Origin of the sequence: Brooklawnia cerclae, from assembly GCF_011758645.1 — a bacterium.
Lineage (GTDB): Bacteria > Actinomycetota > Actinomycetes > Propionibacteriales > Propionibacteriaceae > Brooklawnia > Brooklawnia cerclae.
Genome location: NZ_JAAMOZ010000001.1, coordinates 2,007,231 through 2,464,895, shown reverse-complemented (window position 1 = coordinate 2,464,895; position 457,665 = coordinate 2,007,231). Strand labels below are relative to the sequence as shown.

At 68.1% G+C, this 457,665-nt stretch carries 445 protein-coding genes, 6 tRNA genes, 1 other RNA gene, 2 pseudogenes and 1 riboswitch (2 of these 455 running past the window's edge); of the genes and pseudogenes, 263 read left to right on the top strand and 191 right to left on the bottom strand.

Annotation, left to right across the window (positions count from 1 at the left end; all coding sequences use genetic code 11):
• Positions 1-939, top strand: the 3' portion of a protein-coding gene (locus FB473_RS11445; protein ID WP_208390532.1) for a general stress protein. The gene continues 81 nt to the left of window position 1, outside the view; only the last 939 of its 1,020 coding nucleotides appear in the window; its start codon lies off the left edge, out of view; its stop codon occupies positions 937-939.
• 69 nt (positions 940-1,008) lie between these two features.
• On the opposite strand, the gene FB473_RS11440 is transcribed toward FB473_RS11445, so the two are convergent.
• Positions 1,009-2,472 (bottom strand): aminopeptidase P family protein, encoded by a 1,464-nt coding sequence (locus FB473_RS11440; protein WP_167167675.1) that lies wholly within the window; start codon positions 2,470-2,472, stop codon positions 1,009-1,011.
• A gap of 88 nt (positions 2,473-2,560) precedes the next feature.
• Between FB473_RS11440 and FB473_RS11435 the strand changes: the two genes are divergently transcribed.
• Positions 2,561-3,133 (top strand): histidine phosphatase family protein, encoded by a 573-nt coding sequence (locus FB473_RS11435; protein WP_167167673.1) that lies wholly within the window; start codon positions 2,561-2,563, stop codon positions 3,131-3,133.
• Between the two features lie 55 nt (positions 3,134-3,188).
• Positions 3,189-3,908 (top strand): zinc ribbon domain-containing protein, encoded by a 720-nt coding sequence (locus FB473_RS11430; RefSeq protein ID WP_167167671.1) that lies wholly within the window; start codon positions 3,189-3,191, stop codon positions 3,906-3,908.
• A 201-nt stretch (positions 3,909-4,109) separates the two neighbouring features.
• Here FB473_RS11430 and FB473_RS11425 read toward each other — a convergent pair whose 3' ends face one another.
• The gene (locus FB473_RS11425; protein WP_167167669.1) at positions 4,110-4,565 is read right to left on the bottom strand and encodes a MarR family winged helix-turn-helix transcriptional regulator; all 456 of its coding nucleotides are present in this window, start codon (positions 4,563-4,565) and stop codon (positions 4,110-4,112) included.
• Positions 4,566-4,678: 113 nt separating this feature from the next.
• Between FB473_RS11425 and FB473_RS11420 the strand changes: the two genes are divergently transcribed.
• The 3 genes from FB473_RS11420 (at position 4,679) to rnpB (ending at position 8,909) form a co-directional block, all read left to right on the top strand.
• Positions 4,679-6,532 carry an ABC transporter ATP-binding protein gene (locus tag FB473_RS11420; RefSeq protein ID WP_243863546.1) on the top strand — a complete coding sequence of 618 codons (1,854 nt, stop codon included), beginning with the start codon at positions 4,679-4,681 and terminating at the stop codon, positions 6,530-6,532.
• A gap of 306 nt (positions 6,533-6,838) precedes the next feature.
• A complete protein-coding gene (locus FB473_RS11415) occupies positions 6,839-8,281 on the top strand; it encodes a ribonuclease catalytic domain-containing protein (protein ID WP_167167666.1) in 1,443 nt (480 codons plus the stop codon).
• Positions 8,282-8,504: 223 nt separating this feature from the next.
• Positions 8,505-8,909, top strand: an RNA gene (gene rnpB, locus FB473_RS11410) — RNase P RNA component class A.
• Between the two features lie 172 nt (positions 8,910-9,081).
• Here rnpB and map read toward each other — a convergent pair.
• Complete coding sequence (gene map / locus FB473_RS11405) at positions 9,082-9,957, bottom strand: type I methionyl aminopeptidase (protein WP_167169524.1); 876 nt, start codon at positions 9,955-9,957, stop codon at positions 9,082-9,084.
• A 320-nt stretch (positions 9,958-10,277) separates the two neighbouring features.
• A complete protein-coding gene (locus tag FB473_RS11400; protein WP_167167664.1) occupies positions 10,278-11,174 on the bottom strand; it encodes a DUF2510 domain-containing protein in 897 nt (298 codons plus the stop codon).
• A gap of 131 nt (positions 11,175-11,305) precedes the next feature.
• On the opposite strand from FB473_RS11400, the gene glnA (FB473_RS11395) reads away from it, so the two are divergent.
• Complete coding sequence (gene glnA, locus FB473_RS11395) at positions 11,306-12,637, top strand: type I glutamate--ammonia ligase (protein WP_167167661.1); 1,332 nt, start codon at positions 11,306-11,308, stop codon at positions 12,635-12,637.
• Between the two features lie 76 nt (positions 12,638-12,713).
• Here the strand turns inward: glnA (FB473_RS11395) and FB473_RS11390 are convergent, their stop codons facing one another.
• Entirely contained in the window at positions 12,714-13,454 is a 741-nt protein-coding gene (locus FB473_RS11390; protein ID WP_167167658.1) for a sterol carrier family protein, read from the bottom strand.
• Positions 13,455-13,615: 161 nt separating this feature from the next.
• Between FB473_RS11390 and FB473_RS11385 the strand changes: the two genes are divergently transcribed.
• A complete protein-coding gene (locus tag FB473_RS11385; RefSeq protein WP_167167655.1) occupies positions 13,616-16,582 on the top strand; it encodes a bifunctional [glutamine synthetase] adenylyltransferase/[glutamine synthetase]-adenylyl-L-tyrosine phosphorylase in 2,967 nt (988 codons plus the stop codon).
• A 35-nt stretch (positions 16,583-16,617) separates the two neighbouring features.
• A complete protein-coding gene (gene dprE2, locus FB473_RS11380) occupies positions 16,618-17,349 on the top strand; it encodes a decaprenylphospho-beta-D-erythro-pentofuranosid-2-ulose 2-reductase (RefSeq protein ID WP_341770105.1) in 732 nt (243 codons plus the stop codon).
• A gap of 19 nt (positions 17,350-17,368) precedes the next feature.
• Here dprE2 and FB473_RS11375 read toward each other — a convergent pair whose 3' ends face one another.
• The 6 genes from FB473_RS11375 to cobT all read right to left on the bottom strand — a co-directional run bounded on the left by FB473_RS11375 (position 17,369) and on the right by cobT (position 24,741).
• A complete protein-coding gene (locus FB473_RS11375; protein WP_167167649.1) occupies positions 17,369-18,340 on the bottom strand; it encodes a sucrase ferredoxin in 972 nt (323 codons plus the stop codon).
• Between the two features lie 77 nt (positions 18,341-18,417).
• Complete coding sequence (locus FB473_RS11370) at positions 18,418-18,858, bottom strand: methylglyoxal synthase (protein ID WP_167167646.1); 441 nt, start codon at positions 18,856-18,858, stop codon at positions 18,418-18,420.
• A 167-nt stretch (positions 18,859-19,025) separates the two neighbouring features.
• Entirely contained in the window at positions 19,026-22,220 is a 3,195-nt protein-coding gene (locus FB473_RS11365) for a GH92 family glycosyl hydrolase (RefSeq protein WP_167167643.1), read from the bottom strand.
• 66 nt (positions 22,221-22,286) lie between these two features.
• Entirely contained in the window at positions 22,287-23,120 is an 834-nt protein-coding gene (locus FB473_RS11360; protein WP_208390531.1) for an adenosylcobinamide-GDP ribazoletransferase, read from the bottom strand.
• Positions 23,117-23,665, bottom strand: coding sequence for a bifunctional adenosylcobinamide kinase/adenosylcobinamide-phosphate guanylyltransferase (gene cobU, locus FB473_RS18025; RefSeq protein WP_243863544.1), 549 nt, complete (start codon positions 23,663-23,665; stop codon positions 23,117-23,119). Before cobU ends, FB473_RS11360 begins: the two co-directional genes overlap by 4 nt.
• A complete protein-coding gene (gene cobT, locus FB473_RS11355) occupies positions 23,665-24,741 on the bottom strand; it encodes a nicotinate-nucleotide--dimethylbenzimidazole phosphoribosyltransferase (protein WP_243863543.1) in 1,077 nt (358 codons plus the stop codon). Before cobT ends, cobU begins: the two co-directional genes overlap by 1 nt.
• Positions 24,742-24,819: 78 nt before the next feature.
• Positions 24,820-24,885: riboswitch (cobalamin riboswitch) on the bottom strand.
• A 72-nt stretch (positions 24,886-24,957) separates the two neighbouring features.
• Here cobT and FB473_RS11350 point away from each other — a divergent pair.
• The 3 genes from FB473_RS11350 (at position 24,958) to FB473_RS11340 (ending at position 27,855) form a co-directional block, all read left to right on the top strand.
• Positions 24,958-26,358 carry a glucose-6-phosphate dehydrogenase gene (locus FB473_RS11350; RefSeq protein WP_167167640.1) on the top strand — a complete coding sequence of 467 codons (1,401 nt, stop codon included), beginning with the start codon at positions 24,958-24,960 and terminating at the stop codon, positions 26,356-26,358.
• Positions 26,359-26,507: 149 nt separating this feature from the next.
• Positions 26,508-27,230 carry a FadR/GntR family transcriptional regulator gene (locus FB473_RS11345; RefSeq protein ID WP_167167637.1) on the top strand — a complete coding sequence of 241 codons (723 nt, stop codon included), beginning with the start codon at positions 26,508-26,510 and terminating at the stop codon, positions 27,228-27,230.
• A gap of 37 nt (positions 27,231-27,267) precedes the next feature.
• Positions 27,268-27,855: a histidine phosphatase family protein gene (locus FB473_RS11340; protein ID WP_167167634.1), complete on the top strand. Its 588-nt coding sequence runs from the start codon at positions 27,268-27,270 to the stop codon at positions 27,853-27,855.
• 318 nt (positions 27,856-28,173) lie between these two features.
• Here the strand turns inward: FB473_RS11340 and glnA (FB473_RS11335) are convergent, their stop codons facing one another.
• The 4 genes and pseudogenes from glnA (FB473_RS11335) to galK form a co-directional block, all read right to left on the bottom strand.
• Positions 28,174-29,595 carry a type I glutamate--ammonia ligase gene (gene glnA / locus FB473_RS11335; RefSeq protein ID WP_167167631.1) on the bottom strand — a complete coding sequence of 474 codons (1,422 nt, stop codon included), beginning with the start codon at positions 29,593-29,595 and terminating at the stop codon, positions 28,174-28,176.
• 262 nt (positions 29,596-29,857) lie between these two features.
• A pseudogene (locus FB473_RS11330) lies at positions 29,858-30,891 on the bottom strand (LacI family DNA-binding transcriptional regulator).
• The gene (locus tag FB473_RS11325) at positions 30,888-31,808 is read right to left on the bottom strand and encodes an aldose 1-epimerase family protein (protein ID WP_167167628.1); all 921 of its coding nucleotides are present in this window, start codon (positions 31,806-31,808) and stop codon (positions 30,888-30,890) included. Before FB473_RS11325 ends, FB473_RS11330 begins: the two are co-directional and overlap by 4 nt.
• Positions 31,809-31,842: 34 nt before the next feature.
• A complete protein-coding gene (galK, locus tag FB473_RS11320; RefSeq protein ID WP_167167625.1) occupies positions 31,843-33,072 on the bottom strand; it encodes a galactokinase in 1,230 nt (409 codons plus the stop codon).
• 161 nt (positions 33,073-33,233) lie between these two features.
• Here galK and FB473_RS11315 point away from each other — a divergent pair, with 161 nt between their 5' ends.
• Together FB473_RS11315 and FB473_RS11310 are read left to right on the top strand one after the other, a co-directional pair.
• Entirely contained in the window at positions 33,234-34,982 is a 1,749-nt protein-coding gene (locus FB473_RS11315; RefSeq protein WP_376837247.1) for a sodium:solute symporter family protein, read from the top strand.
• Positions 34,983-34,992: 10 nt separating this feature from the next.
• Positions 34,993-35,238 carry a hypothetical protein gene (locus FB473_RS11310; protein WP_167167619.1) on the top strand — a complete coding sequence of 82 codons (246 nt, stop codon included), beginning with the start codon at positions 34,993-34,995 and terminating at the stop codon, positions 35,236-35,238.
• A gap of 7 nt (positions 35,239-35,245) precedes the next feature.
• On the opposite strand, the gene FB473_RS11305 is transcribed toward FB473_RS11310, so the two are convergent.
• The 14 genes from FB473_RS11305 to FB473_RS11240 all read right to left on the bottom strand — a co-directional run bounded on the left by FB473_RS11305 (position 35,246) and on the right by FB473_RS11240 (position 50,576).
• Complete coding sequence (locus FB473_RS11305; RefSeq protein WP_167167616.1) at positions 35,246-36,541, bottom strand: MFS transporter; 1,296 nt, start codon at positions 36,539-36,541, stop codon at positions 35,246-35,248.
• Between the two features lie 37 nt (positions 36,542-36,578).
• Complete coding sequence (locus FB473_RS11300) at positions 36,579-37,895, bottom strand: Glu/Leu/Phe/Val family dehydrogenase (RefSeq protein ID WP_167167612.1); 1,317 nt, start codon at positions 37,893-37,895, stop codon at positions 36,579-36,581.
• A complete protein-coding gene (locus FB473_RS11295) occupies positions 37,892-38,647 on the bottom strand; it encodes an SDR family oxidoreductase (protein ID WP_167167609.1) in 756 nt (251 codons plus the stop codon). Before FB473_RS11295 ends, FB473_RS11300 begins: the two co-directional genes overlap by 4 nt.
• 33 nt (positions 38,648-38,680) lie before the next feature.
• Positions 38,681-39,679: a hypothetical protein gene (locus FB473_RS11290; RefSeq protein ID WP_167167606.1), complete on the bottom strand. Its 999-nt coding sequence runs from the start codon at positions 39,677-39,679 to the stop codon at positions 38,681-38,683.
• Positions 39,676-40,860 carry a pyridoxal phosphate-dependent aminotransferase gene (locus tag FB473_RS11285; RefSeq protein ID WP_208390530.1) on the bottom strand — a complete coding sequence of 395 codons (1,185 nt, stop codon included), beginning with the start codon at positions 40,858-40,860 and terminating at the stop codon, positions 39,676-39,678. Before FB473_RS11285 ends, FB473_RS11290 begins: the two co-directional genes overlap by 4 nt.
• A gap of 69 nt (positions 40,861-40,929) precedes the next feature.
• On the bottom strand, positions 40,930-42,738 hold the full coding sequence (locus FB473_RS11280) for an ATP-binding protein (protein WP_167167600.1): 1,809 nt from the start codon (positions 42,736-42,738) through the stop codon (positions 40,930-40,932).
• A 29-nt stretch (positions 42,739-42,767) separates the two neighbouring features.
• Positions 42,768-43,736: a 5-oxoprolinase subunit C family protein gene (locus tag FB473_RS11275; RefSeq protein WP_167167596.1), complete on the bottom strand. Its 969-nt coding sequence runs from the start codon at positions 43,734-43,736 to the stop codon at positions 42,768-42,770.
• Complete coding sequence (locus tag FB473_RS11270) at positions 43,733-44,476, bottom strand: carboxyltransferase domain-containing protein (protein ID WP_167167593.1); 744 nt, start codon at positions 44,474-44,476, stop codon at positions 43,733-43,735. Before FB473_RS11270 ends, FB473_RS11275 begins: the two co-directional genes overlap by 4 nt.
• Before the next feature lie 2 nt (positions 44,477-44,478).
• Positions 44,479-45,240: a LamB/YcsF family protein gene (locus FB473_RS11265; RefSeq protein ID WP_167167590.1), complete on the bottom strand. Its 762-nt coding sequence runs from the start codon at positions 45,238-45,240 to the stop codon at positions 44,479-44,481.
• A gap of 39 nt (positions 45,241-45,279) precedes the next feature.
• Positions 45,280-46,920: an ABC transporter substrate-binding protein gene (locus FB473_RS11260; RefSeq protein WP_167167587.1), complete on the bottom strand. Its 1,641-nt coding sequence runs from the start codon at positions 46,918-46,920 to the stop codon at positions 45,280-45,282.
• Positions 46,896-47,834 carry an ABC transporter permease gene (locus tag FB473_RS11255; RefSeq protein WP_167167584.1) on the bottom strand — a complete coding sequence of 313 codons (939 nt, stop codon included), beginning with the start codon at positions 47,832-47,834 and terminating at the stop codon, positions 46,896-46,898. The genes FB473_RS11260 and FB473_RS11255 overlap by 25 nt, the downstream gene beginning before the upstream one ends.
• 2 nt (positions 47,835-47,836) lie before the next feature.
• Positions 47,837-48,880, bottom strand: a complete 1,044-nt coding sequence (locus FB473_RS11250; protein ID WP_167167581.1) for an ABC transporter permease — start codon at positions 48,878-48,880, stop codon at positions 47,837-47,839.
• Entirely contained in the window at positions 48,877-49,686 is an 810-nt protein-coding gene (locus tag FB473_RS11245; RefSeq protein WP_167167577.1) for an ATP-binding cassette domain-containing protein, read from the bottom strand. Before FB473_RS11245 ends, FB473_RS11250 begins: the two co-directional genes overlap by 4 nt.
• The gene (locus FB473_RS11240; protein WP_243863541.1) at positions 49,683-50,576 is read right to left on the bottom strand and encodes an ATP-binding cassette domain-containing protein; all 894 of its coding nucleotides are present in this window, start codon (positions 50,574-50,576) and stop codon (positions 49,683-49,685) included. The genes FB473_RS11245 and FB473_RS11240 overlap by 4 nt, the downstream gene beginning before the upstream one ends.
• Before the next feature lie 229 nt (positions 50,577-50,805).
• Here FB473_RS11240 and FB473_RS11235 point away from each other — a divergent pair, with 229 nt between their 5' ends.
• Positions 50,806-51,759 (top strand): LysR substrate-binding domain-containing protein, encoded by a 954-nt coding sequence (locus tag FB473_RS11235; protein WP_167167571.1) that lies wholly within the window; start codon positions 50,806-50,808, stop codon positions 51,757-51,759.
• A 27-nt stretch (positions 51,760-51,786) separates the two neighbouring features.
• Here the strand turns inward: FB473_RS11235 and FB473_RS18485 are convergent, their stop codons facing one another.
• Positions 51,787-52,710 carry an AEC family transporter gene (locus FB473_RS18485; RefSeq protein ID WP_167167568.1) on the bottom strand — a complete coding sequence of 308 codons (924 nt, stop codon included), beginning with the start codon at positions 52,708-52,710 and terminating at the stop codon, positions 51,787-51,789.
• A gap of 261 nt (positions 52,711-52,971) precedes the next feature.
• On the opposite strand from FB473_RS18485, the gene FB473_RS11225 reads away from it, so the two are divergent.
• Positions 52,972-54,747, top strand: a complete 1,776-nt coding sequence (locus tag FB473_RS11225; protein ID WP_167167565.1) for an ABC-F family ATP-binding cassette domain-containing protein — start codon at positions 52,972-52,974, stop codon at positions 54,745-54,747.
• Positions 54,748-54,886: 139 nt separating this feature from the next.
• Here FB473_RS11225 and FB473_RS11220 read toward each other — a convergent pair whose 3' ends face one another.
• From FB473_RS11220 to FB473_RS11205, 4 genes are all read right to left on the bottom strand, one after another.
• Entirely contained in the window at positions 54,887-55,699 is an 813-nt protein-coding gene (locus FB473_RS11220) for a nucleotidyl transferase AbiEii/AbiGii toxin family protein (protein WP_208390529.1), read from the bottom strand.
• Positions 55,700-55,785: 86 nt separating this feature from the next.
• Complete coding sequence (locus FB473_RS11215; RefSeq protein WP_167167559.1) at positions 55,786-56,367, bottom strand: type IV toxin-antitoxin system AbiEi family antitoxin domain-containing protein; 582 nt, start codon at positions 56,365-56,367, stop codon at positions 55,786-55,788.
• 201 nt (positions 56,368-56,568) lie between these two features.
• Positions 56,569-59,652, bottom strand: a complete 3,084-nt coding sequence (locus FB473_RS11210; RefSeq protein ID WP_167167556.1) for a glycoside hydrolase family 3 N-terminal domain-containing protein — start codon at positions 59,650-59,652, stop codon at positions 56,569-56,571.
• Positions 59,653-59,839: 187 nt separating this feature from the next.
• Positions 59,840-60,388 (bottom strand): GNAT family N-acetyltransferase, encoded by a 549-nt coding sequence (locus FB473_RS11205; protein WP_243863538.1) that lies wholly within the window; start codon positions 60,386-60,388, stop codon positions 59,840-59,842.
• 266 nt (positions 60,389-60,654) lie between these two features.
• Here FB473_RS11205 and FB473_RS11200 point away from each other — a divergent pair, with 266 nt between their 5' ends.
• On the top strand, positions 60,655-63,066 hold the full coding sequence (locus FB473_RS11200) for a carbon starvation CstA family protein (protein ID WP_167167553.1): 2,412 nt from the start codon (positions 60,655-60,657) through the stop codon (positions 63,064-63,066).
• 16 nt (positions 63,067-63,082) lie between these two features.
• Positions 63,083-63,322 carry a YbdD/YjiX family protein gene (locus tag FB473_RS11195; protein ID WP_167167550.1) on the top strand — a complete coding sequence of 80 codons (240 nt, stop codon included), beginning with the start codon at positions 63,083-63,085 and terminating at the stop codon, positions 63,320-63,322.
• A 152-nt stretch (positions 63,323-63,474) separates the two neighbouring features.
• On the opposite strand, the gene FB473_RS11190 is transcribed toward FB473_RS11195, so the two are convergent.
• The 5 genes from FB473_RS11190 to FB473_RS11170 all read right to left on the bottom strand — a co-directional run bounded on the left by FB473_RS11190 (position 63,475) and on the right by FB473_RS11170 (position 67,344).
• Positions 63,475-64,383: an alpha/beta fold hydrolase gene (locus FB473_RS11190; protein ID WP_167167547.1), complete on the bottom strand. Its 909-nt coding sequence runs from the start codon at positions 64,381-64,383 to the stop codon at positions 63,475-63,477.
• Between the two features lie 66 nt (positions 64,384-64,449).
• On the bottom strand, positions 64,450-64,656 hold the full coding sequence (locus FB473_RS11185; protein ID WP_167167544.1) for a hypothetical protein: 207 nt from the start codon (positions 64,654-64,656) through the stop codon (positions 64,450-64,452).
• Positions 64,657-64,805: 149 nt separating this feature from the next.
• Positions 64,806-65,669: a nucleotidyl transferase AbiEii/AbiGii toxin family protein gene (locus FB473_RS11180; RefSeq protein WP_167167541.1), complete on the bottom strand. Its 864-nt coding sequence runs from the start codon at positions 65,667-65,669 to the stop codon at positions 64,806-64,808.
• Complete coding sequence (locus tag FB473_RS11175) at positions 65,656-66,261, bottom strand: type IV toxin-antitoxin system AbiEi family antitoxin domain-containing protein (protein ID WP_208390528.1); 606 nt, start codon at positions 66,259-66,261, stop codon at positions 65,656-65,658. The genes FB473_RS11180 and FB473_RS11175 overlap by 14 nt, the downstream gene beginning before the upstream one ends.
• Positions 66,262-66,348: 87 nt before the next feature.
• A complete protein-coding gene (locus FB473_RS11170) occupies positions 66,349-67,344 on the bottom strand; it encodes a LysR family transcriptional regulator (protein ID WP_208390527.1) in 996 nt (331 codons plus the stop codon).
• 203 nt (positions 67,345-67,547) lie between these two features.
• Between FB473_RS11170 and FB473_RS11165 the strand changes: the two genes are divergently transcribed.
• The 7 genes from FB473_RS11165 to FB473_RS11135 all read left to right on the top strand — a co-directional run bounded on the left by FB473_RS11165 (position 67,548) and on the right by FB473_RS11135 (position 76,554).
• A complete protein-coding gene (locus tag FB473_RS11165; protein ID WP_167167535.1) occupies positions 67,548-68,483 on the top strand; it encodes an aminotransferase class V-fold PLP-dependent enzyme in 936 nt (311 codons plus the stop codon).
• 276 nt (positions 68,484-68,759) lie between these two features.
• Entirely contained in the window at positions 68,760-68,849 is a 90-nt protein-coding gene (locus FB473_RS11160; protein ID WP_167167532.1) for a potassium-transporting ATPase subunit F, read from the top strand.
• Positions 68,849-70,522 carry a potassium-transporting ATPase subunit KdpA gene (gene kdpA / locus FB473_RS11155; protein ID WP_167167529.1) on the top strand — a complete coding sequence of 558 codons (1,674 nt, stop codon included), beginning with the start codon at positions 68,849-68,851 and terminating at the stop codon, positions 70,520-70,522. The genes FB473_RS11160 and kdpA overlap by 1 nt, the downstream gene beginning before the upstream one ends.
• A gap of 2 nt (positions 70,523-70,524) precedes the next feature.
• Positions 70,525-72,672 carry a potassium-transporting ATPase subunit KdpB gene (gene kdpB / locus FB473_RS11150; RefSeq protein ID WP_167167526.1) on the top strand — a complete coding sequence of 716 codons (2,148 nt, stop codon included), beginning with the start codon at positions 70,525-70,527 and terminating at the stop codon, positions 72,670-72,672.
• Positions 72,673-72,695: 23 nt separating this feature from the next.
• On the top strand, positions 72,696-73,310 hold the full coding sequence (gene kdpC, locus FB473_RS11145; RefSeq protein WP_167167523.1) for a K(+)-transporting ATPase subunit C: 615 nt from the start codon (positions 72,696-72,698) through the stop codon (positions 73,308-73,310).
• 2 nt (positions 73,311-73,312) lie between these two features.
• Positions 73,313-75,856: a DUF4118 domain-containing protein gene (locus FB473_RS11140; protein ID WP_167167520.1), complete on the top strand. Its 2,544-nt coding sequence runs from the start codon at positions 73,313-73,315 to the stop codon at positions 75,854-75,856.
• Positions 75,853-76,554, top strand: coding sequence for a response regulator transcription factor (locus FB473_RS11135; RefSeq protein ID WP_167167517.1), 702 nt, complete (start codon positions 75,853-75,855; stop codon positions 76,552-76,554). Before FB473_RS11140 ends, FB473_RS11135 begins: the two co-directional genes overlap by 4 nt.
• Before the next feature lie 19 nt (positions 76,555-76,573).
• Here FB473_RS11135 and FB473_RS11130 read toward each other — a convergent pair whose 3' ends face one another.
• The 5 genes from FB473_RS11130 to FB473_RS11110 all read right to left on the bottom strand — a co-directional run bounded on the left by FB473_RS11130 (position 76,574) and on the right by FB473_RS11110 (position 83,044).
• On the bottom strand, positions 76,574-77,815 hold the full coding sequence (locus FB473_RS11130) for an NAD(P)/FAD-dependent oxidoreductase (protein WP_167167514.1): 1,242 nt from the start codon (positions 77,813-77,815) through the stop codon (positions 76,574-76,576).
• The gene (locus FB473_RS11125; protein WP_167167510.1) at positions 77,815-79,254 is read right to left on the bottom strand and encodes an FAD-dependent oxidoreductase; all 1,440 of its coding nucleotides are present in this window, start codon (positions 79,252-79,254) and stop codon (positions 77,815-77,817) included. Before FB473_RS11125 ends, FB473_RS11130 begins: the two co-directional genes overlap by 1 nt.
• A complete protein-coding gene (locus FB473_RS11120) occupies positions 79,247-80,680 on the bottom strand; it encodes an FGGY family carbohydrate kinase (protein WP_167167508.1) in 1,434 nt (477 codons plus the stop codon). Before FB473_RS11120 ends, FB473_RS11125 begins: the two co-directional genes overlap by 8 nt.
• On the bottom strand, positions 80,677-82,161 hold the full coding sequence (locus tag FB473_RS11115) for an amino acid permease (protein ID WP_208390526.1): 1,485 nt from the start codon (positions 82,159-82,161) through the stop codon (positions 80,677-80,679). Before FB473_RS11115 ends, FB473_RS11120 begins: the two co-directional genes overlap by 4 nt.
• 121 nt (positions 82,162-82,282) lie before the next feature.
• Entirely contained in the window at positions 82,283-83,044 is a 762-nt protein-coding gene (locus tag FB473_RS11110; RefSeq protein ID WP_167167505.1) for a DeoR/GlpR family DNA-binding transcription regulator, read from the bottom strand.
• A 221-nt stretch (positions 83,045-83,265) separates the two neighbouring features.
• Here FB473_RS11110 and cmtR point away from each other — a divergent pair, with 221 nt between their 5' ends.
• Both cmtR and FB473_RS11100 read left to right on the top strand, forming a co-directional pair.
• Complete coding sequence (gene cmtR / locus FB473_RS11105; RefSeq protein ID WP_167167503.1) at positions 83,266-83,622, top strand: Cd(II)/Pb(II)-sensing metalloregulatory transcriptional regulator CmtR; 357 nt, start codon at positions 83,266-83,268, stop codon at positions 83,620-83,622.
• Positions 83,619-84,278, top strand: a complete 660-nt coding sequence (locus FB473_RS11100) for a cation efflux transmembrane domain-containing protein (protein ID WP_167167500.1) — start codon at positions 83,619-83,621, stop codon at positions 84,276-84,278. Before cmtR ends, FB473_RS11100 begins: the two co-directional genes overlap by 4 nt.
• A gap of 19 nt (positions 84,279-84,297) precedes the next feature.
• On the opposite strand, the gene FB473_RS11095 is transcribed toward FB473_RS11100, so the two are convergent.
• Both FB473_RS11095 and sucB read right to left on the bottom strand, forming a co-directional pair.
• On the bottom strand, positions 84,298-85,080 hold the full coding sequence (locus FB473_RS11095) for a DUF4191 domain-containing protein (protein WP_167167497.1): 783 nt from the start codon (positions 85,078-85,080) through the stop codon (positions 84,298-84,300).
• Positions 85,081-85,260: 180 nt separating this feature from the next.
• Positions 85,261-86,997 (bottom strand): 2-oxoglutarate dehydrogenase, E2 component, dihydrolipoamide succinyltransferase, encoded by a 1,737-nt coding sequence (sucB, locus tag FB473_RS11090; protein ID WP_167167494.1) that lies wholly within the window; start codon positions 86,995-86,997, stop codon positions 85,261-85,263.
• 191 nt (positions 86,998-87,188) lie between these two features.
• Between sucB and FB473_RS11085 the strand changes: the two genes are divergently transcribed.
• Positions 87,189-87,515, top strand: coding sequence for a hypothetical protein (locus FB473_RS11085; protein ID WP_341770104.1), 327 nt, complete (start codon positions 87,189-87,191; stop codon positions 87,513-87,515).
• A gap of 29 nt (positions 87,516-87,544) precedes the next feature.
• Here the strand turns inward: FB473_RS11085 and FB473_RS11080 are convergent, their stop codons facing one another.
• Positions 87,545-89,080, bottom strand: a complete 1,536-nt coding sequence (locus FB473_RS11080) for a leucyl aminopeptidase (protein ID WP_167167491.1) — start codon at positions 89,078-89,080, stop codon at positions 87,545-87,547.
• Between the two features lie 97 nt (positions 89,081-89,177).
• Here FB473_RS11080 and gcvT point away from each other — a divergent pair, with 97 nt between their 5' ends.
• Positions 89,178-90,302 (top strand): glycine cleavage system aminomethyltransferase GcvT, encoded by a 1,125-nt coding sequence (gene gcvT / locus FB473_RS11075; protein WP_167167488.1) that lies wholly within the window; start codon positions 89,178-89,180, stop codon positions 90,300-90,302.
• A gap of 9 nt (positions 90,303-90,311) precedes the next feature.
• Here the strand turns inward: gcvT and FB473_RS11070 are convergent, their stop codons facing one another.
• Both FB473_RS11070 and FB473_RS11065 read right to left on the bottom strand, forming a co-directional pair.
• Complete coding sequence (locus tag FB473_RS11070) at positions 90,312-90,527, bottom strand: hypothetical protein (protein ID WP_167167485.1); 216 nt, start codon at positions 90,525-90,527, stop codon at positions 90,312-90,314.
• Positions 90,527-91,111: a DUF3043 domain-containing protein gene (locus FB473_RS11065; protein ID WP_167167482.1), complete on the bottom strand. Its 585-nt coding sequence runs from the start codon at positions 91,109-91,111 to the stop codon at positions 90,527-90,529. The genes FB473_RS11070 and FB473_RS11065 overlap by 1 nt, the downstream gene beginning before the upstream one ends.
• A 196-nt stretch (positions 91,112-91,307) precedes the next feature.
• Here FB473_RS11065 and FB473_RS11060 point away from each other — a divergent pair, with 196 nt between their 5' ends.
• The 3 genes from FB473_RS11060 (at position 91,308) to erpA (ending at position 92,970) form a co-directional block, all read left to right on the top strand.
• Positions 91,308-92,222, top strand: coding sequence for a PspA/IM30 family protein (locus FB473_RS11060; RefSeq protein ID WP_167167479.1), 915 nt, complete (start codon positions 91,308-91,310; stop codon positions 92,220-92,222).
• Positions 92,219-92,509, top strand: coding sequence for a PspA-associated protein PspAA (gene pspAA / locus FB473_RS11055; RefSeq protein WP_167167476.1), 291 nt, complete (start codon positions 92,219-92,221; stop codon positions 92,507-92,509). Before FB473_RS11060 ends, pspAA begins: the two co-directional genes overlap by 4 nt.
• A 113-nt stretch (positions 92,510-92,622) precedes the next feature.
• Entirely contained in the window at positions 92,623-92,970 is a 348-nt protein-coding gene (erpA, locus tag FB473_RS11050; RefSeq protein ID WP_167167473.1) for an iron-sulfur cluster insertion protein ErpA, read from the top strand.
• A gap of 156 nt (positions 92,971-93,126) precedes the next feature.
• Here erpA and FB473_RS11045 read toward each other — a convergent pair whose 3' ends face one another.
• Entirely contained in the window at positions 93,127-94,590 is a 1,464-nt protein-coding gene (locus FB473_RS11045) for a GuaB1 family IMP dehydrogenase-related protein (RefSeq protein ID WP_341770103.1), read from the bottom strand.
• A gap of 157 nt (positions 94,591-94,747) precedes the next feature.
• Between FB473_RS11045 and FB473_RS11040 the strand changes: the two genes are divergently transcribed.
• Together FB473_RS11040 and trpD are read left to right on the top strand one after the other, a co-directional pair.
• Entirely contained in the window at positions 94,748-95,284 is a 537-nt protein-coding gene (locus FB473_RS11040) for a response regulator transcription factor (RefSeq protein ID WP_167167467.1), read from the top strand.
• 97 nt (positions 95,285-95,381) lie between these two features.
• A complete protein-coding gene (gene trpD, locus FB473_RS11035) occupies positions 95,382-96,431 on the top strand; it encodes an anthranilate phosphoribosyltransferase (RefSeq protein ID WP_167167464.1) in 1,050 nt (349 codons plus the stop codon).
• A 27-nt stretch (positions 96,432-96,458) separates the two neighbouring features.
• On the opposite strand, the gene FB473_RS11030 is transcribed toward trpD, so the two are convergent.
• From FB473_RS11030 to FB473_RS11020, 3 genes are all read right to left on the bottom strand, one after another.
• Complete coding sequence (locus tag FB473_RS11030) at positions 96,459-97,127, bottom strand: prepilin peptidase (protein WP_167167461.1); 669 nt, start codon at positions 97,125-97,127, stop codon at positions 96,459-96,461.
• Between the two features lie 27 nt (positions 97,128-97,154).
• Entirely contained in the window at positions 97,155-97,721 is a 567-nt protein-coding gene (locus tag FB473_RS11025) for a hypothetical protein (RefSeq protein ID WP_167167458.1), read from the bottom strand.
• A gap of 224 nt (positions 97,722-97,945) precedes the next feature.
• The gene (locus FB473_RS11020) at positions 97,946-98,836 is read right to left on the bottom strand and encodes a sunset domain-containing protein (RefSeq protein ID WP_167167455.1); all 891 of its coding nucleotides are present in this window, start codon (positions 98,834-98,836) and stop codon (positions 97,946-97,948) included.
• A gap of 194 nt (positions 98,837-99,030) precedes the next feature.
• On the opposite strand from FB473_RS11020, the gene FB473_RS11015 reads away from it, so the two are divergent.
• Positions 99,031-99,537 (top strand): peptidylprolyl isomerase, encoded by a 507-nt coding sequence (locus FB473_RS11015; protein WP_167167452.1) that lies wholly within the window; start codon positions 99,031-99,033, stop codon positions 99,535-99,537.
• A 75-nt stretch (positions 99,538-99,612) separates the two neighbouring features.
• Here the strand turns inward: FB473_RS11015 and FB473_RS11010 are convergent, their stop codons facing one another.
• A complete protein-coding gene (locus tag FB473_RS11010) occupies positions 99,613-99,894 on the bottom strand; it encodes an Lrp/AsnC family transcriptional regulator (protein ID WP_167167449.1) in 282 nt (93 codons plus the stop codon).
• A 109-nt stretch (positions 99,895-100,003) separates the two neighbouring features.
• The gene (locus FB473_RS11005) at positions 100,004-101,752 is read right to left on the bottom strand and encodes a DEDD exonuclease domain-containing protein (RefSeq protein ID WP_341770102.1); all 1,749 of its coding nucleotides are present in this window, start codon (positions 101,750-101,752) and stop codon (positions 100,004-100,006) included.
• A 319-nt stretch (positions 101,753-102,071) separates the two neighbouring features.
• Between FB473_RS11005 and FB473_RS18265 the strand changes: the two genes are divergently transcribed.
• From FB473_RS18265 to FB473_RS10990, 3 genes are read left to right on the top strand one after another with little or no spacing between them, the layout of a single operon-like run.
• The gene (locus FB473_RS18265; protein ID WP_167167447.1) at positions 102,072-103,148 is read left to right on the top strand and encodes a M23 family metallopeptidase; all 1,077 of its coding nucleotides are present in this window, start codon (positions 102,072-102,074) and stop codon (positions 103,146-103,148) included.
• Positions 103,149-103,194: 46 nt separating this feature from the next.
• Positions 103,195-103,413, top strand: a complete 219-nt coding sequence (locus FB473_RS10995) for a hypothetical protein (protein ID WP_167167444.1) — start codon at positions 103,195-103,197, stop codon at positions 103,411-103,413.
• Positions 103,410-104,507, top strand: a complete 1,098-nt coding sequence (locus FB473_RS10990; RefSeq protein WP_167167441.1) for a hypothetical protein — start codon at positions 103,410-103,412, stop codon at positions 104,505-104,507. Before FB473_RS10995 ends, FB473_RS10990 begins: the two co-directional genes overlap by 4 nt.
• Before the next feature lie 9 nt (positions 104,508-104,516).
• On the opposite strand, the gene FB473_RS10985 is transcribed toward FB473_RS10990, so the two are convergent.
• A complete protein-coding gene (locus FB473_RS10985) occupies positions 104,517-104,966 on the bottom strand; it encodes a hypothetical protein (RefSeq protein ID WP_167167438.1) in 450 nt (149 codons plus the stop codon).
• Positions 104,967-105,189: 223 nt separating this feature from the next.
• Here FB473_RS10985 and FB473_RS10980 point away from each other — a divergent pair, with 223 nt between their 5' ends.
• The 3 genes from FB473_RS10980 to FB473_RS10970 are packed head-to-tail and all read left to right on the top strand — an operon-like array spanning position 105,190 to position 107,161.
• A complete protein-coding gene (locus FB473_RS10980) occupies positions 105,190-105,576 on the top strand; it encodes a GntR family transcriptional regulator (protein ID WP_167167435.1) in 387 nt (128 codons plus the stop codon).
• On the top strand, positions 105,576-106,478 hold the full coding sequence (locus tag FB473_RS10975) for an ABC transporter ATP-binding protein (protein WP_167167432.1): 903 nt from the start codon (positions 105,576-105,578) through the stop codon (positions 106,476-106,478). Before FB473_RS10980 ends, FB473_RS10975 begins: the two co-directional genes overlap by 1 nt.
• Entirely contained in the window at positions 106,475-107,161 is a 687-nt protein-coding gene (locus tag FB473_RS10970; RefSeq protein ID WP_167167429.1) for a hypothetical protein, read from the top strand. Before FB473_RS10975 ends, FB473_RS10970 begins: the two co-directional genes overlap by 4 nt.
• Here the strand turns inward: FB473_RS10970 and FB473_RS10965 are convergent.
• Entirely contained in the window at positions 107,129-107,905 is a 777-nt protein-coding gene (locus tag FB473_RS10965; protein WP_341770101.1) for an alpha/beta hydrolase, read from the bottom strand. The two genes, FB473_RS10970 and FB473_RS10965, sit on opposite strands and share 33 nt — an antisense overlap.
• 94 nt (positions 107,906-107,999) lie before the next feature.
• Here FB473_RS10965 and FB473_RS10960 point away from each other — a divergent pair, with 94 nt between their 5' ends.
• From FB473_RS10960 to FB473_RS10925, 8 genes are all read left to right on the top strand, one after another.
• Positions 108,000-108,479, top strand: a complete 480-nt coding sequence (locus FB473_RS10960) for a Dps family protein (protein ID WP_167167426.1) — start codon at positions 108,000-108,002, stop codon at positions 108,477-108,479.
• A 168-nt stretch (positions 108,480-108,647) separates the two neighbouring features.
• A complete protein-coding gene (locus FB473_RS10955) occupies positions 108,648-109,436 on the top strand; it encodes a 1-acyl-sn-glycerol-3-phosphate acyltransferase (RefSeq protein WP_167167423.1) in 789 nt (262 codons plus the stop codon).
• Positions 109,437-109,505: 69 nt separating this feature from the next.
• Positions 109,506-110,306: a 1-acyl-sn-glycerol-3-phosphate acyltransferase gene (locus tag FB473_RS10950; RefSeq protein WP_167167421.1), complete on the top strand. Its 801-nt coding sequence runs from the start codon at positions 109,506-109,508 to the stop codon at positions 110,304-110,306.
• Positions 110,303-111,460 carry a MacS family sensor histidine kinase gene (macS, locus tag FB473_RS18480; protein WP_167167418.1) on the top strand — a complete coding sequence of 386 codons (1,158 nt, stop codon included), beginning with the start codon at positions 110,303-110,305 and terminating at the stop codon, positions 111,458-111,460. Before FB473_RS10950 ends, macS begins: the two co-directional genes overlap by 4 nt.
• Before the next feature lie 92 nt (positions 111,461-111,552).
• On the top strand, positions 111,553-112,221 hold the full coding sequence (locus tag FB473_RS10940; RefSeq protein ID WP_167167415.1) for a response regulator: 669 nt from the start codon (positions 111,553-111,555) through the stop codon (positions 112,219-112,221).
• A 372-nt stretch (positions 112,222-112,593) separates the two neighbouring features.
• Positions 112,594-113,979 (top strand): class II 3-deoxy-7-phosphoheptulonate synthase, encoded by a 1,386-nt coding sequence (locus FB473_RS10935; protein ID WP_341770100.1) that lies wholly within the window; start codon positions 112,594-112,596, stop codon positions 113,977-113,979.
• Entirely contained in the window at positions 113,979-115,013 is a 1,035-nt protein-coding gene (locus FB473_RS10930; protein ID WP_167167409.1) for a threonine aldolase family protein, read from the top strand. The genes FB473_RS10935 and FB473_RS10930 overlap by 1 nt, the downstream gene beginning before the upstream one ends.
• Positions 115,014-115,245: 232 nt before the next feature.
• On the top strand, positions 115,246-115,887 hold the full coding sequence (locus tag FB473_RS10925; protein ID WP_167167406.1) for an MBL fold metallo-hydrolase: 642 nt from the start codon (positions 115,246-115,248) through the stop codon (positions 115,885-115,887).
• Here the strand turns inward: FB473_RS10925 and FB473_RS10920 are convergent.
• Positions 115,826-116,806, bottom strand: a complete 981-nt coding sequence (locus FB473_RS10920) for a DMT family transporter (protein ID WP_341770099.1) — start codon at positions 116,804-116,806, stop codon at positions 115,826-115,828. The two genes, FB473_RS10925 and FB473_RS10920, sit on opposite strands and share 62 nt — an antisense overlap.
• A gap of 3 nt (positions 116,807-116,809) precedes the next feature.
• The gene (locus tag FB473_RS10915; RefSeq protein WP_167167400.1) at positions 116,810-119,068 is read right to left on the bottom strand and encodes a PASTA domain-containing protein; all 2,259 of its coding nucleotides are present in this window, start codon (positions 119,066-119,068) and stop codon (positions 116,810-116,812) included.
• 197 nt (positions 119,069-119,265) lie between these two features.
• On the opposite strand from FB473_RS10915, the gene FB473_RS10910 reads away from it, so the two are divergent.
• Positions 119,266-120,048, top strand: a complete 783-nt coding sequence (locus FB473_RS10910; RefSeq protein WP_167167397.1) for a hypothetical protein — start codon at positions 119,266-119,268, stop codon at positions 120,046-120,048.
• 15 nt (positions 120,049-120,063) lie between these two features.
• Here the strand turns inward: FB473_RS10910 and FB473_RS10905 are convergent, their stop codons facing one another.
• From FB473_RS10905 to FB473_RS10895, 3 genes are all read right to left on the bottom strand, one after another.
• Positions 120,064-120,540 carry a YbaK/EbsC family protein gene (locus FB473_RS10905; protein WP_167167394.1) on the bottom strand — a complete coding sequence of 159 codons (477 nt, stop codon included), beginning with the start codon at positions 120,538-120,540 and terminating at the stop codon, positions 120,064-120,066.
• A 172-nt stretch (positions 120,541-120,712) separates the two neighbouring features.
• Positions 120,713-121,264, bottom strand: a complete 552-nt coding sequence (locus tag FB473_RS10900; protein ID WP_167167391.1) for a GNAT family N-acetyltransferase — start codon at positions 121,262-121,264, stop codon at positions 120,713-120,715.
• Positions 121,265-121,344: 80 nt separating this feature from the next.
• Positions 121,345-122,433: a polyprenyl synthetase family protein gene (locus tag FB473_RS10895; RefSeq protein ID WP_167167389.1), complete on the bottom strand. Its 1,089-nt coding sequence runs from the start codon at positions 122,431-122,433 to the stop codon at positions 121,345-121,347.
• A 72-nt stretch (positions 122,434-122,505) separates the two neighbouring features.
• Between FB473_RS10895 and FB473_RS10890 the strand changes: the two genes are divergently transcribed.
• On the top strand, positions 122,506-123,393 hold the full coding sequence (locus FB473_RS10890) for a methylenetetrahydrofolate reductase (protein WP_167167386.1): 888 nt from the start codon (positions 122,506-122,508) through the stop codon (positions 123,391-123,393).
• Here FB473_RS10890 and FB473_RS10885 read toward each other — a convergent pair.
• The gene (locus FB473_RS10885; protein ID WP_243863537.1) at positions 123,329-125,587 is read right to left on the bottom strand and encodes a HelD family protein; all 2,259 of its coding nucleotides are present in this window, start codon (positions 125,585-125,587) and stop codon (positions 123,329-123,331) included. The two genes, FB473_RS10890 and FB473_RS10885, sit on opposite strands and share 65 nt — an antisense overlap.
• Before the next feature lie 235 nt (positions 125,588-125,822).
• Between FB473_RS10885 and FB473_RS10880 the strand changes: the two genes are divergently transcribed.
• Positions 125,823-126,338 carry an SAV_6107 family HEPN domain-containing protein gene (locus tag FB473_RS10880; RefSeq protein ID WP_167167380.1) on the top strand — a complete coding sequence of 172 codons (516 nt, stop codon included), beginning with the start codon at positions 125,823-125,825 and terminating at the stop codon, positions 126,336-126,338.
• A gap of 261 nt (positions 126,339-126,599) precedes the next feature.
• Positions 126,600-126,971 carry a DUF3040 domain-containing protein gene (locus FB473_RS10875; protein ID WP_167167377.1) on the top strand — a complete coding sequence of 124 codons (372 nt, stop codon included), beginning with the start codon at positions 126,600-126,602 and terminating at the stop codon, positions 126,969-126,971.
• Positions 126,972-127,004: 33 nt separating this feature from the next.
• Here the strand turns inward: FB473_RS10875 and FB473_RS10870 are convergent, their stop codons facing one another.
• The 3 genes from FB473_RS10870 to FB473_RS10860 are packed head-to-tail and all read right to left on the bottom strand — an operon-like array spanning position 127,005 to position 131,465.
• Positions 127,005-129,293: a transglutaminase TgpA family protein gene (locus FB473_RS10870; RefSeq protein ID WP_167167374.1), complete on the bottom strand. Its 2,289-nt coding sequence runs from the start codon at positions 129,291-129,293 to the stop codon at positions 127,005-127,007.
• The gene (locus FB473_RS18475) at positions 129,290-130,528 is read right to left on the bottom strand and encodes a DUF58 domain-containing protein (RefSeq protein ID WP_167167371.1); all 1,239 of its coding nucleotides are present in this window, start codon (positions 130,526-130,528) and stop codon (positions 129,290-129,292) included. The genes FB473_RS10870 and FB473_RS18475 overlap by 4 nt, the downstream gene beginning before the upstream one ends.
• A 4-nt stretch (positions 130,529-130,532) precedes the next feature.
• Positions 130,533-131,465, bottom strand: a complete 933-nt coding sequence (locus FB473_RS10860; protein WP_341770139.1) for an AAA family ATPase — start codon at positions 131,463-131,465, stop codon at positions 130,533-130,535.
• A gap of 334 nt (positions 131,466-131,799) precedes the next feature.
• Between FB473_RS10860 and mraZ the strand changes: the two genes are divergently transcribed.
• The 21 genes and pseudogenes from mraZ (at position 131,800) to pyk (ending at position 154,747) form a co-directional block, all read left to right on the top strand.
• Positions 131,800-132,228 carry a division/cell wall cluster transcriptional repressor MraZ gene (gene mraZ, locus FB473_RS10855; RefSeq protein WP_167169492.1) on the top strand — a complete coding sequence of 143 codons (429 nt, stop codon included), beginning with the start codon at positions 131,800-131,802 and terminating at the stop codon, positions 132,226-132,228.
• A gap of 193 nt (positions 132,229-132,421) precedes the next feature.
• On the top strand, positions 132,422-133,492 hold the full coding sequence (gene rsmH / locus FB473_RS10850) for a 16S rRNA (cytosine(1402)-N(4))-methyltransferase RsmH (RefSeq protein WP_167167369.1): 1,071 nt from the start codon (positions 132,422-132,424) through the stop codon (positions 133,490-133,492).
• Positions 133,489-134,022, top strand: coding sequence for a cell division protein FtsL (gene ftsL / locus FB473_RS10845; RefSeq protein WP_167167366.1), 534 nt, complete (start codon positions 133,489-133,491; stop codon positions 134,020-134,022). The genes rsmH and ftsL overlap by 4 nt, the downstream gene beginning before the upstream one ends.
• A gap of 86 nt (positions 134,023-134,108) precedes the next feature.
• Positions 134,109-135,926, top strand: a complete 1,818-nt coding sequence (locus FB473_RS10840) for a penicillin-binding transpeptidase domain-containing protein (RefSeq protein ID WP_167169489.1) — start codon at positions 134,109-134,111, stop codon at positions 135,924-135,926.
• A gap of 50 nt (positions 135,927-135,976) precedes the next feature.
• A complete protein-coding gene (locus FB473_RS10835; protein ID WP_167169486.1) occupies positions 135,977-137,581 on the top strand; it encodes a UDP-N-acetylmuramoyl-L-alanyl-D-glutamate--2,6-diaminopimelate ligase in 1,605 nt (534 codons plus the stop codon).
• A 43-nt stretch (positions 137,582-137,624) separates the two neighbouring features.
• A complete protein-coding gene (locus tag FB473_RS10830) occupies positions 137,625-139,082 on the top strand; it encodes a UDP-N-acetylmuramoyl-tripeptide--D-alanyl-D-alanine ligase (protein WP_167167362.1) in 1,458 nt (485 codons plus the stop codon).
• Positions 139,079-140,149 (top strand): phospho-N-acetylmuramoyl-pentapeptide-transferase, encoded by a 1,071-nt coding sequence (gene mraY, locus FB473_RS10825; protein WP_167167359.1) that lies wholly within the window; start codon positions 139,079-139,081, stop codon positions 140,147-140,149. The genes FB473_RS10830 and mraY overlap by 4 nt, the downstream gene beginning before the upstream one ends.
• Before the next feature lie 42 nt (positions 140,150-140,191).
• Positions 140,192-141,676, top strand: a complete 1,485-nt coding sequence (murD, locus tag FB473_RS10820) for a UDP-N-acetylmuramoyl-L-alanine--D-glutamate ligase (RefSeq protein WP_167167356.1) — start codon at positions 140,192-140,194, stop codon at positions 141,674-141,676.
• A 2-nt stretch (positions 141,677-141,678) separates the two neighbouring features.
• Entirely contained in the window at positions 141,679-142,968 is a 1,290-nt protein-coding gene (locus FB473_RS10815) for a peptidoglycan glycosyltransferase FtsW (protein WP_341770097.1), read from the top strand.
• 145 nt (positions 142,969-143,113) lie between these two features.
• Positions 143,114-144,241, top strand: a complete 1,128-nt coding sequence (murG, locus tag FB473_RS10810; protein ID WP_167167353.1) for an undecaprenyldiphospho-muramoylpentapeptide beta-N-acetylglucosaminyltransferase — start codon at positions 143,114-143,116, stop codon at positions 144,239-144,241.
• Positions 144,238-145,686: a UDP-N-acetylmuramate--L-alanine ligase gene (gene murC / locus FB473_RS10805; RefSeq protein ID WP_167167350.1), complete on the top strand. Its 1,449-nt coding sequence runs from the start codon at positions 144,238-144,240 to the stop codon at positions 145,684-145,686. Before murG ends, murC begins: the two co-directional genes overlap by 4 nt.
• A complete protein-coding gene (locus FB473_RS10800) occupies positions 145,686-146,432 on the top strand; it encodes a cell division protein FtsQ/DivIB (protein ID WP_167167347.1) in 747 nt (248 codons plus the stop codon). Before murC ends, FB473_RS10800 begins: the two co-directional genes overlap by 1 nt.
• Before the next feature lie 342 nt (positions 146,433-146,774).
• Positions 146,775-147,725 (top strand): annotated as a pseudogene (ftsZ, locus tag FB473_RS10795) (cell division protein FtsZ); the annotation flags it as partial.
• A gap of 307 nt (positions 147,726-148,032) precedes the next feature.
• The gene (locus FB473_RS10790; protein WP_167167341.1) at positions 148,033-148,803 is read left to right on the top strand and encodes a purine nucleoside phosphorylase YfiH/LACC1 family protein; all 771 of its coding nucleotides are present in this window, start codon (positions 148,033-148,035) and stop codon (positions 148,801-148,803) included.
• Between the two features lie 150 nt (positions 148,804-148,953).
• Positions 148,954-149,454, top strand: coding sequence for a cell division protein SepF (locus FB473_RS10785; protein WP_376837251.1), 501 nt, complete (start codon positions 148,954-148,956; stop codon positions 149,452-149,454).
• Positions 149,455-149,506: 52 nt separating this feature from the next.
• On the top strand, positions 149,507-149,797 hold the full coding sequence (locus FB473_RS10780; protein WP_167167338.1) for a YggT family protein: 291 nt from the start codon (positions 149,507-149,509) through the stop codon (positions 149,795-149,797).
• A 152-nt stretch (positions 149,798-149,949) separates the two neighbouring features.
• A complete protein-coding gene (locus FB473_RS10775; RefSeq protein ID WP_167167335.1) occupies positions 149,950-151,107 on the top strand; it encodes a DivIVA domain-containing protein in 1,158 nt (385 codons plus the stop codon).
• A gap of 183 nt (positions 151,108-151,290) precedes the next feature.
• Positions 151,291-151,722 carry a TraR/DksA family transcriptional regulator gene (locus FB473_RS10770; protein WP_167167333.1) on the top strand — a complete coding sequence of 144 codons (432 nt, stop codon included), beginning with the start codon at positions 151,291-151,293 and terminating at the stop codon, positions 151,720-151,722.
• A gap of 34 nt (positions 151,723-151,756) precedes the next feature.
• A complete protein-coding gene (gene lspA / locus FB473_RS10765; RefSeq protein ID WP_341770096.1) occupies positions 151,757-152,326 on the top strand; it encodes a signal peptidase II in 570 nt (189 codons plus the stop codon).
• A complete protein-coding gene (locus FB473_RS10760) occupies positions 152,323-153,246 on the top strand; it encodes an RluA family pseudouridine synthase (protein WP_167167330.1) in 924 nt (307 codons plus the stop codon). The genes lspA and FB473_RS10760 overlap by 4 nt, the downstream gene beginning before the upstream one ends.
• 112 nt (positions 153,247-153,358) lie before the next feature.
• Complete coding sequence (pyk, locus tag FB473_RS10755) at positions 153,359-154,747, top strand: pyruvate kinase (RefSeq protein WP_243863536.1); 1,389 nt, start codon at positions 153,359-153,361, stop codon at positions 154,745-154,747.
• Positions 154,748-155,030: 283 nt separating this feature from the next.
• Here the strand turns inward: pyk and FB473_RS10750 are convergent.
• Positions 155,031-155,113: transfer RNA gene (locus FB473_RS10750), tRNA-Leu, on the bottom strand.
• A 270-nt stretch (positions 155,114-155,383) separates the two neighbouring features.
• On the opposite strand from FB473_RS10750, the gene FB473_RS10745 reads away from it, so the two are divergent.
• A complete protein-coding gene (locus FB473_RS10745) occupies positions 155,384-156,010 on the top strand; it encodes an ANTAR domain-containing response regulator (RefSeq protein WP_376837253.1) in 627 nt (208 codons plus the stop codon).
• Between the two features lie 54 nt (positions 156,011-156,064).
• On the opposite strand, the gene FB473_RS10740 is transcribed toward FB473_RS10745, so the two are convergent.
• A complete protein-coding gene (locus FB473_RS10740) occupies positions 156,065-156,475 on the bottom strand; it encodes a PaaI family thioesterase (protein ID WP_167167324.1) in 411 nt (136 codons plus the stop codon).
• A gap of 73 nt (positions 156,476-156,548) precedes the next feature.
• Between FB473_RS10740 and polA the strand changes: the two genes are divergently transcribed.
• Positions 156,549-159,305, top strand: coding sequence for a DNA polymerase I (gene polA, locus FB473_RS10735; RefSeq protein WP_376837260.1), 2,757 nt, complete (start codon positions 156,549-156,551; stop codon positions 159,303-159,305).
• 16 nt (positions 159,306-159,321) lie between these two features.
• On the opposite strand, the gene FB473_RS10730 is transcribed toward polA, so the two are convergent.
• On the bottom strand, positions 159,322-159,996 hold the full coding sequence (locus FB473_RS10730) for a class F sortase (RefSeq protein WP_167167321.1): 675 nt from the start codon (positions 159,994-159,996) through the stop codon (positions 159,322-159,324).
• A gap of 415 nt (positions 159,997-160,411) precedes the next feature.
• On the opposite strand from FB473_RS10730, the gene rpsA reads away from it, so the two are divergent.
• The 5 genes from rpsA (at position 160,412) to FB473_RS10705 (ending at position 166,851) form a co-directional block, all read left to right on the top strand.
• Positions 160,412-161,860 (top strand): 30S ribosomal protein S1, encoded by a 1,449-nt coding sequence (rpsA, locus tag FB473_RS10725; RefSeq protein WP_167167319.1) that lies wholly within the window; start codon positions 160,412-160,414, stop codon positions 161,858-161,860.
• A 169-nt stretch (positions 161,861-162,029) separates the two neighbouring features.
• Entirely contained in the window at positions 162,030-162,797 is a 768-nt protein-coding gene (locus tag FB473_RS10720; RefSeq protein WP_167167317.1) for a nucleoside phosphorylase, read from the top strand.
• Position 162,798: 1 nt separating this feature from the next.
• A complete protein-coding gene (coaE, locus tag FB473_RS10715; protein WP_341770095.1) occupies positions 162,799-163,419 on the top strand; it encodes a dephospho-CoA kinase in 621 nt (206 codons plus the stop codon).
• Positions 163,420-163,498: 79 nt separating this feature from the next.
• Positions 163,499-165,583, top strand: coding sequence for an excinuclease ABC subunit UvrB (gene uvrB / locus FB473_RS10710; protein ID WP_167167311.1), 2,085 nt, complete (start codon positions 163,499-163,501; stop codon positions 165,581-165,583).
• Positions 165,584-165,858: 275 nt separating this feature from the next.
• A complete protein-coding gene (locus tag FB473_RS10705; protein ID WP_167167309.1) occupies positions 165,859-166,851 on the top strand; it encodes a TerC family protein in 993 nt (330 codons plus the stop codon).
• A 33-nt stretch (positions 166,852-166,884) separates the two neighbouring features.
• Here FB473_RS10705 and FB473_RS10700 read toward each other — a convergent pair whose 3' ends face one another.
• Positions 166,885-167,544 carry an MBL fold metallo-hydrolase gene (locus FB473_RS10700; RefSeq protein ID WP_341770094.1) on the bottom strand — a complete coding sequence of 220 codons (660 nt, stop codon included), beginning with the start codon at positions 167,542-167,544 and terminating at the stop codon, positions 166,885-166,887.
• A gap of 47 nt (positions 167,545-167,591) precedes the next feature.
• Positions 167,592-168,332, bottom strand: coding sequence for a maleylpyruvate isomerase family mycothiol-dependent enzyme (locus FB473_RS10695; protein ID WP_341770093.1), 741 nt, complete (start codon positions 168,330-168,332; stop codon positions 167,592-167,594).
• A gap of 106 nt (positions 168,333-168,438) precedes the next feature.
• Here FB473_RS10695 and uvrA point away from each other — a divergent pair, with 106 nt between their 5' ends.
• The 11 genes from uvrA (at position 168,439) to FB473_RS10640 (ending at position 181,009) form a co-directional block, all read left to right on the top strand.
• Positions 168,439-171,462 carry an excinuclease ABC subunit UvrA gene (uvrA, locus tag FB473_RS10690; RefSeq protein WP_167167303.1) on the top strand — a complete coding sequence of 1,008 codons (3,024 nt, stop codon included), beginning with the start codon at positions 168,439-168,441 and terminating at the stop codon, positions 171,460-171,462.
• Between the two features lies 1 nt (position 171,463).
• Positions 171,464-173,446 (top strand): excinuclease ABC subunit UvrC, encoded by a 1,983-nt coding sequence (gene uvrC, locus FB473_RS10685; protein WP_167167271.1) that lies wholly within the window; start codon positions 171,464-171,466, stop codon positions 173,444-173,446.
• Between the two features lie 137 nt (positions 173,447-173,583).
• Positions 173,584-174,444, top strand: a complete 861-nt coding sequence (gene rapZ / locus FB473_RS10680; RefSeq protein WP_279588643.1) for an RNase adapter RapZ — start codon at positions 173,584-173,586, stop codon at positions 174,442-174,444.
• A complete protein-coding gene (locus FB473_RS10675; protein ID WP_167167265.1) occupies positions 174,441-175,385 on the top strand; it encodes a gluconeogenesis factor YvcK family protein in 945 nt (314 codons plus the stop codon). Before rapZ ends, FB473_RS10675 begins: the two co-directional genes overlap by 4 nt.
• A gap of 65 nt (positions 175,386-175,450) precedes the next feature.
• Complete coding sequence (gene whiA, locus FB473_RS10670; protein WP_167167262.1) at positions 175,451-176,437, top strand: DNA-binding protein WhiA; 987 nt, start codon at positions 175,451-175,453, stop codon at positions 176,435-176,437.
• Between the two features lie 186 nt (positions 176,438-176,623).
• Positions 176,624-177,628 (top strand): type I glyceraldehyde-3-phosphate dehydrogenase, encoded by a 1,005-nt coding sequence (gap, locus tag FB473_RS10665; protein WP_167167259.1) that lies wholly within the window; start codon positions 176,624-176,626, stop codon positions 177,626-177,628.
• 100 nt (positions 177,629-177,728) lie between these two features.
• Positions 177,729-178,946, top strand: a complete 1,218-nt coding sequence (locus FB473_RS10660; protein ID WP_167167256.1) for a phosphoglycerate kinase — start codon at positions 177,729-177,731, stop codon at positions 178,944-178,946.
• A complete protein-coding gene (gene tpiA / locus FB473_RS10655; RefSeq protein WP_167167253.1) occupies positions 178,946-179,737 on the top strand; it encodes a triose-phosphate isomerase in 792 nt (263 codons plus the stop codon). Before FB473_RS10660 ends, tpiA begins: the two co-directional genes overlap by 1 nt.
• Positions 179,738-179,932: 195 nt before the next feature.
• Positions 179,933-180,163: a preprotein translocase subunit SecG gene (secG, locus tag FB473_RS10650; RefSeq protein ID WP_167169463.1), complete on the top strand. Its 231-nt coding sequence runs from the start codon at positions 179,933-179,935 to the stop codon at positions 180,161-180,163.
• Between the two features lie 40 nt (positions 180,164-180,203).
• Entirely contained in the window at positions 180,204-180,560 is a 357-nt protein-coding gene (locus tag FB473_RS10645; protein ID WP_167167250.1) for an RNA polymerase-binding protein RbpA, read from the top strand.
• Positions 180,561-180,634: 74 nt separating this feature from the next.
• The gene (locus FB473_RS10640) at positions 180,635-181,009 is read left to right on the top strand and encodes a hypothetical protein (RefSeq protein ID WP_167167247.1); all 375 of its coding nucleotides are present in this window, start codon (positions 180,635-180,637) and stop codon (positions 181,007-181,009) included.
• A gap of 189 nt (positions 181,010-181,198) precedes the next feature.
• On the opposite strand, the gene pgl is transcribed toward FB473_RS10640, so the two are convergent.
• The 8 genes from pgl to FB473_RS10600 all read right to left on the bottom strand — a co-directional run bounded on the left by pgl (position 181,199) and on the right by FB473_RS10600 (position 191,648).
• The gene (gene pgl, locus FB473_RS10635) at positions 181,199-181,939 is read right to left on the bottom strand and encodes a 6-phosphogluconolactonase (RefSeq protein WP_167167244.1); all 741 of its coding nucleotides are present in this window, start codon (positions 181,937-181,939) and stop codon (positions 181,199-181,201) included.
• On the bottom strand, positions 181,936-182,868 hold the full coding sequence (locus FB473_RS10630; RefSeq protein WP_167167241.1) for a glucose-6-phosphate dehydrogenase assembly protein OpcA: 933 nt from the start codon (positions 182,866-182,868) through the stop codon (positions 181,936-181,938). The genes pgl and FB473_RS10630 overlap by 4 nt, the downstream gene beginning before the upstream one ends.
• Before the next feature lie 8 nt (positions 182,869-182,876).
• Complete coding sequence (gene zwf / locus FB473_RS10625; RefSeq protein WP_167167238.1) at positions 182,877-184,406, bottom strand: glucose-6-phosphate dehydrogenase; 1,530 nt, start codon at positions 184,404-184,406, stop codon at positions 182,877-182,879.
• Positions 184,407-184,429: 23 nt separating this feature from the next.
• Positions 184,430-185,533: a transaldolase gene (gene tal / locus FB473_RS10620; RefSeq protein ID WP_167167235.1), complete on the bottom strand. Its 1,104-nt coding sequence runs from the start codon at positions 185,531-185,533 to the stop codon at positions 184,430-184,432.
• A gap of 48 nt (positions 185,534-185,581) precedes the next feature.
• The gene (locus FB473_RS10615; RefSeq protein ID WP_167167232.1) at positions 185,582-186,205 is read right to left on the bottom strand and encodes an FGGY-family carbohydrate kinase; all 624 of its coding nucleotides are present in this window, start codon (positions 186,203-186,205) and stop codon (positions 185,582-185,584) included.
• Between the two features lie 9 nt (positions 186,206-186,214).
• Positions 186,215-187,111 (bottom strand): FGGY family carbohydrate kinase, encoded by an 897-nt coding sequence (locus tag FB473_RS10610; RefSeq protein WP_167167229.1) that lies wholly within the window; start codon positions 187,109-187,111, stop codon positions 186,215-186,217.
• 283 nt (positions 187,112-187,394) lie between these two features.
• The gene (locus FB473_RS10605; RefSeq protein WP_341770137.1) at positions 187,395-189,908 is read right to left on the bottom strand and encodes a sodium-translocating pyrophosphatase; all 2,514 of its coding nucleotides are present in this window, start codon (positions 189,906-189,908) and stop codon (positions 187,395-187,397) included.
• A gap of 504 nt (positions 189,909-190,412) precedes the next feature.
• Positions 190,413-191,648, bottom strand: a complete 1,236-nt coding sequence (locus FB473_RS10600; protein ID WP_167167222.1) for a sugar ABC transporter substrate-binding protein — start codon at positions 191,646-191,648, stop codon at positions 190,413-190,415.
• A 241-nt stretch (positions 191,649-191,889) separates the two neighbouring features.
• On the opposite strand from FB473_RS10600, the gene FB473_RS10595 reads away from it, so the two are divergent.
• The 8 genes from FB473_RS10595 to FB473_RS10560 are packed head-to-tail and all read left to right on the top strand — an operon-like array spanning position 191,890 to position 198,560.
• Entirely contained in the window at positions 191,890-192,582 is a 693-nt protein-coding gene (locus FB473_RS10595; protein WP_167167219.1) for a helix-turn-helix transcriptional regulator, read from the top strand.
• Positions 192,579-194,009, top strand: coding sequence for a Fe-S cluster assembly protein SufB (sufB, locus tag FB473_RS10590; protein ID WP_167167216.1), 1,431 nt, complete (start codon positions 192,579-192,581; stop codon positions 194,007-194,009). The genes FB473_RS10595 and sufB overlap by 4 nt, the downstream gene beginning before the upstream one ends.
• Before the next feature lie 45 nt (positions 194,010-194,054).
• Positions 194,055-195,251 (top strand): SufD family Fe-S cluster assembly protein, encoded by a 1,197-nt coding sequence (locus tag FB473_RS10585; protein ID WP_167167213.1) that lies wholly within the window; start codon positions 194,055-194,057, stop codon positions 195,249-195,251.
• Positions 195,248-195,622, top strand: a complete 375-nt coding sequence (locus FB473_RS10580) for a non-heme iron oxygenase ferredoxin subunit (protein ID WP_167167210.1) — start codon at positions 195,248-195,250, stop codon at positions 195,620-195,622. Before FB473_RS10585 ends, FB473_RS10580 begins: the two co-directional genes overlap by 4 nt.
• A gap of 4 nt (positions 195,623-195,626) precedes the next feature.
• Positions 195,627-196,388 carry a Fe-S cluster assembly ATPase SufC gene (gene sufC / locus FB473_RS10575; RefSeq protein WP_167167207.1) on the top strand — a complete coding sequence of 254 codons (762 nt, stop codon included), beginning with the start codon at positions 195,627-195,629 and terminating at the stop codon, positions 196,386-196,388.
• Positions 196,385-197,668, top strand: a complete 1,284-nt coding sequence (locus tag FB473_RS10570; RefSeq protein ID WP_167167204.1) for an aminotransferase class V-fold PLP-dependent enzyme — start codon at positions 196,385-196,387, stop codon at positions 197,666-197,668. Before sufC ends, FB473_RS10570 begins: the two co-directional genes overlap by 4 nt.
• Positions 197,665-198,138 (top strand): Fe-S cluster assembly sulfur transfer protein SufU, encoded by a 474-nt coding sequence (gene sufU / locus FB473_RS10565; protein ID WP_167167201.1) that lies wholly within the window; start codon positions 197,665-197,667, stop codon positions 198,136-198,138. Before FB473_RS10570 ends, sufU begins: the two co-directional genes overlap by 4 nt.
• Before the next feature lie 5 nt (positions 198,139-198,143).
• On the top strand, positions 198,144-198,560 hold the full coding sequence (locus FB473_RS10560; protein WP_341770136.1) for a metal-sulfur cluster assembly factor: 417 nt from the start codon (positions 198,144-198,146) through the stop codon (positions 198,558-198,560).
• A 159-nt stretch (positions 198,561-198,719) separates the two neighbouring features.
• Here the strand turns inward: FB473_RS10560 and thpR are convergent, their stop codons facing one another.
• Positions 198,720-199,274, bottom strand: coding sequence for an RNA 2',3'-cyclic phosphodiesterase (gene thpR, locus FB473_RS10555; RefSeq protein WP_167167198.1), 555 nt, complete (start codon positions 199,272-199,274; stop codon positions 198,720-198,722).
• Positions 199,275-199,358: 84 nt separating this feature from the next.
• Here thpR and FB473_RS10550 point away from each other — a divergent pair, with 84 nt between their 5' ends.
• Entirely contained in the window at positions 199,359-200,957 is a 1,599-nt protein-coding gene (locus FB473_RS10550; RefSeq protein WP_167167195.1) for an ABC-F family ATP-binding cassette domain-containing protein, read from the top strand.
• Positions 200,958-202,398: 1,441 nt separating this feature from the next.
• On the top strand, positions 202,399-202,941 hold the full coding sequence (locus tag FB473_RS10545; RefSeq protein ID WP_167167192.1) for a hypothetical protein: 543 nt from the start codon (positions 202,399-202,401) through the stop codon (positions 202,939-202,941).
• A gap of 193 nt (positions 202,942-203,134) precedes the next feature.
• On the opposite strand, the gene FB473_RS10540 is transcribed toward FB473_RS10545, so the two are convergent.
• A complete protein-coding gene (locus FB473_RS10540; protein ID WP_167167190.1) occupies positions 203,135-203,968 on the bottom strand; it encodes a putative RNA methyltransferase in 834 nt (277 codons plus the stop codon).
• 34 nt (positions 203,969-204,002) lie between these two features.
• A complete protein-coding gene (locus tag FB473_RS10535) occupies positions 204,003-204,761 on the bottom strand; it encodes an SDR family oxidoreductase (protein WP_167167187.1) in 759 nt (252 codons plus the stop codon).
• Positions 204,762-204,891: 130 nt separating this feature from the next.
• On the opposite strand from FB473_RS10535, the gene fabG reads away from it, so the two are divergent.
• Together fabG and fabI are read left to right on the top strand one after the other, a co-directional pair.
• Positions 204,892-205,617: a 3-oxoacyl-ACP reductase FabG gene (gene fabG / locus FB473_RS10530; RefSeq protein WP_167167184.1), complete on the top strand. Its 726-nt coding sequence runs from the start codon at positions 204,892-204,894 to the stop codon at positions 205,615-205,617.
• A gap of 1 nt (position 205,618) precedes the next feature.
• The gene (gene fabI / locus FB473_RS10525; protein ID WP_167167181.1) at positions 205,619-206,392 is read left to right on the top strand and encodes an enoyl-ACP reductase FabI; all 774 of its coding nucleotides are present in this window, start codon (positions 205,619-205,621) and stop codon (positions 206,390-206,392) included.
• Positions 206,393-206,482: 90 nt separating this feature from the next.
• Here fabI and FB473_RS10520 read toward each other — a convergent pair whose 3' ends face one another.
• Complete coding sequence (locus FB473_RS10520; RefSeq protein WP_167167178.1) at positions 206,483-207,331, bottom strand: NAD(P)H-binding protein; 849 nt, start codon at positions 207,329-207,331, stop codon at positions 206,483-206,485.
• Between the two features lie 77 nt (positions 207,332-207,408).
• Here FB473_RS10520 and FB473_RS10515 point away from each other — a divergent pair, with 77 nt between their 5' ends.
• Positions 207,409-207,816, top strand: a complete 408-nt coding sequence (locus FB473_RS10515; RefSeq protein ID WP_167167175.1) for a winged helix-turn-helix transcriptional regulator — start codon at positions 207,409-207,411, stop codon at positions 207,814-207,816.
• 440 nt (positions 207,817-208,256) lie between these two features.
• Here the strand turns inward: FB473_RS10515 and FB473_RS10510 are convergent, their stop codons facing one another.
• Complete coding sequence (locus tag FB473_RS10510; protein WP_167166414.1) at positions 208,257-209,567, bottom strand: ISL3 family transposase; 1,311 nt, start codon at positions 209,565-209,567, stop codon at positions 208,257-208,259.
• Positions 209,568-209,785: 218 nt separating this feature from the next.
• Here FB473_RS10510 and FB473_RS10505 point away from each other — a divergent pair, with 218 nt between their 5' ends.
• The 3 genes from FB473_RS10505 (at position 209,786) to FB473_RS10495 (ending at position 212,102) form a co-directional block, all read left to right on the top strand.
• Positions 209,786-210,052 carry a hypothetical protein gene (locus FB473_RS10505; protein ID WP_167167172.1) on the top strand — a complete coding sequence of 89 codons (267 nt, stop codon included), beginning with the start codon at positions 209,786-209,788 and terminating at the stop codon, positions 210,050-210,052.
• Between the two features lie 622 nt (positions 210,053-210,674).
• Positions 210,675-211,160 (top strand): DUF456 family protein, encoded by a 486-nt coding sequence (locus FB473_RS10500; protein ID WP_208390518.1) that lies wholly within the window; start codon positions 210,675-210,677, stop codon positions 211,158-211,160.
• Between the two features lie 138 nt (positions 211,161-211,298).
• A complete protein-coding gene (locus tag FB473_RS10495; RefSeq protein ID WP_167167169.1) occupies positions 211,299-212,102 on the top strand; it encodes an ABC transporter ATP-binding protein in 804 nt (267 codons plus the stop codon).
• A 127-nt stretch (positions 212,103-212,229) separates the two neighbouring features.
• Here the strand turns inward: FB473_RS10495 and FB473_RS10490 are convergent, their stop codons facing one another.
• On the bottom strand, positions 212,230-213,255 hold the full coding sequence (locus FB473_RS10490; RefSeq protein WP_167167166.1) for a bile acid:sodium symporter: 1,026 nt from the start codon (positions 213,253-213,255) through the stop codon (positions 212,230-212,232).
• A 184-nt stretch (positions 213,256-213,439) separates the two neighbouring features.
• Complete coding sequence (locus tag FB473_RS10485) at positions 213,440-214,312, bottom strand: class I SAM-dependent methyltransferase (RefSeq protein WP_167167163.1); 873 nt, start codon at positions 214,310-214,312, stop codon at positions 213,440-213,442.
• Between the two features lie 271 nt (positions 214,313-214,583).
• On the opposite strand from FB473_RS10485, the gene FB473_RS10480 reads away from it, so the two are divergent.
• Positions 214,584-215,396, top strand: a complete 813-nt coding sequence (locus FB473_RS10480; RefSeq protein ID WP_167167160.1) for a TrmH family RNA methyltransferase — start codon at positions 214,584-214,586, stop codon at positions 215,394-215,396.
• 34 nt (positions 215,397-215,430) lie between these two features.
• Here FB473_RS10480 and FB473_RS10475 read toward each other — a convergent pair whose 3' ends face one another.
• Both FB473_RS10475 and def read right to left on the bottom strand, forming a co-directional pair.
• Positions 215,431-217,050 (bottom strand): NAD-dependent malic enzyme, encoded by a 1,620-nt coding sequence (locus FB473_RS10475; protein WP_243863919.1) that lies wholly within the window; start codon positions 217,048-217,050, stop codon positions 215,431-215,433.
• A gap of 166 nt (positions 217,051-217,216) precedes the next feature.
• Entirely contained in the window at positions 217,217-217,804 is a 588-nt protein-coding gene (gene def / locus FB473_RS10470; RefSeq protein ID WP_167167154.1) for a peptide deformylase, read from the bottom strand.
• A 131-nt stretch (positions 217,805-217,935) separates the two neighbouring features.
• Between def and FB473_RS10465 the strand changes: the two genes are divergently transcribed.
• Positions 217,936-218,871, top strand: a complete 936-nt coding sequence (locus FB473_RS10465; RefSeq protein ID WP_167167150.1) for a tyrosine recombinase — start codon at positions 217,936-217,938, stop codon at positions 218,869-218,871.
• A gap of 56 nt (positions 218,872-218,927) precedes the next feature.
• Here the strand turns inward: FB473_RS10465 and FB473_RS10460 are convergent, their stop codons facing one another.
• Positions 218,928-219,854, bottom strand: a complete 927-nt coding sequence (locus FB473_RS10460) for a peptidoglycan DD-metalloendopeptidase family protein (RefSeq protein ID WP_208390517.1) — start codon at positions 219,852-219,854, stop codon at positions 218,928-218,930.
• A gap of 462 nt (positions 219,855-220,316) precedes the next feature.
• Here FB473_RS10460 and rpsB point away from each other — a divergent pair, with 462 nt between their 5' ends.
• Both rpsB and tsf read left to right on the top strand, forming a co-directional pair.
• Positions 220,317-221,240 (top strand): 30S ribosomal protein S2, encoded by a 924-nt coding sequence (gene rpsB / locus FB473_RS10455; RefSeq protein ID WP_167167144.1) that lies wholly within the window; start codon positions 220,317-220,319, stop codon positions 221,238-221,240.
• Between the two features lie 40 nt (positions 221,241-221,280).
• The gene (gene tsf, locus FB473_RS10450) at positions 221,281-222,090 is read left to right on the top strand and encodes a translation elongation factor Ts (RefSeq protein ID WP_167167142.1); all 810 of its coding nucleotides are present in this window, start codon (positions 221,281-221,283) and stop codon (positions 222,088-222,090) included.
• A gap of 429 nt (positions 222,091-222,519) precedes the next feature.
• Here the strand turns inward: tsf and lipA are convergent, their stop codons facing one another.
• The gene (gene lipA, locus FB473_RS10445; RefSeq protein ID WP_167167139.1) at positions 222,520-223,515 is read right to left on the bottom strand and encodes a lipoyl synthase; all 996 of its coding nucleotides are present in this window, start codon (positions 223,513-223,515) and stop codon (positions 222,520-222,522) included.
• A 1-nt stretch (position 223,516) separates the two neighbouring features.
• Positions 223,517-224,200, bottom strand: coding sequence for a lipoyl(octanoyl) transferase LipB (gene lipB / locus FB473_RS10440; protein ID WP_208390747.1), 684 nt, complete (start codon positions 224,198-224,200; stop codon positions 223,517-223,519).
• 126 nt (positions 224,201-224,326) lie between these two features.
• Between lipB and FB473_RS10435 the strand changes: the two genes are divergently transcribed.
• From FB473_RS10435 to FB473_RS10410, 7 genes are all read left to right on the top strand, one after another.
• Positions 224,327-225,130 carry a FadR/GntR family transcriptional regulator gene (locus FB473_RS10435; RefSeq protein WP_167167131.1) on the top strand — a complete coding sequence of 268 codons (804 nt, stop codon included), beginning with the start codon at positions 224,327-224,329 and terminating at the stop codon, positions 225,128-225,130.
• 186 nt (positions 225,131-225,316) lie between these two features.
• Positions 225,317-226,681, top strand: coding sequence for an MFS transporter (locus tag FB473_RS10430; protein ID WP_167167128.1), 1,365 nt, complete (start codon positions 225,317-225,319; stop codon positions 226,679-226,681).
• Position 226,682: 1 nt separating this feature from the next.
• Positions 226,683-228,533, top strand: coding sequence for a D-apionate lactonase family protein (locus tag FB473_RS10425; RefSeq protein WP_167167125.1), 1,851 nt, complete (start codon positions 226,683-226,685; stop codon positions 228,531-228,533).
• A 297-nt stretch (positions 228,534-228,830) separates the two neighbouring features.
• Complete coding sequence (locus FB473_RS10420) at positions 228,831-230,108, top strand: MFS transporter (RefSeq protein WP_167169452.1); 1,278 nt, start codon at positions 228,831-228,833, stop codon at positions 230,106-230,108.
• Positions 230,105-230,923, top strand: a complete 819-nt coding sequence (locus FB473_RS18005) for a sugar phosphate isomerase/epimerase family protein (RefSeq protein WP_243863533.1) — start codon at positions 230,105-230,107, stop codon at positions 230,921-230,923. Before FB473_RS10420 ends, FB473_RS18005 begins: the two co-directional genes overlap by 4 nt.
• Positions 230,916-231,770: a phosphogluconate dehydrogenase C-terminal domain-containing protein gene (locus FB473_RS10415; protein ID WP_243863531.1), complete on the top strand. Its 855-nt coding sequence runs from the start codon at positions 230,916-230,918 to the stop codon at positions 231,768-231,770. The genes FB473_RS18005 and FB473_RS10415 overlap by 8 nt, the downstream gene beginning before the upstream one ends.
• A gap of 133 nt (positions 231,771-231,903) precedes the next feature.
• Positions 231,904-233,619: a dihydroxyacetone kinase family protein gene (locus tag FB473_RS10410; protein ID WP_167167119.1), complete on the top strand. Its 1,716-nt coding sequence runs from the start codon at positions 231,904-231,906 to the stop codon at positions 233,617-233,619.
• Between the two features lie 12 nt (positions 233,620-233,631).
• Here FB473_RS10410 and FB473_RS10405 read toward each other — a convergent pair whose 3' ends face one another.
• Complete coding sequence (locus FB473_RS10405) at positions 233,632-234,264, bottom strand: hypothetical protein (RefSeq protein ID WP_167167116.1); 633 nt, start codon at positions 234,262-234,264, stop codon at positions 233,632-233,634.
• A 208-nt stretch (positions 234,265-234,472) separates the two neighbouring features.
• Here FB473_RS10405 and pyrH point away from each other — a divergent pair, with 208 nt between their 5' ends.
• The 4 genes from pyrH to rlmN all read left to right on the top strand — a co-directional run bounded on the left by pyrH (position 234,473) and on the right by rlmN (position 237,942).
• Complete coding sequence (gene pyrH / locus FB473_RS10400; protein WP_167167113.1) at positions 234,473-235,186, top strand: UMP kinase; 714 nt, start codon at positions 234,473-234,475, stop codon at positions 235,184-235,186.
• A 100-nt stretch (positions 235,187-235,286) separates the two neighbouring features.
• Complete coding sequence (frr, locus tag FB473_RS10395) at positions 235,287-235,841, top strand: ribosome recycling factor (RefSeq protein WP_167169448.1); 555 nt, start codon at positions 235,287-235,289, stop codon at positions 235,839-235,841.
• 1 nt (position 235,842) lies between these two features.
• Positions 235,843-236,727: a CDP-archaeol synthase gene (locus FB473_RS10390; RefSeq protein ID WP_167167110.1), complete on the top strand. Its 885-nt coding sequence runs from the start codon at positions 235,843-235,845 to the stop codon at positions 236,725-236,727.
• Between the two features lie 42 nt (positions 236,728-236,769).
• Positions 236,770-237,942, top strand: coding sequence for a dual-specificity RNA methyltransferase RlmN (gene rlmN / locus FB473_RS10385; RefSeq protein ID WP_167167107.1), 1,173 nt, complete (start codon positions 236,770-236,772; stop codon positions 237,940-237,942).
• On the opposite strand, the gene FB473_RS10380 is transcribed toward rlmN, so the two are convergent.
• Positions 237,926-239,044 (bottom strand): LOG family protein, encoded by a 1,119-nt coding sequence (locus FB473_RS10380; protein WP_167167104.1) that lies wholly within the window; start codon positions 239,042-239,044, stop codon positions 237,926-237,928. The two genes, rlmN and FB473_RS10380, sit on opposite strands and share 17 nt — an antisense overlap.
• Positions 239,045-239,115: 71 nt before the next feature.
• On the opposite strand from FB473_RS10380, the gene FB473_RS10375 reads away from it, so the two are divergent.
• From FB473_RS10375 to FB473_RS10355, 5 genes are all read left to right on the top strand, one after another.
• Positions 239,116-239,541, top strand: a complete 426-nt coding sequence (locus FB473_RS10375) for a hypothetical protein (RefSeq protein ID WP_167167100.1) — start codon at positions 239,116-239,118, stop codon at positions 239,539-239,541.
• Positions 239,542-239,617: 76 nt separating this feature from the next.
• Entirely contained in the window at positions 239,618-240,766 is a 1,149-nt protein-coding gene (gene ispG, locus FB473_RS10370; RefSeq protein ID WP_167167097.1) for a flavodoxin-dependent (E)-4-hydroxy-3-methylbut-2-enyl-diphosphate synthase, read from the top strand.
• A complete protein-coding gene (locus FB473_RS10365; RefSeq protein WP_167167094.1) occupies positions 240,763-241,599 on the top strand; it encodes a GNAT family N-acetyltransferase in 837 nt (278 codons plus the stop codon). Before ispG ends, FB473_RS10365 begins: the two co-directional genes overlap by 4 nt.
• 80 nt (positions 241,600-241,679) lie before the next feature.
• A complete protein-coding gene (locus FB473_RS10360; protein ID WP_167167091.1) occupies positions 241,680-242,363 on the top strand; it encodes a TIGR00266 family protein in 684 nt (227 codons plus the stop codon).
• A 347-nt stretch (positions 242,364-242,710) separates the two neighbouring features.
• Complete coding sequence (locus FB473_RS10355; protein ID WP_167169444.1) at positions 242,711-244,486, top strand: proline--tRNA ligase; 1,776 nt, start codon at positions 242,711-242,713, stop codon at positions 244,484-244,486.
• A gap of 48 nt (positions 244,487-244,534) precedes the next feature.
• Here FB473_RS10355 and FB473_RS10350 read toward each other — a convergent pair whose 3' ends face one another.
• On the bottom strand, positions 244,535-245,551 hold the full coding sequence (locus FB473_RS10350; protein ID WP_167167087.1) for a DUF4439 domain-containing protein: 1,017 nt from the start codon (positions 245,549-245,551) through the stop codon (positions 244,535-244,537).
• Positions 245,552-245,698: 147 nt separating this feature from the next.
• Between FB473_RS10350 and rimP the strand changes: the two genes are divergently transcribed.
• From rimP to FB473_RS10290, 12 genes are all read left to right on the top strand, one after another.
• Entirely contained in the window at positions 245,699-246,232 is a 534-nt protein-coding gene (gene rimP / locus FB473_RS10345; protein ID WP_167167085.1) for a ribosome maturation factor RimP, read from the top strand.
• 4 nt (positions 246,233-246,236) lie between these two features.
• Positions 246,237-247,211 (top strand): transcription termination factor NusA, encoded by a 975-nt coding sequence (gene nusA / locus FB473_RS10340; RefSeq protein WP_167167083.1) that lies wholly within the window; start codon positions 246,237-246,239, stop codon positions 247,209-247,211.
• 44 nt (positions 247,212-247,255) lie between these two features.
• A complete protein-coding gene (locus FB473_RS10335; protein ID WP_341770091.1) occupies positions 247,256-247,522 on the top strand; it encodes a YlxR family protein in 267 nt (88 codons plus the stop codon).
• A gap of 226 nt (positions 247,523-247,748) precedes the next feature.
• Positions 247,749-250,781, top strand: a complete 3,033-nt coding sequence (infB, locus tag FB473_RS10330; protein ID WP_167167079.1) for a translation initiation factor IF-2 — start codon at positions 247,749-247,751, stop codon at positions 250,779-250,781.
• A 76-nt stretch (positions 250,782-250,857) separates the two neighbouring features.
• Complete coding sequence (gene rbfA, locus FB473_RS10325) at positions 250,858-251,361, top strand: 30S ribosome-binding factor RbfA (protein ID WP_167167077.1); 504 nt, start codon at positions 250,858-250,860, stop codon at positions 251,359-251,361.
• 6 nt (positions 251,362-251,367) lie between these two features.
• Positions 251,368-252,225, top strand: a complete 858-nt coding sequence (truB, locus tag FB473_RS10320) for a tRNA pseudouridine(55) synthase TruB (protein WP_167167076.1) — start codon at positions 251,368-251,370, stop codon at positions 252,223-252,225.
• 150 nt (positions 252,226-252,375) lie between these two features.
• Entirely contained in the window at positions 252,376-253,911 is a 1,536-nt protein-coding gene (locus tag FB473_RS18260) for an enoyl-CoA hydratase-related protein (protein WP_167167074.1), read from the top strand.
• A gap of 74 nt (positions 253,912-253,985) precedes the next feature.
• Entirely contained in the window at positions 253,986-254,912 is a 927-nt protein-coding gene (locus tag FB473_RS10310) for a bifunctional riboflavin kinase/FAD synthetase (RefSeq protein WP_167167072.1), read from the top strand.
• Between the two features lie 174 nt (positions 254,913-255,086).
• A complete protein-coding gene (gene rpsO, locus FB473_RS10305) occupies positions 255,087-255,350 on the top strand; it encodes a 30S ribosomal protein S15 (RefSeq protein ID WP_167167070.1) in 264 nt (87 codons plus the stop codon).
• A gap of 394 nt (positions 255,351-255,744) precedes the next feature.
• On the top strand, positions 255,745-257,967 hold the full coding sequence (locus tag FB473_RS10300) for a polyribonucleotide nucleotidyltransferase (RefSeq protein WP_167167068.1): 2,223 nt from the start codon (positions 255,745-255,747) through the stop codon (positions 257,965-257,967).
• A gap of 298 nt (positions 257,968-258,265) precedes the next feature.
• Complete coding sequence (dapB, locus tag FB473_RS10295) at positions 258,266-259,012, top strand: 4-hydroxy-tetrahydrodipicolinate reductase (RefSeq protein WP_167167066.1); 747 nt, start codon at positions 258,266-258,268, stop codon at positions 259,010-259,012.
• Between the two features lie 4 nt (positions 259,013-259,016).
• A complete protein-coding gene (locus FB473_RS10290) occupies positions 259,017-259,724 on the top strand; it encodes an LmeA family phospholipid-binding protein (RefSeq protein WP_167167064.1) in 708 nt (235 codons plus the stop codon).
• Positions 259,725-259,806: 82 nt separating this feature from the next.
• On the opposite strand, the gene FB473_RS10285 is transcribed toward FB473_RS10290, so the two are convergent.
• Positions 259,807-260,388 (bottom strand): GNAT family N-acetyltransferase, encoded by a 582-nt coding sequence (locus FB473_RS10285; RefSeq protein WP_341770090.1) that lies wholly within the window; start codon positions 260,386-260,388, stop codon positions 259,807-259,809.
• A 160-nt stretch (positions 260,389-260,548) separates the two neighbouring features.
• Here FB473_RS10285 and FB473_RS10280 point away from each other — a divergent pair, with 160 nt between their 5' ends.
• Positions 260,549-262,231, top strand: coding sequence for a ribonuclease J (locus tag FB473_RS10280; RefSeq protein ID WP_167167062.1), 1,683 nt, complete (start codon positions 260,549-260,551; stop codon positions 262,229-262,231).
• Positions 262,232-262,365: 134 nt separating this feature from the next.
• Positions 262,366-262,551, top strand: a complete 186-nt coding sequence (gene rpmB, locus FB473_RS10275) for a 50S ribosomal protein L28 (protein ID WP_167167061.1) — start codon at positions 262,366-262,368, stop codon at positions 262,549-262,551.
• A gap of 104 nt (positions 262,552-262,655) precedes the next feature.
• On the opposite strand, the gene FB473_RS10270 is transcribed toward rpmB, so the two are convergent.
• Positions 262,656-263,642 carry an IS481 family transposase gene (locus tag FB473_RS10270; protein WP_167164250.1) on the bottom strand — a complete coding sequence of 329 codons (987 nt, stop codon included), beginning with the start codon at positions 263,640-263,642 and terminating at the stop codon, positions 262,656-262,658.
• Positions 263,643-263,794: 152 nt separating this feature from the next.
• Between FB473_RS10270 and FB473_RS10265 the strand changes: the two genes are divergently transcribed.
• The 6 genes from FB473_RS10265 to FB473_RS10240 all read left to right on the top strand — a co-directional run bounded on the left by FB473_RS10265 (position 263,795) and on the right by FB473_RS10240 (position 270,941).
• Positions 263,795-264,961, top strand: coding sequence for a thermonuclease family protein (locus tag FB473_RS10265; RefSeq protein ID WP_167167059.1), 1,167 nt, complete (start codon positions 263,795-263,797; stop codon positions 264,959-264,961).
• Between the two features lie 135 nt (positions 264,962-265,096).
• Positions 265,097-265,762, top strand: a complete 666-nt coding sequence (locus FB473_RS10260) for a DUF4143 domain-containing protein (protein WP_167169438.1) — start codon at positions 265,097-265,099, stop codon at positions 265,760-265,762.
• A gap of 97 nt (positions 265,763-265,859) precedes the next feature.
• Complete coding sequence (locus tag FB473_RS10255; RefSeq protein ID WP_167167057.1) at positions 265,860-268,163, top strand: ATP-dependent DNA helicase RecG; 2,304 nt, start codon at positions 265,860-265,862, stop codon at positions 268,161-268,163.
• Between the two features lie 56 nt (positions 268,164-268,219).
• On the top strand, positions 268,220-268,732 hold the full coding sequence (locus FB473_RS10250; RefSeq protein WP_167167055.1) for a hypothetical protein: 513 nt from the start codon (positions 268,220-268,222) through the stop codon (positions 268,730-268,732).
• 65 nt (positions 268,733-268,797) lie between these two features.
• Complete coding sequence (locus FB473_RS10245; RefSeq protein ID WP_167167053.1) at positions 268,798-269,649, top strand: DUF4097 family beta strand repeat-containing protein; 852 nt, start codon at positions 268,798-268,800, stop codon at positions 269,647-269,649.
• Positions 269,646-270,941 (top strand): MFS transporter, encoded by a 1,296-nt coding sequence (locus FB473_RS10240; protein ID WP_167167051.1) that lies wholly within the window; start codon positions 269,646-269,648, stop codon positions 270,939-270,941. The genes FB473_RS10245 and FB473_RS10240 overlap by 4 nt, the downstream gene beginning before the upstream one ends.
• A 30-nt stretch (positions 270,942-270,971) precedes the next feature.
• Here FB473_RS10240 and FB473_RS10235 read toward each other — a convergent pair whose 3' ends face one another.
• Genes FB473_RS10235 through FB473_RS10225 form a run of 3 tightly spaced genes read right to left on the bottom strand, consistent with a single transcriptional unit; the run spans position 270,972 to position 273,499 of the window.
• On the bottom strand, positions 270,972-272,153 hold the full coding sequence (locus FB473_RS10235; RefSeq protein ID WP_167167050.1) for a Gfo/Idh/MocA family protein: 1,182 nt from the start codon (positions 272,151-272,153) through the stop codon (positions 270,972-270,974).
• Between the two features lie 31 nt (positions 272,154-272,184).
• The gene (locus FB473_RS10230; protein ID WP_167167048.1) at positions 272,185-273,012 is read right to left on the bottom strand and encodes a TIM barrel protein; all 828 of its coding nucleotides are present in this window, start codon (positions 273,010-273,012) and stop codon (positions 272,185-272,187) included.
• A 58-nt stretch (positions 273,013-273,070) separates the two neighbouring features.
• Positions 273,071-273,499, bottom strand: coding sequence for a pyridoxamine 5'-phosphate oxidase family protein (locus tag FB473_RS10225; protein ID WP_167167046.1), 429 nt, complete (start codon positions 273,497-273,499; stop codon positions 273,071-273,073).
• A gap of 183 nt (positions 273,500-273,682) precedes the next feature.
• On the opposite strand from FB473_RS10225, the gene rsmD reads away from it, so the two are divergent.
• From rsmD to ligD, 30 genes are all read left to right on the top strand, one after another.
• Entirely contained in the window at positions 273,683-274,351 is a 669-nt protein-coding gene (rsmD, locus tag FB473_RS10220) for a 16S rRNA (guanine(966)-N(2))-methyltransferase RsmD (protein ID WP_167167044.1), read from the top strand.
• Positions 274,352-274,371: 20 nt separating this feature from the next.
• Positions 274,372-274,845 (top strand): pantetheine-phosphate adenylyltransferase, encoded by a 474-nt coding sequence (coaD, locus tag FB473_RS10215; RefSeq protein WP_167169435.1) that lies wholly within the window; start codon positions 274,372-274,374, stop codon positions 274,843-274,845.
• A 118-nt stretch (positions 274,846-274,963) separates the two neighbouring features.
• Positions 274,964-275,503, top strand: a complete 540-nt coding sequence (locus FB473_RS10210) for a YceD family protein (protein WP_341770089.1) — start codon at positions 274,964-274,966, stop codon at positions 275,501-275,503.
• 152 nt (positions 275,504-275,655) lie between these two features.
• Entirely contained in the window at positions 275,656-275,847 is a 192-nt protein-coding gene (rpmF, locus tag FB473_RS10205; protein WP_167167042.1) for a 50S ribosomal protein L32, read from the top strand.
• An 8-nt stretch (positions 275,848-275,855) separates the two neighbouring features.
• On the top strand, positions 275,856-276,608 hold the full coding sequence (gene rnc / locus FB473_RS10200) for a ribonuclease III (protein ID WP_341770088.1): 753 nt from the start codon (positions 275,856-275,858) through the stop codon (positions 276,606-276,608).
• The gene (gene mutM / locus FB473_RS10195; RefSeq protein ID WP_167167040.1) at positions 276,601-277,542 is read left to right on the top strand and encodes a bifunctional DNA-formamidopyrimidine glycosylase/DNA-(apurinic or apyrimidinic site) lyase; all 942 of its coding nucleotides are present in this window, start codon (positions 276,601-276,603) and stop codon (positions 277,540-277,542) included. Before rnc ends, mutM begins: the two co-directional genes overlap by 8 nt.
• The gene (locus FB473_RS10190) at positions 277,539-278,270 is read left to right on the top strand and encodes a GtrA family protein (RefSeq protein ID WP_167167038.1); all 732 of its coding nucleotides are present in this window, start codon (positions 277,539-277,541) and stop codon (positions 278,268-278,270) included. The genes mutM and FB473_RS10190 overlap by 4 nt, the downstream gene beginning before the upstream one ends.
• 67 nt (positions 278,271-278,337) lie before the next feature.
• Positions 278,338-281,895: a chromosome segregation protein SMC gene (gene smc / locus FB473_RS10185; protein WP_167167036.1), complete on the top strand. Its 3,558-nt coding sequence runs from the start codon at positions 278,338-278,340 to the stop codon at positions 281,893-281,895.
• Between the two features lie 58 nt (positions 281,896-281,953).
• Positions 281,954-282,082 carry a hypothetical protein gene (locus FB473_RS18255; RefSeq protein ID WP_279588574.1) on the top strand — a complete coding sequence of 43 codons (129 nt, stop codon included), beginning with the start codon at positions 281,954-281,956 and terminating at the stop codon, positions 282,080-282,082.
• Positions 282,083-282,091: 9 nt separating this feature from the next.
• Positions 282,092-283,285 (top strand): signal recognition particle-docking protein FtsY, encoded by a 1,194-nt coding sequence (gene ftsY / locus FB473_RS10180; protein ID WP_167167034.1) that lies wholly within the window; start codon positions 282,092-282,094, stop codon positions 283,283-283,285.
• 123 nt (positions 283,286-283,408) lie between these two features.
• A complete protein-coding gene (gene ffh, locus FB473_RS10175; RefSeq protein ID WP_167167032.1) occupies positions 283,409-284,977 on the top strand; it encodes a signal recognition particle protein in 1,569 nt (522 codons plus the stop codon).
• A 3-nt stretch (positions 284,978-284,980) separates the two neighbouring features.
• Positions 284,981-286,126 (top strand): amidohydrolase family protein, encoded by a 1,146-nt coding sequence (locus FB473_RS10170; protein ID WP_167167030.1) that lies wholly within the window; start codon positions 284,981-284,983, stop codon positions 286,124-286,126.
• Between the two features lie 69 nt (positions 286,127-286,195).
• Positions 286,196-286,690, top strand: coding sequence for a hypothetical protein (locus FB473_RS10165; protein WP_167167028.1), 495 nt, complete (start codon positions 286,196-286,198; stop codon positions 286,688-286,690).
• 211 nt (positions 286,691-286,901) lie between these two features.
• The gene (gene rpsP / locus FB473_RS10160; RefSeq protein ID WP_167167026.1) at positions 286,902-287,333 is read left to right on the top strand and encodes a 30S ribosomal protein S16; all 432 of its coding nucleotides are present in this window, start codon (positions 286,902-286,904) and stop codon (positions 287,331-287,333) included.
• 2 nt (positions 287,334-287,335) lie between these two features.
• Positions 287,336-287,593, top strand: a complete 258-nt coding sequence (locus tag FB473_RS10155) for an RNA-binding protein (protein WP_167169425.1) — start codon at positions 287,336-287,338, stop codon at positions 287,591-287,593.
• 105 nt (positions 287,594-287,698) lie between these two features.
• Positions 287,699-288,226, top strand: coding sequence for a ribosome maturation factor RimM (gene rimM, locus FB473_RS10150; RefSeq protein ID WP_167167024.1), 528 nt, complete (start codon positions 287,699-287,701; stop codon positions 288,224-288,226).
• A gap of 71 nt (positions 288,227-288,297) precedes the next feature.
• Complete coding sequence (gene trmD, locus FB473_RS10145; protein ID WP_167169422.1) at positions 288,298-289,101, top strand: tRNA (guanosine(37)-N1)-methyltransferase TrmD; 804 nt, start codon at positions 288,298-288,300, stop codon at positions 289,099-289,101.
• Between the two features lie 130 nt (positions 289,102-289,231).
• A complete protein-coding gene (locus FB473_RS10140; RefSeq protein ID WP_167169419.1) occupies positions 289,232-289,924 on the top strand; it encodes a succinate dehydrogenase cytochrome b subunit in 693 nt (230 codons plus the stop codon).
• Complete coding sequence (locus tag FB473_RS10135; protein WP_167167022.1) at positions 289,917-291,968, top strand: fumarate reductase/succinate dehydrogenase flavoprotein subunit; 2,052 nt, start codon at positions 289,917-289,919, stop codon at positions 291,966-291,968. The genes FB473_RS10140 and FB473_RS10135 overlap by 8 nt, the downstream gene beginning before the upstream one ends.
• Positions 291,965-292,732 carry a succinate dehydrogenase/fumarate reductase iron-sulfur subunit gene (locus FB473_RS10130; RefSeq protein ID WP_167167020.1) on the top strand — a complete coding sequence of 256 codons (768 nt, stop codon included), beginning with the start codon at positions 291,965-291,967 and terminating at the stop codon, positions 292,730-292,732. The genes FB473_RS10135 and FB473_RS10130 overlap by 4 nt, the downstream gene beginning before the upstream one ends.
• A gap of 197 nt (positions 292,733-292,929) precedes the next feature.
• Positions 292,930-293,280, top strand: a complete 351-nt coding sequence (rplS, locus tag FB473_RS10125) for a 50S ribosomal protein L19 (protein ID WP_167167018.1) — start codon at positions 292,930-292,932, stop codon at positions 293,278-293,280.
• A 127-nt stretch (positions 293,281-293,407) separates the two neighbouring features.
• On the top strand, positions 293,408-294,274 hold the full coding sequence (gene lepB / locus FB473_RS10120; RefSeq protein ID WP_341770087.1) for a signal peptidase I: 867 nt from the start codon (positions 293,408-293,410) through the stop codon (positions 294,272-294,274).
• The gene (locus tag FB473_RS10115) at positions 294,259-294,969 is read left to right on the top strand and encodes a ribonuclease HII (protein ID WP_167167016.1); all 711 of its coding nucleotides are present in this window, start codon (positions 294,259-294,261) and stop codon (positions 294,967-294,969) included. The genes lepB and FB473_RS10115 overlap by 16 nt, the downstream gene beginning before the upstream one ends.
• Before the next feature lie 12 nt (positions 294,970-294,981).
• Entirely contained in the window at positions 294,982-295,293 is a 312-nt protein-coding gene (locus tag FB473_RS10110; protein ID WP_167167014.1) for a DUF2469 domain-containing protein, read from the top strand.
• Between the two features lie 132 nt (positions 295,294-295,425).
• Entirely contained in the window at positions 295,426-295,809 is a 384-nt protein-coding gene (locus FB473_RS10105) for a YraN family protein (protein ID WP_167167012.1), read from the top strand.
• Positions 295,806-297,329 carry a YifB family Mg chelatase-like AAA ATPase gene (locus FB473_RS10100; RefSeq protein ID WP_167167010.1) on the top strand — a complete coding sequence of 508 codons (1,524 nt, stop codon included), beginning with the start codon at positions 295,806-295,808 and terminating at the stop codon, positions 297,327-297,329. Before FB473_RS10105 ends, FB473_RS10100 begins: the two co-directional genes overlap by 4 nt.
• The gene (gene dprA, locus FB473_RS10095; protein ID WP_167167008.1) at positions 297,326-298,471 is read left to right on the top strand and encodes a DNA-processing protein DprA; all 1,146 of its coding nucleotides are present in this window, start codon (positions 297,326-297,328) and stop codon (positions 298,469-298,471) included. Before FB473_RS10100 ends, dprA begins: the two co-directional genes overlap by 4 nt.
• Before the next feature lie 101 nt (positions 298,472-298,572).
• Entirely contained in the window at positions 298,573-298,908 is a 336-nt protein-coding gene (locus FB473_RS10090; RefSeq protein ID WP_167167006.1) for a NifB/NifX family molybdenum-iron cluster-binding protein, read from the top strand.
• Positions 298,909-298,987: 79 nt separating this feature from the next.
• A tRNA-Arg gene (locus FB473_RS10085) sits at positions 298,988-299,060 on the top strand.
• 79 nt (positions 299,061-299,139) lie between these two features.
• On the top strand, positions 299,140-300,540 hold the full coding sequence (ligD, locus tag FB473_RS10080) for a non-homologous end-joining DNA ligase (RefSeq protein ID WP_167167004.1): 1,401 nt from the start codon (positions 299,140-299,142) through the stop codon (positions 300,538-300,540).
• 25 nt (positions 300,541-300,565) lie between these two features.
• Here ligD and FB473_RS10075 read toward each other — a convergent pair whose 3' ends face one another.
• Positions 300,566-301,324, bottom strand: coding sequence for an amino acid ABC transporter ATP-binding protein (locus tag FB473_RS10075; protein ID WP_341770086.1), 759 nt, complete (start codon positions 301,322-301,324; stop codon positions 300,566-300,568).
• Positions 301,325-301,447: 123 nt separating this feature from the next.
• Between FB473_RS10075 and FB473_RS10070 the strand changes: the two genes are divergently transcribed.
• The 5 genes from FB473_RS10070 to ettA all read left to right on the top strand — a co-directional run bounded on the left by FB473_RS10070 (position 301,448) and on the right by ettA (position 308,926).
• A complete protein-coding gene (locus tag FB473_RS10070) occupies positions 301,448-302,983 on the top strand; it encodes a PrsW family intramembrane metalloprotease (protein ID WP_167166999.1) in 1,536 nt (511 codons plus the stop codon).
• Positions 302,984-303,072: 89 nt separating this feature from the next.
• Positions 303,073-304,929: a dynamin family protein gene (locus FB473_RS10065; RefSeq protein WP_167166997.1), complete on the top strand. Its 1,857-nt coding sequence runs from the start codon at positions 303,073-303,075 to the stop codon at positions 304,927-304,929.
• Positions 304,930-304,933: 4 nt separating this feature from the next.
• A complete protein-coding gene (locus tag FB473_RS10060; RefSeq protein WP_167166995.1) occupies positions 304,934-306,571 on the top strand; it encodes a GTPase in 1,638 nt (545 codons plus the stop codon).
• Positions 306,572-306,660: 89 nt separating this feature from the next.
• Positions 306,661-307,116: a single-stranded DNA-binding protein gene (locus FB473_RS10055; protein WP_167166993.1), complete on the top strand. Its 456-nt coding sequence runs from the start codon at positions 306,661-306,663 to the stop codon at positions 307,114-307,116.
• A 121-nt stretch (positions 307,117-307,237) separates the two neighbouring features.
• Complete coding sequence (gene ettA, locus FB473_RS10050) at positions 307,238-308,926, top strand: energy-dependent translational throttle protein EttA (protein WP_167166991.1); 1,689 nt, start codon at positions 307,238-307,240, stop codon at positions 308,924-308,926.
• 733 nt (positions 308,927-309,659) lie between these two features.
• On the opposite strand, the gene FB473_RS10040 is transcribed toward ettA, so the two are convergent.
• From FB473_RS10040 to FB473_RS10020, 5 genes are all read right to left on the bottom strand, one after another.
• The gene (locus FB473_RS10040) at positions 309,660-310,301 is read right to left on the bottom strand and encodes an ABC-2 transporter permease (protein WP_167166988.1); all 642 of its coding nucleotides are present in this window, start codon (positions 310,299-310,301) and stop codon (positions 309,660-309,662) included.
• A gap of 1 nt (position 310,302) precedes the next feature.
• Complete coding sequence (locus FB473_RS10035; protein ID WP_167166986.1) at positions 310,303-311,127, bottom strand: ABC transporter ATP-binding protein; 825 nt, start codon at positions 311,125-311,127, stop codon at positions 310,303-310,305.
• Positions 311,120-311,557 carry a GntR family transcriptional regulator gene (locus tag FB473_RS10030; RefSeq protein WP_243863527.1) on the bottom strand — a complete coding sequence of 146 codons (438 nt, stop codon included), beginning with the start codon at positions 311,555-311,557 and terminating at the stop codon, positions 311,120-311,122. Before FB473_RS10030 ends, FB473_RS10035 begins: the two co-directional genes overlap by 8 nt.
• A gap of 272 nt (positions 311,558-311,829) precedes the next feature.
• Positions 311,830-314,640, bottom strand: coding sequence for an FAD-binding and (Fe-S)-binding domain-containing protein (locus FB473_RS10025; RefSeq protein ID WP_167166984.1), 2,811 nt, complete (start codon positions 314,638-314,640; stop codon positions 311,830-311,832).
• Positions 314,637-315,101, bottom strand: a complete 465-nt coding sequence (locus tag FB473_RS10020; protein ID WP_167166982.1) for a MarR family winged helix-turn-helix transcriptional regulator — start codon at positions 315,099-315,101, stop codon at positions 314,637-314,639. Before FB473_RS10020 ends, FB473_RS10025 begins: the two co-directional genes overlap by 4 nt.
• Before the next feature lie 168 nt (positions 315,102-315,269).
• Between FB473_RS10020 and FB473_RS10015 the strand changes: the two genes are divergently transcribed.
• Both FB473_RS10015 and FB473_RS10010 read left to right on the top strand, forming a co-directional pair.
• Positions 315,270-317,138: an AMP-dependent synthetase/ligase gene (locus FB473_RS10015; protein ID WP_167166980.1), complete on the top strand. Its 1,869-nt coding sequence runs from the start codon at positions 315,270-315,272 to the stop codon at positions 317,136-317,138.
• The gene (locus FB473_RS10010; RefSeq protein ID WP_167166978.1) at positions 317,135-317,995 is read left to right on the top strand and encodes an acyl-CoA thioesterase; all 861 of its coding nucleotides are present in this window, start codon (positions 317,135-317,137) and stop codon (positions 317,993-317,995) included. Before FB473_RS10015 ends, FB473_RS10010 begins: the two co-directional genes overlap by 4 nt.
• A gap of 70 nt (positions 317,996-318,065) precedes the next feature.
• Here the strand turns inward: FB473_RS10010 and gndA are convergent, their stop codons facing one another.
• Entirely contained in the window at positions 318,066-319,511 is a 1,446-nt protein-coding gene (gene gndA, locus FB473_RS10005; protein ID WP_167166976.1) for an NADP-dependent phosphogluconate dehydrogenase, read from the bottom strand.
• Positions 319,512-319,805: 294 nt separating this feature from the next.
• On the opposite strand from gndA, the gene FB473_RS10000 reads away from it, so the two are divergent.
• A complete protein-coding gene (locus FB473_RS10000) occupies positions 319,806-320,810 on the top strand; it encodes a LacI family DNA-binding transcriptional regulator (protein WP_341770085.1) in 1,005 nt (334 codons plus the stop codon).
• Positions 320,811-320,866: 56 nt separating this feature from the next.
• On the opposite strand, the gene FB473_RS09995 is transcribed toward FB473_RS10000, so the two are convergent.
• A complete protein-coding gene (locus FB473_RS09995; RefSeq protein WP_167166972.1) occupies positions 320,867-322,153 on the bottom strand; it encodes a lactate racemase domain-containing protein in 1,287 nt (428 codons plus the stop codon).
• Between the two features lie 163 nt (positions 322,154-322,316).
• Here FB473_RS09995 and uxaC point away from each other — a divergent pair, with 163 nt between their 5' ends.
• Both uxaC and FB473_RS09985 read left to right on the top strand, forming a co-directional pair.
• Positions 322,317-323,732 carry a glucuronate isomerase gene (gene uxaC / locus FB473_RS09990; protein WP_167166970.1) on the top strand — a complete coding sequence of 472 codons (1,416 nt, stop codon included), beginning with the start codon at positions 322,317-322,319 and terminating at the stop codon, positions 323,730-323,732.
• Positions 323,729-325,120, top strand: coding sequence for a mannitol dehydrogenase family protein (locus FB473_RS09985; protein WP_167166968.1), 1,392 nt, complete (start codon positions 323,729-323,731; stop codon positions 325,118-325,120). The genes uxaC and FB473_RS09985 overlap by 4 nt, the downstream gene beginning before the upstream one ends.
• A gap of 60 nt (positions 325,121-325,180) precedes the next feature.
• On the opposite strand, the gene FB473_RS09980 is transcribed toward FB473_RS09985, so the two are convergent.
• Both FB473_RS09980 and pepN read right to left on the bottom strand, forming a co-directional pair.
• The gene (locus FB473_RS09980) at positions 325,181-326,449 is read right to left on the bottom strand and encodes a dihydroorotase (RefSeq protein ID WP_167166966.1); all 1,269 of its coding nucleotides are present in this window, start codon (positions 326,447-326,449) and stop codon (positions 325,181-325,183) included.
• Between the two features lie 10 nt (positions 326,450-326,459).
• Positions 326,460-329,078 carry an aminopeptidase N gene (gene pepN, locus FB473_RS09975; RefSeq protein ID WP_167166964.1) on the bottom strand — a complete coding sequence of 873 codons (2,619 nt, stop codon included), beginning with the start codon at positions 329,076-329,078 and terminating at the stop codon, positions 326,460-326,462.
• Between the two features lie 171 nt (positions 329,079-329,249).
• On the opposite strand from pepN, the gene FB473_RS09970 reads away from it, so the two are divergent.
• The 12 genes from FB473_RS09970 (at position 329,250) to FB473_RS09915 (ending at position 337,315) form a co-directional block, all read left to right on the top strand.
• Complete coding sequence (locus FB473_RS09970) at positions 329,250-329,864, top strand: DsbA family protein (RefSeq protein ID WP_167166962.1); 615 nt, start codon at positions 329,250-329,252, stop codon at positions 329,862-329,864.
• 183 nt (positions 329,865-330,047) lie between these two features.
• A complete protein-coding gene (locus tag FB473_RS09965; protein ID WP_167166960.1) occupies positions 330,048-330,770 on the top strand; it encodes a hypothetical protein in 723 nt (240 codons plus the stop codon).
• 82 nt (positions 330,771-330,852) lie between these two features.
• On the top strand, positions 330,853-333,009 hold the full coding sequence (gene ligA, locus FB473_RS09960; RefSeq protein WP_167166958.1) for an NAD-dependent DNA ligase LigA: 2,157 nt from the start codon (positions 330,853-330,855) through the stop codon (positions 333,007-333,009).
• Positions 333,010-333,070: 61 nt separating this feature from the next.
• The gene (locus tag FB473_RS09955) at positions 333,071-333,538 is read left to right on the top strand and encodes a ribose-5-phosphate isomerase (protein ID WP_167166956.1); all 468 of its coding nucleotides are present in this window, start codon (positions 333,071-333,073) and stop codon (positions 333,536-333,538) included.
• A gap of 99 nt (positions 333,539-333,637) precedes the next feature.
• A tRNA-Pro gene (locus FB473_RS09950) sits at positions 333,638-333,710 on the top strand.
• 325 nt (positions 333,711-334,035) lie between these two features.
• Positions 334,036-334,377 carry a hypothetical protein gene (locus tag FB473_RS09945; RefSeq protein ID WP_167166954.1) on the top strand — a complete coding sequence of 114 codons (342 nt, stop codon included), beginning with the start codon at positions 334,036-334,038 and terminating at the stop codon, positions 334,375-334,377.
• A 30-nt stretch (positions 334,378-334,407) separates the two neighbouring features.
• Positions 334,408-334,773, top strand: a complete 366-nt coding sequence (locus FB473_RS09940) for a hypothetical protein (protein WP_167166952.1) — start codon at positions 334,408-334,410, stop codon at positions 334,771-334,773.
• On the top strand, positions 334,770-335,555 hold the full coding sequence (locus FB473_RS09935; RefSeq protein ID WP_167166950.1) for a MucR family transcriptional regulator: 786 nt from the start codon (positions 334,770-334,772) through the stop codon (positions 335,553-335,555). Before FB473_RS09940 ends, FB473_RS09935 begins: the two co-directional genes overlap by 4 nt.
• A 91-nt stretch (positions 335,556-335,646) precedes the next feature.
• Positions 335,647-336,000 (top strand): hypothetical protein, encoded by a 354-nt coding sequence (locus FB473_RS09930; RefSeq protein WP_167166948.1) that lies wholly within the window; start codon positions 335,647-335,649, stop codon positions 335,998-336,000.
• A gap of 57 nt (positions 336,001-336,057) precedes the next feature.
• Positions 336,058-336,486 carry a helix-turn-helix domain-containing protein gene (locus FB473_RS09925; RefSeq protein WP_167166946.1) on the top strand — a complete coding sequence of 143 codons (429 nt, stop codon included), beginning with the start codon at positions 336,058-336,060 and terminating at the stop codon, positions 336,484-336,486.
• A 49-nt stretch (positions 336,487-336,535) separates the two neighbouring features.
• The gene (locus FB473_RS09920; RefSeq protein ID WP_167166944.1) at positions 336,536-336,706 is read left to right on the top strand and encodes a hypothetical protein; all 171 of its coding nucleotides are present in this window, start codon (positions 336,536-336,538) and stop codon (positions 336,704-336,706) included.
• Positions 336,707-336,778: 72 nt separating this feature from the next.
• The gene (locus tag FB473_RS09915; protein ID WP_167166942.1) at positions 336,779-337,315 is read left to right on the top strand and encodes a hypothetical protein; all 537 of its coding nucleotides are present in this window, start codon (positions 336,779-336,781) and stop codon (positions 337,313-337,315) included.
• Positions 337,316-337,368: 53 nt separating this feature from the next.
• On the opposite strand, the gene FB473_RS09910 is transcribed toward FB473_RS09915, so the two are convergent.
• The 66 genes from FB473_RS09910 to FB473_RS09590 form a co-directional block, all read right to left on the bottom strand.
• Positions 337,369-337,914 carry a hypothetical protein gene (locus FB473_RS09910; RefSeq protein WP_167166940.1) on the bottom strand — a complete coding sequence of 182 codons (546 nt, stop codon included), beginning with the start codon at positions 337,912-337,914 and terminating at the stop codon, positions 337,369-337,371.
• A 13-nt stretch (positions 337,915-337,927) separates the two neighbouring features.
• On the bottom strand, positions 337,928-338,428 hold the full coding sequence (locus tag FB473_RS09905) for a hypothetical protein (protein WP_167166938.1): 501 nt from the start codon (positions 338,426-338,428) through the stop codon (positions 337,928-337,930).
• 603 nt (positions 338,429-339,031) lie between these two features.
• The gene (locus FB473_RS09900) at positions 339,032-339,865 is read right to left on the bottom strand and encodes a hypothetical protein (protein WP_167166936.1); all 834 of its coding nucleotides are present in this window, start codon (positions 339,863-339,865) and stop codon (positions 339,032-339,034) included.
• Positions 339,866-339,868: 3 nt separating this feature from the next.
• On the bottom strand, positions 339,869-340,273 hold the full coding sequence (locus tag FB473_RS09895) for a phage holin (protein WP_167166934.1): 405 nt from the start codon (positions 340,271-340,273) through the stop codon (positions 339,869-339,871).
• A complete protein-coding gene (locus tag FB473_RS09890) occupies positions 340,270-341,241 on the bottom strand; it encodes a peptidoglycan recognition protein family protein (protein WP_167166932.1) in 972 nt (323 codons plus the stop codon). Before FB473_RS09890 ends, FB473_RS09895 begins: the two co-directional genes overlap by 4 nt.
• A 77-nt stretch (positions 341,242-341,318) precedes the next feature.
• Positions 341,319-341,621, bottom strand: a complete 303-nt coding sequence (locus FB473_RS09885; protein ID WP_167166930.1) for a hypothetical protein — start codon at positions 341,619-341,621, stop codon at positions 341,319-341,321.
• A 78-nt stretch (positions 341,622-341,699) separates the two neighbouring features.
• A complete protein-coding gene (locus FB473_RS09880; protein WP_167166929.1) occupies positions 341,700-342,692 on the bottom strand; it encodes a hypothetical protein in 993 nt (330 codons plus the stop codon).
• 9 nt (positions 342,693-342,701) lie between these two features.
• Positions 342,702-343,286, bottom strand: coding sequence for a hypothetical protein (locus tag FB473_RS09875; RefSeq protein WP_167166927.1), 585 nt, complete (start codon positions 343,284-343,286; stop codon positions 342,702-342,704).
• Between the two features lie 44 nt (positions 343,287-343,330).
• A complete protein-coding gene (locus tag FB473_RS09870) occupies positions 343,331-344,461 on the bottom strand; it encodes a hypothetical protein (RefSeq protein ID WP_167166925.1) in 1,131 nt (376 codons plus the stop codon).
• A 9-nt stretch (positions 344,462-344,470) separates the two neighbouring features.
• A complete protein-coding gene (locus FB473_RS09865) occupies positions 344,471-345,328 on the bottom strand; it encodes a hypothetical protein (RefSeq protein WP_167166923.1) in 858 nt (285 codons plus the stop codon).
• Between the two features lie 9 nt (positions 345,329-345,337).
• The gene (locus FB473_RS09860; protein WP_167166921.1) at positions 345,338-348,247 is read right to left on the bottom strand and encodes a phage tail tape measure protein; all 2,910 of its coding nucleotides are present in this window, start codon (positions 348,245-348,247) and stop codon (positions 345,338-345,340) included.
• A 25-nt stretch (positions 348,248-348,272) separates the two neighbouring features.
• Positions 348,273-348,635, bottom strand: a complete 363-nt coding sequence (locus FB473_RS09855) for a hypothetical protein (RefSeq protein ID WP_167166919.1) — start codon at positions 348,633-348,635, stop codon at positions 348,273-348,275.
• 53 nt (positions 348,636-348,688) lie between these two features.
• Complete coding sequence (locus FB473_RS09850; protein WP_167166917.1) at positions 348,689-349,210, bottom strand: hypothetical protein; 522 nt, start codon at positions 349,208-349,210, stop codon at positions 348,689-348,691.
• A gap of 94 nt (positions 349,211-349,304) precedes the next feature.
• Complete coding sequence (locus tag FB473_RS09845; protein WP_167166915.1) at positions 349,305-349,832, bottom strand: phage tail tube protein; 528 nt, start codon at positions 349,830-349,832, stop codon at positions 349,305-349,307.
• Positions 349,829-350,077 (bottom strand): hypothetical protein, encoded by a 249-nt coding sequence (locus tag FB473_RS09840; protein ID WP_167166913.1) that lies wholly within the window; start codon positions 350,075-350,077, stop codon positions 349,829-349,831. The genes FB473_RS09845 and FB473_RS09840 overlap by 4 nt, the downstream gene beginning before the upstream one ends.
• Positions 350,077-350,475 carry a hypothetical protein gene (locus FB473_RS09835; RefSeq protein WP_167166911.1) on the bottom strand — a complete coding sequence of 133 codons (399 nt, stop codon included), beginning with the start codon at positions 350,473-350,475 and terminating at the stop codon, positions 350,077-350,079. Before FB473_RS09835 ends, FB473_RS09840 begins: the two co-directional genes overlap by 1 nt.
• Positions 350,472-350,831: an HK97-gp10 family putative phage morphogenesis protein gene (locus FB473_RS09830; protein WP_167166909.1), complete on the bottom strand. Its 360-nt coding sequence runs from the start codon at positions 350,829-350,831 to the stop codon at positions 350,472-350,474. Before FB473_RS09830 ends, FB473_RS09835 begins: the two co-directional genes overlap by 4 nt.
• Positions 350,828-351,247: a DUF6093 family protein gene (locus FB473_RS09825; protein ID WP_167166907.1), complete on the bottom strand. Its 420-nt coding sequence runs from the start codon at positions 351,245-351,247 to the stop codon at positions 350,828-350,830. Before FB473_RS09825 ends, FB473_RS09830 begins: the two co-directional genes overlap by 4 nt.
• Positions 351,229-351,627 (bottom strand): hypothetical protein, encoded by a 399-nt coding sequence (locus FB473_RS09820; protein ID WP_167166905.1) that lies wholly within the window; start codon positions 351,625-351,627, stop codon positions 351,229-351,231. Before FB473_RS09820 ends, FB473_RS09825 begins: the two co-directional genes overlap by 19 nt.
• 19 nt (positions 351,628-351,646) lie before the next feature.
• Positions 351,647-352,795 (bottom strand): phage major capsid protein, encoded by a 1,149-nt coding sequence (locus FB473_RS09815; RefSeq protein WP_167166903.1) that lies wholly within the window; start codon positions 352,793-352,795, stop codon positions 351,647-351,649.
• Between the two features lie 13 nt (positions 352,796-352,808).
• On the bottom strand, positions 352,809-353,240 hold the full coding sequence (locus tag FB473_RS09810; RefSeq protein WP_167166901.1) for a hypothetical protein: 432 nt from the start codon (positions 353,238-353,240) through the stop codon (positions 352,809-352,811).
• Between the two features lie 10 nt (positions 353,241-353,250).
• Positions 353,251-354,459, bottom strand: coding sequence for a hypothetical protein (locus FB473_RS09805; protein ID WP_167166899.1), 1,209 nt, complete (start codon positions 354,457-354,459; stop codon positions 353,251-353,253).
• A gap of 129 nt (positions 354,460-354,588) precedes the next feature.
• Positions 354,589-355,623 carry a phage minor head protein gene (locus tag FB473_RS18470; RefSeq protein WP_167166897.1) on the bottom strand — a complete coding sequence of 345 codons (1,035 nt, stop codon included), beginning with the start codon at positions 355,621-355,623 and terminating at the stop codon, positions 354,589-354,591.
• A complete protein-coding gene (locus tag FB473_RS09795; RefSeq protein ID WP_167166895.1) occupies positions 355,620-357,104 on the bottom strand; it encodes a hypothetical protein in 1,485 nt (494 codons plus the stop codon). The genes FB473_RS18470 and FB473_RS09795 overlap by 4 nt, the downstream gene beginning before the upstream one ends.
• A 10-nt stretch (positions 357,105-357,114) precedes the next feature.
• A complete protein-coding gene (gene terL / locus FB473_RS09790; protein WP_167166893.1) occupies positions 357,115-358,599 on the bottom strand; it encodes a phage terminase large subunit in 1,485 nt (494 codons plus the stop codon).
• A gap of 350 nt (positions 358,600-358,949) precedes the next feature.
• Positions 358,950-359,195: a hypothetical protein gene (locus FB473_RS09785; protein WP_167166891.1), complete on the bottom strand. Its 246-nt coding sequence runs from the start codon at positions 359,193-359,195 to the stop codon at positions 358,950-358,952.
• Positions 359,196-359,289: 94 nt separating this feature from the next.
• Positions 359,290-359,634: a hypothetical protein gene (locus tag FB473_RS09780; protein ID WP_167166889.1), complete on the bottom strand. Its 345-nt coding sequence runs from the start codon at positions 359,632-359,634 to the stop codon at positions 359,290-359,292.
• Positions 359,635-359,687: 53 nt separating this feature from the next.
• Positions 359,688-359,759 (bottom strand) — tRNA-Asp (locus FB473_RS09775).
• A gap of 457 nt (positions 359,760-360,216) precedes the next feature.
• On the bottom strand, positions 360,217-361,155 hold the full coding sequence (locus FB473_RS09770) for a hypothetical protein (protein ID WP_167166888.1): 939 nt from the start codon (positions 361,153-361,155) through the stop codon (positions 360,217-360,219).
• Complete coding sequence (locus FB473_RS09765; RefSeq protein WP_167166886.1) at positions 361,152-361,796, bottom strand: hypothetical protein; 645 nt, start codon at positions 361,794-361,796, stop codon at positions 361,152-361,154. Before FB473_RS09765 ends, FB473_RS09770 begins: the two co-directional genes overlap by 4 nt.
• Before the next feature lie 70 nt (positions 361,797-361,866).
• Complete coding sequence (locus FB473_RS09760) at positions 361,867-362,367, bottom strand: hypothetical protein (protein ID WP_167166884.1); 501 nt, start codon at positions 362,365-362,367, stop codon at positions 361,867-361,869.
• On the bottom strand, positions 362,364-363,131 hold the full coding sequence (locus FB473_RS17680) for a hypothetical protein (RefSeq protein WP_208390512.1): 768 nt from the start codon (positions 363,129-363,131) through the stop codon (positions 362,364-362,366). The genes FB473_RS09760 and FB473_RS17680 overlap by 4 nt, the downstream gene beginning before the upstream one ends.
• A 54-nt stretch (positions 363,132-363,185) precedes the next feature.
• Positions 363,186-363,383: a hypothetical protein gene (locus FB473_RS09750; protein ID WP_167166882.1), complete on the bottom strand. Its 198-nt coding sequence runs from the start codon at positions 363,381-363,383 to the stop codon at positions 363,186-363,188.
• Positions 363,384-363,585: 202 nt separating this feature from the next.
• Positions 363,586-363,909 carry a DUF4326 domain-containing protein gene (locus tag FB473_RS09745; RefSeq protein ID WP_167166880.1) on the bottom strand — a complete coding sequence of 108 codons (324 nt, stop codon included), beginning with the start codon at positions 363,907-363,909 and terminating at the stop codon, positions 363,586-363,588.
• A complete protein-coding gene (locus FB473_RS09740; RefSeq protein ID WP_167166878.1) occupies positions 363,906-364,292 on the bottom strand; it encodes a RusA family crossover junction endodeoxyribonuclease in 387 nt (128 codons plus the stop codon). Before FB473_RS09740 ends, FB473_RS09745 begins: the two co-directional genes overlap by 4 nt.
• Positions 364,293-364,518: 226 nt before the next feature.
• Entirely contained in the window at positions 364,519-365,187 is a 669-nt protein-coding gene (locus tag FB473_RS09735; protein WP_167166876.1) for a hypothetical protein, read from the bottom strand.
• A gap of 65 nt (positions 365,188-365,252) precedes the next feature.
• A complete protein-coding gene (locus tag FB473_RS09730; protein ID WP_167166874.1) occupies positions 365,253-365,699 on the bottom strand; it encodes a hypothetical protein in 447 nt (148 codons plus the stop codon).
• Positions 365,699-366,364 (bottom strand): hypothetical protein, encoded by a 666-nt coding sequence (locus FB473_RS09725; RefSeq protein ID WP_167166872.1) that lies wholly within the window; start codon positions 366,362-366,364, stop codon positions 365,699-365,701. Before FB473_RS09725 ends, FB473_RS09730 begins: the two co-directional genes overlap by 1 nt.
• The gene (locus tag FB473_RS09720) at positions 366,361-366,684 is read right to left on the bottom strand and encodes a hypothetical protein (RefSeq protein ID WP_167166870.1); all 324 of its coding nucleotides are present in this window, start codon (positions 366,682-366,684) and stop codon (positions 366,361-366,363) included. The genes FB473_RS09725 and FB473_RS09720 overlap by 4 nt, the downstream gene beginning before the upstream one ends.
• The gene (locus tag FB473_RS09715; RefSeq protein WP_167166868.1) at positions 366,681-367,451 is read right to left on the bottom strand and encodes a hypothetical protein; all 771 of its coding nucleotides are present in this window, start codon (positions 367,449-367,451) and stop codon (positions 366,681-366,683) included. The genes FB473_RS09720 and FB473_RS09715 overlap by 4 nt, the downstream gene beginning before the upstream one ends.
• Positions 367,442-367,678 (bottom strand): hypothetical protein, encoded by a 237-nt coding sequence (locus FB473_RS09710; protein ID WP_167166866.1) that lies wholly within the window; start codon positions 367,676-367,678, stop codon positions 367,442-367,444. The genes FB473_RS09715 and FB473_RS09710 overlap by 10 nt, the downstream gene beginning before the upstream one ends.
• Complete coding sequence (locus FB473_RS09705; RefSeq protein WP_167166865.1) at positions 367,675-368,301, bottom strand: hypothetical protein; 627 nt, start codon at positions 368,299-368,301, stop codon at positions 367,675-367,677. The genes FB473_RS09710 and FB473_RS09705 overlap by 4 nt, the downstream gene beginning before the upstream one ends.
• Positions 368,298-369,176: a hypothetical protein gene (locus tag FB473_RS09700; RefSeq protein ID WP_167166863.1), complete on the bottom strand. Its 879-nt coding sequence runs from the start codon at positions 369,174-369,176 to the stop codon at positions 368,298-368,300. The genes FB473_RS09705 and FB473_RS09700 overlap by 4 nt, the downstream gene beginning before the upstream one ends.
• The gene (locus FB473_RS09695) at positions 369,176-369,580 is read right to left on the bottom strand and encodes a hypothetical protein (protein WP_167166860.1); all 405 of its coding nucleotides are present in this window, start codon (positions 369,578-369,580) and stop codon (positions 369,176-369,178) included. The genes FB473_RS09700 and FB473_RS09695 overlap by 1 nt, the downstream gene beginning before the upstream one ends.
• Complete coding sequence (locus FB473_RS09690) at positions 369,549-370,310, bottom strand: hypothetical protein (RefSeq protein WP_167166858.1); 762 nt, start codon at positions 370,308-370,310, stop codon at positions 369,549-369,551. The genes FB473_RS09695 and FB473_RS09690 overlap by 32 nt, the downstream gene beginning before the upstream one ends.
• Complete coding sequence (locus FB473_RS09685; RefSeq protein ID WP_341770084.1) at positions 370,307-370,993, bottom strand: type I-E CRISPR-associated protein Cas6/Cse3/CasE; 687 nt, start codon at positions 370,991-370,993, stop codon at positions 370,307-370,309. The genes FB473_RS09690 and FB473_RS09685 overlap by 4 nt, the downstream gene beginning before the upstream one ends.
• Positions 370,990-371,226, bottom strand: a complete 237-nt coding sequence (locus FB473_RS09680) for a hypothetical protein (protein WP_167166854.1) — start codon at positions 371,224-371,226, stop codon at positions 370,990-370,992. The genes FB473_RS09685 and FB473_RS09680 overlap by 4 nt, the downstream gene beginning before the upstream one ends.
• Complete coding sequence (locus FB473_RS09675; protein WP_167166852.1) at positions 371,211-371,426, bottom strand: hypothetical protein; 216 nt, start codon at positions 371,424-371,426, stop codon at positions 371,211-371,213. Before FB473_RS09675 ends, FB473_RS09680 begins: the two co-directional genes overlap by 16 nt.
• Complete coding sequence (locus FB473_RS09670; RefSeq protein ID WP_167166850.1) at positions 371,423-371,611, bottom strand: hypothetical protein; 189 nt, start codon at positions 371,609-371,611, stop codon at positions 371,423-371,425. The genes FB473_RS09675 and FB473_RS09670 overlap by 4 nt, the downstream gene beginning before the upstream one ends.
• 51 nt (positions 371,612-371,662) lie before the next feature.
• Complete coding sequence (locus FB473_RS18250; RefSeq protein WP_279588573.1) at positions 371,663-371,788, bottom strand: hypothetical protein; 126 nt, start codon at positions 371,786-371,788, stop codon at positions 371,663-371,665.
• A complete protein-coding gene (locus tag FB473_RS09665) occupies positions 371,785-372,324 on the bottom strand; it encodes a hypothetical protein (RefSeq protein WP_167166848.1) in 540 nt (179 codons plus the stop codon). Before FB473_RS09665 ends, FB473_RS18250 begins: the two co-directional genes overlap by 4 nt.
• Positions 372,321-372,515 (bottom strand): hypothetical protein, encoded by a 195-nt coding sequence (locus FB473_RS09660; protein WP_167166846.1) that lies wholly within the window; start codon positions 372,513-372,515, stop codon positions 372,321-372,323. Before FB473_RS09660 ends, FB473_RS09665 begins: the two co-directional genes overlap by 4 nt.
• The gene (locus tag FB473_RS09655; RefSeq protein ID WP_167166844.1) at positions 372,512-373,531 is read right to left on the bottom strand and encodes a DUF7666 domain-containing protein; all 1,020 of its coding nucleotides are present in this window, start codon (positions 373,529-373,531) and stop codon (positions 372,512-372,514) included. Before FB473_RS09655 ends, FB473_RS09660 begins: the two co-directional genes overlap by 4 nt.
• Positions 373,528-373,734 carry a hypothetical protein gene (locus FB473_RS09650; RefSeq protein WP_167166842.1) on the bottom strand — a complete coding sequence of 69 codons (207 nt, stop codon included), beginning with the start codon at positions 373,732-373,734 and terminating at the stop codon, positions 373,528-373,530. The genes FB473_RS09655 and FB473_RS09650 overlap by 4 nt, the downstream gene beginning before the upstream one ends.
• Positions 373,731-374,477, bottom strand: a complete 747-nt coding sequence (locus FB473_RS09645; protein WP_167166840.1) for an exonuclease domain-containing protein — start codon at positions 374,475-374,477, stop codon at positions 373,731-373,733. The genes FB473_RS09650 and FB473_RS09645 overlap by 4 nt, the downstream gene beginning before the upstream one ends.
• Positions 374,474-375,292 carry a recombinase RecT gene (locus tag FB473_RS09640; RefSeq protein ID WP_167166838.1) on the bottom strand — a complete coding sequence of 273 codons (819 nt, stop codon included), beginning with the start codon at positions 375,290-375,292 and terminating at the stop codon, positions 374,474-374,476. Before FB473_RS09640 ends, FB473_RS09645 begins: the two co-directional genes overlap by 4 nt.
• Positions 375,289-376,167: a PD-(D/E)XK nuclease-like domain-containing protein gene (locus FB473_RS09635; protein WP_167166836.1), complete on the bottom strand. Its 879-nt coding sequence runs from the start codon at positions 376,165-376,167 to the stop codon at positions 375,289-375,291. The genes FB473_RS09640 and FB473_RS09635 overlap by 4 nt, the downstream gene beginning before the upstream one ends.
• Positions 376,164-376,406, bottom strand: coding sequence for a hypothetical protein (locus FB473_RS09630; protein ID WP_167166835.1), 243 nt, complete (start codon positions 376,404-376,406; stop codon positions 376,164-376,166). Before FB473_RS09630 ends, FB473_RS09635 begins: the two co-directional genes overlap by 4 nt.
• Positions 376,403-376,558 carry a hypothetical protein gene (locus tag FB473_RS09625; RefSeq protein ID WP_167166832.1) on the bottom strand — a complete coding sequence of 52 codons (156 nt, stop codon included), beginning with the start codon at positions 376,556-376,558 and terminating at the stop codon, positions 376,403-376,405. Before FB473_RS09625 ends, FB473_RS09630 begins: the two co-directional genes overlap by 4 nt.
• Positions 376,559-376,577: 19 nt before the next feature.
• Complete coding sequence (locus FB473_RS09620; protein WP_167166830.1) at positions 376,578-376,805, bottom strand: MerR family transcriptional regulator; 228 nt, start codon at positions 376,803-376,805, stop codon at positions 376,578-376,580.
• Positions 376,806-376,902: 97 nt separating this feature from the next.
• Positions 376,903-377,154 (bottom strand): hypothetical protein, encoded by a 252-nt coding sequence (locus tag FB473_RS09615; RefSeq protein WP_167166828.1) that lies wholly within the window; start codon positions 377,152-377,154, stop codon positions 376,903-376,905.
• On the bottom strand, positions 377,144-377,968 hold the full coding sequence (locus FB473_RS09610; RefSeq protein WP_167166826.1) for a phage antirepressor KilAC domain-containing protein: 825 nt from the start codon (positions 377,966-377,968) through the stop codon (positions 377,144-377,146). Before FB473_RS09610 ends, FB473_RS09615 begins: the two co-directional genes overlap by 11 nt.
• Positions 377,907-378,524, bottom strand: coding sequence for a type 2 periplasmic-binding domain-containing protein (locus FB473_RS09605; RefSeq protein ID WP_208390511.1), 618 nt, complete (start codon positions 378,522-378,524; stop codon positions 377,907-377,909). The genes FB473_RS09610 and FB473_RS09605 overlap by 62 nt, the downstream gene beginning before the upstream one ends.
• A gap of 2 nt (positions 378,525-378,526) precedes the next feature.
• Positions 378,527-379,102, bottom strand: coding sequence for a hypothetical protein (locus FB473_RS09600; RefSeq protein ID WP_167166823.1), 576 nt, complete (start codon positions 379,100-379,102; stop codon positions 378,527-378,529).
• A gap of 284 nt (positions 379,103-379,386) precedes the next feature.
• Entirely contained in the window at positions 379,387-379,656 is a 270-nt protein-coding gene (locus FB473_RS09595; protein ID WP_167166821.1) for a hypothetical protein, read from the bottom strand.
• 291 nt (positions 379,657-379,947) lie between these two features.
• Positions 379,948-380,178, bottom strand: coding sequence for a helix-turn-helix domain-containing protein (locus tag FB473_RS09590; RefSeq protein WP_167166819.1), 231 nt, complete (start codon positions 380,176-380,178; stop codon positions 379,948-379,950).
• Positions 380,179-380,340: 162 nt separating this feature from the next.
• On the opposite strand from FB473_RS09590, the gene FB473_RS09585 reads away from it, so the two are divergent.
• The 10 genes from FB473_RS09585 (at position 380,341) to larC (ending at position 387,301) form a co-directional block, all read left to right on the top strand.
• Entirely contained in the window at positions 380,341-380,808 is a 468-nt protein-coding gene (locus FB473_RS09585; RefSeq protein ID WP_167166817.1) for a hypothetical protein, read from the top strand.
• A 3-nt stretch (positions 380,809-380,811) separates the two neighbouring features.
• Positions 380,812-381,225, top strand: a complete 414-nt coding sequence (locus FB473_RS09580; RefSeq protein WP_167166815.1) for an ImmA/IrrE family metallo-endopeptidase — start codon at positions 380,812-380,814, stop codon at positions 381,223-381,225.
• The gene (locus tag FB473_RS09575; protein ID WP_167166814.1) at positions 381,218-381,727 is read left to right on the top strand and encodes a hypothetical protein; all 510 of its coding nucleotides are present in this window, start codon (positions 381,218-381,220) and stop codon (positions 381,725-381,727) included. Before FB473_RS09580 ends, FB473_RS09575 begins: the two co-directional genes overlap by 8 nt.
• Positions 381,728-381,733: 6 nt before the next feature.
• Entirely contained in the window at positions 381,734-382,810 is a 1,077-nt protein-coding gene (locus FB473_RS09570; protein ID WP_167166812.1) for a tyrosine-type recombinase/integrase, read from the top strand.
• A 214-nt stretch (positions 382,811-383,024) separates the two neighbouring features.
• Entirely contained in the window at positions 383,025-383,429 is a 405-nt protein-coding gene (locus tag FB473_RS09565) for a DUF3842 family protein (RefSeq protein ID WP_167166810.1), read from the top strand.
• A gap of 334 nt (positions 383,430-383,763) precedes the next feature.
• Positions 383,764-384,141 carry a hypothetical protein gene (locus FB473_RS09560; RefSeq protein WP_167166808.1) on the top strand — a complete coding sequence of 126 codons (378 nt, stop codon included), beginning with the start codon at positions 383,764-383,766 and terminating at the stop codon, positions 384,139-384,141.
• A 4-nt stretch (positions 384,142-384,145) separates the two neighbouring features.
• Entirely contained in the window at positions 384,146-384,427 is a 282-nt protein-coding gene (locus FB473_RS09555) for a hypothetical protein (RefSeq protein WP_167166806.1), read from the top strand.
• Positions 384,424-385,191, top strand: coding sequence for an ATP-dependent sacrificial sulfur transferase LarE (larE, locus tag FB473_RS09550; RefSeq protein ID WP_208390510.1), 768 nt, complete (start codon positions 384,424-384,426; stop codon positions 385,189-385,191). The genes FB473_RS09555 and larE overlap by 4 nt, the downstream gene beginning before the upstream one ends.
• 5 nt (positions 385,192-385,196) lie before the next feature.
• Complete coding sequence (gene larB / locus FB473_RS09545; RefSeq protein ID WP_167166804.1) at positions 385,197-385,955, top strand: nickel pincer cofactor biosynthesis protein LarB; 759 nt, start codon at positions 385,197-385,199, stop codon at positions 385,953-385,955.
• Positions 385,952-387,301 carry a nickel pincer cofactor biosynthesis protein LarC gene (gene larC / locus FB473_RS09540; protein ID WP_167166802.1) on the top strand — a complete coding sequence of 450 codons (1,350 nt, stop codon included), beginning with the start codon at positions 385,952-385,954 and terminating at the stop codon, positions 387,299-387,301. The genes larB and larC overlap by 4 nt, the downstream gene beginning before the upstream one ends.
• A 12-nt stretch (positions 387,302-387,313) precedes the next feature.
• Here larC and FB473_RS09535 read toward each other — a convergent pair whose 3' ends face one another.
• A complete protein-coding gene (locus tag FB473_RS09535) occupies positions 387,314-388,327 on the bottom strand; it encodes a substrate-binding domain-containing protein (RefSeq protein ID WP_167166801.1) in 1,014 nt (337 codons plus the stop codon).
• 322 nt (positions 388,328-388,649) lie between these two features.
• Here FB473_RS09535 and FB473_RS09530 point away from each other — a divergent pair, with 322 nt between their 5' ends.
• The 5 genes from FB473_RS09530 (at position 388,650) to FB473_RS09510 (ending at position 394,102) form a co-directional block, all read left to right on the top strand.
• Positions 388,650-389,657 (top strand): alcohol dehydrogenase catalytic domain-containing protein, encoded by a 1,008-nt coding sequence (locus tag FB473_RS09530; protein WP_167166799.1) that lies wholly within the window; start codon positions 388,650-388,652, stop codon positions 389,655-389,657.
• Positions 389,658-389,681: 24 nt separating this feature from the next.
• Complete coding sequence (locus FB473_RS09525) at positions 389,682-390,533, top strand: transketolase (RefSeq protein ID WP_167166797.1); 852 nt, start codon at positions 389,682-389,684, stop codon at positions 390,531-390,533.
• Positions 390,534-391,484, top strand: coding sequence for a transketolase family protein (locus FB473_RS09520; RefSeq protein ID WP_167166794.1), 951 nt, complete (start codon positions 390,534-390,536; stop codon positions 391,482-391,484).
• Positions 391,485-391,677: 193 nt separating this feature from the next.
• Positions 391,678-393,015 (top strand): MFS transporter, encoded by a 1,338-nt coding sequence (locus FB473_RS09515; protein WP_167166793.1) that lies wholly within the window; start codon positions 391,678-391,680, stop codon positions 393,013-393,015.
• Between the two features lie 34 nt (positions 393,016-393,049).
• Positions 393,050-394,102 carry a zinc-dependent alcohol dehydrogenase gene (locus FB473_RS09510; protein WP_167166791.1) on the top strand — a complete coding sequence of 351 codons (1,053 nt, stop codon included), beginning with the start codon at positions 393,050-393,052 and terminating at the stop codon, positions 394,100-394,102.
• A 207-nt stretch (positions 394,103-394,309) separates the two neighbouring features.
• Here FB473_RS09510 and FB473_RS09505 read toward each other — a convergent pair whose 3' ends face one another.
• Complete coding sequence (locus tag FB473_RS09505; RefSeq protein WP_167166789.1) at positions 394,310-395,356, bottom strand: LacI family DNA-binding transcriptional regulator; 1,047 nt, start codon at positions 395,354-395,356, stop codon at positions 394,310-394,312.
• A gap of 418 nt (positions 395,357-395,774) precedes the next feature.
• Between FB473_RS09505 and FB473_RS09500 the strand changes: the two genes are divergently transcribed.
• The 15 genes from FB473_RS09500 (at position 395,775) to FB473_RS09430 (ending at position 410,039) form a co-directional block, all read left to right on the top strand.
• A complete protein-coding gene (locus tag FB473_RS09500) occupies positions 395,775-397,307 on the top strand; it encodes an MFS transporter (protein WP_279588639.1) in 1,533 nt (510 codons plus the stop codon).
• Entirely contained in the window at positions 397,304-398,362 is a 1,059-nt protein-coding gene (locus FB473_RS09495) for a zinc-dependent alcohol dehydrogenase (RefSeq protein ID WP_167166785.1), read from the top strand. Before FB473_RS09500 ends, FB473_RS09495 begins: the two co-directional genes overlap by 4 nt.
• A 38-nt stretch (positions 398,363-398,400) precedes the next feature.
• Positions 398,401-399,282, top strand: a complete 882-nt coding sequence (locus tag FB473_RS09490; RefSeq protein WP_167166783.1) for a transketolase — start codon at positions 398,401-398,403, stop codon at positions 399,280-399,282.
• A 3-nt stretch (positions 399,283-399,285) separates the two neighbouring features.
• On the top strand, positions 399,286-400,242 hold the full coding sequence (locus tag FB473_RS09485; RefSeq protein ID WP_167166781.1) for a transketolase family protein: 957 nt from the start codon (positions 399,286-399,288) through the stop codon (positions 400,240-400,242).
• A 69-nt stretch (positions 400,243-400,311) separates the two neighbouring features.
• Entirely contained in the window at positions 400,312-401,172 is an 861-nt protein-coding gene (locus FB473_RS09480) for a sugar phosphate isomerase/epimerase family protein (protein ID WP_167166779.1), read from the top strand.
• A 47-nt stretch (positions 401,173-401,219) separates the two neighbouring features.
• Positions 401,220-402,005, top strand: coding sequence for an SDR family oxidoreductase (locus tag FB473_RS09475; protein ID WP_167166777.1), 786 nt, complete (start codon positions 401,220-401,222; stop codon positions 402,003-402,005).
• Positions 402,006-402,205: 200 nt separating this feature from the next.
• Positions 402,206-402,279: transfer RNA gene (locus tag FB473_RS09470), tRNA-Gly, on the top strand.
• 120 nt (positions 402,280-402,399) lie between these two features.
• Positions 402,400-403,881, top strand: a complete 1,482-nt coding sequence (tig, locus tag FB473_RS09465; protein ID WP_167166775.1) for a trigger factor — start codon at positions 402,400-402,402, stop codon at positions 403,879-403,881.
• Positions 403,882-404,011: 130 nt separating this feature from the next.
• A complete protein-coding gene (locus FB473_RS09460) occupies positions 404,012-405,109 on the top strand; it encodes an AI-2E family transporter (RefSeq protein WP_167166773.1) in 1,098 nt (365 codons plus the stop codon).
• A 16-nt stretch (positions 405,110-405,125) separates the two neighbouring features.
• Complete coding sequence (locus FB473_RS09455; RefSeq protein ID WP_167166771.1) at positions 405,126-406,433, top strand: AI-2E family transporter; 1,308 nt, start codon at positions 405,126-405,128, stop codon at positions 406,431-406,433.
• Between the two features lie 91 nt (positions 406,434-406,524).
• Positions 406,525-407,142, top strand: coding sequence for a ClpP family protease (locus FB473_RS09450; protein WP_167166769.1), 618 nt, complete (start codon positions 406,525-406,527; stop codon positions 407,140-407,142).
• Between the two features lie 11 nt (positions 407,143-407,153).
• Positions 407,154-407,834 (top strand): ATP-dependent Clp protease proteolytic subunit, encoded by a 681-nt coding sequence (locus FB473_RS09445; protein ID WP_208390509.1) that lies wholly within the window; start codon positions 407,154-407,156, stop codon positions 407,832-407,834.
• A 139-nt stretch (positions 407,835-407,973) separates the two neighbouring features.
• Complete coding sequence (clpX, locus tag FB473_RS09440; protein ID WP_167166767.1) at positions 407,974-409,257, top strand: ATP-dependent Clp protease ATP-binding subunit ClpX; 1,284 nt, start codon at positions 407,974-407,976, stop codon at positions 409,255-409,257.
• 105 nt (positions 409,258-409,362) lie between these two features.
• Positions 409,363-409,656, top strand: coding sequence for a YbaB/EbfC family nucleoid-associated protein (locus FB473_RS09435; RefSeq protein WP_167166765.1), 294 nt, complete (start codon positions 409,363-409,365; stop codon positions 409,654-409,656).
• Positions 409,653-410,039, top strand: coding sequence for a YbaB/EbfC family nucleoid-associated protein (locus FB473_RS09430; RefSeq protein ID WP_167166764.1), 387 nt, complete (start codon positions 409,653-409,655; stop codon positions 410,037-410,039). Before FB473_RS09435 ends, FB473_RS09430 begins: the two co-directional genes overlap by 4 nt.
• Before the next feature lie 68 nt (positions 410,040-410,107).
• Here FB473_RS09430 and FB473_RS09425 read toward each other — a convergent pair whose 3' ends face one another.
• On the bottom strand, positions 410,108-410,767 hold the full coding sequence (locus FB473_RS09425) for a WXG100 family type VII secretion target (RefSeq protein WP_167166762.1): 660 nt from the start codon (positions 410,765-410,767) through the stop codon (positions 410,108-410,110).
• Positions 410,754-411,107 (bottom strand): hypothetical protein, encoded by a 354-nt coding sequence (locus FB473_RS09420; protein WP_167166760.1) that lies wholly within the window; start codon positions 411,105-411,107, stop codon positions 410,754-410,756. Before FB473_RS09420 ends, FB473_RS09425 begins: the two co-directional genes overlap by 14 nt.
• 121 nt (positions 411,108-411,228) lie before the next feature.
• Between FB473_RS09420 and thrC the strand changes: the two genes are divergently transcribed.
• Positions 411,229-412,668 carry a threonine synthase gene (gene thrC / locus FB473_RS09415; protein ID WP_167166758.1) on the top strand — a complete coding sequence of 480 codons (1,440 nt, stop codon included), beginning with the start codon at positions 411,229-411,231 and terminating at the stop codon, positions 412,666-412,668.
• Positions 412,669-412,893: 225 nt separating this feature from the next.
• On the opposite strand, the gene valS is transcribed toward thrC, so the two are convergent.
• From valS to FB473_RS09400, 3 genes are all read right to left on the bottom strand, one after another.
• Positions 412,894-415,473 carry a valine--tRNA ligase gene (gene valS / locus FB473_RS09410; RefSeq protein WP_167166756.1) on the bottom strand — a complete coding sequence of 860 codons (2,580 nt, stop codon included), beginning with the start codon at positions 415,471-415,473 and terminating at the stop codon, positions 412,894-412,896.
• 72 nt (positions 415,474-415,545) lie between these two features.
• Complete coding sequence (locus FB473_RS09405; RefSeq protein WP_167166754.1) at positions 415,546-416,373, bottom strand: DsbA family protein; 828 nt, start codon at positions 416,371-416,373, stop codon at positions 415,546-415,548.
• Positions 416,374-416,376: 3 nt separating this feature from the next.
• On the bottom strand, positions 416,377-416,976 hold the full coding sequence (locus FB473_RS09400; protein WP_341770083.1) for a DoxX family protein: 600 nt from the start codon (positions 416,974-416,976) through the stop codon (positions 416,377-416,379).
• 69 nt (positions 416,977-417,045) lie between these two features.
• Here FB473_RS09400 and FB473_RS09395 point away from each other — a divergent pair, with 69 nt between their 5' ends.
• From FB473_RS09395 to FB473_RS09380, 4 genes are all read left to right on the top strand, one after another.
• Positions 417,046-418,476 carry a bifunctional folylpolyglutamate synthase/dihydrofolate synthase gene (locus FB473_RS09395; protein ID WP_376837302.1) on the top strand — a complete coding sequence of 477 codons (1,431 nt, stop codon included), beginning with the start codon at positions 417,046-417,048 and terminating at the stop codon, positions 418,474-418,476.
• A gap of 199 nt (positions 418,477-418,675) precedes the next feature.
• Positions 418,676-419,092, top strand: coding sequence for a nucleoside-diphosphate kinase (gene ndk / locus FB473_RS09390; RefSeq protein ID WP_167166750.1), 417 nt, complete (start codon positions 418,676-418,678; stop codon positions 419,090-419,092).
• Between the two features lie 2 nt (positions 419,093-419,094).
• Positions 419,095-420,498, top strand: coding sequence for a CPBP family intramembrane glutamic endopeptidase (locus tag FB473_RS09385; protein WP_167166748.1), 1,404 nt, complete (start codon positions 419,095-419,097; stop codon positions 420,496-420,498).
• 72 nt (positions 420,499-420,570) lie between these two features.
• Positions 420,571-422,544, top strand: a complete 1,974-nt coding sequence (locus FB473_RS09380; protein ID WP_167169407.1) for a TIGR03960 family B12-binding radical SAM protein — start codon at positions 420,571-420,573, stop codon at positions 422,542-422,544.
• Between the two features lie 8 nt (positions 422,545-422,552).
• On the opposite strand, the gene FB473_RS09375 is transcribed toward FB473_RS09380, so the two are convergent.
• Positions 422,553-423,758: an MFS transporter gene (locus FB473_RS09375; protein WP_167166746.1), complete on the bottom strand. Its 1,206-nt coding sequence runs from the start codon at positions 423,756-423,758 to the stop codon at positions 422,553-422,555.
• 139 nt (positions 423,759-423,897) lie between these two features.
• Here FB473_RS09375 and FB473_RS09370 point away from each other — a divergent pair, with 139 nt between their 5' ends.
• The 4 genes from FB473_RS09370 to rpmA all read left to right on the top strand — a co-directional run bounded on the left by FB473_RS09370 (position 423,898) and on the right by rpmA (position 428,784).
• Positions 423,898-424,602 (top strand): TIGR03936 family radical SAM-associated protein, encoded by a 705-nt coding sequence (locus FB473_RS09370; RefSeq protein WP_167166744.1) that lies wholly within the window; start codon positions 423,898-423,900, stop codon positions 424,600-424,602.
• A gap of 429 nt (positions 424,603-425,031) precedes the next feature.
• A complete protein-coding gene (locus tag FB473_RS09365) occupies positions 425,032-427,998 on the top strand; it encodes an Rne/Rng family ribonuclease (RefSeq protein WP_167166741.1) in 2,967 nt (988 codons plus the stop codon).
• Between the two features lie 209 nt (positions 427,999-428,207).
• A complete protein-coding gene (gene rplU, locus FB473_RS09360) occupies positions 428,208-428,516 on the top strand; it encodes a 50S ribosomal protein L21 (protein ID WP_167169405.1) in 309 nt (102 codons plus the stop codon).
• Positions 428,517-428,526: 10 nt separating this feature from the next.
• Positions 428,527-428,784, top strand: a complete 258-nt coding sequence (rpmA, locus tag FB473_RS09355) for a 50S ribosomal protein L27 (RefSeq protein ID WP_167166739.1) — start codon at positions 428,527-428,529, stop codon at positions 428,782-428,784.
• A gap of 80 nt (positions 428,785-428,864) precedes the next feature.
• Here rpmA and FB473_RS09350 read toward each other — a convergent pair whose 3' ends face one another.
• Both FB473_RS09350 and FB473_RS09345 read right to left on the bottom strand, forming a co-directional pair.
• Complete coding sequence (locus tag FB473_RS09350; protein ID WP_167166737.1) at positions 428,865-429,911, bottom strand: NAD(P)-dependent alcohol dehydrogenase; 1,047 nt, start codon at positions 429,909-429,911, stop codon at positions 428,865-428,867.
• A 93-nt stretch (positions 429,912-430,004) separates the two neighbouring features.
• On the bottom strand, positions 430,005-430,748 hold the full coding sequence (locus FB473_RS09345; protein ID WP_167166735.1) for a sulfite exporter TauE/SafE family protein: 744 nt from the start codon (positions 430,746-430,748) through the stop codon (positions 430,005-430,007).
• Between the two features lie 198 nt (positions 430,749-430,946).
• On the opposite strand from FB473_RS09345, the gene obgE reads away from it, so the two are divergent.
• From obgE to FB473_RS09260, 17 genes are all read left to right on the top strand, one after another.
• Positions 430,947-432,482, top strand: coding sequence for a GTPase ObgE (gene obgE / locus FB473_RS09340; RefSeq protein WP_167166733.1), 1,536 nt, complete (start codon positions 430,947-430,949; stop codon positions 432,480-432,482).
• 2 nt (positions 432,483-432,484) lie between these two features.
• A complete protein-coding gene (gene proB, locus FB473_RS09335; protein ID WP_341770082.1) occupies positions 432,485-433,651 on the top strand; it encodes a glutamate 5-kinase in 1,167 nt (388 codons plus the stop codon).
• Positions 433,652-433,661: 10 nt separating this feature from the next.
• A complete protein-coding gene (locus FB473_RS09330; protein ID WP_167166731.1) occupies positions 433,662-434,309 on the top strand; it encodes a PQ-loop repeat-containing protein in 648 nt (215 codons plus the stop codon).
• Complete coding sequence (locus FB473_RS09325; RefSeq protein WP_167166729.1) at positions 434,306-435,550, top strand: glutamate-5-semialdehyde dehydrogenase; 1,245 nt, start codon at positions 434,306-434,308, stop codon at positions 435,548-435,550. The genes FB473_RS09330 and FB473_RS09325 overlap by 4 nt, the downstream gene beginning before the upstream one ends.
• Positions 435,551-435,620: 70 nt before the next feature.
• The gene (nadD, locus tag FB473_RS09320) at positions 435,621-436,313 is read left to right on the top strand and encodes a nicotinate-nucleotide adenylyltransferase (RefSeq protein WP_376837305.1); all 693 of its coding nucleotides are present in this window, start codon (positions 435,621-435,623) and stop codon (positions 436,311-436,313) included.
• Positions 436,314-436,396: 83 nt separating this feature from the next.
• Complete coding sequence (gene rsfS, locus FB473_RS09315; RefSeq protein WP_167166727.1) at positions 436,397-436,792, top strand: ribosome silencing factor; 396 nt, start codon at positions 436,397-436,399, stop codon at positions 436,790-436,792.
• A 56-nt stretch (positions 436,793-436,848) separates the two neighbouring features.
• Entirely contained in the window at positions 436,849-437,418 is a 570-nt protein-coding gene (locus FB473_RS09310; RefSeq protein ID WP_208390508.1) for a histidine phosphatase family protein, read from the top strand.
• Between the two features lie 423 nt (positions 437,419-437,841).
• A complete protein-coding gene (locus FB473_RS09305) occupies positions 437,842-439,527 on the top strand; it encodes an ABC transporter substrate-binding protein (protein ID WP_167166723.1) in 1,686 nt (561 codons plus the stop codon).
• A 13-nt stretch (positions 439,528-439,540) separates the two neighbouring features.
• Positions 439,541-440,512: an ABC transporter permease gene (locus FB473_RS09300; protein ID WP_167169398.1), complete on the top strand. Its 972-nt coding sequence runs from the start codon at positions 439,541-439,543 to the stop codon at positions 440,510-440,512.
• A gap of 10 nt (positions 440,513-440,522) precedes the next feature.
• On the top strand, positions 440,523-441,503 hold the full coding sequence (locus FB473_RS09295) for an ABC transporter permease (RefSeq protein ID WP_167166721.1): 981 nt from the start codon (positions 440,523-440,525) through the stop codon (positions 441,501-441,503).
• Positions 441,500-443,185 (top strand): dipeptide ABC transporter ATP-binding protein, encoded by a 1,686-nt coding sequence (locus FB473_RS09290; protein WP_167166719.1) that lies wholly within the window; start codon positions 441,500-441,502, stop codon positions 443,183-443,185. The genes FB473_RS09295 and FB473_RS09290 overlap by 4 nt, the downstream gene beginning before the upstream one ends.
• Positions 443,186-443,216: 31 nt before the next feature.
• The gene (locus FB473_RS09285) at positions 443,217-445,004 is read left to right on the top strand and encodes a 2-dehydropantoate 2-reductase N-terminal domain-containing protein (RefSeq protein WP_167166717.1); all 1,788 of its coding nucleotides are present in this window, start codon (positions 443,217-443,219) and stop codon (positions 445,002-445,004) included.
• A gap of 603 nt (positions 445,005-445,607) precedes the next feature.
• Positions 445,608-446,588 carry a pyridoxal-phosphate dependent enzyme gene (locus FB473_RS09280; RefSeq protein ID WP_167166715.1) on the top strand — a complete coding sequence of 327 codons (981 nt, stop codon included), beginning with the start codon at positions 445,608-445,610 and terminating at the stop codon, positions 446,586-446,588.
• 5 nt (positions 446,589-446,593) lie between these two features.
• Positions 446,594-447,604 carry a glutathione S-transferase family protein gene (locus tag FB473_RS09275; protein WP_167166713.1) on the top strand — a complete coding sequence of 337 codons (1,011 nt, stop codon included), beginning with the start codon at positions 446,594-446,596 and terminating at the stop codon, positions 447,602-447,604.
• Entirely contained in the window at positions 447,582-447,992 is a 411-nt protein-coding gene (locus FB473_RS09270; protein WP_341770081.1) for a NifB/NifX family molybdenum-iron cluster-binding protein, read from the top strand. The genes FB473_RS09275 and FB473_RS09270 overlap by 23 nt, the downstream gene beginning before the upstream one ends.
• 87 nt (positions 447,993-448,079) lie before the next feature.
• Positions 448,080-448,904 carry a nitrogenase iron protein gene (gene nifH, locus FB473_RS09265; RefSeq protein WP_167166709.1) on the top strand — a complete coding sequence of 275 codons (825 nt, stop codon included), beginning with the start codon at positions 448,080-448,082 and terminating at the stop codon, positions 448,902-448,904.
• Between the two features lie 47 nt (positions 448,905-448,951).
• A complete protein-coding gene (locus tag FB473_RS09260; protein ID WP_167166707.1) occupies positions 448,952-450,406 on the top strand; it encodes a radical SAM protein in 1,455 nt (484 codons plus the stop codon).
• An 80-nt stretch (positions 450,407-450,486) separates the two neighbouring features.
• Here FB473_RS09260 and FB473_RS09255 read toward each other — a convergent pair whose 3' ends face one another.
• Positions 450,487-451,554: an Ldh family oxidoreductase gene (locus FB473_RS09255; RefSeq protein ID WP_167166705.1), complete on the bottom strand. Its 1,068-nt coding sequence runs from the start codon at positions 451,552-451,554 to the stop codon at positions 450,487-450,489.
• 393 nt (positions 451,555-451,947) lie between these two features.
• On the opposite strand from FB473_RS09255, the gene FB473_RS09250 reads away from it, so the two are divergent.
• The 3 genes from FB473_RS09250 (at position 451,948) to FB473_RS09240 (ending at position 452,531) form a co-directional block, all read left to right on the top strand.
• Positions 451,948-452,020, top strand: a tRNA-Ala gene (locus FB473_RS09250).
• Positions 452,021-452,048: 28 nt separating this feature from the next.
• On the top strand, positions 452,049-452,213 hold the full coding sequence (locus tag FB473_RS09245; protein WP_167166703.1) for a hypothetical protein: 165 nt from the start codon (positions 452,049-452,051) through the stop codon (positions 452,211-452,213).
• Between the two features lie 39 nt (positions 452,214-452,252).
• The gene (locus FB473_RS09240) at positions 452,253-452,531 is read left to right on the top strand and encodes a hypothetical protein (RefSeq protein WP_167166701.1); all 279 of its coding nucleotides are present in this window, start codon (positions 452,253-452,255) and stop codon (positions 452,529-452,531) included.
• A 129-nt stretch (positions 452,532-452,660) separates the two neighbouring features.
• Here the strand turns inward: FB473_RS09240 and FB473_RS09235 are convergent, their stop codons facing one another.
• Together FB473_RS09235 and FB473_RS09230 are read right to left on the bottom strand one after the other, a co-directional pair.
• Complete coding sequence (locus FB473_RS09235) at positions 452,661-453,401, bottom strand: hypothetical protein (protein WP_243863524.1); 741 nt, start codon at positions 453,399-453,401, stop codon at positions 452,661-452,663.
• A 180-nt stretch (positions 453,402-453,581) separates the two neighbouring features.
• Entirely contained in the window at positions 453,582-454,442 is an 861-nt protein-coding gene (locus FB473_RS09230) for an SAM-dependent methyltransferase (protein ID WP_167166699.1), read from the bottom strand.
• Positions 454,443-454,650: 208 nt separating this feature from the next.
• Between FB473_RS09230 and FB473_RS09225 the strand changes: the two genes are divergently transcribed.
• The gene (locus FB473_RS09225; protein WP_167166697.1) at positions 454,651-455,199 is read left to right on the top strand and encodes a putative immunity protein; all 549 of its coding nucleotides are present in this window, start codon (positions 454,651-454,653) and stop codon (positions 455,197-455,199) included.
• 199 nt (positions 455,200-455,398) lie between these two features.
• Here the strand turns inward: FB473_RS09225 and FB473_RS09220 are convergent, their stop codons facing one another.
• Together FB473_RS09220 and FB473_RS09215 are read right to left on the bottom strand one after the other, a co-directional pair.
• Positions 455,399-455,932: a hypothetical protein gene (locus FB473_RS09220; protein ID WP_167166695.1), complete on the bottom strand. Its 534-nt coding sequence runs from the start codon at positions 455,930-455,932 to the stop codon at positions 455,399-455,401.
• Positions 455,925-456,449 carry a hypothetical protein gene (locus FB473_RS09215; protein ID WP_167166694.1) on the bottom strand — a complete coding sequence of 175 codons (525 nt, stop codon included), beginning with the start codon at positions 456,447-456,449 and terminating at the stop codon, positions 455,925-455,927. The genes FB473_RS09220 and FB473_RS09215 overlap by 8 nt, the downstream gene beginning before the upstream one ends.
• A gap of 48 nt (positions 456,450-456,497) precedes the next feature.
• On the opposite strand from FB473_RS09215, the gene FB473_RS09210 reads away from it, so the two are divergent.
• Positions 456,498-456,755 (top strand): ribbon-helix-helix domain-containing protein, encoded by a 258-nt coding sequence (locus tag FB473_RS09210; protein WP_167166692.1) that lies wholly within the window; start codon positions 456,498-456,500, stop codon positions 456,753-456,755.
• Positions 456,752-456,991, top strand: a complete 240-nt coding sequence (locus FB473_RS17985) for a toxin (RefSeq protein WP_167166690.1) — start codon at positions 456,752-456,754, stop codon at positions 456,989-456,991. Before FB473_RS09210 ends, FB473_RS17985 begins: the two co-directional genes overlap by 4 nt.
• Positions 456,992-457,010: 19 nt before the next feature.
• Here the strand turns inward: FB473_RS17985 and FB473_RS18605 are convergent, their stop codons facing one another.
• A complete protein-coding gene (locus FB473_RS18605) occupies positions 457,011-457,193 on the bottom strand; it encodes a helix-turn-helix domain-containing protein (protein ID WP_424945228.1) in 183 nt (60 codons plus the stop codon).
• 387 nt (positions 457,194-457,580) lie between these two features.
• Here FB473_RS18605 and FB473_RS09195 point away from each other — a divergent pair, with 387 nt between their 5' ends.
• A protein-coding gene (locus FB473_RS09195; protein ID WP_167166686.1) for a type I restriction-modification system subunit M crosses the window boundary here: on the top strand, positions 457,581-457,665 show its 5' end (the start). It continues 1,484 nt past the right edge of the window; 85 of the gene's 1,569 nt are visible here — the first part of the coding sequence; the start codon lies at positions 457,581-457,583; the stop codon falls past the right edge of the window.

The following is a 457,665-nucleotide window of genomic DNA, read 5'->3' as shown; positions in this document are numbered from 1 at the left end:
GACGAGTACGCGGACGCCCAGCGTGCGGTCGACTACCTGGCCGACCGGCAGTTCCCTGTGGCCAACCTGGCCATCGTCGGCACCGACCTGAAGAGCTTCGAGAAGGTCACCGGTCGCATGACATGGGGACGCATCCTGCTCGCGGGATTCCTCAACGGCATCATGTGGGCGGGCATGTTCGCGATCATCATGTGGATGCTCAACCCCTCGATGAGCCTCGTCAACGCCCTGATCATCGCCCTTGTCGGCTTTGGTCTGGTCGGTATGGGCATGTCGGCGATCCAGTACCGCATGCGCGGCGGAGCCCGCGACTACACCTCGATGACCGGCATCATCGCCACGCATTACGAGGTGCTGGCCGAGTCGGACTTCGCCGACCGCGCACGGCATCTGCTCAGTGGTGGCCAGGCCCGCCGGACGCGGGAGGTCTCGTCGTCCCCGCAGGCACAACCCGCCCCGCAGCCGACGGCCCAGACCGCGCAGGCGGCTCCGGTCGATCTCGGTACCCTGCCGCCACCCTTCGGCCAGCGGCCGAGCGATCCGGCATCCGGAGTCGGGGCGTGGGGAACCGCGCCCCAGCAGCCGGTCGTGGGCGCCCAGACCGGATCGGTGTCGGGGTGGGGGCAGTGGGGTGCGCCGGCACAGTCGGCCCCGGTGCCCGGCGCCCAGACCGCCGCACCGCAGCCCGCCGGAGCCCAACCGGCTCCGCCGGAACCGTCCGCTCCGGCGACGGGCCAGGACTCCGCTCGTCCGAATGCGGCGGAACTGCCCTACGGCCAGTACTGGAACGCGCAGGGTTCCCAGGGCATCGGCGATCTGCCGGAGAGCCTGCGTGGACACGATGAGACGCCGGACGAGGAGGACGACACCCCCGCCTCCAGCGGTGAGGATCGTCCCCGGGACGAGTCGGCCGGCCAGCAGGGGACCGGCCAGGCCTGAGCCGGGCCCCCAGCCCCTCCGCGAAGGAGAGAGCCGAGGGCCGTCCGCCGGGGCGGACGTTCCGTCGGCTCAGCGCCCCAGCAGCCCCGCCATCCATGCCTCCACGTCGTCCGCCGAACGCGGAAGCTGATCGGACAGGACCGCGCAGCCGTCGTCCGTGATGACGATGTCGTCCTCGATGCGCACCCCGATGCCACGCAACTCGTCCGGGACGAGCAGGTCTGTCGACTTGAGGTAGATGCCCGGCTCGACGGTGATGACCATGCCGGGCTGCAGGATGCCCTCGCGATAGTTCTCACGGCGGGCCTGCGCGCAGTCGTGCACGTCGAGGCCGAGGTGATGGCTCGTCCCGTGCACCATCCAACGGCGGTACTGGCCGCCGGTCTCGGGATCGAGCGCCTGCTCGGCGCTCACCGGGAGCAGCCCCCACTCCTCGAGATGTCGGGCGACCACGGCGACGGCGGCGTCGTGGACCGCCCTGAACGGCACGCCCGGCCCGGCCGCCTCGATGCCGGCCTGCTGGGCCTCCAGGACGGCGTCGTAGACCTTCCGCTGGGCAGGGGTGAAGGTGCCGCTGACCGGCAGCGTGCGGGTGACGTCGGCCGTGAACAGGCTGTCGAGCTCGACGCCGGCGTCCATCAGCATCAGCTCGCCCTCGTGGAGCTCGCCGTCGTTGCGGATCCAGTGCAGCGTGTTGGCGTGGTCGCCGGCCGCGGCGATGGTGTCGTAACCGACCGCGTTGCCCTGATGGCGTGCGTGCAACCCGAAGATGCCCTCGACCCAGCGTTCGCCGCGTCCGTACGCGACGGCGTTGGGAAGCTCGCGGACGACGGCCTCGAAGCCCGCCGCGGTGGCCAGACACGCCTGCCGCAGCTGATCGATCTCGAAGTCGTCCTTGACCATCCGGAGCTCCGACAAGGTGGTCGCGAACTCGGCGTCGCCGGTGTCGTCGCGTCCCCGCCATTTGTCGAGCCGGTCGGCCAGCGCCGGATTCGCCTCGCGCAGGATGTGGATCGGGGTCTGGGAGGCCATCTTCTGGATCTCGAGCTCGAGGTCGGCGATGTCGGCGCAGCGCAACTGACCGAGGGCCGACATCTCCTCGAGCGACTCGCGCTGGCCCACCCACATCTCGCCGTAGCGTGCGTCGGCGTAGAACTCCGGATCGGTGCGCGGCACCCGCGGGTGGAAGTAGAGCGTCGCCTCGTGCCCGCCCGCGGCCGGCTCCAGCACCAGCACGGCGTCCGGCTCACGGTCGGTGCCCAGGCCGGTGAGCCACGTGAACGCCGAGTGGGGGCGGAATCGGAAGTCGCAGTCGTTGTTGCGCACCTTCAGGCCACCCGCCGGGACGATCAGCCGTTGCCCCGGGTAGCGCTGCGAGAGGCGTCTGCGATGGGACGCCGCGGCCACCGCACCGGGAAGAGCCGTGGGCAGTTCCGGGTCGTAGGGCGCCCAGTCCTTGCAGATGAACTGCTTGAACTCCTCCGAGAATGGCACCTGACGATTCGGCAGTGCCGAACGTCGCTCGCTCACCATGTCGCCTCCGCTTCAGTCTCGACACCCGACGCCCGCGTCGGGATCACGGTTCGATCCTAGGCGCACCGCAAACGCTAGGGTCTAGCCCATGACAGACCTGTACATCGTCCGGCACGGCGAGACGGAGTGGAGCAAGAGCGGTCAGCACACCTCGGTGACCGAGTTGGAGCTCACCTCGGCCGGGCGCGAGCAGGCGTCCCGGCTGAACGGATGGCTTGATCCGGCGGATTTCGACCTCATCCTGTGCTCGCCTCGCACGCGGGCCCAGCAGACCGCCCGGCTGGCCGGGTTCGACAGCTTCGAGATCGACGAAGACCTGGCCGAGTGGGACTACGGCGATCTTGAGGGGCGGACGAGCGCCGAGATCCGCCAGCTCGTCCCCGGATGGCGAATCTGGACGGATTTCGTCCCCGGCGGGGAACAACAGACCGATGTGGTCGCGCGGATGACGCGCGTGATGAACCGGACGAGGTTCTCCGGCCATCGCAAGGTGATCGCGTTCGGCCATGGGCATGCGATGCGCGTCCTCGCGACATGCTGGATCGGGTTGCCCATCGCCAAGGGCGCGTCGCTGCCGCTGCAGACCGGGACGGTGTCGATCCTGGGGTACGAGAAGGAGACTCCGGCCATCGTCCGCTGGAACGCCGCCCCCGGGGCCTAAGACGCCGGGACGGGCATTGACGCACCCGCTCGGACGGCTGGGTAGGCTGCACTCCATGCATGCTGACCCGGGCGCCCAGAAAGCGCTGTTGCAGATCGCCGAACTCGACAAGCAGGCCGCGCAACTGCGGCATCGCAAGGCGACGCTGCCCGGGAACGTGGAACTCAAGGAACTGGCCACGAGACGAGCCAGGCTGGGTGAGCAGATCGTCGCCGTGCAGACGCGGATCAGCGACGCCGAGGTCGATCAGGCCCGGGTGGAATCGGATCTGACCCCGGCGCGGGCGCGGCTGGAGCGCAATCGCAAGACGATCGACGAGGGCAAGATCGGCGCGAAGGCGCTGCGCGCGATGATCGACGAGACCGACCACCTGCTCGGGCGCATCTCGAACCTGGAGGACCAGGAACTCGACGTCATGCAGATCGTCGAGGACGCGACCGCCGACCGTGACCGTCTGACCACCGAGCGGGCGCAGGTCGAGGACGAGATGCGGGGCCTACTGGCCACGCGCGACGTGAAGGCGCGCGAGGTGGACGCCGAGCTGACCGGGCTCGAGACCAGGCGCTCCGTCCAGGTGGGGAAGCTGCCCGCGGACCTCGTCGCGCTCTACGAACGGATCGCGGCGCGGTCGGGCACGGGGGCCGCCGAACTGCGGGGCCGCCGCTGCGGCGGCTGCGGCCTGGAACTGGACAACACCGAACTCAAACGCATCGCTTCCGCATCGGCGGACGAGGTCGTCACCTGCGAGGAGTGCGGACGCATCCTCGTGCGGTAGGTCGGCGCTCCTCGAACCGGTCGAGAGGACGTGTGCCAGGGCTTCGACAGGCTCAGCCGGCGTTGTGGTGGGCTCGCCCGGTGGTCCTTGAGCTTGTCGAAAGGGTTTCGACGGGCTCAGTCGGGGTTGTGGTGGGCTCGCCTGGTGGTCCTTGAGCTTGTCGAAAGGGTTTCGACCGGCTCAGTCGGTGTTGTGCCTGGTTCACCGGTCGATCGTCTGACGTGCCTCGATCAGGTCGAGGAGGTGCTTGAGGCGGTCGCGGTCCTCCGGGGTCAGGGGTTCGAGGAGCCGGTGCTGCTCGGCCGCACGGATCTCGGCGCTCTGCCGGGCCACCTCGGTGCCGGCCTCGGTGAGGGTGAGCAGGGTCGCGCGCCGATCGTCCGGGTCAGGAGAGCGCGCCACCCATCCGGCGTTGACGAGGTCGTCGACCACCTGGGTGGCCGACCTTGGGACGATGTGCAGGCATTCGGCCAGGACGGACGGGCGGATGGGTGCCTCCCGGGCGACGAGCCTGAGCGCGCGAGCCTGGTGGGGTGACAGCCCCAGGGGTGCCAGCGCCCGGGCGTTCGAGTGCCGCAGGCGCCGCGAGATGCGCACTAGTTGCTCGATCGGGTCGGCGTCCGGCGTCGCGGTGGGTGTCGTGTTCGTGTCAGGCATCTGTCTTGTCCTTGACCATTTAATGAGGTAAACTCTCAATGAGTAAGACGCTCAGTGTGCTAACCCCAGCATATAGGGATCGGGAACACCCGAGCGAATTCAAGGAGGTTCCCTTGTCAGATTTCATTGATTCATCGAACGGCGGCGGGCCGCCGCGCGGTCCCCAGCGCATCGATCCGGCAGATCGTGCCCAGCTGGCCGAATCGCCCGTCCCCGCCCGCCGTGTGTTCGCGCTCTTCGCCCCCCACTCGGGCAGCATGCTGGTGCTGCTCGTGATCATCGTCGTCGCCGCCGTGATCGGTATGGCGCAGCCCTTCCTGACCCGCACGGTGATCGACGAGGCGCTGCCCGACCGCGACGTCCGGCTGCTCGTGTGGTCGGTCGTCGGGATGGTCGCGATCGCCTTGGTGACCGCGGTGCTCGGTGTGTGGCAGACCTGGCTGGCCAACGCCGTCGGGCAACGCGTCATGCACGGCTTGCGCGTCCGGGTCTTCGATCATGTGCAGAGCCAGTCCATGGCCTTCTTCAAGCGCACGCGCGGTGGCGAGATCCAATCGCGGCTGGTGAACGACATCGCCGGCCTGCAGTCCATGCTCACGACGGCCGCCACCTCGGTCGCCACGAACTTCACCAGCGCCATCGCCACCGCCGTGGCCATGGTGGCCCTCGACTGGCGGCTCTCGCTGCTCAGCCTGATCGTCCTGCCACCGGCCATCTGGCTCACCCGGCGCGTGGCGCTCGTGCGCCGCGACATCACCACACAGCGGCAGCGCATGATGGCCAACCTGCATGCTCAGGTGGACGAGGCTCTCAGCGTCAACGGCGCACTCCTCGGCAAGACCCTCGGCGTGAGCGCCCTGAGGTCGGCTGATTTCGCCCAGACCTCCGACAGCCTCGTCGACCTCGACATGCGCTCCCAGCTGGCCGGACGCTGGCGCATGGCGACGATGAACGTCGTCTTCGCCGCGCTACCTGCCCTGATCTACCTGGCCGCAGGCCTGACCAACACCGCGGGCGAACTGTCGATCGGCACCATCGTGGCCTTCACGACGCTCCAGACGAGCATCTTCCGCCCGATCATGGGCCTCATGGGAGTGGGCGCGCAGTGGGTGTCGTCCCTGGCCCTGCTGAGCCGCATCTTCGGCTACCTCGACCTCCCGGTGGAGGTCGCCCCTCCGGCCGACCCGGTGGAGGTGGACGTCGCGTCCGTGCGTGGCGAGGTGCGGTTCGACCACGTCGGATACCGCTACCCCGACGGCGACGTCGAGGTGCTCAGCGACATCGACCTGCGGATACCGGCGGGCGGTTCGATCGGATTGGTGGGCGCCACCGGCTCGGGGAAGTCGACCGCGGCCTCGCTCGTGTCGCGCCTGGCAGACCCCACCTCCGGGCGGATCACGATCGACGGCATCGACCTGCGCGACCTCGCGCCGGACGACCTCGCGTCCATCGTGGGCGTCGTCAGCCAGGAGACCTACCTCGTCCACGACACCATCCGGGAGAACCTGCTGCTCGCGCGCCCCGGAGCACACGATGATCAGCTGTGGTCGGCACTGACCACGGCGCGGGTCGACGACGTCGTCCGCGCCCTGCCCGACGGCCTCGACACCGTCGTGGGCGCACGCGGGCACCGGTTCAGTGGCGGCGAGCGCCAGCGCATCGCGGTCGCCCGGACGCTGCTGCGCGACCCCCGCGTCCTCGTCCTGGACGAGGCGACCAGCGCGCTGGACAACGAGACCGAGCGTGAACTGCAGGCCGCGCTGGACGCCCTGACGCAGGGACGCACCACCTTGACGATCGCCCATCGCCTGAGCACCGTGCAGGACGCGGACGAGATCGTCGTCCTCGAGGGTGGCCACATCGTCGAGCACGGCACGCACGCGCAGCTGATGGCCTTCCACGGACGCTACGCGCATCTCGCCGGGGAACAGGATTCCGAGCCCGCCCCGGTGGCGATCGCCGGCTGAGCGTCCCGCCCCCGGCTGCCCGTCCCGCTCCGGCCACCTGCCCCGTCGGCATGGCAAGCGGGCCCCGACCTTTTCCGCGCGCCAAATCGTCTCTCGCGCGCGAAATTTCGATCGCGGCAAGCGATTCAGCGCGCGGGAAGGCAAGGCGGAGCCGACACGGCGCCGCAGGAGGACGCGTCCGGCGGATGCGGGGCAATACGGATGCGGGGCAATGGGGTGGATGCGGGCGCCAGGCGCGAGCAGCGGGTAGGTTCGGGGGCACAGACCCAGGGCCGCTGCGCCACGGTTCCACGGTGAAGGAGAGCCATGCCAACTCGCCGAGTCGTCGTCCGCGACGCACCCGCCCCGCTCGTCTCGGGCCTGCAGAGGCTCGCCGACTCCCTGGAACTGCCCGGCGACTTTCCCGAGGACGTACTCGCCGAGGCCGAGGAGACCGCGCACTCCGGGCCCCGGGACGGCCTGGCACGCAGCGATCGCACGGAGATCCCGTTCGTCACGATCGATCCCGCAGGTTCCACCGATCTCGACCAGGCCGTGCACATCGAAAGACTGCCGCACGGCTACCGCGTCTGGTACGCGATCGCCGACGTGGCCGCGTGGGTGCGGCCCGGGGGAGCGATCGACAGTGAGGCACACCGGCGCGGTCAGACGTACTACGCGCCCACCACCCGCGTCCCCCTGCATCCGGCGGTGCTGAGCGAGGGCGCCGCGAGCCTGCTCGCCGACGGGCGCGAACGCCCCGCCATCACTTGGTGTATCGACCTCGACGCGGACGGCGTCATGGTCTCGTGGCATGTCGAGCGGTCCCTGGTGCGCAGTCGCGCACAGCTGTCGTACACCGGCGCCCAGGCCGATCTCGATGCCGGACGTGACGAAGGCGTGCTCGGCTTGCTACGTGAGGTCGGGCAGCTGCGTCAGCGGGCCGAGGCCGAACGGGGCGGGGTGAGCCTGAACCTGCCCGAGCAGGAGGTCGTCCCCGAGCAGGACACCTGGCACCTGAGGTTCCGTGCGCCGCAGCCCGTCGAGGGCTGGAACGCCCAGATCTCGCTGCTCACCGGCATCTGTGCCGCCCGGATGATGCTGGACGCCGGCGTCGGCGTCCTGCGTACTCTGCCGCCCGCCCAGCAGCGTGACGTCGACCGGTTGCGGCACATCGCGAGATCACTGGGCTTGTCGTGGCCGGGATCGGTGGGATATCCGGACTTCGTCCGCTCGCTCGACCCTGTCGACCCCGATGGGCAGGCCATGCTGAACGCCTGCACACTGCTGTTCCGGGGGGCCGGGTACACGGTCATCGACTCGTCGCACTCCGACCGCAACAGCCAGCACGCGGCTCTGGCCACGCCGTACGCGCACACCACGGCTCCTTTGAGGAGGCTCATCGATCGCTACACCGGCAATGCCTGCGCCGACCTGGCGGCGGGTCGCCCGGTGGGGGAGTGGGTAGCCTCCGCGTTCGGTGCGCTTCCGGACGAGATGACCGATTCCGACCGGCGGGCAAAGAAGTTCGAACGCGGGACGATCGACCTGGTCGAGGCGCTGGTGCTGCACGACCGCGTGGGCCAGCGGTTCGACGGCACGATCATCGACGTGGACGACCGCCGCACCGAGCGGGGCGTCGCGTCCATCCGCCGTGTGGCGGTGGAGGCGCCCGTCGAGGGGCAGGGGCTTCGGCTGGGCGCCGAGCAGGCGCTCCTGCTGCGCCTGGCCGACCTCGAGCAGGGCCGGGTGCTCTTCGAGTTGGCCTGAGCGCGAGCCTGTTCGCGAGGTCAGGGCGAGGTGCCGTGACACAGTTCCTTCAATTCGGGCATCAGCACGTGAAGTCTGCTGAGAACGCTTCGGGATGGGCGGTCGCCGGGCGAATTGAAGGAACTGTGTCACGCTCATGACGCGTGACTCCGAGGCCGAGCACGTGTGGCTCGCCGGCTCGTGGCTTCCGGAGCGCTCCCGGGCGTACAATCGTCCACTTGGACGAGTCGGCCGGGTGATCGCGGCGCAAGCTGAGGAAAGTCCGGACTCCACAGGGCAGGGTGGTGGGCAACGCCCACCCGGGGTGACCCGCGGGACAGTGCCACAGAGAACAGACCGCCCGGAAACCGTCCCCAGACGGGGACAGGTTCGGGTAAGGGTGAAACGGCGGTGCAAGAGACCACCGCGCACCTGGTGACAGGTGCGGCACGGCAAACCCCACCCGGAGCAAGGCCACAAGGACGCCACGGCGTCTGCGGAAGCGTTCGAGGGCGGCCCGCCCGAGCTTCCGGGTAGGCCGCACGCCCGGTGCGCGAGCACCGGGGGAAGGCCGCCGGCAACGGTGGTCGCAGATGGATGATCACCGCCCGCAAGGGCACAGAATCCGGCTTACAGGCCGGCTCGTCCCCCCATGCACCGTTTCTCGCGCAGGCGCGGATGAAATCTGTTCCTGCGGACGAGATCTCGTCCGCGACAAAGGATTCCGTCCGCGCCTGTGGGGACCGACCGCGTCCGTGAGGACGATGCGGGCGGTGGCGCGGCGGCGCGGCGGGCGGAGGAGGGAGAGCGGGGGCCGCGGGTCAGTGCACCCCGGACAGGTCGACGGCCCGGGGGTCACCGCCGACGATGAGCTCACCCGAACTCGGCACGGTCAGGATCTCGGCGCCGTCGTCGGTCACCACGAGAGTCTGCTCGAACTGCGCGCACCGTGAGCGGTCCTGCGTCACGACGGTCCAGCCGTCGTCCCACTGCCGCGTGGCCGCCCCGCCGAGGGTCAGCATCGGCTCGATGGTGAACGTCATCCCCGGCCGCATGGGCGTGTCGAGCCGCGGCTCGTCGTAGTGCAGGATCACGAGCCCCGAGTGGAAGGCCGTGTGCACACCGTGGCCGGTGTACTCGCGGACGACGCCATAGCCGAACCTCTTGGCGTAGGCGCCGATCACCCGGCCGATGACCGAGATGGGCCGCCCGGGCCTGACCGCACGGATACCCCGGTACATCGCCTCGCGGGTGCGCTCCGACAACAGGCGGGACGCCTCGTCCACCTCGCCCACGTAGAACGTGGCGCAGTTGTCGCCGTGGACGCCGTCGGCGTAGGCGGTGACGTCCAGCTTGACGATGTCGCCGTCCTCGAGGGGGCGTCCGTCGGGGATGCCGTGACAGATGACCTCGTTGACCGAGGTGCAGATGCTCTTGGGGAATCCGCGGTAGTCGAGGGACGCAGGGTAGGCGCCGTGGTCGCACATGTACTCGTGGGCGATCGCATCGAGCCGATCGGTGGTGACCCCGGGGGCGATCTCCGCGGCGGCGACCAGCAGCGCGTCCGCCGCGATGCGGCCTGCCAGGCGCATCGCCTCCACGATCTCGGGGGACTGCACGTCGGGACCGTCGTAGTTCTCGGAACCCATGTCTCCCACGTACGGGGGACGCACGACCCCGGCGGGCACGTGGCGCATGGGACTGACGGTATAGGGCCGGATGGGATCACTCACCCCGCCGATTCTAGGCGCTGTCCTTCGGACGGGGCAGAGGCGGCCGGACGAGGACGGCCGAGCTCGCCGAGGGCTTGGTTGTCGTTTCGACAGGCTCAACGGGCGTTTGGGGGTCTGGTTGGCGTTTCGACAGGCTCAACGATCGTTTGGGGGTTGGCCATCGTTTCGACAGGCTCAACGATCGTTTGGGGGTCTGGTTGTCGTTTCGACGGGCTCAACGTGGTCGTCGTTTCGACGGGCTCAACGGGCGTTCGGGCGGGCTCAACGGGCGTTCGGGGCCGGTCTCAGCCGACCGACAGCGTCGAGATCGACTCGTCCACCAGCGCCTGGCGGGTGGTGTCGCCGATCGTGACGCTGGAGACGAAGATGCCCATCCGTTCGGGATCGCCCAGGTCGACGACGTAGATGTCGACGACGTCGCCGTCGATCTCGGGCATGTCGATGCTGCTGACGTGCACCTCGGAGCGCATGTGCCAGGCGGGGTATCCGCTGACGGTCGTGGACTCGCTCACCAGGTCGATCCGGTTGGTGAAGTTCAGGTAGTAGCCGGACGACGCGTAGCACTCCATCGACTGCTGGGCGGAGGTCTGGGGGTCGGTGAAACCGTCCTCCGCGTTCAACTGCCCGACGCCGATGTTGCTGATCCAGCCGGTTCGCACCTGGTCGACCTGGGTGTGAAAGTCGGAGACCCACTGCAGGTACATGTCGTCGTTGACCCAGCCGTCGATCTCCTGCACGGAGATGCCGCCGCCGTGCAACCGGCCGTCGTCGGACTGTTTCGTCTCGTTGCTGACGGCCGTGGTGGGGCAGGCCGTCAGGCTGGCCTGCGTGGTGGGCGGCGGTGTCGGGGTGGACGTCTCGTCCCACCCGCTGACGGTGGGGGTCGACGAGTTCGTGTCCTCCGGGACGGGTGTGAACCCGCCCCCGCCTCCCCCGGTGAGCAGCCAGATCACCACAGCGATGACGGCGACGCCGACGACGGCCACGATGAGCCAGGTCCAGTTGCGTCGTCCGCCACCACCCCGATTACCGGGACGAGCGGGCCCACCGGGACCGGTCGGGCCGCTCGGAACCGACTGACCGGGAGTGGTCGTCGTCTCGTTCGACCACGAGGTGCCGTCCCAGTAGCGGTAGCGGCCCGCAACGCCTGCTGGGTCTGGGTACCATCCGGGCATCGACATGAATCGGAGTCTACGTGGACGCGGGTGCCCGATCGAACGGCATGGTCATTGTGTGGGCGATCGGCGGTTCGGATGGCATCATGCGGTGATCGGACGGTGTGTCAGTCGTCACCAACTGGCACACTGGAACCATGGATCGTCAGACCGAGTTCGTCCTGCGGGCCGTCGAGGACCGCAACGTCAAGTTCATCCGCCTGTGGTTCACCGATGTGCTCGGTTTCCTGAAATCGGTCGCGATCGCCCCCGCGGAGCTCGAGGGCGCGTTCAGCGAGGGCATCGGCTTCGACGGTTCGGCCATCGAGGGCTACGCGCGGGTGTACGAGGCCGACATGATCGCCCATCCCGATCCCACGACCTTCCAGTTGCTGCCCTGGCGGACGAAGGCCGGCACCGCACGCATGTTCTGCGACATCACGATGCCCGATGGCTCCCCGGCCATGGCCGATCCCCGGCACGTGCTGAAGCGGGCACTCAAGAAGGCGGCCGACAAGGGCTTCACCTTCTACACCCATCCCGAGATCGAGTTCTTCCTGCTGCGCGCCGATGCGCCGTGGAACGCGCCCGAGCCGCTCGACTCCGGCGGCTACTTCGACCACACGACCCTGGACGAGGGCACCGACTTCCGCCGCGACGCCATCACGATGCTGGAGCAGATGGGCATCTCCGTGGAGTTCAGCCACCACGAGGGTGCTCCCGGCCAGCACGAGATCGACCTGAGGTACGCGGACGCGCTGAGCATGGCCGACAACATCATGACCTTCAAGGTCGTGCTGAAGGAGGTCGCGGTCGGGCAGGGCATCCGGGCTTCCTTCCTGCCCAAGCCGTTCACGGAGCATCCGGGGTCGGGCATGCACACCCACGTCAGCCTCTTCGAGGGCGACCAGAACGCGTTCTACGACGCCACGGACGAGGTGCGCCTGTCGAAGATCGGCAAGCACTTCATCGCCGGCCTGCTCGCGCACTCCCACGAGATCACCGCCGTGACCAACCAGTGGGTCAACTCGTACAAGCGCCTCGCCTGGGGCGGCGAGGCGCCCAGTTACGTCTGCTGGGGACGCAACAACCGGTCCGCGCTCGTCCGCGTCCCGCTGTTCAAGCCCGACAAGGCCAGTTCGGCGCGTGTGGAGTACCGGGCCATCGACTCGGCCTGCAACCCCTACCTCGCCTACGCGCTGCTGCTGAACGCCGGACTCGACGGCATCGACAAGGAGATGCCGCTTCCCCCCGAGGCCGAGGACGACGTGTGGTCGCTCACCGATCGGGAGCGGTCGTCCATGGGCATCGATACCCTTCCGCGCAACCTGGAGAACGCGATCGCGGTGATGGAGGAGAGCGAACTGGTCGCCGAGACCCTCGGCGAACACGTCTTCGACTACTTCCTGCGCAACAAGCGGGCGGAGTTCGACGAGTACCGCCGTCAGGTGACGCCCCAGGAACTCGAGACCCTGCTTCCCCGGCTCTGAGGGCCCGGGCGGCGATCCGCGTCCCGGCTCGGGCCCGCGAGGGCCGAGGGCCCCGGACGCGGGCCCCGAGGAGTGATCAGTGCATCGCGTAGATCGGGAACATGCGTGCCGCCTCGTCGGCGTGCGCCCCCGAACTCGTGAGTCGCGCCTGGCTCCTGGCGTCCGGCCAGGTCAGACGACCGATCGCGAGGGCGAAGAACGTGGACGGATCCATCTCGACGACGTTGGGCGGGGTGCCGCGCGTGTGGGTGGGGCCGTCGCCGAAGGCGCCGACCTGGACGGCGGCGAACGGTGGGACGCGGACCTCGATCGTCTGCCCCGGGTAGCGTTCGGCCAGCACCGTCGCCAGCGCGCGCACAGCGGACGCCAGCGCGTCCGGGTCGGGGACACTGCCGGCGTCGATGGCGAGGTCGACCGCGAACAGCGTGTTGGCACGCACGTAGTCGATGAGCCGCACCGCACCGAGCGGTGTGGCCACGGTGTTCGGGAGTTCCGTCTGGACGAACGCCGTGGCGAGTTCGCTGACCAGCGGGTCGAGCTGACGCCGGAGCGTGATCGTGTCGTCCGAGCCCATGAAACCCTCGATCCGCTCAGCGACGGCCTCGGCGGCGAGTTCGCGCTGGCGGAGATGATCCCCGAGAGTGCCGGGCGTGCCACGAGTGGCCGATCCCAGCGTCTGGAGGGTGTCGGTGGTGAGGAACAGCAGGCAGCCGAGACCGTCGCGGGCGATGGGGCTCGCATCGGTGGCCAGGGACGTCACCTGCCGGAGAAAGGCCGCGCATGCCCGGCGCAAGGACTGGTTTGCCCTGGCTGCCAAGACTGTCACTCCTTGAGGCTATGCATCGGCTCTTGTCACAGGGTAACCGTGGGGTTAATGTCGCGGGAACTCGCGCACAACTCACGTCATCCCTGGGCGCATCTTAGCCGGGGTAGTCTGTGTCGCACCCGGTGCAGGGTGCCAGCGGCGAGGAGGACGCGATGAGTGACCGCACCAGTACCCCGGTCGGCGACCTTGCCAGAAGGGGTTTCACCGATGTCGTCCGGGCCGCCGGACTCGTCGATTTCGTTCAGGAGTACCACCCGTCGGGCCCCGGTCGCGACTGGCTCGCGCTGGTGGCCGATGCTGCCGATCCGGATCTCGCACTGCAGGGCCTCGCCACCATCCACGAATCGGCTCCCGCGTTGATGGCCGAGGTGTTCGCCTCGCGTGGCTGGCTCGGCCGCGTCGTCGCCGTGCTGGGCGGCAGCCGGGCGCTGAACGAATACGCGCGGGTGCACCCCGACGACCTGCGCGTGCTGTCGGACGAGCAGATCGACGGGCAGGGCCGCGACGTCGCCCACCGGGTCGGAGCGGTGCTGGGGGTTCCCGACGGGCCTGACGGCCTGGTGCTGGACGATCCGGAGGCCGCCGATCTGCTGCGTCGGGCGAACAGACGTGAGTTGCTGCGCATCGCCGCCCGCGACCTGAGCCACCCGCAGCCCGCGTCCGTCGTCGACCGGGTCGCCGGAGAACTCACCGAGCTGGCCGACGCGGTCATGGGTTATGCGCTGGCCATCGCTCGCGGGCAGGTGCCCGGCGCGGCCACCGCGCGGCTGGCGATCGTCGCGCTGGGCAAGTGCGGGGCCCGCGAGCTCAACTACCTGTCGGACGTCGATGTGCTCTACGTGGCCGAGCCCGCGTCCCCCGACGTCACCGTGGAGGCGGCGCTGCACGTCGCCGAGAAGGTCGCGGCGGCCTCGGCCCGGGTCTGCTCGGCACACACCACGGCGGGGACGATCTGGCAGGTGGACGCGGCCCTTCGTCCCGACGGCAAGCACGGCCCCCTCGTCCGCACCCTCGCCAGTCATCGTTCCTACTACGAGAAATGGGCGAAGAACTGGGAGTTCCAGGCGATGCTGAAGGCCCGGCCGATGGCCGGGGACCAGGAACTGGGCCAGGCGTTCTGCGACATGGTCTCCCCGCTGGTGTGGCAGGTGGGTGGTCAGCCCAACTTCATGTCCGACACACAGGCGATGCGCCAGAGGGTCGTGTCGCTGATCCCCGCCAAGGAACGCGACCGGGAGATCAAGCTGGGGGCGGGCGGCCTGCGCGATGTGGAGTTCAGCGTCCAGCTGCTGCAGCTCGTGCACGGCCGCGTCGACGAGCGGCTGCGGATACCGACCACGTTGCCGGCGCTCGACGCACTCGTGGCCCACGGCTACATCGGGCGGGCGGACGGGGCACGGTTGGGCGAGGCCTACCGGTTCGAACGCGTGCTGGAGCATCGTGAGCAACTCTTCCGCCTGCGCCGGACCCATCTGATGCCCGACGATCCAGGGGATCTCGACCGGCTCGCGCGCCAGGTCGGTCAGGACAGCGGCAGTGAGCTCTGGGACGCCTGGCGCCGGGTGACCCGCGAGGTGCAGCGGCTGCAGCAGCGCGTCTTCTACTCCCCGCTGCTCGAAGCGGTCAGTCGGCTGACCAGCGACGAGTTGCGCATGTCGCCCGATGCGGCCGCGGACCGGCTGCGTGCCCTGGGCTTCAGCGATCCCGGCGCGGCGCTGCGCCACATCGGTGCTCTCGGGTCGGGGCTGTCGCGTACCGCAGAGATCCAGCGCCAGCTCATGCCCGCGATGCTGCAATGGCTGAGCGAAGGCCCCAACCCCGACCTGGGGCTGCTGTCGTTCCGCCGGTTGTCGGACGAGATGGGGTCGACCACCTGGTACATCCGGGCGCTCCGGGACGAGGGATGGATGGCCGAGCGGCTCGCGCGCATACTGTCGGCGTCCCGCTACATCGGTGACCTGTTGCGGCGCGACCCGTCGGTGGTGCAGATGCTGGGACGCGACGACGAGCTGGTGCCCCGCACCCGTGCGGACCTCGCGGAGTCGATGGCCAATGTCGTCGAGCGCCACGAGGACGACCCGGGCCGTGCCGTCACCGCCATCAGGGAACTGCGGCGGCGCGAACTGTTCCGGCTGGCCGCGGGCGACGTCCTGGGCACGATCGACCTTGACAGCCTCGGACGAGGCCTGTCCGACCTGGCCGGGGCGACCATCGACGCCGCGCTTGCCGTCGCCCGGGGCACCGAGGAGGCAGCCGGGGTGCATGTGCCCGGCATCGGCGTGGTTGCCATGGGGCGCTGGGGTGGGGCCGAGATGAGCTACGCCTCGGACGCCGATGCGATGTTCGTCGTGCCGGACGACGCCGGCCCGGAGGGCATCCAGGTCGCCGAGCGTGTGCTGGCCCGCGTCCGTGACACGCTGGGGGCGGCCGGGCCCGAGCCGCCGCTGTGGATCGATGCCGACCTGCGTCCCGAGGGACGCAGCGGGCCCCTCGTCCGCACGCTCGGGAGCCATGTCGCCTACTACCGCTCGTGGAGCGACACCTGGGAGTCGCAGGCGCTGTTGCGTGCGTCCTTCGGGGCGGGGGACGAGGAACTGGTCACCGGTCTGCTCGACCGGCTCGCCTTCCGCCGCTATCCGCCCGGCGGTGTCTCGGCGGCGCAGGTGGCCGAGATACGGCGGCTCAAGGGGCGCATGGAGCACGAGCGGATGGGGCCCGAGAGGACGCGCCGGAACCTCAAGCTCGGTCGCGGTGGGCTGAGCGACGTCGAGTGGACGGTGCAGTTGCTGCAGTTGCGCATGGCGGGCACCGTGCCCGCGCTGCGATGCACCGGCACCATGGTCGCCCTGGCCGCGGCCCAGGACGAGGGCCTCATCGGTGCCGACGACGCCGATGCCCTGCGATGCGCCTGGCGGCTGGCAAGCCAGCTGCGCAACAAGACGATGCTGGTGCGGGGCCGGGCGTCCGATCAACTGCCCTCCGACACGCGGGAGACGGCGTCGGTCGCGATGCTCCTCGGCTACGAGCCCGCCCACGCCTCGTCGCTGCAGGACGACTGGGCGAAGGCGGCCCGGCATGCCGGCCAGGTGGTCGACCGGCTGTTCTGGGGGAGCAGATGACGAGGCGCGTGCCCGAACGGAACGGGGGATCAGGGGTGAGGCGGATCCTGCTGCTCGGCGGGGCGAGCGAGATCGGGCTGGCGATCGTGGCCGAGTGTCTGCGGGACGGCGCGGCGGATGTGGTGCTCGCCGGCCGGGCGTCCTCACCCCATCGGGCCGATGCCGAACTCGCCGTGCGGCGCGCCGGTGCTCGCGGCGTCGAGTGGATCGACTTCGACGCGGCCGAACCGGCGTCCCATCCCCAGGTGATCGCGCAGGTGTTCACGCGCCCGGTCGACATCGTGATCGTGGCGTTCGGGCTGCTGGGGGACGCCGGCACCTGGCGTGACCACGCCGAGGCCGTGCGCGTGGCCCAGACCAACTACACGGGGGCTCTGAGCGTGGGGGTGCTGCTCGGTCAGGCGATGCGCGCTCAGGGACACGGGCAGGTGGTGGCACTGAGCTCGGTGGCCGGGGAACGGGTGCGGCGTTCGAACCCCGTCTACGGCTCGTCGAAGGCGGGCATGGACGGGTTCTACCTGCAGCTGGGGGTGCTGCTGGAGGGCTCGGGTGTGCGGGTGCTGGTCGTGCGGCCCGGTGCGGTGCGGGGACGCATGACGGCCGGACGCCGCGTCCCGCTGTCGACGACGCCGGAGCGGGTGGCCCGCGCCACCGTGGCGGCGATGCGGCGGGGCCGGCGGATGATCCGGGTGCCGGCACTGTTCGGCCCGATCATGGGTGTCTACCGGCACCTGCCCGCGTCCGTGGCGAAGCGGCTCGCCTTCTGAACCGGGCCGCCGGGCCGACTCAGGTGTCCGCGGACACGAGCTCGACCTGCCAGCTGGTCACGGGCTCGGGTGGCCCGCCGCACGAGACGGGACGCGACGCCGACCGGTCGACGGACTCGGTCACGCGGGTATGCCAGGTGTCGTCTCCGAGCCGCAGCCTCACCGTCCAGCCGTCGTCCTCCCTGGTCGCCTCGACCTCCCAGCCGGTGAGGGCGGGGACGCCGAACCGTGACTGCACGGTCGCCAACGCCGCCTGCGCCGGTTTCGGCAGTGCGCTGCAACCGCGGTTGTGAGTCTCGTCCATCAGCTCCGGTGCCAGCCGCCCGGAACGTGCCGCGTCCAGGGCTGCCTCCACGAGGGACGCGTCGAGGCGGGCGAACCCTTGGCCGAAGGGCAGCAGGACGCCGGTCGGCGCGAACCGGTGACCTCCGGTGTGGGTGGTCTCGTAGACCTGGCCGGGCCGGTCCCCGCTCGCCTCGGCGGCGACGCCGCGTCCGGCGATCGCGCAGCATCGGTCGCGACGCCCGTTCGTGCAGACGAGCATCACGGGTTCCTCGGTGGGAAACAGCCAGGGTGCGTCCACCCGGAGCCTGCCGGGGGTGGCATCGTCCAGCGCCTCCCACGGCAGGACGGCCAGTTCCCCGGGGTCTGACACGGTTCCGCGCAGGAGCCAGGGAGTCGGGGTGGTCAGCCCGCCGGCGACCAGTGCGATGCGAGGCCGGCCGGTCGCCGAGCCGGTCGACTCCCCGGGAATCCGCAGGAGCGCGAACCTGCCTCCCACAGCGGACAACACCGTGTCGAGGGCCTTGCCCAGCAGGGGATCGAGTTGCGATTCGACAGCTGCGGCGCGTCCCCAGGAGCCAGCTTGCTCCAGCACGAGGAAGCCACGTGCCACGGCGGCGGTACCGATCGCGGGCTCGCCCGCGGCGCGCGATGCCAAGGAACAGCGCGCGGGGCCCCATGGAGGAACCCCTGCTGCGTCCAGGCTCACCGCGCCTCCTTCGTCCGTGGCGCCCAGCCTACGTGGCGGCGCGCCACCAGGCCCGTTCCCGGACGACCGGTTCCGCGTCAGCTGCCGGCCGGCTCCCAGTCACGCGGGGTGATCTGCGGACGGTTCGTCCATTCCTCGCGGAGCAGCGGGGAGGAGATCAGCAGATCGGCAGTGGCCGTGTTGCAGGCCATGGGCACGTTCCAGACCGCTCCGATGCGGAGCAGGGCCTTCACGTCGGGGTCGTGCGGCTGGGGCTCCAGGGGATCCCAGAAGAAGATCAGCATGTCGAGCCTGCCCTCGGCGATCATCGCGCCGATCTGCTGGTCGCCACCGACAGGGCCCGACAGCAGGCGGGTGACGTGCAGGCCGAGCTCGTACTCGAGCATGGTGCCGGTCGTACCCGTCGCGTACAACGTGTGATCACTGAGCGTGCCCCGGTTGAAGCTCGCCCAACTGAGGAGTTCGGCCTTCTTGTTGTCGTGCGCCACCAGGGCGATCCTGTGCGAGATACCGGACATGTGCACGTCCCTTCTCCGACTGGGGGTATCACACAGTCTAGCGGCGCGACCCGGACCGGACCCCGACACCCCGGGAGGCGAATCGGATGCCGGGACGGCCGGGCGCGTGCTCACGATCAGACGATCACGCCGCCATCGGGGCACGGACGGGCGTCTGCGCGCAGCTGTCAGAACACCTCGAGCTGCAGGAGGTCGAGGTCGACGTCGCCCACGAGGCGAACACGATCGATCTGACGCTCGGGCAGTGCCTGGGGTGTGGTCTGCCCGGGCCAGCGGGGCATCACCGGATCCGCTGCCCGAGCCCAGCCGGACGGACCGTGCACGTCCAGGTGCCATGCGTCGCCGCCGGGGACCGCCGCGAACGTCACGGTGGCGCACAGCGGGACGAAGGGTTCGTCCCATGCCAGTTCGATCACGGCGCCGGCGGTCAGCGTCCATGCCGTGGCGCCGGTGTCGTCCACCAGCGACGCCGGCCCACCCACGAGGTGGGCGGACCCGCTGCGGTCAGGCTGCCAGGCCCGGCCGGGGGAATCGGGTGGAAGCGGGGGGAACCGGCCCCCGGCGGGCCGGCCGGCGAGCCGGCTGAGCGACAGCGGCCGTGACGACCGGCCCCAGCCGGTCGGGATCGTGCTCCGCTCCACCTCGATCGTGCAGTCACGATGCAGGGTGGCGACATCGATCCACACCTCGTCCCATGGCCGGCCGTCGAGGCTCACCGAGGCGATGTAGTCGCCGTCGCCGTGGGCCCGGACGCACAGCCTGGTGCCGTCGGGGCGCCGCCAGGCCACCTCGTCGAAGGTCGGTGTCGTGAGGACGAACTGTCCCGAGCCCACCTGGAGCGGATACAGGCCCATCAGACAGAACAGCTGCCAGGCGGACATCTCGCCGTTGTCCTCGTCCCCGGGATAGCCCTGGCCGATCTCGCTGCCGACGAAGACCCGATCGCACAGCTCGCGGACGAGCGCCTGCGTCGCGTCCGGGCGTCCCGCGTGCAGGTACATGAACGGTGTGTGGTGGGCCGGCTGGTTGGAGACCCCGAACTGGCCCAGCCGCAACGCCCTGGCCTCGGCCATCTCGTGGATGATGCCGCCGTAGGCTCCCGGGTGGTCGGCGTTCTCGGGGGTGGCCCGCGCCTCGTCGAGCCGCGCCGCGAGTGCGTCCGGCCCGCCGAGGGCGTCGGCGAGCCCCGCGCCGTCCCACACGACAGAGAAGGCCATGCCCCAGGCGTCGGTCTCGGCGTAGTCGCCGCCCCAGTCGAGCGGGTCGAAGTGTTCCCCGAAGCCGCCGGACGCGTCGCGGCCGCGCAGGAAACCGGTCGCGGGATCCCACAGACACCGCCAGGCCAGCGCGCGGTTCGCGAGGTAGGCGGCACACGCCGAGTACTCGGTGGCCCGGGCGCCGCCTCCCGCCGACAGGCGCGCCGTCCACAGCGCGACGGCGGCGTCGCAGTTGGCGTTCTCGATCGACCAGCTGAACCCCTCCGGCGTGTCGCGGTCGATCCAGCCGGCGAACCGGCCGCGGGCGAGCCCCTTGCGTCCTGTGCGGGGGTCCTCGCTCGGCACCAGGCAGTCGCGCAGCGCCGAGTCGAGGAACGACTGCTCGTCGAAGGCGAGGCGGTGGGCGGCGGCATCGGCCCCGACGGCGTCCGAACTGGTCCCCACCATGCAGTCCTGGTGGCCGGGGGCCGCCCAGCGGCTCATCCAGCCCGAGTCCCGGTAGGCCTGTGTGATGCCGTCGAGCAGCCCGGACGCGAGCTCGGGCGCGAGCAGGTGGTAGAGGGGCCAGGCGGTGCGGTAGGTGTCCCAGTAGCCGTTGTTGACCATCAGGCGGCCCTCGCCGGTGGGCAGCCCGCCCAGTTCGGCGTCGTCGGGGCGGAGCCGCCGGTGGTACGGGCTCGCGTACACCCATCGCGGGTGGTCCGATGATCCGGCGTTCTCGTGGTGGGCGCTGGGCCACATGAGCACGCGGGCCAGGCCCGACCATGCGGCGGTGCGCTGCTCCCGGGTGCCGCCGGTGATCTCCAATCGCCCGAGCAGGTGCTCCCACGCCTGGTGGGCCGCCGCTGTCACCTCGCCCTGGCTCCTGCCCGCCAGTTCCAGCTCGAACGTGTGCTTCGCCTGGGCGATCCCGATATGGCTCTGGGCGAGCCGGATCTCCAGTTGCAGGCCGTCCCGCAGCCACAGCGCCCGGGGCCGTCCGGAATCGTGGGCCGGACGACGGAACAGCCTGCGTAACGGCCCAGGTCTGTCGTCGGGCCAGATCGCGGCGGGCTGCATCGTCTCGCCGTACACCCAGGCCCCGGGGACAGGCGAGGTCGGAGCCCCTGGCCCGGACAGGTGACCGTCGGGGGAGCGTAGCCACCAGCGGATCGCCACTCGCCCGTCGGGCAGGGGATCCAGGTCGAGGTCGGCGTCCCCCGGTTGGTCGAGCAGCACGCCGCGCATGCGCAACGGTCCGTCGAAGGCGAACGACATCACGGCACCGTGTGTGGTGGGCACCAGTGTGGCGAGGACGCGGTTGGCCACCTGTCCCGTGGGTGCGGGGTCGCGCAGCAGCACCTGGTAGCGGTCGGGCCGGGCGGCCTCGACGTCGTGGTCGAACGCCAGGGCCCGGTCGCGCGGATCGGCCCGCGGCATGCCGAACCAGGGCATCACCTGGCAGGCACTGCGGTCGCGCATCCACGGGCTGGGCTCGTGGGCGAGCGAGAAGCCCTGCAGCCGTGGCTCGGGACCGCCGTGGGACCAGCGATACAGCCACGCGTCGGTGCGGGCGTCGGTCACCGGGGTACACAGGACGAAGCCGCCCGGCAGACAGACCGCCGGGAAGGTGCTGCCGCGGCTGAACGCGAACCCGCTGTTGGCTCCCCGGCGCATGTCCACCCGGCCCACGACGTCGTCCGGCTCGCCCCGGTCGGGCACGCGCCTGGCCTGGAGCCACCCGCGTCCCGTCCCTGCGGGCAACGCCAGATCGATGCGGTCGAGGGTGCGTCCGGCCGACGCGGTCAGGTCGAGTGCCAGCAGGTTCCACTGGTCGGCGACCAGGCAGCCGAGGCGCCCCGGCACCAGATCGTGGCGGTGCTGATCGCGGACGACGATCATCCGGTCACCGGACTGCTCCCGGGGCAGCCCGACCACTCCCGCACGGCAGGCATCGAAGCCGGGACCCAGCTCCGGGAAGATCGCCAGCTGGACCGTCACGGCCGGATCGACCACGAAGGAGGGGACGACCGGCAGGGTTCCGGGCTGTGCGCCCAACTCGTAGCGCCACACCTGCCCGGGCCACAGCCCGGTGTGCGGCGTCCCGCTCGGCGCGTGATCCGGGCCCGCGTCCGGCGTGAGCCTCGGACCGGCCGTACCAGGCATGTGCGCCTCCCGCGATCTCGGGATCACTCCGGGGCCCGGCCCTGGATGCCGGACCCGTCTGGGAGCCTACCCGGCTCGAAGCGCGAGCGCGCCTCCCACGAGGACCACGGCCGTCGTCACCTCGACGAGGGCTCCCATCATGTCGCCCGTGAGCCCACCGAGCCTGGTCACCAGGCGGCGCGTCCACCCGACCGCGACGCCGATCGCCACGAGCACCGCCATGGGGAGACCGACGGCCCCGGGCACCCCGGCGGACCACCAGCCGAGCCCGGCGGACAGGCCGAGAACGACCACGAGGGACACGACGCAGGCACTCACGGGCGTGACCCCCTGGAACAGGGCCCCGAAGCCACCCGGCCGCGCCGAGGGCACCGACGGGCGAGTGGCGAACGAGATGGCGAGCCGGCCGGTGGCAGCGGCGACGACGGCCGTCGCGACGAGGTCGCCGGCGTCCGGCATGGCGGCGAGTGCGGCCAGCTGGGTCGACAGCACCAGGACGATGGCGGCCACCCCCATCGCACCGATGTCGGGCTTACGCATGATGTCGAGGGCGTTGGTGGTGTCGCGTCCCTGCTTGCGGCTGCCCAGCGCCGCCAGCCCGTCGAAGGCGTCCGCCAGGCCGTCGAGATGCATCGCCCCCACCAGCGCCTGGGCGACGACGAGCACGATCGCCGCAGCCAGGAGCGGGGCGTCGGCCACCAGCCGGACGAGCGCACCGGCCGTTCCGGAGACCAGCCCCACCAGAGCACCGAGCACCGGGAACCATCCGATGGCGCGGCGCGCATCGTCGCGTCCGATGACGGCGGGTGGGACGGGGACGACGCTGAACAGGCCCGCGGCGAGCACCAGACCGGGAATCCGCCGATCGTCACCGCGCGGTCGGGCCTCCGGATCGCTCACTTCAGCCTCTGGGGGAGGCCCGCGACACAGAACCAGACCTCGTCGACGGCGGCGGCGACCCGCATGTTGAGGACGCCCATCTCGTCGCGGAAGCGTCGCACCGACGGGGCGGAGGGGACGATACCCTGGCCGACCTCGTTGCTCACCGCGACGACCGGTCGCCGCGCCGCCGTGAAGGCGGCGACGAGTTCGTCGGTTGCGGCGGCCAGCCGTTCGTCGGTGCCGGGCCCGCCGTCCCAGACCCCGGCCTCGTCCATCTGCCGGGTGAGCCACACGGTGAGGCAGTCGACCAGCAATGGACGATCGGTGTGCCGCACGAGCTCGGAGGCCACGTCGATGGTCTCGATCGTCGTCCAGTGCGCCGGTCTGCGGGCGCGATGCTTCGCGATCCGGGCGTCCCATTCGGCGTCCCCGGGGACGCGCTGTGAGGTGGCCAGGTAGTCGACCGGGCCGGGACCCGCGAGCAGCCCCTCGGCGTGGGTCGACTTGCCCGAGCGGGCGCCGCCGAGGACGAGCACGCGCCCGGTCAGGCTGTCGTGCGGCATCATGCGCTCTTGCCGGAGACCCCGGCCTCGGCGAAAGTAGCCATGTCCTTGAGGATACGAGCACCGCTGCGGACGATGGGGAGCGCGACCAGCGCGCCGCTGCCCTCGCCGAGCCGCAGGCCTAGGTCGACGAGTGCGGGCAGCCCGAGAGCGTCGAGCGCGACGCGGATGCCCGGCTCCCTGCCGTTGTGGCCGGCGAACAGGTAGCCCCGGACCTCGGGCGCCAGGCCGACGGCGATGAGCGCCGCCGCGCAGCTGATCACCCCGTCGAGGACGACCGGGACCCCCGCGGCCGCCCCGCCGATCATCAGCCCGGCCATGCCCGCGATGTCCAGCCCGCCGACCTGGGACAGCACTCCGAGGGGATCGGCGGGATCGGGACGGTTGACCGCGATGGCGCGGTGCACGGCGTCCACCTTGCGTGCCAGCATGGCCTCGTCGGCGCCCGCCCCGCGGCCCGTGGTGGCGGCGGGGTCGGAGCCGGTCATCGCCGCGATCACCGCGGCCGCGACCGTCGTGTTGCCCAGCCCCACCTCGCCGGTGAGCAGGATGTCGGCCCCTCCCGCGACGGCCTCCTGGGCCACGGAGATGCCCGCCTCCAGGCCGGTGCGGGCCTCGTCCCGGCTCATCGCGGGGCCACGGGTGAAGTCGTCGGACCCGCTGCGTACCCGCATGCGACGCAACCCCGGGGCATCCGGAACGGGAGCGGCCACACCGACGTCGATCGGCCACACCTGCGTGCCGGTCTCGGGCGCCAGCGCGTTGACCGACGCTCCGCCGTAACAGATGTTCACCAGCATCTGCACGGTGACCTCCTGCGGCCACGGGGTGATGCCCTGATCGTAGACGCCGTGGTCGGCCGCGAAGACCCCCAGCACGCCGTGGGAGGGCACGGGGGCGGGCACCGCGCCGTGGATGGCGGCCAGTTGGTTCCCGATCGCCTCCAGGAGGCCGAGCGAGCCCTCGGGCTTGGTCAGTTGCGCCTGCCGCTGCTGCGCGGCGATGCGAACCTGCTCGTCGACGGGCCGGACGGCATGGAGGGTGGTGGACAGGAGTGAGGTTGCGGCAAGGGTCATGATGACGCCCCTTCTGCGGGTCGCGCGCCCGCGTCGAGTGGAGCCGGCCCGAACGGGCGTACGGCTGCGGCGAACGATGTTCCTGGCTCGTGCGTGGGGACGCAACCACAGTGGCGGGACCGCTCCGGAGTTCGACCGGATTCCTCGCTGTCGCCCGACCATCATGGCACGTGGGTTGGGGGCCGGTCGGCCGACCCCGGGCACTACTGTTGGGGCATGCCAGGGCAGGAATCCACACTCGTGATCGTCGGGGCGGGCGGCGACCTGAGCCGTCGCTTCCTCCTTCCGGCGCTCGGCCACCTGTTGGCCACCGAACCCGATCGGCGCGTGCGTCTGGTGGGCGCATCCAGGCGTCGGGATCCCGGGTGGGGACAGATCGTCGCCACCGCGTTCGCGGCCCAGGACGGGCCGGCCGTGGTGGCGACACAGGCATCCGCGGCATGGGTGGCGGCCGACGTCGCGCGTCCCGACGGCTGGCGGCAGATCCTGGAAGCCGCCGGGGAACCGGCGACGATCTATCTCGCGCTCGGGCCGGTGCAGGCGCACGCCGCCTGCGAGGCCCTGTCGCGGATCGGGGTTCCCGCGGGCACACGACTGGTGTTCGAGAAGCCGTTCGGACGCGGGGCGGCCGCTGCGGTCACACTGAACGAGCTGGCGATCGGCCTCGTGGGCGAGGCGAACGTGTTCCGCGTCGACCACTTCCTGGCGACACCCGTCGTCCTCGCCTCGCCCGTGCTGCGGTTCGGCAACCGGGTGCTGGCCGCGGTGTGGGACGCCGAGCACATCGAGCGGGTGACGGTGCTGTGGGACGAGGCGCTCGGGCTGGCCGGACGCGGGGAGTTCTACGACGCGACCGGCGCGGTGCGCGACATGATCCAGTCGCACCTGCTGCAGGTGCTGGCGGCGGTGATCATGGAGCCCGCGGCAGGTGAGGGCGGTCAGGAACGCGCCGTGCGCGAGGCCCTGGATTCGCTGAGCGTCTGGGACGATCCCCGTGCCCTGCGCAGGGCACGCTGGACGAGCGGGACGATCGGCGGGGAACCCGCGCGTGCCTATGCCGACGAGCCCGGCGTCGTCGCCTCGCGGGAGACCGAGACGCTCGCCCAGGTGGTGATGCGCTCCGACCTGCCCCGCTGGCGCGGGGTGCCGCTCGTCCTGAGGTCGGGCAAGGGGCTGGACGCGGACCGGCGCTATGTCGAGATCCGGTTCCGGGCGCCCGGAATGCTCGCGGACGCCGACGGGCGCGCGACGCCGGGCGACGTGCTGCGCATCGACATGCTGACCGGGGCCCTGGAACTCGACCTCGTGACGGCCGACCCCGCGGAGCCACGGACGCCGGTACGCGTGAGGCTGACGGGAGGGATCGGCACCCCGTCATCGCCGGGCGGGCCCGACGAACACGCCGTGGTGACCGCCTCGGAGGCGGCCATCTACGGCAGGGTGCTGAAGGCGGTCCTCGACGGTGACCGTACGCTGTCCGTGTCCACCGAGGCTGCCGTCCGGTGCTGGCGGTTGGTCGAGCCGATCCTCGCCGGGTTCGGTGACGGTGGCGTCCCGCTGGAGGAGTATCCGGCGGGCAGCGCGGGGCCGCGGGGATGGGACGACGTCCCGGCATGAGGTCATGGCCCAAGGAGTGGGAAAAGATATTACCAATTCGACGGTGAACTAGGCTGAAGAACCTAGACTCATGCATGCGTCGCCCACTCGCCGAGGGCTCGGAACAAGACCGGCGGCCTGTGCTTGGCTTCGCGAATCGAGGAGGATTCATGGGAGCACCGACACTCCACGAGGCGATCGTGGAGTCACTGGCCAAGCGCATCGTCTTCGGCCAGGTGCCGCCGGGGAGTTCGCTGTCCCTGGCCCAGGTGCAGGAGGAGTTCGGTGTCTCCCGGACCGTGGCGCGTGACGTGATGCGGGTGCTCGAGTCGTTCGGTGTGGTCGAGTCGCGACGCAAGGTGGGCATCGTCGTGCTGCCCGCGTCGTCGTGGAGCGTGCTGGACCCCCGCGTCATCCGGTGGCGCATGGCCGGCCCGGGGCGCCAGGAACAGGTGCGGGCCCTCACCGAACTGCGGCTGGGGATCGAGCCCATGGCCGCGGCCTCGGCCGCGCTGAACGCGACGCCGGAGCAGAAGGCCGAGTTGGGGGCCACGGCGCGCACGCTCGCCCGCCTGGCGGACGCGTCGACGGTTCGCGAGTACCTCGACGCCGACATCCGCTTCCATCAACTTCTGCTGGAGGCCAGCCGCAACGAGTTCTTCGCCGCGCTCGGAGAGACCCTGGCGGCCGCGCTGTCGGCCCGCACCGAGTTCGGGATGATGCCCAGTCATGCCTACCCGTCCTCGATCGCGGCGCACCTGGAGGTGTCGCGATCGGTCGATGCTGGCGACAGCGACGCGGCCTTCGACGCGTCGGCGCGGATGCTGGCCGAGCTGAGACACGAGCTGCTCGCCGACGCCGGGGCGGAGACGCTCACCGCGGGAGCCCGGTGACCCGGTGGGGTCGCTTCGCTGGTGAGGGGCGGCCGGGATGACCAGGCTGCTGCTCGTCCGGCACGGGGAATCTACCGCGAATCGCGACCATCTCGTCCCCGGCTGGTCGCTCGGGGTGCCGTTGACCGATCGGGGACGATCCCAGGCCGCCGGGGCCGCCGAGCGCGTGGCCGAGTCGGTCGGGGAACAGAGCGCGCTCCTGTTCAGCTCGGACGCGCTGAGGGCGCGGCAGACCGCTGCTCCGATCGCGGAACGGCTGGGGCTGACACCCGAGGTGACACCTTTGTTGCGTGAGCAGGGTCTCGGTGACCTCGAAGGGCAGCCGACGTCCCGGCTGCGTGCGCTTCCGGTGCCCGGCGGGCTCGACATCAGCGAGGTCGCCTGGGGCGGCGGGGAGTCCATCGCCACCGTGCACGCGCGCTTGCGGCGCTTTCTCGCCCATCTGGCTTCCCGGCCGGGCGGCCTCTCGCCGGTGGTCGTGCTGGTGGGACACGGGGACTGCCTTCGCGTCCTGCGGGCTGTCGTGGACGGACGCGGTCATCGTGAGGTCGACTGGTCGTCGGCGGGGCTGGCGCACGGCGAGGTCAGGGAGCTGGCGTGGGACGGCGGCGTCGGGCCGGAGTGATTTCCTCGGCCTGGCAGAGCCGTGACGACCCGTCTGGGCGGCGAAGATCGGTTGTGCCCGGACGTGACTCGCCCGGGACGAGGGGCTGGCTTCGTCCCGGGCGGGCCTGGTACCTGACGACGATGAGGAGGGGCCGTCAGGACGTATGGGTCGTCAGCGGTGCTCGTGAAGAGGCACGGACCGCCGTGCAAAGTCCATAGTTATTGATAATTATTCTCATGTCAAGTTGTGGTCCCGGTCCGATGGACGCGGACGGCGGGCCGCAGCCAATGGCCGCGGCCCGCCGTCGTGACGAGTTCCTCGATCGGGCTCCGAGGATCAGATCCCGTAGTAGAGCTCGAACTCGTAGGGGTGCGGACGCTGGCGCAGGGCCGCGATCTCGTCCTGCTTCAGGCTGATCCAGGTGTCGATCAGGTCGGGGGTGAACACGTCGCCGGCCAGGAGGAAGTCCTTGTCGTTCTCCAGGGCCAGGAGCACCTCGTCGAGCGAGCCCGGCACCTGTGCGATGTTGGCGTGCTCTTCCGGAGGCAACTCGTAGAGGTCCTTGTCGACCGGCGCCGGGGGCTCGATGCGGTTCTGGATGCCGTCGAGGCCGGCCAGCAGCAGGGCCGAGAAGGCCAGGTACGGGTTGGACGACGGGTCGGGGCAGCGGAACTCCACGCGCTTGGCCTTGGGGTTCGAGCCGGTGATCGGGATGCGGATCGCGGCCGAACGGTTGCGGGCCGAGTACACCAGGTTGACCGGAGCCTCGAAGCCCGGCACCAGGCGGTGGTAGCTGTTCACCGTCGGGTTGGTGAAGGCGAGGATGGCCGGGGCGTGGTGCAGCAGGCCACCGATGTACCAGCGTGCGGTGTCGGACAGCTGTGCGTAGCCGGCCTCGTCGTAGAAGAGGGCCTCGCCGTCCTTGCGGAGGGACGAGTGCACGTGCATGCCCGAGCCGTTGTCGCCGAAGACCGGCTTCGGCAGGAAGGTGGCGGTCTTGCCGTTCGCGTACGCGGTGTTCTTCACCAGGTACTTGAACTTCAGCACGTTGTCGGCGCTGGCCAGCAGGGTGTCGTACTGCCAGTTGATCTCGGCCTGGCCGGCTGCGCCGACCTCGTGGTGAGCGCGCTCGATGATCAGCCCGGCGTCCTCGGAGTACTTGACGATCTCGTCACGCAGGTCGCCGTAGTGGTCGGCGGGAGCGACCGGGAAGTAGCCGCCCTTCGTCTTCACCTTGTAGCCGAGGTTTCCGCGCTCCTCGACGCGGGCGGTGTTCCAGTTCGCCGACTCGGCGTCCACCGAGTAGAAGGAGCTGTGACCGGTGGTCTCGTAGCGAACGTCGTCGAAGACGTAGAACTCGGCCTCCGGGGCGAAGTAGGCGGTGTCGCCGATGCCCGTGGTCGCCAGGTAGTTCTCGGCCTTGCGAGCCACGTTGCGCGGGTCGCGGCTGTAGGGCTCCTTCGTCAGCGGGTCGTGGACGAAGAAGTTGACGATGAGGGTCTTGGCCTTGCGGAAGGGATCCACGTATGCGGTCGTCGGGTCGGGCAGCAGTGCCATGTCCGACTCGTTGATCTTCTGGAAGCCAGTGACGGACGAGCCGTCGAACGCCAATCCGTTTTCGAAGACCTCGGGGCCAAACGAACCGGATGGGACGGTGAAGTGCTGCTGAACACCGGGCAGGTCGGAGAACCGGACGTCGATGTTCTCGACACCCTCGTCCTTGACATACGCCAGAAGGTCATCGGCGCCTTGGAACATGGGCTTTCCTCCAAACGACAGCCGCAAGGGCGCGGCCGAACGACTGATGTGATGGTGAAAGGCTATCCGGAGTCCGGCACGAGATATTGCAGTTCTGTTTCAAACATGTTACGAACGCTGCTCAGGTGGCGTCTCCGGGGTACTTCGCTCCGTTCCGTGGGAGGCCGATCGTGCCTGCCGGGTTCCTCGGGGCGTGTTCGCGGCAAGTCGGCTTCGACAAGCCCGGCGAATGCGGGCTCGGCCGCGGTGGTGGGGCCGGCCCCTAGGCTGTGGGGGCAGGCCCCGTGCTCGCGCGCACCACGAGACGGGTGGGAACGAGGGTACGGCTGATCGGCGTCGTCTCCGGCGCGGCGATGAGTCCCAGCAGGGCGGCGACCAGTTCACGGCCCGTCGCGGCGAAATCCTGGGAGACGGTGGTCAGCGGGGGCCACATGTACTCGGCGATCAGGTCGTCGAAGCCGACGACCGACACGTCCTGGGGACGCGTCGTCCCGCCTCGTGCAGGGCGCGCAACATGCCCAGGGCCATCTCGTCGTTGGCCGAGAAGACCGCGGTCACCGACGGGTCGCGCGCGATCCGGCGGCCGGCCAGGTAGCCCGAGGCGGGCGACCAGTCGCCGGTCAGCGGCTCGGGGATCTCGCGTCCTGCGAGCCGCAGGGTGGCGCGCCACGCGTCCTCACGCGCGGTGCTCTGCACCGAGGTGGAAGGCCCGCGCAGGTGATGGACGGTGCGGTGGCCCAGGCCGAGCAGATGCTCCACCGCCTGGCGGGTGCCGTCCGCCTGATCGGAGCCGATCGCGGTGTGACTGCCCGCCCAGCGGAAGTCGCCCACCACCGTCGGCAGGTCGCGCGGCAGCGTGATGCCGCTGGGCTCGGCGGTCTCGAGGGTGACCAGCACGATCCCGTCGACCGCCTGGCCAACGTGGCCCATGGCGGTGTTGAGGTCGATGGGCGAGGTGCTGGGCGCGTCCACCAGGGTCACGCTGTAGCCCGCCTCACGGGCGGCGTCGATCACCGACTGGACGATGTGCGCCTCGCCGGTGCGGGAGATGCGGTGGGCGATGATCCCGATCGTGTGGGAGCGGCCCGAGCGCAGCGCGCGGGCCGCCCGATTGGGCACGTAGTTGAGCTTGTGCATCGCCTCGCGCACCCGCAGTGCCGTCTCCGGGCGCACGGTGTCCTCGCCACGGGCCACGCGCGACACCGTCTGGTTGGAGACGCCTGCCAGCTTCGCGACGTCGGCTATCGAGGTGGTCGTCCGCTGCGGCTGCCGGACGCCCGGCCCCGCGTCGGTCATCTGCCGGCGCCCGGCCTGTCGGCACACAACCCCCATCGGGCCACGTGCTCGTCGCCCGGCGCGAGGAGGACGAGGCCGCGGCCGGAGTTGAAGGCATCGGCCGGGCAGCTCATCGGCTCGGCGGCGACCCCGCTGCGCGCGTAGCGGCCCAGTTCGGGGAAGTCTCCCGTGCACACCTGCCACGTGGTCATGGGTGCGGCCGTCCAGATCGCTGCCCGCCAGCCGTCGGGGGAGTCCAGGCGGACCCAGGACCTGCCCCCGGGGGGCATCGTCGCCGTGAACGCGTCGTCGAACGACGCGGACCCGATGACGCGGGGCTGCCGGAAGTCGAGGTCGGCGGGCAGTGGCTCGACGCTCACCGGTATGAGGCGCTCGTCGGCGCGGAACCAGTGATCCGCGTCGACGGACAGGACGCACTCGTCGACCGTGGCGTCCCCGGGCGACAGCCACGGGTGGAAGCCGATGCCGTAAGGGGCGATCCGCGTCCCGGCGTTGGCGGCCCGGACGCTCACCTGCAGGCCCTCGTCGCCGAGCGCGTACTCGGCTTCCAGCCGCAGGGGGAACGGGTAGCCTTCGCGGGCCTCCAGATCGAGGCCGAGGACGATCGTGCTCGCCGTCCGGCTGAGGGGCCGCCACGGCAGGTCGAAGACCAGGCCGTGGAGGGCATTGTGGCGATCGGGCTCGGTCACCGGCAGCTGGTGGACGACCCCCTCGACGGAGTAGCTCGCGTCCCGGAGCCTGTTGGGCCACGGCGCCAGCAGAGCCCCGTGGAAGGCGGGGGGAAGATCTGTCTCGGCGTACGTGACGACGACGTCGCGCCCACCGACCCGATAGGAGCGCAGACTTGCCCCGCGCTCGGTGACGATCGCTTCCTGATCACCATGGGCGAGCGCGTACTGTGCGCCGGTGGGAGTCATGTCAGCACCGTAGCGCGTGGCGACCGGCACGGGTTCACGCCAGTACCCCCGCGGGACGCGCGACCGGGCTGCCCGCGACCCGTTCCGCAGGTCCGGCGGCACGGGCCACCAGGAAGGCGGGGTGCCCCATGCCGTGGTCGCCGAACGCCGCCGCGACGGCATCCATCACGATCCCGGTGAGATCGCTGGGAACCAAGGCGATCGCCGACCCGCCGAAGCCGCCCCCGGTCATCCGGGCGCCGAGGGCCCCGGCGGCACGGGATGCCTCCACCGCGACGTCCAGTTCGGGGCAGCTGACCTCGTAGTCGTCCCGCAGGGACGCGTGCGAGGCGTCCAGTACCGGCCCGATCTCGGCCACCCGGCCGGCCTCCACCAGGGAGACCACGGTGCCCACTCGGGCGATCTCTGTGAAGACGTGACGCACGCGGCGAAGCTCGACGTCGTCGGTCAGCGTCGCCAGGGCGGCCTGCGGGTCGGCGACCTCGCGCAGCGTCCGCACGCCGAGCCTGGCCGCGACCTGTTCGCACGTGCGGCGGCGAGCCGCGTATTGCCCGTCGACCAGGGCGTGGTGCGCCCGGGTGTCGATGACGAGCAGGGCCAGCCCGGCATCGTCCAGCCCCAGCGGCACCTGGCGCACGGAGTTGTCCAGGGTGTCGAGGAGGATCGCCTTCCCGTCGGCGGTGCGCAACGACGCGGCCTGGTCCATGCCGCCGGTCGGGGCGCCGACGATCTCGTTCTCGGCGCGGGCGCAGACGCCCGCCAGCCGGGCCCGGCCCTGGTCGCTGGCCGCGAGCCCGAGCCGGTTCACGTCGTCGAGCGCGATCGCCACGGCGCATTCGATCGCCGCCGAGGACGACAGCCCGGCACCGAGAGGGACGCACGAGTCGATGGCGGCGTCGAACCCGCCGATGGGGTACCCGTCGTCGAGCAGGACGCGTGCTGCCCCGGCGGCGTAGGCGACCCAGTCGTCGGCCAGGCCGGGGGCGATGTCGGCCAGGCGGCCCTCCCAGGTCGGCGGGTCGGCCTGCCTGGTCGTCAGGCGGACGCGGTCGTCGGGCCGTGCGCGCAGAGCGACGTAGGTGCGATGGGGCAGCGCGATCGGCAGGCAGGGCCCGCCGTTGTAGTCGACGTGTTCGCCGATCACGTTCACCCGGCCGGGTGCCGCCCAGACCCCGTCGGGTTCGGTGTCGAACCGCGACCTGAACAGGGCGCTCGCGCGGGCGGCGCCGTCGGCGTGACTCCAGCTGTTGAGGATTTCGACCATTGCTACTCCTTGGCGTGCCGGGGCTCCAGCGTCCCGATCATCACTAGATGATGACGTGAACATCAAAAAATAGCAAACTGTTTGACAGGGGTTATCCGTCGTGTAAGCATAGCTCCGCTATCACAATGTTGACGTGAACACCGGGCCGCTCCGCGACAAAGATGAACGGTGTGCGCGTCGCACCTTTTGAGAGGACATCAACGGGGATGGATACGCTTATCCAGACCAATGCGATTGATTACGTGATCATCGTGATCTACTTCGCAGCCGTCATCGGGATCGGTCTGCTGGCCCGCCGGCAGGTTTCCGGATCCCTCGACTTCTTCCTGTCGGGACGCTCGCTACCCGCATGGGTCACCGGACTCGCATTCGTCTCGGCCAACCTCGGCGCGGTCGAGATCATGGGCATGTCCGCGACCGGTGCGCAGATCGGTATGCCCACCGTCCACTACTTCTGGATCGGCGCGGTGCCGGCGATGCTGTTCCTCGGCATCGTCATGATGCCGTTCTACTACGGCTCGAAGGTGCGCTCGGTGCCCGAGTTCATGCGACTGCGGTTCGGCACCGGCGCCCACCTGGTGAATGCGATCTCCTTCGCGCTGGCGCAGCTGCTCATCGCGGGCATCAACCTGTATCTGCTCGGCAGCATCGTGCATGCCCTGCTCGGCTGGCCGCTGTGGGTCGCGCTGATCGTCGCGGCGGTCATCGTCCTGGCCTACATCACCTTCGGCGGCCTGTCGGCGGCCATCTACAACGAGGTGCTGCAGTTCTTCGTCATCGTCGCCTCGCTGCTGCCGCTGTCGCTGCTCGGCCTCCACAAGGTCGGCGGCTGGTCCGGGCTCAAGGACAAGATCACGGAGATGGCCGCGGCCAACCCCGGCCAGATCGCCCCGGCGGCCGAGCAGTTGCACTCGTGGCCCGGCCAGGCGCTGTCGGGCTTCGGCTCGCCGGTGCTGTCGGTGATCGGCATCGTCTTCGGCCTCGGCTTCGTGCTGTCGTTCGGCTACTGGACGACGAACTTCGTCGAGGTGCAGCGCGCCATGGCGTCCGACTCCATCACCTCGGCGCGCAAGACCCCGATCATCGGTGCCTTCCCGAAGATGCTGGTTCCCTTCATCACCATCCTCCCGGGCATGCTGGCAGCCGTACTGGTCCCCGAGATCGGCCAGGTCAAGGCCGGTGCCGAGGTGGCCGGAGGAGCTTCGGGCCAGGGCGTCACCTACAACGACTCGATCCTGTACCTGATGCGCGACCTGCTGCCCAACGGCCTGCTGGGGCTGGCGATCGCGGGCCTGCTGGCCGCCTTCATGGCCGGCATGGCAGCCAACATCTCCGCCTTCAACACCGTCATCTCCGTCGATCTGTGGCAGACCTACGTCGCCAAGGACCGGGACGACCAGTACTACGTGACCGTGGGGCGGGTGGCGACGCTGGCCGCCACGATCATCGCCATCTTCACCGCGCTGATCGCCGGGCAGTTCTCCAACATCATGGACTACCTCCAGACGCTGTTCGGATTCTTCAACGCGCCGCTGTTCGCCACGTTCATCGTCGGGATGTTCTGGAAGAAGCTCACCCCCACCGCCGGTTGGGTCGGTCTGGTGACCGGCACGCTGTCGGCCGTGTGCGTGTGGGTGCTGAGCCTGGTGGGCGTCGTCAACCTGCCCGGCCAGGGAACAGCCTTCGTCGCCGCGTCCGCGGGTTTCGTGATGGACGTGATCGTCAGCCTCCTGGTCTCGCAGGTGACCAAGCCCAAGCCCGCCGAGGAACTGGTCGGCTTCGTGTACTCGGAGACGCCGAAGTCGCACTTCGCGGATCCCAAGCTGGCCACCATGCCCTGGTACAGCCGCCCCGGTCCGCTGGCCATCATCGCGCTCGTGATGGTCATCGTCCTCAACATCGCCTTCTAGGAGGCTGCACATGTCTGATCGTTCTGCAAAACCAACCGGCGGCATCTTCGACATCCGCAACGTGATCGGGCTGCTGCTGGGTCTCTACGGGGTGATCCTGTTGCTCACCGGGCTGATCCGTGACCCGGAACTGGACAAGACCGGGGGAGTGAACGCCAACCTGTGGGCGGGCATCACCCTCCTGGTGGTCGGTGGCCTGTTCGCGTTGTGGGCGGCGCTGAGGCCGACGTACGTCCCCGACGAGATCGAGGAGTGAGGGCGGATCACCCGATCGCGTCCCCGGGGCCGTCGATCAGGATGCCCGGCCTGCGCGCCTGTGCGTGCAGGCCACGGCTCCTGACGGCGGCCCAGCCCGCGAACAACACGGTGCCGAGTGCCACACAGCCCAGCCCGAGCGACACGAGGCTCGTGGCCTGTGTGCCTCCCGCCGAGTAGAAGCCGATGACGGCCACGACCGTGCCGGAGGTCGCGTCGAGCATCAGCGAGAACGTGCTGACCGCGGCCCCGTGCTCCTGGGGTCGCACGAGCGCCAGGGCGAGCTGCAGCAGGGCCCCGTACCCGAGCGCCGCGCAGACGGCGAGCAGCACGACCCCGGCATACAGTCCGGCCGCGTTGCGGACGAGCAGGAGCACGAGGCTACCGGCCAGCGCACTCGCGCAGCTCACGGCGACGATGCGCCGGTTCGGCACCCGGTTGAGCCACCGGGCGCCCGCGCCCCTGATGACGACGACGCAGCCCGCGAACGTGGCGTAGACGGCGCCGACCCGCTCGAGCCCGAAATGTCCCGAGAGGAGCGGCAGGTACGTCTGCAGCGCGATCCACTGGGACGCCATGAGCACCCAGATCAGACCCGGCACGATGGCCGCCGGGTAGACGATCGCATGCAGGGCTCGCAGAGGCCCGGCGGTGCCGTGCGCTCGCTCAGGGGTCTCGTCCGGGCTCCGTGCCCCGGTCGGAACCGCACGGGGACCGCGTACCGCGGACACGACCATGAGAGCCAGGGCCACGGCGACCATCGCGGCGAGCAGCAGCCAGGGCTCGGCGCCTGCCCGCGTCGCGAGCAACTCGCCGAATCCGGGGCCGAGCGCGGTGCCGACGTAGAGCGGAGCCGAGGTCACCGCCAGCGCAGTGGCCCCCCGTTCGGGCCCCGCCTCGAGGAGCGTGCCGCTGGTGATCGCGGTGTGGAAGAGCGCCGTCGCCACGCCCTGCACGGCCCGGCAGACGTCGAACCACACGAGATCGGCCACCACCGCGGTGCCGACGAGCGAGACGATGCAGGTCACCAGCGCCCACAGCGCCACCCGCCGCCAGGCGAACCCGCGCAGCAGCGGCCCGCTGGCCAGCCGTCCGGCCGCCCCGCCGATGCCCGTCGCCAGGGAGGCGACGCCGATGGCCTCGGTCGACACGCCCAGCTCGTCCACCACGTGGACGGGGATGATCGTGATCAGCGCCCCGACGACGAGGAACACGATAAACGTGCTGACGACGACCCACACCCAGCCGTCCCCGTGATCCCGTTCGGCCAGGCCGGGCCCGCGTCCTCGCGAGTGCACAGACATCGTTCCCCCGGTCAACGACTCGCGAGGCGGGGGCGCATCACATCATCCCCCGCATGCGCTGCGTGTCGGCGACCCGCCCCACGGCGATGGCGGTGGCCGACTCCCGGAGGGTACGGCCCCGCCCGGCGGCATCGCGGCGCACCATCTCCCAGGCCCGGAGCATGCGTTCGCGCAGATCCTGCCGGACGCGATGCTCGGTCCATCGGTGCTGCTGGCGAGCCTGCACCCATTCGAAGTAGCTGACCACCACGCCGCCCGAGTTGGCCAGGATGTCGGGCACCACGAGCGTGCCACGGTCCGCCAGGATCTCGTCGGCCTCGGGGGTCGTCGGCCCGTTCGCACCCTCGAGGAGCACGGTGGCCCGGATCGAGGTCGCATTCGCGCCGGTGACCACGCCCTCGATCGCGGCGGGGACGACGATCGTCACGTCGGCCGCCAGCACGTCGGCGGGATCGGTGCGTTCGGCACCGGGGAAGCCGACCACGGATCCGGTCTGTGCCACATGCCGGCGGAGGTGCTGGATGTCGATGCCCCGGTCGTTGCGGATGGCTCCGTAGCGGTCCGAGACCGCGTGCACGGCGATGCCGGCCTTCTCGTAGAACGCGGCGAGCCCCCCGCCGACCTTGCCGAACCCCTGGATCGATGCCGACGCCTTCCCTGCCTCGATGCCGAGGTCCTGGAGGAGCGCCATCGTGATGAAGCCGAGGCCGTCGGAGGTCGAACTGGCCCGTCCGTGCGAGCCGCCCATGGCGAGCGGCTTGCCCGTCACGACGGCGGGTGCGAACTGCCCGGTGCTCCGGGCGTACGCGTCCATCATCCACGCCATCGTGCGTTCGTCGGTGCCCACGTCGGGAGCCGGTATGTCGGTGTCCGGCCCGATGAAGTGGCTGATCGCATGGGTGAACGCCCGCGTGATCCGCTCGACCTCGTGATCGGTGCGCTCCGCCGGGTCGAACGCGACGCCCCCCTTCGCCCCGCCGAACGGGATGTCCATGAGCGCGCACTTCCAGGTCATCCACATCGCCAGTGCCCGGACCTCGTCGAGGTCGACCCCGGGTGCGTACCGGATGCCTCCCTTTCCCGGCCCGCGAGCGAGGTTGTGCTGCACGCGGTGTCCCTCGAGCGTCACGACGGAGCCGTCGTCCATCATCACGGGGAAGTGGACGGTCACCTCCTGCTGAGGTCGCGCCAGCGTCTCGAAGAGTGCGCATGGAAGCTCCAGCGACCGGGCCGCGTCGCGCAGCTGGCGGATCGCCGCGCCCAACGGGCCGGTGCCGGGCCCGAGATCGTGCGGGGCGCCGATGGGACCGCCGGGCCGGGCCGAGGTGGGAACCTGCGTGACCCCGACGCTCATTCGGCCCTCCTGTCGAAGGTGAGGCCGCCGGGCACCTGGAAGGTGGGCATGATCTCGATGAGGCCGATGTTGGCATGTCGTGGGGCGCTGAGTGCGAAGTCGATCGCCGACACGATGTCGTCGGTCGTCAGCGATTCGTAACCCTCGAAGTAGGTCGCCCAGGCCTCCTTCATCGCCTCGGGGCTTCCCCCGAGGTTGCGGCCGAAGATCTCGGTCTCCACACGTCCCGGTGAGATCTCGGTCACGCGGATGCGCTTGCCCAGGGTGTCGTTGCGCAGCTGGCGCGAGACCTGGTGGATCGCCGCCTTCGTCGCGTGGTAGGCGGTGTGCCCGAAGAAGTTGTAGTGCCCGGCGATGCTGGAGATGTTGACGATGTGCCCGAGGTCGCGATCCACCATGCCGGGCAGGAACAGCCTGGTCAGGTGCAGTACGGCGCGCAGGTTGACGTCCACCATCGCGTCAAGGTCGGATCGGGTGGACGTGAGGACGTTGCCCTGCCGGCTCACTCCCGCACTGTTCACCAGGACGTCCACGCGAAGACCGCCGAGTTCGGATTCGATCGCGTCGGTGTCGGCAAGGTCGACGGCGTGCGGGATCACACCGAGGCTGTCGGCGAGCGCGTCGAGCCGGGCCCCGTCGCGGGCCACGGCGTGCACGGTGAGTCCGCGTGCGACGAACATCCGCACGGTTGCCTCGCCCATGCCCGACGATGCTCCGGTCACGAGGGCGGTGGAATAGTCGCTGTAGGTCATGTGCTCAGGTGTCCTTTTCTCATCGGTTTCGGGTCATGACAGGTCGGCGCCGATCCAGCCGGCGATGCCGCGGCGTAGCCCCGTGGACGATGCCAGTTCCACGGCTGCGGGAGCCGAGCCCAGCACCCGCTGCACGGAGGAGCCCGGGGTGTCGTCCGGCACGAGGATCACGGGCCGGTGGAGGTCCGCGGCCGCGACGGCGAGGTCGCGGAGCAGGAATCTTGCCACCGCCGGCTCGCACACCATCTCGGGCAGGCCGCCCAGGACGGCGACGGGCAACGAGTACCGGGCGCACAACCTGAGCAGGCCGGTGAGCCGGGCGACCGACCGCTGCGTGAGGGTGGGACGCGAGAGCGACTGCGGGGCGATCATGGCGATCCCGTGGCCATGCACGTGGGCGGCAGCGAGGACGAGCTCGTCGGTCTCGTCGGGGAACAGCCGGAGCATGTCGTCGCAGACGGCGAACAGGACCGCGGTCGCGTTCCGTTCGGCTGCCGGGCCCAGTTCGCCGGCCTCCGGCTTGTCGACGGGACGATACGAGGGCGGCGTCTGATCACAGGTCGCCGGGAGGCAGCTGACGAGCAGGCAGGCGAGGTCCAGCCCGGCCGCCGTGTCGGGCGCCGAGAGCACGGCCGATCCGTCGGGACGGTCGGTGAGCGTCACGCGCAACGCCCGGCAGGCGCCGAACGCGGCCTCGGTGTCGTCGGGAGCGGGCGGCGCGACGACCACGTGGGGCGAGCGAGGAGGCCCGGCCTGACCGATGGCCACGCCGGTCGGCCGGGCCGTGGTCACCGTGACCGAGGGCATCGACATCGCCTCCGCGCGGCGTGCCACCTCCCAGATGTCGCCGGCGTCCGCCTCGGTGCCGTCGAGAGCGCCGACCAACGTCGGCCGCCCGGCGATCGAGCCGACGGCGAGCTCCAGCCGCGACCCGCTCCGCAGGACGATCCCGTTCACGGGGGAGAGGTCGTCGAGGAGCGCGCAGGACCGGATCTGCTCCATCCACCCGGACGGGAGGGCGCCGTCACTCATGGGGCCGTCACCGCCCGCATACCGGCGAGCTCCGTGAAGGCCTTCTCGAGCCGGTCGATCCCGGCGGCGAGCGTGTCCATCGAATAGGTGTACGAGAGCCGCAGATGGTGTTCCCCGGCGTCCCCGAACTCCGATCCCGGCCGCAGCGCGATGCCGTGTTCGCGGACGAGCAGGTCGCGCAGTTCGGCCGATCCGATGTCGAGGTCGTACTCGAAGAACACGTAGAAGGCGCCGACCGGGGCGACGAAGCGCACTCCCGGGACGGCTGAGAGCCGGTCCATGACGTAGGCCCGGCGTTGCGCGTACTCGGCGAGCATCGCGGGGATCACGTCGTCGCGGGTGCGTATCGCCTCGATCGCCGCGCGTTGCACGGCGGTGTTGAGGGGCCCGTTGAACGTCTTGTGGACGTCCAGGATCGCCTGCAGTGCCTGCGCGTCGGACGAGACGACATATCCGATCCGCCACCCTGTCATCGCGTAGGTCTTCGAGAAGGTCTGGCAGAAGATCAGCCGCTCGATCAGGGACGGGACGTCGAGCGCGGTCGCGAAGGCGCCGTCCTCGTAGACGTACGCCTCGTAGGCCTCGTCCACGAACACCCGGATGGAGGTGCCGGTCAGCGTCGCGGCGAGGGACTCCAGCTCCGTGCGATCGTAGGTGGCCCCGCTCGGGTTGACCGGGTTGCACAGCATGATCATCGTCGCATCCTCGGCGATCGCACGCTGTGCGAGCCTCCGCAGCCCTGCGCTCTCGTCCCCGGGCCGGATCTCGACCTCGACGAGCTCGCCGCCCGCCAGGGCGACGGCGTCCCGGTACAGCGAGTAGCTCGGGTCGGCGGTGACCACCCGGTCGCCGTGGTCGACGAGTGCGAGCACGGTCGCGGTGATCGCGGCCGCGCCCCCGTGGGTGATCACGCAGTCGGCCGCCGAATAGGACGTGCCGTGCCTCCGGTTCGCGTCGGTGACCAGTGCCTCACGGAGTTCGGGGTCACCCTTGACCGTGGCGTAGTGCGTCCAGCCCGCCGCGATCGCCCCGGTCATCGCCTCGACGACCGGACGCGGCGTGTCCAGATCGGGCTCGCCCTTCGACAGCTCGATGAGGTCGGCGTGAGCCGGCACCTCGTTGCGCCGGGACACGTCCCGGACGCGCCTCACTCGTGCCGATACCGGGGAAGTCGCCATCATGTGGCCTCTCTGTGTGCGGTGCGGATGTGATGTGGTGGTGCCGTGTCGGTCGTCGGGTCGGGAATCGCCTCAGACCAGCCGGAGGAGCGGTGTGCTCGGCGACACCTGCTCGCCGAGCCCCACCAGGTGCTCGACGCGCCCGTCGCCCGGGGCGCGGATCGTGTGCTCCATCTTCATGACCTCGATCGTGACCAGGGGATCGCCCTCGTGGACGTCGGTGCCCTCCGAGACGTGCACCGCCACCACGATGCCCTGGGCGGGTGCGCTGACGACGCGCCCGGTGACCTGCGGCGAGGCGGCGTCCCGGACGTTCACACCGGCGAGCCGCGGGGCCGGGCGGAGTGCCGGCGATCCGAGCGAGGCGATCCGCCGGAGGAATGCATCGGGCACCTCCAGACTCATCTCGCGCCCGTCGACGCGGATCACCACGCCGGCCGGCGTCGCCTGCCCCGTGCCGGACGGCGGTTCGGACGCGTCGTCCTGGTGGGACGCGACCTGTTCGAGCCCGCCTCCGGTGAGGAAGTCGCGCTCGACCCAGTTCGTGTGGATGCCCTCGCCGGTTCCGGAGCCGTGCGCGCGGAACACCGGGTCGTCCACGAGCGCGGTGAACAGCGGCAGCGTGGTGCGTACTCCTTCGACGACGAACTCGCCGAGGGCTCGGCGGGAGCGGTCGAGGGCCTGCTCGCGTGTGGAACCGGTCACGACGAGCTTGGCGAGCATCGAGTCGAACATGCCCGACACGTCGCTTCCCGCGCGTACGCCGCTGTCGACCCTGACCCACGGCCCGGAGGGTTCGGCATATCGGGTGATGACACCGGTCGAGGGAAGGAAGCCGTTCGCCGGATCCTCGCTGTTGACGCGGTACTCGAAGGCCGTGCCCCGCGACCGGTTGTCGGGAAAGCGCACCTGCTCGCCGCGTGCGATGCGGAACTGCTGTTCGACCAGGTCGATGCCGGAGACGACCTCGGTCACGGTGTGCTCGACCTGGATGCGCGTGTTCACCTCGAGGAACGACACGACGCCGTCGCGCGAGACGAGAAACTCGCAGGTCGCCGCGCCCCGGTAGCCCACGTGCCGCAGGATGTCGCGGGACGCGGTCGTCAGCGTCTCCAGTTGCGCGTCGGTCAGGCCCGGTGCGGGGGCCTCCTCGAGGAGCTTCTGGTGCCTGCGCTGGAGTGAGCAGTCGCGGGTGCCGACGACCGAGACGTTCCCGTGGGCGTCGGCGAGACACTGCGTCTCGACGTGCCGGGGACGGTCGAGGTACTGCTCGACGAAGCACTCGGCGTCGCCGAAGGCTGCGAGCGCCTCGTTCCGCGCAGCGGTGAACAGCGGTTCGATGTCGGCCTGCGAGCCGATGACACGCATGCCTCGTCCGCCTCCGCCGTGCGAGGCCTTGACGGCGACCGGGTACCCGACCCGGTCGGCGAAATCCCGGATGTCGTCCGGCCCGGCCACCGGACCGTCGCTCCCCCGGACGAGTGGCGCCCCGACCGCGCGGGCGATCGTCCGGGCCGAGGTCTTGTCACCCAGCGCGGCGATGGCCTCGGCGCCCGGGCCTACCCAGCACAGGCCGGCGGCCTCGACGCGCCGGGCGAAGTCCGCGTCCTCTGCCAGGAACCCGTACCCGGGGTGCAGGAGTTCGGCCCCGGCCCGGACGGCGGCGGCGACGAGCAACTCCGCATCGAGGAACGGATTCGCCCCGGAGCCGACCAACTCGGCATGTGTGGCCATCGCGACGTAGGGCGCGTCCGAGTCGGCCTCGACGTACACGACCGCGGTCCGGTAGCCCAGGTCGGTGGCCGCACGGATGACGCGGACGGCTATCTCGCCGCGGTTGGCGATGAAGACGGCCGGGGTGTGGACGATGGGTGCTGTCATGTGTGGTGGATCGCTCCTGGTCGACGGCTTCAGAGGTGATGGCGGGACGTGTCTCGTCCCGCCAGGCGCTGCAGGACGAGCTCGGTCTGCATGAGTCGGTAGCGGGCCTCGGACTCGTCGATGCGCTCGAACCCGACGCGCGCGCCCGGCGCCAGCTGCGCCACGACGTCGATGTCCGCCCTGGCGATGACGGCCGGCACGGGGTAGCCCGCTGTGATGAGCCGGCCGCGGAGCAGCGCGATGAGTTCGCCGGCCGACGGGATCTCGATGGACCCGATCGGGACCGAACGGCTCACGAGCTCACGATTGTCCTTGCGAACCGGGGTCGGGCCGGCGAACCGGGCACCGACCGGGTTGCTGCGCGGGCTCATCGTGAACTGATGCGAGTAGAGGCGTTCCATACCCTCGAACATCGCGGTCTGGGCGGTCTCGATCACACCGATCCGCTCCGCCCCGAGCGTCCGCTCGACGAAGGGTCGTGCGAGGTCGCTCGATCCGGGTGCCACCGGGGATCCGGCGTTGCGGGGATCGCGGGACAACTCGTCGCCGGCCCGCACCTCGTTGAGGAAGCCGAACGGAGGCAGCGGCGAGACACTTCCGTAGAGACTCCTCGCACGGAGGCCTCCGGCGAGTGCGAGGTAGACCCGGTAGCCGGCGGTGGGCAGGCCGATGTCGACACGGGCCCCACGCGGGACGGTGACCGGCTCCCATTGCGGTATCCGCACGTCCTCGTCGACCCGCACCTCGCAGCCGGCACCGGTCACCGCGATGGTCACGGCTTCGGCGGTCTCGAACGCGAAGCGCGTGCCGGTGATCTCGACGCACGGGGCGTCGGCCCGGTTCCCGATCGCGAGGTTAGCGAAGCGGGACGAGAAGGTGTCGGACGCACCGCTCCGATTGATCCCGCCCTTCTCGTGACCGACGCGTCCGAGGTCCTGGACCACGGCGCCGAACGACTCGAGCACGCGGATGCTGACGCCCGCGCGGGAGGCGGTCATGAGTCGGCCCCGATGACGTCGATGGGGCGTCCCACATGCTGCGACCACGCGTCGGAGGAGATCGGCTCCAGCTTCACGAGGTCGCCGATGTGGAAGTTCCTGCCGGGTTTCAGGAACTCGGCCGCCACGTCCACGGGGGTGCGGCCGATGGTCCTCCACCCGGTCGTGGCCCGTCCTGTGCTCAGGCCGATCGAGCACTGATGGCCGGCGAGGTTGAACTCGCCTCCAAGCGTCTCCCGGATGACGGGGGAGGCGAGCCGCCGGACCGGCGGGACGGTCGGATGATTGCGCATCATCAGGCCGCCGCCCACCGCTCGGCACCGTATCCGGATCGGCTCGCTCACCTCCATCTCGATGAGTTCCGAGATCGATATGCCCAGCTCGCTCGCGATCGGCTCGATGTCGAAACCGAACCGGATGGGGAAGCGATAGACGACGGCATCCCTCAGCCATGCCTCGTCCGCCTCCGAGTAGCGGCCCGCCAACCCGTCGAGGATCCGTGTGATCCCGGCGGTGTCGATGCGCAACGCGTCGAACTCGACCAGGACGCTGTCGTAGGCGGGGTACGTCGATATGACGGCGTCGTAGCCCAGATGTTCGAGCGACCGGCAGATCGAATGGGCGTGCCGCCATCGATCCTCCTCGGACTCGTCGGTGAAGGTGATGAGCACGTACGACTCGCCGAGCGGCTCGACTGTGTACGACCGCAGACCTTGCACGGTGGGGAGCTGTTCGATCACGTTCAGAGTGCCCTGATCTCCATCCCGCGTTCGGCGAGCGCCGCTTTCAGCAGTTTGGCGGCCGGGAGCGCCCACGGCTTGTCGCCGTGGATCAGGATGGTTCCGGAGGGCACGGGGACGCGGGTGGAGCCGTCGACGGCGATCACGTACCCGTCCTCGATCATGGTGATCGCCCGCGCGACGATCTGGGCCGGATCGGTGACCAGGGCACCCGGGTTCCGGCGGTTGGTCAGGTGCCCGTCCGGGTCGTAGCCACGATCCGGCAGGCCCGTCGCGACGAGCTCGTGGCCCGCCGCGACGGCCAGTTCACCCAGCACCGAGCCGCCGGTCGCCGACACGCGCACATGCGGGTCGAACGCGTGGATCGCCTCGAACACGGGCTCCGCATAGCGCGGATCGACGGCCGTCAGGTTGCCGAGGCGACCATGCGGAGCCACGTGGTGGATCGTCGTGCCGTACCGGTCCGTGAACGCCCTCAGGGCGCCGATCTGGTAGAGCGTGTCGGCGAAGAGCTGCTCGGGTGGCAGCTCGATCGTCACGCGCCCGAAGTTCCGGCGGTCCTGGAAACCGGGGTGCGCGCCGACGGCGACACCCTTCTCGGCGCACAGCCGCACGGTCCGATCCATGATGACGGGATCGCCGCCATGGAAACCGCACGCCACGTTCGCCGACGACAGGTAGTCGAGCAACTGCTCGTCCTGTCCGATCTCGTAGGGGCCGAAACTCTCGCCGATGTCGGCGACCAGATTCACGGAGGTGGCCATGCCGAGTGCCTTTCTACTGGGTGACGGGTGGGTGGATCACTAGGAGCCGGCAGGCGTCAGGACGCTGTAGTCGACCGTGTTGTCGTACCGGTACGACATGCCCTCCAGCGTCGTGGCGTACGCCTGGTTCGGCTGGCGGTACAGGATCGGCAGCTGGCTGGCGTCGTCGTTGATGAACTCGTTAACCTTCTCCCAGTACGGAGCCGCCTCCTCGCTCGTGCCGGTGCCCGCGTCGATGGCGACCTGGTTCAGGGCGAGCCACTCGTCGGTGGGCACGTACGCGCCGCTGTTGCTCACGTCACCGGGGAGGAAGAAGTTCCTGACGTAGGACGGCGCCTGCTGCTGCGAGCGGTTCGACATCAACATGGACTCGAACGTCGTCTCCAGACGCCCGGTGGCGAACTCCGCCGGTGCGAGCTGTTCGACCGTGACGTTGAAGCCGGCGTCCTTGGCGTAGGACGCGATCATGATCGCCGCGTCGACGATGTCAGGGATCGCGTTCGAGACGGTCAGCGTGACGTCCACGCTCGACTTGCCGGCCTCTGCGAGGAGCTCCTTGGCCTTGTCGATGTCGTAGGTGTAGGCGGGATCGGTGGACAGACCGGGAACGCCCATGGTCGGGGTGAACCATCCGGGGCTGGTCGTGGCGCGACCGCGGTAGATCTGCTCGATCAGTTCGTCGTAGGGCACCGCGTACATGAACGCCTGACGCACGAGCTTGTCGTCGAAGGGAGCCTTGTTCTGCACCAGGGCGAGATCGACGAACTCGATGGGGTTGTCGACCTCGGCCATCTGCACGTTCTCGTCGTCCTGGATCGATTCCTGGTCGGTCGGCGTCAGGGCCTCCGCGATCTGGACGTCGCTCGACGCCAGCATCTGCGCGCGCGTCCCGGAATCCGACACCACCTGCAGTGTGACCGTCTTGATCGCGGGAGCGCCGAGCACGTAGTCCTCGTTCGCGGTCAGGACGACCTGCTGGTCGGCGGTGACGGAGTCGACGTCGTAGGGGCCGTAGCCGGCCCCGGTGTTCTGGGCGGCCCAGTCCTCCGACCAGGGGTCGTCGGTCGTCGCGTGCGCCTTCATCTCGGTGCTGTCCCAGATGCGGCCCATCTGACCGGTGAGCATCTGCAGGAACACGTTGTCGTTGCCGACGTCGTCCAGGTGGAACGTGATCGTGTAGTCGTCCACGATCTCGAGCTGGTCGATCGAGTAGAAGTAGTCCTTGATCTGGTTGAGCCGGCCGCCGTCGACCGAGAGCTTGCGGTCGATCGAGTAGTAGACGTCCTGGGCGGTGAACGGGTTGCCCGCCTGCGAGACGACGCCCTCGCGGAGGTGGAAGGTGTAGTCCTGCCCGTCGTCGCTCACCGTGTACGGCTCGTCCTCGTCGGCGAGGACGCCCTCGTACTGGTTGAAGTCCTGCACGAGCACGCCGTCGGTCTCGACGTACTTGTACCGCAGGAGTCCGACCATGGTCTGCGACCACAGGGTGTAGTTCTCGTTCGATGCGGCCCAGTTGCCCTCGAGGTCGTAGCTCGTCGGCATCGCCGCGATCGCGACCGTGATGGAGTCACTGGCATCGGTGGTGGTGTTGGTGTCGCCTGAATTGGTGCAGCTGCTCACCAGAAGCGCGATCGCGGCCACAGCCGGGATCAGCTTCAGAGCTCTTCTTCGACTGGACATTGGTCGTTCCTTTTCTTCGAGGGCCGATTTTTCACATGCGCCGCTATGCGCGGCCACATCTTGGGGATCGCTCGGGACGAATATGCGATTCCGAGCACGGAGAGAAATACCGCGACGGCGGGGAAGACTGATTCCCACCAGCGGCCGAGCATGAGCGACGACAAGCCGCTGGAGATCATGTATCCCCATTCGGGTGTCGGCGCGTCCACACCGACACCGATGAATCCGAGACTGGCGAGAATGATCACGCAGTTCCCGAAGATCAGCGGCATGTTGCGCATCGCGGGTCCCAGGGAATTCGGGATCACGTGGACGAATGCCGAATGCAGCCTGCCTTCCCCGGCCAGTTCTGCGGCCTCCAGGTATGCCTCGTTCCGGACGCGGAGCACTTCCATGCGGGTGAGCTTGATCGGGGCCTGCACCAGGGCGAGGATGATCGCCACCGTGAGCGCGAGATCGGAGGATCCCATGATGCCGACGACGACCACGGCGAGGATGATGTCGGGAATGGCGATGATGTAGTCGCTGATGCGATTGAGGGTCCGGCCGACGGTGCTCAGGATTCCCCGGCTGCTCTCCGACAGCCCGATGAACGTGCCCAGAAGGATACCGAGGCCGGTCGCCCACAGGGCGACGGTGATCCCGAAGCGCACGGCTATCCGTGCGCCGTAGATCACCCGGGAGAACACATCCATCCCGACGGCGTCGGTGCCGAACCAGAACTCGGCCGACGGTGGGGTTCTGGCCGCGCCCACGGTGCGCACCGGATCGTAGGGCGTGATGACCGGGGCGAGCACCGCGACGGCGATGATCAGCACCAGGGGCAGGAAGGCGGCCACGGTTCGTCCCCACGGGAAGGCCGGACGAGTACGCGCCACGGTCGTGCCGAGCGCCGGTTGTTGCGTTTGCAGCATGGTCACTTCCCCTCGCTCGCCACGCCGGGCCGGCGTCGCGGATCGAGCCACATGTTCACGAGATCGACAAGGAGGAACATCACGAGGCAGAAAGCCACGATCAGGATCAGGAAGCCCTGCAGCGCCGGGAAGTCCACCGATCCGACGGCCCTGACGCCGAGCTGTCCGAGCCCGCCGAAGCCGAACAGGCTCTCGATCACCACGGCGCCGCCGATCAGTGCGCCGAAGAACAGGCCGAAGATCACCACCACGCTGGAGACCGAGCGCCGCATGACGCTGAAGTAGATCCACGGACGCCGGGCCCCGGCCGCCACCTGGAAGCGGGTCGCGGTCTGGGTGAGCTCCCTGTCGAGGCCGCCGATGAACTGGGTGAGCAGGTTCGGTGTGTAGGTGAGCACCATGGCGCCCACCGGCAGGATGTAGCGGATCAGTGTCTGCCCGAGCAGGTCCCAGCGTCCGCTCAGCGCCTCGTCCAGGAGTGGGAACCCGGTGACGACGGGCAGCGTGCCCGAGGCCACGCGGCCGAGCGGCGCCGGCAGCCAGTGCAGGACGACGTAGAAGATGATGATGCCGAAGATCGCGACGACGAACACGGGCACGCTCGTCGCGAAGCTGGAGATGAGCCGGATGCCGCGTCGCAGCTTGTCGTTGGCGAACCTGATGTAGCAGAACCCGAGGATCATGGTCGCGGTGAACGCGCCGCCCAGGCCGAGCAGGATGATCTCGACGGTGGCGGGCAGCCGGCTGAGCACTTCCTGGGTGACGGGGATCCCGGTCTCCAGCGACGTCCCGAGGTCGCCGTGCAGGAGGCCTGCCCAGAAGCGCAGCAGCTGATCCCACAGCGTCCCGTCCAGCCCCATCTCGACGCGCAGGGTCTGTTCGAGTTCCGGGGTCACGGGGTCGCTGCGCGTCGCGAGCGCGACCGCCACCGGGTCTCCCGGGAGCAGCCGGATCAGGAAGAAGGCGAGGGTCGCGAACACGAAGATGTCGATGGGAAGCCTGATCAGCCGAAGAACCCACCATCGGTTCCGCTCGTACCAGCTCATCGTGCGACCTCCACCCTCGCGCTGTCGGGTCCGGCGTGGGCCGAGAGCAGCTCACGCGTGTAGGGATGTTCGGGGGCACTCACGATCCGTCCCACCGGGCCGGTCTCGACGACGGCGCCCTCCTTCATCACGAGCAGCTCGGAGCTGATGAACGCCACCGCCGGCAGGCCGTGCGCGACGAAGAGCAGTCCCATGCCGTGCCGGGTGATGTGGCTCTTGATGAGGTTGAGCACCGTGCCCTGCACCGAGACGTCGAGCGCCGACACGACCTCGTCGCAGATGAGCAGGCGCGGCTCGACGACCAGCGAGCGCGCGAGCGCGAAGCGCTGCCGCTGCCCACCGGACACCTGGTGCGGGTGGCGGTCGTACAACCGGGGGTCGAGGGAGAGCTCCTCGGCGATCGCGTGGAGGCGCGTCCTCAGCTGGGCGGGGTCGGTGATGCCCCACAGGAACCGGAGCGGAGCGGACACCGCGTCGTACAGGGTCTTCCGCGGGTCGAAGGACGACGAGGTGTCCTGTGCGACGTATTGCACGTAACGGCGGTATTCGAGCCGGGACGACCGCATGGCCAGCCACTCGGGAACCGGTCGCCCGTCGAAGGTGATCACGCCGTCGGTCGGTCGCTCGAGGCCGACGATCATCCGGGCGAGTGTCGACTTCCCGGATCCCGACTCGCCGATCACTCCGATCCTGGAATCCTGGTCGACCCTGAGGTCCAGGGGCTGGACCGCCGTGAACCGCCTGTTCCGATGGCCGAAGTCCTTGCGGACCCCGGAGAGGACGAGTTCGAAGTCCGACGGGTTCACGAGATGACCTCCGCGATCGAGTGGCTCGGATTCGACGTCATGAGAGTGGGGAGCGTGTCGAGGTCGTAGTCGGTGATCCGGGGGACGCAGCGCATCAGGGCTCGCGTGTACGCCGAGCGCTCGGGGGAGGACAGCTCGCTGGTCGCGCACAGGTCCTGCATCTCGCCGTGGCTGAGCACGAGGGTGCGGTCGGTGTAGGTGCGGGCGAGGTCGACGTCGTGGGTGATGATGATCAATGCCGTGCCGAGCTCCTCGGTGAGCTCCAGGATGAGGTCCATGATCCGCCGGCTCAGTGACGCGTCCAGGGCCGAGGTCGGTTCGTCCGCGATGAGCGCCTTGGGTGCGCTGCACAGGGCGAGCGCGATCATGACCCGCTGGCGCATGCCGCCGGAGAGCTCGTGGGGATGCAGTTTCACCACCCGGTCGGGTTCGTGGATGCCGACCTTCGCCAGCCATTCGAGCGTGGTCCGGCGTACCTGCGCCCGGGTCGTCCCATGCCCCGCGGGCAGCACGGTGCGGAACTGGTGGGCGATCGAGGCCACGGGGTCCAGCGAGGTCATGGCGTCCTGGAAGATCATCGAGACGCCCTTTCGGCGCCTCGGGATGACGTCCCTGCCGGCACGCATCTCCACCGGCACACCGCCGATCCGCGCCGATTCGCAGGTGATTTCTGCGACGTACCAGGGAATGAGACCGGCCACGGCGGTGGCGAGTGTGGACTTTCCCGAACCGGATTCCCCGACGATTGCGAGCCTCTCCGATGGCGCGAGAGAAAAGCTGATCCCGTGCACCGCGGGAATGGGCTCGCCGTCTGCGATATAAGACACCGATAAACCGTCGACGGCGATGGCCTCATCGACATTCGGTGCATTCAATTGGGCAATTGCCATGGCATCCCTGCGTTTTCGAAGGAAGTGTCGCTTCTACGGACGCTGGCGACGCTACCGACGGAATGTTTCATCCACGTATATTCTGGATACGGTATTTTTGTGTCTGTCATCTCGTTGCCTTATGGCTGAATAAGTCATGGAATCGATGCGACACACGACTGAAACATCGATGAAACACTTGTGCCGTATCGTGTGCGGGATTACGCCCGGGCCAGGCAGGGGTGACCAGATGGAAACTCGAAAACTCCACTATTTCGTCCAGATCGTCGACGCGGGGAGCATCAGCCGGGCGGCCGATTTCCTGCATCTGGCGCAGCCGGCGCTGAGCCAGCACATCGCGTCTCTGGAGAGCGAATTCGGCCAGAGACTGCTCGTGAGGACGCGGCGCGGTGTCTCGCCGACTCCTGAGGGGCTGTCCCTGTACCGATATGCCCAGGGAATCCTTCGTCTCGAACGGGCGGCCGGCATCGAGATCAGGAAAGGCTCGGGCGGGGTCTCCGGCTACGTGTCCGTCGGTCTCGGGAGCTTCAGCTGTGCCAACGAGTTCGGTGTGGTGGTGCTCCGCAAGGTGCAGGAGCGCTACCCGAACCTGGTGCTGCACTACGCCGACAACCTCTCGGTGATCTTCAGCCAGGCGATCAAGATGGGGCTGCTCGACGCGGCGATCATCTACGACCCGGGCCCGATCCGAGGGCTCCGGTTCGAGCCGATCCGTACCGAGGACATCTACCTCGTGGCGAGTCCCGACCTGCGCGTCGTCGAGCCGGGGGCCACCGAGATCACCCTCGACGAGGTGAGCGCGCTCGAACTGTTCCTCCCGCAGCCGCAGCACGTCCTCCGGCAGATCATCGACCGAGGCTTCCAGGCGGCAGGCCTGGAACTCGCGGTTCGCGCGGAGATCAATCCGCCCACCGGGCTCCACCAGGTGGTCAAGGCCGGCCTGGGAGCAACGTGTCTGCCGAAGTCGGTCGCGGAGGAGCTCTTCTCCGCCGACGAGTTCCAGATCCTCCCCATCGTCGAACCGGCGATGAGCGCCACCTTCGCGCTGTGCACGTCCGTACGGCAACCGATGTCCGACGGCGCGGCCGCGGTCATCGAGCTGATCCGCGCGGAGATCGCGGAGGCCAGGGCTCGCGATATGACCGGGGACGAAGTTACCTCGCGCCTGAGGCCGACCGCATAGGCACCTTCGGCGGGCTCACGCACGGTACTAGGGGTGAAGCACCCCGGCGATGAGCACAAGGATGGGCACGGACAACAGGGTCGTCAGCATCACGGCGCTGATGGTCATGGATTCGCCCTTCCCGAACCTGACCGCGAAGTTGTAGACGTTCTGCGCGGTCGGCAGCGCCGCGACGACCACGACCGGGAACAGGACCGCGTCGGGCAGGCCGAACACGTAGCGTCCGAGCACGAACGCGGCCACCGGCATCACCAGAACCTTGACGGCGGTGACCGTCGCGACCTGACGGCGGCCGGATCCCGGAGCGAGGAAACGCTGGCCGTGCAGCGCCATGCCGAAGGTCAGCAGGAAGAGCGGGACGCAGGCGTCCCCCACCAGTTCGACGGGTTGCAGCAGGACATCGGGCACGTGGACGCCGGACACGGCGATGACCAGACCGGACAGTGAGGCGATGATCGCGGGGTTCCGGACGGGTTGCAGGACGACCGTGCGCAGGTCGATGGTGGCCTGCGTCGACAGGTCGAGGATGATCAGGCAGACCGGCGTCAGCACGAGATTCTGGAGCAGCATCACCGGCGCCACGTACTGCGCGTCGCCGAGCACGTAGACCGACACCGGGAGGCCGATGTTCCCCGCGTTCGCCTGCACCGAGGTGAGGATCCCGATCACGGTGTCGGGAGCCGGCATGCGGAACAGCAGCCGGGACGCGGCCACGAACGCGGCCACACAGATGGCCATCGTCATCGCCGTCACGAGCACGCCGCGCGAGAAGAGGACGCCGACATCCGCGGAGACCATGACCGTGAACAGCAGCGCGGGGCTCGCGAAGAAGTAGATCAGCCGTGAGAGCGGGAGAAGAGCGTTGTCGCCGATCAGCCCCGTTCGCTGGATGACGTAGCCGAGGGCGATGACCGAGCCGATGATCGAAAAGCCGGTGAGGACGCCGATCACGGGTTGAGCGGATCTGTCGGGCGTGTGGTACCCGGCTGTTCCTCGTCACCGCTCATGCGTTGTTTCCGGGTCGTGAAGTGTTCCGAAGTCGCATGCTCCCAACGCTATGGGCGGTGCCGGGCGTCCACCAAGACCGGTTCCTGATGGCCGCCATAAGCGCTGCCGGGGAGCAGCCCGGCTGGACGACGGGGCGTGTGGCACCCGGCTGCGGCGTGGGCGCCGGGGCGGTGATGCCGGGAGACCTTCTACCCTTGTAGGGATATGGCTCATCTTCTTGGGGCTGAAGCCCTCCACCTGGAGTACCCGACGCGGATCGTGTTCGACTCTGTCACGCTCGGGGTGAACGACGGCGATCGCATCGGCATCGTGGGACGAAACGGCGACGGCAAGTCGAGCCTGCTCGGCATGCTCTCAGGCCGGTTGGAGCCCGACTCGGGACGGGTGACCCGCCGCGGTGGCGTCCGCATGGGCGTCCTGGAGCAGTCGGACGGGCTGGATCCGGGGACGACGGTGGGGTACGCGATCGTCGGCGACCGGCCCGAGCACGAATGGGCCGGCGATCCGAAGGTACGCGATGTCATCGCGGGGCTCGTCCCCGACCTCGGGTGGGAGGCGACCATCGGGACCCTGAGCGGTGGGCAGCGCCGGCGGGTCGCCCTGGCAGCGTTGCTGGTCGGCGAGTGGGACGTGATCGCGCTCGACGAACCGACCAACCATCTCGACGTCGAGGGCATCGCCTGGCTGGCGGCACACCTGACGACGCGGTGGGCGAGGAACACGGGCGGGCTGCTCGTCGTCACGCACGACCGCTGGTTCCTCGACGAGGTCGCGACCGCCACGTGGGAGGTGCACGACCGGATCGTGGAGCCCTTCGAGGGCGGGTACGCGGCCTACGTGCTGCAGCGGGTCGAGCGCGACCGGATGGCCGCCGCCACCGAGGCCAAGCGGCAGAACCTCATGCGCAAGGAACTCGCCTGGCTGCGCCGCGGCGCACCGGCGCGGTCGTCCAAGCCGAAGTTCCGCATCGAGACGGCCAACCAGTTGATCGCCGACGTGCCGGAGCCCCGCGACCGCCTGGAACTCTCCCGACTCGCCACCGCCCGCCTCGGCAAGGATGTCGTCGACCTGCTCGGCGCCGGGGTCTCGTTCGGTGACCACCAGGTGCTGCGCGACGTGGAGTGGCGGATAGCCCCGGGGGAGCGCACGGCCATCCTCGGCGCCAACGGTGCGGGCAAGTCGACTCTGCTGGGCCTGGTCGCGGGCACCGTGCAGCCGACGGCCGGACGCGTCAAGCGCGGCAAGACCGTGCAGGTGGGCGTGCTCGACCAGCAGTTCTCCGCATTGCGGGACATCGGGGACGAACTCGTCCGCGAGGTGCTCGGGGGTTTCCGGCAGGACTTCGTGGTGGACGGCAAGGAACTGACCCCGGCACAGCTGCTGGAACGCCTGGGGTTCGCCCGGGAACACCTGTCGGCCAGGGTGGAGGAGCTCTCCGGGGGCCAGCGCCGCCGGCTGCAGTTGCTGCTGGTGCTGCTCGCCGAGCCCAACGTGCTGATCCTCGACGAACCGACCAACGACGTGGACACCGACATGCTCGCGGCCATGGAGGACCTGCTGGACACGTGGCCAGGCACGCTGCTGGTCGTCTCGCACGACCGCTATTTCGTGGAGCGGGTCACCGACCAGCAGTTCGCGATCATCGACGGCCGGCTGCGGCACCTGCCGGGTGGGGTGGACGAGTACCTGCGGCTACGGACCTCGGACTCGGACGAGCCGAACCCCGCCGGTTCGCGAGCCGCTCCCTCGCCGCGCTCGTCCGCCGCCGAGGAGCGCGCCATGCGCAAGGAGATCGCCGCCGCGGAGCGGAAGCTCGAACGGCTGTCGGAGCGTGTCGCGGACATTCACGAGCGCATGGCCGCCCACGATCAGAGCGACTATCAGGGCCTGGGACGGCTGAGCGACGAACTGCGCGAGGCCGAGGCCGAGACGACGGCACTGGAGGAGCGCTGGCTCGAACTGTCGGAGCGCGTCGGCTGACGTCGTCCCGTCGCACTTGTGGGCGTAGAGACGCGCCGTGCAGAACGAACTCAATTCAATCGGACAGAAGGGCTTTCGGCTGTATAGGGCTGCGACGCGGTGATCATGTCGGGCTGAGGTGGGCAGGGAGAACCCACAGTCACGACTGTTGCCACGATCGGCTTGCAGGATCCCAGACCGAACGGTCCACGTCTCTGAGAAGAACTGGATCAGCGAACCCCACAACATCGTTGAGAACCAAGGTGAATTCCTCGGGGAGATGATCGGAACTGCTTCGGTGACGCCATCTGGCCCACCTCGGCTGGGCCAGATCGGCGTAACCATCGAGTATGTCCGCGAGCGGCCCAAGGACTGCGTTGCGGTGATCGGCAACGATACCGATGGCTTGCTGAAGATCGAGGCTTGTGAGCGCGTATCGGCGTGAGAGCGCCCAGATATCGCCGAAGTCGCGCCATCTGGTGTTCGCTGTGCCACGTTGGATCGCTGTGACGATCTTTTCCGCGTGCACCATGGGCAGGGGGTAGCCGACTAGCTCGAGGTCGGCGCCGCCGAGAAGCCGTGGCAAGTGGATGTGCTCGGGTTCGGGCCAGATCGGATCTCCGACGTTGACGTCGGCGTGGAAACTGATGACGGCGCTGGCCAGATGGGCGGTTGCTCCGACGCGCACCCCTGAGTACTCGTCCTCGTCACGGATGGTCTGAGCAGTCAGCGAATCGAGGTCGAACTCGATCCCGTCATCGGCAGCAGGTACAGTCGCGAGGATAGTGCGGACAAGATCGAGAACGGCGACCGTCTCGTTGCTCAGGTGAAGCGCGGCCAAGTCGACGTCTCGGGTTGAGCGGCGTATCCCGAATGCTGCCAGGAGCACGCCCCCCTTGAGGATCAGGCTCTCGCGCTCGTCGCCTGCGGCCAGGCGCGCGAGGAAGCCCTCAAGGATGTAGAGCCGCAGCAACTCGTCGGTCGTCCGTCCGGTGCGGCGGGCTTGGTTCTGCAGATCGAGATAGGCATCACCACCGGGCGTACCGCGGGAAACCCGTTTCACAGCAATACCTCCAACGCGGAGCGTACTGCCGCAATCGTGCGTGGAAACGCCTTCGCTGTGGCGAGTAGGGTCGATGGCTGCCCGCCATGACGCAGCCAGGTCTTCAGCGCCTCGGTCGCCATCTCTGTGCCTTCGCGGTGCCGGAACCGAAAAGCGTCGATGATCGACCGCTCAGCCGAGTAGAGACCGATCTTGCCACTTGGGATCTGCAGGGTTTCGCGACCGATCTCGAACGTGCGTGCATCGAAGTGATGCCACTGCACCCGAGCCTGTGTGGCAGGCGTCCAGGAACCTCGGGGGACTGCGACATCAATGACCGTCGGGATGTCATCAATGAGATCGTGGTGCTCCAGCGCGGTCCGTAGGCACAGCGTCGCCCGGGCCGAGCGGGCCGCGATCTCGATCAGGTCGTCATCGCCGAGTGCCTCGTCCTTGCGGTACACACCTCCGGACAGCGGCACAACAGCGCCGGAGGCCACGAGTAGGCGCAGCGGCCGTTCTCCGATGCGTCGCACGGCCTCGGTGTAATGAAAGACATCCGGCAGCGAGGCGAGCACGCTCTCGGTGTTGGAGGCCATCGTTGCTCCTTCCGTCGGAAATCCTCTACAGGAGTGCCTCTACTGTAAAGGAATTCCCCCCGGAACGACAGGGAACCGGGGCATTGTCCCGGATTTTCCCCCACGACGTCGCGGCCGCCGTGTCGTCCCGTCGCACTCGCCGGAAACGCCGCTCCCACCCGTGGGCGAAAGCGGCGCTTCCGGTAGTCGGCGATACGGTCGTTACTCGGTCGAGTCGGCGGCTGGAGCGATCCGGCGATTGCGCGGGCCCCAGAACCGTCGCCAGGTGAAGTACGCGAGCAGGACGAGCAGCGCGCCGGACACGACGGTGATCACCAGAAGTATCGTGCCGGTGATCTGGAGCCCGTCCTTGACGACGCTGCCCGGGGCGGTGCCGTCGTAGGCGAGCGAGTTCACCGTCGTGTACAAGATGTGGTGGATCGCGTTTCGGCCGTAGACGTACTCGGCGGCATTGTCGGGATCGAAGGTCCAGCGTGCGGAGGCGGGTAGTGCCGTGAGCTTCGCGTCCCCGCCGGCCTCGATCATCTGATAGGCGTCCATGAACACGCCCGTATTGGCATTGTCGGTGATGACGAAGCCGTTGAACCCCCACTCGTCACGAAGGACCCCGGTGAGCAGCGCGTAGGAGCCGCCGGTCCAGGTGTAGCCGATGCGGTTGAACGCCGACATCACTCCTTGCGACGCCCGCACCGTGGTGACCTCGTTGGTGAGGCTTCCGTCGTCGGCACGTGCGACGTACTTGACCTCCACCTCACCGGCCTTGATGGCGGACTCGAACGGTGCCAGGTAGATCTCGCGGAGCGACTGCTCGTTGCCCCATGTCGCCAACCCGAACTGGCCGTCACGGTCGCCCCGGTGGTTCTCCTGGTCGTTGAAGGCGAAGTGCTTGATGAACGTGTACAGCCCCTTCGAGGCGGCCCCGTACACGGTCTGGCTCGCGTTGACCGAACTGATGTAGGGGTCCTCCGAGTAGTACTCGCCGTTGCGGCCGGAGAACGGTGTGCGGTGGATGTTCATCGACGGTGCGTACCAGCCCTGCACCGAGCCCAGCAGTGCGTTGTTGCCGACGAAGGTGCCGTAGTCGAGCGCCAGGTCGCGGTTCCAGGTCTGCGCCAGCAGCATCGGCTGGCCGAGGCTCATCGCGGGTCCGCCACCGATCAGCCCGGATGCCGCGTCGATGTCGAGGTTGTACGGCTTGCCGACCGATTCGATCGCCGGCGTCCCGTAGCCCGCCACACCGATCAGGGTCTGGTAGTCCTCCGGCTCGAGTTGGTCGAGCAGGTCGTCCCACTGCGGATCGTCGAAGTCGAGACCGCGCATGTCCGCCACCGACAGACCGTTGTCGGCCCCGTAGACGAGGTCGGCGGTGATGGTGGAGGCATCCACGGGGTTGCCAGAGTCGGTCGAGTCGAGCGCCGCGAGCCCCTCGTCGGAGATCGTCTTCGTCCATGTGAAGGAAGCGGGGTTCCCCGACTCGTCCGTGCCGTTGATCTCGTTGCCCCAGGTGCTGATCTCGGTGGACGGGGTGCCGTCGTGAGTCGGCCAGGTGCCCACCCAGTCGGCGCGGCTGAGGTATTCCAGGTCGCCGGACGCGTCGTCGAACTGGTTGCTCACGGGTGCCCCCGTCGTCGAGTCGACCGCGTAGGTGGTCGAGTCGATCGCGCTGATCCCCGGCGTGTAGCCGGCCACCAGCGCGGCGTCGCCGTCGGCGGTCATACCGTCCTCGACGCCGTAGCCCTTGAATGCGAGCAGGTTGTTGACGGCGGCATGCGCGTCGGTGCCCGCGGTGAAGAGGTATTCGCCCGGCTCCACGATGTAGGTGCCGGCGCCGTTGGCATCGTAGGTCTTCAGCGACTCGGGATCGATCGTGGCCACGACCGACTGTGTGTCACCGGGCTCGATCGTGTCGGTCTTGGCGTAACCGACGAGTTCGGCGGACGCCTGCTCGATCCCGTTGGCGCGGTCGTAGTCGCTGTAGGGCTTCTGCAGATAGATGCCGACGACGTCGCGTCCGGCGACGTCACCGTCGTTGGTGACCTCCACGGTTGCCGTCCAGTTGTCGTCGTCGGACGTGTCGATCGCCAGGCCGCCCCACGTGAACGTCGTGTACGACAGGCCGTACCCGAACGGGTAGACGACCTGGTCGTCGTAGACGTAGTCGCCCGCGTTCCCCTGCCCGCTCACGGCATCCTCGTAGCGCGTCTCGTAGTAGCGGTACCCGACGTAGATGCCCTCCTTGTACGAGACGTAGTTGTATTTCGTCAGCTCACCGTTCTCGTCGGAGTAGGTGTAGCTGCCGACGTTCTGCGCGGCGGGCGAGCGCAGCGCGTCGACGGCGAACGTGTCGACCGTGCGTCCTGACGGATTCACGTCGCCGGAGAAGATGTGCGCGATGCGTCCGTCCGCCGAGGGTGCGTAGACGACCGCGTCGAGGTTGTCGAACTGGTCGACCCAGCCAAGGTCGAGCGCGGCGGTCGCGTCGACGAGCAGGACGACCTCGGGGAAGTTGTCGTTGAGGTACTGCATCAGTTCCAGCTCGACCGAGTTGGGCTCGAGGTAGCTCTTCACCTGGTCCTCAGGAACATCGGTGTGCTGCACCATCGATCGCGGCATGTCACGGCCTTCGCCGGCCACGCGTGACATGACATAGACGGGAACTGTTCCCTGGAAGGACGCCTCGAGGCCGTCGGTGGCCAGCAGCTCGTCGATCGGGCACTCGTTGATCGAGAAGTCCTCCGCGTCTCCGTAGCCGACCGAGCCGGCGCCGAGGCCGCAGTCCGCGCCCGGGCCTTCGCCGTAGAAGTCCCACAGCTGGTCGTTCACCCCGAAGCCGGCCTCTTCGAAGCCGTCCTTCAGGGACGAGAGCTCAGCGCCGCCGAACAGCGCCCCCAGAGGGTTGCCTCCACTCCCGCCGCTGTTCGAGGCGGCACCGAAGAAGCTGAACGTCGTGTCGGTGGAGAACGGCATCGCGCCGTCGTTCTTGAGCAGGATCGTGCCCTCGTCCACCAGCGAGGTACGCAGATCGACTCGGGCGGCGGCGAGCTCATCGGCGTTGTCGTAATCGGCCTGGTAGTAGTCGAGGTCGAGCCCGTCGGTGTCGACGGCCGAGTTGTCGACCGACTGCCGGTGCTCGCCGAGGACGAGATTCACCATGCGCGCGTTCGGGGGGAGGAGCGTGTAGGCCAGGTAGAGGAGACCGATGAGGGCGATCGCCAGGATCGCCGAGAGTACGGTCATGACTGTCTTGCGGACTACTCCGTGGGGACGCTTCTGCTTCTTTGCCATTGGGTGATTCCTTGCAACCGTCGTTGGTTCAGCAGAACACCGTGCCCTGCTGCGCCGAATCGCCGACTGTTGCGTCGGACCACGGCGTCTTGACGGTAATGACGTCGTGCCGGTGCGGTGGGGCCCCTCTGCACGAACCATCGGATTTCGCGCATAACCTGTCGCTCGTCCCGCGCCGGGGGAGGTGTCAGCCGATCTCGCGACCCGGGCCGGTCTCGCCGGGACGATCAGCGACGGCGTCCTGGTCGAGGGTGAGCTGGAGGAAGGCGAGGTCGAGCCAGGAGCCGAACTTCGTGCCGACCTGTGGCAGCAGTCCGACCCGCTCGAATCCGAGCTTCTCGTGCAGCCGGATCGACCCGAGGTTCCCGGCCTCGACGGCGGCGACCATGACGTGTTTGCCGATCTGCCGGGCCCGCTCTATCAGGACGAGCATGAGGGCCGTTCCGATGCCGTTGCCGCGCTGGTCGGCGCGGACGTAGACGGAGTGCTCGACGGTGTGACGGTAGCCGTCGAACGCGCGCCAGTCGCCGAAGGACGCGTAACCGAGCACCCGCCCGGTCTCGTCCACGGCCACCAGCACGGGGTAGCCCAGCCGTCGCCGGGCGGCGAGCCATTCGGAACGGTCGGCCGCGTCGACGGGCACCTCGTTCCAGATGGCCGTGGTGTGCTCGACAGCGTCGTTGTAGATCGCTGTGATCCCGTCGATGTCGGCGCTGCCCGCGTCCCGGATGTCCAATCCGACCTCCTCCGTCGAAGCGTCCGCGACCCGGGTCCGACGGGTCCGCGACGACGTCGATGGTAGCCGGTACGGGATGATGCCGGGAGACGCCCGGTAGGCGGACCGGCAAGTCAGACAGCACATCGTGGGGAAACGGGCGTGGCGCACGGCGATGGGTGTAATCCATAGGGTGAACGCGCACGCACGGGCGACGGTGTCTGGTCTCCCGGACGCCGCGTCACAACCCCGAAAAAACACCCCGGAAAAACAAAAGAGTGTGACTCATGGCCGAGTTATCTGTCCAGGAGATCCCCTCCTACACGGAGGAGGAGAAGAAACTCATCATCCGCAACAAGCGAGGCGTGCCGATCGGCATCAGGCCTCGCACGAGATGGACCCCTCTGAAGATCCTGCTCTGGATCGTCATCACCGCGTGCGGCGTCCTCGGGTGGACGATGCTCGCCGTCGTCCGCGGTGAGAAGGTCGACACGATCTGGTTCGTCGTCACGGCCGTATGCACATATGCGATCGCCTACCGCTTCTACGCCTTGTACATCCAGCGCACGATCATGCGTCCCGACGACTCCAACGCGACGCCGGCGGAGCGCGTCAACAACGGCAAGGACTTCGACCCGACGCATCGGGTCGTCCTCTACGGCCATCACTTCGCCGCCATCGCGGGTGCCGGTCCGCTGGTCGGCCCCGTCCTGGCCGCACAGATGGGTTATCTGCCGGGAACCCTGTGGATCATCATCGGCGTGTGCCTGGCGGGTGCGGTCCAGGACATGCTCGTGCTGTTCTTCTCCATGCGCCGTGGGGGACGCTCCCTCGGGCAGATGGCCACCGACGAGATCGGCAAGGTCGGCGGCACGGTGGCCACGATCATCGTCCTGGTCATGCTCATGATCGTCCTCGCCGTGCTGGCGATGGTGTGCGTCAACGCGCTCGCGGCCTCGCCGTGGGGCGTGTTCTCGGTGGGTTGCACCATCCCCATCGCCATCTGCATGGGCCTGTGGCTGCGGTTCGTCCAACCGGGCAAGATCACGCAGGTCTCCATCGTCGGTTTCGCCGCCTTGCTCGTGGTCATTCTCATGGGACGAGTCGTCGCCGAGTCGAGTTTCGGGCAGGCCTACCTGCACCTGTCGCCCACGGCACTGGTCTGGGCCATGATCGTCTACGGCTTCTTCGCGGCCGTCCTGCCGGTCTGGGTGCTCCTGACGCCGCGCGACTACCTGTCGACGTTCATGAAGGTCGGCACGATCGTCGTCCTGGCGCTCGGGATCGTCGTCGTCCGCCCGATCGTGGAGATGCCCGCCGTCACCGAGTTCGCCTCCAACACCGACGGCCCCGTGTTCGCGGGCACACTGTTCCCGTTCCTGTTCATCACGATCGCCTGCGGTGCACTGTCGGGCATGCACGCCATGGTGGCGTCCGGCACCACGCCGAAGATGATCCAGAAGGAGGGGCAGGCCCGCATGCTCGGCTACGGCGGCATGCTGATGGAGTCGTTCGTCGCCATCATGGCGCTTGCCGCTGCGGCATCGCTGAACCAGGGCATCTACTTCGGGATGAACACCTCCGAGGCGTCCGTGAACGCACTGGCCGGCACCGCGATCGTCCAGACCACCCAGGACCGCAACGAGATCACGGCCGCCGCGGTGGCCAACCTGGGGGTCACCGACGCGCAGGGCAACCCGATCGAGGCGCGCTGGGACTCGTGGGACGAGCAAGGCAATGAGAAGACCTATGTGGGCGGCGAGGCGTTCGCGCAGTTGGCCTCCGACGTCGGCGAGCCGTCGGTCACCTCACGCACGGGCGGGGCTCCGACCCTGGCGGTCGGCATCGCGCACATCCTCCACCAGATCGGTGGGGGCCGGACGATGATGGGCTTCTGGTACCACTTCGCGATCATGTTCGAGGCGCTGTTCATCCTCTCGGCCGTCGACGCGGTCACACGCGTCGCGCGTTTCCAGGTCTCGGACGCGGTGGGCAACCTCGTACCGCGGTTCAGGGACCCTTCGTGGCGCCCGGGTGCGTGGATGTGCACCGCCCTGGTGGTCGCGGCGTGGGGATCGCTGCTCCTCATGGGTGTCACCGACCCACGCGGCGGCATCCAGACGCTGTATCCGCTGTTCGGCATCGCCAACCAGCTGATAGCCGCTGTCGCGCTGCTGGTGGTCACGGTCATCGTGGTCCGCAAGGGATACACCCGGTGGGTGTGGATCCCGTTGGTGCCGTTCCTGTTCGACACCGCGGTGACCTTCACGGCCTCGTGGCAGAAGATCTTCTCGACCGATCCGAAGGTGGGCTACTGGCAGCAGTGGCGTGACGCCCGCGCGCTCCTGTCCACGCTCACCGATCCCGACAAGATCAGCATCCAGAAGGCCATCGTCCGCAACACCTTCATCCAGGGGACGCTGTCCGCCGTCTTCCTGGTGGCCGTGGCGTTCGTCATCGTCTGCGCGGTCCTGCGCGTCGTCAAGACGCTGCGCACTCACGACACCACGACGTCGGAGGATCCGCACCAGGAGTCGAACTTCTACGCGCCGGTGACGTTGATCGCCTCGCCGCTCGACAAGAAGCTCGTCGCCGAGTACGAGATCGTCGGTGATCCGGCGCTGATACCGGGGCGCAGGACGCACGGCGGCCCGCCGTCGGGTGGTTCGCCGGACGACCGGGAGGCTCCCGTCGCATGATCCCGGGGACGGTGAGATGAGCACGGTCGTGGGCGGGACTCGTCCGCCTCGCGTGCGGCACGCGTGGGCACGCTTCCGGGAGACCGTGGCGACCGCACGCGTGCTGTGGCGTGATTTCACGGGCGAGTCCGCCTACGACCGCTACCTCGAACGCCATCGACGGGAGCACCCGGACCACGAGCCGATGACCGGACGTGAGTTCTGGCGTGCTCGCGCCCGGTTCGACGAGGACAACGTGTCGTCCGGCTGCTGCTGACCGGGCTCGGTGATCGGGCGGACGCTGTGCGAACGCGCAACTACGAACGCGCAACTGCGAACGCGCATCGCAGTCGCGGATGAAATCTGTTGGTGCGGACGAGATCTCGTCCGCACCAACAGATTTCATCCGCGGATTGAGTGCGGGAGGCGTTAGCGAGGGGACGCGACATCCGCCGCGAGCGAGACGATCGTGTCGATCAGATCGGTAAGGCCTGGTTCCTCGACAGGGAAATGCCCGCACTCGCGCAGCAGGACCAGCGTGGTGGATGCGACGGCCCGCCGCAGCACCCGGACGCTGAGCTCGACCGGCGTCCAGGCGTCCTCGGCCGGGTGTACGAGCGTCATCGGTGTGGACGCCGCCCGCGGCGCGATATGACGGAACCCCAGGTACGAGGTGAGGAAGCCGATCGGCACCCGGGCGCCGCCTCCGCGAGGATCGCCGGCGCACAGCCTGGTCAGGTTGGGGTTGCGGCTCATCCTCGACAGGTTGGCGACCCACTTCACTGGGATCGTCGTCCTGGCGAACGGTCCACGCGTGAGCCCTGTCAGCGGGCCGGCGAGCACTCCGAGGATCCCGAAGCGCGTCATGCGCGCACGGGCGCGCCAGTCCCGAGGATCGAGTAGGCAGGTCGCCGCGACGGCGTCCACGTCGTCACTGCGCGCAGCGACCTCGTAGGCGAGCATGCCGCCGATGCTCGCGCCCAGCAGGACGAGCGGGCGTGCGTCGCGCTCGGCAGCGACCAGATCGACAAGCAGATCCACCCAGTCGCCGTAGCGCACCCCGTTCGGATCGGGGGAGACAGTGCGTCCGTAGAGGGGAAGGTCCACCGCGGCGACGTCCAACCCACGGTCGGCCAGCAGAGCCGCCAGTGGCCACACGGCGCCGCTGTGTCCGCCCGCGCCGTGTACCACCAGCACACGGGCAGCGGCGTCCGGACGTCGTGCGCGGGCTACGTGCACCCGGTGCCCGCGCCAAGGCCACCAACTCTCCTGCGGCTCCAGCGCCGCCGCGCTCTGCCTCGCGGCCGGGAAGAAGGCCGCGTAAGCGGTCTGCGTCACGGCTCCACGCTATCAACGCGGAGCCGTGCGCGAGCGACGACGTGTCGTCCGAACTCGATCCGCTCGCTATGCGAAGTGGGCGCCGTCCTCAGAGATGTAGAGCAACTCAATGGGACGCTGCGTGATCTGCTGCTTGATCTGCCAGTAGTTGTCGATCCAGACCGGCGTCTCGTCATCCTCGATCAGATCCAGAAACTCGACCAGATCGCTCTTGGTGAACTGTACGTAGTCCGCAGGGAGCTTGTTCTTCAGAGGCCAGGCGTGTTCGGCCATAGTTTGTTCCTTCCGGTGCTACACCCGCCCGGTGGGCAGGGTAGGCAAGAAAGGATGAACATGCGGCCATGATAGTGGTTCGACGTGTGCCCCGTGCAACTGATCCGAGCCGGGTATGCCTTCACCGAGGTGCTCCTGGTGGTGCTTTTCTATCGAAGAACTCGTTCCTCGCCCTCCTGCTCCAGAGCAAGAATGTAGGTCCTCGATGCCAGGGCCCACGCCTCCTCGACGTCGGCGACGGTTGCCCCGGTCTCCCGGGCCAAGCTGGCGTAAGTGCGCTCCCAATCGGCAGGTGGCCGATCGGGGAGCGAGCCGGGTGGGTCGATGTTGTTTCGTTCCCGGAAGACTCGCCGCACGGCGGCCCCGAGTTTCGCCGGACGGAGCCACTCACCCTCGATGAGCAGGACAAGGTCGACCAGGTCCTTCACCCGGGTCGAGGGGCGGTCGTTGGCATAGACGCGCACGCAAGCGTGATATTTTTCCGCGGCGTGCCGATCGAGACCAAGTGCACTGATCGAAAAAGCCTCACCCACGACGGCCGGTTCGATGTGCAGAAGCTCGGTCTCGTGGGATGACGCGTTGTCGGTGGTGACAACGTCGATGGTGGCCTCGGTGAACAGCGATCCGCTGTAGAACGCGCGGATGGGTATCCGCCAGGTGGTCGGTTCGGCGTCCTGGATCCGCATCTGCCGCGGCAGACCCACGTGAAAAGTGAAGCCATCCAGAAGATCACGACTCAGCGCCTCATCCAGGGTGTCCTGAAGATCGAGCGCACTGCCGATCGGGGCGCTCAGGCGCCACAGGTCGAGGTCCTTGGTCGAGCGGGCAACGAGCCCGAGACGCATCTCGAGGCTGAAACCGCCCTTGAGTACCCAGGCGTGGTCGAGGGCCAGCCGGGCGAGAACTCGTTGGAACGCGATGCGGCTGCGGAGGCGGGTAACCGGGATTCCCGTATTCCGGGCGGCGCTCTTGATGCGCTGGTTGATCCGCTGGGCTTCTTCAGATGTCGCCATGATGCTCCATTGCTGTGAGGGCACGTTCGAGACGAAGGGCAGCGCGTTCGGGAAGCTCGGCCGTACGTCGGAGGATCGACCGGCGGGTGACCATGCCTCGTTCCATGGCATCGGCCACCGCTTGATCGATGTGCTCCTGCGACAGGTTGCCAGCACTCACATCCGCCAGAGTGCGCAGGGGGCTCGTCACCGTCCAGGCGCGGCGTTGCTCAGTGTCCTCCGGCGGCACGACTTGGTGGTGGGTCATCACCATTGCATCTTTGGCCTTGAAACCCGGCGGCACGCTCAGATGCACCTGAGCCGGATCCACGTCGGAGAGCCCATGGACGCGCAGTGCGGACTCGTGCGAGACGACGCCCAGACCGCGGCTCCACAGCGTCCAGACGACATACTGGTCATCGAGGTCGGACGGCCAACTGGGCAGCCGGAACAGGCCACGATCGACACGGACCCAGTTGCCGGCGTCCACGTGGTATTTCTGCGCCTGGTAGGTGTAGCCCACTTCCTTGGCCTGGGCGGCCGTGAAGTAGCCGGACTGCTTGAAGGCCGTGGCTTCGAGCAGTCGGCGAGGGGCTTGGCGACCTTGGTTCACGACGGCGAGCATATCGCAAATCTCAATAATTCCTTTAGTTTTGAGGATAGCTATTTCATAGAAATACAGATTGTTCCTACGTGGTGGTCACGTCCGTTCGGGACGGGCGGGGCCTGAAGCACCTCGCGCCACTGGCGTCCCGGCACCGGCCTGGCGCGTGGCGCGCCCGAGCGCGGCCAGAACCACCCGGATCGGAGGCACTCGGTCGGCGCCACGCGCGGTGACGACATGCAGTGTCCGCCTTTCCGCGTGTGGCAGCGGGAGCGTCCGCACGCCGGGGATCACGGGGAAGGACTCCACCGCGAGGCGGGGGAGCGTCGCGACGCCGGTGCCCCGGGCGACCAGGCTCTCCACCGCGACGATGTTGTCGGTCTCGAAAGCGATGCGGGGGACGAAGCCGGCGCGTCCGCACAATTCCAGCAGGTGCCCGCGGCAGCGGGGGCACCCGGCGATCCAGTCCGCGTCCGCGAATGCGCGGACGTCGGCAGCAGTCGTCGCAGTCGCCATGCCGTCGTCCTCCGGGACGACGAGGAACAGTTCGTCGTATCCGATCGCGTGGACGGCCAGGCCGTGCGCACTGTCCCCGTGCGGATCGTCCCGGTCGCCGGGGTAGCTGAAGGTCAGCGCGACGTCGGCGCGGCCCTCGCGCACGGCGGCCACCGCCTCGGGCGGCTCCGCCTCCACGTAGGTCACCGTGATCCCGGGATGCTGCCCGGTCACATCGGCCAGGAGCAGAGGGACGATCGTCGGCGACGCGGAAGGAAACCCGGCGAGACGCACGTGCCCTGTGTGGGAGCCGCGTAGCTCGGCCAGTTCCCCGGCCGCGGCCTCCAGCGTCCTGGCGATGTCGCCGGCGTGCTGCGCGAGGACGCGTCCGGCCTGTGTCAGGCGCACGCTCCGCCCGACGCGCTCGACGACGGCCATTCCGATGCGCCCCTCGAGGCGGCGTATCTGCTGGCTGACGGCGGGCTGGCTGTAGCCGAGCGACTCGGCGGCCGCGGTGATCGATCCGGTGTCGCCGATCGCACGCACCACTCGCAGCGCCTGCAGGTCGATGTCGGCGACGAGGTCGTCCATGCTCATGCCGAAAACATAACACTGGGTGATGCTTTTGATTGGAAATCTGTTCTGGAGTTATGTTCCATGTCCTCCGAGACTGAGGTCATGACGATCACGACCGCTCAGCAGCACCAGACCTCGACATTGCCCAAGCGAGCTTCCTCGGCGGGCGCGGGTACCTCGCCGCCTGCACGAGCGGTCTGTGGACGCGCGACACACGCGAGGCGATGCGCAACGACCTCGACCGCGTCACCACGACCGGGCCCGACATGCGCGTCTACTCCGAGGCGATCGAGCGTAGTCGCGAGCACTTCGCCCACCTGGTCGGGGTGGACGCCTCGGCCGTCGCGATCGCCTCCCAGACGTCGGTGGTGGCCGGCCTGGTGGCGGCGGGCCTTCCCGACGGCGCGGAGGTGCTGTGCGTTCGCGACGACTTCTCCTCGATGATCCTTCCCTTCGTCCACGCCGGACGAGGCATCCACGTGCGGTTCGCCGAACTGCCCGCGCTGGCCGACGCGATCACGTCGACCACGGAGCTCGTCTCGTTCTCACTGGTCCAGTCAGCCACCGGGGAAGTGGCCGACGCGCAGGCCGTCGCGCGCTCCGCACGGGAACGCGGCGCACGCACGTTCTGCGACGCCACCCAGGCCGTCGGGTGGCTTCCCGTCGACGCAACGATGTTCGACGCGGTGGTGTGCCACGCCTACAAGTGGCTCTGCGCGCCCCGCGGTGTGGCCTTCCTCGTCCTTCGCGACGAACTCGTCGGTGACCTGCGGCCGGTGTACGCCGGCTGGTACGCCGGCGAGGACCCGTGGGCCTCGTGCTACGGCGGCCACGATGCACGGCGTTTCGACGTGTCTCCGGCCTGGCCTGTCTTCGTCGGCGCCGAGCCCGCCCTCGGGCTGTTCGCGGGTCTCGACCCGGCCGAGGTGTATGCCTACACGACCGCGCTGGCGGCTTCCCTGCGGGTGAAGGCGGGGTTGCCCGCTCCGACCCGTCCCAGTGCGATCGTGACCTGGCCCGATGCGGGCGGACGAAGCCTCGCGCGGCTGGCCGAGGCCGGCATCACGGCGTCCGGACGCAACGGCAGGGTGCGTGTGGCGCTCCACATCTTCAACGACGCCGAGGACGTCGAGATGGTTGCCCGGGCGCTCGGCTGGTGAACAGACCTGACCCGGTCGTCGGGGAGGGAAGACGGCCAGGCCCGTAAGCCGGGCGTTAGCGTCCCAGGCGAACCCGTATGCATTCCGTTAGGACCGGGGATCGGCCGCTTGACGCGGTGTTTGATCAGGCAGTGCGCCCTGCGGGGCGTGCGGTCCCCAACCGGGCAGACCGCGGTGCTCCAGATGGAGATCTCTCGTGCTCGACCTCGTCTACCTCGTGGGCGTGATCGCCCTGTTCGCAATGGTCGGCTTCATCGGGAAGGCGGTCGACAAACTGTGATCGTCTTCGAAGCAGCGGCCGCAGTCCTGGGTGTCGCGGCCCTGGTGTATCTGGGTTTCGCCCTGGTGAGACCGGAGCGGTTCTGATGGAATGGTTGTTCGCTCTCGCCGCGTTGGCGAGCGTTGCCGTCGTCCTCGGCCTGTCATACCGGCTGTTCGGCGACTACATGGCCTGGGTCTACACCTCCGAAAAGGACTGGAAGATCGAGCGGGGTCTCTACCGGCTTATCGGCGTCGACCCTCGCTCCGGACAGAGCTGGCAGGCCTACCTGCGCAGCGTCCTGGCGTTCTCCCTGGTCGGGGCGCTGGTCCTCTACCTGCTGCAGCGTTTCCAGCAGTGGCTGCCGTATTCGCTGGGCCTGTCCGCCCCGAGCGAGCACCTGTCGTTCAACACGGCGATCTCGTTCGTGACCAACACGAACTGGCAGTCGTACTCGCCCGAGGCGACGTTGGGCTACACGGTCCAGTTCGCCGGCCTCGTGGTGCAGAACTTCGCGTCCGCCGCGGTGGGTATCGCTGTGGCGATCGCTCTGGTGCGGGGCTTCGCGTCCCGGCGATCAGGCATGATCGGGAACTTCTGGGTCGACCTCGTCCGCGGGACCACGCGCATCCTCCTGCCGATCGCGGTGATCGGCGCCGTCGTGCTGATGATCGGCGGTGTGATCCAGAACTTCAGTGGTTTCACCGACGTGACCACCCTCGCCGGGACGACGCAGACGATCCCGGGTGGCCCGGTGGCCTCCCAGGAGGCGATCAAACTGCTCGGCACGAACGGCGGTGGATTCTTCAACACGAACTCCGCCCACCCCTTCGAGAATCCGACCGCCCTGACCAGCCTCTTCGAGGTGTTCCTCATGCTGGTGATCCCCGTCTCGCTGCCGCGTGCCTTCGGCCGGATCGTCGGCGACAACCGGCAGGGGTACGCGATCCTCGCGACCATGACGGTTCTGTTCGTCGTCTCCTTCGTTGCGCTCACGGCCTTCGAGCTGTCGGCCGGCGGCACCGCGCCACAACTGGCCGGCGGAGCGATGGAAGGCAAGGAGACGAGATTCGGCGTTGTCGGTTCGACGCTGTACGGGACGACGAGCACCCTCACGTCATCGGGAGCCGTCAACTCCATGCACGACTCCTTCACGGCCCTCGGAGGCATGATGCCGCTGCTGAACATGATGGTGGGCGAGGTCGCTCCCGGCGGTGTCGGCTCCGGCCTCTACGGCATGCTGATCCTTGCCGTCATCGCGGTGTTCATCGCGGGCCTGCTCGTCGGCCGCACCCCGGAATACCTGGGCAAGCGGATCGGCCCGCGCGAGATGAAGCTCGCGAGCCTGTACATACTCGTCACCCCGACGCTCGTCCTGGCCGGGACGGCGTTGAGCTTCGCGCTACCCGGGGTGCGGGACGAAGTCACGGGCACATCGATCTGGAACCCGGGAACCCATGGCCTGACCGAGGTGCTCTATGCCTTCACCTCGGCGGCGAACAACAACGGTTCGGCATTCGCAGGAATCACGGCCAACACACCGTGGCTGAACACGGCGCTCGGTGTGGCGATGCTGCTCGGGCGCTTCGTCCCCATGGTGCTCGTGCTCGCCCTGGCAGGTTCGCTAGCGGGTCAGGACAGGGTCCCGGTGACCGGCGGCACCTTGCCGACGCATCGGCCACAGTTCATCGGCCTGCTGCTGGGCGTCATCGTCATCGTGACGGCTCTCACCTATTTCCCGGTGCTCGCGCTCGGGCCGCTGGCAGAAGGGCTGGCGTAACCATGTCGACAATCACAAGGTCTCTCGAGCACTCGTCCAAGGGCGCTCGCACACCCGGTGGCGCCTTCACCTGGACACAGATCTGGGCGGCTCTACCCGGTGCCATCCGCAAACTCGATCCACGGCAGGAATGGCACAATCCCGTGATGTTCCTGGTCTGGACGGGGGCCGTGCTCACGACCTGCCTGGCGGTCGCCGAGCCCCTCGCGGGTGCCGTGGCCGCCGACGCCACGGCCGTGCCACCGGGATTCGTGTGGGCCATCGCGGTCTGGCTGTGGCTCACGGTCCTGTTCGCCAACCTCGCCGAGTCGGTGGCGGAGGGCCGTGGTAAGGCCCAGGCCGACTCGTTGCGCCGGACACGAACGAGCACCGTCGCGCACAGAATCGTCCGGTACGACGCGGCGACCGATCCCGCTGCGGCGGACACCCCGTGGCAGGACGTCGCTTCGGCCGACCTGCGCCTGAACGACGTCGTCGTGGTCTCCGCCGGTGAGCTCATCCCCGGTGACGGTGACATCGTCTGCGGCATCGCCTCGGTGGACGAGTCGGCCATCACCGGGGAGTCCGCGCCTGTCGTGCGGGAATCCGGTGGAGATCGCTCGGCCGTCACCGGTGGCACCCGGGTGCTGTCCGACCGGATCGTGATGCGGGTCACCTCACAACCCGGCGAGACGTTCGTCGACCGGATGATCGCCCTGGTGGAAGGCGCCCAACGGCAGAGGACCCCGAACGAGATCGCGCTGAGCATCCTGCTGGCGGCGTTGTCGATCGTCTTCCTCGTCGTGGTGCTCACCGTGAACCCGATCGCTTCCTACGCCGCGGACCCCGTGAACATCGCCGTGCTGGTCGCGTTGCTCGTCTGCCTCATCCCGACGACGATCGGGGCGCTGCTGTCCGCTATCGGGATCGCGGGCATGGACCGGCTCGTCCAGCGCAACGTGCTCGCGATGTCCGGCCGCGCGGTCGAAGCGGCGGGGGACGTCACCACCCTCCTGCTCGACAAGACGGGCACGATCACCTACGGCAACCGCCGGGCGACCGCCTTCGTTCCGCTCGGCGGCGTCCAGCCGGACGAACTCGTCCGCGCCGCGGCGCTGTCGTCCCTGGCCGATCCCACACCCGAGGGCACGTCGATCGTCGAGTTGGCGAAGGTCGAGGGCGTGGACGCGGGCACCAGCTCGCAGGGCGACATCGTGCCTTTCACCGCGGAGACCCGCATGTCCGGGCTCGACCTGATCGACGGGACACAGATCCGCAAGGGCGCCGGCTCAGCAGTCACTGCCTGGCTCGAACAGGAGGGAGTCCGCGTCCCCAGCAGCACCGTGTCGGAACTGGCCGAGCACACCGAGCACATCTCGCGAACCGGGGGAACCCCGCTGGTGGTCGCGGCTCGCAAGGCCGATGGGGACGCGCGTGTGCTCGGAGTGATCCACCTCAAAGACGTTGTCAAAGAGGGGCTCAAGGAGAACTTCGCCGAGTTGCGCTCGATGGGAATCCGCACGGTGATGATCACGGGTGACAACCCGCTCACTGCTGCTGCGATAGCCGAAGAGGCCGGCGTGGACGATTTCCTCGCCGAAGCCACCCCGCAGGACAAGCTCGCTCTCATCCGCAAGGAGCAGGCGGGCGGCAACATGGTGGCGATGACCGGCGACGGCACGAACGACGCACCGGCGTTGGCGCAGGCCGACGTCGGCGTTGCGATGAACTCCGGCACCTCGGCGGCGAAGGAAGCGGGAAACATGGTCGACCTCGACTCCGACCCGACCAAGCTCATCGACATCGTCCGCATAGGCAAGCAGTTGCTCATCACCCGCGGGGCCCTCACGACCTTCTCGATCGCCAACGACGTCGCGAAGTACTTCGCGATCATCCCGGCGATGTTCATGGGAGCATTCCCCGGGCTCGCCGTGCTCAACGTGATGGGACTCCACTCACCGGCCTCCGCGGTGCTGTCGGCGATCATCTTCAACGCGATCATCATCGTCCTCCTCATTCCGCTCGCTCTGAGGGGAGTGCGGTATCGGGCGATGAACGCGTCGCGAATCCTCAGCCGCAACCTGCTGATCTACGGCGTCGGGGGAATCGCCGCACCGTTCGCCGGAATCTGGCTCATCGACCTGGTCGTACGCCTCATCCCCGGGTTCTGACCAGGAACAAAGGAATCGTGAACATGAACGCTCTCATTCGTCCGGTCGCCCGCACGCTTGTCGCCTCGGTGCGCGCCATGGCGGTCCTCACCGTGCTGTCGGGGATCGCCTACACGCTCGTCATCACCGGCATCGGGCAGGTGTTCCTCGGCGATCGGGCGAACGGCTCGTTCGTCGAGGACGCCACCGGCCAGGTCGTGGGCTCGAGCCTCATCGGGCAGTCCTTCGCCGATGCCGAAGGGAACCCGCTGCCGCAGTATTTCCAGCCCCGCCCATCGGCGGCCGGCGACGGCTACGACGGGGGCGCGTCCTCGGGTTCGAACCAGGGGCCGGAGAACGAGGACCTGGTCGCGGCGATCCAGGCGCGCAGGGAACAGGTGGCCGAGTTCAACGGTGTGTCGCCCGACGAAGTGCCCGCCGATGCGGTCACGGCATCGGCCTCCGGCCTGGATCCGGACATCAGCCCCGAGTACGCGCTCCTGCAGGCCGACCGGATCGCCCGTGAGCGAAGCCTGCCGGTCGATCAGGTTCGGGGGCTTGTGGAGTCGCACACCCAGGGGCGCGTCCTCGGCTTCCTCGGCGAGCCCACGGTCAACGTCCTGGAGCTTAATCTGGCTCTGGACGAGCTGGAGGGCTGATCGTGTCGGAACGGGGGAGGCTCCGAGTGCTCCTGGGGGCTGCCCCCGGCGTCGGCAAGACCTACACGATGCTCGAGGAGGGCAGGCGACTCCTCGGGGAGGGCAAGGACGTCGTGGTGGCGGTCGTCGAAACCCACGGACGCCCCGCGACGTCCGCGATGACCGACGGCCTGGAGGCCGTCGCGCGGCGGAGGACCACCCACCGCGGAATCGAGCTGATGGAGATGGACCTCGACGCGGTGCTCGCACGCGCGCCCGGCATCGCCCTGGTCGACGAACTCGCGCACACCAATGCTCCCGGCTCCCGCAACGAGAAACGCTGGCAGGATGTGCGGCTGCTGCTCGCCGCGGGCATCGACGTCATCTCGACCGTCAACATCCAGCACATCGAATCGCTCAACGACGTCGTCGAACAGATCACAGGTGTCCCGCAGCGCGAGACCATCCCCGACGAGTTCCTGCGTGCGGCAGACCAGGTGGAGGTCGTCGACCTGGCTCCCCAGGCCTTACGCGACCGGCTCGCCGGCGGTCTGATCTACCCGGCCGAGCGCATCGACGCAGCCCTGTCCAACTACTTCCGGCTGGGCAATCTCACCGCGCTGCGCGAGCTCGCTCTGCTGTGGCTCGCCGACGAGGTCGACCAAGCGCTCATCCACTACCGCGCGGAGCACGGTATCGACAGCACCTGGGAGGCTCGCGAACGCGTCGTCGTCACCCTCACCGGTGGTCCGGAGGGGGAGACCCTGATACGGCGCGGTGCCCGCATCGCGGCTCGATCCGCCGGGGGAGAGTTGCTGGCCGTGCATGTGGCCAGCCAGGACGGGCTGCGCGCAGCGAACCCGGCCGCACTCGCGCATCAGCGGGCCCTCGTCGAGGGCCTCGGTGGCAGCTATCACGAGGTGGTCGGCGACGACATCCCGAGCGCCCTCGTCGACTTCGCCAAGTCTGTGAACGCCACGCAGCTTGTCATCGGCGTCAGTCGGCGTGGGCGCTTCGTAGCCGCGCTCACAGGCCCGGATGTCGGCGCCACCGTCATCCGCGAAGCGGGCAACATCGACGTCCACATCGTCAATCACGCGGCGGCAGGGGGCCGGTTCACCCTTCCGAGGATCGGTGGGTCCCTGAGCATGAGGCGCCGCATCACCGGGTTCGGCCTCGCTGTGGCCGGTGGCCCCCTGCTGACGTGGCTTCTGCTGGCGTCACGCAGCGAGGGGGCGATCGCCAGTGACGTACTGGGCTACCAGCTCCTCGTCGTGGTCGTCGCCCTCGTCGGCGGCATCTGGCCGGCTCTGTTCGCGGCCGTGCTCTCCGGGATCACCCTCGATTTCTTCTTCATCGAGCCCTACCGCACGATCGCCGTCGCCGAGCCCGTGCACCTGTTGACGATCGGGCTCTTCGTCCTCATCGCGGTGCTGGTCAGCTTCGTCGTCGACCGGGCTGCTCGGCAGTCCAGGGCCGCCCGCCGGTCGGCGGCCGAGTCGGAACTGTTGCAGACCGTGGCCGGCAGCGTGCTACGCGGCCAGGACGCGTTGCCGGCCCTGGTCGAGCAGACCAGGGAGGCGTTCGGGCTGGACGGGGTACGCCTGCTCGCCGGTGATGCCGTGCTCGCGGCCAGCGAGACGCCGGATACCGGCGGAGCACCGGCCGCCGGTGGTGATCGCGTCACCGTCCCCGTCGGCGAGCGCGCCGTCCTCGAACTGCATGGCGCGGATCTCAAGGCATCCGAGCGTCGGCTGCTGACGGTCATCGTCGCCCAGATCGACGCCGCGCTGGAGCACAGCGACCTGGAGGAGGTCGCCAGTGAGGTCGCACCTCTCGCGGCTTCCGATCGGGTGCGCAGTGCACTGTTGTCGGCGCTCAGTCACGATCTGAGGCGACCTCTCGCCGCCGCGACGGCGGCGGTCAGCGGACTGCGTGCCGCGAAGAGTTCGCTCAGCGACGGGGACCGGGACGAACTCCTGGCGACTGCCGACGAGAGCCTGACCACGCTCGCATCGCTGGTCACGGATCTGCTCGACGTCAGCAGGCTGCAGGCCGGGGTGCTCGCGGTGCTGCCCGCGGCGGTGGACCCGGCCGACGCGATCGTCCCGGCCCTGGACGAACTGGGTCTCGGGCCAGGTCAGGTCGAGATCGACCTCGACCCGGAACTGCCGCCGGTGTCGGCCGACCCCGTGCTCCTGCAGCGCGTCATCGTCAACCTGCTGGCCAACGCGGTGAGGCACTCGCCTGCCGGCAGGAGGATCCGTATCACGACCAGCGCGTTCGCCGACACTGTCGAGATCCGCGTGGTCGACCACGGCCCCGGCGTCCCGCCGGAGCGACGCGACGACATCTTCGTCCCTTTCCAACGCCTCGGTGACACCGACAACACGACCGGCCTCGGTCTGGGCCTGGCGCTCTCGAAGGGGTTCGTCGAGGGAATGGGAGGCACCCTGCTGCCGGAGGACACCCCCGGGGGAGGGCTCACGATGGTCGTGTCCCTGCCCACCACTGCGCGGATCGGTGACAGAAAACCCGACCACGACGAGGAAGGCGGCGAACCATGAGGATTCTCATCGCCGATGACGACCCGCAGATCCTGCGGGCCCTGCGGATCACTCTCAGGGCAAAGGGATACGAGATCATCACGGCCACAGACGGGGCCAAGGCGATCGCCGCCGCGATCGACCACCGCCCGGACATCTTCCTCATCGACCTCGGTATGCCGCAACTCGACGGGATCGAGGTGATCCACGGCATCCGGGGGTGGTCGGAGGCTCCGATACTCGTCGTCTCCGGACGGTCCGGTGCGACGGACAAGGTCGAGGCGCTCGACGCGGGTGCCGATGACTACGTCACCAAGCCGTTCTCCGTGGAAGAACTCCTCGCCCGCATCCGTGCGCTCACACGGCGGCTGCCCCAGCAGGACGCGGCGCCTGTCGTGAAGCTGGGTGATGTCACCGTCGACCTTGCCTTCCAGAACGTCACCAGGACCATCGGTGACGAGGTGCACCAGGTTCGCCTCACGCCGACCGAGTGGCAGGTGCTGGAGTTGCTCATCCGCAATCCGGGACGGCTCGTCACGCGTCAGACCCTGCTCACCAGCATCTGGGGTTCCGAGCACGTCAGCGACACGGGTTACCTGCGGCTCTACGTGTCACAGTTGCGCAAGAAGCTCGAGCCCGACCCCGGCAACCCCCGCTATCTGATCACCGAGGCAGGCATGGGATATCGGCTGATCGTCGAGCCGGGGGAGGCCGGGTGACGGCTACGGGGACGCCTTCCTAGCCCAGGCTGATCCGAACCTCCTCGCCACGGCGATCGACGCCTTCGAGCACCGATGCGGGGATCCGGAAAACCCGTCCCGGAGCCGCAGGCCACGGTGTCCGGACGCGTCCGACGACTCGTCCGGCCTGGCGTGCGACCACGGTCGGGAAGCGGCGGTACTCGTTCACCCAGGCCAGGTAGCGGCCCCTCGTCGGAGCCGGGTCGCCGGGCCTCAGCAGGCCGGGCGCCATCCACCGCAGCGGTTCCTCGACGAGGAGCCCCACGCCGGGGGTCTCCTCGGTCGCGCCGGCCAGCCAGCGTTCGACGCTGCGGGCGACGTGGCGTCCGTCCAGTGCGGCGTTGTCGGCGGTGTCGACGGGGTGGAGCAGGTTCCCGGCCGCAAATATCCCCGGCTGCCCGGTCCGCAGCGCGGTGTCCACCCGTGGCGCCAGCGAGGCGGGCTCCAGCTCCAGGCCGAGGTCCACCGCCAGCTCGTGGTCGGGTATCCAATCGGCGGTGAACACCACGCCGTCGCAGGCGACCACCCGTCTGCGTCCGCTGAGGTGATCGAGCACCTCGACCCCCTCGACCTGCCCCTTGCCGATGACGCGTTCCACGGTGGTGTCGGTGGCGACCGGAACCCCGAAGGCCACCCGGCCGGCCAGCGCCACGGCGGCGTAGGTTTCCGGCGCCGGGCGGCTGGAGGTCATCAGGACGGCCCTGGCACCCGCATGACGCAGGGTCAGCACCGCTGACCAGCTCACCAACTCGGCGCCGACGACCACGATCCGTTTCCCGATCTCGCGATGGTGCAGGTGCACCCTGTTCTGCAGTTCCCCGGTGGTGTAGACCCCGCGCGGGCGATCGCCCGGGATGCGCCGGGCTGCGCGGGGGCGCTCGCGTGCGCCGGTCGCGAGCACCACCGCGTCGGCCTCCACCGTGACCACGCCACGTGGCGAGGTCACCTCGAGACTCCGCCCGTCGATTCCCGTGACCATCGCCGAGGTCCAGGCCGTCGCGCCAGCGGAAAGCGCTTCCCTGGCCAACTGGCGCGCATAGGCCGGCCCAGTCATCACCCGGCGCAGGTCACGCACCCCGTAGCCCCAGTGGTTGGCGTGACGCGGGATCCCGCCGAGGTCGGATTCGCGTTCGAGCACCAGCACCTCGCCTGATCCGGCCAGTTCGCGCGCGGCTGTGAGGCCCGCCGGCCCCCCGCCGATGATCGCGACCCGCGTGCTGTGAGTGGTCCGCCCTGGCATCACTTGCCTCCGTCCAGCAGTTCATCGACATGTGCGCCGCAGAAGAACCCCTGGCACCGCCCGTTGGTCGCGCGGGTGCGGCGCGCCAGGCCCCCGCGGTCGCACGGGGGAACGGGTGAGGCCAGCGCGTCGCGAATCTCGCCCCTGGTCACCCTCTCGCAGAAGCACACGATCTCTCCGTAGGCCGGATCGGCGGCCACCTTCGCGGGGTCGGCGTACGGACGCACACCCGCCTGCCCGATGTAGGGCATGTGGGGCGGTTCCGGCAGCTCGCCGGGCTCCACCGCGACGAGTCCCAGCCCGGCTCCGGCGAGCAGTCCGGCCGCGTGCCTGGCCAGTGCCATGGACGAGGTCAACCCGGTCGATCGTATGCCGCCCAGGCAGAGGTAACGCTTGTCCGCGTCCACCTCGACGACGTAGTCGGAATGCTCGGTGGCCGCCCGCAGGCCGGCGTAGGTGGCCGTCACCTCGCGTCCGGGCAACTCGGGCATGATCATCGCGCCCTTGTCGAGCAGCATCGCGAACCCGGCGGCCGACGTCGAGGTGTCGGTGCGGTCTTCGAGATCCTCGGCGGTCGGGCCCAGCATCACGTTGCCGTAGATCGTCGGCGAGATCAGCACGCCCTTGCCTCTCGACGTCGGGACGGGCAGCAGGATCTCCGAGACCATCGTCCGAGTGAGCTTGTCGAAGACGAACAGTTCCCCGCGCCGGGGGGTGACCGTGAACCGGTCGAACCCGAAGGCGCGATCGATGTGATCACTGCCGAGACCGGCGGCGTTGACCACCCAGCGGGCGCGGACCGGCCCGGCCGGTGTCTGCAGGGTCGTCACCTCGGGACCCACGTCCACGGCCGTCACCGGACGGCCGAGCAGCAACTCGGCCCCACGGGACTTCGCCTCGGTGGCATAGGCCAGGGTCGTCGTCCAGGGACAGATGATCGACTCGCCGGGCACCACCAGGCCGCCTAGGGCACCGGGCCCGAGGTGCGGCTCACGCTCGTAGACCTCGTCGGCGTTGATCAGGTACGTCTGGTCGTACCCGTTGGCCGCGGCCTTGTCGCGCAGCCCGGGCAGTGCCTCGAACTGCTCGGAGTTCCAGGCGACCAGCAGGGCACCGGTTCGTTCGATCGGGATACCGACCTTCTCGCCGTAGGCGCCCAGCATCTCGTAGCCCTCGTGCACCAGCCGTGCTTCCAGGCTGCCGGGCTTGGCGTCGAATCCGGTGTGCAGGATGGCGGTGTTCGCCTTCGAGGTCACATCACCGACGTCCTGGCGGGCATCCATCAGCGCCACGGTGAGCCGATGACCCGACAGTTCCCGGGCCACTGCGGAGCCGACCACCCCCGCTCCGATGACCACCACGTCGAAGAGCGGGGTTCCGGCGCCGCCGGGCGCCGATCCGTTCTCGGCAGGTTCGACCGTTGATTGGGACTCAACCACCGATGTTCACTTCCTCCAGGTTCCTTTCGGCCAATCGTCGCCAGCGCGAGCGGAAGCCCGCGGCCTGGTCGGCGCTCCATCGCGGCAGATAGCTGCCGCTCGGGTCGCCCGCGCCCACCACGTCGGCGGGTGCGAGCTCCGGTTGTGTCGCGAGCCGGCCCATGGCTGCCGCGCCCAGCGCGGTGGCATGCGGGGACGCATACACCTCGATGGGAATCTGGCAGAGGTCGGCGGTCGCCTGCATCAACTCACGACTGCGCGTCAGGCCACCGTCCACACGCAGGACGCTGAGAGGCTCGCCGAGGTCGTGCTCGACCACCTCCGCCAGCTCGGCGATCTGCGCGGCGATGCCCTGCAGAACGGCCGCGACCAGGTTCCCACGGGTGGTCGCCAGACCGATCCCGGCGAAGCTCGCCCGGGCATCGCCCCGCCACCAGGGCGCGGCCAACCCCGCCAGTGCGGGTACGCACACCGCGTCACCGGCTCCGTCCGCGGCCAGGGGGTCGAGGTGCGCCGGTCCGTCGATCAGCCCGATGTCGGTGAGCCAGCGCACCGCCGAGGCGACCGTGAACACCTGCCCGTCCAGGCAGTAATCACTGGCGCCGCGGAGCGTCCACGCCACCGAGGTGGTCAGGCCGTTTCGTGAGCGCGGGGCCGCCCGGCCGGTGTTGACCAGCAGGAAGGCGCCGGTCCCGAACGTGCACTTGGCCTGTCCCGGTGCCAGGCATCCCTGGGCGAACAAGGCTGCCTGCTGATCGACCACCTGGCCGCCGACGACGAGCTCGTCCCCGAACAACCCGGTGGTGCCCAGCGGCTCGTCACAGGCGACGATCCGGGGCAGGGGCTCTGCGGCCAGCCCGAAGACGTCCAGCAGTTCGGCGTCCCATTCCCTGCGGTCGAGGTCGAGCACCAGGGATCGCGAGGCCGTGGTGACATCGGTGACGAACTCCCCGGTCAGCTGGTGCAGCAACCAGGAGTCCGTCGTCGTGACCACGCCGCTGGTGGTCACGTTGCGTCGTAGCCAGGCCATCTTGGGCGCCGAGAAGTAGGCCTCCAGCGCCAACCCGGTCCGCGATTCCACCAGGTCGCGCCGATCCGCCAGCTCCTGGCAGATCCCGGCGGCCCGTCCGTCCTGCCAGACCACGGCCTGGCTGAGGGGACGACCCGTCGCCGGGTCCCAGGCCAGCACCGTCTCACCCTGGTTGGCCAGGGAGACGACCTCGGCCGGCCGGCCGGCGGCCGCAAGGGCACGCCGGCCGGCCTCTACGACGGAGTCGAGCAGGGCCTGGGGATCCTGCTCGACCCCGCCGTCGGCGAGGTACACGGGGTGAACGGGGACCTCGGCCAGACCGAGGACGCCCTGATCGGGATCGACCACGATCGCTTTCGTGCCCGAGGTGCCCTGATCGATGGCGAGAACCGTCATAGCGCGTCCACGCCCGAGCCCACTTCGGCAACCAGCTTGTCGCGGCGTGTGAACCACAGGATGGCGAAGACCACCGCGCCGACCACCAGCGTCCCGATGGCGTAGTACTGGGCGATCCGGAAGTCCGCGGGGAAGATCAGGATGGACAGCTCGACCAGCAGCCAGACGCAGGCGCCGATGACCACGGGCCATTCCCATTTGCCCAGCGAGAAGTCGTCGGGATGATGGGTGAACTTGTGCCGCGTGGTGATGTAGAGCACCACCGTCGCCGAGTACAGGATCGCGGGCATCAGCGTCCCGGCCCCCAGGAAGCCGGTCAGGGCGTCGCTGTTGGCGTAGAAGCCGAGGGTGATGAGGATCGGAACGGCGGCTGCCAGGACCGCGGCCCACACCGGGCCGCCCGTTGCGCGCGGCACCTTGGCGAAGGTCTCGGCGAACGGTACCCGGCCGTCGCGGGCCATCGCCCAGATCAGCCGGCTGTTGGAGGTCATGATCACCAGGCCGCAGGCGAAGATCGCGACACACACCACGACCAGCAGGATCACCTCGAGGGTGTGGCCCACGGTCCGTCCGATGATATCGGCCACCGGCGAGGTGGACGCGCTGATCGCCTCGACGTCGTCACCCATACCGGCCGAGATCGCCATCAGGAACAGCGTGCCGACGATCCCGGAGATCATGACCGAGCGCACCATGGCCCGCGGGATCACCTTCTTGGGGTTCTTGGTCTCCTCCGACAGGTTCGCCGACGACTCCCAGCCGACCAGGGTGTAGGCCCCCAGGAGGAAAGCCATCATGAAGGGCCCGAGCCAGCCGAGATAGCCCTCCGAGGGGGCGACGCCCGATGACGTCCAGTTCCCGATGTCGCCTCCGCCGTTGATCAGCACGGCTGCGGTGATCAGGATGGTGAGCCCGATCATGGCGGTGAGCTCGGCGCCCACGGCGACGTTGTTGATCTTGGTCAGGATCGGCGTCGACCAGATGATCAGCGCGGCCTGCAGGACCATCACGATAGCGGTGGTGATGGCGCCCCTCAGGGGGTCGTATTCCCAGCCGAGAAGGGGGAACAGGGCCACCTGGGAGAAGGCGTAGTCGACCGAGATGGTGACGCTGGTGAGGAAGGCGAACGACACCCATCCGAACCACCAGCCCACGGTCGGGTTGGCCAGACGGCTGGCCCACTGGTAGGAGAATCCGGAGAGCGGGATCCGGCTGGCGAGCATGCCGTACACGAGGGCGACCAGGATGGTGCCGACGGTCGCGATCGGCCACGTCCAGATGCCTGCCGGGCCGGACGAGTTGAGCACCACCCCGAAGGTGGAGAACAAGCCGGTCGTGATGGAGATGAACGAGAAAGCCACGGCGAAGGACTCGAAATGGCCCAGGGTGCGTTTGAACTGTTGGGCGTAGCCGGCGTTCGCGATGTGCGCGTCGGCGTCATCACCGCTTGTTTGTTTCGATTGTGTGACAGGATTGGACACGGAAGCTCCTTGTGACCTTGGGAGAGGGAGTGGGGACTTGCCGGTCGGGTGACGTTCCTAGGCGTCACCCGATCTTCGTTTCCGGTGCGACCGCCGCGTACTGGGCGGATCAGCGGATGGATCAGGGAGAGACGATGGCACCTCCCCTCCGGCGTATCGCTCGCTCCAGTTCGGGATCGGGGACGCGGTCGGTGATCAGGCCGAGTTCGCATCCCAGTGGGGCCACCGCGTAGGGGGCCACCACACCGAATTTCGAGGAGTCGGCGAGGACGAAGGCCTGTCGCGCGCTGCGCAGCATCTGCTGGCGTGTGGCCACCTCGTCGAGATAGAAGTCGGTGAGTCCTTCCTCGGCCGACACCCCGCCCGAACTCACGAACGCGACGTCGGCGTGAAGCTGCGCGAAGAACTCCACCGAGAAGGCGTTCGACAGGGCCAGATCGCCGCCGCGAACTCGTCCACCGCACACCAGCACTTCGATGTCGTGGCGTTCGGCGAGTTCTCCGGCGATGAGCAGGGAGTTGGTCGCCACGACCCCCCGGAAGCCCGGTGCCATGGCGCGGGCGACCTCCATCGCAGTGGTTCCGAGGTCGAGGATCACCATCTGCCCGTCCTCCAGCAGGTCGGCCGCCAATCGCCCGATGGCTTCCTTTGCCGGTCGGTTCAACAGTTGGCGCTCCTCGATGAGCGGCTCGCCGTTGGTGATGGTGGTGGACGCGGCACCCCCGCGTACGCGGCGGAGTGCGCCCTGATCGTCGAGGGTGCGGATGTCTCTCCGGATGGTCTCGGGCGACACCTGGAGTTCGGAGGCAAGGGCCTCGGTGCTGGCGATCCGTCGCTCGGCGACTGCCTGGAGGATCCGTGCCTGCCGTTCAGTCGCGAGCATGACTATTTTTGACTGAAGTTGTTGATTCTTGCCTGAACATGCCTGGAGTCTATGTTTTCGTTCCGGTCTGCGTACATAGGGCGTGTGTTACAAGTTCGTGAGCATTCGTCACGGGTTCGTGAACTACCGGTTCGAGCGAGCCGATCGGCCTGCTCTCGTGGGACACGGTTCACGTGATGACCTTCGGATCAGTAGGTCAGGGATGACTGTATAGTCAGCGCATGCTGACCATAGCTTCACGATTGGACGCGATGAACCGCCTCGGCAGGGCGATGGCCGATCCGACCCGCTCGCGCATCCTGCTGAGCCTTCTGGACGGCCCGGGCTACCCGGCCGAGCTGGCCCGCGGGCTCGGGTTGACGCGCACGAACGTGTCCAACCATCTTGCCTGTCTGCGTGGATGCGGGATCGTGGTCGCCGAGCCGGAGGGGCGCAAGACCAGGTACGAGATCGCCGATCACCGCCTCGCGGCCGCACTGAGCGATCTGCTGGACGTCACCTTGACCGTGGACGAATCGGTGCCCTGCCTCGACCCGGGGTGCGGCCTGGAGACACAACTCGCTGAGGAGACCCGATGAGCAACGACGTGCTGACCGACGAGCGCCGGGCCCGTCTGAACCGGCGGGTGAAGCTCATCGTGGCCTTCACCATCAGCTGGAACGTGATCGAGGCCGTGGTGGCGATCGGTGCCGGAGCGGTGGCCTCGTCCGCGGCGCTGATCGGGTTCGGCCTCGACTCGGTGATCGAGGTCGCCTCCGCCGTCGCGGTGGCCTGGCAGTTCACCCGCAAGGACCCGGAACGCTGGGAGAAGGCCGCGGTCAAGGCGATCAGCATCGCCTTCTTCGCCCTCGCCGCCTACGTGACGATCGACGCCGTCGCGGCCCTGTCCGGGGTGGGGGAGGTCGACCACAGCCCGGTCGGGATCGCGATAGCCACCCTGAGCCTGATCGTGATGCCCGGGTTGGCATGGTTCGAGTTCCGCACCGGGAGCGAACTGGGCTCCGCGAGCGTGCGAGCCGACTCGAAGCAGTTGCTCCTGTGCTCCTACCTGTCGGGCACCGTATTGATCGGCCTGCTCCTCAACAGCCTCTTCGGCTGGATGTGGGCCGACTCGGTCGCGGCGCTCGTGGTGGCCGTACTGGCCGTCCGGGAAGGTGTCGAGGCCTGGCGTGAAGGCCTGGAGTCGCCGTTCGAGGTGCTCGAATCGCTGGACGACGACACCGACGAGCGCTGAGCGCGTCCGCTGCGGGGCCTCAGCGGCCCCGCAGGGCGCGGCGCGAGCCCTTGGCGTTCGTGGGCAGGGGGCCCTTCGGCAGAGGAACGGCGGACTTCATGGAGTCGAGTGCCTTGAGCCGCGACTTCACCTCTTCCACCTGCACGGTGTCGAGGGCCTTCGGCAGCTTCTCGATGTACTTGGTCAGCTTCTCCATCGGCACCTGATCAGGGCCGTCACCCATGATGACGGTCTGGACGTCGACGCCGTAGAGCACCTGCTGGTGACGGCGCACCTCGGTGGCCATCAGCGGCTTGAGGCGTCCGGGGTCGCCGTCGCCCACGAGCACCAGGCCGCCCTCGCCGACAACGCGATGGATGACGTCCTGCCGCTTCGTGAACGCGATGACCGGCTGGCTCGTCCACTTCTTCTTGTTGAGCATCGACAGGGGAACCTCGCCCGAGCCGGGTTGCCCCTTGTAGCGCAGGTAGGTGGCCTTCTTCGTCCGCCAGGTGAGGATGTAGAGGGACGCGGTGACCCCCGACAGGAGCCCGAGGACCAGACCCCATATCCAGGTGAAGGAGCCAGGGCTGCCCAGGACGAGCCCGAGGACCAGCCCGATGACGACACCGGCCGCGATGACGACGATGATCCACCACTTGAGCTGGGGATCGACCTGGCTCGTCAGGCGAAAGCTCTCCCTGATCTGCCGGAAGGTACCCCAGTCACGGGGGTTGTCAGAGTTGCGCTTCTTCTCGCGCAGGGCCTTGGCCTCGGCCTTCTGCTTGGCCTCCAGCTCCTTCGCCCGCTCGCTCCTCGCCATGTTGCCTGCTCGCCCTCGTCCAACGATCGTGTGGGACGCCCGTGCGGCGTCCGGCCACCCATGCTAGCTGGCGGCACCCGGCCGGCGCCATTGCACCGTCCGCCCTTGCGGTCGCCGCGTCGTCGAAGGACCCCGCGGCCCATGGGCTCGCGGGGTCCTTCGATCGGGAGTGTGGGGTGATCAGAGGCCGAACTCGCCGCCGAAGGCGCCCTCTTCCAGACGGGCCTTGACGGCCGACAGGAACCTGGCCGCCAGGGCCCCGTCGACGAGACGGTGGTCGTAGGTCAGCGAGAGGTACATCATGTCGCGGATCGCGATGGTGTCGTTGCCGAACTGATCGGGGACGACGACCGGGCGCTTCACGAGGGCCCCGGTGCCGAGGATGCCGACATTGGGCTGGTTGATGACCGGGGTGTCGAACAGGGTGCCCGCCGATCCGTAGTTCGTGATCGTGAAGGTCGCACCGGACAGTTCGTCGGGCCCGAGCTTGTTGTCGCGCCCGCGGGCGGCGAGGTCGGAGATCTGCTTGGCGATGCCGCCGACGTTCAGGTCACCCGCGTTCTTGATGACCGGGACGACCAGGCCCCGCTCCGTGTCGACCGCGATGCCCAGATGCTCGGCACCGTGGTAGGTGACGGTGCCCGCCTCGGTGTCGATGGAGGCGTTGATCTGCGGGAACGCCTTCAGTGCCTCGACCGTGGCCTTCGAGATGAAGGCCAGGTAGGTCAGGCCGGTGCCCTCGCGCTTGCGGAAGTCGTTCTTCACCTTGTTGCGCAGTTGGCTGACCGCGGTGAGATCGACCTCGACCGTGGCCGTGAGCTGAGCGGCGGTCTGCAGCGACTCGACCATGCGGGACGCGATGATCTTGCGCAGGCGGCTGAGCTTCTCGGTGGTGCCACGCTTGCCCGATGTGTCGGGTGCGGGAACCGAAGCCGCCGAAGCGGCCGGAGCACTCGCGGGAGCAAGAGCGGGTGCCGGGGCGGCGGCGGGCGCGGCCTCGGCGGCCTTCTTGGCCTCGGCCGCGGCGACGACATCCTGCTTGCGGATGCGTCCGCCAACACCCGTGCCCTGCACCGAGGCCAGGTCGATGCCGTAGTCGGTGGCCATCTTGCGCACCAACGGGGTGACGTAGGGGCCGGGCTCGTCGCTGGTCGCACGCGGGGCGACGGCGGGTGTGGCAGGTGCCGGTGCGGCCGGGGCTGCGGCGACGGGAGCAGGTGCCGGTGCGGCAACCGGAGCGGGTGCGGGGGCGGCGGCCACCGGCGCAGGAGCCGGAGCGGGCGCCGCAGGTGCGGGTGCCGGGGCGGCGGCAGGGGCCGCGTCGGGCGAGCCCACCAGGCCGAGCACGGAGCCGACCTGGGCGACGTCGTCCTCGTGGACGCGGATCTCGAGCAGGACGCCGGATGCCGGGGAGGGGATCTCGGTGTCGACCTTGTCGGTGCTGACCTCGAGCAGCGGCTCGTCGGTCTCGACGCGCTCGCCGACGTCCTTCAGCCAGCGGGAGACGGTTCCTTCGGTGACGCTCTCGCCCAGCGCGGGCAGGATCACCTCGGTGGCGCTCGAAGCGGCCGGGGCAGCGGGCGCCGGGGCGGGGGCCACAGGGGCGTGGACGGCAACCGGCGCGGGAGCAGGCTCCGGTGCCGGCGCGGCGGGGGCCGGTGCCGGGGCGGAGGTCTCGTTGGGGTCACCGACCAGGCCGAGCACGGAGTCGACCTGGGCGACGTCGTCCTCGTGGACGCGGATCTCGAGCAGGACGCCGGATGCCGGGGAGGGGATCTCGGTGTCGACCTTGTCGGTGCTGACCTCGAGCAGCGGCTCGTCGACTTCGACGTGCTCGCCCACTTGCTTGAGCCAGCGAGAGACGGTTCCTTCAGTGACGCTCTCGCCCAGTACAGGCAACGTGACTTCAGTCGACATGGGTTGGGCTCTCCTTCGAAATGCCAGCCGGTAACGATGGTCAGCCTAGCCCGAATGCTCGTGATGTGCCCCTGCGTTGGCCGCCCCCGACCGTATTTGTTCGCCCTTGGCGGAGGAAGCGCAACCAGATGTGCGCCGGTGTTCCGGGATCGGCCCCGGGCCGGCGGCGGGGCCCGGGCAATAATGGTGAGGTGAACGCACTAGGGCGCTTCTTCCGGCGCGCGCAGCGCAGGGCCGCCACGGCCCGGGCAGACCAGGAGGTGGGCGACGACACCAGGGACTACCTGATGTCGTTCATCGCCAGTCGCCGGGGAGTGGAGGCATGGGTCGAGCCGCCCACGAGCTTCAACCGTCCCTCGCTGCTGCTCGTCGCCCACGACGGGGAATGGGTGCGGCGTGGCGTCCCGTCATCGGACTGGGCCTACGACTTCTGTGCCAAGCAGGGCATCCCGGTCTATCAGGGAGGTGTCGTGCCCTATCCCCAGCGCAAACGCGACTGGGACGCCCGGCATCGCTGAACCTCGCCGGGGCACCCGCGCCCGGCGCTTCAGTGCGACATCGCCTCGGCCAGTGCGACCAGCGTGCGTACCCCCATGCCGGTGGCCTGCGCGGGAACGTAGTCGTGCGGGGCGTCCCGGTTCCACGCCGGTCCGGCGACGTCGAGATGAGCCCAGGCGGTGCCCTCGGCGACGAAGTGCTGCAGGAACGCCCCTGCGTAGGTCGCACCCCCGAACCGGTCACGCTTCGATCGCAGGTCGGCGACCTCGGAGGTCAGGAGGCTGCGCGTGTGGCGAGTGATCGGCAGTTGCCAGAACTCTTCCCCGGCGGCCTCGGCGGCGTCCAGCAGGCGATCCGCGGTGGCGTCGTCGCTGGCCATCAACCCTCCGATGCGGGTGCCGAGCGCCACGACGCAGGCTCCTGTGAGGGTCGCGATGTCGACGACCAGGTCGGGGGAGTCCTCGTTGGCGCGGGCCAGGGCGTCGGCCAGGACGATGCGTCCCTCGCAGTCGGAGTCGGCGTTCTCGACCGTGGTGCCGTCGTACATCGTGATGACGTCCCCGGGACGATAGGCGCTGCCCGAGATCATCGACTCCGCCAGTGGGGCGTAGGTGGTCACGTGAACGGGCAGCCCGAGGTCGGCGATGGTCCGGGTGGCGGCGATCACGGCGGCTGCCCCGGCCATGTCGTGCTTCATCGTGAACAGGCTCTCGGCGCCCTTGAGGTTGTAGCCGCCCGAGTCGTAGGTGATGCCCTTGCCCACGAGGGCGAGGTGCTGGTGGGCTCCCCGGGGGTGGTAGTCGAGACGCACCAGCCTGGGCGGGCGTACCGAGCCGCCGCCGACGGCCAGGACGCCGCCGAAGCCCGCCTTGTCGAGTGCCTTCTCGTCCAGCACCTCGACGTCGATGCGGGCGTCCTTGAGCCAGTATCGGGTCTGATCGGCCAGTTCTCCCGGGCCGAGCAGGTTAGGCGGGAGGTCGGCCCAATCCCGGGCGACGCAGACCGCCTCCGCGCAGACCCGCCCGGCGTCCAGTGCCTGTTGCCCGGAGCGGGCGCCGCCGATGACCGACACGGATTCGATGCGCGGGGCCGCCGGTTCGCGGGTGAGCTTCCGGAAGGTGTGAGTCGCGAGCAGTGATCCCTCGGCGACCGCGCGCAGCAGGGTGTCGGTCGTCGCCTCGAGGCTGATCGCGACACGGTGGGGCGTGGGCGAGTCGATCTGCGAAATGCGCCGGACGCCGATCCCTGCGGCCCTGCGCAGGTCCTCCGGGGCGAGGTCGACGTCGTCCCCGAGACCCACCACCACCACGCGGACGCCAGGAAGCGTGAGCAGTGCGACGACGTCCAGGTCGGCCCGGGCTCCCTGGTCGAGCAACTGGGAGAGCAGCGGGCCGCCGTTGCGCGAGGCCTCCCGTTCGACTTCGGGTGGGGCACCGACGAGCGTCGCCCGGCCGCGTGGGTTGATCATCCCGATGACCACGTCGGTCGCCTTGCCGATCGACCGGGTGAGTTCGATGGCGGGAAGCCGGACCCTGCTCGGATCGAAACGCGAGGGATCGAACAGGGGCTGCTGCTGCGTCGCCATGGTTGCCTTCCAGTTGATTGCCTACTCGGAGTGCTGGTCCAGTATGGTCAGGGTAGCCCGTCGGGCACGGGATCGCCGTTCGGTCGGAGGTGCAGGGATGAGCGAGGGTACGCACGGCGCTGCCGGTGAACCGGTGGGGCTGCACGTCTCGCCCCTGCACGAGTGGCACGAGGCCCACGGAGCGAAGCTCGCCGAGTTCGGCGGTTGGTCGATGCCGATCGAGTACGCCGGTGCCGGTGTGCTCGCCGAGCACGCGGCAGTGCGCGAGCGCGTCGGGCTGTTCGACGTGTCCCATCTGGGCAAGCTGCTCGTCACCGGACCGGGCGCCAAGGACCATCTCGATCGTCTGCTGACCGGTGACCTGGGGCGGATCGGCGCCGGGCGTGCGCAGTACACCCTCCTGTGCAACGAGCGGGGCGGGGTGACCGACGACCTCATCGCCTACGTCTCGGGCGACGAACGCGTCCTGCTCGTCCCGAACGCGGCGAACGCCGCGCAGGTCGCCGCCGTCGTCGCCGCGACGGCGCCCGTGGGCGTCGAGGTGCGCGACCTGCACCATGACCGGGCGGTGATCGCCGTGCAGGGCCCGTCCTGTGACGATCTGCTGGCGGCGGCCGGGTTGCCTGCGGACCTCGGCTACATGGCATTCCGCTCGCTCGGCGAGGACGCGACGATCTGCCGCACCGGATACACCGGTGAGCGTGGCATCGAGCTCGTCGTCCCCGCCTCCGAGGCGTCGGTGTGGTGGCAGCGCCTGTTGGAGGCCGGCGAGGGCCTGGGCGTCCATGCCTGCGGGCTCGGGGCGCGGGACACGTTGCGCACCGAGATGGGTTATCCGCTGCACGGCAACGACATCACCGCCGGCATCGACCCGGTCGAGGCCGGTCTGTCGTGGGCGATCGGCTGGGGCAAACCCGCCTTCATGGGCCGGGACGCGCTGCTCGCGATCCGTGCCGCCGGTCCCGCCCGCCGCGCGCGGGGGTTGCGGTCATTGGGACGCGGCATCCCCCGGCACGGTATGGAGGTCGTGGACGCGTCCGGCGAGACGGTGATCGGCACGGTGACGTCCGGAACCTTCTCGCCCACCCTGCGCTACGGCATCGGCCTGGCGCTGGTGGACGCGAACCAGGCGCCCGGAGACGTCGTCGGTGTTCGCGTCCGCAACCGGGTCGAGTCGTTCGAGCTGGTCAAGCCGCCTTTCGTGCCGTCGCACGTGCGCTGAACGCCCGGCTCACTCGTCCAGCGACATCGGCCCGTAGACGAGCCGGTCCTCCTCGAAGAGGCTCACCTGAGACACGCCCAGATCCTGCAGGTCGGCGTAGAACGCGCCCAGCCACTCCTCGGCGGCGGCCTGGTCGTCGAACCGCATGCCGATGCCCGCGCACACGAGATCGTCCGGTGTCGTCTCGGTGCCGGGCGCGAGGTCGGCGTGCCAGCGATAGGGCATCAGTACTCGCCCCCGCGCGGGATCTCCGCAGGTGGACGGCGGAAACGACGCATCGAGATCATCCGCGATCCCATGTACATCAACAGCCCCTTGCGGGACGCACGCGGAAGACGCTCGTCCAGCAGCTTGCGGTATTTCGACCACGTCCAGCCGACCTCGATGATGATGACCACCATCAGGACCCAGATCGCGTACGAGGAGTAGTACGACATCGCGGGCCACCACTGGCTCGTGAGGAACGCCGCCATCATGACCATCAGCACCGGCCAGGTGAACTCGCTGATCGACCAGCGGGAGTCGACGAAATTGCGCAGCAGCACGCGCTCGGGCAACGACTCGACCTGGGCCCATTCCCGGTCCGACCGCGCCCGGCTCGCCTCGCGCTCGCGTTGCTTCAGCTCGCGTTTGCTGAGCGTCGGGTGGAGTCGCGCCAGCCGTTCCTGCTCTGCCTGGCGGCGGCTCGGGGTCGGAGTGCCCTTGCCCGCCGACGACGGGGACGAGGAGACGGTCGCCGGGGCCGGGGCTACGGTGCCCTGCGCCTTGTCGGCTACCTCATTGCGCTGGTAGGGGCGAAAAAGTCCCACGGAAGTCCTTCTGGTCGAGTGTGCCTGTCCAGTCTAGTTCGCGGCTGCGGGTTTGCCAGCATGGGGATGTCCATGCGAACGGGCGGTGCCCTGCGAGCTGTCGCGTATTTCGAAGCGGTCACGCATACGGCGTGTCCCGCGCCGGAAACTTGGCTCACTCTAAGCTGGATCGTGAGCAGGAAGGACCCCGCACATCATGGCCAGCCTCTTCGATCGCTTGTCGGCGATCATCAAACCGAAGGAGAGCCAGGTCCTCGACAAGGACACAGATACTGGCGACGCCCTCGACCATGCCTACCGGCAGCAGCTCGACCTGCTGCAGCACGTGCGCCGCGGTGCTGCCGAAGTCGCCAGCAGCCGCAAGGAACTCGACCAAAGCCTCAACCAGCTCGCCGCCGAGATGGACAGGCTCACCACCGCCGCGCGGCATGCCCTCGCCCAGGGACGCGACGATCTCGCGCGGGAGGCGCTGACCCGCAAGGCCGGGCTGCACGCCCAGCTCCACGAGCTGGAGTCCGACCGCTCCCGCCTGCTCACCGAGGAGGAGAAGCTCGTTCTCACGAGCACTCGGTTGCAGGCCAAGGCGGATGCCTTCCGCACGCGCATCGAGGCGTTGCGGGCGACCGAGGCCGCCGAGGACGCGCGAGCGCGCATCGAGGAGGCGTCCGCTGCCGTCAGCAGGGAACTTGGGGACGTCGGCGAGGTGATACGGGACGCGGAGACCGCGGCGCTCCAGACCAGGCAGCGGGCCTCCGCGCTGGGTGACCTGATCGCGAACGGGACGGTGCCGCCCATCACACAGGCCGACGAGTCCGTGGCCGGTGAGTCGTCGATCTCGCCGGTGGCCCCGGGGGTCGAGGAGGAGTTGCAGGCGCTGAGGGCCGACCTGGCCGACGCTGCGGTCCCCACGGACCAGCAGTATCAGCAGCCCGGTTCGCTGCCCGCGACCGACGTGCAGGACGCGCCGATCACCCAGCCGGTACTCACGCAGCCGGCGGTCACCCAGCCGGTACTCACTCAGCCACCGGTGGCCTCCGAGCCCCTCGCCACCCCGCCCACGTCCACGGACGCCGCCGATCACGCGATTGCCCCCGAGGGGACGGAGCAGTGATCGTCCGCATCATGGGCGACGGGCAGTGGGAGGTGCCGGACGATGCGCTCGCCCGCCTGAACGTGCTCGACGACCTGGTCACCCAGGCGGTGGAGGACCGGGACGAGGAGGCCCTCGCGTCGATCCTGTCGGAGATGGGTGATCTGGTCCGGCGGCTCGGGACGCGAGCCGCGTCGGGCGTCCTGAGGCTGTCCGATCTCATCGTCCCGGCAGCCGACACGCCGTTGCACGAGGTGCGGGAATGGCTGCAGGAATCGCGTGTCGACGACGGGCTGATCCCGGGCTGAGGGTCGTGTGATCGAGGCGAGAGCATCACGGGGTTCGAGCCGGGCTTTGGGTAGACTAACCGAAAGCGCGCCGCGACCCTGCTGCGCGGTAGGACAACGGATGGAGCCGAATCATGACAGATACCGCTGTGAACGTCACCGGTGTCACTCTGACCGATGCGGCTGCGGCCAAGGCCGCCGCCCTGCTCACGGCCGAAGGCCGCGATGACCTGGCTCTGCGGATCGCCGTCCAGCCCGGTGGCTGCTCCGGCCTGCGCTACCAGCTGATGTTCGACGATCGCCGGCTCGACGGCGATCTCAGCTACCCCTACGACGGCGTCGCGCTCGTCGTGGACAAGATGAGCGCACCCTACCTGAGCGGCGCCGTCATCGACTTCGTCGACACCATCGAGGCCCAAGGCTTCACGATCGACAACCCGAACGCGACAAGCACCTGCGCCTGCGGCGACTCCTTCCACTGAGCCCGCCCGCACAATCGGGGCACCACCCTTACCGGACGTGGACGAACCCCGGGGATCATCGGTCCCCGGGGTTCGTCGTCTCGTCCCGTCGCACGCGCGGGGAGCCTGCCCCGGCGGCCCGCACGAGTAGGTGTGGCCTGCTCACACCCCGTCGACTCAGCTCCACGAGGAGGAGAGCGGCCGTCCCTCCTCGTAGCCGGAGGGCGACTGGATGCCCACCACGGCCCGTTCGGCGAACTCGCCCAGCGTCCGTGCGCCGGCATACGTGCAGGACGACCGGACACCCGAGGTGATCCAGTCGACGAGGTCCTCGACGCCCGGACGATCGGGGTCGAGATACATCTTGGAACTGCTGATTCCCTCCTCGAACAAGGCCGCCTTCGCCCGCTCGAATCCGGACTGGCCCCGGGTGCGGTTGCGTACGGCGCGTGCCGAGGCCATGCCGAAGCTCTCCTTGTAGGCGCGACCGTCGGGGTCGTACTGCAGGTCGCCCGTCGACTCGTGAGTGCCCGCGAACCACGACCCGATCATGACGTTGCCCGCTCCCGCGGCCAGCGCGAGGGCGACGTCACGGGGGTGCCGGACGCCGCCGTCGGCCCAGACGGCACCGCCCAACTCACGTGCCGCCGCGGCGCATTCCAGCACCGCGCTGAACTGCGGCCGGCCGACCCCGGTCTGCATGCGCGTCGTGCACATCGCACCAGGGCCCACGCCCACCTTGACCACGTCCGCCCCTGCCTCCAGCAGGTCGGTGGTGCCTTCTGCCGTGACGACGTTGCCGGCCACGAGGGGAACCCTGCGTCCGGTCCGTTCGGCGAAGGCGTCCCGCACGGGGACGACCGAGGCGAGCGCGTCTAGCATGCGCTGCTGGTGCCCGTGAGCGGTGTCGAGAACCAGGACATCGGCCTCCGCCGCGAGCAGGGCCTCGGCGTGCCCGGGCGCATCACCGCTGATCCCGATCGCGGCGGCGACCCGGAGACGGCCCTTGGCGTCCAGCGCGGGCCGGTAGATCGCCGAGCGCAGCGCACCGCGGGTGGTCATGACGCCGACGAGGCGTCCGTCTGCGTCCACCGCGACCGCCAGCCGCTGCCGATGGCCGGCGAGCAGGTCGAAGACCTCCTGGGGTGTCGCGTCGGGGCTCGCAAGCGTGAGCGAGGTGTTCATCACCTCGTGCACCTGGGCGAAGCGGTCGACGCCCTGGGCCTCGGAGGCGCCCATCAGGCCGACGGGCGCTCCCGAGTCGTCGACGACCACCACAACACCATGAGCACGCTTGGGCATCAGCGTCAGCGCGTCGCCCACGGGAGTGGTGGGGGAGACGGTCACGGGGGTCTCGAACTGCGTCGGAGCCCGTTTGACCCGGCCGATCGACTCCGCGACGACGTCTAGGGGGATGTCTTGCGGCAGCACGGCCAACCCGCCGCGCCGGGCGACGGTCTCGGCCATCCGGCGGCCCGAGATCGCCGTCATGTTCGCCACCACGAGGGGCAGCGGGAGCTCGATGCCGTCGGTCGACGTGAGGTCCACATCGAGTCGAGATGCCACCGTGCTGCGATTCGGCGTCATGAAGACGTCGTTGTAGGTGAGGTCGTAGGCCGGTTTGGCAGTCAGGAATCGCACGAACCCATTGTCCGATACGCCGCAAGTCCGCCATACCGGGCGATCGCGCCCCGCGGTTGGTGCAGTATGACCAGACACCGCCGAACGCGGTAGCATCGCCATGACCATGTGAGTTGCGGTCGATGATGTGCCGCGCCTGTGACCCGAGGAAGAAGCCATGACAACTGCTTCGGCTGAGACCGCGACCGATGTGCTGAAGGTGATCGTCTATTCGGACGATCGGATCGTGCGCGAGCAGATCAGGCTGGCGCTCGGGCGACGGATCGCCTCCGACCTGCCCGAGGTGGTCATCTCGGAGTTCGCCACCTATGACGCGGCGATCAAGGCGATGGACAACGAGCGTTTCGACGCCGCGGTGTTCGACGGCGAGGCGACGCCCGGGGGCATGGGCCTGGCCCATCAGATCAAGGACGAGATTCCCGGCGCCCCGCCGGTGGTGTTGCTCATCGCCCGTGCGGCCGACGCCTGGCTCGCCACGTGGTCGAACGCCGACGGCGTCTCGCCGTACCCGGTCGACCCGATCCGCCTGCCGGACGATGTCGCGCAGGTGGTGCGCGACGCGCGGGCCGGCCGCAGAGGCCCGCTGGCCGCCGGTGACGTCGTCCCGGGAGTCAGCAGCCGCCACGACGAGGGCGATCGGCACGACATCCCCGATTTCCCCGGCACGAAGCACGGTCCCAGCAAACTGCTGTGACGCCCGCTCACGGGCGCATCGGCCTCGGGCCGACGGGATCGCGGGCGGTGTACGGACCCGGTGAGCGTCCGGTGGGGGCCGGGCTAGAGTGAGCCGCATGGATTTCACATGGCCCAATGTGTTGACGAGTCTGGTTCGCGGCGACGACATGGACGCACAGACGGCGCAGTGGGCGATGGACGAGATCCTTTCCGGCAACGCGAGCCCGGTGCGGATGGCCGCCTTCATGGTGGCGTTGCGCGCCAAGGGTGAGACGGTCGGTGAGATCCAGGCTCTGGCGGACGGCATGCTCGCCAAGGCGACACCGATCGAACTGCCGCGCGAGGCCGTCGACGTCGTGGGCTCGGGTGGCGACCGGGCGAACACCGTGAACATCTCGACCATGTCGGCCATCGTCGCGGCTGCGGCGGGGGCGAAGGTCATCAAGCACGGCAATCGGGCTGCCAGTTCCATGAGCGGCACGGCCGACTGTCTGGAGGCCTTGGGCGTCGCGCTGGACGTGCCCCCCGCGGCGCAGGCAGCGGTGCTCGCCGAGTGCGGGTTGGTGTTCCTGTTCGCCCCGATGTACCACGGGTCGCTCAAGCACACGGGGCCGGCCCGCAAGGAACTCGGCATCCAGACCACCTTCAATTTCCTCGGGCCGCTGGCCAACCCCGCCCGTCCTGACGCCAACGCGATCGGTGTCGCGAACCTGCAGCTCGCCGACCTCGTGGCAGGCGTGCTCGCCCGCCGCGGGAGCCGCGGCATGGTCTTCCACGGTGAGGACGGGTTGGACGAGTTGACCACGACGACGCGTTCGGACATCTGGCTGATCTCCGGCGGTGAGGTCGAGCGGACGGACTTGGACCCGGCGGAGTTGGGGCTCCAGCCCGCGACCCTGCCCGACCTGGTGGGTGGCCCGCCCGCCGAGAATGCGCAGGTGGCTCGTGACGTGTTCGCGGGTAAGCGCGGACCGGTGCGTGACATCGTCCTCATCAACTCCGCGGCTGCGCTGCTCGCGTTCGACGGGCCCCAGCTCGGTGTGCGGGTTGCCGATCAGCTCCGCGACAAGGTGGATCGGGCGGCGCGGGCGATCGACTCGGGGGCGGCCACCGAGTTGCTGTCGCGGTGGGTCGACTCCACCCAGCGCGCCGCTGGGCACCGCTGAGCCCGGCGAGCCACGGTGTGGTCCGCCTCATGGGCTGACACCGGGCAGCGTCGTCCAGGCGAGGGCGCAGTAGGGGCCGAGCCACAACCCGGGACCGTAGGCGAAGACCGTGCCCAGTGGCGAGGGACGCCGCCGACGCAGCAGCATCGTGACCCCTCCCCAGGCGGCAGCGGCCGCACTCCCGGCGAACAGACTGACGTACCAGAAGCCCGGTGACATGGCGGCGCTCAGCCCGCCCACCATCGCGGCCAGCCACACGTCGCCGAAACCCAGTGACCCGCTCGTCCACCAGAGCAAGGCGAACAACAGGCCTGCCACGAGGCTTCCCACACCCGCATGGAGGAGGTGGGGCAGAGCGCCGGTCGGCGTGATGAGGGCCCCGGCCGCAAGGCCCGTGACGACGCTCGCCCCGGCCAGGATCGTGGCGCGAGCAGGTAGCCAGGTCGACCGGGCGTCCACGACGACCAGGACCATCACGGAACTGCCCCAGGCGACCCACACGGGCCGCGCCGCAGGGGGCATCGCGATGGCGAGCGCGCTGGCCGCCGCCGCGACCAGCAGGCAGCCCACGATCATCCGCGGCCCCACCATGGCGGCGTAGCGAGGCTTGTGTTCGACGTCTGGTGTGATGTCGTCCGGCTCGGGATGATGGCGGACGATCAGGAGCTGCGTCGCTGTCAGAGCTGTCGCCGTCACGAGCCAGGCAAGTCCTTCCGGCATCGTTCAGGCCGCTCGCTGCCCGTCGGCGACCGGCCTGCGGCGGGCGGTTGGACGCCGGGGCAGCGCTGTGGGATCGATGCCCCAGGCGTGGCAGGCCGCGATCGCGCGGATCAGGGTCAGCCGGGAGCACCAGCCACTGCCACCCGCCATCAGGGAGCGCACCGTCGGCACGTCGGCGCCGACGAACCGGGCGAGATCGTGCGGCTGGCACCCGCACAGCCCGAGAGCCCACAGGAGGGGGCGGAGTTCGTCGCACGGCGCCGGTTCCTTGCGAAGGCCGTCGATCAGTTGCTGGTCGAGTCGGTAGAGCCGCCAGGCGTCGGCGATGCCCAGTCGCCTGAGGCGCTGGTCTGTCCCGCTCGCCACCAGGGCGCGCACCGTCGCCGGGCTCACCCCCGCGATGAGCGCCAGCACCCGCCACGGCAGACCGGTATCGCTCACCAGTTGGCAGACCAGGGCACGGAAGGGGCGCGCGTCCACCCAGGTGGTGGCGTCAGGGTCAGGGGTGTCAGGGATCTCGGAGCCGGAGGTCACGCGATCGGTCGTATCGGCGGTCATGGTGTGGGTCATGTCGTCTCCTGAGGCGGGGGAGCCGTCGTCGCTCCTGTTTCCCCACACTCAACCGCGTCCGGGGGGCGGCGCGGAATGCCTTCGTCGCGACGGCCAACACCATTGGGCCCTGGACAACACCGTGGCCCACCCGGACAACATCGACCGTGGTGGGACGCGAGCCCGTCGCCGAGCGGGACGACTCCTGGGCGCGTGAGGGCATCGCGCGCCCAGGAGTGGGGTTCTCAGCGCAGGGCGCGGGTGAACCCGGCCGCCTGGGCGGCTTCCTCGCTGTTGAACCATACGTCGGCGTTGGTGCGCTCGTATCCCGCGGCCGAGGACGTGTGGTACTTCATGGAGCGTTCGTTCCCCTTGATGGTGTATCCCTCGGGGGGCTCGGAACCCACGTAGGCACCCTCGCCGTACGACCCCGCGGAGGGGGCGTCGTCGGCCTGGGCACCGCCCTCGGCGTCCATCGCCTCGGCGGCCTGCTCGTCCGAGGTCGGCGTCGTGGTGTCGACGTCGGGCTCGGTCTTGACGTCGTCGAACGGGCTGTCCCCCCATTCGTCGTCGGTGTCCTGCGCGGGCTCCATGGGCTCCTGGGGCGACCAGCCGTCGTCGCTGGTGCCGAGCACCGTGCGGACCGCCACGACGACCGCCGCGATGAGGGCCGCGAGTCCGACGCCCGCAAGGATCGTCCGGAGCACGCCATGGCGCTTCCGGATGACGATCACGGGCTCGGGGTCGGGCAGCAACAGGTCGCCCTTGATCGCGGCCAGCGCCGAACGACTCCGCCGGGTGGCCTCGATCACGCGCGGATCCTCGCCGGCCTCGTCGAGACGCTCTTGAATCCACGGGTAGACGTCACGTTCGACCTTGTCCGACACGGTTTCGTAGGCGGACTGGACGGCGGGGGTGACCTTGTCGACCACATCGTTCACCAGCGGGACGATACGTTCCTTCGCGCCCTCGAAGGCGGGGCCGACGACGGCCGCAGCCTGGTCCTTGGCGTGCACTGCACGCGGCACGACGTAACCCACGACGTCGTCCAGCGTCGAGCTGCCATGTTCGGCGGCCCTGGCGGCGGCCTCTTGGGCGGCGGCCAGTTCGGCGGCCAATCTGGCTTTCTTGCTCATGGTGTTCTCCGTTCCTGTGTTGGGCCCGTGATCGAGCTTGCTCGTAGTCGAGCTGTCTCAACGCTACGTGGTCGCAACCGAGCGCGGGGCGGTTGGGGCCGAGGAGTTCCGGCGGGTCGCGTACCGACCGCGGCATCTTGCCGCGTCTGGGAAGATGGCGGAGTACGACTGCCCACATCCGAAGGGAACGAGAAGTGACCCAGGCCACCCTGCACACCAACCGCGGCGACATCGTCGTCCAGCTGTTCGATGATTTCGCCCCCAAGACGGTGGCGAACTTCGTCGGCCTCGCCGGCGGAACCAAGGAGTACGTCGACCCTCGTGACGGCCAGCGCAAGACTGCTCCCTACTACGACGGGACGATCTTCCACCGCGTCATCGACGGCTTCATGATCCAGGGCGGCGACCCCACGGGAACCGGTCGCGGCGGCCCCGGGTATGCGTTCGCCGACGAGTTCTACCCCGATCTCGTCTTCAACCGCCCCTACCTGCTCGCCATGGCCAACGCCGGCCCCGGCACCAACGGTAGCCAGTTCTTCATCACCGTCGTCCCGACGCCGCATCTCAACCGGCGGCACACGATCTTCGGCGAGGTGACCGACGCGGCGAGCCAGGCCGTCGTCGACGCGATCGCCACCACCACGGTGCGTGGGAGCAGCCCGGTGGACGACGTCGTCATCGAATCCGTCGAGATCGCCTGACCCGCGAGGCCGTCGACATCGGCTGATCGGCACCGGCTCACCTCGCGGTGACCGGTGCCGACCCTCGTCCCGGGCTCAGTCGCCGGCGCCGAGGGAGAAGATGGCCTCCAGGTCGTGCTCGCTGAAGGCGCGGAACGCCAGGTGGGTCTCGGTGTCACGCACACCGGGCACCTTGGCGATCTTGTCGGAGACCACCTCGGCGACATCGTCGAACGCCGGCACGTGCACCATCACGATCAGGTCGATGCGGCCGGTCACGGAGTACACCTCGCTGACCCCGTCGATCGCGGCGATCTGCTCGGCCACCTCCGGAATCCGGGCCGCTTCCACGTGCACGAAGACAATTGCGGTGATCATGGCGGCATCCTATGTCAGCATCGGGGACGGCAGTCGCGCGGCCAAGTGACGTGTGAGCCGGTAGGCACGGCGAACCCTCGTGGGCCTGCCGGGCGCCGTCGACAGTGGGTCAGGCGACCTCGGCGGGTTGCCGGGCCGGGGTGCCGCCGAGCGTGAAGCGCGCGAGGTCGCCCTCGTCCAGGCCGACGTGCACCGGCAGGGACCATTCGCCACGGATGTCGATGAGCCGGACGCCGGGACTCTCCAGCCAGGCGACGATGCGTTCGGCCTCCTCGACCGATCCCGCGGGTAGGTCGTGGGGCGTCGGCAGGACGGTCTCGGCCGTCCGCACGGCCTCGTCCGCCATTGTGCGAGCGGATTGCCCGGGTGCGGCCACCACCGCCGCCGCGAGCCGGCCATGACGGATGACGTGAATGTGCCATCCGGGGCGCGACGATGACCGCGGTTCCCAACGGGCCGCCACGATCTGTTCGCACCGGGACAACCCGACCAGGCGGTGGAAGCGCGTCGTGGCCGTCACGAAGGCCTCCAGCCGTTCGGTGACCTCGCGGGCGTCCTCGTAGCGCTGCTGCTGTGACAGCTTCGCGATCCTGCGGCCGACCAGCGCGAGAGTGGGGCGGATGTCGCTGGTCACAGCCTCGCGGACTGCCTCGACGGTGCGCAGATAGACGTCCCGGTCGGTTCCCGTGCACGGGGCCAGGCATCGTCCGATCTCGCCCAGCGCGCAGGACGACGCCTTGCCGTTGCGGCCCATCCGCTGGCTGCACTGCCGGATCGGGTAGGCCTCGTAGAGGGTCTGGCAGGCCGTCTCCGCTGCGGTTCTCGAACTGAACGGACCCCAGTAGGTGGCCTGGTCGTCCGCGACGCTCGTGACCACCGACAGTCGCGGCCAGTAGTCGCGCGTGAGCTTCACCCACGCCAGCTTGTTCTGGCGCTTGGAGCGGCGGTTGTAGCGGGGGGAGTGTGCGGCGATCATCCGTAGTTCCCGGATCTCGGCCTCGAGGTCGGTGGCACAGACGATCGTCTCCACGCCGGTGGCCACCCGCACCATCTCGTCCATGCGCGGCCTCGTCTCCGACGAGGTGAAGTAGCCCCGCACACGGCGGCGGATGTTGGTGGACTTGCCGACGTAGAGCACCTGCCGTCCCTGCCCGGGGCGGTCGGAGAAGAAGACATAGACACCCGGGGCCTCGGGCAGGTTCTGGGCCCATGCGCGTTTGGCCCGCCGCTGGGGAGAGACGCGGTGCTCGAACTCCTTGAGGTCCTCCAGGGTGCCGACGCCCAGGTTGCCGACCCGCTCCAGCAGTCCGTGAAGGACGTCGACGGTCGCCCGGGCATCGTCCAGAGCGCGGTGGCTGGGCTCGATGGTGGTGTGGAAGTGGTCGGCGAGGGTGGCGAGCTTGACGTTGGGCACCTCGCCGGGCATGAGCGTCTGACGTGCCAGCGCCACGGTGTCCACCACGGCGTTGCCTGGCCACTGGTAGCCGAGCGCCTCGCTCGCACGCTTGAGGAAGCCGACATCGAAACGTGCGTTGTGCGCCACCAGCACGGTGCCGCGGGCGAACTCCAGGAAGCTCGGCAGGACCCTGCCGATCGGGGGAGCGTCCGCCACCATCTGGTTGGTGATGCCCGTGAGCACGGCGATCATGGCCGGGATGTGGGCCTGCGGGTTGACGAGCGTCTGGAACTCTCCCAGCACCTGGCCCCCGCATACCTTCACCGCGCCGAACTCGGTGATCGCGGCCTGCGGGCCGCCCCCGGTGGTCTCGAGATCGACGACGCAGAAGGTGACTAGGGGAAGCGGTGTACCGAGGTCTTCCAGGCTCGGCTGGAGCGAGTTCGGGGCCGACGGGATCACCGCGCGCTCCGGGTGCGAGAGCCCGTCCCGAGGCCCTTCCGGGTGCGACCCGAGGTCCGGTAGTGTGCCCCTCGGGGCGAGGGCCAGCAGGTCGACGGCCGGACGGTTTCGCTCATGGGAACCACCGTAGGGGGTGGTTCCGACAATCTTCGGGGGGCAGGGCAGGCGGGTCTCGATCGGACGATACGTGAGGCAGGCACAGAGCGGTGTATTTGTCGAGTCGTAGTGGCAACCCGGGCAACCGTGTAACGCCGATTTTGAGAATTTGCTTAAGAAGCCCTAAGGTCTCTAAGGAATCCTGGAACCGAAGGTGGAATGCATGTCGCTCACGCGGATACTGAGCCCTCTGATGGCTCTCACCGTGGCGGCGGGTCTCATGATCGGTGCCGCACCCCAGGCGGCCGCTGAGGATGCCGTGGTCACGGCTCAACGGGAACTGGCCCAGCTTCAGAAGGAGGCTACGGAGGTCCAGTCCAATCTGAACCAGTCCAAGGAGGAACAGGCGACCGCGCAGCGCGAGTACGACCTCGCCAGCGCCGATCTGGCCGACCAGCAGGTGCTCGTCGACCAGATGCGCGTGCAGATCGGGCGCGTCGCCGTGGCGTCCCATCAGCAAGCGGCCGGCTTCGACGCCGTGAACCTGTTCTTCACCTCCGACTCGGAGGACTCGTTCCTGGCCGACATGTCGGTGATGCAGAGCGTCACGGCGATCATGGACGAGCAACTGGCCCGCCTCGACGCCGAGCAGCAGCGTCTGACGGACCTGGAGACGACACTGTCGGACTCCCTGACCCGCATCGACGCGGAGATCACGGAGCAGACGAACCTCGCCGCCGAGTACGACCAGAAGATCTCCGAATCGAAGAAGGTCGTCAGTCGGCTCAGTTCCTCACAGATGGCGGAACTGGAATCCGCACAGAACCAGGCCGTCCTGGATGCCAACGCTCAGTTGCTGGCCAGCGCCTTGGCCGAGTCGTCCGAGCGCACCAGCCGTGACGGCACCACCACGGACACCTCCGGTGAGGGAATCTGGCCCGCTGACGGGCCGATCACCTCGCCCTTCGGATACCGGACCAACCCGATCGGTGGGTACTCGGAACTGCATGACGGCACCGACATCGGTGCGGCGTGTGGCACGCCCGTGCGTGCCGCTTGGGCAGGAGTCGTCCTCAGCGCTCGCTACGAGAGTGGATGGGGCAACCGGGTCATCATCGACAGCGGCACCTACAAGGCGGCCTACAACCACCTCCAGGTGATGGCTGTGGCCCCGGGAGAGTTCGTCGAAGCAGGACAGATCATCGCGGCGGTGGGCACCACCGGCAATTCCACCGGGTGTCACCTGCACTTCAGCGTGTGGGTCAACGAGGTCATCACCGACCCGCAGACCCTGTTCTGAGCTGTCGTCGTCCAGAACTGTCAGAGGCGGGTCTCACACTGGACTCATGGAATCGCTGCACGTCGACTGTGATCGCTGCGTAGTCCGCGGGAATGCCTGCGGCCAGTGCGTGGTGTCGGTGCTGCTGGACGCGCCGCCCGCACTTGACTTCACCCCCGACGAGCGCCAGGCGGTCGCCAATCTTGCCGCGGTGGGCCTGATCCCACCGGTGCGCATGCGGGTGTCGCGGCGCGACGAGCGTCGCGCGAACGGCACGGACGGTTGACCGCGTCCTGGCGGGCCCGGTTGCTGAGCCTGTTCCTGGTGCTCCCGCTCCTGCTGGGTGCGTGCTCGGCTACCGGTGCGGATCGGGCGACCGAGGCCGCGCGGCTCGCCGATGCGCTCACCTCGGCCATCTCGTCCGGCGACCGGGTCGGGTTCGACGAGGTGTTCGACTCCTCTGTTCCGGCGGAGCGGCTCGACGAGATCTGGGGCAACGTCATCCAGTTCGCGCAGGTCCGGTTCACCGTCTCGTCGGAGGAGTCGTGGCGCGTCGACTGGAAGGTCACCGACGAGCGCAGCGTCGCGCACAATGTCGTGGACGCGCCGTTGGTCTGCGTCCGCGGGTCGTGTCTACTGGGCGATCTCGGGCAGTCCAGCGGCCGGCCGACACCCGTCTGGCTGGTCGAGGCGATCACGGTTCAGCGGGTCGGCAGGGTCACGGTCGTCGGCGGCCAGGCGGCCGATGCCTGGCTCGCCTCGTCGTCGGCTGCCATGGAGGCTGTCGCGAGTGCGGAGCCGTCCTCCCTGCTACGACCCTCGACCACCCAGGTGGTCGAGGTGCCGGGGTCGACCGATGCCTTCGAGCAGGTCATGGCGGCCACGGCGTTCGACTTCCGTGGCACGGGAGCGGTGACCTGGAAGCTGGACGGTGGGGTGACCGAGGACACCGGTGAGGAGGATTCCGCGATCCATATCGTCGTCAACCCGGATTCCACCGGCGACCTGACCGAAGACGGGCGGCGCGTGCTGCTGACTCACGAGGGCGTGCACGCCGCCACCGGCTGGCTGGGGGCGACGGTTGCGGGGCGCACCTGGGTGAGCGAGGGTCTCGCCGAGGCCATCGCACTTCCCCAGGCCGCGGACGAGCAGGAACGGAGCCTGGAGCGCCTGCGTGCGGCATGCCCCGAGCCCCCCGGGCCGCCGTCGGACGAGGCGTTCACCGATCCCGAACAGTTGGACTACGCCTATGCATGGAGCGGCTGGGCCGTGGGACGGCTCCTGGCGGACGACCCCTCGGGCGCTATCGTCGAGGCCCTGTGGCGCGACTCGGCGACCGTCGTCCCGGCTTCGGTGGATGCTTCGGCAGCGTGCGGCTGAGGGGCATACCTACAGCTGGGCGCCGTCGCCCCCGTCGTCGCGGCCCTGACCCAGCGGCAGCGTGCTGAGCAGCAGGGCCATCCCGGCGCCGATGCAGGCGACCGTCGCGATGCCGCCCGCGAGGGGTAGCCGGACGCCCGCCATGGCGGCGATCCCGAGTAGCAGGCCCACGGCGACGATCACCCCGCCGACCATTGCGCGCCGCGGCAGATGGATCGGGCTCGCGTCCACCGGGGGATCCCAGTGCTCGGTCTCGTCGTCAGGGACGGCGCGATCGATCGCGTCGGAGAGATTGAAGTAGTCGATCGGGTCGGGCAGGGGAACATTGCGCCGTGACGGGTGTGGGAAGGGCGGGGACGGATCGGCGTCGCCGGGTTCGTTCGCGCCGGCGACGTTGCCGAATTCGGCCCGGATGAGTTCCCGGAACCTTCGGTCGGTGTCATCGTTGCGGTCCGTCATCACAGCCTCATGCATGGGCCCGTTCTCCGGGCCCGATTGACTCTGGTCAGGTGTCGTGCTCGTGGAGGCATGATCGCTTCACCGGGCACGTGCCGATCATTGCACGGATCGTGCGCAGGGGCGGCGCTGATACCGCGACCGCAGCCCGTCTCGCGGGGGCTTGACGACCTTGAACTTCTATGGTTACTTAGTTAGGTAACTAACCACGTATGTAGGAGAGGCCGTGATCGAGGAGGGCAAGCCGCTGTTCGTCCAGATAGCGGAGCAGATCGAGGACTCGATCGTCGACGGCAGCCTGCCCGAGGAGAGCCAGGCCCCCTCGACCAACGAACTCGCGGCCTTCTACCGGGTCAACCCGGCGACAGCCGCGAAGGGTGTGAATCTGCTGGTCGACCGCCGAGTGCTCCACAAGAGACGCGGGGTCGGGATGTTCGTTTCCCCGGGCGCCCGCGCGGCACTGGTCGCCGCCCGGCGCGAGGCCTTCGTCCTGCGCTTCGTCGAGCCGATGCTGGGCGAGGCCGCGCGGCTCGGGCTCAGCACCGACGAGGTGGCCGACATGGTCCGCTCGCGTGCACCCGAACACGATCGTTCAAGCGAAAGGAATGCCTGATGGCCCAGGTCATAGAGGTCAGCGACCTCACCAAGCGCTACCGGGACGTCCGCGCCGTCGACGGCGTCACCTTCACCGTCCAGCAGGACACCATCTACGGCCTGCTCGGCCGCAACGGCGCGGGGAAGACCACCCTCATGTCGCTGATCACCGCCCAGAGCCTGCCTACCAGCGGTGAGGTCAGGGTCTTCGGTGAGCACCCGTACGAGAACCCGCGCGTCCTGTCGCGGATGTGCTTCGTCCGCGAGTCGCAGCGCTACCCGGATGAGGCGGCGCCTGTGCATGCCATGCGCGCGGCTCGTTTGTTCTTCCCGCACTGGGATCAGGACCTCGCCGACCGGCTCGGTGAGGAACTGCGTCTGCCGCTCAAACGCCGCATCCGCAAGCTCTCGCGTGGTCAGCTCTCGGCTCTCGGGGTGGTGATCGGCCTGGCCTCGCGCGCCGAGATCACCTTCTTCGACGAGCCCTACCTGGGCCTGGACGCGGTGGCCCGGCAGGTCTTCTACGACACGCTCCTGGCCGATTACGCGAAGCATCCGCGCACGATCATCCTGTCGTCCCACCTGATCGACGAGGTCGCACACCTGATCGAGCGGGTGATGGTCATCGACCAGGGCCACATCCTGATGGACGAGCCCGCCGACGATCTGCGCGACCGGGCTGCCACGATCGTCGGCAACCGTGACCTCGTCGAGGCGTTCGTCTCCGGACGCGAGGTCATCCACTCCGAGTCGCTGGGACGCGTCCTGGCCGCCACCGTCCTTTGGCGGTTGTCGGACGCCGACCGCGCCGAACTCGCCGGGCTGGGCCTCGACGTCACCCCGGTGTCGTTGCAGCAGCTCATCGTCCGCACCACCCAGCACGCCGATCAGGCGGGCGTTCCGGAAGAGGTCCTGTCGTGAACCGCATCGTCAACGTCGTCCGCCTGCAGCTGGTCAACCGGGCCGCCTACGTATGGGTCCCGCTGCTGGTGCTGGTCGCCTCGTTCGTCCTGTCGCTGTTCATCTACGCCCTGATCCCCGTGGATGCCCCGAAATACAGCGGTGGTGCACAGGCGGCGCTGTGGACCTTCCTGGCGATGGGTGTCGTGGCACTCACCCAGACATTCCCGTTCTCGATGGCGCTGGGCATCGCCCGGCGCGAGTTCTTCCTCGGATCGCTGCTGGCCGCCGCCGGCACCGCGGCCTGCACCGCCGTGGTGTTCGCCCTCGGCGGGGTCGTCGAGACCGCGACGGACGGGTGGGGGATCAACGGGTGGTACTTCGCGCTCCCGTGGCTGCGCGACACCGGAGCGCTGGGAATCGGCCTGTTCTACTTCGTCGTCGCGCTGCTCTTCTTCAGCATCGGGTTCTGGTTCGCCACCATCTACAAGCGGTTCGGTCTGCTCGTGCTCGTCTCGGTGTTCGTCGCGCTCGGCACCGTCCTCGTCGCGGCCATGGCGATCATCGGCAGACTGAACGCGTGGGCCGATGTCTTCGGGTGGTTCGCGAGCCTGACGCCCCTGGGGCTGGTGTGGTGGCTGCTGGTGTTGACCGCCGTGTTGGCCGGTGCCTCATTCTGGACGCTGCGTCGCGCCACCGCCTGAGGCCACCTCGCGGATGAACGCGGCGCTGGTGTCGAACACGAAGCCGGCGTCGTGGTCCATCGTCGCCACGTGGTAGCTGTCCTCCAGCCAGTGGTGCTCCACCAGCGGCAGGCGGTCGAGCAGCACGCGCCTCGAGTATCCGTCCACCACGTGGTCGGTGCGCGAGGTGAACAGCTGGACGGGAACGTCCACCCGGTCGAGGTCGTCGGTGACCAGTCGCCACAGCCGGCGCATGCTGGCGACGGCGGCGAGGGGAGCCCGGTCGTAGGCCGGTTCGACGACCCCGGGCTTGCGGATGTCGCTGCCGACGCCCTTGGCGGCCGGGACGATGTGCGACAGCAGCCCGGCGAACCGGTAGACGGGTGAGTCGGAGCCGATCGACGGGTTGACCAGCACGACCGCGGCCACGGGCTCGCGCTGCGCGACCCGCAGGGCCAGCGCGCCGCCCATGGACAGCCCGGCCACCACCTGCGTCCGGCTGTGCTCCCGCAGCCAGTCGAGGGCGGGAGGCAGGACGGAGTACCAGTCCTCGTAGGTGGTCAGCGCCATCTGGCGCCACGTCGTCCCATGGCCGGGCAGCAGGGGGCAGGCGACCGCGGCGCCGAGGGACGCCAGGTGCTTGCCCCAATCGCGCACACTGGCCGGCGAGCCGCTGAAGCCGTGACACAGCAGGACACCCGTACCCTGCAATGGGCCGTTGCCACCCGGGGTTTGGATTGCCTCACTGCCGTCCTGGAATATCACCACCCCAGCGTAAACTTGTACAGGACATGGCTGTCCCTTTGAAGCACGACCGGATGGTCACGAATCGTCGAACCCCGTCAAGAAGGAGACCATCATGACTGACGTAGTCGCAAGCAAGGGCGTGAGCACCGAGACCGTCTCGAGCGTGGAGCACTACCTGGCCCCGGTCGTCGTCGAGCTGACCGCGCTGCACGTGAACGGCAAGCAGGCCCACTGGCACGTCCGCGGCCTGAACTTCGAGCCCGTCCACGAACTGCTGGACGATGTCGTCGACCATGCCCGTGAGTGGGCCGACCTGGCCGCCGAGCGTGTCGTGGCTCTCGGCCTGCCGATCGACGGACGGCTCAGCACGGTCGCGGCACAGACCAAGACCCCCGAGCTGTCGGCCGGGTTCCAGCCCTCCGAGAAGGTCATCCACGAGGTGATCGAGCAGATCGACGTCGCGCTCGCCGTCATCCACGCCGCCGTCGAGGGCCTCGGCGAGGTCGACGCGTCCAGCCAGGACGTCGCGATCGAGATCGAGCGCGGGCTGCAGAAGGATCGCTGGTTCCTGTTCGCGCACGTCGCGGCCTGAGCCCGCGGCCCTACTCGCCGTCGCGCCGATCGCCTCGGCGATCGGGCATTTTCGTTCTCGGCCCGGGCGGATGCGCCCGGGCCGACGTGTGCCCACGCGTGTGACGCGCGTCGATGCGGGCCACGGCCCTAAAGTGGACCGGTAGACGACTGCCCGACAGGAGGACGCGTGACCGCTTGGTACACCTTCTTCAAGCAGGCGCTGTTCCGCCCAGCCGTGAAGTGGTGGTTCCGCGTCAAGCTCGAAGGCGTAGAGAACATCCCGGACGGGGGCTGCGTGCTCGCGGCCAACCATCTCGACGCCGGCGACACGTTCTCCCTGCCCGCGCTCATCGACCCGCCGGTGACGTTCCCGGCCAAGAAGGAACTGTTCCAGGGCAAGGGATTCAAGCGCCGCGTGGTCGCCTGGTTCCTGCGCGCGGTCGGCCAGGCCCCGATCGATCGCTCCGGCGGCAAGGCCAGCGCCTCGGGCCTCGGTTCGGTCGAGCACGTGCTGGCGTCCGGCGGTGTCATCGGCATCTTCCCCGAGGGCACGCGTAGCCCCGACGGGCGGCTCTACCGGGGCCACACCGGTGTCGCCCGCCTGACGCTCGACTCCGGCAAACCGGTGCTGCCCGTGGCGATGGTCAACACCCACCTGATCAGGAGCCGCATCGGCATCCCCACCATGCGTGGAGCGCGCATCGTCATCGGCAAGCCGATCGATTTCGGCGACTGGGCTGGTCAGGGCAACAACCAGCGAGTGCTGCGCTGGGTGACCAACGAGGTGATGGCCGAGATCCAGCAGTTGACGGGCCAGGAGTACGTGGACGTCTACGCGTCCCGCGTCAAGCGTGGAGACCTGAAGGACGCCGATCTCACCCCCTACATGCTCGACCATCCCAACAGCGGGCAGCCGGTTCCCCCGCGCAATGCGGAGTTGCCGGTTCCGCAACCCGACGAGTCGTCCGGGGCGTGAGCCGTGACACTGTCTCCCGCGGGTCCCACTGACCGGAGCGTCCTCCAGCGCATCCGCCATCCTTGGCGGGTGGCGACCGAGGGCCTCGACCTGCTGCCCGCGGGCGGTGCGATCGTGGCCTGCGCCCGCCGGGGCCCCTTCGACCATCTCAACATCGTCGCGAGCCTTCAGCGCCCGGCGGTGGCGGTCGCACCCCGAGCGCGCACCTGGCCGGGGCGGTTCGTCGCCGCCCGCGGCTGCGTTCCCGAGGCCGGCCCGCACCTGAAAGCGGTGCTGGAACGCGGGGAGTTGCTCGTCATGTTCCCCGAGGGAGTCATGGCCGACGATGGCGCCGTCCACCGGGGCCATCCGGAGATCGCCGCCCTGGCCGTGGCCGCGCGCGTACCGATCGTCCCGGCGGCATGGGTGAGCGGCACCACACGCGCGGACGCGCGGACAAGGGGACGAGTGCTTCGTCTCGGCGAGCCGCTGTGCTTCAACCGCTTCTGGCAGGACGAGATCCCCAGCGACGCGTTGGACGGGTTCATCCTGCGGGCCATCACCGACCACGTGATGGCCGCTATCACCGACCTCGCGGGTCGCCCGTATGCCGACACCTACAGTGACGCCGTCGACGACACGCCGGACGTCATCGAGCGTGCCGAGGAAGCACGCCAGCGACTGGCCGAGCGCCGCGCCGCCGAACAGGAATGGGAGGCCGCCGAGGCCGAACTCGCACGCGAACTGGACGAGCGGGATCAGGCCGAGCTGGCCGAGGCCGCCGAGGCGGCCAGGCTGCATGCCGAACGGGCGGCGGCCGCCGACGAACGTTCGCGACTCCGGCGTCGAATCGCTCTCGGACTGCCACCCGACGAGGGCGAGGAGTCGTGACCCTCCGTGCGCGGAGCACGGGGAACGACCTCGATCTGCTGCGCACGATCTATCAGGCCGCCGGTCTGGGACGCACCGCTCTGCTCGTCCACATGCTCGTCGTCAACGCCCTGCGCGTCGCCGATGCCCCTCATCCGGCGTTGCTGGGGCTGGCCTGTCTCGTGATGGTCGCCTGGTCGGTGGTCGCGTTCCGCTGCAACCAGCGCCCCGAGCGCCGGACGTGGCTCGTCATGGGGGCCGACCTGGGGATCACCTTGGTGATGGTACTGAGCTCGCGATACGTCCTCGGTCCTGTCCTGCTGGACGAGTCGTACCTGGGCGTGGCCGTCTACTGGATGCTCGCGGCGCCGGCGGTGCTCGCGATCTGGCGGGGGAGCCTCGCCGGACTGGTCGCCGGCGGCGCCCTGGGGCTGGCGCAGTTCGTCCAGGCGCCCGCGTTGGCTCCGCGCGCCTGGAGCGACATGTTGTTCATGATCGCCATCCCGTACTTCGTCGGCCTGGGCGTGACCGGGCTGAGCCGGACCGTCGCCGAGCGCAACCGCAGCTTTGCCACCGCTGTCGCGCTGGAGGAACGGGAGAGGCTGAACCGCATCGTCCACGACGGCGTGCTGCAGGTGCTCGCGATGGTGGCACGGGAGGGCAACGAACTCGGCCCGCGCGGCAAGATGCTGGCGGTACTCGCCCGCAAGCAGGAGGACCAGCTGCGGGTGACCCTTCAGGACAAGCATGTCGAGGTCTCACGGGGCGGCTTCCTGGACGCGGGGATGACCGACGTGACGACCATGCTCGAAAAACATCAGAGCACCACCGTGACGGTCTCGACGATGGCGGGCCAGGTCAACATGCCGACGGCGCGGGCCAATGAACTGGATTCGGTGATCACCGAGGTGCTGTCGAACGTGTTCAAGCACGCCGGCGTCGACGCCCGCGCCTGGATCCTCCTGGAACAGGAGGCCGACCAGCTGATCATCACGGCGCGCGACGACGGCGTCGGCATGAGCAGGCAGCAGTTGGAGGAGGCCGCGGACGCGGGGCGGCTGGGGGTCAAGCAGTCGATCGTCGGGCGCATCATCGACCTCGGCGGCACCTCGACGCTGCACTCCGCGCCCGGAGAGGGCACCGAATGGGAGTTCCGCGTCCCCATCGGCACCTGACGCGCTCGTGACGCCGTCCGCGTACGGGTGACCCGGCCGCAGGCACAATGGTGAATGCCGGTGATCGGGGCTACCAGGGAGGTTGTTGTGTCATGACTCAGCCGAACGAGTGCGCGCGAGGCACCAGGGTCATGCTCGTCGACGACCATCCGATGTGGATCGACGCGCTCGCCGAGGACCTCACCCAGATCGGCTGTGAGATCGTCGCGGTCGCCCACAACGGCCAGGAGACTCTCGTCCGGGCGCGGGCGACGCGTCCGGACGTGCTCGTCATGGATCTCAAGATTCCCGATCCCGACGGGGCGACCTGCACGCAGCTGCTCATGAACGAGTTCCCCGAACTGAAGGTGCTCGTGATGTCGGCGTCCGCCGAGAGGGACGACGTCCTGCGCGCGGTGAAATGCGGGGCCAGCGGGTATGTACTGAAGTCGGCGACCAAGCAGGAGTTGCTGGACGCCGTGCGCAAGACCGCCGAGGGCGAGGCCGTCTTCACCGCGACGCTGGCGGGGTTGGTCCTGGGCGAGTACCGGAGGATGACCCGCACATCGTCACCCGAGGACGGGGCGCCCACCCTCACCCCTCGCGAGGCCGAGGTATTGCGCCTGGTCGCGAAGGGGTTGAGCTACCGCGACATCGCCGAGCAGCTGTTCGTCAGCCATCGCACGGTGCAGAACCATGTGCAGAACGTGCTGCGCAAACTCCAACTGCACAACCGCGTCGAGCTCACCCGGTATGCCATCGCCCAGGGGTTCGACACCTAGGGAACCGCTGATCAATGCGGGCAACGCTGGCTGAGCCTGTCGAAGCCCGTTTCCGGACGGCAGTTCCACGTCCCTTCGACAGGCTCAGGGATCGTTGATCAGCGTTTCTCTAGTGGTGATGCCTCTGGCTATGAAAAGGCTACGTTCTCCCCGGACGAGCTGATCAGTTCGGATGTTCCGTCAGCCGACGTTCTCGCGGATCTTCGTGCGCGCGGGACCTCGGGCTCGTGGTCGTGGCCCCGTCCTCGTGAGGTCGCTCTCACGGCACCGATCCTCACGGTGCAGAGTCACCGCAGCCGGTCTGCCCGTACGGCCCGGCGCGGCGCGCGGACGGGGATGGAGCGTTCGCCTCGGCCAAGTATCCTTGGCGGCGTGTCTGATCTGATCCCGAGTCTGTCCGAGTTGCATTCCCTTCCACAGGTTCAGCAGCCTTCGTATGACGACCCGGATCGGCTCCGCTGGGTGGTCAACTCCCTGCGCCAGCTTCCTCCGCTGGTCTTCGCCGGGGAGTGCGACGAACTGAGGGACAAGATCGCGTTGGTCGCCGACCGCAAGGCGTTCATGCTGCAGGGCGGTGACTGCGCCGAGACCTTCGCGTCCGTCCAGGCCGACAACATCAAGGCCAAGCTGCGCGTCCTGCTCGCGATGAGCGTGGTCATGACCTACGGTGCGCAACTGCCGGTGGTCAAGGTGGGACGCATCGCCGGGCAGTACGCCAAGCCGCGTTCGAAGGATACCGAGACCCGTGATGGCCTGACCCTGCCGGCCTACCGCGGGGACGCCGTCAACGGCTTCGACTTCAACGATCAGGCGCGCCGCCACGATCCCGACCGCCTGCTGCGGGTCTACAACGCCTCGGCCGCGACGCTCAACCTCGTCCGGGCCTTCGTCAAGGGCGGTTTCGCCGATCTGCGCCAACTGCATGCCTGGAACGCGTCCTTCGTCAAGGATTCGCGCATCGAGGAGCGCTACGAGCAACTCGCCGGCGAGATCGAGCGGGCACTGGGTTTCATGCTCGCCTGCGGGGTGAACGACGACACCTTGACGACGGTCGACTTCTACGCCTCACACGAGGCGTTGCTGCTCGACTACGAGTACGCGATGACCCGCATCGACTCGCGCAGCCAGCTGCCCTACGACACCAGCGGCCACATGGTCTGGATCGGTGAGCGCACCCGCCAGCCGGGAGGCGCCCAGGTGGAACTGCTGCGGCGCGTCCGCAACCCTCTGGGTATCAAGCTCGGCCCGACGGCGACCGGCGAGGACGCCCTGTCGATCGCCGATCGCCTCGATCCCGACCGCGAGCCGGGCCGCATCACGTTCATCACCCGGATGGGTGCGGAGCACGTGCGGGAGAAGCTGCCCCGGATCATCGAGACGGTCGAGAAGTCCGGACGCAAGGTCGCCTGGGTGTGCGACCCGATGCACGGCAACACGTTCGAGACGCACAACGGGTACAAGACGCGCGAGTACGCGGCGGTGGTCGAGGAACTCAACGGCTTCTTCGACGTGCACGACGAACTGGGCAGCTGGCCCGGTGGCGTCCACGTCGAGCTCACCGGCGAGGACGTGACCGAGTGCTTGGGCGGGGCCTTCCAACTGTCGGAGGAGGACCTCGACTCCCGGTACGAGACGGCGTGTGACCCCCGCCTCAACCGCAACCAGAGCCTCGAACTGGCCTTCATGATCTCCGAGCGGCTCAGCCAGAGCCGGGCCCTTCGGCGCGAGCCCGTCCAGGTTCCCGACTGGAACGCCTGATGATCGACCTGCGGTCCGACACCCTCACCCGGCCGACACCGGCCATGCGCCAGGCGATGGCGTCCGCGCTCGTCGGGGACGACGTCTACGGCGAGGACCCGACCGTCAACGAGCTCGAGGCGCGCACCGCCGAGTTGCTCGGGCACGAGGCGGGCCTGTTCTGTCCCACCGGCTCCATGGCCAACATGCTGGGTGTGTGGCTGCATGTGCGGCCGGGCACCGAGGTGCTGTGCGACCAGCAGGCGCACATCGCCCGCGCCGAGATGGGCGGTCACGCGGTGCTGCACGGCGTGACCATGCGCACCTGGCACGCGACCTCCCCGACGCCGGGGGTCGCAGACGTGGCCGACATCACGGACCTGATGTCGATCGGCACCGGGCCCTACCTCGTGGAGACGGCCGCGGTCGAGATCGAGAACACGCACAACTTCGCCGGAGGCACCGTGCAGCCCATCGGGCACCTGAGGGCGGTGCGGCAGGCGTGCCAGGACGCCGGTGTCGCGATGCACCTCGACGGGGCACGGCTGTGGAACGCGCACGTCGCCACGGGGGTGCCCATGATCGACTACGGGAGACTGTTCGACAGCGTGAACGTCTGCTACTCCAAGGGTCTCGGCGCTCCTGTCGGCTCGGTACTCGTGTCGGACGCCGAGTCGATCGCCCGGGCCAGGGTGCAGCGCAAGCGCCTCGGCGGAGGCATGCGGCAGGCGGGTGTGCTCGCCGCGGCCGCGCTGTATGCCCTCGACCACCATGTGACCCGCCTCGCCGACGACCACGCGAACGCCCGGGCGTTCGCCGAACAACTGGCCTTGCGTGCACCCGGTGTCATCGACCCGGAGAGCGTCCCGACCAACATCGTCGTTCTCGGTACGGGGGAGCGCCCGGCGGCCGGTGTGATGGCCGCTGCCCGCGAGCGGGGCGTGGCGCTGAGCACCGTGGGAGCGTCCAAGGTGCGCGCGGTCACCCATCTCGACGTGGATGCGGCCGGTTGCCGCGAGGCCGGGCGCGTGCTCGGGGAGATCCTGGCGTCCTGACCGCAGTCCTGACCGCGTCCGGGTGGTCAAGCTGGGCCGTGGCGGGCGCGGGGCGTGACCAGGTTCCTTCAAATGGGCGTCCTCGGGCTGTCGTGCGGGCATTTACCGTAGTCGGCGGCATCGGCTCCGAACGGCCGCGAAGTTTGAAGGAACTGTGTCACGCGGCGTCCGGCGAACAGTGCGTCGCGGATGCCCCGAGCGGACGAACCGTTGTGTGGCGGACACTGGAACCATGCAGATCACCCACTTCGGACACTCCTGCGTGCTCGTGGAGACCGGCTCCCGGCGCGTCCTCATCGATCCGGGCAACTTCAGCACCTCGTGGCACGGCCTACGCGATCTCGACGCGATCCTCGTCACCCACCAGCACCCCGACCATGCCGATCCCCTGGCACTGCCCGGGCTCGTCGCCGCCAACCCCGGTGCGCTCGTGGCCGTCGAGCGCACGGTGCCCGACTTCGTCGCGTTGCCCGATGACGTGCGCAGGCTCGGACCGGGCGAGACCATCGACCTCGGGCCGGTGCGGGTGAACACCATCGGCGGGACGCACGCGGTCATCCACGCCGACTACCCGCGAATCGGCAACGTCGGGCTCGTCCTGCGGTCGGAGGGGGAGCCCAGCGTCCTGCACCCCGGCGACTGCCTGGACGCGGTGGCCGACGGCATCGACGTGGCGCTGGTGCCGGCCTTCGGCCCGTGGGCGGCCACCCGTGAGACCATCGAGTTCTGCCGTGCTGCCAAGGCCGCGCAGGGGTTCCTCATCCACGACGGCCTGCTCAACGAACGCGGCTACGACCTGATCGTCAAGCACGTCACGACACTGACCCCGATGAGGTTGGCGGACGTCCGCGACACGCGTCCCTGGCGTCCCTGACCGCGTGGAGCTCCCCGGTGGGGGGAATCGCCCCGGCAGGCGTGCGTCTCGGGATCGACGAGACGATCATCGCGGCGACCAGGGCGGCGCCACCGGCTGCGGTCCGCCAGCCGAAGGTCTCCATGCCGAGCGCGATGGCGAAGGCTGCGGCCCAGATCGGTTCGAAACTCATGACGATCGCCGCCCGGGTGGCGTCCACCCGCGATTGAGCCCATACCTGCAAGAAGACGGCCAGAGCCCCGCAGCAGGTGGCGAGGTAGACGATGGCGATCCAGTCACCGGCACGGTCGGGCATGACGATCCCGCCGGGAGCGGCGGCCGCCGCGCACATGATCGCGATGACCACCGTCTGCACGGTCGACAACCCGAGAGACGTCTCGGGGGTGCTGACGCGGCCCGTCCACACGATGTGCCCGGCATAGGCCAGGGCGCTGAGCACCGTGAGCAACTCACCGAGACCGAACCGTGTGGTGCCGGTCGCGGGTGAGACGGTCAGGATGCCCAGACCCAGCGTGGCAAGCGCGACGGCGGACCAGACGCGCCGTGAGACCCGGGCCCGCAGCAGCATCGCCTCGATGATCGGGGTCATCACCACGTACAGCCCCGTCAGGAAACCGGAGATCGACACCGAGGTGCGCGCGAGCCCGTAGGTCTGGAGCAGTTGTCCGCTGCTGTAGAACAGGCCGGCTATGGTTCCGTCGATCAGCAGTCGCCGCGTCGGCCGCACCCGTTTCCCGGCCACCGCGACCAGCACCAGCGCCGCGATCGCGAACCGCACCGCCAGCAGATCGGACGTGCCGATGCGCGTGAGCAGATCCTTCAGGATGACGAACGTCGATCCCCAGAGCATGGTCATGACCAGCAGGCTGAGGAGCGCGAGCTTGTCGAGGTGGCCGCGCCACCCTGATGGGGCGTTCACAGGCTAGATCGCGTACACGGTGATGTGCGAGCCCTTCGCGAGCTCGGTGCCCGCCGCGGGGTCGGTGCTGACGACGCGGTTCAGCCTGATGGGCGACGAGGTGGTGTACTCGAGGGTCACATCGAACCCGGCGTCCTGCAACGTCTTCACGGCATCCTGGGTGTCCTGGCCGGTCAGCCCGTCGGGCACCTTCACCTTCTCCGCGCCCTTGCTGACCACGATGGTCACGGTGTCGCCCCGGTAGCCGTTCCCGCCGGCCGGTGACTGGCTGATCACGCTGCCCGCCGCGACCTTGTCGTCCGACCTCTCCTCGCCGACCACCACGGTGAACCCGGCGTCCTGCAGTGTCTTCGTCGCCTGGGCGACGGGCTGGCCGACCACGGACGGGACGGCGATCGGCTCGCGTCCCTTCGACACCGACAGGTCGACGGCCGTGTCGCGGCGTACCTGCTCGCCCTCACGGTACCCGGCGGCGACCACGGTGCCCGCAGGGGTGGTGTCGTCGTAGACCTCGGTGACGGTACCGGTCTGAAGGCTGGACGACGCCAGCGCGGACGTGGCAGCGTCGAGCGTCAGGCCCACGAGCTTGGGGACGCCGAACCGCTCAGGCCCGGACGACACCACGGCGGTGACGGTGGTGTCGCGCGTCACGCGGACCCCGGGGCCGGGATCGGACCGGATCACCAGGCCGACGGGCACCGTCTCGTCGTGTTCCTCGACGAAGGTGATGTCGAGTCCGTTGGCATCGGCGATGGCCTGCGCCTCGCTCTGGGTGCGGTTGATCACCGACGGGGTGGCCACGTACCGGCCCGACGCGAGCCACCAGCTGCCGAAGCCGACGGTGAGCGTCAGCACCACCACCAGGAAGCCGAAGACGAGCCCGCGGCGGCGCCGGTGCACCTGTGACTGTGTCAGCCGCGGGAAGCGGTCGTAGCCGCCGGGGTTCGCCGGCCCGGACGCGAGCCCCGCGTCGTAGCGCGGGTCCGGGTATTCCGTCGGGGTCGACCGGCTGGCGGGGGCGGCTGCCAGCGCACGCGAGTGGAGCGGCCGTCCCGTCGCCGTGGCGGCCGAGGCCGTGACCCGCTCGCGGATGCGTCCCGAGTCGGGGTCCATCGGGCTCACGGGGTTGCCGGGCCGCGCGTCCCCGCGCGTCCAGGGCGTGGGCCGCGCATCCGCGACGGTGGTGGCGGCGGTGCGGATGCCACCGGTCGTCCCGCTCGGCGATGCGGAGGCGATGGCATCCGGGGCCGCAGGCGAACGAGGCAGGACCGAGGTCGCCGTGGCATCCGGCGACAGCACCTCGGTGGCCTCGGCCGACCACGGCAGGGCCTTGCCCGGGAACATCACCGCGCACAGCGCGTCATCGTGGCGGACGCCGCGTTCCAGCGATCGCCGGGCACGCCGGACGCGGGACAGCAGGTCGCGCCCGTCCGCGGGCCTGGCGGCGGGGTTGCGGCGCGTGCACGACTGGACGAGGGCATCGACGTAGTCGGGGATCGGATCGCGTCTGGCCAGCTGCGGATGATCGCGAACGAGCACCACCGACGGCGGCGGCACGTCCTCGTAGGCGTGCTTGTAGGCCACCGTGATCGGTGTGTCACCCACGTAGGGTTTCGTCCCGGTGAGCATCTCGAACAAGACGATGCCCGTCGAGTAGATGTCCGACCACGCGTGGGCCTTGCCGGTGATCACCAGTTCGGGTGGCAGGTAGCTGACCGTCCCGATCAGCAGCCCCTGGGTGGCCGCCGCGGCGCTCTGGCCGGTGATCGTGCGCGCGAGCCCGAAGTCGGCGACCTTGATCGCGCCGCGATCGCTGATCAGGACGTTCTCCGGCTTCACATCACGGTGGACGAGCCCGGAGTCGTGTGCCACGGCCAGCGCGGCGGCGACAGGCTCGATGAGTTGCAGGGCGCGCAGCGGACTCATGGGGGCATCGCGGGTGATCAGCCCGCGCAGAGTCGTGCCCTCGACGAACTCCATGACGATGTAGGGACGCCCGTAGTCCTGCCCCTGGTCGAAGATCGTGACGACGTTCTGGTCGCACAGCCGCGCCGCGGCGCGTGCCTCGCGGTCGAACTTGGCGGCGAAGTCGGCGTCGTCCCCCAGACCTTCGTGCATGACCTTGATGGCGACGATGCGCTCGAGCCTGCGATCCCAGGCGCGGTAGACCGTCGCCATGCCCCCCCTGGCGAGTCGCTGGAGGACTTCATAGCGGCCATCGAGCACATCGCCCACCAAGGGGTCGGTGCTGGTCCTGGTCACATCTGCTCCAAGCGTCGGGGAAGGCGAACAAGGCTGGATCGCCGCGCAGGCGACGCACTGCATTCAGTCTAGGTCGCCGGATGCCTCACCCCCGGCGGTCACCACGTGTCGCGGCGTGTCGGCCGCGGCGCGACCGTGGGGCGTCCCGCTTCGCCACTTGGGCGCACCGGCCCCCGATGTCTCCTAGGGTTTGTTGCGTGAGCGCATTGCTGGGACTGAAGACCCGCCTGGGGCTGGCCAGGACCATGGCGTGGGTCGGCGTCGAGGACTCGTCCACGAGCACGGACGACCTGCGCCGGGTGGTGGCGGAGCTGAGCCGTGGACGGGCCGACATCGTCGTCCTGTCGGCGCAGCGGACGACCTCCGCGACCGTGCGGGTTGCGCATGAGGCCGCGCGGAAGGTTCTGGCGGGCCGGACGATCCTCGGTCTCGCCGGTGGCCCCGTGATTGCCGATGGGATCGGGCCCGACCTGCTGCTGCAGACCGACGCGGCCCCGACTCCCTTCCGCAGCCACGAATGGTCCCTTGTGGGACGCAGCTTCTACGCGGGGTCCGGTCTCGATGACGCGCTGGCCGACCCGAGGCTGGACGTCGTCGTCGTCTCGCCCCATCTGGTGGAGCAGGCCGCTGCCCTCGCACCGCCTGCCCTGGCTGCCAGCAAGCCCTGGTTCGCGCACACCGGAAGCGTGGACGAGGCGGCCGACCTCGTGCGACGCGGGGCGCGGCGGATCGCTTTCGCGGCCACCGGGACGAACGCCTACGAGACGGTCGTCGCCCATCGGGCGGTGCTCGAGCGAGTGTGGGCGGCCGAGATGGAGCAGGTGGAGTTCGCGGCGTTCCGGGCGGACGCGCGGCTCGGGCCCGCGGCACCGGGGTTCGGGGCGCCCGGGTTCGCCGGGTCTGATCGGAGTACGCCCGGGCCTGTCGTCCGCCGCGGTGCCACGCAGGTCAGGCGGCCCGGTTGGCGTCGCGAGCGCTGAGCCCGGCCACCGCGGTCAGTCGACGTCCTCGGGGATGCCGTCGCAGATCCTCACCAGCTCGTCGAAGGTCGTCGGGAAGACTGCGTGCGGGGTGCCGGCAGCCGCCCAGACCGTCTCGAATGCGGCCAGCGCCCGATCGACGACGGTCCTGATGGGGGCGGGGTGGCCGACCGGCGACACGCCGCCGATCGCCTGCCCGGTGGCATCGCGGACCTGCTCGGGGGTGGCCCGCGCGATGCGTCCCACGCCGATGCGGTGGGCGAGCTGCTTCGTGTCCACCCGGTGCGCGCCACTGGTCATCACGAGGAGCGGGTCGCCGTCGGCCATGAAGATGAGGCTGTTCGCTATGGCGCCGACCTCGCAGCCGAGCGTCGCGGCTGCGTCGGCCGCGGTCCGGGTGGATCCCGGCAACTCCCTGACCTGGGCGGTCAACCCGTGCGAGACGAGCGCGTCCTGGACACGTCGTGCGGCTCGGCTGAGATCGTCACCCATTCGCGTCCTCCGGGTCGGTCGTGGCGGATCGTCCGCCGTTCGGTGTCGGCAGACATGACCATACCGCCGGGAGACGCCCGCGGGCTCGCCGTCCGGGCCGGGCTGTCGGCAGCCGGTCAGCGTGGAAGATTGTGGTGCGTAGTCGAACCACAATCTTCCACGCTGATGGTTCCTACCCCTGCACGGGCAGTTCGAGGATCGTCTCCAGCCCGTCCTGGTCGTCCCACTGCTCCCCGACCTCCGTGAAACCGTACTGGTCGATCAGCGATCGCGACGCGATGTTGCCGGGGCTCACGCTCGCGCGGACGACTTTCACCGATGGGTGTTCTCGTGCGATCGCCAGCAGGGTCTCCAATGCCGCTCGCGCATACCCCCGTCGGCGGTGACCCGGTTCGATGCGGTAGCCGACCTCGACCATCCCGTCGGGATCCGGGCGTCCGTGGAAACCCGCCACCCCCACCGCGCCGGCCACGCCCGGAGTGAGTACGAACCGCGTGACCCACGCCGCATCGGCGGGCTGGGCGTCGAGCTGGTCGTCGCGGAGCCGCCACAGGGCGTTGCACTCGGGACCCGTCAGGTACGGCGTGACGAGGCGGCTCGCCACGGTGGCGGGCCCGTGCTCCTGCCGGGCGAGTTCGCCGAGAAGGGGCCGGGGGATCTGCACGAGGCTGACGTGGGGAGCGCTCCCGCTCGGGTACGTCCAGGTGGTGTCGGAGATGAGCATCGATTCATCCTAGTGAGCCCGCCGGGCGAAGGTGAAGGGGAGAGGGCATGCCGCGGAGTGCCGTGGGACGATGCCCGAGCTCAGGCGTCGCGCTCCACGCACATGCGCGCCAACTCCGCCAGTGCCTGGCGGCCGGGAGCCGTGATGCGCGCCGCGTCGAGTTCCGCCAGCGCCCGCGCGTAGTCACGGGTGATCGTCTGCTCCACGGATTCGACCGCTCCGCTGTCGACGAGGATCCCCCGCGCCCGGTCGATCTGCGGATCGGTCAGGTCGGCGCGCCCGAGCAGGCCCTGCAGCTCGGCGGCGTCCGGGGACGATTCCAGTGCCCTCGCCACGAGGACGGTCCGCTTGCCCTCGCGCAGGTCGCCGGCGGCGGGCTTGCCGGTGGTCGTCTCGTCGCCGAACACGCCGAGCAGGTCGTCGCGCAGCTGGAACGCTCGTCCGAGCGCGAGTCCGAATCGTCCCAGAGCATCGATCGCGTGCTCGTCCGCACCACCCGCCGCCGCACCGAACTGAACAGGGCGTTGCACGGTGTAGCGGGAGGTTTTCTCCTCCAGGACGCGGGTGGCGACCTGCTCGGCGCTGGCACCGGGGTCGCGTCCCACCCCGTACTGGGCGCAGACGTCGAGCACCTGCCCCGAGTTCACCTCGGTGCGCACCGCGTGCCAGTAGGGGGCCGCGCGGTGCCAGGCGTCGGGCTCCAGCCCGGCGGTGGTGGCGAGCTCCCCGGACCAGACGATCAGCTGGTCGCCCAGCAGCACGGCCATCGCCCGCCCGAACGCTTCCGCGTCACCGGAGCCGCCACCGGCCCGATGCCACGCCTCGAACTGCCGGTGGGCGGCCGGACGGCCGTGCCGGGTGTCCGAGCCGTCGAGGACGTCGTCGTGGATGAGGACCCCGACGTGCAGCAACTCGAAGGCGCTCACCGCCCCCAGCAAGGCCTCCGGCACATCGTCGGTGCCCGCGGCGGCGATCCAACCCCAGTAGGCGAACCCCGGACGGAGCCGTTTCCCGCCGGCGGTGAGGTCGCGCGCCACGTCGACGAGCACCGGCAGGATGGGGGAGACCGGTTCCAGGCGTGCGGCCATCGTGTCGAGATGAGCGCCCAACCGGGTGCCGACGGCCTCGCGGAAATCGGTGGACGTGGGATCGGCCGGGTCTGGTCTCATGGCAGAGATGCTAGTGGTCCACCCCTCAGGCCTCGGGATCGCCGTTCGCGGCAGCGCCCGTAGAGTGGATTCATGCCGTCGCCCGACACCATCGCCGATCTGCTCGCATCCGCCACCGGCCCCACCTTCAGCTTCGAGTTCTTCCCCCCGAAGGACGCCGACGGCCAGCAGCGGCTCACCGAGACGATCGCGCAACTGGAGCCGTTGCGTCCCGACTTCGTGTCGGTGACCTACGGCGCCAACGGATCGAGCCGGCAGCGAACCCTGGACGCGACGATGGGCATCCTCGCATCGACCGACTTCCGCGTCATGGGCCATCTGACGTGCACGGGACAGACCGTCGATCAGCTCAAGGCCGTCATCGACGCCTACGGGGACGCCGGGGTGCGCAATATCCTCGCGATCCGCGGGGACATGCCCGGTGGGCCGTCGACGCCGTGGGAACCCTTCCCGGGCGGGCTGTCCAACGCCACCGAGTTGGTCGAGCTCATCGGCTCACGTGGCGACTACTGCGTGGGCGTGGCGGCCTTCCCCGACGGCCACGCGTCCTCGACCCTCGAACAGGACACCCGGATTCTGCTGGCTAAGCAGCAGGCGGGCGCATCGTTCGCGGTGACGCAGCTCTTCTTCGACTCGGGCCACTACTTCGAGCTCGTGGCGAGGGCGCGCCACGCCGGATGCACGCTCCCGGTGCTCGGCGGGATCATGCCCGTGACCAGCGTGCGGCAGCTGGGCAAGTTCGCCGAACTCTCGCACGCCGATATTCCCGCGCGCGTCGCCGAGGAACTCTTGCGCGCCCCCGACGACCCGGACGCCGTGCGTACGGTCGGGTGCCGGATCGCCGCGGAGCTGTGCGAGCGGCTGCTGGCCGGCGGAGCGCCAGGCCTGCACTTCTTCACGCAGAATCGCTCAGCGGCGACTCGAGAGATTCTTGCCATGCTCCGGGAAGGCCATCGGTGAGGTCCAGCGTCACGAGCCGCTGCGTCGGCCGTGTGAGCGCCACATAGAGGACGCGGACCCCGCCGGGGGTCTCGGCGATGATCTCGTCGGGGGCCAGGACGATCACCGCGTCGAACTCCAGGCCCTTGGCCTGCAGTGCGGTGACGACGACCAGCCGTGACGAGACGCCCACCGGCAGCGGCATGGTTCCCACCAGGGCGCGGACGGCGTCGGCCCGGCTCGGGGGAGTGACCACGGCGATGCTGCCCTCGACCTCGTCCGACAGCTGTCGCACGATGCGGCCGAGCTGCTCACCGAGCCGGTCCGGCCGGCTCGACAGCAGCCGGGGCTGGACGCCGGTGCGGCGCACCGCGGCGGGCAGGTCGGCGTCCGGCAACACCGAGCGGATCACACGCCCGGCGAGATCCATGACCTCGGCGGGGGAACGGTAGTTCGTCGACAGCCGGAAGGTGCGCGACTGACCCTTGCCGATGAGGTCGCGCAGCGCCCGGCGTGACTCCTCCGTGTTGGGGTACGAACTCTGGGCGGGGTCGCCCACCAGGGTCCAGGACGCCTGCGGGCCACGGCGGCGGAGCATCCGCCATTGCATCGGCGTGATGTCCTGCGACTCGTCCACGAGCACATGGCTGAATGTGGTGACACCCTCGTCGTCCGGGTCGACCTCGCGACGGGTGGTCAGCTTGTCGGCGAGCGTGACCACCTCGGCCACGTCGGCGCCGTCGGCGAGGAACAAAGTCGGGTCGGTCTCGGGCTGCTCGGGCATCGGGCCGATCATGGCTTCGAGTTCGTCCAGCAGTGCGATGTCGCCGACGGTCCAGGCCGGGCGACGGTTGTCGGCGTCCGGGACGAATCCCCGCGCGTGCTCGAAGCTCGCCATGAGGGTCGCCTCCTCGTCGTCGTCCAGCACCCCGTGGGCGAACTTGTGCAGCATCGCCGGATCGGCCAGGCGGCTCAGCACCGACTCGGGGGTGAGAGCCGGCCACCACGCGTTGCAGAACATGACCCAGGACGCTTGCGACGTGACGATCTCCTCGAAGAGATCGCGCGGGAGATCGAGGACGGCGGCCACATCGGTCGGCAGCTTGGCCCACAGCGCGTCCAGCAGCGATTTCTCGACCGCGGGACGTGCCCTGTTGGCCTTGTGGGACGCGAGGACGTCGCGCCGGATCGCGGACAGCTCGGATGCCTCGACCGTCAGGATCTCGCCCTTGACGCTCACGCGCAGGCGCAGGTCCGCCGGTGTGAGGGGCTCGTTGACCGCGCGCCGCAGTACCTGCAGCATGCGCAGGCTGCCCTTCAGCACTGCCGCGGCGGCGTCGTCCACCGACTGGCTGGCGAAGCCCAGCACGTCGGTCGCCAGTTCGCCGACCGACCTGAGCGTCACCGAGTCCTCGCCCAGGCCGGGCAGGACGCGCTCGATGTAGTTCATGAACACATCGGTCGGTCCGACGACCAGTACACCGCCCTGTTCGAGACGGCGCCGATGCGTGTAGAGGAGGAACGCGGCTCGGTGCAGGGCCACGACGGTCTTGCCGGTTCCGGGGCCGCCCGAGATGATCGTGACGCCCTGGTAAGGAGCGCGGATCGCCTCGTCCTGCTCGGCCTGGATGGTGGCGACGATGTCGCGCATCTGCGGGCCGCGGGCTCGCTGCAGGGCGGCCATGAGCGCGCCCTCGCCGATCACGACCAGGTTGTTGTCGTCGTCGGGGTCGAGCAGGTCGTCCTCGATGCCGATCACCCGGTCGTCCCGGCATCTCAGCACGCGCCTCCGAACGACTCCCATGGGGTCCTGGGCGGTGGCGCGGTAGAACGGCTCCGCCGCCGGGGCGCGCCAGTCGATGACCAGCGGCTCGTAGTCAGCGTCGCGGACGCCCAGTCGGCCGACGTAGCGATCCTCGTCCGAGGCGAAGTCGAGACGCCCGAACACGAGGCCCTCGTGTTGCGCGTCGAGGATGGCGAGCCTGCGTGCGGCCTGATAGGCGAACGCGTCGCGTTCGAACAGTGCGGTACCGTCCTCCTCCCGGACCCAGTCCGAGCGGTCGGTGTGGAACTTGGCGCGGCTCTCGGCCTCGACCTGCCGTGCGGAGGCCGCCGCCGATTCGAGTTGGGCGTACACCTTGTCGACGTGCGCCTGTTCGATCGCGAGCTCATGCGCCAGAGTCTGGTCTGCACTGCGAGAGTTAGGTTCAGTCAAGGGAGATCCCATCCTCACAAAAACCGGAAGATCCAGCCTATCCCTCGCGTCCAACGGCGGTGTGACAGTCCCATTCACCCGGGACGCGGTGCGGGCGCCGGGGCGTGCCGGGCTGGTCCACCGGCGTGGACGGGGGCACCACTCGCGTCCGGCCGCTGCGGTCTTGACCCGCGCTCCGAGGTGGCGCATAGTGGAGACTCGTTCGAACGCATGTTCGATTCCTGGGGGTGGGTCAATGCGAGTCCGTGACGAACTGGTCGTGCCACGCGCAGAGCGAAGCGAGGAAGACGCCGGACGAGGCGACGAGACTGTGCGGGGCGAGGCGGCCGAGCGGGTCGCGGCGGCGGGACGTACGCCGCAGCCCGTGGCGGATCGTCGCGTGCGGACGGATCTGTCGCGGGCACGTTCCCGGGCGACCGAGGCGGACCTGGCATCCACCGCCGGGGGCCGATACCGCGCGGCGATGCTCGCGGCCCGCCAGGGGGCGGTCGCGGCATTGGGTGACAGACCGGGTGGGCGGCCGATCCTCGACCCCGTCGAGCTGTGGACGAGGCTGGCGCACCAGGTGCCGCGGTTCGCCGAATGGGCGTCCTACTTCGCGGCGCTGGAGGGACGCCCGCCGTTGAGCGGCCGCCAGGTGGACGACCTGGTGCGTGGCATCCCGCTCTTCCTGGACGAGGTCGACCGGCACCTCCTCCGGTGCCGCCGACGCCGGGTCGGCCATGCGGGGACGAGCCGTGAACAGGGCTGACCCGCGAGTCGGGACGAGCCGCGGGCAGGGGCGACCCACGGATCGGACAGCTCCTCCGGAGCAGCCGGCCGGGCCGGCCCCCCAGCCTCGTCCCGCTGCTCGTGGATGCCTCGATCGACGGCGCGAATCCGCTGGAGACGAACACGGTCGGCTCGTCCCCGTTGAAGTCGTCACCGATACCCCGCCGCGCATACACTGGAGAGACACAAGCACAGTGGCGGGGCGACAAGCTCCCGCCGGAAGGTGGCAGGAGGGAGGGACATGGCACTTTCAGAAGAGGAGCAGAAGCTGCTCGCGCAGCTCGAGGCCTCACTCGCCGCAGAGGATCCGAAGCTCGCACAGACGCTCGGGTCCCGGAACACTCCCCGACAGATCCATGGCCGCCGGGCAACGTTGGCAGGTCTTGTCTTCCTGCTCGGGCTCGTGCTACTCGTCGCCGGGATGCAGACCGTCTGGGTGCTCAGCGTTCTCGGGTTCGTGCTCATGTTCACGGCGACGATCGTGGCGCTCGGGTCCTGGCGCAAGGTGACGGACGCTCAGACCGCGACACGCCCGCAGGCGAAACCTTCGTCCGAGCCCTTCATGGGACGCATGGAGGATCGCTGGCGCCGTCGACAGGAAGGCGATCTCTGACCTGTTCCATCGCTGCGGTGATGCCCCAGGGTCTCACCGCAGGTCTCGCAGAGCCGACGAGGATGTCGACAGCGAGCGGGGAAACAGGGAGCGTGGCACGATCCTGGTCCACAGCCTCGTCCATGTGCCCACTCTCGTACGCCACTGCTTCGTGACCAGCGCGACATCGGTCGCCACGGTCGCGTCCTGTGGCACACCCGCCGCGTAGCGGGCGCGTTCTTCGAGCACCGCCACGCGGTCGAGTGCTTCCCCGCCCGCGGCGTCGAGGGTGGGGGACAGCGCCTCGGACACGTGCCTGGGGGTCCCGTCCGGCCACCCCACGCCGAGGTCGATCGCGCTCGCACGCAGTTCCTGCCAGGCTCCGCCGATGCGCCGGGACGCGTCACCGCGCCCGCTGGTCCTCCGCAACCGGAGTGCCGCGCGGATCAGACCGGGTGCGGCCGCCACGGCGAGAGCGGCCACGATCCACCACAGCCAGCCGTAGTCAGCGGGCGCCTCGGTGCCGGCGGGCTCGTCCGTCTCGTCGGTGGCGGATTCGCTGGGCGTCGCCGAGGGCGTGCTCGTCGACGCCTGGGTGGTAGGTGCACTCGTCGTGGTCGTCGTCGGTTCCGACTGCGGTTGCTCCTGCTCCAGCTGGGTCCAGCTCGGATCGTTCCCGATCGAGACCGTCGGCTCGAACCGCACCCAGCCGATCCCGCTGAAGTAGAGCTCGGGCCAGGCATGCATGTCGTGGGCCGAGACGACCCACGATCCGTCGGCCTGCTGCTCACCGGGTGTGAACCCGACCGCCACCCGGGAGCCGATGCCCACGACGCGAGCCATCAACGCCATCGCGGCCGCGAAGTGCACGCAGTATCCCGACCGTGAGTCGAGAAGGAAGTTGACCAGCACCTCGTAGCCGGTGCCGTCGGGAGCGTTGACGTCGTAGGTGAACCGCGTCGGGTCGCGCAGCCAGTTCTGGATGGCGACCGCCCTCTGGCCGTCGGTCGTCGCGTCAGCGGTGATCTGCCTCGCCAACTCGATGATCTCCTCCGGCACGTCGTCGGGCACCTCGGTGGCCGCGCTGCCTTCCGGTGGCGTGCCCGCCACCGCGTCCGCCAGTTGCTCCGAGGTCGGGTCGACGACCAGGCTCTCCACGGAATAGGTCAGGTCGCGGGTCGCTTCGGCGCCCAGCTGGCGATCCGTGCTCAGCACGGTGAGGCTCACGGGATCGTAGCCCCAGCGTCCCTCGGCCGCCCAGGAACTGGGGGCGTACGGGGCGGGCAGGTAGACCGAGGCGAAGTCGCCGATGCTGATCTGGGTGTCGATGGTGGGCCTCGTGCCGGACACCCCGGGCGCGCGCGAGGGGAAGCCCTGCTGGATGCTCATGTCGATCTGCACCCAGCCGCTGTCGTTCACCGTCGTCAATGTGCTGGTACGGAGGTAGACGCCACCGGTCGCCGTGGTCGTGTAGGCGAGCAGGGGCAGGTCTTCGGGTTGCCGCAGGTTCTCGCTGAGGTCGATGCTCGGGTCGACCAGCTGCACGGTTCCGTCACCGCCCGGTTGCCACAGGTCGCGGGCCCCGACCGCGGGCACGGCGAGTCCCGCCACCAGGGCCAGGGCGACCGCGGGGGCGCCCAGCTGCAGGGCGCGGGCGACGAAGACCGCCGCTCCCGGGCGAGAGCCCGTGCTACGCGCCAGACCCCGGGACCAGCGGCGATCGTGGTCGATGGTGCGGGTCGCCAACAGCAGCAGCCAGGCCGCGCAGACCGCGACCATGCTGCCCGGCCACACCGCCTGCGTGTTGACCACCGATGCCGCCAGGTAGCTGCCGAGGAGCGGGAGGACGGCGAGCAGCCCGCTGCCCAGGACGACGAAGCAGAAGTCCACCAGGAGGCACATGATCCCGACGGCCGCGGTGAGGACGATCAGGGTGGCGTCGTCGGCGGCCATGGGCGCCGGTTGCGTGGCGATGTGCTGAGCCGCGGTCCGGACCACCAGTTCGATCGACCCCCAGGGAGGCACACCCAGCAGGAGACCGGTCTGCAGCCCGGCCGCGACCCAGGTGCCCAGGGTGAGCACGACCACCTGCACGAGCGACGGCAGCCAGGCGCGGTGCGCGAGGGCCCGCGTCGCGGCGGCGATGAGCTGGAGCACCACGACCACGGCGATGGCCGCCGCCCAGAAGCGCCGGTCGTCGGTCACCTGCTGCAGGGGGAGGGCGGCGAGGACCGCCGCCAACCCGACGGCGAGGGTGTCGCGGGTCGTGGCGACGGGCACGCTCCTGGTCCGCGCGGGCGCCGGGTCTGTCGTGGCCGCTCGCGTTGGCGTCCGGGTGCTCATGCGGCAGCCTCCACCGCGTTGCGCAACTGATCCCACGCGGCCGGCACGGTGGTCTGCGCGTCCGCGACGGCGACCGTCCAGCCGTGATCGGTCAGCGCCTGAGCCCGAAGCGCCGTGGCCGGGTCGTGCGGCAGGCCGGCGAAGGTGCCGACGTCCAGCAGTATCGCCACCGCGCTGCCCGAACCCGTGTGCAGGTCGAGCAGGAGGGCCACGTCGGCGTCCGTCAGCCGTCCCAGTACGGCCGCCACGGCCTCCTCCTGTCGTCGGCCGTGTTCCGTTCTCGCCATCGCCATCAGGTCGGGGGCCCAGCTGAGCTGCTCGTCGGTCATGGCATCGAGCAGACGCTGGGCCCACACGGTGCGGTCGTTGTCGTGTGAGTCGAGGACGCCGTCCGCGTCCGAAAGATCGAGCGTGGCCCCGAACGACAACAGGGCAAGCCCGATGGATGCGGTCGCCGAGACGGCCCACTCGAACGAATTGTCCGGGCCGTCTCCGGCATGGGCGTCGCGCCGGTTGTCCAGGAGCAGCCGGGTGGCCGGCTGCCAGGCCTGTTCCTCGCGGCGCACCATCAGGTCGCCTGTCCGGGCGGTCGAGCGCCAGTGGACGCGTCGTACGTCGTCGCCGCGCCGATACTGCCGGACGAGCACATCGTCCTGGCCGACGAGCCCGGCCCGACTCGTGCGAGCCTCGGCGGATGTCCCGGCTGCCCCTCCGACCAGTCGGCCCAATTCGTGGACGCGCGGTGCGACGGCGACCTCGCTGCTCGTCGAGAAGGCCATGTCGTGCCGGGCCAGTCCGAACGGGTCGAGGCTGCGCACGAGCAGGGGGCCGACCCGGTGGCGACCGCGCCGGGTGGCGGTGAGGGGATAGCTGTATTCCTCGCCCCAGGCACCCACGCCGCCGGAGAGGCTGAATCTCGGGCGCGGCCCGAGCGCCGACGAGACGACCTCCTCGAAGTGCAGCAGGCGCGGGCGGGACCGTCCCTCGGCGTGCAGTTCGAGGGTCACGGTGAACGGGGTTCCCACGGGCACGGACTGGGCCGGGATGCGGCGTTCGTGACGCAGCCCGCGGACAGGTGCGGAGACCATGAGCGCGGAGCCGAGCACGAGGGCCACGCCGAACGCACCCAACCAGAACAGGTCGCGTTGGCCCAGCCACAGGCTGACCGCGGCCAGCACCAGGCCTCCCAGGGCGACGATGCGTCCCCGAGGTGTGAGCCGCCGCCAGGGCTGCACCGCGTCACCGCCCCGTCGGAACCGCGACCGTCTTCGATGCCGCGGTGACGACGTCTCCGGCGCGGCGTCCGGCCATGCGCGCCTGCGAGGTGAGCAGCACCCGGTGGGCCAGCACCGGCCCCTGCAGGGCCTGGACGTCATCGGGTATCACGTAGTCACGGCCCTGCATCGCGGCGTGGACGCGCACGGCCCGCAACAACTGCAGGCCGGCACGGGGTGAGGCGCCGAGCTTGAGGTCGGGGTGGTCGCGGGTCGCTGCGACGATGTCGACGATGTACTCCTTCACTGCGGCCGACACGTAGACGTCGCGCAGGCTCTGGGCGACGTGCACGATCGTCGCCCCGTTGGTGACCGGACGAAGGCTGGACAGCGGGTTCTGGGTGCCGTGCGAGTCGAGCATCTCCAGCTCCGCCCCGCGGGTGGGGTAGCCCATCTCGATGCGTGCCATGAACCGGTCGCGCTGAGCCTCGGGCAGGGGATAGGTGCCCTCCATCTCGATGGGGTTCTGGGTGGCCACGACCATGAACGGGGGCTCCAGATGGTGGGTGACGCCGTCGACGCTCACCTGGCGCTCCTCCATGGCCTCCAGCAGCGCCGACTGGGTCTTGGGTGAGGCACGGTTGATCTCGTCACCGACGACGATGTTGGCGAACACCCCGCCGGGCTTGAACTCGAAGTCGTGCGTCTCCTGGTTGAACACCGACACGCCGGTGATGTCGGAGGGCAGCAGATCGGGCGTGAACTGGATCCGGCGGACAGTGCAGTCGATCGAGCGGCCGAGTGCCTTGGCCAGCATCGTCTTGCCGACGCCCGGGACGTCCTCGACGAGCAGGTGGCCGCCGGCGAGCAGCACGAGGACGGCCAGGTCGATCTGCTCCTGTTTGCCCTCGATCACACGGCCGATCGCGGCCTGCATGGCTCGCGTCGTCCTGGTCACCAGGTCGAGGTCGAGCCGGTCGGGCATGCGTCGCTGGGCATCCACGAGATTGGGCCCCCATCCATCGGCCGTCCGGTAAGTGCCTCCTCATCCTATCGACGCTCCATAACCCCGGCGGGGGCGGAACGCGGGCGCGTCGTCCCGAACCCTCCCGGGGACAAACCCTCAACCCGCGGTTCAGGCGATTCCTGATCGGACACGCCGCGCCGACTCGTCCGGTTCGTTGAAAACGTGCCGAATCGCTGTCGTTATGGGCTTGAAGTGGAGGGATGTGGAGTAAAGTGGCGACAAGTGGAGGACATGACCTTTCGAGAGGAGTGAGGGGGTGGTGCCGGTGTTCCTCGGCACTCACACGCCCAAGCTCGACGAGAAGGGTCGGTTCTTCCTCCCTGCGAAGTTCCGGGACGATCTTGGCGAGGGGTTGGTCATGACCAGGGGGCAGGACCGCTGCCTGGCGATCTACCCGATGGCCACGTTCGTCGCCATGACCCAGCAGGTGGCGTCCGCGCCGACAACGGTCAAGCAGGTCCGCGACTTCCAGCGCATGCTGGCGGCCTCGGCCAGCGATGAGGTTCCTGACAAGCAGGGCCGGGTCAACATCCCGCCTGCGCTCCGTGCATATGCGGGGCTGGAGAGCCAGATCGTCGTCGTGGGTGCCATCAACCGGGTCGAGGTGTGGAACCCGCAGACATGGGAGGACTACTCCACGGCACAGGAGGAGGCCTTCGCCGAACTGAACGAGGACATCTTCCCGATCGCCTGATCGGGACGTGTCCCCAGCGGTTCGCGAGACCTCGCCGCTGCGCCGTCCGGCTTCAACCCGGGCCCACAGCTCCCTGGCACACCTTCCCCGGTGCCAGGTGGCATCTTCCCGCACGGGGGCTTCGCCCCTGGTGGGTCCGGGTTGGGACCAGTCGGCACAGCGGCATGAGTGTGACCCAGCGGAAGGGGGGACGATGGGCACCTATCGGCAGACAGGGCGTCCGCGGTGCGTCGAGGACGCCCGGGGCTCGTCGCGCGCGCTCCCCGCATTCGCCGCCGACGCCTCCGGCACCTCCCTGCACATCCCGGTGATGCGTGAGCGCATCGTCGAGATCCTCACCCCGGCGCTCGAGGCCCCGGGCGCGGTAGTGGTCGACTGCACCCTCGGCATGGCCGGGCACGCCTCCGCCGTCCTCGCCGCGAACCCGCAGGCCCGGCTCGTGGGCATCGACCGTGACGCCGACGCGCTCGCCGTCGCCGAACAGACCCTGTCACGCCGGTTCGCCGGGCGATTCGACCTCGTCCGCGCGCGGTTCGACGAGATCGACGACGTGCTGGACGACCTGGGCGTGCGGCAGGTGCAGGCCGTGCTCGCCGATCTCGGGCTGTCCAGCCTGCAGATCGATCGACGGGAGCGCGGCTTCGCCTACGCGGTGGACGCCCCGCTCGACATGCGCATGGACGTCCGGTCGGGACGCACGGCCGCCGACGTGCTCAACACCTATTCCAAAGGTGACCTCGTGCGCGTCCTGCGCGCCTACGGCGAGGAGCCGAACGCGGTGCGGATCGCCCGGGCGATCGTGACGCAGCGCGAGCGCGAGCCGTTCGAACGGTCGGCCCGTCTGGTGGAGACCATCGACCAGGCCCTGCCGGCCGCCGTCCGTCACAGCGGCGGGCACCCGGCCAAGCGCACCTTCCAGGCCCTCCGCATCGAGGTGAACGGCGAGCTGGACGCGCTGGCAGGCCTGCTGCCCGCGGCCCTCGACCGGCTGTCGGTCGGCGGCCGGATGGCCGTGCTCGCGTACCACTCGCTCGAGGACCGGATGGTCAAGCAGACGTTCGCGGTCGCGATCTCCGATGCCGCCCCGCCACGGCTGCCCGTGGTTCCCGATGATCTCAAGGCGCGGTTCGCGTCCCTCACCAAGGGAGCGGAGAAGCCGCATCCCACCGAGGTCGCGTCCAACCCGAGGGCGGCGTCCGCGCGGCTGCGCGCCGTCCGGAGGATCCGGCCCGGCACCGTACCGACACCCGAGGAGCACCGATGAGCGCACTTCAGGCCCCTGTCGGCGTCCCCGAACCGAGGCCGGCCCGCACGACGCTGCGCGCGGTGAGCACCAGCAGGCAGCCCATCGCACGCCTGCCGTTCGTACTCATCGTCGCCCTGTTGCTCGGCAGCGGGATGATCGGCGTCCTGCTGCTGTCGACCACCATCCAGGCGCAATCCAGCGAGTTGAGCGATCTGCAGAGCCAGGAGGCCGATCTGCGGTATCAAGAGGCCGCGCTGGCGGCCCAGGTGCAGGATCTGCGGTCGAGTTCGCGGCTCGCCCAGAGCGCCTGGGAGCTCGGCATGCGCCCGAATCCGAACCCTGCCTTCATCCAGATGCCGGACGGTCAGGTGACCGGTGATCCCACGCCCGTGGAGGGCGACGAGCTGACCGGCATGGATCCGGTCGTTGTGCCGGAGACCCCGGTGGTGTCGGTGTTGCCCGCCGTCGACGACACGGCCGGCGGGGACGCGGCGGCATCCGGGACGGACACCACGGCGTCGAGTCCACCGGACGAAGGGCAGGGATGATGGCGACCTCCCGGAACTCCCACCGGTCCTCCTCGTCCAGCCATGTGCGGGGCGGGCGGGGCACCGTGCGCCGCCGTGGCCTGCCGATCGCCTCCAGCGAGCGGCGGATCACGGTCTTCTTCATCTTCATGGCGTTCGTCGTGAGCATCGCGTCGGGCCGGGCCGTGCTGCTCCAGGGCATCGATGCGGACGCGAACGCGCAGGCCGCGGCGGAGGCGCTGACCCGTACCCAGACGCTGGAGGCCGATCGCGGCCTGATCCTCGACCGCAACGGGGAGGTGCTGGCCGAGACCCAGCCCGCGTTCATGGTCATCGCCGACCCCTGGTCGATCGCCACCAACGGCACGCAGGACACGAGCACGATGGACGACGACGACCGGGTGGCGGCCGCGCAGGCCCCGGACGCGATCGCGGCCATCCTCGTGCGCTACCTCGGTGGCAGCAAGTCCGACTACCTGCCGAAGCTGGAGGCCTCTCACAACGACGACGGCACCGCCAACCAGTACGAGGTGCTCGCCCGCAAGGTGTCCGCGGCGGTCTACCAGCAACTGTCCGCCGAATTGGAGGACGCGGGCTGGTACGGCATCTACGCGCAGGTCGACCCCGTCCGGTACTACCCGAACGGGACGCTGGCCTCGAACGTCGTCGGGTTCGTCAACTCGGAGGGCGACGGTGCGGGCGGCCTGGAGTACAGCCAGGACGAGAACCTGCGTGGCGTCGACGGGACGCAGACCTATCAGACGTCCCGGTACGGGACGATCCCGCTCGGCGACACCACGCTCGTCGAGCCGGTGGACGGGGCGACCTACACGCTGACCATCGACTCCGAACTGCAGTGGATGGTGCAGAACGAGTTGACCAACGCCGTCGCGGACGCGCAGGCCAAGAGCGGCACAGCGATCGTGATGGCCGTGGACACCGGCGAGATACTGGCCATGGCCAACGTCCCGACGTTCGACTCCAACGACGTCAGCGACGCGAGCGCGGACGACCTGGGCAACCGCGCGGTCACCGACGCCTACGAGCCGGGTTCGGTACAGAAGGTGCTCACCATGGCCGCCCTGCTGGACGCCGGGCTCATCACCCCCGACACCCCCGTGGAGGTACCCAGCCAGATCTCGTCGGGTGACCGGGCCATCAGCGACGCGTGGACGCACGGCACCTTGTACCTGACCGCCCGGGGTGTGCTGGCGCAGTCGTCCAACATCGGCACGGTCGAGCTGGCACGCCAGATGGACAAGCAGACCATGGTCGACTACCTGTCGTCCTTCGGGCTCGGCAACTCCACCGGCATCGAGCTCCCGGGCGAGACCGAGGGGTCGCTGGGCATCCTGCCGGACGCCGACATGGCCGACTACACCCGCGATCAGATCGCCTTCGGTCAGGGCCTGTCGGTGACCGCCGTACAGGAGGCGGCCGCACTCGCAGCCGTCGTCAACGGCGGGGTCTACCACGCGCCCACCATCGTCTCGTCCGCGGTCACCTCGTCGGGCGACCAGATCACGGTCGAGCACTCGGAGGCCCGCCGGGTCATCAGCGCCGAGGCGTCGGAGGCGATCGTCAACATGATGGAGGCGAGCGTCGCGTCCCCCGAGATGACCACCGCTGACTCGACGACGATTCCCGGGTATCGGATGGCCGGCAAGTCCGGAACGGCCCAGAAGGCGGGCGAGTACGGCAACTACGACGGGGGCTACACCGGCTCGTACGTCGCGGTCGCCCCGGCCGACGATCCCCAGTTGCTGGTCTACGTCGTAATCGACGAACCGACGAATGGGTACTACGGTGGCGTGGTGGCTTTCCCCTCTGCCCGCGAGATCATGATGCAGGCGCTTCCGCGGTACGGTATCGCGCCGTCCAGCAGCGTCCCCGAGTACACCGACCCCTTGACATATCAGCCGTGACGAGCGAGAACACCGAGCCCGAGGCATCCGAGCGGAGCGACACGGGGAGTATGGGGCATCAAGCCGGGATCGTCGATCCAAGAGCCGTCCTGCGTCCACGCCATGTGACCGCGCAGTCGTTGTCCGCCCTGCTCTCCGGGCTCGGGGCCCGGCTGTCGGGTGACGACGTCCTCGTGTCGGGGGTGACCCTCGACTCCCGGGTCGTCGTGCCCGGCGACCTCTACGTGGCTCTGCCGGGCGCCCATCATCACGGTGCGGAGTTCGCCGCCACGGCTGCGGGGGAAGGCGCCGTGGCGGTGCTCACGGACGAGGACGGTGAGGCTCCCGCACGTGCCGCGGGCCTGTCCGTGGCCGTCGTGGACCAGCCGCGCGAGGTGATGGCCGAGGTCTCCGCGCGCTGCTACGGCCGGCCGACCCGTTCCATGACCTGCTTCGGGGTCACCGGGACGAACGGCAAGTCGACCACCGTCCTCATGCTCGCGGCTGCCCTGCGAGCCGTCGGACGGCACGTCGGCAGCATCGGCACCCTCGGCTTCTACGTGGACGGGGCGCCCCTCCAGGCGACCAGGACGACCGTCACCACCCCCGAGGCCCCCGACCTGCAGGCGACGCTGGCCGTCATGGCCGAGGCGGGCGCCGACGCGATGGCCATGGAGGTCAGTTCGCACGCGCTCGCGCTGCACCGGGTGGACGGGGTCGAGTTCGACGTGGTCGGGTTCACGAACCTGGGGCGTGACCATCTCGACTTCCATCACACGATGGAGTCCTACTTCGAGGCCAAAGCCCGGCTGTTCACTCCCGAGCGTGCCCGGCGTGCGGTGATCAACGCGGACGATCCCGCCGGACGCCGGCTGGTCGAGCAGGCCCACAGGCTCGGGTTGCAGGTGCGGACGGTCGGATTCGGTGAGGACGCCGACTACCGCATCGCCGGTTGGCGCCCGTCCGGTCTGGGTGCGGAGTTCGACCTGGTGCACGACGGGATCAGCACGGCGGCCCGCATCGCGTTGCCCGGCGAGTACAACGTGCGGAATGCTGCTTGCGCCCTGGCCCTGCTCATAGAGGCGGGGGTCGATCCCGAGGCCGCGCTGCCCGGGCTGGCGACCGCGGTCATCCCGGGGCGGATGCAGCCGGTGGTGCTGGGTGGATGCTGCGCCCCGCGCGTCTACGTCGACTTCGCGCACACACCGCAGGCCGTCGCCTCGGCACTGGAGGCGCTCAACCACCCCGACGCCCTGGGGCTCGGCCGCCTCATCGCGGTGCTGGGCGCCGGTGGCGACCGGGACGCGGAGAAACGGGCGCCGATGGGGCGGGCGGCGGTGCTCGGCGCCGACGTCGTCGTCGTGACCGACGACAACCCCAGATCGGAGGATCCGGCGTCCATCCGGCAGATGGTGCTGGCGGGCGCCCGGGAGACGATCGAGGACGCTGAGCCCGGGAGCAGGCTCGCCTCGGTGGAGGCGATCGACGGCGGCGACAGACGGTCGGCGATCCGGGAGGCGCTCCGGTTGGCCCGGCCGGGTGACTGCGTCGCCATCCTCGGGAAGGGCCACGAGCGCACCCAGCAGCTTGCCGACGAGACGATCGAGTTCGACGACGTCGCCGTCGCCGCCGAGCAATGGCGGGCGCTGCACGACCCCCAGGAGGCGCCGCAGTGAGCGCCGGGCAGGCGAACTCGGCGACAACCATGGGAGGACAAGGATGAACACGCGCACGATTGCCGGGCTGGCCGACCTCGTAGAGGCCGGTGGGACGGAGGTGCGCATCGTCGGCGATCGCGGAGTGGTCGTCGGGCCCGATGTCGTCCACGACAGCCGCGCGACGACGTCCGGGGCGCTGTTCGTCGCTCTGCCCGGGGAAAAGGTCGACGGGCACGACTACGTGGCCGACGCCGCCGGTCGCGGCGCGGCCGCTGCCCTGGTCGGACGCGAGGTCGCCGGGGTGAGCCTGCCCCAGTTGGTCGTGGGTGATCCCCTGGCGGGTCTGACCAGCCTGGCGCGGTCGCTGGTGGCCGAGGCGCGGGCGAACGGCCTGGTGGCCTTCGGCATCACGGGCAGTTCGGGCAAGACGAGCACCAAGGACCTGCTCGCCCAGGTGCTGGACGAGCAGGGGCCCACGGTCAGCCCGGTCGGCTCGTTCAACAACGAGCTCGGCACCCCGCTGACCGCGTGCAAGGTCGATGCCACCACGAAGTATCTCCTGAGCGAGATGGGCGCCCGGGCGAAGGGCGACGTGGCACATCTGTGCTCGATCGTGCGGCCCGACGTGGGCATCGTCGTGAACATCGGCACCGCCCACCTGGGGCAGTTCGGCAGCCGCGAGGCCATCGCCGAGGCCAAGGGGGAGATGGTCGAGGCACTGGGCCCTGATGGCTGGGCGGTGCTCAACGCCGATGATCCGCTCGTGGACGCCATGTCGTCCCGGACGACGGCTCGCATCGCGCGGTTCACGACCACCGACGGCTCCCACCCCCGGGCCGACCTCGTCGTGCGCGCCAGTGGCCTCGTCCCGGACGATCTCGATCGTTTCGGTTTCGAGCTGTCCGCCACCACCTCCGACGGCCGGACGGAATCGGCTCGGGTACGGCTCCAGGTGATCGGTGAACACCAGGTTGCGAACGCGGCCGCGGCCGCGGCCGCGGCTGTCGCGGCGGGCGTCCCCCTCACCAGGGTTGCCCAGGGCCTGTCAGGTGCGGGGCGCCGCTCGCCCATGCGGATGGAACTGCACGAGCTGGCCGACGGCCGAGCCGTCATCAACGACGCCTACAACGCGAACCCCGACTCGATGGCGGCCGCGCTCCGCGCGCTGGCGGTGATCGGGCGGCGGCGCCGCGGTCGGGCGGGCGCGCATCCCGGACGCACGATCGCCGTGCTGGGCGACATGCTGGAACTCGGCCCCTCCGCGCCGCAGCTGCACCGGTCGATGGGGTCGCTGGCCGCCGAACTCGGCATCGACCGGGTGATCGCCATCGGCGATTTCGCCGCCGACATCGCGGCGGGTGCCGTGGCCGGCGGCACGCGGGCCGACGTATGTTCGGCCGACAACGCCATCAGCACATTAGAGTTGCTGCCCGGAGATGTCGTTCTGGTGAAGGCCAGCCGTGGGCTTCGGCTCGACGCGGTGGCCGACCGGTTGATCGCTGGGGAGGAGTCGCGGTGAAGCTGATCATCGCTGCTGGCGTGCTGGCCCTTGTGACCACACTCATCGGCACTCGGCTGTTCATCGGTTTCCTGGTGCGCCGGGGCTACGGCCAGTTCGTCCGCGACGACGGGCCGACCACACACAAGTCCAAGCGGGGTACCCCCACGATGGGCGGGGCGGTGATCATCGCCGCGGTGGTGGTGGCCTACGGGCTCGCGCACCTGATCATGTGGGACACACCTTCCTATTCGGGGCTGCTCCTGCTCGCGTTGCTGGTGGCCACCGGACTGCTCGGCTTCGCCGACGACTGGACGAAGATCAGCAATCAGCGTTCCCTGGGGTTGACCAGCCGCGGCAAGCTCATCGGCCAGATCCTCATCGGCCTGGCGTTCGCGGCGGCATCGCTGGCGATGCCGAACCCCTACGGCGAGACGCCGGCGTCACGATCCATCTCGTTCACCCGCGACATCGACTGGCTGCGGCTGCCCGTCGTGCTGGCGGTGGTGTGGATGACCTTCCTGATCATCGCCTCCTCCAACGCGGTGAACCTCACCGACGGGCTCGACGGCCTGGCGACCGGCTCGTTGTGCATGGTGTTCGCCGCGTACACGCTGATCTCGATCTGGCAGCGCAACCAGTGGTGCCGCCCCGGGTCGACGGCGGGGCCGATGTGCTACGCGGTGCGCGACCCGTGGGACCTGTCGGTGGTGGCGGCCTCGCTGGCGGCCGCCTGTTTCGGTTTCCTGTGGTGGAACGCGAAGCCCGCGAAGATCTTCCTCGGTGACACAGGCTCGCTGTCGTTGGGCGCGGTCGTCGGTGGGCTCGCGATCTTCACCCGCACGGAGATACTGCTCGTCGTCCTCGGGCTGCTCTTCGTGGTCGAGACCGCTTCCGTGATGATCCAGGTGAGCTACTTCAAGCTCACCCACGGCAAGCGCGTGTTCAAGATGGCCCCTCTCCACCACCACTTCGAGCTTCTGGGCTGGGACGAGGTCACCGTCGTCATCAGGCTGTGGATCGTCTGCGGAGCCGCTGTGGTGACGGGTCTGTCGCTCTTCTACGCCCAGTGGGTCCTCGGCCAGTAGGCCGCGTGGTCCTCGTACTCCGATGCTTCCGGGAGGTCCCTCATGACCAACCAACTCGACTGGCTCACGACGGCCGACCGTCGCTCGCCCTGGCAGCGGGCGCGCGTCGTGGTCGCCGGCCTGGGCACATCCGGCTTCACGGCGGCGGACGCGCTGCTCGAGCTCGGCGCCGACGTCCTCGTCCTCGATGACGCCGAGAACGACCTGAACCGTGACAAGGGCACTCTGCTGGAGCACCTGGACGGCAGGGTGCGGCTCGGCCCCGGGGCGAGCGCCCAGCTGCCCGCAGACGCCGATCTGGTGATCACCTCCCCGGGTTGGCGTCCCGACAACACCCTCCTGGCACAGGCCGCGGCCCGGGGTGTGCCCATTTGGGGCGACGTGGAGCTCGCATGGCGCCTCATGCACCCCGACCGGGTCGTCCCGTGGCTGGGGGTCACCGGGACGAACGGGAAGACCACCACCACGCAGATGCTGGACTCGATGCTGCGGGCCGCGGGCCTGCGCTCGGCGGCGGTCGGCAACATCGGACGCCCGATCATCGAGGCGCTCAACGACGATGTGCCCTATGACGTCTTCGCTGTCGAGCTGTCGAGCTTCCAGTTGCACTGGACCAGTTCGATCGAGTTGCACTCGGCCGCCGTCCTCAACCTGCACCCCGATCACCTGGAGTGGTACGGGCCGTGGCTGGGCGGAGCGGACGAGGCGATGCGCGGCTACCGGGACGACAAGGCGCGGATCTACCACATGGTGCGGCATTCGTGCGTCTACAACGTCGCCGAGCCCCAGACCGAGCACATGGTCGAGGAGGCCGAGGTGGTCGAGGGTGCCCGGGCCATCGGGTTCACCCTGGAGATCCCGGCGGTCAGCATGCTGGGGGTGGTCGACGACCTGCTGGTCGACCGGGCCTTCGTCCCGCAGCGCAGGGACTCGGCTCTTCCGCTCGCCAGCGTGTCCGATGTACAACCGAACGCGCCGCACAACATCGAGAATGCGCTTGCCGCAGCGGCACTGGCACGCAGCTTCGGCGTCCCGGCGGGGGCTGTCGCGGCCGGGCTGCGCACCCTTCATCTCGGTGGCCATCGAATCCAGACCGTCGCGCAGACCGGGGGAGTGAGGTGGGTGGACGACTCCAAGGCCACCAATCCTCACGCCGCGAACGCGTCCATGCGCGCCTTCGACTCGATCGTGTGGATCGCGGGTGGCCAGACCAAGGGGACGACGTTCGACGACCTGGTCACGACCCATGCGGGGCGGCTCCGGGCCGCCGTGCTGCTGGGTGTCGACCGTGCGGTGATCGCCGAGGCACTCGCGCGACACGCGCCCCAGGTGCCCGTGGTCGTCATCGACCGGCCTGACACTGGAGCCATGGCCGAGGCGGTGGAAGCCGCGGCCAGGTTCGCGCGACCGGGCGACACGGTGCTCCTCGCACCCGGCAGCGCGAGCAGGGACATGTGGACCGGCTACGACGCGCGGGGCGACGACTTCGCTGCGGCCGTGAAGGCGGTACAGCGGAAGGAGGGATGAACGTGAGTGTCTCCGACATCCGGCGTCCGCGCCGGACGTCCCGTCGCCGCAGTCTGCTCGACACCGGGCTGTCCCGGTTCGGTGCCGGCGGTGAGGGGACGATAGCTCGTGCCCTGTCGCATCCGCTGTCCGACTACTACCTCGTGCTGGTGTCGACCGCGCTTCTCGCGGGACTGGGCGTGCTGATGGTGCTGTCCGCGTCCTCGGTGTGGTCGGCCATCAACTACAGCGGCGACTCCTACTACTACCTCGTGCGGCAGGTCGTCTTCCTTCTGATCGGCCTGCCCGCGGTGTGGTGGCTGTCACGGCGTCACGCGACGGTGCTGGCGGTGCTGGGATGGCTCGGCATGATCGGCAGCATCATCCTGCTCGCCCTCGTGTTCACCGGTATGGGCGTCGAGGAGTACGGCAACAGGGCCTGGCTGAGCCTGGGGCCGATCGGCACCATCCAGCCGTCGGAGTTCGCTAAGGTGTCGCTCGTCCTGTGGTCGGCCTCCGTGCTCGCGAACCGGACGAAGACCCTGTCGGAGCCGAAGCGGCTCCTCTTCCCGTTCCTCATCGGTTTCGGGATCGTCGAGGGCCTCGTCGCGATGCAGCACGACCTGGGCACCGCCCTGATCATCGGCATGATCATGTTCGCCATGCTGTGGTTCGTGGGGGCACCGTTCCGGGTCATGATCCTGCTGGGTCTGGCTGTGGCGGCGGTGGTCGCCGCGATGGTCGTCACCGACCCCGAGCGGATGAGCCGCATCTTCAGCTTCCTCGGTCGCAGCGAGGCCGCGTCCGACCAGCCGACGAACGCGATCTACGCGCTGGCCTCCGGGGGCTGGTGGGGTGAGGGACTCGGCCGATCCCGGCAGAAGTGGGGCGGTCTGTACAACGGCGCTCAGACCGACTACGTGTTTGCGGTGCTCGGTGAGGAGATGGGCCTTTTCGGCGCGCTGACCGTGTTGCTCCTCTTCTTCGTCCTGGGCTTCGCGGGCCTGCGGATCGCCGCGCGCTCGTCCAGCATGTTCCTGCGTTACGCGACGGCCGGGATGACTGCCTGGATCGTCATCCAGGCGATGGTCAACATCTTCGTCGTCATGCGGATGCTGCCCGTCGTGGGTGTGCCCCTGCCGTTCATCAGCCAGGGCGGTTCGGCGCTGCTGGCGAACCTTCTCGCTGTGGGTGTCATGCTGAGCGCTGCCAGACAGGAGCCGGAGGCCGCCAAGCTGCTGGCGGGTGGTCGGCAGTCCCGCCAGCCCCGCATGACCAGCGTGGTCGATGTTCCGAGGGGCCCGTCCGAGTGAGGATCCGGCACCACTTCCCGGTGGTCCTCCACCCCGTTCGAGGGGTCCGGCGGTGGCTGGGGACGGGCATGACAGACTTGACGGCGGAAATAGTGGGCGCCGGTAGCGCGCGCCCTGGTGCACGGAGAGGATCGGGAGCGCACAGATGGTGAGTGTCGTGCTGGCCGGGGGAGGGACTGCGGGGCACACCTCACCGCTCATTGCGACGGCCGAGGCCCTCAGCGCCGCCGATCCGGGTGTGTCCATCACGTGCGTGGGCACCCCGCGCGGCCTTGAGACCCGGGTCGTCCCGGAGGCGGGGCTGCGCCTCGAACTGGTGCCCGCGGTTCCCCTTCCCCGCAAACTCACCCCGGACCTGCTGAAGGTGCCGTTCCGGTTGCGCGGCGCGGTCCGGGCGGCGCGCCGGATACTCACCGAGACCGATGCCGACGTCGTCGTCGGGTTCGGGGGCTACGCCGCGATGCCGGTCTATCTCGCGGCGCGCGCCCTGCACGTTCCCGTGGTCATCCACGAGCAGAACGTGCTCCCCGGCCTGGCCAACAAGGTGGCGGCGCGGTTCGCCGTCGCCGTCCTCACGTCCTTCCCGAACTCGACGCTGCGGGGTGGGACGTTCGTCGGGCTGCCGGTGCGCAGCGCGATCGCGACGCTGGCGAGCGAGGGCCGCCAGAAGCGCTCCCGCTCCGCCAGGGAGCAGTTCGGCCTGGATCCCGATCTGCCGGTGGTGCTGGTCAGCGGCGGCTCCCAGGGCGCCCGGAGCCTGAACAACGCGACCGTCGACGCCGCCGACCGACTGCTGGCCGCAGGCGTCCAGGTGCTGCACGTCTGGGGACCGAAGAACTACCACGACGGCTTGACCGACATCACCGACGAAGCGACGGGCGCGCGCTATCGTCCGGTCGCCTATGTCGACCACATGGAGGACGCCTACGCGGCCGCCGATCTCATGGTCGCGAGGTCGGGCGCGGGCACGGTCGTCGAGACCGCGGTCGTGGGGCTGCCGACGATCCTCGTTCCACTGCCCATCGGCAACGGCGAGCAGGCGCTCAACGCCGCACCCCTCGTGGAAGCCGGTGCGGCGGTGCTCGTCGCCGACGCCGACCTCACCGCCGATCGGCTCGTGGCCGAGATCGTCGAGCGGGCGAACGACCCGGAACGGCTGCGTGAGATGGGGCAGGCCGCTCAGCGGCTCATGCGCCCCGGAGCCGCGGAACGCGTCGCGGCGGCTGTGCTCGGCGCCGCGGATGGCAAGGACAGGCGAGGAGGAACGCTATGACGCTGCGCCACACGGTAGAGGTGATCCCGGCGGACCAGGTGGGATCGGTTCACTTCATCGGCATCGGCGGGGCAGGCATGAGCGGGATCGCCGAGTTCTATCACGCGGTCGGCGTGCGGGTCGGCGGATGCGATCGCAGCGACTCGCCGACCCTGCGCCGGTTGGCGTCCGAGGGGATCGCCACGGCGGTCGGACACGATCCGGGGCACCTGGACGGGGTCGAGACGGTGGTGGTGTCCTCGGCGATCCGTCTCGACAACCCGGAGATCGCCGCCGCGCACGAGCGGGGGCTGCGGATCTGGCATCGCAGCGCGGCCCTCGCGGCCCTCATGATCGACAGGTGTGTGGTGTCGGTGGCAGGCACCCACGGCAAGACCACGACCAGCGCGATGCTGTCGGTGATGCTGGCGGCCGCGGGCGTCGATCCGTCCTTCGTCATCGGCTCGCCGCTGGCCAGCACAGGACACAGCTCGCACCGGGGCGAGGGCCGCGTGTTCGTGGTGGAGGCCGACGAGTCCGACGGGAGCTTCCTGCAGTACCCCACCGAGATCGCGGTGGTCACCAGCGTCGAGCCCGACCACCTGGACAACTGGGGTACTCCACAGCACTACGCGGCCGGTTTCCGCGACTTCGCGACGGGGCCCGGGGTGAAATCGGTGGTCATCAACGCGGACGAACCCGGCGCTCGCCGCTTGGCGGAGGCGCTGCAGAGCCGTGAGGGTGTGCGCGTCCTGACGTACGGCGAGGCCGAGGACGCCGACCTGCGTCTCACCGACCTCGATCTTGAGGGAACCCACGGGCGGGCCACGCTGCGTCTGGGAACCGACACATGGCGCCTGCACCTGCAGGTGCCCGGACGCTACAACCTCGCGAACGCGGCGGCGGCCTTCGGCGTGGGACGCATCCTCGATCTGGACCCCGAGGTGTTGCTCGCGAGCCTCGCGTCCTTCACCGGAACCCTGCGCCGGTTCCAGCTGGTCGGCCAGGTCGCCCTCGCGACCGAGCCGGACCGGCCGGTGCGGATCTACGACGACTACGCGCACCATCCGACCGAGTTGAGGGCCGCCCTGGGTGCGGCACTGCGGGCGCGGGGCACGGGACGACTCGTCGCGTGTTTCCAGCCGCACCTCTACAGCCGGACGCAGGAGTTCTCGGAGGAGTTCGGTTCCGCCCTGTGCCTGGCCGATGTGGCGGTCGTCACCGATATCTACGGCTCCCGGGAGGATCCTGTTCCCGGGGTCACAGGCGCATTGGTCGCGGACGCCGCCGAGCGTCACGCTGAGCCCGGCACCGAGGTTCACTACGTGCCCGACAAGAACGACCTGCCTGCGGCACTGGCCACCCTCGTGCGTCCCGGCGACCTGGTGATGACGCTGGGTGCCGGGGACGTCACGCTCGTCGGCCCGATGCTCGCTCGTCTCCTGGCCGACAGATCGCCGGCTTGATGTCGTCGGCCACACCGACCTCGCCCGGCCCGTCCGGGACGAGAACCGACCTCACGCACCGACTGGGCCTGCGGCGCAAGCAGCGGCGCAGAGCGCAGGCCCGCCTGGTGGCATGGATCGCGGTGGCCGTGGCGTTCGCGGTGGCGCTCGGGTGGCTCATCGGCTTCTCGCACGTGCTCGAGACGCGGGAGGTGAGCGTGGAGGGCAACGAGATCACCTCGACGCAGGAGGTGCTCGACACGGCCCAGGTGCCGATGGGCGTCCCGATGGCACGGCTCGACGTGGAGGCGATCCGGCAACGCGTCCTGAGCCTCGTCGCCGTCGCGGACGTGAAGGTCACCCGCTCGTGGCCGAACACGGTGTCCATCGCGGTCACCGAGCGCACGCTGGTCTTCCAGCGGGTGGCCGACGGCGTGTACCAGTGGGTGGACACGGACGGGCGGGTGTTCAACACCAGCCCCGAGCGGGTTGCGGGCATCATCGCCACGACCACCGGCGACGATCCGTCGATGCTGGGCGACGTGGCCACGGTGGTGGGGGCGCTGCCCGCGGACGTGGCGGCGGGCACCGATCATGTCGAGGCCGATACGATCGACCATATCGTCGTGTTCCTCGCCGACGGTCGGCAAATCGTCTGGGGAAATGCCGACAAATCGTCGGAGAAAGCGGCGCTGCTTCCTACGCTGATGGGCATGGAGGCCACCGTTATCGATGTTTCGGTGCCAAGCCACCCGGCGATTCGGTAGTCGTGCGGGGGCTCGGAACCCGAAAAGCCTCGACCTCAACTTGAGGCTCTGTCGGCGGTTCCTGGGTTGCGGTGGACACCTTGTGGGGGCCGCGGGTAGCGTCTTGCAGGCGCGGAAGGGGTGTCGCAGCGCATTCCGTCGGGTATGCGTGCGTGTGGCCGAAGTGTTCGTGGCGCGCCGATTCCTCATTCATAACCGGGCTTCGGGACTTGCAGCGGGCACAATGGGGACAAGCGGGCGGCCGCGTTCAGACGCGGATATCGAGTGCGCGAAAGCTGAATACGAACACACGCATACGGTGCGGGCTATCCCGGGCGCACCGGCAAGGAATGGGGCGGACTGGTGGCCAGCGCATCGCAGAACTACTTGGCAGTCATCAAGGTCGTTGGTGTCGGCGGTGGCGGTGTCAATGCGGTCAACCGGATGATCGAGTCCGGTCTGAAGGGCGTCGAGTTCATCGCGATCAACACCGATGCACAGGCACTGCTCATGAGCGATGCCGACGTGAAGCTCGATATCGGCCGTGAGCTCACCCGCGGTCTCGGCGCGGGCGCCGACCCGGAGAAGGGCCGCCAGGCGGCCGAGGACCACTCGGACGAGATCGAGGAGACGCTGAAGGGCGCCGACATGGTCTTCGTCACCGCGGGTGAGGGCGGTGGCACGGGCACCGGCGGAGCCCCGGTCGTCGCGAAGATCGCGCGTTCGCTGGGTGCCCTGACGATCGGCGTGGTGACCCGGCCGTTCTCCTTCGAGGGACGCCGGCGAGCGGGTCAGGCGGAGAACGGCATCACGAACCTGGCCGACGAGGTCGACACCCTGATCGTCATCCCGAACGACAAGCTGCTGGAGATGACCGATCACCGGGTCGCCATCCTGGACGCCTTCAAGCAGGCTGATCAGGTGCTCATGCAGGGCGTCTCGGGCATCACGGACCTGATCACCACGCCCGGCCTGATCAACCTCGACTTCGCCGACGTGAAGTCGGTCATGAGCAACGCGGGCTCGGCCCTCATGGGTATCGGGTCCGCCCGCGGTGAGGATCGTGCGCGGGAGGCCGCGCAGCAGGCGATCAGCAGCCCGCTGCTCGAGGCGAGCATCGACGGTGCCCGCGGTGTGCTGCTGTCGATCGCCGGTGGCTCCGATCTTGGTCTGTTCGAGGTCAGCGAGGCCGCGAACCTGATCGAGGAGGCCGCCCACGAGGAGGCGAACATCATCTTCGGCACGGTGATCGACGACGCGCTCGGCGACGAGGTCCGGGTCACGGTCATCGCGGCGGGGTTCGACGGCGGGCAGCCCACACCCAAGCCCCGCGTTCCCGAGACCAGGCAGGTGCGTCCGCCCGAGTCCCGTGAGGCCCGTCCCGTGACCCCGCGTCCCGCGTCCCAGGTCTCCGCGCGCCCGACCGTGCGTCCTGCCGCCCCAGCGCCCCATCCAGCGCCGGTCTCCGAGCAGCCGGACCAGCGGCGCTTCGCTCAGCAGTCGCTGGACGAGGGGGCCGACGAACCCACGCACACCTCGTTGCCACCGGCCCCTGATGATGACGACGACCTCGACGTCCCCGATTTCATGAAGTGAGCGGCCCGGTCGGCCGCCCGCGTCCATGTTCAGCACTCTGATCGAGCCCACCGGCCCCAGGGGGGTCGGTGTCGCTTTCACCGATCGGGAGGGCGGGGTGTCGTCCGGCGCTCTCGGATCGCTCAACCTCGGTCGAAGTGACCTCGACGACCTCGATCATCTGCGGGTCAACATGGCCCGGGTCCGTGAGACCACCGGCATCGGACCGGTCGTCAGCGTCGATCAGGTGCACGGATGGGCGGTGCACGACGCGGACGTGGACGGCCGCGACTGGGACGGTGACGCCTGGATCGGATCGGCGGCACCCGGCGCGTCCCACCTGCCGGTCGCCGATGCGGTTGTCACGACCACCAGGGGACTGGCCTTGATGATCCGGGTGGCCGACTGCGTTCCCGTCGTCCTCGCGGACGAGCGTGCCGGGGTCGTGGGGGCGGCGCACGCGGGCCGGGCCGGCCTGCTCGGTGGCGTGCTGCCCGCCGTGGTGAAGGCGATGGGTGACCACGGCGCCCGTGCGCTCCAGGCGTGGGTGGGGCCCCACATCTGCGGTTCCTGCTACGAGGTCCCCGGGACGATGGCCGATGACGCCGCAGCGCTCCTGCCCGCCACCCGGGCACGGACCTCGTGGGGCACGCCGAGCATCGACCTCGGTGCGGGTGCTCAGGCACAGCTGGAACGGCTGGGGGTCGTCGTCCACCGGGTAGACCCGTGCACCCTCACCTCGGAGACGCTGTACTCGCATCGTGGGGACGGTCCGGGTTCGGGGCGTCAGATGGGCATGGTCTGGCTCCTGCCCTGAGCCTGCGGCACGCAGCGGGCCCGGCACGGTGACGAGGCGTCCGAGTGGAATAGGGGCGTGTCGCGCGCGGGCTGCCGGGCAGCCGGGGCACCGGACTGTAATCTCGGAAGTGTTTCGGGCGAGACCGGGGTGACGAGCACGAAAGGTGTCATGATGGCGCAGCAGGTGATCCGGCGAGCAGCCGCGTGGCTGGGACTGGTCAGCGACGATCATGATGATGCATACGGCGATGACGTCGAGCAGTTCAGCGAGCCCATCTATCGCTCCTCCAACCAGGAGGCATCGGTCGTGACCCCACTGAACCGTCGTCCCCCCGAGCACGAACGACGCGTGGCCGAGACACCCGCTCCCGCGCCCGAGCCGGCGAGGGCCGATCTCAGCCGCATCATCACCGTGCATCCCCGCAACTACAACGAGGCGCGGACGATCGGTGAGCACTTCCGTGACGGCGTCCCGGTCATCATGAACCTGTCGGACATGGAGGACGCCGACGCCAAGCGGCTGGTCGATTTCGCCGCAGGTCTGATATTTGGTCTCCGTGGCACGATAGAGCGCGTGACGAGCAGAGTCTTCCTGCTGTCGCCCAACAACGTGAACGTGACCGCTGAGGACAAGGAACGCATCAAGGGCGGTTTCTACAACCAGAGCTAGCCTGCCACAATGGAGGAGTCGGCTCCGCGACTGCAAAGCTGAGGTTCTTCGAATGGCGACGATCGGGTGGATCCTGTACACGCTCCTGCAGGTCTACATCTGGTTGCTCATAGCCCGCATGATCGTCAGCTGGGTGCCGTTGCTCGCACCGCAGTGGCGTCCTCACGGCTTGGTGGCCTCTCTCTTCGAGATCGTGTACACGCTCACCGATCCCCCCATCAAGGCGTTCCGGTCGTTCATCCCCCCGCTGAGGTTGGGTGGGGTAAGTCTCGACCTGGCCTTTATGGCAGTTTTCATCGCTGTCTACGTGCTTCAGCGCGTCGTCCTCACCGTTTTCTTCTGATCTCCGGGTCCCGGAGGTACCAGCTTCAGCGGGTGAGGGAAAACTTAGAGTAACCTGAACGTGGCGGGTTGCACGCGGCCGCGAACTGCAGCCCGCCGCTTCCAGGCCAAGTTGGCCGGGTCGCAAATGAGCTGCTGATGTGGAGTAACGAGATGACTCTGTCCCTCGATGAGGTCCGCAATATCCGCTTCCCGATGGCGCGCAAGCCGAACGAGGACGGCTATCGGGCCAGCGCGGTCGACAATTTCATGGACAAGCTGGAGGTCAGCTATGCCCAGCTTTTGGATGAGATAGAGCACCTGCGTGCGCAACAGGGCGAGACCGCCGGCTCTGCTGCGAACAAGGACGAGGTGAACTCGCTGCGTGGCCAGATCGACGGCGCGCGTGCCGAGACCGCCCGTCTGGGTGATGAGCTGGGCCAGCTCCAGTCGGCCAGGATGGCCCTCGAGACCGCCAACAACCAACTGCGCCAGGACAACGAGCGGTTGTCGGGTGAGGCCAACCAGCTCCGCCGTCAACTCGACGAGTTGCGGGCGAGCAGCGACCTGTCCAAGACCGGCGGGCAGCAGTTGCAGGCCGAGAACGAGGAACTGCATCGCCAGCTCGAGGGCATGCGCGCCCACCTGAACGAGACGCAGCAGCAGCTCGCCGCGGCCGAGCAGGCTCGTGTGGCCGCCGAGCAGCGCGGCCAGCAGAGCCGCGAATGGGCGCCGCGCCCGATCGTCGGCCCGACAGCGGCCGAGAGCACTTCGCAGCTCGGTGTCGTGGACGACGGCGTGCGCCAGATCGTCGTCACCACCAGTGCCGAGGCCAGCCCGGCCGTCGTGCGCCTGGTCGAACTCGCCACACAGCAGGCCGAGACCCTCATCGGGGACGCCGAGGGCGAGGCTCAGCGCCGGGTGGACGAGGCCAGCGGACAGGCCGAGCGCCTCACGGCCGAGGCCCGCGTCCGGGCACAGCAGCTCGACCACGAGAGCCGGCAGAATGCCGACCGCGTTCTCGCCGAGGCCCGCAGCCGCGCGGACCGGCTGGACTCCGAGGTGCGGCAGCGCCGCGCGGAGCTGTTCAGCGGCCTGGAGACCCAGCGCGATCAGCTCACCGACCTGGTCAATCAGCTGCGCGACTACGAGGAGAACTACCGGCGCACGTTCAACGGCTTCCTTCAGTCGCAGGTCGAACAGCTGGGAAGGACCAGCCTGCAGCCCGCGAATCGCCCGGACATCGACGCCATGTACGGCATCGGTGACGTCCGCGTGTCCACTCCCAGGCTCGATGCGCTGGTCGAGGAGAGCCGCCGCGAACTGGGGTAACCGGAACCTGTGATCGCGTCCCCGTCACTGCTTGTGGCGGGGACGCGGTCTGTCCGGGCGGCGGTCGGATCGTGGCCGCGGATTCGGGTGGTGTCAGTGCAGACATTCTTGGCCGGGTGCTCTATGCTTGCGGATCTCGGGCACGGGTGTACGCTGCCCGCACAGCAACAAGGGGAGAGAAGGATGGCCAGCAAGAAGGCCTCTGTCGCGCAGGCCCCGGTGCCGGCGCTTCCGGTGCTCGACGGCGAGGACCCCTGGACCGCGGAGGAGGTCGCCGAGGTCAGGGCCGAGTTGGAGGCCGACCGCGACCGCATGCGCGAGTCGATCCGCGAAGCCGAGGAAGACCTGGCCGAGCTGATGAACGAGGGCAGCGACGGTGCCGGGCGCGACCCGGCCGACGTCGGTTCGTCCAACTTCGAACGCGACCAGGAACTGTCTTCGCACAACAACCTCCGCAACATGCTCGATCAGACCGAGCAGGCGCTGCGGATGCTCGAACTCGGCACATACGGGTACTGCGAGAACTGCGGCAACCCCATCGGCAAGGTCCGCCTCGAGGCGTTCCCCCGGGCGACCATGTGTGTGTCGTGCAAGCAGCGGCTGGAACGGCGGTGACCACGACCGTGCACGATTCCGCCCGTCGTCGGGAGTGCCGATAACCGGTCCCGCCTCCTCGGGCAGTGAGGTCGAGGAGGCTGCGGCGGAGCATCCGCGCGTGCTGCACGGTGCGACGTCGACGGCACCGCCCGCCTGGATATCGCGTGTGATCGTCGGAGTGCTGGCGGTGACCGGCCTGGCCGTCGACCAGTGGACGAAGCACCTGGTGCTCGGGGAACTCGTCCCGGGTGAGCCTGTCCGGGTCGTGGGAGACGTCCTCACCCTGCAACTGCACTTCAACCCCGGTGCCGCGTTCAGCATGGGCACTCAGTTCACGGTCGTGCTCAGCTGCCTGGCCCTGGGTGTGCTCGTGGCCGTCAGCACGCTGGTGGCACCCCGCGTACGCGGCAGGTTGCTGGCCGTGGCCACCGGGTTGCTGCTGGCCGGGGTCGCGGGCAACCTGTTCGACCGGCTGTTCCGGGCCCCAGGGCCCTTTCTCGGGCATGTCGTCGACTTCATCGCCTTGCGCGGGTTCGCGATCTTCAACGTGGCCGACATGTGCATCACGAGCGCGGCCGGCCTGTTCATCATCTGGTCGGTCCTTTCGGAGCGGCGCCGATGACCGTCCTGCTCGTTCCCGACGGGCTTGATGGCGAGCGGGTGGACGTCGCCGCCGCGCGGATGACCGGCCTGACCCGGTCGCGGATCGCCGACCTCATCGACGCAGGTGGCGTCCAACTGGCGGGCCGGACGATCACCCGTCCGTCGACCCGGGTGAGCGGGGGCGATCTGCTGCAGGTCGACACCTCCGAGCCGGTGCGCACGGCACGGGTCGTCCCGCGAGAGGTCGCCGGGCTGCGCATCGTGTACGACGATCCCGACCTGGTCGTGGTCGACAAGCCTGCCGGAGTGGCCGCACATCCGTCGCTGGGATGGGACGGCCCCGATGTCGTCGGCCACCTGGCGGCCGCGGGTTTCCGGATCTCGACCTCGGGCGCGGCGGAACGGCAGGGCATCGTCCAGCGCCTGGACGTGGGCACCTCCGGGCTGATGGTGGTCGCGAAGAGCGAACACGCGTACAGCGTCCTGAAGCAGGCATTCCGCGACAGGACGGTCGACAAGGTCTACCTCGCCCTCGCGCAGGGGCATCCCGACCCGTTCGAGGGCACCATCGACGCCCCGATTGGACGCCATCCCGGTCACGACTGGAAGTTCGCGGTGGTCGCCGGAGGACGCCCCAGCATCACCCATTACGAGACCGTCGAGGTTCTGCGGGCCGCGACCCTGCTCCGCGTGCATCTGGAGACCGGCCGGACGCACCAGATTCGCGTCCATCTGAGCGCGATCGGGCATCCATGCGTGGGTGATCCTCTCTACGGAGCCGATCCGGTGCTGGCCGAGCGGCTGGGGCTGGAGCGGCAGTGGTTGCATGCCGCGGAACTGGGGTTCATTCACCCCGACAACGGCGAACATGTGCGTTTCACCTCGGAGCCGCCGGTCGATCTGGCCCGGGCGCTCGATGTCCTGCGCGCCGAGACCTGAGTCCGTATGGGCGGCCAATTCAAGCAACCGGCGCATCCTCCGATAGGGTTGGGGCGTGCGTAGAGCGAAGATTGTGTGTACCCTCGGCCCGGCCACCTCCACCCAGGAACGAATGGAAGAACTGATCCGCGCCGGGCTCGACGTCGCGCGGTTCAACATGTCCCACGGCGACCACAGCGAGCACAAGAAGCGCCTGGACGAGACCCGCGCGGCCATGGCCGCCGTCGGAAAGACCGTCGGGCTGCTGGCCGACCTGCAGGGCCCCAAGATTCGCCTCGGCAATTTCGCGGAGGGCAAGGTCAGCCTGACCTACGGTCAGACGTTCACCATCACGATCGACGACGTCGCCGGCGACGCGCACCGCGCGTCCACGACGTTCAAGGGACTGCCCCACGACGTGAAGCCGGGTGACACGATCCTGATCGACGACGGCCGCATCGGCCTGGAGGCCGTCGAGGTCACCGACACTGATGTGATCACCCGCGTCACCGTCCCGGGGCCCGTCAGCAACCACAAAGGCATCAACCTGCCGGGCGTCGCGGTGAGCGTGCCCGCGCTGAGCGACAAGGACGAGGACGATCTGCGCTGGGCTCTGCGGAACCAGTTCGACATGATCGCGCTGTCGTTCGTGCGCCGCGCCTCCGACGTCGACCGCGTCCACGAGATCATGGACGAGATCGGCGTGCACCTGCCGGTGATCGCGAAGATCGAGAAGCCGCAGGCCGTGGCGAACCTCGACGAGATCATCGACGCGTTCGACGGCTTCATGGTCGCCCGCGGCGACCTCGGCGTCGAGCTTCCGCTCGAGGACGTTCCCCTCGTCCAGAAGAAGATCATCCGCAAGGCGCGTAAGTGGGCCAAGCCGGTCATCGTCGCGACCCAGATGCTCGATTCGATGATCAGCGCGCCCCGGCCGACGCGCGCCGAGACCTCCGACGTCGCCAACGCCGTCCTCGACGGTGCAGATGCCGTGATGCTGTCGGGCGAGACCTCGGTGGGTGCTTATCCGGTCGAGACCGTCCAGACCATGGCCCGGATCGTCGAGACGACCGAGAAGCAGGGCATCAAGGAGATCAGCAAGATCAAGTGGGACCCCCACACCACCGGTGGCGTGATCGCGATGGCCGCCGCCATGGCGGCCCAACAGCTGAGCGCCAAGTACATGGTCGCCTTCACCCAGTCGGGCGACACCGCTCGGCGAATGTCGCGGCTGCGCAGCGAGATGCCGCTGGTCGTGTTCACCCCCGAGGAGAAGACGGCCAACTGGCTCACCCTGTGCTGGGGTGCGCAGGTGTTCAGGACGCCCCAGTTCCGCACACACGAAGAGATGGTGACCGCGGTCAACCGGACTCTGCAGGATCTCGGCATGGTGAAGGTCGACGACCACGTGGTGTGTGTGTTCGGTTCGCCGATCGGTGTGGCGGGCAAGACGAACACGTTGCGCATCCATCGCATCAAGCCGCGGGAGTGGGAAGAGACGACCCCGCAGGACGGCGACTGATTCCCGGGCTGTACCGATTATCGGGGTTGATCGTGGGTCGAGTATGACCGACGATCAACCCCGATCTTCTTGAGGCCGTGAGTGCCTGCGCAGTAGGCGGGCCTGATCGCGCGTGCTTGCGGTGCTGCGCACCACTCAACGCACTCAATCGGCTCGGCCGAGCGAGCAGACTCGCTCTCCACTCGCCTCAATCGCGCGTGCTCGCGGTGCTGCGCACCACTCAACGCACTCAATTGGCTCGGCCGAGCGAGCAGACTCGCTCTCCACTCGCCTCAATCGCGCGTGCCCGGGAGGGGAGTCGAACCCCTACAGCCTTGCGGCCAGACGGGTTTGAGCCGTCCGCGTATACCATTCCGCCACCCGGGCATGTCCGACGCGATTGGGGGCGCGTGCGGCAACCGAACTATTCTGGCACAACGGTCGGCAAGAACGCACCCGGCGATCCAGGGCGGCGCGTGAAGAGGGCAATGGGAACCGAGATTGTTGCCATTGCGACGGAAACTGGTTGCCACTCGCTCGGGCCTTGTTATCGGTGTCCTCTTGGGCATTGCGATAAGCTCAGTCCGGCACGATGGGTTTGCCTCGTGAAACCCACACCAACGTTCTGGGACGAACGCTCGAATCAGAGGAAACGCAGTGATTGACAGTACGAAGACAGGGACGAGTCGGCCGCCGCGCGTCCTCGTCGCAGAGGATGAGGCGCTGATTCGATTTGACCTGGTCGAACTTCTCAACGATGAGGGGTACGAGGTCGTCGGACAGGCGGGAGACGGCGAGGCGGCCGTCGCGATGGCGCGCGAACTCGAACCGGATCTCGTGGTGATGGACGTCAAGATGCCGAAGATGGACGGCATCGCCGCGGCCGAGGTCATCGCCTCGGAGCGAATCGCCCCGGTCGTCATGCTCACCGCCTTCAGCCAGCGCGAGCTGGTGGAACAGGCTCGTGAGGCCGGTGCGATGGCTTACGTGGTCAAGCCGTTCGACGCGTCCGACGTGGTGCCTGCCATCGAGATCGCGATGGCCCGCTACGCCGAGATCCGTGCGCTCGACGACGAGATCGAGGACCTCGAGGAGCGCCTGGCGTCCCGCAAGATCGTCGATCAGGCGAAGGGCATCCTGCAGGAGAGCCTCGGCTTGACCGAGCCCGAGGCGTTCCGCTGGATCCAGAAGACCGCGATGGACCTGCGCAAGTCGATGCGTGAGGTGGCCGAGGGTGTCATCGACCACGCGAAGCAGGGGAAGAGCCCCAAGAAGCCCAAGTAGCCGACAAGCGGCGATGTGGCGGTTCGTTCGCCGTCGCCCCAGTCGGCCAGATGGTCATCCCAGGATGCGGCAGGTGACGCGCGCGCTGGCGAGCAGCCGGTCGTCGTCGTCGGTGAGCGTCACCGTGTAGACGGCTGATCCCCGTCCGAAATGGATCGCCGTGGCGCAGCCGTGCACCCAGCCGGTGCTCGCGCTGCGGATGTGGCTGATCGACAGTTCCGTGCCCACGGCTCGGCGGTCGGGTTGCGCGTGCATCGTCGCTCCCAACGAGGCCAGTGTCTCTGCGAGCGTGGCGGACGCGCCCCCGTGCCACAGCCCGAAGGGCTGCGTGTTGCCCTCCACCGGGGCACGGCCCGTCACACGCGCGGCCGAGAGCTCGATGAGTTCCAGGCCCAACTTCGTGTCGAAGGCACTGGCACCGGGCGAGGCCCAGGCCGGCAGATCGGTCGCTGGCAGGTCGGTCATGGTGCAACTGTGTCACATAGACGCGGACGTACCGCGCACCCGCGAGCAGTGACGCATCGCGCGCAGTCCGTCCCTGTCGGCGGCTACAGTCGGACAGGTGAGTGCGCAGCCTGCTTCCCCAGAGTCCGGTCCCGCCGTCGGCGACGGCCCGGTCGATCGGCCCCTGCTCATGCTGATCGACGGCCACTCCATGGCCTACCGGGCCTTCTACGCGTTGCCGACGGAGAACTTCAGCACTCAGACGGGGCAGTTCACCAACGCGGTCTACGGGTTCACCTCGATGCTGATCAACGTGCTGCGTGACGAGCGGCCCACGCATGTCGGTGTCTGCTTCGACGTCTCCCGCAGAACTTTCCGCACCGAGCAGTACGCGGACTACAAGGCGACGCGTGCCAAGAGTCCGGACGAGTTCACCGGTCAGGTCGCCCTCATCAAGGAAGTGCTGGACGCCCTGAGCATCGGTCATGTGGAGGCGGACGGCTTCGAGGCGGACGACCTGATCGCCACGCTCACCACCCAGGCGGACGACCGGAACTGGGACACGATCATCGTCACCGGTGACCGCGACTCCTTCCAGCTGATCGACGGCAACACCACCGTGCTGTACCCGAAGCGGGGGGTCAGCGAGATGTCGCGCATGACGCCCGAGGCGGTGCTGGACAAGTACGGCGTCGGCCCTGAACGCTACAGCGAGCTGGCGGCCCTGGTGGGGGAGACCAGCGACAATCTCCCGGGGGTCCCCGGGGTGGGTGCCAAGACGGCGGCGAAGTGGCTGAGCCAGTTCGACGGGCTGGAGAACCTGCTCGTCCGGGCCGATCAAGTGCCGGGGAAGGCCGGGGAGTCCTTCCGCCAGCATGTGGACGACGTCGTCCGCAACCGCCGGCTCAACCGGTTGGTTCGCGACGTCGACCTGCCGATCGGCCTGGACGACCTCGTCCGGCACCGGTGGAACCGTGAGGCCGTGCACGAGTTGTTCGACGCCCTCGAGTTCCGGGTGCTGCGCGATCGCCTGATCGAGACGTTCCCGCTCGACGACGAGCCGGTCGACACCGGGTTCGAGCTCGTGACCCAGCGCCTGGCTCCCGGCGAGGTCGCAGCGTGGCTCACGGCTCACGCCACGGGCGGGTTGACGGGGGTCGACGTCCAGGGGCATTGGGGCTCCGGGCGGGGTGACGTGACCGCGATCGCCCTGGCCGGCGAGGACGGGGCGGCTGCCTGGATGTCGACCGACGAGTTGAGCCCGGCCGACGACACCGCTCTGGCCGATTGGCTGGCCGATCCCGCTCGGCCGAAGGCCATGCACAGTGCCAAGGGGCCGATGCTCGCGCTGTGGGAACGCGGATGGGCCTTCGACGGCCTGGCCTGCGACACCGAGGTGGCGGCGTACCTGCTGCGTCCCGACCAGCGCAGCTACGACCTGGAGGACCTGTCGATCCGCCATCTCAAACGTGAGTTGCGGGTCGACGGCACCGACGGCTCGGGTTCGGGCCAGGAGATGCTCGACTTCGGTGACGACGAGGGCGCCGCCATGGCCGCGATGATCCGCGCCAGGGCCGTGATCGACCTGGCCCGCGAGATGCTCGGAGAACTTGACGCCCTGGGCCAGCGCAGCTTGCTGGTCGGCATCGAGCTTCCCCTTCAGCGCATCCTCGCCCGCATGGAGCGCACCGGGATCGCCGTCGACAACGATGTGCTCGACGATCTGTTCGCAACGTTCGACGCCCGCGTCCGCCAGGCCGAGCAGGAGGCCTGGGACTCGGTCGGCCAGCAGGTCAACCTCGGTTCGCCCAAGCAATTGCAGGCGGTGCTGTTCGATCAGCTGAACCTGCCGAAGACCAAGAAGATCAAGTCGGGGTACACCACCGACGCCGAGGCGCTGGAGGGGCTCTACGCGAAGACGGGGCATCCGTTCCTGGAGCACCTGCTCGTCCACCGTGACGCGATCAAGCTCCGGCAGGCTGTCGAGGGGCTGCGCAAGGCCGTCCAGGACGACGGCCGCGTCCACACCACCTACCTGCAGACCGTGGCGGCGACCGGCCGGCTGAGTTCGACCGATCCCAACCTCCAGAACATCCCGATCCGCACCGAGGAGGGCCGTCGCGTGCGGCAGGCCTTCGTCGTCGGCAGCGGGTTCGAGGGGCTCATGAGCGCGGACTACTCCCAGATCGAGATGCGCGTGATGGCCCACGCGTCGGGGGACGCCGATCTCATCGAGGCGTTCCGCAGCGGTGTCGACTTCCACACGGTCACGGCATCCAGGGTCTACCGGGTCCGGTCGGACGAGGTGACTCCCGCCCAGCGCGCCGGAGTCAAGCAGATGAACTACGGGCTGGCCTACGGGTTGTCGGCCTACGGGCTGTCCTCACGGCTCGGGGTGTCGGTGGCCCAGGCCCGGGAACTCATGGACGACTACTTCGCGACGTTCGGCGGGGTGCGTGACTACCTGCAGGAGGTGGTCGCGGGTGCTCGCCGCGTCGGATACACCGAGACCCTGCTCGGACGACGGCGTTACCTGCCCGATCTGACCTCGTCCAACCGGCAGCGCAGGGAGATGGCCGAACGGATGGCGCTCAACGCGCCCATCCAGGGGTCGGCGGCCGACATCATCAAGGTGGCCATGATCGGGCTGGACGAGGCGCTGCGCACCTCGGGCCTGGCGTCGCGGATGCTGCTGCAGATCCACGACGAACTGGTCCTGGAGGTGGCGCCGGGCGAGCGCGAGCGGGTCGAGGAACTCGTCCGCGAGCGCATGGGTGGCGCCGCAGACCTGCAGGTGCCCCTCGACGTGTCGATCGGTTACGGGCGAACGTGGCTGGAGGCGGCCCACTGAGATCCGGTCACCGGGATCAGGCCGCGTCGCCGCTCATCAGGTCGCCGTAGTAGATCATGCGGCCCAGCGCGTTGCCCGCAGAGTCGTAGTCGGAACACACGACGAGCGCGAACTGAGGGGCGCCGGTGTAGTCGTAGACGATGTCGGAGTGCGGGTCGTAGTCGGCCTCGATCACATGCAGGCTGCTGGAATACCGGTAGCAGATGTTGCTGCCGTCGGAGCCGGTGATCAGCACGACGTCCCCGACGTCAAGCAGGCCGTCGTTGAGTTCGTTGCCCAGGGCGCCGCCGAAGCGGAAGGTATGGCTGCTGAGCACGACCTTGCCCATGTCGGAGCCGACCTTTGGTCCCTCGTTGAACCAGGCGACGGTATGCGACTCGTTGTTCGGGGGCGCCGCCGCCGCGCTGCTCCCGTCCTGGCCCAGCGACAGCACCGGCATCGTCATACCCTGCCGTACGAGGGTGATCGACACGGGATCGTCGACGGGCTGGGGGTCTGTCGAGCACTCCAGGGACGCGGGGGTCACGACCGGCCGTGTGGAGTCCTTCGTCGTCCCGGACGTCTGGTCCGAACCGAAGAGTGGGAGTTGGAGGACATCTTGCGACTGGTCGCGCAGCGCGATGAAAGCCAGTACGAAGGCCATCGTGAGCAGGACCACGGCCGTGGCGATCCGGAAGGTGCGCTTGCGCATGGTGTCAGTTGCCCCCGTGATTCGTACTCGGTAGCCAGGCGCCGTTCTGATACGCGGATCGGGCCTAGTGGATCAGCCGTCGCCGGGCCGATGCGTGACCGATCAACGACCCAGAAGCACTCTACCAGCGGGTGCAATCCTGCCCGTTCTCCGGCCGAACCGGCGACCGGAACCCGGATTGACCCGTTTGGGACGCCGCACGTAGACTTGAAAGGCATTGTGGTCTGCGCCGCCTCGGACGGAGCAGGTCGCGCTAGCGGTGTGACTTCCGGCCCATCCCGGTCGTTCCGCACGACGCCTGCTGGTCCTCACCGCAGGTCGATGCCGCGGTCGGCCATCTCCCGGTCCCACAACCCGCAGGGCCACGGTGCGTCCACAGCAACATCACCATAACCACAAATCGGAGCCCTACTACATGACCTCCTCTACTGAGGCCTCGAACAAGGTCGCAATCGACGACATCGGAACGCCGGAAGCCTTCGAGGCTGCGGTCGATTCCACCATCAAGTATTTCAATGACGGCGACATCGTGACTGGTACCGTCGTCAAGGTCGATCGCGACGAGGTCCTCCTCGACATCGGCTACAAGACCGAAGGCGTCATCCCCTCCAAGGAACTGTCCATCAAGCACGATGTCGATCCCTTCGACGTCGTCAAGGTGGGGGACGAGGTGGAAGCTCTCGTCCAGCAGAAGGAGGACAAGGAAGGCCGCCTCATCCTCTCCAAGAAGCGCGCGCAGTACGAGCGTGCCTGGGGAACCATCGAAAAGATCAAGGAAGCCGATGGTGTCGTCACCGGCACCGTCATCGAGGTGGTCAAGGGCGGCCTGATCGTCGACATCGGCCTGCGTGGCTTCCTGCCCGCGTCGTTGGTCGAGATGCGCCGCGTCCGCGACCTGCAGCCCTACGTGGGCCAGGAGCTCGAGGCCAAGATCATCGAGCTGGACAAGAACCGCAACAACGTCGTGCTGTCGCGTCGCGCGTGGCTCGAGCAGACGCAGTCGGAGGTCCGCCAGACGTTCCTCCACCAGCTGCAGAAGGGCCAGATCCGCAAGGGCGTCGTGTCGTCCATCGTCAACTTCGGCGCGTTCGTCGATCTGGGCGGCGTGGACGGCCTGGTGCACGTCTCCGAGCTGTCCTGGAAGCACATCGACCACCCGAGCGAGGTTGTCGAGGTCGGCCAGCAGGTCACCGTCGAGGTCAAGGACGTCGAGCTCGATCGCGAGCGCGTGTCCCTGTCGCTCAAGGCGACGCAGGAGGATCCGTGGCAGACCTTCGCCCGCACGCACCAGATCGGTGAGATCGTGCCCGGCAAGGTCACCAAGCTGGTTCCGTTCGGTGCCTTCGTCCGCGTCGAGGACGGCATCGAGGGCCTGGTGCACGTCTCCGAGCTGGCCGAGCGTCACGTCGAGATCCCCGAGCAGGTGGTCAGCGTCGGCGACGAGGTGATGGTGAAGATCATCGACATCGACCTGGAGCGCCGTCGGATCTCCCTGAGCCTCAAGCAGGCCAACCAGGGTGTGGACATCGCCGCCGACGACTTCGATCCGTCGCTGTACGGCATGACCGCGAGCTACGACGACGCCGGTAACTACATCTTCCCCGAGGGCTTCGATCCGGAGACCAACGAGTGGAAGCCGGGTTACGAGGAGCAGCAGGCAGCGTGGGAGGCCCAGTACGCCGAGGCACAGGCGCGCTGGCTCGCCCTCAAGAAGCAGGCTGCCGAGGCCGAGGAGGCCGCGCACGTCGCGGCCCGCGAGGCTGCCACCGAGTACAGCTCGGCTCCGGCCGAGGCCGAGGGTTCGCTGGCTTCCGACGAGGCCTTGCAGGCCCTGCGGGACAAGCTGACCAACGGCAGCCACTGACCGGGCGGTCCCTCAGGGGCCGATGAGCGTCGCAGAAGAGGTCCGGGCCGCAGGGTCCGGGCCTCTTCTTGTCTCCGCGTCGCGGCTTCGTCGATCGTGGTGTGGCGACGTCGTGCCGCGGGTTCGCGGTACGATCCCCGCGGTACCACGAACAGGAGGCGATGTCCCCATGCTGACGCCCGGTGATTGGCCCGTGCTGGATTTCGACGACGACCCCAGCGATCTGATCTCGTCCCAGGCGCTGACGCCCGATTCGGTGACCTTCCCCGACCGAGCGGTGCTCGCGTTCCTCGGCCGGGCGGTGACCGCCCATGCGGAGGCGGAGAACGCCCCGGTCGTCGAGATGGTCGGCTATGTCACGCAGCTCTTCCCGGCGTACCGGCTGACCAGGGGAGGACGGTCCGCCGTCCTCATCGAGCTGCCGGTCGGGGCGCCCGCGGCGACGATCATCGCCGACTACCTCTTCCAGCGCGGCGTGCGCGTGGCGGTGGCCGTGGGATCGTGCGGGGCTCTGCATCCCTTCGGCGAGGGCGAGTTCATCCTGCCCGTCCGCGCGCTGCGGGACGAGGGCACCAGCTATCACTACCTGCCGCCCTCCGAGTGGGTGGAGACGGACGCCGGCGTCCGGCTGGCCTGTGCGGAAGCGGTGCGGGGACGCGGGCACGACGTGGCCGAGGCGTCCGTGTGGACGACCGATGCCTTCTACCGGGAGACCCGCGCGATGGTGGATCGGCGCACCACCCAGGGCTGCGGGGTCGTCGACATGGAGTGTGCGGCGCTGGCCGCATGCGCCCGGTTCCGGGGGGTTCGCTTCGGCGAGATCCTGTTCACGGCGGATTCCCTGGCCAGCGACGACTACGATCCACGCGACTGGGGTGTCGACTCCCATGAGGTGGCATTGCGCATGGCCGTCGACGCCGCGTTCGGGGTGGCATGACGTGCCCGCGCTCCTTGTGGGGCTGACCGGCGGGATCGCGTCGGGGAAATCGACCGTCGCCGGCCTGCTGGCCGGGCACGGTGCCGTGCTCATAGATTCGGACGAGCTGGCCCACGCGGTCGTCGCTCCCGGGACGGACGGGCTCGCGCGAGTCGTGGAGCGCTTCGGGCCGGGGGTGCTGCGCAGCGACGGCGCGCTCGACAGACCAGCGCTCGGGCGGCTCGTCTTCAGTGATGAGCGGGCGCGGGCCGATCTGAACGCGATCGTCCATCCCGCCGTGCGGGCGCGGGCCGCCGAACTCGTCGCGCAGGCGCCGGCGGATGCGATCGTCGTGCGGGTGATCCCCCTCCTGGTCGAGACGGGGCAGGAGGCGGACTTCGATGTGGTGGTGGTCGTCGACGCCCCGGAATCGGTACAGGTCGAGCGGCTGATGGGGCGCAGCGGGCTGACGGACGAGGACGCCCGTTCCCGGGTAGTGGCCCAGGCGTCCCGGGCCGAGCGGCTGGCCGCAGCCGATTTCGTCATCGACAACTCGGGCACCCCCGACCAGATGGCAGCGCGGGTGGCACGGCTCTGGTCGGAGCTGGTCGAGCGCGCTGGTGCACGCGGGGACGCGGAGTAGCGCTGCGTGTTCGCTCCGGGCGTCGAGTTCGGTGATGGTCCGGGCGGAATTGTCAGTGGGGGCACCTACGCTGTATGGCATGCGTCCGGTCGAAGAGATCACCCGTCGGGTAGCACCGTTCACGGTGCACTCCGACTTCCGGCCTGCCGGTGATCAGCCGGCCGCCATCGACGAGTTGCAACGTCGGATCGAGGCCGGGGAGAACGACGTCGTCCTGCTCGGTGCCACCGGCACCGGCAAGACGGCCACCGTCGCCTGGCTGGCAGAACGGCTGCAGCGCCCGATGCTCGTCATGCAGCCCAACAAGACGCTGGCCGCCCAGTACGCCGCCGAACTGCGTCAGTTCTTCCCCGACAACGCGGTGGAGTACTTCGTCAGCTATTACGACTACTACCAGCCGGAGGCGTACGTCCCGCAGACCGACACCTACATCGAGAAGGACTCCAGCCTGAACGAGGAGGTGGAGCGGTTGCGCTATTCCACGACCAACTCGTTGTTGACGAGGCGGGACGTGATCGTGGTGGCGACCGTGTCGGCCATCTACGGCCTGGGCACCCCGCAGGAGTACGTGGACTCCATGCTCAGGCTGCGCGTCGGACAGGAGTGGGGCCGCACCGATCTGCTCCACAAGCTCGTCGACATGCAGTACGTGCGCAACGACCTGGCAGGCACGCGGGGAACGTTCCGCGTCCGGGGCGACACCCTCGAGATCTTCCCCATGTACGAGTCCAACGCCGTGCGGGTGGAGTTCTTCGGCGACGAGGTGGACGCGCTGTCCACGATGCATCCGGTGACCGGAGAGGTGCTGAGCACCGATGAGGAGATGTACGTCTTCCCGGCGTCGCACTACGTGGCCGGGCACGAGCGGATGGAACGGGCGATCACGGGCATCGAGGCCGAGTTGGAGGAACGCCTCGCGGAACTGGAGGCTCAGGGCAAGCTGCTGGAGGCCCAGCGTCTGCGGATGCGGACCGGCTACGACATCGAGATGATGCGCCAGATCGGCACGTGCGCCGGCATCGAGAACTATTCGCGGCACATCGACGGACGAGGCCCCGGCACTCCGCCGAACTGTCTCCTCGACTACTTCCCGTCCGACTTCGTGCTGGTGATCGACGAGTCGCACGTCACGGTGCCCCAGATCGGCGGCATGTACGAGGGAGACATGAGCCGCAAGCGGACGCTCGTGGAACACGGTTTCCGACTGCCCAGCGCCATGGACAACCGGCCCCTGAGGTTCGAGGAGTTCACCGAGCGCATCGGGCAGACGGTCTACTCCTCGGCGACCCCGGGCCCCTATGAGCTGGCCCGGAGTTCGGGCGTCGTCGAGCAGATCATCCGCCCGACCGGCCTGGTGGATCCGGAGGTCATCGTCAAGCCGACGAAGGGGCAGATCGACGATCTCATGGGCGAGATCCGCAAGCGGGTCGAGCGGGACGAGCGCGTCCTGGTCACCACTCTGACCAAGAAGATGGCCGAGGATCTGACGGACTATCTCATGGAACACGGTGTGCGGACGCGGTACCTGCACTCCGAGGTCGACACGCTGCGGCGAGTGGAACTCCTACGGGAACTTCGCCTGGGCGAGTACGACGTGCTGGTCGGCATCAATCTGCTGCGCGAGGGCCTCGACCTACCCGAGGTGTCTCTGGTGGCGATCCTGGACGCCGACAAGGAGGGCTTCCTGCGGTCGGATCGATCCCTCATCCAGACGATCGGTCGCGCGGCCCGCAACGTGTCCGGTCAGGTGCACATGTATGCGGACCACATGACGCCCTCGATGACCAAGGCGATCGACGAGACCAATCGCCGGCGTGCCAAGCAGGTGGCCTACAACGTGGCGAACGGGATCGATCCGCAGCCGCTGCGCAAACGGATCGCGGACATCACCGATCTCATGGCACGTGAGGACGCCGACACCGACTACTGGGTGAAGCCGGGGCGTTCCAACAAGCAGCAGGCGCCCTCGGCACTGCCTGCCGAGATGCGCGGTCTCGACACGGCGAACCTGCCGGCGACCGAGCTGGCGAACCTCATCCATGAGCTGACCGACCAGATGCACGCAGCGGCGGCAGAGCTGCAGTTCGAGCTCGCGGCACGGCTGCGGGACGAGGTGGCCGATCTGAAGAAGGAACTGCGACAGATGGTCGAGGCGAGCCGTTGACCCCGTTCACGTCCGCTCGCACAGTAGATCTTCCTGAAATCACGTCGATACCGCAGAGGTAGCGACGTGAAGGGTCGTAGATGCTATAGTCGCCGACGTCGGTGGCACCGTTTGTCTTGCAGGGTTCGGGGTGCGACAATCGCTTTCGGAGGGGAGTAGCCCCCGTGCGGAGTCGTCATTACGAAGTTCGACTTCCGGTGCCGCAGCAGATCGTTCTGGAGCGATCAGTGGCGAGACCTCCAGGACGTTCCCTCTGATCGGAAGGTACATACCCGATGCATGTAACCCCACTGGTGTGGGTCGTCACGTTGGCCGTTCTGGCCCTTGTCCTCGTGATCGACGTGATTCACATGGCCCGGCACCCCCACGAGCCGTCAATGAAGGAATGCGGACTGGCGATCACCGGATTCGTCACCGCGGCGGTTCTCTTCGGCCTCGGCATAGGTCTGTTCGCCAGGCCCTTGCCCGAAAGCGGCAAGTCCAGTTGGCACTACGCGGTCGAGTTCTTCTCCGGATATCTCACCGAGTACTCGTTGTCGATCGACAACCTCTTCGTGTTCATCATCATCCTGGGGTCCATGCGTGTTCCCCGGAAGTATCAGCAGTTCGCCTTGATGGCAGGCATCATCCTGGCGCTGATCTTCCGCGGCATCTTCATCGCGCTCGGCGCCGCCATCATCAACCAGTTCGCCTGGGTGTTCTTCATCTTCGGCGCCTTCCTGCTCTACACGGGCGTCAAGCTCGTGATCGACTACCGGCAGTCCGGGTCGGAGGAGGAAGAGCACAACGAGGCTGACAACGCCTTCATGCGATTCGCTCGACGCGTGATCCCCTCGACCGACGAGTACCACGGCGACCATCTGTCGGTGAAGATCGACGGCAAGCGGTTGTTCACCCCGATGTTCTTCGTCATCCTGACACTCGGTTCGGTCGACCTGATGTTCGCCCTCGACTCGATCCCGGCGATCTTCGGTCTCACCCAGGAGCCCTACCTCGTCTTCACCGCGAACTTCTTCGCACTCATGGGCCTGAGGCAGTTGTACTTCCTGCTCGGTGGGCTCCTTCAGCGGCTCGTCTACCTCTCGCTGGGCCTCGCCTTCATCCTGTGCTTCATCGCGGTGAAGTTGGTGCTGCACGCTCTGCACCACTACAACGTGGTGGCCTGGGAGGTGCCGACCGCGTTGTCGCTCATCGTCATCGTGGTGACGATCGCGATCACCGCCGTTCTCAGCCTGCTGAAGACCAGGCGCGAAGGCGTCACCGAATAAGCAGTCGCTATGCCCGGACGAGTGGCAGCGCGGTCACCAGCCCCGTGCGCGCCACTCGTCCAGGTGCGGGCGCTCCGCACCCAGTGTGGTGGAGTCCCCGTGACCCGGGTGGACGAGGGTTTCGTCCCCGAACGGCTCGAAGACCAGAGCCGCGACATTTCCCAGCAGGGCTGAGAAGTCCCGTGGCGTGAGGGTCTTGCCCACGCCTCCGGGGAACAGCGAATCTCCGGTGAACAGATGAGTAGGGCCGTCGTCCGGACGCAGAGCCAGGGCGATGCCGCCGGGGGTGTGCCCGGCGAGGCCGATGACCTCGAGGCTCGTCGTCCCGACGGGGATGGTGTCCCCGGTCCACACCCCTCGTGATCTGATTCCCGTCTGCTCCGTGATCGCATCGACGTCCGGGCGGCCGGCGACGGGTGCGGCTCCGGTGTCGCGGACGACACGTGCCAGTGCGCCGAGGTGGTCGGTGTGCCTGTGCGTGGTCACCACGGTGCCCAAGGGGCGTGTGCCGATCAGGTCGAGCAGGGTGGCGGCCTCGGCAGCGGCGTCGATGAGTACGAGTGGTCCCTCGGAGGGGGTCAGCAGGTAGGCGTTGTTGTCCATGGGACCGACGCTGACCTTCGTGCAGGTCACGGCGCCGACGGTGAACACGATGGGCTCCTCGCGGGGTCCGGTGTGGTAAGGGTCGGTCACGGCTCAACCCTATCCGTCGAGGATCCCGCGCGTCCCTACGCGTGGAATCAACGCGGTCGGGGTTCCTCCGGCAGACCGAGTGCCTCGCCGTCGGCGGGGCGCAGCCGGCCGGTCAACCAGCCGAGCACGACGGCGTCGGGGCCCCCGACCGTCACGGCCGCCTGCTGCGGCCCGATGTCGTGGACGAACCCGGACTCCGATTCCAGGTGGATCCCGCGTACCAGCCCCTCCAGCGGATGACGCATGGCGTTCAGTTCGAGCAGCCAGCGGGCCGGTTCGGGATCGATGTCGGTCACCTCGAAGCCGCAGTCCAGATCGATGTGGTGGAGGACGATCTCGTTCAGCCGTACCAGGGGCAGCAGGTCAGCGCGGTACAGGTTCCCGGGAGTGAGCTCGAGCAGCATGTCGGGTGGCAGTGTCTCGAGCACGTTGAAACGGTGATTGAGACGGCCCGCCGAGGTGTCCAGGTCGATCTGGAGTTCAAGGCCACTGCGCTCCGAGCCACGCTCGATGGCGAGGTCGCGATCCTCGTCCGAGTCGTACATCAGGGCACGGCGTCCCATGAGTGCGAGGTCGACGGCGCGGCACAATGCGTCCGCGTTCCTGGAAAGGTGGCTGGCGACATGGGCCCGAGTCCATCCCGGTAGACGGGAGGGCTCCTGCCAGGCCAATTCGCTGAGGGCGATGGTGTCGCCGAGCAGTCGCTGTGTGGCCTCCAGCTTGCGCTTGCGAACCTCGGCGAGCTGGCCGACGCTCAAGCGCGCCTGGTCGGACGCATCCCAAGCCACGACGCCACCCCCGATTCCTGTGCAACACACGCCAGTCGACCACGTTGAACCACCATTGTCCAACGGAATGCCCACGGTCGCAGAATTGTCGTAGGCGACGCATACGATGTGGGACGTGAAGGATCGGCTCATCATCCAAGGGGCGCGCGAGCACAACCTGCGCAACGTCTCGCTAGACCTGCCACGGGACTCCCTTGTCGTCTTCACGGGTCTGTCCGGGTCGGGTAAGTCCTCCCTCGCGTTCGACACCATCTTCGCCGAGGGACAGCGGCGGTACGTGGAGTCGTTGTCGGCTTACGCGCGGCAGTTCCTGGGGCAGATGGACAAGCCCGCGGTCGACTTCATCGAGGGGCTGTCACCGGCCGTCGCGATCGATCAGAAGTCCACCAGCCGTAATCCGCGATCGACCGTCGGAACCGTCACGGAGATCTACGACTATCTGCGGCTCCTGTTCGCGCGCATCGGTCATCCGCACTGCCTCGTGTGCGGGGAGCCGATCAGCCGACAGACGCCCCAGCAGATCGTCGACCAGGTGTTGGAGTTGCCCGAGGGCACGCGGTTCCAGATGCTGGCTCCGGTCGTCCGTGGTCGCAAGGGCGAATACACCGAACTGTTCCGAGACTTGGCCACGCAGGGGTTCGCGCGCGTCCGCGTCGACGGGGAGGTCTCGCAACTGACCTCGCCACCGAAGCTCGACAAGCAGCGCAAACACGACATCGACGTCGTCGTCGACCGGGTGGCGGTCAAGGCGTCGGCCAAGCAACGGATCACCGACTCGGTGGAGACCGCTCTGGGGTTGGCCGACGGCCTGATCGTCCTCGACTTCGTCGATCGGGACGAGAAGGATCCGGCCCGGCGCCGCAGCTTCAGCGAGAAGCTCGCCTGCCCCAACGGGCACGACATAGCGCTCGACGAGCTCGAGCCGCGCCAGTTCTCCTTCAACAGCCCGTGGGGCGCCTGCCCGGCCTGCACCGGGCTCGGGACGACGCTCGAGGTCGATCGGGAGCTGGTCGTCCCCGACCAGTACAAGAGCCTCGCGGAAGGCGCGATCGCGCCCTGGTCGAGCCCCACGGTGGCTGCCCACTACACCCACGTGTTCGAGGGCATGGGCGACAAGCTCGGCTTCTCGGTCGACACTCCCTGGCGGGAACTGCCCGTCGACGTGCGTGACTTCATCCTGGACGGCTACGACGATCCGGTGCTGATCCGTTACCGCAACCGATTCGGCCGCGTGCGTTCGTACACGCAGAAGTACGAAGGCGTGGTCCCGCACGTGCGGCGCCGCTACGACGAGTCGGAGACGGACGCGGCCCGCGAGCGGTGGGGCGCCTACCTGCGTGAGGTCGCCTGCCCGGTGTGCAAGGGGGCTCGCCTGAAGCCTTCGACCCTGGCCGTGACCGTGTCCGATCGCAACATCCATCAGGTGAGCGAACTGGCCATCTCGCAGCTGTCCGAGTTCATGGGACGGCTCGAACTGTCCGAGCGTGAGCGGGCCATCGCGGCGCAGGTGGTCAAGGAGATCCAGCAGCGGGTCAGGTTCCTGCTGGACGTCGGCCTCGACTACCTGACCCTGGCCCGCAGCGCGGGGTCGCTGTCGGGTGGTGAGGCTCAGCGCATCCGGCTCGCGACCCAGATCGGATCGGGGCTCACCGGCGTGCTCTACGTATTGGACGAGCCCTCGATCGGCCTGCACCAACGCGACAACCGCCGGCTGATCGAGACGCTGGAGAAGCTGCGTGACCTGGGCAACACACTGATCGTGGTCGAGCACGACGAGGACACCATCCGAGCGGCCGACTGGGTGGTCGACATCGGCCCCGGAGCGGGCGAACACGGTGGCGAGGTCGTGGTGTCGGGCGGTTTCGACGACCTGGTCGCCTGTGAGCGGTCACTCACTGGGGCCTACCTGTCGGGGCGCCGCTCCATCGCACTGCCCGAGCGTCGTCGCCGCGGGAACGGGAAGACACTGGTCGTCCATGGGGCAGCGGAGAACAATCTGGACGACGTCACCGTCGAGTTCCCCCTGGGGCGGTTCATCGCTGTCACGGGCGTGTCGGGTTCCGGGAAGTCGTCTCTGGTGAATGCGATCCTCTATCGATCGCTGGCCAAGACGATCTACGGCGCGAAGGACGTGCCGGGGCGCCACGAGGGCATCACGGGCGCCGAGAACGTCAACAAGGTGGTCCACGTCGACCAGTCTCCGATCGGGCGTTCGCCGCGTTCGAACCCCGCGACCTATACCGGTGTCTTCGACAAGATCAGGACGCTGTTCAGTCAAACCCCCGAGGCCAAGGCCCGCGGCTATCAACCCGGCCGGTTCAGCTTCAACGTCAAGGGGGGACGCTGCGAGAACTGCATGGGCGACGGCACCATCAGGATCGAGATGAACTTCCTGCCCGACGTCTACGTGCCGTGCGAGGTGTGCCATGGCGCTCGCTACAACCGCGAGACGCTTGAGGTGCGCTACAAGGGCAAGACGATCGCCGAGGTGCTCGACATGCCGATCGAACAGGCGGCCGAGTTCTTCGCCCCGATCTCGGCCATCTCGCGACACCTGAAGACTCTCGTCGAGGTCGGGCTCGGCTACGTGCGACTGGGTCAGCCTGCCACGACGCTGTCGGGCGGCGAGGCACAACGGGTGAAGCTGGCCTCCGAGTTGCAGCGCCGTTCCACCGGCAACACTCTCTACGTGCTCGACGAACCGACCACGGGCCTGCATTTCGAGGACATACGGCGTCTGCTCGACGTCCTCAGCCGGTTGGTCGACGGAGGGAACACGGTGGTGGTCATCGAGCACAACCTCGATGTGATCAAGACGGCCGACTGGGTGATCGACATGGGGCCCGAGGGCGGGTTCCGGGGTGGGCAGGTCGTCGCAACAGGAACTCCGGAGCAGGTGGCCGCCACAACCGAGAGCCACACCGGAGCGTTCCTGTCCGAGATCCTCCATGGGCACGAGGTGCCGGTCGAGCCGGCGGCCGAACCCGACGGCGAGGTGCCTGCCGCTGAACCGGCGCCCACGAAGAAGAAGCGGTCCCGTAGGCCTGCGGACGCCGACACGCCGGCGGCACGGTCGACGAAGTCCTCGTCCGCGCGGAAGGGGTCCGTCCGTACGAGCCCGGCGGCCTGACATGGCCGATCCTTCGACCTATCGACCCGCGCCTGGGTCGATCCCCACCGACCCGGGCGTGTACCGGTTCAGCGACGCCCACGGCCACGTCATCTACGTGGGCAAGGCGAAGAACCTGCGCAACCGGCTGAACTCCTACTTCGCCGATCCGGCGAACCTCCACTTCCGTACGCAGACGATGGTGCGCACCGCTGCCAAGGTCGAATGGACGGTCGTCCAGACCGAGGTGGAGGCGCTCCAACTCGAGTACACGTGGATCAAGCAGTACGACCCGCGGTTCAACATCAAGTACCGGGACGACAAGTCCTACCCGTGGCTGTGCGTCACCTGGACCGATGAGTTCCCGCGCGTCTTCGTCGGACGAGGGGCCAAGCACAAGGGGTGGCGCTACTACGGGCCCTTCGGGCAAGCCTGGGCGGTTCGTGAGTCCGTCGACTCGCTGCTGCGCGTCTTCCCGATGCGTTCGTGCAGCAACGGGGTGTTCCGCAACGCGGCGGCGTCCGGGCGGCCGTGTCTGCTCGGGTACATCGGCAAGTGCTCGGCGCCGTGCGTGGGACGTATCTCGGCCGACGACCACCGAGCCGTCGTCGAGGACTTCTGCGCCTTCTGGGCCGGGCAGACCCGTGGCCTCGAGCGCAAGCTGACCCGCCAGATGAAGCAGGCCGCCGAGCAGCAGCACTACGAGCAGGCCGCCGTCCTGCGCGACGCGCTCGACGCGTTGCGCCAGGCCACCGAGAAGAACGCCATCGTGCTGCCCGACGGCACGGACGCCGATGTCATCGCGCTCGCCGAGGACCCGCTCGAGGTCGCCGTGCAGATCTTCCACGTGCGTGCCGGGCGCGTCCGCGGCGAACGCGGGTGGGTGGCCGATCGGGCCGACGACGCCGATACCGCCGACATGATCGAGAGCTTCCTGTTCTCGCTGTACGCCGACGACCAGGGGTTCCAGTCGAGCGCCGGCTCGTCCGTCCCGCCCGAGGTTCTTGTGCCGGTGGCACCCGCCTCGGGTGACGTGCTGGCCGACATCCTGTCGTCCCAGCGCGGCAGCCACGTGCGGATACATGTGCCCATGCGGGGCGACAAGCGGGTGCTGCTCGACACCGTCTCGCGCAACGCGGCCGACATGCTCGCGGTCCACAAGACCAAACGCGCCTCCGATCTCAGCACCCGTGGACGGGCACTGGAGGAACTCCAGCAGGCCCTCGGCATGGACCAGGCACCGCTGCGCATCGAGGGTTTCGACATCAGCCACCTGCAGGGAACCGAGGTCGTCGGCTCGATGGTGGTGTTCGAGGACGGCATGCCCCGCAAGAGCGAGTACCGGCGCTTCGTGATCAAGAGCTTCGAGGGTTCCAACGACATCGCGGCCATGGACGAGGTGCTACGGCGGCGTTTCCGGCGCCTCCTCGACGACCGTGAGCAGATGGCCCAGGACGCGTCGGACGACGGAGGTGCCGCCCTGATCGATCCTTCCACGGGCGCTGCCCGGTCGTTCTCCTACGCCCCCTCGCTCGTGGTGGTCGACGGTGGCCTGCCGCAGGTGAACGCCGCCCAGGAGGTGCTGGATGATCTGGACCTGGCCGACGAGGTGCGGCTCATCGGGCTCGCCAAGCGCCTGGAAGAGGTGTGGATCCCGGGGGAGGAGTTCCCGCTGATCCTTCCCCGCGCGTCCGAGGGGCTGTATCTCCTGCAGCGGGTACGGGACGAGTCGCACCGCTTCGCGATCACCTTTCATCGCAGCCGCAGGTCGAAGGCGATGGTCGAGTCGGTGCTCGACGACGTGCCGGGTCTGGGGGAGGTACGGCGCAAGACGCTGCTGAGGCATTTCAGCAGCTTGAAGAAACTGCGCGCCGCCGGTGTGGACGACATCAGTGCGCTGCCCGGTTTCGGTCCGCGCACCGCGCAGGCCGTCGTGGACGCTCTCGCGGGTGGCGAGGTCGGCGTGGCGATCAACATGTCGACCGGAGAGGTTTCCGAGTTGTAGCCGAGTGTTGTCCGGCCCGACATGTGCCGCGCCCGTTGCGAGTCGTGCCGATGTCGGTCGGTCAGGGAATAATGGAATCCGTGAGCATTCCAGCCGAGTCCGCGGTCCAGACTGTCGCTGCGGGCAGACCGCACGGCTTGCCCGCACTGCCGAGACTGGTGGTCATCACCGGTATGTCCGGCGCGGGCAGGCGCAGCACCGCGCACGCGATGGAGGATCTCGGCTGGTTCGTCGTCGACAATCTCCCGCCGAGCCTGCTGCCGCAACTCATCGAGACGGCCCGGCGCGCCGGGCAGGATCGGCTCGCCGTGGGGCTGGACGTGCGGTCGCGCGAGTTGTTCGACCAGCTTCCTCTCATCCTGGCCCAGTTGGAGGCCCAGGGCGTGCGGCGTGAGGTCTGCTTCCTCGAGGCCAGCGATGAGGCGATCGTGCGGCGCCAGGAGTCGTCCCGGCGTTCGCTGCCGTTGCAGGGTGGGGGCAGCATCATCCAGGCGATCGCCAAGGAGCGGCGGATGATGCGCGATCTGCGTGCCACCGCCGATGTCGTGATCGACACGTCGAACCTCAACGTGCACCAGCTCAAGGCCAGGGTCGGTCACATCTACGGCTCGCGGGACGACCAGGCCACCCGTTTCCAGGTGATGAGCTTCGGGTTCAAGAACGGTCTGCCCGTGGACGCCGACATGGTCTTCGACGTGCGATTCCTGCCCAATCCGCACTGGGTGCCGAACCTGCGCCCTCAGACGGGCCTGTCGACAGAGGTGAGTGACTACGTGCTGCGGCAGCCGGGGGCGCAGGAGTTCCTGGCCAAGCTCACAGAGCTCATCGACATCATCGGCCCCGGCTACGCTCGCGAGGGCAAGCGACAGGCGACGCTCGCGATCGGCTGCACGGGTGGCAAGCATCGCAGCACGGCCATCAGCGAGGCGTTCGCCGCCAGGCTGCGCGCCCGGGGCATCCAGGTGAGCGTGCTGCATCGCGACCTCGGGCGGGAATGACCTTGGATCATCTGCCTCGTGTCACAGCGCTGGGTGGGGGGCATGGGCTGTCAGCGTCCCTTCAGGCTCTGCGGCAGGTCACCGATCAGTTGTGTGCTGTGGTGACCGTCGCGGACAACGGCGGATCGTCGGGACGCCTGCGTGGCGAGCTCGGCGGGTTGCCGCCGGGCGACCTGCGCATGGCGCTCGCCGCGCTGTGTGGGGACGACTCCACGGGCCGCCAGTGGGCCGGAGTGCTCCAGTCGCGTTTCCACAGCCCCGGCCCGTTGAACGGTCATGCGATCGGCAACCTGCTCATCGAGGGTGTGTGGCAGCACCTGGGCCCTGTCGAGGGGCTCGAACTCGTCGGCCAGCTGTTGCATGTCCAGGGACGCGTGCTGCCGATGTCGCTGGTGCCGCTGGCGATCGAGGCCGACGTCATCGGCGCCGACCCGCGGCGCCCGGACGACCCCTGCGTCATCCGGGGCCAACATGAGGTGGCGGTTGCCCAGGGCGAAGTGCTGTGCATCCGGCTCGTGCCCGACGCGCCGCCCGCCTGTCCGCAGGCGGTGGCGGCGGTCGAGGACGCCGACTTCATCGTCCTCGGCCCCGGATCGTGGTTCACCTCGGTGCTGCCACACCTGGTCGTCCCCGAACTCGCGGATGCGATCGTGAACGCGCGGGGACGCCGGGTGCTCACCCTCAACGTGGTGCCTGCGGGGGAGACCGAGGGGTTCTCCCCGGCCAGGCATCTGGAGCTTCTCGCCGAACACGCCCCGGCGTTGCGCCTGGACACGATCATCGTGGACGCCGCGTTCGCCGCCGACGACCGGCACCTGCACCGGTACGCGCAAGCCCTCGGGGCCGAGGTGGTGGTCGCCGACCTGCGCATGCGTGACGGCTCGGCCCGCCACGACCCGCTGCGCCTGGCCTCGGTCTACCGGGAGCTGATGGTCGGTTGAATCACCGTCGTGCCTTGTGCGAGGCTGCGGTGACCGGCTGGAAGAGAGTATGGGATGATTCGAACGTGGCGTTGACTCAACAGGTGAAGTCGGAACTGGCAACGGTGCGAGTGCTCAAGCCCGCAACCCGTGCCGTTGAGGTGGCGTCCATGCTCCGGTTCTCGGCAGGCCTGCACATCGTCAGCGGACGGATCGTCATCGAGGCCGAGTTCGACATGGGCGCAGCCGCCCGTCGCCTGCGCGCCGCCATCTCCGATCTCTACGCATTCGAATCAGAGCTTCTCGTGGTCACGGGCTCCGGCATCCGGCGGGGAACTCGCTACGTGCTGCGCATGGTGAAGGACGGCGAGGCCCTGGCCAGGCAGACCGGGCTCATCGACTCCCGGGGCCGCCCGGTGCGGGGGCTGCCCGCACAGGTCGTGGGGGCCAGCATCTCCGATCAGGTGGCCGTCTGGCGGGCCGCTTTCCTGGCACGGGGTTCGCTCACCGAGCCGGGACGCTCGATGTCGCTGGAGATCACGTGCCCGAGTTCGGAATCTGCGCTGGCCCTGGTCGGGTCGGCACGCCGTCTCGACATCCCGGCGAAGGCGCGGGAGGTGCGCCAGGTCGAACGGGTGGTGGTGCGCGACGGGGACGCCATCGCCGCGCTGCTGACGCGCATGGGCGCCCACGAATCCGTGTTGGTGTGGGAGGAACGCCGCATGCGCCGCGAGGTGCGTGCCTCGGCGAACAGGCTGGCCAATTTCGACGACGCGAACCTCCGCCGGTCCGCCAGGGCCGCGGTCGCCGCAGGCGCCAGGGTCGGGCGCGCGCTCGAGATCCTCGGCGACGACGTGCCGGATCATCTGAGGGTCGCCGGCCTGCTGCGCCTGGAGCACAAGCAGGCGAGCCTGGAGGAACTGGGCCAGTTGCATGATCCGCCACTGACGAAGGACGCCATCGCCGGGCGTATCCGCAGGCTGCTGGCAATGGCCGACAAGGCCGCGGCCGACAAAGGGATCCCCAACACGGAGGCCGCGCTCACCCCGGATCTGCTGGAGGAAGGCGAATAGGCTGGCCGCTCGGAGCAGGGGTGATGGTCGGTCGGCGGAAGGCATGTCCCGCCAGCCGAGTCGGGGTGTGCCCGCGGAGGGCTCCCCGTCACACGGAAAGACCCCATTGGATAAACTTGGGGCGTCCAAAGAGTCTGGAGCACGTGCCCAGGCAAGGCACTCGAATCTCTGAAGGAGATTGACTATATGACCGTCAAGGTTGGCATTAATGGCTTCGGCCGAATCGGCCGTAACTTCTTCCGCGCCGCCAAGGAGCAGGGTGCGGATCTTGAGATCGTCGCCGCCAACGACCTCACCGACAACAAGACCCTGGCGACCCTGCTCAAATACGACTCGACCCTGGGTCGTTTCCCGGGCGAGGTCACCTACGACGAGGAGTCCATCACCGCCGACGGTCACACGATCAAGGTCCTTGCTGAGAGGGATCCCGCCGCTCTCCCCTGGGGTGAGCTCGGTGTCGACATTGTCATCGAGTCGACCGGTCGTTTCACCAACGCCGAGGCCGCCAGCGCCCACATCAAGGCCGGCGCCAAGAAGGTCCTGATCTCGGCTCCGGCCAAGAACGAGGACATCACGGTCGTCATGGGCGTCAACGACGGCGACTACGATCCCGAGAAGCACTCGATCATCTCGAACGCGTCCTGCACCACCAACTGCCTCGCCCCCGTGGCCAAGGTGCTCCAGGAGAACTTCGGCATCGAGCGTGGCCTCATGACCACCGTGCACGCCTACACCGCCGATCAGAACCTGATGGACGGCCCGCACTCGGATCTGCGTCGCGCCCGCGCCGCAGCTGTGAACATCATCCCGACCAAGACCGGTGCCGCTCAGGCCGTGGCCCTGGTCCTGCCCGAGCTCAAGGGCAAGTTCGACGGCTTCGCGCTGCGCGTTCCCGTCCCCACCGGCTCGGTCACCGACCTGTCCTTCGTGGCCAACAAGGAGGTCTCCGTCGAGGCCATCAACGCGGCGGTGAAGGCTGCGGCCGAGGGTGAGCTCAAGGGCATCCTGTCCTACACCGAGGATCCGATCGTGGTCACCGACATCCAGGGCGACCCGCACTCGAGCATCTTCGATGCCTCCTACACCAAGGTCATCGGCAACCTGGTGAAGATCCTGTCCTGGTACGACAACGAGTGGGGCTACTCGAACCGCCTGGTCGACCTGACCGAGCTGGTCGCCAGCAAGCTCTGAGTCGAACACACCAGACGCAATCGGGGAGGGGCGTGTCGGCTTCGGCTGACGCGCCCTTTCTCCCATCTGAACCACCACACACAATCGAAGGGATCCCATCGTGCGATCTGTGAACGACTGGCCTGCCGCCGACCTGCGCGGCAAGCGCATCGTCATTCGCTGCGACTTCAACGTGCCGTTGGACGGCGACGTCATCACCGATGACGGCCGCATCAAGGCAGCGTTGCCCACGCTCAACAAGCTTCGCGAGGCCGGCGCCCGGGTCACGGCCCTGGCCCACCTCGGTCGTCCCAAGGGCCAGGTCAACCCCAAGTACTCGCTGGCCCCGGTGGCCAAGCGGCTCGGCGAACTCCTCGGCGCCGAGGTCAAGCTGGCCTCCGACGTCGTCGGGCCGTCCGCCCTGGCGTTGTCCAACTCTCTGACCGACGGGGAGGTCTGCCTGGTCGAGAACGTCCGGTTCGAGCCGGCGGAGGAGTCGAAGGTCGAGTCCGAGCGTCAGGAGCTCGCCGCGAAGTACGCGCAGCTGGGCGACTGGTACGTGTCGGACGGCTTCGGTGTCGTCCACCGCAAGCAGGCGTCGGTCTACGACATCGCCAAGCTCCTGCCCTCGGCCGCCGGTGAGCTGGTCGCCAGGGAGGTCGGAGTCCTGAGCAAGCTGACGACGCAGCCCGATCGCCCGTTCGTCGTCGTCCTGGGCGGGGCCAAGGTGGCCGACAAGCTCGCCGTGATCGACAACCTGCTCAAGGTGGCCGACGCCCTGGTCATCGGTGGCGGCATGGCCTACACCTTCCTCAAGTCGAAGGGATACGAGGTCGGCTCCTCGATCCTGGACGAGAGCAAGGTCGAGGTGTGTGCGGAGTACCTCAAGCAGGCCGAGGCCGCGGGCAAGCAGATCGTCCTGCCGGTCGACCTGCGCGTCGCCGACGGCATGGACTTCGCGGCTCGCACGGTGACAGGTGAGGTGTCGGTGGTGTCCGCGGACGCCATTCCGGCGGGCAAGGAGGGGCTCGATATCGGCCCCGCCAGCGAGGAACTGTTCGCCACGACCATCAAGGGGGCTAAGACGGTCTTCTGGAACGGGCCGATGGGCGTCGCCGAGATCGAGGAGTTCGCGAGCGGCACCAAGGCTGTCGCCAAGGCCCTGGTGGAGGTCGACGGCCTGACGGTCATCGGCGGCGGCGATTCGGCGGCCATCGTGCGCGACCTGGGCTATGCGGACGACCAGTTCGGGTGGATCTCGACCGGTGGCGGCGCGTCCCTCGAATACCTCGAGGGCAAGGAACTGCCCGGGCTCGCCGTGCTGGAAGGAGAGAACTGATGTCGCGTCTTCCCATCATGGCCGGCAACTGGAAGATGAACCTCAACCACGTCGAGGCCGTCGGGCTCGTCCAGAAGCTGGCCTGGACGCTGGCCGACCAGCACTACGATCCCACCAAGTGTGAGGCCGTCGTCATCCCTCCGTTCACCGACCTGCGTACCGTCCAGACCCTCATCGACGGTGACAAGCTCCCGCTGAAGCACGGGGCCCAGGACCTCTCGCAGAACGACAACGGCGCTTTCACCGGCGACATCTCGGCCGACATGCTCGTCAAGCTCGACTGCAGCTACGTGGTCATCGGGCACAGCGAGCGCCGTGAGTACCACCACGAGTCGGACGAACTCATCAACGCCAAGGCCGTCAAGGCGCTGTCGAAGGGCCTGGTGCCCATCATCTGCGTCGGCGAGGGCCTCGAGGTGCGCAGGCAGGGCACCCACGTTGAGCACACCGTCGCCCAGGTGAAGGGCGCTCTGGCAGGCATCTCCGGCGAGGACGTGGCCGGTCTCGTGATCGCCTACGAGCCGATCTGGGCGATCGGCACCGGCGAGGTTGCCACGCCCGAGGACGCGCAGGAGGTGTGCGGGGCGATCCGCGCCGCGGTGCGTGACCTCTATGGCGATTCCGTGGCCGACCAGGTCCGCATCCAGTACGGCGGCTCGGTCAAGGCGGCCAACGTCGGGGCCATCATGGCCAAGCCCGACGTCGACGGCTGTCTGGTCGGTGGAGCCAGCCTGAAGCCCGAGGAGTTCGCGGCGATCATCCGCTTCTACGATCTCCCCGCGCTCGCCTGAGCTCGTGACACGGTGCCCGGCGCACCCGGCCGTGCCGGGGCGCCGGGCACCGCTGCGTGTCGCGACATCGTGGTTCCCGCCGCCGACGGACTGCGCGCATCCGGCAGGCTGAGCGTGGGGCGGGATTCGGGTCGGCCGTGCGTGTGGGTTATAGTCGTGCGCGTGACTTTCGTACCGCTGATCGCGTGGCCAGTTATGACCTTGTCGATCATCCTGATCGTGCTGAGCGTGATCCTGACCGCCTTCATCCTGCTTCACAAGGGACGCGGAGGCGGCCTGTCCGACCTGTTCGGCGGCGGCATGACCACGGGGATGAGCGGTACGTCGGTGGCCGAGCGCAACCTCGACCGGCTGACAGTGATCGTCGGCCTGCTGTGGGTGTTGTGCATCATCGGCCTGCTGGTGTTGTACCGCGTCGGCATCTAGTCGTGCGACGACGTCAAATGCGGGTGGAGGAGCAGAAGAAGTGGTAAGTGGCAACGCCATTCGGGGAAGTCGAGTGGGTGCGGGCCCCATGGGTGAGGCCGAGCGTGGGGACTCGGCCCCGCGGACACGAGTCAGCTATTTCTGTGCCAATGGGCATGAGACACGTCCGGCATTCTCTCTGGACGCCGATATCCCGGACGAGTGGGAGTGCACGCGGTGCGGGCTGCCCGCGAGCAAGGATCGGCTGAATCCGCCCCCGCCGCCGAAGAACGCCCCCTACAAGACCCACTTGGCCTATGTGAAGGAGCGCCGGAGCGACAAGGAGGCCGAGGCGATCCTCAGCGAGGCGCTGGAGTTGCTGCGCGCCCGCCGGGCCGCCGGCGAGGTCATCTACTGAGTCGACACGCCGCATCCCGGCCCGGTCGGCGCTACTCTGTGTGACACGCACGTGTAGCGCAAAGGATCTCATCGATGATGTCCATTCGCCCCGGGAATGGCGCCCCCTTCGAGGACCGGCTCTGGCGCCTCAGCCATGAGGACCGTGACGAGGTGCTGAGGGCGGTCGCCTCGGGAAGCACTGTGCGGAAGCCTGAGTTGGCCGCCATCACCGTCGAATACGCGGCTCGGTATCGGCAGATCGGCGGTACGGGCATGTACCGGCAACGGTCGTACGTGGTGCTCGCCGTGGTTTTCGTCATCCTGGCTCACTCCGTATGGTCGTGGCCGGGTGCTGCCGTTGTCGCACTGGCGCTGGGGCTGGGGCCCCTGCTGGCGCGTGGACGAGTCGAGAAAGCGCGGTGCGCGGAGCGGCTCAACCGGGCGCTGCTGAACGGGGACGAACGGTAGGGGCCGCGCTGTGAGCGGCCTCGATGGTTTCGACAGGCTCAACCACCCGATCTCACGGGCTTGGTGGTTTCGACGGGCTCAACCACCCGATCTCACGGGCTTGGTGGTTTCGACAGGCTCAACCACCCGATCGCACGGGCCCAACCACCGCTCCCTGAGCCTGTCGAAGGGAGATCGTCGTCCCGCGAACTAGAACTCGCAGCGGTAGTAGGGCAGCTCGGAGGCGGCGTCCCAATCGAGGAACCAGTTCGTCTTGGTGACCCCGTGCACCAATGACGCGGGTAGCGAGGGGTCGTGCTGGAGCGCGCGCGACACCACGTGGGCCTTCTCGCGTCCGCTGGCCAGCAGCCACACCTCATGGGATCGGTTGAGGGCGTTGAGCGTGAGCGTCATCCGTTCACAGGGCTTGTTGGGGGCGTCCAGCACACCGACCGCCAGCAGGCTGGTCTCCGACTGCACGGCGAAGCTCGGATGGTCGGGGTAGATGGAGGCGATGTGCCCGTCGGTGCCGACGCCCAGCAGGCAGATGTCGAACACGGTGTCGCCGAGTTCGTTCGCGTACAGGTAGGCGGCCTCGTCCGGGTCGGAGGTGCCGGTGGTGCTGGGCATGGGATGCACTTGGGACGACACGATGGGCAGCGTCCGCGCGAGCACCGACAGGGCCTGGGTCGAGTTGCGGTCGGGGTCGGTGGTGGGAACGTAGCGCTCACTGGTCCACCACAGCTCGAGCTTGCCGAAATCGAGCGCGGTGGCGCGCGCGAGGTTGGCGAATGCCTCGTAGAGGACCACGGAGGTGTTGCCGCCCGCGAGGGCGACGTGCACTCGATCGCGGTCGTCCTGCAGCTCCACGAGCCGCCGGGCGAGCCGGCCGGCCATGCTGGGGGCCAGCTCTCCCAGGCTGCGGTAGCGCAGGACGCGTTCGAGGCTCATGACTTCGGTGCCCCGGCATCGTCGTCCGGACGCCGTCCACGCCGGGCCAGATAGTCCATCAAGTCGTCGAGCGCCTCGTCGCCGGTGAGGCGCAGCAACTCCTCGGTCAGCATGTCCTGGATCGTCCGGCGAGCCAGCGCCACCGGACGGACCGGTTGATCGGGCAGCGCCAGCACTGCGTCGATGGGGGACACCCGCTCCAGCCGGATCTCGCCGGCCTCGGTGAACAGCTGCACCGAGTGGAGCCCGGGGTTGGCCTCGTCGTGGGCGAAGGCGTAGCTGACGGGGACTCCCAGCTGTGTCTCGAGCCAGGCGCCGATCAACTCGCGTGAGGCCGTTGCCGGGCCGGCGACGGCGGCCGAGGTAACGGGAGACTGCACCTGGTCGAGGGAGGCCAGCAACAGCGCACGCCACTTCGTGAGGCGCGTCCACGACAGGTCGGTGGTTCCCGGGCGATGCTGCGCGGCGAGCTTGTGCACGCGGTCGAGCGACTGGGGAAGCGCCATGGAATCGAGGATCAGGCGTGACGAGAGTCGGCCGAAGTCGCAGGTCGTCGGCTGATCCGGGCAGCGGTTCGGCCACCAGATGACCACCGGCAGTTCGGGCAGCAGCAGCGGGAGCAGCACCGATTCGGCGTGCTTGTCGATCTCACCGCCCATCTCGATCGCGACCACCTCGGTCGACGTCGTCGCCTGGTGCACGACCGCGTTGAGCACGTCGCCGCCCGGCATCCCGCGGATGGCAAGGAGGATGCGCGAAGGATGCAGTCTCCCGGCCTCCTGGGCCTCGCGCATGGCGTCCTCGTACTCGTCGGCAAGGGTGTCGACGACCAGCGTGAGCACCTGGCCGGACGTCGCCTGGCCTTCCTTGCGCAGGCGGAAGAGCGTTTCGTTGATCTGCCGTGCGTCGGTGTTCTCGAGCCTGATCATGTGACCTCCTAGGGACGCCGCCAGGCGAACCCGTCGCGTACCAGCATGGCATGGGCGCCCTGCGGTCCCCAGGTTCCGGCGGGATATTGCTCGGGTTGGCCCGCCTCGGCCCAGTGGGCGAGCACCGGGTCGAGGATCTGCCACGACAGCTCCACCTCGTGCTGCTGGGGGAACAGCGGCGGATCACCGAGCAGCACGTCGAGGATCAGCCGCTCGTAGGCCTCCGGGCTGGTCTCGGTGAACGACCCGGTGTACGAGAAGTCCATGCTGACCTGGCGAATCTCCATCTGGGTACCCGGCACCTTGGCGCCGAAGTTCATCTCGATGCCCTCGTTGGGTTGGATCCGCATCACCAGGGCGTTGACGCCGAGCCCCTCGATGGCGGGCTGGGTGAAAGGCATGTGTGGGGTGCGCCTGAAGTTGAGCGCGATCTCGGTGATGCGGCGTGGCGCCCGCTTCGCGGTGCGCAGGTAGAAGGGGACGCCGGCCCAGCGCCGCGAGTCGATGTCCACCCGCAGGGCGGCGTAGGTCTCGGTACGGGAATCGGGATTGATGCCGTCCTCCTCGAGGAAGCCCTTCGCCAGCCGCCCGCCCTGCCATCCGCGCGAGTACTGGCCGTTGGCCGTGTGCGCGTCCAGCGGGCCGAGCACACGGGTGGCCTCCAGCACCTTCTCCTTCTCACGCCTCAGGTCGCCGGGATCGAACGTGTTCGGCTCCTCCATGGCGGTCAGCGCGAGGAGCTGGAAGAGGTGGTTCTGGATGACGTCGCGGGCGGCGCCGACCCCCTCGTAGTAGCCGGCGCGGCCGCCGATGCCGATGTCCTCGGCCATCGTGATCTGCACGTCACTGACGAAGTTCCGGTTCCAGACCGGCTCGTACATCATGTTGGCGAACCGGAAGGCCAACAGGTTCTGCACCGTCTCCTTGCCGAGGTAGTGGTCGATGCGGAAGACCGACTCCGGCGGGAAGGCGGCCGAGACCACCCGGTTGAGTTCCTGGGCGCTGGCCAGGTCGTGGCCGAAGGGCTTCTCGATGATGGCGCGTTTCCAGCCCTGCGACTGGTCGGTGAGCCCGTGCGAGTCGAGTTGGTGGACGACCTGCTCGAAGTTCTTCGGCGGTATCGACAGGTAGAACGCGTGATTCCCGCCCGTGCCGTGTTCCCGGTCGAAGCGGTCGAGCGTCTCCTTGAGCCGGGCGAAGGCATCGGGGTCGTCGAAGGTGCCCTGGACGAAGTCGATCCCACTGACGAGTTGGCGCCACACCTCCTCACGGAACGGGGTCCGCGCGCCCTCGCGCACACTGGCCTCGATCTGGTCGGCGAACTGCTGGGCGTCCCAGTCGCGTCGCGCGAACCCGATCAGGCCGAAGCCCGGTGGCAGGGCACCGTGGTTGGCCAGGTCGTAGATCGCCGGAAGGAGCTTCTTGCGCGACAGATCGCCGGTGACGCCGAACAGGACCAGGACGCTGGGCCCTGCGAGCCGCGGCAGACGGCGGTCACGAGGATCTCGAAGTGGGTTGCTCCAGGCAGTTGTGCTCAACGTCGCCTCCGTGGTCGATTTGATCAGGCCCTGGCCAGGGCCACTGTGACGCCTTCCACGAGTCCTGTCCAGGACACCACGAACTTGTCGACGCCTTCATGTTCCAGCTTGTCGCAAACCTCGGCCAGATCGATACCCTGGGCCTGCACCTCGTCCAGCACCTGTGCGGCGTCGTCGAGGTTCGGCGTGATGGTGTCACCGGAGACGATCCCGTGGTCGGCGAAGGCCGCGAGCGTGTTCGCGGGCATCGTGTTGACGGTCGGGCGTGCCACGAGCTGGGCGACGTACATGGTGTCGTCGTAGTCGGGGTTCTTCACGCTTGTGCTCGCCCACAGCGGGCGCTGCACGTTGGCGCCCTTGGCGGCCAGCGCCGTGAAGCGCGCGGAACCGAAGACCTCCTCGTAGGCCTTGAACGCCAGCCGGGCGTTGGCGACGGCCGATCGTCCGCGCAGGGCGAGGGCCGCGGGCGTGCCGATGTCGTTGAGGCGCTTGTCGATCTCGGAGTCGACACGGCTGACGAAGAAGGAGGCCACGGAGTGGATGGTCGAGATGTCGCGACCGGCGGCGAGCGCGTCCTCGAGGCCGGCGATGTAGGCGTCCATGACCTCGTGGTAGCGATCGATGCTGAAGATCAGTGTGACGTTGACGCTGATGCCGGCTGCGACCGTCGCGCGGATGGCGGGGATGCCGGCCTGCGTGGCAGGAATCTTGATCAGGACGTTGGGCTCGCCGACAAGCTCGTGAAGGGCAGCGGCCTGCTCGATGGTTGCCGCGGTGTCCATCGCCAGGGTGGGAGCCACCTCGATCGACACGCGTCCGTCGTAGCCTGCGGAAGTCGCATAGGCGTCGGTGAACAGCCGACAGGCCTCGGCGACGTCGCGGCTCGTCAACCGCCGGATCGCCTCTTCCACGTCGACGCTGTCGGCCTTGAGTTGCGACAGCTCGGCGCCGTACTGGGACAGATCCTGGAACGCTGCGGCGAAGATGCTGGGGTTCGTGGTGACACCGGTCACGGCCTTGTCGGTGATGTAGGACGACAGTTCACCGCTGCGGATCATCTGCCGCGACAGGTCATCCAGCCAGATGGAGACTCCGGCATCCTGCAAGGCCTGGAGATTCTGGTTCATTCTTCTCCTCAACGTGGGTGCTCAGCGTTGCCACTCTAGCCTCGGGGCTCACAAGGGGGGTCTGGATCCCGATGGAATCGCCGGGACGACGGCCCGGTAGAGCTCGTCGAGTTCCGCGCGGCGGCGAGCGAGACGGTCCGCCTGATCGGAGCGCGGGCGGATCGTCTGCCCGGTCGTGACGTCGGCCCGCTTCTCGTCCGGAGCGATGACGTCGAGAGCGACCAGGGCGGTTCCGCGCAGTGTGGATCGCTTGATGGTCACCGGGACGAGGTCGATGCCCAGGCCGTCCGCCAGCAGCGGCAGCAGACCGGGTGCCTCGTTGGTGACACGGCCGCCGACGCTCGCTCGGTCGACCGGGCCCCCGACGACGGCGAGTTGCTCGGCGATCCGCTGGAACGACCAGACGATCGCTTCGAGGGTTCCCCGGTAGAGGTCGACCGCCGTCGCGGCGAAGCCGACCTTGTGCAACGTGGCGCGCGCCGATCCGACCCAGCCGGTGGAGCGTTCCCCCGTGAGGAAGGGCAGCACGAGCGGCACGGCGTCACCGGGCGGGGCCGCGAGGAGCCGCGCCAACTCGTCGGGCTCGGGGAGCCGTAGCTCGCGCTGCAGCCAGCTCGTCGCGCGCCCGACGTCGTTGGTGGCGCCCCCGACGAGGCTCTGCCGGGAGTTCACGCGATAGCTCTACAGGCCCGTCGGTACATCGAGCCCGTCGGTGCCGACCGGATCGTCCACCAGCCTGCGCATGGCCCCTGAGGTGGCGAGGTTGATGACGACCCCTCCGGGAGCTGTCCCGACCCCGAGGGTGGACGAATAGCCGTCTCCCAGGGGTGCGAACCACCGTGCCCCTCGCAGCGGACGCCAGCGACTGTGGGCGGTCGACCCCGCCGAGGCGTGGAGCGTCTGTTCGGGGTCGGCGATCAGGGAGAGCTTGCCGGGATCGATGCGTGCGAGCTCCAGGGCCGGCTCGTCCCACCGCCCCGAGCGACGGTTGAGCAGACCCGACCAGGCCGCGGTGGAGGTGCCCGCCGCGGTGTGGCCGAGCAGACTCAGATAGACGTACTCGCCCAGCGACATCCACTGTGTGGCACGACGCCACACGGTGTGCTGGGTCTCGGCCAGCCATCTCAACCGGGCGGGCAGATAGCTGGCGTGGAAGCGGCAGCCGGTGCGGTCCTGGATCTCCTGCTCGTCGGCGTTGTCGCGCAGCCAGGCGACCTGATCGGCGCAGCGACTGTCGTTGTAGGTGAAACACGGCGTGATGGCCCGATGCCGTCGGTCGACGCCCACGAGGGACGATGCGAACGTGTCCATGGCCACGGCCGCGATGGGGCGGTTTCCGGCGTCGTCCACGAGCCCCGAGATGATCTGAGAGACCTCGTCGACGACCTGGTCGGGATCGATCACCGATGTGCCGTCCGGGGTGGAGACGAAGGCGTGCGGACGTTTCTCGCGAGGCTTGACCGGCCTGCCCAGCGCGTCGTAGAGGCTTCCGCGACTGGCCGTCGACCCGATGTCGATCGCGAGCACCAGAGGGTCGACCGCCCGGCCGAGACCGATCTCGAAGTCGTCACTAGCCATGCAGGCAGCCTATTGGGAGCCGCACCGTCTCGTGGAACGGCGGGCGCAGCTTGGACAGAGCCGGGCCTGTGGAAACGCTGATCAATGCGGGAAACGCTGGCTGAGCCTGTCGAAGCCCGTTGTCGGACGGCAGTTCCACGGCCCTTCGACAGGCTCAGGGGTCACGGCCCTTCGACAGGCTCAGGGGTCACGGCCCTTCGACAGGCTCAGGGGTCATGGCCCTTCGACAGGCTCAGGGGTCACGGCCCTTCGACAGGCTCAGGGATCATTGATCAGCGGTTCCCTAGGGCGCCGAGGTGGCGTCTACCAGCGAACCGTTCTCGTCCAGCGGAGGCTGCCCCGCAGGGGTGGAGGAGTCGGCGTCGTCCTTGCGCAGCTCCGCCAGCACGTCCGGAAGGTCGAGCCCGATGCGCATGCCGAAGAACGAGCGGTAGACGAAGAACAGCGCGATCAGCAGGAAGACGACAGCGCCGATCACCGGGATGACGTGGTTCGTCTCGCGGATCGTGACGGCCAACTCGACGGCCAGCAGCCCGAACAGGGTGCTGAACTTGATGATCGGGTTCAGCGAGACCGAACTGGTGTCCTTGAACGGGTCGCCCACGGTGTCGCCGACGATCGATGCGTCGTGCAACGGGGTGCCCTTGGCGTCCAGGTCGACCTCCACGAGCTTCTTGGCGTTGTCCCATGCACCACCGGCATTGGCCATGTAGATCGCCTGGAAGAGACCGAAGATGGCGATCGAGATGAGGTAGCCGATGAAGAACCACTCGTCCACGAAGGCGAAGCCCAGCGTCGAGAAGAACACCCCGAGGAAGATGTTCAGCATGCCGTTCTGCGCGTACTTCGTGCAGATCTGCACCACCTTGCGCGAGTCCTCGGTCGAGGCTCGCGTCACCCCGTCGAGCCGGATGTTGTCCTTGATGAACTCCACGGCGCGGTAGGCGCCGGTCGTGACGGCCTGCATGGACGCGCCCGAGAACCAGTAGACGATGCAGCCGCCGGTGATGAGTCCGAGCAACAGCATCGGGTTGAGCAGCGACAGGTTCATGCCGAGAGGCCCGAACGGGTCCTTGTCGGTGAGGGTCATGATGATCGAGAAGATCATGGTGGTCGCGCCGACGACCGCTGTACCGATGAGCACGGGCTTGGCGGTCGCCTTGAACGTGTTGCCGGCCCCGTCGTTGGCCTCGAGGAAGTGCTTGGCCCGTTCCCACTGGACGTCGAAGCCGTAGTCCTGCTTGATCTGCTCGGCGGCTCCCGGGATCTCCTCGATGGTGGACAACTCGTAGACGCTCTGCGCGTTGTCGGTGACGGGCCCGTAGGAGTCGACGGCGATCGTGACGGGCCCCATGCCGAGGAAGCCGAACGCCACCAGGCCGAAGGCGAAGACGGCCGGAGCGACCATCAGCGCGCCGAGGCCCAGCGTCGAGATGCCGTAGCTGACGCCCATGAGGCCGACGATCGCCAGCCCGATCCAGTACGCCGAGAAGTTCCCGGCGACGATGCCCGACAGGATGTCGAGGCTCGGCCCACCCTGCTGGGCGGAGACGACGACCTCCTTGACGTGGCGGGCCTTGACCGAGGTGAACACCTTGACCAGTTCGGGAATCAACGCGCCGGCCAGCGTGCCGCACGAGATGATCACCGAGAGCTTCCACCACAGACCGCTCGGCAGGTCGGCGATGAGCACCGCGGAGGTGGCGAACGTGAGCACCATGCAGACCAGCGAGGTCAGCCAGACGAGGCTGGTGAGGGGACGCTCGAAGTCCATGTCGTCGGCGTCCTGGTAGCGGGCGCGGGTCACGGCGGCGTTGATCGCATACGAGATGAACGAGCCGATGACCATCATCACGCGGATGAAGAAGATCCACACCAGCAACTGCACCTGCATGTGGGCGTCGTTCACCGCCAGCAGGATGAACGTGATGAGTGCCACGCCGGTGACGCCGTAGGTCTCGAACCCGTCGGCGGACGGGCCGACCGAATCGCCGGCGTTGTCACCCGTGCAGTCGGCGATGACACCGGGGTTGCGGGCATCGTCCTCCTTGATGTGGAAGACGATCTTCATGAGGTCGGAGCCGATGTCGGCGATCTTGGTGAAGATGCCGCCGGCGATGCGCAGGGCCGAGGCGCCCAGGGACTCGCCGATCGCGAACCCGATGAAACAGACGCCGGCCATGTCACCTGGCAGGAACAGCATGATGAACAGCATCATGAACAACTCGACGCTGATCAGCACCATGCCGACGCTCATGCCCGAGCTCATCGGGATCGCGTGGGTCGGGTAGGGCTTGCCCCGCAACGCCGCGAAGCTCGTCCGTGAGTTGGCGAAGGTGTTGACGCGGATGCCGAACCATGCAACGAACGCGCTGCCGAGCATGCCGATCAGACTGAACAACAGGATGACCAACACGCGCCCGATCGGGAAGCCGGTCAGGAAGAAGTAGTAGATGAAGACGACCACGGCGATGAATGCCCACAGCAGCGCCAGGAACCGGAGCTGCTGGATGAGATAGGTCTTGCATGTCTGGTAGATGAGCTCGGAGACCTCGAGCATCGACTGGTGGACGGGCAGGTTCTTGAGTCGGCCGTAGGTGACCAGCCCGAACACCAGGCCGGCCAGGCAGACCACCAGGCCGATGAGCAGGAGGCCGTGCCCTGAGATGGCACCGCCGAGGAAGCTCACCGAGTCGAGCGGCGGCAGCTGCAGGCTGGCCTCGCCGCCGCCGTGTTGTGGTGTGTCTCCCGAACCGCCGGACGAACAGCCGGCGAGCCCGAAGAGCCCGGCGACGATCGCGGCAAGGGCGGCGAACCGGGTGAATCGAGGGAATGTTAAGGGGGTGCCCCTGCGGGCGCGGGCGATGCGGCGCGGGCTGGCCGCGCCGCCGGGGTTGATGCGGGTTTCTGCGTCCTCCACTGTGCGGATCCTTCGTCTGTATGGCCGCTGGGAGCGCAACGACGCGTGTCCCTCGGCCGGGGTATGGGGGGCTTCCTCGCCTCTGCCCATACGCTACGCCGACCCTCGCCGCGCGTATACGCGGGCTTTACCTGAGGGTCCTTGAGCTTGTCGAAAGGACCGAGCCAGCTCGGACTCGGCTGGAACAGCCAACGTCGGGTCCTTGAGCTTGTCGAAAGGATAGCTTTTTCCTCTGACCTCTTGGTGTGGGCCGGGGTCGGGTCCTTGAGCTTGTCGAAAGGACCTTGACCATGGCGTCACCACTCAGGTCGTAACGGTCGGGTCCTTGAGCTTGTCGAAAGGACGTGGACGCGGCACGGGGCTCGCGGAGCTCGGCTCGCGCTATCCGAGCTCGGCTTGCAGGCTCGACACCATGTCGTCCCAGGTGCCGGCCGCGTCGTCGGTGCTCCGGTCGATGATGCGGGTCTCGGCCTGGCTCCACTCGGCCCATACCTCGTCCATGGCCGGGGAATTGGGCACGGGGATCCCCCCTGCCCCGGCGGCGACGAAGGCCGCGGTGTCGGCGTCGGACTCGGCGTCCTCGAACGCGGCGCTGTTGGCGGGTGCCCGGTTGCCGACCCGGTAGATCGCGGTCTGCCCTTCCTGCGAGGCGACGTAGTCCACCAGGAATTCCCGCACAGCAGTGGGGTTGCGGCTGTGGGCGCTCATCACGAGACCTTGCACCCCGATGAACGGGGACGACGCATAGGGGCCGGCCTGCGGGATCGGATCGATCGCGTAGGCGATCCCGGACTCCTTGATCGTCGCGAGGTTCCAGGGCCCCGTGACGATGAACGGGGCGTTGCCCGCGAGGAACTCCGCGATCGCCACGTCGTCGGTGATGGTCGAGCGCAATATCCCCGCCTGCGCCTGGGCATCGAGCCATTCGGCGAACGCGCGGCCGTTCTCACCGCCCATCGCGAGCCGGGTGGGGTCGTAGGACCCGTCGTCCGCCACTTCGAACGCGGAGGCACCGAAGGACTGCTGGAACGGGTACAGGTTGTAGGCGCTGGCCGCCGACGAGTCCGTGCCCCCGATGAGTATCGGGAGTGGGGTGCCGGCCGCATCGCCGGCGGCCAGGACGTCGTCCCATGTCGCGGGGGCCTCGGCGGCGAGATCGGTGTTGCGGATCAGGGCGAGGTTCTCTACGGCGTAGGGCACGCCGTAGAGCTCGTCGTCGACCGTGAACGCCTCGACGGCGGCGTCCTGGAAATTCGCGGTCGCCTCCCCGAGGTCGATCGGGGAGATGAGGCCGTCGGCGGCCAGCGAGCCGACGGCGTCGTTCGGGGCGATGATCGCGTCGGGCCCCGATCCGCTCGCGGCTTGGGCGGCGAAGTCGTCGACGAGCTCGGAGTCGTCCTTGACGACCAGGTTGACGGCGATGCCGGTGTCCTGCTCGAACTCTTCGGCGAGGGGGGCGAAGGCGGACTCCTGGTTCTCGTCCACCCAGACCGTGATCATGGCGGTCGCTGTCGCGGACGGGGTGCTGGTCGCGGCGGGATCGTCCCCGTCGCAACCGCTGAGCGCCAGCCCGAGGACCAGGGCAAGCGTCACTCCCGCGGTGATCGTCCGCCTCATCTCGTCGAGCCTCCTGTAGCCGCCGGCTTCGGTATACGTTCGGGCGATCACGCGTGGCGCCGCCGACGGGCCTGCGCCGTTCGTGATCCGCCGTCCAGACCAGCATGCAACACCCAGGTCGCGGGAATGCCGTCACCCCCTGCGGCGTGGCATCCGCGGCACGCTACGCGTCGCCGGTTACGAGTTGATGACGGGGCGCATGCTGGACGCGCGTTTGGGGTTTCGCGCCTATTTTGACAACATGGTTGTTGTGAATATCAAGGCTTCGACGGATTCCGCGCCACGTGCGGCCCGGGTGCTCGAGCTCCTGCTCGCCCGGGGCCCGCTCACCGCGCGTGAACTGGCCGATGCCCTCAACATGACGACGGCCGGCGTGCGTCGGCATTTGGACACCCTACTGGAATCCGGCGATATCGAGGCGCGTGACCAGGAGGGGCCACACGACCGGGGTCGCCCGCCCAAGGTGTTCGTCCTCACTCCCACGGGCCGGGAGACTTTCGGGCAGGCCTACGACGAGTTGGCGATCTCGGCGCTGGCCGAGCTGATCGACCTCGCCGGTCCCGGCGCCATCGATCGCCTCGCTCAGAAGCGGCTGAGTGATGTCACGGACGACTACCGCGCGCGCAGGACGGCCGATCCCGACGGCAATCCCGTCGAGGCTCTGGCCGAAGCACTGAGCGCGGGTGGCCATTTCGCCTCGGTGCCCGATGACGGCGAGCTGTACCAACACCACTGCCCGGTGGCCGAGGTGGCTGCCACCTACCCCGAGTTGTGCGAGGCCGAGACTCGCATCTTCGCCAAGTTGCTGGGCACCAGCATCTCGCGATCGGCAACCATCGCCCAGGGTGATGCCGCTTGTCGCACCCATTTGGGGGGCTCAACCCTGTTGCCCGCCCCTGTCATTCGAAGCGCAGATCGAGAGGTGAACGCATGACCACGCAGGCAGAAAAGGCTGAGACCGAGGTCGAGCAGTTCGATTCGTTGTCCACCTACAAGTACGGGTGGCACGACTCGGACGCCGCCGGGGCCACCGCCAAGAGGGGTCTGGACGCCGACGTCGTCCGTGGCATCTCGGAGATCAAGAACGAGCCCGAGTGGATGCTGAAGCGTCGGCTCAAGGCGCTGAGGCTGTTCGAGAAGAAGCCGATGCCGACGTGGGGCGCCGACCTGTCGTCCATCGACTTCGACTCCATCAAGTACTACGTGCGCCCGACCGACCGCCAGGCCACGGCCTGGGAAGACCTGCCGGACGACATCAAGACGACCTACGACCGTCTCGGCATTCCCGAGGCCGAGAAGGCGCGCCTGGTGGCGGGTGTGGCCGCCCAGTACGAGTCCGAGGTGGTCTACCACAAGATCAACGAGGAACTCGAGAAGCAGGGGGTCATCTTTCTCGACACCGACACGGGCCTGCGCGAGCATCCCGATCTGTTCGAGGAGTACTTCGGCACGGTGATCCCGGCCGGAGACAACAAGTTCGCGGCGCTGAACACGGCGGTGTGGAGCGGCGGTTCGTTCATCTACGTGCCGAAGGGCGTCAACGTGACGATTCCGCTACAGGCGTACTTCCGCATGAACACCGAGAACCTCGGCCAGTTCGAGCGGACGCTGATCATCGCGGACGAGGGCTCCTACGTGCACTACGTCGAGGGCTGCACGGCACCGATCTACAAGACCGACTCGCTTCATTCGGCGATCGTCGAGATCATCGTCAAGAAGAACGCCCGCGTCCGGTACACGACCATCCAGAACTGGTCGGGCAACGTGTACAACCTGGTCACCCAGCGCGCCACCGTGGCCGAGGGCGGCCAAATGGAGTGGATCGACGGCAACATCGGCTCCAAGATGAACATGAAGTACCCCGCCTGTTACCTGATGGGCCCGAACGCCAAGGGTGAGGCGCTGTCGATCGCGTTCGCGGGTGAAGGCCAGCATCAGGACACGGGCGCCAAGATGGTGCACTGCGCCCCCCGGACGTCGAGCACGATCGTGTCGAAGTCGATCAGCCGTGACGGTGGGCGGTCGTCCTATCGCGGACTGGTCGAGGTGCAGCCCGGCGCGCTGCACTCGGCGTCCAGCGTGAAATGCGACGCACTGTTGGTCGACAGCATCTCCCGCACCGACACCTATCCCTATGTCGACGTGCGGGAAGAGGACGTGTCGATGGCCCACGAGGCCACCGTCAGCAAGATCAGCCAGGACCAGTTGTTCTACCTCATGCAGCGGGGTCTGTCGGAGGACGAGGCGGCGGCGATGGTCGTGCGCGGTTTCGTCGAGCCGATCGCCCGCGAACTCCCCATGGAGTACGCGCTGGAACTGAACCGCCTGATCCAGTTGCAGATGGAAGGCTCTGTCGGCTGATCGCCCGCCCGCGTCTGCCCCCCGCACCCACTACCAGGAGAAAACGTGACCACCACCACGCGCGAACCGAACCCGACGGATGCGTATGCCGCTCTGCGGTCGCACCTGCACCCGAAGCCGTCCTGGAACCTCGACGACCACCCCGTGCCCACCGGTCGTGAGGAGACCTGGCGCTTCAGCCCGGTGCCGCGGTTCCGCGTCCTCATGGAGGATCGCCCGCTCGAGCACCCGTCGTGGCACGCGCAGCTCCCCGACGGTGTGACCTCTACGGTGGTGTCGGCCAAGCAGGCCCGCGCGTTCTCGTTCGACGCCCCTGTCGACCTGGTCGCCGCGCGTGCTGTGGCGGGGGCGGGGGACGAGGTCACGCTCGTCCGGATCGCTCCCGAGGCCGAACCGGACGCTCCCGTCGTCGTGGATCTCGAGGGGGCCGGGCAGTCCCTGGCCGGTCACCTGCTGGTCGACGTGGGACATCACGCGAAGGTCACGCTCGTGCTGCGGCACACCGGCGTCGGCAACCTGGCGGCGAAGGTGGAGGTCCACGCGGGCGAGGGTGCGCATCTCGATCTGGTGAGCGTCCAGGACTGGCAGGCGGGCTCGGTCCACGGCGGTCAGGTGTCGGTGCTGGTGGGACGCGACGCGACCGTCCGCACCATCCAGGCGAGCATCGGCAAGGGCGACGTCCGGCTGGTGGAGCGGGCGGAGTTCCAGGGGCCGGGCGGTTCGCTGGAGCAACTCGGCCTGTACTTCGTCCAGGCCGGCCAGCACGTGGAGCACCGCATGTTCGTCGACCACAATGCGCCGCGGACGGTGAGCCACGTCGACTACCGGGGGGCGCTGCAGGGCAAGGGTGCGCACTCGGTGTGGATCGGGGACGTGCTGATCCGCTCGGTCGCCGTCGACATCAACACGTACGAGACGAACAAGAACCTCATGCTCACCGAGGGCTGTCAGGCAGACTCGGTGCCCAACCTCGAGATCGAGACCGGCGAGATCCAGGGTGCCGGCCACTCCAGCTCCACCGGGCGTTTCGACGAGGAGCAGCTGTTCTACCTCAAGAGCCGCGGTATCCCCGAGGATCAGGCGCGCCGACTCGTGGTCGAGGGGTTCTTCCTCGACATCATCGGCCGGATCGGTATCCCGGATGTCGAGGAGCGCCTCGTCCAGGCACTCAGCGCACAGCTGTCGACGATCGCCGGGATGGCCTCGGAGCCGGTCCTCGCCGAGGAGGGGGATCCCGTATGAGCGGAGTGATCGTCGCATCGGCCGACGAACTCGGTGATCTGCCCCTGGGCGTCGAGGTGCCGGGGCGTGACCTCGAGGTGGCGCTGGTGCGTGTCGGGGACGAGGTGTTCGCGGTTCGTGACGAGTGCAGCCACGGGCACGTGCGTCTGTCGGAGGGCGACGTGGACACCGACGATCTCAGTATCGAGTGTTATCTGCACGGGTCCATGTTCAGCCTGCGCACCGGGGAGGCGCTCAACCTTCCGGCCACGCAACCGGTGCCCGTCTATCCCTGTGCCATCGAGGACGACCAGATCGTCGTCGACATCGACAACCCCATCTCAACCCACCCAGACCCCGCCCGAGCAGGGCACGCCAACCAGGAGGACTGAAGCCATGGCAGACCTAGTCATCAAAGACCTGTACGCCGATGTGGAGACCGAGTCCGGTCCCAAACAGATCCTGAAGGGCGTCGACCTGACCGTTCGCACCGGCGAGGTGCACGCGATCATGGGCCCGAACGGATCCGGGAAGTCCACGCTGGCGTACTCGATCGCGGGACATCCGAAGTACACCATCACCTCCGGGTCGGTCACCCTCGACGGCGTCGAACTGACCGAGCTGTCGGTGGATCAGCGCGCGAAAGCGGGCCTCTTCCTCGCCATGCAGTACCCGGTGGAGGTGCCCGGCGTGTCGACCACGAACTTCCTGCGCACCGCGAAGGCGGCGCTCGACGGTGTGGCTCCCAAGGTGCGCACCTGGCCAAAGGAGGTCGCCGCGTCGCTGGAACGTCTCGACATGGATCCGAGCTTCGCCACGCGGTCGATCAACGAGGGCTTCTCGGGTGGCGAGAAGAAGCGCGGCGAGATCGTCCAGCTCGATCTGCTCGACCCGAAGGTGGCCGTCCTCGACGAGATCGACTCCGGGCTCGACATCGATGCCGTGCGCATCGTCGCCGAGGGGATCAACCGCTACTCCGAGCGTGGTAACCACGGGGTGCTGCTCATCACGCACTACACGCGAATCCTGCGCTACGTCGAGCCGACCCACGTGCACGTCTTCGTGGACGGGCACGTCGTGGAGGAGGGCGGCAGGGAGCTGGCCGACGAGCTGGAGGTCTCCGGCTACGACCGTTACCTGAAGGCCGTGAGGGCATGAACAGCGTCCCGGTGTCCACGGTCGTGGCGGACCGGGACCTCGACGTGGCCGCCGTCCGCGCCGACTTCCCCATCTTCGAGCGCCGGGTGGGGCAGTGGCCCCTGGTCTACCTGGACTCGTCCAACACCTCGCAGAAGCCCCGCCAGGTGGTCGACGCGATCAGCGATCACTACCTGCACCACAACGCGAACGTCGCCCGCGCCATGCACACCCTCGGTGCGGAGGCGACAGCGGCCTTCGAGGGGGCACGTGCCAGGGTCGCGTCCTTCATCAAGGCGGCCGGTCCTGACGAGATCGTGTTCGCGAAGAACTCCTCCGAGGCGCTCAACCTCGCCGCCAACACCCTCGGCGCTAGCCTGCGCCCGGGGGACGAGGTCGTGATCTCGGTGATGGAGCACCATTCGAACCTCGTTCCCTGGCAGCTCGTGTGCGAGCGCACGGGCGCGACTCTCCGGTGGTTCGACATCACCGCCGACGGGCGACTCGACCTCGACAAGGCCGATGCCGAGGGCCTGATCAACGAGCACACCAAGGTGGTCGCGCTGACGTGGGTGAGCAATGTGCTCGGCACGGTGAACCCGATCGCCCAGGTGGCCGAGCGCGCACACGCCTTCGGGGCGGTGCTGGTGGTCGACGGCTCACAGGGCGTCCCGCAGCGTCCGACCGACGTCACGGCACTCGGCGCCGACCTGCTGGCATTCACCGGGCACAAGATGTGCGGTCCGACCGGCATCGGCGTCCTGTGGGGTCGGCTCGACCTGCTGGAACAGTTGCCGCCGTTCCTCGGTGGCGGAGAGATGATCGAGGTCGTCCGGATGGAGGGCTCGACCTTCGCACCTCCGCCGCACAGGTTCGAGGCCGGGACGCAGCCGATCGCCCAGGCGGTCGGTCTCGCGGCAGCGATCGACTACATCGACGCGATCGGGATGGAGGCGATCCAGGAGCACGAGGAGCAGATCACCGCGCACATCCTGGAAGGCCTCGGCACCCTCGACGCGGTGACGGTCCTCGGCCCGACCGAGGTGGTCGACCGCGGTGGTGCCGTGTCGTTCACGGTCGACGGGGTGCATCCCCACGACCTGATGCAACTGCTCGACAGCCGGGGGGTGGCCGTGCGTGGTGGGCACCACTGCGCGGCGCCGCTGCACCAGCGTCTCGGCGTCCAGAGCTCGAGCCGGGCCTCCGGCTACTTCTACACGACCCTCGAGGAGGTCGACACCCTCGTGTCGACCATCGAGTGGGCTCACGACTTCTTCACCAGGAAGAGTGCGGGACGATGAACGTCGAGGAGATGTACCAGGACATCATCCTGGACCACTACCGCGAGAAGCACCATGCCGGGCTGCGCGAGCCGTTCGGCGCCGAGGTGCACCACGTCAACCCGACGTGCGGCGACGAGATCACCCTGCGGGTCGAGTTGGACGGCGACCGGGTCGGGGACATCTCGTACCACGCGGAGGGCTGTTCGATCTCGCAGGCCTCGACGTCGGTGATGACCGATCTGGTCATCGGCCGTGACATCGTGGACACCCTCGCGCTGTTCGACGACTTCCGCACGCTGATGGAGGGCCAGGGGCGCATCGAGCCCGACGAGGACCGGCTGGAGGACGGCATCGCGTTCGCCGGTGTCGCCCAGTTCCCCGGCCGCGTCAAGTGCGCGATGCTCGGGTGGTCGGCGCTGCGGGACGCTCTGGCGCGCGCGGGCGCGTCACTGCCCGGCCCGGTGGCGAATGAAACGAGGAGCGCATAGTGAGCATGCCGATGGAGTCCTACCCGTTCGAGCAGCCTCGTCCGTCCGACCTGGTTCGCGACGACCTGCCGGACGCGCCCAAGGCCGGCACCACCTGGGCGGAGTCGAGCAAGGAGGAGAAGAAGGCTGTCCTCCTCGAAGGCCTGAAGGAGGTCGTCGATCCCGAACTGATGGTCAACGTCGTCGACCTCGGCCTGGTCTACGACCTCGACATCGACGACGACCTCAACGTGACCATCGACATGACGCTGACCAGCGCCGCCTGTCCATTGACAGACCAGATCGAGTGGGAGGCCCAGGCCGTGCTCGGGCAACTCGCCCGCAGCGTCACGATCAACTGGATCTGGATGCCGCCGTGGAACCTCGACATGATCACCGAGGACGGACGCGAGCAGTTGCGCGCGATCGGCTTCATGATCTGAGACCGGCATCGAGGGGCCGAGTACGCTCCTTGAGCCTGTCGAACCACGCCCCCTGAGCCTGTCGAAGGGACTGTATGCTCCCTGAGCCTGTCGAAGGGAAGTCGTTTCGACAAGCTCAACGACCGGAGGCAAAACGCTCAACGGCCGAGGGCGAAACACTCAACGACCGAGAGGGAAACGGGCGATCGAGCTGTAGTGGGCTCCGGTGCCGCTCAGCACCGAGACCATCAGGTCGAGGCCGTCCACCGTCCACTCCGGCCCGAGATACCCCTGCCACGCAGCCGCCCACTCCGGGTCGGGAGCGGGTTTGCCGCGCGCGACGGTCAGGTGTGCGAGTTGGGCCGCGCGGCCGACAGCGATTCCTGACTCGCGGCAGGCCTGTCGGCAGGCGCGGAACAGCGTGGCCAGGCGTCCGGTGGGATCGTCCACCCCGACCCACCAGTGCCTCGGCGTCGCCAGGTCGGGGAAGGCACCGATTCCCGCCAACCGCAGGGGGAAGGGTTCGATGCCCGCGGCGTGATCGGGGAGCGCGTCGGCGAGCCGGTCCGCCCGATCGTCGTCCACCTCACCCAGAAACGCGCAGGTGATGTGCCACGAGCCCGGGGTGGTCATGCGCGGACGCCCGGCGGGTGGACCGACGTGCTCGATCTGGTCTGCCAGGTGTTCGATGACCTGGGCCGGTGGGAGCACGGCGATGAACATGCGCCTCGACACAGGTTCACGATAGCGGCGTTCGGCGGGCGCGTCGTAGACGCCGAATTGGTCTGACGCCCCTGACCGGGGAGAATGGACGACGACATGTTGCAGGCATCAGACCTCGAGGTCCGCGCGGGCGCGCGGCTGTTGCTCGAACCCACCACTTTCCGGGTCAACCCCGGCGACAGGATCGGCCTCGTCGGCCGGAACGGCGCCGGGAAGACGACGACCATGCGAATCCTCGCGGGGGAGTCCTTGCCCGCTGCCGGGCAGGTGAGCCGCGCCGGTCGGATCGGCTACCTCCCGCAGGATCCGAGGGAGTCCGATCTGTCGACGCTCGCCCGTGACCGCATCCTGAGTGTCCGCGGGCTCGACAGCATCCTCGAACGGCTCCACCGTTTCGAGGAGCTCATGGCCACCACGCAGGGCGACGAGCAGGAACGCGCCATGGCGTCGTATGCGCGGGCCGAGGCCGAGCTCATGGCGGCCGGCGGGTACGCGGCCGAGTCGGAGGCGGCGCGCATCGCCGCCAACCTCGGCCTGCCCGACCGGGTGCTGGGCCAGCCGCTGCACGAGCTGTCGGGTGGTCAGCGGCGGCGCGTCGAGCTGGCGAGGATCCTGTTCAGCAACGCCGAGACGCTGCTGCTGGACGAGCCCACCAACCACCTGGACGCCGACTCGATCGTGTGGTTGCGCGACTTCATCAAGACCTACGCCGGCGGCGTGATCATGATCAGCCACGACACGGGGCTGCTGGACGCCACGGTGACCAAGGTTTTTCATCTGGACGCCAACCGGGCCACCCTCGACCAGTACTCCATGGGCTGGAAGGCCTACCTGCAGCAGCGGGAGACCGACGAGAAGCGCCGCAAGCGGGAACGGCAGAACGCCGAGCGCAAGGCCGCACAGCTGCTGACGCAGGCCGAGCGTCTCGGGGCCAAGGCGACGAAGGCCACCGCCGCCCAGAACATGGCGCGGCGTGCCGAACGCCTGCTGGCGGGTGTGGAGGGCGAGCGTGCCCAGGACAAGGTGGCCAAGATCACCTTCCCCACCCCGGCACCGTGTGGCAAGACCCCGCTGTCGGCTCACGACCTGTCGAAGAGCTACGGGTCGCTGGAAGTGTTCACCGGCGTCGACCTGGCCGTCGACCGAGGTTCGCGGGTGGTGATCCTGGGGTTCAACGGCGCGGGCAAGACGACGCTGCTCCGCCTGCTCATGGGGTTGGAGGAACCCGACACGGGCGAGGTCGTTGCCGGGCACGGCCTCAAGATCGGGTATTTCGCCCAGGAGCACGATCTGCTCGACCCCGAGCGCACGGTGCTGGAGAACATGATGGACGCTGCGCCGAACCTCAACGAGACCGACGCCCGCAAGGTGCTGGGTGGGTTCTTGTTCACCGGGGACGACGACCACAAGCCGGCCCGCGTCCTGTCGGGTGGTGAGAAGACACGCCTGGCCCTGGCGACGCTGGTGGTGTCGGCGGCCAATGTGCTTCTGCTGGACGAGCCGACCAACAACCTCGATCCGGCATCCCGGGAGCAGGTACTGAACGCGATCCGCCACTACGCGGGGGCGATCGTGCTGGTCACCCACGACGAGGGGGCTGTGCACGCGTTGGAGCCCGACCGGGTGATCGTCCTGCCCGATGGCACCGAGGATCTCTGGAACGAGGACTACGCCGAGTTGGTCTCGCTGGCCTGAGGAATGCTGGATCGCCCAGCGCGAGTCGGCCCCTGTACCTTCTGGGTCGCGTTGCCGCGGGTGGTGTAGCGCCTGCTGGAAGCGACGGCGCTCGCATGAGAGCTGCGCCACAGCGGCGTCCTCAACCGCGGATGAACGTACCTGTTTGCTGGCGTCACAACGGCCCTCGTGGGAAACGATGGGCCTACCCGCAGTTGCGCGAGCTGACCCTACCCCGGAACCACCCACCCCGGGCTTCCCGCCGGACGTTCAGGCACAAGTCGATGAAGCCGAACAACGCGTGGGTGATCTATTCTCCGGCTGGGCCAGCGCCAACGGGTGGCTCGTCCAATTCCGGCTCGACCCCGCCGGTGGCATCTTCGAAACACCACTGTTCGGCCTGTCTGCCACAACCACGCCACACAGCGGAGCCCCAGCCGTCAACTGGGGAGGCACCTATGACACGCCCCAACCCTCCCACTCTGAAATAGTCCTGGGGTCACCAGATGCTAAACTCCAAGAAATTGCTGCCGCTGTCGGGCACCAAATCATCACAGCCGATGCATAAAGAGCAACCTCATGAACAATGACGACAAAACGGATAGAGGCCTTCTTGGCCGCCAGAATCGACCGCCCTGCTAGGAGAGTCATAATCTAATATGGAGCGCGTTGCCAAGGAGCCCAGTTTGTCTGATGAACCGAGAATCATGCCAGATATGCAAAAGAGGGGGCGCAATGTATGGCCCGGTTTGGCGTTCTTCCACTCCGCTCTCGTTATCAGTCTATATATATTGTATAGGCTGATAACGGTGGGGATAGGGTCCGATGACTACATTTATAACCCGTCTGACCCAGTCTGGCAACACATCGCGCGTTTAAACCGGATAACTTTGAGGATCTTTTTCATCGCTGCGTCGCTGCTGCCCGTTGGTTCGGCAGTGCTTTTCTTTGTCCCGAAATGGAAACTTTTTGCCGCCTTGGTTGTAATTGAGGTCGGACTCGGTATCGCAGCCGCGTATTTTACTCACCAAGCGCTACAGGCTTTGCCCGCCTAAGAAGACGTTGCTCAGTCGTCAAGAAGGAGCTTTCGAGAGAATAGTTCGCCGATTGACTCCCCACATTTGTGGACGACATCACCTGTTGTCCGCACCGACGTTGTCGAGTATCCCGATGGGTTCACTCCGCCGATCGAGTTCGTCGGTTGCGTTCAAGCCCCCTGACGAGTTCATCGACTGGTGGGTATCATAGGACGGCAGATTGTGTCTAGTGATAATGCTGCAAGCGAAGGCCCTCTAAAGAAAATTCTTCGAGTTCTACTTTTGGTGACTTGCATTCTCATAAGTCTGATAATCGGTTACAAGGCAACCGAGGGCCACATCCTTTCGGGAAATATCGTTAGCGATCACGTAATAGTGGAGGTGACGGAGGAAGGAATGCGGCTGTCTCACCTCGGGTGCTGTCCGTGCTGCTGGTGGCCGGGTGCGCGCCTGCGTCCTCACAGCCGGACGCGCCGTCCGAGCCCTCGCCGACGTCGGCCCCCGCTGTGCCGTCCTCGGTGGCGATCGCGCCGAGTCCGACGCGCAATTACCACACCGACGTCGTCGAGTATCCCGATGGGTTCACTCCGTCGATCGAGTTCGTCGACTGCGTTCAAGCCCCTGACGAGTTCGTCGACTGGATGCTCGACCCGACCAGCGCCAAGGGCAGACCGCGGCGTGATGACGTCCATATGCCGATCGGCGCCGTCGTGACCTCGCCGTCCGGGCAGTGGGCGATCTTCGCGTGGTCCGACCCGTCCGACCGGGGCTCGGTGCCGCCGATCAGCAAACGCGCCTATCTGGCGCCGTACCCGCTGGTCCCAGAAACCGAGATCATCTCGGTCGCGCGGGTCCGGCTCGACACGAGCGAGACGATCTGGGGCTTCGACACCTACACGTCATGGCGAGGCGACCTGCAGGACCTCGGGCACCAGGGAACCGAAGCCGCATTCACCTGCGTCGGCTGAACATGGCCGTGCCAAGAACAAGTACAGGTGCTCCCGCGGGTGCTGTGTGAATCACGCGAGTCGTATGTACTGCCGCGGGTGATATAGCGCTCGCGGGAAATGACAGCGCCCGCGTGAGGTCACGCGGGCCGCGTGAAGAGTGCCGTGGGTCCCGGCCCGACGCGCGTGCGAGGCCGGCGAGACCGGTGAAGCCTCACGCCTGGACGAACGTGCTGATGTCGACAGCGACGTCGATGGTGGACGACGCCCCACCCGCCCCGTCCGTGAGAGTCGAACGATGGTGGAAGGCATTCGGGCCCATCCCCACGAGATCGGCGACCTCGTGGGGGGTGAGCGTCCGATCGAATCGCACGGCAGTCCGGCTCGCGAGGCGAAGTCCTGCCGCCGCCAAGGACTCGTCCAGGCGATCTTCCTTGTCGACCGGTATGTCGAGCAGGCCGAGGTCGTGCCGCAGGCCTGCGAGGTGGCCAGGTTGCGGAGTGACGACGACCACCCGTCCACCGGGACGGAGCACTCGGTCGAACTCGGCCGGGTTCCGCGGTGCGAAGACGCACAGCACGATGCCGGCGCAGGCGTCGGCCACCGGCAGGCCCGCCCACGTGTCGGCGACGGCAGCGGCCAGGCCGGCCGCGGCAGTGCGGCGGACGGCGGCGACCGATACGTCCAGGGCCAGGTGCCCAGTGGGACGACGGGCAGCGACCACCCCCGACAGGTAGTACCCCGTGCCCGCACCGACCTCGATCACCGACTCCCTCGGCGGGCAGGCTGCCACGACGGCGTCGCGGATGGGGGAGTAGTGCCCGCCCGACAGGAACCGTTCGCGCGCGGCGATCATGTCGGGGGTGTCGGCGTTGTGCGGCGGCTTGCGGCCGAGCAGGTTGACGTAACCCTGCCGGGCGATGTCGAACGAGTGCCGCATCGTGCACTGCAGCACTCGCTCGACGCGACGGAACTGTGAGCCGCACACAGGGCAGGCCAGTAGGCCTATCGCGGCGTCCAACCGGTTCGTGGCGTCCGGGCCGCTCATGGCATCCGATCGCTGACCAGGCTCGGGCATCGGCTCACAGGGAGCGTAGTGAGCCGCCGTCGACCGGGATCACGCATCCGGTGACGTAGGACGCGGCCTCCGACATCAGGAACGCGGCGACCCGTCCGAACTCCTCCGGCTGGCCGAAGCGGCGAAGCGGGATCGCGGCCTCCGAGGCCGCGCGGGCCGCATCCGGATCGGGAGTTCCCTTGTTGAGGTCGATGAGCCGTTGCGTGGCGATGGAACCGGGCATCATGCCGAAGGCCCGGCCGCCGTCGGGGCCGATCTCGTCAGCGAGTTGCTTCACCAGCATGCCGAGGCCCGGACGCAGCCCGTTGCTCAATGCCATGTTGGTCAGTGGCACCTTCACGGAGGTCGACAGGACGAACCCGAGAGTCGCGGCACGGTTCACGGCGACGATGGCGCGGACGACCCGCATCGCGCCCAGGAACACCGAGTCGAAGCTCGCCCGCCACTGCTCGTCGCTGACCTCGGCGACGTGTCCCTTGGGCGGGCCGCCCGCGCTGACGAACGCTCCGTCGATCCGCCCGAAGCTGTCCAGGGCGGCCTTGACGGCGAGGTCGGCCGCGTGCGGGTCGGACAGGTCTGCGGCCAGCCCGATCGCCTGCTGGGTGCCGCCGAGTATGCTCACCGCTCGGTCGAGCCGTTCCTGGCTGCGTGAGGTGAGCAGCACGCCTGCGCCCTCGTCCACCAGGGCACGCGCCGTCGCGAGACCGAGGCCACCGCTCGCAGCGGTGACGAGGAAGACCTTGTTGTTCAATCCGAGTCGCATGAGCCTGCCGTTCTGACGATCGTCCGAAAAGTGCCGCCCCCTATCCTTGCCCAAATCCGCCAACGATGGCGCCGCGTTTTTGTGGCGGTCGCGCGGCGGGCCGAGGCGGACGGCCGTTAGGTTGGGGATCGTGACTGAATCCGTCGACCGACAGGGCCGGGTCGCCCTGATCACCGGGGCGAGCCGCGGCATCGGTGCCGCGATCGCCGAGACACTCCGAGATTCCGGGTACCGGGTGGCGGGTTTCGCCAGGTCGGACGCCGCCCCCGCCGGGGTGCTCGGCGTGGCCTGTGACATCACCGATCCGCAGGCCGTGGACGCGGGTTTCGCCACGGTGGAGGCCGAACTCGGGCCGGTCGAGGTGCTCGTCGCGAACGCGGGGATCACACGCGACACGTTGCTCATGCGCATGAGCGACGACGACTGGCAGCAGGTGGTCGACATCAACCTCACGGGTGCTTACCGGGTGGTGCGGCGCGCGACCAGGGGCATGGTGAGGCAGCGCTTCGGGCGCATCGTCGCCATCAGCTCGGTGGTGGCACTGCTGGGGTCGGCCGGGCAGGTCAACTACGCGTCCACGAAGGCCGGGCTGATCGGCATGATGCGCAGCGTGGCACGCGAACTTGGGGGACGCGGTGTGACGGCCAACGTCGTCACCCCGGGTTTCATCCAGACGGAGATGACCGAGGTGCTGGACGAGGCGACTCGCAAGGCGTATGCGGAGCGTATCCCGGTGGGCCGCATGGGGACGGCCGCGGATGTCGCGAACGCGGTGAGGTATCTGGTGTCGGACGAGGCGGGCTACGTCACCGGGGCGGTCGTCCCCGTGGACGGTGGCCTGGGAATGGGGAACTGACATGGGCATTCTTGAGGGCAAGAACGTGTTCGTCACCGGCGTGACGCTGAACACGTCGATCGCCTACGCGGTGGCACGGATCGCTCAGGAGGAGGGTGCCAACGTCATCGTGTCGAACTTCGGGCGGGGCATGAGCCTGACGCGGCGCGTCATCAAGAAGCTCGATCCGGTGCCCGAGGTGATCGACCTCAACGTCACCGATCCGGAGCAGCTGGCCGGGCTGCCGGGGCAGCTCAAGGAACTCGGCTTCGCCCGGCTCGACGGGCTGGTGCACTCGATCGCGTTCGCTAACCCCGAGCGCGCCCTCGGTGGGGCTTTCCTGCAGACCGGGTGGGACGATGTGTCGCTCGCCCTGCACACGTCGGCCTATTCGTTGCAGAGCCTCACGATGTCGGTGCGCGACATGCTGGTCCCCGGCTCGTCGATCGTCGGGCTGACCTTCGACGCCACCGTCAGCTGGCCCACCTACGACTGGATGGGCGTGGCCAAGGCGGCCCTGGAGTCGACCAACCGCTACCTGGCCCGTTACCTCGGCCCGGACGGCATCCGCAGCAACCTCGTGGCCGCAGGCCCGGTCGACACGATCGCGAAGAAGGCGATTCCGGGGTCCGCGTCCTTCAACGACGTGTGGGCCCAGCGTGCGCCTCTGGGATGGGATCCCAAGGACGCCACCCCGGTGGCCAAGGCGGTGGTCGCGCTGATGAGCGACTGGTTCCCCGCGACCACCGGGACGATGGTGCACGTCGATGGCGGGCTTCATTCCACTGGAGCCTGACAGCCAACGCGCAGCATCGCCCGGTGCCAGAATCGCCTGGACGATCCGGAGGAGCGCCGCGGCCGAGAAAGCTGAGGCCGCGCTCGGCCTCTACGCGGCTGCGCGCAGGGTGTCGATCAGCGGGGTGGTCGGGCGGCCGATCAGACGGCTGAGATCGCCGGTGACGATGCCCAGTTCACCCGCGGCGATGGTGGCGTCGATCGCCACCGCGAACCCGGCGGCGCCTGCGTCCACGCCTGCCTCGGCGAGGATCGATGCGTGTTCGGCGGGCGACACGTCGTGCACGGTGATCTCGCGTCCCAGCACCTCGCCGATCGCTGCGGCCAGGTCGGCCTGGGTCCAGGCGACATCACCGGAGAGTTCGTAGATTCCCGAGGGCCGGTCGGCGGCCAGCGCGGCGGCGGCCGCCTCGGCGTAGTCGGCGCGCGCGGCGCTGGCGACCCGTCCCTCCCCGGCGCTGGTGAGCACGGTGCCGGTCTGGGCGGCTGAGTGCAGCGTGCCGACGAAGTTCTCGGTGTACCAGCCGTTGCGCAGCAGCACGGGGGTGACTCCGGATTCGGCCAGGTAGTCCTCGGTGGCGACGTGCTCGGATGCCAGAGGATTGCTGGTCGCTTTCGCACCGAGCAGGCTGGTGTAGGCGATCCGCGACACCCCGGCGCCGACGGCAGCGTCGATCACGGCCTTGTGCTGGGCGAACCGCCTGCCGACCTGGTTGGAGGAGATCAGCAGGAGCCGGTCCACGCTGTCCAGTGCAGGGGCGAGGGTATCGGAGCGGTCGTAGTCGAACTCACGGACCGTTACGCCCCGGGCGGCCAGCGGTGCCGCCTTGCCGAGGTCGCGGACGAGCGCGACGATCTGGTCGGCCGGGACGCGGTCGGCAAGGGCGTTGATGACCAGGGTTCCGAGCGCACCAGTGGCGCCGGTGACAGCGAACGACATGGACTCCTCCATTCGGGTAAACTTACTTGGCGTAAGAACTATATATCAGTAAGTAAGTCCGTCAACCGGAAGTCGCCATGAAACCGATGCCCTTCAATGTCTTCGATGCTCGATGTACCTCCCGCGAGGTGCTCGACCATGTGATGAGCCGCTGGGGTGCGCTCACCCTGGTGGCCCTTCGTCCCGGAGAGCTCCGGTTCGCCGAGATCGCCAGGGCGGTCGGCGGTATCAGCGACCGGATGCTCTCCCAGACCCTCAAGATCCTCGAGGCCGACGGGTTCGTCACCCGTACGGCTCCGGGCGTCCGCCACGTCGAGTACGGGGTCACGGCAGACGGCGCGCGGGTGGCTGATGCTCTGGCGGGACTCATTGACGCCGTCTACGGGGTCATGCCTCATGTCATGGAGGGCCGTCCCGGTGCGGCGAGCTCCGTCGGTGCGGGCGGTCACGGCCGGGCCGAGCACCGTGAAATGGGGCCGGAGTAGGAACGCTCCTGGTCGGCCGTGTGCCTGGACGAGCGGCATCGGTGCCGCCTTGTGCACGGAACGCCCTGAGCACCGCATGACCACAACTGCTGCCACGCGCGGGCCCGTCGGTGGACCAACGAAGACGCCGTGGTGGTTGTCGGGTGGGTGGCATTGGGGTCTTGACGTGGCAGGACCACGCGGGAGAACCTATCTGGGTAGTCGTTGTGGACTTTTCCCCCAGGAGTTCTGATGCGTCGGAGCATCTGTGTTGTCGGCCGGATCTGCCTTACTGCTGTGCTTGTGACGGGGCTCGGAGTGTTTGGCGCGTGCGCACCTGCGGGAAACACGTTGTCTGTGCTTGATCGGCCGAGGCAAGATTTTGACGATCCGCCTCTCGAGATGGCTAAGAAAGGCGGCGTGCCTCTTCCTGATGAGTGGCGGTGGTTCGGAAATGTGGCTCATCCGAATCCAGGGTGTAGTCGGGGTCTGAATCCGCCGGCCTCGAGGAGCGATCTGGCGATGTAGTTGGTGAGGTTGCGGAAGCCGAGGGCGGAGCCGCGTAGGTGTTCGAGTCGGCCGTTCATGGCCTCGGTAGGCCCATTCGAGGTGCCGGGGCGGTCGAAGTAGGCCAGGACGTCGGCAGCGCGTCGGTTGAGAGTACGGCCCAGGGTCCGCAGCTCGGTCAGCGTGGCCGGGACTCCCTGTGCGAGGGAGGCGATCAGGTGGGTCATGAGGTCTCGTCCCCGGGTCCGGTCGGGTTCGCGGTAGGCGGTGACCATGCGCTGGTAGACGGCCCAGGTGGCCTCGACCTCGACGTGGTCGTCCCCGGTGAACAGCCGATCGAGCCGTTGCTTCTGCTTGTCGGTGAGCAGGTCGGCGCCGGTGTGCAGGGTGCGGCGGGCGGTGTAGAGCGGGTCGCCCTTGCGGCCGCGGTGGCCACGGGTGTGCTGCTGGACGCGGCGGCGGCACTCATCGAGCGCGTCACCGGCCAGGCGGACGACGTGGAAGGGATCCATGACCGCGACCGCGTCGGGCAGTTCCTCGGTGGTGGCGGTCTTGAAGCCGGAGAAGCCGTCCATAGCGACGACCTCGACGCCGTCTCGCCAGGCCTGGGGGCGTTCGGCGAGCCAGGTCTTGAACGTCTGCTTGGAGCGTCCCTCGACCATGTCGAGCAGCCGCGAGGGCCCGGTCCCGTCCCGGACGCCGGTGAGGTCGATGATGACGGTGACGTACTTGTCCCCGCGGCGGGTGTGGCGCCACACGTGTTCGTCCACGCCGACGGCCGTGACGCCGTCGAAGCGGGTCGGGTCGTCGATCAGGACGCGGCTTCCTTCGGCCAGGACCGCGGTGTTGGCGGTGTTCCACGAGACACCGAGCCCTTCTGCGACGCGGGCGACGGTGAGGTGCTGGACGACGATGCCCTCCAGGGCCCAGCGCAGGCCCCGGCGGGAGAGCTTGGCCCGCGGCTCGGCCGCGGCGGTGGTGTCCTGGCGCCACACGTGCCCGCATCCGGTGCACCGGTAGCGGCGCACCGTGACCTCCAGCGTGGTGGGGCGCCACCCCAGCGGCTCGTGCGCGAGCTCGCGGGTGACGGTGTCGCGTGGCGTGCCCTCGCAGCCGCACCGACGGCACCACCCGTCGGGCTCGACGACCCGGCAGGCCAGGACCGCCCGGTCGGGCTCGAGGCGCTGCCCGACGACCTGAAGGCCGAGCTCGTCGAGGCGGGCGAATGTGGTCAGGTCAGGGCGAGCGAAGGTAGCGTCGGGCACGTCGAGGTCTTCCGGATGGGTGGCGTGAGAACCTCCATCTTCGGAAGACCTCGACCCCTATCCGGTGACCGACGCGCCGCCCCGCACTACACCCTCAACTGCGAAGAGCCGGAAATGTTCCTGATGGCCACCTTTATCTTGGTGTGAACCGTGATGATGTCGTCTGTACGATAGCCAGTTATGCGGGGCGTCATGCGTTTTTTAACTGTGGCGCACCCGTGAGCTATCTGCCACAGTTCGCCTTCTTCTATGCTGATGAGAACCATGCGCCCATCAGCTACATAGTAGTTCAGGATGGATACGATTATCTGACCACCGATGACGGCTTGTACTGCCTCATCAATAACAACCTGGTTGTCATCGTGAACCCGACGGGGCAGGAGCAAATGATGATTCACTCCTATGACGGTCGGAAGTCCATGGATGTGGCCGCTCCGGCCGCAACTGCCCCGACTGTGCCTCTTGGGGAGCGTTATTGCGCCTAATCGGTTGAGACAAGAGGGAATAATCACGAGTAAGAAAAGTCGTATCATTAATGCCGTGCTAGCGACAGTAGTGGTTGGGTCGTTGTCTTTGTCGCCCGCTTATGCCGACGGTGAAATCGGCGATGATACGACCTCGCCGCAAGGATACTGGTGCGGAACAGCCCACATTTCGAGTCGGTACTTTTGAGACGCTGTCGGCGCTTATGCGATTAAGGGCTCCGGTACGCGAGTCGGCTCCTCGAAGGTTGTAGGACGAGCGTCCAACGCAACTGTTGAAACGTGGGCCTTGACTTCCAGCAGAATGAGAGTTTCTTGGAGCGTCGGCACAGGCGCGGCAGTTGGGGCGTATACCGCCAATTCCTACCCGCGTTACTGCCAGAGCTATTCGTCGAACGCGATCGATTGCGGAGTTGAATGAACCTGTAGGACCCGCGTCTGAATCGTGGTCTTTCCGTGTGCTTGCGATAGCAAAGTGATCTTCCGGATGAGTGCGCAGGGAAGCCTTGTTGGTGCATGAAGCCCACATGCAGGCCGCCCGGTACGATGGGCGACGTCGGCGGGACGCCCGCTCGACAAGGGCCTGGTGGCCCTGGCCGGGGATGACGGACGATAAGGAGCAGCCGTGGAGGCAGTCGTGACGATCGTGGCCGGCATGCTCCTGCTCGTCGGGGCGCTCGGGGTCATCTTCCCCGTGCTGCCCGGCAGCATTCTGGTGATCGTCGGGTTGCTCGTGTGGGCCATCGGCATCGGTGGGCCGGTCGGCTGGGTCGTCTTCGGTATCGGTGCCGCCTGCGCCCTGGCGGGCATGAGTGCGTCCTGGCTGCTCACAGGGAAACGCCTCAAGGAACGCCAGATCCCCAACCGCACGATTCTCGTGGCCACGGTGGTGGGAGTGATCGGGGCCTTCGTGATCCCGGTCGTCGGTCTGATCATCGGATTCATCGCCGGTCTGTACGCATGTGAGTGGCTCCGGTTGCGGGACGCGGGCGCGGCATGGGAATCGTCGTTGGTGGCCCTGAAGTCGACAGGGATCGGCATGCTCATCGAGTTCGGTTGCGCGGGGCTGGCGATCACGGTCTGGGTGATCGGTGTGTTCGTTCATTTCTGAGGCGGTGGACGCCCGGGCATACGACACCCGACGCCACGTCGCGATCCGCCGGGGCGTGCCCGGCTGCGCCGGGCGGCTGGGCCCGCTATCGTCGGGGGCGGTGGTCCGCTTCCCCGAGGGCCCGAGGAAGGCAAGGTCATGGTTGCAGTAGCCGAGTTGGCCGGGGTCAGCGTTCGACGCGGACAGGCGCTCCTGCTCGACAATGTCGATTTTGTTGTGGACGAGGGACAGCGCTGGGTCGTCATCGGCCCCAACGGCGCGGGCAAGACCACCCTGCTGCAGTTGCTCAGCGCCCAGATGCACCCGACGACCGGCGTGGTGGAACTGCTCGGCGAATATCTCGGTGCCGTGGACGTGTTCGAACTGAGGCCCCGCATCGGTGTGTCGTCGTCCGCGATCGCTGTGCGAATTCCTGGGCACGAACTGGTGCGTGACGTGGTGGTCTCCGCGTCCTACGGCGTGGTGGGACGCTGGAACGAGCGCTACGACGAACAGGACTACGGGCGTGCGGATGCCCTGATGCGCGAATTCCACGTGTCGGAGCTTGCCGATCGCACCTTCGGCACGCTGAGCGAGGGCGAGCGCAAGCGTGTCGAGATCGCTCGTGCGCTGATGACCGATCCCGAGCTTCTGCTGCTGGACGAGCCCGGTGCTGGGCTCGACCTGGCGGGCCGCGAGATCCTTGTCGCGACGCTGTCGGAGCTGTGCCTCGATCCGGACGCGCCCACCACCGTGCTGGTCACCCACCACGTGGAGGAGATTCCCGCCGGGGTGAGCCACGCGCTGCTGCTCTCGCACGGCAAGGTGGTGGCCGCCGGCCCAATCGATCAGGTGCTGACCAGCGACAACATGACGTCGGCTTTCGGTCTGCCGTTGAAGGTGGGGATCGCCGACGGACGCTGGTCGGCGCGGATGGACATCGAGCACGTGCCGACCGCGTAGTTCGCAGGCGGCATGCACTGCTCAACTCAACTGGAGTGATGGCGCGGCCCGGGGAGGCCGTCGTGATCGGCCCGGTCGGTTTGGTGCTTGTCCTGCTAGTGCGCAGAACGCAGGTGAATCGGTGCGGCTACTCGTTCGCATCATTGCCAGGACGATTGTCCTCGTCCAACCAGGCTTCGTCGTTCTTGGAATAGCGGGACGCCAGGGTGCTGCAGATCATGAGCTGCATCTGGTGGAAGATCATCAGGGGCAGCACCATCAGGCCGACCTGGGCTGCAGGGAACATGACGGCGGCCATGGGCACGCCCGTGGCGAGCGACTTCTTCGTCCCGCAGAACTGGATGGCGATCTGGTCGCGGCGGTTGAAACGCAGCCAGCCGGCCACGTGCCAGGTGAGCCACAGCATGAGGGCGAGTATCACCGCGTTCACGACGAGGATGATCGCGATGTCGGCGAGACCGGTGCGCTGCCAGATACCGTTGCGCACGCCCTGGCCGAAGGCCTTGTAGACCACCAGCACGATCGATGCCTGGTCGAACAGCTTGAGACGCGGGTGCCGGGCGACGAAATCGGCGGTCCAGCGGCGTGAGAGCTGGCCGAGGATGAACGGCGCCAGGATCTGCAACGAGATGTCGAGGATCGAGCTGGGGTCGATGTGCAGGCCGGTGGTGCTCATCAGCGCGATGGCCAGAAGCGGGGTGATGAAGACTCCCAGCAGATTCGACATGGAAGCGCTGACGATCGCCGCGGCGACGTTGCCGCGTGCGATCGAGGTGAAGTTGATCGAGCTCTGCACCGTAGACGGCAGCAGACACACCCACAGCAGCCCGCGGTAGAGCTCCTCGCTGATGACCGATGGGACGAGCAGCCTCAGCGCCAGGCCGATGATCGGGAAGGCCACGTAGGTGAACGAGAGGATGACGGTGTGCAGTCGCCAGTGACGCAGACCTGTGAGCGTCTCGGCCGGTTTCAGGCGCACCCCGTAGAGAAAGAACAGGATCGCAATCGTGATGGTGGACGCCCAGTCGACCACGGGGACGGCGGCGCCCCCCGCGGGTAGGACTGTGGCGGTGACCGCCGCCAGGACGATGGCTATCAGGAACCAGTCGAGGCGCTTCCACCACGGTTTGGCCTGATGAGGGGCTTGACTCACCCGTCCAACGATACGGGTTCGCCGGGTGGCCGGTTTCGCGGCCGACAGGTGACAACAATGACCCGAGCCCACCGAACGCGGGCCCGGGTCATCGCCTCTGGGAATTCCATGCGGTAAGTTTTCGTGTTCTTCTTGTCTCCTCTCGTCGGGTGTGTTTGTCTCTTCCTCTCTGGGTGCGGAAGGATCAGTGGGCGTGGGTCGGCCAGACCTCCTCGTAGCTGGCCGGGTGAACGTCCCACCACAACACCACTGACCGGGTCGTGACGAGGAACGTCACGCTCCCGTCCGGATTCGTGGTGGTGAAGTGGTCGACGTTCGTGCGGAATGCGGCCTCCGCCTGTGCGCCCGGCAGCATGGGCCGCAGGACGCGAAGGTAGTCGTATTCCTCCTCGGGAGTGGCGAAAGTGCGGGTGAACCCGTCGGGGACGACGACGACATTCGGCTCGAAGCCGAGGTCGTAGACGATGTTGTAGAGCACGTTGTACGCCAGGCGACGATCAGGGGAGCCGTGTCCTCGCATCGAGTTCTGAGGGTCCTGTGCGCCCTCGAAGATGCGATCGAGGATCGGCGGGATGCTCGGCGCGTTCGCCCACATCACCACTGCGACGCGTTTGCGGGCGAACTCGCTCAGCCGCTCGAGTTGACTGAGAGCGACCGTGCGTGAGCAGATCACGATGTCGTGGAGCGGGACGTTCTCACCGGCCACGGCCTCGTGCCAGTCGAGCTGGAGGTAGTCGACATTGTCGAGCCCCGCGGCCGCCACGTTGGCGCGGCAGGCGTCGAGCATGCCGGACGCCGAGTCCATCGCCGTGACCCTCGCGGCCCGCCGTGCCATGGGAATGCTGATCCGCCCCGGACCACAACCGATGTCCAGCACCGTGTCGGCCGCGTCTGTGGGGAATGCGTCCACCTGGTAGGTGGTGTGCTCGGCTTCCATCTCGGCCATACGGGCGTACATGGCAGCCATGGCGCTCCAGTCGACCGCACCGCCCGGCCCGCCCGCTGGGCGTCCCAGACGAGCGAACTGCAGTTCCTTCCAGTTGATGAGCGGTTCCATGGCTACTTGCTCCCCGCCATGATGGCTGCGAGCTCGTCGTCGGTCAGCGTGCGTCGGACCGTCGGGACTGTCCCGGCGGTCTGCATGATTCTCTCCGCAAATGCGGTATGAGCGTGCCAATTGATCCGCATATGCGGGGAGGCTAGTCGAACAAGGTGTTACGTTGATGTGACGCCGCATTTCGGAACGCGGGACGCCTGCGCTCGCTCGCCTGGTCGTCTCGCGTCTCACGGGGCCTTGCGATCGTCGGCCCGGGCTATGATCACCGCCCGTGGCCCACATGATCTCGATCGACGACCCGCACGACGAGCGGCTGCACGACTACGTCGACCTGCGGGACGTCTCGTTGAGGCGAAGCCTGGAGGCCGACGAAGGACTGTTCATTGCCGAGGGTGAGAAGGTGATCCGCCGCGCGGTCGAGGCGGGGTATCGTCCTCGGTCGTTCCTGCTCGCCGAGCGGTGGCTGAACGGCCTGGCCGACATTCTGCAACGCAGTGAGGCGCCGGTGTACGTCGTGGACGAGGCGCTCGCCGAGCGGGTCACCGGATTCCATGTGCACAGAGGAGCGCTGGCCTCATTGGAGCGGGTCACGCGCTGGCGGATGGACGATCTGCTGGATGCCCAGCGTCTGGTGGTCTGCGAGGACATCGTCGATCACACGAATGTCGGGGCGATCCTCCGCAGCGTGGCCGGGCTCGGCTGGGACGGTGCGCTGCTCGCCCCGCGCGCTGCTGACCCGCTCTACCGCCGGGCGATCAAGACGTCCATGGGTGCGGTGTTCTCACTTCCGTGGGCACGATTGGACGACTGGCGCGGGGGCCTGCAGCGTCTGCGCGAACAGGGGTTCATGATCGCGGCCATGGCTTTGCGGGACGATTCGGTGACCCTGGACGACCTGGCCGCGGATCTCGTCGCCAGGCACCGCAAGCTCGCCCTGCTGCTGGGGACCGAAGGCGACGGGCTCAGCGCGCACTGGCTGAGCCAGGCCGACGTCGTCGTGCGCATACCCATGGGGCACGGCATCGACTCGCTGAACGTTGCCGCCGCGGCGGCCGTGGCCTGCTACGAGTTGCGCATCCGCTGAGCCGGCAGCTGGCCACGTCCCGAGTCGGAAGACCTCAGATGACCTCGACCTCGGGGTACACCGGCTGCCACATGTTGTCGTAGACCTCCTGGATCGGCGTGGTGAGTTCGCGTCCCGCAAGGCCCTCCTTCTCCGCGACCTCCGCGACGGCGACCGCGACGCGGGCCGAGATGCTGCGCAGCTGGGTCATGGTCGGAAGCAGCGAGGCACCCGGACGCCGATCGGTGACCGCCGAGGCGACGGCGGCAGCGGCAGCGGCGATCATGGTGTCGGTGACCCGGGAGGCCAGCGAGGTGATCACGCCGAGCCCGATGCCCGGGAAGATCAGCGCGTTGTTCGCCTGTGCGATGTTGTAGGTCACATCGTTGTGGACGACGGGTTCGAACGGCGAGCCGGTCGCGATCAGGGCTGCCCCGTCCGTCCAGTCGAGAAGGTCGGAGGGGAGAGCTTCCGCGCGGGCCGTCGGGTTCGACAAAGGCATGATGATCGGGCGTTCACAGTGCGCGGCCATGTCGGTGACGATCGGCCGGGTGAACGCGCCCGCCTGGGCGGACGTGCCGATCAGGATCGTGGGCTGCACGTTGCGGATGACATCCGCCAGGCGGTATTCGCCGGGCACGTCCAGCTTCCAGTTGTCCACCTCGTTGCGGGGCCGGGCGAACGGGGCCTGGAAATCGCGCTGCCGACCGCCTTCGATCAGCAGGCCGTGGCTCGACAGTCCCCAGAAGTGGCGGGTGGCTTCAGCCCGCGTCATGCCCTCGCTCACCATCACGTCCACAAGCAGGTTCGCGATGCCGACCCCCGCGGTGCCCGCCCCGTGGATGACGATGCGATGGTCCTCCAGCCGACTCCGGGTGGTTCTGACCGCGGACAGCAGCGCTGCCACCACGACCCCCGCCGTTCCCTGGATGTCGTCGTTGAACGTGCAGATCTCGTCGCGATACCGGGCGAGAATGCGATGCGCGTTGCCGGCCGCGAAATCCTCCCAGTGGAGCAGAGCATGGGGGAAGCACTCGGTGACCGCGTCCACGAAGCTGCGCACGAACTGGTCGTACTCCTCACCGCGCACCCGGGCGTGGCGTATGCCCAGATAACCGGGGTCGTTGAGCAGGTCCAGGTTGTCGGTGCCGGTGTCGAGGACGACGGGCAGCACCCTGTGGGGGTGGATCCCCGCCGCGGCCGTGTAGACGCTCAGCTTGCCGACCGTGATCGCGACTCCGCCGACTCCCTGGTCCCCGATGCCCAGGATGCCTTCCGAGTCGGTGACGACGATGAGGTCGATGTCGTCCGCGCCGCGGCCGTCGGCCTGCAGCGAATTCACGATGTCCTCGGGATGATCGATGTTGAGGTAGACCCCGCGCGGCTTGTGATACCAGTGGCTGTACTCCTGGATCGCCTTGCCGATCGTCGGGGTGTAGACGATCGGCAGCATCTCCTCGATGTTCTCGGTGAGCAGGCGATAGAACAGCGTCTCGTTGCGGTCCTGCATCGTGCTGAGGTAGATGTACTTGGCCAGATCGGTGGGCTCGTGGGAGTACTGCCGATAGACGCGGCGGAGCTGGGCCTCCATGCCCACGACTGCGCTCGGCATCAGACCCGTGAGTCCCAGGGACTCCCGCTGTTCGGTGGTGAAGGCGGTTCCAAAGTTGATCATCGGGTTGTTGAGCACATCGCGGCCTCTGGCGGCGACACGGACGACCCTGCGGCCATTGCGACGGACGAATTCGAAATCCCTGGACACGTGTGGGAGCCTATCGTCCCGCCGGGGGGCGGGAGGCCCATTCGGCGTGCCGTGGAATCCTCGGGATTCCGGCGGACTCCTACAGCGACTTGCCTTTGGGGTTGACCGGCCAGTTCTCCGGGTACAGGTGCGCCTGTTGCTCCTTCTGCTTGTCGAGCAGGCGCCGCGACCGGTTCGACAGGCGGTCGCCGAACACCGTGCCGTGCAGGTGGTCGGTCTCGTGCTGGACGCACCGGGCCAGCAGCCCCGTCGCTTCGATCCGTACCGGTTCCCCGTGCTCGTCGGCGCCCTCGCAGACCGCATGATCGGGGCGTGCCAAGGGCTGATAGGCTCCCGGCCAGCTGAGGCAGCCCTCCTCGGTGGCGTCCAGGCGCCGGTCCTTCCCCTCGGGAAGAGTGACGACCGGGTTGCACACCACTCCGTGGCGCAGATGGTTGTCGGCGTCGGGGCAGTGGTAGACGAAGATCGCCAGATCGATCCCGATCTGTGGGGCCGCCAGTCCCACGCCGTCCGCGGCCTCCATCGTGGCGAACATGTCGGCGACCAGACTCTGCAGGTCGTCCCCGAACTCGGTGACGGGCCGGGTCGGCGTTCGCATGACGGTCTCGTCCCATCGAGTGATCCGCCGTATCGTGCCCCGTTCGGCCCATTCCCGTGGAGTTGGCATTCTCGCCCACCTTCTGTCCAGCTGTCTGCGCGGCCCGTAGCGGGGCCTGACCAACCCAACTTATACGACCTCCCGTGCGGCTCCGCCAGCCGTGGGGCGCGAAGGGGGATGCTGGATCGAGGAGGTGCGTAGTGGACGAACCGACGCCCCGCGAGCTGCCGGCCGGCTTCCAGGAGGTGCTGGACGAGTTCGCCGAGCATCTGACCTGGCAGGAGAACCGCTCGGAGCACACGGTGCGCGCCTATCGCGGCGACGTGGACGATCTCATGCGTCATCTGCTCGCCAACGGCGTCGAGAGACTCGATCAGGTCGGTCTCGCCGATCTGCGGGGTTGGCTCGCAGGTGAGCAGTCGGCAGGGCTGTCGGCGGCCACGCTGCAGCGGCGCAGTGGCGCGTGCAGGGTGTTCTTCCGCTGGGCGCGGTCCCGGGGATTCGTCGTCGACGACCCGGCGGCTGCGCTCAAGTCGCCCAAAGTGCCCCGTCGCCTTCCACGAACGCTGACCCGGGACGATGCCGAGACGCTCATGAAAGCGGTGATGGACGCGGCGCAACTGGACGACACCCCGGCCGCCGTTCGCAATGTCGCGATCCTGGAGGTGCTCTACAGCTCCGGGCTGCGCGTCTCGGAACTCTGCGGGCTCGACCTTTCCGACATCGACCTCGACCGCGGGGTGCTGCGTGTGCTCGGCAAAGGTGACAAGGAGCGCACCGTGCCCGTCGGCGTGCCCGCCCTGCGTGCCCTGGACGCGTGGCTCGCCCGGCGTCCCGAATGGATCGGTCCTGCCTCGCGGCAGGCGGTGTTCCTCGGTCACCGTGGAGGACGCCTCGATCCGAGGGTCGCCAGGCGTGTCGTCCACGAGGCGATGCGCGCCATACCGGATGCCCCCGACATCGGGCCGCACGGCCTGCGCCATGCGATGGCCACGCATCTGCTGGAGGGAGGCGCCGATCTGCGGAGCGTCCAGGAGATGCTCGGGCACGCCTCGCCCGCGACCACGCAGATCTACACCCATGTCAGCGGGGAACGCCTGCGCCAGGCGTTCCAGCTGGCCCATCCGCGGGCCTGACCGTCCGTCCGCCCCGGTTCGTCCGCGGGCCCGGTTTTTCGCGAGCATCCGATGCCTCAGCCCACGCCCAGGGGATCGACCGTGGAACCGTCGACGGTGACCGAATAATGAAGGTGGCAGCCGGTCGAGTACCCCGTCGTCCCCACCAGACCGACGATCTCGCCGGCCCGCACCTGCTGGCCGGCGCTCACGTCGATCCTCGACAGATGCGAGTAGGACGACCCTCGTTGTGCGCCGCCGACCGTGCCATGATCCAGCTCCACCCGTAGCCCGAAGCCTCCGGCCGTTCCTGCCGCGAGGACGACGCCAGGCGCGGACGCGACCACCGGCGTCCCGCACGGGACTCCGATGTCGATGCCGTCGTGGAACTCGGTCGCGCCGCTGATCGGATTGACGCGTGACCCGAACGGGGACGTCACGGGCCCAGCGACGGGCAGGCCACCCGCGAGCGCGGTCACCGCGTCAGCCGATTCGATCGCTCCTTCCGGTGGCTGTTGGCGCGGTACGGCCGATCTGGGCAGCAGCCGCACCTCGCCTGCTGCACCGCCGCCGAGCCAGACCATCGGGTCGAGGTAACGCTCGCCCTGGCGCACGCCCCAGTGCAGGCAGGCGCCGGTCGTGCAATGCCCCGGGAGCAGCGTGCCCAGCATCTGACCCGCACGGACGGCCTCGCCCCGCGAGACTGCGGGATCCACGGGCTGGTAGGTGGTGCGGATACCGTCGGGGTGCTGAACGCTCACCATGGAGACCCCGTTGATCGTCCCGACCCAGGCGACCGTGCCGTCGGCGGCCGCCATCACCTGGGCGCCCGCGTCGCCGCCGAGGTCGACACCACGATGCCCCCGCAACCAGTCGGGCTCGGCGGCCTCGAAGTCCCGCAGCACCGGGCCGGGCAGGGGAACGACCCGCGACGTGGGGGACGCGGCAGACAGTTGCGTCCCCGCGCCGACAAGGCCGAGCATGCACGTGATCAGGAGCAGCACGAGGCCCAGGATCGCCGCGCCTCTTGTGACGGCGAGAGGACAGAAAGGCGAGGTGCGGCGTCGTCTTCCATCGGGCGCCGCAGGTGCCGGGTGAATCCGGGATGGTTGCATGCTTAGGTTGTTGGTGAGTCCGGGGTCCGTGCGCCAGAATCGTCGTCCCTGTGGACAAGTTCGGTGCGGCCGCGGCCTACGCGGAGCATCGTGGTTGGCGCCCTTCAACTCGACTGCGTAAGATGGTTCCCGCAGTTCGCATATGCGGGCTGACTTCGCATGTGCCAAACCGGGGCGAGCCCCCGGACCGGGCTCCCGAGGTCTCGGCACCACACGGTGATCGGGCGGGGTGCGGTGGCACGTCAGGCGGTGGCGACCAGTCACCGGAAGAACCCAGTGGGCTGCGTGCCCACACGATCGGGCGCCCGCAGCAGGCCTAGCGGCAGGCGGGTGCCCCGGAAAGGAATGACCATGGCCGTGGTCACCACTCGTCAGCTGCTTGAGAACGGCGTCCACTTCGGGCACCAGACGCGGCGTTGGAACCCGAAGATGAAGCGGTTCATCTTCAACGAGCGAAACGGCATCTACATCATCGACTTGCGTCAGTCGCTGACTTACATCGACAAGTCGTACACCTTCGTCAGCGGCGTCGTTGCCCGCGGAGGCCAGGTGCTGTTCGTCGGCACCAAGAAGCAGGCGCAGGAGGCCATCGCCGAGCAGGCCACCCGCGTCGGCATGCCGTTCGTCAACCAGCGTTGGCTGGGCGGTATGCTCACGAACTTCTCCACCATCAGCAAGCGCATCGCGCGGCTCAAGGAACTCGAGTCGATGGACCTCGAGAACGTGGTTCCCGGCGGTCTGACCAAGAAGGAGCTCCTGGGCCTGCGTCGCGAGAAGGACAAGCTCGAGAAGTCCCTCGGCGGCATCCGCGACATGACCCGCGTTCCGCAGGCCGTGTGGATCGTGGACACCAAGAAGGAACACCTGGCCATCGACGAGGCACGCAAGCTGCACATTCCGGTGGTCGCGATCCTCGACACCAACTGCGATCCGGACGAGGTCGACTACCCGATCCCGGGCAACGACGACGCGATCCGCTCCGTCTCGCTGCTCACCAGGATCGTCGCCGACGCCGTGGCCGACGGCCTCGTGAACCGTTCGCAGGGCGGATCCGGCGATCAGGCCGAGGTCGAGCCGATGCCCGATTGGGAGCGTGAACTGCTGGCCACGTCCGAGGAGGGTAAGGCCGAGGAGAGCAAGGCCGAGGAGGGTAAGGCCGAGGAAGGCAAGACCGAGGAGCCTGCAGCGGAGGGTGAGGCAGCCGCCGAGCAGCCGAAGGCCGACGAGCCCGCAGAGCCGGAGCCTGCAGCCGCGGACGCCGCCGAGGCCAAGTGACAACAGCCCGTCCACAACGCGAAAAGGACACCAGGAGAACATGGCAATTACCGCCGCTGATGTGAAGAAGCTGCGCGACCAGACCGGCGCCGGCATGATGGACGCCAAGAAGGCGCTGACCGAGGCCGAGGGCGACTTCGAGCGCGCGATCGAACTGCTGCGCGTGTCGGGTGCCGCGAAGGTGGCCAAGCGCAGCGACCGTTCCGCCAACAACGGCCTCGTGGCCGCCACTGGCAGTTCGCTGATCCAACTCGGCTCCGAGACCGACTTCGTCGCGAAGAACCAGGAGTTCATCGATCTCGCCGAGCGGGTCGTGGCCGCTGTCGAGCAGGGTGGGGCGACCGACGCGGCGACCGCGTTGGCGCTTCCGCTCGGCGAGGGCACCGTCGCGGACGCGGTGGGCGCTCTTGAGGCCACGATCGGCGAGAAGCTCGAACTCGCCAACGTGGCGCACTTCGATGGTTCGGTGCACACCTATCTCCACCGGCGCAGCCAGGACCTCCCGCCGCAGGTCGGCGTCCTGGTCGAGTACGAGGGGGATGACGAGGAGTTCGTCCATCAGGTCACCCTGCAGATCGCTTCGATGCGGCCCGACTACGTGACGCCCGCAGACGTGCCCGCCGAGGTGATCGAGCGCGAGAAGCGCATCGCCACCGAGGCCGCTCTGGAGGAGGGCAAGCCCGAGAAGATCATCCCGCGGATCGTCGAGGGGCGCGTCAACGCCTTCTACAAGGAGACCTGCCTGTACGAGCAGCAGTCGATCACCGATGACAAGAAGTCGGTCGGCCAGCTGGCCAAGGATGCCGGCGTGACGATCAAGCGCTTCGTTCGCTTCGTCGTCGGCGCCTGATCCAACCGAGAACAACGACAGAGGCGGCGGCCCCCATGGGGGCCGCCGCCTCTGTCGTTCGGTGTGTTCGGTGCGTTCTGCGTGAGAACGGCGCCGGGCGCTCCGGTCAGACGGGCGTTGAGCCTGTCGAAACGGTGGGTGTGGTCCTTTCGACAGGCTCAAGGACCGGCCGACAGGCTCAAGGACCCGCCGACAGGCTCGAGGACCGGCCGTTGAGCTTGTCGAAACGGTGGGTGTGGTCCTTTCGACAGGCTCAAGGACCCGCCGACAGGCTCAAGGACCGGCCGTTGAGCTTGTCGAAACGGTGGGTGTGGTCCTTTCGACAGGCTCAAGGACCCGCCGCCAGGCTCAAGGACCGGCCGTTGAGCCTGTCGAAACGGGGGTGTGGTCCTTTCGACAGGCTCGAGGACCGGCGCGGCGCACCTCGGCTCACAGCAGGCGGCTGGCCTCCTGCCGAGCCGTGCCCTCGTCCGCGATATGGGCGAGCTCGGGTGGAATCGACCTGCCCAGCTTGTTCATGACGCGCGCCCAGAGCCGGCCTGACCGGTAGGAGGAACGAACCATCGGCCCGGCCATCACACCCAGGAATCCGAGCTCGTTCGCCAGCTTCGCGTACTCGATGAACTTCTTCGGGGGAACCCACCTGTCGATCGGGTGGTGCAGTGCAGAAGGCCGCAGGTACTGCGTCAATGTGAGGATGTCACAGCCCGAGTCGACCAGGTCGCACATGGCCTCGTACACCTCGTCGTCGGTCTCACCCATACCCAGGATGAGGTTCGACTTGGTGATGAGCCCGTGTTCCTTGCCGAAGGCGAGTACGTCGAGTGAGCCCTCGTAGCTGAAGGCGGGCCGGATCTTCTTGAAGATGCGTGGCACGGTCTCGAGGTTGTGCGCGAACACCTCGGGTCGTGCGGCAGCGACCTGGCCGAGCGCATCGCGGTCGCCGCGGAAGTCCGGTATCAAGATCTCGACGCCGGTTCCCGGGCTCATGGTGTGGATGGCACGGATCGTCTCCGCGTACAGCCAGGCTGCGCCGTCCGGCTCGTCATCGCGCGCGACTCCGGTGACCGTCGCGTATCGCAAGCCCAACTCGCGCACCGATTCGGCGACCTTGCGGGGCTCGGCCACGTCGATCATCATCGGGCGCCCGGTTGCGATGTCGCAGAAGTCGCAACGGCGCGTGCACACCGAGCCGCCGATGAGGAAGGATGCCTCGCGGTCTTCCCAGCATTCGTAGATGTTGGGGCATCCGGCCTCCTCACACACCGTGTGCAGCCCGCGCGAGCGCGCCATGTCCTTGAGGTGGAGGTAGTTGGGGCCCAGGCTGGCGGTGTTGCGCAGCCATTCGGGCTTCTCCTCGATGGGCACGGAGGCGTTGCGCAACTCCAGCCTGAGGAGCTTGCGGGTGCCGGTCTCGGTCGTCATCTCAGGCCACCTTCTCGGGTCGGGGTTGCTCGGGCCGGGATTGCGCGAGCAACTCGTGCAGTGCTGCGCTCGATCGGAAACCGAGTTGCAGGCGCTCGATCACATCGGCGGGAGTGATCTCGCGCCCGAGTTCCTGACTGATGGAGGTCACGCCCGCGTCCTCGATGCCGCAGGGGATGATGCGTCCGAAGGGCCGCAGGTCGTTGTTGCAGTTGAGCGCCAGGCCGTGCATGGTGATCCACTTCGAGATGTGGATGCCGATGGCCGCGATCTTTCGTTCCGGGCCGCGGTCGTCGGCGGGCAGCCAGACACCGGTGCGCCCTTCAACCCGCGTGGAGTGGACGCCGAGGTCCGACAGGACGTCCATGATGATGCCTTCCAGAGCGCGCACGTATTTCACCGCGTTGAGGGGAATCGCCAGCCGGACGATGGGGTAGGCGACGAGTTGACCCGGGCCGTGCCAGGTGACCTTGCCCCCACGGGGTATCTCCACGACGGGGGTACCGTCCCAGGGGTACTCATCGGGGCGTGCCTGGCGTCCTGCGGTGTAGACCGGCTCGTGCTCACAGAACAGCACCGTGTCGTCCCGCGCGCCCCGCTGCACCTCGTTGTGGACGCGTTCCTGCGCGCGGAGGCCGACCTGGTAGTCGACATACGTTGGGGCCAGTCCCAGGGACTCCATCATCAACGCCACGTCCCAACCTTACGCACCTGCGGCAATCCGTGCGTGCCTCGGTGTGGCGACGCGGCGGGGCAGGTCGAACGACTACGGACGAAGCGCTCGTACCATTGACCCGTGAGGATTGGTGGCATGGGCGAGTCGCCCTGGAGGGACGAGGCCGAGGGTGCGCTGCCGGATGTCAGCTCCGTTGTCGTCGGCAACTCGCCATCGGCCCGGACCGCACAGATGGTGCTCGCAGCGATCTCCTCGGGTCAGCTCGGGGTGGGGGAACGGCTGCCATCGGAGCGCCAGCTCGCGGAGACACTCAATGTGGGACGTTCCGCTGTGCGAGAGGCGCTCGCGACCCTCGAGATCCTCGGTGTCGTCGAGGTGCTCCCCGGATCAGGTACGTACGTTCGTTCGCCGACCTCCGAGGTGCTGCCCCGGACGCTCGCCTGGGGGTTGCTGCTCGAGCGGGACTCACTGGGTGAACTGTTCGACGTGCGCGACGCGCTCGAGGTGAAGTGCGCGACCATCGTCGCTGGCCTTGACCCGGCCCCCGACCTGACCGCCCTGAGTGAGACGGTCGACGATCAGGCAGCAGCTGTCGTGAGTGGGGACGTCGACGCCTACGTGTCTGCCGACCAGCGCTTCCACATCGAACTCAGCCGACTTGCCGACAACACGATCCTGTCGTACCTCGGCTCCACGGTCAGGGCGCTGCTCCGTGTGTGGATCGAACGGCAGGTGCGGACGGTCACCGAGATGCAGACCGCGCAGGAGGAGCACGCGGCAGTGCTGCGTGCGATTCGGGCAGCCGATCCGGATGGGGCCGCGAAGGCAATGGCCGAGCACATGCGGACGGCAGCTGAGCGGCTCGCCCAGTTCACGGAGGCGAGTCTCGCGGAAACCCGGGAAGAAGCGGAACCGTCTCGGCGCGGTGCGTCTGCCTGATAGTCCCATAGCCACAACCGACAGCAACTCAACTGAACACAGTCACTGGGGAGAGCCTGTCGCCACAAATACAGGTCAACCGGTTGACCACTCTGAACGATCGTTCTACGCTGACACACGCAACGGTGCTTGGACATGGGGGCTGCGAGGTCGCAGCGGTGTCCTGATTGCTCGAAAGGGGTCAACGTGGATTCGCAGGCAGGAATCTCCCGGGCAGCGGCTCTGGCTGCCGACGAGGGGCAGGACTCGGGCAACTCCGAGGAAAAACAAGAACGGCACTACATCATCTATCTCATCATCGTCGCGCTCTTCGGCTGGGCTCTCGCGGCGTACGACACGAACCTGTTCAACCTCACGATCGCCGACATCACGGCGGATCTGAGCATCTCTTCCTCGATGCTCGGGGTGATGGGGATGTTCGTGTATGCCGCCGAGTTCTTGATCGCGCTCTACATGGGGCACGTCATGGACAGGCGCGGACGCAAGTATGCCTGGATGTTCTGCCTCATCATCGCAGGCATCTTCACCGGTCTTACCTTCTTCGTGCAGGGATTCTGGACGCTGGTCCTGGTCCGATCGATCGCATCCGGCTTTGCGAACGCTGAGTTGGCCGTCTCAGTGACCCTCGTGAACGAAGAAGTGCCGGCCAAACGGCGCGGCATGCTTTACTCCATCGTCCAGTCGGGCTACACGGTCGGTGTCTTCATGGCCTCGGGCATGTACCTTCTCGTCTCCGGCCTTGGGTGGAGATCGGTCTTCCTGTTCGGTGTATTGCCGTTGATCCTGGTGGCTGTCGCCCGCGGCAAGGTTCGGGAGTCCCCGAGGTTCCTGCACATGAAGGCGCTACGAGAGGCCCTAGCGAGCGGCGACGAGGAAACGGTGACCCGGCTTCAGGGCGAGCGGAACGTCAATGTCGAGGAACTGGCCAAAGGCAAGTTCTACCAGCTCTTCGACAAGGAGGGCGGTGTGAAGCGCACGGCAGTGACGATGTCTGTCACGTGGCTGCTCTATGGGATGTCCTACGTCGCCACGAACATCTATCTGGCCTACTGGATGACCGAGGTCAAGGGCTGGTCGTCGGCGCGGGTGGCGTCGCTGCTGCTCGTGGGCGGAGCGGCGGGCGTCCTCTTCTACATCGTGGGTGGGTTGCTCGGTGAGAAGTACGGCCGTCGGAACGTGCTGATCGGCTCAGCTGTGTGTATTCCTCCGTTGGCGTTGTTGATCCTTCTCAGCGGAAGCGACAGTGTGCTGCTGGTGGCTATTTTCTTGCTGTACCAGGCGACGAACGGTACATGGTCGGGGGTCGGCTACACCTACCAGGCGGAGGTTTACCCAACGCGCGTGCGAGCACTCGGGGTTGGTTGGATGAGCGCCATGCTGGTCGGTGGGTTCATGCTCGGTAGCCTGATCTGGGCATGTCTGACCGCGGTAGTCAGCCTTGAGACGACGTGGCTCGTGATCGCTGTCGGGTTGGGGGCGGCTCAGGCTGCGTCGACGTTCTTCCTCCCCAGAGTGGAGCCCGGGATGGAACTCGAGGAGATAGCTGCCTGACATGAATTCGGTTGGGGTGACACGTCAGATCGGGCAAGAAGGCGCGATTGATTCCGGCGGAGCATCTGGAGCCTCGACGGGTGCAAGGACGGACGACGGTCCCTTGGCGTGGGGGCCATGGTCTGCCAAGCTGGCCGATCGCGAGTTGTTCGGCATCGAGTTCGATGGCAGCCGGGTGCTGGACGGGGTGCGTCTGGCCGTGCGCGACCCGGATTGGTACACATTGCGCGGTGTCGTCGAGACTGAAGATCAGGTGTGGACCGACGACGGTCTGTCGGTAACCGTCGTCGAGCGTCTCACGAGTGACGATGCTGATCTGACGGCCGAGATCCGCTTTGCGATCGAAAACCAGGGGGCGTCCGTTGGTCTCCGCCTGCGCGCATTGCGGGATTCGGCGGTGAACCGCGCTGGCCTCGTGGCTCTGTTGCCGGGAACCTTGGCGGGATCCGATCTGACGGTGGATACCGTCGACGGCTATTCGCACCCGCTTCGTCTTCCTGTCCAGGTCTCGCCCTATCAACCGTGTCTAGGTATCAAAGGGTTGCGATGGACACGTGACGGAGTGGACGTTGAGGTGGACTTCGCGGGCGACACCTTCGAAATGGAAGATCAGCGCAATTGGTGCGATTTCTCCTTCAAGGTCTACAACCGCCCCTTGGGTCTGCCCTTCCCGTACATGCTCCGGAAAGATGCGGTGATCTCCCAATCTGTCGTGGCGCGTGCGAGGCATGCCCCACAGAGCGAAGGGCGTCGGATATCGGCCGCCTCACCGCGCTCTTGGAGGTCCGTGGATGGGGGTAGGGGAGGACTGCCGACTTTCGATCTAGGAGCGAGTACACGATTCCTGGACTCCCCGCCTTCGGCCGACCTCGGCTGTGAGGTTCCGGATGCCCTCGTGTTGGAGGTCACCGACCGGGACCCGCTTGGCCGCATCGCGGAGCAAGCGCGCCGGGAGACGAGAGGTGCTGGAATCCCGCTGGACCTGCGGGTGCGGGCTGGCTCCGAGGCCGGGCTCGAAAGCGTTCTCGACTTCTTCGGGCAGACGGACTTGCGGATCGCCCGGTTGGCGGCTTTCGACGCCTCGACTTTGGTGACTGAGAGCGACGTGTGGCGATCCCTGGTGCGGCTCAACCGAAGTTTTGGAGCGGAACTCGTGGCGGGCACATGCGGGCACTTCGCGGAGTTCAACAGGAACGTGCATAGATTTCCCTCTGATGCCGACGGGTATTGCTTCTCTCTGAGCCCCCAGATGCACGTACAGGAGCAGAGGCATATTCGGGAGGTCGTCGACGCGATACCGGGAGTGATCGCAAGTGCTCGCGAACTGGTGGAAGGGCGTCCCCTGTTGATCGGCCCGATCACCCTGCGTCCGAGGTTGAACGCGGTCGCGACTCGCGAGGGTGGACCCGGCCCATCTGATCTCGCTGGCTTCGGGCCGGAGTATGTGTCGGAGAGCACGGATGCTCGCCAGGGAACTCCGTTCGCGGGTGCCTGGACTGCAGCGTGCCTCGCTCAGCTCATTGGGTCGGAAGTAGCGGAGGTCTGCCTGTACGAGAGCTCAGGGCCGAGGGGAATCCGCGAGCCCGATGGCCATTTGTCTGCCTGTGGTGAGGCAATCGAATGGTTCCTGGGGCATCGAAGAGGGACGATCCACGAGTTAGGAGCGTTTCTGCCGACCGGAGCCTACGGCGTTGTGGCCGCTCGCGATGGGACGGGCGAGATCCTGTTGACAAACCCGGGGTGCGATGAGATCGACGTACCTGAGATCGTCGTCGGGGGGTTCCGGTTCCCTGGGATTGTCGTTCCTGCTTGTCGCGTACGCATCGTGAAAGGCGAGGGAGCTATGGGGTAGCGCTGTACGGGAATCGCGTCATGGGTAGGTAAACCCCGGAGTAAGCCAGACACGCGATTTCGAGAGATCGCTCTCGCAACTATCGGTCAACCGGTTGACCAATCTGGGAAACGTGACCATACTGGTTCGCGTCGGGCATTGAGGTCCGTCAGCCGTCCCGCTCGTCGATGAGACGGGGCATCACACCTGCAGTTTTGAGGAGTCAACGTGGATTCTGGCGTCAAGGAGCCGAGATCGGATGTTGAGAGATCGGCGATCGGAAAGGTCTCGCGCCGCCTTGTGCCCTTCGTGGCACTGATGTTCTTCATCAACTTCCTCGACCGAACGGCGATCTCGTTCGCGGCACCCCATGGGCTGAGAGACGATCTGGGGCTGTCCGCTGCGCAGTTCGGGTTCGCATCCGGGGTGTTCTTCATCGGTTACATCATCTTGGAGATCCCCTCCAACCTCGCCCTGCACAAGTTCGGGGCCCGCAAGTGGTTGGCCCGCATCATGGTCACCTGGGGAATCGTGGCCGTGCTCTTCACGTGGGTTCAAAGCGCGGTGCAGTTGTACTGGTTGCGTTTCCTCCTGGGCGTCATGGAGGCCGGGTTCTTCCCTGGTGCGATCTTGTTCTTGTCGATGTGGGTTCCCGCGCGTCACAGGGCGAAGATCCTCGGGCTCTTCTACATCGCGCAGCCGCTGACCACTGCCATCGGAGCGCCCCTGGCGGGTTTGCTGATCCAGTTGCACGGCCTCTTCGGCCTCGACGGGTGGCGGGTCATGTTCCTCGGCGTCGGCCTTCCGGCGATCGTCGTCGGCATCCTGGCGCTCGTCATCCTTAAGGATCACCCGGGTGAGGCCCACTGGCTGACCTCCGAGGAGCAGGGCTGGTTGACCAGCGAGTTGGCCCGGGAGGCTGCCCAGACAGAGGCGGTGCACAAGGTCGGGCTCGCCGAGACCTTCCGGAACGGGCGCGTGTGGGCGCTGTCGTTCGTCTACTTCGGTTTCATCTACGGGTTGTACGCGTTGAGCTTCTTCCTTCCCACCATCGTCAACGGGTTCCGGGAGCAGCTGGGTGATCTGTCGGCCACTCAGGAGGGGCTGATCACCGGTGCGCCCTACGTCGTCGCCGCGGTCGTCCTCTATCTGTGGTCGCGCAAGGTCCAGAAGGACGGACTCAAGGTGTGGCACATCGTGCTCCCGGCCTTCGTCGGGGCCGTGTCGATTCCCACAGCCCTGTTCGTCCAGGGGAACCCCTTGGTGACAATGGTCTTCGTCGCGCTGACGGCGTGCTCGATCTTCGCGGTGCTCCCGAACTTCTGGACCTTGCCGACCCAGTTCCTGACCGGTGCCGCCGCGGCGGCTGGCACCGCGCTCATCAACACCGTGGGCAACATCGCAGGGTTCTCCGCCGGGTACATCACGGGTTGGCTCAAGGATCTGACCGGCGGGTACATCGTGCCGATGTTCGTCGTCGGGGGAGTCATGGCGATATCGGGCCTGATCCTGGTCAGTCTCAGGGGCGTGGACGCCCGGCGCGGCGGGCGAAAGGGCACGACCACCGACTCGGCGGACGAGGTGGCCATCGCATGAGCGTCGCACCGCGGATCGGCATCAGCACTTACGCGCTCTTCTGGGAGTGCTCGGAACGCAATCCCGAACCCATCGGGCCTGGCGGGATGCTCGATCGGGCCGCCGAACTCGGGTGCAACGTGCTCCAGATCTGCGACTACCGGCCCATCGAGCACCTGGAGGCCCGGGAACTGGCCGGGTTGCGCAGGCAGGCCGCCGACCTGGGCGTCGAGATCGAGTTGGGCACCCGAGGGGTTGAGGTCGAGCACCTTCGTGCGTATCTCGATCTGTGTGAGGCGCTCGACGCACACATGCTGCGCTCGATGGTCATCCCGGACGCCGGGTCGCATCCCACGGGGAGAGCGCTTGCCGCACTCGGCTCGCTCGCTTCGGAACTGGAGTCGCGCGGGGTGAGCATCGCCCTGGAGACCTATGAGCAACTCGCGGTGATCGACCTGGTCGGGTTGGTGCACGCGCTCGCCAGCCCGAGGATCGGGGTCGCGCTTGACCCGGCCAACTCGGTCGCCCGTCTGGAAGACCCCATCGACGTGATCCGCCGATGCGCGCCGATCACCCTCAACCTCCATGTCAAGGATTTCGGGTTCTCCCGCAAGGACGGCTGGGTGGGATTCACCTACGCGGGTGCCCCGATGGGTACCGGACTGCTCGACTACGCGTTCGAAGCGGCCATGGTGCGCCCCGTGCAGAGGGGCATCAGCCAGGTGGTCGAGCACTGGCTCGGTTGGCAGGGAGACATCACGACAACCGTCGACACGGAAAAACGGTGGACGAAGAGTGCCATCGAGTACATCAAGGAGAGGATCGACAATGACTGACAACCTTAAGCTCGCGGTGATCGGCGCGGGCGGCAAGATGGGGATGCGCGTCTCCGCGAACCTCCAGAAGACCGACTGGGACGTGAAGTACGCGGAGAAGAGCCCCGCCGGCGTTGCCCGCAACGAGGAACTCGGGCGTCATGTCGTCTCCAACGACGAGGCGGTCAAGGACGCGGACATCGTAGTCTTCGCGGTTCCGGACGTCGCACTGAACGCGGTGACGACCGAAGTGGTGCCCTTGATGAAGGACGGGTCGGTGGTGCTGACGCTCGACCCAGCCGCGGCCTACGCGAACCAGCTGTTCATGCGCGAGGGCCTCACCTACGTGGTCGCACATCCCACCCACCCGTCGGTCTTCCTGGAGCGGCACACTCCCGAGGAGTGGGCCGACACCTTCGGAGGGGTCGCGGCGCCGCAGAACGCCGTGGCGGCCATGTTCACGCCGTCGGACCACTGGAAGCCGATCGCCGAGAAGGTCATCGAGGTCATCTACGGCCCGGTCATCAAGGTCTACTGGGCCTCGGTCCACGACCTTGCGGTGCTGGAGCCGACGCTCAACGAGACCATCGGGTGCATGATCGGGCAGTTCCTCAAGGACGTCCTCGACTACACGGTCGAGGTGACCGACATGGACGAGGACACCGTCAAGGCGATGTTCTACGGGCACATCTACATCGCGCTGACCAACGCGCTGCGTGGTTCGAACCCGTTCTCCGACGCCTGCCTGCTCGCCATGGACTACGGTCGCGAGGCGATCATCAAGGAGGACTGGAAGCGGATCTACGACGACGCGGACCTCGACGTCGTCGTGGCGAAGATGCTGAAGCTCGACAAGATCGAGCGCTGACCCGTTCGGTCGCCGTCCCTCTCACGATCCCTGTGGATCCGGTCCTCGCGGGCCTGATCGTCGTGGAATCGTTCCGTGGGGCGGCGACCGCGCACTCGATCGAGGCGGAACCCGATCCGATGGAGCAGAGACGATGACGTACCTGGTGAACGATCCCAAGGAATTCGCGGCCGATGCCGTCAGGGGAATGGTCGCGGCGTTCGGCGACCATGTCGCGCCCGTGCACGGTGGCATCGTGCGGGCGACGACGAGCCCGGACGGGCAGGTGTCGGTGGTCGTCGGCGGTGGCTCCGGGCACTATCCGGCGTTTCCCGGCTGGGTCGGTCCCGGCATGGCCCATGGCGCGGTATGCGGGAACGTCTTCGCATCCCCCTCGGCCTCGCAGGTCGAGTCCGTGGTACGAGCGGCGGACAACGGGGGAGGCACCCTGCTCCTCTTCGGCAACTACGCGGGTGACTGTCTTCATTTCGGCGAGGCGGCGTCGTCGCTCGGGGCTGATGGCCTCGATGTGCGTGTCGTCACGATCTCGGACGACGTCGCGTCCAACACTCCTGATCACCACGGCGACCGGCGCGGCATCGCGGGCGACCTGCTCGTCGTGAAGGTTGCCGGCGCGGCCGCGGAGGCGGGCTTGCGGATCGACGATGTCGAGCGGGTGGCCCGCCGAGCCGGTGGCCTGACCCGGTCGCTGGGCGTCGCCTTCACCGGGTGCACGCTGCCGGGGGCGGACGAGCCGCTGTTCACGGTGCCGGCTGGGCAGTTCGCCCTGGGGCTCGGCATCCATGGCGAGCCCGGTATCTCCTTGCATCCCATGGCCACCGCTGCGGACATCGCGTCCCTGCTCGTCGACCGAGTGCTGGCGGAGGAACCCGACCGTACCGAGGACGGCTACCGGGGACGTGTCGCCGTGCTCGTGAACGGCCTGGGGGCCACGAAGTACGAGGAGTTGTTCGTACTGTTCGGTTCGGTCGCCGAACTCCTGGAACGGCGTGGACTGACGATCGTCCACCCGGTCGTCGGCGAGCAGGTGACGTCGCTCGACATGGCGGGTGCGTCCCTGTCGGTCATGTTCCTGGACGACGAGTTGGAGCGTCTCTGGCTGGCTCCCGCAGACACCCCCGCCTTCAAGACCGGGAGCGTCGATGTGCGCGAGCGCCGGCATGTGCGAACTGACGAGGTAGCAGGAAGCATCGTCCCCGGGTCGCCGGAATCGTCCGACCAGGCGCGGCGTGCCCTCGGGCTGATCGAGGTCTTGGCGGACGTCGCCACGCGGGCGGAGGCCGACCTGGGCAGGCTCGACTCGGTGGCCGGCGACGGCGACCACGGGCAGGGCATGGTGCTGGGTGCGACGGCAGCTGTGCGCGCCGCCCAAGATGCCGTCCGCGCCGGTGCGGGCATGCGCACCCTGTTCCGGACGGCTGGTGCGGCGTGGTCCGAAGGAGCCGGCGGTACATCCGGCGCGCTGTGGGGCGCCGCGTTGCGCGCGCTCGGGCAGACGTTGTCGGACGCGGAGTCGGCCGACGAGGAGAGAATCGGTGAGGCCGTCGTGACCGCTGCCTGGACCTTTGAGGAAGTGGGAGGCGCCAAGCCGGGTGACAAGACGATGGTGGACGCCACTCGCCCCTTCGCGGAGGTGTTCGATGCCCATCTGCGCGATGGCTCCACGCTGGCATGCGCATGGGGTGAGGCTGCCGAAGCCGCCACGTCAGCCGCCCAGCGGACCGCGGAGATCCCGGCGCGCAAGGGCCGGGCGCGCACGCACGGGGACGCGTCCCTAGGCCATCCCGACCCCGGAGCGGTGTCGTTCGCGCTGCTCATGACGGGGGTGGCGCAAGCACTGGGCCGCTGAGGAGCGGGCTGCCTATCCGCCGCATATGGGGCCGTATCCCGCCGGGAAATAGGTTACCCAGCTGCCGAGGAAGGTACTGCCGTAGAAGAGTGCGACGACCGTGATGGAGAGCAATGTGGACACCCATCTGTCTGGTTGCCGGACTGCTCGCACGACCAGCAGCACAATCAGTGCTCCGATAATGGGCGCAGCAATACGCCAGACAGTGATGTCGGGAAGCAAAGCATCGCCCGGCCTGATGCTGAGGACCATCGAATGGGCCAACACTGCTGCTACCACCACGACGGCAATCACATCTCGGCTTCGGATCAGGATGATCAGGACCACGACGATTGCTGCGACCTGGGTGGCCAGCCAACTGCACAGTCCGGCGATGAAAAGGACGAGGTCACCGCAGACGTATGCCGCGGCTACCGTGATCAGCCGGCGCGCGTTCATTGACCCACTCGGCCGAGGGTCGTCACGATGAGGTCCCGCCCAGGCAGCCTCCGCGTATTGGTCTTGCCAGTTGTCGGCCAGCGGTCTGGTTCCCCGGCGGTAGATATCCTCAGCGGCCTGTTGAAGCGCATCGGCTTGCTTGACGCACGTTGTGAGCAACTCTTCGAAGGGCGACGCATCAAATCCGAGCAACTGGCTCACCAGCATCCGGGATGCCTCCTTCCGGGCGGCGTGCGGACGGCCGCTCCCGATGCCAGGAACCCCCGGGGGCTATGAGGGATCTCAACCATCCCGCAGCCTACCGATGCGCAGGCTGACGTGGCGTCGTCCGCGGGCGGCTGCGCGGGGCGGAGGACACTCGCTGGCCTAGGGCACTAGGGTTATGGGGAACATTTTCCCTGCTCTGGAGGATCCAATGACCGAACCCTTCCGTCGAGTCCTGCTCAAACTGTCCGGAGAGGCATTCGGGGGAGGCAGACTCGGGGTCGACCCTGTCATCGTCCGTTCGGTGGCGCGGCAGATCGCGGCAGTGGTCGCGACGGGCACGCAGGTGGCCGTGGTCGTCGGTGGGGGCAACTATTTTCGTGGCGAGGAACTCCAGCAGGGCGGTATGGACCGCGACCGGGCCGACTACATGGGCATGCTCGGCACCGTCATGAATTCCCTCGCCCTCCAGGACTTCCTCGAGAAGGAGGGCACCGCGACCCGCGTGCAGACCGCGATCACGATGGGCCAGGTCGCCGAGCCCTACATCCCGCGCCGGGCCGAGCGGCACATGGAGAAGGGACGCGTCGTCATCTTCGGTGCGGGCTCGGGCATGCCCTATTTCTCCACGGACACGGTCGCGGCGCAGCGGGCGCTGGAGATCAAGGCCGAGGTGCTGCTGATGGGTAAGAACGGCGTCGACGGGGTGTACGACTCCGATCCGCGCACCAACCCCGACGCCAAGCGCTACGACGAACTCACCTACGACGAGTTCCTCGCCAAGGACCTGAAGGTGGCCGACGCGACCGCCATCAGCCTGGCCCGCGACAACCGCCTCGACATGGTCTTCTTCGCTCTCGACGACGAGTCGAACATCGGACGCGCGGTCGCCGGCGAGAAGATCGGCACCTGGGTGCACGCATGAGCCGTCCCGGCTTCGGCGACGGACGGGACCGCGGGGTTTCCCACTGGTCGCGGCAAGCCGCTAACCTCTCAAGTAACGCATTCTGGAAGGACGAATCGTGATCGATGACATCATCAAAGAGGCCGTCAGGAAGATGGCCGGTGCCCTCGACTTCGCGAAGGAGGACTTCGCCACGGTGCGAACCGGCCGGGCGAACCCGGCGATGTTCAACAAGATCGAGGCCGAGTACTACGGCACACCGACGCCGCTGCAGCAGTTGGCCTCGTTCCAGTCGCCCGAGCCACGCATCATGCTGATAACCCCGTTCGACCGGGGCTCCCTGAACGCGATCGAGAAGGCGATCCGCAACTCCGATCTGGGCGTCAACCCGGCCAGTGACGGGGTGGCGCTTCGTGTCGTCCTGCCTGAACTCACCGAGGAGCGGCGCAAGGAGTTCATCAAGGTCGTGCGCCACAAGGCCGAGGACGCGCGGGTCGCGGTTCGCAACACCCGCCGCCACGCCATCGACTCGGTGAAGAAGGCCGAGAAGGACAAGGAGATCAGCGAGGACGACGCCAAGCGCGCCGAGAAGCGCCTCGATGACGAGACCAAGAAGTCCGTCGAGGCCATCGACGAGCTCTTGAAGGCCAAAGAGGCCGAGCTGATGGCGGTCTGACGTGTCGGACGAGGACGCAGGGTCGCAGGCGGCGGCGTCCGAGCCCTCCCGGCCGCCGCGCAGCCCCGGCCGGAACCTGGTGGCGGCCATCGCCAGTGGCGTCGTGCTGGCCGCCTGGATCGTCGGCACCCTGTTGTGGTGGAACTGGGGATTCATCATCTTCCTGATGGCCTGTGTCGTGGTGGGCGTGTTCGAGCTCGTCCGCGCCCTCGGGCGGGTCGGCATGTACGCCAGCTACCCACCCGCCGGGATCGGCGGCTCGCTCACGATCGCCCTGTCCTTCTGGCTCGCCGACGCCTGGGGCCAGCTCGCGGGGGTCTCGGCATTGTTCGGTGGGTTGGCGATGATGGTCATCGCCGCTCTCCTGTGGCGCCTGCGCGGCCCGGTGTCCGGCTACATCCGTGATGCGGCGGGCTCGGTGTTCACCGTCGGATACGTGCCGCTGCTGCTGGGGACCCTCGGCCTGCTCCTGGCCCAGCCCAAGGGCAACTTGCGCGTCATCGTCTACTTCGTCCTCGTGGTGTGCCTCGACACGGGTGCGTACGCCACCGGCTCGCTCATCGGGCGCCACAAGATGGCTCCCCACATCAGTCCCGGCAAGACCTGGGAGGGATTCGGCGCCGGTGTCCTCCTCGCCGCGGTGGCGGGGGCGATCGCCACACCGCTCATGCTCGGCGGCGCCTGGTGGGCCGGGTTCGTCATCGGGCTGCTCGTGGCCGTCGCCGCCGTGACCGGCGACTTGGTGGAGTCGTCGATCAAGCGGGACGCCGGCCTCAAGGACATGGGCAGGATCATTCCCGGGCACGGCGGAGCCCTCGACCGGCTGGACTCGTTGCTGGTCGCGGCCCCCGTGGCCTGGCTGTCCATGCTGGCACTCGTGCGCTGAGCGGCAGGGCCTGTGTGTGGTCGCGTCGTGCACACTTGAACCATGACCATCACCGCGTCCGGGCCCATCGACCTCACAGACAAGTTCCTCGGTCCGGGACGCAAGCCGCCCGTCCACTGGATGGACCTCACCCCCGGCCAGCGCATCGAAGCGGTTGCGGAACTGGGTCTGCCCCGTTTCCGGGCGAAGCAGATCTCGACCCAGTGGTTCTCCAGGCTCTCGAACGACCCGTCGTCGTGGACCGATCTGCCGGTCGCCGTGCGGGAGCAGGTGGCTGACGCGCTCTTCCCGACTTTGCTCGGCGTCGCCCAGGAGCAGGTGGCCGACGGCGGGGCGACGACCAAGATCGCCTGGCGTGCGCTCGACGGGGCGATCATCGAGTCGGTCATCATGCGCTACCCCGACCGCATCACCATCTGCATTTCCTCGGAGGCCGGCTGCGGCATGGACTGCCCGTTCTGTGCCACGGGCCAGGGCGGCCTGCAGCGCAACCTGTCGACCGCCGAGATCGTGTGGCAGGTGTACGAGGCCGACCGGCGCCTGGCGGCCGGTGAGATCGCCGGTGGTCCCGGGCGCATCAGCAACGTCCTGTTCATGGGCATGGGCGAGCCGATGGCCAACTACAAGGCCGTCATGGCCGCCGTGCGGCAGATGCACGACCCTGCCCCCGACGGCCTCGGTATCGGTGCTCGGGGGATCACGGTCTCGACGGTGGGCATGGTGCCGCGCATGCGGCAACTGGTCGCTCAGGACCTGCCCTTCACCCTGGCCGTCTCGCTGCACGCCCCCGACGACGAACTGCGCGACGAGATCATCCCGCTGAACAAGCACTTCAACGTGGACGCGGTGCTGGACGCGGCCTGGGAATACGCGGCTGCCACCAAGCGGCGAGTGACCATTCAGTACATCCTGATCAAGGATGTCAACGACCAGACGTGGCGGGCCGACCTGCTGGCACGGCGCCTGAAGGCGCGTGGTGACTGGGGCTGGTTCCACGTCAACCTGATCCCGCTTAACCCGACACCCGGCAGCAAGTGGACCGCGTCACGTCCGGCCGACGAGCAGGCGTTCCGGGAGCACCTGGAGCGCGCCGGCGTCCCGGTCTCGATCCGCGTGGCTCGCGGCCGTGAGATCGACGGCGCCTGCGGGCAGCTGGCGTCCAACCTCGACGCGAGTCGCGGCAGTCGCCGCGGCACCGTCAACCCCGCTCGATGAGATAGTCCGCGGCCTCGTCCACGTCGTCCACGAGCAGCAGCCGCTCGCCCATCGTCCTGCCCGAGCCCAGGGCCTCGATCAACGGCCACACGGGCAGTTCCGTGGTCCAGTGCCGGGCGCCGACGAAGATCATCGGGAACACCTGCTCCGGGTCGGGGGAGTAGTAGTTGCTCGTCGCTGCCTGGAACACCTCCTGCACGGTGCCGGCCGCTCCCGGAAGGTAGATCAACCCGCCCCGGCAGCGCTGGAGCAAGGTGTCCTCGCGCAGGGCGTTGCTGAAGTACTTCGCGATCTGCATCGGGAAGACGTTGGTGGGTTCGTGACCGTAGTACCAGGTGGGAACCCCGATGGACCGTCCGGTGGCACGTGTGCTGCCCCGGATCTCGAGCGCGGTCGCCGCCCACATGGTCTCGTTGCCGGCGTAGGTGGGCGTCGCGGACAAGGTGTCGATGGCGTGGCTGAGCACGGCGTACTGGCCCGCCAGGTGCGCTCCGAGGTTGGCCGCCTCCATGGCGCCCGGTCCGCCTCCGGTCATCACCGTGTAACCGGCCAACGACAGCCGGGAGGCCAGACGTGCTGCGCCCACGTAGGCGTCGCTTCCCCTGGGCACGGCGTGGCCTCCCATGATGCCGACCGTGCGGCGGGCATCGAGGTCGGCGCACAACTCGTCCAGAGCGTCGGAGATGGCGTGGTCGTGCAGGCTCATCGCCAAAGTGGCGTGCAGCGGGGTGGGATCAGGCATCGAGGTGGCCCAGGCGTAGATGCGGGCGTCGCTGGTGCGCGCGTACTGCTCACCCCCGAGCAGGGCGTCGTAGAGGTCCGCGGGGCGGTAGAGCAGTGGACGATAGGCGTTGAACGGCAAGGCGGGAAGCTGCGGGAAGACCAGGGCGCCGCGGTCGCGGAGATCGTCCACCGTGTCGTCGGGCAGGACGCAGCCCAGGAACAGTGCCCCCCGCGGGTCGACGCGCTCGAGATCGGTCAGGCGCGAGCCGAGGTCGACGGACTGCATGACCCAACCGGTGATGCTGGTGGCGGTCGCGATGTTCGTGTCCCATGCCTCCAGGGTTTCGATCTCCATGGTCGGGACGTGGGCGTGGTACATGGGCCTCCTCGGCTCCGCTGGTTCGTCCCCGATGGTACGGGCAGCCCCCGGTGGCGTGCCAGACTGGAGCGATGCAGAGCGTGGTCATCGTCGGGGCGGAGGAGCCCCTCGGCAAGCGAGTGCTGGAGTTGATCGGGTCGCACAGGGACGAGTTCATGGTCGACGGCCTGGTCTCCCAGGGATCCCAGCCCCGGGAGCTGGCCGAGCTCGTCTGGGAGTTCACCCCGTTGCTCGTGGGTATCGCCGACGAGTACGCCGAGGGTGCCTTCCGTGATCAGCTGGAGGACATCGCCCTCGACAAGGGAATGGTCGACTGGGAACTGCCCGAGTTCGACGTGGTCGCGGGGGAGGGCGCCGCCGAGCGTGTGGCCGCCCTCGGGTGCGACGTCCTCGTGGACGCCGCCGCGGGTCGGCTGCGGTATCGGGACGGGACGGTCGTCGAGGCCCCGGGCGCCGACCAGCTGCTGGCGATGCTGGCGTATCGTCCTGGAAGCTAGGCTGGGTGTCAGACCCAACCCCGCAGGACGCGGGCCGGCCACGCGACTGCGGGCCGGCGCATGCAGGAAGCGAGCCATGAGCATCAACCTCGGGATTCCCATCCCAAAGACCGCCCCGGTGTTGGCGGAGCGTCGACCCACACGCAAGGTGCCTGTCGGCAAGCTCTTCGTGGGCGGTGACGCGCCGATCAGCGTCCAGTCCATGACCACGACGCCGACCAGCAACATCAACGCCACATTGCAGCAGATCGCCGAACTGACAGCCGCGGGCTGCGACATCGTCCGGGTCGCCGTGCCCAGCCAGGACGACGCCGACGCGCTGCCCGCCATCGCCGCGAAGTCGCAGATTCCCGTCGTGGCCGACATCCACTTCCAACCCCGCTACGTCTTCGACGCCATCGAGGCCGGGTGCGCCGGTGTGCGCGTCAATCCCGGCAACATCAAGGCGTTCGACGACAAGATCGCCGACATCGCCAAGGCCGCGACCGACCACGGCACCGGTCTGCGCATCGGGGTGAACGCCGGGTCGCTGGACAAGCGGCTCCGCGCCCTCTACGAGACCGACCCGGCCGGTGCCCTGGTGCAGTCGGCACTCGGCGAGGCGTCCCTGTTCGAGGAGGTCGGCTTCCACGATTTCGCGATCTCGGTGAAGCACCACGACCCGGTGATCATGGTTCAGGCCTATCGCCGCTTGTCGCAGGCTTGTGACTATCCGCTGCATCTCGGGGTGACCGAGGCCGGTCCGAGTTTCCAGGGCACGATCAAGTCGTCGGTGGCCTTCGGGGCGCTGCTGGCCGAGGGAATCGGCGACACCATCCGGGTGTCGTTGTCGGCGCCCCCGGTCGAAGAAGTCCGGGTCGGCATCAAGATCCTCGAGTCGCTCAACCTGCGACCCCGCCAGTTCGAGATCGTCAGCTGCCCGAGCTGTGGGCGCGCCCAGGTGGACGTCTACAAGCTCGCCAACGATGTCACCGAGGGGCTCAAGGACATGACCGTTCCGATCCGCGTCGCGGTGATGGGCTGCGTGGTGAACGGGCCCGGTGAAGCGCGTGAGGCCGATCTGGGCGTCGCGTCGGGCAACGGACGCGGGCAGATCTTCGTTCGCGGCGAGGTGATCAAGACGGTGCCCGAGGACGAGATCGTGCCCACCCTGATCGCGGAGGCGAACAGGCTCGCCGAGGAACTCGGCGAAGCCACGGGCACCCCCGAAGTAGTGGTCCGTTGACGGGTGCCCTGCGCGTCCTCGAGCAGGACGACCTGCCCGCCCTGCTCGAACTCCTCGAACGCGATCCGTTGGTCAACCTCTTCGTGGCATCCAGGGTGTCGACGCTCGGCCTCGCTCCCGAGTTCCTCGGCTGCCCGGTCTACGGGTTCGAGCGGGGCGGTGAACTCGTGGCCGCCTGCCACGTCGGTTCCAACCTGGTGCCGGTCGGCGACGATGACGAGGCCGTGGACGCGTTCGTCCAGGCGATCGGGCGCAGAGGTTCCATCGCCTCGATCATGGGACGAGCCGACGTCGTCGTCCGCCTGCACGACGAGTTGTCTCGCCGGTGGGGAGGCGGCTGGAAGCGTCCCCGCGACATCCGGGCCCACCAGCCGCTCATGGTCATCGACACAGACCCCGTGGTCGCGCCCGATCCGCGGGTGACGCGGATGACCGAGGACTACTACGACGCCTACTTCCGGGCGGCGGTCGCCATGTATTCCGAAGAGGTCGGCGTCAGCCCGCTGGACGCCATGGGCAGTTACGGGCGCTATGTGCGCTCGCTCATCCAGATGGGACGTGCCTTCGGCGGGATCCAGGACGGGCGGGTCTGGTTCAAGTCGGACGTGGGATCGGCCTGGCGGGGACGCTGCCAGGTGCAGGGGGTGTGGCTCGACCCCAGGCTTCGCGGACGAGGCATGTCCCGTGGGGCGATGGCCCAGGTTGTCGTCCTGTGCCAGCAACGGTTCCCGACGGTCTCGCTGTACGTCAACGACTTCAACGTGCGGGCGCGGCGTCTGTACGAGGCGGTCGGGTTCCGCACCGTGGGGGAACTCGCCACCGTCCTGTTCTGAGATGACCGCCGCCCCGCGCGGCAGACTCGCCGAACACCGATGTGTGGCGAATTGACACCCTGTCTTGTCAGACTTGGGGCATGGAGATCAGCCTGCGGCACAACCCATCGTTCGCGGTGGCCCGTGTATTCCTCGCTCCCAACGAGCCCATGAAGGTGCAGAGCGGGGCGATGATGGCCCACAGCAACGGCATCCAGGTCGACGCGAAGATGGAGGGCGGCCTGATGGCCGGCCTCAAACGGTCGATGCTGGCGGGTGAGAGCCTCTTCATCACCACCATGACGGCTCCTCCCCAGGGCGGATGGGTCGACGTGGCAGGCACCCTGCCCGGCGACATCATGCCTTTGGAGATACAGCCCAACCGCCCCTTCTTCATCACTCGCGGGTGCTGGATCGCGAACTCGCATGCCGTCGTCACCGATTCCCGCTGGGGCGGCGCGAGCAACTTCTTCGGCGGGGAGGGCGGCTTCGGTCTGCAGGCCAGCGGTCAGGGTCTCGTCCTGCTGAGCGTCTACGGGGCGCTCGACGTCATCGACCTGCAGCCGGGCGAGCAGGTCGTCATCGACAGCGGCCATGTCGTGGCCTACGACCTGGGCACCAGGTTCCAGCTACGCCAAGCGGCGCGTGGGCAGGTCTGGAAGACCCTCAAGTCGGGCGAGGGCTTCGTCTTCGACTTCTACGGCCCGGGGCGGATCTTCCTGCAGACACGCAACCCGTCGGCGCTCGAGCAGTACATCCGCGCGGCGGCTCCGTCGTCCAGCTAGGCGGGACGACGGAATCGGTCGGCCAGGGGGACGGCCGGGGCGCTACGGGAGATGGAATGAGCGATTCCCTCCGCCGCTCCTGCTGCGCAGGACTGCGAGTAACGCGGCTCGCGTGAACGGATGAGGTCAGTTCACGCGGGCCGCGTGATTTTCGCGCGGGTGGCGTGACTTCCGGCGGGTGTTGTACGGCCCGCGGGAGATCACGGCGCCCGCGTGAAGTCAGGCGGCCCGCCGGAACGGGCCGGGGCAGCGTCCGGAAGCCCCCTGATCGACGTGGATGCCCGCCCGCGAAAACCGCTAGCCTTGTCGGAGCACCTGAGTCGAGGAGTAAACCCGTGATCACCCGGATGAGCAAGCTGTTCGTGCGCACCCTACGCGAGGACCCGGCGGACGCCGAGGTCCCCAGCCACCGTTGGCTGGTTCGCGCGGGCTACATCCGGCGTGTCGCGCCCGGCATCTACTCCTGGCTGCCGCTCGGGCTGGCCGTTCTGCACAAGGTCGAGGCGATCGTCCGGGAAGAGATGAACGCGATCGGGGCCCAGGAAGTGCTGTTCCCGGCGCTGCTCCCGCGCGAGCCCTACGAGCAGTCCAATCGTTGGACCGAGTACGGCGACAACTTGTTCCGGCTGGTCGACCGCAAGGGTGCCGACATGCTGCTCGGCCCGACTCATGAGGAGATGTTCACCCTCATGGTCAAGGACGTCACCAAGTCGTACAAGGATCTGCCGCTGTACCTGTACCAGATTCAGACCAAGTACCGGGACGAGGCCCGCCCCCGCGCCGGGCTGTTGCGTGGCCGTGAGTTCACGATGAAGGACTCGTACTCCTTCGACGTCGATCAGGCGGGGCTGGACGCGTCCTACCAGGCTCATCGTGCCGCCTACATCAAGGTCTTCGACCGGCTCGGCTTCGAGTACGTGATCGTCGACGCCCACTCGGGCCCGATGGGTGGCTCGGCGTCCGAGGAGTTCCTGGCGGTCGCTTCCAACGGCGAGGACACCTTCGTGCGCTCGCCGGGTGGTTTTGCCGCCAACGTCGAGGCCGTGCAGCGTCCCCTGTCGCCCGAGCAGGACGCCTCGGGTGTCCCCGCGGCGGTCGTCCACGACACGCCCGATTCAGGCACCATCGACACGCTGGTGGCCCAGGCCAACACGTTGTTCCCGAGGGACGACCGGCCGTGGGAGGCCGGGGACACGTTGAAGAACGTCTTGTTCAAGCTCACCTATCCCGACGGACGCACCGAGGCGCTCGCCATCGGCCTGCCCGGCGATCGCGAGGTCGACACCAAGCGTCTGGAGGCGGCGGTCTCGCCGGCCGAGGTGACCACTTTCAACGAGGAAGACTTCGCCAGGTATCCGGGACTCGTGAAGGGCTACATCGGCCCCCGCGCGCTCGGGTACGGGCCGCTGCCCGAGGGTGCGGAGCCCCCGGCGGACGCGGTCCACTACCTCGTCGACCCGGCGGTGGTGCCCGGTACCCGCTGGCTGACCGGGGCGGACGAGCCGGGTCGTCACGTTGCCGACCTCGTCTGCGGACGCGACTTCACCCCCGACGGGCACCTCGATGTCGCCGAGCTTCGCGAGGGGGACGAGGCTCCTGACGGCTCCGGGCCGCTACATCTTGCCCGGGGAATCGAGATGGGGCACATCTTCCAGCTCGGCACGAAGTATGCCAAGGCCCTGGGTCTGCGGGTGCTGGACGCCAACGGCAAGCTCCAGGTCGTCACCATGGGTTCATACGGCATCGGCGTCTCCCGCGCGGTCGCCGTGGTGGCCGAGGCCACCTGCGATGACAAGGGTCTGTGCTGGCCACGGGAGCTCGCGCCCTACGACGTGATGGTGCTGGCGACGGGCAAGGGGGACGAGATCGCCCAGGCGGCCGAGCAGATCGCCTCCGAACTCAGCGCGCGTGGCGTCGCGGTGCTGCTGGACGATCGCAAGGCGAGCCCGGGTGTGAAGTTCGCGGACGCCGAGGTGCTCGGCATGCCGACCGCTGTCGTGGTCGGCCGGCGACTGGCAGACGGGTTCGTCGAGATCCGTGACCGCAAGTCGGGCACGGCGCGTGAGGTGTCCGTGGCGCAGGCGGCCGACGAGGTACTCGCCGAGATCGGCCCGGCTGTCTGACGAGCCCGGCAGGCCTCCGGGACGGTTCTGTACTCCCGGGGACGCGGGTCACACCCAGCCGGGCCAGTGTGGCAGCGCCACCCCGTGAGAACGGGCGCGTCCGGCCTGCGTGACCATCTGGTCCAGCGCGTCGGCGCGTCCGTCGGCATCCGCTGCGGCGAGCCGTGCCCAGCCCGCCATCACGGCGAGTTCCAGTTCGCCCCAGATCCGCTCGATCTGCGCGGAGTCCGTCGCGTCGCCGGGAAGCGTGAATTCGGGGGGTGGCGCCGAGGCGGTGGCGCCCGTTGCGGTGATCGCGGCGGAGGTGTCGTCCCGCTCGCGCATGGCCTCGCCGAGCCGTTGGGTGACGGCATCGACGCGTGCGTCGCCGTATCCCAGTCGTCCGAGCAGAGTCTGCAGGCCGAAGACCAGTGCCCGCTGGTGGCTGAGCAGCACCTGCCGGGCGTCGGCGGGTGTGCCGGCGTCCACTTCGGCGGGCACCGCGGTGCCCTCCACGGGTGCCGGGCCGAGGGCGTCGATGCTCCCGCCGGCCAGAGCAGCGGCGTAGACCCGGGTCGCCAGCGCCTGGGACAGCCACAGCAAGGCCCAGGCGGACGACGTCGCAGACCCCACCGCGATCGGGGCGAGCAGGTCGGCCAGCGCCGTCTCCTGCGCGGCCAGTACGGTCAGTGCCTCCTCCGGGGAGCCGGGGACGCCCACTCCGCGTGAGGCCACGTCGTCGATCGGTGAGTGATCGGCCTGCACGCCACCCAGCGGATCGGCCTGCGCGAGCACCGTCAGATGTGCCGTGTGGGTGTCGGCCAGAGCCGTGCACCATGCCGCGAACGTGGGGTCAGCTCCCGGGATCCCCGCGCATCCGGAGGCGAGATCGGCGAGCGTGGCGGCGCCGACGGCCGCGGCCCGGCGCTTGTCGTCGAGGGTCGGGGTCGCCGACGCGCTGCGCTCGCCTCCGGCGGTGATGAGGGGGCTGGGCGAGCAGGCGGTGAGGACGCCAGCGGCACCCATGCCGAGCAGCGCCAAGAACCGTCGGCGCGTCCAGTCCGCGTCCGGCAACTGCACACCCATGGCCCGCACGATACCCGGAGTGCGTCCCCGACCGCGCGCTCACCCGCCCCGCCCGCTGCGATGGCCTAGACTGTGGGGATGACTGCGGTTGCCAGGCCACTGGTGAGGCAGTCGCGAGACATAACCCATCCGACAAGAGGACCACGCATGAACCAGTCGAGGCTCAGCGAGCTGTTGGCTCCCGTGTTGTCCACCCAGGGGCTCGAGTTGGATGACCTCGAGGTCGTCCCCGCCGGCAAGCGGCGTGTGGTCCGGGTCGTCGTCGACGGCGACGGCCCGCAGGGCCAGGGGCCTGATCTCGACCAGATCTCCACGGCGACGCGCGCGGTGTCGGACGCGCTGGACGCCTCGGACGCGATGGGGGACCGCCCCTACACCCTGGAGGTGAGCAGCCGCGGTGTGTCGCGTCCCCTGACCAGACCGGCCCACTACCGGCGCAACATCGGCCGCCTGCTGACCGTGACGCTCGCGGGCGGCGAACAGATCACCGGACGCGTCGTCGCCGCCGACGAGGAGTCGGTCAGTCTCGCCGACGGCGAAGCAGTCGCGTCCTACCTTCTGACCGACGTGCACAAGGCCGTCGTCCAGGTGGAGATGAACCGACGACTCGCGGACGATCCCGGCGAGACCGATGAAGAGGACTCAGGGCTCGACGCCACTGAGCCTGATGGTAAGGAGTGACGCGATGGACATCGATCTGGCTGCCCTGCGGATGATCGAGCGGGACAAGGAGATCCCCTTCGACTACCTCATCAAGGCCCTGGAGGACGCGCTGCTCAACGCCTACGAGAAGACCGACGAGGCCAAGCACGGCGCGCGGGTGGTCATCGATCGCCGAGCGGGCACGGTGGCCGTGACGGTGCCGGAGTTGGACGCCGAGGGCGAGGTGGTCGGCTGGTACGACGACACGCCGAAGGACTTCGGACGGGTTGCGGCGTCCACCGCCAGGCAGGTGATCTTCCAGCGCCTGCGTGAGGCCGAGGACGAGCAGAAGTACGGCCGGTTCGCCGCGTCGGAGGGCGACATCCTCACCGGCGTGATCCAGCAGGACCGCGACTCGCGCACGGTGCGGGTCGACCTGGGCCAGATCGAGGCGTTGATGCCGCTGGCGGAGCAGTCCCCCGGCGAGGAGTACACCCACGGCAAGCGCCTGCGGGTCTACGTCGTGAGCGTGCGCAAGGAACTGCGCGGTCCGCAGGTGATCGTCAGTCGCACGCACCCCAATCTCGTCAGGAAGCTGTTCGCCCTCGAGGTGCCCGAGATCGAGCAGGGCATCGTCGAGATCAAGGAGATCGCCCGCGAGGCCGGTCACCGCACCAAGATCGCGGTGCACTCGAACAGTCCCGAGGTGAACGCGAAGGGTGCGTGCATCGGCCCCATGGGCCAGCGCGTGCGTGCGGTCATGCACGAACTCAACGAGGAGAAGATCGACATCGTCGACTGGGACGCCGACCCGGCACGCTTCGTCGCGAACGCGCTGAGCCCGGCCAAGGTCACCGGCGTCACGGTCGTCGATGCGACGGCGCGCACCGCCCGGGTCGTCGTCCCGGACTACCAACTGAGCCTCGCGATCGGTCGCGAGGGCCAGAACGCACGGCTGGCCGCCCGGCTCACCGGGTGGCGCATCGACATCAAGCCCGACACGGCTCCCGAGGGCTGATGGACGATACGGCGCCCTCGGCGTCCGGTCCGCTTCGTACGTGCGTGGGCTGCAGAAAGGTCGTGCCGGCCGCCGCGCTCGTGAGGTTCGTGTGCCGGGGAACTGAACTGGTGCCCGATCCCTCCCGCGTCGCGCCGGGCCGGGGGGCCTGGTTGCATCCCGACCCGGCCTGCATCGACCTGGCCCGTCGACGCGGCGGATTCGCGCGCAGCCTTCACCGGAAGGTGGACGATGCCGTGCTCGGCGAGTTCGCGTCCGCGGTGGTCTCGGGCGATTGGCCGGGTTGGTCAATGGGCTTGCCCAAGGGCTAGACTATTTACCGCGTGTCTTCCGGGACGACCCCGGAGAACTCCAGCCCTGCCACTCCCGCCGCTGGACCACCGAGTGCGAGCGGCTCTGGTGGCGTGCGGGAGTATCGCCCTGATCACGCACAACCAGAAGGTGGGCAATCGCTCATGACCACTCGATGAGTACGCCGAGATGAGCACCATCACCAACTAGTGGTCCTGGCCCCGGGCCTGGACCTGAAGGAGATCAGTGGCCAAGGTCCGTGTCTACGAGCTCGCGAAGGAGCTCGGACTGGAGAGCAAGGAGCTTCTCAACACCCTGAACGAGATGGGCGAGTTCGTCCGCTCGGCGTCGTCGACCATCGAGGCGCCGGTTGTCCGCAGGGTGACCGAGAGAGTGAAGGGTGGCGCCGGTGGCGGCGCCCAGGCGCAGGGGTCCGCCTCATCGGCCCCGAAGGGCGGCAGGCCCGCCGGCGGCACCCCGCGCGCCGCTGCGACACCCGCCAACACCAGACCAGCATCCCCCGCGAAGCCGCAGGCGCCCGCGGCGAGCCAGGGAGCCCAGGTCGGCCCGCGGCCGACCCCGGCGCCCCGTCCGGGCCCCGCGCCCCGTCCTGCCCCGCAACAGCCGGGCAACCGCTCGTCGTCGGGATCGCGTCCCGCGCCCGCGTCGGGGTCGCGTCCGACGCCCGGCCCGCGTCCCGGCGTCCCGCACCCCGGCCCACGGCAGGGCTCCGGGCAGCAGGGCCCCCGACCGGCGACGCCTGGGAACCACACGGGCCAGGGTGGCCATTCCTCGGGTCAGGGCAATCGGCCCGCCTCGGGCAATCGAGCCACTCCCGGTAACCGTGCGACCCCCGGTCCGCGTCCCACGCCGGGTCCGAAGCCTTCGGTTCCCGGAGCGGGAGCGCGTCCGGGCTCGTCCGGGGCCCAGAACGGGCAGGGCGGAGGCGGACGTCCCACGCCTGCCAGCGTGCGCAGGCCCGGCACCCCGCGTCCCGGGAACAACCCGTTCTCGTCCTCGCAGGGCATGGGGCAGTCCCGTCGCTCGCAGGGCCAGAACTCCGCGCGCCCAGGTCGCGACGGTGCCCGCTCTGGCGACAACCGTGCGCCGCGCTCCGGTGGTGGCGATCGCATGCCCCGTCCCGGCGGCACCGGCGGGCTGCCACGCCCCAACCCGGCGATGATGCCCAAGCACGCCAATCCCAACCTCGGTAGCGGGCAGACGAACACCCGCGGCGGTCGTTCCGGTGGTCCCGGTCGCGGCCGTGGGTCGGGCGGTCCCTCGTTCGGTGGCGGCGCCGGTGGTCCCAGCGGTGGTGGCGCCGGTCGCGGCGGCCGTGGCGGGCGCGGTGGCACCCAGGGTGCCTTCGGGCGTCAGGGCGCCAACCGGCGCGGGCGCAAGTCGAAGAAGCAGCGCAGGCAAGAGTTCGACGAGATGCAGGCACCCACGATCGGTGGCGTGCGCATCCGTCAGGGCGACGGTCAGATCGTCCGCCTTCGCAGGGGCGCCTCGCTGACCGATCTGGCGGAGAAGATCCGTGTGGAGCCCGCGCAACTGGTCCAGGTGCTGTTCAACCTGGGCGAGATGATCACGGCGACCCAGTCCGTTCCCGACGAGACCCTCGAGGTTCTCGGCGCCGAACTGAACTACTCCATCCAGGTCGTCAGCCCGGAGGACGAGGACCGCGAGCTCCTGGAGAGCTTCGACCTCGAGTACGGCGAGGACGAGGGCGATGAGAGCGACCTTGCCGCGCGTCCCCCGGTCGTGACGGTCATGGGCCACGTCGACCACGGCAAGACGAAGCTGCTGGACGCCCTGCGCCACACCAACGTGCAGGCCAAGGAGGCCGGCGGCATCACCCAGTCGATCGGCGCCTATCAGATCGAGACCGAGGTCGGCGGCGACGAACGCAAGATCACGTTCATCGACACCCCTGGCCACGAGGCGTTCACCGCCATGCGAGCCCGGGGTGCGAAGTCCACGGACATCGCGGTGCTCGTGGTGGCCGCTGACGACGGCGTGATGCCGCAGACCATCGAGGCGTTGAACCATGCCAAGGCCGCCGATGTACCGGTCGTGGTGGCGGTCAACAAGATCGACAAGCCCGGGGCGGACCCCACCAAGGTGCGTGGCCAACTGATGGAGTTCGGGCTGACGCCCGAGGAATACGGTGGCGACACCATGTTCGTCGACGTCTCCGCGGTCACCCATCAGGGCTTGGACTCTCTGCTGGAAGCGATCATCCTGACCGCCGATGCCGCTCTCGATCTGCGGGCCAACCCCGAGATGGCCGCTCAGGGCGTGGCGATCGAGGCACACCTCGATCAGGGCCGCGGCCCTGTCGCCACGGTTCTCATCCAGCGCGGGACTCTGCACAAGGGCGATTCCATCGTCGCGGGCAGCGCCCACGGGCGCGTCCGTGCGATGATCGACGATCACGGCGACACCGTGGACGAGGCTCCGCCCTCGATGCCGGTGCAGGTGCTCGGCCTGACGAGCGTGCCCGGCGCGGGTGACAACTTCCTGGTCGTCGAGGACGACCGGATCGCTCGCCAGATCGCCGCGAAGCGCGAGGCCCGCATGCGGGCCGCACAGCAGGCCGCGGGTTCCCGCCGCAAGACGCTGGAAGAGTTGTTCGAGCAGATGGAGAAGGGCGAGACCAGCGAGCTCACCCTCATCCTCAAGGGCGACGGCGCTGGTTCGGTCGAGGCCCTGGAGGATGCTCTGGCGAAGATCGATGTCAGCGACGAGGTCAGCCTGCGCGTGATCGACCGCGGTGTCGGTGCCATCACCGAGACCAACGTGTCGCTGGCCGCGGCGTCAACGCCTCACGCGGTGATCATCGGCTTCAACGTTCGTCCCACCGCCCAGGCCGCACGCCTGGCCGATCAGGAGAACGTCGACATCCGCTACTACTCGGTGATCTACGACGCGATCGACGAGATCGAGGCGGCGCTCAAGGGCATGCTCAAGCCGATCTTCGAGGAGAAGACGCTCGGCCGTGCCGAGATCCGCGAGATCTTCCGCAGTTCGAAGTTCGGCAACATCGCGGGCTGCATGGTGCTCGACGGCGTCATCCGCCGCAACGCGAAGGTTCGCCTGCTGCGCGACGGGGTGGTGGTGACCGAGACGACGGTGGCCTCCCTGCGCCGCGAGAAGGACGACGTCACCGAGGTGCGCGAGGGCTTCGAGTGCGGCATGACACTCGCCAGCTACTCCGACATCCAGACCGGCGATGTCATCGAGACCTACGAGATGGTCGAGAAGCCGCGTAGCTGACGTTCGAGATCGACGGGACGGGTGGGGGCGGCTTCCGCCCCCACCCGTCACCCTTTTCACATCATCGGAGGACCACATGAGTAACCCACGAATCGCGAAGCTGGAGGACCAGATCCGCAAGATCGTGGCCCAGATGCTCGATCGGCGCGTCAAGGATCCGCGGTTGGGCTACGTCACCATCACCGACGTCCGGCTGACGGGCGACGGCCGCGAGGCGACGATCTTCTACACCGACCTGGGCCGCTCCCTCGACGGCCGCGAGGCCGACGCCCCCGAGGGGAAGGTCGACACCCCGGCGGCGTTGGAGGCGGCCAAGGGCCTCTTGCGCACCACGGTGGGGCAGCGCCTCGGGCTCAAGTTCACCCCGAGCCTGACCTTCGTCCAGGACGCGACCGCCGAGTCGGCCCAGGACATGGAGGACCTCCTCGCCCGGGTGCAGGCCAGTGACGCCGACCTGGCGAACCGCAGGGCCACAGCGAGCTACGCCGGCGATCCCGACCCCTACCGCAAGCGTGAGGACGATGCCGCGGACGACGATGCCGACGACGACGCGGACGACGCTCCCGCGTCTCAGGACTGAGTGCCCGTGGACTCCGCGGGGATCCTCGTCATCGACAAGCCGGCGGGCCTGACCTCCCATCAGGTCGTCGGACGCGTCCGACGAGTACTGGGGACGCGCAAGGTCGGCCATGCGGGCACTCTGGACCCGATGGCGACCGGGGTCCTCATCGTCGGGGTGAATCGCGCAACCCGTCTGCTGGGCCACCTGGCGCTGCACGACAAGGAATATCGCGCCACCATCCGGTTGGGCCGGTCGACCTCCACGGACGATGCCGAGGGCGAGCCGACCGGAGGGGCCCCGGCCGGCACCCTCGGCGCCGACGAGATCGAGCGTGCGATGGCACCCCTGCGTGGTGAGATCATGCAGGTGCCGAGCACGGTCTCGGCGATCAAGGTCGACGGCAGGCGCGCCTATGCCCGGGCGCGTGCCGGCGAGGAGGTGCAGCTGGCGGCCAGGCCCGTGCGCGTGACCCGCTTCGAGGCGACCGCCGTCGCGTCTTCGGGTGACTTCTGCGATGTGGACGTCGAGGTCGAGTGCTCGTCCGGCACCTATGTGCGCGCGCTCGCCCGCGACCTCGGGGCGACGCTGGGAGTGGGGGGCCATCTCACACGGCTGCGGCGTACCCGCATCGGAGGCTACGGGCTGAACTCCGCGATCGAACTGGATGCGCTGGAGCCCACCACGCCGCTCATGACCATGGCCGCCGCGGCGCGCCTGAGCTTCCCCGTCGTCGAGGTCGGGCCGGACGAGGCCCGGGACATCGGGTTCGGACGTTCCCTGGCCATCGACATCCCCTCGTCGCCGACCGGCGTCGTCGGCCCGGAGGGTGATCTCCTCGCCCTCTACGGGGTCGGCGGGCGCCCCATCGCCGTCCTCGCCTGAGACCCCGCCGGGGCGCTGGTTCCGTCGGTTTCGGCTAGCGTCTCCGTGTTCGGCCTTCGAGCCCGTCGAGCGTCTCGTGGTGCCCTGAATGCGACCCACTCGGGGCTGAGGATGCGCACATGCGCGGGGCTTGCCCGTATCGTGTCAACCATGGAGCTCACCTGGATCGACTATTCGGTGCGCGACCACGTGGCACACATCGTTCTCAACCGTCCCGAGCGCCTCAACGCGCTCGACACCGTGGTGGCCGACGACCTCCTGGACGCTCTGGGAGCAGCGGCCGCAGACGACGAGGTGCGTGTCATCGTCCTCGCGGGGGCGGGGCGGGCGTTCTGTGCCGGTGGCGACATGGCCCAGTTCGAGGCCGATCTCGCGCACGATCGTGGCAACGTACGAGCGCTCGTCCGGGCCCTGGGACGCGTCGTCTGGCTGATGCGGGCGATCCCGAAGCCCGTGGTCGCGTCGGTGCAGCGTGTGGCGGCGGGAGCGGGGCTGGGTCTCGTGCTCGCCGCCGACTTCGTCCTGGCGAGCGACGACGTCACTTTGTCCACCGCTTTCGTACGTCTGGGGCTCGCCTCCGACACGGGAGTGGGTTTCGTCCTCACCAGGACGCTGGGCCATCTGCGGGCCTCCGACCTGCTCATGAGGAGCCGTCCTGTGCCGGCCTCCGAGGCCGTGACGCTGGGGTTGGTCACGCGAGTCGTGCCCGCGACGGATCTCGTGCGTCAGACGGCCGAACTCGCGGCCGAACTCGCGGCCGGTCCGGCGGACGCGCTGGCAGCCATCAAGCAGCAGGTCTGGGCGTCCACGTTCACAGGCTTCGAGCGATATCTGGAGGACGAACCCGCCGTCCAGACGCTCCTGTCGCGGAGTCCTGACTTCGCCGAGGGTCTGGCGGCCTTCCGGGAGCGGCGACAGCCGGGTTTCGGCCAGGCGCTTCGGGTCGCCCCGGCACAGACCGGGGTCCGAAGCGCAGCCGGGCAGATCCGGACGGCCCCGAATCGGATGGTCCCGAATCGAGAGCTCCCAAGCGGGCTCAGCGGTGAGCGGCTCTCGCGCCTGCCCGCGGTGCACCAGACCTCCCGCGTGGTCGATTCGACCCTGGGGGAGTGGACCGACATCGGCCCGAGATGCCTTGTCAGCGAGTCGACGATCGGTGACTACAGCTATCTGGCGGGCGATGTGGACTGTGTGTACGCAACGGTCGGCAAGTACTGCTCCATCGCGTCCCATGTGCGGATCAACCCGGGAAACCACCCGATGTGGCGGGTCACCCAGCATCACATGACCTATCGCCGATCCGCCTTCGGTCTCGGAGACGACGACGAGCGGTTCTTCGAATGGCGGCGCTCGCATCCCGTCACGATCGGCAACGACGTGTGGGTGGGCCACGGCGCGACGATCATGCCGGGGGTGTCGATCGGCGACGGCGCGGTCGTGGGGGCTTCCGCGGTGGTGACCCACGACGTCGAGCCCTACACCGTCGTGGCGGGCGTCCCGGCGCACGTTCTGCGTGAACGGTTCCCCCGCGACGTCGCCGAGGCAATCCGGGCCACCCGTTGGTGGGACTGGAGTCGTGAGGAGCTGGAGGAACGCATCGACGACCTCGGGGACGTGGACACGTTCCTCACCCGTCACGGCCACAGGCAGGGGGCTGCCCGGCGCGGCGACACCTCATGGGGGTAGTCAACGGCGCGCACTATGCTGGTCTGCGGCCCGGCGACCGCCGGCGCGGACGAACGGCTGGACCAGGAGCGGGAATGCGACCGGAGAGACGGCACAGCGTGGTGGTCATCGGGAACTTCGATGGCGTCCACACTGGACACCAGAAGCTCCTCGCCCGGGCTCGTGAACAGGCCGTGCAGTGGGCGGACGACCAGGGCCCGCTCCCCGTCGTCGTCGTGACCTTCTGGCCTCATCCTCTGCGCGTCGTGGCGCCCGACAAGGCGCCGAGGCTTCTCACCGACCTGTCCGATCGCATCGACCTGCTGCGGCGTTACGGAGCCGACCAGGTGAGGGTCGTCCAGTTCACCCGCGAGATCGCGGGCTGGTCGCCCGAGCGGTTCGTCGAGACGATCCTCACGCCGCTGAATCCTGTCGCCGTCGAGGTCGGTGAGAATTTCACGTTCGGCAAGGGGGCGGCGGGCACGGGCGAGACGATGCGCGAACTCGCCCGTGGACGCTTCGAGGTGGACGTCATGCATCTGTGGGAGGTCGACGACGTCCGCACGTGCTCGACGCTGGTACGTCAGGCCATCGCCCGCGGCGACGTCGAACAGGCTGCCCGGCACCTGGGCCGGAGCTTCCGGGTGCGCGGCGTGGTGGTCATGGGCGACCAGCGTGGCCGTGACCTGGGCTTTCCGACCGCCAACCTGGTGATCCCCGACGACATGGCGATCCCCGCCGACGGTGTCTACGCGGGTTGGCTCCGACGGCTGGACGAGCGTGACGCCCTTCTCCTGCCGTCCGCGATCAGCGTGGGCACCAACCCGACCTTCGACGGCCTGGAACGCAGGGTCGAGTCCTACGTCCTCGATCGCACCGACCTCGAGCTCTACGGAGTCGAGATCGGTGTCGAGTTCGTGGCGCACCTGCGTGGGCAGGTGAGGTTCTCGTCGGTGGACGAGCTCATAGCCCAGATGGAAGTCGACGTGGCGGACACGCGTTCCGCCCTGGGTGTCGCCTGACCGTCGTCTGTCCTCGTCGGCGGACGAAAGGCCCGTGATCAGCGGGTTCGCCTGGTCGGGGGCGACATGGTAGGCTCGTGGGGTTGCCGTTCGATCGGCCGCGGCCCCGTAAGAGTCCCCATCGCGATCCAGCACCGGGGGCGCCGCGCAGCGAGTCCGAAAGGTTGGTTCGTCATGGACACTGACACCAAGAAGAAGATCATCGAGGAATACGCCACGCGTCCCGGCGATACCGGCTCCCCGGACGTGCAGATCGCGCTGCTCACCAAGCGCATCGCTCACCTGACCGAGCATCTCAAGCAGCACAAGGGCGATCATCACTCCCGTCGCGGCCTCATGCTGATGGTCGGCCATCGCCGCCGCCTGCTCAACTACGTGGCCAAGGAAGACATCGACCACTACCGCAAGCTCATCGAGCGGTTGGGCCTGCGCCGGTGATCCTGAGTCCGGTTCAGGGGGATTCGATTCTGTCGGTTTGATTCGTCAAGGGGAGCGCCCTCCACGGGGCGCCCCCCTTGACGTGTTTTCCGGAGCAATCGCCGTGTGGCGTGCATGAGCTTTCGTCCCACGGCATGATTGAGGCACATAACAACTTCATCACGAAGCCGCCCCGCGATGGGGTGGTCGTGGGCGCGGGGAGCATCACGGTTGTTGGTCCTCGGTAGTGGCCAGCGGGCCGGCGGGTGCGAATCCCCGCGTCCCGATGGCCTCGATCGAAGACCATCATTCGAGGTCGACGACCTTCCTGATCCTCCCGGCGCCGCACCCGGCGCGCACGATGCGCGGCCGGGCATCCGCGGGCCAACGGGTCCGCACGCAGAGAGGACAATTCATGGAGGGTGAAAACCTCAAGTTCAGCGAGGCCATCATCGACAACGGATCGCGCGGCAAACATGTCGTCCGGTTCGAGGCCGGTGTGCTCGCGCAACAGGCGGATGGCTCCGCCGCCGTCTACCTCGACGGCGACACCATGTTGCTGTCGGCCACCACGGCGCAGAAGTCGCCGCGCGAGTCGATCGACTTCTTCCCGCTCACCGTCGATGTCGACGAGAAGATGTACGCGGTCGGCCGCATCCCCGGGTCGTTCTTCCGTCGCGAGGGGCGTCCGTCCGACAATGCGATCCTCGCCTGCCGCCTGATCGACCGCCCGATCCGCCCCGCCTTCGTCAAGGGACTGCGGAACGAGGTGCAGATCGTCGTCACGGTGCTGGCACTGAACCCGCAGGTCGAGTACGACGTGCTCGCGATCAACGCGGCCTCGATGTCGACCCAGATCGCCGGGCTGCCGTTCCACGGCCCCATCGGGGGCGTTCGCCTGTCGCTCCTCGGCGACTCGTGGGTGTGTTTCCCGACGGTCGAGCAGGAGAAGAAGGCCGTCTTCTCGATGGTCGTGGCCGGGCGCGTGCTCGCCGACGGTGACGTCGCGATCATGATGGTCGAGGCCGGTGGCACCGAGAGCACGTGGAACATCGTCCGCTCCGGGCAGACCGCTCCCACCGAGGACGTCGTCGCCGGGGGGCTGGAGGCCGCGAAGCCTTTCATCAAGGCGCTGTGCGACGCACAGGTCGAACTCGCGAGCCAGATCAGCAAGGAGACCTACCCCTTCCCCGTGTTCAAGGAGTACGAGGACGACATCTACGCCGAGGTCTCGTCGCTGGCCGCGGCCAGGCTCGACGAGATCGAGCAGATCGCCGACAAGCTCGACCGGCAGGAGGCCGAGAAGGCCCTGAAGGCGTCGATCTACGAGAAGCTGGCCGACAACGAGGCGTTCGCGGGACGCGAGGGCGAGATCGCGGGCGCGTTCAAGGCGCTCCAGAAGAAGATCGTGCGCGGACGCGTCCTGAGCCAGGGGCGTCGCATCGACGGCCGTGGTCCCAAGGACATCCGGCCGCTGTCGGCGCAGGTGGGCCTGATCCCGCGTGTGCACGGCTCGTCGCTGTTCCAGCGCGGGGAGACCCAGGTGCTCGGTATCACGACGCTCAACATGCTCGAGATGGAGCAGAAGCTCGACACCGTGAGCGCGACCACGGCCAAGCGCTACATGCACCAGTACGAGATGCCGCCGTACTCCACCGGTGAGACTGGCCGTGTCGGCTCGCCCAAGCGGCGTGAGGTCGGCCACGGCGCGCTGGCCGAGCGGGCCATCGTCCCGGTGCTGCCGACTCGTGAGGAGTTCCCCTACGCCATCCGTGAGGTGTCGGAGGCCATCGGTTCCAACGGCTCGACGTCGATGGGTTCGGTGTGCGCCTCCAGCCTGGCGCTGATGAACGCGGGCGTTCCGCTGAAGGCACCCGTCGCCGGCATCGCCATGGGCCTGATGAGCGAGAAGGACGAGTCGGGCCAGACCCGCTACCTCGCGCTCACCGACATCCTGGGCGCCGAGGACGCGCTCGGTGACATGGACTTCAAGGTCGCCGGCACCAGCGAGTTCATCACCGCGCTGCAGCTCGACACCAAGCTGGACGGGATCCCCTCCGATGTGCTGGCGGCCGCGCTGCTGCAGGCGAAGGACGCCCGGACGACGATCCTCGGCATCATGAACGAGGCCATCGACCAGCCCGACGAGATGAGCCCCTTCGCTCCGCGGATCATCACGGTGCACATCCCCGTCGACAAGATCGGCGAGGTCATCGGGCCCAAGGGCAAGGTCATCAACCAGATCCAGGACGACACCGGCGCCAACATCTCCATCGAGGAGGACGGCACGATCTTCATCGGCGCGACCGACGGCACCTCGGCCGAGGCGGCCCGCCAGATGGTCAACGCGATCGCCAACCCGACGATGCCCGAGAAGGGCGAGCGCTACCTCGGCACGGTTGTGAAGCTGACCACCTTCGGAGCGTTCATCTCGCTGCTTCCCGGCAAGGACGGGCTGCTGCACATCTCGAAGATGCGCGCCCTCAACGAGGGGCATCGCGTCGAGAACGTCGAGGACGTGGTGAGCGTCGGCCAGAAGATCCAGGTCGAGATCAGCGACGTCGATGACCGCGGCAAGCTGTCGCTCGTGCCGGTCATCGAGGAGGACGAGAAGGCGGAGGTCGCCGCCGCCGAGTGAATCCGGTCGGCATGACGCTGACGGCCCGTGGAGATTCGTTCTCCGCGGGCCGTTTCCCTGTCCGGAAGCGGAGTGCACGCCGTCGGCCGTGACCATGTTCCTTCAAACTGGTGCCTGGACGGCCTGGGGTCGGTATAAGGCGTAGCCAGAATCGCGGGTGCGGAGATTTGAAGGAACTGGGTCACGCTACCGACCGTCGACCACCGTGGCGAGGCCCGTATACCGCGGCGCTGACCGGCGCCACGGGGAACCCGGCGACCCCGGTAGGCTTGCGGAGACGCGAGAAGGGGTGGTCGACGTGCTCAAGGTGGCGGTCTTCGGAGCCAGGGGGCGCATGGGGCAAGAGGTCGTCGGGGCGGTCGAGGGGGCAGCCGATCTCGAACTGGTCGCCGCTGTCGACTCGGGGGACGATCGCGGCGCGGTCGAGCAGGCCGACGTCGTGGTCGACTTCACCACTCCCGACGCCGTGATGAGCAACATCTCCTGGTGCATCGACCACGGTCTCGATGTCGTGGTGGGGACGACGGGGTTCACCCCCGTCCGCCTCGACGAGGTGCGGGAACTGCTGGACGCCAAACCCGGCAGCAATGTGCTGATCGCCCCGAACTTCTCCATAGCCGCGGTGCTCATGATGCATTTCGCGACGAAGGCCGCACCGTTCTTCGAGTCGGTCGAGGTCATCGAGCTGCATCACCCGCGCAAGGTGGACGCCCCCTCGGGTACGGCGGCATCGACCGCGCGAGCGATCGCGGCGGCGCGGGCGGATGCGGGCAGCCCCCCGATGCCCGATGCGACCACCCTCGAGGAGGACGGTGCCCGTGGGGCGAGTATCGACGGTGTGCACGTGCATTCTGTGCGGCTGCAGGGCCTGTTCGCTCACCAGGAGGTCGTCCTGGGCAATCCTGGCGAGATGCTGACCATCCGGGACGACTCCTTCCAGCGTTCCAGCTACATGCCGGGCGTGCTGGCGGCGGTTCGAGCGGTCGGTGACCGGCCGGGTCTGACGGTCGGCATCAACAGCCTGCTCGGGATCGGCGAGGACTGACCCCATGGCCGTTCGCCGGGCACGGTCGTGGCTGGCCGTTCTCCTGGTGGTCGTCGTACTCGTGGCCGGGTTGATGCTGGTGGACGCGCACGTCCGCGATCAGGCGGAACAGCGCACCAGCGCCCAGGTGGCCGAGCAACTCGGCGGTGCACGGGTGACGACCGAACTGGGTGGTTGGCCGATCCTGCTGGCCGGGGTGACCAAACGCGTCGAGCGCGTTCACGTGACGGCGGACGACGCCGTGGTCACCATCGAGGGCCGCACGGGGACGGTGGAGTCGATCGACATCACTGCCGAGGGATTGTCGCCGTGGGACGACCTTCCTCAGGCGACCGCGGAGGATCTGGATGCCGACATCGCCTTTCGGTGGAGCGATCTGGAGGCGATGACCGGCTTCCCCTTGTCGTACGTGTCCGGCAACCGGGTGTCGGCGTCCCTGACGGTCGAGTACTTCGGGGCGACCATCGCGATCCAGGTCGAGGGCGATCTGGATCTGGCAGCCGACGGCAGCCTGACGATCGCCGACCCCACTGCGGAGGTGGCCGGCATCGACGTGCCGGAGTCCATCGTCACCGGCGCCCTCGACGCACTGGCGGCCGAGATGAGGCTGCCCCAGCCCGCGGGGCTGGTCTACGAGGGGCTCGACATCGACGCCGACGGTGTGGTCGCCCACCTCCACGGGACGGGCGTCGCGGTAGGGGAACTCATCTGATATCGCGTGCCCTGCGGAGAACGGGCCGACTGGTCTCCGCGCGTGGTGGATCGGGCTCGCTACCGGCGGATTGGCACCTCGGTCAGGAGGTCTGCGGCGCTTCGTCGTCCGTCACGAATCCAGCCTGGTCGACCAGGCTGGTGTGCAGGCGCACCTGCTTGACGCGCAGGTGGTCGTCCTCGTCACCGATCTCCTGGTGCCCGCCGTCGGGGGCCCACCCGGAGGCGGTCAGGAACGCACGGGTGCGGTCGTCGTCCGCGAGCACCCACCACGTCGCCCGGACGAACCCGTCGGCGCGCAGGGTGTCTGCAATCGCGTGCATGAGGCGGTCCTCGTGGCCCGCGTCCTGATGATCGGGTTGGACGCAGAACTCCGCCACCAGGGCGTCGGTCTCGTCCGCGTCGATGTCGTCCGAGGGGCCGATGGCCGCGAAACCGACGATGCCGTCGTTGTGGTCGAGGGCGACCAGGACTCGATAGGTGGCCAGTGGCGGCCGCGTGATCGCCTCGAACCAGGCCCTGGTCATCGTGGCCTCGTCCAGATCGTCGAGCACGGCCGCCAACCCCGGCAGGGATGCCAGGTATGCGCGTTGAACGCCGGTGATGGCGCTGGCTTCGGCGGGCATCGCGAGTCGGACGCTGTCGGTATGGACGGGGCTGGTCACGGGGACGATCCTATGCGTCCGGTCACCTTTCCCCGAACGACGAAGCCGCCGGACGCGAACCGTGCCGACGTCTCGTACGCCCGCGTCAGCGGCCGCAACCAGGCCGCGGCTCGTCCGGTGCGGTGGGCGCTTTCTGCCAACCGGTAGGATTGGTGCCGACATGAATGCACTCCAGACCCCACCCAAACTCGCCCCCGGTACGTTGCGAATCATTCCGCTCGGCGGCCTGGGCGACATCGGCCGAAACATGACCTGCTTCGAGATCAACGGCAAACTGCTGCTGGTCGACTGCGGCGTCCTGTTCCCCGAGGACGACCATCCCGGCGTCGACCTGCTCCTGCCGGGCCTCGACTACCTGAACGAACGGCTCGACGACGTCGTCGGGCTCGTGCTCACCCACGGGCACGAGGACCACATCGGAGCTGTTCCGTATCTGCTGCGCAGGCGTCAGGACATCCCGATGTACGGCAGCAAGCTCACCCTCGCGCTCGTCGACGGCAAACTACGGGAACACCGGTTGCGTGACACGGCGATGTACCACGAGGTCGACGGCGGGACGGTCGTTCCCCTCGACCAGTTCACGCTGGAGTTCTTCGCGGTCAACCACTCGATCCCGGACGCCTTGGCCGTGGCGATCAAGACGTCTGCGGGAACGGTGCTGCACACCGGCGACTTCAAGCTCGATCAGTTGCCGCTGGACGGCCGCATCACCGACCTGCGTGGGTTCGCCCGGCTGTCGCTGGAGGGCATCGACCTTCTGATGGCCGATTCCACGAACGCCGAGGTGCACGGGTTCACTCCTTCGGAGCGGGAGATCGAGCCGGCTCTGGAGCGCGTGTTCGCGGCCGCCACCGGCAAGCTCGTCGTCGCGTGTTTCTCCTCGCACGTCCACCGTGTGCAGCAGGTGATGGATCTCGCGGTCGCCCACGGCCGCAAGGTCGTCTATGTGGGGCGTTCGATGGTGCGCAACATGACCACGGCGCAGGAGCTGGGGTTCCTGCGGGTGCCCGCGGGCACCCTGATCGACCTCAACGACCTGCCCAACTACCCGGACGACAAGGTCGTCGTGGTGTCCACCGGCTCGCAGGGAGAACCCCTGTCGGCGCTGGCACGGATCGCGAACCGCGAGCACCCGGTCATCGAGGTCAGGCGAGGCGACACCGTGCTCCTGGCGTCGTCCCTCATCCCCGGCAACGAGAACGCCGTCTATCGGGTGATCAACGGGCTCACCCGCATCGGTGCGAACGTCGTCCACCGTGGCAACGCCTTCGTCCACGTCTCGGGTCACGCGAGCGCGGGGGAACTCCTGTACACCTACAACGTGGTGCAGCCCAAGAACGCCATGCCCATCCACGGGGAGGCGCGCCACCTGGTCGCCAACGCGCGTCTCGCGCAGTCCACCGGCATCCCGGCCCAGCGGACGATCGTCGCCGAGGACGGTGACGTCATCGACCTGGCGAAGGGGCGGGCCAAGCGCGTCGGCCGTGTGGACGCGTCGTACATCTTCGTGGACGGTTCCACCGTCGGTGACGTCTCCGATTCGGAGCTCACCGACCGGCGCATCCTCGGCGAGGAGGGGTTCATCTCGGTGATCGCCGCCGTCGATCTGCGCGCGGGCACGATCGTGGCCGGCCCGGACGTGAGCGCGCGGGGGTTCCTGGAGCACGCCGGGGTCTTCGAGTCGGTCACCGATGAGATCCGGGTGGCGCTCGAACAGTCGCTGGCCGAGGGCGTGGACGACACGCACCGCCTGCAACAGACGGTGCGGCGCGTGATCGGACGATGGGTGTCGCGGACGTACCGCAGCCGCCCGATGATCGTCCCGGTCGTCATCGCGGTCTGACGGGTCGACTCCTTCTCGGGCCGGGGTCAAGGCCCGGATTTGGGTTGACGGCCCCGGATTGGGTAGGATCGTCAGGTTGCGTCCTCAGGACGCTCACGAACGTGTCTGATTCCACGAGATCGAGGAGAGTTGCCATGGCTGCCGTGTGCGACGTTTGCGGTAAGGGCCCTAGCTTCGGTCACAACGTTCCCTGGTCCAAGAAGAAGACCATCCGGCGCTGGAACCCGAACATTCAGCGGGTCCGTGCGACTGTGAACGGCACCCACAAGCGCCTGAACGTGTGCACCGGCTGCCTGAAGGCTGGTCGCGTCACCCGCTGACGCGAGCGCCGACCTGTCCCGGCCGTCGACCGGGGTGGGGCGGTATTCCTATCGCTGACGACGTCCGTCGCCCATCACGGGTGGCGGACGTCGTGCGTTGCCGTCTAGGTGTACTGATCGGGGACGTTGGTCAATCGGCTGATTGGGGGTTTGCCTCCGATGGCTGAGTGGGGTCGGTGGTGATTGTATTCGTGGAGCCAGCCGGGCAGGGCTTGGCGTCGTTCGGTTTCTGAGTAGTAGTGGCGGGCGTAGGCCCAGCCGTCGGCGAGGGTGCGGTGGAAGCGTTCGATCTTGCCGTTCGTTTGGGGTCGGCGGGGTCGGGTCTTCTTCATGGTGATGCCGAGCGCGGCGCAGGTGTCGCGCCACAAGTGCGACTTGTAGGCCGACCCGTTGTCGGACAGCACGCGTTCGATGGTGATGCCGCGGGCGGCGTACCAGGCGACCGCGCGGGCCAGGACAGCGGTCGCGGTGGCCGCGGTTTCGTCGTCGTGGACCTCGGCGTACGCGACCCGGCTGTGGTCGTCGATCACGGTGTGCACGAACGCGTGGCCCATGAGCGGGTTGTGATACTTGCTCTTCGGCTTGCCAGGGGTCGCCTGCTGGTTCCAGTCGCCTTGCTGGCGGCCGACGAACCGCCACCCGCCACCGTCGGGGATGTTGCCGAGCTTCTTCACATCCACATGGATCAACGACCCGGGATGGTCGTGCTCGTAGCGGCGGACGGGTTCCCCGGTGGCCCGGTCCACATAGGTGAGCCGGTTCAGCCGGTTACGGACCAGGATCTTGTGGACCGTCGACGCCGCGACACCCGTGCGGGAGGCCAGCTGCACCGGGCCGAGACGTTTGCGCCACCTGAGCTCGAGGACCCTGCGCACGGTCGGTGCTGGTGTCCGGGCCGGCTGGTGGTGCGGCCGACTCGACCGGTCGTCCATCGATTCCCCGGCGGCGTACCGATCGGCCCACCGTTTCACGGTCGGCCACGACACCTGGAATCGGGCAGCGACCTCACTGATCGGCCAGCCTTGGTCGACAACGAGCTGGGCGACCTTCAATCGATGTCTCGGGGTCAGGGCTGCGTTAGCGTGGGCCACGAAGGACCTCCTGTTCTGAGTGGATACCATGAGCAATTCCACTCAACCGCGGGAGGTCCTTCCCAGACAATCAATCAGACCGCGTCGTCACACCGACCCGACCAACCTGTCCGATCAGTACATCTAGGCGGACAATTAGTAGAATCCAACCTGTGCTTCCGACCCCGCAAGGCCTTCTTCTGGCGGGTAGCCGCGTGCTGGCAGGGGTGGCCGTTCCTATAGTTGTCGCTTTGGCCGGCCTCGCCATATATAGCGTGAGCAGCGAGGCGACCTTCATGAAAGAGGTCCAGGTAGTTCGCGTGGTCGACGGCGATACGATTGATGTTCTCGACGGTAGCGAGAACGTGCGTGTGCGGCTTTTGAACGTCGACACTCCGGAGAGCGTCGACCCTGACAAGCCAGTGGAATGCGGTGCTGAAGAGGCCAGCAAATTCCTTGCTGGGCGACTTCCTCCGGGAAGTAATGTCAGCCTGGGATACGATCGCGTTCGAGTCGACGGTTATGGACGTGTCCTTGCCGGAGTGATCAGTGAGGGGTCACTTGTCAACGCTGAGATCGCGTTGAAGGGTCTCGGTCGAGCTGTGGTGTTCAGTGGAAACGAAAAATACTATCCCGAGGTTTTGGCAGCTCAAGAGGAGGCCAGGAGGCGTGGTGCTGGGTTGTATTCGACACAGATCGAATGCTCATTGCCGAGTCAGATAGCCAGCCTCCCGGCGCAAGAGCTTTCGACGGTCCTTAGCCCCGAGGCATCGCTCGAGGAACTGGTCGCTACTCTCACTGAGATTGATGCTGCCCTGGTGGGGATTCAGGCGCTGCGCGACCAACTGGCCGGCGATTCTTCGGTGATGCCTCTTGCCTTCTACACGACCTCAGAGCTGGAACATATGCGGTTCAAAGTTGTGAACCGCATGGATTCGCTGCAGTCAGCTCGCGACTATGCCGGTGAGCGGGTCGAAACGATGCGCTCGCAAGCCGCGGCGTTGGAGGCCGAGGAAGCGGCAAAACAGGAGCGCGAGAACCAAGCACGCGAAGCCGGGGCTGCTGCTCAGCCCTCGAATGATATAGAGACCGTATCTGAGAGCGAGTGGGCAGGTTCGCCAGGCTATCAACAGCAGGCGGTCGGCGAGAATGAGACGGTTTCCGGAGGGGGAACCGTAGAGCCAACTGCGCCAGCAACCTCTGCCGGAGTCGCTCAGCAAGAGGACTCGGCGCAGGATCAGGGTTCCACCAGGCCACCCAATGCGGCACCCTGCCGGAGCTATGCGCCCGGAGGAAAGACTTTCGTCTACATAGATTGCGTCACCAAACAACCGATCTGATGGTCTTTCGTCTCGGGTTGCTGGTGGCACCGCGTCACGCGTGGGCCTTCACGGGTCACCAACGGATCGTCGAGGCGAGGGCTTGTAGGTCAACCGATTCGCTTGATAGTGGAGAAATCCGCTACCCGGTAGTGGATAAATCCCTTCCCCACCGTCGCGGGGCCGAGGCGGGATCCTCGAAGATTGGTCGCGTTCCTACGGGCGTCCGCGGGTCTTGAGGCGCAACCGGCGCCCTTCGCGGCGATGACCCGCCGGATCGAGGCAGACTCATCGATTGCCGTGGGCCCCGCAGCTGCGCCGGAACTGTTCGACTTCGCGGCTCGCATGCATCTGGTAGAGGATCAGCCGGCGTGGTCTCCCCAACTGAGATCACGATCGGTGTTGGTACAGACTCCGAAGCGTCATATGGCGGATCCCTCGCTGGCGGCTGCTCTGCTGGGTGCGGGCACATCAAGACTGCTCACGGAACCCAGGACCCTCGGGTTCCTCTACGAAGGGCAAGTGGTTCATGATCTGCGCGTCTATGCACAGGCGATTGGTGCGCGTGGAGTGTTCCACTATCGCGATACCAAGGGCCGTGATGAGATCGATGCCGTGGTCGAGGCCGCCGACGGCCGCTGGATCGCTGTTGAGGCAAAGCTGGGGGAGTCCGCAGTGGATGCTGCCGCTCGGAACCTGTTGCGGGTGACTGCTAAGATCGCCCGTCCTCCTTCGGCATGCGTCGTCGTCGTGCCCACCGGTGTCGCACACCGTCGGGGCGATGGTGTTTTCGTCGTGCCGATAACGGTCCTGGGGGCCTGAGGCAGGGTCGTTGTCGTCCGCGCGGGGACTCCGTCCGATTCGTACAGGGGTTCTCCCGCTACGCGAAGCTGTCGGACGTCGCGGCTAGGCTCGAGCCATGGCGGGCAGCAGACGGACGGGTGATCAGGGGACCACGTCGACGCGGTCCGCGAGAACCGTCCGCTCCCCGGAAGAGGGTACGGGCCCTGTCGCGAGCTTGTGGCGTACGGACGCCTACCGGCGGCTCGCCGAACCGTTGTCCGGCATTCTCGGCGACAAGACCGCCAAGGCGCTCGCAGGGCTCGGGCTGCGCACGGTGTCCGATCTCATGCAGCACGTGCCACGCCGGTACCTGTCGGGTACCGAGACCACCGACCTGGGCAGCATCGGGCCTGGGGAGGACGTCGCCCTGGTCGCCCGGGTGGCACAGATGGAGACCATCGCGCGCCCCGGCCAGCGTCCGCGCCTACAGGTCGTCCTCACCGATGGCCGGGGCCATCTGAACGTCACCTTCTTCGGCGAGCCACGGCACGTGAAGTTCTGGCAACTGCAGTTGAGCAAGGGCGTCAAGGGCATCTTCGTCGGCAAGGTGGGGGAGTTCCGGGGCGAGTTGCAGATGACACACCCCAACTTCGTCATGCTGAGCGAGACGGGCCGGATCGTCGGCTGGGCGGACGAGAAGCGCGTGGCCATGGTATCCCATGTCACCCGCGGCGGCCTCGTGGGAATCTATCCGGCCACATCGAAACTGCCCACCTGGCAGATCGGCGAGTGTGTCGACATCGTCCTGGACGGTCTACGCGGCACACCCGACCCGATGCCGGCCCCGGCTCGCGCCCGTCTGGATGTGATGGGCTTGATGGATGCCTTGGAGCAGGTGCACCATCCCGGGAGCCTGCGCGAGGTCGGCGCGGCGGAGCGCCGACTCAAGGCGGACGAGGCGCTTGCCCTGCAGGTCACCATGGCCTACCGGCGGCTGGACGCGTCGCACTCCCGCGCGCTGCCGGTGACCGTGCACGCGGACGGCCTGCTGGCGAGGTTCGACGCCGCCCTGCCCTTCGACCTGACCGAGGGTCAGCGGCAGGTGTCCGAACAGATCTTGTCCGACATAGGACGCGAGCGGCCCATGCAACGTCTCCTTCAGGGCGAGGTGGGCTCCGGCAAGACGGTCGTCGCGCTGCGCGCCATGCTCGCGGAGGTCGACTCGGGCAGACAGGCGGTGCTGCTCGCACCGACCGAGGTGCTGGCGTCGCAGCACGCCGATTCGATCCGCCGGATGCTCGGCGATCTCGGCGCCGGACGCGTCCTCGGCGCGCCGGACGATGCCACCGAGGTGGTGCTGCTCACCGGTTCGACCCCGGCCGCGAGACGACGTGAGGCGTTGGCGAAGATCGCGGACGGGCAGGCGGGCATCGTCATCGGGACGCATGCGCTGTTCTCGGAGCAGGTGGGTTTTGCCGCTCTCGGGCTCGTCGTCGTCGACGAGCAGCACCGGTTCGGCGTCGAGCAGCGCGCCGTGCTGCAGGAGCGCGCCGATCAGGTGCCGCATCTGCTCGTCCTGACGGCCACGCCCATCCCCCGATCGATCGCGATGACGGTGTTCGGCGACCTCGAGGTATCGACCCTGCGCGAGATCCCCGCGGGCCGGCAGCCCGTGCAGACGACCGTCGTCGACGTGCGGGCCCACCCCGCTTGGCTCGACCGGGCTTGGGAGCGTGCTCGGGAAGAGGTTTCGGCCGGCAGGCAGGTGTTCGTCGTGTGCCCGCGGATCAGCGGATCCGAGCCCGACGAGGGGGCCGGCGATGGGGCATCGCCGAGCGCCTCGGTGACGGAGCTCGCTGAACGGCTCCGAGAGGGTCCGCTCGCGGGGTTGCGGCTCGGGGTGCTTCACGGGCGGTTGCCGGCGAGCGAGAAGGACGAGGTCATGGCGGGGTTCGCGGCGCGAGAGCTGGACGTGCTGGTCGCCACGACCGTGATCGAGGTCGGTGTCGACGTCCCCAATGCCTCGATGATGATCGTCATGGACGCCGACCGGTTCGGCATCAGCCAGCTGCATCAGCTCCGCGGGCGCATCGGGCGGGGTGCGTATCCCGGAGTGTGCCTGCTGGCCACGGCGGTGGACGCCGGGTCGGTGGCGGCCGAGCGACTGGCCGCGGTGGCCTCCACCCGCGACGGATTCGAACTGGCCGATCTCGATCTGGCCCAGCGGCGCGAGGGTGATGTGCTCGGCGCTCAGCAGGCGGGCGGCAAATCGACCCTGCGCCTGTTGCGGGTGCTCGACGATGCTCAGCTCATCGCGGACGCGCGTGAGTTGGCCGAGGAACTGGTGGCGGGCGACCCGGAGCGGTCGTCCGGATATCTCGCCGATCTCGTGACGCTCACCGAGACGAGAGCGGCAGGGGAGTGGCTCGAACGGAGTTGACAGGATGGTGCCGCTAAGGTGTTGACATGGCGCCAATATGGCGCCACCATGGAGTCATGGATCTCAGCCCGTATGTCGATCAGCTTCGTGGCGAACTGGTCTCGGCGGCCCATCTGGGTGGGCAGGAGGCGGTCGCCGCAGCCGAGAGGCTGGTGGCGTCCCTCGACCCCGCCATGCGCCTGACCATGCTCGACGTGCTGACTGCAGCAGCCGATGCGATCACGACAGAGATGGTTCCGGGCTCGGTCGAGGTTCGCCTCCATGGCCGGGACGTGGGGTTCGTCGTGACGCCACCGACCCTGGAACAGTCCCTCCCCCCGACGCCACCCCCACCCCCGGTGGCGTCAACCATGCGCCATGATGAATCGGACGAGGCCTCCGCGCGGGTCAACTTCCGCCCGCCGGAGTCACTCAAGGCCAGGATCGAGCAGGCGGCGAAGGCCGAGGGACTCTCGGTCAACGCCTGGCTCGTTCGGATCTGCACGCAAGCACTCGCCGGCTCGACACGGGCCACGCGAACCTCGGACGAGCTAGGACTCGGCAACCACCTCAGCGGCTGGCTTCGCTGACCGCGCCGGGCGCCGCCCGGTCGACCGTCCGTTTCACCCCGCCATCTCCCATGAAGGGTTCACCCATGCCCGACTACACTTTCGACACTCCGCAACCCATCGACATCGCCATCGACAGCCGTCTCGGCGACATCTTCGTCGACCTGACGGCCGGCGCGGTCACCACGGCTTCCGTGGAGCCCGCAGACCGATCCGACGCGGCAGCCCAGCTGGCGCGCGAGGCGACGGTCTCTCTCGTCGGGGGCATGCTCACGGTCTCGGTCCCACGCAGGCGCCCGAGCCTGTGGTCGTTGCGCCCGTCGTCGACAGTCACCGTGCGGGTGGAAGCCCCCGCCGGCTCACGCATCGACGTCGCCGGCTCGTACGGCGACATCCAGGTCGACGGAAGCGCCGCCTCGATCCGCGTCCGGTCGTCGGCGGGCGACGTCGTCCTCGGAGATGCCAGGGACGTGGACGTGCTGACGAGCCACGGTGATGTGACGATCGCCCACCTGGACGGCCGGGCCGATGTCGTCACCTCCAACGGCGACACCCGCATCGAGTCCGTGGGTGGCTCCGTGGCGGTGAAGTCGGGAAACGGCTCGATCACCTGCGGCAGGCTGGCGGGCGAGTTGAGGGCGACGACCGCGCACGGTGACATCCGGCTCCGCTCGGTCCGCGGGTCGGCGGTGGCCGCCACGTCGGCCGGTGACATCTCGATCGACCGCGCCGAGGCCGGAGTGATCGAGGCCACCACTCGCCTGGGCGACCTGACGTTCGGGGTCCCCTCGTCCACCTCGGTGTGGGTCGACCTGAGGTCGTCGGTGGGCGAGGTCGCCAACCAACTACCACCCGTCGATCAGGCGCAGATGGTCGACAAGGTCGAGCTTCGCGGCTCGACCGCATTCGGAGACATCTGCGTGCGGAGCGCACGATGACCGACGCGGACGTCGCGACGCAGCCGACTGGAACGATGCGCCGACGCGCGGCACTGCCCGTCTACCTGGCGGCCACCGCCGCATCGATGTTCGGCAACGCCTCGATCATGATCGTGCTTCCCTGGCTCGTCCTGGAACGTACCGGGGATCCGGCGCTGGCGGGCACCATCGCGGCGATATCGGCCGTCCCCTCGATCTTCGCGACCATCCTGGGTGGGCAGCTCATCGATCGCGTCGGCCGCCGTGCCATGAGTGTGCTCTCCGACATCGGGAGCGCGGTGTCTGTGGCTGCGTTGGCGATAGTGGACGCGACCGTCGGCCTCGATGTCGCCTGGTTCATCGTGCTGGGCATCCTCGGTGCGCTGTTCGACGTCCCCGGGTCCACGGCTCGCGAAACCCTCATCGCCAACGTCGCGGAGGCCTCGGAAGTGAGCATCGACCAGGCGGCGAGCGGCCGCCAGTCCGTGTTCGGCGTCGCCATGCTCGCCGGGCCCGCAGTGGCAGGATTCCTGCTCGCGGTGATGCCCTCGATCCAGGTCGTATGGATCACCGCGGTCTGCTCCGGGCTGGCCGCGCTGCTGATCGCGGTCATGCCGCTGAAGGCCACCACGCGCGTCCGCGCGGCCGATGACGACTCCTCGGCCTGGGCGGGATGGCACCTCATCCGCGGAAGCCGCCCCCTGATCATCCTCACCGTCATCTACGTCGCGAGCCAGATCGCGGTGGCGCCACTGCTGAGCGTCATCCTCCCGGCACACTTCACGAGCATGGGGCGCTCGGAGTTCCTCGGGCTCAGCCTGTCGGGGTTCGCCGTGGGCACCGTCGCTGGTTCGATCGTCTACGGGGCCGTGCTCGCGCGTCGGCGATGGTCGGCGTGGGTTGCCGCGATCATCCTGCTCACGGTCGGGTTCGGCGTCATCGCCGTCCTACACGGCTTCGTCCTGGTCGCCGTGGGCATGGTCGTGGCAGGGGTCGGCCAAGGCCTCTTCGGGCCCATCGTGTCGGTCATGCTGGTGGTGCGGGTGCCCGATGCCCTCCGGGGGCGCGTCATGGCCCTGCTCACGGCGGCGGCCATGGTCGGTTCCCCGATCGGGCTGGGATTGACGGCGCTCATCGTGGCAGCGGCGGACATCGGCGTGGGCGCGTGGGTCATGGCCGCGCTGTGGGTGCCGGTGGCAGTGCTCAGCGTGTGGGGGCCGGGGCTTCGGACGTTCATCGAGGCCGAGCCCTCGACCGAGGACGAGTCGTCGGAGATCTCCGGGATCGTCACGTCGGAGGCCGTGTCCAAGTGACCGATCACACCGGCAGCACGGACCTGTCGCTCACTCGCGGGTGGGGTAGCGTCCCTCCGCGGCGATCCGGGAGTTGAGCTCCGCCAGGTACTGCGTGGCGTCGAGGTGCGCGAGGTCGACGTCGCGGCCGGTCCATGCGGACAGGTGCATGGCGTTGGCCAGCTTCACCTGGGCCAGGCCGTCGAGGCCGGACGCCAGCAGAGGCGTGCCGTCGAGGACGTGCTCGCCGAAGTTCTGCAGCACGGCCGCGTGTTGCTCGCCCCAGCGGCTCGCGTAGTCACGGGAGTCCGACGACCAGAAGGTCGACAGGTCGAGCGCACCCGAGGGGGCTTTCGCGGCGTCCTCGGGGCTCATCGTGCGGGCGATCGTCCGTTCGTCGTCGTTCAGGAGCCAGGTCGTGATGCGGGACGACCCCTCGACCAGCACCTTCCCGCGGTCGAACAGGAGCTCGAGCCGATCGGTGCCCACGAGATCGTTCGTCCCCGTCATGAAGTGGCCGGTGGCTCCGTGGCCGAAGTCGACGACCGCATTGACTTCGTCCTCGACCGGGATGTCACGGCGGAACCCGAACTGCGCCCGCGCGAACACCCGTTCGGGCGCGCCGCACAGCCACTGCCACAGGTCGAGCTGGTGCGGTGCCTGGTTCACCAGCACCCCGCCTCCCTCGCCTCCCCAGGTCGCGCGCCAGGGGGAGGACGCGTAGTAGGCATCGGGACGCCACCAGCTCGTGATGATCCACGACGAGTGCCGCAGTTCGCCGAACAGCCCGGAATCGATCGCCCGCTTGAGGTCGGAGTAGAGGGGGTTGGCGCGCTGGTTGAACATCATCGCGAGGGTTGCGTCCGGGTGCTCGGCGCCCGCCGCGAGCATGCGTTCCACCTGCAGCGTGTAGACGCCGGCCGGCTTCTCGAGCAGGGTGTGGACGCCGCGCCGGAGGGCTTCGATCGCGAAGGCAGGATGCTCGTAGTGCGGCGTCGTGATGACCACGGCGTCCACCTCACCCGATTCGAGCAGCGCGGTGTAATCGGTGAACAGCGGGACGCCCAACTCCGCGGCGAGCGCCGAGTGACGATCCGTGGCCCGGCTGGCGGGGTTCGAGCCGCACACGGCAGCCAGACGGAGCGCCGGCGCGCGACCCTGGCTCACCAGACGGGCATACAGCGTTCCCTGCGTGCCGAGGCCGACCACGCCGAAGCGGACCGCATCGTCCATGTTTTCTCCTTGTGGAATAGGGGAGTGAGGCTCAGGCCCACTCGGCGTCCTCCGCGCGGAGGACATCGATCAGCGCTTCGTGCGCGGTCCGCCACGGCCCGGAGCCCGACAGGGCCCCGAAAGCGTCGACGGCCCCGAGATGTGGCTCGACCGAGAGATACCCGTCGAACCCGTCGTTGTGGAGCGCGTGCAGGATCTCGGGTATCTGCGCGTCACCCTGGCCTGCCGGGCGCACCGTCCCGTCGGGGAAGGTCGCGTCCTTGATGTGTACGTACACCGTCGCGGACCGGACGAGCGGATAGGCCTCGTCGAAAGGACGCACCCCGCATTGTACGTAGTTGGCGGGATCGAGGATCAGCCGGAACGTATGCGGATCGAGGTGGGCTGCCAGGTCGGCGCACCGCTCAGGAGTGTCGCCGTAGATGCCCTTCTCGTTCTCGTGCAGGTACCGTGCGCCCGCTTGGTCGACGATGGTCGCCATGCGTCCCAGCCGGTCGATGACCTGCTTCCGGTACATCGCGGGGTCCTCGCCGGTCGGCGGATAGAACGAGAAACCACGCACCTCGGAGGTCTCCAGGAACCACGCCACGTCGGCGGCCCGGTGGGCCCGATCGAGGTGGACGGTGAAGTCGTCGTCCATGCGCACCTTGCCGAGATCGGTGCCCAGGGCACTCACGCAGATACCCGCGTCGTCCAGCATCTGCTTGGCCAGCCGAAGCTGAGCGTCCGGCAGGTCGAGAACCCGGACGCCCCAAGCGCTGCGGAACTCGATGAATCGGACGCCCAACTCGGTCATGAGGGCCAACTGCTCCTCGAAGTCGTCCGCGACTTCGTCCGCGAAGCCTGTGATGGTCCACACGATCAATCGACCCCTGCCGCGATCAGCATCCGCTCGCCCGGGAGAATTGGGAGCGTCCTCATTCCTGCTTGGGCTCGGGGCCGAACATGAAGCGGCGGCCGCTGATGCCGATCGTGGGGCTGACGCGGACGAAGATCGACTTCACGGTGGGGATCCACGGCAGCAACGGCGCCTTGCGGGCACGGGCGAGTTCGTCGGCATCGGTGATGCGCTCGGCGACGCCCTTGATCATGACGCTCCAGCCACCTTCCTCCGTCCACCCGTCGACCTCGAAGACCACGTTGTTGTTGATCGCGATCTCGTCCATCTTGCTGCCCTCGGCGCTGCGGAAGATGACCGATTCGCCGTCGACGCAGTAGTTGACCGGGAAGATCTCGGGCACGTCGTTTGTGCTCAAGCCGAGGCGCCCGACCTCCTGGGAAGCCAAATAGCCCCAGCAGGAGTCCTCCGGGATGACCGAGACGGGGCTGTCAGTTGCATCTGCCATGCCTTCCATTCAACCGCACAGGTCCGGGGGCTGTCAGGCGGCATCGAGCGTGTCGGTTTCGCGCATGGAGAAACCATCATCGAGCGGAGGGCGCCACGGGGCCCGTGATCCGGGCATGCGGCCCGGTTCCCGAGGTGGCGAACGCAGGCGTCCGGCGTCGTCGTGGCCCCGTACGCTGGGCGGGTGAGCAGGATCATCGCGGGGCGGGCCGGGGGTGCCAGATTGCGGGTGCCCCAGGGGGGTCGTACGCGTCCCACGACCGACCGGGTGCGTGAAGCACTGTTCTCCTCGCTCGCCGTGTGGGCAGGGGGCGCCGACCGGTCGCCGGACGATCAGCTGTCCGGGCTGCGTGTCCTCGACCTCTACGCGGGGTCGGGCGCGGTCGGGCTGGAGGCTGCCAGCAGGGGTGCGCGCGAGGTGGTGCTCGTCGAACGCGACCGGGCCGCGGCTCGCCTGATCAGGGGAAACGCGGAGGCAGCCGGGCTGGCCGATCGGGTCAGGGTGGTCACCGGCAGCGTGGAGCAGTTCCTCGCGGGTGCCCCGGGAACGGTCGGAAGTGACGAGGCTGCCGTCCCTGCGGCGGCAGCGTCACTCGGTGTGGCACCGTTCTTCGACGTGGTCTGGCTCGATCCGCCCTATGCCGTGCCGTCGGCGGAGGTGGACGAGGTGCTCGGACGCGTGTGCCGGGGATGGCTGGCGGACGACGGCCTGGTCGTGGCCGAGCGATCCCGCCGGGACCCGCCGCCCGGCTGGCCTGCCGGGCTGTCGGACTCGTGGTCTCGCCGCTACGGTGAGACACAACTGCACTTCGGACGCACCGCGTCCCACGACGACCCCGAGGGGGACGAATGACCAGCGATGCCGCGCTGCCGGTGAGGGCGGTGTGCCCGGGATCCTTCGATCCGATCACGCGGGGGCATCTCGACATCATCTGCCGGGCCGCGGAGGTGTTCTCGGAGGTCGTCGTGGCCGTGGGGCGCAACACGACGAAGAACTACATGTTCGACCTCGACGAGCGCATCGACCTGGTGACCGACGCTGTCAGCGAGTTGCCGAATGTGCGGGTGGCCGCCATCGAAGGGTTGCTGGTCGACTTCTGCCGACGCCAGGAGGCACGTGTGATCGTCAAGGGCGTCCGGTTCGGCAGCGACTTCGACTACGAGTTGCAGATGGCACAACTCAACCGGGCGCTGTCGGGGATCGAGACGATGCTGCTCCCCGCGGGCCGCGAGTACGGCACCGTGTCGAGTTCGATGCTGCGCGAGGTCGCCCACAACGGCGCCGACATCAGCCCGTTCGTCACACCGGCGGTCAATCGCGCGGTCTTGGCCAAAGTGGGACGCTGAGTCGCGTTCCCCGTAGCTCCCGGGGGAATCGCCCGGCGGCTCCGGTCTGGGTGGGGCGAGGCCGGACGGGCCGTACCAGGACGGTTCCGGGGTTTCGCGCGCGGGCTAATCTTGGCACGTGGCCGACTTCAAGTCCCTCGATCCGCGTGCACCGTGGGTGACCAGCATCCACGAGCTGGCACGCCGACCGGGCGAGATGAAGCTGTTTCAGCGCAGCATCGAGGCTCCTGTCGGGCTCGGCTCCGAACTGATCGGGGTGCCGGAGGGCAGCCCCGTGCAGGTAGATCTTCGGCTGGAGTCGGTCACCGAGGGGGTCCTCGTGACCGGCACGGTCGAGGCCGAGCTGTCGGGGGAGTGCGCCCGCTGCCTGGGCCCGGTGCACGAGCACCGGACGTTCGACCTGCAGGACCTCTACTACTACCCCGGCAAGGATGCCGACGACGACGCCCTGTTCGTGAAGGACGATCTCATCGACCTCGAGCCGCCGATGCGCGATGCCGTCGTCCTGGAGCTTCCCTTCACCCCGCTGTGCCGGGAGGACTGCCGAGGGCTGTGTCCCGAATGCGGATTCCCCCTGAACGACGACCCCGAGCACACCCACGGTGAGGCCATCGACCCCCGCTGGGAAGCTCTGCGAGGGCTGGCGGACGAGGGCTGAGGCCCGGTCCGGGCCGACGCCCGTGATTTCGCAGAAGCATGGACGGCTGGTAAAGTGAACAGACGTGCGTCCGCTCTGGACGCCGCATGACTTCGCCCGAACCCGGCTCCGGCCGGGCATGACCGGGCTCGGATCGTGAAGGAGAAACCGCCGTGGCTGTTCCGAAGCGGAGGCTGTCCCGCAGCAATACGCGGTCTCGTCGTTCCCAGTGGAAGACGACCGCTGTGCAGACCGTCGTCTGCGCCAACCCGGCGTGCCGCCAGCCACACCTGCCGCACACCGCGTGCCCGTCCTGCGGCCAGTACGGCCCGCGCGGCGATCGCCGCCAGGTCTTCGAGGCCTGACGGGCGTCGTGCCACACGGCACGGGTGACGAGTTCGCACCGTCACCGGGGTTCGTACAACTGGTCGAGGAGCTCGCGATCCATCTGGACGCAGACCTCCTCGACCTGGCTTTGACGCACCGTTCGTACGCCTACGAGAACGGGCAGCTTCCCACCAACGAGCGCCTGGAGTTCCTGGGGGATTCGGTGCTCGGGGTGGTGGTCACCGAGTACCTCTACACCACGTTTCCCGATTTCGCCGAAGGGCAGTTGGCGAAACTGCGCGCCAATGTCGTCAGTGCGGTGAGCCTGGGCGAAGTGGGCCGGGAACTCGGCATCGGCCCGATGATCAAGCTCGGGCGGGGCGAGGTGAGCACCGGGGGAGACAACAAGACCTCCATCCTGGCCGACACCATGGAGGCGATCATCGGGGCGATCTACCTGTCCGGTGGCAAGCCCTCGGCCGAGGCCTGGATCCACCACCTGTTCGATCCGCGGGTGGACAAGGCTGTTCACCTGGGGGCGGGGCTGGACTGGAAGACCTCTCTGCAGGAGGTCGCCGCAGCCCTCGGCCTGCCGCACGTGGCCTACGAGGTCACCGAGTCGGGACCTGACCACGACAAGAGATTCGAGGCATGGGCGGTGACGGGCAGCCGGTCGTTCGGGCCGGGTCATGGCCGCAACAAGAAACAGGCCGAGCAACAGGCGGCGGAGATGGCTTTTGCCGCGTTGGACGTGGAGCGGGACGCTCGCGACGCGGCCGGCGCGGAGGCGAATGCCTGAGCTGCCCGAGGTCGAGGTCGTCCGCGCCGGGCTGGCACCCATCATCACGGGACGGACGCTGTCGCGCGTGCGTGTGCTGCACGACCGGCCCGTGAGAACCCATCCGACCGGACGCGAAGGCTTCGCGTCCGACCTCGTGGGACGGATGATGGCCGAGCCGCGTCGGCGTGGCAAGTTCTTGTGGATCCCCTTCACCGACGGGGACGCGCTGGTCGTCCACCTGGGCATGAGCGGGCAGTTCCGGGTGGACGCACCCGATGCACCCCTGCTGCCCCACACGAGAGTGGTGTTCGACTTCGCCGACGGCGGCGATCAGTTGAGGTTCGTCGATCAGCGGATGTTCGGAGGGCTCCAGTTGGCGCCCGGCGGGGCCGAGCTCCCCGGCCAGGTCGCCCACATCGCCCGGGACCCCTTCGATCCCGAGTTCGACGCCTCCGACGTCGCGCGGCGCATGGTCGCCAGACGGACGACGATCAAGCGAGCCCTGCTCGACCAGCGCCTGGTCAGCGGCATCGGGAACATCTACGCCGATGAGACGCTGTGGCGGGGCCGCGTCCACTTCGAACAGCCGGTCTCGTCCATGACGAGGACGCGGGCCACACGACTGCTGCACACGGCCCGCGATGTGATGGCCGAGGCCCTCGCGCAGGGTGGAACGAGCTTCGACTCCCTGTATGTCAACGTCAACGGGGCCTCGGGCTACTTCGGACGTGCCCTGTCGGTCTACGGACGCCAGGGCGCCCCCTGTCCCCGCTGCGGTACGGCCATCGTCCGCGCCGCTTTCATGAACCGCTCGTCCTTCTTCTGCCCGCGCTGCCAGCGGCTGCTCGGGGCGCCTGGGGGTATTCATGCCCCCGGCACAGGAAGGGACGCTAGGTTGGAGGGTCGTGGGCGGACGCGCTCACCAGGCATCGAGCACGGGAGTACTCCATGAGTGAACAGACCAGGGTCGGCTTGACGGCGACCGTACGGCAGCTCGTGCGGTTCGGCGTCGTCGGCGGGTCGGGTGTGCTGGTCAACCTCGTGGTCACCTACGTCATGACACAGCTGAACGGCGGGGTGTCCAACGACAACCGGATCGTTCTCGAACTGCCGGGGCCCTACGCCTTGCGGTACACGGCGCTCGTATGGATCGGGGGATTCCTCGTCGCGAACCTGTGGAACTTCCAGCTGAACCGCAGCTGGACCTTCAAGAGGGAGCAGACACGGGGATGGTGGGCCGAGTTCTGGCCCTTCTTCATCGTCGGAGCGCTCGCCGCGGCCGCCGGCATCCTCATCAAGGTCGCGCTCACCAATCCGACGTCGCCGATCTACCTGCCCGATCCGCCGTTCAACGATCACCAGGGGTTGCGGGCGCGGGCGTACTGGGCCCAGCTGATCACGATCGTCGCGACCATGCCGATCAATTACGTTGTGAATCGCGTGTGGACCTTCCGGGCGATTCGGCCGGAGGCCACGGTGGACGAGAAGGCCACAGCTGCGATCGACGTCCCCGCGGCCACGCCGGCCGCAACGGCCCCGACCGATGGTGCGAGGGCCGGAACGCCGTCCGGCGACGGGTCACTGATCGGTGTGCTGCCCGCGGACGACTCGCCGATCGATCTGTGCCTGGAGGCCGACCGTGTGGCGCGGGCCTCATCGCCCGAAGTCGGGGCACAATGATCCGAGAGCCGGGCGGCTCGATCCGCCAGCCCCGGCCGTGACCGAGCGACCGGGGAAGGACTGACGGGTGTATCTGAAGAGCTTGACCCTCAGGGGGTTCAAGTCCTTCGCGTCCGCCACGACGCTCGCCTTCGAACCGGGCATCACCGCGATCGTCGGCCCGAACGGGTCGGGGAAGTCCAATGTGGTGGACGCGTTGGCATGGGTGATGGGGGAGCAGGGGGCGAAGAGCCTGCGAGGCGGAAAGATGGAGGACGTCATCTTCGCCGGTACGACGGGCCGGGCGCCCCTCGGCCGCGCCGAGGTGAGTCTGACGATCGACAACTCCGACGGTGTACTGCCGATCGACTACACGGAGGTGACGATCAGCCGCACCCTGTTCCGTGCCGGCGGCAGCGAATACGCGATCAACGGGCATTCGTGCCGGCTGCTCGACGTGCAGGAGTTGCTGAGCGACACGGGCATGGGGCGCGAGATGCACGTCATCGTGGGCCAGGGCCAACTCGATCAGATACTTCAGGCGACTCCGGAGATACGGCGAGGGTTCGTCGAGGAGGCGGCGGGCGTCCTCAAGCATCGCAGGCGCAAGGAGAAGGCCCTGCGCAAGCTCGACACCACCCAGGCGAACCTGGCCCGGCTGACCGACCTCATCGCCGAGATCAGGCGTCAGCTCAAGCCGTTAGGACGCCAGGCCGAGGTCGCGCGCAAGGCGGCCACCGTTCAGGCCGAGCTCAGGGACGCCAGGGCTCGGCTGCTGGCCGACGATCTCACGCAGGCCAAACTGGCGCTGGAATCCGATCGGGCGGCCGAGCGCGCGCTCCGAGAGCGGAGACAGGCCGCCGAGCGTGAACTCGCGGCGGCGCGGGAGGCGGAGACGACCGCCGAGAACGCACTCGCCGAGCTGACGCCTCGGCTGGCAGCCGCCCAGGAGAACTGGTACGCGCTGGCGGCACTCACCGAGCGCGTCGCGGCCACGAGATCGGTGGCCGCCGAGCGGATGCGGCACGCCGATGATCAGCCCGCGGCGCCCAGCGGGCGCGACCCACAGGCTCTGGAACGCGAGGCCGATCAGGTGCGCGCCGAGGAGGCCGCCCTCGCCGAAGAGGTGCGCGGGGCTCAGGCAGCATTGGACGAGGCGTCGGCCCGACGCGCCGAAGCCGAGGCGGCCGAGGCGGAGTCGGCGAAGCAGTACGCCGCACTGATGCGTGCGGTCGCCGACCGCAGGGAGGGCCTCGCTCGTCTCACAGGCAAGGTGAACTCCCTGGAATCGCGGTTGGGGGCGTCGGGAGAGGAAGAGCAGCGCCTCGCCTCGCGTCGCGCCGACGCGCTCGGGCGCGCAGAGGCCGCCGAGCACGAGTTCCGGTTGCTGGAGACCCGGCTGGCGAGCATGTCGGACGGCGAGTCCGGCCTGGACGCCGACTACGAGCGGGCCGAGGAGCAGCTGGCAGCGGTCGAGGCCGAAATAGAGGGACTGCGGGATGCGGGGCGCGCCGGTGAACAGCGGGTGGCAAGTCTTCAGGCCCGGCTGGACGCGCTGCAGGTCGGCCTGCAACGTCGCGACGCCTCCGGGTTGATCCTGGCGGATCCGGATGCCTTCGAGGGGATCGTGGGGCCGGTGTCGAACCTGGTCACCGTGCGGCCTGGCTGGCAGGCAGCGGTGTCCGCGGCTCTGGGCGTCGTGACGGATGCGCTGGCGGTACGCGATCTGGCCAGCGCGCTGGAGACCATCGAACGACTGACCTCCCAGGACCTGGGCCGTGCGGGTCTGGTGGTCGCCGATGCCCCGGTCGACGACGAGCCGTGGCCGTCCCTGCCCGCGGGAGCCCGGTGGGTTGTCGAGGTCATCGATGCCGATCCGTCGATGCGCCCTGGGCTACGGCGTCTGCTGCGCAAGGTCGCCGTGGTCGACGACCTTGAGGCCGCCCGGCGGCTGGCCGCCCAGATACCCGACGTGAGTGCCGTGACCACCGCGGGAGACGTCGTGTCCGCCTGGTTCGCCGCGGGCGGATCGGGTGCCGGGCCCTCGGTCATCGAGGTGCAGGCCACCATCCAGGAGACCGAGGAGTCCCTGGCCGGGGCACGGCACGACGTCGAGGGGGTCAAGTTCGCGCTGGCGCAGGCCGCCACCAGACAGGAGGCCGCCCAGCAGGCGAGCGCGGCAGCTCTCGAGCGGTTGAACGAGTCGGATGCGCAGTTGTCCGCGCTCGCCGAGCGGCTCGGATCGCTGCGCCAGACCGGGCTCGCAGCCCGGGCCGAGGCCGACCGCCTGGAACAGGCGATCGGTGCCGCCGGGCAGAGCCGCGAGAAGGATCGTGCGACGTTGACGGAACTGACGAGTCGCCTCCGACTGGCCCAGCAGGACGGCGACCTGACCGAACCCGATTCGAGCGATCGCGATCGCCACGCCGTGCTCGCCTCCCAGGCTCGCGGCACCGAGATGGAGGCGCGGCTGGCGCTGCGGACCGCTGAGGAACGCGCCCGGCTGCTGGCCGGCCGGGCGGACTCGCTGGCCCGCGCCGCGCAGCGCGAGCGGGAGGCACGGGCGAAGGCCGAGGCGAGGTTCGACCAGTTGCGGCGTGAGGCGCGGGCCGCGGCCGCCGTCCATACCGCGGCGTCGTGGCTGTCCGACCAGGTGGCCAGGGCACGTGCCGCCGCCGCCGAGGAGCGGACGACCGCCGATGAGGCCCGGAGGGCGGCGGAGGCGGCCCTGACCGCGGCCCGGTCGTCCGCCCGGGAGCGGTCACGGGCGCTGGAGGCGATCGTCGAGGGGGAGCACCGCGACCAGATGACCCGGATCGAGCTGACCATGCGGCTGGAGCAGCTCACCGAGAAGGCCATGACCGAACTCGGTCTGGATGCCGACATCCTGACCGACGAGTACGGACCTGATCGGCCGATACCGGTGCTGGTCAGGAAGGACGGCACCGTGGTGCGCCCGGACGACGAGGACATACCCGAGCCCGTGCCCTTCGTCCGCGATCAGCAGGAGGCTCGTCTGCGGACCGCTCGGCGCAACCTGGAGGCGCTGGGGCGTGTCAACCCGCTGGCGCTCGAGGAGTTCGACGCCATGAGCGAGCGTCACGCGTTCCTGGCCGAGCAACTGGACGACCTGAAGAAGACACGCAAGGACCTGCTCGACATCATCGACGAGGTCGACGCCCGGGTCCAGGAGGTGTTCGCCTCCGCCTACGACGACGTCGCGACCACGTTCACCGACGTCTTCGCACGCCTGTTCCCCGGCGGCGAGGGACGGCTCGTCCTGACCGACCCCGGTGACATGCTCACCACGGGCATCGACGTCGAGGCGCGTCCGGCGGGTAAGAAGGTGCGGCGGCTGTCGCTGCTGTCGGGCGGGGAGCGCTCGCTGGTGGCGGTCGCGTTCCTGATCAGCCTGTTCATCGCCCGCCCGAGTCCCTTCTACATCCTGGACGAGGTGGAGGCGGCGCTCGACGACGTCAACCTGGGCCGGCTGCTGGGCATCTACGAGGAACTGCGCAAGAATTCCCAACTGCTGGTCATCACGCATCAGAAGCGCACCATGGAAGTCGCCGACGCACTCTACGGCGTGACCATGCGGGGCGACGGGGTCTCGACCGTGATCTCCCAGCGATTGCACGATCACTGATCGGGACGGCGCCGCACCTGGCTCCTGGCTGTGGTGACCTGCCAGTAGGCTGGCGCCCATGGATTGGGTCTTCTGGGTCATCTTCGGTGGCATTCTGCTGGCGATTCTCGTCACGCTCGGGTCGATCTACCTCGGCAAGAGGCGGAACGAGGCGCAGGCCGCTGCGGCGGCCGCCCCAGCGCAGTAGGTCGGCGCCATGGATTGGATTTTCTGGGTCATCATCGGCGGCATCGTCCTGGCGGTGCTCGTCGCCTTCGGGTCGATCTACCTCGGCAAGCGACGCAACGAGGTGGAGGCGTCTCGTACTCCCGCCGTCGAGTCCGCGGTAGCCGCTGAGCCCGCGCCCGTCGAACAGGCCGCGGACGAACCCGTCGAGACCGACGCGTCCGCAGCTGGGATCGCGGAGGCGGAAGGCGCACCCGAACCCGCGGCAACCGCTCCGCAGGCGCCGGAACTCGAGCGTCCGGAGGCTCCCGAGTCGCGGCTCGTGCGGCTGCGCCGCAGGCTGGCCGGCAGCAACAACTCGCTCGCCCGGGCGCTGGCCGATCTGCTGTCGGCCGACCGCATCGACGACGACACGTGGGACGACTTCGAGGCCACGCTCATCAGTTCCGATCTCGGCGTCGCCCCGACGGGCGAACTCGTCGAGTCACTGCGCCAGAAGCTGCGCGTCGAGGGAATCTCCGACCCTGGTCAGGCCAAGAGCCTGCTGCGCAGCGAACTCCTCGGGTTGGTCGACCCGGGGCTCGACCGCGGGCTGAACCTCGACCACGAGCCGGGGCAGCCCGCCGTGGTGCTCGTGGTGGGCGTCAACGGCACGGGCAAGACGACGACGGTGGGCAAGCTTGGCCGCATGCTGGTGGCCGACGGTCGCTCGGTGCTCTTCGGCGCCGCCGACACGTTCCGCGCGGCTGCTGCCGAGCAGCTGACCACCTGGGGCGATCGCGTGGGCGTCGAGACCGTCCGCGGTGAGGAGGGCGCAGACCCGGCGTCCGTGGCGTTCGCCGCCGTCGACCAGGGCATTCAGCGCGGAGTGGACGTCGTCCTCGTCGACACCGCCGGCCGGCTGCACACGAAGGTCGGGCTGATGGACGAACTCGGCAAGGTCAAACGTGTGGTGGAGAAGAAGGCGCCGGTGGGCGAGGTGCTGCTCGTCCTCGACGCGACCACCGGGCAGAACGGCCTCACCCAGGCGCGCGTCTTCTCCGAGGTCGTCGACATCACCGGAATCGTGCTGACCAAGCTCGACGGATCGGCCAAGGGCGGCATCGTCGTCCAGGTGCAGCGCGACCTGGGCGTCCCCGTGAAGTTCATCGGACTCGGCGAGGGAGTCGACGACCTGGCGCCGTTCGACGCCGACCAGTTCGTGGACGGGATCCTCGGCGACTGAGGCACCGCTCTGGTGGCCATGAGGGTGCACACGGTCGGTATCCTTGGTTCCTGACCTTCCGACGCCCTGACCTGCACGCCGTGACCGGCGGGCCCGGCCCGGGCACACACCCAGAGGACACCCGTGTTCGACACCCTGCAAGACCGACTGGCAGCCACGTTCAAATCCCTGCGTGGCAAGGGTCGGATCACCGATGCCGACATCGACGCGACCACGCGCGAGATCCGCGTGGCGCTTCTCGAGGCCGATGTCAACCTCGCCGTCGTCAAGGACTTCGTCGCCGGTGTCAAGCAGAAGGCCAAGGGATCGGAGCTGTCGAAGGCCCTCAACCCGGCTCAGCAGATCATCAAGATCGTCAACGAGGAACTCATCGACATCCTCGGCGGCGACACCCGGTTCATCCGGTTCGCCAAGCAGCCGCCGACGGTCATCATGCTCGCCGGCCTGCAGGGCGCCGGCAAGACGACGCTCGCCGGGAAGTTGGGTGCCTGGCTGAAGTCGGAGGGCCACTCGCCGCTCCTCGTGGCCGCCGACCTGCAGCGTCCGAACGCGGTGCAGCAGTTGCAGGTGGTGGCCGAGCGCGCGAAGGTGGGCGTGTACGCCCCGCAGCCCGGCAACGGCGTCGGTGATCCGGTCCAGGTCGCCCGCGACTCCATCGACCACGCCCGGCACGGCCTGTTCGACGTCGTGATCATCGACACGGCGGGGCGCCTCGGCGTCGACGAGGAGATGATGCGGCAGGCATCCCGCATCAAGGAGCAGACCCGCCCGGACGAGACGCTGTTCGTCGTCGACGCCATGATCGGCCAGGACGCCGTGAACACGGCCCTGGCATTCGAGCAGGGCGTGGGGATCGACGGCGTCGTCCTGACCAAGCTCGACGGCGACGCCCGTGGTGGTGCCGCGTTGTCGATCGCGAAGGTGATCGGCAGGCCGATCATGTTCGCCTCCAACGGCGAGAAACTCGAGGACTTCGATGTCTTCCATCCCGACCGGATGGCGAGCCGGATCCTCGGCATGGGCGACATGCTCACCCTCATCGAGCAGGCCGAGAAGACGTTCGACGCCGAGCAGTCGCGCAAGGCCGCCGAGAAGCTCCTGGGGGGACGCGGGGAGTTCGGCCTCGACGACTTCCTCTCGCAGATGCAGGCGATCCGCCGTATGGGCCCGCTGTCGAAGGTGTTCGGCATGCTCCCCGGGGCCGGTCAGCTGAAGGCCGTCAGCGAGATCGACGAGAAGCAGGTCGACCGCGTCGAGGCGATCATCTACTCCATGACCCCCGCGGAGCGAGCCGATGTCGGCATCCTCAACGGCTCTCGCCGTTCACGCATCGCCCGCGGCGCGGGTGTCGAGGTGCGCGATGTGAACGACCTCGTCAACCGGTTCACCGAGGCTCGGAAGATGATGCACTCGATGGGCGCGATGATGGGCGGCGGGATGCCCGGCGGCGCCCAGGCGGGTGGCCGCAAGCAGCAGACCAGGCAGCAGGCGAAGAAGGGTAAGGGCGGCAAGCGGGTGTCGGGGAACCCCGCCAAGCGGGCGGCGGCCCTGTCCGGCAAGCCCGCTCCCCAGACCGAGGCGCCCCAGGGGCTGCCGACCGACGAGACCGAGTTGAAGGCCGCGATGGCCGACTTCCGGTTGCCGCCGGAGCTGCAGCAGATGCTCAAGCAGCAGAACCCCGGCGACCGCTGAGCCATGGCAGGCTCCGCACCCGTCGCCGGGCCGGACGAGGCACACCCCGCACCGGTCGTCGCATCCTCGCCGTCTCCCGGCAGCTGGCACCTCAGAGGGACCGTGCTCCCGGGAACCGAACCGGTCGACCTGTGGCTGGCCGGCGGCGTGGTCGCCGACGGGCCGGTGCCGGGCGCCGTGACGATCGCCGAGGACGTCTGGATCCTGCCGGGACTGGTGGACGCCCACTGCCACATCGGGCTCGGTGCGAGCGGCCAGGTCGATCGTGCCACGGCCGAGCGCCAGGCGCTCACCGATCGCGACTCGGGGGTGCTGCTGATCCGCGACGCCGGTGCCCCGGTCGACACGCACTGGGTGGACGATCGCGCAGACCTTCCCCGCGTCATCCGGGCCGGACGCCACATCGCCCGTCCCAGGCGATACCTGCGCAACTTCGCCGTCGAGATCGATCCCGAGGATCTCGTCGGCCAGGTCGAGGCGCAGGCCCGTGCGGGGGACGGCTGGGTGAAGCTCGTCGGGGACTGGATCGATCGGGACGCGGGCGATCTCGCGCCGTTGTGGCCCGCGGCGCTCGCGCGGGATGCGATCGCCCGGGCTCACGAGTTGGGAGCGCGGGTCACCGCACACTGCTTCGCCGAACAGTCGGTCGCCGAACTCGTGGACGCGGGTATCGACTGCATCGAACACGGAACCGGCCTGACCGGCTCGGTGATCGAGCGGATGGCCGCCGGAGGGATCGGGCTCGTCCCCACCATGACGAACCTCGAGAACTTCCCGGTGTTCGCGGACGCGGGGCAGACGAAGTTCCCGGCCTATGCGTCCCATATGCGTCACCTGCATGCCCGTCGGTTCGAGACGCTGGGTGCCGCGCGCGAGGCGGGCGTGCCTGTCTATGCGGGTACTGATGCCGGCGGCACTCTCGGCCACGGGCGCATCGCCCAGGAGGTCGCGCTCCTCGCACAGCTCGGAGGAGTGGAGTTCGCCCTCGGCGCGGCATCCTGGCGTGCCCGCGAGTGGTTGGGGGCCGAGGTGCTGTCGGCAGGCGCATCGGCCGATCTCGTCGTGTACGACGCGGATCCCCGTCGCGATCCCGGCGTCCTGGCTCACCCCGGCCTCGTCGTGCTGCGTGGTCGTCCCGTCGGGAGGTGACCCGAACCGGACGGACCCGGGCTTCGGTACTCTGGGCTGCGTCCCACACGATCGGGCATGGAGAGCCTCATGAGCCACCCAACCTACGGCCAGCCACCGTTCGACCCTGCCCGGGACGCCGCCGAGTGGCAGGCCCGCTACCAACCGGCTGATTCCCAGGTCTGGAATCCGGATGCCGCCACGTCCGGTGGCCTGGTGCCGAACGGCCAGGTGATGGTCGGCATGGGGCACATCGAGGTCACCGACACCGAGGTGCGCACGCCGATGGGCACGATCCCACTGTCACGGGCGTCGTTCACCTTCGTCGATCACACCATGACGACGCAGAAGATACCGACCTGGGCGATCGTCTGCACGGTGGCGGGGTTCTTCGTCGTCACGTTCTTCAGCCTGTTCTTCCTGCTCGCCAAGGAGACAGTGACGATGGGCCAGGTGGTCGTGGGAGTCAGGGGAGGCGGCCTCGACTACTCCGAGCCGATGCAGGTGGTGAGCGCTGTGCAGGTACGCGACCTGCTCGACCGCGTCCAGTACGCCAACAACCTCTCCGCGATGCGCTCAGCCTGACGACGGGGCGGTGGGGACGACAAAAGCCGCCGTCAGGTTTCTCCCGGAGGATTGTTTCTGGCACAATGGGCGATGCGTCTTTCGTCCAGGTGCCCTCTCATCACTGGCGACGCAGGACCAATCGGCCATCCGTCACGTGCCCCACGCGCGCTGGACGGCCACCCGAATGCGCCGGGGCCGACCCGGCTTTCCCACAGGAGACACCACACAAGTGGCCACCAAGATTCGACTGAAGCGGCTCGGCAAGATCCGGGCTCCGCACTACCGCGTCGTCGTCATCGACTCCCGCGCGCCCCGCGACGGGCAGGCGATCGAGGAGATCGGCATCTACCATCCCAAGAGCGATCCCTCGGTGATCCGCCTCGACTCCGAGCGCGTCCAGTACTGGCTGGGCGTCGGCGCCCAGCCCACCGAGGCAGTCGTCGCGCTGCTGAAGCGCACCGGGGACTGGCAGAAGTACAGTGGCGACACCTCTCCGTCCGGTGTCGAGCCGCAGCCCGAGTCGGTCGACAAGCTTGCCCGCTTCAACGCGGCGCTGGCCGAGGCCGACGGCGAGTCGGCCACCGAGGCGATCTCGCGCAGGGGCAAGAAGGCGACCGAGGCGCAGGACGCCGGGGAGCCGGCTGCCGCCGACGAGGCGTGACGATGCTGGCTGAGGCGCTCGAACACCTGGTGCAAGGCATCGTCGGGCATCCGGACGAGGTGCGCATCCGTGACAAGGAGTTGCGTCATGGACGGATGCTCGAGGTGCGTGTGCACCCCGAGGACGTGGGCAAGGTCATCGGGCGGCAGGGCCGCACCGCGACCGCGCTCCGTACCGTCGTCCAGGCCCTGGCCGGCCGCGAGCAGGTGCGCATCGACTTCGTCGACGTGGACCGGAAGAACGGTCGCGGCCGCCGGTAGTCCCTTGCGGCACCGCGGCATCGTGACGCGATAGCGCTGCCCCACCGTCCCCGGACGCGAGTCTGGAAGGATGGTGGGGCGTTCGTTTGCAGGAGGAGACACGTCATGTCCGATCAGGTCGAGGTGATCGTCGGTCGCGTGGCCCGCGCCCACGGCGTCCGGGGTGACGTGACGATCGAGGTCCGAACCGACGAGCCCGCGCGGCGGTTCACTCCTGGTGTGTCCTTGCGCACCCCGACCGGGCGGACGCTGCGGGTCGTGGCCTGTCGTGCCCAGGGCGGGGGACTGCTGGTGAGGTTCGACGGCGTGACCGACCGCGACGGCGCGGAGGCCCTGCGTGGGTTGGAGTTGCTGACCGACGTCGCCGCGGATGAGATGCCCAGTGGGCCCGACGAGTACTTCGACCGCCAACTGGTCGGCCTGCGAGTGCTCGACGCCGCGGGCACGGATTCGGGTCGGGTGGTCGAGGTCACCCACGGATCTGCCCAGGACATCCTGGTGATCGAGACGGCGACGGGACAGCGGATGGTGCCTTTCGTCTCGGCGCTGGTGCCCGAGGTCGACGTGGAGGCCGGCACCCTGCGACTGGCACCCGTGCGCGGTCTGCTCGTCGACGACCAGGACGAACAGTGACGCCCCGGCGCGCCGCGGCGGCGGACGACGCGGACCAGACCGAGGCGCCGGTCGTGGCGGCGACCCCGCTCATGCGGATCGACATCATCTCCATCTTCCCCGGCTACTTCGCCGCGCTGGACCAGAGCCTGATCGGGCGGGCGATCGCCGACGGCCTGCTCGACGTGCGCGTCCACGACCTGCGCGACTGGACGCACGATCGGCACCGGACCGTCGACGACACCCCCTACGGCGGCGGAGCCGGAATGGTCATGAAGCCGGAGCCGTGGGGTGAGGCGCTCGACGCGCTGCTCGCGTCCCGGCGTGATGACGGGCGCCTCCGGCCGTCCGGTCAGGGCACCGTCCGGGCCCAGGAGGACGCCGCGTCGTCGGTGACCGTGCGACGGGAGCAGGCGGACGGTTCGGCCCCCCTCCCGGTGCTCGTCGTGCCCACCCCGGCAGGCATCCGTTTCACGCAGGCGATGGCTGAGGAGTTCGCCTCGGCGTCCGGTCTGGCCTTCGCCTGCGGACGCTACGAGGGCATCGACCATCGCGTCATCGAATGGGCGTCCGATCGGTTCGACGTGCGCGAGGTCAGCCTGGGCGACTACGTGCTCAACGGCGGCGAGGTCGCCACACTGGCCATGATCGAGGCGGTGGCCCGGCTCGTCCCGGGAGTGATCGGGAACCCCGAGTCGCTGCTGGAGGAATCGCACTCCCAGACGGTGGGGGGCCTGCTCGAGGCCCCGGTGTACACCAAACCTGCCGCCTGGAGGGGACTGAGGGTGCCCGAGATCCTGCTGAGCGGCAATCATGCGTTGATCGCGGCCTGGCGCAAAGAACAGTCGGAGACGCTCACACGCAGCCGTCGTCCCGACCTGCTCGACGGGCACTGACTAGGCCGGTGAACCGCCCCGGCTTTTCTCGGGGGCGGTGGTCGCAGCAACATCGCGACCCACTAGACTGCCGAACGTGGCAACCCAATTGACAACTCGCGATGCGAGCACAACGCCTCACCAGCGCGCACTGAGATCCACGGTGGCCCGCAAGGCCCTCATGGCGGTGACCGGGCTGTTCCTGGTGTTGTTCCTGCTCATGCATATGTTCGGCAACCTCAAGCTCCTGATCCCCGACAACGGCGCGGAGTTCGACGAGTACTCGGAGGCGCTGCGGACCTTCCTGTACCCGGTGCTTCCCGAGAAGTTCTTCCTCACCTGCTTCCGTGGAGTACTCGCGGTGGCGATCCTGGTGCACCTTGAGGCCGCCATCCGGCTCACCTTCCGTGACTACGACGCCAAGGGCGGGCTCGGACGCTATTTCAAGCAGCGCTTCCTCGGAGGCAGCTTCGCGGCCCGCACCATGATCTGGGGCGGCGTCATCATCGTGCTCGGTGTGATCGTCCACCTGCTGCAGTTCACCGGACAGATCATCAAGGTGAACTACCCCGCTGGGGCGGCCTCGGTGCTGCCGCACGAGAGGGTGGTCCTCGGCTTCCAGGAATGGTGGCTGGTGCTGCTCTACGCGATCTGGATGCTGGCGGTCTGCTTCCACGTATGGCACGGCTTCTACAGCGCCTTCTGCACCCTCGGTGCCCGGGTGGGCGCGGCCAGCGAGAAGGTCATCAAGTTCTGCGCCTGGGTCGTCGCCATCCTGCTCTACATCGGTTTCATGCTGACGCCGGTGCTCATCTTCCTGGGAGTGATCTTCCCCAATGCCTGACGAAATCAAGACCACAGCCGCCACTGGTGCACCCGTTGCCACGTCCGTTCCCGCGAGTGACGCGGACTACTACACCATCGGCGAAGAAATCAACGACGCCAAGGCGAACACCGATCTTCCGATCGCCGAGGTGTGGCCCGATCGTCAGTTCCACGCGAAGCTGGTGAACCCGGCCAACCGTCGGAAGATGACCATCGTCATCGTCGGCACAGGCCTGGCCGGCGCCGCTGCGGCCGCGTCCCTGGGTGAGGCGGGTTACAACGTCCTCAACTTCTGTTACCAGGACAGCCCCCGCCGCGCCCACTCGATCGCGGCGCAGGGCGGCATCAACGCGGCCAAGAACTACAAGAACGACAACGACTCGACGTTCCGCCTGTTCTACGACACGGTGAAGGGCGGCGACTACCGCGCCCGCGAGACCAACGTGTACCGGCTCGCAGCGGTGTCGGCGAACATCATCGACCAGTGCGTGGCCCAGGGTGTGCCGTTCGCCCGCGAGTACGGCGGTCTGCTCGACACCCGCTCGTTCGGTGGCGTGCAGGTGCAGCGTACGTTCTACGCTCGCGGCCAAACCGGCCAGCAGCTGCTCATCGGCGCTTACCAGGCGCTTGAGCGGCAGATCGCCGCCGGTACCGTGAAGATGTACCCGCGGCACGAGATGCTCGAGGTCATCGTCAAGGACGGCAAGGCCCGCGGCATCGTCGCCCGCGACATGGTCACCGGCGAGGTGACCCCGCACACCGGCGACGCGGTGGTGCTGGCCACCGGCGGATACGGCAACGTGTTCTTCCTGTCGACGAACGCCATGGGCTGCAACGTGACGGCCACCTGGCGTGCGCACCGCAAGGGCGCGTACTTCGGCAACCCGTGCTTCACGCAGATCCACCCGACCTGCATCCCGGTGCACGGCGAGAACCAGTCGAAGCTGACCCTGATGAGCGAGTCGCTGCGCAACGACGGGCGCATCTGGGTGCCGAAGAAGGTCGAGGACTGCGACAAGGATCCGCGCCAGATCCCCGAAGAGGATCGCGACTACTACCTGGAGCGCATCTACCCGTCGTTCGGCAACCTCGTCCCGCGCGACATCGCGTCGCGTCAGGCGAAGAACATGTGCGACGAGGGACGCGGTGTCGGCCCGATGGTCAAGGAGACCGACGAGGACGGCAACACGCGTCAGGTGCGCCGCGGCGTCTACCTCGACTTCTCGGACGCCATCTCGCGGCTCGGGAAGGGCGGCGTCGAGGCGAAGTACGGCAACTTGTTCGACATGTACAAGCAGATCACCTCGGACGACCCGTACGAGGTCCCGATGCGGATCTACCCCGCGGTCCATTACACGATGGGCGGCGTGTGGGTCGACTACGACCTCCAGACCACGATTCCGGGTCTGTTCGTCGCGGGTGAGGCGAACTTCTCCGACCACGGCGCGAACCGCCTGGGTGCTTCGGCGCTCATGCAGGGGCTGGCGGACGGGTACTTCGTCCTGCCGAACACGATCAACGACTACCTCGCAGACAACCATCCCGGGCAGTTGCCGGACGATGATCCGGCGGTGGCCGAGGCCGTGTCCACGACGAACGAGCGCATCCAGAAGCTGCTGTCGATCAAGGGATCTCGCACGGTCGACTCGTTCCACAAGGAACTGGGCAACATCATGTGGGAGTACTGCGGCATGGCCCGTTCCGAGGAGGGGTTGAAGAAGGCGATCGGCCTCATCCGTGAACTGCGTGAGGAGTTCTGGCGCGACGTCAACGTGCTCGGCGAGGCCGAGGACCTCAACCAGACCCTGGAGCGTGCGGGACGCGTGGTCGACTTCTTCGAGCTCGGCGAGTTGATGTGCATCGACGCCCTGCACCGTCGTGAGTCGTGCGGCGGACACTTCCGCGTCGAGCACCAGACCGAGGAGGGCGAGGCACTGCGTCACGACGACGAGTTCACGTACGTGGCGGCCTGGGAGTGGGCCGGTGAGGGCGCCAAGCCGGTCCTCCACAAGGAACCCCTGGTCTACAAGGCAATCGAGCTGAAGCAACGGAGTTACAAGTGAAACTCACACTGAAGATCTGGCGCCAGGCTCGTGGCGCGCAGCAGGGCAAGCTGGTCGACTACGAAGTGGACGGCGTCAGCGAGGACATGAGCTTCCTCGAGATGCTCGACCTGCTGAACGAGGAACTCACGGTCAAGGGTGAGGAGCCGGTCGCGTTCGACTCCGACTGCCGTGAGGGCATCTGCGGCATGTGCGGTGTGGTCATCAACGGCACGCCGCACGGACGGGGCAACTCGCCTGTGCCCACGACCACCTGCCAGCTGCACATGCGGTCGTTCAGCGATGGGGACACCATCACGATCGAGCCCTGGAAGGCCGAGCCGTTCCCGGTGGTCAAGGACCTGGTCGTCGACCGTACCGCGTTCGACCGCATCATCCAGGCCGGCGGGTTCATCTCCGTGAACACGGGGTCGGCTCCTGACGCCCACTCGGTGCCCGCGCCGAAGCTGAAGGCCGACATCGCCTTCGACAACGCCACATGCATCGGTTGTGGTGCATGTGTGGCCGCTTGTCCGAACGCTTCCGCCATGCTGTTCACCTCGGCCAAGGTCACGCACCTGGCGAACCTGCCGCAGGGCCAGCCGGAACGCTACCTGCGCGTCAAGAACATGGTGGGTCAGCACGACGCCGAGGGCTTCGGCAACTGCTCGAACATCGGCGAGTGCGCGGCGGTCTGCCCGAAGGGCATTCCGCTGGAATCGATCAGCCAGCTCAACCGCGATCTGATCTCGTCGCTGTTCCGCAAGGACGGCTTCAAGGGCTGATCTCCAGCAGTGGACGACGTCGGGAGGCTCCGGCGTCGTCCACTGTGTGTCGGCACGATTTCGCCTTTGTGTGAGCGTGTGCGAGAATTGTTCGGTTGTTCTGCGTAGCGGGCCCTGCCACAGGGGGATTGACCGCGAGCAGGGCGTCCAGCCGTATCCACCGCGAGGTGACCTGTGGCACCGACGAGGACTCAATCATGAACCAGCTCATCTCCGCACTCGACAAGGTCTCGATCCGTCAGGACGTCCCGGAGTTCCGTCCCGGTGACTCCGTGCGCGTGCACGTCAAGGTCGTCGAGGGCAACAAGTCCCGTATCCAGGTCTTCGCAGGTGTCGTCATCGCGCGAACCGGGGACGGCGTGCAGGAGGCGTTCACCGTGCGCAAGGTGTCCTACGGCACCGGCGTCGAGCGGACCTTCCCGCTGCACTCGCCGATCATCGACCGGATCGAGGTCGAGCGTCGTGGCGATGTCCGCCGGGCCAAGCTGTACTACCTGCGGGAGCGTCGTGGCAAGGCCGCCAAGATCAAGGAGCGTCGCGACGCCTGATCCCCATCCCGTTGTCCACAGATCCCGGCCGGTGCGCGTGAGCGTACGGCCGGGATCTGTGCGTGCGGAGCGAGGTTCCGGGCGGCACTAGGATGGGACGCGATTGCGATCCCCAGGAGGGCAACAGGTGAGTGTGCGCAAACGCCGGACGGCGGGTACCGCCCGGGGCTCGAGTTCCACGGATCCCGCCACCGGGGCCACGGACACTTCCAGCGAGGATGATCTCGGAGAGACGCGGACTCGTCCGGGCGCCGCACGTCAGGTAGGTGCGTTCCTGATCGAGGCCGCTCTGGCCATCGTCGTCGCCCTGGTGCTCACGGCGCTGTTGCGCGTGTTCGTCTTCCAGGTCTTCGAGGTTCCCAGCGGGTCCATGGAGCACACGCTGGAAGAACAGGACCGCATCGTCGCGGTGCGTGTGGAGGGTTTCTCCCGCGGCGATGTCGTCGTCTTCGAGGACCCGCCGAGCGGGTGGATGGGCAAGCAGCCCGAGGCGACCAACCCCGTACGGCGCGCGATGGAGAATCTCTACCTGCTTCCCGACAGCACGCAGGCCTACCTGGTCAAGCGGGTCATCGGGATGCCCGGTGACCGCGTGACCTGCTGTGACCAGCAGGGCCGGGTCACGGTGAACGGCGTGGCGCTGGACGAGGAGTCCTATCTCTACACCGACGCGTCGGGTCAGACCGTGGAACCGTCCGCGACGACGTTCGACGTCATCGTCCCCGCCGATCACCTGTTCGTCATGGGGGACCACCGCGACCGGTCGGGTGACTCGCGTATCCATCTGTGCGAGCAGACGAGTTCGGGTGTGCCGGCCGGTATGAACGGCTTCGTTCCGATCGAGAACGTGGTGGGTCCGGCGAAGGCGATCGTCCTGCCGCTGAACCGGATGACCGCGTTCTCGACCCCGGCCACGTTCGCCGCGATTCCCGCGGCGGCGCAGTCGCCACCCGCCGATCCCGTGCTCGGGGCGGGCACATGCCAGCAGGGCTGAGTTCCGGGAGCGCGGAACCGCGGTCCCCGGGGCGGACGATCCGCCCGGGCAAGGGCATGTACGGCTACGAGCGCGCGCTGGTGAGGGCAGGGTTCTCGCCTGTCGCCGGTGCGGACGAGGCCGGCCGGGGAGCGTGCGCCGGCCCGTTGGTGGCCGCAGCGGTCATCCTGGACGACACGACCTCCCGGAGGATAGAGGGGCTGCGGGATTCCAAGCTGCTGACCCCTCTTGCGCGGGATCGTCTGTACGACCAGATCACGGACAAGGCCGTGTCATGGGCGGTCGTTGCCGTGGCCCCTGCCGAGTGCGATGAACTCGGCATGCACGAGGCTGACCTGCAGGGTTTGCGTCGAGCGCTGCTGCGTCTCGACGCCTCTCCCGCGTTCGCGCTGACGGACGGCTTCCCGGTGGCGGGCCTCGGGTGCCCCGGGCTGGCGGTGTGGAAGGGCGATCAGGTGGCCGCCTGCGTCGCAGCGGCGTCCATCGTGGCGAAGGTTACCCGTGACCGGATGATGGATGCCCTCGATGAGCGGTTTCCCGGCTATGGATTCGCGGTTCACAAGGGATATTGCACTGCCGACCATCAGCGGCGCCTGGAGGCGCTGGGCCCGTGCCCGATTCATCGGATGCGGTACGACAACGTTCGGCGAGCGGCGGGAACGCGGGCGCACGCAACGGGTCGGACGAGGGACTAGAGTAGCTTCACCATGAGCGCCGACGACCTAGAGGACTACGAGAGCAAGCTTGAGCTCGACTTGTACCGCGAGTACAAGGACGTGGTTGACATCTTCACCTACGCGGTGGAGACCGAGCGACGCTTCTACCTGTGCAACGCCGTAGACCTGAAGGTGCGCACCGAGGGTGGCGACGTGTACTACGAGGTGTCCATGGGGGACGCCTGGGTGTGGGACATGTATCGTCCCGCCCGGTTCGTGAAGTCGGCGAAGGTGCTGACGTTCCGCGACGTGTCGATCGAGGAGATCCAGCACCGCGACCTTGAGATCCCGGACCGCAACTGAACTCTTCCGGTCGTCCGGGACAGTCACCCGGCGTATGACCGTGTGAGAAGTGCCTGTGGACAACGGGCCTGTGGATAGTGAGCCCCACCCCGGAAACTCGCCCACAACCCTCCTGTGAAAGGAGGGGTCTGCATGACCGGAATCGATGACGGCCGCGGTGGCCTGGGTGCTTGGGGTGAACGGCGAGCGGCGGAGCACCTGGAACGGTTGGGGTGGCGGGTGGTGGACCGTAACTGGCGGTGCCCGCTGGGAGAGTTGGACATCCTGGCCCTGGAGCCGAACCCGGATGGCGCGCCGACCGGGGTGGTGGTGGAGGTCAAGTGCCGTGCGGGCACCGGTTTCGGTGATCCCCTGGAGGCCATCACGGAGCAGAAGCTCGCTCGTCTGCGCCGCCTGGCGGCGTCCTGGCGGCAGCAATGCGGGCTGAGGCTCGGTGGGTTGCGGATCGACGCCATCGGCATCGTGAAGGTGCGAGGCGAGGTTTCCCGGTTGCGGCACGTGAGGGGCATCGCATGACCATGGCGAGCGCATGGTCGGTCGCCCTGCTGGGCATGGACGGCACGCTGGTCGAGGTCGAGGCGGCGGTCGGCGCGGGCCTTCCGCGTACCGTCCTGGTCGGTCTTCCGGACGCGGCACTCTACGAGGCGCGTGATCGATGCCGGGCCGCAGTGGCCGGGGCGGGGCTCAGCTGGCCGAACCAGTTGCTGACGATAAACCTGACTCCCGCCAGTCTGCCGAAGGCGGGCAGTCACTACGACCTGGCGATCGTGGCCGCGGTGCTCGGATGCTCCGGAGTCGTTCCCGGCCAGGTCATGTCGACCTCGGTCATGCTGGGAGAACTCGGTCTGGACGGGCGGGTGCGTCCGGTGCGTGGCATCCTGCCGGCCATGATGGCCGCGCGGACGGCGGGGCTGGCGACTGCCATCGTCCCCTCCCGGCAAGTGAACGAGGCACGCCTGGTGACAGGCATGACCGTATGGGGCGTCTCCTGCCTGGACGATCTCGTCGAGGTGCTGCACGGACGGCCCGTCCTCGGACAGGAGACACCGGCGGCGTCCCGGGAATGCGCTGGGCCTGTCGGGCCCGAGCCCGACCTGGCGGATGTCCGTGGGCAGCCGGAGGCGTGCTGGGCGCTCGAGGTCGCCGCCGCGGGCGGACATCACCTTTTCCTGCACGGCTCGCCCGGCGTCGGCAAGTCGATGTTGGCCGAACGGCTGCCGGGCCTGCTTCCCGACCTGACCGACGACCAAGCGCTGGAGGTCTCCGCGGTCCACTCCTTGGCGGGGGCGGTGCTTCATGCGGGTCTGATCCGTCGTCCCCCGTTTGCCAGCCCCCACCACAACGCGTCCATGGCGGCGCTCATCGGGGGAGGGGCGAGGTTGGCCCGACCGGGTGCAATCTCGCTGGCGCATCGCGGGATCCTGTTCCTCGACGAGGCCCCTGAGTTCAGTGCACGGGTGCTGGACGCGTTGCGCACGCCCATGGAGACCGGTGAGGTGACCATCGCCCGGTCGAGTGGGCAGGTGCGGTATCCGGCGCGATTCCAACTCGTCCTGGCGGCCAACCCATGCCCTTGTGGCATGACCGGGGTGCGTGGCGCCTGTTCGTGCACCCCCATGAGCATCCGCCGCTACAACGAGCGGCTGTCGGGCCCGGTGCTCGACCGAATCGACATCCACCATCAGATGCTGCCCGCCATCGCGGCACTGTCGCAGTCGTCCCCGGGGGATCCGACAGCCACGGTGGCGGGCCGGGTCAGCGAGGCCAGGCTCCGCCAGCAGCAACGCCTGGCAGACACTCCCTGGCGGTCGAACGCCGAGGTCCCCGGCTACTTCCTCCGCACACTGCCGGCTCCCCAGGGGATGTCGCTGTTGGACGAAGCGGTGTCGCATGCCAGGCTCAGCGCGCGCGGCGTCGACAAGGTGATGAGGATCGCCTGGACGGTGGCAGACCTTCGCGGCGGCGGGAAGGTGACCCGAACCGACCTCGCCATGGCTCTGGGTCTGCGGCAGGGAGCCTGGGGGTGTGCAGCATGACCAGGTGGGATGATCAGAGACTCGCCCGTGCGGTGCTCGCCCACGTGGTGGGGCCCGGCGATCCGCGTATCGGCCCACTGGTGGCGGCCCATGGGGCCGTGGAGACTCTCGCCGCCATCCGGGCGGTGGCGGAGAGCACCTGGGGCAGACGCGCGACGGGCATCGACGACCACGCGCTGGCCGACCGCTCGGACGCTGTCGGACTGCGCTTCCTCGTCCCGGGCGACGAGGAATGGCCGGGCGTCCTGTCCGACCTCGATGTTTCGGAGCCCGTCGGCGGCATGGGAGGTGCACCCCTGGGGCTGTGGGTGAGGGGGCGGGGTCGCTTGGACGCCTGGGTGGACGTCAGCCTGGCCGTCGTCGGAGCCCGCGCTGCTACCCCGTACGGTGAGGCGGTCGCGACGGACCTGTCCGCCCGGCTCTCGGCCCCGGAGGACGAGGCTGTGACGATCCTGTCCGGAGGAGCCTACGGAATCGATGCGGCAGCCCACCGCGGCGCCCTGGCCGTCGGCGGACGAACCATCGCGGTGTACGCCGGCGGGCTGGACGAGCCCTATCCGCGCGGGAACAGTCGCCTGTTCGAACAACTCGCGTGCGACCAGCTCGTGGTTTCGGAAGTGCCGCCCGATGTCCGCCCGACCCGTGCCGGTTTCCTCGCTCGCAACCGGCTGATCGCCGCGTTGTCCGGAGGGACCCTCGTGGTCGAGGCCGCATTGCGCTCAGGCGCTCGCAACACCGCCTCCTGGGCGGCCTCCTTGGGACGTGTGGTGATGGCGGTGCCGGGGTCGGTGCATTCCGCGATGTCGGCCGGTTGCCATCGGATGGTCACCGATGGGCAGGCCAGCCTTGTCACGGACGCCGTCGATGTCATGGCCCTGTTGGCTCCGCTCGGCACCGTCCCCGAGCCGCTCGACCGGGGACCCGACCGGCCGCTCGACCTGGTCGATCCGAGATTGCTGCGCGTACGGGAGGCGCTGCCGGGCGGCGGCGCGGTGGCTTCGGGGGAGATCGCGGCACGCTGCGGGCTGTCGATCGCGGACGTGATGGGTGCGCTCACGGAACTCGAGGTGCTCGGGTTGGTGAGACGCGACGAGTCGGGGATGTGGCGGCTGCGTCGTCCGGTCGACCGGATCCGGGGCTGAACTGCCGGATCCGAGAGCACCAGCAGCGGAGGTTGACAGCCGTCAATCGGGTTGGACAAGGAGGTATGCAAAGGGTTGCGCGATGGGTTGAAATGGAAAGCATGATTCTTACAGTTCCTGTTACTCCCGAGGGCGATGTCGACCCCCGGTTCGGGCGTGCTCCGGCGATGGCGGTCGCCACCGTGGAAGACGGCGTCGTCGCCGAATGGCAGGTGCACGAGGTGGGTTGGGACGTCCTCCACGACGAGGGGAGCGAGGGACAGCACCACGCGCGTGTCGTGCGTTTCATGCGTGACAACAAGGTGGAGCGAGTGCTGCTCATGGGGGCGGGCCCCGGAATGCTGCGGACGCTGGACAAGCTGGGCCTGAGCCTGGTGCAGGTGCCCCGGATGGATGCGCGCGAGGCCGTCCTGGCGGCGGCGCGCCTGGACCAGTAGGCGTCCCGGCTTCCCACCGAGTGTCCGCCGGGCTCGATGCGGCTGGGGCTGAACAGGACGCTGGCATTAGGCTTGTGCTGCCTCCGTAGCTCAGTGGACAGAGCATCCGCCTTCTAAGCGGCTGGCCGCGGGTTCGATCCCCGCCGGAGGCGCCCCATTCCCGGGAGCCGGATCGGTGTGTGAAACCGCGGAGTGCCCGCGTCCGCCTGCCACGGGTGTCACACTGTCGCCATGGCCCTGCGCACACAGGTGGAGGTGGACGGTCGGCTCATCGAGGTGACGAACCTCGACAAGGTGATGTACCCGGCCACGGGCACCACCAAGGGTGAGGTCATCGCCTACTACCGCGGAGTGGCGCCGTGGTTCGTCCCCCATGCACACGGCAGACCGGCGACGCGCAAACGGTGGGTGAACGGCGTGGGGACGGCGGAGCGCCCCGGCGAAGTGTTCTTCCACAAGAACCTGGAGCCCGGTGCCACCCCCGAGTGGGTTCACACGCGCCCGATCGAGCACAAGGACGGCACGTCGACCTACCCGCTGGTGGACGACGCGGCCACACTCGTCTGGCTGGCTCAGTTGGCCGCGCTCGAGATCCATACCCCACAGTGGCGCTTTGGTCCGCGCGGTGGCGTCCACAACCCCGATCGGCTGGTACTGGATCTGGACCCAGGCGAGGGTGCGGCGCTGCCCGAGTGCGTGGAGACGGCTCACCTCGCCCACGAGATCCTCGACGGCATGGGGCTCGTGAGTGTTCCGGTCACCAGCGGCAGCAAGGGGATACACATCTATGCCGGCCTCGGCGGCACACAGACCGCCGCGCAGGCGACCGAGGTCGCCCGCGAACTCGCCGGAGCGCTCGAGGCCGCCCGTCCCGACCTGGTGACCAGCACGATGACCAAGGCACTGCGAGTCGGCAAGGTGCTCGTCGACTGGAGCCAGAACAACGGCAGCAAGACGACGATCGCGCCCTACTCGTTGCGCGGGCGTCACCATCCCACGGTCGCCGCGCCCCGCACGTGGGAGGAACTGCGCCCCGGTCTGGCACAACTCGAGTTCCCCGAGGTGATCGAGCGACTGAACACCATCGGGGACCCGATGGCAGTGCTCCTGCCGGACGGGGCCTTCAGCCGGGACCGTCTGGCCGCCTATCGCTCGAAGCGGGACGCCGCCCGCACCCCGGAGCCCGTCCCGGTCGCAGGGGAGACGCCTGGCTCACACGTGACACCTGTCTTCGTCGTTCAGGAGCACCACGCCCGGCGTCTCCACTGGGACTTCCGGTTGGAGCACGCGGGCGTCCTGGTGTCGTGGGCACTGCCCAAGGGCCTGCCGCTCGATCCCGGCGACAATCACCTCGCGGTGCAGACCGAGGACCATCCCGTCGAGTACGGCTCCTTCGAGGGCGTCATCCCGGACGGCCAGTACGGCGCGGGACGGGTGACGATCTGGGACGCGGGCACCTACGACCTCGAGAAATGGCGTGACGGCGAGGAGGTCATCGTGACCCTCCACGGTCGCCCGGGCGGCGGGCTCGGCGGCGTCCCACGCCGCTACGCCCTGATCGGCACCAAGCTGGACGGCGACGCGAGGAACTGGCTCGTCCACCTGATGGACGGTGACCGGGTCGCCCGGTGAGGCGGTCGCGGGAATCCCCGAGCGTTCACAGCACCTTGGACAAGAAGTCCCTGGTCCGCGCCTGCACGGGTCTTTCCAGCACCTGGGCCGGTGTGCCCTCCTCGACGATGACGCCGCCGGCCAAGAAGAGCACGCGGTCGCTGACCTCGCGGGCGAACCCCATCTCGTGCGTCACGAGGATCATCGTCATGCCCTGGTGGGCCAGTTCCTTGACGGTGTCGAGCACCTCGCCGGCCATCGCGGGGTCCAGGGCGCTGGTGGCCTCGTCGAACAGCATCACCTGCGGCTCCAGGGCCAGCGCCCGGGCGATGGCGACTCGTTGCTGCTGCCCACCCGACAGATCGGCCGGTCGGTGATCGGCCTTGTCGGCCAGATGGACGCGCACCAGCAGATCCTCGGCGGTGCGCCGGGCCTCGTCCCTGGTCATGCGTTTCAGCTCCACGGGCGCGAGCATGATGTTCTCGGCGACGGTCAGGTTCGGGAACAGGAACAGGTGCTGGAACACCATGCCGATCGCCTGGCGGATCGTGGGGAGATCGACGTTCGCGGCACCGATGTCGCGTCCGTCGAGAAGCACCTGGCCGCTGGTGGGCACCTCCAGTCGGTTGAGGCACCGCAGGAACGTCGACTTGCCCGAGCCCGACGGGCCGATCACGCACACCACCTCACCCTCTGCCACGCGGGTGTCGATGCCTCGCAGCACCTGCTCGTCGCCGAAGTTCTTGCGCAGGTCTCGCACCTCGAGGATCGTCCTGCTAGTGCTGGCGGCGTCGGTCTGGATCACGGTCCGGCCTTTCCGGCGAGCGCTCGTCCCAGTCGCCCGTCTCGTATCCATTGAACCCCGTGGCGGTTCCCGCCGCGACCGAGGAACGGATTCCTGCCAGTGGGGCGCGGTAGTCTTGCGGCCATGACTGCTGACGCCAACACCTGGCGCCCACCGGCCTCGGCGGCACCCGTCCGTGCGACCGGTCGTGGCGCCGCGGATCGCGTCACGAAGGCTCCTGAGGGTCTGGGGCAGGCCGGGCTCGATCACGCGTCCCGGTACCGGCGGCGGCGCAACGGTCTGCTGGCCCGTGTCGGTCAGCGCCGGGGAGTGCTCGATCGCTACCCCCACTACGTGTGGGCGACGATCGTGCTGGTCATGGTGTACACGCTGGCGCTGTTCAGCGTCTACCGGACGATCGGCAGCGGCGTCATCCAGGAAGTCGCCGCGGTCACCCAGGACGCTTACGGGCAGCCCACGATCCTCACCTGGGCGCAGGTCAACGAGGCGTACGGCATCGTGATCCGGCCGGCCGCGTTGACCCTGCTGGCCTACGTGGTGCTGTTCGTCCTCATCGATCGACTGCGCCCGACCACCTGGACGATGAAGCTGCTGGCGCTCGGCTGGGGCGCATGCATGGCCGTCCTCATCTCGCTGCACCTCAACACCTGGGCCGGGGAACTCATGCGCGCCGAGGGGCCGGTCGACGCCGCACAGGGCACCCGGGCGGCCATCTTCTCGGCACCGTTCGTCGAAGAGGCCGCCAAGGCGACCATCCTGTTCTTCCTGGCGATCCTCATGCGGCGGCGCATGGTGGGCGTCCATCAGGTATTCACGCTGGCGGGACTGTCGGCGGTCGGCTTCGCGTTCACCGAGAACGTCGTCTACTACCTCCGTACCTTCCTGTACGCGAGCACGATCTACCAGGTGGATCCCGATCAGGAACTCTCCAGCATCGTCAGCCTGCGAGGTGTGGTGCTGTCGTTCGGGCATCCGCTGTTCACCTCCATGACCGCGCTGGGGATGACCGTGGCGATCGTTAACCGCAGCAAGCTCGTGCGGGTCCTCGCGCCCGCCGCCGGATACCTGACGGCGGCCTTCGGGCACATGGCGTTCAACGGGCTGTCCTCGATGTCCGACAGCATCGCGCCCCTTCTGATCGGTGGCTGGGTCGCGGTCGCGGCCATCCTGGTCTACTTGGGCTTCCGCTATGTTCACCAGGTCCGTACCATCGGGGCCAGGCTTTCCGAGTTCGTCCAGGCGGGGTGGCTGACCCCGGACGACCCGAAGGTGTTCAGCAGCTTCTTCGGCCGCTGGCGTCTCACCCTGGCGGCGTCCCTGCGTGGGCCGCGGGTGCTGGCGAACACGTTGCGTCTGCAGCGCGACCTGACGGAACTGGCCTATGTGAGGGACGCCGAGTTGCGCGGGACGATCGACGCGATGGCGGTGGAGCGCGAGCGTGAGCTCATCCTCGACGTCGACGCCGCCCGGGTCTGGGGCCTCGACCGCAACGAGGGACTGCGCATCGTCCCGCCGGAGTGGGGTCAGCGTTGGGCCGCGTTCCGTGAGCGTCGGCGCCAGGTCCGGACCGCACGGCGGGAGAAGAACGGGCAGTGGGCGCCTCCGCCTCAGTCCGCGACGCCTGTCGGGGCCGGAAACTGGCCGGCTCCCACCCGTTGATGGCGCCTCACCGGCGGGGATGGTGCCTCGAGTGGGGTCAAGGTGCCAGAGTGTGACAAGAGGGGCAGCGCGACGGGAGGGGTGAGCCCATGGATCTGGCCGGTTCGCTGACGGCTCTACGCTCGGCTCTCGACGATGTGCGGCTTCCGCTGGATCTCCCGGACGCGGCGCAGGCGACCGCGTCCGCGCGTCAGATCGTCGCCCAGTTGGACGACTACGTCCTTCCACGCCTGGTCGACCTGGACGCTCCTCTGCTGGCGGTGGTCGGGGGCTCGACCGGAGCCGGGAAGTCGACGTTGGTCAACTCGCTCATCGGCCGGGTGGTCTCCCAACCCGGGGTGATCCGGCCCACGACCAGATCACCTGTCCTGGTTCACAACCCCGAGGACGAGCGGTGGTTCGCGAACGACCGGATCCTGCCGGGTCTGGTGCGCTCGCGGGTGGCCAGCAACGCCGACCAGGCGCTTCACCTTGTCGCCGAGCCGACCCTGCCTCCTGGCCTGGCGATTCTGGACGCACCCGACATCGACTCGGTCGTGGAGGAGAACCGCGCCCTGGCCAGCCAGCTGCTGGATGCCGCCGATCTGTGGCTGTTCATCACTTCGGCCGCGCGCTATGCGGACGCGGTGCCGTGGGAGTTCCTGCAGACCGCCGCCGATCGTGGCGCCTCGGTCGCGGTCGTCCTCGATCGTGTCCCGCCCGCCGCGGTGGGCGTCGTCCCGACGGATCTCGGGAAGATGATGACCGAGCGGGGGCTCGCGGAGGCCCCGCTGTTCGCGGTGCCCGAGACCGTCGTCGATGATCTGGGCCTGCTGCCGGACGCGGCGGTCGCGGCCATCCGTACCTATCTTGCGACCCTCGCCGCCGACAAGAGCGCCAGGGAGAGGGTCGTCCTGCGGACTCTCGACGGGGCCGTCTCGTCGGTGGCCGGGCGTGCACCACAGGTCGCCGACGCCGTGGACGCACAGGCCGACGTGCGTGATCAGTTGGCGAGCGACGCGACCAAGTCGTTCGCCGAGGCCAGCCGGGCCGTGTCGGTGCAGTCGGCCGACGGCACCCTTCTACGCGGTGAGGTGCTGTCGCGTTGGCACGACTACGTGGGCTCGAGCGATCTCCTGCGCTCTCTGGACAGCCAGGTGAGCCGGATACGCGATCGGATCCAGGGCTTTCTCACCGGCAGCGTCCAGCGTGGGGAGCAGGTGGGTGTGGCGGCGGCCGGCGGGCTGGAGGCTCTCATCCTCGAAGAGGGCACCGCTGCGGCCGAACGAGCGACCTCCGCCTGGCAGGGGAATCCCGCCGGACGCCAGATCCTGCGCACGCACCCCGAGTTGACCCGGCCGAGCGAGGTGTTCGCCGAGGCCGCCGCGCGGACGATCCGCGAATGGCAGTCCGATGTGCTGCACCTCGTCGGGGAAGAGGGCAAAGGAAAGCGCTCGGCGGCACGCATCGCGGCATATGGCGTCAACGGACTGGGCGCGGCGCTGATGCTCGTCATCTTCTTCCAGACCGGTGGGCTCACAGGAGCCGAGGGCGGGGTGGCGATCGGCACGTCGGTGCTCGCGCAGCGCTTGCTGGAGTCGGTCTTCGGGGACGAAGCGGTGCGCCGCCTCGCGAGGACCGCCAAGAGCGAGCTCGACGCCCGGGTCGAGGGGCTCATGGCCTCCGAGCTCGTCCGGTATTCTCGTGCACTTGATGCGCTGCCCATCGACCGCGAGCAGGCGGTTGTCCTTCGCTCGGCGATAGCGGGCGTGGAGGCGGCGCATCTCGCCTCGGCGCCCGGTGCGTCCTCGGGGGGCGCGGGCACTCGGCCCGAGCTCGTGGGGCGCGAGGAACCCCCTCAGCTGGCGGCACCGCAGACGAGGGTCCAGCTCAACTCCGTGGCCGATGCACAAGGCGCGGAGTACGTGGAAGCGGAGCTGGTGAACGACGAAGAAGAGCGAGGATGAGCTGATGGCCAAACGTGACCCGGCGTCCAACCTTGCCATGCGTGTGCACAGCCTGGCTGCGGCCGCGGACCTGGCCGAGGGGCGCGTCGACGACGTTGCCGTGGCCGAGGCTCGGCGCGTGACGCAGCAGGCGGATGCCCGCCTGGCCTTCGCGGGCGGCGACACGGTGATCGCACTGGCGGGAGCCACAGGCTCGGGCAAGTCGAGCCTGTTCAACGCGATCTCGGGCACCAGGCTCGCCGAGACCGGGCTGCGACGCCCGACGACGAGCAGGTCGATGGCCGCGTACTGGGGCACCGAACTGCCGAACAAGCTGCTCGACTGGTTGGACGTGCCGCGTCGTCACGTCGTACGAGGCGACGATTCCGCGTTCAACGGGCTGCTCCTCATGGATCTGCCGGATCACGACTCGACCGAACTCACCCACCGCGCCGAGGTCGACCGGCTCGTTCGGCTGGTCGACATGTTCGTGTGGGTGGTCGATCCCCAGAAGTACGCGGATGCCGCTCTGCACAACAACTACCTGAAGCCTCTCGCCGATCACGCCGACGTGATGCTGGTCGTGCTGAATCAGGCCGACCGGCTGACTCCCGACCAGTTGCGCACGACGATGCGTGACCTGCGGCGGCTGCTGGACTCCGAGGGATTGTCCGCGACTCCCTGCGTGGCCGCATCCGCGCTCACGGGCATGGGCGTCGAGGCACTGCGGAAGACCATCGCCGCGTCGGTGAGGGACAAACAGGTGGCTGCGCAGCGGCTCACCGCCGATGTCGTGGGTGCGGGACGCCGGCTTCGGGCGACGCTCGGCGACGGACGCGTGCCCGAGCAGGTACCGGACGCGCGCGTCCGGCAGCTGAGCGACTCGCTGGCAGTGGCTGCCGGAGTGGACATGGTCCAGGAGGCGGTGCTCAAGGCGACGCGGCATCGCGGGTCGATCGCGACCGGTTGGCCCGTGATCGCATGGTTGGGCAGGTTCCGGCCCGACCCGCTGAGACTGCTGCACCTCGATCGGGGCGGTTCGGGGCGCGGGCGCTCGAGACGGGCGCTCGAGCCGGAGCCGGTCACCGTACAACGGACGAGTCTTCCTTCCGCGGGCGGGGTACAGATGGCTCGCGTCGACTCCGCCCTGCGGGACGTGGCGGGGGCGGCTTCCCAGGGCCTGCCGGACTCGTGGGCGCGTGCGGTGCGGGAAACCACGACCTCACGCCGGGGTGATCTGCCCGATCGCCTCGATCGGGCCGTGGCCACCACAGACCTCGGGATGGATCAGGGGCTCGGCTGGTGGCGGGCGGTCAGTGTCGTCCAGTGGATCATCTTCGTGGTGGCACTCGTCGGCGGCCTGTGGTTGCTGGCCGATGTGGTGCTGGCCTACCTGCAGTTGCCCACGATCCCCCGCGTCGCGGTCGGACGTCTGCCTCTGCCGACCGTGCTTCTGCTGGGTGGGGTGGCGGCAGGCGTGCTGGTCGGGCTGGTGGCGCGAGTCGGCGTCGAACTGGGCGCCCGGTCGAGGGCCGCACGCGCCGAGCGTGTGCTCACGCGGTCGGTGGCCAGGGTCGCCGACGAACTCGTGGTCGGGCCGGTGAATCTGGAACTCAAGCGGTTCACCACTGCGCGCGACGAGGTGACGAAGGCGATCGGCTGAGGGGCCGGTGGAGTTTTCCACAGGTGGAACGAATCTGACGCGCACGCCTGCGACACACCCATGATTCGGACGACCGAAAGGAGTCCCACATGGACGCGCTCATCACACTCACCGGAAACCTCGGCACCGAGGTCGATCGCAAGACATTCGAGCAGAAGAACTCCGAGATCTTCACCCGCGCCGAGTTCCGGCTCGCGTGCACGCCCCGCTACCGCCGTGGCAACGACTGGGTCGACGGCACCACCACGTGGGTGACTGTCGTATGCACCAATCGCCTTGCCGACAACGTGTCGGCAAGCCTGGGTAAGGGAGACCCCGTGATCGTCACCGGCAGGCTACGCACCCAGACGTGGACGACCGACGACACCCGACACGAGCGACTGGTCGTCGAGGCATCCTCCATCGGGCACGATCTGGGCCGGGGGACCACCCGGTTCACGCGCAGTCAGGTGCCGCGCCCCGAACCGGCCGAGCAGGACGACCGATGGCAGCAGCCCGACCCCGCGGAGACGCAGGGAGAGATGGAGGAGCGGCTGGCCGGCTGACAGGGCGGAAGAAGGCGCTCGGGAGGTGCGGCATAATGGTGGAGGTCGCCACCCCGCATCCCACGACCGCCCGGTGATCCCGGGGTTTCCGCCTGCGAACGAAGAGGACACGCACGCCGCCATGGCCGAGTACATCTACACCATGCACAACGTCCGCAAGACGATCGGCGACAAGGTGATTCTCGACAACGTCACCCTGTCCTTCCTGCCGGACGCCAAGATCGGCGTGGTAGGTCCCAACGGAGCCGGCAAGTCGACGCTGCTCAAGGTGATGGCCGGAATCGAGCCGATCAACAACGGCGACGCGATGCTGGCGAAGGGCGCGTCGGTCGGCATCCTTCTGCAGGAGCCTCCGCTGACCGAGGACAAGACCGTGCTCGAGAACGTGGAGGAGGCGGTCGCCGAGACCAAGGCGCTGCTCACCAGGTTCAACGAGGTGTCGGAGGCCATGGCCGATCCGGATGCGGACTTCGACACCCTGCTGGCAGAGATGGGGGAGTTGCAGACCGAGCTCGACCACCGCAACGCCTGGGACGTCGACTCCCAGCTCGCGCAGGCCATGGACGCGCTGCAGTGCCCACCCGGTGACACCCCCGTGAACGTGCTGTCCGGCGGCGAGCGCCGCCGTGTGGCCTTGTGCAAGCTCCTGCTCGAGCAGCCCGACCTGCTGCTGCTGGACGAGCCGACCAACCACCTGGATGCCGAGAGCGTGAACTGGCTCGAGGGCCATTTGAAGAACTACCCGGGTGCCGTGCTGTGTGTCACGCACGACCGGTACTTCCTCGATCACGTGGTCGGCTGGATCTGTGAGGTCGACCGCGGGCGCCTCTACCCTTACGAGGGCAACTACTCCACGTACCTGGAGACCAAGCGTAAGCGCCTGTCCATCGAGGGACAGAGGGACGCCAAGCGTGCCAAGATCCTCGAGCGGGAGCTCGAGTGGGTGAGGTCGAGTCCCAAAGCTCGGCAGGCGAAGAACAAGGCACGTCTCGCACGGTACGAGGAACTTGCCGCCGAGGCGGAGCGCGATCGCAAGCTCGACACGAGCGAGATCAACATCCCGCCGGGCCCCCGCCTGGGCAGCCTGGTGCTGGAGGCCGCGGACCTGCACAAGGGCTTCGATGACCGCGTCCTCTTCGACGGGTTGTCCTTCGACTTGCCTCGGGCGGGCATCGTCGGCATCATCGGCCCCAACGGGGTTGGAAAGTCGACGCTGTTCAAGATGATCGTCGGGCAGGAGGAGCCCGACGCGGGTTCCATCCGGCTGGGTGAGACCGTGAAGATCAGCTACGTCGATCAGGGCCGTGCCGGCCTCGATCCCGACAGCAACGTGTGGGAGGTCGTCAGCGACGGTCTCGACTTCATCAAGGTGGGCAGTTTCGAGGTGCCCAGCCGTGCATACGTCGCGTCCTTCGGCTTCAAGGGCCCCGATCAGCAGAAGCCCTCGGGTGTGCTGTCGGGTGGCGAGCGCAACCGACTGAACCTCGCGCTCACCCTGAAGCAGGGCGGCAACCTCCTGCTCCTGGACGAACCGACCAACGACCTCGATGTCGAGACCCTGCAGAGCCTTGAGGACGCGCTGCTGGAGTTCCCAGGCTGCGCCGTGGTGATCTCCCACGATCGCTGGTTCCTCGACCGGGTGGCCACCCACATCCTCGCCTGGGAGGGTGAGGGCGAGGACGGCGATTCGCCGCAGTGGTTCTGGTTCGAGGGCAACTACGCCGACTACGAGCAGAACAAGATCGCCCGGCTCGGTGAGGACGCGGCCCGTCCGCACGCCAGCAAGCACCGGAGGCTCACCCGGGACTGAGCGGGGGATATCGCGCCGCGTCCGCGGGCTCGGAGCAGGTTCACTAGGCTTTCGGGCAGCCCGGTGCGCTGGGCCAGAACCAGCAGATGTCGGCGGGCCGGGTGGAGCCCGGAGACTCGGGCTGCGTGTTGGGAGTTCCGAGTATGCCGATCATGAAAGCCGCGAGACATGCGAACACGGTGGTCCTGATGGGCATATGAACGCCTTGTTCGAAAGGGGAGTCCGTGGCCGGTCCGGGTCGTCGCGTTGGCGCCCATCGCAGCTGCGGTCATCGTGGATCGTCGTCTTGTGCGGCCCTGACCACGACCAGATAGGTGGCCCGAGTCCCCGCTTGGCGCGCAAGGTCCCGGGGACGGGCGTCGGCCACTCTCCCCGGCGATCGGCTGTTGCCCCGGTCGCACGCCGGTAGCCGGAGACGGTATTGGGGTTGATCGTGGGTCGAGTATGACCCACGATCAACCCCAATACGCCGTGAACGCGTCACCGAGGCACGGCACGCAGGGCCGCCGAGCCCTTCCTGTTTGTGTCGGATGTGTCTCCATACCGGTTGAACTTCAAGTCTGGAAGACACGTCTGGTCTGGTGGAGGCTCTGGCTCCATCAAAGCGTGTACTCGCTTGTCAGCGGACTCGGGGCAGTCGCACAACTCCGGCAGTTTGAGAGCGGTACCGCGCGGGTTGGCCCGGGCGCTTCGTGCTGCGGTCTTCCTCGAACCGCACAAGCAGTGTTCCGGTTCACAGATCCCGTCGGGCGAAGACTCTGCACGAGATCAGGCATGAGATCGTCAGCGCCACCACCCCGCCGATGACCAGTAGCGCCGCGGTCGGCCAGGCGTGGCGCATGACCGTATCCAGGACACGGGGGAGTGCATCGACGTTGCCGACCGCGACGACTACGGCTGCGCCGGCGGCGAACACCATCATGGGCGCGTACATCGCGAACGGCCCGAATCCGCCGTGGTATGCGAACGGTGCGGTGATCGCCAGGGTGAGCGCCAGGGCGGCGCCGAGAGCCCCTCCCATCAGGGCGGAGACCTCGATGGGGAGCGGGGATCGTCCGATGGCTCCCAACGGTAGCGGGAGGACGACGGCGATGAGGCACAGCAGGCCCATTGTGATGAACTGGGCCACGACCGTCTGGTCCCGGGTCACCGGCAGGGTGCCGAACAGCCTGGTCACTGCGGTGTTTCCCTCGTTCGGCATGATGCGCAGGGCCAGCACGAGGGGAAGCATGAGCACGAAGGTCCAGGCCATGCTGGTGTCGCGGGTGGCGGCGATCATGAGTGCCGCGATCACGACGAACAGGATGACGATGCGGGCCATGGGGCGCAGCGTCCTGATGTTGAGGCCGACGAGGTTGGGGATGGCGTGGTCCATGTCAGTGTCCTTTGGCGAATCGGACGACGATGTCGTCGAGGGTGGGTGGCTCGACCACGGCGGTGCGTCCGAGAGCCGTGGCCCGGTCGGCGGGCAGCAGGGCATCCCAGCCGGTCTGGTGGCTGCGCAGTCCCAGGGCCACCGGGCGCAGGTCGTCGGGCAGGGGATCGGCGCCCCCGCGGACGATGCGGTAGCTGCCGATGAGCTCGTCCCGGGGCATTGCCGCCGCGACCCGCCCCTTGTCGAGCACGACGACGTAGTCGGCGATGCGATCGAGATCGGTGGTGATGTGGGTGCTGAAGAGCACCGAGTGTGTTTCGTCGGTCATGTAGTCGGCCACGAGGTCCATGAGCTCGCTGCGGGCCAGAGGGTCCAGCCCGCTGGTGGGCTCGTCGAACGCCAGCAGGTCGGTCTCGTGGGACAACGCCACGGCCACCTGGAGCTTCATGCCCATCCCGCGCGACAGTGCACTGACCTTGGTCTGTCCGGGGATGCCGAACTCGTCCAGCAACTTGCCGAATCGGGCTGCCGACCAGGTGGGGTAGAAGGTGGCCAGCGCCCGGCCGACCTCGCGCGCCCGCCATTCCCGCACGTAGGTGGGCGTGTCGAGGACGACGCCGATGCGGTCGCGGCCAGGGGCTTCGACGCGTCCGGCATCGGGTCGTACCATGCCGAGGATCGACTTGAGCGTTGTGGTCTTGCCGGAGCCGTTCGCCCCGACGAGTCCGGTGACGAAGCCCCGGGGAACGGTCAGGTCGAGTGGGCCGAGGGTGAAGGTGGGGTAGTGCTTCTCGAGCCCCGCGACGCGCACCGCCGTGTCATTCATGGGATGTCTCCTGATCGTCCGCACCCAACCCGAGGACGAGGTCGAGCATTGTGTGGAGTTCGGCGTCGTCCACGCCGCCCAGCCGGGCCATGTGGGCCGCGTCCGAGAGGTGGCCCTCGATCTGGCGGAGCACCTGCTCACGCATGAGCTCGGTGTTCCGTGGAAGCACGAAGCTTCCCTTCCCCGGCACGTTGGCGACGTAGCCCTGTTGCGCGAGGTCGGAGTAGGCGCGGGTGGTGGTGATCACGCTGATCTGAAGGTCTCGGGCCAGACCGCGGATCGACGGCAGCGCCTCGCCCTCGGCGAGTTCACCCGACAGGATCGCGGCGCGCACCTGTTGTTCGATCTGCTCGTAGATGGGCACGCCCGACGAGGTGGACAGGACCACGTGCAGCGCCATCGACTCCCCCTCCGCACTGTTGATGTTCATACTGTATATGGACGATATGAACAGTATGGACGGACCGGACCCGGAGGTCAAGCCGGAGACGGGCAGGACGCGAACGGCCGACGGGGACGAGGGTGCGTCCTCGACGGCAACCCTGCTGGATGCGCACCAGTACCCTCAACAGGCAACGGAAAGCGCTTGCTCTGGCGTGTCGATGTGCAGGAATCAGGGCGCTGACCCGCAGGACGCACCCGCGACCGACATCGGGCGTCGTCCGGCGAGGATCGGCAGAGGGAGAACCAGCAGGGAGAGAATCAGTAGTGGGACGCGAGCAACTGCGCCAGGGTGATGGCCTGGCGTCCCTCGAGATCGGCCACCTGCTTGCGGCAGCTGAACCCGTCGGCCAGGACAATCGCATCCGGCCCCGCGGCACGGATCGCCGGCAGCAGGTCGTGCTCGGCCACCTTCACCGACACCTCGTAGTGACCTCGCTCGACGCCGAAGTTGCCGGCCAGGCCGCAGCAGCCGCCCAGGGTGACGACGTCGGCGCCCGTTCGGGCGAGCAGACGGGCGTCCGCGTCCCAACCGAGCACCGACGAGTGGTGGCAGTGCGGCTGGGCCACGATCGTGTGCCCGGCGAGGTCCGGGGGCGTCCAGTCGTCCAACGAGCCGAGCAGCTCGGCCAGGGTGTGGATGCCCCCGGCGACAAGCTGGACGCGGGAGTCGTCCGGCAGCAGTTCGGCGGCGTCGCTGCGCCACACGGCCATGCAGCTCGGCTCCATGCCGACGATCGGAATGCCCTCGGTGGCGATCGGGGTCAGCACATCGAGGGCGTGCCGCAGCTGTCGCCGTGCGCCGTCGAGTTGGCCGGTCGTGATCCAGGTGAGGCCGCAGCACGCGTCCTGTGTGATGATGCGAGGGTCGTACCCGACACTGACGAGCAGTTTCACCAGGGCGGCGAGCTGCCCGCCGGCGAACGCGTCCGTGAACGAGTCGACCCATACCGCGACCGGTCCGCGGGTGGGCGACGTCCGCGGCCGTTCGCCGTGCTCGTGACTCGCCGCCCGACCCGACCGGAACCGTGGCATCGGTCGCCGCTGGTCGACCCCGGCGACGGCGCGGATCACGTGCTTGAGGCCCGGCGTCTGGGTGCCGAGGTTGGCGAGCCAGCCGAGGCGAAGCTTCGTCAGCAGCCGCCCCCAGCGCGGCAGCCAGCCGAGCGCGTAGTGCGAGAGCGGGCGTGGGCGTCCCTTGTGGCGCTCGTAGAGGACGCGGGACTTGTACGCGGCCATGTCGGTGCCCGTGGGGCAGTCATGGCGACATCCCTTGCACGCCAGGCAGAGCTCCAGCGCTTCAGCGACCTCGGGCGAGCGCCAGCCCCCCGAGACCAGCGTTCCGTTGACCATCTCCTGCAGGACGCGGGACCGGCCGCGGGTCGAGTCCTTCTCGTTGCGCGTCGCCTGGAAACTGGGGCACATGACCGCCCCCGAGCGAGTGGTGTTCGCCAGACACTTGCCGACGCCCGTGCACCGGTGAACGTCGCTCGCGAAGCCGGGTGCCGCCAGTGACAGCGGAGACAACCGTGCGTCGGCGATGCGCACCCGCTCGGCGAGCGGATCGGGATCGACGAGCACGCCCGGGTTGAGCAGATTGCCCGGGTCAAAGAGCTGTTTGACCGCGCCGAAGAGACGCAGCGCACCGGGGGAGTACATCAGCGGCAACAACTCGCTGCGCGCGCGCCCGTCCCCGTGCTCGCCCGACATCGACCCGCCGTACTTCGCGGCGAGCTTGCCCGCCTCGACCATGAAGTCGTGCAGCACCTTGGTGCCGCCCTCGGAGTCCAGAGGAAAGTCGATACGGCAGTGGACGCACCCGTCGCCGAAGTGCCCGTAGGGCAGGCCGTGCAGGCCGAAGCGCTCCAGGTTGGCCTCGAAATCGCGAAGGTAGGCGCCCAGCCGGGCGGGCGGAACGGCTGAGTCCTCCCAGCCCGCGTGGGCGCGCTTCTCGAGCGCGACGGCGGCGAGCCCCGCGGCGTCGCTGCGGATGCCCCACAGCCGCGCGGCCTGGGCCGGATCGTCCACGACCCACCCCTCGGTGGCCCCGGAGGCCTCGACGAGCCCCTGGGCGCGTCCCGCGATCTCGGACGCGTCGTCGCCCACCAACTCGATGAACAGCCAGGCGTCACCGACGGGAAGATCGGGCACGGACCGCGGGCCGAGCCGCTCCGCCACGACATTCGACAGGCGCCGGTCCATGCCCTCGCAGGCGGTGGGCTTGAACGGCAGCAGCCGGGGCATCGCATCGGCCCCGTCGGCCATGGTCGGGTAGCCGAGGGCGACGGTGGTCTTGAGCGGGGCGTCCCGGACGAGGCGGACGGTGGCCCTGGTGATGATGCCCAGGGTGCCCTCGGTGCCCGCGAAGAAGCTCGCGACGTCGAAGCCGTGCTCGGGGAGCAGGTGCTCGAGGCTGTACCCCGAGACCTGTCGCGAGAACTGCCCGAACTCCTTGCGTATCGTCGCGAGGTTGGCGTCCACGAGGGTGCGCAGCTGATCGAAGACCCCGCCCCGCAAGCCCGGACGCAGCGTGACGAGCTCACCTGTGCCGGTCACGACCTCCAGTTCGACGATGTTGTCGGCGCTTCGGCCGTAGCCGAGGGCCCGCGGCCCGCAGGCGTTGTTCCCGATCATCCCGCCGATCGTGCAGCGGTTGCTGGTGGACGGATCGGGCCCGTAGCGCCAGCCGTGCGGTTGGACGGCCGCCTGCAGAGAGCTCTGGACGACACCGGGTTCGACCACTGCGGTGCCGGCCTCGGCATCCACCGACAGCACGTGGCCGAGGTAGCGTCCCATGTCGATGACGAGCCCGGGCCCGACGGCGTTACCCGCGCAGGACGTGCCGGCACCTCTACCGGTGATCGGCAGACCCGCCTTCAGCGCGGCCCGCACCACCGTGATGAGTTCGTCGGTCGACCGGGGACGGGCGACGACCTGCGGGACCACGCGATAGATCGATGCGTCGGACGAGTAGAGGGCGCGCGCCAGCGTGGACTCGTCGAGGCAGGAATCGTCCGGCAGGAGATCCCGGAAGGACGCCAGGGTCTGCGACGTCGTGACCGTGGTCGTCATCTGGACGATTCCGCCCCCTCGAGCACAGCCTTCATGGCACGACCGAGCGATTCCCAGTCAGCCGGATCGATCCGGTCGACCAACACGCGCCGCACGGACTCGACATGGTCGGGAGCGGCCGTCTTCAGCAGGTCGAATCCCTTGGTGGTCAGCAGGGCCACGACGCCTCGCCTGTCGTCGGCAGCCGTCTGGCGCTTGATGAGGCCGGCGGCCTCCATGCGTCCCACCGTGTGGGTCAACCGCGACCGCGATTGGTTGGACGCCTCCGCCAGCTGCGACATGCGCGCCTGGTGATCAGGGGATTCGGAGAGGACGACGAGGACTTCGTATTCGTTGAGATCGAGATTGTGTGGGCGCAGGTCAGCATCGAGCTGCTCGTTGATGCGGGCGACCGCGGAGAGCCAGTCCCGCCACACGGTCTGCTGCTCCGCCGAGAGCCACCGTGGTTCCTTGTCCGACATGACGGATAGTGTAGTGAAGACGGTTGAAGCATGAACGAGGGGGGTACCCCACTCGAAGGGAGTGGCCAGCGCCGGGTAGCGGTTAGGATGCTGCCTGAGCCCGGCACCGTGGACCGCCGTCGGCTCGGCCCCGTATGCGGGCGAGTGATCAGCGTGCACAGGAGAGCCATGACCGATACGCCGCAGCAGGTGGCCGAACGCATTCTCGCGTCCGTCCCACCGAACTACCCGCTGATGTTTCGTGAGCGGGTGGCGGCCAGCCCGGAGAAGATCGCCTACACCGTGCCCGACGGCCAGGGATGGCGCGACGTGCCCTGGCGTGAGATCCGTGAGGCTGTCGACGAGGTCGCGGCCGGTCTCGTCGCGCTCGGCCTGCGTCCCGAACAGCGTGTCGCGATAGCCTCGGCCACCCGCCTGGAGTGGATCCTGGCCGACCTCGGCATCGCCTGTGCCGCCGGCGCCACCACGACGATCTACCCCAACACCCACGCGGAGGACGAGGCCCACATCCTCATCGACTCGGGTTCGGCCATGGCGGTGGTCGAGAACAATGCGCAGCTGACCAAGCTGCAGGGCATCCCCGAGATGCTCGGGCAGCTGAGCCACATCATCGTGTTCGACGACGACCGGCCCGCCGACGCTCCTGCGGACGGGCGTGTGGTCACCTGGCAGGGACTGCGCGACCTCGGGCGCGAGCATCTCGCCGCCAACCCGTCCTGCCTGGACGATGCCATCGCCGGCATTCGGCCCGACAGCCTGGCCACCCTCATCTACACCTCGGGCACGACCGGGCGCCCCAAGGGCGTGGAACTGGCCCACCGCAGCTGGACCTACGAGGGCGCTGCGATGCGCTACTCGCGGTTCGTGGACGCCGACGACGTGATCTATCTGTGGCTGCCTCTCGCCCACGTCTATGGGCGGTGCATCGTGGCTTGCCAGCTTGCTATCGGGATGCGTGCGGTGCTGGACGGGCGCATCGATCGGATCGTCCAGGGGCTGGGCGAGACCCATCCGACGGTCTTCATCGGCGTACCGCGCATCTTCGAGAAGGTGCGCGCCGCGGTGATGACGATGTATCCGCAGAACGGCTTCAAGGGACGCGTCTCGCGGTGGGCGTTCAAGATCGGCCGTGACTCGCGGCCCTATCGCCTGGCGGGCAAGCCGCTGCCCAGGCTGCTGGCGGTGCAGTACGCCGTGGCCGACCGGCTCGTGTTCAGCAAGCTGAAGACGAGACTCGGTGGGCGCATGCGGTTCATGATCTCGGGCTCGGCGAAGCTGTCGCGGCAGGTACAGCAGTGGTTCTACAGCGCGGGCATCACCATCATCGAGGGCTACGGTTCCACCGAGACGGCGGCCATCACCTTCCTCAACCTGCCCGACGAACCACGCTTCGGGACGGTCGGCCCGGTGATCCCGGGGCTCGACACCCGGTTGGCCGACGACGGCGAGGTGCTCGTCAAGGGCCCGCCGATCGCGCGTGGGTACCACAACCTGCCGGAGGACTCCGCGGAGGCGTTCGAGGACGGGTGGTTCCACACCGGTGACATCGGCGTCTTCGACCCCGACGGGTTCCTGACGATCACCGACCGCAAGAACGATCTGTTCAAGACGTCCAACGGCAAGTTCGTGGCACCGCAGAAGGTGGAGAACGCCGTCATGGCGAACATCCCCTATGTGAGCCAGGTGGTGGCGATCGGCAACGACCGCAAGTATGTGACCGCCCTGGTCGCGCTCGATCCGGCGGCTCTCCAGAAATGGGCGGAGCGCCGCGACAGGGCCGGGCTCGGCTACGCGGAACTGACGCAGCTGCCCGAGATCCGTCGCTCCATCGACCGGTTCATGCGCAGGGTGAACGGCCGTCTCGAACGCTGGGAACAGATCAAGCGCTACGCGATCCTCGATCACGAACTGAGCCTGGCCGACGGGACGCTCACGCCGAACCTCAAGGTGCGCCGCGAACCCGTCCGTCAGAAGTACGAGGACGTCATCGAGGCGATGTACGCCGACGAGTCGACCTCCGACCTGGTGAGTGAATGACCCCATTCGTCACCGAGGTCCAGATCCGGTGGACGGACCTGGACGCCCAGGGACACGTCAACAACGTGATGGTGGCCGAGTATCTGCAAGAGGCGCGCGTGCGGTTCCTGCTGCCGGGGCCGGCGGGCACGTTGCTCGACAACGGGTGTGTGGTGGTCGGTCACCAGATCGCCTACCGGTCACCGATCATGTTCGACAACGAGCCTCTGCGGGTCGAGGTGGCGGTCAGTGAGCTCGGAGCGGCGCGGTTCGCGGTCGCCTACCGGGTGGAGCAATCGGGCAGGACGGCCGTCGAGGCGCGCACCACGATGTGCCCCTTCGACCTCGTCCGGCAGACACCTCGCCGCCTGACCGCTGACGAGCACGCCTTTCTCGCGGAGTGGCGGGTCGACGCCGAACCGTTGCGTCCCCTGGCGGCCCCTGTGCTGAACGGGCGGGGCACACCGTTGGACGTGTACACCCGCTGGTCGGATCCCGATCGCTACGGGCACGTCAACAACGTCCGGTTCCTCGATTTCGCGCTGGCCGGGCGCGTCGACATGACCTCGCGGGCGGACGCGTCCATGGCCCGTGTCGGCATGGACAACCCGGATGCCGTGAGGTGGTTGATCGCGCGTCAGGACATCGACTACCTCGCCCAGCTGCGCTACCGGCTCACACCGCACCGCGTCCTCACTGCTCCGTTCGCGCTCGGATCGACGTCGATCAGCCTGACCTCCGAGATCATCGATCCGGACGACGGCACGGTCTGCGCACGGGCCCGATCGGTGCTCGTGTGCGCCGACGAGCAGGGGAGCAAGCGTCTGCTTCCGGGCTCCGCGCGTGCCGCGCTCGAGGCGTTGCTCGTCGGCACCTGAGACCGGAAAAAAGATCGGGGTGGATCGTGGGTCGAACTCGACCGACGATCCACCCCGATCCGGGCTGATCTCAGTTGTCGGAGGTCTTGATCTCCGAACGATCACCCGACCACTCGAGGTGATAGTGACCGGCGGCGTCGACGCGTTCGTAGGTGTGCGATCCGAAGTAGTCGCGCAGGCCCTGGGTGACCGCGGCGTTGTTCCGCGGGGCACGTGCCATGTCGTAGTAGGCCAGCGAGCTCGAGAACACCGGCGCGGGAACTCCCGCCTGGGCCGCTGCCGCGACGACGCGACGCCACGCGTCCTGGTAGTCGGCCAGTTGCGGGGCGATGGACGGTGCGCACATCAGCGACACGAGGTCGGGGCTGGCCGAGTACTCCTGACGGATGTTCTCCAGGAGCTTCGCGCGGATGATGCAGCCGTCACGCCAGATCTTGGCGCAGTCGGCGACGTTGATGTTCCAGCCGAACTCCTGCCCACCGGTGCGGATCTCGTCGAAGCCCTGGGAGTAGGCGACGACCTTGGAGGCCCACAGCGCCCGGCGCACGTCCTCGACGAAGGCGTCCTTGTCGGGCACCTGCAGGGTGCGGTCGGGGCCCTGGAGGCTCGTCTGGGCGACCCTGCGCAGGTCGTCGTGGCTCGATTCGGCGCGTGCGAAGACCGACTCGGCGATCCCGTTGACGGGCACGCCGAGCTCCAGGGCGGTCGTGACGGTCCACGTGCCGGTGCCCTTCATGCCCGCGCGGTCCTTGATGACGTCGACCAGCGGGGCACCGGTCTGCGGATCGGCCTGCTGGAGGAGATCGGCTGTGATCTCGATGAGGTAGCTGGACAGTTCGCCCTGGTTCCACGTCTTGAAGATCGCGGCGGCCTCGTCGGTGCCGATGCCCGCGGCCTTGAGGAGTTCGTAGGCCTCGCCGATCACCTGCATGTCGGAGTATTCGATGCCGTTGTGGATCATCTTGACGAAGTGTCCGGCACCGTTGGGGCCGATCCAGGTGCAGCAGGGCTCGTCGCCCACGTGCGCGGAGATCGCCTCCAGCATGGGCCCGAGCACCGTGTAGCTCTCGGGGGTGCCGCCGGGCATGATCGACGGGCCGGTCAGGGCGCCGTACTCGCCGCCGGACACGCCGGTGCCGACGAAGTGGAAGCCCTTCTCCGAGATCTCCTTCTCGCGGCGGATGGTGTCGCGGAAGAACGAGTTGCCGGCGTCCACGATAATGTCGCCCGGTTCCAGGTAGGGGAGCAGCTCCTCGATCGTCGCGTCGGTGGCGGCGCCCGCCTTGACCATGAGGATGATCGACCGCGGGTGCGCGATCGAGGCGACGAACTCCTCGACGGTCGCACCAGGAATGAACGTTCCCTCGCTGCCGTGCTCGTCCATGACCGCCTGGGTCTTGGCGAAGGTGCGGTTGTAGATGGCAACCGCGTACCCGTGGTGGGCGAGGTTCCGGGCCAGGTTCGAGCCCATCACCGCCATGCCGACGACGCCGATGTTGGCCTTCTCATCTGACATTGGTTCATTCTCCTTGTTGTGTGGTGAGCAGGTGCTCCCTGTTGGTTACTTCGTGCACCACCGTGGTGGGATCGGGGGCTTCGGGGACGCCTGCCCGTGGATGCCCCGGGGTGTTGATCCGGCTCCTCCTGTGCTCGGCCCCGTGGTGTCCCCGACCTCCAACGCTACGGCCAATCGAGCGAGCCGACAGCCCGAGTCGTCGAAAATGGGCGGTTTGTCAAGCGGGCTCGCCAGTTGGTACCGGACCCCCTCTGGGAGAGGTCGGATACAGTTTGTCGGGTGGGAGAACCTTCGGTGTCGGACAAACCAGCGACGATCTACGATGTCGCCGCCGCTGCCGGAGTGAGCCCCTCCACCGTCTCGCGGGCGTTCTCGCGCCCCGGACGGGTGAGTTCGCGAACCGCCGCGCGCATCCAGCAGGTGGCCACGGAGCTGGGATATCGCGCCCCCCGCGTCGTGCGCGAGGAGGTCGGCCGGCAGTCGAAGATGCTGGGCATCGGGCTCACCGACATCACGAATCCGTACTTCTTCAGCATCATCCGCGGTGCCGAGCACGTCGCCGTTGCCGAGGGCTACCAGATGATGCTCTCGGACTCCGAGGAGACCGACGACTACGAGCGGCAACTCCTCGAGCGGACGATGCCACTGCTCGACGGCATGATCATCGCCGCGTCCAGGCTGTCGGACGCGGCCCTTCGCGCTGCGGCGAAGTCGACGCCGACCGTCGTCCTCAACCGCCTGGTGCCCGGGCTGCCCTGCGTCATCACCGACATGGCCCGCGGCATGCGCCGGGCGCTCGAGCATCTCGCGGAGTTCGGGCACCGGCAGGTCGCCTACGTGTCGGGCCCCACGGCGTCCTGGTCGGACGGCGCACGATGGCGGGCATTCCGCGAGGGCTGTTACGAACTCGACCTGGTGGAGCATCGGATCGGCCCGACGCCGCCGACGGTTCGCGGCGGCATGGGCATCCTGCCGCACATCCGCGACCGCCGTGTGACCGCCGTGGTCTGTTACAACGACCTCATCAGCATCGGGATCATGCGTGCGGCCAAGGCACAGGGGCTGTCGATCCCCGGTGACCTGTCGGTGGTCGGCTTCGACAACATCTTCGCGTCCGACCTGGTCACACCGGGTTTGACGACGGTGGCCTCCCCGTTGAGTCTCCTGGGGGAACGCGGGGCGCGTACCGTCATCGCCCTGGTGAACCGCCAGCCTCCCGAGACGACCCCCGAAAAGCCGTCCATACTGCCGATGCGGCTCATCATCCGCGAGTCGACCGGACCGGCTCCCAAGGCCTGAGCCCCCGGTCGGATCGATCGATCGCTTTTCCGGCCGCCCGGACGGGGCGGGCCCGCTCACTGCTGGGGACGTTCCGATGCCAGGCGGAAGAGCACCTCACCCGCGTCGCGGACGACGTGGAACGCCGGGTCGTCCATGAGGGCCGGAATGGTCGCCGGGTCGCGGTAGCCGACATTGATGGACGCGCACACCTCGGGTGGGATACGGGTGGCGAACGTCACCCGCAGACGGCAGTCCTCCACGCCCGTCGCCGGGTCGAAGGTGCCCGCACCGCGCGCGTGCGTCGAGTGCGCCAGCACACCCCATGGCACGTCCTTGAAGGTGTCCCACTGCTTCACGAAGTAGTCGCGGCAGTGGTAGCCGATCTCGTAGATCTCCTTGTGAGCCTCGGACACGGTGTCGATGTGCGGGGCGTAGATGATCACCTCGCCGCCGTCGGCGACCGCGGGCTCGGTCTTGTAGAACCCCTTGGCAGCCGTCCAGATGTCGTGGTAGCGCTCGGGGATCTGAGCGATCACATTGGTGAAGGGCTCGTCCACGTAGGTGATGTGGGTCTGTGCGGTGACCTGGGCCTGGTTGGCCCAGGCGTCCTCGGGGCTGCCGAAGGCGGCCGACTCGAGGTCCATGCTGTAGGCCTTCACCACGAAGGCGAGGCAGTACTTCTCGCCGGGAATGAGGTGGGCGCCCTCGTTGATCATCGCCCGCACGGGTGTGATGCCGGGGGTGCCGATCATCTTGGCGGAGGTGATGAGCGCGCCGACCCAGTGCGTCATGTCGATGAGATCGTGCGCCGCGCAGCCGGGGATGAAGTACTTGTTGCCGCCCGAGATGCCCACGACCTCGTGGGGCAGGATCGGGCCGACGATGATCTTCACGTCCGCGTCCACCACCGTGCGGTTGATGAGCACGTCGGAGCCCTGTCGCAGGCGCCCCCCGGACAACTCGTGGATGCGCTCGGCGGAGATGGTGCCGACGCTGACCAGCTGTTCGGGGTCCTTCCACAGGTGGTTGACGATCGGCATGCCGGGGTACACCTCGTCGAGGTCGGCATTGGCGTCGCCGGCGGTCCACAGGGCGATCTCGTCCGGTTCCATGTACTCGTGCGTCCCGAGCGCGATGACCGCGGTCACGCTCGCCGCCCGGCCGATCACGGCCTTGTGGACGGCGTGCAGGATGCGCGGCATCGGGCAGCCGCGCGTGTCGTCCGGGATGATCAGGCACAGGCTCTTGCCCTCCAGGTCCACCTGGCCGATCGCGTCGGCCACGAAGCCCTCGAACTCCTCGTCCCCGATGTGATAGCCGGGGCCGCCGATGTTGGGCGGACAGGTGGTGGGCAGGGACATGGGACTCCTCATCCGGGGCTGCGGTCATGACTGCGACAGGTGCAGTCGGTTGCCCCAAGGCTAGCGCCGGTCGGCCCTGATGTGGCGTCCACTGGGGGCCGGACGTGGCAACTCCTGGCAACCCGGGAAGCGGCTGCGGGGGCGTTGTCTCAGAATTGGCCCCATGGCCCAATTGTCAATGCACGACGATCGCCTCTTCCCCGCGGACGACAAAGTCCGCGGGATCGCGAGGCGGATCTACGCCGAAACCCGTGACCTTCCGATCATCTCTCCCCACGGGCACGTGCCCCCGGCCTGGATCGCGGACAACCTGTCGTTCGAGAATCCGACCAAGCTCCTGCTGACCCCCGACCACTACATCAACCGAGTGCTGCACGCCAACGGTGCCGAACTGTCGGAACTCGGTGTGGGACGCGAGGACATGGACGAGGCCGACAACCGCCGCGCCTTCCGCCTGCTGTGCGAGCACTGGTCCGACTTCAACGGCACCGCGATGCGCTATTGGCTGACCGATCAGCTCGTCGGCCTGTTCGGCGTGACGCAGCGTCCCAGTGCCGAGACCGCGGACGCGATCTACGACACCATCCAGGCCTGGATCGACGACGAGACCCACCGTCCGCGCGCCCTCATGGACCAGTTCAGGATCGAGTTCATCGCGACCACCGACGATCCCTGCGATGACCTGCACGATCACGAGAAGCTGGCCGCGGACGCGGCGTTCTCGGCGACGCACCGGGTGGCGCCGACGTTTCGTCCCGACAAGTATCTGGAGCCCGATCGCGCCGACTGGAACGAGCGGGCCGACCGACTGGCCCAGGTGACCGGCATCGACACCGGCACCCTCGCGGGCTTCACCGCCGCGCTGGAGAGCCGGCGTGCCTACTTCAAGCAGCACGGTGCGGTCAGCACCGACCATGGCCTGACCGACCTGGAGGCCGGGTACCTCGACGCGCAGGAGGCGGAGCGCCTGTTCGGCAAGGCGCGCGGCGGCGGCATCGCCCCGGAGGAAGCCACGGCGCTGCGGCGCCACCTGCTCATGGACCAGGTGCGCATGGCGACCGAGGACGGCCTCACCATGACCCTGCATCCGGGGGCGCTGCGCGACCACGACCGGGCCACCTTCGAGAAGTACGGGCAGGACGTCGGCTGCGACATCCCCTACGCCATCGAGGTCACGCGTTCGACGAGGGAGATGCTCAACGCCTTCGGCAACCATCCCAACCTCAACCTGGTGATCTTCACGCTCGACGAGGATGTGTACAGCCGCGAGATCGCCCCACTGGCGGGGTTCTACCGGTCGGTCTACATCGGCGTCCCATGGTGGTTCATCGACGCCCCCGAGTCGATCCTGCGGTTCAAGCAGGCGATCACCGAGATGGGCGGGTTCAGCCGCGTGTCTGGCATGATCGATGACACGCGTGCGTTCTGCTCGATCCCGGCCCGCCACGACATGATGCGACGCCTCGACGCGGTGCACCTGGCAGGTCTCGTCGCCGTCCATCGTCTGGACGAGGACGAGGCGATCGAGCAGGCCGGCAAGCTCGTCGTCGACAATCCCAAGAAAGTGTTCAAGCTGTGAGTGCAACCCTCAACAGAGCCGAGTACGGACGCCCCGCCGCGCCCATCCGCATCATCCATCTGGGCATCGGCAACTTCACCCGTGCCCATCAGGCCTGGTACACCGAGCACGCGTCCGACGCGGACGAGTGGGGGATCGCGGGATTCCCGGGGCGCACGACCCTGGTGCCGAGGCCCTCGCCCCGCGACGATGCCCTGGACGCCCAGGACGGGCTGTACCAGTTGGTCATCAAGAACGCCGAGGGTGACCAGGTCGAGGTGATCAGTTCGGTGAGCGCCACGTTCCGTTCGCACGACATCACCAGCTGGGTCGAACTGTTCGCCGACCCCAACGTTGCCATCGTCACCTCGACCATCACCGAGGCCGGGTACTGCCGTGACAAGGACGGAAACCTCGATCTCGGGAACCCCGACGTGATCGCCGACCTCGACAAGCTGCGGGCCGGCCGCCTCGACGTGCCGGTCTTCACCGGGCCCGCGAAGTTCGTGCGCGGACTGCTCGCGCGCAGGCAGGCGGAGGCTGGGCCGATCACGTTCGTGCCCTGCGACAACATCCCCAACAACGGCGAGATGGCCGAGCGGGTCATCCGGCAGGGCGCGGAGTACGTCGATGCCACTCTGCTCGACTGGATCGACGCCAACGTCGGTTTCGTCACCACCATGGTCGATCGCATCACGCCGCGTGCGACCGACGACGACCGTGAGCGCGTCGAGGCCGCCACCGGCATCGAGGACCCGGGTCTTGTCGTCACCGAGCCGTTCACCGAATGGGTGCTGGCCGGCGAGTTCAAGGCGGGACGCCCCCACTGGGAGTCGATGGGAGCCGCGTTCGTCGACGACATCGTCCCGCACGAGCTCCGCAAGCTCTACCTGCTCAACGGATCCCACTCCCTGATGGCCTACTGCGCGTCCGTCATCGGGCGCACCACCGTCTACGAGGCCATCAGCGACCCGCGTGTGCGGGGCTGGGTCGAACAGTGGTGGGACGACGCCGTCACCCAGGTGCCGCTTCCCGCCGAGGAACTGGACGCCTACCGGGCCTCGCTGCTGGAGCGCTTCGGCAACCCGCGGATGAAGGACCAGTTGGCGCGCATCGCGATGGACGGGTCGCAGAAGTTGCCGATCCGCATCGTGCCGACGATCAAGGCGCTCCTGGGGCAGGGGATTGTGGCGAAGGGGGCCACCCGTGCCGTGGCGGGCTGGGTGCTGCACCTGCGCGGGCTCGGCGCGCCGGTGGACGACGCCGGTGCCGCCCCGGTGCTGCCTTTGGTGGCAGGTGACCTGGCCTCGTCCGTACGCGGGGTGTGCGGGTGGCTCGGGTTGGACGACGATCGAGTCGTCGCCGCGGTGCTGGAGCATGCCGAGGAGCTGGAGGCGTCGAGGGCCTGAGCGACCCTCGACATGCCGATGGGTGGGGTCAGGGAACTCTGACCCCACCCCGGAAAGCCATCACCCGTCGGAGCGGGAGTACGTGACGCGTCCGGCGCACATGGTCAGCTCGACCGGGTCGGGCAGATCCAGCCCGTGGTAAGGGTTGTTGCGCGAGCGGGAGGCTGTGCGGTCGCGATCCACGACTCCGCGCCGGGCCGGATCGACGAGCACGAGGTTGGCGGGTTCGCCGGGGGCCAGAGGGCGTCCCTGCTGAGAGGCGCCGCCGATGTGTGCCGGTGTGACCGACAGGACGCGGGCAACATCGTCCCAACCGAGACGCCCGGTGTTCACCATGGTCTCGATGACGACCGCGAGCGCCTGTTCCAGACCCAGCATCCCGGGTTTGGCGTCCGGGAAGGCACCGGACTTGGCGGTCGGGTCATGGGGGGCGTGGTCGGTTCCGACGATGTCGATCGTCCCGTCGGCCAGGCCCGTGCGCAGGGCCTCGATGTCCTCGTCCCCGCGCAGCGGCGGGTTGACCTTGAACGTCGTGTCCAACCCGCCCAGCAGCGACGAGTCGAGCAACAGATGGTGGGGGGTGACCTCGGCCGTCACCCGGATTCCCCGTGCTTTGGCCCAGCGGACGACCTCGAGGCTCTCGGCGGTGGTGACGTGGCAGCAGTGCAGCCTGGCTCCCGTGAGCTCGGCCAGTTGTACATCCCGGGCGATGATCACGGACTCGGCGGCCCAGGGCCAGCCGGGGAGGCCCAGATCGCCCGCGATGGTGCGCTCGTCCGCACAGGCGTGCGGCCCGGCCAGCGAGTGGTCCTGGCTGTGTTGGGCCACGACCGCACCGCTGGCGGCCGCCTGTTCCAGGGCTTCACGCATCAGCTGGGCGTCCATCACACACTTGCCGTCGTCGCTGAACACGCTCACCCCGGACGCGGCCATGTCTGCCATCGGAGCGAGACGCTCGCCCCCGAGGCCCACGGTGATGGCCCCGATCGGATGCACCTCGACGAAGCCCGCTTGGCAACCGAGTTCGGCGACGTGACGCGCACGATCGACCGAGTCGGTCACCGGAAGGGTGTTTGCCATGGCGAACACGGCCGTGAACCCGCCGCGTGCCGCGCACTCGGTTCCCGAGGCCACGGTCTCGGCCGACTCGAAGCCCGGTTCCCGCAGGTGGGTGTGCAGATCGACGAGCCCGGGCAGGACGACGAGGCCGTCGGCGTCCACCACTCTGGCCGAGGGCGTCGGTGTGTCGACGAGCACCCCGTCGTGGACGAACAGGTCGCGCGTCTGCCCGTCCGCCGAGCGTGCCCCGCGGATGATGTAGTCGGTCAACGGCCCGGCCTCAGTTCGACTGTGCCGGGGCGGAGGAGGTCAGGCCGAACTCCTGCACGCGGAGCGCGCGCTCGGCGTTGTCGTACGACTCGCGTAGCACCCGGCTGACCTGCTCGGGCAGTTCCCGGCCCTCTCGCCACTCGTCCACCTTGGCCAGCCACTCGCGATCGGCGAGCATCGTGGGCCACAGGTAGAGCAGTGCGGTCTGGCGGGCGACGTGGCCGCGCTGGGCCCAGGAACCGGACGAGTCCGCGATCTGTTCGCACAGCCGCAGGTAGGCGTCCGGGTAGTCGCGCAGCAGTTCCTCCTGGCCGTACTTCCAGAAGTTGGCCGCGACCGCGAGGTGCGTGCCGTTGGGCACGTCGGGATCGTCGGTGGCCAGGCGCCAGGCTTCCGCTTTCGCCTCCGGGTCGGCGAGTGCGGCGCGGGCACCCGCGGCGGACTCGGCCCCCGAGATCGTCTGGTCGCGCGCGGCCTCGGCGTCGATCTCGCCGGAGCCGATGATGCCGAGGCGGGCGAGCGAGGTGATGATGCCCCAGCGCCGATCGGCGTCGATGGGCAACTCCGGCGGCACTTCCTCACCCCGGAGCCAGCCGGCGAGCAACTCGGCGCCGGCAGGGGAGTCGACGGCCGCGATCATGGCGTCGGCGAGCGCGAGCTGCAGGTCGGAGCCGGGCCGGGCTCCCTTGAGCAGTTCCGCCAGCCCCGCGACCAGCTTGGCCCGCAGCGCCGGACGCTGCTCGGGGGCGCTGTAGCCGGTGACCGCGAGATGGGCCTGCCGGAGCTGGTTGAGGATCGCCGTGGGGTCGTCCTCGGTGCGCAGCCCCCGCAACACGAGATCGACGTAATCGGCGGACGACATCTCCGCGTCCCGCCAGGCGTCCCAGGCACTCGTCCAGACGACGGCCCGGGCGAGGGGGTCGGAGATGTCGGCCAGGTGCTCCTTGACCGTGGCCAGCGACCGATCGTCCAACCTGACCTTGACGTAGCTGAGGTCGCGGTCGTTGAGCAGGACGAGATCGGGCCGCTTCTGGCCGACCAGGGCCTCCACGGTCGTGCGCTCGCCGCTGATGTCGATCTCGTGGGAGTCACGGAAGACCAGGTCGTCGGGGTGCAGGTCGTACTGGCTGACGGCCATCCGGTGGGTGCGCAGGACGGGGTCGGCCCCGGCCCCGGTCTGGATGACATCGAACTTGGTGAAGCGGCCCTCCTCGTCCACCTCGACCTCGGGCCGGACGAGGTTGACACCCGTCGACTCCAGCCATTGGGCGGAGAACTCGGACAGGTCACGCCCGCTGGCCTGCTCCAGGGCGCCGAGAAGGTCGGAGAACTGGGTGTTGCCCCATTCGTGCGCGTCGAAGTAGGCCCGCACGCCGTCGAGGAACTGCGGCTCGCCCACGTAGGCGACCAGTTGCTTGAGGACGCTGGCGCCCTTGGCGTAGGTGATGCCGTCGAAGCTCTGGTCGACGGTGGCCAGATCGACCATGTCGGCCGCGATCGGGTGCGTGGTCGGGAGCTGGTCCTGCCGGTAGGCCCACAGCTTGCGCATGTTGGCGAAGCTGGTCCACGGGTCGTCGCCGTCGTAGCGCTTGGCGATCTCGCCCTGGCAGTAGTAGGCGGCCCACTCGGCGAAGCTCTCGTTGAGCCACAGATCGTCCCACCAGCGCATGGTCACGAGGTCGCCGAACCACATGTGGGCAAGCTCGTGGAGGATCGTGTTGTCGCGCTTGGCGTAGTCGGCCTCGGTGACGCGCGACCGGAAGAGGTACTCGTCCCGGAAGGTCACGCAGCCCGCGTTCTCCATCGCCCCGGCGTTGTACTCGGGCAGGAACAGCTGGTCGTACTTGTCGAACGGGTAGGGCCGGCCGAACGCCTGCTCATAGACCTCGAAGCCCCGCTGCGTCGTGGTCCGGATCCGCTCGATGTCGAGATGGGGTGCCATCGACTCGCGACACACGAGGTCGGCGCCGAGGTCGCCCTTGGCGGAGTGCACGGTGCCCGAGTGCACATGGAACTCGCCGGCCACCAGCGCGGTGATGTAGGACGCGATGGGCGGTGTGGCGGCGAATTCCCACATCGCGAATCCGTCGGGCCCCGGGGTCGGTGTCGGCGTCGGGGAATTCGAGTAGATCTTCCAGTCCTGCGGGGCCACGACGGTCAGCTCGAAACTCGCCTTGAGGTCGGGCTGGTCGAAGCAGGCGTACATGCGCCTGGCATCGGCGGTCTCGAACTGCGTGTAGAGGTAGATCTTCTGGTCGGCCGGATCGACGAACCGGTGAAGTCCCTCGCCGGTGCGGGAGTAGCGGCACAGCCCGGTGACGGTCAGCTGGTGCTCGCCCTCCTCGAGGTCGAGTGTGAGCCGAGTACCGTCATGGGCTTCGCGCGGGAGTTGCACACCGTCGAGCCAGGCGTCCAGCAACTCGTCGGCGATGAAGTCGAGCCATGATTGCCCCGTACCGCTCGAGAATCTGACGGTGCTGGTGGAGATGAAGGTGGCATCCGGATCGTCCAGCGGGTTGTCGTCGAGACCTCGGCCGGTCAAGTCGACGGTGACCCGGCACGTATGGCTGACGATGAGGTGTGAACGCTGCTGCGCCTCTGCGCGAGTGATGTTCACTGTTGTCGTCATGGTTCTCTTCCAATCGTCATGCGGCTCGCGCGGACCCGTGCCAACGAACACCGGGCCGCGACGCACCGGTGGGGCGGCGGGTGAGGGTGCAAGGTTACGGGTTCACCCTCGGCGCACCAAACTCTAGCCCCGGGGCACGCCACTTGAGGATATATCTGCTTGGCTTGAGCTATGAGCGAAGACTTGCAGATCGTTGACTTCTGGTTCGACCCCCTGTGCCCCTGGGCGTGGATGGCGTCGCGATGGATGCTCGAGGTGGAGACCGTGCGACCGGTCCGGACGGTGTTCCACGTCATGAGCCTCTCGGTGCTCAACGAGGGCCGAGACCTGGACGAGGGGTACAAGCGCCTGCTCGAGAAGGGCTGGATCGGCGTCAACGCGGCGATCGGCGTCGAGTTGGCAGCCGGGCAGGAAGGCCTGCGGGCCTTCTACACCGCGTTGGGCACCCGCTACCACCCCGGCGGCGAGCCAGTGGGCGACATCGAGGTGGTGCGCGCGGCGCTGCGCGAGTGCGGCCTCGACGAGTCGATCGCCGACCGCGCCGCCGCCAGGCAGTGGGACGAGCAGGTCCGCGCGTCCCACCACGAGGGCATGGACCCCGTGGGCTACGACGTCGGCACCCCGGTCATCCACCTCAACGGCAAGGCCATGTTCGGCCCGGTGATCTCGCCGGCACCGAAGGGGGAGGCTGCGGGCGATCTGTTCGACGGGGTGTCGAAAGTGACGGCCGCCGATGGATTCTTCGAGCTCAAGCGCTCGCGCGACCGGGACCCGATCTTCGACTGACCAATACCACACGAAAGGCGGTGTTTGCGGGCCGGGCGCAGAATTGTCAGTGAATCGTGCCCCGGCCCGCGTGGCGTTTCGCGTCGGCCCTTCACGGCTTCCTAGTCTGGGTACGACCATATGGCGATACCCAGCGAAACGGGGTGACGGGGGATGTCAGTGGCGATGCGTGCCGAGCCTGATATGGCTTTCACGAGAGCGCGGCGCGGGTTCGTCGCCGACGAGGAGACCGCCGTCCACCTACAGGTAGCACCTCGTCGCGCCATGATCATCAACGCGGTAGAGCCCGGTCTTCTCGTGCCCGGTCTGAGCGTGCCCATGGTGCGCGAGCATCCGCGGCGCAGCGCTCCCATGCGAGCGCTGCTCGACCGGTTGCTGCTGGGGCGTGAGGGGCGTGCGCGCCGGGCGATCGTCGATCCGGACGAGCAACTGGCCGCGGAGCTCATCCGCCTGTCGGGTCTCGATCCGCGATGGGGGTTCTTGCAGTCGGCGCGGCAGGTGGGCGACGGCACCGAACTCGACCACTGGGCGATCGGCCCTGGTGGCGTGTACCTGTTGAACGCGAAGCATCTGCCGGGTTCCCGCTTGTATGTCGCCGGCGATCGCTTCCTCGTCGACGGCCTGGAGCAGCCCTTCGTCCCCGAGATCCGCGGGGAGGCACGTCGTAGCGCCGGCAAGATCTCGATGTCGGCGCAGTGGGAGATCGGGGTCACCGGGGTGATCGTCCCGTTCAACGACCGGAAGCTGGTCGTCGAGCAGTTCCCGGACGACGTGGCCGTGCTCGACCAGATCGACGTGGCCAACTGGCTGGTCAACCGCCCCGAGCAACTGGGGAAGCGGCAGGTGATGGACGCTTTCAGCGCCGCCCGCGACGCCACCTTGTGGATTCCGAGGTTCGCCGTCTGACCCCGTGGGCGGTGCTCGCCACGGCCACCGGCGAACGGCTGGGTGGCCTGGCTGAGGCCTCCGGGCTGCAACTATGGATGCCATGCCGAACGATGTGGAAGACGCACCCGACATTCCGGACCCGGCCGTCGGGCAGGCCGAGCCCGGACTGGCCGAGCAGCACCTGTGGGCTGATCTCGCGACCCGCATCCGCGACGCGCAGGACGCCTACTACGGGGGCCGGAACGAATCTCCGATATCGGACGCCGACTACGACGAGCTGATGCACCGGCTCCAGGCACTGGAGTCGCGGTTCCCCCAGTTGCGGACCCCGGAGAGCCCGACCCAGCAGGTGGGGTTCGCCCATCAGGTGACCGACTTCGCCCCCGTCACCCACACCGAGCGCATGCTGAGCCTCGACAATGTCTTCAGCGCCGAGGAACTCGGCGAGTGGATGGCCCGGACGCGCAGGGCCCTGGGTGACGAACCGATCGAATGGCTGTGCGAACTGAAGATCGACGGCCTGGCCGTCGACCTCGTCTACCAGCAAGGTCGCCTGACCAGCGGTGCCACCCGTGGCGACGGACGCGTGGGCGAGGACATCACCCCGAACGTCGCGACCATCTCCGACATCCCGCACCGATTGGCTGGTGAAACCGTGCCCAGCCTCGTGGAGGTACGGGGGGAGGTGTTCTTCCCGATCTCCGCGTTCGCCGACCTGAATGCCTCGCTCGTCGAGTCGGGCAGGCCTCCGTTCGCGAACCCTCGCAACGCGGCAGCCGGGTCGCTGCGGCAGAAGAACCCGGCGGTGACGGCGACCCGCCCGCTGCACATGCTCGTCCACGGCATCGGGGCCCACGAGGGTTTCACGCCGACCCGGCAGTCGGAGGCCTACGAGCGGCTCGCGGCCTGGGGGTTGCCCGTGTCGACGGCGGTTCGGGTGCTGACCTCCGAGAGCCAGGTGCTGGATTTTGTCGCCCACTACGGCGAACACCGGCACGACCTGTCACACGAGATCGACGGCGTCGTGGTCAAGGTGGACGACCTGTCGCAGCAGGCCCGGCTGGGGGCGACCTCACGAGCTCCCCGCTGGGCGATCGCGTACAAGTATCCGCCGGAGCAGGTGAACACGAAGCTGCTCGACATCCAGGTCAACGTGGGTCGCACGGGCCGCGTGACGCCGTTCGCGGTGATGGAACCGGTGCGTGTCGCGGGCTCGACCGTGTCGCGGGCGACCCTGCACAACGCCTGGGAGGTCAAGCGCAAGGGCGTCCTGATCGGCGACACCGTGGTGCTGCGCAAGGCGGGGGACGTCATCCCCGAGATCCTCGGACCGGTCGTCGAACTGCGCGACGGCACCGAGCGCGCGTTCGTCATGGCCACGCGCTGTCCCGCCTGCGGGGCTTTGTTGCGTCCCGAGAAGGAATCGGACAAGGACATCCGGTGCCCGAACACGCGCTCGTGCCCGGCGCAGCTGACCGAGCGGCTGTTCGCCCTGGCTTCGCGACAGGCTTTCGACATCGAGGCCCTCGGCTGGGAAGCGGCCCGGGCCTTGCTGGAGGGCGGGATACTGACCAATGAGGCCGGCCTGTTTGATCTGAGGGCCGACGAACTCGTCCGCACGACGTTCTTCACGCGCAACCCGAAGCCGGACGACCCCCCGGAAGCGGTGGTGAACGGCCGGGTGCTCTCGGCCAACGGGGAGCGGCTCCTCACCAACCTCGAGGTGGCGAAGTCCCAGCCGCTGTGGCGCGTCCTGGTGGCGCTGTCGGTCAGACACGTCGGCCCGACGGCCGCGCGAGCGCTGGCGACCCGGTTCGGGTCGATGGACGCGATCCGCGCGGCGTCCGTGGACGAACTCGCCACCACCGACGGGGTGGGGACGATCATCGCCGAGGCGGTCAAGGAGTGGTTCGAGGAGCCGTGGCACGTCGAGGTCGTGGAGCGCTGGACCGCGGCAGGGGTGCGCATGGCCGACGATCGTGTGGCAGGCGAGATCGTCCCCCAGACGCTGACGGGCCTGACGCTGGTCGTGACCGGCACGCTGGAGGGCTTCACCCGCGAGCAGGCTGAGGCCGCGATCACCGCTCGGGGCGGCAAGGCCGCGGGGTCGGTCTCGAAGAAGACCGACTACGTGGTCGTGGGGGACAATCCTGGCTCGAAGGCCGCCAAGGCCGAGAAACTCGGCCGTCCCGTCCTGGACGTGGAGGGCTTCCGGTCGCTGCTCGACGGCGGGCCCGCCGCCCTCGACGAGCGATGACGCGCCCGGAATCTCGGGGTACCGCTCGCGTGCGGGTTGCGGGGTCTGGAACGATGAGACCATGCGTGTTCACATCGGAACAGACCATGCCGCTTTCGAACTGAAGGAATACCTTGTCGAGCACTTGCGCGCCGACGGCCACGACGTCGTCGACCACGGCGCGGCGGCTTACGACGCGAATGACGACTACCCCGTGTACATCATCCCGACCGCGGAGGCCGTCATCGCGGAGGCCGACCAGGGGGTGCTCGGGATCGTGCTCGGTGGGTCCGGCAATGGCGAGCAGATCGCGGCCAACAAGGTGAAGGGCGTGCGGGCGGTGCTCGCCGATCGCCCGGAGCTGGCCCAGCTCGGGCGGGAGCACAACAATGCGAACTGCTTGGCCCTCGGCGGCAGGTTCGTGACTCCCGAGGAGGGCCTCGAGATCGCTCGCGTGTTCCTGGCTACGGAGTTCACCGGTGAGCAGCGTCATGCTCGCCGACTGCAGCTGATCGCCGACTACGAGGATCACGGGTCGATCGAGGCCTGAGCGCCGTTGGCCCAGCATCGGTTTCGCGTGCCGGGTGGTTCGCCGGGACGAAGGGACTCCAGTACACTTGAGCCCGGCTGTCCTCTTGGGGACGCCATCCGGGGCGTAGCGTAGTGGCTAGCGCGCCTGCTTTGGGAGCAGGAGACCGCAGGTTCGAGTCCTGTCGCCCCGACCCGCTTGTCAGGCTGGTATCGCGCCTTGTGGATGTCTGGTTAGTAGTCTGCGCTGCCCTCGAATTTGTGCCTCTTTGTGCCCGTTCGTGCCGCCGGGTGCCGTTTACCGGGTAAACCCGTGACTAGGGGAGACGCCGCGCTCGTCTCGGCCGATTTTTACCGGGTAAACGTCGCCTCCGCCCTCCCTCTCGCTCCCTGAGTGTGGCTGGTGCGCGGGGGTGTGAGGGCGGAAAGTCGGTGAGATTTCTCGCCCCTCCCACTTGTCTATCTCTATACACGGGTGTATAGTCGTAGACAGATGGAGCGAGGGAAGGAAGCCTTGAGATGACCGCCACCTACGTCAGGATCCAGGACCGCAAGTATGGCACCGATGGTCTGTTCGACCCTGAGCGGCTGTCGTTCGGGATGTCGATGAGCGACGAGAGCGCCCGCCGCGGGGTGTCCTGCTGCGACGATTTGGAGTCCCTCATGGACTACTACGTGCAGGCTCCGGTCCTGATCGGCGATGATCCGGTCATCGTGGTCATGGAGGGCGAGCTGTCCGACGACGAGCCGCTGGACGCGCAGCTCGGCGAGCGGCTGATCTTCCCCACTCGCATCGTCGAGGTCATCGACGCCGAGACAGCCGGGTTCTTCGACGGCGTCAACGAGCGCCTCGGCTGGTGACCGGCACATCACACACGAGAGGATCACATCATGGACAATTTCGGACGCACCGGGATTGAGGCGTGGCTGGGCGAGGCCCTGGGCTCGCTGACCGAGGGGCAGATGGGCGCGATCACCGGCTACGCCGATGAGGTGACCCGGCTGTTTCCCGACGAGGTCGAGGATCGTGCGGAGTGGGATGCTGCGCTGTCGGCGGCGATGCAGGTGATGCTCCGGGAGACGAGCCTGACTGATCTGGGCCGGGCCCTGGATCTCGCGCGGTCGGCGGAGCGGGTGGCGATGGCGGCGGTGCAGGGCGGGATCATTGCGGCGTCCGAGACTGGCGTTCCGGAGATGGAGATCGCGCGGCAGGCTGGCGTGAATCGTCAGACGGTGCGGCGGGTGCTCGGGAAATGACTGCCGGGCTGTGCACCGTCTCGGGCTGCGGGCAGAAAGCTGTCGCCCGGGGCTGGTGCATGCAGCACTACAAGCAGTGGCGCCGCACGGGTGAGATCCCTGTCGCGGGACGGCAGGTCGGCGAGCCGGACGGTCACGGCCGCTACGGCGTCCTGGAGCGCCACGACGATGCTGCCCTGTGTCATGAGTGTGGCGGCTGGTATGTGTCGGTCGGCGCTCACGTGCGGCTGGCGCACGACATGACGGCCGACGACTACCGCCGGGCGCACGGGCTCAAGCGCACGCAGCCGCTGACCGCGCTGTCGTATGCGGCGCGCCAGTCCGAGCGGGCGTCCGGGATGGTCGGGTCGTCGGCGTGGCGGCGGCTGGAGGCTGCGAGAGATCCGCAGGCGGCGGCCGACGCGCGCACCCCTGACGTATTCCGTGCTCCGGCCGGGTCGGCGATCCATGCCGAAGGCGCGACTGATGGGCGTCTGGATCTGCACCGCCCGGCAGCGGAGAAGACGTGCCCGGTGTGCGGGCGCACCTACACCGGCCGGGACAAGTCGTGCTCCGATGAGTGCGCGCGCGAGTTGTGGCGGCGTGGCCGCCGGCGGCAGGCCGAGGCGGTGCCCCAGCTCGACGACGATCAGGTCGGAACGCTGCGGCGTGCGACCGGCGAGGCCCTCGACGCCGAGGTGCGGCGGTTGCAGGCCGCCGGGTACACGTCGGCGTCGATCGGCGAGGCGCTCGGGCATGGCCCGGCATGGATGAGCAGGCGCTACCCCCGCGGAGGAAAATAGCCGCGGATTCCGCTTGACACTGGCCTAGGATCTATGCCATAATTAAGACATCGGGACGGCGAGGGGCCGACCTGGAAGAGGAGAAGAAGACATGACCACCACCACCGCAACGATCACCTGGACCAAGCTCCGCAGCGGCTCCTGGGGCATCAAGGGCCACGGCCTCGTCTCGGGTGAGACGGTGACCGTCACCAAGCGCAGCGGCGAGACGAAGTCCGCGACGGTCGGCAAGGTCCTGTGGACCAGCGACGACGGCGTGTCGATCGCGACCGTGGCATCCTCGACCGCCTCCCGGACTTCGCACAGCGCCAGCCAGCATGGTGGCACCTGCGACGAGTGCGGACGCTACTCCCGCAATCTGGTCCTGGCATACGACCTGTCGGGGATCGCTGGTGATGTGTGCCCGCGCTGCAAGCGCGAGGAGGGCACCCTGAGTTTCTGCTGACAACACCGATACGGCCCGGCCCTCCGGGGCTGGGCCACTACCAGGGAAAGGGGCCGCATGAGTGACGCGGCGGAGTTGAAGACGCGCCGGGAGATGACCGGGGCGTCGCTGGCCGACATGGCCCGGGCCCTCGGCTACGAGGGCCCGGGCTCGGAGGCGAGCTATCAGCGCTATGAGCGTGGGGCGCGTGGCGTCCCCGACTATGTGTGGGCGCTGGTCGACCGGCTGGAGGCGTGGATCGATGCCACGGTGGCCAGTGCCGTGGCCGATGCGGGACGCCATCCCGGCCAGGTCGTCACGCTGACCCGCTGGGCCAGCCCGAGGGACTACGCGGACGCGAGTCCGGATGCCGGGACCGTCCCGTATGCGGTGCATTCCCGTGCGATCGGCGTCGCGCGGGCGGCGCTGCTCGGCATGGGGGTCGCGGTCGATGTGGAATATTTTTCCCCCAACCCACTTGACAGTGGCCTAGATGCTAGGCCATAATATAAGCAGAGGGACGGCGAGGGGCCGACCCGGAAGAGGAGAAGAAGACATGACCACCGAAGAGGCACTCGCCGAATACGACGCCTACCGGGCCAGCCTCCAGGGCCGCCAGGGCTGGGCCTTCCGGCTCGGCGCCAAACGCGACGAGCTGGCCGAGCAGGCACCCGGCATCCGCGAGGCCCTCAGGGTCCGCGCCGACGCGGAACTCGCCCGCCACTGACCAGCCCGGCCGGGGCGGGATTGTCTGCCCCGGCCCCCACACTTGAACCCAGCATCTGAAAGGACCCCTGACATGAGCACTGAGACCAGGACCATCACCATCGTCATTGACGCGGCCTACGACCTCAACATGGCCGGTTTGCTGCCTGACCTGCACACTGTGAGCGGCGACGAGTACGAGGCCGCCGAGGCCGCCCGCGACAAGGCTGTCGCCGACTTCGAGGCGGCGGTCGAGGCTGTCCGCGAGGGCGTGTCCCGCGAACTCGGCATCACGATCGAGATCGTCTACGCCTCCTACGGCTCGCCCGAGGCGTACGCGGCGACTCCCGGCGAGGATGACGCCGAGATCACGCAGCGCGCCTGGCAGGCAGTACAGGACGCTGCCGCGGCTCGCCTCGACGCGGCCACCGGCATCACCGCGCTGCTCGCCGACCTCAACGCCTACGGCGGCGACAACATTTGGCAGGATCTCATCCTCACCGCCACCGGCTACGACGACGAGGCGACCGCCGCCCTCGACCCCGGCTTCCGCTCCGACGTGGCTGTGATCGGCGGGCACGTCCTCCGCTGGATCGAGCAGGACCATGAGTGGGCCGAGACGAGCCACTGAGACGCAGAAAGCGGCCCCGGCTCCCTCGTGTGAGGGGCCGGGGCCGTGGTGTGTCAGAGTGGCCGTGGCCACACGATGGGTCCCGGGGTGGGGGCGGCGGGGATGAGGCCGGGGATGATGAGGCAGCCGCACAGGTCGAGGGTGTCGCCCACCTGCACGGGCGCCCCTCCGACCGAGCTGCTGATGTAGCAGGTGACCGTGGTCGTGGTAGCCGTGGCCAGCAGCGCACCGAAGATCCGGCCGACCGGCGTCCACACTCCTGCTGTCAGGTCGGTGCCGGGATCCGGGGGCCGACCGGAGGTCCGCTCAGGTGTGACCATGACCCGTGTGGTGCGGGATGAGCGGGCGAGGATCGACACCGCACCCGGCATGCCCTGCGGCCACGGAATGTTTTGCACGAAGAGCCCGCACGTGGCGCCCGCGGCCGGTGCGGTGGTCCAGGTGATGCGCCGTGTCTCGGCCGCGCTGTATCCGGCTGGGCGGTCCGCGACCGGCGCGTTGGTCGACGCGCCACCGGTGCCAGACAAGTAGCCGAAGCCTCTGCCGTAGGCGGGATTCGCACGTGGCTGCCATCTGGCATCCAGGTGTGCGGCCCTCACCGGACCGCTCCCGTCAGGCGATGATCGCGGCCCGCAGCCCGGCGACCTCCATCGTGGGCCCGCCGACCGACCCGACGACCCGGAACGTCCACCAGGTGTCTGCGGTGGGCGTGGCCACACCCACCAGATGCACCCAGCCCGTGCCCGAGATCGTGCGGGCGACGGCGTTCGCCGCGCCCGCCCGGGTGGCCAGCGTGAGGTAGACGGTCCGGGTCTCGGCCGACACGAGCCGGGCCCACGCCTCGGCGCGGACGCGTGCCGGAGGCTGACTGGTCCGCAGCGGCAGACTGATCGCCCGTGTGGCCAGCGGCGTGTAGGTGTCGGACGGGGCCAGCGTGATCCCCCCACCATGCTCGGTGCTGATCAGCAGCGACGGGTCGAGCAGAGGCCCCGTCCCCAGTTGTCCGGCCACCCACCCATCCGGTGAGGTGAGCAGTCCGGCCGCACCGAGCAGGTCGAGTCCCCACACCCCGCCGACATTGATCAGCCTGCGGTCCAGCGCTGCGGCCCTCATGCCGCCAGCTCCAGGACGGGCAGAGACGCGCTACGAGAGAGAGAGAGAGAGAGCTTGCCTCGTCCTGCCAGCGAGCCATCATCCACTGCGAGACCATGAGGACCTCCCGATCCGTGAGCACACGCGGCCACACCGCAGCCGCCACCGTCTGCGACAGGCGCGCACCCGTCCTGTCCTGGCCGACGAAGATCCTCTGCACACCCGCCGTGCTCAGCCGCCAGCCATCGGCCGACGCCTGCCAGCGTGGCAGGCCATCCACCAGCAGACCGAGCGGCTGAGCAGTGCTCACGCGGGCGGTCAGCACCCGGCGTCCAGCCGCCACACTCGACACCGTCGCTGACACACCCGTGCCGCCACCCTGCGAGAGGACCAGCCGAGACGACTGGGATGCGCCCGTCCACGATATGAACACCCGATCGGCCGCGGCAGGATTCGTGTCGAGCAGCACGACCTCACTGGACACCTGCGCGTCGAGGTCGGCGACGACGACAGCCGTCACCGCCTGCCCCCACAGCGCAGACTCCTGCGACCCCCGCCCCTCGATCTGCCAGGCAGGCGGCCCAGCGATCGCCTCCAGACGACGATCCGTGAGCGCGGCCCGCATCAGACAGCCCACGCACTCGGGACGGCACCAGCCTGACCCGACACGAGGACCCACCAGCGGACGCCGTCCCATTCCAGCATCCACTTGTCGATCGCGCCCGCAGCCGACGAGAGCACCGGCGCAGCCGACGCTCCATAGGAGACCATCGCTCCCTGCACCGTCAGCGTGCGGCCACCCGTGCCGTCCTGCGTCGCGTTGACCTCGACGGTGAATGCGGGCGTCCCGGCCGCGAGTGTCGGCAGCGTCAGGACGACATTGCCGGTCAGCGTGGCATGCAGCACACACCCAGTCCGCGCGGCACCAGTCACCGCATCCAGGGCCACCGGCCCCGACCACGACAGGCCTGTGACCACCGTGCCATCCGGGCCAGGCGGGCCGATCGGGCCAGGATCGCCGCGTACTACCGGCGACGTGGGTGACGCGGCGGCCAGGGACAGGCAGTCCAGCAGGTCGACCGTGCCACCCTCGACCGGGCATGTCAGGACACCCGACAGAGTCAGGGCGGGCAGCTCGGCGGTGGCTGGCAGGGTGATGCGGATGCGGTACTGGGTGGCGTCGGTGTCCACGTCGGGGTCGGCGAGGTTGAGCACGTGGGCGCTGAATGGCCAGTCGTCGCCGTCGGGGCCGACGAGCCACGAGACGGGCTCGGGGACATACCCGATGCCGCCGTAGCGGATGACGGTCCCGGCCGCCACCAGCGGGGTGATGAGGATGGTGGCGGTCCGGGAGACGGCTGTGGGCTCGGTGCCCTCGGGCACCCCGCCGAGCACGGATGCGAGCCCGGCGAGCGTGACCGTCAGGGACGGCCCCATCGGCTCCGGCAGGGTGGTCACGGGCTACTCCTGGGTGGTGGCGGCCACAGTGATGGGCGCGTTGACGACGGCCACGAGTGCCTGCGCGACCGTCAGAGCCGCCGAGATCACCGCGAGGACCTGCGTCACCTGCGCATCGGAGGCGATCGAGAACGCGACCAAAGCGACACCGACGCCACCAGCCAGGGTGTAGAGGGTCGCACGCAGCTGGGTGGCCAGCCACGTGGCCTTCTGCGAGCCGTCGAGGTTGGCCAGCGCCAGGAGCGCGACCGCCGTGGACAGGATGCCTGCGGCCAGGTTGGTGACCGCGTCGCCCTGGGGGCTGGTGATCAGGCCGAGCCCCTGGAGGGCGACCACGATCGTAGCGACGGCCGCCTGGATCGCCTGACGGCGGGCGGCGGTCAGCCATGCGGAGATGCGGGAGATCATGACTGTGCCTCCTGTGTGGTGCTGAGGGTGACGGTCGCCGAGTCGATCTCGGCGTCGATCGCATCGGACACGGCCTTGGTGACGGCCGCGACGATGGTGTCGGTGTCGACGGTCCCGCCGCCGACCTGCTTGAGGGCCTCCTCCAGCCCGGCAATCCGGGCCTGGAAGCCGTTGATGAGATCCCGGATCGAGTTGAGATTGGCGTCCAGCCAGGCCACGGTCTGGTGCAAATTGGTGGTGCCGGTCGGCCCGCCCGCCCGGTCGAAGCTCCGCTCGAAGACCTCGGTGACGGCGTTGCCGATCGCGTTGAGGATGTACTCTCCGTCGCCGGTGTCGAGGACCCTGTTGGGGCTGCCGTCTGCGCCGTAGCGCTGCACGCCCAGACCGAGGACTCTGTCCCGAGTCTCCTTGATCCACGTCTTCGTTTCTGCGTCCATGTCGTCATCCTCCTGAGTTGTGGTTTGGGTGCCGTCGTAGTAGGCCTGCGCGCGGGCCATGTAGGCGGTGTTCTGTGCCCCGGCGATCGCGCCGGGACATGAGGTCGAGGAGAACCGCGAGTGGGGGAAGACGTTGATTCCCCACGCCGGCCGCCCCAGCCCGTAGTGGCGGCAGAGTGCGGCCACGAGATGAGCCCCGTTGTCGAGGGTCGCCTCGCTGATCGTCCAGCCGGGTGCAAGAGCGTTGTTGGCGTGCTCGATGCCGATCGAGGTGAGGTTGGTCGCCCAGTCCCCGGCGTGCCAGGCGGTGTCGACATCGTTGACGAGTTGGCCGATACGGCCGGAGGTCTCGACCTGATAGTGCGCGGACGCCTCGCGGGTCTGCCACACGTCGTAGCACTGGTCGACGGTCAGGGTTCCGGCGTTGTGGTGCAGGACGATCTTGCTGATCGCCTTGCCCTCGCGGCCAGCGGTGTAGTGGACGCCGATGATCTTGTCGACGTCGGCGATGAGACTGTCCCAGTCCTTCATGCTTCACTCCTGGGTTTCGGGCGCGAGAAAAGCCCTCACCGGATGGCGAGGGCTTGCAGGTGGTTCTGGGGGTGGGCTCAGGGCGCGAGGTTGATCAGCGCGATGATCATCCCGACGAGGGAGATCATCATCATGGCCAGCGAGATCCCGACCGTCACGACCTGCCAGATGGGGGTCTTCGCGGGCTTGACGGCCTCCAGTCCGGCCCGGAGCTGCGCCGTCGTCTCGTCGACGGCTGTGATGCGCTGCTCCCACTCGGCGCGGGTCACGAAGCGATCCGAGTCGAGCTTGTCGTTGATCTTCTCGACCGACGCCGCTAACCGTTCGTAGGAGCGGGCGAGCTCGCCCATCGTCCACGGTTCGGCGTGCTCCTCGGGCATGGGCTCAGTCCTCGTCGGTGATGTAGGGCAGGTTGCAGGTGCACCAGCCGGAGGTGCGCTCCTCGGGCATGTTCACCCTCACCACCCCGCCGCAATGTAGTTCACCCTCGCCTGGCCTGACCCGACAGCAGCAGCGCCGACCATCATCCGGATGTGACCCTGCACGCTGCCAGAGGTCGCAGTTCCCGGGACGATATAGCCGTTCGGCCGCGCAGCACCGTCTCCGTTGAAGGCCACGAACCCGATGAGGCCGCTAGGGAACGCACGCGGCCAGGTGATCGACCCGTAACCATTGACATCGAGTGAGATGACCGCAGAGCCGACCTGGAGCAGCAGCGGAGAGCCAGACGGCCACGGGCCACCGGCCACCACATCGTCGCCGTCACCCGCAGCCCTCCACAGTCGAGCAAGTTGCTCCCACTGGCTGCCGTCATGCACCCACCACGACAATCCCGATCCGCTGCCGGTCGTCGCCGCCTGCCCGGCCCACGGGGACGGGACCGCGGCGTCACGGGCGGACGCGGTGGCGAAGTGGGGGACGCCGTCAGCGCCCGCCATACGCGGAGCCAGCCACACCACCGACGGATCGCCGGTCCCGGCAGGCGGCACCACGACACGGCCCAGCACCAGATGCGCGTCCGACGGGACCGCCGGATCGGCAGGAGACGCGGCGGCCGTGCCGACCGCCACATGGAACGTCACCTCCGGAGCCGAGCCGGTGCCGCCCTCCGCCGGATCGTTGAGGGTCAGATAGGCGAGATCCCAGCGGGTGTACGACGCGTGCGCCGCCGACAACGCCACCTGTTCGTCGGCCTCCACCGCATACCCGTACGGCCCCGACAGGCCCAGCCCGATATCGATCTGCCCGGCGTGCGGATGGAGCGTCACCTGCGTGCTCGACGCTGCCAGCACGCTGTCGGGGGTCCCAGGCCGCACACACGACACCCCGCCCAGCGGGCGAGTCGCCGTCGCACCCGGCATCAGCGGGGCCAGACCGGCCAGACGCAGACTCCGGCCGTGATAGGCCGGGGAGCCGTCGACCGCGTCGAGCGGCCACGCGTGGATTGTCATGCGTCCTCCTCAGATTCCGAGCTTGGTGACGGTCAGCGCCGTGCCCTGGAAGATCACTTGCGCGCCGCCAGTGGTAATGCCGCTGTACGGGGTCGCCTGATAGCCACGTCGGCATCGCAGCACGTATGTCGTGTGCGGCATCATGTCCAGCCGGTGCATGTGACCTGATCCGGCGTTCGCGACCCGCACAAGCTCCGAGGTGCCGACGAAGACGTGGCTGTAGTTCCCATCCCCGTTTTGCGGCGGGCGAAGCTGGATGCCGTTCTCATCCATCACCTCCATGCCGATCGTGGCGATCGTCGTGGCTCCATAGCGCGATCCGGCGATCAGCATCCCTCCGCACTGGTAGGAGATGCTCCCCGTCGACGACGTCGTCACCTCCAGTGTCGCGTCGGCTGCGGCGTCGAAGGCTACCCACGTCAGGGGGATGTCGGCGGTGAGCGGGTCGAAGGTCAGCGCGGTCGCTGATCCCGGCGACGCCTCGGAGAACTGGGTCTGGTGAAGCAAGAAGTCGATAGGCCCTGCGAAGCTGCTGCGGATCGCCGCGAGCGCCTCGGCCTGGTCGGTCTTCATTTTGGCGATGTCCTGGACCATCCATCCGTCTCCGGACGGCATCACGTCGGCGAGATTCGCCACTGTCAGACCTCCTCGGCGTCGTGCAGGATCGGGGTGACCGTCTGGACTCCGGACAGGGTGAGCTTCCAGCCGATGCAGCGGGCGGTGCCGGTGACCGGCTGCCACAGCGGGCGGCCTTCGGAGTCGGCGACCTGTGCCCCGGACGTGTCGCGGAGCGGATCGGACACCGACGGATGAGCGATGGAGTAGCCGATATCGTCGCCGACGCTCCAGTCGACGCCGAGCCGGGGGGCGGACTCGACGGCAGCGGACAGCGACCATGTGGTCGCGCCGTCCTTGGCGACGGCCAGCTTGGACGCGGCGTGCGACCGGAGCGTGGACTCCTCGGTGATCGAGGTCGACGGCGTCCACCGGTATTCGAGTTTCGGCCGGTCGGGATCGTTGAAAGCGAAATGGCCGGAGGTGAGACGGTCGTTTCCGTCGGCGACAGCCGTCGCCATCACGTCGTTAGCGCCCTTGCCGTCCGCCCAGTCCTCGCCGCGCTCGAAGCTGGACAGGCATCCGGGCATGTCGAAGACAGCCGACGGGGCGAACCCGGAGGGTACCGTCTGCCCGATGCGTGGCGCGACCTGCACGACGGGGATGTAGCGCTCCGGGCCGGTCAGATGCCGCCATGTCACGGTCCACTCCGGGCCGCCCTCCCGGCCGGATATCTCGGAGAGCACCGACAGAACGGTTCGGTCATCGGCGTCGGAAACGTTGAGGTCACCTGCCGCCGAGTCGGACAGCACCTCGACGAGCATCGCCGGGCCGCCGTCGGCGACATAGGAGGCGAGGACTCCGGCGACGATCTGGGTCTCGGCGACGGCATTGTAGGCGGTGTTTCCGCAGTAGCGCTTGGCGAGGTGCGCCTCCCACGATGCGACCCCGAATGTCGCCTCGTCGTCCTCGGTCAGCTTGCTGGACGTCGTCCATCCCCCCCAGACGGGAGTGTCGTCGTCGAGGAGGACGAGATAGCTGGCCCACGGGGCGATGGCGCGCCGCCAGTCCGCTGGCGCTCCGGGAATCGGGAGCGATCCGGGCCCGGACCAGTAGCCGCACAGTGTGGAGCCGATCTCGTCGATGCTCAGGTCTGGCAGGTCGCAGATCGGCTCCCCGGTCGTCGATTCGCACGCGATCCACGCCAGTGCCATCAGGTCACCTCACAGCCACGCCGGTTGAGTGGTCACGGTCAGCAGTCCGCCTGCGGCGTCGCCCGCCTGGGACAGCGCCCACGTGTTGATGCCGGGCTCGAACGCCGACCAGCCGCGACCGGTGACCCAGCGGGCACGAGATGCCGTCTCCTGGCCCTGCGCGAGAACGGTGTGAGCGTCCATGTCGACCACGACGTACTCGCCCGCCCCGAGAGTCAGCGACGATGCGAAGACGAGCTGGCGCCCCGAGTTGAGATGCGTCACGATCGGCCCCTCGATCGGTCCGTCGATACGGACGACGACCGGACCGGACATGGTGCCGGGATTGGCGAGCCGGACGAATCCGGACACGACCTGCGCGTCGATGATCAGCGGCAGCGTGCCGAGAGTCTCGCTCGCACCGACGGTCAGGCCGCCGGTCACCGAGGGCAGGCCCGTGGTGGCGGTCAGCGCGGTGCCGAGCTTGCGAGGGTCGGGCGCGAGGAACTGGGACGAGTACGACGGGCTGAGCTGGGAGGACCAGTCGACCAGGGTCTCGTCGGAGCGGCGCACCTGCACCGTCTGCACGCGGCCTGCGTCGGTCATCACCAGCGGCGTGAGGGTGAGCCTGCTCGCCGCGTGAAGCTGGTCGAGGGCGGCGACCGCCGCGTCGTGCGACGGAGCGGTCAGCGACCCCTTGACGGTGACGGTCCGGCCTGCCAGCCAGGCGTCCCCGGCCCACACGCCGTTCGCTCTCGGGCGCTTGCCAGACGAGTAGCTCGGAGCGGGTGCATCCCACCAGTTGATCTCCGGCTCGTGCCAGACGACACCCTGCGCGTCGACGCCGATGAGGGACAGGCCGTTCAGACTCAAGCCAGGATTCGACATGCGCCCCTCCTAGACCCGATAGGCGGTGTCGCGACGGTCGATCGCTGCGGCGGTCGCGGCCGGGTCATCGACCTGGTTGATCTGGAAGACCTTGCTGACCGTCGTCGGCGTGCCGGGCTGTGCGGACTGTCCCGTGATCGGCGCCATGTAGGGAGCTGCCTTCGCCAGCGACGCCCGCCCGCCGTCGGCGAACGCGGGCATGTCGCCGGTCGCGTTCATGTGCGCCAGGCGGTCGTAGCCGATTCGCTCGGCCGCCCATGTGCGCATCACATACTCGCCGTTGGACAGCAGGGCGTGGATCGAGTCGGACGTTGCCGTCCCTGGCCCCCAGACGGCGCCGCCACCGGCACGCCCGGGCGCACCAATGTTGTAGGCGGCCCGGTTGGTCTCCGAGAATGCCGTCTGGACGGTGACGACCCACGGCGTGCTGGTGATGTTGTACAGCGCGTCGAGAGCCGCGCCGTACCCCTGCGAGTCCCAGATCGACTGGATGTAGGCGGCCGTGTTCGGCGGAAGCTCGTCCAGCTTGCGGTGCAGCGTGTCCACCTGTGACTGGCTCGCCTCGGCGCCGGGCGTCGAGACGTTCGTGGTCACCTGCCCGGGGATGAGGCCGTAGGAGTCAGCGAGCGCGGCGGCCTGGTCGCCGGTGAGACCCATCTGGGTCGCGGCGTTGATGAACTCGTCTCGGGCCTTCTGTGTGTAGGCGGTCAGATCCTCGACGCTCGCGCCGTTCTGCTGCATGGCGTCGCGGTTGGCGAACGCGGCGTCGGCCAGGTCGTTCAGTGCTGATTGGGCGTCACGGCTGGCCTCGTTGGCGAAGACGTTGATCTTGCCGGTGCTCTGGTCGATGGTGATTCCTTCGGCCTCTGCCGCCGAAGCCGCGTCCTCCAGTGCCTTGGCGTACCCGATCTGGGAGTTCGACGCGGCGATCGCGGCGTCGGCCATCTCCTCCTGGGTCTGCATGAGCTGCTCAAGAGCGTCGGCCTGCTCCTCGGCGGAGGCTCCGGCGTCCACGTGGGCGTATCCGAGTTCGGACAGGGCCTCGGCGGCGATCACGGATTCGGGCTTGACGCCGCCCATCCAGCGCACGAGTTCCTCGTTCGAGACGCTCGCTACCCCGGCCTCCAGCGCCACTTGCCGCAGCGAATCGGCGTATTCCGGAAGGGCTTCGACAATGTCGGCGTCGGAATAGCCCTCGAAGCTCGACCGGAGGGTGATGAACGCGCGCGCGGCGGTGTCAGGATCGAGCTGAGCAAGCCCTTGGTCGAGCTTGTCCAGCTCCTCCCGGACCATCGCGAAGTTGCCCTTCATCCCGGCAATGCCCATCACCCACGTCTCGAAGCCCTCCATGGCTCCGCCGCCGTCCTCGCGCAGCATGCGCATGGCGGTCGACATGTCCTTGACGGCGTACGACGATCCGGCGAGGGCTTGCTCGAAGCCGTGGTCGATGGCGGCCTGGTCAGTGGTGCGGGCGTAGATCTCCAGCGCGGTGGTCATCTGGTCGACCGACATCCGGGACGAATCCATGCTGTCCTGGATGCGGCTGCCGATCGCGCTCATGACGCCGATCCCGGCGGCAGTCAGCCCGGCAGCCACAGACAGCCGCCCGAGCGAGCCGACGCCCGTCTGCACGTACTTCGGCAGCGTCTCCATGGCTGAGCGGAACTCCGACACGGCGGTGACGGCCTTCATCACCGACCCGGCGGCGATCAGGAAGCCGCCGAGCGCCCCGGTGATGCCGAGAATGGTCCCGACAGCGTCGCCGTGACGCCCGAGGAGGTCAACGAAGCCAGTGAGATCCTGCACGATCGGCCGGAGCCCATTGCTCGACGCCTCGCCGGCGGAGATCAGCAGAGTGTCGAAGGAGCCGGACAGCTTCTCGATGTCGCCAGAGAGGTTGTCCTGCTGGATCGCGGCGGACTCTGCGGCGTACCCGGCGTCGTCGACCTTGCTCGTCCACTCGTCGATTCCGTCGGCGCCCTGCTGATAGAGGACGTTGGCGGCGCGGATCGCATCGGTTCCGAAGATGATGCCGAGCGCCGAGTCGCGGCTCGCCTGGTCGAGTCCGCCGAGCTTGTCCTGGAGCTGACCGGCCAGTGCGGACATGCCGACGAAGTTCCCGTTGGCGTCGTAGGCGGCGATCCCCAGGTCGGACATGAGCGTCGCGGCCTTGCCGGACGGGGCGGCCAGCTGGAGGAGCATGCTCTTGAACGAGGTGCCCGCGTCGGAGCCGACCAATCCCGCCGATGCGAACGCGGCCAGTGAGCCTGTCGTCTCCTCGATCGACAAGCCGAATTGGCTCGCCACCAGCCCGGATTGGTTGAGGGCCGCCGACATGTCGGAGACCTCGCCCTGGGCCTTCCCGGCACCGGCAGCGATCAGGTCGGCAATGTGGGGGACGTCGGACCCTGCGAGCCCGAATTGGGTCATCGCGGTGGCGGCGACCTCCGCCGAGTCGGCGACGCTGAGGTTGCCGGTAGCGGCCAGGTTGAGAGCGCCCTCCAGGCCCCCGCCGATCACGTCGGTGGCCGAGACGCCCGCCTTGAGCAGAGACTCGATGCCGCCCGCCGCCTCGTCGGCCGAATACTTGGTGGCCGCCCCCCACTCCATCGCGGCGGCGCGCAGGCCGTCGAGGTTGCCGCGTGCGTCGTCGCCGGTCGCGGCGACCTTCGACATGGACGAGTCGAACTCGCTCGCCTTGGCGGTGGCGGCAGCGAACGCCCCGACCATGGCCGCACCGGTGGCGATCATGGTCGTGGATGCGGTCTTCCACTCCTGCGTCTGTGAAGCGGTGGAGGTGGCCTTGGCGAACTCGTCGGCGGACTTCTTCGCCTTGGCCATCCCGGCGGTGAAGCCGTCGACGTTCGCGGCGAGCCTGACAGTGACGGTGCGCCCGCCGACAGAGGTCGCTCCGGCCATGAGCCCACCCCCCGCGATGTAGTTGTCAGTCGATGCGCTTCACATGCCATCTGCGATGGCCGGTGGGGATGAATACTCCCTTGAAGACTTTGCGGCGCTGCTCGTCCGTCTCGGACTGCTTATGCCGGGCCTCCTCCAGGGCCGCACAGGATCGGCACTCCTGGAATCCGGCCACCCAGCGGTGGCCATCCGGATGCTCACGGTCGAGCAGGGAGACACTGAGGGGCTGGCCGCAGTCGGGGCAGACGTCGCCTCGCCAGTCGTCGTAGGCGATCTGGATCGCGCGCTCCCAGTCGTCGTACTCGGGCTCGGCGGTGGTGACGGTCCGGCCGTCCCGCTCGACGGTGACGGTGCGCTGCTCCCAGCCGAGGAAGCGTCGCAGGCTCACCCCGAGCGAGCGGGCGGTCTCGATGTCAGCGCGAAGTGCCGGATCTCCTCCGACTACTTCGCGAATGTAGGGAAGCTGGGAGCGTTACCGGCCTTCTCCAGGTCGTTGTGCCACTTCTGCAACTCTCCGGTGGCGACGGTCGCGAGCAACTGAGCCCATTCGCCCTTGCCGATCTCGGGAATCGCGTCGCCGCTGGGGGTCTTCGCCTCCGCGAACGCCTCCGCGAGACGGGCACGCCACACGTCGACCACCGGAGTCTCGTCGACGACCCCCGCTTGCACCGCGATGAGCTGGTCGGCAGACAGCGCGCGCAGGGTGACGACGATGGTCGAGTCGCGGATCTGCTGCTCGATGGCCTCCACGCGGTCCTTGGCTGCGTTGAGCGGGCCGCCGTTCGCCTTGGTCGGCTTGCCGTCCTTGACCTTGAGCTGCTCGGCGTACATGGCCTGGCGGGCGTCCTCCAGGTCGGCGAACAGCGCGGGATCGAGGGACACCTTCTCGCGGATGATCTGCCGGGCTCCCGTGGAGACGCGCTTGGCGAGCAGATCGGCGTAGCTGGGCTTGGCAGTAGTCACGTGAGGGTTCTCCTGGTTCGTGTGATTCTGGGCGTGAGGGCTGGGGGAGTGGACGGGCCGCCGACCCTCACAGCGGCGGCCCGTCCGGTCTGGGTCAGGCGGCGATGACCGTGTCGATAGCCGGATCTCCGATGACGAAGACGCCCTGGGTGACGCGCAGGGTCTCGCCGTCTGCGGTCGGATCGATGGCCACACGGCCCTGGATTCCGAGCTCGACAGGGTAGATGTCGACGTTCTGTCCTGCCGCTGCGGCCACGTCCCTGGTCAGTCCGCGCCGGTCGATGAGGTATCCATTGGTGCCGGGGGCCAGCTCGGCGTAGTAGCCGTAGTCGCCGGCGTCGAGGTTCTGCGGGTCGTAGTCGTAGACGATCGCATCGATGGCGTACGACGGTGTCCCAGCCCGCTGGACCTCGGTGGCGTAGCAGTACTTGGCCTTGCTGACCGCGTTCTGCGTGGGAGTCACGTTGAAGGCGTAGATGGCGCAGGACAGGTTCAGTCCCGCGCTGATCTCTGCGACCGTGGGCGCGCTGAGGTTGGCGATCGACGGGACGAACAGGACGGTCCCTTTTCCGCGCGCGGAGATGCCGGGCGGGTCGACGGGGATCGGGTAGGTGACGCTCATGATTCCTCCTTGCCGCCCTCGTCTGCCTCAGGCGTGTTGCTGGTGTTGGTGTCGGCGGCCTGTGCGCCCGTCGTCTTCTTCTTGGACTTGACCGGTTCCGGCTGGATCGGCGGGCGTGGCTTGCCGTTCACGTCGAGGGCGGCCTCTTTCGGAAGCTCGGTCCAGCCGCGCTTGGTGCCGAACGTCTCGGACACGGTCACGTGCGCGCCGGTCGGCGTGCGGTATCGCTTGAAAACGGTTGCCATCAGGGCTCCTTGTGGTGGGTGAACTCGACCGTGCAGGACCAGCGCCATTCGGTGGGGTCCTCGCGGTTCTCCAGCGGGTCCGAGACGCTGCGGCAGGCGATCATCGAGTCGCCGAGCATGACGGTGTCGAGGGCCGCCACGACAAGGTCGGAGACGAACCGTGCGCCCTCCGGAGAGTTGTTGACGCATACGGTCTGCCACACGCTCCCGCGAGTCTGAGAGGTGGCGGCGTAGCGGCGGTTCTCCGGATTCTGGGCGCCGCCGTAGATGACGGCGTAAGGTCCGTCGGCGTTGCGCGGCGTGCCATCCTCGTTGCGGGGAATGCGCCCGTCGTAGACGGATATCGCCTCGGGCAGCGCAGCGGTCAGGAGCGCTTCAATCTCGGCTGCCTGGCTCATGACAGGATCTCGCCCCCGATCTGCTCGATGGCGGCGGCGAAGCTCGGACCCACGACGTCGAGGGCCGGGCCGAGATAGGCGCGCGGTGCCATCCGGGACGTGCCGTACTCGACCTCGGGGCCGTATTCGACGGTCGGGCCAACCTCTGCGGTCAGGCCGTCGCTGGAGATGCCGACGCCGATCGAGGCCTTGAGAGCGCCGGTCTTGACGGGAGCTATCTCTTTCGCCTGGGCCTCGACGTCGAAGGCGGCTTTGGCGACGGCGAGCTGTGCTTTCCGCGTCGCCTCATACCCGGCCTTCCCGAGGTCGGCGGCAAGGGCGTTCAGCTCGGATGCGTCCCAGTTGACGGTGGTCATGAGACGCGCTCCAGGGTGACCTGCCTGTCGACGGCCAGGTCCTGGGTCTCGTCCGTGCGGACGGCGAACCGCTGGCCGACCATCTTCAAGTCGTGCGACTTGACGCTGGTCACCCGGTCGCCGACAGCGGTGATGACGTCGATAGGCATGCGGCCCACGTAGCGGCTGACGACGACGGCGACACCCGCCGAGTCGGCATCCTGGACGCTAGCTGTTGACAACTCAATCAGTCCGGGACCCTGGTAGACCTCCGCCCACTCCGGGGTCTGGGCGCCGGTCGCCTCGTCGACGCTCACCTGTCCGGTCTTGCGTTCCACGAGGATCTCGTTGCCCTCGAAGAATCCCTCGACGACGGCCCGGTGGTGCTCCACCCACCCGGGTGGCAGGACGGGGACGCTCACCATAGCCATGGCCATTCGGTCGCCTCGGGCGGGTGGTGGTGGCCGCGTCCGATGTCGAAGGTGTCCATCCCCCAGGCGGCGTCTTCCTGCTCGTCCCTGTACTGCTGGCGCAGGGCCTCCGCATGCTTGCGGAGCTGAGCGGCGACCGCCGGGCCGTCGGTGGACAGGTCCTGCGTGGTGATCTTCTTCGACGTCAGCGCCTCGGATGAGGCGATGGCGTCCAGTGCCGCCGCTGCGCCGAGCAGAGGGGACCACCGCGACCTCGCCACCAGGTCCACCAGCGTGTCGTCGGTGAACATCTGCGTGGCGCCGTCGTCGGAGATCAGCGTGCGGACGTAGGTGATGGTCCCGTCGTCGATCAGCGCCTGTCGGCGCAGGTACTCATCCTGGTCCACGTCCGCACGCCTCCCTCAGTCAGGCCCCGCGAGACACGTAGGTGAAGGTCGGGTCGCCGACCTGATGGCCGACGATGTGGCGGGCGCGGTACTGGATGGTGTCGATGTCGAACGATCCCTCCAGCGGGCTGATAGCCCCGCCGCCGACGCTCTGCCCGGCGTCCGCCTTGACCCGCACGTCGGCCGTCTCGTAGCCGCGCAGGAACGCGGCGAACGAGGCGGGGCGGACCGAGCCGGTCTTTGGCAGCACGAACCACGTGGTGGCCGCGTTCGCGTGGGTGAGGATCGCGTCGAGCATCGGCTCGACCACGAAGTCGACGGTCTTGAGGTAGTTGTCGTAGACCTCCTTGGTGTCGCCGGTGGTCTTCTCGATCTGCCTCAGGTTGCGGATACGGTTCGCCTGGTTCTCCAGGGCGCGCGGGATGACCACCTGGAGCGCCGGGGCGGCCATCAACCGGCCACGCCGCGACTTCTTCGCGAGCAGCGTGTCGATGACGGCGTCCAGATTCTCGGCGGTGAGCGGCAGTGCCGTGGGAGCGTTGCCGTTCCCGGCCTTGAAGAAGGACGTGTTGACGTCGGAGGCCAGGTTGGTCTCCGGATCGATCGTCAGGAGGTTCGACAGGGCGTTGATGGTCTCGGTCTCCTGCGCGGCGCGGGCGAGCTTGCCGGGAAGGTTCTCGATCTCACCGATGGCCTCGTTGTTGATCCGCGACTCGAAGGTGATGCCATCGGTCAGGCCGTACTTCACGACCGAGATCCACCACTGGTCGAAGTCCTGACCTGCCGCCGCCGGATACTCGGTGGCCTCGGGCACGAGCTTGAGGCCGAGAATGTTCGACCACTTGTCGAGCAGCCGGGTGGGCCGGAAGTCGTTGACGGTCAGCGTGTCGGTGTACTGCCGCCACACGCTCGGCAGCTCGGCGTACGCCTGCCGGAGGCGGGTGTCGATCGCAGCGAACGCGGACATGGTGAAGTCCGAGGTGGAGAACGCCTCGTGGATCTGCTGGTGGTCGGCCCGCCCCTCGGCGATGCGGACGAGGAAGTCATTCGCCCGCTCGACGGCAGACTCGCCGATGGCGTAGTGGCTGGGCTTCCGGTAGCCGGCGAAGAAGGCGCTGTCGTCGGCCTTCTCGGATCCGGCGCCGTTGATGAGTTCAATGGTGCTCATGGTGTGCGGCTCCTCAGTTCTCGATGCGGACGACGACGGACTGGACGCCGGCGGTGCCGGATGCGACGCCCGTTGTGAGGGCTGCGCCGAACCGGGGCAGCGCGTCGACGCCGCCGGGGTCGGTTGCGGTCAGCTTCGGCGCTCCGGCGGCTGCCGCAGCGTTGAAGTAGATGGCGGCGCCGGGCGTGATGCCCGTCCCGGTGACGTTGAAGGTGGGCGCGCCGACGAGCCAGACGGACGCGTAGCCGTCAGGATTGCCACCGCCCGCGTTGTAGGCGGTGTTGCGGGTGCCGTCGGTGTTGAACGGGGACACGTCCGTCTTTGCGACGTCGGTCACAGCAACGCCGTTTAGGACGCCGACGCGGACCGGATCTCCGGACTTGGTGCCCGCGGGCACAGGGAGCGACTGGTGGTCGCCGGGCTTGAAAGTGATGTTGGTGGCCATGGTCAGCTCCTCACTTGTCCCAGAGCGTGCGATGCTTGCCGCTGGGGGTGTCGGTGGTGGTGGACGGCCCGAATCCGGAGATGCGGGATTCGGTGAGCGATGCGAGGTACTTCTGTTCGGCGGCGAGAGCCTCGGCGACCGCCTTGTCGAGGTCTTCGGCGTCGGCGGGGATGCGCTCGGCGACGCGGGTGAGCATCGCGGCGGGCTTGCCTTCGCACGCGGCGGTGACCTTCTTCTCGATCTCGGCTCGGCGGGCGGACTCGGCCAGCTTGGTCCTTGCGGAGTCCCGCTCGGTCTCGGCCGTCTCGGCTCGGGTGACGAGGGCGGCGTGCTCGGATTCCAGCGCGCCTACCCGCTTTTCGGCTTCCAGCAGGGCGTCGAGGCGCTCCTGGGGAATCTCGGGCATTGCTGCCTCCTTGGTTGGTTGTGTTTCTGTGAGCCCAGCCGGTGCGACCGGGACGTAGGTGGTGACGGCGGCGACCTCGGTTCGCTCGCCGGTCAGGGTGACGGTCAGGCCGTCGTCGCTGGCCTCGTAGGGCTGGGCGTAGAGGCGATCGGAGATGTAGATGTAGGCGACCTGCGTATCCGGGTCGAAGTCGCGCAGTCCGGCCCAGACGTCGTTTTCTGGATCGCGATAGGCGGCGGCGACGGCCTGCTCCAGCTGCCGCCTGCGGTCGTCGGCTGTCGCCTCGGTGGCTCCGGCGATCGCTGACTCGATGACCTGGAGGACGGCCCCGCCACGTCCGGCGGCGACGACGAGGTCGACGCTCTCGGCCTCCACGATGCGCGTGATGGTGCGGGCCGTCTGGCCGGGCATGGGTGCGCCGATCTGTGCGGACGCGCTGATCGACAGGCCGACGTCGGGGGCGATCTCGGAGACCATCTGCCGGTACGACGGGCGCACGCTCACCTCGGCGTCGAGCGCTTTCGCTTCCGGCACGTAGCGGGCGTCTTCGGCGAGCGTGCCCACCAGGTCGCGCACGCTCCGTTCGCCGTTCGGGCCGCGCCGGATCGCGGTCGCATGATCGAGGTAGACGTGGGTGCCCTTCGGAAAGACCCGGTCGGTGGCGGCTGCCTCCAGGGTGGCGGCCGGATAGTAGCCGGACGCTCCCTCACCCTCGTCGATGATGCGGATGAGCAGGCGGCCCGGCTTGCTGGCGTCGACGCTGCCGACCGCCTCGCTGATGGAGACTGTGCTGAGGGCTGCGGACTTCGGCATGCGGCTTTCCCCTCTCGGGCTATGGTGTGCGGGTGGACCACGAGCACATGTGGCGGCTGCGCGCGCTCACGCTCGGGCTGGACGGCGCACTGGAGGAGTACGAGTGCGAGTTGTGCGGGGACTGGACGGTTACGCCACCAGAGGGCGGACCCCGATCGAGTCCCGCCACGCCTCCGAGCGGCGGGTCACGGCCATCGCGTCCCAGTCGAGTTCGCCGGACCGGAGACGGCGGAGACGCTCGGCGCCCATGATTCGCTCCTGAGTGCGGCCCGACTGCTTGTCGAACCACTCGCGGCCGGTCACATAGGTGGCGGTCGGCTCCTTGAGACCCGGGAATCCGAGTTCCTCCCACGTCTTGGTGACCGGGATGAAAGAGCAGCGCCCGCACTGGTGGTCGTTCGGGCCTTCGGTGTCGATCGGGAACCTGGTGCCGTCCATCGCGAGGCACGCCGGGCACGTCTTGCCTGACTTCTGCGCGGACCACATGACGGCATCCAGGACGTCGGTGCCGACCGTGAGCCGGGACTGTGTACCGGACGCGCGCCAGGCGTCAAGCATCTCGGTGCGGGCGATCACCTCTGCCCGGTGCAGCCCACCGAGGAACGATCCGTGGAGGCGCTCCAACATCAGGTCGGCGGCGTCGAGCGGGTTCTGCCCGATCGCGACACCCCGGATGAGAGTCGACCTCATGACGGCGCGCTGCTGGGCTGGCAGCGGTCGGGTGAGGCTTTCGACCTGCTGGGTGGTGCGCTTGACGATCGTGCTGAGGGCCTTGGGGTTCGTACGCTCCCACACGGCCGACACCGAGGAGTCCGGCAGTTGGGTGACGATGAGCTTGCGATCCCATTCGTCGGCGAGGTCCGCGAGGCCCCGCAGGTCGCCGGTGATGGTCGCGTTGTTCTGCCGGGCGAGTTCTTCGAGCTGCTCGGCGGTGTGCTGGAGTGCGCGGGTGGCGCGGCGTGCCCGCAGGATCGGGCCGCGTGCGGGCCAGCCGCCGTCACTCATTCCGATCGCCTCGTCGACAGCCGCCGACCACTCGTCGACGATCTCCTCCCATGCCGACGCCCACGCCGAGGCGAGCGCCCGGGTGGCGGCGTCGACTGTGTCGTCGAGGGCGATCCGGGCGGCGCGCGCCTGCCTGACGGTGGCGGCGTTGACGCTCACGCTTCGCCCCGCTCGGTCATCATCTGGCGGACGCGGGAGTCGAGCACGTCGAGGGGGATGAAGTTCCCGTCCTCGTCGGTGACGGCGTCGATGATCTCGTCGGCGTCCTTGACGTCCAGGGCCTGGAGGTACATGCGCAGCTCGTGCAGCGGCGGCAGCGTCTCGGACTGTCCGGCGATCTGGATCGCCTTCATGCGGTCAAGGACCGAATCGCTGACCCGCTTCGGGAACTCGATCTCGACGGTGCACCCGTCGCCGTCGGGAAGCTCGATGCGCTGGCGGTCCCCGTCACGGGTGACGGTGCCGCGCAGCGGTCCCGCAGGCGCGGTCACCGCTGAGTCGATGACGTATCCGCAGATGTCGCGCAGGACGTTGCGCCACAGGTCGCGGCGCACGTCGAACGCCGCCCAGGAGTCGTCGGACACCTGCTCGGCAACCGCCCGGGCACCGGTGACGCCAGGATCGCCGAGCAGCGTGGTGACAGGCAGGTCGAGGGCTGCGGCAGCCATAACCGCGAGCGGGCGGCCGGAGTCGGCGTCGAACCGGGCACCTGAGGTGGAGACGGCTTCGAGCTGGCTGGTCGGGTCGAGGGCTACACCCTGCCCGGCGTCGCCCTGCGCGGATCTGGCGAGGCGGGCGGCAGCCTGCGCGGTCTTGTCGCCCCGGGTGCGGAGCTGGACGGCGATGCGGGACAGTGAGCGCATGAGTTGCGCCCAGTCCTCCAGGAAGCGCTTGTAGGCGTCGGCCCACGGCACGGCGGCGAACGCGTCGCCGACGCCACGGTCTCCCACCTGATTCACACGGACGAATCTGATCGGCTGGTCCCACATGACCGGTGCGCCATCGATCTCGCCGGGCTGCTGGGACGGATGGTAGTTGATCGCCGGGTACCATGCCTTCATCGGCTGGGCGGTGCCCGCGGTGGACCACTGGCGAAGATACAGCTGCTCGGCGGCGTCGTCCTCGGGGTCGACCCGGATGCCGGTGATCTGGTCGGGCTTGATCTTGCGGACGCGGACGCGTCCGGTGACCGGATCGGTCGGCAGGCACAGCACGACCTCACCGACGATCCCGAGGTCGCGTTCGAGCCCGATGCGGGCGTCGGTGTCGACGATCACGGGGAGGTTCTGCGGGTCGTCGAGGAACGCCTGCACGACGGCTCCGACGTCCTGCCCCTGGTCTGGAGTGTCGCGGACGGTGATGGCCGCCCCGCCGCCCCACACGAACGCCCCGCGCAGCGCGAGGCCGCGCTTGATGATCGGGTTCGCGGTGGCGGCGACGAGGATGCGTGCCGCCTGCCTACGGCGGAAGTCGGCGTCGAAGCCGCCGTCGTTGAGGACGGACAGCTCCATCCAGCCGAGATTGTCGCGGTCCATGACGCGCTGCACATCGGCCAGGGATTCCTGGAGGACGGCGATCGTCGACTCGTAGCCTGCGGCGAGGTCGTCCAGGGTGGGGGACTGATTTGCGTGCTTCGCCATTCCGCCCTCCTCAGTACCCGATCCGGTAGTCGTCGTAGTCGTCGGTCGCGTCGATCTCGCGGCCCTCGTCGAGCAGTGGGCGCAGGATCATCCGGTCGAGAGCCATCGACGTCTGGTCGACCTGGTCGTCGTGGGCCGCGTTCGGGAATCCGGCCAGCTCTTCGATGTAGTCGCCGACCCATGGAGCGATCTCGTCGGACGGCAGCCACACGTGCCCGGACTCGGCCAGTGGCGCCCACGCTTCGGCGCGCTGCACCTTCCCGGCGGTCGGGTTGATGGGGACGATTCCGACGATCCGCTTGGCCAGCATCGAGATGAGCGCCGGACCGTTGGCTTTGTCCTCGACGAGCTTGAGGGTCGCCTGTGGCCATTTGGCGCACAGGGCGACCAGGTGGTGCAGCGTGCCGACGAAATCGAGCTGTTCGCGGACCTGGTCGAGGAGGTAGGCGTCATTCACGCGCCTGCCCCACACGCCGATCGCGACATAGTCGGAGGTGGTTGTGCCCTTGAACGCGAGGTCTGCGGAGATAAGCAGCTCGTCGAAGCCGATCGCCCAGCACGACCCGTCGTCCCGGGTCGTCCACAGCGGGGTGAAGTAGCGCTTCCACCAGTCCCGCTTGAGCAGTCCGCCTTCGGCCGGGCTCGGGTGGCCCTGGTACATGGCACTCCAGACGCGCGACCCGACGGTGCGCTTCCTGCTCTCCCACTGCTCGCGGGTGCGGGGCGTGCCGTCCCTGTTGCGCCGGGCGGAGATCATGTACTCGCCCGCCTGGCGTCCGAGCGGGTCGGTGGCCGGGTCCTCGCACTGGGCGGGGATGTTGACGATGCGCCAGCCCGCGTGCGTGTCGCGCTCGACCAGGCGGCCGATGAGGTCGTCCTCATGCCAGCGGGTCATGATGACGACGACGGGTGCGCCGGGGGCGAGGCGGGCGGACAGCGACTCGGTCCACCAGTCCCAGCAGTCGTCGCGGGCCAGCTCCGAGTCGGCCTCGGTGCGGCTCACCGGATCGTCGATGACGATCATGTCGGCTGGCCGACCGTCGACACCGGCGCCGCGTCCGACAGACAGGACGCCGCCGCGATGGCCCTCCAGCTCCCACTCGTGCTTGGAGCCGTTGTCGCGGGAGATCGCGAGCCCGAGTTGAGGCACCGAGCTGATAGCACGGCGGATCATCAGGCCGTTGCGGTTGGCGAGGCTCTGGTTGTAGGCGCCGGCGACGACGCGGGTGTCGGGGTTGCGCTCCAGTGCGCGGATGACGAAGTCGCGGACGACGCGAGTTGTCTTGCCTTCCTGCGGCGGCATCGAGATCCCGAGCCGCCCGTCAGGTGTGGCGAGCAGCCGATCCAGCTCGGCGTCGATGAGGTCGAGTGCCGGAGTCTGCACGGTGCGGGGGTCGATGAGCGTGGCGATCTGACCGGGGGTGAGGGCGTCGGCGTGCTGGGCCGCGTCGAGCATGCCGAGCATGGCGTCGGCGGTGGCCGAGGGGATCGACACGGGTCACCTCCCGGCTGGTGCTCCTCCCGCTGTCGCATGTGTGGCTGACCGGCGCAGGATGTCGTGTGCGGGGGCGAAAGGACGGGCGTGAAACCCCCTGGGCAACCTTCGGGCATTTTCGGTTGGTGCCTTGCCCGCGCCCGTTGACGCCGGTCAGCCAAGCTCTAGTCCCAGTCCCTCGATGCCTCGCACATCGGGCACCGCCAGGGCCTGCCGACCATGGGACAGCCGCATCGTGGGCAATCGGGCACGGGTTCGCGGTTGGTGGGGATCACGCAGTCGGGTGTCACGTGCTCCTCGAAGGTCGCGAGGTGTGCGAGCAGTGCGTCGAGGGTGACGAAGTGCACACGTCAGTCGTCCGGGTCGGGCTGGTTCCAGGTCCGGTCGTCGAGCGCGCGGTAGGCCTCGGCGAGCCCCCGGATGGTGAACATCGATCCGGCGAACTCGATCTGCACCTGGGCGTTGCCCTTGGTGAGGTCGTCGACGTCGGAGGTGTCCGCGATGACCAGCCATGCCCCGACGCACTGGGCGTCGTACTCGTCGGCCATGTGCTCGTGGATCGCCTCTTGCAGGCGGGCCTTGGTCTCAGCGCTCACAGCGGCCTCCTGGGTTTGAGCCCCGCCCGGGGATTCTGCACTCGCGCCGACCCCGATGCGGCGCGTGATCGACCCGGGCGGGACGTGTGTGGGGTTAGCTGGTGACGCCGTCGCCGCAGGTGACGACGCCGACCGCTCGCCGGATGGACTCCTCGACGTGGCGGGCGTCGACGTTCACGTGGGCGACGTTGACGACCGGCTGAGGTTCGCTCACCCCGAACGCCTGCCGCTTGGCTCGGCGTAGCGCTTCGATGAGCGCGTCCACCTGGTCGGCGCTGGTTGCCTGCCACATGGCTATGGCGGGCTCGGTCCGCTGCGCGTCTCCGGGCACGGTCTGGACGGTCACGGTCTCGTCGATCCTGACGGTGACGAGCTGGCCGTCTTTGGCCCATCCGACCTCGACGGACTGGCTGTTGTCGTACTGGCGTTCCTTCGGCATCACGCGCTCCTGCCTGCCCATCGCGGGCGGGTTGGATTGAGGTTGCGTGCAGCGACAGGTGACCCGATTTGAACGGGCGTCTCCCTCGATGAGGGCGGCATCTGACCAGGCTGGCCCACACCTGTCACCGCACGACGCTTGTGGTCGATCGGTTCCGCGCCGATCACCGCGTCCGGCCTGCACCGTCGGCTGTGCGTACCGGCTCGTTGCTGCCGCGAGGGATCAGCTCGCTCCGACGTGGGTGGACCGCCCGCGAGTCGAACGCGGATGACGCCAGCCTCTCGGCCAGCCGAATGCCCATGCGGCCCGTGTGCCGCAGCCTCCCGGCACTGCTCGCCGTGGCCAGCGGTGAGTCAGTGCCGGGGTGCTGCGCGCTATGACGCCCGATCCACGCTTGACCGTGGCGGCGTGTTTGTGCCCGGCGCGATCGTCGCCAGGCCGCTATTGTGGGTAGCTTTTGCCTCCGCCGCTGAACCTCGTTTGCCCCAAGGGCGGCGGGGGGCGTGAGAAAAGCCGGTCCCGTGGGTTCCACAGTTCCGGCTAGACGCCGATAGCGTAGCACACCCTGGTGCGACAGGCGTGTCAAGCACCCTTGCGTGTCGCGGCGAGGTAGTCGGCCATGGCGTAGATGGCGACCGTCCGGCCCTCGACCTCGACGCGTCCGGACGGCACCAGCCCGGCGCGGTCGATGCGCTTGCGGACGGTCTTGGGCTTGGCGCCTGTGACCGCCGCGATCTCGCTGATGGTCAGCACCTTGTCGGCTGCCCATGCGGTGATGCGCCCGGCGCGGTCGGCCTCCAGCTGCTCGGTGTCGTACCACGCGTCGCACGAGCATCGCCAGTAGCGCAGGCCGTGGGGGATGAGCACCGGGGAGCCGCATTCGCAGGGTCCCCAGTCGGTGCGCTCTGCGGCGTTGTCGATCAGGCGGAGGGCCTGGTCGTGGACGCCGACGATGTCGTGGACGATGTCGGGTCCGGCGGGGCTGAGGGGCACCGAGGCGGCGGTGGCGAGCAGCCAGCGGGACATGCCGACGGTGGACGGGTCGCCGTCGTAGGTTTTCCCGATGGGCTCCAGGAGGGCCAAAATGGCCCCTGTGAGGCTCGCATGAAGCTGGGCTAGCACTTGTGCCGCCCTGGGGTTATCAGGCCGTCCTGAGGCCAGAATTGAGGCTGTGCGGCGACGTATGGCCTCGGCGGCCGGTACGTCCTGCGCGTCGGCGGGCCAGCGCCACCAGTGCGGCTCGGCGTCCAGCAGGTGCGGCGAGTCCCGGCGGACCGTCCGCGGCGGGGCCGCGATCGTCACTCTCGCGCGTCTCTGGGCCGCGACCTCCAGGTCCTCGACCAGGGCGGGCACGTCACCCAGGCAGCGCTCCAGGTCGTCGGCGCACCTGGGGCAGCAGAACGCGTCCCCGGCGAAACGTCCGCACGCACACACCGTCCCCGAGTCCAGGACCGGCACGTCGGCCCGCCCGAAGTAGTGCAGGTCCTGGTAGTCCCACGGCTCACGCCTGCGGTCGCTCACCCCTGCCTCCCGTCCTCGATGGCCATCCGCACGATCGTCTGCTCGTCGGCATCCGGGTGCAGCCGCGCCAGCCGGGCCACGCGCAGGCTGTGCGGGATCAGCCACGCCGCCTGCATTGTCGCGATCTGCACCATGGCCTCGTCGACCCCGGCACGGATCGCGGCGGCAGCGTAGGCGGCCAGCTGGTCCTGCGCCTTGTGGAGCATCACGACGTAGACGTGCGCACCCGCCTTGCTCGTCGTCGTATCCACCGGACCCATCGGCCCGGACCCCCTGTCGGTCTGCGCGACCAGCAGGCCCGCGCGCTCGTCGTCGTCGAGCAGGGACACCCGCTGGTCCCAGTAGGCGACCTCCGCCGCCTTCGTCTGCACCAGCTCCAGCAGGGCCTCGGGAGCCGTCACATCCAGGCGGCCACCGAACGCGGTCACGTCACGCTCGGCACGGATGAGCGCGGCCCTCTGGCGCTGCATCGGAGTCGAGCCCCCGTGGAGTTTGCACGAGCCGATCCCTACATGGTCGGTGCCCCATCCGGCCGGTCTCGCGCAGGTCCCGTCGCCCTGCCGCTTTCTGGCCCCGCAGACACGACGCTGGGGCTCGTCTCCGCCTGTCACGATGCTCTGGCCCATCTCGTCTCCTGTCATCACGCCTCCTCGGGCACGAAAAAGGCCCGCGCGATGGCGGGCCTGTGGGTGTGGTTGCTGCTGCGTGCTGTCATCCGGCGATCTCCCTCGGCGTGTGCAGCATCTCGGCAAGCTCTGCGCGTCGGTCCACTGTCGGCGCAGTCTCGACTGCCCTGAGCGGCAGCGCGTCGGCGTCCACCGTCGTGGTGCTCTCGCGGATCTCCTCGCTGAAGCGGACGAGGTCCCGCACGATGGCCCCGTCGACGAGTGCCGCGACCCGCTGGTTGCGCCACCTGCACCAGCCGGGCCAGTCCACGTCCGGATCTCTGGGGTAGGCGCCCTCGATCTCGTTGACCGCCGCCCTGACGTGGGGGCTGGCTGCCTTGCGCATCCGGGTGAGCATCGACCGGATGTCGGCGACGGCGACGAAAGGCTGACGCTTGGCGACCTCGCAGGCGGCCCGCTTGGCCAGCGGCAGCGGGATGTCTCCGAGCGCGTCGAGCCATGCCGCGCCGACCATGGTGTTGGCCTTCTGCCCGGGGCAGAGCGCGGACACGTATGCGATGAGGGTGACGATGTCGTCCGGGGTCATTGGGGCGTCCTTTCGCTGGCGTGGGCGACGGCGTTGGCGTGCATGGCCGCCCAGCCGTCGGCATCGAGTCCGCCGACGAGTTGGGCTGGTCTGTCGTGGCGTTGCGGCAGGGGCGGGTCTTCCCAGCCGTTGCGTTCGAGCCACGTCGACGGGTGCGGGATGTACTGCTCGGGCGGCAGGTTGGGATCTGCGGCGAGGGACTGGGCGCCGGCGATGACGGCATCGGCGGGGGCGCGCCTGGTGGCGGCGGCGAACTTGGCCCGGGCTTTCTGCTTGCCGACCTTGCGGGGGTAGGCGGTCCAGAAGTCGTCGAATCGGCCGGGATCGAGCAAGCGCTCAACCTCGGGTTGAGCAAGAGTCTTTTTACCCTGTTCCTCTGTTCCCCTGTTCCCCTGTTCCCCTGTTCCAGGCGCGAGGGTCTCGCGAGGGCTCGCGACACTCTCGCGAATCTCTGACTCGCCATAATCGAAAGTGCCGTCTGGCCTGGGCAAACGCCCCTTGCTGGCTTTGTCGATGCGCTGCACCTCTTCCCAGAAGGAGATGAACAGCAGGTCGTCGTCTCCAGCTTGGTAACGCCACAGCAGACCGGCCTTCCGAAGCTCGGAAATTGCTTCGGACACCCTCGCGACAGTCTCGCGAGGGCTCGCGAGCATGTCGCGAGGAAACACCTCTCCGACGATCAGTGCCACGTCGTCGCGGCCCACCCCGTTGTCGTCCACGTAAGACTCAAGACCCTTGAGTACGAGCCTCGCGTCCCAGCTCACCGAGCCAATCCGCCTCGACCGCCAGAACTCCGGCTTGGTTGATCTGATGCGCATTCAATCCTCCTCTTCCACACGCCCGTACCCGCCCTGCTCCCACACCCGGTCGCCCGCCTCCTGGAGCCGTTCCGCGAGCCGTACGAGGTGCCCCACGCCTCTGCTGTGCCCGGCCACCCGGACGATGGCTGCCGCTGCCCACAGGTCGCCTGGCTCGATGGCGAGGATGGCGGGGCGGGGGGCTCTGGTGGCGGTCACTCGTCCCAGCTCCGGTACCACCCCGGGAATTTGACGGCGCAGTCGGGGCAGAGGTCGCCCCACTTCGGCGCGATGTACCATCCGCGCTTGCGCATCTCGTCCGGTCTCGGAAGCCCGCCTTGTTCCCACGCCAAGTCCTCGCTCCCACGGCCGCAGCGGTCGCAGTACCATGTCCACACGAGCCTGCGGGTAGGCGAACGCGTCATGATTCCTCCTCGTTGGCAATGGAAAGCAGGACATCGGCGTGGCAGGGCGCTCGATTGCCGTGTCCGTCTTCGAGCGCGCACCAGCACATGAGGTCTTTGCCGTGCAACTCGCGGCGAATGTCGTCATAGACGGTCGCGCCGTCCTCACCGATAGGCGCACGGCGCAAGAAGTCGCGGAACAGCTCGACGGCATCAACAGCGGTTGTCGCGCCGGTCACCCGGTACGGATTCCCCCACTTACTCCCGCGCCCCACATAGACGGCGCCCTCGGGGGCGCGCCAGCCTTTCGTGCGCTTTCGCTGGATGCGTTGCGGGCTCATGCTTCCTCCCACGGCTCGATGGTGAGCACGACGCGGTGCCATCCGGCGGCCAACTCCCGCATGGCCTCCCCGGCTCTCATATCCGGCCCGACGACGTAGCGGGAGCTGTCGTCCACCAGCACTCCCGCGTCGGTTAAACCGTCAACTAGCGCTTTGATCGTCGGATACGCGTTCGCGGGATCGAAGCGACCGCCGGTCTTGCTATGGATGGTCGCGGTGATGCGGACCCTGCCGTCGGCGGGCCTGATCCGCTGGGCCTTGGCCTGCGCCCAGGCGAGCTGGCGGAGCGTGGCCGTGCGGCGTGCCCGGGTGGCCCAGTGGATTCGCTGGTTGGACGACAGCCACCACGCGCGCGGTATGTCGAGGGTGAAGGTCTGGGTCACTGGTAAGTCCTTTCCCCGACGCGCAGTTTCCGTCGTCTCCCCTCGGACACGGCTTTGCACACGAGGCAGTCCCGCTCCCATCCGGAGCCGTGCCGCCCGCCGCGAGCCCGGAATCGCCAGCGGGTGGTGTCAGGTGTCCAGCGATGCCCGTTGGCGCAGCAGTCGGACTCGCGGCTCACTCGGTGGGGCTCAGGATCAGCTCGCCGCAGCGTCTCAGCGGTCTGGCTCATCTCCACCTCCTCTCGTCTCTCAGCCGGGCTCTCGCCCGCTCAAGATCGGTTTCCAGCTGTGCGACCTGCCACCCGGCGCACACGGTGCGGAGGCCTGCGAGCAGCTCGGCGCACCGCACGGGGTCGCCCACACCCTCTCCGCCCGCGCCACGCGCCTGCCACACGCTGACAGCGCAGATCCCCACCCATGCCCACTCGTCGGCGGCGTTCCGCGGCGCGTTCTCCGCTCTCGGGTCGAGCCGCGCGCACTCGGCGGCCAGGGCGAGCGCCTCAGACAGCGTGAGCTGCGAGTGCAGCCCGATCCTGGCGATGGCGGTCAGCCACACGGCGGCGTCGGGATGCCTGGACGCCTTGAGCACCCAGGCGCAGGCCTCCGGCATCGGCGGCAGCGTGAAGACCTGCCATCCTCCGCGCGGGAGATGCACGACTACGTCGAGGTCGTCCAGCCGTGGCGGCACGCCCATGTCGGCGAGCGCCCGGTGCCAGTCACGCCCCTTCCGGAGGACGGGCAGCGTGATCGCCACGGGCTCGCGGTCCCACCTCGGCGCGGCCTGTGCCGACTCGGCGCGCCAGGCGTCGATGGACAGCTCAGCGGCGACGATCCGGCGACGCTCGGCCATCCTGCTGGTGGGTCGGCGTCGGCGCGGTGCGGCGCGACCGCTCATCTCGTCCTCCTCGTCGAAAAGGCCCCCCGGATCACCGGAGGGGCCGCCTTGCCGTCTTTGCTGTCTCATGCCGCCCTCCGTTTCGGCCGCCCGGGCACGTCGGCCACCCGGAGACCGTGCGGCTCCAGCCATTCCGGAAAGTCCCACAGGTGGATCTCCGCGACCCCGGCGTCTGCGATCCGCTCGTCCCAGCGCCCGTCGTCGGACAGCCCCTTGAGGCTGATCTCCGGGCCGAAGGTCTCGACGAAGCGGGCCACCGACGTCCACAGGTAGGCCCACGGATTGCCGAGGAACGATCCGGCCGACACTGGCGATGAGCACCACGTCATGGCGTCGGCGACGGTGCAGCCGAACCGGATTCCCCGATCCCCACCTCCGCGCATCCCAACCGTGTAGCAGAACGCCAGCCCGGACAGCGCGGACATGTCGACACCTGCCAGCGGATCGGACTTGGCGGGGATGACCACCGCCTCCGGCTCCAGCGGGACCAGCGCGTCCTGTAAGCCGCCCATCACGCCGCCTCGCTCTCGGCCTGCCACACCGCGTGCAGGCATCCGTCCGCGCCGACCGTGCGCGGCAGTTCGGCGCGGTGCTCGATGTGCCACACCAGGGTGGTGGCGCCGACCGACAGGAGCCGCCTGCGCAGCCCGTCCATCCAGCGGGCGTAGCCGAGCCTGTGGGCGATACTGTCGGGCTCGTCGGTCCCGGCGAGCCATGCGGCGTCCTCCAGGAGGGCGTGCATGGAGGACGGCTTGACGGGTGCGTCGATGGTCGTGCCGCGACGCCACCGGCCGTAGTGGGTCTGGCACAGCTCGTGCGCCACGATCCTCCCGGTGCAGCCGTCGATGGTGCACTGGTCGAACATCTCCGGCCGGTGCGCCGAGCACAGGCCCGCACGGCCAGCGACGCGGTGACAGCCGGGCTGTGCGCACTCCGGCTTCGCGGGAGCGTCCGGGTTGACGGCGTGCGCCTTGCACAGGCCGTCCTTGCGCACCGGCTGTGTGCATCCGGCGATCGCACACCGCCGGCGGTGCTCGTGATCCCACCACTCGCGGTAATGCGTCCGGCACAGACCGTGCCCGTGCACGACGCCGCCGCATCCGTCCACCGAGCACTCCCTCACGGTGGCCTTCAGCTCAGCCATGTGCGCGGCCTGCTCGCCTGGGGTCCAGGTCATGCGGCCACCTCCCCCCGCTCCTGCCATACGGCGTGGCAGTTGCCCGCGTCGTCGGTGTAGATGGGCAGCGGGACCTGCCAGTAGATGGCCTGGGCGAGTGTGGTTGCCCCGAACCGGTTGAGGGTGCCGCGCAGGGACTCGAATGTCTGGTAGCCGAGCCGGTTGGCGACTCTGTCCGGATCGTCCGTGCCGCACAGCCAGGCCGCGTCTTCCAGGAGCTGTGCGGTGGTGTAGCGCTGGTCCCGGACCTTGTTCCAGTGGGTGTGGCAGAGGCCGCGGTTGAACGCGGCTCTTCCGCAGCCGCGCAGTGAGCATCTCATGACATGTCTCCGATCTCTTCGGGGGTTTTGCGCACGATGTCGGGGTAGTAGGCGGATTCCCAGTCGGCGCGCTTCTTGTGCGCTGCGCTGATTCCGCCGATGGGGGAAACTCGGAGCCATCGCCGATCCATGAGCCCGCCGAAACTCATGGCATAGGCAGGATGGATAGGCAGGTCGTGACGGTGCAGGAACGCGAACACATCGATTGCGGTCCAGCGCGCTATGGGACGGCAAGCATTCGGCCCGGCCTCGCCCCACCGCCTGACGACGAGGTCGCGGATATCCGATTCTTCGGCCCGTATTCCGGTGATATGCCGAGCCCCGAACTCGCCCTCCGGCTCGGAGAACTGGCCGCCGACATGGGAACCACTGCGCCTTTTCAAGGCTGACGCCTCGGCGGTCTGCCACCAGCGGATGCCGCCGTCCACGACGTATTCGTGATAGTCGACCGCGTCGCCGTATCGTGCCAAGAACGCGTCTCTGACCTGGAGGCATTCCGGAGATTCCCAGGCCCGCATACGCACATAGACCAGCGGTAACCTTACGCCGCTGGTTGCCACCAGAAATGCGACACATGTCGAGTCTTTCCCCCAAGACGTCGACGCGTAACATCCGCCCGCCGACGCGAAATCTCGTATCGTCTTACGGGCTCTTTCTTCGCGCCCGGCCCATGACGGCAAAGCCGAGAATGCCGCGTCGTAGCGTTCGAGCTTCTTCCACGCTGCGAGGTCTTGGGGCTTGAATCTTGGCGAGTCGATCAGTCCCACAATCCCTCCTCCGGTTGGTCTGGTGCTGGTTTGGTGAGCGGCACGCCCCGGTGCCAGGAGCCACGCCGGTCGTGGACGACGTGGCCGCCACGCTCCATGTCGAGGAGGGTGGCGGCCACGAGGCTGACCGGCAGGCCGAGTTCGGCGGCGATCACCGGCGCGACGGTGGTGCGGCGCCGGTCCCGGCGTGCGGGCAGCCAGTCCCATATCTGCTGGCGGACGGTCATGCCGCAGGGCTTTCGCAGGGCGCCCAGGTGGTGCGGTGCCAGTAGGGCGGGCGGACGGGCAGCATCTCCCCGCCCGGTGCGGGCAGGGGCCGTCTGCGCCATCCGTCCGTATCGTGGGACGGCTCGACGAGCCACTTGACCACCTGCCCGAACCCGTTGCGGTGGCGGGCGGAAATGTTGGTGGTCGCCGCCAGCAGCCGGTGCAGCTCGGCCTGGTCGGTGACCAGCGCGTCCCAGCGGATCGTTGTGGCGATCCGGGCCGACAGGGTCGTGTTGCGGGCCTTGGTCGGGCCGAGTCCGGCGTGATGCTTCGCGAGGTCGGTGAAGATGGCCATGGCGTCGGTGGCGGGCTTGCGGCGGACCTCGACGGCGGTCCACTTGAGGATGTGCTCGGTGCCCTTCGAGCAGCACCACCCCCATGTGCCCCCCATCTCCCACCGCCGGAACGGCATCGGGATGGGAGCAACGAAGTCGTCCCGGATCGGAGGCAGGGGGCGGCCCGACGCAGCCGCCAGAGCCGCCCACGTGTACGACAGCGGGCCGTCGAGAATGACGCCGCGCTCCAGGCCCACCACCGCGCTCGTGAGGAACGCGGTGATGGCCATCGGCTGGGCCTCGCTCATCTCGTGAGGTCCTCGACCAGCTGGAGGATGTCGTCACGCCGGTCGGCGATGTGGGCGGTCCACGCCGCCAGGTCGGCGCTGGTATCGGGCAGCCCGGCGATGGCAGCCCGGCCGTATCCCTGGGCGGTCTTGGCGCCGAGGAGCGCCTCGCCGCCGGGGGCCCACAGTGCGAGCGCGGCACCCAGGACCGTGCGGTGTGCGGCGGTGGCTCCGTGCTGGAGGGCGAGTTGTCCCGACAGCGACGCCCCGGCGATGAGCACCTGGGTGTCGAAGATCATCTGGGTGGTCTTCACGGTGGAGCCGAGCAGGGTGTCGGCCTGCTCCAGCAGGGTGGCGACGGGCGTGGATGCCACGTCGTGGCGGGTGCCGAACTCCTCGCCCCGCCATGCTGCGGCGGGCTTGGTGTCCGGCGCTCCAGGGATCCGCCACTGGTTTTCCCGGCACACCAGGATGGCGTCGGAGGCCCGCAGCGTCCCGGACACGATGTCGGAGTGCGCCGAGTACCCGAACAGGGCGAGCGCCGGGAAGACCTCCTCAACACGCCGGGCCATGCCGAGGTCGACCTCAGCGCCGGTGGAGGTGACTGACCCGCCGGTCCACAGCAGATCGACGCCGAGCTTCGACCACACGACCGCCGGCGGGCGCAGGTCGAGGGTGGACACGAGATGCCAGGCGATCCGGTCGCGCAGGGCGTGGCGGATGGAGGCGGCCGACAGGAACGGCACCTGGGCGACCGTCCCGTCGGGCTGGGCGACGTCCTGGGTGCGCAGAAGGGCGGTGTTTCCGGAGTTCCCGGCACCGTGGTGGAACGGCGACAGCAGTGTGGCGGTGTAGTTGATGGTCTCCTGCTGGGCAGGGATGATGGTGGTGGTCATCAGAAGATTGCCTCTTCGGTGTCGGTGGTCGGTTCGGGGTCGGGCTTGGGGGTTTTGCGGCTGGTGTTCTCGACTCTGGCCAGGGCGACGATGTAGACGAGGTTGCGGGCAACGTGGGCCTGCCACTGGCTGTAGTGGCCCTCGATGCGCCCGCCGAGCTTGGTGATGGTCTTGGATGCCTCCAGCGCGAGCTGGGGGATCTGGAGCTTGCGGGCGGCGATCGTGACAGCCTGGGGCCACGCCTCTCCACCGGCGGCTGCGGTCTCGATGGCGGTGGCTGCGCGTCCCTGCCAGAAGTCGAGGCGGGACACATCCTCGGTGAGGGAGTCGCGCAGGGCAAAGACCAGGTCGACGGTGATGTCGTCGAGGTCGTCAGCGGTCAGCAGGGTAAGTGGCTGTGTCATTGGTGATGTCCTTCGTGATCGTCCAGAGCGCGAGCTCCAGGAGTGGTGAGCCGAGCCACGGCAGCAGCCCGGCGTTGAGGTCCCGCCATGCGGCGAGCTGGTCGGGGGTCTTGACGTACTGGGGTTCCCCGGCCATGACGGCCTCGGCTGGGACGCCGAGTCTGCGCAGGCCGAGGGTGCAGGCGTGGACCTGGCGCCATTGGGCCGGGGTGGCGGTGACGCTGTGGTCCTCGACCCGCACCGTCCACTGTCCGCTGCCGTGGTTGACCGCAGCGAACGGCAGCACATGCTTCTGCCCGGACAGCGCCACAGAGACGAGCCAGTCCCCGGACGGCGGGTCGGCCAGTATGTCGATGACCGGCCGCGTGCTGGCCCGTGAGGTGAGGCACAGCCCGGGAGTGTCCTGGAGGAACGCCTTGGGCTGCGAGTCCGGGAGATCGGCTCCAGGTGAGGCGACGATCGTCCACATCCGAAGCGTGTTCGGCGGCTTGCCAGATGCGCACCACAGGCATGCCGGGCAGATGTCCGGGCTGTCGTGGCGCTGGAGATGCCCCTGGTCGGAGAAGTTCTTCCCGAGCGCCCGGTCCGCGTTCGCTGTGACCGGCGAGTCGTGGCCGCACATCGCGCACACGCCCGGGGAGTCCTTGAGGTGTGCGGCCGTCCCCGGTGCGGTGATCCGCGGTCGCCCGGCCAGATCCCAGACGAGCCGTGTGGACGAGGTCTCGGTCATGGCGTCACCCCGTCGACCAGGATCAGGCCGCACCCGTACGCCTTCTCCTTGCCGATACCGGCGCGGATCAGGCGGTCGAGGACGACCGGGTCATCCACGGTGGCGGTGCCGCTGAACGCCATCCTGGCCATGGTGATGACGTGGCCCGGCTTGACGGCCCGCACCGTGGGCAGTCGCTGGCAGGTGACGTCGAGCCCGGACAGTGCCCCATCGAGACGAGCAGCAACCCACTCGGGCCACTCACTCTCGGGAACCAGCCCGCGCGCCATCTTCACCCGGACGCGCTCGTCGTTGTACACCCACTTCGTCTTCGTCGGGTTGAGGAGCCCGGACACCCGGACTCTGGCCCCGGCCGGGAACGCGGTGCGGCGTGGCTCGCTGGCTGTGACGGTCGCCAGGCCGGTGAGCATGTCGGTGAGCATGCCCGGCGCCGGGGATTGCACGAGGATGGTGGCCCGGTCGGGCCACGCCCACAGTGCTCTGTCCCCGGACGTGTTCTTCGATGAGGTGGCGATGACGGTGTGCCATTCCCTGATCGGCACGCGCATGCCTTGTGGCGTGAGGGACAGTCTTGTCAGGACGATGCCGTCCACGCTTGTCTCCTTTCTCTGGTCGGCCACGAAAAAGGCCTCCCGGTTGAGGTCCGGGAGGCCTGTCATGGGTCCTGCGATGTAGGTGATCATGTGGTCGGCGGCTCACCCCTAGCGATGCTGGCGGCGAGGGTGATCGCTTCGTCCCATTGGTCGTGGCAGTGGTCGTTGCAGTCCTCGATGGCCGCCGCGATCGACTTCCGTAGTGCAGCGTCGTGGGCGGCCAGCCACCGGTCGTAGGCGTCCCCGCTCCATGCGCCGAGCCTCGTCGTGGACGCCCGGATCTCATCGTCGGTCGGCGTGTAGTAGCTCACGTAATCAGCCATCGTTCCTCCTTGGCTAGGCATTCCGGGCAGGTGTCGAACCGCTCGCACCGCCAGCCCTGCGCGCGGTAGATGCCGAGGTCCGGCTGCGTGGCGTAGATCTCGATCGGCTTGCAGGCGTCGAGCGGGCCGAGCATGTCGGCGATCTCCTCGACATGGACGCGCAGTTCGCGGACGGCGTCCGCCCATGGCTGGCTGGTCATCGGCTTTCTGCCCACGCCTTGTACTCGTCCCACGTCATGCCGTTGACGACCATCGACGTGGACGCCGATCGTGCCGCCGCGAGTGCTTCCGGATAGCTGGCGAACCGGTATTGCCAGCGCTGGTAGCGCTCCGGGCTGCCCCACCTCCCGGCGCGGGACAGCTCGCATTCGCCGGATCTCCTCACGCACCATCCGCCGACCGATCGGGTGTCACCGTCCTGGTCGCGCGGACCGCATCAGTGCACGCGCAGCGCCCAGACCGTCGTCGCGTATATGGGTGCGCCGTCGACGTCGGAGCCGGGCGGATAGACGACGGCCTCCGGGATGACGACTGGGCTGCTACAGTGGCGGGTGGCGGTCATGATGCTGCCCTGCATGTCTGGCGGGCTGTGAGCGCGGCTCGTGCCGCGTCGATTTGCGCGGCAGCGATGTCGATCTCGATGGCGGCGAGCGTGTCCCGGAGCGTCCGCAGCTCGGCGATCTCGCGGGCCCCGGCCAGCCGTGTGCCCCATCTGGCTTGCAGCGCGTCCACGTCGAGGACACCGACCGCACGCCATTCGCTGACCGTGACAAGCTCGGATGGCGGCTTGAGGTCGACCATCCAGCACTGGAGCCAGATCGCGTCGGCCAGCGGCAGTTGCGAGAAGATCGCGACCCGTGCGAGCAGGTTCAGCCCGGCGATGCCGTCGGGACGCCTGGCGGCCTTGCGGCACCAGGCGAGCATCGCCGGCAGGTCAGGCAGCCGGAAGATTCCCTGGCCTCCGCTGTGGTGATGGACCAGCGCCTCGATGGTCTGCGCGTCGACCGGGTGTTTGCTGCCTGTCCATTTCGCGAGCGTCCAATCCTGGTCGCGGCCTTTCCACGGGCCTCGCAGCGTGACCTCGATGGGGCGGATCATGCGGCACCTCCGTCGAACAGGGACGGAATGCCGAGTTGGTAGTCGAGGTCTTCCATGACGCGGGTCGCCTCTTCCCAGTAGGAGCGTTTCAGTTCGACGGATAGGCCTTGGCGGCCGTTCTTGACCGCGACGTACGGGGTCTTTTCCGCACGGACGTAGACGGGCTGATATGTGGTGGTGACGGTTCTCATGGCCGCTCCACCAGCTCTCCGCCGACGAGCATGTATGCGGTGTCGGGCTTGATCCGCTTGCCTTTGCGTTTGGAGCCGATCTTGACCGACACGACGCCGAGGATGTGGCCCGTGGTGTCGCGTTCGACGAGCACGAGCCAGTTTCCTGCCGTGCCTTTGGCCGAGCACTGGTATCCGGCGGCGACGGCGACAGACTCATCGCCCGAGGTCGCAGCAGTCGAGTAGTGGCCCGAGGTCGCAGCCGTCGAGTCGTTGCCCGAGGTCGCAGCCGTCGAGGAGTAGCCCGAGGTCGCAGCCGTCGAGGAGTAGCCCGAGGCCGCAGCAGTCGAGTAGTAGCCCGAGGCCGCAGCCGTCGAGGAGTAGCCCGAGGTCGCAGCCGTCGAGTAGTGGCCCGAGGTCGCAGCCGTCGAGTAGTAGCCCGAGGTCGCAGCCGTCGAGTAGTAGCCCGAGGTCGCAGCCGTCGAGGAGTTGCCCGAGGTCGCAGCCGTCGAGTAGTAGCCCGAGGTCGCAGCCGTCGAGTCGTTGCCCGAGGTCGCAGCCGTCGAGTCGTTGCCCGAGGTCGCAGCCGTCGAGGAGTGGCCCGAGGTCGCAGCCGTCGAGTCGTTGCCCGAGGTCGCAGCCGTCGAGTCGTTGCCCGAGGTCGCAGCCGTCGAGGAGTAGCCCGAGGTCGCAGCCGTCGAGTAGTAGCCCGAGGTCGTATTCTTGGGCTCTTTGTTCGCCCGCTTCCACGCGATATCGATGTGCGCCTTCACGAGTCCGGCGATGCTGATCTTCGCGCCGATGTAAATCGCCGTCGAGACGGCCTTGCTGCCATCCAGCTTGGCGTCGTCACCCAGCTCGACCTCGTGATAGACGCTCTTTCCCGGCTTGTAGAAGCCCAGCACGTCCAGCGGCTCCGGGCAGGCGTGGAAGCCGGTCTCGCACAGGACGGCGCGGTCGGTGGTGTAAGTCTCGCCCTCTGCGTACTGGAAGCCACGGCACGTCATGTCTTTAGAAAATCCCTTGTAGGCCTTCACTTCGGGGTCCTTTCGGTTCGGGGATCAGTCGCCAGCCCGTGCAGGCTGGCAGCGAGGATGAGAGCCACACACGCGGCCACGGTGAGGCCGTGCAGGCCCAGGACGGCAGAGGCCACGGCGAGGACCGCCAGGCCCGGGAACAGTGCGCCCCACGCCGGGGGTGGCGTGGGGCGGTCGCTGGGGCGGAGGGGCAGGCGGGTCATGCCACCATCCCTTCCTGTCCGATCCACACGTGCAGAGGCCAGCCGGACTCGGCTTCGGCCTCGATCTTCGCGGCAGTCTCGGGGTCACCTTTCTTGCGCCGGAAGTCGGCGAGCCCGAGCTTCTGCTCGCGGTGCCATTCCTCCTGCTGGGCCATGGCGAGCCGGGCGGACGCGGCAGGGTCGCCGGCGACGACCGGAAGGTTCGGTGCGAGCTTCCATGCGAGCCGTGCGGCTGCGAGTGCGTCGGCTCCCGCGTCGTGCGCGCTGGTCAGCAGGATGTCGTAGTGTCGGCACACGTCGGCGAGCTTGCGGGAGCCGCGCCGGTACCGGTCGATGGCCTTGTCGATGATGAACGGGTCGATCACCATGCCCCCGACCACGAGCGGGTCGAGACTGAGACGCCGAAGCTCGCGGTCCAGTACGGTCATGTCGAAGGACGCGTTGTAGGCCACTACCACGGCTCCGGCGAGCCATGCCGCGTTCAGGTGCCCGGCGATCTCCGCGACGGCCTCCGGACGCCAGCGGCCCTTCTCCTTGGCATGCTCGGTGGTGATGCCATGCACCGCTGTCGCCGCCTCGGGGATCGGGCGTTCCGGCTTGACGAGCCAACTCGTCGGGTCCCAGACGGCCGACTGGGTCGTGCCGACGGTCGCGGTGATGATGCGCGCTGACTCGGGGTCGGCGCCGTCGGTCTCGGTATCGAAGCCGATGATCTGGGAGTCGCGCCAGCCGTGCCAGGTCATCGGGGCTCCTGGGCGAACATGGCACCGTCGGCGGGCTCGTCGTCGATCAGTTCGCCGTCGAAGACCTCACCGGTCTGCTCGTCGATGCGCTCGCCGTCGTCCAGCGGCTCATCGTGGGCGACCTGCACCGCCTGTGTGATCGTGGCGGGCTTCTCGTCCAGCGTGTAGGTCTGGGCGAGCCTGGTGGATTTCGGAGCCATCTTGAGGACCTGCTTGAGGGCGGTCTTGCGTTCCATCCAGTGTTCCGGGTCGCGTATGTCACTCTTCCGGCTGGTTGCGCGCAGTGCCGCGATCTGGGCGGGGGTGAAGACCTCGAACCATGTCGCCCCGCTCTTCAGCCCGACGATGGCGTAGTAGGCGATCAGCTTGCCGCGATCCTCGCCCAGCGCCGGGGTGTGCCGCAGGTAGGGGCTGGTGCCCTTGGCGAACTCGAACTCGTCACGCTCGCACACGTACCCGGATTCGAGTTGTGCGGCCATTGGCGACTGCCAGAACAGCTTTGCGAGGCCCTGGTAGCCGACGATGAGAGTGCATTCCCGCTTGTAGGGGACGAGGTAGCATTCGCCGAGCACGTCGGGCTCCAGTCCGAGTGCCGATGCGGTGAGCAGTGAGCCGATAAAGGACTGCGGGTCGCAGTCCTGGAGCTTCGGAGTCTTGCGGAGTGTGGTGAGGGCGAGCCGGGTGAATCGGTCGGGGTCGAGCCCGCGCGGCAGGGCTTCGGCGATCAGCTGCTTGTTGGCGACGATCGTCGAGGCGACGGACGGCGGCTTCGGGCGGCCGTGCTGCTGTGCCGGAAGATTGGTTGCGGTGGTCATGACTGGGGTCCCTCCAAAAGGTCAAGGAGTTCTTGTTCGGTGTCGGGGTCGAGCGTGTCGGGAGTCTCGAAGGCCCATGGCGGAGCGGAGACGATGTTCACGACCGGCGGATAGCCGGGCCACTGGTCGGTGGCCCGGCAGTTGGCGTAGGTGTCGATGGCTTGGCGATTCATGCGCCTGCCGAGCCGCTCGGTGTCCTCGTCGAGCTCGATCACGGACACCAGGTACGGAGCCGCCTTCTCCTGGACGATGAACCGGAAAGGCCCATCGGTGACGCCGTGGGCGCGCGCCATGTCGCAGTACCACGCGTCCTGCTGGTGGTAGCCGAGCTTGACGGCCTGCCGGGCGAACTCTGCCGGGTCGGCGGAGACGGCGGTCTTGTAGTCGGCGATCCCGTCCGCCTTGATCGAGTCCCACCGGCACCGGAGCCACACCCCGGTCTGCTCGTCCACACGGAACGCCGACACCTCATGCCGCGCTCCGTCGAGCAGGCTCATGGCCAGCTGGTGCGCGGCGATCTGCTCGGCCATCCGCTGCACCTGCTCGTACTCGGCGGGCTTGAGGGGGATCTCTCCGCGCGCGCGAGCTTCGGCGACCTCCGCCTTCACCTCCTTGGTGCGCCACTCGTCGTAGGGGATCACGGTGAGAGGCGCGCCGACGCCCAGGACGAGCTTGTGAGCGGCGTGCCCGAGGTCGAACTCCTTCTTTGGCGGGCGGGGGTGCTCGCAGTCCCACTTCCACTTCGCCGGGCCGCCGGGCTTGACGATCTGCTTGGCCCACGTGCACGACAGAGAGCCGGACGGCACCGGATCGGCGTGGTAGACCTCCTCGTCCAGGCCGTCGTAGACGCCCGGCGCGTCGATGAGGGTGCTCACCTCCGCCTCCTGCTGCTCGCGATCGCCTCGTCCTCCAGCACGGGGCACGGGTCGTACCACATGCCGCCGTCGCCGATCTCGACGAGGACGTGCCCGGTGCCGTGGCAGACCAGGCACGTCTGGCGGTGCATGGCCGCGATCTCGTCGAGCCGGGCCTCCTCTTGCTCGGCGCCGCGTGCCCGGTCGGTCAGGTCCTCCCACTGGGCATCGAAGGCCCGGTCCTCTGCGGTGTAGCTCACCGGTTGTCCTCGGTGAGCGCCCGGCGGGCGGGGGCGTGCAGGCTGCCGAGCATGTCGTTCCAGAACTGCACGTCGGGGCTGACGGCGCGGCGGGGTGTGTAGGTGTCCTCGACTGCGGGGTCGGTGTCGTCGGTAGTGGTCGTGATGGTCATGGTGAGGGTCCTTTGCGGGTCAGTTGCGTACGGGCTGGGTGTGCTTGGCGAGGTAGGCGCGGATGGCTTGGGCGGATACCTTGTAGTGGTGGACCGTCCGGCCGTCGCGGCACATGACGGGCATGCAGGCGATCTGTCCGGTGGCGCACAGCTTCCAGAAATCCCGGGGGCTCGTGCCGACCATCGGGGCGGCCTGCGCCGCCCGGTACCAGGGGCCGATTGACTCCAGGTCGGGTGCGGTTGGCATCAGGCCCTCCCTCGCGCCCGCTTGCGCCGTTCGACGTGCAGGCTGGCCCAGTGCTGGAGGTGCCAGCCGAGGTCGTAGATCAGGCGTTCGAGGGGGGTCATGACCAGTCCTCGATCCGTTCGTAGTAGTCGTGGGCGGTCCCGAAGACGGCGACGAGCAGGTCGCGGACTCGCACGTCGACGCCGCCGAGGCGGACGGTGGACAGTCTCGGATTGGACGCCCTGCGCTCGGTGAGCACTGCGGGAAGCGTCTTCTTGAGGCTGGCCACCCTGCCGTCGGGGTGGATGCGGTAGGCGGGATCGCCGGGGATCTCGGCGAATCCGGTCAGGTCCAGGCGTTCAGGCAGCATCGGCGTCCCTTTCGAGCTCGTCGGCGATGGTTTCGGGCGAGACGTTGTAGACGGCGGCGAGCCTCGCCGCTCCCTTCGGGGTGATGCGCACGGTCGTGGTGCCTACCTGCTCGCCGGTCTTCGAGTCCTCGTAGCTGCCGAACTTCACGGCGAGGCGTCCACACTCGACCTGCGCCTGGAACGGCGTCCACTGCCCACGGGCGTCGCGGAAGATCCACTCCAGCCCGCCGTCCTTCTTCCGCGTGCCCATGTGGTCGAGCAGGCGATTGCGGCCGGTGATAGCACCTGCGGCCCGGAGCGCTTTCGCGACCCGGTCGACCGCGTAGTTGACGTTCGACGACAGCCACCGGTCGAACGCGGCGGCCTTCGGCTCGACGAGGCGCAGACGCCGTTCCTGGTGCTCGACGGTGGCGGTCAAGGCCTCGACCCGCTTGGCTGTGATCGCGAGCGCCTGGTGCACGATCTCGTCCTCGGACAGCGCGGGCGTGCCGTATGAGCCGGTCCGGCGGATCGAGGGGAGCACCTCGTGGTTGACCCAGCGCTTGAACGGCTTGGCCTCTGGCTTGCGGCTGCGAGCAATGAGACTGTATGCGCCAGGCTCGGACACAATGAGCGGGTCCTTGCCGCCCGTCTGAGCAACCCCAATACTGTTGGGGTTGATGCTTCGCACCTCGTCAGAGTCGAGGATGTACCGCAACGTATCGGTGCGGATGTCAAGGATCTCGCACACGTCCTTGGCGACGAACCAGGGCTCACCGTGGAGATTGATGACGCGGACCTGCTGGCCGCTGTAGTCGAATGGGATGAGTGTCATTGCTATGCTCCTGTTCTCCCGCGATGGATGCCTCCAGTCGCGCGAGCCGCTCGCGCAGCTCGGCAACTTCGTCGTCCGATCGCTCTTGCTTGGTGGCGACCGTTGCCACGGCCTCTTCGAGGCGCTGTTGCCGCACGTCCATGCGGCGGTTGAACTCGATCTGCGCGGCGAACGCCCGCGCGGTGGCTTCGGTGAGCGCGCGGACCTCCGGGCTCAGCGCGTTGTAGTCGACCTTCGCAACGACTGTGTGCCCGCGAACCAGCGCGCGTGACGATTGGCGCTGCAAGCCACGCGCAAGCCGCACGTGCTCGCTCGCTGGGACAATGCGGTAGCCGACGTTCGGCACGGCCTCCAGCGCCTGCCTGTCCACATCCAAGAACTCGGTACCGGCTGCTCGGACGGCGTCCTGAATGACTTTGCGGTTGACATCTGGATGCAGGTCGAGAGCGTCTCCGAACTCGTCGTAGCCGACCACATCGCCGGTCGCGTGCCCGCGCAGGACGCCGAGAGCGAGATTGCGGCGCGAGAACTCGCCGAGGGGCTCGAATGGGGGCATGCTCACGCCTCCCTCACGGTCGCGACGAAGCGTCCGTAACGCGGACGCCAGTCACCGACACCGATGTATGCGCCGGCGGTCTCAGCGAATGCGGCCACGTCTCGCAAGTCGAGGATCGCCGGGTCATAAGCCCCCTCAACCTCAGTCGCCCACTCCCGGAAGATCGGACGCGTCCTGGTGATTCGGCTCATCTGCTGCTTGACGGTCCTACGGAAGACGAAGTTCTCGTCGGCCCACAGGGAATCGGTGTCACGCGGCCCGTGGTAGGCGAGCGGGTTCACGTCGGTGGTGACGAACAACCCCTGCTCGACTTGCTTGCCTTGCTTGGACTTACGGGCTGCCTCGACCAACGCCTTGAAGACGTTGTCGCCGGGCAGATAGGGTCCAACCTCGCTGTCGAAGTAGAGTCCGCCGAGCCATTCGAGCCGGGACAGCTCGAGGTCGTCTTCGTCGGTCTTCTTCCGTTTCCCGGACACGACAGCCTTCGCGCGGGTGATGGGGTCGAGCTTGTCAGCGAGTCTGCTGTTGTGATGAAGGAGGGGGGCCGTACCGTTGATCGTGAGGACGAACTTCTTCATGGGGTTTCCTTTCGACAATGTGAAGGCCCGGCGTTGCGAGCGCCGGGCCTTCGTTTGGTTCCTTGCCTTGCCTTGCCTCGCCCTGCGGCGGCCAGCCGAGCCGCTGCCGGGGCCAGCCCTGGCGTGCCATGCCCAGGACAGTGCCAGCCGGGGACCCGAACCCCGGAGTGTGCCGCTCTGGCGACCTTCCATGCCATGCCTTGCCCTGCCGTGCCCTGCCGTGCCACGCCTTGCCTAGCCCTGCCAGGCCGCGAAAGTTCAGTGCCCGTAGCCGGGCGTCATGCTCATCGCCGGGCGTCCAGGCAGAGGGCCGACGTGACGTCGATCGCCGTGTCGGTGTCGGGCTCGGGCACCCACTCGGGGACCTCGTCGAGGCACCACTGGTGGAGGATGCGATCGCCGGCGAACGCGGTGCACCACCTCTCGCTGCTGGTTGTGGTGGCGTTGGCGCTCCAGATAACGTCGGTGATGCCCTCGGGCGCGCCGTCGGGGGCGCGCATCGAGATCATCAGGGTGATGCTGGTGGCCGTGGTGGTGGTCGGGGTTGTGCTCATCGGGGGTCCTTTCACTGTGGCTTGTGTCGTCCGCCAGCCCGACTCGAACGGGCAGTGAGCCTTTCAGTGGCGGCCACAAAGTTGTGGATGGTTCCAACCGGGGATCGACCCGGCGACCATTGACCGCTGCCCGATTCCGTTCCCTGCGAAGGCCGGTCCCCGTCCTGGGTCGCTCCCTCGCGTGATTGCCTGCCCACCCGAGGACGAGTGGTGTGGGCGGCATATCTTCATCGGTCAGCTGTGTGGAGTTGTCATGCGCTGCGCCCGCGTGAGGGCGGCTAAGTCGGGCGGCTAGGCCGCGTTGTCGACGACCTCGAAGAGATCGTTTTGGGTTGCCCCGAGGGCTACGCAGATGCCCGCGATGAATCTGGGGCCCGGGCTCTGCTTGTTGCGGAGGGTGCGCGACACGTTGCCCTGGCTCATGCCCATGGCCTTCGCCAGCGCGTAGTCCGTGTCGAGCTCGCGCATCTGTCGCAGGAGGGCCACTCGGTCCTGCCTGATGCGGATGTTCGGCTTGCTCATGTCTCAATTATGCGCGTGGCCTATGCGCATGTGCAAGACGCAAGAGATAACGATTCGATAACGCTCGACCACGGCCTATGCGCATACACAAGCGAAACGACATCGGTGTAACTCGTGGCTAGGGTGCTTGCGCGAAACTCAGTAGTGCCTAAGGATTGATGCGTGAACGCAAGTAGCGAGAACATAAGAGCCATGGGATGGCCCGCCTACGTCCGCGCAACTACATCGGACATCAACTCCGAGATCGCACGCCGTACCGGGCTCAATCAAGGCAGCGTCAGCCGGTGGTTCAAAGGGTCAACACCTGACCCCGCGTCGGTGGCGGCGTTCGCCAAGGGGTATAGGCAGCCGGTGCTCGAAGCTCTCATGGCGGCGGGGATCGTCGCTCCAGAAGACGTCGGGGACGATCCGCCGGCGGCGCCGTACCTGTCCAGGTTGTCGAACGAAGATCTGCTGCGCGAGGTGGATCGAAGGATGCGAGAGGGTGGGAGCAGTGCTGGCACAGACGAGCCGGGAGAGAAGAGCCTGAGCGGCCCGGACGCGGGCGAGGTGATCGAGCTTCCGACAGCGGCACAGCGCCGTCGGCGGCCGAAGCTCGGTGAAATGTCCGACCCGCCTGACAACCTGTGATCCATGTGGCACCCGTGGCGGGCGCTCCGAGACCAGGAGGCGTGGACGCTTGAGATGCGCCCGCTCCCGCCCGGACAGTGGGGTGAGACGTGCTGGGGAACGCGCACGGTCACGATCGACTGCCGACTCGGGCAGGCGCAGCGCCGGTCAGCCCTCACCCATGAACTCGTGCACGCCATGCGGGGGCCGGCGCCGGACGAGCCGGTGCTCGCAGCCCGGGAGGAATCCGCAGTCGAGGACGCAGCCGCCCGCCTGTTGATCGACATCCACGACCTGGGCGAGGCCCTCGCGTGGGCGCACGATGTGGACGAGGCCGCCGACGAGCTGTGGGTGGACTGTGAGACCCTTCTGATACGGCTGGAGCACTTGCATCCGGCCGAGAGGGCTTACCTGACAAGGAGATTGGGCGATGGCTAGCGACAGGATCACGAACGACGCGGAGGCGAGGGAGTATCTCGCGGCGCTGGATCGCATGGCGGCGTCTGGACAGATCACGGAGGACGAGTGCCTGGACGAACGCGCCCGCGTTCTCACGCTGATGGAACGCTGGGAGAGGGGGAGGAAGTTCAACCGCATCTTCCTCATCTCGCTGTTCGGGGTGCTGGTGCTGGCTGCGATCATCGTCTTCGCGGTCACATCGTCGAAGCCCAAGAGTGTCGGCGACAGGCAGGACGATGCGAGGGCCGCCGCGATCGTCGCATGCCGCGACGCTATCAAGGACCAGCTCAAAGCCCCCAGGACCGCCGAGTTCGACGATGAATCGGTGCTGTGGTCCGGCAGTGAGGCGCGAGTGAGCGGGGCGGTGGACGCACAGAACAGCTTCGGCGCGCTGATTCGCACCCAGTGGTCGTGCACCGTGACGATGGACCTGGACGGCGCGAAGGCGCAGCGGGTCACGTCGGCATACCTCGACGACTAGTATCCGATGGCCATCGACGACCTGTGGACACGCAAGGACGGCACTCCGACCAAGCGTCACGGCCGGGGCATGCGGTACCGCGTGCGCGTCGAGGGCTACCGAGACACGTCGCACCGCACCTACAGGGAGGCGGAGTACGTCAACGCCCGGCGGATCGCCGACGGGCCGCCGACGCCGAAGTCCAGCGACACCGTGGGCGACATGATCGACCTGTGGCTGGAGTCCAAACGGAGCCTCGCGCCGAAGAGCGTCGAGGCTGCGAGGGACGCTGCTCGCGCCGTCCGCAGCAGGTGGGGGAGCATGCTGGTGGCCGATGTGGAGCAGTCCGCCGTCCAGGCATGGCTCAACGCGGAGACGGGCTCGCCGTCCCGGCTGCACAAGCTCTCGCAGTGTCTCGGGGGAGCGATGGCCATCGCGGTGCGGCGCAAGTCCATCGAGACCTCTCCGTGCGTCGACCTGACGACTCCGGCAGAGGAGCCTCACGAGCCCGTCTATCTGACACGGGAGCAGGTTGGAGCGATCGCGTCCAACTGTCACGGTTGGGGGCGGGACCGTCGCGCGGACAAGCGGCTAGATGGCTGGTACGCGCCGATGATCTGGTTCATGGCGACCACCGCAGCGCGCATCGGCGAGGTGGTGGCGCTCGACGTCGGCAGCGTCGTGCGGCGCAAGGTCAAGGGAAAAGATGTGTGGAGGGCTCGAATCGTCGTCTCGAAGTCCGAGAGGCCGCGTGACGTGCCCGTTCCTGCGAAGGTGGTGGCAATGCTGAATCTCGACAGGCCGAAGACCGATCCGCTGTTCGTGACGCCGCTCGGACACAGGATCAGGAAGGACACCTTCCGGGCGCGGGCGTGGACGAAGGCGCTCAAGGCGTCCGGCATGGACGATTCGGAGCTGCGCATCCACGATCTGCGGCACACGGCGATCTCGTGGGCGATCGCCGACGGCGCGGACGTCAAGGCGGTGCAGCGCATGGCGGGGCACAAGTCCGCGACGACCACGCTGGACGTTTACGGTCACCTCTGGGATTCTGGGCTGGACGCGGTGTCCGATCGGATGAATCGGCGGGTGCTGAAAGGGTGATCGGGATTTACCCAGGATTTACCGCACGGGCACGACTAGGGCTGGAACCTGCTTTGGGAGCAGGAGACCGCAGGTTCGAGTCCTGTCGCCCCGACCAACTTGTCAGAGGCCGGTCCGCTGTTGTCCGTCGTTGTCGGAATCGTTCGACGCCTATGACGTGCCGTCGTTGGAGCTTGTGATGCACGCGCAGAGAACACATGAGGAGGGCGGGACGATGAGGATCCTGGTGGTCGACGGCCAGGGTGGCGGCATAGGCAAGCAGCTGGTCACCGCGATTAAGGCCGCGTACCCCGACCATGAGGTAACGGCGATCGGCACCAATGTCTCGGCGACCAATGCGATGCTGCGGGCGGGCGCCGACCGCGCCGCGACGGGGGAGAACGCCGTCGTCGCCAGCAGCAGGCGTGCGGACGTGATCGCCGGGCCGGTCGGCATCGTCGTCGCCGATTCCCTCATCGGCGAGATAACCCCGGCTATGGCAGTGGCCATCGGTCAAAGCGAGGCCGTACGGGTGCTCATCCCCATGAACCGATGCGACAACGTGATCGTCGGCCTGAGCACGGATGCCTCGATGGCGAGCCTCATCGAGGAGGCTGTCGTGGCGATCGGGGCGCTGTAGTCAGGCGCGACGCAAGAGAATCTGACGGCGGATCGCGATTTCGGCCTGGATACCGTCCAAGGTGATATCTGGCGTCAGATTCTCTTGCGTTCCGGCCGCGTCGGCTCGTGCCGCGTGTGGACGAAGCCCTGCTGGGCAACTATCCTGTAGGCGAAAAGCCGTTGGCAGGACCAGCGGATGCGGCTGAAGCTGCTTCTTCGTCAGGCAAGACCAGGGCGGTAGCGAATAGGTCGTCGCCACATTCATGAAGGTTGTGGCGAGGTCGTTGCCAGCGTCGGCTCGCGTTCGCGTGATCGGGCTGTGCCGTTCTGGTGCGAATGAGAGGTTGAGCGCAATGGCTTGTTTTCTGGTGCCGGCCGCGGAAGCGGTTGTCGTCACTGTGATCCGACGGCGTGTGGCCAAGCGGCAGGGTTCTGAGCAGCAGGAGTTCGGGGGGGTGTTCTGGCCGCAGGCTCTCGCGTGGCTGTCGAACCTGTTGTGGGGCGGCAGCTTCCTTCTGGCCATTGAGCACATCTGGCACGGGGAAGTGGTGCCATGGCCTCCCTTCCTCACCGCGATGAACAGTCCGGTCGCGACCAGCGAGATGCTCCACGAGATGGCAACAGTCGGGGTGTCCATGGCTGTCCTCGTCACGGCGGTGTGGGCGATCATGGTTGCCGTCAGCACGCGTCGTGCGAAAGCAGCTGCTCACGTCGAGACGGCGGTGAACTGACGGCATGTGCTGGATCATCACGATTGCCGCCGCCGTCGTCACCACCTGGCTGTGGTGGCGCAGCCCGGCGCTTCGCGCCGCTCGCCTCGGTGTGCTCGTCCTGACCTATTGGGGCGCCGCGCTCATGTGGTCGGTGGACGTGGTCGCCAGTGCGATCGCCGGCGAGCCGCCACTGGATCTGGGAACGTCCGATGCCCTTCTTGGGCTCCTAGTCGTGGCTGCCGGCCTGGCGATGTGGGCCGTGGTGGCCCGCCTCGGGCGCCGCGGAGTGGAGGCGGTGCGGTGACGACCACGGTGGCCGTCGACGCGGGCCTGGCGGAGTTCTTCGACCGGAATCGGCATGTCGCACTCGGTTTCTCGGGTGGGGTGGACTCGTCCTATCTGCTGTACGCGGGGCTCGCCTGCGGTGCCGACATCAAGCCCTACTACGTGAAGACCGCCCTGACTTCGCAGTTCGAGTTCAACGATGCCGTGCGGCTGACCGATGAGCTGAACGTCGAGCTCATCGTCCTCGAACGTGACGCGTTGGCCGTCAGATCGATCGCCTCGAACCCCTCGAACCGGTGCTATTTCTGCAAGCTCGGCACTTTCCAGCTGATCGCGACCCGGGCGAGCGAGGACGGGTTCACCGTGATGGTGGACGGCACCAACGCGAGCGACGACGCGTCCGATCGTCCGGGCATGAAGGCCCTCGCTCAACTGGAGGTGCGTTCGCCGTTGCGCGAGGCGGGTCTCACCAAGCAACGGATCCGTGATCTGTCGCACGAGGCCGGCCTGTTCACCTGGGACAAGCCCGCATACGCCTGCCTGGCGAGCCGCGTGCCCACGGGTATCGAGATCACCTTCGACAACCTCCGGCGCGTCGAGGGCGCCGAGGCGGCGCTGCGCGGCCTCGGTTTCAGCGACGTGCGCGTCCGGCTGGACGGGGACTACGCCCGCGTCCAGGTGCCGGTCGACCAGATGTCCCAGGCGATCACACTGCGGCAGGAGATCACCGAGGCCTTGAAACCGCACTTCTCGGTGGTCCTGCTCGACCTCGCCGGCAGGTGAGCGGCGTGGATCAGGCCGAGGTCCGGCGGCTGCTCCAGGAGGTGGCCGAGGGCAGATCGAGTGTGGACGACGCTCTGCTCCGGCTGCGCATGGCGCCGTTCACGGATCTTGGCTTCGCCACGTTGGACGACCATCGCGGCGTCCGGCAAGGGGTCGCGGAGGTCATCTACGGGGCGGGGAAGACCGTCGATCAGATCACGCGGATCGCCTCGGCCATGTGGGAGCGAGGGCAACGGACGATCCTCGTCACCAGGATCGGCCCCGAGACGGCGGAGGCCATCGGAGCGGCGCTGCCGGTCGAGTACTCCGAACTCGGCAGGATCGCGGTCGTGGGAGAAGGCCCGAAGGCCGACGGCTCGGGAACGGTGGTCGTGGTCACGGCGGGGACGAGCGATCAGTCCGTCGCCGAGGAGGCCGCCGTGACCGCCGAAGCTCTCGGCAACCAGGTGACGCGTGTGTACGACGTCGGTGTCTCAGGCCTGCATCGCCTGCTGGCGCACACTGAGGAGATCATGCGGGCCGAAGTGGTGATCGCGATCGCGGGTATGGAGGGCGCGCTGGCGAGTGTCGTCGGCGGGCTGGCCGATTGCCCGGTGATCGCGGTGCCCACGAGCGTCGGCTACGGAGCCTCGTTCGGTGGGGTGGCCGCGCTGTTGACGATGCTGAACTCGTGCGCCAGCGGCGTGAGCGTGGTGAACATCGACAACGGATTCGGCGCCGGGTATCTGGCCAGCATGATCAATCACCGGAGGTCGGGCTCGTGACCATCCTGTACCTCGACTGCGGCATGGGCGCCGCGGGTGACATGCTCATGGGTGCCCTCTACGAACTGGCGGACGACAAGCGAGGATTCCTCGCCGGGTTGAGCGGGTTGACGGTCGCCGGTGTCGAGATCGAGGCACTGGCATCCGAGAAGTGCGGCATCGCGGGCACCCACATGCGCGTCCTGGTCGGCGGCCGGGAGGAACAGAGCCTCGACGCCGTGGACGTTCACGATCATGGCGACCACGACGTGCACCACCACGGTCACGAGCACACGCGTCACGATGATCACGATCACCACGAACATGACCACTACGACCAGGGTGACCGCCACGATCACGACCACCACGAGCACGACGGCGCGCCGGATCATCACCACGACCCGGGCGCACAGAGCCACACCCACACCCACTCGAGCCTGCCCGCGGTGAGCGAGATCATCTCGGGTCTCGGCCTGCCCGAGGAGGTACGGGACGACGCCCTGGCCGTCTACCAGCTCATCGCGGAGGCGGAGGCACACGTGCACCGTCGCCCGGTCGACGAGGTGCACTTCCACGAGGTCGGGACGCTGGACGCGATCGCGGACGTGGTGGGGGTGAGCCTACTCATGCACGAGCTGTCGCCCGACGAGGTCGTCGCGTCCCCGGTGCACGTGGGCAGCGGTCAGGTGTGGTGTGCCCACGGGCTCGTCCCGGTGCCGGCTCCCGCCACCGCGTATCTGCTGCGCGGGATACCGACCTACGGCGGCGAGATCCGCGGCGAGCTCTGTACGCCGACCGGTGCGGCCCTTTTGCGGCATTTCGTCGACAGGTTCGAGCCACAACCGACGATGGCTGTGGAGCGGATCGGCTATGGCATGGGCTCCAAGGACTTTGCGGCGGCGAACTGCGTGCGAGCGATGCTCGGAGGGCATGCGGGAGGCCCCGGGACCGTCATCGAGCTGGCCGTGAATCTGGACGACATGACCGGGGAGGCCATCGGGTTCGCCGTCGAGGAACTGTTCGCGGCGGGCGCGCTCGATGTCTGGACATCCCCGATCGGAATGAAGAAGGGGCGCCCGGCAGTGGTGTTGTCGTGCCTGTGCGACCTGTCGCGCCGGGACGACCTGATCGCGACGCTGTTCCGGCACACCAGCACGCTCGGTGTGCGCGGCACGCCGCACGACCGGTGGACGCTGGAGCGAGCGGTGGAGGACAGGCGGGTCGGCGAGCGGACCGTGCGAGTGAAGCGCGCCTCGGGATGGGGCGTCACGCGGGCCAAGGCCGAGTACGACGACCTCGCCACGCTCGCGCGCGACGAGGGTGTGACTCTGGACGAGGCACGACGACGGGTGGAGGGATCGAGCTGAGACGCGCCCCGATCACCGGGGCGGCGCGGTGCTCGACCTGACCACGAGCGTGGCCGCCAGCTTGATGCGCTGCAGGTGACTGGGATTGCCGGCCGCGATGTTCTGGAGTACCTGGACGGCGAGTCGGCCCATGTCGGCCATCGGCTGGCGGATGGTGGTCAGTGCGGGCGTCATGAGTTCGGTGCCCGGCGAGTTGTCGAAGCCGATGACCGAGATGTCCGCCGGGACGCGCACACCGTGGGACTCGAAGGCCCGGATCGCGCCCAGCGCCATGCGGTCGCTCAGGGCGAAGACCGCGGTCGGACGGTTCGGCAGTTCCAGGATGCGCTCGGCGGCGTCGAAGCCCGATCCGAACGTGTACTGGCCGTCGAAGAGGAGGGAGTCGTCCGGCTCGATCCCGGCATCGGCCAGGCCTGCGCGGTAGCCGTGGTACCTGTCGATGCCCGGGATGAAGCTGGGGGTCCCGTTGATGAGGGCGATCCTGCGATGCCCGAGATCGATGAGGTGCTCCGTGGCGGTCCGGCCGCCCTCCCAGTTCGTCGAGCTGATGGTGACGGTGGCGTTCCGTGAGATGAGGTAGGGATCGATGGCGATGACCGGGATCCTGCGCCTGCGCGCGACCTCGAACACCGGGCCCTCCACCGCGTACACGACTGTCACGATTCCGATGGTCGCCGGGCGCAGGTAGGCGCGTTCCCACTCGATCGCCGACAGCCGTTGGGGCGATTGATGGGATTCGATGTGGGGGACGATGTCGATGCCTCTCCGGAAGCCTTCCTCGACCAGTCCGCGCAGGATCTCGACGCCGTAGTAGGAGTCGATCGAGTCGGTGATGAGGGCGGCGGTCGCGCGTCCCTGCTCGGCCCCTGGGCGACGCTGTGGCATGTACGCGAGATCGTCGGCGGCCTGGACGACGGCCTGGCGTGTCTGCTCGGCGATCTCGCCGCGTCCGCTGAGTGCCTTGGACGCGGTCGCGGTCGACACACCTGCCCGCTGAGCGACGTCCTTGAGAGTGGTGCGTGTCACTGTCGGCTCCTTCCTACCGAAATGTTTCAGGTTCCGAGACCTGGGTCAAGCGGCGCACTCGGAGGAGCCTCGCCGCGGACGATCGTTAGCGGCGAGGCTCCCACAGCGGCAGGAAGTGATGGTGAGTGACGCGGCTCGAACGCTCGCCGACCCGCGCGCGTGCCCGGTGTTGACAGTTCCGGAGCGCGGTCCTATTCTCCTCGCGCTCCGAGACCAGATGTTGCGAAACATTTCGAAGAGTCGAGGCCAATGAAGGCCTGAGGTCGTGACATGGAGCGGACGGTGCTGTTTTCGAGGAAGAAGAGAGTGCGAGATGCCCGGGATGAAGTCGTTGTACTTCGCTCGTGAGAACGAGATCGAACTATGGGACGTCGACGTCCCGACACCTGGTCCGGGGGAGGTGAAGGTCAAGACCGCGTTCGCCTCGATCTGCGCCACCGACATCCACCAGGTCACGCAGGGAGTGCTGGGCGCCAAGCCGCCGATGCCTCTGGGACACGAGACCAGCGGCACCGTCGTGGAACTGGGGCCCGGAACCGAGGCGAGCGGGCTGAAGGTGGGCGACAAGGTGACGTCCTTCCCCGTCGCCGTGTGCGGCCAGTGCCGCAACTGCAAGAGCGGCATGCCCCAGTACTGCCTCAACGCGGCGCCTTTCGGCGGGTTCAGCGAGTATTACGTGACGTCGGTCAACAGCGTCTTCCCGCTGCCTGCGGACGCCGACCTGAAGTCGTTCACCATCACCGAGCCGACGGTCTGCGCCGTCCGGGCGATGGATCTCGTCCCGATCAAGCACGGGCAGACGGTGGCCATCTCAGGCATCGGCGGCATCGGCGCGATCCTCATGAACGCCATCCTGCTGTCCGGGGCGGCGAAGATCACCGTGATCGAGCCCGTGGCCGCGAAGCGGCAGATGGCTCTCGAACTCGGGGCCAGTCACGCCATCGATCCGACGACCCAGGACGTCGTCGCCGAGGCCACCAGGATCACCGACGGTCTGGGCTTCGACGTCGTCTTCGAGGCGTCCGGCTCGCCGCGTGCGGCCCGTCCCGCGTTGGACAGCGTGGCCAAGTGCGGGCGAGTCGTCTACTTCGCCGTCTACCCGCCGGACTACGAACTGGGGCTCAACCTCTACGAGCTCTACTCGAAGGAGGCCTCCATCCACACCGTCTTCACGAATCCCGACCTGTTCCCGCGGGCCATCAACCTGGTCCCGCGTCTCGCGCTGGATCACATCATCGGCCCGGTCATCCCGCTCAGCCGAGCGCTGGAAGGCGTGGAACTCTTCCACTCGGGTCAGTACCCGAAGATCATCCTCGACTGCACGAAGTAGTGCCCACCACAGAAAGGAGATGACATGACCACAGCTGAGACAGCACGGCTCGAGGATCTCGCCTACGAGCTACGGGTGAAGCTCGTCCAGCTCTGCGGCACCTACGAGGGGGCGGTGCACATCGGCGGCGACCTGTCGGCGGCCGATATCTTCACCGTCCTCTACGAATACGCCATGAACGTCGATCCGGACGACATCCGCATGCCCGAGCGCGACCGGTTCGTGCTCAGCAAGGGCCACGCGGCGGTATGCATGTACATCGCCATGGCGATCCGCGGCTTCTTCGACTACGACGAGATCGTCCGAACGTACGGACAGCTCGACAGCGCCTACGGCATGCATCCCTGCAAGGTGCAGTTGCCAGGCGTGGAGTGCTCGACCGGATCGCTCGGGCACGGGCTGGGCCTCGCCGTCGGCATGGCGGCGTGGGCGCGCCAGCAGGGCCGCAGCCACCGGGTCTTCACGCTGATCGGTGACGGCGAGTCGTGCGAGGGATCGGTCTGGGAAGCGGCCATCTCTGCCCGCAGCCTCGGCCTCGGCAACCTGGTGGCGTTCATCGATCGCAACAAGCAGTTCATGACCCAGATGTCGGAGCAGCGTGTCGTCCTCGAACCGTACGAGGACAAATGGCGCGCCTTCGGCTGGAACGTCATCGAGATCGACGGCCACGACATGTCCCAGCTCGTCGACGCCGTCGACGCCCTGCCGTCGTCCGGCTCGGGCCTGCCCACCGCCGTGGTCTGCCACACGGTGAAGGGCAAGGGCGTGGATTTCATGGAGGGAGACATCGGCTGGCACGCCGGATCGGTCAATCAGCGGGATCTCGAGCGGGCGCTGGCGTCGTTGCGCGCGGGGCGAGAGGAACTGGTGAAGTAGATGCCTGTCACATTCAACTTCCGAGACATGCTGTCGGCCCGCTCGGTGATGGGCGACACGCTGGACGCGCTGGGAGCGGCCCATGACAACGTGTGGGCACTCACCCCCGACATCGGCCAGTCCCTCAACGAGTTCAAGCGCAACCATCCGGATCGGTTCATCGACGTCGGCATCGCCGAGCAGAACTGCATGTCCGTGGCCGCCGGCCTGGCCTACGAGGGGGCCATCCCGATGGTCGTCGGCATGGGCATGTTCCTGACGATGCGTGCTTTCGAGCAGTGCCGCACCGACATCGGTTACCCGAACCTCCCGGTGCGGATCATCTCGACCCACGGTGGCATGGTCTCCGGTGGCGGTGCCACCCACTACATGATCGAGGACATCGCGCTGATGACCTCGATCGTGAACATGACGGTGACGGCGGTGAGCGACCCGAACATGGTGCGTGACCTCCTCACACAGTCCATCGACGTCCCCGGCCCCCTGTACATCAGGCTGTCGCAGGGCAAGGCCGACCAGGTGCTCTACCAGCCCGGGGAGCAGGACTACACGATCGGCCGATCGATCACCGCTCGCGAGGGCAGCGATGTGACACTGATCACCTACGGTGAGTTGGTCGCCCAGTGCCTGGACGCGGCCGAGGCCCTCGCCGCGGACGGGATCTCGGCGCGGGTGATCGACATGTTCACGCTCAAGCCGGTGGACAGGGCGGCCATCCTCGCGGCGGCCGAGGAGACCAACGGCATCGTGGTCGTGGAGGATCACCTCGCCTACGGCGGTCTGGCGAGCATCGTCAGTGACACTCTGGTGGACGAGGGCGTGGCCCCGCGAGCATTCCGGCGGCTGGGCATTCCCCAGGTCTACGCCGGCTTCGGCGGGCCCGACGAGTTGCGAGACAAGTACGGTTTCGGCCTTGCCGCGACCATCGAGGCCGTGCGCCAGCTGGCGTAATCCGGACCGGGGCGGCGCGGATCGGGTTCCGTGCTGCCCCGTCGGGGGGCCGCCGATCAGATGCGGGCCCCCGTAACTCCACGTTCCAATCTCCGACGACGCAATGAAGCGTCAGCGAATGGAGGGTCACACGATGGCCGTTGCCACGGTGCCTGAGACAAGCAAGCGAGTATCGCTTTCCGTATGGAGGCGTATGGGGTACGCCTCCGGTGATTTTGCCAACAACATGAGCTGGTCGCTGGTCAGCGGCTACCTGATGTACTTCCTGACCGACGTCGCCCTGCTCTCTGCAGCAGCGGTCGGGACGATGCTCATGGTTCCGAAGGCGTTCGACGCGATCATCGACCCGTTCATCGGGAGCATGGCTGATCGCACCAAGACCCGTTGGGGCCGCTACCGGCCGTACATCCTGTTCGCCTGTGTGCCGATGCTGATCATGAACATCCTGACGTTCTCGACGTTCCCCGATTGGAGCGATCGCGGCAGGTTCATGTGGGCCACGGGAACCTACATCACCCTGGTGGTGCTGTACTCCCTGGTGAACATCCCCTACAGCGCCCTTCCGGCCGCCCTGACCCGGGACGCCAACGAGCGCTCGAGCCTCGCGAGCTACCGGATGACCGGGGCCTTCCTCGCGACGACGATCCTGTCCTTCGGCCTGATCCGGGTCGTGGAATGGGCAGGACAGGGCAACTCCGCGCTGGGCTATCAGCGGGCGGCCGTAATCTTCTCCCTGATCGCCTTCCCCTTCTATCTCATCGCGTTCTTCTCGAACAAGGAGGTCGTCGAGGTCCCGTACGTGAAGGTGCGATACAAGCACCTGTTCGGCGCGTTGCGCGGAAACATCCCGGTGTGGGCGCTGGTGGGAGCGTTCGCCGCCTGGGGAATCCTCCAGGGCGGCATGTCGATGAGGCTCTACTACTTCACCTACAACGCGGGCAACCAGCTTCTGTTCGCGGACAACACCACTATCCAATCGATCCTCAGCGTCGTCGGCGCCTTCTCGATCTCTGCGCTCGTGGTCAAGGTGCGCAATAAACGCACCTTGCCGATGATCGGGTTCGTAGTGGCTGGCATCGCCTGCATCGTGTGCTTCTTCCTACCGATACAGACCCAGACCGGCATCTGGGGATACTACGCGATGAGCGTGTTCATCGGCATCGGACAAGGGATGATCCTGGCCAGCCTGTTCGGCATGGTGCCCGACACCACGGAGTTCACGATCTCGCGGTACAAGGTGCACGCGGCCGGATTCGTGTCGGCTTTCACCACCTTCGCCATGAAGATCGGTACGGCCTTCTCGACGGCCGCCTCCGGTTGGGTTCTCAGCTGGATCGGGTACGAGGCGAACGCCGAGCAGACCTCGAACGCGCTGTTCTGGATCAACTTCAGTGCGCACATCTTCGTCGGTGTCCTGATGCTGGTCGGCGCCCTCTGCCTCCGCTTCTACAAACTCGACAAGTCGACGTACAACAAGATCGTGGACGAGTTGGCCCAGCAGGGCGACGACCAGGTCGTCGAGAAGCTGTGAGCGCGTCCGAGGTCAACGGAGAAAGGGAATAGTCATGCGCACTGTCGCCATCACGAAGATGGGTCGGCTCAACCACCCCGACCTGGATCAGCGCGGCAAGGTTGAGGTGATCGACTTCCCCGAGCAGGAGGTCGGCCCCGAGGACGTCAAGATCCGGCTGGCCTACGCCGCGATCTGCGGCTCCGACCCGCACCTGGCCGAGGGGGCCTTTTCCTGGGACGTTCCGCAGGGGCTCGGCCATGAGGTCTCGGGGATCGTCGAGGAGATCGGCCCCCGGGCCACCGTCAACGGCCTGAAAGTGGGCGACCGCGTGGCCTGCAACTTCCTCCGTTTCTGTGGGACGTGCCACTGGTGCCGTACGGGACGCCAGCAGTTCTGCACCGAGGTGTCGCAGTATCAGCGCCCGGGCATGGCGGAGTACGTGGTCTGGCACGAGTCGCAGGTGTACAAGCTGCCCGACTCGGTCGGCCTGCTGAAGGGCTGCCTGCTCGAGCCGGTCTCGGTGGGCGTGCGGATGATGGACAAGCTCAAGCCGAAGGCGGGTGATCGCGTCCTGGTGTGCGGTGGCGGGCCGATCGGCCAGATCGCCACCCAGTTGCTCGCACGCTACGGGGCGACGTCGCTGACGATGGTGGAGCCGATCGCCGCGCGCCGGGAGCTGGCCAAGGGATTCGGTGCCGTCCATGTCATCGACCCCACCGCCGTCGACGTCGTGGAAGCGGCCCGTGAGATCACCGGCGGGCTGGGGTACGACGTCGTCCTGGACGCGTCCGGGTCGGTCAGGGCCGCGCCGACGCTTCCTCTCGTGACCGCGAGGGGCGGCACGCTCATCTACGGGGCCATGTACCCCAACGAGTTCGAGATGCCGTTCAACATCGCCAAGATCTGCTACTTCAACGAGCTGACGATCTCGGGCCTGTTCGTGTCGCCCTATGCGTTTCCACGGGCGCTCCAACTGCTTCCTGAGCTCGACCTGGACGTCTTCACCCAGGCGGTCTTCCCGCTGGAACGGGCGACCGAGGCGTTCGAGGTCCACATGTCGGGGGCCTACCCGAAGGTCATCGTCCAGTGCAATGAACTGAACTGACCGGCCCACCACCCGACGGCCCGGCGGAGCGATCCCGTATCGTCCCGCCGGGCCGTCGGGCATTCCGGCAGGGGGGACGCGGCCCTCCGTTTGCTTAGGGAAACGCTGATCAACGATCCCTGAGCCTGTCGAAGGGTCGTGGAACTGCCGTCCGGCAACGGGCTTCGACAGGCTCAGCCAGCGTTGCCCACATTGATCAGTGATTCCTTAGTCGTCTGCCCGAGGCGTCGTCGCAGCGGGCGGAGGGCATCCGCACGACTCACGCAGTTCGAGCGAGAAGGGCACACGGACGTCCTTGGGAAGCGAGTGCTCGGGGCTGTCGACGATGTCGAGCGCCGCTTCGGCGATCAGGTCGGTGGGCTGACGCACGGAGGTGAGCGGGGGAATCAGGAACGGGCTCAGTTCGGTGGCGTCGATGGAGACCACGGCCACGTCGTCGGGCACGGTGAGGCCGAGCCGGTGGAGCGCACTGAGCGCCCCGATCGCCTGCGTGTCGTTCGAGACGAAGAGCGCGTCCGGCAGGATCGATTGGGTGAAGAGGTCCATGGTCGCGTCGAAGCCGCCCTGGAAGGAGTACTCGGCGCGGCGGACGAGGTCCTTCGTCTGCGCCGCGGTGTAGGCCGTCGCGTCTCGCCAGCCGCGGTAACGGATGTTGAAGACGTCATGGGCGACCGGACCGAAGACGGCGGCGACTCGTCGCCTGCCATGCCCCAGCAGGTGCCTGGCCGCTTCCCGGGCTGCGGCGCGCTGTGCGATACCCACCGGGACGACGTCCCGGGTGGTGTCGAACCGCAGCACGTTGACGGCCCCGTGCACGACGGACGACGTGGACAGTGAGGTGCCGACGTGTGAGGTGGGCCCGATCACCAGCACGGCCTGGACCCGCCGGTTCCGGAAGGTCTGCAGCATGTCCCGCTCGGCGGAGGGGTGATAGCCGGTCGACCCGACGAGCACGACCTTGCCGCGCCTGGACGCCTGACGTTCCACCTCGGCGACGAGATCGGAGAAGAAGGGGCCGTTGAAATTGGGGACGAGCATCCCGATGGCGTTCGAGTCGGAGCCCCGGAAGGACAGGGCCACCGGATCCGGCTGGTACCCGAGTTCCTCGATCGCGCGCAGCACTCGCTGCCGAGTCTCGTCGGAGACGAACTTGGGTCCGTTGTTGACGACGTAGCTCACCGTGGCCGGCGAGGTCTGGGCGCGCAGCGCGACGTCCGCCCTGGTGGGGTTCCGGCCGGGGGTTCTGGACGACAATTCGAACACTCCTTCGACTACCAGGCGACCGAGCGTCCGGGATCGGTTGCCGCGCCACGATGCACCCGAGGCTGGCTTCGCTGAAGACCAATGCTAGAGCACCCGGCTCGTGTAGCCGGCGCGTCTTGCGCCCGCGGGTCGCTTCGTCCTGGGTCACCACCGTGCGCCAATCAGCCGTCACTAGGTGACTCGGATGCGGACGCGCGCCCCCCCAAAGCCGTTCAGGTGACACGTGGCTTCTTTCTTTCGGTCAGGCTCTTCCAATCGAGGTGATACGTGTCATATAGTGACTAGCGCCTAGCTGGTCGTTGCGGGCAACGATGCCTGAGCCAGCTCTGGGATTCAGTCCAGGAAGGATGGCTTCGTGAGCTATCAGAATGCGCTTTCGGCTGCCACTCCAGACAAATCCAAATGGGAGATGTCAGGCGCCGAGCCGGGATATTACCGGCTCAGATCAAGAGAAATACTCGGCTATTCATCTGTCGATTTCGCCATGAACCTGGTGTTCCAGGCGATCATGATGTACATCACTTTCTTCTACACCGACATCTTCGGACTGCGGGTAGCGGACGTGACTCTGATGTTCTTGCTGTCGAGGTTCGTCGATGCCTTCGCCGATCCGCTGATGGGGACGATCGCGGAACGATCCAATCCGCCCAAGGGCAAGTACAAGTCGTGGGTGGTCTTCGGTGCGGTTCCGTTCGGACTGATGGCCGTCCTGACCTACACCACCCCGGACCTCAGCTACGGGATGAAGATCGTCTGGGCGTACGTGACGTACAACCTGTTGAACATCCTGTACTCGGTCATCATCAACCCCTACATCTCGCTGGCAAGCGTGATGACCGCAGATCCGACGCAGCGCACCAAGCTCCAGAGCATCCGCATGATGTGTGCGCAGAGCGGCGGCGTCATCGTGGCCCTGGCGCTGCCGCTGGTCAGCGGCTGGCTGTCGAGGTTCCTGTCCCTGCAGAGCAGCTACATGACCACGACGGTCTTCCTGGCCGTCATCATGGTCGCCACGCTGTTCTGGGCGTCCACCCAGGTGGTGGAGCGGATCAAGGTCACCTCCCACGAGGATCCGCCGGGATTCAAGGACGTGATCTATCAGCTGACCCACAACAAGTACGTGGTCATGATGTTCCTCCTCTTCTTCGGCGTCTACGGCTTCAACACCGTCCAGTCGTCGTCCGGTGTCTACTACATGACCTACTACGCCCAGCGGCCCGACATGGTCGCCTGGTTCTCGATGATGAACGTGCTGCCGTCGGTGATCGGCGTCCCGATCGTTCCGTGGCTGGTCAAGCGGATACGCAAGAAGGGCACCGTGTTGCTCGGGCTGGCGATCGGTGCCGCCGGTGCCTTGCTGCTCGGTCTGCTGCCACCGTCGAGCATCGTCTTGATGCTGGCCTTCCGCGGTGTCAGCTCGTTCGGCTACGGCATCTTGATGGGCGTTCTGTGGGCGATCATCACCGACCCGGTCGAATACGGCGACCTGCACACCGGACGCCGGCTCACCGCGATCGTCATGACGCTCATCGGGCTGGGGCTCAAGTTCTCGATGCTGCTCGGCGGCGTCATCCCCACCCTGATCCTCGACGTGGTCGACTACGCGCCCGGCGTCGCGCAGCAGACCCAGCAGTCGTTGAACGGCATCCATCTCATGTCGTCCTGGCTGCCCGCGGGCATCCTCATCGTCACCCTGATCATCTTCGGGCTCTCCTACGACCTCTCCGAGGAGAAGGTGGCGGAGATCCAGCACAAGATCGCGGTCAGGGACGGGCTGGTCGAGCCTGTGAACGACGAGGAACGCGCGCTCGTGGCCGAAGGCGAAGCGCTGCGTGCGGCTCGAAATCACGACCACGCCCCACAGCGGGGAGCCGAGCCGGCACCTCTATCGACAATCGATCCCCCTGACGAACGCGAGACAACGGAGGACTCCCAGAAATGAAGTGTGTCAACGTAGTGAAGATCGGCAGTCTGAGGGACCCCGATCCCCAGACCCGGGGCGCCGTCGGCGTCCTCGACATCCCCGAGCAGCCGCTCGGTGACGAGGACGTCCGGATCAAGGTCGCCTACTGCTCGATCTGCGGCTCCGACCCCCATCTGGTCGAGGGGATCTTCGGAACCGACGTACCCATCGGCATCGGCCACGAGCTGTCGGGTGTCATCGCCGAACTCGGCCCGAAGGCGACCAAGAAAGGGCTCAAGGTCGGCGACCGCGTCGCCGGGAACTTCGTCCGCTTCTGCGGCACCTGTTACTACTGCCAGAACGGGCAGCAGCAGTTCTGCGAGTCCCTCCAGGAGTACAACCGCCCGGGCATGGCCGAGACGATCGTGTGGCACGAGTCCCAGGTCTACAAACTGCCGGACGACGTGCCGCTGCGGGTCGGCTGCCTGCTGGAGCCCACGTCGGTGGCCGTGCGGGTGATGGACAAGGTGCGTCCGAGGGTCGGTGAACGAGTCGCCATCTGCGGCGCGGGCCCGATCGGCCTGCTGACACTCCAGTTGATCAAGATCATGGGTGCCACGAGCCTGACGCTCATCGAGCCCATCGCCGAGCGGCGCGAGTTGGCCACGTCCTACGGGGCCGACCACACCATCGATCCCACCACGCAGGACGTCGTCGCCACTGCCCGGGAGCTGACCAACGGTCTCGGCTACGACGTCGTCATCGACTGCTCGGGATCGGTTCGCGGAATCCAGCCGCTTCCCCGGATCACCGCTCGGGGCGGGCGGCTCATCTTCGCCGCCATGTACCCCGGGGGCTACGAGTTCCCGCTGAACATCCACCAGTACTGCTACCTGAACGAGTTGACGATCACCGGCCTGTACATCTCGCCGTACGCCTACCCGCGAGCCGCACAGGTGATGCCGCGACTGGACCTCGCGGCGCTGACCGAGGCCGTCTTCGACCTCGACGACGCCGTGGAGGCCTTCGAGGCCCAGGTCTCCGGCAAGTACCCGAAGGTCCTTATCCGTTGCAACCAGATCGAGGGGGAGTGACCGGTGAACCGGCCACACCCCGGACAAGAGGAGGGCAGATGAGCAACACGATCGAGCGGCCACAGACCATCGAGCGTCAGGAGATCACCGTCGAGGAGCTCGAAGACCGCGCATACGAGCTGAAGGAGAAGCTGCTGCGGCTCTGTGGGTCGTACGAGGGCTCCGTCCATATCGGCGGCGACCTGTCGGTGGCCGACATCCTGACAGCGCTCTTCCAGTACGGGATGCGGGTCGATCCCTCGGACATCGGCAATCCGGGACGCGACCGGTTCATCCTGAGCAAGGGTCACGCCGCGGTCTGCATGTACATCGCCATGGCCATCCGGGGATTCTTCGACTACGACGAGATCGTCCGCACCTACGGCAAACTCGGGAGCGCCTTCGGGATGCACCCCTGCAAGGTGCAACTGCCCGGTGTCGAAGCGTCCACCGGGTCGTTGGGGCACGGCTTGCCGATCGCGGTCGGGCTGGCCCTGCATGCCCGGCAGGCCGGGCTGGACCACCGCGTCTTCGTCCTCATGGGTGACGGCGAGACGGGTGAGGGCAGCGTCTGGGAGGGCGCGATCGTCGGCCGCAGCCGTGAACTCGGCAACCTCGTGGCCTTCGTCGATCGCAACCGTCAGCTGATGACCAGTTTCTCCGAGGACCGCATCGTCCTCGAACCGTATGCCGACAAATGGCGCGCATTCGGCTGGAACGTCATCGAGGTCGACGGCCACGACATGAGTGCGCTGGTGCAGGCCATCGACTCCCTGCCTGCGACGGACTCCGATCGGCCGACCGCGGTGATCTGCCGGACCGTCAAGGGCAACGGCGTCGACTTCATGGAACGCAACCTGGGCTGGCACGCCGGCTCGCTCGGTGCGGCCGACCTCGAGCGAGCCCTGGTCTCGCTGAGCAAGAGCAGGAAGGAGAAGTGAGCAATGCCTGAGACCTCCAACTTCGATGTGGTCATCTCGTCGCGGTCGGTCACGGGGCAGACCCTTGCCGAACTGGGCGAGGAGAACCCGAACCTGTGGGCGATCACCCCGGACATCAGTGCGACGCTGGTGGAGTTCCGTGAGAAGTTCCCCGAGCGGTTCGTGGACGTCGGACTGGCCGAACAAACCGCTGTGGGCGTGGCCTCGGGGCTGGCCTACGAGGGCAACATCTGTGTGGTGTCGGGCATGCTGCCCTTCTTGAGCATGCGGGCGCTCGAACAGATCCGTACCGATGTCTGTTACCCGAATCTCCCCGTGCGCATCATCGGCACGCACGGCGGGCTGCAGGGAAACGGCGGCTCCACCCACTACGCCGTCGAGGACCTGGGGCTGATGTGCTCCCTGGTGAACATGACGGTCGTGTCCATCAGCGACCCCATGATGGTCAGGGAGATCCTGCAGCAGTCGATGTCGCTGCCCGGGCCGCTGTACGTCCGGACCGGCGTCGGGAAGAAGGACACCGTCATCTACGACTTCGACGAGCGCAGCATTCAGATCGGCAAGGGCATCGTCGCTCGTGACGGCACGGACATCACGCTCTTCTGCCACGGAGAGATGGTCGTCCAGGCGATCCAGGCGGCCGAGGCGGTGGCCGAGGAAGGCATCTCGGTGCGCGTGGTCGACATGTTCACCCTCAAGCCGATCGATGCCGATCTCGTCAAGCAGTGCGCAGGCGAGACGAATCGCTTCCTCGTCCTGGAGGATCACCTGATGGCGAGCGGTCTCGCCCAGTGCATCTCGAACGTGCTCGCCGACGAGATGATCCACCTCGACTGGTTCAAGCGGCTCGGCATCCCTCAGGTCTTCGCGGGGTTCGGCGAGGACAAGGAACTGCGTGAGAAGTACGGCTACGGCCTGCAGGACACGATCTCGGCGCTCCGCGAAGCGGCGGCCCATTAGCGAACAACGACAGTCGGATGGTGGACGGGGCTGTGCTCCGATCCACCGTCCGGCGGAAGGAACGTGACGATGAACAGTCCCGAAATCGCATGCGGAGTCAATGTCTACTGCTCCGGCCCGGACGCGCCCGATCTGCCCGCCGCCCTCGACGACATGGCCGGGGTGGGGTACTCGCACATCGCGTTGTCCCCGTTCTCCAAGGACGACCTCGACGTGGCCGCGCTCAAAAAGGCCCTCGCCGACTCCGGGGTACGCCCCATTCCCATGTCGGGCCAGGCACCGGACGCCAACGTCTCCTCACCGGACGAGGCGGTCAGGGCGAAAGGCCTGGACCTGCTCAAATCTTCCATCGACCTCGCCCATGAACTGGGCGCCGACCAACTCAACGGCGTGGTCTACGCGCTCTTCGGCGACCACCAGGAGCCCTTCTCCGCGGAGCGCATCGCCGAGTCCGCGCGGCTGGTGGGTCAGGCCGCGGACTACGCCAAGGGCGCCGGGATCCGGATGACCTTCGAGGTCGTGAACCGGTACGAGACCTCGATGCTCAACACCGCGGTTCAGGCGATCGACTACGTCCGGCAATCCGGCTCCGACAACCTCTTCGTCCATCTCGACAGCTATCACATGGGTATCGAGGAGGCCGACATCCCCGCGGCCGTCCGCAGTGCGTTGCCCGTGCTCGGCTACCTGGAACTCGGCCAGTCGGGACGCGGCTCGCTGCTCACCGGGTCCGTCGACATCCGGGGGGCGGTGCAGGCGGCGAAGGACGCCGGGTACACGGGCCGGTTCGGTCTGGAGGCGTTCACCCGGCAGTTGTTGCCCGCGGGCGGTGCCAACGGCCTGGCCATCTGGCGGCAGACCTACACCGATCCCCACGCGCTGGCCGCCGAGGCCGTCGACATCGTCCGCTCGGTCTACGCCGGGCAGTGACCGTCTCGTCCCCACAACGCATCCCACTTATTAGGAGTTCAAGGACAATGAACGACGAAATTGACCGTTTTTCCATGGACTATTTCCGGTTGGACGGCAAAGTCGCCGTCGTCACCGGTGCGAACATGGGCCTGGGAATGGCATACGCGGCGGCTTTCGCGAAAGCGGGCGCCGACCTGTACATTCCGCATTTCACCGGCGACGTCGCCGAGATCACCGAGATCGTGGAATCCGCAGGGCGGAAAGTCGCATTCCTACAGGGTGATCTCACCGATTCGAGTTACATGGATCGTGTCGTCTCCGATTGCCTGTCGACCTACGGACGCATCGACATCCTCGTGAACAACGCCGGAATGAGCAAGTTCGGTGACTTCGATACGTACGCGGACGAGGACTACAGGCGCTGCATCGAGCTCGATCTGAACGTGTCCTACTTCCTCGGCAGGCGCGCCGCTCTGGTGATGAAGAAGCAGGGCGGCGGGAAGATCATCAATATCGGGTCGGCGCTGTCGTTCACGGCGGACAAGCGTTGTCCTCCCTACACGACGGCCAAGCACGGCATCATCGGCCTGACCCGGGTCTTCGCGAACGAACTCGGGCAGTACAACATTCAGGCCAATGCGATCTGCCCGGGATTCCTGGCCACCGAGGTGAATCGCGAGCTCCGGGAGGACCCGGCGTTCTACAACAAGATCACCGATCGCATTCCGGCCGGGCGATGGGGGCGGCTCGACGACCTCATGGGAGCCGCTGTCTTCCTCGCGAGCCAGGCGTCCGACTACGTCAACGGGTGGACGATCAACCTGGACGGCGGGTTCACCACGACAGTCTGAGCGGACGCGTTCGGCGTCTGTCCCGATGGGACACGCCCGAAGGCTCCTGTTCGGCGCGATGAGCCGTGTGGGGCACATCGCGCACCGTGGCGGCTCGGCGGATCGGTTGGACGATCGTCCGCCGGGCCGTCCGGCGTGAGGCCGGAGGCGAGGGGGCCGCTCATCGGGTACAGTGGTGCCGCCACCGCGTCAGCGGGCGTGCGGACGTAGCTCAATGGTAGAGCCCCAGTCTTCCAAACTGGCTACGCGGGTTCGATTCCCGTCGTCCGCTCCACAGTGAACCGGGGTGTGTGATCGCATACCCGATTTGGCCCGCCTTCGGCGATGATCGCTAGAATCAAACGGTTAGCGCAGGCGCCCGTGTGCGTTCTGCCCCGATCAGCCAGGAGAACCCGTGCCCAGCACCCTCGAGCAGTTGAGCCCGACTCGCGTCAAGCTCACCATCGATTTGCCCTTCGACGATCTGACGCCGGCCATCGACAAGGCCTACCAGGAGATCGCCAGTCAGGTGAACATCCCAGGCTTCCGCAAGGGTAAGGTGCCGCCGCGGTTGATCGATCAGCGTTTCGGACGCGGTGCCGTCCTGCAGGAGGCCATCAACACGGTGCTCCCGCAGGCCTACGGTGCGGCCGTCCAGGAGCATGACCTGCGTCCCCTCATGCAACCGAGCGTCGACGTCACCGAGTTGAACGACGGCACCAACGTGATCTTCACGGCCGAAGTCGACGTTCGTCCCGACTTCGAGGTGCCGGACGCCTCCGCGATCAGCGTCGAGGTGCCGGTCGTCAAGGTCACCGACGCCGAGGTAGACGAGCGCGTTCAGTTGCTGCGTGAGCGCTTCGGGACGCTCACGGAGGTCGAGCGCGCGGCCGAGACCGGCGACGTCGTGACCATCGACCTGACCGGTCGCCAGGAGGGCAAGGTGCTGGACGACGCCGAGTCCAGTGGCGTCCAGTACAAGATCGGTGCGGGCGGTTTCGTCGAGGGCCTGGACGACGCCGTCGTGGGCATGAAGGCCGGGGAGACCAAGACCTTCACCTCCACTCTGGTGGGTGGGCGCTACAAGGACCAGGAGGCCGAGATCGAGGTCACGGTCTCCAAGGTCCAGCAGCAGGATCTGCCTGATGTGGACGATGACTTCGCTCAGTTGGTGAGCGAGTTCGACACGGCCGAGGAGATGCTCGCCGACCTGCGTGACAACCTCGTGCGGCTCGCACGCCTCGATCAGGCCAATCAGGCCCGCGAGAACGTGCTGAGGGCGCTCGTGTCGCAGACCGAGTTCGAGCTTCCGGAAGCTCTCATCACGGCCGAGCAGGATGCCCGCCGTCAGGAGATCGAGGGACAGCTGTCCCGCGCCGGCCTGACGATCGAGCAGTACCTCGCCGACAGCGACGAGGAGGCCGACACCCCCGAGGCGTTCTGGGACGACATCAACGAGCGCGTGGTCGAGAGCCTGCGGTCGCAGATCATTCTCGACAAGCTGGCCGAGGAATCCGACATCGAGGTCAACCAGCAGGAGCTCACCGAACTGATCTTCGCGAAGGCGCAGCAGAACGGCACCTCGCCGGAGCAGGAGATCCAGCACATGATGGATCACGACCACGCGGCCGAGTGGATGGGGGAGGTGCGACGCGGGAAGGCCCTCGGGCAGATCGTCGCCGCGGCCACCGTCACCGACGCCGAGGGCAGCGTCCTCGATCTCGAGCATCTGAACTCCGACGGAACGTTGTCCGACCCCTCCGACGAGACGGAGGAGGAGCCCGCCGAGGAAGAACTGCCCACCACCGAGGAGAACCCGGCGGTCGACGAGCCGACCGAGGAGTCTCCTGCCGTCGAGGATCCCGATGAGGAGGCCCCGGCGAAGTCCGAGGACTGATTCGTTTCGCAACGGCGCTCTCGTCCACCCGGACGGGGGCGCCGTTGCCGTACACAGCCGCGAGGCACCACGGTCGGCGGCCCTCATGTACTAGGCTTCTGCGCGTCCGCTCTCTGGTTGGAGGATCCCTATGGCGATGGACCAAGCCGGCGCCCATCCGGCGGATGCGTCGCCCGCCCGGGCGGGAACCCGGTTCAACTCGATCGTCATCGGCGTCGCGGGCACGCTGGTCGCGTTGATCGCGATGAGGCAGTTCGCCGATCTGATCGGCCCGCTGTTCCTCGCCCTGAACCTCATGATCACCGCCTACCCGGTGCACACATGGCTCGTCCGCAAGGGAACCCCCAGCTGGCTCTCCGCGGTGGCCGTGGCCCTGACGGTGTTCGCCGTGCTCATCGCGATGGTGGTCGGGTTCATCTGGGCGGTCAACGAGATGGTCGGGCTGCTCACGGACTACGGTGACGAGTTCAACAAGCTGTACGAGCAGGTCCTGGCGCTGGCCGCCCAGTTCGACTTCAACACGGACGCCATAGGCGGCCTCGTGGGCAGCATCGACCCCAACAGCATCCTCGGCGCCGCGTCGTCGCTGCTGTCGGGGGCCTCGGGGCTGGTCGCGATGCTGGGTGTCGTCATCGCCGCGCTGGTGTTCATGGCGATGGACACCCCGGGCATGGAGGCCCGCATGCGCCGCCTGGCGTCCAACCGCGCGAGCATCGCCCATGCCATGGGGATCTTCGCGGCAGGAGTCCGGCGATACTGGCTCGTCACAACCATCTTCGGCATCATCGTCGCGATCCTCGACGGCATCGCCCTGGCTATCATGGGTGTGCCGTTGGCCGTGGTGTGGGCGCTGTTCAGCTTCCTCACCAATTACATCCCGAACATCGGCTTCGTCGTCGGCCTGGTTCCTCCCGCGCTCGTCGCGCTGTTCGCCAAGGGCTGGCAGGCGGCTGTGCTGGTGATCGTCATCTATTCCGTGCTGAACTTCGTCGTCCAGTCGATCATCCAGCCTCGCTTCACCGGGGAGTCCGTCGGCGTGACGCCCACGGTGTCGTTCATCTCGCTGTTGTTGTGGACAGGGGTCATCGGTGGCATGGGCACGCTGCTGGCGCTGCCTCTGACGCTCCTGGTCAAGGCGCTCGTCATCGACGTCGACCCGCGTACTCGATGGGTCAACGCCCTCATCGCGAGCGATCCCGCGGACGCGGATGAACCGCACGAGACCTGAGACCCGAGGACGCAACATGGGCAGGACGATGAAGGATCCCGAACTCGACGGTCCTGACGCCCCGGATCTGCTACGGCGCGTCCGCCTGGACAACGATGCCGTCGTCCCGCCCGATGCGCAGGGCCCCGGCGCCACGGCGATCGACCGGCGCATCGTCCGGGCAGCGCGGCCGGGGGCGACCGGGCTGGAACTGCTCGCCGAGCAGCGGGCCTGGAACATGGCGTACAGTGCCGACCCCGCCGCGGTGCCGCAGGGACCGCACCTGGGCCAGTCACCACAACTGCCGCGGCTCGTGGTCATCCTGCTGGCGATGGTCGGTCTGGCCGGTGGCCTGTGGCTGCTGCGCACGCTGTCATGGCTGATCGCGCCGATGTTCTTCGCGCTCAACCTGGTCATCGTCGTCTACCCGGTGCAGACCTTCCTGCGCCGCCGGGGCTGCCCCAAGGCCCTGGCCATCGCTCTCACCGGGCTGACGCTCGTCGCGGTGCTGACAGTCCTCATACTGGTCTCGGTCTGGGCCGTCAGCGAGATGATCGGGACGACGCAGCAGTACATACCCGAGATGACCCTGTTGTACGACTCCGCGCTGGACTGGCTGGTGAGCAGGGGAGTGGAGGCGGACCCGATCGCGGCCATGCTGTCGGCGATCAGCCCGTCGAGCCTGCTCGGGGCGTTGCCGGGCGTGTTCTCCAGCTTCTCCAGCCTGATAGCGGTGATCGGGGTGGTGCTGTCCGCGGTCATCATGATGATGCTGGACGTGCCGAGTTGGGGACGCAGGGTCGCGGCCGCGGGATCGACGCACCCGCGTGCGGTCGCCGCGATGAGGGAGTTCAGCCTCGGCGTGCGGCGCTACTGGCTCGTGTCGACCTTGTTCGGCGCCATCATGGCGACCCTCAACTACATCCAGTTGGCGATCCTCGGGGTCCCTCTTCCGCTGGTGTGGGCATTGCTCACGTGGCTCATGACCTACGTGCCGAGCGTCGGCTTCTTCTTCTCGCTCATCCCACCGCTGGTGGTGGCACTGGTCGCGAACGGCTGGCAGACGGCGGCCTGGTTGCTCGCCGTCTACTTCGTCACCACATGGATCGTCCAGGGCATCCTGCAGCCCAAGTTCACCGGCAACGCGGTCGGGGTCAACGCGACGGTCGCGCTCCTCTCGCTGTTGCTGTGGGCCTGGGTCTTCGGCCCGCTCGGCGCGCTCATCGCGCTTCCGTGCACCCTGTTCGTCAAGGCGTTGTTGGTGGACGCGGACCCGAAGGCGCGCTGGGTGAACTCCTTGCTGGCGAGCGAACCCGACGTGCGGGGCGCCGCCGGGCAGAGTTGAGTCGCACGGCGGGCCAAGCCGCGAGCGAACACGGGCGATACCCTTCGTATTTCCTGCCTCAGCCGGGTAGGTTCGTGGTGTGAATCCAGACATGACAACCTTGCGCGCTGCGGCTGCCGCCGCAGCCTCGCCGGCGGGCCTGACTGACAATGTCTACCAGTCCCTGCTGGTGAATCGGATCGTCTTCCTCGGCTCCGAGGTGCGCGATGAGAATGCCAATGCCATCTGCGCACAGATGCTCCTGCTCAACGCCGAGGACCCGAATAAGGACATCTACCTGTACATCAACTCCCCCGGCGGTTCGGTCGACTCCGGCATGGCGATCTACGACACCATGCAGTGGATCAGCAACGACGTCGCGACGGTGGCGATGGGCCTGGCGGCGTCCATGGGACAGTTCCTCCTGTGTGGTGGCGCGAAGGGCAAGCGGTACGCCCTCCCGCACGCCCGAATCCTCATGCACCAGCCCTCGGGTGGCCTCGGCGGCACGGCCTCCGACATCGCCATCCAGGCGGAGCAGTCGATGCACCTGAAGAAGCAGATGGCCGGGCTGATCGCCCACCACACGGGCCAGAAGGTGGAGCAGATCGAGAAAGACTCCGATCGTGACCGTTGGTTCACGGCGCAGGAGGCTCTCGAGTACGGCTTCATCGACCACGTGTTCGAGCGTGCGTCCCAGATCAGCACTCCCGACGCGCCCAACCAGTGAGGACGACAGCCATGATTCCGACCATGATCCCGGGCACCAACCTGCCCACCGCGCCCCAGGGCATCACCCCCCACGACACGCGGATGGACTACATCATCCCCCAGTGGGAGGAGCGCACCAGCTACGGCGTGCGCCGGATCGACCCCTACACCAAGCTGTTCGAGGATCGCATCATCTTCCTCGGCACCCCGATCACCGATGACATCGCGAACGCCGTGATGGCCCAGTTGCTCGTCCTGCAGTCGATGGACGCCGACCGCAAGGTGTCGATCTACCTGAACTCCCCGGGTGGCTCCTTCACCGCGCTGACCGCCATCTACGACACGATGCGCTACATCAAGCCCGAGGTGGAGACCATCTGCCTCGGTCAGGCCGCATCGGCCGCCGCCGTGATCCTCGCGGCGGGGACGAAGGGCAAGCGTCTCGCTCTGCCGAACTCGCGGATCCTGATCCACCAGCCGGCGATCTCCGGCGAGGGCTCGTACGGCCAGTCGTCCGACCTCGAGATCCAGGCCAACGAGATCATGCGCATCCGCACCCAGATGGAGCAGATGCTGGCCGACAACACCGGACAGCCGGTGGAGAAGGTCAGCCACGATGTCGAACGTGACAAGTACCTGACCGCGGCTGAGGCCGTGGAGTACGGGATCATCGACGATATCCTGACCTCGTTGTCGGATACTCGGAAGTAAGCGGCGACAACCGCGCAAACGCCGGGTGGTCTCAACCCCAATCCCTCCATAGGGGGGATATGGTTGAGGCCCCGGCGGTGCACGGGGTGGTGCGCCGACCGGGCACCAGACAGCCACCATTTTCGGCGGAGGAGGAACAATGGCTCGCATCGGTGAGAGCGGTGACCTGTTCAAGTGCTCCTTCTGCGGGAAGAGCCAGAAACAGGTCAAGAAACTGATTGCCGGTCCCGGCGTCTACATCTGCGATGAGTGCATCGATCTGTGCAACGAGATCATCGAAGAGGAGTTCAGCGAGACCGGCCCGGTACCGGCGACCACCGAGTTGCCGAAGCCCGCGGAGATCAGGGCCTTTCTCGACGAGTACATCATCGGCCAGGACTCGGCGAAGAAGGCGTTGTCCGTCGCGGTGTACAACCACTACAAGCGGATCTCCGCCCAGCCCTCGTCGTCGGGACGACACCAGAACGCTGACGAGGTCGAACTGGCCAAGTCGAACATCCTGCTGATCGGGCCGACCGGTTGCGGCAAGACGTACCTGGCACAGACGCTCGCGCGCATGCTCAACGTCCCCTTCGCCATGGCCGACGCCACCGCGTTGACCGAGGCCGGTTACGTGGGCGAGGACGTCGAGAACATACTGCTCAAGCTCATCCAGGCGGCCGACTTCGACGTCAAGAAGGCCGAGACCGGAATCATCTACATCGACGAGATCGACAAGGTGGCCCGCAAGTCGGAGAACCCGTCGATCACACGCGACGTCTCGGGTGAGGGCGTGCAACAGGCGCTGCTCAAGATCCTCGAGGGCACGGTGGCCTCGGTGCCGCCGCAGGGGGGACGCAAGCATCCCCACCAGGAGTTCATCCAGATCGACACGACCAACGTGCTGTTCATCGTGGGCGGTGCGTTCGCGGGTCTGGAGGAGATCATCGACGCACGGGTCGGGCAGCGTCCGCTCGGGTTCACCTCAAGCCCCGAGGTGCGCCGGGGACGAGGGCTCGATGCGTTCGCCGGCGTCCGCCCCGAGGATCTGCAGAAGTACGGGTTGATCCCCGAGTTCATCGGACGCCTGCCGATGATCGCCACGGTGCCCAAGCTGGACGAACCCGCGCTGGAGCGGATCCTCGTCGAGCCGCGCAACGCCCTGGTGAAGCAGTTCCGCAAGCTGTTCGACCTGGACGGCGTCCGCCTGGAGTTCACGGACGCAGCGGTCAGGGCGATCGCCGAGAAGGCCTTGGAGCGCGGGATCGGAGCTCGTGGGCTTCGGGCGATCCTGGAGGAACTGCTGCTGGACGCCATGTACGACGTGCCGGGCAGGTCGGAGGTCGGCCAGGTCGTGGTGACTCCCGAGGCCGTCAGAGGCGAGGCACCCCCACTGTTCATCACCCGCAAGGAGATGGCCGAACGCACCGAGCTTTCCGCCTGATCGCGGCATCCGCGTCTCCCGGAGCGTCCACCCAGACCCCAGCTGGACCACCGTTACGGAGAACCTTTCTTGCACGGCTAGCATGAGGGGTCAGGAGGCGCGACGATGACCACACGGAGCAGTGCGGACGAGTACGCGCACGCGATCCAGGAGATCCTGAGCCGCACCTATGAGGCCACCTCCGTCGACGGGGCGGTGACGGTGATGTCGGTGGGGGAGGCGAGGGTGACCTCGGCGAGCATCGAGGCCGTGGCCGATCCCGTCGGCGAGTTGTCGCAGTCGGCGACGGATGCTGTCCAGCGGAGCCTGAGACAGGCTCGTGCCGAGACCCGCCGGGCACTCGCCGACCTGCCCGGGCTCAATCCCCAACTCCGCGCGTTGTTGTTGGGGGGCCAGTGACGTCCACCGTGATCGACGGCAGGTGGCCCAACGAGGACGCGAGCCCGGCAACGGAGTTCAGCGCCAGTAGCGACGACGGTCTGGTACGGGCCACGGTGTCCGCGCACCTGGACGTGCTGCGTGTGGTGGTGGCGGAGGAGTGTGTGCACGAGGAGGCCGAGACGGGCATCGTCCAGGCCGTCAACCGCGCGCTCGAAAAGGCCGAGGGCATGCCGGTCGACGACCTCATACGGGCCAGGGACACGCGTGTGGCGGAGTTCAACGCGGTGCTCGACGGGCTGGAGGACGATGTCGCGCGGACGAGGACGAGCCTGGGCCGGCCCCAGCGCCGAAGACGGCGTCGGAATTGGCCGCACGGCCTCGGACGGGGCACGTCACAGTAGACGCCTGTCGGACGAAGCGGAGTTCGGACTCGTCGGAGCCGCCGTGGCCGAGAACGATCCCGACCGGGTCAATGATCGTCCGACAGTCGCTGCTCGACGTCGGCGAGGTTGTCGCGCAGTTCGTCGGCTGTGTCGGTCAACTGAGTGACCAGGGAGGTGACTTGGGCGAACAGGACGCCCACCCGCTCCGTGGCCTGCCGCAACTGTTCCACGAGGCAGGTGACCTGCCTGACGTTGTTCGCCGTCCACGTCGACAACGACGCCCCGCCGGTGAGTCCCGACAGTGTCTTGGCGATCTGCAGGGACCTCTCGGCGTAGTCGATGCTGTCGCGCACGAGGTCGGCCAGCAGCCGGTCGTTCTCCTGGAACCCCTGCCCCGCAGTCGACAGCAGATGGCTTCCCTGGGTGCCCAGTTCCGCGAGTTCTCCTGCCCGGGAGCCGAGCGTCGTGACCGTGTCGTCGAAGGCTCGCCGGGCCGCGCCGTCCCAGTCGGAGACCCGAGCGCCCATGCCGTCCATCTGACGGGCCAGTTCTTCCATGCGACGGGCGATCGTCGCCTGCTGCTCCGCGGCGGATCGCAGTGCCTCCGGATCGGACGACAGCCGCATCGCGAGACCGAGGAGACGGGTGAAGGTGTCGTTCACGTCGAAGACCATGCGGACCTCAGGCGACATGTCGTCGCGCCACTGCTTCAGCGTGGCCACCAGGTCGAGTTCATCTGCTCCCATCAGGGCCCCCGAAGCCTCGTTCGCCTGTCTGCCCCACGGTGCGCGCGATCAACTCGACGGCTGCGGTCTCGGTCTGCTGGTAATCGCGTGCGGAGCCCCTCAGAGTGTCGGAGGCCTTCTGGAGGGTGCGTCCCAACTGCGCGACCGCGCCGGACAAGGCATCGAGCTGCCGTCCGCGGGCCTGGTCGAGGGCATCGGGAGGGCGATCGGCCCACGAGTCGTCCTCCGAACCCGGCGAGGAATCGGTGACCTGATCGGCCACGCAGTCCTCTGCCAGGGCCTGCAAGGCGTCCGCACCGGAGAACAACTGCTCAGGGGAGACCGAGACCTCGTATCCCATCGTCCCTCCTGTCGGCGCGGCTGCGGTAAGCCGATGGTAGCGCCGCCGCGGGCTCACGGTGGGCGAAGGCGAGGCGACTCGCCAGACGCGGCGTCGGTGGGCGGGCCGGTAGGCTGAGCGCGTGCGGTACATCTCAACGCGGGCGCTGCCCGGGGCTCCGACGGCCGGTTTCAGCGACATTCTCCTCGAAGGCCTGGCGGCCGACGGGGGTCTCTACGTGCCGGTGGAATACCCGAGGGTCGACGCGTCCCAGCTCGCCGAGTGGCGTGACGTCCTCGCAGGCGACGGCTACGCGGCTCTCGCTCACCGCGTCCTCAGCCTGTTCGTCGACGACATACCGTCCGAGGACCTGCTGCGAGCGTGCCGACGCGCGTACACGGCGGAGAAGTTCGGGTCGCCGCGGATCGTGACGGCCGACCGCATCGGTGACGGGTCGCTGTGGATCGGGCACCTGTCGAACGGGCCGACGGCAGCGTTCAAGGACATGGCCATGCAACTGCTCGGCGAATTGTTCGAGTACGAGCTCGACCGCCGGGGGCAGTCGCTCACGATCCTCGGCGCCACGAGTGGCGACACCGGAAGCTCGGCGGAATACGCTCTGCGGGGCTGCAGCCGTCTGAGCGTGTACATGTTGACGCCGGCCGGACGGATGTCCCCCTTCCAGCAGGCACAGATGTTCGGTCTGGCCGATCCCAACATCCACAACATCGCGATCGACGGGGTCTTCGACGACTGCCAGGACATCGTCAAGGCGGTCAACCGCGACGCCGGCTTCAAGGAGCGTCATCGCATCGGGGCGGTGAACTCGATCAACTGGGCGCGGATCGTCGCCCAGGTGATCTACTACGTGGCCCTGTGGCTGCGAGTGACGACCGACAACGGCCAGAGGGTCAGCTTCGCGGTGCCGAGCGGGAACTTCGGCAACATCTGTGCCGGGCACATCGCCCGGGAGATGGGGCTTCCCATCGACGCGCTCATCCTGGCGACCAACGAGAACGACGTGCTGCACGAGTTCTTCTCGACCGGCCGGTATCGTGTGCGGGCCTCCAGCGAGGTCGCCGAGACCAGCAGCCCGTCGATGGACATCAGCAAGGCCTCCAACTTCGAGAGGTTCGTCTTCGACCTCGTCGGACGCGACGGCGGGTTGGTGCGCCGTCTGTTCGGCGAAGAGATCACGCGATCCGGTGGGTTCGATCTCTCGGCGACACCGGCGTTCCAGTCGATCGCGACTCGATACGGGTTCGTGAGCGGCTCGTCCACCCACGCCGATCGCGTCGAGACCATTCGCGGGCTTCATCGCGACACCGGCGTCCTGATCGATCCCCACACCGCTGACGGTGTGCATGTGGCCCACCAGTGGATCGGTCGCGTGAGCGCACCCATCGTCGTCCTGGAGACGGCCCTGCCCATCAAGTTCGCCGAGACGATCAGCGAGGCCATCGGTGCGCCGCCGCCCACGCCACCGCGGTTCGCGGGCATCGAGGACGCACCTCGTCGCGTCGTCGACCTGCCGAACGACGCGGACGAGGTGAAGGCCTACATCGAGCAGTCCGAGGGCTGAGGGTCCCTTTCGACAAGCTCAAGGGGCGAGGGTCCCTTTCGACAAGCTCAAGGGGCGAGGGTCCCTTTCGACAAGCTCAAGGGGCGAGGGTCCCTTTCGACAGGCTCGAAGGGGCGAGGGTTTCTTTCGACAGGCTCAAGGGGCGGGAGTCGCTTTCGACAGGCTCAAAGGTGCGAGGGCGGAACGGCCCTTGAGCTTGTCGAAAGGGCGTCCGGGGCCGCGAAGTCAGCGCTGAGAAGCCGCGAGCTCCGCGTCGAGCGAGAGTCGCTCGCCTCCGGCATTCCAGTCGAGGTCGCCGGTGATGCGTCCGACAGCCCTGAGATCGTCGGTGACGAGCTTGAGCCGTTCGATCGTCTCGGCGGGCCCGTTGAAGCTCGCTCGCACGATCTCGGTCTTCATCGACACCTTCGCGGTCGACTTGACGCCGCGCACCTCTATGAGGGCGGCGGAGATGTCGTCCAGCAGCGCGACGTCCCCGCTGGTCGGGATCTCCTCGACGGTCGGCCACGTGGCGTGGTGCACCGAGCCCTCCTGCCACCAACTCCAGACCTCTTCGGTGACGAAGGGCATGAAGGGTGCGAAGAGCCGCAGCAGGATCGACAGCGCGAGTTGTAGTGCCGCGTGGGCCGAGGCCGCGGCCGCCTGCCCGCGAGCACCGTAGGCGCGTTCCTTCACGAGTTCCACGTAGTCGTCGCAGAACGTCCAGAAGAATGCCTCGGTGGCCTCCAGGGCATCGGTGTACTGATAGGCCTCGAACGCCTCCGTCGCGCGGGCGACGACGTTCTTCAGCGCCTCCAGCATCGCCAGGTCGTCTGGCTCGACGATCGCCTCGGCCCCGGCCGGGCTTCCCATGGCCAGGACGAACTTCGATGCGTTGAGCACCTTCATCGCCAGGCGGCGTCCGACCTTCATCTGGGTCTCGTCGAACGGCGAGTCCATGCCGGGACGCGCCATGGCCGCGCGCCAGCGCACCGCGTCGGCGCCGAACCGGTCGAGGATCTCGGTGGGGACGACCACGTTGCCCTTCGACTTGCTCATCTTCTTGCGGTCGGGGTCGACGACGAACCCGGAGATCGTCGCCAGCCGCCACGGTAGGCAATGCTCCTCGAGGTGACTACGGACGATGCGGCTGAACAGCCAGGTCCGGATGATGTCGTGTGCCTCGGGGGCGACGTCCATCGGGTAGGTGAGGCGCCACAGCTGCTCGTCGCGCTCCCAGCCGCAGGCGATCTGCGGGGTGAGCGACGAGGTCGCCCAGGTGTCCATGACGTCGGGGTCGCCGATGAAGCCGCCGGGCTTGCCGCGCTGGTCCTCGGTGTAGCCGGGGGCGGGTTGGGACGCCGGGTCGACGGGCAGGGACGCCTCGTCGGCGGTGATCGGGTCGGAGTGGTCGGGCTGGCCGTCGGCGTCGAGCCGGTACCAGATGGGGAACGGCACGCCGAAGAAGCGCTGGCGGCTGATCAGCCAGTCGCCGTTGAGCCCGTTCACCCAGTTGGCGTAGCGATACCGCATGTGCTCGGGCACCCAGCCGAGCTCGTCCCCGCGTGCGAGCAACTCGCCCCGGAGCTTCTCGTCGCGGCCGCCGTTGGTGATGTACCACTGGCGGGTAGAGACGATCTCGAGCGGCTTGTCGCCACGCTCGTAGAAGTTGGCCATGCGGGTAGTGGGCCGGGGCTCCCCGTCGAGATCGCCGGAGGCCCGCAGCAACTCGACGATGGCCTCGCGTGCCTGAAGTGTCGTCCTACCGGCCAACTCGGCGTACGGTGCGGCGTCGACGAGCCAGTCGGGCGCCTCGGCCTGCAGACGCCCGTTGCGCTGCAGGATCACCCGGGTCGGCAGGCGCAGCTCGCGCCACCACTGGACGTCGGTGAGGTCGCCGAACGTACAGCACATGGCGATGCCGGCGCCCTTGTCCATCTCGGCGGCCGGGTGCGCGAGCACCGGCACCTCGACGCCGAACAGGGGAGAGGTGACCGTCGTCCCGAACAGGTGCTGGTAACGCTCGTCGTCGGGGTGGGCGATCAGCGCGCAGACGCTGGGGATCAGTTCCGGGCGCGTGGTCTCGATGTAGACGGGCCCCTCGGCCGTATGGAAGGCGACGCGGTGGTAGGCGCCCGGGTACTCGCGAGCCTCGAGTTCGGCCTGGGCGACCGCCGTCTGGAACGTGACGTCCCACATCGTCGGGGCCTCGGAGAGGTACGCCTCGCCGCGCGCGAAGTTGTGCAGGAACGCCCGCTGGGCCACGGTCTGCGACTCGGGCGAGATCGTCGTGTACAGCTGCTTCCAGTCGACCGACAGGCCGATGCGCCGCCAGAGGCTCTCGAAGACCTTCTCGTCCACCTCGGTCAACTCGTGGCACAGTTCGACGAAGTTGCGCCGGCTGATCGGCACCTGCCGCTTCGGATTGGGTTTGGCCGGGGGCTGGAAATCCGGGTCGTAGGGAACCGACGGATCGCAGCGCACGCCGTAGAAGTTCTGGACGCGCCGCTCGGTGGGCAGGCCGTTGTCGTCCCAGCCCATCGGGTAGAAGACGTGCTTGCCCTGCATGCGCTGGTAACGGGCCACGATGTCGGTGTGGGTGTAACTGAAGACGTGCCCGACGTGCAGCGACCCCGACACCGTCGGCGGGGGGGTGTCGACCGAGAAGACCTGTTCCCGCGTCTCGGGGCGGACGAAGGCGTAGGTTGCCCGGTCCTCCCAGCGTGCGGCCCAGGCGTCCTCGAGGCCCTCGAGCACCGGCTTGTCCGGTACCTGCCAACCCGAGGGCTCGGAGGGCGCGGCGGACGGGATCGGTGCAGAACTCATGGGGTGCATCCTACCGAGTCCGGGCAGGGACCAGCACATCGAAGCCCGGCCGTGAGGGGTGGAACCGCCGGGTCAGGCGACGGCCTGCACCTTGGCCAGCACCTGGTCCTCGGTGTCGCTGGTGCTGAACTCGACGAGCTGACCGTTGACGACGAACGACGGGGTCGCCGTGACGATGTCGGGGCGTGAGTTCTGCATGGCGTCGACGAAGTCCGAGGTTGCGTTGCCGTCGAAGCATGCCTGGAAGTCGGTCAGGGCCTGCCCGGTCATGCCGGACTGCTCGGCGAACGTCTCGCGAAGCTGCTCATCGGTCCAGCCGTCGCCCTCCTGCTCGGGCTGATTGGCGTAGACGAGCGTGGCGTAGTCGGAGAAGCTGCCGTACTCGGCCGCACACGACCCGGCGATCGCCGCCTTCTGGGAGTACGTCGTGCCCAGTGAGGTGTCGAGCCCGTGCAGGACGTGGTATTCGATGCGAAGCTCGCCCTTCTCGGCCAGCGATTCGAGGTTCGGTTCCACGTAGGCCGACGCCTGGGCGCAACCGGGGCACTGGAAGTCCTCGTACACCTGCACGAGCGGAGTCGCATCGGAGGCGGTCCCCGTGACGAGGATCCCGTTCTGGTCGGCGTTGGCGCTCGCCGGCACGATCTGGTCGGCCTGCGACTGGAGCTCCTCCTGCCGCTTCTGGGTCTGGTGGTTCTGCCACAACACGACACAGACCGTGACGACGATGGCGACAGCGACGACGATGGCGGCGGCCGTGACGATCCGCCTCGTCCGGGCGCTCTTCGCCTCCGCGAGCTGCTGGGCGCGCAACTGTTCCCGGCGGGAAGTACCGGCCGATGCGTCGCGGTTGGTCGCGTCGGCCTGTTGACGCGGTTGGTTCTGCTTGCTCTTGCTCATCGATCAGCCCTTTGCTGTGGTGGGAGCGGAAACCTCCGGGAAATCGTCCGGTGGGTCGTCGGGAAGGTCGTCGTCGGAGCCCGAGCCGGGAAGGTCCACCGGCGCGAGTAGCCAGTTGTCGACGGCGAGGACGGCTGCCGGGCGGGCCCACAGCCACACCCCGCAGGCCATGAAGCCCAGGTCGCGCAGGATGTCGTATGTATAGCGCGTCCGATCGTCCGGCCCGAGTTCACCGCCGAGGCTGAAGCATCCGCAGTCGATGCGCAGACCCTGCGACCACGCCCACACGATCCCGGCGATGAAGACGCCCATGGCGATCGTCCCCAGCGCGGCGCTGACACGGGTGAACAGGCCGACCACGAGCAGGAGGCCGACGGTGATCTCGACGAACGGCTGGGCGTACCCGACGACGGTCTCGGCCCAGCCCGGCAGTGGCAGCTGGTAGAGCGCCACCTGTTGCACGTTGGCCTCCAGGCGCCCGACCTTGAGGCCGCCCGCGACCACCAGTCCGAGGCCGAGGACGAGGCGGGCCGCCAGACCGACCCAGTCGCGCCAGTCGCGGGAGACCCGGGCGTGCGCCACAGTCCTCGTCCACGAGATCACGCGGTCATCATAACGAACCCCGCTGTGAGCCGGGCTGGACCAGAGACGGCGCAGGTAGGCTGGCCGATTGTGACGAACACACCCAGTCCGACTGCGGCACCGGGACACGCCGAACTGGTGGCGTCCCTCATCGCGCGCTGGCCGGAGCACCATCCGCAGCCCTCCCTGGAGCGGATCGCGGCATTGTGCGATCTTCTCGGCGATCCGCAGCGCGCGTGTCCGGTGATCCAGATCACGGGGACCAACGGCAAGGGCAGTACCGCGATCATGATCGATGCGCTGCTGCGGGCGATGGGTCTGCGGACGGGTCGGTTCTCGTCCCCGCACCTGGTGGACGCCACCGAGCGCGTCTGCATCGACGGCGAGCCGATCAGCGCCGAGTACTTCGACGAACTGTGGTCGCAGATCTCGCCGATGGTCGAGATGGTGGACGCGCAGCGCCTCGGCGGGGTGCCCATGACCTTCTTCGAGGTCATCACCGGCATGGCTTACGCGGCGTTCGCGGACGCGCCCGTCGACGTGGCCGTGGTGGAGGTCGGCATGGGCGGCACCTGGGACGCGACGAGCGTCGCGGACGCGGCGGTGGCGGTGGTGTGCCCGGTCGCCCTCGATCACATGCACCTGCTCGGCAACACCGTCGCCGAGATCGCCACCGAGAAATCGGGGATCATCAAGCCCGGCGGGATCGCCGTCATGGCAGGCCAGAGCGCCGACGCGGCCCAGGTGCTGATGGAGCGCTGCACACAGGTGGGCGCACCGATGGTGCGCGAGGGCATCGACTTCGCCCTGCTCGACCGGCAGCCCGCCGTGGGCGGGCAACTGCTGCGCATCGAGACGGCCGGAGGGCCGGTCGGCGATCTGTTCCTTCCGCTGCTCGGGGCACACATGGCCCACAACGCGGTGCTCGCGGTCGCGGCGGTCGAGGCGCTTCGTGGGGGCACCGGGCTCGACCCGAAGATCATCGAGGCGGGGTTCGACAGCGTCGTCGCGCCGGCTCGGCTGGAGGTCGTCCACGACGACCCCACCGTCGTGCTCGACACGGCCCACAACCCGCACGGGGTGCGCGCCACACTGGCCGGCCTGCGGGACGGGTTCACCGCTGAGCCGCTGATCGGCGTGGTCGCGATGATGGGCGACAAGGCGGTGTCGGAGGTGCTCGAACTGCTGGCCGACGAACTGGACACCATCGTCGTCACGGGCATCCCGGACATGCCGCGGGCGATGCCGGTGGACGATCTCGCCGAACTCGCCACCGGCGTGTTCGGGGCCTCGCGGGTGCGGCAGGCTCCCACGAGTGAGGAAGCCGTCGACATCGCCATGGGGATCGCGGAACAGTCGGGGCCGGAATCGGTCGTCCTGGTGATCGGGTCGGTGTACCTGGCCGGCGAGGTGCGTGCCAGGTTGCTGCCGACCGGGACGCGCCTGCGCCCGGACGTGGTGGTCGGCGATCCCGTGGGGTATCGCGCTGACGTGGATCCTGAAGACCCGATGGAGATCTGACGGCGGGTTCGGCCCTTTCGACAGGCTCGAGGGGCGGCCGCACTCCGTCCTTTCGACGGGCTCAAGGGGCGACGCAAGGCGCTCGTTGAGCTTGTCGAAACGAGTCTCCTGGGGCCGAGATCCGATCCACGCCTACAGTTCGGCACCGGCGTGCCCTGTTGCCCGCCTGCCGGGTTGGGCAGGCTTGTAGGGTTCAGCCATGAGCGTTTCGGAGCGCACCCTGGTCCTCGTGAAGCCCGACGGCGTGGCACGCGGGCTGGTCGGCGGCATCATCGCCCGATACGAGGCGAAGGGACTGGTGATCCGGGCACTGGAGCTCCGGACCATCGGCTCCGACCTCGCCGGGCAGCACTACGCGGAGCACGTCGGCCGGGCCTACTACGCCGAACTCGAGGAGTTCATCACGTCGGGCCCCCTGGTGGCGATGGTGCTGGAGGGCGAGCGGGCGATCGAGGCGGTGCGCAGCCTGAACGGCACCACGGACTCGGCCGTGGCCGCACCCGGCACCATCCGCGGTGACCTGTCGCTCCACAAGAATCGCAACCTCGTCCATGCCTCCGACTCGCCCCAGAGCGCGGCCCGCGAGGTCGCCCTGTGGTTCCCGGGGCTGGTGTGACGATGTCGACGCCACCCATCCCTGGCGGCCAGACCCCCTACGGGCAGGCCGGGGGACAGGCGCCGTACGGGCCGCTCCCACAGCCTCCGGCTGGAGTCCCGCTGCCGATGGGGACGCCGCGGGCGGCCGCGATGCCGGGATGGGGCTATCCACCCCCGCCGAAGCCCGCGCTTCCCGTCGTCCCCACCGAGTACCCGGGGTTCTGGCGGACGCCCGCGTGGTCGGCCTGGCGGCCGATCGTCCTGGTGGTGCTGGCGGTGATCGCCTATTTCGCCGGTGGGCTCGTCTTCATGGCGGTGGCGATCATGATCGACATGATGACCGGCCGTCAGACCTGGGAGGAGGCTGTCGGCGAGATCGCCAACGACGGTGGGGTGACCCCGATGGTCTTCCTCGGCAACAACCTGTCGCTGGCGCTGCTCATCGTCATCGCGATCGCACTCACCGTCCTGCTGATCAAACAGCGCCCGGGCTGGCTGGCGAGTGTCACCGGCCGCATGCGCTGGCGCTGGATGGGAACCTGCTTCACCATCGTTCTGCCCATCTGGATGGTCTACCTCTCCCTCGACACCTGGCTCCAGTTGCAGGCCGGCCCCCTGGGGCTCGCACCCAACCGCGACACGGTGGTGCTGGCGATCGGCATCCTGGTCACGACCCCGTTGCAGTGCGCTGGTGAGGAATACGCGTTCCGAGGCCTGATCAATCGCGCTGCGGCCAGCTTCTTCACGCATCAGCGGGTGGGGCTCGTCGTCGGTGCGGTGCTGTCGTCGCTGGTGTTCATGCTGGCGCACGCCGCGGCCGATCCGTGGCTCAACGTCTTCTACTTCTCCTTCGGGCTCATCGCCTGCTACGTCACATGGCGCACCGGAGGGCTGGAGGCGAGCATCGCCATGCACGTCGTGAACAACCTCCTGAGCGAGGCGTTCATGCCGTTCATGGACATCACGGAGGTGTTCGATCGGTCCGCTGGAACGGGCAGCCCGTGGGTGCTCATCGGTATCGTCACTCCGTTGATCGCCGCGGCGGCCATCACCTGGCAGGCGCGAAAGTTGGGGATCACGCGCTCCAGTGCCCCGGCGGCCTCGCGGGTGTCCGCGCCGGCTCCGGCTTTCCCGCCCGGTCCGGGTCAGTTCGTGCAAGCGCCCGGATGGCCCGCAGGCGCGCCGCAGCCCTGGGCCCCGGCGGCCGGCGTCCACGAGCCCGGGGCCGGGCAGGTGGTGCCCCCGACGGGAACGGCAGCCGCACCCCTGGCGGACCCGGCGTCCCCATCGGCCTCCGGCTTCGCGGGTGGTCAAGCAGGTGGCGACCGACCGCCCACACCGGCCGGCGAGCACCCCGCACCGTTGTCCAACCCGAGGCCATGGGACGATCCCTTGCCTGGAGAGGGACCGTCGCCGTCCTCGTGACCGGAACATCGGTCGTGGCCGATTACCATTGTTCGGACCATGACCACAGACATGCTTGCGGCGGGATCGCCGATGCCGACGGATCATCGCGGCGCTGAGCCACCGTCCCTGTTCGACCGGCTCGAGCCGCTGCTGGCGCGTGTCACCAAACCGATCCAGTACGTGGGCGGCGAGGTGAACTCCGTGACCAAGGGGTGGTCGGATGTCGACGTCCACTGGGTGTTGGCCTACCCCGACGTCTACGAGGTGGGCCAGCCCAACCAGGGCCTCGCGATCCTGTACGAGGTGATCAACGGGCAGGACTGGGCATGTGCTGAGCGCGCCTTCTCCGTGTGGCCCGATCTCGAGCGCGAGATGCGTTCTCGCGGGGTGCCCCTGCTCACCTGGGAGTCGCATCGGCCGGTGCGGGCCTTCGACATCCTCGGGGTGAGCCTGTCCACCGAACTCGGCTACACGAACATGCTGAACGCGATCGATCTGGCCGGGATCCCGATCCACAGCGCCGATCGCGGGCCGGGCGACCCCCTGGTCGTCATCGGGGGGCACTGCGCGTCCAACCCCGAACCCGTTGCCGACTTCGTCGACGTGGTCGTGCTCGGCGACGGCGAACAGGCCGTTCTCGAACTGGGAAGCATCGTGCGCGACTGGATCGTGGCCGGACGCCCGGGTGGTCGCGACGGGGTGCTGGAAAAGCTCGCCGCCACCGGCCTGTTCTACGTGCCACGTTTCTACGACGTCACCTACGGGCCGGACGGTGCGATCGCCAAGGTCTCACCCAACCGGCCGGGAACCCCCTACCAGGTGGGCAGATGGGTGCTCACGAACCTGGACGAATGGCTGTACCCGAGGGCACCGATCGTCCCGCTGGCCGAGACCGTGCACGAGCGCTACTCGGTCGAGATTTTCCGGGGCTGTACGCGTGGCTGCCGCTTCTGCCAGGCGGGCATGATCACCCGGCCCGTGCGCGAGCGCAGCCTGCCGGCCATCGGGACCATGGTCGCCGACGGGCTGGCCGCGACCGGCCTGGAGGAGGTGGGCCTGCTGTCACTGTCGAGCGCCGACCACACCGAGATCGGGGAGATCACGCACGGGCTGGCCGAACGGTACAGGGGCACGAACGTGTCCCTGTCGCTGCCCAGTACCAGGGTCGACGCCTTCAACATCGACCTGGCCGAGGAACTCGCCCGCAACGGCAGACGCAGCGGCCTCACGTTCGCGCCCGAGGGCGGCACGGAACGCATGCGTGCGGTGATCAACAAGAACGTGAGCGAGGACGATCTCATCTCGACGGTGACGACAGCATTCGCGAACGGCTGGCGGTCGGTGAAGCTCTACTTCATGTGCGGCCTTCCGACCGAGACCGACGAGGACGTGCTCGCCATCGCCGACATGGCGCACCGGGTGATCGAGACCGGGCGGAAAGCATCGGGACGACGCGACATCGCTTGCACCATCAGCATCGGGGCCTTCGTCCCGAAGCCGCACACCCCGTTCCAGTGGGTGGGCCAGACCGATCCGGAGATCACGAACGAGCGCCTTCGCGCCCTCAAGCAGAAGGTGCGGGACGACCGGCAGTGCGGCCGCGCCATCGGCGTGCGATGGGCGGACGGGCACCCCGGCCTGATCGAGGGACTGCTCGCGCGCGGCGACCGGCGCGTCGGCCGCGTCATCGAGGCGGTGTGGCGCGACGGCGGCATCTTCGACGGCTGGAGCGAACACTTCGACTACGCACGGTGGGTGCGGATCGCCGGCGAGGAACTGGGGAAGCTCGGCGTCGATCTCGCGTGGTACACCACGCGCGAGCGGCCGGTGACCGAGGTGCTCGCCTGGGACCATCTCGACGTCGGCCTGGACCGCACATGGCTGTGGGACGACTACCAGGCCTCGCTGAGGCAGCTTTCGGTGCCGGACTGCCGATGGGACGACTGCAACGACTGCGGCGTATGCCCCGATCTCGGGGTCGACATCGAGATCGGGCCGTCGGGCCGCACGCTGCTGCCCTTGCCGACCGTCACAGCGCAGGCGGGGTCGTCCCGGCCGGGCTGAGGCGCCGGTCAGGCCTCCGCGGGCAGGCCGAGTTCGTCCTCCAGCAGGCCCGACCGGCACACGATCACGCCCGAGACCGCGAGCGGGACGAACAGCAGCAGCTGCATCAGCAGTGGAACCAGCCATGTGCCGGTGGCGTCGTGCAGTACGCCGACCAGCAGCGGCCCGGCCATGGCCAGCACGTAGCCGCCGCTCTGCGCGAAGCTCGACAGCGAGGCCATGCCCGACGGGGTGCGGGTGCGCATGCCCAGCAGGGTCATGATCATGGAGAAGCTGCCGCTGCCGAGGGCCAGGAACATCGGCCACAGCCAGGGCAGCACGGCCGGATCGTGGATGAGACCGGCGTAGCCCAGCATGCCGAGCACCGACATCGCGATGACGATGCCCCAGGGGCGGCCGAGGCGTTGCGTCCAGACCGGGACGAGGAAGGTCACGGGAAGGACGACCGCGTTGAGGACCGTCAGGAACTGGCCCGACTGGGTGGCGGTGAACCCGACCGACTGATAGATGCTCGGCAGCCAGCCGAACTGTGCATACGACTGAGCCGACTGCATGCCGAAGAACACCAGCAGCACCCAGCCCAGCTTCGTGCGGGCGACGTCGCGTAGCCGCACGACCTGCGATCCCTTCACGGCTCGTACCGGACGGTCACGGGAACCGGCCACCAGCCAGGTCACCGGCACCAGGGCGACCGCGGCCGCACCGGCCCAGACCCAGAAGGGCCCCTGCCACCCGCCCATCGAGATGGCCAGCGGCGCGGTCAGGAGCCCGGCGATCATCGTCGCGAGTGCCTGACTGGTCGTGTAGAGCGCGGTCATCACACCTACCCGACGCGGGAAGTGCCGCTTGACCAGCGGCGGCATGAGCACATTGATCAGGCCGATACCGGCCAGGGCGACCGTCGTCCCGGCCAGGAACCCCAGCGTGCTGTCGCTGAGGATGCGCAGCGCCTGCCCGCCGATGTTGAGGACCAGGGCGGCGCCGATCACCCGGTGCAGCCCGAAGCGTGAGGCCGCGGGTGGGGCGAAGAAGCCGAACAGGGCGAAGCAGAGCGTCGGCAGCGAGGTGAGGACGCCCGCGACGCTCGTGGACATGCCCAGTTCGGACTGGAGCTGCGGGAGCACCGGGCCGATGGCCACGGCCGCGATCCTGAGGTTGAAGGCGATCATGATGATCGTGAGGCCGGTGAACAGTGCGGGCTTCCCGTAGGGCATGACACCTTCTTGTGTTGTGAACGGTCGTGCCCGCGGCACCCGGCGCGGGCGCCCCAAGCATAAGTGCTCGTCGCGGGCGTCCTGCCGGGCAGCCTTCTCGTGGTCATGTGCCCGTCACCGGCCGGGTACCCTCTATGGCATGCCCCGCAGTCAGCCGCCGCAACAACCGCCGCCGGTGCAGCGACTCCGCGTCCACTACACGAAACAGGGGACAGCCCGTTTCGCGAGCCATCGAGACTTCGGACGAGCCCTCGAGCGTGCGTTGCGTCGTGCCGGAGTGCCGATGGCCTACTCGTCGGGCTTCAACCCGCACCCGCGCATCTCGTATGCCGGTGCCGCGCCGACGGGGACGGCCAGTCTCGCCGAGTATGTCGAGCTCGGCCTCGCGGCCAGGTGCGATCCCGAGCGTCTGCGGGATTCGCTCGCCGCGGCGTTGCCGGCGGGATTCGATGTCGTGGGAGTGATCGAGGCGGAGGGTCGCGCGCTGGCCGACCGCATGGAGGCCTCCGCCTGGACGATCGAACTGCCCGGCGTGGACGAGCGGTCGCTGGCTGCCGCTGCCGCCGACCTGCTCGCGGCCGATCGGGTGGAGGTGACGCGCCGGACGAAGAACGGTGATCGTGTGTTCGACGCGCGGGAGGCGATCGTCAGCCTGCGCGTGGACGGGGACACCGTGAGCGTCGTCCTGCGTCACGGTCAGCCGCTGGTGCGTCCCGACGACCTGGTGTCGGCGCTCGTTGCGTGCGCCCCCGGCCTGTCGGACGACCTCGACGCGCCGCGCAGCACTCGATTGGCGCAGGGTCCCCTGGGGGACGACGGCACCGTGGTCGACCCGTTCGCCTGATGTGACCTCGATGTGACTGGTTCGCGTCCCGCGGGCTCGTGATCGTCGTCGTGGTCCAGGCAGGCCGATCCCGTCCCGGACGAGTTCGTCGCGCATCGGACCACGTGTCAGGTGAAAGTCGCGCACAGGCGGGTGCATGACGCGCCGGACTAGGCAATCCGGCGAAAATTGTTGCGTGTGGCATAATAGCCACAGGCATCGTGCCGCCGGCACGAGCGATCGGGTAGTCCACAACCCAACCGCGACGCATGTGGCGTCTGCTTTCGACGGGGGAATCGTCGGAGGCGTGAGCGTCAGTGCGAATCAGGTGTCACCACCTCTGACACCCTGGCCGCGGGGGTGATGCGAACGCCGGTTGCGCCACCAGCTTTGAACCGCAGTTGCGGCTGCGGCGATGACCAGCACCTGACCGGTGCAGAGGAGCGCCCCATGCTCGATAACGAATCACAGACCCCAGATCAGGACGACGCCGCACCCAGTGCGGCACCCGCCCCCGAAGCCGACACCGATCTTCCCCGTCCCCCACGTGGCCGAAGGGCCGCGACCAGGCCCGCCGGGCCCCCCGTGGAGTCACCGGCCGTTCCGCTGCCGATCGAGACCCCGGTCACGGTGGAGTCCGCTGCACCGGACGTCGATGCCCGGGCGACCGGGGATGCCGACGAGGCGTCCTCGCCCGCTGTCGGGCCCGTCGCGGAGACACCGGCCCCGACGCGTCGCCGGGCCACCCGCAAGCGCACGAGTCCGTCGGCCGACGAATCACCTAGCCAGGGCGCTGCAACACCGGTGGCAGAGACTGAGCACGATGAGCCGGTCGCCGCGCCCGCCCGTCCGCCGCGCCGCCGCAGCACGCGAGCCGCCAAGACCGTGGTGGCCGAGGAACTCCCGGCAGCACCGGCCGAGCCCCTCCCGACCGATCCGGCCGGGATCGCGGACGGCGGCACCACAGTCGCCGAGACCGATGCGGTCGCCGACGAGGTCGTGACACCGGCGGCCGAGGCCACGGTCACCGAGGAACCCCAGGATGCGGGCGCGCGTCCCGCACCCGAGCAGCCGGCTCGTCCCGCACGCCGGCGTTCGGCGCGTACCGGCCGGGCGTCCCGTGTCGCGGACGACGAGCCGCGTGAGCAGTCACCCGATCTGGAAGCCGCACTCGAGGCGATCGAGGCGGCCGCCGCGGGCCGGGCTCGCACATCGCGTGGAGCCGCGACGCACCTCGTCGGCGACGAGGTGCCCACCGACGAGCACGGCGATGTCGACACCGAACAGGTGCTGGCTTCGCTCGCCGCTGCCATCGCGAGTCGAGGCGGCTCCGAGGAGACCGACGAGGCCGAGGAACCTGAGGACGAGGCGACGGACGCCGGCGAGCTGGAACCGGACGCCGACGCCTCCGCAGATCTGGACGAGGACTCCACGGACGACGCCGATGATGGCGCCGAGACCCAGTCGTCCCAGCGTCGTCGTCGCCGTCGTGGCGGCCGTCGTCGCCGTCGCGGCTCGTCCGCCGCGGCCGACGAAGGTTCGGACGCGACCGAGCAGACCACCGACGAGGGAACCGGCGCCGAGGACACCGAGACCGAGAGCACGCCGGGCGAGGACGAGCCGGACGCACAGCAGGCGGGCACGTCGACCCGCCGTCGTCGTCGCCGTCGCCGCAGGGGTGACGATGCCGGCGAGGAGGAGGGCGATGTCGCCGTCCGCGTCCGGGAGCCGCGTCATTCCGCGACCGACGAGATCGCGGGCATCGAGGGTTCCACCAGGCTCGAGGCCAAGAAACAACGTCGCCGTGAGGGGCGCGCGGCCGGCCGCCATCGTGCCCCGATCCTGACCGAGGCGGAGTTCCTCGCCCGCCGCGAATCGGTCGACCGCGTGATGGTCGTCCGCCAGCGTGACGAGTACACGCAGATCGCGGTTCTGGAGGACGAGGTGCTCGTCGAGCACTATGTCGACCGGACGAGCTCGACCTCGCTGATCGGCAACATCTACCTCGGCCGCGTACAGAACGTCCTGCCCAGCATGGAGGCCGTGTTCATCGACATCGGCCGCGGCCGCAACGCCGTGCTCTACGCCGGTGAGGTCGACTGGAACGCGTTCGACGTCAGCGCGGATTCGCGCAAGGTCGAGCAGGTCTTCAAGTCGGGTCAGAGCGTGCTCGTCCAGGTGAGCAAGGATCCGGTGGGGGCGAAGGGTGCGCGCCTGACGGCGCACGTCTCGCTGCCGGGCCGCTACGTCGTCTACTCGCCGGGTGGGCACCTGTCGGGGATCAGCCGCAAACTGCCGGACGCCGAGCGCCATCGCCTGAAGTCGATCCTCGACCAGGTGGTCTCGGAGAACTCGTCCGTGATCGTCCGCACGGCTGCGGAGGGTGCCTCCGAGGAGGACCTGATCCAGGACGTGGAGCGCCTGAAGACGCAGTGGCAGGTGATCGAGAAGAAGGCCAAGCAGGTGAGCGCGCCGCAGCAGCTCTACGCCGAGCCCGATCTGACGCTGCGCATCGTCCGCGACACCTTCACCGAGGACTTCAAGCAGCTTGTTGTCTCCGGCCATGGTGGCCCTGACGACGCCTATCAGGCCTTGTCGAGCTACGTCGAGTACGTCGCCCCGCATCTGGCGGACCGCATCCGCAAGTGGGACGACGCCGACGGCGACCTGTTCGCCAAGTACCGCATCGACGAGCAGATCAGCAAGGCGCTGGAGCGCAAGGTCTTCCTGCCCAGCGGCGGTTCCCTGGTCATCGACCGCACCGAGGCGATGACGGTCATCGACGTCAACACCGGGAAGTTCACCGGCAGCGGTGGCAATCTCGAGGAGACGGTCACCCGCAACAACCTCGAGGCGGCCGAGGAGATCGTCCGGCAGCTGAGGTTGCGCGACCTCGGCGGCATCATCGTGATCGATTTCATCGACATGGTGCTGCCGAGCAACCGTGAGTTGCTGTTGCGCCGTCTGGTCGAGTGTCTGGGACGCGACCGCACACGGCACCAGGTGAGCGAGGTCACGAGCCTGGGGCTCGTCCAGATGACTCGGAAGCGGATCGGCACCGGCCTGGCAGAGGCGTTCACGGAGACGTGCGAGCAGTGCGGGGGTCGCGGCTACATCCGCCACGACGAACCCGTCGACTCGCAGGCCCCGGCCGACGGTGGCGAGCGGCAGGGTCGCTCGAAGGGCAAGGGCCGTTCGGGACGCAACCGCAAGTCGGAGGCCGCGCCTGCTGCCAAGGACAACCAGGTGCATCCCTCGGATGCGGCGCGTGAGGCGGCGGCCAAGCTCGCCGCGGCATCGCGTCACCATTCGCCGGATCAGGACGCCGACGAGCCGCAGGACAACACGGGTGAGGACGTCGTGGCCGAGCCGGGAGCGGCCGGTGCGGACGAGGCCCGTGAGCCCAGCACGGTCTGATCAGCGGCGTTTGACCGGCCGGGGGCCTGCGACGTACCATTGACCTTCGGTGCGCCTTCGGCCGGTGGATTGACCGTCGAGGGTCTCGGAAGCGTCGAGAAGCGCGGGACGCAGGGTCGGTGGTCACAGACCGCCGGGGCGTCCAAACTAGTGAACGAGGTTCCGCCGCACGTGCAGCGTGTCGGCGGGTGAGCGAGAGTGAGTCAGGCGTGTACGCGATCGTGCGCAGTGGCGGCCGCCAGCACAAGGTGGCTGTCGGGGACATCGTCGAGATCGACCGGGTCGCCGACGAGGTCGGCAGCAGCATCACGCTGCAGCCGCTGATGCTGGTCGACGGCGACGACGTGACCACCGCCCAGGACGCCCTGGGCAAGGCTTCGGTCACCGCCGAGGTGCTCGGCGAGACCAAGGGTCCGAAGATCCGGATCCTCAAGTTCAAGAACAAGACCGGTTACAAGAAGCGCCAGGGGCATCGTCAGAAGTACACCCAGGTCAAGGTCACCGGGATCGAAGGCTGAGGGAGCAGAGATGGCACACAAGAAGGGCGCGTCCAGCTCGCGCAACGGTCGCGACTCCAACGCGCAGCGCCTCGGTGTGAAGCGTTTCGGTGGTCAGCTGGTCAACGCGGGCGAGATCATCGTCCGTCAGCGCGGCACCCACTTCCACCCGGGCGAGGGCGTCGGGCGTGGCGGCGACGACACCCTGTTCGCGCTGATCGCGGGCAAGGTGCAGTTCGGCACCCGTCGTGGGCGCCGTGTGGTCAACATCGAGCCTGCCGAGGCCTGAGCGGCGGCGCACAAGCATCACAACGACATGAGTGGGGGACGACCGAGGCGTCGTCCCCCACTCATGTCGTTCACGATCGATCAGAACGTGGACGTGTCGATCACGTACCGGTAACGCACTGCGGACGACACCACGTTGTCGTAGGCGGCGGTGATCTCCTCGCCACTGATGATCTCCACCTGGGGGACGACGCCGTGCTCGGCGCAGAAGTCGAGCATCTCCTGGGTCTCGGCGATTCCGCCGATCTGCGACCCGGCCAGGATCTTGTTGCCCCCGGTGAGGCTCGACAGATGCACGGTGCTGGCGTGCTCGGGCAGGCCCACGTCGACGAGCGCACCGCCCGGCTTGAGAAATCGCAGCAGGGCATCGAGATCGGTGGCCGCCGCGACCGTCGAGACCATGAGGTCGAAAGTTCCGCGTACCGCCTTCAACTCGTCGGGCTCGTTCCACGCGTAGTAGTGCTGGGCGCCGAACCTGCGTCCGTCGGCCTGCTTCGACTTGGTCTGGCTGACGACGCTGACCTCGGCACCCATCTTCGCAGCGATCTGGACGCCGACGTGGCCGAGCCCGCCCATGCCGACGATCGCGACCTTCTTACCGGGGCCCGCGCCCCAGCGCTTCAGCGGGGAATACAGGGTGACGCCCGCGCACATGAGCGGTGCGACCGCGTCGAACGGTATCGACTCCGGCAGACGCAGGGCGTAATCCTGCTCGACGGTGATGCCCTGGGAGTAACCGCCCGCGGTCGGCAGGCCGTCACGTCCGACGCTGTTGTATGTCCAGATCGTTCCCGGACGACCGGTGCAGAACTGCTCGAAGCCCGCTCGGCACTGCTCGCACTGCCCGCAGGAATCGACGAAGCAGCCGACCCCCACGCGGTCGCCGACCGCGAATCGCGTGACCTGGTCTCCCACCTGTGTGACGACGCCGGCCAACTCGTGGCCGGGAACGAGAGGGAAGATCGCCGGGCCCCACTCCTCGCGCGCGGTATGGATGTCGGAGTGGCAGATGCCGGCGTACTTGATCTCGAAGTAGATCTCGGTCGGGTCGGGCTCCCGGCGGGTGATGGTCGTCCGGTGGAACTGACACGACCGGTTGTCTGTTGCGTACGCGAGCACATCGGGCATGAGGGTCTCCCTCGTCGGAGTCGTCGGGGGTGGTGAGCCGATTCTAGAGCCCGTAGCGGGGGCTTCGGTGGCGGCTGCCCGTGCCGGATGGCCTCAGGGCAGCAGAGACCAGGCCAGGTAGAAACCGGCGGCGGCGATCACCCACCGGCTCACCTTCTCGGGGACGTAGCGCTGCACCAGCGGGCCGAGGTTGCCGCCCGCGAGCTGACCCACGAACATGATGCCGGCGGCCAGCCAGTCGACCGGCGCGAAACCGATGAACACCAGTGAGGCAGCCAGGTTCGACACACTGAGCAGGATGGTCTTCATCAGTACGGTCTGCGACCATTCGAAATTGGTCAGGACGAGCACGACCGCGAAGTAGACGACGCCGGCTCCCGCCCCGAAGTAGCCCCCGTACACGCACACCACGAACAGCACCGCGAGGTAGGCGGGCCACTTCTCGTCCTTGCCGCGAAGCGTCCGGATGCGCGGGCTGGCGAGCAGGGTCAGGGACGCGAAGGCGATGAGCCAGGGGACGATGGCCTCGAACGCCTGCTCCCCGGTGGCCAGCAGGGCGATGGCCCCGGTCGTCCCGCCCAGCGCGCAGACGACACACTGCTGGATCGTCCTTCGTCGACCGGAGGCTCCGGCCTCGCGCCCGGCCCGCAGGGTGGCGCCCGCACCGACCCCGACGAGGGACAACGTGTTGGTGACGTTTGCCGACAACGGGCCCAGCCCGACGGCCAGCAAGGCAGGGTAGCTGACCAGGGAGGCCAGGCCGGTGAGGTAGCCGATCAGACCGGCGCCCAGCCCCGCTGCGAGGAGGAGGACAACCGACTCGATCGTGACGTGCATGTGCCCTCCTGGTTCCAACCGCCCATTGTGGCAGGTCCTCGCGCGACGGTGGGTAGTGCCCACGAGTGCGGTAGGCCGGGAATCGGCACAGGAAACTCCTGCGGCCCGTATCGCGTCGGGGATTGGGGGACCAAAGCCCTCCCGGTAGAGTGGAAGGGTGCGCCGAACGGCGTCCATCTCCACATGAAAGCTCGTCACATGGCCATTCCCTCCTTCGTCGATCGCGCCCGGCTGACCGTGAGTGCCGGCAACGGCGGGAACGGCTGCGCCTCGGTGCACCGCGAGAAGTTCAAGCCCCTGGGCGGGCCCGACGGCGGTAACGGTGGGGACGGCGGTTCGGTGATCCTGCGCGTCGACCCGGGTCTGACCACGTTGGTCGACTACCACCGGCAGTCGCAGCGCAAGGCACCCGGCGGGCAACCGGGAATGGGCGGACACCGCAACGGTGCGAAGGGGGACGACATCGTCTTGTCCGTGCCGGCCGGAACCGTCGTGACCGATGACGAGACCGGCGAGGTACTGGCCGATCTCGGGACGACCGACGAGGTCGTGGTCGCGTTGGGCGGCAAGGGAGGACTGGGAAACGCGGCGCTCGCGTCCAGCAGCCGCAAGGCCCCGGGGTTCGCCCTGCTCGGTGAGGAGGGCGAGGCGCGTCAGGTGCTCCTCGAACTCAAGGTGATGGCCGACATCGGGCTGGTCGGCTTCCCGAGTGCCGGCAAGTCGAGCCTGATCGCGGCCATCTCGGCCGCCAAGCCGAAGATCGCGGACTACCCGTTCACCACGCTGGTGCCCAACCTGGGGGTCGTCGTGGCGGGGGAGACGACGTTCACCGTCGCCGATGTGCCGGGGCTGATCGAGGGGGCCAGCGCGGGCCGTGGCCTCGGTCATGATTTCCTGCGTCACATCGAACGCTGTCAGGCGATCGTCCACGTGATCGACTGCGCCACCTGGGAGCCCGGTCGCGAGCCGCTGCGGGATCTGGATGTCATCGAGCACGAACTGGCCGCCTACGGTGGCTTGGAGGATCGTCCACGCCTGGTGGCGTTGAACAAGATCGACGTGCCCGACGCCCGCGACATGGCGGAGATCGTCCAGGCCGACATCGAGGCGCGGGGCCTGCGGGTGTTCCCCATCTCGACGAAGACCGGGGAGGGGCTCACGCGCCTGACCTTCGCGATGGCAGCCATCGTGGGGGAGCGCAGGGCGCAGCAGGCTGCTTCACCGGTACAACGCATCGTCATCAGGCCCAGGGCCGTGGACGACGGCGACGTGTTCACCATCCGGCGGCAGGGCGATGGCGAGGGCGGGCTCGTGTGGCGTGTGCGGGGCACCAAACCCGAACGCTGGGTGCGGCAGACCGACTTCGGGAACGACGAAGCCGTCGGCTATCTGGCCGACCGCCTCAACCGCATCGGCATCGAGGAGCGCCTGCTCGAGATGGGTGCCCAGCCGGGCGACGCCGTCGCCATCGGGGCCGGGGAACACCCGGTGGTGTTCGATTTCGCCCCGCAGGTCGACACCGGGGCAGAACTGCTGTCGCGCCGCGGTGAGGATCAGCGTCTCAACGAGGCGCGACCGGCCGCGCAGCGCAGGCGCGAGCGGGACGCCGAGTACCGCGCGGCTCGCGAACAGATCATGAGCGACGACCGCGACGCCGACTGGCGCGAGCAGCGTCGGCGCGCCCTGGAAGCCGAGCTGTCGGACGAGTGGGACGACGAATCGGGGGATGACTGACCGTGGTGGGCCCGGATTTCGACGGCACGCTCACCGAGGACGAGGTGCGCCGCCAGGTGTCGTCCGCCCGTCGGATCGTGGTCAAGGTGGGGTCGAGCTCGTTGAGCAGCGCATCGTCGGGCATCGACGACGATCGGGTCGCCGCCCTCGTGGATGCTCTGGCGCATGCGCACGATGCCGGGCACGACATCGTGCTGATCAGTTCCGGCGCCATCGCTGCGGGGTTGTCACCGCTGGGGCTGCGCCGCCGGCCGCGGGATCTCGCTCATCAGCAGGCGGCCGCGGCGGTGGGACAGGGGCTCTTGATCCAGCGCTACACCGAGATGTTCAACGCGCGCGGCATCCTCGTCGGGCAGGTGCTGCTCACGGTGGACGACGTCACCCGCCAGTCGAACTATGCGAACGCCTTGCGGACGCTGGGCACCCTGCTGCGCATGGGGGTGATCCCCGTCATCAACGAGAACGACACCGTCGCCACCCACGAGATCCGGTTCGGCGACAACGATCGGCTGGCGGCCCTGGTCGCGCAGCTCGTCCGCGCGGACGCGCTCGTCCTGCTGTCGGACATCGACGCCCTCTACACCGCGCACCCCGAGGAGCCGGACTCGGAGGCGATCACGTTCGTCCCCGATGTCGAGGAGCTGGAGGTCGACACCCATCGCACCGGTTCGGCGGTCGGCAGCGGCGGCATGACCACCAAGCTGCAGGCCGCGCAGATCGCCACGAGTGCGGGCATCCCCACGATCCTGGCCAACGCGGTGGACGCGAGCGAGGTGCTGGCCGGACGCCCGGTCGGCACCGCTTTCTCGCCGATCGACCGCCGTCGTCCTCGTCGCCTGCTGTGGCTGGCGCACGCGTCCCTGGCCCGTGGCGAGCTCCACCTGGACGCGGGGGCCGTGCGCGCGGTGACCAAACGCAACGCCTCGCTGCTGGCGGCAGGTATCACGCGGGTCGAGGGCGATTTCGTGGCCGGGGATCCGGTCGACCTGGTCGCCCCGAACGGTGAGGCGATCGCGCGTGGCCTGGTGAACTTCGACGCGGGCCAGTTGCCGGCCATGCTCGGGCGCAACTCCCACGAGCTGGCGGCGACGTTCGGCGTCGAGTACGAGCGTGAGGTGGTCCACCGGGACGCCCTCATGCTGCTCAACCACGTGGGTGGATTCTCGTGAGGAGCCATCAATGAGCCTTGTCACCGTCGTCGGCTGGCTCGCTGCGATCATCGGGGCGGGTTATGCCATGCCCCAGTTCCTTCGCATCATGCGGACGCGGACGAGCGCCGGGCTGTCGCGTCCCGGTTGGCAGATGCAGTGCGCGGTGTGCCTGGCCTGGATCGGGCACGGCATCATCTATGCGATGCCCAACCAGGTCGTGTGCAACCTGGTCACCTCGGCGGCGAGCCTCGGTGTCATCGTCATGCTGGCCAAGGACCGGCACCTGTCGCTGGTGCCGGTGCTGGCGCCCGTGGTCGTGTCCGCCCTGCTGCTCGTGGGGGTCGATGTGGTGTTCGGCCAGGTGGTCTTCGGCGTGGTGATCATCGTCCCCTCGGCCTTCACTCTTCTGGCCCAACTCCGCGATCTGGTCGTCTCACCCGACGTGCGCGGCGTGTCACCGTGGTTCCTCGTGCTGGCCTTCCTGATCCAGTCGCTGTGGCTGGTGTGGTCGCTGATGGTCTCCGACCGCGCGGTGACCATCTCGGCGGCGGGGACGATGGCCCTCCTGGCCGCCAACTACGGGGTCTGGCTGGTCCGCCACGCGCGGTCCGACAGCGTCGGCCCGGCGGACCACGGATTGGCCGAATCGCCTTGCGGCACTACTCTTACCCCATGACTGCCGTCGCTGAACTCGCGCAGGCCTCCCGTGAGGCGGCCCGCCGCATCGCTGTCGTGGACCGCGCGCGCAAGGATGCCGCACTGCAGGCCATGGCGGATGCTCTCACGCAGGCAACCGACGAGGTGCTCGCCGCGAACGCGTCCGATGTCGAACGCGCGAGGGCCGCGGGCACCGCGGAGGCATTGATCGACCGGCTCGCGCTCACCCCGGCGCGGATCACGGGCATGGTCGACGGACTTCGGTCGTTGGCCACGTTGCCCGATCCCATCGGTCAGGTCGTGCGTGGGTGGCAGCTGCCGAACGGTGTCCATATCGACCAGGTGCGCGTGCCGCTCGGTGTCATCGGCATCATCTACGAGGCGCGACCCAACGTGACCGCGGACGCCGCCGGTATCTGCCTGAAATCGGGCAACGCGAGCCTGCTGCGGGGCAGTTCGAGCGCGGTGGAGTCGAACAGGGCGATCGTCGCGGCGCTGAGGGCGGGGCTGGAGGCGACCGGGCTTCCTGCCGATGCCATCGCACTGGTCGAGGGCGGGCACGAGACGACCGACGAGATGATGCGGGCACGCGGACTCATCGACCTGCTCATCCCTAGAGGTGGTGCCGGGCTGATCAACGCGGTCGTGTCCGGGTCGCTGGTGCCGGTGATCGAGACCGGCACGGGCAACTGTCACCTGTTCGTCGACGAATCCGCCGATCAGGCGAAGGCGATCACGATCATCCTCAACGCCAAGACGCAGCGCCCGAGCGTCTGCAACGCCCTGGAGACGCTGCTCGTCCACGAGTCGGTCGCCGCGGAGTTCCTGCCCAAGGCCATCGATGCCCTCACCCAGGCAGGGGTGACGGTGCACGGCGACGAGGCGTCCCGGGTGATCGACGGCCGCGTCGTCCCGGCCACCGAGGACGAGTACGACGCCGAGTACCTCTCTCTCGACCTGGCGCTACGGGTCGTGCCCGACCTCGACACCGCGCTCGACCACATCAGGCAGCACACAACGGGACATTCCGAGACGATCGTCACGAACGACGTGTCGTCCCAGCGCCGGTTCGTCGCCGAGATCGATGCCGCCGCGGTACTCGTCAACGCGTCGAGCCGTTTCGTGGACGGCGGCGAGTTCGGGTTCGGTGGGGAAATCGGGATCTCGACGCAGAAGATGCACGCGCGCGGCCCGATGGGGTTGTCAGAGATGACCTCCACGAAGTACGTGATCACCGGCGAGGGCCAGGTGCGCGCCTGAGCGCGTCACCGGCGGATTCCGACTGACAGGCAGCATCGTGAGCAACGAACCGTCCATCGGCTTCGACGAACTGAACTCCGGCGATCCCCATCACAACCTGGGACTCGCACGTGTCGTCAATCACAAGGGGCGATATCGGCTCGGTGTGATGGGCGGCACCTTCGACCCCATCCATCACGGTCACCTGGTCGCGGCGAGCGAGGTCGCAGCGCGGTTCTCGCTGGACGAGGTGGTGTTCGTCCCCACCGGTATTCCGTGGCAGAAGGCCGGACGCCGGGTCAGTTCGCGCGAGGACCGCTATCTCATGACGGTCATCGCCACGGCATCGAACCCCCGGTTCACCGTCTCGCGGGTCGACATCGACCGGCACGGCAACACGTACACCGTCGACACGCTCAAGGACATCAAGGCCGAACGCGGCCCGGATGTCGATCTCTACTTCATCACCGGCGCGGATGCCTTGGCCTCGATCCTCACCTGGCGTGGTGCCGGTGAGCTGTTCGATCTCGCATGGTTCGTCGGCGTGTCGCGTCCGGGGGTCGACCTCAGCGCTCGCGATCTCAGCCACCTGCCGCCCGACAAGGTGACACGTCTGGAGGTGCCGGCGCTGGCGATCAGCTCCACCGAATGCCGCAAACGAGTGGGCGAGGGCTTGCCGTTGTGGTATCTCGTTCCGGACGGGGTCGTGCAGTATGTTGCCAAGCGGGGTCTGTACACCCCGGCCAACGACGGGGCGGTGCTGCACGCCGACCCGGTCGAGTGAGGCCGGTCCGGTCGGCTGTGGCCGGGGGCCGGCCGACGGCAGGACAACCCGTGAACACCGGACCGACGAACGCAGGGAGTGACGTGAGCGCAACCGAGAGTGCCCTTTCCATCACCAGGCTGGCCGCACAGGCCGCCAGCGACAAGAAGGGGCTGGACATCGTTGCGTTCGACGTGTCGGAGGCTCTCGCCATCACCGATGTGTTCCTCATCGTCAGCGCTTCCAACGAGCGTCAGGTCGGAGCCATCGTGGATGCGGTGGAGGAACGACTGATCCAGCAGGCGAACCTGCGGCCCACCCGGCGGGAGGGCGATCGCGAGAACCGTTGGGTGTTGCTCGACTACGTCGATGTGGTCGTCCATGTGCAGCACTCCGAGGAGCGGACGCTGTACTCGCTCGAACGGCTGTGGAAGGACTGCCCGCGCATACCGCTCGATCTTGACGAGGCCTCGGCTGCCGAGGGCGAGGACGAGGAGTGAACCGGCCTGCCCGGACACGGCTGATCCTGTGGCGCCATGGACAGACGGATTGGAATGTGGACAACCGTTTCCAGGGACAGGCGAACATCCCTCTGAACGATGTGGGACGCGCGCAGGCCAGGGCGGCAGCGGACGCCCTCGTGGCGTTGCGTCCGGACGCGATCGTCTCGTCGCCGTTGGACCGCGCGCGGGTGACCGCACAGGCTCTTGCCGACCGTACCGGGCTCGGGGTCGAGACCGACGACCGGCTGAAGGAGATCGACGTCGGTTCGTGGGAGGGCCTGCTGATCGCCGACGTCACCGCGAACGACCCCGAGTTCGCACGGGCCCTGGCGTCCGGACGTGATTGGCGCCGTTCTCCGACGGGGGAGACCAGCATCGAGACGGGGGCGAGGGTAGCGGGCGCCCTGCGGGAACTGGCGAACGACTTCGCGGGCCGGACCCTCGTGGTGGCCTCGCACGGGCTTGCGATCAGGATGGGGACCGCGCACGTGCTCGGGTGGGACTTCCGCACGAGTCTCGCGCTCGGTCCGATGTTCAATTGCGGGTGGACCGTTCTTTCGCACGCGAACGGGAAATGGGCCCTGGTCACCTGGAACCAGTCGGTGCTTCCGAAGGTGGGATGACAGCGCGTTCTCGGTGCCATGACCAAGGGCGACAACGCGTCGATTCGGCGTGGAACGTGAGTATTTGTTTTCGAATTACATATTCGCAATTTCAATCAGATTTTGACCGACTCTCGCGCAACGGGAATTGGCCGGTACTGAATTGCGCCGTGTGGGAATGCGGCCATAGTGTTCCCCGCATGATCGTGAGCGAAATCGCGCACCCGGCCACCATCGGTGGTGCGTACGCGCATGTTCCGGTCTGTTCGTCGCCGGGCTGTTGTTGTCGTTGACCGCCGCCCCGCAACTTTTCTCCCAATAGCTGTCGCAGCGTCCGGAATGGTGCGCTGACCTTCCTCAGGTTCGGTCGATCGGGCCGGTGACGCCTTTGCCCCCCACATCAGTCCGGCATTCCGCCGCACCCCTATGCACGAGGAGATGCTCATGCACGCACCCTTGCCCTGGCGTACTCGCAGAAGACGGGTCGCTTCACTGTTGTCCGGCACCGTGATCGCAGCATTGTTGCTTGCCGGTTGCGGTGCGAGCTCGGCGAGCAACGACCCCTCCGACACCGGTGCGAGCGGGGAACCGCAGGCCGGTGGCACACTCACCGTCGCGTTCCGGTCGGACGACACCTCCAAGACCACGCTCGACCCGATCCAGCAGCAGTGGCTCGAGCACAGAACCGTCCTGCGCAATGTGGTGGAGTCGCTGACCGATCAGGATCCGGATACCGGTGAGATCAAGCCGTGGCTGGCGACATCGTGGGAGATCAGCGATGACCAGTTGACCTATACGTTCTCGTTGCGCGAGGGAATCACGTTCAGCAACGGCGAGAAATTCGATGCGAATGCCGTGAAGACGTCGTTCGACTCGAATCTGGCCGTGATCACCGAGCAACCGGCGACATTCGGCTACACGTACCTGGCGGGTTACAAATCGTCCGAGGTGATCGACGATCACACCATCGCCTTGACCTTGGAAGAGCCGAATGCGGCCTTTCTCCAGGCCCTGTCGACCGTGACCCTGGGAATCCTGGCGCCGGCCTCCTATGCGGCTGACGTCTCCGAGCGCAATCTCGGTACCGCACTGTGGGGGACCGGCCCCTACGTGATCGAGAGCTACACCCCGGATGTGGGGATCTCGCTGGTTAAGCGCGACGACTACGTCGCCACCACGGAACTCGCCGAGAATCAGGGACCGGCGTATCTCGACCGCGTCGAGGTCGTCTACATCCCCGAGGACACTGTGCGGGTGGGTAGCCTCCAAAGCGGTGAGGTCGACGTGGCGGCTCCGCGCAACCCGTTCGCGGCGACCGATATCGATCTTCTCAAGGCCAATGACATCGAGTTCACCTCGTTCTCTCTGCCGGGCACGATCGAGGCCTACTACCCCAAGGTCACCGACGGCCCGCTCACCGACAAGAACGTGCGACTCGCTGTTCAGGCGGCGATCGACCGCACCACCTACGCCTCGACGGTCTTCGGGGCGGACTACCCCGTGGCGCAGGGCGTGTACGACGTGTCGACGCCGTACTTCAAGGACGAGAGCTCGAAGCTCACCTACGATCCGGACAAGGCCAAGGAACTACTCGACGAGGCCGGCTGGACGGTCGGGGCGGATGGGTATCGGGTCAAGGACGGCCAGGTGCTGGAGATCGTCTATCCGGTGACCTCGGAGTCCACCGGCGACCTGCTCGTCCAGGATCAGCTCAGGCAGGTGGGTATCAAGTTCACCCTGCAGGTGCTGACCTCGGGGGAGCAGAGCGACGCGGTCTCCAACGGCGAATGGAACATCACGCGCGGCGTCCTCACGCGCGGTGATCCGTCGATTCTCGGGTCGATCCTCGATACGCGTATCAGCCGTTCTCCGGCGCGCGCCGAGTGGGGCGTTCCCGCCGATGTGCAGTCGAAGCTCCAGGAGTTGCTGGACGCAGGCCTGGCCACCACCGACGACGACGCTCGTCGTGCGGCCTACGAGGAGGTCCAGGATCTCCTGCTCGACGAGGCCCTCCTGTTCCCGGTCTTCGAGCGGGTGCAGCAGGTGGGCTACCGCCCCGACGTCCACGGGATCGTGTTCACGGCCGAAGGGTTCATCGACTTCCGCAGCACGTGGGTCGAGCAGGGTTGACGGTGAGTCGGTGATGGTCAAGTTCGTACTCAGCCGCGTGGGCCAGACCCTGCTCGTCCTGTGGGCCGCCTACACGATCACGTTCACGATCCTGTTCGTCCTACCGGGTGATCCGATCGCGATCATGCTGAACGCGGCCGACATCGAGGTGGACTTCCTCTCGGACGCCGAACTCACCGCGATCAAGGCTCAGTACGGGCTCGACCAGCCGATGTACGCCTACTACCTCAAGTCGCTCGTCGGCGCGGTGCATGGCGACTTCGGGATGTCCCTCACCCAGAAGCAGCCCGTGACGGGCCTGATCCTGGACCGGCTTCCGTCCACCATGTCACTGGCCGGCACCGCGGTGCTCGTCTCGGTGGTGGTCGGGGCGGGCTTCGCCTACCTGGCGACGCGCTCGTCCTTCCGGCCGTTGCGCACCCTGCTGGCGCGGCTGCCGGTCTTCGGGGTCTCGCTACCCACCTTCTGGGTGGGGCTGCTGCTCGTCCAGGTGTTCGCCTTCAGCCTCGGATGGCTTCCGGCCACCGGGCAGAACGGTCCGAGAAGCCTGATCCTGCCCGTCATCACGATGTCGCTTCCCAGCGGGGCGGTGTACGCGCAAGTGCTGATCAAAGGACTGGAGGAAGGCTTCCGACAGCCCTACGCCCAGGCGGCGCTCAGCCGCGGTCTGACCAGAGGACAGGTGCAGGGACGATACGTGTTCCGCAATGCCGCCTTGCCCGTGCTGACTCTCCTGGGTCTCCAGGTCGGTAACACGGTCGCGGGGACCATCGTCATCGAGACGGTGTTCACCCGCAACGGCATAGGGCGGCTCGCGCAGGAGGCGGTTCTCGCCCAGGACATCCCGCTCGTGCTCGGCATCGTCGTGCTCGCCGCCGCGGCGTTCGTGGTCGTCAACCTGCTGGTCGATCTGATCTATCCCTTCGTCGACCCTCGTGTCAGGGCCGAGGCCTCATCCCGCAGCAACCGCCTGTCGACGCTCTGAGGAGAGTTCCATGACCACACTGACCGATTCCCGCGCCCCGTCGGCGGCGCAGACGCCGCAACTACTGGACGCGGCGCCGGCGACCGGCACGCCCCCGCGGGACCCGTTCGATCAGCTGGAGGACGCCGCCGGCCTCAGTGCGACCCGGGTGCGGCTCATCGTGTTCCGCGAGCAGGTGCGCGACGTCGGACGATTCCTGGTGAGGCGGCCCGGATTCGTCGTGGCGCTCCTGGTCGTGCTGACGGTGATCGCCGCCGCGATCAAGCCGGACTGGTTCACCGGGAGGGACCCCAACGCCACCGCCCCGGCAGAACTCTTGAGGCCCCCCGGGCCGGGACACCTGTTCGGCACCGACCAACTCGGCCGGGACCTGTTCGCCCGGGTCGTCCACGGATCCTCGCTGACGATCGAGGCCGCCCTGCTCGCCGTGTCCATCGCCGTGGCCGCTGGGCTTCTCGTGGGGGTGGTGAGCGGTTTCGTCGGTGGACGCCTCGATGTCGTCCTCATGCGGTTCATCGACGTCCTGCTGGCGATCCCCGGGTTGCTCCTGGCGCTGGCCATCGTGACGGCACTGGGGTTCGGCATCGTCCCCGTGGCGGTCGCTGTCGGCGTCGGGATCGCCCCGGGCTTCGCGCGAACGACGCGGGCCGAGGTGCTACGCGTCAAGAACCTGCCCTACATCGAGGCCGTCACGGTGGGGGGAGCGAGCAGGCTGCGCGTCGTCCTGCGCCATGTGCTGCCCAACTCCTGGGGGCCGGTCGCGGCTCTCACCGTCCTCGAGTTCGGCTCGTCGGTGATCTCCGTCGCGTCCCTGAGCTTCCTCGGCTTCGGGGTGGCCCCGCCCGCGGCGGAATGGGGATCGCTCATCTCGGCAGGCCGCGCCTACGTGGTCACCGCGCCGTGGGTCTGCCTCATCCCGGGCTCGGTCGTGGCCGCGCTCGTCTTCTCGCTGAACCACATCGCCCGGTCGGTCTCGGAGCGTGTCGCATGAACCCGGTTGCCGAAGCAGTTCCCGAAGCCGCGGAGACTCCGGACTCGCTGGTGGTCGAGCACCTGAACGTCACCTACGGAACCGCCGGCCGGGCCGTCGTAGCGGTACAGGACGAGTCCTTCACCATCCCACGGGGAAAGATCGTGGCGATCGTCGGCGAGAGTGGTTCGGGGAAGACGACCACAGCACTGGCGGTGCTCGGCCTGCTCCCGGGAACCGCCCAGGTGCGGGGGAGCATCAGCCTCGAAGGCCACGAGATCGTCGGGGCATCGGGTCGATCGCTGCGGGCGCTGAGGCGGGGCATCGTCGCGCTCATTCCGCAGGATCCGACACTGAGTCTGAGCCCGACCAAGACCATCGGTGCCCACATGGCCGACACCCTGCGGCTGCGTGGCCTGCCCCGCCAGGTGATAGGCGCGCAGACCGAGACCTATCTGGCGCTCGCTGGACTGGACCATCCCGCCGTGCGCGCCAAGCAGTATCCCCATCAGCTGTCCGGTGGGATGCGCCAGCGGGTCCTGATCGCGCTGGCCATCGCGTCCGAACCCGACGTGATCATCGCGGACGAGCCCACGAGCGCGCTGGACGTGACCGTGCAGAAGCGGATCCTCGATCACCTGGAGTCGCTGGTGGCCGAGCGCGGCATCACTCTGGTGATCATCACGCACAACCTGGCGGTCGCGGCCGACCGGTCCGATCGGATCATCGTCATGCAGGCCGGACGCATCGTCGAACGTGGCGTCACGTCCGAGGTGCTGCGCGACCCGCGCGAGCCCTACACGCGTCGTCTCATCGATGCCGCTCCGTCGCTGCGCGGTGGGGGAGCGGTCGTCGTGCGGCACCGCGAGGACGAGGTACTCAGCCAGGAGGGGCTCCTGCGCGAACCGCTGCTCGAGCTCAATGACGTCTCGGTGAGGTACACACTTCCGCGCACCGTGAACGGGCCGCGATTCGTCCAGGCGCTCGATCGGGTCAGCCTGTCGGTGGCGAAGGGACAGACGCTCGCGGTCGTCGGCGAGTCGGGATCGGGGAAGTCCACCGCCGTCCGCGTCGCCCTCGGGACGATAGCTCCGCAGACCGGTGAGGCCAGGTTCGACGGACAGCGTCTCGATCAGCTCTCCCACAAGGATCTCCGCTCGCTGCGGCGCCGATTCCAACTCGTCCAACAGACCCCGCACGCCTCGCTGAACCCGAGATTGTCGGTGTTCGACTCGATCGTCGAGCCACTCCGATCGACCCACACGGTGGCCGGCAGGAACCTCTCGGCCACGGTCGGATCGCTGCTGGACAGCGTCGGCCTGCCTGTTTCGGTGGCGAGGCGTCGTCCCTCGGAGTTGTCGGGCGGGCAGGTGCAAAGGGTCGCGATCGCTCGTGCGCTGATCCTCGAGCCGGATGCCATCTATCTCGACGAACCCGTGTCCGCGCTGGACGTCTCGGTGCAAGCGCAGGTGCTGGAGTTGCTGGTCGATCTGCAGGAGCGTCTCGGCCTCACCTACGTGCTCGTGACCCACGACCTCGCCGTCGTCGCGGAGACGGCCCACCGGGTGGTGGTGCTCCGGCGTGGTCAGGTGGTCGAGGAGGGGACCACCGAACGCATCTTCACCGACCCGCGTCACGACTACACACGCCAGTTGATCGATTCGGTCCCCGGGCGGCGTCACCCCGCGGCGATCGCGGGTTGACCAGGGAGGATCGGAAGGGGACAGGTCTGTCATGACGCGTTATGTCATCATCGGTGCCGGGGCCGTGGGCGCCTCGCTCGCCGCCCAACTGTACGAGGCGGGCATCGATCAGTTGCTTGTGGGACGAGGCCCCGGCATCGGGATCATCCGGGACCGCGGACTGACCTACGTCCGTCATGGGGTCGCCCGCCTCGTCCCGGTGTCCGCGGCTGCCGGCCACGGGGAGATGGCGCTCACCGCCGAGGACGTCCTCGTGTTCGCCACCAAGACCCAGGATGTCGAGACCGCGAGCCGGGAGTGGGCCTGGCGGCCGGTCGCCTTTCCGGATCACCTCGGGGTGGCGGGTGATCTGCCCGTCCTCACGCTGCAGAACGGACTTGCTGCCGACCGGATCGTCGCCCGGCGCTTCGCCAGGGTGCTCGGTGGCAGCCTGATGACCCCCGCACGGCATCTTGAACCCGGACGTGTGGAGTCTGGTGCCGCGGGACCGGTGGGGGTCGTCACTCTCGGCCCGGTCATCGGGGTGGACGACGCGTTGCGCGACCGCGTCGCCGGGGACCTGCGCCGTGCCGGATACTCGGTCCAGACGACCGACGACGTGGCTCGGTGGCAACGTGCGAAGTTGTTGAGCAGCGTGCGATTCGGGCTCGAGGTGCTCTCCGGTGATCGGGACGTGATCGCCGACGTCGCGGACCATCTCGTGACCGAGGCCAGGCAGGTGTTCGCGGCCGCGGAACTGCCGGTGGCGGATTCGGCGACCGAACGCACCGTCGATCTCTCGGGATATCGCAGGGACCCGGCTGCGGGGTTCGAGCCCGGCGGCAGGTCCACCTGGCAGAGCTTCCGGCGAGGAGCCCCGAGCGAGGTCGACTATCTCAACGGCGAGGTGGCACTGCTGGGACGACTGCACGGCGTCGCCACTCCGTACAACGAGGCGCTCCAGCGCGTGCTCGGCGTCGCCGGCCTGCGACGGGAGCCGCCCGGAGCACACGATGTGGGTGAAGTGCTCGCGCTGGTCGGGCAAGCCGACACCACGGACGCGGGCGCCCGGCCCGCTGCCTTGTCGCATTGGTGCGTGTCTCGCAACGTGCGCGAGCGGGGAACTGTCGTCGTCCTCGCCGGACGCGGAGAGACACCGGCGGTGTACGAGCGGTTCGGCAAGCGGCTCGCCGCGGATGCCTACCACGTGATCGCCGTCGAGACCGATCCGGTTGCCGGGAAGAACTGGGCAACGAACACGACGGAGGTGGACGCGACCGTCGCGGGTCTTCTGGCCGATCCCGATCTGGTCGCACCGGTGGTGCTGGTGGGCAGTGACACGGGTGTGTTCTGCGCCCGTCGGATCGCCGACGCCCATCCCCGGCGTGTCGACGCGATCATCCTGGCCGGTGTGCCCGCGGAGGCCGCTGTGGAGGTGCCCGGCGGAAGGGGTGCCGAGATCGCGGCTCGTAGCGCGTGCCGTAACCACCAGCGGGTGCTGAGCGTCGAGGCGCGGACGGGACTGTTCGCCACCCCGGTACCAGGTCTTGTCGGGGCACCCGTCGACGGTCATGGGCATGCCGACCTCCCAGTACTGGCGATTCACGGCGCGGACGACACCTTGAGCCCGCTCGCCCGGGCTCTGGAGCGGTACGCCGATCTGGGCGCCACGGAGGTCGACGTGGTCCGGGAGGGCCGGCACGACATACTCAACGACATCACTCATCGGTCGGTGGCGGCCACCATCGTCCTGTTCCTGGAGCGGCTGCGATCGGGTGCCGATCTGCCGGCGATCGTCGAGGTGGTCGCCCCGCATGTCACGACCGGAATCCTGGCATAGGAGAATCGGCTCGCCGTACTCGACACCCGGGGAAGAATCGTGGCGATTCTGCCCCGTTCATGTCTTTCATTCCCCCTGTTCGTCCCATTATTAGGTAACCCTGTTTCCCGTTCATCAGGAAAGTGAAAGTGCCACGTTGCGCTGTAGGTGAACCTCACTTTAGTCTTTTCATATGGATACGAACCACGCGAGCCGACGATCGACCGCCATCGGCGGCAATTCGTTGTGCGCCCGGGGTGGCACGGTGAACGTTCTTCGTTCCTGTTGTCGTTGAGACCGTCAACGTCGGCCGCTCTCGCTGATCGGCCACTCGCTACGGGATAACCTTCCTGGTCACCGGGCCGTCGCGATCCTTGCAGAAGGGCCGATACGTGCCTGGCCCAACCGGAGTCCGCGACGAATTCAGGTCAATTTCGATTCGTTCGACGAGACAACATTCCTCCCGACTTTCCAATTCCGGGGTCGCCGGAGTTCGGTCGTCCTTTTGATCACTCGCGCATCAGCGCGCCATTCTTCATGCCCGAAAGGTTCTTGATGACTGTCAGCAATTCTTCATCTCCGTCATCGGACGAAGCCCGCAGCTATGGGCGACTGCTTGAGCTGGTGGGAAATACCCCGCTCCTGCGGTTGAACACCGTCACGGAGGATCTGCCCGGTGAGGTCTGGGTCAAACTCGACCACTACAACATCGGAGGATCGTCGAAGGACAGGATCGCGGTGAACATCGTCCGCCAGGCGGAGCTGTCGGGGGAACTCAAGCCCGGAGACCGGATCATCGACAACGGCGCCGGGAACACCGCGCTGGGCTTCGCCCTGGCAGGTATCGCCGGCGGACACCCGGTCACCATCGTCGCCAATCCCTCCCTCGCCAAGGGCAAGGCCGACCTGCTGACGTTCCTCGGTGTGGAGATCCTCCAGGGACGCGCGGACGTGCCGTTCGACGACGCTGAGAACTGGGAGGCCATCGCGGCTCATCACGCGGACGAGGACCCGTCCACGTGGTGGTCGCACCAGTCCGCGACACCGGACAACCCGGACGCTCACTACGCGTCCACAGGCCCGGAGATCTGGCATCAGACACAGGGAAAGGTGTCCACGTTCATCGCGGCCGTCGCCACGGGAGGCACGGTGAGCGGCACCGGTCGGTATCTGAAGGAACAGAACCCGGGAGTCCGGGTGGTGGCCAGCGACTTCGTGGAGGGGCCCAACTACAGCACCGACCTCGCCGAGGTGATCGCGGGTACCAAGCCGCTGACCGAGGAGAAATGGGCTCACAACATCGACACGACGGTGATCGACAGCATCGAGTACCGCACCAGGGCCGAGGTCATCGCCTTCGGGTGGGAACTGGCCCGCCGCGAGGGCCTGGTGCTCGGCCTGACCTCGGTGCTGAGCGTGGCGATCGCCCTCGACCTGGCAGCCGTCGCCCAGCCGGGCGAGGTCATCGTGGCCTTTTCCGCCGACCACGGCCGCGACTACCTGGCCCGTGAATACAACGCGGAATGGCTGCGGGCCAACGGGCTCGCCGAGATCGCCGACCGCTACGACCCGGCGGCGCGTCCGACCGAAGTGCTGGTGGGGTGAACACGATGACGACCGTCTCCGCTGCCCCGGCCGTCGAGGCCGATCCCGTCGACTTCGAGAGGTTCGGGACGATCTACGAGCCCAGGGGCGGCGCCCAGTTGGCACCGTACGGCACGTCGGACGCCTACCCGTTGCGCGGAAGGATCACCGAGGACGGGCCGTTTCCGCCCGCCCCCGACAGGTACCACCTCTATGTCTCGTCGGCCTGCCCGTTCGCCCACCGAACCTTGATCGTCCGGGCGTTGAAGGGGCTGGAGGACGTCATCACGGTGTCGATCGTCGACCCGATCCGCGACGGACGCGGCTGGGCTTTCCGTAGCGGTCCGGGGCAGACGCTGGACACCGCGGGGAACGGGTTCGCGTTCCTCTCCGAGGCATACGAGGCCTCGGTGCCCGGCGGGCAATACACCGGGCGCGTCTCGGTTCCGGTGCTGTGGGACAAGCTCACCCACCAGGTCGTCGCCAACTACTACCCGACGATCACCCTCGACCTGGGAAGCCAGTTCGATTCGTGGGCGGGGCATCCCGACCTTGATCTCCGTCCCGCGGACCTGCGCGACGAGATCGACGCGCTCGCCGACCGAGTCGCCGAGCATCTCAACCACGGTGTCTATCACGCGGGTTTCGCGAGGACCCAGACCGACTACGAGGCCGGGTATGCCGAGGTCTTCGCCACCCTGGACGAGTTGGAGTCGCGGCTGGCGACGGGCGGCCCCTATCTGTTCGGCGACCGGCTCACCGAGGCCGACGTCCGGCTGTGGGTGACCCTCGTCCGCTTCGACTCGGTGTACTACGGCCACTTCAAGGTGAACCGTAAACGGCTCGTCGACTATCCGGCCTTGTGGCAGTACGCGCGCCGACTGTATGCCCTACCCGCTTTCGGCGGCACCACCGACTTCGATCACATCCGCCGTCATTACTACGGGACACAACTGCACATCAACCCGACCGGCATCGTGCCCGTCGGACCGGAGATCGACTGGAGCCTAACCAGTGAGTACGCCTCTGTCACCTAGCTATGGACGACTGGTGGCCGGCAGCAGGCATCCCCGGGTGGCATTCGCTGTCCGGGGGACAGTGCTGGATCACTTCGCCAGGGCAGCGGTGTTCCGCATCGTCGAGATCGACGGGGCGGAACACTGGGTGGTGGAGGATCGGCAGGTTCAGCCGGCAGCCGACAGTGAAGGGCACAACGAGAGCGGGTTCGACCGGGTGCTGGCCGCATTGGCCGACTGCCAGGCGCTCGTTGTGGGCCGGATCGGGCCGGGTGCGGCCACCCATGTGATGAAGACGGGTATTCGGCTGTTTCAGGGATCCGGTGCCCAGGAAGGAGTTATGCGTTCACTGATCAGGGCGGGTGTGTTCGAGAGCGGACGCTCAGCAGGCCCGGGGTGTGGTGATTGATCCCGCGCCTGGAGCACGAAGGCCTGTGTCGATGCCGTTGCAGGCGTGGCAGGTCGTCCGAACAATTCACGAAGGGGTATTCCAGCAATGCGAAAGATAGCCATCTACGGTAAGGGCGGGATCGGCAAGTCCACCACCACGCAGAACACGGTGGCGGCGTTGACCGAGATGGGCCGCAAGGTGATGGTGGTGGGCTGTGATCCCAAGGCAGACTCGACCCGCCTGTTGTTGGGTGGACTCGCCCAGCAGACGGTTCTCGACACATTGCGTCTGTCCGGGTCGTCCGTGCGGCTGCCGGATGTGCGGGCCAACGGCTTCAGCGACACACTCTGCGTCGAATCGGGAGGCCCGGAGCCCGGAGTGGGCTGCGCCGGACGCGGAATCATCACGTCGATCAATCTGCTCGAGCGTCTGGGAGCCTACGACGAGAGCCTCGACTACGTCTTCTACGACGTGCTCGGCGATGTGGTGTGCGGTGGTTTCGCCATGCCGATCCGCGAGGGCAAGGCCGAGGAGATCTACATCGTCGCGTCCGGCGAAATGATGTCGATGTATGCGGCGAACAACATCTGCAAGGGCATCAAGCGTTTCGCCACCTCCGGCACTGTGCGGCTCGGCGGGATCATCTGCAACAGCCGCAACGTCGACAACGAGTACGAGTTGATCGCCCACTTCGCTCAGGAACTGGGAACGCGGCTCATCTACTTCGTCCCCCGGGACAACGACGTGCAGCGCGCGGAGATCAACAGGAAGACGGTCATCGAGTGGAATCCCGCCTGCAAGCAGGCCGATGAATACCGGTCGCTCGCCCGCGCCATCGAGCAGAACTCGACGTACGTGGTGCCCAAGCCGATGGAATCCGACACTCTCGAGGGGCTGCTGCTCGAACACGGCATGCTCGGCGCGGCCTGAGCGCGGCCGGCATCACCCACCTCCAACCCACCCATGAGGAGCCAACTGTGACAACGTCCATCGCTCCCGCGACCCCGACGCGGGTGCCGCTGACCGAACATCCCTGCTTCGACGAGGCTGCACGGGCGCGAGCGGCACGCGTCCACCTGCCGGTCGCGCCACGGTGCAACGTGCAGTGCAATTACTGCAACCGACGGTTCGACTGCGTGGCCGAGTCGCGGCCGGGGGTGTCGTCCACCCTTCTGACTCCGGAACAGGCTGCCGACTATGTGGACATGGTGCGTCGCGACATACCCGCCCTGGCCGTCGTGGGTATCGCCGGGCCGGGCGATCCGTTCGCGAACGTGGACAAGACACTGAGGACGCTGCGACTGGTGAAGCAGCGTCACCCCGACCTGCTGCTGTGTGTGTCGAGCAACGGTCTGGGGGTTCCCGCCCACCTCGACGACATCGCCGAACTCGGCATCAGCCATGTGACGATCACGATGTCGACGGTCGATCCGGAGGTGGGTGGCCGGATCTATCGGTGGGTCAGGGATGGCCGTGGCAAGGTCTATCGGGGACGAGAGGCCGGCGAGCTCCTTCTCGCACGGCAGATCGAGTCGATCCGGGGGCTGAAGGACCGTGGCATCACGGTGAAGGTGAACACCGTGCTGGTGCCGGGGATCACCCTCGACGGTGTCGCCGACGTGGCCAGGCTCGCGTCCGAGCTGGGCGTGGACACCATGAACGAGATCGCGCTGTATCCGGTCGAGGGCACACCTTTCGGCGAGCTGGACGCCCCCACGGCGCACGAGGTTGCCAGGGCGCGCTCGGAGGCGGCGGAGTTCGTGCAGCAGATGACCCACTGCCAGCGATGCAGGGCCGACGCCGTCGGGCTTCTGGGGGATGACAACGACGACGAGGCCATCACCAGGCTGTTCGCCGCGAGGACGATCGGCCGGGTGCGTACCCGGATCGCGGTGTGCAGCCAGGACGGGAAGACGCTCGACCAGACCCTCGGGGGCGCTGACCGACTGCTGGTGTATGAGAACGCCAACCTCGGTGGACGCATCACTCCGCAGCTGGTGGAGGAGCGCGTCGTCCCGCCGATCGGCGGGGGAGCGGCACGTTGGACGCATCTGGCCGGGTTGCTGCAGGACTGCCGGGCGCTCATCTGCTACCAGTTGGGCGGCACGGCCCGCACAGTGCTCCGGGGATGCGGCATCAGCGTGTACGAGGCGGAAGGAGCGGTCGGTGAGGCTCTCACCGACGTGTTCGGCGGACGACCCCCGCGTCTCTCGCTCGATGCGCGGAGTTGCGCGACCGACTGCGACGGGCCCGGCGATGGCCTGGCGCCGGGCGACGGGTGCCGCGACCTGCCGGTTGTGCAGGCACCCCGCGCGCGGGAGACCGGGAGCGGAATCGTCGAGTTCGTGCTGGACGAGGGCGTGCTTTCGAGACGACCCGTGGACGCGAGCGGCGGGGCGGAGATCGCACCCGCGCGTGAGCAGGCATCCTGAACCGTGCGCGAGAATGCGAGGCGCTGGTGAGTCGAGGCTTGTCAGCCGCTGGATGCCTTTCAGCCGGTGAGTGCGGGGCGTCAGCCCAGTAACCAGGGCGCGCCGCTGGCCGCGGCGATCCGGCGCACCTGGTCGAGCAGGCCGGGGCCGACCGGAATGCCGTCGCGTCGCCGTTGATCGGCTGTCGTCCACTGGGGGTCGCCCGCGACCATGACGGGCTGGTCCGGGTCAGCCGGCTGTGTCGCTCGCAGATCCCCGCACAGGCGGGCGACGTCGTCCTCGAACTCCTCGTGTGCACGGAAGACGGCGGGATCGATCACGATGAAGCAGTGGCCGATGTCGTGTGCTTGCGCTGTTTTCGCGTGCGCCGATGCCTCGGTTATCAACGCCGCACCCGACAGGCATGAACCGAGAATGTTGACCATGACCGCGAGCCCGTAGCCCTTGTAGCTGGAATTCTGCGGGGAGCCTCCGAGCGATGTCATGAATCCACCTTTCTCGCGAGTGACCAAAGGGTCGGTGCTCGGGTTTCCTTCACGATCGAGAACCCAGCCAGGAGGGCATTCGAGACCTTCGTTCGCCTTGTTCCTGATCCGTCCCGCAGCCACTGTGGTCGTGGCCATGTCGAGCAGAAACGGCCGCCCGCCGGACGTCGGCGCCGCGAAGGACCAGGGGTCGGTGCCGAGCTTGGCTTGCTTGCCGAAGGTAGGCGCCACCTGGGCCACCGACGCGGTCGTGCAGGCCATACCGACGAGGCCCTCATCCGCGGCCAGGGAGGTGTAGTACCCAGCCGCGCCGAAATGGGCTGAACCACGGACGACCACGATCGCCATGCCTGATTGTTTTGCCTTACTGATGGCGAGTTGTATACCGAATCTGGCCGGGACGTGGCCGAGCCCGCGGCCACCGTCGACCAGCGCCGACACCGGCGTCTCGCGGACGACGGCGGGCTGGGCTCGCAGGTCCACGCGTCCTTGCTCACGCAGTTGGTTGTATCGGGGAAGCATCGAGATCCCGTGGCTGTCGATGCCGTGCAGGTCGGCCCAGGACAAGACGTCGGCCGTCACTTCGGCGTTGTCCTCCGGCATGCCCCATGCCAGGAGGATGGCCTTCAACTGGGCTCGGTGGGTCTCGTAGGTCGCCGGCATGAGCGAATTCCTTTACAGTGGGAATCTTCTGGCTGTTTCGCGACGAATTGGGCAAAATAGCGCGCACTATTTGGCGTGGTGAAGAGATGGATTCTCGTTCGGAATTGATCATAGGGCGCACAGCAGAAATGATGGGCCGGACGATCGGCATATGGAATCGGCGAAAAGTGCGGGGGTTGCTGACGGGATTGCCGCTGGACGGGTTCTGCGTGTGGGGTCGGTACCCGGAGTCCCGGCGGGGTGGCTTGCGGCGGGCGGTCGTCGTCGACGCAGCCGAAGGCGGTGGGAGGGCTCGCTCGTCCAGCCTGCAGGGTGGCCCCCTGGCGCGGTTTGGCAAGCGTCCGATCCTGCGCTAACCTACCTAGGTCGCCGCTCGCGCGGGGATGAGTGTGCGGGGCTATGGCGCAGTTGGTAGCGCGCTTCCATGGCATGGAAGAGGCCAGGGGTTCGAATCCCCTTAGCTCCACAATTGCAGACGTAGTCGAACTCCTGACATGGGTGTTTTCGCCTGTCGTGACGGCGAAGGGTTCCGCGAGGCGGAGGGTTGCTTCCTCGTCTTCGTTGATGTCGATGCCGGTGGTGAAGGTCTGATTGACGAGGCGCTTTCCGTGCGGGTCGGTGGTCTTGTAGAGGCGTTGGCAGTCGATCAGGAGGCGTAACGCCTTGTTGATCTGGCGTCTCGGGCCTTGGTCTTGGTCGTGCTCGTTCTCGATGCGGCGGTCGATGTCGGCCAATCCTGCGCGGATGCGGTCTTGGTGGCGCTTGAGCGTGGTGAGGTCGATGGCGTCGGCGAAGTGCGCGGCGAGGAGCTTGTCGGACTCGTCTTCGAGGCGTCGGCGGTTCGCCGCCAGCTCTGCGAGTTCGTCGGAGCGTGTAGCGAAGCGTTCGTCGAACGCGGCCTCGATCTTCTTGGCGAGGCCGACGTACTGGGCCTCGTTGAGGAACCCGTCGAGATTCACTGCGATCGGTTGCAGTAGACCGTGGCGCTGGATCGACGCGGCGAGGGTGTCGATCTCGCCGAGGTCTTTGCGGTGCCGGTTCCCGACCGGTATGGAGGCGATGGCCTGTTCGACGTAGAAGCCGTCCTTTGGCACGTCCATCCCCGCTCACCTCCCCACCCCGAAGGAAGCGAGCGAGAGGGCAGTGACGAGATCGTCATCGTCCAGCAGTAGCGGGATCGTCTCGCCGATCAGCAGCCGCAACAACACCCCGCGCCCCATGGGTGTCGCCGCGTGCGCTGGTTCTCGGCTGCCTAGTAGGGCTCGGAGCAGTGCATGCCAGGCCGGGCGGGGAAGATCCAGCATCGCAGGGGTCTGCTTATCGCGCCGCAACGCGCTATACGCGGTCTGCCGCGCTCCGGTTTTCGTGAGCGCGTCACAGACATGCTCGACCGCATCCCGCGCCGTATCGCCCGGCCAGCCCAGCAGCACCAGGAGCGTGATCGCCCCTTCGACCGCATGAAGGACAGGCGTGGATCCGGGATCGGGTTCTGGGGTATCGAGGTCGTCGAAGTGCTCGTCGATGAACCCGAACACGGGGTGGTTGTCGACCATCGGGTGCTCGCGGTCGGAGAATCGTTCGGGATCGTGGAACACGGTGAACCGCTTCCGCCTGGCCTGATGCACCGAGCACAAGAGCCCCTGCCCTTGTTCCTCGACCGAGCAGGTGATCCGCACCGAATGCGTGATCACCGCCCACGGATCACGAGCACGACGCGCGGCCGGGGTGCGCATCACCTCGAACGCGGCAGAGACCGCCTCCCACGGATCAAGCCGATGTTTGACCGCCAGAGCGGCGTACTTGTCCCGCGCGTACCGCATCAAATCCGCCGCGACGGGATCATGCACCCAGGCACCCTCAACCCTGCTCGTGCAGACGACACAGCAGGCAGCGCAGTTTCTCGCTATCGCGAAAGCTGATAACGGCACCCGCGTGGTCGGTCACGGTTTCGCTCCCCTTTCCCCTACCGATAGGTGCTCATTGGTTAACCAGGTGGCAGAGCTGTTGGTGGGCGGCGGTGGGAATTGTCATGTTGGCCGTCTTTCAACGCGCAGTGACGCGTAGACGAGCCTGATCAGCTTCATGGGCTTGAGATGGATCTGCCGGTCCCAGAACTCGGGCGGGGCCACGCTCGCCTCGTCAACATCTTGGTGGGTATACCAGCCAGCTTCTTCGAGCCAGTGGCGTGCATCAGATGGTGTGGTCGTGCACAGCCATGGCTCCCCAACCTTGCCCGCCATCGTTGCGACAGTGTTTGCGTAGGCCGCACCCGCCTCATCTCGGTGTCCAGATGAAAGGACGTAGTCGAAGATCAAGACTGACCCGTATGACAGACCGGACAGGTCGGCGAAGAATCGTCGGCACTGCGCTGGGAGCAGGTACATGCTTACCCCGAGCCAGAGGACCACGGCCGGCCGTCGGGCTTTGAAACCAGCCATCTTCAACAGGTGGGGGTCCAGGCCATCCCTGAGATCGGCGGCAACATGATGAGCGAAGTCAGCGACTCCGGCATCGCGGAACAGTTCTTCGCGCCAGGCAAGCACCCCGGGCAGATCCACGAGCCATGCCTGCCCATCAAACTGGTCGTGAAGCCGCTGGAGTGTGGTGTCCAGGCCTGCGCCAACGACAACGAGTTGATCAATACCAAGGTTCAGAAGCGTCCGGTCGGCAAAGTTGGAACGCGCGCACGCCGACAGGCGTGCGGCAGCCAGCACCGGCTCCTCGGAGTGTTCGACCTGAAAGGTCAGTGGAGACGGGCTGATCGACTCGCACAATCGTTGTGCGACTGGATCTTCCAGCAGGTGTGGTTCTTGGTCGACGATCGGATGCGCGGCACGCGCTGCGGCAGCGAAGACCGCGGTCGTGCTGAAACCAGTTATATCTCTCACTTCAACTAACTACCACGAGTAGGCCACAGATAGCGGGAAGCACGCCGCGCACACCCAGAACCGACCGGCCTGAGCGTGGGATCACTCAGGAGCTCTTAACCCCTTCCCCGCCGTGGAAACCGCCCGAGCTCCCGCTCACCACCGGCCCAGTCTTAGCGAACACGCGTCTTGCAATCGAGGTTTCACCGCGTGCTGAGAGAATCGATACATGGCCTCTCCGCAGACACTCGACGACGCCGATCGGCGTCTCGTCGCTCTCTGGGCAGCAGACTGCGCTGAACGAGTACTGCCGCTGTTCGAAGCCGAGGCTCCCGAGGATGATCGTGCGAGGGATGGCATCGCACGCACCCGCGCCTATGGCCGTGGTGAACTCGATGCTGCTGGTGAGATCAAACGGAGGTTGGTCGCCGGGCGTGCGGCTCAATCGGTGAAGTCACCCGTCGCGGTAGCAGCTGCTCGCGCCGCTGGCCAAGCTTCGGGCGTGGCCCACATGGGGGCTCATGCTCTCGGTGCTGCCGCGTACGCGGCGAAGGCCGCTTCACTCACGGCGGTTGACCAGGAAATCGCGCGCCGCGATGAGGTTCGCTGGCAGATCAACCACATGACGCCCGACGTTCGCGCGGCACTGGCGAGACTGCCCCTGCTCGGAGAGAACTCATCCGGGCCATTGGGAACCGGACTCCTGGCGTCGGGAGCCCTCGCTGTGACGATCCGAGAGATCCAGGCTGAGCTATCCCACGGCGACGCCCCAGCCTGAACTTCTTCCAGCGCTCAACCTCGATTTGTATGAGGCGTGCCGTCGCAAAAGCGGGTCCGTGAGGGATACTTCAGGCAGCAACGCGGTGCTCGCCAGAGGAGTGTCGCGGATGGGCAGGGAGGCTGGGCCTGAGTGGCCGCGCGCATCTTCTGAAAGACGTGTGGCCGGTCCGGCATGCTGTCGCGCGCTACGCGGGTGCCTAGTAGGCGGGTGGCTCCCAAACTGTGATTGATCGGATATCCTCGACTTCTGCTGGTGTGGCGAGCTCGAAGGGATCGCCACGTCCTACGACCGAATCATTCGGATCTATCTTGCGCGGGGAGTTGCGATCAAGCGTCAGTTTCTCCACTTGCTCGACATATTCTGGCTCCTGCATCGCTCGCGCAATTGACCCAAGCCCGAGCCCTCCACTGCCCCCAATATTCACGCGCCGAGTGCGGAATGTTCGTGCCAACGTGATCTTGGGTGCTACGTCTGTCGCTCGAACAACAATCTTTACGATTCGGATGTCTCCAAGCGTCTCTCCGGTTTCGGGGTCGGTGATACCGACGGCGTCCGGGTCGAGGATCGCAAAGTACATCCCTGGTCGGACCCCATGTTCTGACCCGCGATTTAAGATCACCTCGCGGTCGCTTACTACTTCTGCGACCTTCCCGCGAATTCGATTCTCGGGTTCCTTGACCAACTCAGCTAGTTCGGTGTTGTCATCATTGTCGGCGTGATCTTCAGTCATTCTGTTCCGCCTCTCGTGCTAGCAATTCGAATGCCCGGCGTCCTTCGTTACGCAGCCGGTTAACCTCGTCAAGTGAGCCAGGGGCGACGGAGTCCCACTCCGCCATAGATGCGTACAAGGCGAGCCGGACCTCTTGCAGTCGTTCTTGGATGTCTACCAACCCCGTTGAGACGCGGCTATTCCTCGGCGATGTGGCTTGAGACAGTTGAGTCGCGATCGCCTGCGCGTTTTCGACATCTTCAGCGATCCCCAGCAGACCGCGTACTGCGCTCGCGCCGTTCGCGGTGAAGTCCTTCTCCCGCGGGGTCGTCTGGAAGAGAGTGCCGAGTATGGCTCCCAGTACCCCGGCGCAGCCGATCCCGACACCTGCCCAGAGGTTGTTCGGTGTCACGTAGATGCCGAGCGCAATGAGCGCGATCGCGATTGCGCAGCCGATCCAGACCTTTGGTCCGAGTAGGAGCTCAGATCTCTTGAAGCGAAGAACAGCCCACTTGCTGCTGCTCGGTGATTCGCTCATAGGCGAAGTCTATCGCCACATGCACCATTTTCGTATAACATTAATCCCATGAGTGAGCGCGAGACGATCGACGGCACTCCCGTCACTGAGGAGCAGATCGCAGCCTGGGCAGACGAAGCTGAGGTTGGATACGACGTTACGGAGTTGAAGAAGCGGGGCCGTGGTCGGCCCGGACGTGGCGCGGAGCCGTCGCAGGTCATCGCGTTGCGCATCACTGCGGACGAGCTCAGTGCTCTCGATGCACGGGCGGAGCGTGAGGGCAAGTCTCGCTCCGAGGTGATTCGCGAGGCACTGGCCTCGGCATGAGAGTCCACCCCTCGGCTCGCAAACACGGTGTCGACGCCGAAGACGCAATCCAGGCTGCGACATGGGCAACCTGGATCGAGGACCTCGATGATGACAGCCCGGCGCGGCAGCTTCGGCTTGGGTTCGACACCTGTGGCCGTCTGCTGGAGACGGTCGTCCTGGTCTTTGACAGCGGAAACGAACTCGTGATCCACGCCATGAAGGCCCGCCCGCAGATGCTCGACCTCCTGCCATAGTCGGCGCCCCGGCACTGACTCATCTTGTCCGCGTCTTCTTCCACACCGTCATCCGGCTCACCTCGAACCGTCGGGCGATCGACATGACGCTCTCACCGCTGTCGCGGGCCGTTTGAATGGCGTCTATCTGATGCGGCGTCAGAGGCGTTCGACTCCGTCTCGTTGGTTCCGTGACCGCGCCGTCGAGCCCGGAACCAGCCACGTCGCCCGATGACCCGAGCCCTCGTTTCGCCAGTTCCCACACGGCTTCCAGCCGCTCGACCCGCTTCCACTCATGTGATTGGAATCCGCCCCGGTCCACCCTGTGTGATGTCTCGTGGCATGTGTCCTATGTGCGGTCGCGAGGCCCGCCACCATGGGCGAGTTGCACATCCTGGCCTTTGGACATAGATGAGCGCCGCGCTGTACGCCCTTCCTCAGGGAGCTCGCGGACGAACCTCATCAGTTCGGCGAAGCCGCCTGGCTTGCGGCGAAGCCTCCGATTCTCCCGCGGTGTCGCTGCTGTCTGGGTGCTGGTGGGCACCGCTACGGTATGAGATAGTCCTGATAACAAGTGAAGACGGCGCCCCTGGCGCGGGAGATGAACTACATGGCACCGACCACCAAAGAAGGCCAGCGCGCCGAACTGCACAAGACGATCTGGCGGATCGCGAACGATCTGCGGGGCAGCGTGG

Excerpts from the sequence above, each read along its gene's own strand:
- trpD (WP_167167464.1), top strand. The coding sequence starts at position 95,382 with ATGGATTTCACATGGCCCAATGTGTTGACGAGTCTGGTTCGCGGCGAC.
- FB473_RS18260 (WP_167167074.1), top strand. The coding sequence starts at position 252,376 with ATGGAGCTCACCTGGATCGACTATTCGGTGCGCGACCACGTGGCACAC.
- FB473_RS11080 (WP_167167491.1), bottom strand. The coding sequence starts at position 89,080 with ATGGCGACGCAGCAGCAGCCCCTGTTCGATCCCTCGCGTTTCGATCCG.
- FB473_RS09875 (WP_167166927.1), bottom strand. The coding sequence starts at position 343,286 with ATGGTCCAGGACATCGCCAAAATGAAGACCGACCAGGCCGAGGCGCTC.
- FB473_RS10985 (WP_167167438.1), bottom strand. The coding sequence starts at position 104,966 with ATGACGGACCGCAACGATGACACCGACCGAAGGTTCCGGGAACTCATC.
- FB473_RS09665 (WP_167166848.1), bottom strand. The coding sequence starts at position 372,324 with ATGATCCGCCCCATCGAGGTCACGCTGCGAGGCCCGTGGAAAGGCCGC.
- murD (WP_167167356.1), top strand. The coding sequence starts at position 140,192 with ATGACCAACCAACTCGACTGGCTCACGACGGCCGACCGTCGCTCGCCC.
- FB473_RS10610 (WP_167167229.1), bottom strand. The coding sequence starts at position 187,111 with ATGGCTAGTGACGACTTCGAGATCGGTCTCGGCCGGGCGGTCGACCCT.
- FB473_RS18005 (WP_243863533.1), top strand. The coding sequence starts at position 230,105 with ATGAGCGTCGCACCGCGGATCGGCATCAGCACTTACGCGCTCTTCTGG.
- clpX (WP_167166767.1), top strand. The coding sequence starts at position 407,974 with ATGGCTCGCATCGGTGAGAGCGGTGACCTGTTCAAGTGCTCCTTCTGC.
- FB473_RS09650 (WP_167166842.1), bottom strand. The coding sequence starts at position 373,734 with ATGACCCGCCTGCCCCTCCGCCCCAGCGACCGCCCCACGCCACCCCCG.
- FB473_RS11225 (WP_167167565.1), top strand. The coding sequence starts at position 52,972 with ATGGCTCATCTTCTTGGGGCTGAAGCCCTCCACCTGGAGTACCCGACG.
- nusA (WP_167167083.1), top strand. The coding sequence starts at position 246,237 with ATGGACATCGATCTGGCTGCCCTGCGGATGATCGAGCGGGACAAGGAG.
- FB473_RS11295 (WP_167167609.1), bottom strand. The coding sequence starts at position 38,647 with ATGACCTACAGCGACTATTCCACCGCCCTCGTGACCGGAGCATCGTCG.
- FB473_RS10375 (WP_167167100.1), top strand. The coding sequence starts at position 239,116 with ATGCAGAGCGTGGTCATCGTCGGGGCGGAGGAGCCCCTCGGCAAGCGA.
- FB473_RS10170 (WP_167167030.1), top strand. The coding sequence starts at position 284,981 with ATGGCAGGCTCCGCACCCGTCGCCGGGCCGGACGAGGCACACCCCGCA.
- FB473_RS11400 (WP_167167664.1), bottom strand. The coding sequence starts at position 11,174 with ATGTCGATGCCCGGATGGTACCCAGACCCAGCAGGCGTTGCGGGCCGC.
- FB473_RS10875 (WP_167167377.1), top strand. The coding sequence starts at position 126,600 with ATGGCACTTTCAGAAGAGGAGCAGAAGCTGCTCGCGCAGCTCGAGGCC.
- tsf (WP_167167142.1), top strand. The coding sequence starts at position 221,281 with ATGGCAATTACCGCCGCTGATGTGAAGAAGCTGCGCGACCAGACCGGC.
- FB473_RS09495 (WP_167166785.1), top strand. The coding sequence starts at position 397,304 with ATGAAGTGTGTCAACGTAGTGAAGATCGGCAGTCTGAGGGACCCCGAT.
- FB473_RS10960 (WP_167167426.1), top strand. The coding sequence starts at position 108,000 with ATGACTGACGTAGTCGCAAGCAAGGGCGTGAGCACCGAGACCGTCTCG.
- FB473_RS11415 (WP_167167666.1), top strand. The coding sequence starts at position 6,839 with ATGCCAACTCGCCGAGTCGTCGTCCGCGACGCACCCGCCCCGCTCGTC.
- FB473_RS09765 (WP_167166886.1), bottom strand. The coding sequence starts at position 361,796 with ATGACAGGAGACGAGATGGGCCAGAGCATCGTGACAGGCGGAGACGAG.
- FB473_RS10070 (WP_167166999.1), top strand. The coding sequence starts at position 301,448 with ATGACTGCTGACGCCAACACCTGGCGCCCACCGGCCTCGGCGGCACCC.
- FB473_RS11350 (WP_167167640.1), top strand. The coding sequence starts at position 24,958 with ATGCCAGGGCAGGAATCCACACTCGTGATCGTCGGGGCGGGCGGCGAC.
- FB473_RS09350 (WP_167166737.1), bottom strand. The coding sequence starts at position 429,911 with ATGCCCGATGTGCTCGCGTACGCAACAGACAACCGGTCGTGTCAGTTC.
- rimM (WP_167167024.1), top strand. The coding sequence starts at position 287,699 with ATGTCCGATCAGGTCGAGGTGATCGTCGGTCGCGTGGCCCGCGCCCAC.
- sucB (WP_167167494.1), bottom strand. The coding sequence starts at position 86,997 with ATGTCGACTGAAGTCACGTTGCCTGTACTGGGCGAGAGCGTCACTGAA.
- FB473_RS10235 (WP_167167050.1), bottom strand. The coding sequence starts at position 272,153 with ATGGACGATGCGGTCCGCTTCGGCGTGGTCGGCCTCGGCACGCAGGGA.
- FB473_RS09970 (WP_167166962.1), top strand. The coding sequence starts at position 329,250 with ATGAGCGAAGACTTGCAGATCGTTGACTTCTGGTTCGACCCCCTGTGC.
- FB473_RS09905 (WP_167166938.1), bottom strand. The coding sequence starts at position 338,428 with ATGAGGGCCGCAGCGCTGGACCGCAGGCTGATCAATGTCGGCGGGGTG.
- FB473_RS10100 (WP_167167010.1), top strand. The coding sequence starts at position 295,806 with ATGACCATGGCGAGCGCATGGTCGGTCGCCCTGCTGGGCATGGACGGC.
- FB473_RS10280 (WP_167167062.1), top strand. The coding sequence starts at position 260,549 with ATGAATGCACTCCAGACCCCACCCAAACTCGCCCCCGGTACGTTGCGA.
- FB473_RS10255 (WP_167167057.1), top strand. The coding sequence starts at position 265,860 with ATGGCGGGCAGCAGACGGACGGGTGATCAGGGGACCACGTCGACGCGG.
- FB473_RS10975 (WP_167167432.1), top strand. The coding sequence starts at position 105,576 with ATGGCCCAGGTCATAGAGGTCAGCGACCTCACCAAGCGCTACCGGGAC.
- FB473_RS11210 (WP_167167556.1), bottom strand. The coding sequence starts at position 59,652 with ATGGCAAAGAAGCAGAAGCGTCCCCACGGAGTAGTCCGCAAGACAGTC.
- FB473_RS11185 (WP_167167544.1), bottom strand. The coding sequence starts at position 64,656 with ATGGCCGAACACGCCTGGCCTCTGAAGAACAAGCTCCCTGCGGACTAC.
- FB473_RS09485 (WP_167166781.1), top strand. The coding sequence starts at position 399,286 with ATGCCTGAGACCTCCAACTTCGATGTGGTCATCTCGTCGCGGTCGGTC.
- FB473_RS10995 (WP_167167444.1), top strand. The coding sequence starts at position 103,195 with ATGGAATCGCTGCACGTCGACTGTGATCGCTGCGTAGTCCGCGGGAAT.
- rlmN (WP_167167107.1), top strand. The coding sequence starts at position 236,770 with ATGACCATCACCGCGTCCGGGCCCATCGACCTCACAGACAAGTTCCTC.
- sufB (WP_167167216.1), top strand. The coding sequence starts at position 192,579 with ATGACCACGCAGGCAGAAAAGGCTGAGACCGAGGTCGAGCAGTTCGAT.
- FB473_RS10630 (WP_167167241.1), bottom strand. The coding sequence starts at position 182,868 with ATGATCAGGCTCGAGAACACCGACGCACGGCAGATCAACGAAACGCTC.
- FB473_RS10405 (WP_167167116.1), bottom strand. The coding sequence starts at position 234,264 with ATGCTGGTGAGCCAGTTGCTCGGATTTGATGCGTCGCCCTTCGAAGAG.
- FB473_RS11250 (WP_167167581.1), bottom strand. The coding sequence starts at position 48,880 with ATGAGCTGGTACGAGCGGAACCGATGGTGGGTTCTTCGGCTGATCAGG.
- trmD (WP_167169422.1), top strand. The coding sequence starts at position 288,298 with ATGCGGATCGACATCATCTCCATCTTCCCCGGCTACTTCGCCGCGCTG.
- sufU (WP_167167201.1), top strand. The coding sequence starts at position 197,665 with ATGAACGTCGAGGAGATGTACCAGGACATCATCCTGGACCACTACCGC.
- FB473_RS09385 (WP_167166748.1), top strand. The coding sequence starts at position 419,095 with ATGTCGACGCCACCCATCCCTGGCGGCCAGACCCCCTACGGGCAGGCC.
- pepN (WP_167166964.1), bottom strand. The coding sequence starts at position 329,078 with ATGACGACAACAGTGAACATCACTCGCGCAGAGGCGCAGCAGCGTTCA.
- FB473_RS09560 (WP_167166808.1), top strand. The coding sequence starts at position 383,764 with ATGGCTTGTTTTCTGGTGCCGGCCGCGGAAGCGGTTGTCGTCACTGTG.
- FB473_RS09695 (WP_167166860.1), bottom strand. The coding sequence starts at position 369,580 with ATGACACAGCCACTTACCCTGCTGACCGCTGACGACCTCGACGACATC.
- FB473_RS10595 (WP_167167219.1), top strand. The coding sequence starts at position 191,890 with ATGGTTGTTGTGAATATCAAGGCTTCGACGGATTCCGCGCCACGTGCG.
- FB473_RS11345 (WP_167167637.1), top strand. The coding sequence starts at position 26,508 with ATGGGAGCACCGACACTCCACGAGGCGATCGTGGAGTCACTGGCCAAG.
- FB473_RS09330 (WP_167166731.1), top strand. The coding sequence starts at position 433,662 with ATGAGCCTTGTCACCGTCGTCGGCTGGCTCGCTGCGATCATCGGGGCG.
- FB473_RS10090 (WP_167167006.1), top strand. The coding sequence starts at position 298,573 with ATGATTCTTACAGTTCCTGTTACTCCCGAGGGCGATGTCGACCCCCGG.
- FB473_RS11305 (WP_167167616.1), bottom strand. The coding sequence starts at position 36,541 with ATGTCTGTGCACTCGCGAGGACGCGGGCCCGGCCTGGCCGAACGGGAT.
- FB473_RS10540 (WP_167167190.1), bottom strand. The coding sequence starts at position 203,968 with ATGAGCGGCCCGGACGCCACGAACCGGTTGGACGCCGCGATAGGCCTA.
- FB473_RS09640 (WP_167166838.1), bottom strand. The coding sequence starts at position 375,292 with ATGACCACCGCAACCAATCTTCCGGCACAGCAGCACGGCCGCCCGAAG.
- FB473_RS09225 (WP_167166697.1), top strand. The coding sequence starts at position 454,651 with ATGGCCTCTCCGCAGACACTCGACGACGCCGATCGGCGTCTCGTCGCT.
- galK (WP_167167625.1), bottom strand. The coding sequence starts at position 33,072 with ATGGTCGAAATCCTCAACAGCTGGAGTCACGCCGACGGCGCCGCCCGC.
- FB473_RS10110 (WP_167167014.1), top strand. The coding sequence starts at position 294,982 with ATGAGCGCCGACGACCTAGAGGACTACGAGAGCAAGCTTGAGCTCGAC.
- FB473_RS09940 (WP_167166952.1), top strand. The coding sequence starts at position 334,408 with ATGGACAATTTCGGACGCACCGGGATTGAGGCGTGGCTGGGCGAGGCC.
- FB473_RS09275 (WP_167166713.1), top strand. The coding sequence starts at position 446,594 with ATGACGACCGTCTCCGCTGCCCCGGCCGTCGAGGCCGATCCCGTCGAC.
- FB473_RS09600 (WP_167166823.1), bottom strand. The coding sequence starts at position 379,102 with ATGAAGAAGTTCGTCCTCACGATCAACGGTACGGCCCCCCTCCTTCAT.
- FB473_RS10560 (WP_341770136.1), top strand. The coding sequence starts at position 198,144 with ATGCCGATGGAGTCCTACCCGTTCGAGCAGCCTCGTCCGTCCGACCTG.
- glnA (WP_167167661.1), top strand. The coding sequence starts at position 11,306 with ATGGATCGTCAGACCGAGTTCGTCCTGCGGGCCGTCGAGGACCGCAAC.
- FB473_RS18255 (WP_279588574.1), top strand. The coding sequence starts at position 281,954 with ATGGATTGGGTCTTCTGGGTCATCTTCGGTGGCATTCTGCTGGCGATT.
- ftsY (WP_167167034.1), top strand. The coding sequence starts at position 282,092 with ATGGATTGGATTTTCTGGGTCATCATCGGCGGCATCGTCCTGGCGGTG.
- FB473_RS09830 (WP_167166909.1), bottom strand. The coding sequence starts at position 350,831 with ATGACCACCGTCAACTGGGACGCATCCGAGCTGAACGCCCTTGCCGCC.
- FB473_RS10485 (WP_167167163.1), bottom strand. The coding sequence starts at position 214,312 with ATGGAACCGCTCATCAACTGGAAGGAACTGCAGTTCGCTCGTCTGGGA.
- FB473_RS09625 (WP_167166832.1), bottom strand. The coding sequence starts at position 376,558 with ATGACCATCACGACCACTACCGACGACACCGACCCCGCAGTCGAGGAC.
- glnA (WP_167167631.1), bottom strand. The coding sequence starts at position 29,595 with ATGTTCCAAGGCGCCGATGACCTTCTGGCGTATGTCAAGGACGAGGGT.
- FB473_RS11135 (WP_167167517.1), top strand. The coding sequence starts at position 75,853 with ATGAGGATTCTCATCGCCGATGACGACCCGCAGATCCTGCGGGCCCTG.
- FB473_RS10830 (WP_167167362.1), top strand. The coding sequence starts at position 137,625 with ATGAACACGCGCACGATTGCCGGGCTGGCCGACCTCGTAGAGGCCGGT.
- FB473_RS09610 (WP_167166826.1), bottom strand. The coding sequence starts at position 377,968 with ATGACACTCATCCCATTCGACTACAGCGGCCAGCAGGTCCGCGTCATC.
- FB473_RS10245 (WP_167167053.1), top strand. The coding sequence starts at position 268,798 with ATGCCCGACTACACTTTCGACACTCCGCAACCCATCGACATCGCCATC.
- erpA (WP_167167473.1), top strand. The coding sequence starts at position 92,623 with ATGACAGATACCGCTGTGAACGTCACCGGTGTCACTCTGACCGATGCG.
- FB473_RS09645 (WP_167166840.1), bottom strand. The coding sequence starts at position 374,477 with ATGACCTGGCACGGCTGGCGCGACTCCCAGATCATCGGCTTCGATACC.
- FB473_RS11095 (WP_167167497.1), bottom strand. The coding sequence starts at position 85,080 with ATGGCGAGGAGCGAGCGGGCGAAGGAGCTGGAGGCCAAGCAGAAGGCC.
- valS (WP_167166756.1), bottom strand. The coding sequence starts at position 415,473 with ATGAGTTCTGCACCGATCCCGTCCGCCGCGCCCTCCGAGCCCTCGGGT.
- FB473_RS09290 (WP_167166719.1), top strand. The coding sequence starts at position 441,500 with ATGAACCCGGTTGCCGAAGCAGTTCCCGAAGCCGCGGAGACTCCGGAC.
- FB473_RS09700 (WP_167166863.1), bottom strand. The coding sequence starts at position 369,176 with ATGACCACCACCATCATCCCTGCCCAGCAGGAGACCATCAACTACACC.
- FB473_RS09405 (WP_167166754.1), bottom strand. The coding sequence starts at position 416,373 with ATGAGCAAGAGCAAGCAGAACCAACCGCGTCAACAGGCCGACGCGACC.
- FB473_RS10030 (WP_243863527.1), bottom strand. The coding sequence starts at position 311,557 with ATGAACATCAACAGTGCGGAGGGGGAGTCGATGGCGCTGCACGTGGTC.
- FB473_RS11110 (WP_167167505.1), bottom strand. The coding sequence starts at position 83,044 with ATGCTCGCGACTGAACGGCAGGCACGGATCCTCCAGGCAGTCGCCGAG.
- FB473_RS11020 (WP_167167455.1), bottom strand. The coding sequence starts at position 98,836 with ATGAGCAAGAAAGCCAGATTGGCCGCCGAACTGGCCGCCGCCCAAGAG.
- murC (WP_167167350.1), top strand. The coding sequence starts at position 144,238 with ATGACGCTGCGCCACACGGTAGAGGTGATCCCGGCGGACCAGGTGGGA.
- FB473_RS11365 (WP_167167643.1), bottom strand. The coding sequence starts at position 22,220 with ATGCCTGGTACGGCCGGTCCGAGGCTCACGCCGGACGCGGGCCCGGAT.
- FB473_RS10135 (WP_167167022.1), top strand. The coding sequence starts at position 289,917 with ATGCCTGACGAAATCAAGACCACAGCCGCCACTGGTGCACCCGTTGCC.
- uvrB (WP_167167311.1), top strand. The coding sequence starts at position 163,499 with ATGCGTCCGGTCGAAGAGATCACCCGTCGGGTAGCACCGTTCACGGTG.
- FB473_RS09915 (WP_167166942.1), top strand. The coding sequence starts at position 336,779 with ATGAGCACTGAGACCAGGACCATCACCATCGTCATTGACGCGGCCTAC.
- FB473_RS09245 (WP_167166703.1), top strand. The coding sequence starts at position 452,049 with ATGGGTGTTTTCGCCTGTCGTGACGGCGAAGGGTTCCGCGAGGCGGAG.
- pyrH (WP_167167113.1), top strand. The coding sequence starts at position 234,473 with ATGACCGAACCCTTCCGTCGAGTCCTGCTCAAACTGTCCGGAGAGGCA.
- FB473_RS11275 (WP_167167596.1), bottom strand. The coding sequence starts at position 43,736 with ATGACCGCCTCCCGCGCGGGCGTCAGCATCCGCGTGCTCGAGTCGTTC.
- mutM (WP_167167040.1), top strand. The coding sequence starts at position 276,601 with ATGCCTGAGCTGCCCGAGGTCGAGGTCGTCCGCGCCGGGCTGGCACCC.
- FB473_RS11280 (WP_167167600.1), bottom strand. The coding sequence starts at position 42,738 with ATGACAGCACCCATCGTCCACACCCCGGCCGTCTTCATCGCCAACCGC.
- FB473_RS09520 (WP_167166794.1), top strand. The coding sequence starts at position 390,534 with ATGCCTGTCACATTCAACTTCCGAGACATGCTGTCGGCCCGCTCGGTG.
- FB473_RS09760 (WP_167166884.1), bottom strand. The coding sequence starts at position 362,367 with ATGACCCCGGACGACATCGTCACCCTCATCGCATACGTGTCCGCGCTC.
- secG (WP_167169463.1), top strand. The coding sequence starts at position 179,933 with ATGACCTTGTCGATCATCCTGATCGTGCTGAGCGTGATCCTGACCGCC.
- murG (WP_167167353.1), top strand. The coding sequence starts at position 143,114 with ATGGTGAGTGTCGTGCTGGCCGGGGGAGGGACTGCGGGGCACACCTCA.
- FB473_RS09835 (WP_167166911.1), bottom strand. The coding sequence starts at position 350,475 with ATGAGCCAGGCAGCCGAGATTGAAGCGCTCCTGACCGCTGCGCTGCCC.
- FB473_RS09675 (WP_167166852.1), bottom strand. The coding sequence starts at position 371,426 with ATGACCAGCCAGCCATGGGCGGACGCCGTCCGCGAACTGCGCGTCCAT.
- FB473_RS11370 (WP_167167646.1), bottom strand. The coding sequence starts at position 18,858 with ATGTCCGGTATCTCGCACAGGATCGCCCTGGTGGCGCACGACAACAAG.
- FB473_RS10020 (WP_167166982.1), bottom strand. The coding sequence starts at position 315,101 with ATGTCGGACAAGGAACCACGGTGGCTCTCGGCGGAGCAGCAGACCGTG.
- FB473_RS09490 (WP_167166783.1), top strand. The coding sequence starts at position 398,401 with ATGAGCAACACGATCGAGCGGCCACAGACCATCGAGCGTCAGGAGATC.
- FB473_RS09480 (WP_167166779.1), top strand. The coding sequence starts at position 400,312 with ATGAACAGTCCCGAAATCGCATGCGGAGTCAATGTCTACTGCTCCGGC.
- gcvT (WP_167167488.1), top strand. The coding sequence starts at position 89,178 with ATGAGCGAGGGTACGCACGGCGCTGCCGGTGAACCGGTGGGGCTGCAC.
- FB473_RS09935 (WP_167166950.1), top strand. The coding sequence starts at position 334,770 with ATGACTGCCGGGCTGTGCACCGTCTCGGGCTGCGGGCAGAAAGCTGTC.
- FB473_RS10675 (WP_167167265.1), top strand. The coding sequence starts at position 174,441 with ATGACCTTGGATCATCTGCCTCGTGTCACAGCGCTGGGTGGGGGGCAT.
- FB473_RS09690 (WP_167166858.1), bottom strand. The coding sequence starts at position 370,310 with ATGACCGAGACCTCGTCCACACGGCTCGTCTGGGATCTGGCCGGGCGA.
- FB473_RS09220 (WP_167166695.1), bottom strand. The coding sequence starts at position 455,932 with ATGACTGAAGATCACGCCGACAATGATGACAACACCGAACTAGCTGAG.
- FB473_RS09735 (WP_167166876.1), bottom strand. The coding sequence starts at position 365,187 with ATGAGCGGTCGCGCCGCACCGCGCCGACGCCGACCCACCAGCAGGATG.
- FB473_RS09745 (WP_167166880.1), bottom strand. The coding sequence starts at position 363,909 with ATGAGCCCGCAACGCATCCAGCGAAAGCGCACGAAAGGCTGGCGCGCC.
- gap (WP_167167259.1), top strand. The coding sequence starts at position 176,624 with ATGACCGTCAAGGTTGGCATTAATGGCTTCGGCCGAATCGGCCGTAAC.
- FB473_RS10930 (WP_167167409.1), top strand. The coding sequence starts at position 113,979 with ATGATCGACCTGCGGTCCGACACCCTCACCCGGCCGACACCGGCCATG.
- FB473_RS10350 (WP_167167087.1), bottom strand. The coding sequence starts at position 245,551 with ATGGGTGTGCAGTTGCCGGACGCGGACTGGACGCGCCGACGGTTCTTG.
- kdpA (WP_167167529.1), top strand. The coding sequence starts at position 68,849 with ATGGAATGGTTGTTCGCTCTCGCCGCGTTGGCGAGCGTTGCCGTCGTC.
- FB473_RS09810 (WP_167166901.1), bottom strand. The coding sequence starts at position 353,240 with ATGGCCACCAACATCACTTTCAAGCCCGGCGACCACCAGTCGCTCCCT.
- FB473_RS10420 (WP_167169452.1), top strand. The coding sequence starts at position 228,831 with ATGTTCTTCATCAACTTCCTCGACCGAACGGCGATCTCGTTCGCGGCA.
- rpsA (WP_167167319.1), top strand. The coding sequence starts at position 160,412 with ATGACCTCCTCTACTGAGGCCTCGAACAAGGTCGCAATCGACGACATC.
- FB473_RS11180 (WP_167167541.1), bottom strand. The coding sequence starts at position 65,669 with ATGGCGACATCTGAAGAAGCCCAGCGGATCAACCAGCGCATCAAGAGC.
- FB473_RS11130 (WP_167167514.1), bottom strand. The coding sequence starts at position 77,815 with ATGCCAGGGCGGACCACTCACAGCACGCGGGTCGCGATCATCGGCGGG.
- gndA (WP_167166976.1), bottom strand. The coding sequence starts at position 319,511 with ATGTCAGATGAGAAGGCCAACATCGGCGTCGTCGGCATGGCGGTGATG.
- rpsB (WP_167167144.1), top strand. The coding sequence starts at position 220,317 with ATGGCCGTGGTCACCACTCGTCAGCTGCTTGAGAACGGCGTCCACTTC.
- FB473_RS09860 (WP_167166921.1), bottom strand. The coding sequence starts at position 348,247 with ATGGCCGGAGCGACCTCTGTCGGCGGGCGCACCGTCACTGTCAGGCTC.
- FB473_RS09460 (WP_167166773.1), top strand. The coding sequence starts at position 404,012 with ATGGCGATGGACCAAGCCGGCGCCCATCCGGCGGATGCGTCGCCCGCC.
- FB473_RS11340 (WP_167167634.1), top strand. The coding sequence starts at position 27,268 with ATGACCAGGCTGCTGCTCGTCCGGCACGGGGAATCTACCGCGAATCGC.
- FB473_RS09955 (WP_167166956.1), top strand. The coding sequence starts at position 333,071 with ATGCGTGTTCACATCGGAACAGACCATGCCGCTTTCGAACTGAAGGAA.
- FB473_RS11240 (WP_243863541.1), bottom strand. The coding sequence starts at position 50,576 with ATGGCAATTGCCCAATTGAATGCACCGAATGTCGATGAGGCCATCGCC.
- FB473_RS09825 (WP_167166907.1), bottom strand. The coding sequence starts at position 351,247 with ATGGCCATGGCTATGGTGAGCGTCCCCGTCCTGCCACCCGGGTGGGTG.
- rplS (WP_167167018.1), top strand. The coding sequence starts at position 292,930 with ATGAACCAGCTCATCTCCGCACTCGACAAGGTCTCGATCCGTCAGGAC.
- FB473_RS10060 (WP_167166995.1), top strand. The coding sequence starts at position 304,934 with ATGGCCAAACGTGACCCGGCGTCCAACCTTGCCATGCGTGTGCACAGC.
- FB473_RS09710 (WP_167166866.1), bottom strand. The coding sequence starts at position 367,678 with ATGACCGTCCGCCAGCAGATATGGGACTGGCTGCCCGCACGCCGGGAC.
- FB473_RS09805 (WP_167166899.1), bottom strand. The coding sequence starts at position 354,459 with ATGCCGAAGTCCGCAGCCCTCAGCACAGTCTCCATCAGCGAGGCGGTC.
- FB473_RS09660 (WP_167166846.1), bottom strand. The coding sequence starts at position 372,515 with ATGAGAACCGTCACCACCACATATCAGCCCGTCTACGTCCGTGCGGAA.
- kdpC (WP_167167523.1), top strand. The coding sequence starts at position 72,696 with ATGAACGCTCTCATTCGTCCGGTCGCCCGCACGCTTGTCGCCTCGGTG.
- FB473_RS10900 (WP_167167391.1), bottom strand. The coding sequence starts at position 121,264 with ATGCTCATCTCCGACACCACCTGGACGTACCCGAGCGGGAGCGCTCCC.
- FB473_RS09615 (WP_167166828.1), bottom strand. The coding sequence starts at position 377,154 with ATGCTGCCTGAACGCCTGGACCTGACCGGATTCGCCGAGATCCCCGGC.
- FB473_RS09455 (WP_167166771.1), top strand. The coding sequence starts at position 405,126 with ATGGGCAGGACGATGAAGGATCCCGAACTCGACGGTCCTGACGCCCCG.
- FB473_RS10515 (WP_167167175.1), top strand. The coding sequence starts at position 207,409 with ATGAAACCGATGCCCTTCAATGTCTTCGATGCTCGATGTACCTCCCGC.
- FB473_RS09725 (WP_167166872.1), bottom strand. The coding sequence starts at position 366,364 with ATGACCTGGACCCCAGGCGAGCAGGCCGCGCACATGGCTGAGCTGAAG.
- FB473_RS09780 (WP_167166889.1), bottom strand. The coding sequence starts at position 359,634 with ATGCCGAAGGAACGCCAGTACGACAACAGCCAGTCCGTCGAGGTCGGA.
- lipB (WP_208390747.1), bottom strand. The coding sequence starts at position 224,200 with ATGATGGAGTCCCTGGGACTGGCCCCAACGTATGTCGACTACCAGGTC.
- FB473_RS09565 (WP_167166810.1), top strand. The coding sequence starts at position 383,025 with ATGAGGATCCTGGTGGTCGACGGCCAGGGTGGCGGCATAGGCAAGCAG.
- FB473_RS11440 (WP_167167675.1), bottom strand. The coding sequence starts at position 2,472 with ATGGTGAGCGAGCGACGTTCGGCACTGCCGAATCGTCAGGTGCCATTC.
- kdpB (WP_167167526.1), top strand. The coding sequence starts at position 70,525 with ATGTCGACAATCACAAGGTCTCTCGAGCACTCGTCCAAGGGCGCTCGC.
- FB473_RS11285 (WP_208390530.1), bottom strand. The coding sequence starts at position 40,860 with ATGATGGCGACTTCCCCGGTATCGGCACGAGTGAGGCGCGTCCGGGAC.
- FB473_RS10535 (WP_167167187.1), bottom strand. The coding sequence starts at position 204,761 with ATGCGACTCGGATTGAACAACAAGGTCTTCCTCGTCACCGCTGCGAGC.
- FB473_RS10155 (WP_167169425.1), top strand. The coding sequence starts at position 287,336 with ATGCTGGCTGAGGCGCTCGAACACCTGGTGCAAGGCATCGTCGGGCAT.
- FB473_RS11255 (WP_167167584.1), bottom strand. The coding sequence starts at position 47,834 with ATGCTGCAAACGCAACAACCGGCGCTCGGCACGACCGTGGCGCGTACT.
- FB473_RS09795 (WP_167166895.1), bottom strand. The coding sequence starts at position 357,104 with ATGGCGAAGCACGCAAATCAGTCCCCCACCCTGGACGACCTCGCCGCA.
- FB473_RS10055 (WP_167166993.1), top strand. The coding sequence starts at position 306,661 with ATGGACGCGCTCATCACACTCACCGGAAACCTCGGCACCGAGGTCGAT.
- FB473_RS10775 (WP_167167335.1), top strand. The coding sequence starts at position 149,950 with ATGACTCTGTCCCTCGATGAGGTCCGCAATATCCGCTTCCCGATGGCG.
- FB473_RS10835 (WP_167169486.1), top strand. The coding sequence starts at position 135,977 with ATGGGGCATCAAGCCGGGATCGTCGATCCAAGAGCCGTCCTGCGTCCA.
- FB473_RS11025 (WP_167167458.1), bottom strand. The coding sequence starts at position 97,721 with ATGACCCACACCATGACCGCCGATACGACCGATCGCGTGACCTCCGGC.
- FB473_RS09515 (WP_167166793.1), top strand. The coding sequence starts at position 391,678 with ATGGGGTACGCCTCCGGTGATTTTGCCAACAACATGAGCTGGTCGCTG.
- FB473_RS09255 (WP_167166705.1), bottom strand. The coding sequence starts at position 451,554 with ATGCCGGCGACCTACGAGACCCACCGAGCCCAGTTGAAGGCCATCCTC.
- FB473_RS11010 (WP_167167449.1), bottom strand. The coding sequence starts at position 99,894 with ATGATCACCGCAATTGTCTTCGTGCACGTGGAAGCGGCCCGGATTCCG.
- FB473_RS10240 (WP_167167051.1), top strand. The coding sequence starts at position 269,646 with ATGACCGACGCGGACGTCGCGACGCAGCCGACTGGAACGATGCGCCGA.
- FB473_RS11385 (WP_167167655.1), top strand. The coding sequence starts at position 13,616 with ATGAGTGACCGCACCAGTACCCCGGTCGGCGACCTTGCCAGAAGGGGT.
- FB473_RS10435 (WP_167167131.1), top strand. The coding sequence starts at position 224,327 with ATGGGCGAGTCGCCCTGGAGGGACGAGGCCGAGGGTGCGCTGCCGGAT.
- FB473_RS09300 (WP_167169398.1), top strand. The coding sequence starts at position 439,541 with ATGGTCAAGTTCGTACTCAGCCGCGTGGGCCAGACCCTGCTCGTCCTG.
- FB473_RS10940 (WP_167167415.1), top strand. The coding sequence starts at position 111,553 with ATGACTCAGCCGAACGAGTGCGCGCGAGGCACCAGGGTCATGCTCGTC.
- FB473_RS11215 (WP_167167559.1), bottom strand. The coding sequence starts at position 56,367 with ATGGCCTCCAACACCGAGAGCGTGCTCGCCTCGCTGCCGGATGTCTTT.
- FB473_RS11070 (WP_167167485.1), bottom strand. The coding sequence starts at position 90,527 with ATGCCCTATCGCTGGCACGCCGACCTCGCGCCCGGCACCGAGACGACA.
- FB473_RS09305 (WP_167166723.1), top strand. The coding sequence starts at position 437,842 with ATGCACGCACCCTTGCCCTGGCGTACTCGCAGAAGACGGGTCGCTTCA.
- rbfA (WP_167167077.1), top strand. The coding sequence starts at position 250,858 with ATGAGTAACCCACGAATCGCGAAGCTGGAGGACCAGATCCGCAAGATC.
- FB473_RS10225 (WP_167167046.1), bottom strand. The coding sequence starts at position 273,499 with ATGGCAGATGCAACTGACAGCCCCGTCTCGGTCATCCCGGAGGACTCC.
- FB473_RS10785 (WP_376837251.1), top strand. The coding sequence starts at position 148,954 with ATGATGGCGCAGCAGGTGATCCGGCGAGCAGCCGCGTGGCTGGGACTG.
- FB473_RS10760 (WP_167167330.1), top strand. The coding sequence starts at position 152,323 with ATGACCGTCCTGCTCGTTCCCGACGGGCTTGATGGCGAGCGGGTGGAC.
- FB473_RS09870 (WP_167166925.1), bottom strand. The coding sequence starts at position 344,461 with ATGGCACTGGCGTGGATCGCGTGCGAATCGACGACCGGGGAGCCGATC.
- FB473_RS10740 (WP_167167324.1), bottom strand. The coding sequence starts at position 156,475 with ATGACCGACCTGCCAGCGACCGATCTGCCGGCCTGGGCCTCGCCCGGT.
- FB473_RS09375 (WP_167166746.1), bottom strand. The coding sequence starts at position 423,758 with ATGCCCTACGGGAAGCCCGCACTGTTCACCGGCCTCACGATCATCATG.
- uxaC (WP_167166970.1), top strand. The coding sequence starts at position 322,317 with ATGGCCCAATTGTCAATGCACGACGATCGCCTCTTCCCCGCGGACGAC.
- FB473_RS09525 (WP_167166797.1), top strand. The coding sequence starts at position 389,682 with ATGACCACAGCTGAGACAGCACGGCTCGAGGATCTCGCCTACGAGCTA.
- FB473_RS10780 (WP_167167338.1), top strand. The coding sequence starts at position 149,507 with ATGGCGACGATCGGGTGGATCCTGTACACGCTCCTGCAGGTCTACATC.
- def (WP_167167154.1), bottom strand. The coding sequence starts at position 217,804 with ATGCCAACTCCACGGGAATGGGCCGAACGGGGCACGATACGGCGGATC.
- sufC (WP_167167207.1), top strand. The coding sequence starts at position 195,627 with ATGGCAGACCTAGTCATCAAAGACCTGTACGCCGATGTGGAGACCGAG.
- ligA (WP_167166958.1), top strand. The coding sequence starts at position 330,853 with ATGCCGAACGATGTGGAAGACGCACCCGACATTCCGGACCCGGCCGTC.
- FB473_RS10410 (WP_167167119.1), top strand. The coding sequence starts at position 231,904 with ATGACGTACCTGGTGAACGATCCCAAGGAATTCGCGGCCGATGCCGTC.
- FB473_RS10790 (WP_167167341.1), top strand. The coding sequence starts at position 148,033 with ATGTTCAGCACTCTGATCGAGCCCACCGGCCCCAGGGGGGTCGGTGTC.
- pyk (WP_243863536.1), top strand. The coding sequence starts at position 153,359 with ATGGAAGAACTGATCCGCGCCGGGCTCGACGTCGCGCGGTTCAACATG.
- FB473_RS10040 (WP_167166988.1), bottom strand. The coding sequence starts at position 310,301 with ATGGACCACGCCATCCCCAACCTCGTCGGCCTCAACATCAGGACGCTG.
- FB473_RS10475 (WP_243863919.1), bottom strand. The coding sequence starts at position 217,050 with ATGATCAACTTTGGAACCGCCTTCACCACCGAACAGCGGGAGTCCCTG.
- FB473_RS10105 (WP_167167012.1), top strand. The coding sequence starts at position 295,426 with ATGACCGGAATCGATGACGGCCGCGGTGGCCTGGGTGCTTGGGGTGAA.
- FB473_RS11310 (WP_167167619.1), top strand. The coding sequence starts at position 34,993 with ATGTCTGATCGTTCTGCAAAACCAACCGGCGGCATCTTCGACATCCGC.
- FB473_RS09450 (WP_167166769.1), top strand. The coding sequence starts at position 406,525 with ATGACAACCTTGCGCGCTGCGGCTGCCGCCGCAGCCTCGCCGGCGGGC.
- FB473_RS11200 (WP_167167553.1), top strand. The coding sequence starts at position 60,655 with ATGGCCGAGTTATCTGTCCAGGAGATCCCCTCCTACACGGAGGAGGAG.
- rsmH (WP_167167369.1), top strand. The coding sequence starts at position 132,422 with ATGGGCACCTATCGGCAGACAGGGCGTCCGCGGTGCGTCGAGGACGCC.
- FB473_RS11300 (WP_167167612.1), bottom strand. The coding sequence starts at position 37,895 with ATGAGCGTCGGGGTCACGCAGGTTCCCACCTCGGCCCGGCCCGGCGGT.
- FB473_RS09965 (WP_167166960.1), top strand. The coding sequence starts at position 330,048 with ATGGCTTTCACGAGAGCGCGGCGCGGGTTCGTCGCCGACGAGGAGACC.
- FB473_RS09285 (WP_167166717.1), top strand. The coding sequence starts at position 443,217 with ATGACGCGTTATGTCATCATCGGTGCCGGGGCCGTGGGCGCCTCGCTC.
- FB473_RS10065 (WP_167166997.1), top strand. The coding sequence starts at position 303,073 with ATGGATCTGGCCGGTTCGCTGACGGCTCTACGCTCGGCTCTCGACGAT.
- FB473_RS10730 (WP_167167321.1), bottom strand. The coding sequence starts at position 159,996 with ATGCGCAAGCGCACCTTCCGGATCGCCACGGCCGTGGTCCTGCTCACG.
- ftsL (WP_167167366.1), top strand. The coding sequence starts at position 133,489 with ATGAGCGCACTTCAGGCCCCTGTCGGCGTCCCCGAACCGAGGCCGGCC.
- FB473_RS09925 (WP_167166946.1), top strand. The coding sequence starts at position 336,058 with ATGAGTGACGCGGCGGAGTTGAAGACGCGCCGGGAGATGACCGGGGCG.
- FB473_RS09425 (WP_167166762.1), bottom strand. The coding sequence starts at position 410,767 with ATGGGAGCAGATGAACTCGACCTGGTGGCCACGCTGAAGCAGTGGCGC.
- ispG (WP_167167097.1), top strand. The coding sequence starts at position 239,618 with ATGAGCATCAACCTCGGGATTCCCATCCCAAAGACCGCCCCGGTGTTG.
- FB473_RS09995 (WP_167166972.1), bottom strand. The coding sequence starts at position 322,153 with ATGTCCCTGCCCACCACCTGTCCGCCCAACATCGGCGGCCCCGGCTAT.
- lipA (WP_167167139.1), bottom strand. The coding sequence starts at position 223,515 with ATGACGACCGAGACCGGCACCCGCAAGCTCCTCAGGCTGGAGTTGCGC.
- FB473_RS09435 (WP_167166765.1), top strand. The coding sequence starts at position 409,363 with ATGACCACACGGAGCAGTGCGGACGAGTACGCGCACGCGATCCAGGAG.
- FB473_RS11040 (WP_167167467.1), top strand. The coding sequence starts at position 94,748 with ATGACAACTGCTTCGGCTGAGACCGCGACCGATGTGCTGAAGGTGATC.
- FB473_RS09570 (WP_167166812.1), top strand. The coding sequence starts at position 381,734 with ATGGCCATCGACGACCTGTGGACACGCAAGGACGGCACTCCGACCAAG.
- FB473_RS09880 (WP_167166929.1), bottom strand. The coding sequence starts at position 342,692 with ATGACAATCCACGCGTGGCCGCTCGACGCGGTCGACGGCTCCCCGGCC.
- FB473_RS11170 (WP_208390527.1), bottom strand. The coding sequence starts at position 67,344 with ATGAGCATGGACGACCTCGTCGCCGACATCGACCTGCAGGCGCTGCGA.
- FB473_RS10570 (WP_167167204.1), top strand. The coding sequence starts at position 196,385 with ATGAACAGCGTCCCGGTGTCCACGGTCGTGGCGGACCGGGACCTCGAC.
- FB473_RS09575 (WP_167166814.1), top strand. The coding sequence starts at position 381,218 with ATGGCTAGCGACAGGATCACGAACGACGCGGAGGCGAGGGAGTATCTC.
- FB473_RS10310 (WP_167167072.1), top strand. The coding sequence starts at position 253,986 with ATGCGACCGGAGAGACGGCACAGCGTGGTGGTCATCGGGAACTTCGAT.
- FB473_RS18250 (WP_279588573.1), bottom strand. The coding sequence starts at position 371,788 with ATGACCGCCACCCGCCACTGTAGCAGCCCAGTCGTCATCCCGGAGGCC.
- obgE (WP_167166733.1), top strand. The coding sequence starts at position 430,947 with ATGGCCATTCCCTCCTTCGTCGATCGCGCCCGGCTGACCGTGAGTGCC.
- FB473_RS11060 (WP_167167479.1), top strand. The coding sequence starts at position 91,308 with ATGGCCAGCCTCTTCGATCGCTTGTCGGCGATCATCAAACCGAAGGAG.
- FB473_RS11120 (WP_167167508.1), bottom strand. The coding sequence starts at position 80,680 with ATGACGGTTCTCGCCATCGATCAGGGCACCTCGGGCACGAAAGCGATC.
- FB473_RS09895 (WP_167166934.1), bottom strand. The coding sequence starts at position 340,273 with ATGATCTCCCGCATCTCCGCATGGCTGACCGCCGCCCGCCGTCAGGCG.
- FB473_RS10360 (WP_167167091.1), top strand. The coding sequence starts at position 241,680 with ATGGAGATCAGCCTGCGGCACAACCCATCGTTCGCGGTGGCCCGTGTA.
- FB473_RS10705 (WP_167167309.1), top strand. The coding sequence starts at position 165,859 with ATGCATGTAACCCCACTGGTGTGGGTCGTCACGTTGGCCGTTCTGGCC.
- FB473_RS09510 (WP_167166791.1), top strand. The coding sequence starts at position 393,050 with ATGCGCACTGTCGCCATCACGAAGATGGGTCGGCTCAACCACCCCGAC.
- FB473_RS10550 (WP_167167195.1), top strand. The coding sequence starts at position 199,359 with ATGTTGCAGGCATCAGACCTCGAGGTCCGCGCGGGCGCGCGGCTGTTG.
- dprA (WP_167167008.1), top strand. The coding sequence starts at position 297,326 with ATGACCAGGTGGGATGATCAGAGACTCGCCCGTGCGGTGCTCGCCCAC.
- FB473_RS11195 (WP_167167550.1), top strand. The coding sequence starts at position 63,083 with ATGAGCACGGTCGTGGGCGGGACTCGTCCGCCTCGCGTGCGGCACGCG.
- FB473_RS09295 (WP_167166721.1), top strand. The coding sequence starts at position 440,523 with ATGACCACACTGACCGATTCCCGCGCCCCGTCGGCGGCGCAGACGCCG.
- FB473_RS11265 (WP_167167590.1), bottom strand. The coding sequence starts at position 45,240 with ATGGCCACCTCCGTGAATCTGGTCGCCGACATCGGCGAGAGTTTCGGC.
- FB473_RS09605 (WP_208390511.1), bottom strand. The coding sequence starts at position 378,524 with ATGCCCCCATTCGAGCCCCTCGGCGAGTTCTCGCGCCGCAATCTCGCT.
- FB473_RS11100 (WP_167167500.1), top strand. The coding sequence starts at position 83,619 with ATGAGCAACGACGTGCTGACCGACGAGCGCCGGGCCCGTCTGAACCGG.
- FB473_RS18265 (WP_167167447.1), top strand. The coding sequence starts at position 102,072 with ATGTCGCTCACGCGGATACTGAGCCCTCTGATGGCTCTCACCGTGGCG.
- FB473_RS09325 (WP_167166729.1), top strand. The coding sequence starts at position 434,306 with ATGACTGCCGTCGCTGAACTCGCGCAGGCCTCCCGTGAGGCGGCCCGC.
- FB473_RS10250 (WP_167167055.1), top strand. The coding sequence starts at position 268,220 with ATGGATCTCAGCCCGTATGTCGATCAGCTTCGTGGCGAACTGGTCTCG.
- FB473_RS10640 (WP_167167247.1), top strand. The coding sequence starts at position 180,635 with ATGATGTCCATTCGCCCCGGGAATGGCGCCCCCTTCGAGGACCGGCTC.
- FB473_RS09945 (WP_167166954.1), top strand. The coding sequence starts at position 334,036 with ATGACCGCCACCTACGTCAGGATCCAGGACCGCAAGTATGGCACCGAT.
- rpmB (WP_167167061.1), top strand. The coding sequence starts at position 262,366 with ATGGCTGCCGTGTGCGACGTTTGCGGTAAGGGCCCTAGCTTCGGTCAC.
- rpsO (WP_167167070.1), top strand. The coding sequence starts at position 255,087 with ATGGACACTGACACCAAGAAGAAGATCATCGAGGAATACGCCACGCGT.
- FB473_RS09475 (WP_167166777.1), top strand. The coding sequence starts at position 401,220 with ATGAACGACGAAATTGACCGTTTTTCCATGGACTATTTCCGGTTGGAC.
- ettA (WP_167166991.1), top strand. The coding sequence starts at position 307,238 with ATGGCCGAGTACATCTACACCATGCACAACGTCCGCAAGACGATCGGC.
- FB473_RS09530 (WP_167166799.1), top strand. The coding sequence starts at position 388,650 with ATGAAGTCGTTGTACTTCGCTCGTGAGAACGAGATCGAACTATGGGAC.
- FB473_RS10520 (WP_167167178.1), bottom strand. The coding sequence starts at position 207,331 with ATGTCGTTCGCTGTCACCGGCGCCACTGGTGCGCTCGGAACCCTGGTC.
- FB473_RS09215 (WP_167166694.1), bottom strand. The coding sequence starts at position 456,449 with ATGAGCGAATCACCGAGCAGCAGCAAGTGGGCTGTTCTTCGCTTCAAG.
- tpiA (WP_167167253.1), top strand. The coding sequence starts at position 178,946 with ATGTCGCGTCTTCCCATCATGGCCGGCAACTGGAAGATGAACCTCAAC.
- FB473_RS10115 (WP_167167016.1), top strand. The coding sequence starts at position 294,259 with ATGCCAGCAGGGCTGAGTTCCGGGAGCGCGGAACCGCGGTCCCCGGGG.
- uvrC (WP_167167271.1), top strand. The coding sequence starts at position 171,464 with ATGGCCGATCCTTCGACCTATCGACCCGCGCCTGGGTCGATCCCCACC.
- FB473_RS10895 (WP_167167389.1), bottom strand. The coding sequence starts at position 122,433 with ATGAGACCAGACCCGGCCGATCCCACGTCCACCGATTTCCGCGAGGCC.
- FB473_RS11235 (WP_167167571.1), top strand. The coding sequence starts at position 50,806 with ATGGAAACTCGAAAACTCCACTATTTCGTCCAGATCGTCGACGCGGGG.
- FB473_RS09845 (WP_167166915.1), bottom strand. The coding sequence starts at position 349,832 with ATGAGCGTCACCTACCCGATCCCCGTCGACCCGCCCGGCATCTCCGCG.
- FB473_RS10015 (WP_167166980.1), top strand. The coding sequence starts at position 315,270 with ATGACCGATACGCCGCAGCAGGTGGCCGAACGCATTCTCGCGTCCGTC.
- tal (WP_167167235.1), bottom strand. The coding sequence starts at position 185,533 with ATGAACCAGAATCTCCAGGCCTTGCAGGATGCCGGAGTCTCCATCTGG.
- uvrA (WP_167167303.1), top strand. The coding sequence starts at position 168,439 with ATGTGGGACGTGAAGGATCGGCTCATCATCCAAGGGGCGCGCGAGCAC.
- FB473_RS10770 (WP_167167333.1), top strand. The coding sequence starts at position 151,291 with ATGGCCAGCAAGAAGGCCTCTGTCGCGCAGGCCCCGGTGCCGGCGCTT.
- FB473_RS09840 (WP_167166913.1), bottom strand. The coding sequence starts at position 350,077 with ATGGCAACCGTTTTCAAGCGATACCGCACGCCGACCGGCGCGCACGTG.
- cmtR (WP_167167503.1), top strand. The coding sequence starts at position 83,266 with ATGCTGACCATAGCTTCACGATTGGACGCGATGAACCGCCTCGGCAGG.
- nifH (WP_167166709.1), top strand. The coding sequence starts at position 448,080 with ATGCGAAAGATAGCCATCTACGGTAAGGGCGGGATCGGCAAGTCCACC.
- ligD (WP_167167004.1), top strand. The coding sequence starts at position 299,140 with ATGGCCCTGCGCACACAGGTGGAGGTGGACGGTCGGCTCATCGAGGTG.
- FB473_RS09920 (WP_167166944.1), top strand. The coding sequence starts at position 336,536 with ATGACCACCGAAGAGGCACTCGCCGAATACGACGCCTACCGGGCCAGC.
- FB473_RS10880 (WP_167167380.1), top strand. The coding sequence starts at position 125,823 with ATGCGAGTCCGTGACGAACTGGTCGTGCCACGCGCAGAGCGAAGCGAG.
- FB473_RS10495 (WP_167167169.1), top strand. The coding sequence starts at position 211,299 with ATGGTTGCAGTAGCCGAGTTGGCCGGGGTCAGCGTTCGACGCGGACAG.
- FB473_RS09555 (WP_167166806.1), top strand. The coding sequence starts at position 384,146 with ATGTGCTGGATCATCACGATTGCCGCCGCCGTCGTCACCACCTGGCTG.
- FB473_RS11325 (WP_167167628.1), bottom strand. The coding sequence starts at position 31,808 with ATGACTCCCACCGGCGCACAGTACGCGCTCGCCCATGGTGATCAGGAA.
- FB473_RS17985 (WP_167166690.1), top strand. The coding sequence starts at position 456,752 with ATGAGAGTCCACCCCTCGGCTCGCAAACACGGTGTCGACGCCGAAGAC.
- FB473_RS09890 (WP_167166932.1), bottom strand. The coding sequence starts at position 341,241 with ATGAAGGACTGGGACAGTCTCATCGCCGACGTCGACAAGATCATCGGC.
- FB473_RS10380 (WP_167167104.1), bottom strand. The coding sequence starts at position 239,044 with ATGTACCACGCCCACGTCCCGACCATGGAGATCGAAACCCTGGAGGCA.
- map (WP_167169524.1), bottom strand. The coding sequence starts at position 9,957 with ATGCGCCACGTGCCCGCCGGGGTCGTGCGTCCCCCGTACGTGGGAGAC.
- FB473_RS10600 (WP_167167222.1), bottom strand. The coding sequence starts at position 191,648 with ATGAGGCGGACGATCACCGCGGGAGTGACGCTTGCCCTGGTCCTCGGG.
- rpmA (WP_167166739.1), top strand. The coding sequence starts at position 428,527 with ATGGCACACAAGAAGGGCGCGTCCAGCTCGCGCAACGGTCGCGACTCC.
- FB473_RS11260 (WP_167167587.1), bottom strand. The coding sequence starts at position 46,920 with ATGTCCAGTCGAAGAAGAGCTCTGAAGCTGATCCCGGCTGTGGCCGCG.
- FB473_RS09210 (WP_167166692.1), top strand. The coding sequence starts at position 456,498 with ATGAGTGAGCGCGAGACGATCGACGGCACTCCCGTCACTGAGGAGCAG.
- FB473_RS10905 (WP_167167394.1), bottom strand. The coding sequence starts at position 120,540 with ATGGGTGACGATCTCAGCCGAGCCGCACGACGTGTCCAGGACGCGCTC.
- FB473_RS10870 (WP_167167374.1), bottom strand. The coding sequence starts at position 129,293 with ATGAGCACCCGGACGCCAACGCGAGCGGCCACGACAGACCCGGCGCCC.
- FB473_RS10025 (WP_167166984.1), bottom strand. The coding sequence starts at position 314,640 with ATGACGACCACGGTCACGACGTCGCAGACCCTGGCGTCCTTCCGGGAT.
- FB473_RS09590 (WP_167166819.1), bottom strand. The coding sequence starts at position 380,178 with ATGAGCAAGCCGAACATCCGCATCAGGCAGGACCGAGTGGCCCTCCTG.
- pgl (WP_167167244.1), bottom strand. The coding sequence starts at position 181,939 with ATGAGCCTCGAACGCGTCCTGCGCTACCGCAGCCTGGGAGAGCTGGCC.
- FB473_RS11435 (WP_167167673.1), top strand. The coding sequence starts at position 2,561 with ATGACAGACCTGTACATCGTCCGGCACGGCGAGACGGAGTGGAGCAAG.
- fabI (WP_167167181.1), top strand. The coding sequence starts at position 205,619 with ATGGGCATTCTTGAGGGCAAGAACGTGTTCGTCACCGGCGTGACGCTG.
- FB473_RS10890 (WP_167167386.1), top strand. The coding sequence starts at position 122,506 with ATGCCGTCGCCCGACACCATCGCCGATCTGCTCGCATCCGCCACCGGC.
- FB473_RS09730 (WP_167166874.1), bottom strand. The coding sequence starts at position 365,699 with ATGGGCGGCTTACAGGACGCGCTGGTCCCGCTGGAGCCGGAGGCGGTG.
- FB473_RS09595 (WP_167166821.1), bottom strand. The coding sequence starts at position 379,656 with ATGAGCACAACCCCGACCACCACCACGGCCACCAGCATCACCCTGATG.
- FB473_RS10290 (WP_167167064.1), top strand. The coding sequence starts at position 259,017 with ATGGCCGTTCGCCGGGCACGGTCGTGGCTGGCCGTTCTCCTGGTGGTC.
- FB473_RS09865 (WP_167166923.1), bottom strand. The coding sequence starts at position 345,328 with ATGTCGAATCCTGGCTTGAGTCTGAACGGCCTGTCCCTCATCGGCGTC.
- FB473_RS10010 (WP_167166978.1), top strand. The coding sequence starts at position 317,135 with ATGACCCCATTCGTCACCGAGGTCCAGATCCGGTGGACGGACCTGGAC.
- FB473_RS10720 (WP_167167317.1), top strand. The coding sequence starts at position 162,030 with ATGCTGACGCCCGGTGATTGGCCCGTGCTGGATTTCGACGACGACCCC.
- FB473_RS09680 (WP_167166854.1), bottom strand. The coding sequence starts at position 371,226 with ATGGCTGATTACGTGAGCTACTACACGCCGACCGACGATGAGATCCGG.
- FB473_RS11165 (WP_167167535.1), top strand. The coding sequence starts at position 67,548 with ATGCGCAACGACCTCGACCGCGTCACCACGACCGGGCCCGACATGCGC.
- FB473_RS10165 (WP_167167028.1), top strand. The coding sequence starts at position 286,196 with ATGAGCCACCCAACCTACGGCCAGCCACCGTTCGACCCTGCCCGGGAC.
- FB473_RS10355 (WP_167169444.1), top strand. The coding sequence starts at position 242,711 with ATGAGCAAGCTGTTCGTGCGCACCCTACGCGAGGACCCGGCGGACGCC.
- FB473_RS09815 (WP_167166903.1), bottom strand. The coding sequence starts at position 352,795 with ATGAGCACCATTGAACTCATCAACGGCGCCGGATCCGAGAAGGCCGAC.
- ndk (WP_167166750.1), top strand. The coding sequence starts at position 418,676 with ATGAGCGTTTCGGAGCGCACCCTGGTCCTCGTGAAGCCCGACGGCGTG.
- FB473_RS09885 (WP_167166930.1), bottom strand. The coding sequence starts at position 341,621 with ATGCCCGAGGAGCACGCCGAACCGTGGACGATGGGCGAGCTCGCCCGC.
- rimP (WP_167167085.1), top strand. The coding sequence starts at position 245,699 with ATGAACCAGTCGAGGCTCAGCGAGCTGTTGGCTCCCGTGTTGTCCACC.
- FB473_RS09930 (WP_167166948.1), top strand. The coding sequence starts at position 335,647 with ATGACCACCACCACCGCAACGATCACCTGGACCAAGCTCCGCAGCGGC.
- FB473_RS10580 (WP_167167210.1), top strand. The coding sequence starts at position 195,248 with ATGAGCGGAGTGATCGTCGCATCGGCCGACGAACTCGGTGATCTGCCC.
- FB473_RS09370 (WP_167166744.1), top strand. The coding sequence starts at position 423,898 with ATGCCCCGCAGTCAGCCGCCGCAACAACCGCCGCCGGTGCAGCGACTC.
- FB473_RS10415 (WP_243863531.1), top strand. The coding sequence starts at position 230,916 with ATGACTGACAACCTTAAGCTCGCGGTGATCGGCGCGGGCGGCAAGATG.
- FB473_RS09685 (WP_341770084.1), bottom strand. The coding sequence starts at position 370,993 with ATGATCACCTACATCGCAGGACCCATGACAGGCCTCCCGGACCTCAAC.
- FB473_RS09720 (WP_167166870.1), bottom strand. The coding sequence starts at position 366,684 with ATGAGATGCTCACTGCGCGGCTGCGGAAGAGCCGCGTTCAACCGCGGC.
- FB473_RS09445 (WP_208390509.1), top strand. The coding sequence starts at position 407,154 with ATGATTCCGACCATGATCCCGGGCACCAACCTGCCCACCGCGCCCCAG.
- FB473_RS09620 (WP_167166830.1), bottom strand. The coding sequence starts at position 376,805 with ATGCCAACCGCACCCGACCTGGAGTCAATCGGCCCCTGGTACCGGGCG.
- FB473_RS11290 (WP_167167606.1), bottom strand. The coding sequence starts at position 39,679 with ATGAGTGACGGCGCCCTCCCGTCCGGGTGGATGGAGCAGATCCGGTCC.
- FB473_RS09705 (WP_167166865.1), bottom strand. The coding sequence starts at position 368,301 with ATGAGCGAGGCCCAGCCGATGGCCATCACCGCGTTCCTCACGAGCGCG.
- FB473_RS09345 (WP_167166735.1), bottom strand. The coding sequence starts at position 430,748 with ATGCACGTCACGATCGAGTCGGTTGTCCTCCTCCTCGCAGCGGGGCTG.
- FB473_RS10190 (WP_167167038.1), top strand. The coding sequence starts at position 277,539 with ATGAGTGAACAGACCAGGGTCGGCTTGACGGCGACCGTACGGCAGCTC.
- FB473_RS09365 (WP_167166741.1), top strand. The coding sequence starts at position 425,032 with ATGCTCGATAACGAATCACAGACCCCAGATCAGGACGACGCCGCACCC.
- FB473_RS11430 (WP_167167671.1), top strand. The coding sequence starts at position 3,189 with ATGCATGCTGACCCGGGCGCCCAGAAAGCGCTGTTGCAGATCGCCGAA.
- FB473_RS09580 (WP_167166815.1), top strand. The coding sequence starts at position 380,812 with ATGTGGCACCCGTGGCGGGCGCTCCGAGACCAGGAGGCGTGGACGCTT.
- FB473_RS10300 (WP_167167068.1), top strand. The coding sequence starts at position 255,745 with ATGGAGGGTGAAAACCTCAAGTTCAGCGAGGCCATCATCGACAACGGA.
- FB473_RS09500 (WP_279588639.1), top strand. The coding sequence starts at position 395,775 with ATGTCAGGCGCCGAGCCGGGATATTACCGGCTCAGATCAAGAGAAATA.
- FB473_RS10800 (WP_167167347.1), top strand. The coding sequence starts at position 145,686 with ATGTCGTCGGCCACACCGACCTCGCCCGGCCCGTCCGGGACGAGAACC.
- cobU (WP_243863544.1), bottom strand. The coding sequence starts at position 23,665 with ATGCCGCACGACAGCCTGACCGGGCGCGTGCTCGTCCTCGGCGGCGCC.
- cobT (WP_243863543.1), bottom strand. The coding sequence starts at position 24,741 with ATGACCCTTGCCGCAACCTCACTCCTGTCCACCACCCTCCATGCCGTC.
- FB473_RS09420 (WP_167166760.1), bottom strand. The coding sequence starts at position 411,107 with ATGGGATACGAGGTCTCGGTCTCCCCTGAGCAGTTGTTCTCCGGTGCG.
- FB473_RS10925 (WP_167167406.1), top strand. The coding sequence starts at position 115,246 with ATGCAGATCACCCACTTCGGACACTCCTGCGTGCTCGTGGAGACCGGC.
- FB473_RS09380 (WP_167169407.1), top strand. The coding sequence starts at position 420,571 with ATGCCGACGGATCATCGCGGCGCTGAGCCACCGTCCCTGTTCGACCGG.
- FB473_RS11315 (WP_376837247.1), top strand. The coding sequence starts at position 33,234 with ATGAACGGTGTGCGCGTCGCACCTTTTGAGAGGACATCAACGGGGATG.
- FB473_RS10035 (WP_167166986.1), bottom strand. The coding sequence starts at position 311,127 with ATGAATGACACGGCGGTGCGCGTCGCGGGGCTCGAGAAGCACTACCCC.
- FB473_RS10425 (WP_167167125.1), top strand. The coding sequence starts at position 226,683 with ATGAATTCGGTTGGGGTGACACGTCAGATCGGGCAAGAAGGCGCGATT.
- FB473_RS11425 (WP_167167669.1), bottom strand. The coding sequence starts at position 4,565 with ATGCCTGACACGAACACGACACCCACCGCGACGCCGGACGCCGACCCG.